Annotated in this window: 438 protein-coding genes, 13 tRNA genes, 1 rRNA gene, 1 other RNA gene and 1 pseudogene (2 of these 454 running past the window's edge); 239 read left to right on the top strand and 215 right to left on the bottom strand. The window is 58.3% G+C overall.

All coding sequences use genetic code 11. The features are described from left to right. Positions 1-477 carry the 5' end (the start) of a signal peptidase I gene (gene lepB, locus IPK79_09145; GenBank protein MBK8190597.1) on the bottom strand. The gene continues 627 nt to the left of window position 1, outside the view, so 477 of the gene's 1,104 nt are visible here — the first part of the coding sequence; the start codon lies at positions 475-477; its stop codon lies off the left edge, out of view. A gap of 252 nt (positions 478-729) precedes the next feature. On the opposite strand from lepB, the gene IPK79_09140 reads away from it, so the two are divergent. The 3 genes from IPK79_09140 to IPK79_09130 all read left to right on the top strand — a co-directional run bounded on the left by IPK79_09140 (position 730) and on the right by IPK79_09130 (position 5,695). Further along, positions 730-3,414 carry a GAF domain-containing protein gene (locus IPK79_09140; GenBank protein MBK8190596.1) on the top strand — a complete coding sequence of 895 codons (2,685 nt, stop codon included), beginning with the start codon at positions 730-732 and terminating at the stop codon, positions 3,412-3,414. A gap of 142 nt (positions 3,415-3,556) precedes the next feature. Beyond that, on the top strand, positions 3,557-5,065 hold the full coding sequence (locus IPK79_09135; GenBank protein MBK8190595.1) for an NADP-dependent isocitrate dehydrogenase: 1,509 nt from the start codon (positions 3,557-3,559) through the stop codon (positions 5,063-5,065). Between the two features lie 204 nt (positions 5,066-5,269). Beyond that, on the top strand, positions 5,270-5,695 hold the full coding sequence (locus IPK79_09130; GenBank protein MBK8190594.1) for a hypothetical protein: 426 nt from the start codon (positions 5,270-5,272) through the stop codon (positions 5,693-5,695). On the opposite strand, the gene dnaA is transcribed toward IPK79_09130, so the two are convergent. Further along, the gene (gene dnaA, locus IPK79_09125) at positions 5,692-7,182 is read right to left on the bottom strand and encodes a chromosomal replication initiator protein DnaA (GenBank protein MBK8190593.1); all 1,491 of its coding nucleotides are present in this window, start codon (positions 7,180-7,182) and stop codon (positions 5,692-5,694) included. The genes IPK79_09130 and dnaA overlap by 4 nt on opposite strands. A gap of 401 nt (positions 7,183-7,583) precedes the next feature. Here dnaA and rpmH point away from each other — a divergent pair, with 401 nt between their 5' ends. Continuing rightward, positions 7,584-7,718: a 50S ribosomal protein L34 gene (gene rpmH, locus IPK79_09120; GenBank protein MBK8190592.1), complete on the top strand. Its 135-nt coding sequence runs from the start codon at positions 7,584-7,586 to the stop codon at positions 7,716-7,718. Between the two features lie 35 nt (positions 7,719-7,753). Continuing rightward, positions 7,754-8,131 (top strand): ribonuclease P protein component, encoded by a 378-nt coding sequence (rnpA, locus tag IPK79_09115; protein MBK8190591.1) that lies wholly within the window; start codon positions 7,754-7,756, stop codon positions 8,129-8,131. Between the two features lie 32 nt (positions 8,132-8,163). Here rnpA and IPK79_09110 read toward each other — a convergent pair whose 3' ends face one another. The 4 genes from IPK79_09110 to IPK79_09095 all read right to left on the bottom strand — a co-directional run bounded on the left by IPK79_09110 (position 8,164) and on the right by IPK79_09095 (position 10,916). After that, on the bottom strand, positions 8,164-8,703 hold the full coding sequence (locus tag IPK79_09110; protein ID MBK8190590.1) for a hypothetical protein: 540 nt from the start codon (positions 8,701-8,703) through the stop codon (positions 8,164-8,166). A gap of 163 nt (positions 8,704-8,866) precedes the next feature. Next, positions 8,867-9,709: a metallophosphoesterase gene (locus IPK79_09105; GenBank protein ID MBK8190589.1), complete on the bottom strand. Its 843-nt coding sequence runs from the start codon at positions 9,707-9,709 to the stop codon at positions 8,867-8,869. Between the two features lie 32 nt (positions 9,710-9,741). Then, complete coding sequence (gene rplS, locus IPK79_09100) at positions 9,742-10,209, bottom strand: 50S ribosomal protein L19 (GenBank protein MBK8190588.1); 468 nt, start codon at positions 10,207-10,209, stop codon at positions 9,742-9,744. Between the two features lie 377 nt (positions 10,210-10,586). After that, positions 10,587-10,916 (bottom strand): DUF2752 domain-containing protein, encoded by a 330-nt coding sequence (locus IPK79_09095; protein ID MBK8190587.1) that lies wholly within the window; start codon positions 10,914-10,916, stop codon positions 10,587-10,589. A gap of 432 nt (positions 10,917-11,348) precedes the next feature. On the opposite strand from IPK79_09095, the gene IPK79_09090 reads away from it, so the two are divergent. Beyond that, the gene (locus tag IPK79_09090) at positions 11,349-12,572 is read left to right on the top strand and encodes an ammonium transporter (protein ID MBK8190586.1); all 1,224 of its coding nucleotides are present in this window, start codon (positions 11,349-11,351) and stop codon (positions 12,570-12,572) included. 94 nt (positions 12,573-12,666) lie between these two features. Here IPK79_09090 and fbaA read toward each other — a convergent pair whose 3' ends face one another. The 3 genes from fbaA to gcvPA all read right to left on the bottom strand — a co-directional run bounded on the left by fbaA (position 12,667) and on the right by gcvPA (position 16,718). Further along, a complete protein-coding gene (gene fbaA / locus IPK79_09085) occupies positions 12,667-13,752 on the bottom strand; it encodes a class II fructose-bisphosphate aldolase (protein MBK8190585.1) in 1,086 nt (361 codons plus the stop codon). A 120-nt stretch (positions 13,753-13,872) separates the two neighbouring features. Next, positions 13,873-15,363, bottom strand: a complete 1,491-nt coding sequence (gene gcvPB / locus IPK79_09080) for an aminomethyl-transferring glycine dehydrogenase subunit GcvPB (GenBank protein MBK8190584.1) — start codon at positions 15,361-15,363, stop codon at positions 13,873-13,875. Further along, complete coding sequence (gene gcvPA, locus IPK79_09075) at positions 15,360-16,718, bottom strand: aminomethyl-transferring glycine dehydrogenase subunit GcvPA (protein MBK8190583.1); 1,359 nt, start codon at positions 16,716-16,718, stop codon at positions 15,360-15,362. Before gcvPA ends, gcvPB begins: the two co-directional genes overlap by 4 nt. A 406-nt stretch (positions 16,719-17,124) precedes the next feature. On the opposite strand from gcvPA, the gene IPK79_09070 reads away from it, so the two are divergent. Then, the gene (locus IPK79_09070) at positions 17,125-17,871 is read left to right on the top strand and encodes a Crp/Fnr family transcriptional regulator (protein ID MBK8190582.1); all 747 of its coding nucleotides are present in this window, start codon (positions 17,125-17,127) and stop codon (positions 17,869-17,871) included. A gap of 32 nt (positions 17,872-17,903) precedes the next feature. Here the strand turns inward: IPK79_09070 and IPK79_09065 are convergent, their stop codons facing one another. After that, on the bottom strand, positions 17,904-18,779 hold the full coding sequence (locus IPK79_09065; protein ID MBK8190581.1) for a ferredoxin--NADP(+) reductase: 876 nt from the start codon (positions 18,777-18,779) through the stop codon (positions 17,904-17,906). A 168-nt stretch (positions 18,780-18,947) separates the two neighbouring features. On the opposite strand from IPK79_09065, the gene kdsA reads away from it, so the two are divergent. Next, complete coding sequence (gene kdsA / locus IPK79_09060) at positions 18,948-19,790, top strand: 3-deoxy-8-phosphooctulonate synthase (protein MBK8190580.1); 843 nt, start codon at positions 18,948-18,950, stop codon at positions 19,788-19,790. Here the strand turns inward: kdsA and IPK79_09055 are convergent. The 3 genes from IPK79_09055 to IPK79_09045 form a co-directional block, all read right to left on the bottom strand. After that, complete coding sequence (locus IPK79_09055) at positions 19,774-20,052, bottom strand: hypothetical protein (protein MBK8190579.1); 279 nt, start codon at positions 20,050-20,052, stop codon at positions 19,774-19,776. The genes kdsA and IPK79_09055 overlap by 17 nt on opposite strands. Positions 20,053-20,156: 104 nt before the next feature. Continuing rightward, positions 20,157-21,077, bottom strand: coding sequence for a 4-hydroxy-tetrahydrodipicolinate synthase (gene dapA / locus IPK79_09050; protein ID MBK8190578.1), 921 nt, complete (start codon positions 21,075-21,077; stop codon positions 20,157-20,159). 40 nt (positions 21,078-21,117) lie between these two features. After that, entirely contained in the window at positions 21,118-22,188 is a 1,071-nt protein-coding gene (locus IPK79_09045) for an aspartate-semialdehyde dehydrogenase (GenBank protein MBK8190577.1), read from the bottom strand. Positions 22,189-22,533: 345 nt separating this feature from the next. Between IPK79_09045 and IPK79_09040 the strand changes: the two genes are divergently transcribed. After that, complete coding sequence (locus tag IPK79_09040) at positions 22,534-23,415, top strand: hypothetical protein (protein MBK8190576.1); 882 nt, start codon at positions 22,534-22,536, stop codon at positions 23,413-23,415. Here the strand turns inward: IPK79_09040 and IPK79_09035 are convergent. The 3 genes from IPK79_09035 to ligA form a co-directional block, all read right to left on the bottom strand. After that, the gene (locus tag IPK79_09035; GenBank protein ID MBK8190575.1) at positions 23,412-23,882 is read right to left on the bottom strand and encodes a hypothetical protein; all 471 of its coding nucleotides are present in this window, start codon (positions 23,880-23,882) and stop codon (positions 23,412-23,414) included. The two genes, IPK79_09040 and IPK79_09035, sit on opposite strands and share 4 nt — an antisense overlap. 137 nt (positions 23,883-24,019) lie before the next feature. Further along, positions 24,020-24,307, bottom strand: a complete 288-nt coding sequence (locus tag IPK79_09030) for a hypothetical protein (protein MBK8190574.1) — start codon at positions 24,305-24,307, stop codon at positions 24,020-24,022. Between the two features lie 156 nt (positions 24,308-24,463). Further along, positions 24,464-26,551: an NAD-dependent DNA ligase LigA gene (gene ligA / locus IPK79_09025; protein ID MBK8190573.1), complete on the bottom strand. Its 2,088-nt coding sequence runs from the start codon at positions 26,549-26,551 to the stop codon at positions 24,464-24,466. Positions 26,552-26,677: 126 nt separating this feature from the next. On the opposite strand from ligA, the gene IPK79_09020 reads away from it, so the two are divergent. Next, positions 26,678-26,768, top strand: a tRNA-Ser gene (locus IPK79_09020). A 141-nt stretch (positions 26,769-26,909) separates the two neighbouring features. Here the strand turns inward: IPK79_09020 and IPK79_09015 are convergent. Beyond that, complete coding sequence (locus tag IPK79_09015; protein MBK8190572.1) at positions 26,910-27,557, bottom strand: hypothetical protein; 648 nt, start codon at positions 27,555-27,557, stop codon at positions 26,910-26,912. Between the two features lie 243 nt (positions 27,558-27,800). After that, on the bottom strand, positions 27,801-28,751 hold the full coding sequence (locus IPK79_09010; GenBank protein ID MBK8190571.1) for an endonuclease/exonuclease/phosphatase family protein: 951 nt from the start codon (positions 28,749-28,751) through the stop codon (positions 27,801-27,803). A gap of 192 nt (positions 28,752-28,943) precedes the next feature. Between IPK79_09010 and IPK79_09005 the strand changes: the two genes are divergently transcribed. Continuing rightward, a complete protein-coding gene (locus IPK79_09005) occupies positions 28,944-29,540 on the top strand; it encodes a hypothetical protein (GenBank protein ID MBK8190570.1) in 597 nt (198 codons plus the stop codon). A 13-nt stretch (positions 29,541-29,553) separates the two neighbouring features. Here IPK79_09005 and IPK79_09000 read toward each other — a convergent pair whose 3' ends face one another. Further along, positions 29,554-30,471: a GGDEF domain-containing protein gene (locus IPK79_09000; GenBank protein ID MBK8190569.1), complete on the bottom strand. Its 918-nt coding sequence runs from the start codon at positions 30,469-30,471 to the stop codon at positions 29,554-29,556. A 178-nt stretch (positions 30,472-30,649) separates the two neighbouring features. On the opposite strand from IPK79_09000, the gene IPK79_08995 reads away from it, so the two are divergent. After that, positions 30,650-31,498, top strand: coding sequence for a WecB/TagA/CpsF family glycosyltransferase (locus IPK79_08995; protein ID MBK8190568.1), 849 nt, complete (start codon positions 30,650-30,652; stop codon positions 31,496-31,498). Positions 31,499-31,622: 124 nt separating this feature from the next. Then, positions 31,623-32,492 carry a transketolase gene (locus IPK79_08990; GenBank protein ID MBK8190567.1) on the top strand — a complete coding sequence of 290 codons (870 nt, stop codon included), beginning with the start codon at positions 31,623-31,625 and terminating at the stop codon, positions 32,490-32,492. 53 nt (positions 32,493-32,545) lie between these two features. Here the strand turns inward: IPK79_08990 and IPK79_08985 are convergent, their stop codons facing one another. Then, positions 32,546-33,340, bottom strand: coding sequence for a hypothetical protein (locus IPK79_08985; protein MBK8190566.1), 795 nt, complete (start codon positions 33,338-33,340; stop codon positions 32,546-32,548). A gap of 100 nt (positions 33,341-33,440) precedes the next feature. Next, the gene (locus tag IPK79_08980; GenBank protein MBK8190565.1) at positions 33,441-34,676 is read right to left on the bottom strand and encodes an MFS transporter; all 1,236 of its coding nucleotides are present in this window, start codon (positions 34,674-34,676) and stop codon (positions 33,441-33,443) included. 156 nt (positions 34,677-34,832) lie between these two features. Between IPK79_08980 and IPK79_08975 the strand changes: the two genes are divergently transcribed. Beyond that, complete coding sequence (locus IPK79_08975; protein MBK8190564.1) at positions 34,833-35,063, top strand: hypothetical protein; 231 nt, start codon at positions 34,833-34,835, stop codon at positions 35,061-35,063. A 38-nt stretch (positions 35,064-35,101) separates the two neighbouring features. On the opposite strand, the gene IPK79_08970 is transcribed toward IPK79_08975, so the two are convergent. Further along, positions 35,102-35,284, bottom strand: coding sequence for a CPXCG motif-containing cysteine-rich protein (locus IPK79_08970; GenBank protein MBK8190563.1), 183 nt, complete (start codon positions 35,282-35,284; stop codon positions 35,102-35,104). 170 nt (positions 35,285-35,454) lie between these two features. Here IPK79_08970 and IPK79_08965 point away from each other — a divergent pair, with 170 nt between their 5' ends. From IPK79_08965 to IPK79_08950, 4 genes are all read left to right on the top strand, one after another. Beyond that, positions 35,455-35,742 (top strand): hypothetical protein, encoded by a 288-nt coding sequence (locus tag IPK79_08965; protein ID MBK8190562.1) that lies wholly within the window; start codon positions 35,455-35,457, stop codon positions 35,740-35,742. 15 nt (positions 35,743-35,757) lie between these two features. Continuing rightward, positions 35,758-36,882, top strand: coding sequence for a DUF3326 domain-containing protein (locus IPK79_08960; protein MBK8190561.1), 1,125 nt, complete (start codon positions 35,758-35,760; stop codon positions 36,880-36,882). Between the two features lie 58 nt (positions 36,883-36,940). Continuing rightward, positions 36,941-38,452: an IMP dehydrogenase gene (gene guaB, locus IPK79_08955; protein MBK8190560.1), complete on the top strand. Its 1,512-nt coding sequence runs from the start codon at positions 36,941-36,943 to the stop codon at positions 38,450-38,452. 290 nt (positions 38,453-38,742) lie between these two features. After that, positions 38,743-39,885: a pyridoxal-phosphate dependent enzyme gene (locus IPK79_08950; protein MBK8190559.1), complete on the top strand. Its 1,143-nt coding sequence runs from the start codon at positions 38,743-38,745 to the stop codon at positions 39,883-39,885. On the opposite strand, the gene IPK79_08945 is transcribed toward IPK79_08950, so the two are convergent. Together IPK79_08945 and IPK79_08940 are read right to left on the bottom strand one after the other, a co-directional pair. After that, positions 39,873-41,438: a hypothetical protein gene (locus IPK79_08945; GenBank protein ID MBK8190558.1), complete on the bottom strand. Its 1,566-nt coding sequence runs from the start codon at positions 41,436-41,438 to the stop codon at positions 39,873-39,875. The two genes, IPK79_08950 and IPK79_08945, sit on opposite strands and share 13 nt — an antisense overlap. Before the next feature lie 92 nt (positions 41,439-41,530). After that, positions 41,531-41,615, bottom strand: a tRNA-Leu gene (locus IPK79_08940). A 179-nt stretch (positions 41,616-41,794) separates the two neighbouring features. Between IPK79_08940 and IPK79_08935 the strand changes: the two genes are divergently transcribed. After that, positions 41,795-41,879: transfer RNA gene (locus IPK79_08935), tRNA-Ser, on the top strand. On the opposite strand, the gene IPK79_08930 is transcribed toward IPK79_08935, so the two are convergent. Then, positions 41,868-42,494: a DNA-3-methyladenine glycosylase gene (locus tag IPK79_08930; GenBank protein MBK8190557.1), complete on the bottom strand. Its 627-nt coding sequence runs from the start codon at positions 42,492-42,494 to the stop codon at positions 41,868-41,870. The genes IPK79_08935 and IPK79_08930 overlap by 12 nt on opposite strands. A 324-nt stretch (positions 42,495-42,818) precedes the next feature. Between IPK79_08930 and murA the strand changes: the two genes are divergently transcribed. From murA to IPK79_08915, 3 genes are read left to right on the top strand one after another with little or no spacing between them, the layout of a single operon-like run. Next, positions 42,819-44,129 (top strand): UDP-N-acetylglucosamine 1-carboxyvinyltransferase, encoded by a 1,311-nt coding sequence (murA, locus tag IPK79_08925; GenBank protein ID MBK8190556.1) that lies wholly within the window; start codon positions 42,819-42,821, stop codon positions 44,127-44,129. Beyond that, entirely contained in the window at positions 44,126-44,488 is a 363-nt protein-coding gene (locus tag IPK79_08920; GenBank protein ID MBK8190555.1) for a hypothetical protein, read from the top strand. Before murA ends, IPK79_08920 begins: the two co-directional genes overlap by 4 nt. A gap of 29 nt (positions 44,489-44,517) precedes the next feature. After that, positions 44,518-44,877 (top strand): DUF309 domain-containing protein, encoded by a 360-nt coding sequence (locus tag IPK79_08915; protein ID MBK8190554.1) that lies wholly within the window; start codon positions 44,518-44,520, stop codon positions 44,875-44,877. Positions 44,878-44,879: 2 nt separating this feature from the next. On the opposite strand, the gene IPK79_08910 is transcribed toward IPK79_08915, so the two are convergent. Further along, positions 44,880-45,350 carry a cyclic nucleotide-binding domain-containing protein gene (locus IPK79_08910; protein ID MBK8190553.1) on the bottom strand — a complete coding sequence of 157 codons (471 nt, stop codon included), beginning with the start codon at positions 45,348-45,350 and terminating at the stop codon, positions 44,880-44,882. Positions 45,351-45,650: 300 nt separating this feature from the next. Here IPK79_08910 and IPK79_08905 point away from each other — a divergent pair, with 300 nt between their 5' ends. From IPK79_08905 to IPK79_08885, 5 genes are all read left to right on the top strand, one after another. Continuing rightward, on the top strand, positions 45,651-48,059 hold the full coding sequence (locus IPK79_08905) for a tetratricopeptide repeat protein (GenBank protein ID MBK8190552.1): 2,409 nt from the start codon (positions 45,651-45,653) through the stop codon (positions 48,057-48,059). A gap of 30 nt (positions 48,060-48,089) precedes the next feature. Continuing rightward, a complete protein-coding gene (locus tag IPK79_08900; protein MBK8190551.1) occupies positions 48,090-48,758 on the top strand; it encodes an MBL fold metallo-hydrolase in 669 nt (222 codons plus the stop codon). Beyond that, entirely contained in the window at positions 48,758-49,306 is a 549-nt protein-coding gene (locus tag IPK79_08895; GenBank protein MBK8190550.1) for a hypothetical protein, read from the top strand. Before IPK79_08900 ends, IPK79_08895 begins: the two co-directional genes overlap by 1 nt. 157 nt (positions 49,307-49,463) lie before the next feature. Further along, on the top strand, positions 49,464-51,800 hold the full coding sequence (locus tag IPK79_08890; protein ID MBK8190549.1) for a bacteriohemerythrin: 2,337 nt from the start codon (positions 49,464-49,466) through the stop codon (positions 51,798-51,800). 93 nt (positions 51,801-51,893) lie between these two features. Continuing rightward, entirely contained in the window at positions 51,894-53,429 is a 1,536-nt protein-coding gene (locus IPK79_08885) for a leucyl aminopeptidase (GenBank protein MBK8190548.1), read from the top strand. A gap of 5 nt (positions 53,430-53,434) precedes the next feature. Here IPK79_08885 and mfd read toward each other — a convergent pair whose 3' ends face one another. After that, positions 53,435-57,109, bottom strand: coding sequence for a transcription-repair coupling factor (gene mfd, locus IPK79_08880; GenBank protein ID MBK8190547.1), 3,675 nt, complete (start codon positions 57,107-57,109; stop codon positions 53,435-53,437). Beyond that, entirely contained in the window at positions 57,106-57,738 is a 633-nt protein-coding gene (locus IPK79_08875; protein MBK8190546.1) for a DUF192 domain-containing protein, read from the bottom strand. The genes mfd and IPK79_08875 overlap by 4 nt, the downstream gene beginning before the upstream one ends. On the opposite strand from IPK79_08875, the gene IPK79_08870 reads away from it, so the two are divergent. Continuing rightward, positions 57,737-57,925 carry a hypothetical protein gene (locus IPK79_08870; GenBank protein ID MBK8190545.1) on the top strand — a complete coding sequence of 63 codons (189 nt, stop codon included), beginning with the start codon at positions 57,737-57,739 and terminating at the stop codon, positions 57,923-57,925. The genes IPK79_08875 and IPK79_08870 overlap by 2 nt on opposite strands. A 94-nt stretch (positions 57,926-58,019) precedes the next feature. Further along, the gene (locus IPK79_08865; protein ID MBK8190544.1) at positions 58,020-58,226 is read left to right on the top strand and encodes a hypothetical protein; all 207 of its coding nucleotides are present in this window, start codon (positions 58,020-58,022) and stop codon (positions 58,224-58,226) included. On the opposite strand, the gene IPK79_08860 is transcribed toward IPK79_08865, so the two are convergent. Beyond that, on the bottom strand, positions 58,213-58,848 hold the full coding sequence (locus IPK79_08860; protein MBK8190543.1) for a hypothetical protein: 636 nt from the start codon (positions 58,846-58,848) through the stop codon (positions 58,213-58,215). The genes IPK79_08865 and IPK79_08860 overlap by 14 nt on opposite strands. Before the next feature lie 200 nt (positions 58,849-59,048). Here IPK79_08860 and IPK79_08855 point away from each other — a divergent pair, with 200 nt between their 5' ends. Then, positions 59,049-59,894, top strand: coding sequence for a J domain-containing protein (locus tag IPK79_08855; protein ID MBK8190542.1), 846 nt, complete (start codon positions 59,049-59,051; stop codon positions 59,892-59,894). Positions 59,895-59,907: 13 nt separating this feature from the next. Here the strand turns inward: IPK79_08855 and IPK79_08850 are convergent, their stop codons facing one another. Then, positions 59,908-60,678 carry a twin-arginine translocation signal domain-containing protein gene (locus IPK79_08850; GenBank protein MBK8190541.1) on the bottom strand — a complete coding sequence of 257 codons (771 nt, stop codon included), beginning with the start codon at positions 60,676-60,678 and terminating at the stop codon, positions 59,908-59,910. Positions 60,679-60,719: 41 nt separating this feature from the next. Beyond that, complete coding sequence (locus IPK79_08845; protein MBK8190540.1) at positions 60,720-61,268, bottom strand: DJ-1/PfpI family protein; 549 nt, start codon at positions 61,266-61,268, stop codon at positions 60,720-60,722. 427 nt (positions 61,269-61,695) lie between these two features. Between IPK79_08845 and IPK79_08840 the strand changes: the two genes are divergently transcribed. Next, complete coding sequence (locus IPK79_08840) at positions 61,696-62,349, top strand: hypothetical protein (protein ID MBK8190539.1); 654 nt, start codon at positions 61,696-61,698, stop codon at positions 62,347-62,349. A 75-nt stretch (positions 62,350-62,424) separates the two neighbouring features. On the opposite strand, the gene IPK79_08835 is transcribed toward IPK79_08840, so the two are convergent. Further along, positions 62,425-63,132 carry a glycosyltransferase family 2 protein gene (locus IPK79_08835; protein MBK8190538.1) on the bottom strand — a complete coding sequence of 236 codons (708 nt, stop codon included), beginning with the start codon at positions 63,130-63,132 and terminating at the stop codon, positions 62,425-62,427. Positions 63,133-63,254: 122 nt separating this feature from the next. Here IPK79_08835 and IPK79_08830 point away from each other — a divergent pair, with 122 nt between their 5' ends. Further along, positions 63,255-64,268, top strand: a complete 1,014-nt coding sequence (locus IPK79_08830; protein MBK8190537.1) for a hypothetical protein — start codon at positions 63,255-63,257, stop codon at positions 64,266-64,268. Positions 64,269-64,289: 21 nt separating this feature from the next. Here the strand turns inward: IPK79_08830 and IPK79_08825 are convergent, their stop codons facing one another. Further along, complete coding sequence (locus IPK79_08825; protein MBK8190536.1) at positions 64,290-64,835, bottom strand: hypothetical protein; 546 nt, start codon at positions 64,833-64,835, stop codon at positions 64,290-64,292. Between the two features lie 202 nt (positions 64,836-65,037). Here IPK79_08825 and IPK79_08820 point away from each other — a divergent pair, with 202 nt between their 5' ends. After that, the gene (locus IPK79_08820; GenBank protein MBK8190535.1) at positions 65,038-69,549 is read left to right on the top strand and encodes an AsmA family protein; all 4,512 of its coding nucleotides are present in this window, start codon (positions 65,038-65,040) and stop codon (positions 69,547-69,549) included. Positions 69,550-69,567: 18 nt separating this feature from the next. Here IPK79_08820 and IPK79_08815 read toward each other — a convergent pair whose 3' ends face one another. Further along, positions 69,568-70,704, bottom strand: coding sequence for an acyltransferase (locus IPK79_08815; protein ID MBK8190534.1), 1,137 nt, complete (start codon positions 70,702-70,704; stop codon positions 69,568-69,570). A gap of 104 nt (positions 70,705-70,808) precedes the next feature. Then, positions 70,809-71,084 (bottom strand): hypothetical protein, encoded by a 276-nt coding sequence (locus IPK79_08810; protein ID MBK8190533.1) that lies wholly within the window; start codon positions 71,082-71,084, stop codon positions 70,809-70,811. Positions 71,085-71,330: 246 nt separating this feature from the next. Between IPK79_08810 and IPK79_08805 the strand changes: the two genes are divergently transcribed. Genes IPK79_08805 through ruvA form a run of 3 tightly spaced genes read left to right on the top strand, consistent with a single transcriptional unit; the run spans position 71,331 to position 74,002 of the window. Further along, positions 71,331-72,608, top strand: coding sequence for an aspartate kinase (locus IPK79_08805; protein MBK8190532.1), 1,278 nt, complete (start codon positions 71,331-71,333; stop codon positions 72,606-72,608). A 6-nt stretch (positions 72,609-72,614) separates the two neighbouring features. Beyond that, positions 72,615-73,361 carry a 2-C-methyl-D-erythritol 4-phosphate cytidylyltransferase gene (gene ispD / locus IPK79_08800; GenBank protein ID MBK8190531.1) on the top strand — a complete coding sequence of 249 codons (747 nt, stop codon included), beginning with the start codon at positions 72,615-72,617 and terminating at the stop codon, positions 73,359-73,361. Continuing rightward, entirely contained in the window at positions 73,358-74,002 is a 645-nt protein-coding gene (ruvA, locus tag IPK79_08795) for a Holliday junction branch migration protein RuvA (GenBank protein MBK8190530.1), read from the top strand. Before ispD ends, ruvA begins: the two co-directional genes overlap by 4 nt. A 25-nt stretch (positions 74,003-74,027) precedes the next feature. Here ruvA and IPK79_08790 read toward each other — a convergent pair whose 3' ends face one another. After that, positions 74,028-74,243 carry a helix-turn-helix transcriptional regulator gene (locus IPK79_08790; protein MBK8190529.1) on the bottom strand — a complete coding sequence of 72 codons (216 nt, stop codon included), beginning with the start codon at positions 74,241-74,243 and terminating at the stop codon, positions 74,028-74,030. Positions 74,244-74,354: 111 nt separating this feature from the next. On the opposite strand from IPK79_08790, the gene mnmE reads away from it, so the two are divergent. The 3 genes from mnmE to recQ are packed head-to-tail and all read left to right on the top strand — an operon-like array spanning position 74,355 to position 77,961. Then, positions 74,355-75,737 (top strand): tRNA uridine-5-carboxymethylaminomethyl(34) synthesis GTPase MnmE, encoded by a 1,383-nt coding sequence (mnmE, locus tag IPK79_08785; GenBank protein MBK8190528.1) that lies wholly within the window; start codon positions 74,355-74,357, stop codon positions 75,735-75,737. Positions 75,738-75,781: 44 nt separating this feature from the next. Then, a complete protein-coding gene (locus IPK79_08780; protein ID MBK8190527.1) occupies positions 75,782-76,108 on the top strand; it encodes a 4a-hydroxytetrahydrobiopterin dehydratase in 327 nt (108 codons plus the stop codon). Positions 76,109-76,122: 14 nt separating this feature from the next. After that, a complete protein-coding gene (recQ, locus tag IPK79_08775; protein ID MBK8190526.1) occupies positions 76,123-77,961 on the top strand; it encodes a DNA helicase RecQ in 1,839 nt (612 codons plus the stop codon). 7 nt (positions 77,962-77,968) lie between these two features. Here the strand turns inward: recQ and IPK79_08770 are convergent, their stop codons facing one another. Together IPK79_08770 and flhB (IPK79_08765) are read right to left on the bottom strand one after the other, a co-directional pair. Next, a complete protein-coding gene (locus IPK79_08770; GenBank protein MBK8190525.1) occupies positions 77,969-78,697 on the bottom strand; it encodes a sigma-70 family RNA polymerase sigma factor in 729 nt (242 codons plus the stop codon). A gap of 38 nt (positions 78,698-78,735) precedes the next feature. Next, the gene (gene flhB, locus IPK79_08765) at positions 78,736-79,827 is read right to left on the bottom strand and encodes a flagellar biosynthesis protein FlhB (protein MBK8190524.1); all 1,092 of its coding nucleotides are present in this window, start codon (positions 79,825-79,827) and stop codon (positions 78,736-78,738) included. Between the two features lie 83 nt (positions 79,828-79,910). Between flhB (IPK79_08765) and IPK79_08760 the strand changes: the two genes are divergently transcribed. The 5 genes from IPK79_08760 (at position 79,911) to IPK79_08740 (ending at position 84,896) form a co-directional block, all read left to right on the top strand. After that, on the top strand, positions 79,911-80,018 hold the full coding sequence (locus IPK79_08760; GenBank protein ID MBK8190523.1) for a hypothetical protein: 108 nt from the start codon (positions 79,911-79,913) through the stop codon (positions 80,016-80,018). Positions 80,019-80,301: 283 nt separating this feature from the next. Beyond that, positions 80,302-81,180 carry an acetylglutamate kinase gene (gene argB / locus IPK79_08755; GenBank protein ID MBK8190522.1) on the top strand — a complete coding sequence of 293 codons (879 nt, stop codon included), beginning with the start codon at positions 80,302-80,304 and terminating at the stop codon, positions 81,178-81,180. Between the two features lie 63 nt (positions 81,181-81,243). Continuing rightward, positions 81,244-82,494: an argininosuccinate synthase gene (locus IPK79_08750; protein MBK8190521.1), complete on the top strand. Its 1,251-nt coding sequence runs from the start codon at positions 81,244-81,246 to the stop codon at positions 82,492-82,494. A 4-nt stretch (positions 82,495-82,498) separates the two neighbouring features. After that, positions 82,499-83,800: an argininosuccinate lyase gene (gene argH / locus IPK79_08745; protein MBK8190520.1), complete on the top strand. Its 1,302-nt coding sequence runs from the start codon at positions 82,499-82,501 to the stop codon at positions 83,798-83,800. A gap of 4 nt (positions 83,801-83,804) precedes the next feature. Then, complete coding sequence (locus tag IPK79_08740) at positions 83,805-84,896, top strand: glycosyltransferase family 9 protein (GenBank protein MBK8190519.1); 1,092 nt, start codon at positions 83,805-83,807, stop codon at positions 84,894-84,896. Here IPK79_08740 and IPK79_08735 read toward each other — a convergent pair. The 3 genes from IPK79_08735 to IPK79_08725 all read right to left on the bottom strand — a co-directional run bounded on the left by IPK79_08735 (position 84,893) and on the right by IPK79_08725 (position 86,860). Further along, positions 84,893-85,405: a tRNA (cytidine(34)-2'-O)-methyltransferase gene (locus IPK79_08735; GenBank protein ID MBK8190518.1), complete on the bottom strand. Its 513-nt coding sequence runs from the start codon at positions 85,403-85,405 to the stop codon at positions 84,893-84,895. The two genes, IPK79_08740 and IPK79_08735, sit on opposite strands and share 4 nt — an antisense overlap. Beyond that, positions 85,344-86,411 (bottom strand): rod shape-determining protein, encoded by a 1,068-nt coding sequence (locus IPK79_08730; protein ID MBK8190517.1) that lies wholly within the window; start codon positions 86,409-86,411, stop codon positions 85,344-85,346. Before IPK79_08730 ends, IPK79_08735 begins: the two co-directional genes overlap by 62 nt. 98 nt (positions 86,412-86,509) lie before the next feature. Then, positions 86,510-86,860, bottom strand: a complete 351-nt coding sequence (locus IPK79_08725; protein MBK8190516.1) for a divalent-cation tolerance protein CutA — start codon at positions 86,858-86,860, stop codon at positions 86,510-86,512. A gap of 376 nt (positions 86,861-87,236) precedes the next feature. On the opposite strand from IPK79_08725, the gene IPK79_08720 reads away from it, so the two are divergent. Continuing rightward, the gene (locus IPK79_08720) at positions 87,237-87,512 is read left to right on the top strand and encodes a hypothetical protein (GenBank protein ID MBK8190515.1); all 276 of its coding nucleotides are present in this window, start codon (positions 87,237-87,239) and stop codon (positions 87,510-87,512) included. A 211-nt stretch (positions 87,513-87,723) separates the two neighbouring features. On the opposite strand, the gene IPK79_08715 is transcribed toward IPK79_08720, so the two are convergent. The 9 genes from IPK79_08715 to IPK79_08675 all read right to left on the bottom strand — a co-directional run bounded on the left by IPK79_08715 (position 87,724) and on the right by IPK79_08675 (position 95,779). Next, positions 87,724-88,452, bottom strand: a complete 729-nt coding sequence (locus IPK79_08715) for a response regulator transcription factor (GenBank protein MBK8190514.1) — start codon at positions 88,450-88,452, stop codon at positions 87,724-87,726. Positions 88,453-88,599: 147 nt separating this feature from the next. After that, entirely contained in the window at positions 88,600-89,634 is a 1,035-nt protein-coding gene (locus IPK79_08710; protein MBK8190513.1) for a hypothetical protein, read from the bottom strand. 103 nt (positions 89,635-89,737) lie between these two features. Continuing rightward, positions 89,738-90,907 (bottom strand): hypothetical protein, encoded by a 1,170-nt coding sequence (locus IPK79_08705; GenBank protein MBK8190512.1) that lies wholly within the window; start codon positions 90,905-90,907, stop codon positions 89,738-89,740. A gap of 170 nt (positions 90,908-91,077) precedes the next feature. Then, positions 91,078-91,797 carry a hypothetical protein gene (locus IPK79_08700; GenBank protein MBK8190511.1) on the bottom strand — a complete coding sequence of 240 codons (720 nt, stop codon included), beginning with the start codon at positions 91,795-91,797 and terminating at the stop codon, positions 91,078-91,080. A 346-nt stretch (positions 91,798-92,143) separates the two neighbouring features. Further along, complete coding sequence (locus IPK79_08695) at positions 92,144-92,827, bottom strand: sigma-70 family RNA polymerase sigma factor (protein ID MBK8190510.1); 684 nt, start codon at positions 92,825-92,827, stop codon at positions 92,144-92,146. Positions 92,828-92,968: 141 nt separating this feature from the next. Then, positions 92,969-93,235: a hypothetical protein gene (locus IPK79_08690; GenBank protein MBK8190509.1), complete on the bottom strand. Its 267-nt coding sequence runs from the start codon at positions 93,233-93,235 to the stop codon at positions 92,969-92,971. Beyond that, positions 93,222-94,217, bottom strand: a complete 996-nt coding sequence (locus tag IPK79_08685; GenBank protein MBK8190508.1) for a WG repeat-containing protein — start codon at positions 94,215-94,217, stop codon at positions 93,222-93,224. Before IPK79_08685 ends, IPK79_08690 begins: the two co-directional genes overlap by 14 nt. Positions 94,218-94,544: 327 nt before the next feature. After that, positions 94,545-94,811: a hypothetical protein gene (locus IPK79_08680; protein ID MBK8190507.1), complete on the bottom strand. Its 267-nt coding sequence runs from the start codon at positions 94,809-94,811 to the stop codon at positions 94,545-94,547. A gap of 53 nt (positions 94,812-94,864) precedes the next feature. Beyond that, positions 94,865-95,779: a flagellin FliC gene (locus tag IPK79_08675; GenBank protein MBK8190506.1), complete on the bottom strand. Its 915-nt coding sequence runs from the start codon at positions 95,777-95,779 to the stop codon at positions 94,865-94,867. Positions 95,780-96,106: 327 nt separating this feature from the next. Between IPK79_08675 and IPK79_08670 the strand changes: the two genes are divergently transcribed. The 25 genes from IPK79_08670 (at position 96,107) to IPK79_08550 (ending at position 111,468) form a co-directional block, all read left to right on the top strand. Then, positions 96,107-97,444, top strand: coding sequence for a UDP-glucose/GDP-mannose dehydrogenase family protein (locus IPK79_08670; protein ID MBK8190505.1), 1,338 nt, complete (start codon positions 96,107-96,109; stop codon positions 97,442-97,444). 65 nt (positions 97,445-97,509) lie between these two features. Continuing rightward, positions 97,510-98,508: an asparaginase gene (locus IPK79_08665; protein MBK8190504.1), complete on the top strand. Its 999-nt coding sequence runs from the start codon at positions 97,510-97,512 to the stop codon at positions 98,506-98,508. Positions 98,509-98,583: 75 nt separating this feature from the next. Beyond that, positions 98,584-98,655, top strand: a tRNA-Thr gene (locus IPK79_08660). A gap of 10 nt (positions 98,656-98,665) precedes the next feature. Further along, positions 98,666-98,746, top strand: a tRNA-Tyr gene (locus IPK79_08655). 212 nt (positions 98,747-98,958) lie between these two features. Beyond that, positions 98,959-99,030: transfer RNA gene (locus tag IPK79_08650), tRNA-Thr, on the top strand. 232 nt (positions 99,031-99,262) lie between these two features. Next, positions 99,263-100,477 (top strand): elongation factor Tu, encoded by a 1,215-nt coding sequence (gene tuf, locus IPK79_08645; protein ID MBK8190503.1) that lies wholly within the window; start codon positions 99,263-99,265, stop codon positions 100,475-100,477. Between the two features lie 98 nt (positions 100,478-100,575). Then, positions 100,576-100,938, top strand: coding sequence for a 30S ribosomal protein S10 (gene rpsJ / locus IPK79_08640; protein ID MBK8190502.1), 363 nt, complete (start codon positions 100,576-100,578; stop codon positions 100,936-100,938). A 141-nt stretch (positions 100,939-101,079) separates the two neighbouring features. Beyond that, entirely contained in the window at positions 101,080-101,733 is a 654-nt protein-coding gene (gene rplC / locus IPK79_08635) for a 50S ribosomal protein L3 (protein ID MBK8190501.1), read from the top strand. Positions 101,734-101,812: 79 nt separating this feature from the next. Further along, entirely contained in the window at positions 101,813-102,460 is a 648-nt protein-coding gene (gene rplD, locus IPK79_08630) for a 50S ribosomal protein L4 (protein ID MBK8190500.1), read from the top strand. Then, positions 102,453-102,749 (top strand): 50S ribosomal protein L23, encoded by a 297-nt coding sequence (locus IPK79_08625; protein MBK8190499.1) that lies wholly within the window; start codon positions 102,453-102,455, stop codon positions 102,747-102,749. Before rplD ends, IPK79_08625 begins: the two co-directional genes overlap by 8 nt. Positions 102,750-102,754: 5 nt before the next feature. Continuing rightward, positions 102,755-103,585, top strand: coding sequence for a 50S ribosomal protein L2 (gene rplB / locus IPK79_08620; protein ID MBK8190498.1), 831 nt, complete (start codon positions 102,755-102,757; stop codon positions 103,583-103,585). 87 nt (positions 103,586-103,672) lie between these two features. Further along, positions 103,673-103,951, top strand: coding sequence for a 30S ribosomal protein S19 (rpsS, locus tag IPK79_08615; GenBank protein MBK8190497.1), 279 nt, complete (start codon positions 103,673-103,675; stop codon positions 103,949-103,951). Between the two features lie 35 nt (positions 103,952-103,986). Next, positions 103,987-104,343, top strand: a complete 357-nt coding sequence (rplV, locus tag IPK79_08610; GenBank protein ID MBK8190496.1) for a 50S ribosomal protein L22 — start codon at positions 103,987-103,989, stop codon at positions 104,341-104,343. A gap of 21 nt (positions 104,344-104,364) precedes the next feature. After that, a complete protein-coding gene (gene rpsC, locus IPK79_08605; GenBank protein MBK8190495.1) occupies positions 104,365-105,327 on the top strand; it encodes a 30S ribosomal protein S3 in 963 nt (320 codons plus the stop codon). A 3-nt stretch (positions 105,328-105,330) separates the two neighbouring features. After that, positions 105,331-105,777, top strand: a complete 447-nt coding sequence (gene rplP / locus IPK79_08600; GenBank protein MBK8190494.1) for a 50S ribosomal protein L16 — start codon at positions 105,331-105,333, stop codon at positions 105,775-105,777. After that, positions 105,774-105,977: a 50S ribosomal protein L29 gene (gene rpmC / locus IPK79_08595; protein ID MBK8190493.1), complete on the top strand. Its 204-nt coding sequence runs from the start codon at positions 105,774-105,776 to the stop codon at positions 105,975-105,977. The genes rplP and rpmC overlap by 4 nt, the downstream gene beginning before the upstream one ends. 5 nt (positions 105,978-105,982) lie before the next feature. Further along, complete coding sequence (gene rpsQ, locus IPK79_08590) at positions 105,983-106,234, top strand: 30S ribosomal protein S17 (GenBank protein MBK8190492.1); 252 nt, start codon at positions 105,983-105,985, stop codon at positions 106,232-106,234. Between the two features lie 26 nt (positions 106,235-106,260). Then, the gene (gene rplN, locus IPK79_08585; protein ID MBK8190491.1) at positions 106,261-106,626 is read left to right on the top strand and encodes a 50S ribosomal protein L14; all 366 of its coding nucleotides are present in this window, start codon (positions 106,261-106,263) and stop codon (positions 106,624-106,626) included. 63 nt (positions 106,627-106,689) lie between these two features. Continuing rightward, complete coding sequence (gene rplX / locus IPK79_08580) at positions 106,690-107,064, top strand: 50S ribosomal protein L24 (protein MBK8190490.1); 375 nt, start codon at positions 106,690-106,692, stop codon at positions 107,062-107,064. Positions 107,065-107,115: 51 nt separating this feature from the next. Next, positions 107,116-107,700: a 50S ribosomal protein L5 gene (gene rplE / locus IPK79_08575; GenBank protein MBK8190489.1), complete on the top strand. Its 585-nt coding sequence runs from the start codon at positions 107,116-107,118 to the stop codon at positions 107,698-107,700. Between the two features lie 32 nt (positions 107,701-107,732). After that, positions 107,733-107,924 carry a type Z 30S ribosomal protein S14 gene (locus IPK79_08570; GenBank protein ID MBK8190488.1) on the top strand — a complete coding sequence of 64 codons (192 nt, stop codon included), beginning with the start codon at positions 107,733-107,735 and terminating at the stop codon, positions 107,922-107,924. A 50-nt stretch (positions 107,925-107,974) separates the two neighbouring features. Continuing rightward, a complete protein-coding gene (gene rpsH / locus IPK79_08565; GenBank protein ID MBK8190487.1) occupies positions 107,975-108,385 on the top strand; it encodes a 30S ribosomal protein S8 in 411 nt (136 codons plus the stop codon). A gap of 28 nt (positions 108,386-108,413) precedes the next feature. Continuing rightward, a complete protein-coding gene (gene rplF, locus IPK79_08560; GenBank protein ID MBK8190486.1) occupies positions 108,414-108,953 on the top strand; it encodes a 50S ribosomal protein L6 in 540 nt (179 codons plus the stop codon). A 53-nt stretch (positions 108,954-109,006) separates the two neighbouring features. Then, the gene (locus IPK79_08555) at positions 109,007-109,375 is read left to right on the top strand and encodes a 50S ribosomal protein L18 (GenBank protein ID MBK8190485.1); all 369 of its coding nucleotides are present in this window, start codon (positions 109,007-109,009) and stop codon (positions 109,373-109,375) included. Between the two features lie 272 nt (positions 109,376-109,647). Further along, entirely contained in the window at positions 109,648-111,468 is a 1,821-nt protein-coding gene (locus IPK79_08550) for a carbohydrate porin (protein MBK8190484.1), read from the top strand. Between the two features lie 18 nt (positions 111,469-111,486). Here IPK79_08550 and IPK79_08545 read toward each other — a convergent pair whose 3' ends face one another. Next, the gene (locus IPK79_08545; protein MBK8190483.1) at positions 111,487-112,227 is read right to left on the bottom strand and encodes an MgtC/SapB family protein; all 741 of its coding nucleotides are present in this window, start codon (positions 112,225-112,227) and stop codon (positions 111,487-111,489) included. 2 nt (positions 112,228-112,229) lie between these two features. Beyond that, positions 112,230-113,162 (bottom strand): hypothetical protein, encoded by a 933-nt coding sequence (locus IPK79_08540; protein ID MBK8190482.1) that lies wholly within the window; start codon positions 113,160-113,162, stop codon positions 112,230-112,232. A 435-nt stretch (positions 113,163-113,597) separates the two neighbouring features. Between IPK79_08540 and IPK79_08535 the strand changes: the two genes are divergently transcribed. The 3 genes from IPK79_08535 (at position 113,598) to IPK79_08525 (ending at position 117,261) form a co-directional block, all read left to right on the top strand. Further along, positions 113,598-114,524: an RsmD family RNA methyltransferase gene (locus tag IPK79_08535; GenBank protein MBK8190481.1), complete on the top strand. Its 927-nt coding sequence runs from the start codon at positions 113,598-113,600 to the stop codon at positions 114,522-114,524. Between the two features lie 179 nt (positions 114,525-114,703). Then, a complete protein-coding gene (locus IPK79_08530) occupies positions 114,704-116,161 on the top strand; it encodes a hypothetical protein (protein ID MBK8190480.1) in 1,458 nt (485 codons plus the stop codon). Next, positions 116,158-117,261: a hypothetical protein gene (locus tag IPK79_08525; GenBank protein ID MBK8190479.1), complete on the top strand. Its 1,104-nt coding sequence runs from the start codon at positions 116,158-116,160 to the stop codon at positions 117,259-117,261. The genes IPK79_08530 and IPK79_08525 overlap by 4 nt, the downstream gene beginning before the upstream one ends. A gap of 7 nt (positions 117,262-117,268) precedes the next feature. Here IPK79_08525 and lysS read toward each other — a convergent pair whose 3' ends face one another. Continuing rightward, positions 117,269-118,774: a lysine--tRNA ligase gene (gene lysS / locus IPK79_08520; protein MBK8190478.1), complete on the bottom strand. Its 1,506-nt coding sequence runs from the start codon at positions 118,772-118,774 to the stop codon at positions 117,269-117,271. 267 nt (positions 118,775-119,041) lie between these two features. On the opposite strand from lysS, the gene IPK79_08515 reads away from it, so the two are divergent. Continuing rightward, positions 119,042-120,103: a hypothetical protein gene (locus IPK79_08515; GenBank protein MBK8190477.1), complete on the top strand. Its 1,062-nt coding sequence runs from the start codon at positions 119,042-119,044 to the stop codon at positions 120,101-120,103. On the opposite strand, the gene IPK79_08510 is transcribed toward IPK79_08515, so the two are convergent. Genes IPK79_08510 through IPK79_08500 form a run of 3 tightly spaced genes read right to left on the bottom strand, consistent with a single transcriptional unit; the run spans position 120,100 to position 122,230 of the window. Then, on the bottom strand, positions 120,100-120,462 hold the full coding sequence (locus IPK79_08510; GenBank protein MBK8190476.1) for a phosphomannose isomerase type II C-terminal cupin domain: 363 nt from the start codon (positions 120,460-120,462) through the stop codon (positions 120,100-120,102). The genes IPK79_08515 and IPK79_08510 overlap by 4 nt on opposite strands. Positions 120,463-120,521: 59 nt before the next feature. Next, positions 120,522-121,442 carry a hypothetical protein gene (locus IPK79_08505; protein ID MBK8190475.1) on the bottom strand — a complete coding sequence of 307 codons (921 nt, stop codon included), beginning with the start codon at positions 121,440-121,442 and terminating at the stop codon, positions 120,522-120,524. Between the two features lie 5 nt (positions 121,443-121,447). Then, positions 121,448-122,230: a hypothetical protein gene (locus IPK79_08500; protein ID MBK8190474.1), complete on the bottom strand. Its 783-nt coding sequence runs from the start codon at positions 122,228-122,230 to the stop codon at positions 121,448-121,450. A gap of 363 nt (positions 122,231-122,593) precedes the next feature. On the opposite strand from IPK79_08500, the gene IPK79_08495 reads away from it, so the two are divergent. From IPK79_08495 to nadE, 6 genes are all read left to right on the top strand, one after another. After that, on the top strand, positions 122,594-123,544 hold the full coding sequence (locus tag IPK79_08495; GenBank protein MBK8190473.1) for a phosphodiester glycosidase family protein: 951 nt from the start codon (positions 122,594-122,596) through the stop codon (positions 123,542-123,544). A gap of 126 nt (positions 123,545-123,670) precedes the next feature. After that, positions 123,671-124,966 (top strand): protein translocase subunit SecD, encoded by a 1,296-nt coding sequence (secD, locus tag IPK79_08490; protein MBK8190472.1) that lies wholly within the window; start codon positions 123,671-123,673, stop codon positions 124,964-124,966. A gap of 20 nt (positions 124,967-124,986) precedes the next feature. Further along, positions 124,987-126,102 (top strand): protein translocase subunit SecF, encoded by a 1,116-nt coding sequence (secF, locus tag IPK79_08485; protein MBK8190471.1) that lies wholly within the window; start codon positions 124,987-124,989, stop codon positions 126,100-126,102. A 58-nt stretch (positions 126,103-126,160) separates the two neighbouring features. Beyond that, positions 126,161-126,541 (top strand): CoA-binding protein, encoded by a 381-nt coding sequence (locus tag IPK79_08480; protein MBK8190470.1) that lies wholly within the window; start codon positions 126,161-126,163, stop codon positions 126,539-126,541. 5 nt (positions 126,542-126,546) lie between these two features. Then, positions 126,547-128,478: a glutamine-hydrolyzing GMP synthase gene (guaA, locus tag IPK79_08475; protein MBK8190469.1), complete on the top strand. Its 1,932-nt coding sequence runs from the start codon at positions 126,547-126,549 to the stop codon at positions 128,476-128,478. 9 nt (positions 128,479-128,487) lie between these two features. Beyond that, on the top strand, positions 128,488-130,623 hold the full coding sequence (gene nadE, locus IPK79_08470) for an NAD(+) synthase (protein ID MBK8190468.1): 2,136 nt from the start codon (positions 128,488-128,490) through the stop codon (positions 130,621-130,623). Here nadE and IPK79_08465 read toward each other — a convergent pair. After that, complete coding sequence (locus IPK79_08465) at positions 130,594-131,616, bottom strand: glycosyltransferase (GenBank protein MBK8190467.1); 1,023 nt, start codon at positions 131,614-131,616, stop codon at positions 130,594-130,596. The genes nadE and IPK79_08465 overlap by 30 nt on opposite strands. Positions 131,617-131,744: 128 nt before the next feature. Here IPK79_08465 and IPK79_08460 point away from each other — a divergent pair, with 128 nt between their 5' ends. Further along, positions 131,745-132,662, top strand: coding sequence for a glycosyltransferase (locus IPK79_08460; protein MBK8190466.1), 918 nt, complete (start codon positions 131,745-131,747; stop codon positions 132,660-132,662). On the opposite strand, the gene IPK79_08455 is transcribed toward IPK79_08460, so the two are convergent. From IPK79_08455 to IPK79_08425, 7 genes are all read right to left on the bottom strand, one after another. Next, entirely contained in the window at positions 132,593-134,206 is a 1,614-nt protein-coding gene (locus IPK79_08455) for an oligosaccharide flippase family protein (protein ID MBK8190465.1), read from the bottom strand. The two genes, IPK79_08460 and IPK79_08455, sit on opposite strands and share 70 nt — an antisense overlap. Then, positions 134,184-135,752 (bottom strand): O-antigen ligase family protein, encoded by a 1,569-nt coding sequence (locus IPK79_08450; protein ID MBK8190464.1) that lies wholly within the window; start codon positions 135,750-135,752, stop codon positions 134,184-134,186. The genes IPK79_08455 and IPK79_08450 overlap by 23 nt, the downstream gene beginning before the upstream one ends. A 19-nt stretch (positions 135,753-135,771) precedes the next feature. Beyond that, positions 135,772-137,394, bottom strand: a complete 1,623-nt coding sequence (locus IPK79_08445) for a hypothetical protein (GenBank protein ID MBK8190463.1) — start codon at positions 137,392-137,394, stop codon at positions 135,772-135,774. A 53-nt stretch (positions 137,395-137,447) separates the two neighbouring features. After that, on the bottom strand, positions 137,448-138,575 hold the full coding sequence (locus tag IPK79_08440; protein ID MBK8190462.1) for a polysaccharide export protein: 1,128 nt from the start codon (positions 138,573-138,575) through the stop codon (positions 137,448-137,450). 215 nt (positions 138,576-138,790) lie between these two features. Beyond that, positions 138,791-139,138, bottom strand: coding sequence for a hypothetical protein (locus tag IPK79_08435; GenBank protein ID MBK8190461.1), 348 nt, complete (start codon positions 139,136-139,138; stop codon positions 138,791-138,793). Between the two features lie 111 nt (positions 139,139-139,249). Further along, a complete protein-coding gene (locus tag IPK79_08430; GenBank protein MBK8190460.1) occupies positions 139,250-140,443 on the bottom strand; it encodes a hypothetical protein in 1,194 nt (397 codons plus the stop codon). Between the two features lie 5 nt (positions 140,444-140,448). After that, positions 140,449-141,090, bottom strand: coding sequence for a sigma-70 family RNA polymerase sigma factor (locus IPK79_08425; protein ID MBK8190459.1), 642 nt, complete (start codon positions 141,088-141,090; stop codon positions 140,449-140,451). A gap of 243 nt (positions 141,091-141,333) precedes the next feature. Here IPK79_08425 and IPK79_08420 point away from each other — a divergent pair, with 243 nt between their 5' ends. Next, positions 141,334-141,879: a hypothetical protein gene (locus IPK79_08420; protein ID MBK8190458.1), complete on the top strand. Its 546-nt coding sequence runs from the start codon at positions 141,334-141,336 to the stop codon at positions 141,877-141,879. Positions 141,880-141,920: 41 nt separating this feature from the next. On the opposite strand, the gene IPK79_08415 is transcribed toward IPK79_08420, so the two are convergent. Together IPK79_08415 and IPK79_08410 are read right to left on the bottom strand one after the other, a co-directional pair. Further along, the gene (locus tag IPK79_08415; protein ID MBK8190457.1) at positions 141,921-142,535 is read right to left on the bottom strand and encodes a matrixin family metalloprotease; all 615 of its coding nucleotides are present in this window, start codon (positions 142,533-142,535) and stop codon (positions 141,921-141,923) included. A gap of 46 nt (positions 142,536-142,581) precedes the next feature. After that, a complete protein-coding gene (locus IPK79_08410; protein ID MBK8190456.1) occupies positions 142,582-142,743 on the bottom strand; it encodes a hypothetical protein in 162 nt (53 codons plus the stop codon). A 257-nt stretch (positions 142,744-143,000) separates the two neighbouring features. Between IPK79_08410 and IPK79_08405 the strand changes: the two genes are divergently transcribed. Then, on the top strand, positions 143,001-144,113 hold the full coding sequence (locus IPK79_08405) for a GGDEF domain-containing protein (protein ID MBK8190455.1): 1,113 nt from the start codon (positions 143,001-143,003) through the stop codon (positions 144,111-144,113). A gap of 30 nt (positions 144,114-144,143) precedes the next feature. Here IPK79_08405 and IPK79_08400 read toward each other — a convergent pair whose 3' ends face one another. Next, positions 144,144-146,009: a hypothetical protein gene (locus tag IPK79_08400; protein MBK8190454.1), complete on the bottom strand. Its 1,866-nt coding sequence runs from the start codon at positions 146,007-146,009 to the stop codon at positions 144,144-144,146. A gap of 222 nt (positions 146,010-146,231) precedes the next feature. Between IPK79_08400 and IPK79_08395 the strand changes: the two genes are divergently transcribed. From IPK79_08395 to IPK79_08370, 6 genes and pseudogenes are all read left to right on the top strand, one after another. Beyond that, positions 146,232-146,837: a hypothetical protein gene (locus IPK79_08395; protein ID MBK8190453.1), complete on the top strand. Its 606-nt coding sequence runs from the start codon at positions 146,232-146,234 to the stop codon at positions 146,835-146,837. A 230-nt stretch (positions 146,838-147,067) separates the two neighbouring features. After that, positions 147,068-148,585: ribosomal RNA gene (locus IPK79_08390) — 16S ribosomal RNA — on the top strand. 369 nt (positions 148,586-148,954) lie between these two features. Next, positions 148,955-149,245 (top strand): hypothetical protein, encoded by a 291-nt coding sequence (locus tag IPK79_08385; GenBank protein MBK8190452.1) that lies wholly within the window; start codon positions 148,955-148,957, stop codon positions 149,243-149,245. Positions 149,246-149,339: 94 nt separating this feature from the next. Further along, positions 149,340-149,738 (top strand): 4'-phosphopantetheinyl transferase superfamily protein, encoded by a 399-nt coding sequence (locus IPK79_08380; protein MBK8190451.1) that lies wholly within the window; start codon positions 149,340-149,342, stop codon positions 149,736-149,738. Between the two features lie 85 nt (positions 149,739-149,823). Continuing rightward, positions 149,824-151,224, top strand: coding sequence for a nucleotidyltransferase family protein (locus tag IPK79_08375; protein ID MBK8190450.1), 1,401 nt, complete (start codon positions 149,824-149,826; stop codon positions 151,222-151,224). Positions 151,225-152,039: 815 nt separating this feature from the next. Next, a pseudogene (locus tag IPK79_08370) lies at positions 152,040-152,785 on the top strand (IS5 family transposase). A gap of 319 nt (positions 152,786-153,104) precedes the next feature. On the opposite strand, the gene IPK79_08365 reads toward IPK79_08370, so the two are convergent. The 7 genes from IPK79_08365 to IPK79_08335 form a co-directional block, all read right to left on the bottom strand. Then, complete coding sequence (locus IPK79_08365) at positions 153,105-153,497, bottom strand: hypothetical protein (GenBank protein MBK8190449.1); 393 nt, start codon at positions 153,495-153,497, stop codon at positions 153,105-153,107. Further along, positions 153,494-153,874, bottom strand: coding sequence for a hypothetical protein (locus IPK79_08360; protein ID MBK8190448.1), 381 nt, complete (start codon positions 153,872-153,874; stop codon positions 153,494-153,496). The genes IPK79_08365 and IPK79_08360 overlap by 4 nt, the downstream gene beginning before the upstream one ends. Positions 153,875-153,900: 26 nt before the next feature. After that, a complete protein-coding gene (locus tag IPK79_08355) occupies positions 153,901-154,218 on the bottom strand; it encodes a hypothetical protein (GenBank protein MBK8190447.1) in 318 nt (105 codons plus the stop codon). Positions 154,219-155,016: 798 nt separating this feature from the next. Continuing rightward, on the bottom strand, positions 155,017-155,265 hold the full coding sequence (locus IPK79_08350) for a hypothetical protein (protein ID MBK8190446.1): 249 nt from the start codon (positions 155,263-155,265) through the stop codon (positions 155,017-155,019). After that, the gene (locus IPK79_08345) at positions 155,210-156,403 is read right to left on the bottom strand and encodes a hypothetical protein (GenBank protein ID MBK8190445.1); all 1,194 of its coding nucleotides are present in this window, start codon (positions 156,401-156,403) and stop codon (positions 155,210-155,212) included. The genes IPK79_08350 and IPK79_08345 overlap by 56 nt, the downstream gene beginning before the upstream one ends. A gap of 1,152 nt (positions 156,404-157,555) precedes the next feature. Then, complete coding sequence (locus tag IPK79_08340) at positions 157,556-157,831, bottom strand: hypothetical protein (protein ID MBK8190444.1); 276 nt, start codon at positions 157,829-157,831, stop codon at positions 157,556-157,558. A 1-nt stretch (position 157,832) separates the two neighbouring features. Further along, positions 157,833-159,242 carry a hypothetical protein gene (locus IPK79_08335; GenBank protein ID MBK8190443.1) on the bottom strand — a complete coding sequence of 470 codons (1,410 nt, stop codon included), beginning with the start codon at positions 159,240-159,242 and terminating at the stop codon, positions 157,833-157,835. A 264-nt stretch (positions 159,243-159,506) separates the two neighbouring features. Between IPK79_08335 and IPK79_08330 the strand changes: the two genes are divergently transcribed. After that, positions 159,507-159,791: a hypothetical protein gene (locus IPK79_08330; protein MBK8190442.1), complete on the top strand. Its 285-nt coding sequence runs from the start codon at positions 159,507-159,509 to the stop codon at positions 159,789-159,791. A gap of 527 nt (positions 159,792-160,318) precedes the next feature. Here the strand turns inward: IPK79_08330 and IPK79_08325 are convergent. Next, complete coding sequence (locus IPK79_08325; protein ID MBK8190441.1) at positions 160,319-160,582, bottom strand: hypothetical protein; 264 nt, start codon at positions 160,580-160,582, stop codon at positions 160,319-160,321. Then, positions 160,583-161,827 carry a hypothetical protein gene (locus IPK79_08320; protein ID MBK8190440.1) on the bottom strand — a complete coding sequence of 415 codons (1,245 nt, stop codon included), beginning with the start codon at positions 161,825-161,827 and terminating at the stop codon, positions 160,583-160,585. A gap of 246 nt (positions 161,828-162,073) precedes the next feature. On the opposite strand from IPK79_08320, the gene IPK79_08315 reads away from it, so the two are divergent. Both IPK79_08315 and IPK79_08310 read left to right on the top strand, forming a co-directional pair. Next, a complete protein-coding gene (locus IPK79_08315; GenBank protein ID MBK8190439.1) occupies positions 162,074-162,385 on the top strand; it encodes a hypothetical protein in 312 nt (103 codons plus the stop codon). Between the two features lie 221 nt (positions 162,386-162,606). After that, positions 162,607-163,020 (top strand): hypothetical protein, encoded by a 414-nt coding sequence (locus IPK79_08310; protein ID MBK8190438.1) that lies wholly within the window; start codon positions 162,607-162,609, stop codon positions 163,018-163,020. On the opposite strand, the gene IPK79_08305 is transcribed toward IPK79_08310, so the two are convergent. Continuing rightward, positions 162,999-164,582 (bottom strand): hypothetical protein, encoded by a 1,584-nt coding sequence (locus IPK79_08305; GenBank protein ID MBK8190437.1) that lies wholly within the window; start codon positions 164,580-164,582, stop codon positions 162,999-163,001. The genes IPK79_08310 and IPK79_08305 overlap by 22 nt on opposite strands. Before the next feature lie 398 nt (positions 164,583-164,980). On the opposite strand from IPK79_08305, the gene IPK79_08300 reads away from it, so the two are divergent. Beyond that, complete coding sequence (locus IPK79_08300; protein ID MBK8190436.1) at positions 164,981-166,441, top strand: nodulation protein NfeD; 1,461 nt, start codon at positions 164,981-164,983, stop codon at positions 166,439-166,441. A gap of 50 nt (positions 166,442-166,491) precedes the next feature. Here IPK79_08300 and IPK79_08295 read toward each other — a convergent pair whose 3' ends face one another. The 4 genes from IPK79_08295 to metH form a co-directional block, all read right to left on the bottom strand. Continuing rightward, positions 166,492-168,375 (bottom strand): cation diffusion facilitator family transporter, encoded by a 1,884-nt coding sequence (locus tag IPK79_08295; protein ID MBK8190435.1) that lies wholly within the window; start codon positions 168,373-168,375, stop codon positions 166,492-166,494. 256 nt (positions 168,376-168,631) lie between these two features. Beyond that, complete coding sequence (locus tag IPK79_08290; protein MBK8190434.1) at positions 168,632-170,167, bottom strand: hypothetical protein; 1,536 nt, start codon at positions 170,165-170,167, stop codon at positions 168,632-168,634. 270 nt (positions 170,168-170,437) lie between these two features. Next, positions 170,438-170,821, bottom strand: a complete 384-nt coding sequence (locus IPK79_08285; GenBank protein ID MBK8190433.1) for a glutaredoxin — start codon at positions 170,819-170,821, stop codon at positions 170,438-170,440. A gap of 170 nt (positions 170,822-170,991) precedes the next feature. Next, positions 170,992-174,543 (bottom strand): methionine synthase, encoded by a 3,552-nt coding sequence (metH, locus tag IPK79_08280; GenBank protein MBK8190432.1) that lies wholly within the window; start codon positions 174,541-174,543, stop codon positions 170,992-170,994. Between the two features lie 286 nt (positions 174,544-174,829). Here metH and IPK79_08275 point away from each other — a divergent pair, with 286 nt between their 5' ends. From IPK79_08275 to IPK79_08260, 4 genes are all read left to right on the top strand, one after another. Further along, a complete protein-coding gene (locus IPK79_08275) occupies positions 174,830-178,132 on the top strand; it encodes a filamentous hemagglutinin N-terminal domain-containing protein (GenBank protein MBK8190431.1) in 3,303 nt (1,100 codons plus the stop codon). 51 nt (positions 178,133-178,183) lie between these two features. Further along, positions 178,184-178,873 carry a molybdopterin-dependent oxidoreductase gene (locus tag IPK79_08270; GenBank protein ID MBK8190430.1) on the top strand — a complete coding sequence of 230 codons (690 nt, stop codon included), beginning with the start codon at positions 178,184-178,186 and terminating at the stop codon, positions 178,871-178,873. A gap of 150 nt (positions 178,874-179,023) precedes the next feature. Continuing rightward, a complete protein-coding gene (locus IPK79_08265) occupies positions 179,024-179,794 on the top strand; it encodes a hypothetical protein (protein ID MBK8190429.1) in 771 nt (256 codons plus the stop codon). A gap of 184 nt (positions 179,795-179,978) precedes the next feature. After that, complete coding sequence (locus tag IPK79_08260) at positions 179,979-181,238, top strand: hypothetical protein (protein MBK8190428.1); 1,260 nt, start codon at positions 179,979-179,981, stop codon at positions 181,236-181,238. Positions 181,239-181,246: 8 nt separating this feature from the next. Here the strand turns inward: IPK79_08260 and IPK79_08255 are convergent, their stop codons facing one another. From IPK79_08255 to IPK79_08245, 3 genes are all read right to left on the bottom strand, one after another. Continuing rightward, positions 181,247-182,410 carry an OmpA family protein gene (locus IPK79_08255; GenBank protein MBK8190427.1) on the bottom strand — a complete coding sequence of 388 codons (1,164 nt, stop codon included), beginning with the start codon at positions 182,408-182,410 and terminating at the stop codon, positions 181,247-181,249. A 34-nt stretch (positions 182,411-182,444) separates the two neighbouring features. Continuing rightward, positions 182,445-183,224 (bottom strand): flagellar motor protein, encoded by a 780-nt coding sequence (locus IPK79_08250; protein ID MBK8190426.1) that lies wholly within the window; start codon positions 183,222-183,224, stop codon positions 182,445-182,447. Positions 183,225-183,322: 98 nt separating this feature from the next. Further along, the gene (locus tag IPK79_08245; GenBank protein MBK8190425.1) at positions 183,323-184,816 is read right to left on the bottom strand and encodes a hypothetical protein; all 1,494 of its coding nucleotides are present in this window, start codon (positions 184,814-184,816) and stop codon (positions 183,323-183,325) included. On the opposite strand from IPK79_08245, the gene aroA reads away from it, so the two are divergent. The 6 genes from aroA (at position 184,766) to IPK79_08215 (ending at position 189,099) form a co-directional block, all read left to right on the top strand. Further along, positions 184,766-186,067 (top strand): 3-phosphoshikimate 1-carboxyvinyltransferase, encoded by a 1,302-nt coding sequence (aroA, locus tag IPK79_08240; GenBank protein MBK8190424.1) that lies wholly within the window; start codon positions 184,766-184,768, stop codon positions 186,065-186,067. The two genes, IPK79_08245 and aroA, sit on opposite strands and share 51 nt — an antisense overlap. Positions 186,068-186,138: 71 nt before the next feature. Then, positions 186,139-186,807, top strand: coding sequence for a 1-acyl-sn-glycerol-3-phosphate acyltransferase (locus IPK79_08235; protein ID MBK8190423.1), 669 nt, complete (start codon positions 186,139-186,141; stop codon positions 186,805-186,807). A gap of 116 nt (positions 186,808-186,923) precedes the next feature. Beyond that, complete coding sequence (locus tag IPK79_08230) at positions 186,924-187,253, top strand: hypothetical protein (protein MBK8190422.1); 330 nt, start codon at positions 186,924-186,926, stop codon at positions 187,251-187,253. 458 nt (positions 187,254-187,711) lie between these two features. Then, complete coding sequence (locus IPK79_08225; protein ID MBK8190421.1) at positions 187,712-188,029, top strand: hypothetical protein; 318 nt, start codon at positions 187,712-187,714, stop codon at positions 188,027-188,029. A 417-nt stretch (positions 188,030-188,446) separates the two neighbouring features. After that, a complete protein-coding gene (locus tag IPK79_08220; protein ID MBK8190420.1) occupies positions 188,447-188,785 on the top strand; it encodes a hypothetical protein in 339 nt (112 codons plus the stop codon). Continuing rightward, complete coding sequence (locus tag IPK79_08215; protein ID MBK8190419.1) at positions 188,782-189,099, top strand: hypothetical protein; 318 nt, start codon at positions 188,782-188,784, stop codon at positions 189,097-189,099. The genes IPK79_08220 and IPK79_08215 overlap by 4 nt, the downstream gene beginning before the upstream one ends. Before the next feature lie 10 nt (positions 189,100-189,109). On the opposite strand, the gene IPK79_08210 is transcribed toward IPK79_08215, so the two are convergent. Continuing rightward, entirely contained in the window at positions 189,110-190,045 is a 936-nt protein-coding gene (locus IPK79_08210) for a phosphatidate cytidylyltransferase (GenBank protein MBK8190418.1), read from the bottom strand. 3 nt (positions 190,046-190,048) lie between these two features. Next, on the bottom strand, positions 190,049-190,615 hold the full coding sequence (gene frr / locus IPK79_08205) for a ribosome recycling factor (GenBank protein ID MBK8190417.1): 567 nt from the start codon (positions 190,613-190,615) through the stop codon (positions 190,049-190,051). Between the two features lie 248 nt (positions 190,616-190,863). Here frr and IPK79_08200 point away from each other — a divergent pair, with 248 nt between their 5' ends. Continuing rightward, positions 190,864-191,535 (top strand): 3'-5' exonuclease, encoded by a 672-nt coding sequence (locus IPK79_08200; GenBank protein ID MBK8190416.1) that lies wholly within the window; start codon positions 190,864-190,866, stop codon positions 191,533-191,535. 19 nt (positions 191,536-191,554) lie between these two features. On the opposite strand, the gene IPK79_08195 is transcribed toward IPK79_08200, so the two are convergent. Beyond that, positions 191,555-192,037: a hypothetical protein gene (locus IPK79_08195; protein MBK8190415.1), complete on the bottom strand. Its 483-nt coding sequence runs from the start codon at positions 192,035-192,037 to the stop codon at positions 191,555-191,557. Positions 192,038-192,205: 168 nt separating this feature from the next. On the opposite strand from IPK79_08195, the gene IPK79_08190 reads away from it, so the two are divergent. The 5 genes from IPK79_08190 to IPK79_08170 all read left to right on the top strand — a co-directional run bounded on the left by IPK79_08190 (position 192,206) and on the right by IPK79_08170 (position 197,106). Further along, positions 192,206-193,405, top strand: a complete 1,200-nt coding sequence (locus tag IPK79_08190; protein ID MBK8190414.1) for a hypothetical protein — start codon at positions 192,206-192,208, stop codon at positions 193,403-193,405. A gap of 186 nt (positions 193,406-193,591) precedes the next feature. Next, a complete protein-coding gene (locus IPK79_08185) occupies positions 193,592-194,380 on the top strand; it encodes a hypothetical protein (protein MBK8190413.1) in 789 nt (262 codons plus the stop codon). A gap of 68 nt (positions 194,381-194,448) precedes the next feature. Next, positions 194,449-195,621, top strand: coding sequence for a glycine cleavage system aminomethyltransferase GcvT (gene gcvT, locus IPK79_08180; protein MBK8190412.1), 1,173 nt, complete (start codon positions 194,449-194,451; stop codon positions 195,619-195,621). Positions 195,622-195,644: 23 nt separating this feature from the next. Further along, positions 195,645-196,046 (top strand): glycine cleavage system protein GcvH, encoded by a 402-nt coding sequence (gene gcvH / locus IPK79_08175; GenBank protein MBK8190411.1) that lies wholly within the window; start codon positions 195,645-195,647, stop codon positions 196,044-196,046. 49 nt (positions 196,047-196,095) lie between these two features. Then, entirely contained in the window at positions 196,096-197,106 is a 1,011-nt protein-coding gene (locus tag IPK79_08170; GenBank protein MBK8190410.1) for an ROK family protein, read from the top strand. On the opposite strand, the gene IPK79_08165 is transcribed toward IPK79_08170, so the two are convergent. Together IPK79_08165 and IPK79_08160 are read right to left on the bottom strand one after the other, a co-directional pair. Further along, positions 197,103-197,774, bottom strand: a complete 672-nt coding sequence (locus tag IPK79_08165) for a TetR/AcrR family transcriptional regulator (protein MBK8190409.1) — start codon at positions 197,772-197,774, stop codon at positions 197,103-197,105. The genes IPK79_08170 and IPK79_08165 overlap by 4 nt on opposite strands. Positions 197,775-198,090: 316 nt before the next feature. Further along, positions 198,091-198,180 (bottom strand) — tRNA-Ser (locus IPK79_08160). Between the two features lie 269 nt (positions 198,181-198,449). On the opposite strand from IPK79_08160, the gene IPK79_08155 reads away from it, so the two are divergent. The 3 genes from IPK79_08155 to IPK79_08145 all read left to right on the top strand — a co-directional run bounded on the left by IPK79_08155 (position 198,450) and on the right by IPK79_08145 (position 202,671). After that, the gene (locus IPK79_08155) at positions 198,450-199,796 is read left to right on the top strand and encodes an adenylosuccinate synthase (GenBank protein ID MBK8190408.1); all 1,347 of its coding nucleotides are present in this window, start codon (positions 198,450-198,452) and stop codon (positions 199,794-199,796) included. Positions 199,797-200,109: 313 nt separating this feature from the next. Further along, positions 200,110-202,083, top strand: coding sequence for a BamA/TamA family outer membrane protein (locus IPK79_08150; GenBank protein ID MBK8190407.1), 1,974 nt, complete (start codon positions 200,110-200,112; stop codon positions 202,081-202,083). A gap of 120 nt (positions 202,084-202,203) precedes the next feature. Next, positions 202,204-202,671 (top strand): OmpH family outer membrane protein, encoded by a 468-nt coding sequence (locus IPK79_08145; protein MBK8190406.1) that lies wholly within the window; start codon positions 202,204-202,206, stop codon positions 202,669-202,671. A 107-nt stretch (positions 202,672-202,778) separates the two neighbouring features. Here the strand turns inward: IPK79_08145 and IPK79_08140 are convergent, their stop codons facing one another. From IPK79_08140 to coaD, 4 genes are all read right to left on the bottom strand, one after another. Further along, the gene (locus tag IPK79_08140; GenBank protein ID MBK8190405.1) at positions 202,779-203,543 is read right to left on the bottom strand and encodes a response regulator transcription factor; all 765 of its coding nucleotides are present in this window, start codon (positions 203,541-203,543) and stop codon (positions 202,779-202,781) included. Then, complete coding sequence (locus tag IPK79_08135; protein ID MBK8190404.1) at positions 203,540-205,597, bottom strand: PAS domain-containing protein; 2,058 nt, start codon at positions 205,595-205,597, stop codon at positions 203,540-203,542. The genes IPK79_08140 and IPK79_08135 overlap by 4 nt, the downstream gene beginning before the upstream one ends. A gap of 213 nt (positions 205,598-205,810) precedes the next feature. Beyond that, positions 205,811-206,629, bottom strand: a complete 819-nt coding sequence (locus tag IPK79_08130) for an ATP synthase F0 subunit B (GenBank protein ID MBK8190403.1) — start codon at positions 206,627-206,629, stop codon at positions 205,811-205,813. Between the two features lie 57 nt (positions 206,630-206,686). Next, positions 206,687-207,181 carry a pantetheine-phosphate adenylyltransferase gene (gene coaD / locus IPK79_08125; GenBank protein ID MBK8190402.1) on the bottom strand — a complete coding sequence of 165 codons (495 nt, stop codon included), beginning with the start codon at positions 207,179-207,181 and terminating at the stop codon, positions 206,687-206,689. 92 nt (positions 207,182-207,273) lie between these two features. On the opposite strand from coaD, the gene IPK79_08120 reads away from it, so the two are divergent. The 3 genes from IPK79_08120 (at position 207,274) to IPK79_08110 (ending at position 209,792) form a co-directional block, all read left to right on the top strand. Continuing rightward, complete coding sequence (locus IPK79_08120; GenBank protein MBK8190401.1) at positions 207,274-207,480, top strand: hypothetical protein; 207 nt, start codon at positions 207,274-207,276, stop codon at positions 207,478-207,480. Positions 207,481-207,618: 138 nt separating this feature from the next. After that, positions 207,619-209,049, top strand: a complete 1,431-nt coding sequence (locus tag IPK79_08115) for a hypothetical protein (protein ID MBK8190400.1) — start codon at positions 207,619-207,621, stop codon at positions 209,047-209,049. Further along, positions 209,046-209,792: a hypothetical protein gene (locus IPK79_08110; protein MBK8190399.1), complete on the top strand. Its 747-nt coding sequence runs from the start codon at positions 209,046-209,048 to the stop codon at positions 209,790-209,792. The genes IPK79_08115 and IPK79_08110 overlap by 4 nt, the downstream gene beginning before the upstream one ends. A gap of 43 nt (positions 209,793-209,835) precedes the next feature. Here IPK79_08110 and IPK79_08105 read toward each other — a convergent pair whose 3' ends face one another. After that, a complete protein-coding gene (locus IPK79_08105) occupies positions 209,836-210,435 on the bottom strand; it encodes an NAD(P)H-dependent oxidoreductase (protein MBK8190398.1) in 600 nt (199 codons plus the stop codon). Positions 210,436-210,553: 118 nt separating this feature from the next. On the opposite strand from IPK79_08105, the gene IPK79_08100 reads away from it, so the two are divergent. Together IPK79_08100 and IPK79_08095 are read left to right on the top strand one after the other, a co-directional pair. Next, entirely contained in the window at positions 210,554-212,161 is a 1,608-nt protein-coding gene (locus tag IPK79_08100; protein MBK8190397.1) for a hypothetical protein, read from the top strand. Between the two features lie 330 nt (positions 212,162-212,491). Next, positions 212,492-213,367, top strand: a complete 876-nt coding sequence (locus IPK79_08095; protein ID MBK8190396.1) for a pantoate--beta-alanine ligase — start codon at positions 212,492-212,494, stop codon at positions 213,365-213,367. 7 nt (positions 213,368-213,374) lie between these two features. Here IPK79_08095 and IPK79_08090 read toward each other — a convergent pair whose 3' ends face one another. The 4 genes from IPK79_08090 to ruvC form a co-directional block, all read right to left on the bottom strand. After that, positions 213,375-213,632 (bottom strand): hypothetical protein, encoded by a 258-nt coding sequence (locus IPK79_08090; GenBank protein ID MBK8190395.1) that lies wholly within the window; start codon positions 213,630-213,632, stop codon positions 213,375-213,377. A 73-nt stretch (positions 213,633-213,705) separates the two neighbouring features. Next, the gene (locus IPK79_08085; GenBank protein ID MBK8190394.1) at positions 213,706-214,488 is read right to left on the bottom strand and encodes a dienelactone hydrolase family protein; all 783 of its coding nucleotides are present in this window, start codon (positions 214,486-214,488) and stop codon (positions 213,706-213,708) included. A gap of 24 nt (positions 214,489-214,512) precedes the next feature. Continuing rightward, the gene (locus IPK79_08080; protein ID MBK8190393.1) at positions 214,513-218,478 is read right to left on the bottom strand and encodes a S8 family serine peptidase; all 3,966 of its coding nucleotides are present in this window, start codon (positions 218,476-218,478) and stop codon (positions 214,513-214,515) included. Positions 218,479-218,683: 205 nt separating this feature from the next. Next, the gene (gene ruvC, locus IPK79_08075; protein MBK8190392.1) at positions 218,684-219,157 is read right to left on the bottom strand and encodes a crossover junction endodeoxyribonuclease RuvC; all 474 of its coding nucleotides are present in this window, start codon (positions 219,155-219,157) and stop codon (positions 218,684-218,686) included. Between ruvC and lnt the strand changes: the two genes are divergently transcribed. The 3 genes from lnt (at position 219,156) to IPK79_08060 (ending at position 223,398) form a co-directional block, all read left to right on the top strand. Further along, positions 219,156-220,754 carry an apolipoprotein N-acyltransferase gene (gene lnt / locus IPK79_08070; GenBank protein ID MBK8190391.1) on the top strand — a complete coding sequence of 533 codons (1,599 nt, stop codon included), beginning with the start codon at positions 219,156-219,158 and terminating at the stop codon, positions 220,752-220,754. The two genes, ruvC and lnt, sit on opposite strands and share 2 nt — an antisense overlap. A gap of 36 nt (positions 220,755-220,790) precedes the next feature. Further along, positions 220,791-222,014: a tetratricopeptide repeat protein gene (locus IPK79_08065; GenBank protein ID MBK8190390.1), complete on the top strand. Its 1,224-nt coding sequence runs from the start codon at positions 220,791-220,793 to the stop codon at positions 222,012-222,014. An 88-nt stretch (positions 222,015-222,102) separates the two neighbouring features. After that, entirely contained in the window at positions 222,103-223,398 is a 1,296-nt protein-coding gene (locus tag IPK79_08060; protein MBK8190389.1) for a competence/damage-inducible protein A, read from the top strand. A 98-nt stretch (positions 223,399-223,496) separates the two neighbouring features. Here IPK79_08060 and IPK79_08055 read toward each other — a convergent pair whose 3' ends face one another. The 3 genes from IPK79_08055 to IPK79_08045 form a co-directional block, all read right to left on the bottom strand. After that, positions 223,497-224,090 carry a superoxide dismutase gene (locus IPK79_08055; protein ID MBK8190388.1) on the bottom strand — a complete coding sequence of 198 codons (594 nt, stop codon included), beginning with the start codon at positions 224,088-224,090 and terminating at the stop codon, positions 223,497-223,499. Between the two features lie 498 nt (positions 224,091-224,588). Beyond that, positions 224,589-225,296, bottom strand: coding sequence for a 7-cyano-7-deazaguanine synthase QueC (gene queC, locus IPK79_08050; protein MBK8190387.1), 708 nt, complete (start codon positions 225,294-225,296; stop codon positions 224,589-224,591). Between the two features lie 21 nt (positions 225,297-225,317). Next, positions 225,318-226,403, bottom strand: coding sequence for a HEAT repeat domain-containing protein (locus IPK79_08045; GenBank protein ID MBK8190386.1), 1,086 nt, complete (start codon positions 226,401-226,403; stop codon positions 225,318-225,320). Positions 226,404-226,815: 412 nt separating this feature from the next. Here IPK79_08045 and IPK79_08040 point away from each other — a divergent pair, with 412 nt between their 5' ends. Continuing rightward, positions 226,816-227,061 (top strand): hypothetical protein, encoded by a 246-nt coding sequence (locus tag IPK79_08040; GenBank protein ID MBK8190385.1) that lies wholly within the window; start codon positions 226,816-226,818, stop codon positions 227,059-227,061. Between the two features lie 95 nt (positions 227,062-227,156). Further along, on the top strand, positions 227,157-227,651 hold the full coding sequence (locus tag IPK79_08035) for a hypothetical protein (GenBank protein MBK8190384.1): 495 nt from the start codon (positions 227,157-227,159) through the stop codon (positions 227,649-227,651). Here IPK79_08035 and IPK79_08030 read toward each other — a convergent pair. Beyond that, positions 227,639-227,998 (bottom strand): 6-carboxytetrahydropterin synthase, encoded by a 360-nt coding sequence (locus tag IPK79_08030; protein MBK8190383.1) that lies wholly within the window; start codon positions 227,996-227,998, stop codon positions 227,639-227,641. The two genes, IPK79_08035 and IPK79_08030, sit on opposite strands and share 13 nt — an antisense overlap. A 107-nt stretch (positions 227,999-228,105) precedes the next feature. Between IPK79_08030 and IPK79_08025 the strand changes: the two genes are divergently transcribed. From IPK79_08025 to terL, 4 genes are all read left to right on the top strand, one after another. Then, positions 228,106-228,182: transfer RNA gene (locus IPK79_08025), tRNA-Pro, on the top strand. A 225-nt stretch (positions 228,183-228,407) separates the two neighbouring features. Further along, on the top strand, positions 228,408-229,898 hold the full coding sequence (locus tag IPK79_08020) for a hypothetical protein (GenBank protein MBK8190382.1): 1,491 nt from the start codon (positions 228,408-228,410) through the stop codon (positions 229,896-229,898). Between the two features lie 44 nt (positions 229,899-229,942). Continuing rightward, entirely contained in the window at positions 229,943-230,560 is a 618-nt protein-coding gene (locus tag IPK79_08015) for a hypothetical protein (protein MBK8190381.1), read from the top strand. An 869-nt stretch (positions 230,561-231,429) separates the two neighbouring features. Next, entirely contained in the window at positions 231,430-231,972 is a 543-nt protein-coding gene (gene terL / locus IPK79_08010) for a phage terminase large subunit (protein MBK8190380.1), read from the top strand. Here terL and IPK79_08005 read toward each other — a convergent pair. Then, complete coding sequence (locus IPK79_08005; GenBank protein MBK8190379.1) at positions 231,953-232,627, bottom strand: hypothetical protein; 675 nt, start codon at positions 232,625-232,627, stop codon at positions 231,953-231,955. The two genes, terL and IPK79_08005, sit on opposite strands and share 20 nt — an antisense overlap. Positions 232,628-232,878: 251 nt before the next feature. Here IPK79_08005 and IPK79_08000 point away from each other — a divergent pair, with 251 nt between their 5' ends. After that, positions 232,879-234,960 carry an RHS repeat protein gene (locus IPK79_08000; GenBank protein ID MBK8190378.1) on the top strand — a complete coding sequence of 694 codons (2,082 nt, stop codon included), beginning with the start codon at positions 232,879-232,881 and terminating at the stop codon, positions 234,958-234,960. Between the two features lie 120 nt (positions 234,961-235,080). Further along, positions 235,081-235,914, top strand: coding sequence for an IS3 family transposase (locus IPK79_07995; GenBank protein ID MBK8190377.1), 834 nt, complete (start codon positions 235,081-235,083; stop codon positions 235,912-235,914). 802 nt (positions 235,915-236,716) lie between these two features. Here the strand turns inward: IPK79_07995 and IPK79_07990 are convergent. The 5 genes from IPK79_07990 to IPK79_07970 form a co-directional block, all read right to left on the bottom strand. Further along, positions 236,717-236,956 (bottom strand): hypothetical protein, encoded by a 240-nt coding sequence (locus IPK79_07990; GenBank protein MBK8190376.1) that lies wholly within the window; start codon positions 236,954-236,956, stop codon positions 236,717-236,719. Positions 236,957-236,969: 13 nt separating this feature from the next. Continuing rightward, positions 236,970-237,188, bottom strand: a complete 219-nt coding sequence (locus tag IPK79_07985) for a DUF3768 domain-containing protein (GenBank protein MBK8190375.1) — start codon at positions 237,186-237,188, stop codon at positions 236,970-236,972. Between the two features lie 196 nt (positions 237,189-237,384). Further along, the gene (locus IPK79_07980) at positions 237,385-237,723 is read right to left on the bottom strand and encodes a DUF86 domain-containing protein (GenBank protein MBK8190374.1); all 339 of its coding nucleotides are present in this window, start codon (positions 237,721-237,723) and stop codon (positions 237,385-237,387) included. Beyond that, on the bottom strand, positions 237,720-237,968 hold the full coding sequence (locus IPK79_07975) for a nucleotidyltransferase family protein (GenBank protein ID MBK8190373.1): 249 nt from the start codon (positions 237,966-237,968) through the stop codon (positions 237,720-237,722). Before IPK79_07975 ends, IPK79_07980 begins: the two co-directional genes overlap by 4 nt. Positions 237,969-238,079: 111 nt before the next feature. Beyond that, positions 238,080-238,155 (bottom strand) — tRNA-Phe (locus tag IPK79_07970). Positions 238,156-238,340: 185 nt separating this feature from the next. Here IPK79_07970 and IPK79_07965 point away from each other — a divergent pair. The 6 genes from IPK79_07965 to flhB (IPK79_07940) all read left to right on the top strand — a co-directional run bounded on the left by IPK79_07965 (position 238,341) and on the right by flhB (IPK79_07940) (position 243,436). Beyond that, complete coding sequence (locus tag IPK79_07965; protein ID MBK8190372.1) at positions 238,341-239,351, top strand: glycosyltransferase; 1,011 nt, start codon at positions 238,341-238,343, stop codon at positions 239,349-239,351. 13 nt (positions 239,352-239,364) lie between these two features. Then, the gene (locus IPK79_07960; protein MBK8190371.1) at positions 239,365-240,321 is read left to right on the top strand and encodes a cation transporter; all 957 of its coding nucleotides are present in this window, start codon (positions 239,365-239,367) and stop codon (positions 240,319-240,321) included. Positions 240,322-240,465: 144 nt separating this feature from the next. Next, positions 240,466-241,200: a flagellar type III secretion system pore protein FliP gene (fliP, locus tag IPK79_07955; GenBank protein MBK8190370.1), complete on the top strand. Its 735-nt coding sequence runs from the start codon at positions 240,466-240,468 to the stop codon at positions 241,198-241,200. A 16-nt stretch (positions 241,201-241,216) separates the two neighbouring features. After that, a complete protein-coding gene (fliQ, locus tag IPK79_07950; GenBank protein MBK8190369.1) occupies positions 241,217-241,486 on the top strand; it encodes a flagellar biosynthesis protein FliQ in 270 nt (89 codons plus the stop codon). A gap of 69 nt (positions 241,487-241,555) precedes the next feature. Continuing rightward, entirely contained in the window at positions 241,556-242,341 is a 786-nt protein-coding gene (gene fliR, locus IPK79_07945; GenBank protein ID MBK8190368.1) for a flagellar biosynthetic protein FliR, read from the top strand. 15 nt (positions 242,342-242,356) lie between these two features. Further along, positions 242,357-243,436 carry a flagellar biosynthesis protein FlhB gene (gene flhB / locus IPK79_07940; GenBank protein ID MBK8190367.1) on the top strand — a complete coding sequence of 360 codons (1,080 nt, stop codon included), beginning with the start codon at positions 242,357-242,359 and terminating at the stop codon, positions 243,434-243,436. Between the two features lie 19 nt (positions 243,437-243,455). On the opposite strand, the gene IPK79_07935 is transcribed toward flhB (IPK79_07940), so the two are convergent. The 4 genes from IPK79_07935 to IPK79_07920 form a co-directional block, all read right to left on the bottom strand. Continuing rightward, positions 243,456-244,439 (bottom strand): DUF4013 domain-containing protein, encoded by a 984-nt coding sequence (locus IPK79_07935; GenBank protein ID MBK8190366.1) that lies wholly within the window; start codon positions 244,437-244,439, stop codon positions 243,456-243,458. Further along, complete coding sequence (locus IPK79_07930; GenBank protein ID MBK8190365.1) at positions 244,439-245,176, bottom strand: class I SAM-dependent methyltransferase; 738 nt, start codon at positions 245,174-245,176, stop codon at positions 244,439-244,441. Before IPK79_07930 ends, IPK79_07935 begins: the two co-directional genes overlap by 1 nt. A gap of 72 nt (positions 245,177-245,248) precedes the next feature. Then, positions 245,249-245,860, bottom strand: coding sequence for a cob(I)yrinic acid a,c-diamide adenosyltransferase (locus IPK79_07925; GenBank protein MBK8190364.1), 612 nt, complete (start codon positions 245,858-245,860; stop codon positions 245,249-245,251). 106 nt (positions 245,861-245,966) lie between these two features. Then, a complete protein-coding gene (locus IPK79_07920) occupies positions 245,967-247,037 on the bottom strand; it encodes a mechanosensitive ion channel family protein (protein MBK8190363.1) in 1,071 nt (356 codons plus the stop codon). Positions 247,038-247,087: 50 nt separating this feature from the next. On the opposite strand from IPK79_07920, the gene IPK79_07915 reads away from it, so the two are divergent. Beyond that, positions 247,088-247,171: transfer RNA gene (locus IPK79_07915), tRNA-Leu, on the top strand. A 10-nt stretch (positions 247,172-247,181) separates the two neighbouring features. Here IPK79_07915 and IPK79_07910 read toward each other — a convergent pair. After that, positions 247,182-247,673 (bottom strand): DUF5069 domain-containing protein, encoded by a 492-nt coding sequence (locus tag IPK79_07910; protein ID MBK8190362.1) that lies wholly within the window; start codon positions 247,671-247,673, stop codon positions 247,182-247,184. Positions 247,674-248,004: 331 nt separating this feature from the next. Between IPK79_07910 and IPK79_07905 the strand changes: the two genes are divergently transcribed. Continuing rightward, positions 248,005-248,157 carry a hypothetical protein gene (locus IPK79_07905; GenBank protein ID MBK8190361.1) on the top strand — a complete coding sequence of 51 codons (153 nt, stop codon included), beginning with the start codon at positions 248,005-248,007 and terminating at the stop codon, positions 248,155-248,157. A 76-nt stretch (positions 248,158-248,233) separates the two neighbouring features. On the opposite strand, the gene IPK79_07900 is transcribed toward IPK79_07905, so the two are convergent. Then, positions 248,234-248,539, bottom strand: coding sequence for a hypothetical protein (locus IPK79_07900; protein MBK8190360.1), 306 nt, complete (start codon positions 248,537-248,539; stop codon positions 248,234-248,236). 171 nt (positions 248,540-248,710) lie between these two features. On the opposite strand from IPK79_07900, the gene IPK79_07895 reads away from it, so the two are divergent. Continuing rightward, positions 248,711-249,919: a TIGR04552 family protein gene (locus IPK79_07895; protein MBK8190359.1), complete on the top strand. Its 1,209-nt coding sequence runs from the start codon at positions 248,711-248,713 to the stop codon at positions 249,917-249,919. Here IPK79_07895 and IPK79_07890 read toward each other — a convergent pair. The 6 genes from IPK79_07890 to IPK79_07865 form a co-directional block, all read right to left on the bottom strand. Continuing rightward, positions 249,913-251,589: a hypothetical protein gene (locus tag IPK79_07890; protein ID MBK8190358.1), complete on the bottom strand. Its 1,677-nt coding sequence runs from the start codon at positions 251,587-251,589 to the stop codon at positions 249,913-249,915. The genes IPK79_07895 and IPK79_07890 overlap by 7 nt on opposite strands. Before the next feature lie 284 nt (positions 251,590-251,873). After that, complete coding sequence (locus IPK79_07885) at positions 251,874-252,929, bottom strand: ABC transporter ATP-binding protein (protein MBK8190357.1); 1,056 nt, start codon at positions 252,927-252,929, stop codon at positions 251,874-251,876. Positions 252,930-252,934: 5 nt separating this feature from the next. Beyond that, positions 252,935-254,281: a 16S rRNA (cytosine(967)-C(5))-methyltransferase RsmB gene (gene rsmB, locus IPK79_07880; protein ID MBK8190356.1), complete on the bottom strand. Its 1,347-nt coding sequence runs from the start codon at positions 254,279-254,281 to the stop codon at positions 252,935-252,937. 136 nt (positions 254,282-254,417) lie between these two features. Next, a complete protein-coding gene (locus IPK79_07875) occupies positions 254,418-256,193 on the bottom strand; it encodes an iron hydrogenase small subunit (protein MBK8190355.1) in 1,776 nt (591 codons plus the stop codon). 72 nt (positions 256,194-256,265) lie between these two features. Beyond that, positions 256,266-257,909 carry an SLBB domain-containing protein gene (locus tag IPK79_07870; protein ID MBK8190354.1) on the bottom strand — a complete coding sequence of 548 codons (1,644 nt, stop codon included), beginning with the start codon at positions 257,907-257,909 and terminating at the stop codon, positions 256,266-256,268. Positions 257,910-258,007: 98 nt separating this feature from the next. Continuing rightward, a complete protein-coding gene (locus IPK79_07865) occupies positions 258,008-258,490 on the bottom strand; it encodes an NAD(P)H-dependent oxidoreductase subunit E (protein MBK8190353.1) in 483 nt (160 codons plus the stop codon). A 638-nt stretch (positions 258,491-259,128) separates the two neighbouring features. Here IPK79_07865 and IPK79_07860 point away from each other — a divergent pair. Continuing rightward, complete coding sequence (locus IPK79_07860; protein MBK8190352.1) at positions 259,129-261,288, top strand: methyl-accepting chemotaxis protein; 2,160 nt, start codon at positions 259,129-259,131, stop codon at positions 261,286-261,288. An 84-nt stretch (positions 261,289-261,372) separates the two neighbouring features. Here the strand turns inward: IPK79_07860 and IPK79_07855 are convergent, their stop codons facing one another. The 8 genes from IPK79_07855 to IPK79_07820 all read right to left on the bottom strand — a co-directional run bounded on the left by IPK79_07855 (position 261,373) and on the right by IPK79_07820 (position 269,162). Further along, a complete protein-coding gene (locus tag IPK79_07855) occupies positions 261,373-261,681 on the bottom strand; it encodes a hypothetical protein (protein ID MBK8190351.1) in 309 nt (102 codons plus the stop codon). A 56-nt stretch (positions 261,682-261,737) separates the two neighbouring features. Then, the gene (locus tag IPK79_07850) at positions 261,738-261,959 is read right to left on the bottom strand and encodes a hypothetical protein (GenBank protein ID MBK8190350.1); all 222 of its coding nucleotides are present in this window, start codon (positions 261,957-261,959) and stop codon (positions 261,738-261,740) included. Positions 261,960-262,057: 98 nt separating this feature from the next. Continuing rightward, on the bottom strand, positions 262,058-263,455 hold the full coding sequence (locus IPK79_07845; GenBank protein ID MBK8190349.1) for a hypothetical protein: 1,398 nt from the start codon (positions 263,453-263,455) through the stop codon (positions 262,058-262,060). A gap of 75 nt (positions 263,456-263,530) precedes the next feature. Beyond that, entirely contained in the window at positions 263,531-265,114 is a 1,584-nt protein-coding gene (locus tag IPK79_07840; GenBank protein MBK8190348.1) for a hypothetical protein, read from the bottom strand. Further along, entirely contained in the window at positions 265,111-265,866 is a 756-nt protein-coding gene (locus IPK79_07835; GenBank protein MBK8190347.1) for a DUF3185 family protein, read from the bottom strand. The genes IPK79_07840 and IPK79_07835 overlap by 4 nt, the downstream gene beginning before the upstream one ends. 62 nt (positions 265,867-265,928) lie before the next feature. Then, complete coding sequence (locus IPK79_07830) at positions 265,929-267,341, bottom strand: YvcK family protein (GenBank protein ID MBK8190346.1); 1,413 nt, start codon at positions 267,339-267,341, stop codon at positions 265,929-265,931. 1 nt (position 267,342) lies between these two features. Continuing rightward, positions 267,343-268,323: a hypothetical protein gene (locus IPK79_07825; protein MBK8190345.1), complete on the bottom strand. Its 981-nt coding sequence runs from the start codon at positions 268,321-268,323 to the stop codon at positions 267,343-267,345. Beyond that, positions 268,314-269,162, bottom strand: a complete 849-nt coding sequence (locus IPK79_07820) for a LamB/YcsF family protein (GenBank protein MBK8190344.1) — start codon at positions 269,160-269,162, stop codon at positions 268,314-268,316. Before IPK79_07820 ends, IPK79_07825 begins: the two co-directional genes overlap by 10 nt. A gap of 217 nt (positions 269,163-269,379) precedes the next feature. Between IPK79_07820 and atpD the strand changes: the two genes are divergently transcribed. After that, entirely contained in the window at positions 269,380-270,816 is a 1,437-nt protein-coding gene (atpD, locus tag IPK79_07815) for a F0F1 ATP synthase subunit beta (protein MBK8190343.1), read from the top strand. A 33-nt stretch (positions 270,817-270,849) separates the two neighbouring features. Next, the gene (gene atpC, locus IPK79_07810; GenBank protein ID MBK8190342.1) at positions 270,850-271,257 is read left to right on the top strand and encodes an ATP synthase F1 subunit epsilon; all 408 of its coding nucleotides are present in this window, start codon (positions 270,850-270,852) and stop codon (positions 271,255-271,257) included. A gap of 523 nt (positions 271,258-271,780) precedes the next feature. Here the strand turns inward: atpC and IPK79_07805 are convergent. From IPK79_07805 to IPK79_07785, 5 genes are all read right to left on the bottom strand, one after another. Then, positions 271,781-272,029, bottom strand: coding sequence for a 4Fe-4S dicluster domain-containing protein (locus IPK79_07805; protein MBK8190341.1), 249 nt, complete (start codon positions 272,027-272,029; stop codon positions 271,781-271,783). A 123-nt stretch (positions 272,030-272,152) separates the two neighbouring features. Next, the gene (locus IPK79_07800; protein ID MBK8190340.1) at positions 272,153-273,577 is read right to left on the bottom strand and encodes a glucose-6-phosphate isomerase; all 1,425 of its coding nucleotides are present in this window, start codon (positions 273,575-273,577) and stop codon (positions 272,153-272,155) included. Between the two features lie 128 nt (positions 273,578-273,705). Beyond that, positions 273,706-275,028 (bottom strand): matrixin family metalloprotease, encoded by a 1,323-nt coding sequence (locus IPK79_07795; GenBank protein MBK8190339.1) that lies wholly within the window; start codon positions 275,026-275,028, stop codon positions 273,706-273,708. Then, positions 275,015-275,953, bottom strand: a complete 939-nt coding sequence (locus tag IPK79_07790; protein ID MBK8190338.1) for an HDOD domain-containing protein — start codon at positions 275,951-275,953, stop codon at positions 275,015-275,017. Before IPK79_07790 ends, IPK79_07795 begins: the two co-directional genes overlap by 14 nt. A gap of 44 nt (positions 275,954-275,997) precedes the next feature. Further along, the gene (locus tag IPK79_07785) at positions 275,998-276,792 is read right to left on the bottom strand and encodes a hypothetical protein (GenBank protein MBK8190337.1); all 795 of its coding nucleotides are present in this window, start codon (positions 276,790-276,792) and stop codon (positions 275,998-276,000) included. Positions 276,793-277,061: 269 nt separating this feature from the next. Between IPK79_07785 and IPK79_07780 the strand changes: the two genes are divergently transcribed. The 4 genes from IPK79_07780 to IPK79_07765 all read left to right on the top strand — a co-directional run bounded on the left by IPK79_07780 (position 277,062) and on the right by IPK79_07765 (position 279,767). Further along, positions 277,062-278,015, top strand: a complete 954-nt coding sequence (locus IPK79_07780) for a KpsF/GutQ family sugar-phosphate isomerase (protein MBK8190336.1) — start codon at positions 277,062-277,064, stop codon at positions 278,013-278,015. 148 nt (positions 278,016-278,163) lie between these two features. Beyond that, a complete protein-coding gene (locus IPK79_07775) occupies positions 278,164-278,739 on the top strand; it encodes a periplasmic heavy metal sensor (GenBank protein ID MBK8190335.1) in 576 nt (191 codons plus the stop codon). 27 nt (positions 278,740-278,766) lie between these two features. Then, the gene (locus IPK79_07770; protein MBK8190334.1) at positions 278,767-279,354 is read left to right on the top strand and encodes a sigma-70 family RNA polymerase sigma factor; all 588 of its coding nucleotides are present in this window, start codon (positions 278,767-278,769) and stop codon (positions 279,352-279,354) included. Beyond that, entirely contained in the window at positions 279,351-279,767 is a 417-nt protein-coding gene (locus IPK79_07765; GenBank protein ID MBK8190333.1) for a hypothetical protein, read from the top strand. The genes IPK79_07770 and IPK79_07765 overlap by 4 nt, the downstream gene beginning before the upstream one ends. 8 nt (positions 279,768-279,775) lie before the next feature. Here the strand turns inward: IPK79_07765 and IPK79_07760 are convergent, their stop codons facing one another. The 5 genes from IPK79_07760 to IPK79_07740 all read right to left on the bottom strand — a co-directional run bounded on the left by IPK79_07760 (position 279,776) and on the right by IPK79_07740 (position 284,769). Next, entirely contained in the window at positions 279,776-281,146 is a 1,371-nt protein-coding gene (locus IPK79_07760; protein ID MBK8190332.1) for an MCE family protein, read from the bottom strand. 76 nt (positions 281,147-281,222) lie between these two features. Then, on the bottom strand, positions 281,223-282,032 hold the full coding sequence (locus IPK79_07755) for a biotin transporter BioY (protein ID MBK8190331.1): 810 nt from the start codon (positions 282,030-282,032) through the stop codon (positions 281,223-281,225). After that, the gene (gene rimI / locus IPK79_07750) at positions 282,029-282,616 is read right to left on the bottom strand and encodes a ribosomal protein S18-alanine N-acetyltransferase (GenBank protein ID MBK8190330.1); all 588 of its coding nucleotides are present in this window, start codon (positions 282,614-282,616) and stop codon (positions 282,029-282,031) included. The genes IPK79_07755 and rimI overlap by 4 nt, the downstream gene beginning before the upstream one ends. A 78-nt stretch (positions 282,617-282,694) precedes the next feature. Further along, on the bottom strand, positions 282,695-283,288 hold the full coding sequence (locus IPK79_07745; protein ID MBK8190329.1) for a GNAT family N-acetyltransferase: 594 nt from the start codon (positions 283,286-283,288) through the stop codon (positions 282,695-282,697). Positions 283,289-283,761: 473 nt separating this feature from the next. Then, positions 283,762-284,769 carry a sigma-70 family RNA polymerase sigma factor gene (locus IPK79_07740; protein ID MBK8190328.1) on the bottom strand — a complete coding sequence of 336 codons (1,008 nt, stop codon included), beginning with the start codon at positions 284,767-284,769 and terminating at the stop codon, positions 283,762-283,764. A 649-nt stretch (positions 284,770-285,418) separates the two neighbouring features. On the opposite strand from IPK79_07740, the gene IPK79_07735 reads away from it, so the two are divergent. The 13 genes from IPK79_07735 to IPK79_07675 all read left to right on the top strand — a co-directional run bounded on the left by IPK79_07735 (position 285,419) and on the right by IPK79_07675 (position 296,619). Next, entirely contained in the window at positions 285,419-287,533 is a 2,115-nt protein-coding gene (locus IPK79_07735) for a hypothetical protein (protein MBK8190327.1), read from the top strand. A 578-nt stretch (positions 287,534-288,111) separates the two neighbouring features. Continuing rightward, the gene (locus tag IPK79_07730) at positions 288,112-288,636 is read left to right on the top strand and encodes a hypothetical protein (protein ID MBK8190326.1); all 525 of its coding nucleotides are present in this window, start codon (positions 288,112-288,114) and stop codon (positions 288,634-288,636) included. A gap of 213 nt (positions 288,637-288,849) precedes the next feature. Further along, positions 288,850-290,364 carry a carboxypeptidase M32 gene (locus IPK79_07725; protein MBK8190325.1) on the top strand — a complete coding sequence of 505 codons (1,515 nt, stop codon included), beginning with the start codon at positions 288,850-288,852 and terminating at the stop codon, positions 290,362-290,364. Beyond that, a complete protein-coding gene (locus tag IPK79_07720; protein MBK8190324.1) occupies positions 290,361-291,311 on the top strand; it encodes an ABC transporter permease in 951 nt (316 codons plus the stop codon). Before IPK79_07725 ends, IPK79_07720 begins: the two co-directional genes overlap by 4 nt. Further along, positions 291,308-292,126, top strand: coding sequence for an ABC transporter permease (locus tag IPK79_07715; protein ID MBK8190323.1), 819 nt, complete (start codon positions 291,308-291,310; stop codon positions 292,124-292,126). The genes IPK79_07720 and IPK79_07715 overlap by 4 nt, the downstream gene beginning before the upstream one ends. 177 nt (positions 292,127-292,303) lie before the next feature. Further along, on the top strand, positions 292,304-292,816 hold the full coding sequence (locus tag IPK79_07710) for a bifunctional nuclease family protein (protein ID MBK8190322.1): 513 nt from the start codon (positions 292,304-292,306) through the stop codon (positions 292,814-292,816). A 25-nt stretch (positions 292,817-292,841) separates the two neighbouring features. Further along, positions 292,842-293,654: a glycosyltransferase family 2 protein gene (locus tag IPK79_07705; GenBank protein MBK8190321.1), complete on the top strand. Its 813-nt coding sequence runs from the start codon at positions 292,842-292,844 to the stop codon at positions 293,652-293,654. A 65-nt stretch (positions 293,655-293,719) separates the two neighbouring features. Beyond that, positions 293,720-293,793, top strand: a tRNA-Arg gene (locus IPK79_07700). 78 nt (positions 293,794-293,871) lie between these two features. After that, positions 293,872-293,948: transfer RNA gene (locus tag IPK79_07695), tRNA-Pro, on the top strand. Positions 293,949-294,097: 149 nt separating this feature from the next. Beyond that, positions 294,098-294,170, top strand: a tRNA-Glu gene (locus IPK79_07690). A gap of 253 nt (positions 294,171-294,423) precedes the next feature. Further along, positions 294,424-294,777, top strand: coding sequence for a hypothetical protein (locus tag IPK79_07685; protein ID MBK8190320.1), 354 nt, complete (start codon positions 294,424-294,426; stop codon positions 294,775-294,777). A gap of 172 nt (positions 294,778-294,949) precedes the next feature. Continuing rightward, positions 294,950-295,903, top strand: coding sequence for a methylenetetrahydrofolate reductase (locus IPK79_07680; GenBank protein ID MBK8190319.1), 954 nt, complete (start codon positions 294,950-294,952; stop codon positions 295,901-295,903). Between the two features lie 230 nt (positions 295,904-296,133). Then, positions 296,134-296,619, top strand: coding sequence for a hypothetical protein (locus tag IPK79_07675; protein MBK8190318.1), 486 nt, complete (start codon positions 296,134-296,136; stop codon positions 296,617-296,619). Between the two features lie 9 nt (positions 296,620-296,628). On the opposite strand, the gene IPK79_07670 is transcribed toward IPK79_07675, so the two are convergent. Both IPK79_07670 and IPK79_07665 read right to left on the bottom strand, forming a co-directional pair. Beyond that, positions 296,629-297,189 (bottom strand): hypothetical protein, encoded by a 561-nt coding sequence (locus tag IPK79_07670; GenBank protein ID MBK8190317.1) that lies wholly within the window; start codon positions 297,187-297,189, stop codon positions 296,629-296,631. A gap of 369 nt (positions 297,190-297,558) precedes the next feature. After that, positions 297,559-297,735 carry a hypothetical protein gene (locus IPK79_07665; GenBank protein MBK8190316.1) on the bottom strand — a complete coding sequence of 59 codons (177 nt, stop codon included), beginning with the start codon at positions 297,733-297,735 and terminating at the stop codon, positions 297,559-297,561. A 974-nt stretch (positions 297,736-298,709) separates the two neighbouring features. Here IPK79_07665 and IPK79_07660 point away from each other — a divergent pair. The 3 genes from IPK79_07660 to mutS all read left to right on the top strand — a co-directional run bounded on the left by IPK79_07660 (position 298,710) and on the right by mutS (position 303,799). Next, positions 298,710-299,690 (top strand): ribose-phosphate pyrophosphokinase, encoded by a 981-nt coding sequence (locus tag IPK79_07660; GenBank protein ID MBK8190315.1) that lies wholly within the window; start codon positions 298,710-298,712, stop codon positions 299,688-299,690. Between the two features lie 193 nt (positions 299,691-299,883). After that, positions 299,884-301,056, top strand: coding sequence for a hypothetical protein (locus tag IPK79_07655; GenBank protein MBK8190314.1), 1,173 nt, complete (start codon positions 299,884-299,886; stop codon positions 301,054-301,056). Between the two features lie 133 nt (positions 301,057-301,189). Continuing rightward, positions 301,190-303,799 carry a DNA mismatch repair protein MutS gene (gene mutS / locus IPK79_07650; GenBank protein MBK8190313.1) on the top strand — a complete coding sequence of 870 codons (2,610 nt, stop codon included), beginning with the start codon at positions 301,190-301,192 and terminating at the stop codon, positions 303,797-303,799. A gap of 32 nt (positions 303,800-303,831) precedes the next feature. Here the strand turns inward: mutS and IPK79_07645 are convergent, their stop codons facing one another. Beyond that, positions 303,832-305,223, bottom strand: a complete 1,392-nt coding sequence (locus IPK79_07645) for a bifunctional folylpolyglutamate synthase/dihydrofolate synthase (protein ID MBK8190312.1) — start codon at positions 305,221-305,223, stop codon at positions 303,832-303,834. Positions 305,224-305,398: 175 nt separating this feature from the next. Here IPK79_07645 and IPK79_07640 point away from each other — a divergent pair, with 175 nt between their 5' ends. Next, positions 305,399-306,895: a NupC/NupG family nucleoside CNT transporter gene (locus tag IPK79_07640; protein MBK8190311.1), complete on the top strand. Its 1,497-nt coding sequence runs from the start codon at positions 305,399-305,401 to the stop codon at positions 306,893-306,895. 969 nt (positions 306,896-307,864) lie between these two features. Next, a complete protein-coding gene (locus IPK79_07635; GenBank protein MBK8190310.1) occupies positions 307,865-308,893 on the top strand; it encodes a tetratricopeptide repeat protein in 1,029 nt (342 codons plus the stop codon). Positions 308,894-308,934: 41 nt separating this feature from the next. Here the strand turns inward: IPK79_07635 and IPK79_07630 are convergent, their stop codons facing one another. Continuing rightward, the gene (locus tag IPK79_07630) at positions 308,935-309,804 is read right to left on the bottom strand and encodes an LON peptidase substrate-binding domain-containing protein (GenBank protein MBK8190309.1); all 870 of its coding nucleotides are present in this window, start codon (positions 309,802-309,804) and stop codon (positions 308,935-308,937) included. A 366-nt stretch (positions 309,805-310,170) separates the two neighbouring features. Here IPK79_07630 and aroF point away from each other — a divergent pair, with 366 nt between their 5' ends. The 3 genes from aroF to IPK79_07615 all read left to right on the top strand — a co-directional run bounded on the left by aroF (position 310,171) and on the right by IPK79_07615 (position 313,362). Further along, positions 310,171-311,061, top strand: a complete 891-nt coding sequence (aroF, locus tag IPK79_07625; GenBank protein ID MBK8190308.1) for a 3-deoxy-7-phosphoheptulonate synthase — start codon at positions 310,171-310,173, stop codon at positions 311,059-311,061. Between the two features lie 83 nt (positions 311,062-311,144). Continuing rightward, positions 311,145-312,260 (top strand): hypothetical protein, encoded by a 1,116-nt coding sequence (locus tag IPK79_07620; GenBank protein MBK8190307.1) that lies wholly within the window; start codon positions 311,145-311,147, stop codon positions 312,258-312,260. A gap of 58 nt (positions 312,261-312,318) precedes the next feature. Next, on the top strand, positions 312,319-313,362 hold the full coding sequence (locus IPK79_07615) for a hypothetical protein (GenBank protein MBK8190306.1): 1,044 nt from the start codon (positions 312,319-312,321) through the stop codon (positions 313,360-313,362). Positions 313,363-313,368: 6 nt separating this feature from the next. Here IPK79_07615 and csaB read toward each other — a convergent pair whose 3' ends face one another. The 4 genes from csaB to aroH form a co-directional block, all read right to left on the bottom strand. After that, positions 313,369-314,496 (bottom strand): polysaccharide pyruvyl transferase CsaB, encoded by a 1,128-nt coding sequence (gene csaB / locus IPK79_07610; GenBank protein ID MBK8190305.1) that lies wholly within the window; start codon positions 314,494-314,496, stop codon positions 313,369-313,371. A 16-nt stretch (positions 314,497-314,512) separates the two neighbouring features. Further along, a complete protein-coding gene (locus IPK79_07605; GenBank protein MBK8190304.1) occupies positions 314,513-315,352 on the bottom strand; it encodes a TrmB family transcriptional regulator in 840 nt (279 codons plus the stop codon). Between the two features lie 298 nt (positions 315,353-315,650). After that, positions 315,651-316,415 (bottom strand): hypothetical protein, encoded by a 765-nt coding sequence (locus IPK79_07600; GenBank protein ID MBK8190303.1) that lies wholly within the window; start codon positions 316,413-316,415, stop codon positions 315,651-315,653. A gap of 129 nt (positions 316,416-316,544) precedes the next feature. Next, positions 316,545-316,997: a chorismate mutase gene (gene aroH / locus IPK79_07595; GenBank protein ID MBK8190302.1), complete on the bottom strand. Its 453-nt coding sequence runs from the start codon at positions 316,995-316,997 to the stop codon at positions 316,545-316,547. Between the two features lie 156 nt (positions 316,998-317,153). Here aroH and IPK79_07590 point away from each other — a divergent pair, with 156 nt between their 5' ends. The 4 genes from IPK79_07590 (at position 317,154) to IPK79_07575 (ending at position 321,017) form a co-directional block, all read left to right on the top strand. Beyond that, positions 317,154-317,903 (top strand): response regulator transcription factor, encoded by a 750-nt coding sequence (locus IPK79_07590; GenBank protein ID MBK8190301.1) that lies wholly within the window; start codon positions 317,154-317,156, stop codon positions 317,901-317,903. Between the two features lie 73 nt (positions 317,904-317,976). After that, the gene (locus tag IPK79_07585) at positions 317,977-319,989 is read left to right on the top strand and encodes a HAMP domain-containing histidine kinase (GenBank protein ID MBK8190300.1); all 2,013 of its coding nucleotides are present in this window, start codon (positions 317,977-317,979) and stop codon (positions 319,987-319,989) included. 46 nt (positions 319,990-320,035) lie between these two features. Next, on the top strand, positions 320,036-320,446 hold the full coding sequence (locus IPK79_07580; protein MBK8190299.1) for a hypothetical protein: 411 nt from the start codon (positions 320,036-320,038) through the stop codon (positions 320,444-320,446). Between the two features lie 4 nt (positions 320,447-320,450). Further along, complete coding sequence (locus IPK79_07575) at positions 320,451-321,017, top strand: hypothetical protein (GenBank protein ID MBK8190298.1); 567 nt, start codon at positions 320,451-320,453, stop codon at positions 321,015-321,017. Here IPK79_07575 and IPK79_07570 read toward each other — a convergent pair. Continuing rightward, entirely contained in the window at positions 321,014-321,403 is a 390-nt protein-coding gene (locus tag IPK79_07570; GenBank protein ID MBK8190297.1) for a hypothetical protein, read from the bottom strand. The genes IPK79_07575 and IPK79_07570 overlap by 4 nt on opposite strands. A gap of 51 nt (positions 321,404-321,454) precedes the next feature. Continuing rightward, positions 321,455-321,694, bottom strand: a complete 240-nt coding sequence (locus IPK79_07565; GenBank protein MBK8190296.1) for a hypothetical protein — start codon at positions 321,692-321,694, stop codon at positions 321,455-321,457. Positions 321,695-321,888: 194 nt separating this feature from the next. On the opposite strand from IPK79_07565, the gene IPK79_07560 reads away from it, so the two are divergent. The 5 genes from IPK79_07560 (at position 321,889) to IPK79_07540 (ending at position 325,254) form a co-directional block, all read left to right on the top strand. Continuing rightward, positions 321,889-322,371: a hypothetical protein gene (locus IPK79_07560; GenBank protein ID MBK8190295.1), complete on the top strand. Its 483-nt coding sequence runs from the start codon at positions 321,889-321,891 to the stop codon at positions 322,369-322,371. A gap of 62 nt (positions 322,372-322,433) precedes the next feature. Continuing rightward, positions 322,434-323,711 carry a bifunctional 3,4-dihydroxy-2-butanone-4-phosphate synthase/GTP cyclohydrolase II gene (locus IPK79_07555; protein MBK8190294.1) on the top strand — a complete coding sequence of 426 codons (1,278 nt, stop codon included), beginning with the start codon at positions 322,434-322,436 and terminating at the stop codon, positions 323,709-323,711. Further along, positions 323,711-324,211: a 6,7-dimethyl-8-ribityllumazine synthase gene (locus tag IPK79_07550; GenBank protein ID MBK8190293.1), complete on the top strand. Its 501-nt coding sequence runs from the start codon at positions 323,711-323,713 to the stop codon at positions 324,209-324,211. Before IPK79_07555 ends, IPK79_07550 begins: the two co-directional genes overlap by 1 nt. 91 nt (positions 324,212-324,302) lie before the next feature. Then, complete coding sequence (locus IPK79_07545; protein MBK8190292.1) at positions 324,303-324,680, top strand: aspartate 1-decarboxylase; 378 nt, start codon at positions 324,303-324,305, stop codon at positions 324,678-324,680. Between the two features lie 163 nt (positions 324,681-324,843). Further along, a complete protein-coding gene (locus IPK79_07540; GenBank protein ID MBK8190291.1) occupies positions 324,844-325,254 on the top strand; it encodes a hypothetical protein in 411 nt (136 codons plus the stop codon). A gap of 26 nt (positions 325,255-325,280) precedes the next feature. Here the strand turns inward: IPK79_07540 and IPK79_07535 are convergent, their stop codons facing one another. Together IPK79_07535 and holA are read right to left on the bottom strand one after the other, a co-directional pair. Beyond that, on the bottom strand, positions 325,281-326,306 hold the full coding sequence (locus IPK79_07535; protein ID MBK8190290.1) for a hypothetical protein: 1,026 nt from the start codon (positions 326,304-326,306) through the stop codon (positions 325,281-325,283). Between the two features lie 3 nt (positions 326,307-326,309). After that, the gene (gene holA / locus IPK79_07530; protein MBK8190289.1) at positions 326,310-327,278 is read right to left on the bottom strand and encodes a DNA polymerase III subunit delta; all 969 of its coding nucleotides are present in this window, start codon (positions 327,276-327,278) and stop codon (positions 326,310-326,312) included. Positions 327,279-327,418: 140 nt separating this feature from the next. Here holA and IPK79_07525 point away from each other — a divergent pair, with 140 nt between their 5' ends. Both IPK79_07525 and IPK79_07520 read left to right on the top strand, forming a co-directional pair. Beyond that, positions 327,419-328,288, top strand: a complete 870-nt coding sequence (locus tag IPK79_07525) for an SAM-dependent chlorinase/fluorinase (GenBank protein ID MBK8190288.1) — start codon at positions 327,419-327,421, stop codon at positions 328,286-328,288. Between the two features lie 393 nt (positions 328,289-328,681). Continuing rightward, positions 328,682-329,098 (top strand): hypothetical protein, encoded by a 417-nt coding sequence (locus IPK79_07520; GenBank protein ID MBK8190287.1) that lies wholly within the window; start codon positions 328,682-328,684, stop codon positions 329,096-329,098. 89 nt (positions 329,099-329,187) lie between these two features. Here the strand turns inward: IPK79_07520 and glgP are convergent, their stop codons facing one another. After that, positions 329,188-330,843: an alpha-glucan family phosphorylase gene (gene glgP, locus IPK79_07515; protein MBK8190286.1), complete on the bottom strand. Its 1,656-nt coding sequence runs from the start codon at positions 330,841-330,843 to the stop codon at positions 329,188-329,190. 373 nt (positions 330,844-331,216) lie between these two features. On the opposite strand from glgP, the gene IPK79_07510 reads away from it, so the two are divergent. After that, positions 331,217-332,578, top strand: a complete 1,362-nt coding sequence (locus IPK79_07510; GenBank protein MBK8190285.1) for a radical SAM protein — start codon at positions 331,217-331,219, stop codon at positions 332,576-332,578. Positions 332,579-332,590: 12 nt separating this feature from the next. After that, the gene (locus tag IPK79_07505) at positions 332,591-333,247 is read left to right on the top strand and encodes an MBL fold metallo-hydrolase (GenBank protein MBK8190284.1); all 657 of its coding nucleotides are present in this window, start codon (positions 332,591-332,593) and stop codon (positions 333,245-333,247) included. Here IPK79_07505 and IPK79_07500 read toward each other — a convergent pair. Next, positions 333,244-333,651: a hypothetical protein gene (locus IPK79_07500; protein ID MBK8190283.1), complete on the bottom strand. Its 408-nt coding sequence runs from the start codon at positions 333,649-333,651 to the stop codon at positions 333,244-333,246. The two genes, IPK79_07505 and IPK79_07500, sit on opposite strands and share 4 nt — an antisense overlap. Positions 333,652-333,830: 179 nt before the next feature. Between IPK79_07500 and IPK79_07495 the strand changes: the two genes are divergently transcribed. From IPK79_07495 to IPK79_07480, 4 genes are all read left to right on the top strand, one after another. Beyond that, positions 333,831-334,400: a hypothetical protein gene (locus tag IPK79_07495; protein MBK8190282.1), complete on the top strand. Its 570-nt coding sequence runs from the start codon at positions 333,831-333,833 to the stop codon at positions 334,398-334,400. Between the two features lie 221 nt (positions 334,401-334,621). Beyond that, a complete protein-coding gene (locus IPK79_07490) occupies positions 334,622-335,512 on the top strand; it encodes a Gfo/Idh/MocA family oxidoreductase (GenBank protein ID MBK8190281.1) in 891 nt (296 codons plus the stop codon). Continuing rightward, positions 335,493-336,263 carry an SDR family oxidoreductase gene (locus IPK79_07485; GenBank protein ID MBK8190280.1) on the top strand — a complete coding sequence of 257 codons (771 nt, stop codon included), beginning with the start codon at positions 335,493-335,495 and terminating at the stop codon, positions 336,261-336,263. The genes IPK79_07490 and IPK79_07485 overlap by 20 nt, the downstream gene beginning before the upstream one ends. Next, entirely contained in the window at positions 336,248-336,976 is a 729-nt protein-coding gene (locus IPK79_07480) for an acylneuraminate cytidylyltransferase family protein (protein MBK8190279.1), read from the top strand. Before IPK79_07485 ends, IPK79_07480 begins: the two co-directional genes overlap by 16 nt. On the opposite strand, the gene IPK79_07475 is transcribed toward IPK79_07480, so the two are convergent. The 9 genes from IPK79_07475 to IPK79_07435 all read right to left on the bottom strand — a co-directional run bounded on the left by IPK79_07475 (position 336,973) and on the right by IPK79_07435 (position 346,817). Next, a complete protein-coding gene (locus IPK79_07475) occupies positions 336,973-338,130 on the bottom strand; it encodes a class I SAM-dependent methyltransferase (GenBank protein ID MBK8190278.1) in 1,158 nt (385 codons plus the stop codon). The two genes, IPK79_07480 and IPK79_07475, sit on opposite strands and share 4 nt — an antisense overlap. A 218-nt stretch (positions 338,131-338,348) precedes the next feature. Next, a complete protein-coding gene (locus tag IPK79_07470) occupies positions 338,349-339,656 on the bottom strand; it encodes a hypothetical protein (GenBank protein ID MBK8190277.1) in 1,308 nt (435 codons plus the stop codon). Between the two features lie 115 nt (positions 339,657-339,771). Further along, complete coding sequence (locus tag IPK79_07465) at positions 339,772-340,407, bottom strand: DUF4126 domain-containing protein (protein MBK8190276.1); 636 nt, start codon at positions 340,405-340,407, stop codon at positions 339,772-339,774. 21 nt (positions 340,408-340,428) lie between these two features. Then, positions 340,429-341,874, bottom strand: a complete 1,446-nt coding sequence (locus tag IPK79_07460; GenBank protein MBK8190275.1) for a DUF853 family protein — start codon at positions 341,872-341,874, stop codon at positions 340,429-340,431. 128 nt (positions 341,875-342,002) lie between these two features. Beyond that, the gene (locus IPK79_07455; protein ID MBK8190274.1) at positions 342,003-343,031 is read right to left on the bottom strand and encodes a hypothetical protein; all 1,029 of its coding nucleotides are present in this window, start codon (positions 343,029-343,031) and stop codon (positions 342,003-342,005) included. 8 nt (positions 343,032-343,039) lie between these two features. Further along, on the bottom strand, positions 343,040-343,783 hold the full coding sequence (locus tag IPK79_07450; GenBank protein MBK8190273.1) for a hypothetical protein: 744 nt from the start codon (positions 343,781-343,783) through the stop codon (positions 343,040-343,042). Between the two features lie 19 nt (positions 343,784-343,802). Then, entirely contained in the window at positions 343,803-345,314 is a 1,512-nt protein-coding gene (locus IPK79_07445) for a hypothetical protein (GenBank protein MBK8190272.1), read from the bottom strand. A 165-nt stretch (positions 345,315-345,479) separates the two neighbouring features. Next, positions 345,480-346,394 (bottom strand): DUF4214 domain-containing protein, encoded by a 915-nt coding sequence (locus IPK79_07440; protein MBK8190271.1) that lies wholly within the window; start codon positions 346,392-346,394, stop codon positions 345,480-345,482. A gap of 93 nt (positions 346,395-346,487) precedes the next feature. Then, positions 346,488-346,817: a helix-turn-helix transcriptional regulator gene (locus IPK79_07435; protein ID MBK8190270.1), complete on the bottom strand. Its 330-nt coding sequence runs from the start codon at positions 346,815-346,817 to the stop codon at positions 346,488-346,490. Positions 346,818-347,534: 717 nt separating this feature from the next. Here IPK79_07435 and IPK79_07430 point away from each other — a divergent pair. Both IPK79_07430 and IPK79_07425 read left to right on the top strand, forming a co-directional pair. After that, positions 347,535-347,870 carry a hypothetical protein gene (locus IPK79_07430; GenBank protein ID MBK8190269.1) on the top strand — a complete coding sequence of 112 codons (336 nt, stop codon included), beginning with the start codon at positions 347,535-347,537 and terminating at the stop codon, positions 347,868-347,870. 228 nt (positions 347,871-348,098) lie between these two features. Then, positions 348,099-348,719 carry a hypothetical protein gene (locus IPK79_07425; GenBank protein ID MBK8190268.1) on the top strand — a complete coding sequence of 207 codons (621 nt, stop codon included), beginning with the start codon at positions 348,099-348,101 and terminating at the stop codon, positions 348,717-348,719. A gap of 64 nt (positions 348,720-348,783) precedes the next feature. Here the strand turns inward: IPK79_07425 and IPK79_07420 are convergent, their stop codons facing one another. Both IPK79_07420 and yidD read right to left on the bottom strand, forming a co-directional pair. Further along, positions 348,784-349,914 carry a YidC/Oxa1 family membrane protein insertase gene (locus tag IPK79_07420; protein ID MBK8190267.1) on the bottom strand — a complete coding sequence of 377 codons (1,131 nt, stop codon included), beginning with the start codon at positions 349,912-349,914 and terminating at the stop codon, positions 348,784-348,786. 3 nt (positions 349,915-349,917) lie between these two features. After that, positions 349,918-350,181 (bottom strand): membrane protein insertion efficiency factor YidD, encoded by a 264-nt coding sequence (gene yidD / locus IPK79_07415; protein MBK8190266.1) that lies wholly within the window; start codon positions 350,179-350,181, stop codon positions 349,918-349,920. Positions 350,182-350,392: 211 nt separating this feature from the next. Between yidD and rpsT the strand changes: the two genes are divergently transcribed. Continuing rightward, the gene (gene rpsT / locus IPK79_07410) at positions 350,393-350,656 is read left to right on the top strand and encodes a 30S ribosomal protein S20 (GenBank protein MBK8190265.1); all 264 of its coding nucleotides are present in this window, start codon (positions 350,393-350,395) and stop codon (positions 350,654-350,656) included. Positions 350,657-350,711: 55 nt separating this feature from the next. On the opposite strand, the gene IPK79_07405 is transcribed toward rpsT, so the two are convergent. After that, positions 350,712-351,809 (bottom strand): glycosyltransferase family 9 protein, encoded by a 1,098-nt coding sequence (locus IPK79_07405; protein MBK8190264.1) that lies wholly within the window; start codon positions 351,807-351,809, stop codon positions 350,712-350,714. Beyond that, entirely contained in the window at positions 351,810-352,997 is a 1,188-nt protein-coding gene (locus IPK79_07400; protein ID MBK8190263.1) for a glycosyltransferase family 9 protein, read from the bottom strand. It lies immediately after the preceding gene. Between the two features lie 203 nt (positions 352,998-353,200). On the opposite strand from IPK79_07400, the gene IPK79_07395 reads away from it, so the two are divergent. The 3 genes from IPK79_07395 (at position 353,201) to IPK79_07385 (ending at position 359,028) form a co-directional block, all read left to right on the top strand. Next, positions 353,201-354,580 (top strand): tetratricopeptide repeat protein, encoded by a 1,380-nt coding sequence (locus tag IPK79_07395; GenBank protein ID MBK8190262.1) that lies wholly within the window; start codon positions 353,201-353,203, stop codon positions 354,578-354,580. 19 nt (positions 354,581-354,599) lie between these two features. Then, positions 354,600-356,468 carry a M24 family metallopeptidase gene (locus IPK79_07390; GenBank protein MBK8190261.1) on the top strand — a complete coding sequence of 623 codons (1,869 nt, stop codon included), beginning with the start codon at positions 354,600-354,602 and terminating at the stop codon, positions 356,466-356,468. Positions 356,469-356,733: 265 nt separating this feature from the next. After that, positions 356,734-359,028, top strand: a complete 2,295-nt coding sequence (locus IPK79_07385) for a 4-alpha-glucanotransferase (GenBank protein MBK8190260.1) — start codon at positions 356,734-356,736, stop codon at positions 359,026-359,028. On the opposite strand, the gene IPK79_07380 is transcribed toward IPK79_07385, so the two are convergent. From IPK79_07380 to IPK79_07370, 3 genes are read right to left on the bottom strand one after another with little or no spacing between them, the layout of a single operon-like run. Next, on the bottom strand, positions 358,970-359,701 hold the full coding sequence (locus IPK79_07380) for an ABC transporter ATP-binding protein (GenBank protein MBK8190259.1): 732 nt from the start codon (positions 359,699-359,701) through the stop codon (positions 358,970-358,972). The two genes, IPK79_07385 and IPK79_07380, sit on opposite strands and share 59 nt — an antisense overlap. Next, positions 359,701-360,951 carry an ABC transporter permease gene (locus IPK79_07375; GenBank protein MBK8190258.1) on the bottom strand — a complete coding sequence of 417 codons (1,251 nt, stop codon included), beginning with the start codon at positions 360,949-360,951 and terminating at the stop codon, positions 359,701-359,703. Before IPK79_07375 ends, IPK79_07380 begins: the two co-directional genes overlap by 1 nt. A gap of 13 nt (positions 360,952-360,964) precedes the next feature. After that, positions 360,965-361,612 carry a DoxX family membrane protein gene (locus tag IPK79_07370; protein MBK8190257.1) on the bottom strand — a complete coding sequence of 216 codons (648 nt, stop codon included), beginning with the start codon at positions 361,610-361,612 and terminating at the stop codon, positions 360,965-360,967. A 155-nt stretch (positions 361,613-361,767) separates the two neighbouring features. Between IPK79_07370 and IPK79_07365 the strand changes: the two genes are divergently transcribed. Genes IPK79_07365 through tatC form a run of 3 tightly spaced genes read left to right on the top strand, consistent with a single transcriptional unit; the run spans position 361,768 to position 364,891 of the window. Further along, entirely contained in the window at positions 361,768-363,252 is a 1,485-nt protein-coding gene (locus IPK79_07365; protein MBK8190256.1) for a DUF4127 family protein, read from the top strand. Continuing rightward, positions 363,249-364,112 carry an RNA methyltransferase gene (locus tag IPK79_07360; GenBank protein ID MBK8190255.1) on the top strand — a complete coding sequence of 288 codons (864 nt, stop codon included), beginning with the start codon at positions 363,249-363,251 and terminating at the stop codon, positions 364,110-364,112. Before IPK79_07365 ends, IPK79_07360 begins: the two co-directional genes overlap by 4 nt. Then, entirely contained in the window at positions 364,109-364,891 is a 783-nt protein-coding gene (gene tatC / locus IPK79_07355) for a twin-arginine translocase subunit TatC (GenBank protein ID MBK8190254.1), read from the top strand. Before IPK79_07360 ends, tatC begins: the two co-directional genes overlap by 4 nt. Before the next feature lie 28 nt (positions 364,892-364,919). On the opposite strand, the gene hemB is transcribed toward tatC, so the two are convergent. Continuing rightward, positions 364,920-365,909, bottom strand: coding sequence for a porphobilinogen synthase (gene hemB, locus IPK79_07350; protein MBK8190253.1), 990 nt, complete (start codon positions 365,907-365,909; stop codon positions 364,920-364,922). Positions 365,910-366,306: 397 nt separating this feature from the next. Here hemB and IPK79_07345 point away from each other — a divergent pair, with 397 nt between their 5' ends. The 3 genes from IPK79_07345 to IPK79_07335 all read left to right on the top strand — a co-directional run bounded on the left by IPK79_07345 (position 366,307) and on the right by IPK79_07335 (position 368,679). After that, positions 366,307-367,956, top strand: a complete 1,650-nt coding sequence (locus IPK79_07345; protein MBK8190252.1) for a cellulase family glycosylhydrolase — start codon at positions 366,307-366,309, stop codon at positions 367,954-367,956. A gap of 80 nt (positions 367,957-368,036) precedes the next feature. Next, positions 368,037-368,375: a histidine triad nucleotide-binding protein gene (locus IPK79_07340; GenBank protein MBK8190251.1), complete on the top strand. Its 339-nt coding sequence runs from the start codon at positions 368,037-368,039 to the stop codon at positions 368,373-368,375. Positions 368,376-368,505: 130 nt separating this feature from the next. Beyond that, positions 368,506-368,679 carry a 30S ribosomal protein S21 gene (locus IPK79_07335; protein ID MBK8190250.1) on the top strand — a complete coding sequence of 58 codons (174 nt, stop codon included), beginning with the start codon at positions 368,506-368,508 and terminating at the stop codon, positions 368,677-368,679. Between the two features lie 108 nt (positions 368,680-368,787). On the opposite strand, the gene IPK79_07330 is transcribed toward IPK79_07335, so the two are convergent. After that, the gene (locus tag IPK79_07330) at positions 368,788-369,024 is read right to left on the bottom strand and encodes a hypothetical protein (protein MBK8190249.1); all 237 of its coding nucleotides are present in this window, start codon (positions 369,022-369,024) and stop codon (positions 368,788-368,790) included. Between the two features lie 403 nt (positions 369,025-369,427). Here IPK79_07330 and IPK79_07325 point away from each other — a divergent pair, with 403 nt between their 5' ends. Continuing rightward, complete coding sequence (locus tag IPK79_07325) at positions 369,428-369,904, top strand: hypothetical protein (protein MBK8190248.1); 477 nt, start codon at positions 369,428-369,430, stop codon at positions 369,902-369,904. Positions 369,905-370,031: 127 nt separating this feature from the next. Here IPK79_07325 and glnA read toward each other — a convergent pair whose 3' ends face one another. The 4 genes from glnA to IPK79_07305 form a co-directional block, all read right to left on the bottom strand. Further along, a complete protein-coding gene (glnA, locus tag IPK79_07320; protein ID MBK8190247.1) occupies positions 370,032-371,387 on the bottom strand; it encodes a type I glutamate--ammonia ligase in 1,356 nt (451 codons plus the stop codon). Positions 371,388-371,681: 294 nt separating this feature from the next. Further along, the gene (gene rlmB, locus IPK79_07315) at positions 371,682-372,509 is read right to left on the bottom strand and encodes a 23S rRNA (guanosine(2251)-2'-O)-methyltransferase RlmB (GenBank protein ID MBK8190246.1); all 828 of its coding nucleotides are present in this window, start codon (positions 372,507-372,509) and stop codon (positions 371,682-371,684) included. Next, positions 372,499-373,632, bottom strand: coding sequence for a hypothetical protein (locus IPK79_07310; protein ID MBK8190245.1), 1,134 nt, complete (start codon positions 373,630-373,632; stop codon positions 372,499-372,501). The genes rlmB and IPK79_07310 overlap by 11 nt, the downstream gene beginning before the upstream one ends. Positions 373,633-373,726: 94 nt before the next feature. Beyond that, on the bottom strand, positions 373,727-373,963 hold the full coding sequence (locus IPK79_07305; GenBank protein ID MBK8190244.1) for a hypothetical protein: 237 nt from the start codon (positions 373,961-373,963) through the stop codon (positions 373,727-373,729). A 213-nt stretch (positions 373,964-374,176) separates the two neighbouring features. Here IPK79_07305 and IPK79_07300 point away from each other — a divergent pair, with 213 nt between their 5' ends. The 5 genes from IPK79_07300 to IPK79_07280 all read left to right on the top strand — a co-directional run bounded on the left by IPK79_07300 (position 374,177) and on the right by IPK79_07280 (position 379,126). Continuing rightward, positions 374,177-375,001, top strand: coding sequence for a hypothetical protein (locus IPK79_07300; GenBank protein ID MBK8190243.1), 825 nt, complete (start codon positions 374,177-374,179; stop codon positions 374,999-375,001). 290 nt (positions 375,002-375,291) lie between these two features. After that, entirely contained in the window at positions 375,292-376,083 is a 792-nt protein-coding gene (locus tag IPK79_07295; GenBank protein MBK8190242.1) for an enoyl-CoA hydratase/isomerase family protein, read from the top strand. Between the two features lie 7 nt (positions 376,084-376,090). Next, entirely contained in the window at positions 376,091-377,617 is a 1,527-nt protein-coding gene (locus IPK79_07290; GenBank protein MBK8190241.1) for an ATP-grasp domain-containing protein, read from the top strand. Further along, complete coding sequence (locus IPK79_07285; protein ID MBK8190240.1) at positions 377,614-378,177, top strand: acetyl-CoA carboxylase biotin carboxyl carrier protein subunit; 564 nt, start codon at positions 377,614-377,616, stop codon at positions 378,175-378,177. The genes IPK79_07290 and IPK79_07285 overlap by 4 nt, the downstream gene beginning before the upstream one ends. After that, positions 378,170-379,126 carry a hydroxymethylglutaryl-CoA lyase gene (locus IPK79_07280; GenBank protein MBK8190239.1) on the top strand — a complete coding sequence of 319 codons (957 nt, stop codon included), beginning with the start codon at positions 378,170-378,172 and terminating at the stop codon, positions 379,124-379,126. Before IPK79_07285 ends, IPK79_07280 begins: the two co-directional genes overlap by 8 nt. Before the next feature lie 64 nt (positions 379,127-379,190). On the opposite strand, the gene IPK79_07275 is transcribed toward IPK79_07280, so the two are convergent. The 5 genes from IPK79_07275 to IPK79_07255 all read right to left on the bottom strand — a co-directional run bounded on the left by IPK79_07275 (position 379,191) and on the right by IPK79_07255 (position 383,677). Further along, positions 379,191-379,391, bottom strand: a complete 201-nt coding sequence (locus IPK79_07275) for a hypothetical protein (protein MBK8190238.1) — start codon at positions 379,389-379,391, stop codon at positions 379,191-379,193. A gap of 310 nt (positions 379,392-379,701) precedes the next feature. Then, positions 379,702-380,784 carry a DegT/DnrJ/EryC1/StrS family aminotransferase gene (locus tag IPK79_07270; GenBank protein MBK8190237.1) on the bottom strand — a complete coding sequence of 361 codons (1,083 nt, stop codon included), beginning with the start codon at positions 380,782-380,784 and terminating at the stop codon, positions 379,702-379,704. Between the two features lie 163 nt (positions 380,785-380,947). Next, on the bottom strand, positions 380,948-381,583 hold the full coding sequence (locus tag IPK79_07265) for a hypothetical protein (GenBank protein ID MBK8190236.1): 636 nt from the start codon (positions 381,581-381,583) through the stop codon (positions 380,948-380,950). Between the two features lie 43 nt (positions 381,584-381,626). Next, an RNA gene (gene rnpB / locus IPK79_07260) (RNase P RNA component class A) lies at positions 381,627-381,979 on the bottom strand. Between the two features lie 36 nt (positions 381,980-382,015). Continuing rightward, the gene (locus IPK79_07255) at positions 382,016-383,677 is read right to left on the bottom strand and encodes a hypothetical protein (protein MBK8190235.1); all 1,662 of its coding nucleotides are present in this window, start codon (positions 383,675-383,677) and stop codon (positions 382,016-382,018) included. A 15-nt stretch (positions 383,678-383,692) separates the two neighbouring features. Here IPK79_07255 and IPK79_07250 point away from each other — a divergent pair, with 15 nt between their 5' ends. Beyond that, the gene (locus IPK79_07250; GenBank protein MBK8190234.1) at positions 383,693-385,108 is read left to right on the top strand and encodes a DUF512 domain-containing protein; all 1,416 of its coding nucleotides are present in this window, start codon (positions 383,693-383,695) and stop codon (positions 385,106-385,108) included. 556 nt (positions 385,109-385,664) lie between these two features. Further along, complete coding sequence (locus tag IPK79_07245) at positions 385,665-386,405, top strand: peptidoglycan-binding protein (GenBank protein ID MBK8190233.1); 741 nt, start codon at positions 385,665-385,667, stop codon at positions 386,403-386,405. Between the two features lie 72 nt (positions 386,406-386,477). Here IPK79_07245 and IPK79_07240 read toward each other — a convergent pair whose 3' ends face one another. Then, complete coding sequence (locus IPK79_07240; GenBank protein ID MBK8190232.1) at positions 386,478-388,034, bottom strand: hypothetical protein; 1,557 nt, start codon at positions 388,032-388,034, stop codon at positions 386,478-386,480. Between the two features lie 495 nt (positions 388,035-388,529). On the opposite strand from IPK79_07240, the gene IPK79_07235 reads away from it, so the two are divergent. Beyond that, the gene (locus tag IPK79_07235; GenBank protein MBK8190231.1) at positions 388,530-389,027 is read left to right on the top strand and encodes a hypothetical protein; all 498 of its coding nucleotides are present in this window, start codon (positions 388,530-388,532) and stop codon (positions 389,025-389,027) included. Positions 389,028-389,032: 5 nt separating this feature from the next. After that, positions 389,033-389,722, top strand: coding sequence for a UbiX family flavin prenyltransferase (locus IPK79_07230; protein MBK8190230.1), 690 nt, complete (start codon positions 389,033-389,035; stop codon positions 389,720-389,722). Positions 389,723-389,757: 35 nt separating this feature from the next. On the opposite strand, the gene IPK79_07225 is transcribed toward IPK79_07230, so the two are convergent. Further along, complete coding sequence (locus IPK79_07225; GenBank protein ID MBK8190229.1) at positions 389,758-390,591, bottom strand: hypothetical protein; 834 nt, start codon at positions 390,589-390,591, stop codon at positions 389,758-389,760. Between the two features lie 393 nt (positions 390,592-390,984). Between IPK79_07225 and IPK79_07220 the strand changes: the two genes are divergently transcribed. Beyond that, positions 390,985-391,134, top strand: a complete 150-nt coding sequence (locus IPK79_07220; protein MBK8190228.1) for a lmo0937 family membrane protein — start codon at positions 390,985-390,987, stop codon at positions 391,132-391,134. A 78-nt stretch (positions 391,135-391,212) separates the two neighbouring features. Here the strand turns inward: IPK79_07220 and IPK79_07215 are convergent, their stop codons facing one another. Beyond that, on the bottom strand, positions 391,213-392,172 hold the full coding sequence (locus IPK79_07215; GenBank protein ID MBK8190227.1) for a hypothetical protein: 960 nt from the start codon (positions 392,170-392,172) through the stop codon (positions 391,213-391,215). A 107-nt stretch (positions 392,173-392,279) separates the two neighbouring features. Here IPK79_07215 and der point away from each other — a divergent pair, with 107 nt between their 5' ends. The 5 genes from der to IPK79_07190 all read left to right on the top strand — a co-directional run bounded on the left by der (position 392,280) and on the right by IPK79_07190 (position 396,794). Beyond that, complete coding sequence (gene der, locus IPK79_07210; GenBank protein ID MBK8190226.1) at positions 392,280-393,650, top strand: ribosome biogenesis GTPase Der; 1,371 nt, start codon at positions 392,280-392,282, stop codon at positions 393,648-393,650. A gap of 79 nt (positions 393,651-393,729) precedes the next feature. After that, positions 393,730-394,362, top strand: a complete 633-nt coding sequence (plsY, locus tag IPK79_07205; GenBank protein MBK8190225.1) for a glycerol-3-phosphate 1-O-acyltransferase PlsY — start codon at positions 393,730-393,732, stop codon at positions 394,360-394,362. Further along, positions 394,359-395,366 (top strand): NAD(P)-dependent glycerol-3-phosphate dehydrogenase, encoded by a 1,008-nt coding sequence (locus IPK79_07200; protein ID MBK8190224.1) that lies wholly within the window; start codon positions 394,359-394,361, stop codon positions 395,364-395,366. Before plsY ends, IPK79_07200 begins: the two co-directional genes overlap by 4 nt. 415 nt (positions 395,367-395,781) lie before the next feature. After that, positions 395,782-396,090 (top strand): hypothetical protein, encoded by a 309-nt coding sequence (locus IPK79_07195; GenBank protein MBK8190223.1) that lies wholly within the window; start codon positions 395,782-395,784, stop codon positions 396,088-396,090. After that, on the top strand, positions 396,087-396,794 hold the full coding sequence (locus IPK79_07190) for a nucleotidyl transferase AbiEii/AbiGii toxin family protein (protein ID MBK8190222.1): 708 nt from the start codon (positions 396,087-396,089) through the stop codon (positions 396,792-396,794). The genes IPK79_07195 and IPK79_07190 overlap by 4 nt, the downstream gene beginning before the upstream one ends. On the opposite strand, the gene IPK79_07185 is transcribed toward IPK79_07190, so the two are convergent. Next, positions 396,791-397,114 (bottom strand): hypothetical protein, encoded by a 324-nt coding sequence (locus IPK79_07185; protein MBK8190221.1) that lies wholly within the window; start codon positions 397,112-397,114, stop codon positions 396,791-396,793. The genes IPK79_07190 and IPK79_07185 overlap by 4 nt on opposite strands. 319 nt (positions 397,115-397,433) lie before the next feature. Here IPK79_07185 and IPK79_07180 point away from each other — a divergent pair, with 319 nt between their 5' ends. Together IPK79_07180 and IPK79_07175 are read left to right on the top strand one after the other, a co-directional pair. Further along, positions 397,434-398,486, top strand: a complete 1,053-nt coding sequence (locus IPK79_07180; protein ID MBK8190220.1) for a tetratricopeptide repeat protein — start codon at positions 397,434-397,436, stop codon at positions 398,484-398,486. Positions 398,487-398,839: 353 nt separating this feature from the next. Then, positions 398,840-398,977 (top strand): hypothetical protein, encoded by a 138-nt coding sequence (locus IPK79_07175; GenBank protein ID MBK8190219.1) that lies wholly within the window; start codon positions 398,840-398,842, stop codon positions 398,975-398,977. On the opposite strand, the gene IPK79_07170 is transcribed toward IPK79_07175, so the two are convergent. Both IPK79_07170 and mgtA read right to left on the bottom strand, forming a co-directional pair. Further along, positions 398,967-399,935 (bottom strand): hypothetical protein, encoded by a 969-nt coding sequence (locus IPK79_07170; GenBank protein MBK8190218.1) that lies wholly within the window; start codon positions 399,933-399,935, stop codon positions 398,967-398,969. The genes IPK79_07175 and IPK79_07170 overlap by 11 nt on opposite strands. A gap of 327 nt (positions 399,936-400,262) precedes the next feature. Further along, positions 400,263-402,941, bottom strand: coding sequence for a magnesium-translocating P-type ATPase (gene mgtA / locus IPK79_07165; GenBank protein ID MBK8190217.1), 2,679 nt, complete (start codon positions 402,939-402,941; stop codon positions 400,263-400,265). A 484-nt stretch (positions 402,942-403,425) separates the two neighbouring features. Here mgtA and IPK79_07160 point away from each other — a divergent pair, with 484 nt between their 5' ends. Continuing rightward, entirely contained in the window at positions 403,426-403,917 is a 492-nt protein-coding gene (locus tag IPK79_07160; protein MBK8190216.1) for a hypothetical protein, read from the top strand. After that, positions 403,910-404,146 carry a flagellar FlbD family protein gene (locus IPK79_07155; GenBank protein ID MBK8190215.1) on the top strand — a complete coding sequence of 79 codons (237 nt, stop codon included), beginning with the start codon at positions 403,910-403,912 and terminating at the stop codon, positions 404,144-404,146. Before IPK79_07160 ends, IPK79_07155 begins: the two co-directional genes overlap by 8 nt. Here IPK79_07155 and IPK79_07150 read toward each other — a convergent pair. The 5 genes from IPK79_07150 to IPK79_07130 form a co-directional block, all read right to left on the bottom strand. Then, positions 404,041-405,534 carry a glycosyltransferase family 39 protein gene (locus tag IPK79_07150; protein ID MBK8190214.1) on the bottom strand — a complete coding sequence of 498 codons (1,494 nt, stop codon included), beginning with the start codon at positions 405,532-405,534 and terminating at the stop codon, positions 404,041-404,043. The genes IPK79_07155 and IPK79_07150 overlap by 106 nt on opposite strands. 35 nt (positions 405,535-405,569) lie before the next feature. Then, a complete protein-coding gene (locus IPK79_07145; protein MBK8190213.1) occupies positions 405,570-406,574 on the bottom strand; it encodes a class I SAM-dependent methyltransferase in 1,005 nt (334 codons plus the stop codon). A 107-nt stretch (positions 406,575-406,681) separates the two neighbouring features. After that, a complete protein-coding gene (locus IPK79_07140; protein MBK8190212.1) occupies positions 406,682-407,518 on the bottom strand; it encodes a methyltransferase domain-containing protein in 837 nt (278 codons plus the stop codon). Further along, positions 407,490-408,539 (bottom strand): glycosyltransferase family 2 protein, encoded by a 1,050-nt coding sequence (locus IPK79_07135; protein MBK8190211.1) that lies wholly within the window; start codon positions 408,537-408,539, stop codon positions 407,490-407,492. The genes IPK79_07140 and IPK79_07135 overlap by 29 nt, the downstream gene beginning before the upstream one ends. Positions 408,540-408,667: 128 nt before the next feature. Further along, a complete protein-coding gene (locus tag IPK79_07130) occupies positions 408,668-409,276 on the bottom strand; it encodes a hypothetical protein (protein MBK8190210.1) in 609 nt (202 codons plus the stop codon). Positions 409,277-409,637: 361 nt separating this feature from the next. Between IPK79_07130 and IPK79_07125 the strand changes: the two genes are divergently transcribed. Continuing rightward, entirely contained in the window at positions 409,638-410,000 is a 363-nt protein-coding gene (locus tag IPK79_07125) for a rhodanese-like domain-containing protein (GenBank protein MBK8190209.1), read from the top strand. A 20-nt stretch (positions 410,001-410,020) separates the two neighbouring features. On the opposite strand, the gene IPK79_07120 is transcribed toward IPK79_07125, so the two are convergent. After that, positions 410,021-410,347, bottom strand: a complete 327-nt coding sequence (locus IPK79_07120) for an STAS domain-containing protein (GenBank protein MBK8190208.1) — start codon at positions 410,345-410,347, stop codon at positions 410,021-410,023. A gap of 238 nt (positions 410,348-410,585) precedes the next feature. Between IPK79_07120 and IPK79_07115 the strand changes: the two genes are divergently transcribed. Beyond that, positions 410,586-411,320 (top strand): sugar transferase, encoded by a 735-nt coding sequence (locus IPK79_07115; protein MBK8190207.1) that lies wholly within the window; start codon positions 410,586-410,588, stop codon positions 411,318-411,320. Between the two features lie 166 nt (positions 411,321-411,486). Here the strand turns inward: IPK79_07115 and IPK79_07110 are convergent, their stop codons facing one another. The 4 genes from IPK79_07110 to IPK79_07095 all read right to left on the bottom strand — a co-directional run bounded on the left by IPK79_07110 (position 411,487) and on the right by IPK79_07095 (position 414,310). Next, positions 411,487-412,587: an ATP-dependent 6-phosphofructokinase gene (locus IPK79_07110; protein ID MBK8190206.1), complete on the bottom strand. Its 1,101-nt coding sequence runs from the start codon at positions 412,585-412,587 to the stop codon at positions 411,487-411,489. A 245-nt stretch (positions 412,588-412,832) separates the two neighbouring features. Further along, positions 412,833-413,288, bottom strand: a complete 456-nt coding sequence (locus tag IPK79_07105) for a DoxX family protein (GenBank protein MBK8190205.1) — start codon at positions 413,286-413,288, stop codon at positions 412,833-412,835. Between the two features lie 37 nt (positions 413,289-413,325). After that, on the bottom strand, positions 413,326-413,520 hold the full coding sequence (locus tag IPK79_07100; protein MBK8190204.1) for a CDGSH iron-sulfur domain-containing protein: 195 nt from the start codon (positions 413,518-413,520) through the stop codon (positions 413,326-413,328). A gap of 64 nt (positions 413,521-413,584) precedes the next feature. Further along, a complete protein-coding gene (locus IPK79_07095) occupies positions 413,585-414,310 on the bottom strand; it encodes a hypothetical protein (protein ID MBK8190203.1) in 726 nt (241 codons plus the stop codon). A gap of 42 nt (positions 414,311-414,352) precedes the next feature. On the opposite strand from IPK79_07095, the gene IPK79_07090 reads away from it, so the two are divergent. From IPK79_07090 to IPK79_07065, 6 genes are all read left to right on the top strand, one after another. Then, positions 414,353-415,030, top strand: coding sequence for a ribulose-phosphate 3-epimerase (locus IPK79_07090; GenBank protein ID MBK8190202.1), 678 nt, complete (start codon positions 414,353-414,355; stop codon positions 415,028-415,030). A 193-nt stretch (positions 415,031-415,223) separates the two neighbouring features. After that, on the top strand, positions 415,224-415,922 hold the full coding sequence (locus tag IPK79_07085; GenBank protein MBK8190201.1) for a hypothetical protein: 699 nt from the start codon (positions 415,224-415,226) through the stop codon (positions 415,920-415,922). Positions 415,923-416,016: 94 nt separating this feature from the next. Continuing rightward, positions 416,017-416,316, top strand: a complete 300-nt coding sequence (locus tag IPK79_07080; protein MBK8190200.1) for a hypothetical protein — start codon at positions 416,017-416,019, stop codon at positions 416,314-416,316. A 121-nt stretch (positions 416,317-416,437) separates the two neighbouring features. Continuing rightward, entirely contained in the window at positions 416,438-418,309 is a 1,872-nt protein-coding gene (locus IPK79_07075) for a HAMP domain-containing histidine kinase (protein ID MBK8190199.1), read from the top strand. After that, positions 418,306-419,022 (top strand): response regulator transcription factor, encoded by a 717-nt coding sequence (locus tag IPK79_07070; protein MBK8190198.1) that lies wholly within the window; start codon positions 418,306-418,308, stop codon positions 419,020-419,022. The genes IPK79_07075 and IPK79_07070 overlap by 4 nt, the downstream gene beginning before the upstream one ends. Before the next feature lie 234 nt (positions 419,023-419,256). Further along, the gene (locus tag IPK79_07065) at positions 419,257-419,721 is read left to right on the top strand and encodes a VOC family protein (GenBank protein MBK8190197.1); all 465 of its coding nucleotides are present in this window, start codon (positions 419,257-419,259) and stop codon (positions 419,719-419,721) included. A 132-nt stretch (positions 419,722-419,853) separates the two neighbouring features. On the opposite strand, the gene IPK79_07060 is transcribed toward IPK79_07065, so the two are convergent. Then, complete coding sequence (locus IPK79_07060; GenBank protein MBK8190196.1) at positions 419,854-420,249, bottom strand: hypothetical protein; 396 nt, start codon at positions 420,247-420,249, stop codon at positions 419,854-419,856. A gap of 33 nt (positions 420,250-420,282) precedes the next feature. On the opposite strand from IPK79_07060, the gene IPK79_07055 reads away from it, so the two are divergent. The 8 genes from IPK79_07055 to IPK79_07020 all read left to right on the top strand — a co-directional run bounded on the left by IPK79_07055 (position 420,283) and on the right by IPK79_07020 (position 428,134). After that, positions 420,283-420,558 carry a hypothetical protein gene (locus IPK79_07055; protein ID MBK8190195.1) on the top strand — a complete coding sequence of 92 codons (276 nt, stop codon included), beginning with the start codon at positions 420,283-420,285 and terminating at the stop codon, positions 420,556-420,558. Positions 420,559-421,093: 535 nt separating this feature from the next. Continuing rightward, the gene (locus tag IPK79_07050) at positions 421,094-421,528 is read left to right on the top strand and encodes an S-adenosylmethionine decarboxylase proenzyme (GenBank protein ID MBK8190194.1); all 435 of its coding nucleotides are present in this window, start codon (positions 421,094-421,096) and stop codon (positions 421,526-421,528) included. Beyond that, on the top strand, positions 421,525-422,025 hold the full coding sequence (locus IPK79_07045; protein MBK8190193.1) for an S-adenosylmethionine decarboxylase: 501 nt from the start codon (positions 421,525-421,527) through the stop codon (positions 422,023-422,025). The genes IPK79_07050 and IPK79_07045 overlap by 4 nt, the downstream gene beginning before the upstream one ends. A 4-nt stretch (positions 422,026-422,029) precedes the next feature. Next, positions 422,030-422,959 (top strand): polyamine aminopropyltransferase, encoded by a 930-nt coding sequence (gene speE / locus IPK79_07040; GenBank protein ID MBK8190192.1) that lies wholly within the window; start codon positions 422,030-422,032, stop codon positions 422,957-422,959. A gap of 50 nt (positions 422,960-423,009) precedes the next feature. Beyond that, the gene (speB, locus tag IPK79_07035; GenBank protein ID MBK8190191.1) at positions 423,010-423,825 is read left to right on the top strand and encodes an agmatinase; all 816 of its coding nucleotides are present in this window, start codon (positions 423,010-423,012) and stop codon (positions 423,823-423,825) included. 211 nt (positions 423,826-424,036) lie between these two features. Continuing rightward, the gene (locus tag IPK79_07030; protein ID MBK8190190.1) at positions 424,037-424,561 is read left to right on the top strand and encodes a hypothetical protein; all 525 of its coding nucleotides are present in this window, start codon (positions 424,037-424,039) and stop codon (positions 424,559-424,561) included. Between the two features lie 220 nt (positions 424,562-424,781). Continuing rightward, positions 424,782-425,651 (top strand): hypothetical protein, encoded by an 870-nt coding sequence (locus IPK79_07025; protein ID MBK8190189.1) that lies wholly within the window; start codon positions 424,782-424,784, stop codon positions 425,649-425,651. A gap of 77 nt (positions 425,652-425,728) precedes the next feature. After that, entirely contained in the window at positions 425,729-428,134 is a 2,406-nt protein-coding gene (locus IPK79_07020) for a hypothetical protein (GenBank protein ID MBK8190188.1), read from the top strand. On the opposite strand, the gene IPK79_07015 is transcribed toward IPK79_07020, so the two are convergent. Further along, complete coding sequence (locus IPK79_07015) at positions 428,131-428,934, bottom strand: 7-carboxy-7-deazaguanine synthase QueE (GenBank protein ID MBK8190187.1); 804 nt, start codon at positions 428,932-428,934, stop codon at positions 428,131-428,133. The two genes, IPK79_07020 and IPK79_07015, sit on opposite strands and share 4 nt — an antisense overlap. Positions 428,935-429,087: 153 nt before the next feature. Further along, positions 429,088-429,234: a hypothetical protein gene (locus IPK79_07010; protein MBK8190186.1), complete on the bottom strand. Its 147-nt coding sequence runs from the start codon at positions 429,232-429,234 to the stop codon at positions 429,088-429,090. Between the two features lie 54 nt (positions 429,235-429,288). Here IPK79_07010 and IPK79_07005 point away from each other — a divergent pair, with 54 nt between their 5' ends. The 4 genes from IPK79_07005 (at position 429,289) to IPK79_06990 (ending at position 434,213) form a co-directional block, all read left to right on the top strand. Then, on the top strand, positions 429,289-430,608 hold the full coding sequence (locus IPK79_07005) for an amidohydrolase family protein (GenBank protein MBK8190185.1): 1,320 nt from the start codon (positions 429,289-429,291) through the stop codon (positions 430,606-430,608). 199 nt (positions 430,609-430,807) lie between these two features. Continuing rightward, entirely contained in the window at positions 430,808-431,683 is an 876-nt protein-coding gene (locus IPK79_07000; protein ID MBK8190184.1) for a hypothetical protein, read from the top strand. Between the two features lie 210 nt (positions 431,684-431,893). Continuing rightward, on the top strand, positions 431,894-432,910 hold the full coding sequence (locus IPK79_06995) for a GNAT family N-acetyltransferase (protein ID MBK8190183.1): 1,017 nt from the start codon (positions 431,894-431,896) through the stop codon (positions 432,908-432,910). Between the two features lie 70 nt (positions 432,911-432,980). Continuing rightward, on the top strand, positions 432,981-434,213 hold the full coding sequence (locus tag IPK79_06990; GenBank protein ID MBK8190182.1) for a phosphoglycerate kinase: 1,233 nt from the start codon (positions 432,981-432,983) through the stop codon (positions 434,211-434,213). An 87-nt stretch (positions 434,214-434,300) separates the two neighbouring features. Here IPK79_06990 and IPK79_06985 read toward each other — a convergent pair whose 3' ends face one another. After that, positions 434,301-434,768 (bottom strand): helix-turn-helix domain-containing protein, encoded by a 468-nt coding sequence (locus IPK79_06985; protein ID MBK8190181.1) that lies wholly within the window; start codon positions 434,766-434,768, stop codon positions 434,301-434,303. Continuing rightward, positions 434,768-437,500, bottom strand: a complete 2,733-nt coding sequence (locus tag IPK79_06980; GenBank protein MBK8190180.1) for a hypothetical protein — start codon at positions 437,498-437,500, stop codon at positions 434,768-434,770. Before IPK79_06980 ends, IPK79_06985 begins: the two co-directional genes overlap by 1 nt. Positions 437,501-437,934: 434 nt before the next feature. On the opposite strand from IPK79_06980, the gene IPK79_06975 reads away from it, so the two are divergent. After that, on the top strand, positions 437,935-439,092 hold the full coding sequence (locus IPK79_06975; GenBank protein ID MBK8190179.1) for a hypothetical protein: 1,158 nt from the start codon (positions 437,935-437,937) through the stop codon (positions 439,090-439,092). A gap of 15 nt (positions 439,093-439,107) precedes the next feature. Here the strand turns inward: IPK79_06975 and proC are convergent, their stop codons facing one another. Next, complete coding sequence (gene proC, locus IPK79_06970) at positions 439,108-439,941, bottom strand: pyrroline-5-carboxylate reductase (protein MBK8190178.1); 834 nt, start codon at positions 439,939-439,941, stop codon at positions 439,108-439,110. A 469-nt stretch (positions 439,942-440,410) separates the two neighbouring features. Here proC and IPK79_06965 point away from each other — a divergent pair, with 469 nt between their 5' ends. Next, complete coding sequence (locus tag IPK79_06965) at positions 440,411-441,703, top strand: GntR family transcriptional regulator (GenBank protein ID MBK8190177.1); 1,293 nt, start codon at positions 440,411-440,413, stop codon at positions 441,701-441,703. Positions 441,704-441,772: 69 nt separating this feature from the next. Here the strand turns inward: IPK79_06965 and IPK79_06960 are convergent, their stop codons facing one another. Together IPK79_06960 and IPK79_06955 are read right to left on the bottom strand one after the other, a co-directional pair. Further along, complete coding sequence (locus IPK79_06960; protein ID MBK8190176.1) at positions 441,773-442,480, bottom strand: hypothetical protein; 708 nt, start codon at positions 442,478-442,480, stop codon at positions 441,773-441,775. An 8-nt stretch (positions 442,481-442,488) separates the two neighbouring features. Beyond that, entirely contained in the window at positions 442,489-442,782 is a 294-nt protein-coding gene (locus IPK79_06955; GenBank protein ID MBK8190175.1) for an acylphosphatase, read from the bottom strand. Between the two features lie 155 nt (positions 442,783-442,937). On the opposite strand from IPK79_06955, the gene IPK79_06950 reads away from it, so the two are divergent. The 3 genes from IPK79_06950 (at position 442,938) to IPK79_06940 (ending at position 444,798) form a co-directional block, all read left to right on the top strand. Beyond that, positions 442,938-443,411 carry a PDZ domain-containing protein gene (locus IPK79_06950; protein ID MBK8190174.1) on the top strand — a complete coding sequence of 158 codons (474 nt, stop codon included), beginning with the start codon at positions 442,938-442,940 and terminating at the stop codon, positions 443,409-443,411. 331 nt (positions 443,412-443,742) lie between these two features. Beyond that, complete coding sequence (locus IPK79_06945) at positions 443,743-444,567, top strand: flagellin FliC (protein MBK8190173.1); 825 nt, start codon at positions 443,743-443,745, stop codon at positions 444,565-444,567. A gap of 30 nt (positions 444,568-444,597) precedes the next feature. Further along, positions 444,598-444,798, top strand: coding sequence for a hypothetical protein (locus IPK79_06940; GenBank protein ID MBK8190172.1), 201 nt, complete (start codon positions 444,598-444,600; stop codon positions 444,796-444,798). Positions 444,799-444,870: 72 nt separating this feature from the next. On the opposite strand, the gene IPK79_06935 is transcribed toward IPK79_06940, so the two are convergent. From IPK79_06935 to IPK79_06880, 12 genes are all read right to left on the bottom strand, one after another. Next, positions 444,871-447,690 (bottom strand): CHASE2 domain-containing protein, encoded by a 2,820-nt coding sequence (locus tag IPK79_06935; GenBank protein ID MBK8190171.1) that lies wholly within the window; start codon positions 447,688-447,690, stop codon positions 444,871-444,873. Positions 447,691-447,883: 193 nt separating this feature from the next. Further along, positions 447,884-449,797 (bottom strand): DUF814 domain-containing protein, encoded by a 1,914-nt coding sequence (locus tag IPK79_06930; protein MBK8190170.1) that lies wholly within the window; start codon positions 449,795-449,797, stop codon positions 447,884-447,886. Positions 449,798-449,805: 8 nt separating this feature from the next. Next, on the bottom strand, positions 449,806-450,264 hold the full coding sequence (gene rfaE2, locus IPK79_06925; protein ID MBK8190169.1) for a D-glycero-beta-D-manno-heptose 1-phosphate adenylyltransferase: 459 nt from the start codon (positions 450,262-450,264) through the stop codon (positions 449,806-449,808). Between the two features lie 21 nt (positions 450,265-450,285). After that, a complete protein-coding gene (locus IPK79_06920; protein MBK8190168.1) occupies positions 450,286-451,578 on the bottom strand; it encodes a SurA N-terminal domain-containing protein in 1,293 nt (430 codons plus the stop codon). Between the two features lie 96 nt (positions 451,579-451,674). Beyond that, positions 451,675-453,423 (bottom strand): GTP-binding protein, encoded by a 1,749-nt coding sequence (locus IPK79_06915; protein ID MBK8190167.1) that lies wholly within the window; start codon positions 453,421-453,423, stop codon positions 451,675-451,677. 66 nt (positions 453,424-453,489) lie between these two features. Beyond that, entirely contained in the window at positions 453,490-454,293 is an 804-nt protein-coding gene (locus IPK79_06910; protein ID MBK8190166.1) for a sulfate adenylyltransferase subunit 2, read from the bottom strand. Positions 454,294-454,583: 290 nt separating this feature from the next. Continuing rightward, a complete protein-coding gene (locus IPK79_06905) occupies positions 454,584-456,326 on the bottom strand; it encodes an NADPH-dependent assimilatory sulfite reductase hemoprotein subunit (protein ID MBK8190165.1) in 1,743 nt (580 codons plus the stop codon). Beyond that, the gene (locus IPK79_06900; protein ID MBK8190164.1) at positions 456,323-456,961 is read right to left on the bottom strand and encodes a bifunctional precorrin-2 dehydrogenase/sirohydrochlorin ferrochelatase; all 639 of its coding nucleotides are present in this window, start codon (positions 456,959-456,961) and stop codon (positions 456,323-456,325) included. Before IPK79_06900 ends, IPK79_06905 begins: the two co-directional genes overlap by 4 nt. After that, positions 456,958-457,812, bottom strand: a complete 855-nt coding sequence (cobA, locus tag IPK79_06895) for a uroporphyrinogen-III C-methyltransferase (protein ID MBK8190163.1) — start codon at positions 457,810-457,812, stop codon at positions 456,958-456,960. Before cobA ends, IPK79_06900 begins: the two co-directional genes overlap by 4 nt. 33 nt (positions 457,813-457,845) lie before the next feature. Next, positions 457,846-458,553, bottom strand: a complete 708-nt coding sequence (locus tag IPK79_06890; protein MBK8190162.1) for a phosphoadenylyl-sulfate reductase — start codon at positions 458,551-458,553, stop codon at positions 457,846-457,848. Beyond that, the gene (gene cysC / locus IPK79_06885) at positions 458,543-459,070 is read right to left on the bottom strand and encodes an adenylyl-sulfate kinase (protein MBK8190161.1); all 528 of its coding nucleotides are present in this window, start codon (positions 459,068-459,070) and stop codon (positions 458,543-458,545) included. The genes IPK79_06890 and cysC overlap by 11 nt, the downstream gene beginning before the upstream one ends. 70 nt (positions 459,071-459,140) lie before the next feature. Next, on the bottom strand, positions 459,141-459,761 hold the end of the coding sequence (locus IPK79_06880) for an anion permease (protein MBK8190160.1). Its footprint extends 852 nt past the window's final position; only the last 621 of its 1,473 coding nucleotides appear in the window; its start codon lies beyond the right edge, outside the window; its stop codon occupies positions 459,141-459,143.

Raw genomic sequence — 459,761 nt, 5'->3', positions numbered from 1 at the left:
CGCCGCGATACGGCGCCCATTGAGCGATTCGCTCGCGCCGCGCCACGAGGCGGACGTCAAGCCCAGCGAGGAGAGCGCCTCGCGCATCGGCGGATCATCCGCCTGCAAACAAGCTTGCGTCAGCGCATCCATATCCAGCGCTTCGCCGCTTGCGTCGCCTCGTTGCAGCAGACGCGCGAGCAGGGGACGCAGCGGCGCGGGATAACGCGCCATGTCCGCGCCGCCCGCCTCGGACGAAAGCGGGTCCGCGACAGAAGCCGCAGGCGCTGGGGCGTCAGGGAGAGACTTCAGCGCGTCGCGCAAGGCGCGCGGCTTGATTTTTAACTCGCGCAGAGCGGAATCGAAGCGCGAAAACGGGCGCAGCGTCTCGACCACGCTTAACAGGGCCAGCCGTTCGCTTACGTGAGGAGCTTTGGCCGAGCGGGCTAACTTTTGGGCGCGATGCAGCGCTTCTTTCACGTCTTCGGTAAATCGCATGGCAAGGGCCGTCCTGACTCTCGAAACAATCCGCTTACGAAAGCGTTTAGTGTAGCCCCTCCGCCCCAGAAAGGCAAAAGCCCGGCCTCGCGTCATCGTTATCCGGGAGCGTCCGCAATGCGCGCGCTGTTATCGGCGACGCCTGAAAATTCACGCAAGGAGCGGGCCCATGGAATTTAGTCCCGTTGGCTGACGCGCCCAACGGCCTTGACGCGGTATCGTCAAGGAGATGATGCAGCGAAATGGCCCGCGATGACCCCGCACACGTCCGACCCAAACCGAGCCCAGAGCAGCGCCGACGCCGATCCGTACAACGATTCGCTTCGTTACGACTCGTTTACAGGCGGTTCTGCGGCGCATCCCGCTTTGCCGGAAGAGGCCGTCAACCCGACAGCCCTCTACGAAGACGGCCTGCTGCTGAATTTCAAAAAAGAATACGGCGCTGCGCTGGAATCGCTTGAAAAAGCTTACGCCGCCTTCCTGCAAACGCGCGATTATATTGGCGCCATTCGCGCGCTGATCGAGCTGGCCTGGCTCAAATACAACAACAACCGCGCCGACGAGGCCTCCAGCAAGGCCAGCCAGACGTTTTCAGAAGCGCAGGCCATGTTGGAAACCCACATCAACGAGCCCGGCGTACAGGAGGTGCGCGCGCGCCTGCTGCACTACAAAGGGCTGGTAAAATACCGTTGCGGCCAGTATGGCGAAGGCGTCAAGCTGTTTCGTCAGGCCAAAACCTTCTGCTGGCAAGACGGACTGGAAGCCGCCAAGATCAACGATTCGCTGGCGATTCATTACGAACGCACCGGCGATTTTCACCGCGCCATTCGCGCGCTGAACGAGTCGCTCGTCATTAAAAAGCGGCTGGCCATCGCCTACGAGCAGGCCGTCACGCTGGAAATCCTGGGCCGCCTGCATCTGATCCGCGAAGCGTGGGACGATGCGGAACGCTGCCTGAACGAAGCCCTTGAGCTGTGCCAGACCCTGGGCGACGTCAAACGCCTGTCCGCCCTGCGCAATCAGCGGATTAAAATGGCCTTGCACCGCCACGACGTCGACAGCGCGCGACGCCTAATCGCCACGCAGGAAGAAGACGACGCAGCCTTTGCGATGAACGCCAAAGAACGCGGCATGACGCTGTTGTTCAAGGCCTATCTGGCCTATCAGGACGACGGCGCCAGCGCGGCCATGCAACTGCTTTGCCAGCAGGCGATCCCGCAGTTTCGCGCCATTTGCTATGACAAGGGCCTCGGCAAGGCGTTTCGCCTACAGGGGCGGCTCGAATGCGAACTGGGCCGACACGGCGCCGCGCTGGAAGCGATGGGCGACGCGCTGGCCATCTTTAAAACGCTGAATCTGGTCGATGAGCAGGCGAAAACCCATTTTGAATTCGCCCGGATTTTTATGGAAATCAACGACCGGCCGCTGGCGGTCGAAAGCCTGATGGAAGCCCTGCGCGTGGCAGAAGAGAACGGCCTGCGCTTTTTGACCAGCTACATCGAGGACGAACTCTATCGCATCGACGTGGATCAATGGCAGTTGGTCGTGGACAAACGCGCCACCCATCAACGGATTTTCGGGCGCGATACGTCGTTGCTGGCCTCACTGACGCAGGTCTCAGGCGACGCCGCTGATGTCGGCGGCGCCGGGGGCGTTGGTCTCAACTCAACCCAGGCCAAAGCGATGGTTTCGCTGCTGCGCGTGGGGCAAGCGATGTTCGGCGAGCGCGATCTCGACACGCTGCTGACCGTCATCATGAACGAGACGCGACTGGCGCTGGATTGCGATCGCTGTACGCTGTTTCTGTACGACAAGGACCGCAACGAGTTGTGGTCCAAGGTCGCCACCGGACTGGATCGCGCGCATGAAATCCGTTTTCCCGCTCATCTGGGTCTGGCGGGTTATGTCTGCAAGACCGGCGAGATTCTCAACATTCGCGACGCCTACGAAGACCCGCGCTTTAACAAGGATGTCGACAAGAAGACCGGCTACAAGACCGAAAACCTGTTGTGCATGCCCATGCGCAACCGCCTCAACGAGATTATCGGCGTGTTTCAGGTGCTGAATAAAGCCCAGGGCCACTTCGAGAAAAGCGACGAAGAGCTGCTGATGGCCATTGCCTCGCACGCCGGGGTCGCCATCGAAAACGCCCAACTGGTCAGCGACCAGAAAACCGCCTTCGTCAGCTTTATCAAGACCCTCTCCAGCACGATTGACGCCCGCGACCCGATTACCGCCGGCCATTCCGAGCGCGTGGCGCAATACGCCGATATCATCGGCCAGCAAATGCATCTGGAAAAAGACGAGATGGAATCGCTGGTGTATGCGGCCCTGCTGCACGACATCGGCAAAATCGGCATCCGCGAGGATATTCTGACCAAAGACGGGCGCCTGACCGAGAAAGAATACCGTCATATTCAGCAACACGCGCGCTATACTTACGAAATCCTCCAGAATATTCACTTTGAACCACACCTGCGGCGCGTCCCGGAGATCGCGGCCTCTCACCACGAAAAAGTCGACGGCACGGGCTATTTCCGCGGCCTCAAGGGCGGCGAAATCCCCTTACTGGGGCGCGTACTGGCGCTCAGCGACGTTTTCGACGCCATTACCTCGCGCCGCCATTACCGCAACCGCATGCCCTTCGATCGCGTGATTCGACTCCTTCAGAAAGACGCCAATTCGCATTTTGACCCCGATTGCGTCAACGCTTTCTTTAATGCGCCCCTGCAGCAACTGGGCCGCATCCTGTTGCTGGAGCGCCGGTTTACCGCGCCGGAAACCCTCATCCAGTGGGAAAAAGAAATCGACGACAGCCTTACCATTCGCGAATATCACGAGATTCTGTGCAAGGAGCGGATGACCAAGGGCGAGGCCGATATTCATCGCTACTTTACGGCGCTGTACGAGCGCGGCAGCCTCGACCAGCTTGACTAGCGCCACGGCGCGCGCACGGCAGGCTGTGCTATAGTACCCCCTAACGGTTTTTAACTGAGAGAGAGTTTCAACAGAAAATTTTAAGCGAGAAGACGTTCAAGAGATAAAAGATTTCAGAAAAAAAAGAAGGAGCCCCCTGCGCATGACCCCAGCAGACGCATCCCCCGCCACCCAGCAAACGCCCGCCTTTTCCGCCAGCGCCCCAGTCCCGATCACCGTTGCGCGCGGCGACGGCATCGGCCCGGAAATCATGGCCGCCACGCTGCACATTCTCAAAGAGGCTGGTGCCCGCCTGGCTATTGAAGAAATCGAAATCGGCGAAAAAGTATACCTGCAAGGCATCAGCGCAGGCGTCGGCCCCGGCGCATGGGAAAGCCTTCAACGCACGCGCGTCTTCCTCAAAGCCCCCATCACCACCCCGCAGGGCGGCGGCTTCAAGAGCCTGAACGTCACCACTCGCGCCATGTTCGGCCTGTACGCCAACGTGCGGCCTTGTGCGTCGTATGCGCCGTTCATCGCCACCAAGCACCCCAAAATGGATCTGGTGATTATTCGCGAGAACGAGGAAGACGTCTACACCGGCATCGAATACCAGCAAACCGACGAAGTCGTGCAGTGCCTCAAGCTCATCAGCCGTCCCGGCACCGAAAAAATCGTGCGCTACGCCTTCGAGTACGCGCGGGCGCATAACCGCAAGAAAGTCACCTGCTTTACCAAAGACAACATCATGAAGATGACCGACGGCCTCTTCCACAAGATTTTTGACGAGATCGCCGCCGAATATTCAGACATTGAGAACGAACACTGGATTGTCGATATCGGCTCAGCCAAACTCGCTGACACGCCCGAAGCCTTCGACGTCGTCGTGCTGCCCAACCTGTACGGCGATATCCTCTCCGACGTCGCGGCGCAGATTGCGGGCTCGGTCGGCCTGGCGGGCTCCGCCAATATCGGCGCCAACTGCGCGATGTTTGAAGCCATCCACGGCTCAGCCCCCCGTCGCGCTGGTCAGAACGTCGCCAACCCCTCGGGCCTGATGCTCGGCGCTGTGCTGATGCTGGTGCATATCGGACAAGCCGATGTCGCGACGCGCGTGCATAACGCGTGGCTCAAAACCATTGAGGACGGCATTCACACCTATGACATCTTCCGCGAAGGCGTCAGCAAGCAAACCGTCGGAACCCGGGAATTTGCGCAGGCCGTGGTCGATCGTCTCGGCCAATCGCCGCAGACGCTGGCGCCGGTAAGCTATCGCAACCCGGATCGCGCCGAAGCCCCTGTCGCCCAGCGCCCCGTCGCAGCAGCGCGACAAAAAGAGCTGGCGGGCGTCGATGTCTTTTTCCACTGGTCGCCCGCCTCGCGCGATCCCAATGCGCTGGCCGCGCTGGTGAAATCCGCCACAGAGCCCGCGCTGGCGTTGTCGATGATCAGCAATCGCGGGGCCAAAGTATGGCCGGATGGCAACCCCGACACGTTTTGCAGCGATCACTGGCGTTGCCGCTTCGAATCGCCCGCCGGGGCCGTCGCCGCGCATCGCGATATCGTGGCCCTGCTCGATCGCCTGGAAAAAGCCGGGCTTGATTTCATCAAAACCGAAAGCCTCTATCGCTTCGACGGCGCGGAAGCCTTCACCAAAAGTCTGGGCCAGTAAGCCATAAGCCGTAAGCAGCGCAATCGCTGACGGCGACGCCTTTACAGGCGTCTAGTCGCCGCAGGTGCGCACGGGGCTTTAGAATTTCTTTCTTTTTGAATGTTTAATTAAGTATTAAAGGGTATCACAAGGACGCACGCGTCGGGTTTAATGCAAGCACAAGGGTTGTAGGGTTTGGACACAGGCAAATGGGGGGTTTTGGGAATGACTTACTGTCAGAATGCAGGACGCTATACGCACTTTGGACCTCGTCCACGTCGTTTTCCTTATCAAGCGGGTAATTTTGGGACGGGGCAGTACGCGCCTAGCCATATCGCCAGCGAGTTCCCCGAACGCGCCAAGGGATTAGCCTTTCGCAAAGCCATGTTGGCGGACGCGCAAGGCGATCGAAATGGGCGGGTGTCCACCGCCGAATTCGACCGGGCCAACGGCCTGAATTTGAGCAATCGGGAATTCTACGCGCTCGGCGCGGGCCCTGACGGTCAAATGAGTATCCGGCAAGCAGGTCAAGCAACGCGCTTTCTCGATCGCAATCGCGATGGCCACATCTCGCAAAACGAAGTCCGGCAGGCGCGCTGGGCCATGAATCAGAATCCCAACTACGTCCGAAACCTCGTGGCAAATGCCTAGCGGCGGGTGGCGGCGCAGGTCTTGAGGCGGGCGCGCAATTCGCGGAGCTGCTGCTCCAGAACGGGATGACCGTCGATTAATTCGGCAATCTTCTCGTAGGAGTACAGCACCGTGGTATGAGAGCGCCCGCCCAGCAACTGACCGATTTTAGCGAAGCTGGTTTCGGCGGTCTCGCGCAATAAATACACAGCGACCTGGCGCGCGTGGGCAATGTCCCGCGCGCGCGACGCGCTTTTAAGGTCTTCGGCGCGCAGATGATAATAAAGCGCCACGGTTTCGATGACGGTTTCCAGCGACACGCGCGAGAGATCGGCCTCCATGCCCAGAATCTGGCGGGCGCAGGCCAGCGTCATCGGCGCGCGGGTGAGCATATGATAGGCGGCGACTTTGTTGAGGCCGCCTTCGAGTTCGCGCACGTTTTGCGGAATCACCTCGGCCAGATAGGCCAGAATTTCATCGGGGATCGTCAGCTGTTCGCGCTCGGCCTTGCATCGCAGAATCGCCAGACGGGTTTCGGCATCGGGCGGCTGAATATCCGCCATTAAGCCTGAAGCGAAACGGCTGCGCAGGCGGTCTTCCAGCTCAGGCAACTGCTGAGGCGAACGGTCGCTGGTCAGAATCATCTGCTTGCCGGCCTCGTGCAGCACGTTAAACGTATGGAAAAGCTCCTGCTGGGTGCGCTCTTTGCCCGCCAGAAACTGAATATCGTCGAGAATCAGCACGTCGAGCTTTCGGTAGCGATCGCGAAACGGCGTCCAGTCGCGCTTGGCCACTGCCTGAATCATATCGTTGGTGAATTGTTCAGAGGTCACATAACGGATTTTCGCCTCCGGGTTATGCCGCAGCACGAAATGCCCGATGGCTTGAGCCAGATGCGTTTTCCCCAGCCCGACGCCGCCATGGATAAAGAAAGGGTTGTAGCTCTGCGCCGGATTCTCTGCCACGGCCAGCGCCGCCGCGTGGCAAAACTGGCTGTTGTCGCCGACGACAAACTGCTCAAACGTGTACTTGGGATTCAGGCCGCTGCGGTTGGTGCGCGGCGTCCACGGGCGATAGGGCGCATCTTCGGCGATCGGGGCCATGGGGGCCATGGAGGCCATCGGCGCAAAGGAGTCCGGACGCGCCGAGCCGCTTGAAGCGTCAGCCACAGCCGCAGGCGCGTCTTCGAGCAGCGTCTCGGCGCTCACTTCGAGGCGAATTTGAGCGTCAGCGCAGCCCACGACCTGACAAAAGGCTTCCTGCAAGGCTTTTTTGTAGTGACGCAACACCCAGTCGCGTTTAAACACGCTATCCGTGCGCAGGGTCAGGGCGTCATCGGCAGCTTCAGCAAGCGCCAGCGGACCAATCCAGCTCTCAAAAGCGGGCGCGCTCAGGCTCAGACGAAGCCGATCCTGTACAGCCGTCCACACGGCTGTTTGCGAAGAAGGGGCGCCAGCCCCAGCAGAAGCCGAAACAGCAGAAGCAGAATAAGCAGAAGATGGGGACATTCAGGCTCTCAATATCCAAACAGGCAGCAGGACGCGCTGCGTGGGGGCGAGGGGGGAGGGGGGCTCTCTATTCAGCGACGCGCTCCATGCGCGACGCGCGACGAAAAACGACGCATGGCCATGACGCCTGTCGCTCTCATTCGACATGCGCTCCACTAAACCAAACCCGTTAAATAAACGCCCCGAAGCAGTGCATACTGGGCATCGTCTCTATCGCCAGATGAGTTTAGCACATCCGCTTGATGCGACGAGCATCGCGCGGGCCAAGCCGTTACATTACAGGTCACGTACGACGCGCGTCCGAGCCCCCTGCTTGGCAAGGCGACGGGGTTTGGATTACACTAAATCTCCCGCTTCTTTTATAAGGGCTTTTTCCATCTAATCTGGAGCCTCGCGCCTCAATGAAACGCACTTTGGAAGGCACCCAACGCAAGCGCCGTCGCGTCAGCGGCTTTCGCGCCCGTATGCAGACCCCCGGCGGACGCCGCACCCTGAATCGTCGTCGCGCCAAGGGCCGTTACCGCGTTGCCATTTAACCTGCCGGCGTTGCGCGCCGCGTCCGCTGGCGAGTATGCTGCCCCAACGCTGTCGACTTAAATCGACTTCGCTGTTTCGCCAGGCCCTGGCGGGTCGTCGTCTGTTTGTCTGCGACGCCTTTGTGGTTTACGGCGTGACGCAGCGCGAAGAGGGGAAGCAGAATCTACCGCGTTTTGGGCTGATTATCAGCCGTAAGACCGAAAAACGCGCCGTGCGACGCAATCTCATCAAGCGCCGCATGCGCGAAATCATCCGTCGGGAGTTGTTAGCGGTCCATGCGGCCCGGCTGGCGCGTTACCGGGCGATTGTGATTATTATGCGTCCCCCGGCGCTTACCAAGCCGTTTGAGACGCTTTGCGCCCTGACGCTGCGGGCCTTTACGCCGCGTCCCGGTCCTGTCGGCGACGCGTAAGCGCGTTGAATGTCATGGGCCGTTTTCGCCGATTAACGCCCGCCGCCGCCCATGCGCGAATGATTCGTCTCCACCACGACAAAGCGGGTAAACACGTCTGATGTCGCAAAGTCAGCCTTCTCGCGCTGCTGGCGCTCCTCGCCGCGATCGTTCTCTTTTTTGTAGCCAAAGAAGAAGCTGACGACCTTGCCAATCGTCGCATTGAGTTGCAGCCCCCATTGGGCCGACAGCGTCGCGAGAAACGCGGGAATCGGGAAGGGCAACGGCACAGGCGCTTGCGGCAGCGCAATCATGGCGTTGGCCAGCATTTCAAAGGGACGCAAGGCGTACAAAACCGTCTGCTGAAAGCCGCGAACGAGCGGATTGGCCGAAAATCGCTGAAAAATAAAGCTCTGTTGCTCGGAAAACTGATCATCGCCGCGAGCTTCGCGCGCCAGGCGCAGTAATTGGGCCACCCAATCGCTGCGATTGCCGTCAGCGCGCTCACGAGCGACCGCCTCGTTATAAGTCGGCATCAGGTAGCCGCGCCCGCTGGCGTTGCAGTATTGCGTATGCTTATAAACGTCTACCATTCAACGTCTACCATGGCGAGCGATGGCCTTTAAACCCGTACGCGCCAGCGCCGATCCATCACTCGGCGTCAGACAGATGCGCGTCCACAGAACTCTCAGGAAACGAACCCCTAATGATACCCCAAGTCTCTCCCCAAGCCAAGCCAGTGGCTGGCAAAAGACGTTAAGCCGCGCCCGAGACCTGCGCCGCCAACGAAAACACGGCGATTTCCGGGCGCGTATTATAGCGAAAGCGCGGGAACCCACGCCGCCAGAACGGCAGATTAATATAATACGCCGCGCCGCCCAGACCGCTGCTGACGTAAATGAGCCGACCGTCGCGCGCGTAAAAGCCGTGGCGGTACTTCATCTTCAGCACAAAGCGATAGATGGGCGTCAGCGGCGGTAAAAAGACGTGTCCGGCGTGGGTGTGGCCCGACAGCGTCAAGGCGGTGCGCGCAGCCTGCGGATACCGCCCCAGCGTATCAAACTGGCGCGGATTATGGCTCAACAACAGAATCGGCGCTTGCGCCTGCGCCTCGGTCGCCGCCAGCGCGCGAGCGAGATCGGGACGCCCGCGCTTATAGTCATCCACGCCCGCCACCCACAGCGGGCCGCCTGCGGTTCGAATCAGCCGCGCATCGTTGACCAGCAGGGTCGCTCGCGTGCTTTCCAGCATCGCGCGCATCCACTGGCTGCGGGCGGTATCGGCGTAATCGTGATTCCCCAGAACCGCAAACAGCGCGCACTGCTGCGGCAGCGATTCCACAAAGGCTTTGGCAGCCGGAATATGCGCAGGCCCAAAATGGATAAAATCCCCGGTGATGACGATAATATCCGGCTTGAGCGCATGGACGTGCGCCGACACGCGCGCATAGTAAGCAGGATCGGTATACTCGTAAAAATGCAGGTCCGACAACTGGATCAGCCGCACGCTAGCGGCGCGCCCCTCAGGCGGCGGCGACCACAGCGGCATCGCCAGCGCATGGTGGCGAATCACCAGCTGATTATGGGTCAGCGCGATCATGCGCCAAAAACCGGGGCGAGACGCGAAACCGCTTAGGCGTCCGTCTTATCGGCAGGCGCAGCAGAGGCGGCGGCGACGGGAGCGGGGGCGGCTTCTTTTTTCTTGCCTGCGGCGGCCTTATCGGCATTTTTAGCGGCGGCGTTCAGCGAGCCCATTTTTTCGCGGATACGCGCAGCCTTGCCCGAGCGTTCGCGCATGTAGTAGATACGCGCGCGACGGACGCGTCCGCGGCGGGTGACCTTAATGCTTTCAACCATCGGCGAGTGCAGCAGAAAGACGCGCTCGACGCCGACGCCTTGAAACACGCGGCGCACGGTGACGGTCGCGCTGAGACCTGCGCCGGAGCGACGCAGGACGACGCCTTCATAGCCTTGCAGGCGTTCCTTATTGCCTTCGCGAATGCGCACCATCACCTTGACCGTATCCCCGGGATGCAGTTCGGGCAGGTCGCTTTTCAAATACGCTTTTTCAATCTCGCGGATGAGGTGCTGGGTCATGATCGGGAATCCTATATCGCGTCACAGGTCAGGAGGTTATTGTATCCCGTCAACCCAATCAAGCAAGCGGGGCGTTGCCGCGACCTCAGGGCAAGCGTCAGGCCATTAAGGCGAGAAACTGTCCGATCTTTTGAACCCCGGCAACATCCTGCTTAGCCGCCGGAATTTTCTGGCCGGCGCCTGAAACTCCCGTCAAAGCAGGCGCAACGTCGTATAAGCTTTTGCGGGACGCAGCAGCGCCAAAACGAGGGCCAAAACCGGCAGCAGGCAATATGCCGTTCATTTCCTATCCCCAAGCGTTATCAGATCGTGACTCGGCTGCACGCCAAGCTTTTATCATAGGGGATGTTCCCGGAGGACGCAAGTTTGTAACGAAATTGTTACCAATAGCGCGCAGGCCCAAGCAGTTTCAGGCCCCACGCCAGCAGGACCAGCGCGGCAAGGCTCCACAAGCCCGCGCGCGATGCTACAAAACGAATCACGCGACAGCAGGGCGCGGGAAACGCCGGATAGGCCAGCAAAAACGAAGCGGCGCCCATTGCCAGCGGAATCGCAAGCGCATGATAGCGCGCGGCTTCCAGAAATTGGCCCTGAGCAAGCGCCCAAAACGCGCGCGTCATCCCGCAGGTGGGGCACGGCAGGTGAAAGAGGCCTTTAAACAGGCAAAAAGGTCCTGAAAAATACATTATCGCAAGCAGCCAGGGCGGCATCAGCGCACAAATCGCCGCCCACAAGGCCCCTATTAGCGTCACCGCCAGCGTGAATTGCCACAGCGCCCGTAACACCCTCTGCGAGGGAAAGACGCCGTCACAATCCAGCGGCGGGCGCAGCGCGAAAGCCTTGATGAAAGCCATGCGCTTATTGTAACGCGCGGCGTAACGCATCGGCTCGTTCGCTTTATGTGTTTGCGCGCCTGCCGCTTCCCTGATAGGCTAAATCTCCGTCAGGCGAAATTTTTGACGTTTTTCTCCGCGCAGCAGCCCTTCTCTTGTCGTACCGCCTATGTTCTCTGGCAGACGCTCGATCCAGTCTGAGCCAGACCCCTTGCGCGGCGCGCGCGTTGCATGGCCACGCCCCTGTAATGCGCGCAGAATCAAGCGATCCAGTCCTACTAATTGTGTATGGAGGCGAGAATCTCAATGATTAACAAAGGCGATATCGCATGGATGCTGATGTCCTCGTCGCTCGTGTTGCTGATGACCCCCGCAGTGGGCATGTTTTACGGCGGCATGGTGCGGCGCAAAAACATGATTTCCACCATGATGAAGAGCTTTGCGACCATTGCGATTATCTCGCTGCTCTGGGTCAACGTCGGCTATAGTCTGGCCTTCGGCAATGATCACTGGAGCCTGATCGGCGGCTTTCAATGGCTGGGACTGAAAGGGGTATCGATGAGCGAGCCCAATCCCGCCTATGCGCTGACCATTCCGCACCTGCTGTACATGCTCTTTCAGATGAAATTCGCCGTCATCGCCCCGGCCCTGATTATCGGGGCCTTTGTCGAGCGCATTCGCTTCAGCGCGTTTATGGCCTTCATCGTTCTGTGGTCGCTGTTGGTGTATTGCCCGGTCGCCCACTGGGTCTGGGGGATCGGGGGCTGGCTGAAACAGCTCGGCGCACTGGATTTCGCTGGCGGCGCAGTCATTCATATCACGGCAGGCGTCGCCGCGCTCGCCATCGCGCTGATTATCCGCAAGCGCAAAGACTTTGGGCAGATTGACACGGCGCACAGCAACCTGCCGCTCGTCCTGCTGGGAACAGTATTTCTGTGGGTAGGCTGGTTCGGCTTTAATGGCGGAAGCGCCCTGGAAGCCTCGCCGCTGGCGGTTCACGCGGTTATTACCACCACGGTTGCGACGTCTGCGGCGGCCCTCACGTGGATGGCCCTCAGCTGGCGCAAAGGCCTGCCCAACCTGATGGGCATGGCAGTTGGCTCGGTCGTCGGTCTGGTGGCCATTACGCCTGCCTGCGGGTACGTCGACATCTTCTCGGCGACGCTGATTGGCGTCATCGCGACGATCGTCTCATACAACTGCATCAAGATTCGCCTGAAACTGCACATCGACGAAAGTCTGGACGTCTGGGCCTGTCACGGGATGGCTGGGACCTGGGGAGCGCTTGCAACCGGGATTTTCGCCTCCAAAGCCATTAATCCGGCTGGCGCCGACGGGTTGATCTACGGAAATCCGCATCAGCTGGTCGTCCAGGCCATCAGCGTGGCCGCCGTCTGGGTGTTTACGTTTGCGGTGAGCTTTGTGATTGCCAAGGTTCTCGACCTCACCATGGGCCTGAGCGTCACCGAAGACGAGGAAGAAATGGGCCTCGACCTGACGCAGCACGGCGAAGTCGCCTATAACATCGAATAAGGCGCCTATCGAATAAAGCGCCCCTGCGAAAACGCCCCTTTCCCGGTTGCGAGAAAGGGGCGTTTGCCTGAAAAAAGCGCGAGAAGCTCGCTGATTATTGCGCGGCCAGCGACTTGCCCGCCGAGCGCAGCGTCTGGAAGGCCTCGTCGAGGCGCGCGATCATGCCTTTTTCGCCTTCGCGCAGCCATTTGCGTGGATCGTAGACTTTTTTGTAAGGCGTTTCGGTCTCAGGGTCTACTTGATACTGGAAGGCTTTGGGCGTTTTCAGCACGTAGCCCCCGACGCTTTCGGCGAATGCGAACTGCAAATCGGTGTCGATGTTCATTTTGAAGACGCCATAGGCCATGGTTTCTTCGATTTTCGCCAGCTCAGAGCCAGAGCCGCCATGAAACACCAGATTCAACGGATTCGGCCCGGTTTTGCAAGCCGACTGCACCCGTTCCTGCGACTGCCGAAGGATTTCGGGCCGCAGCTTGACGTTGCCCGGCGCGTAGACGCCATGAACGTTGCCAAACGAGGCCGCCACCGAGAAATGGCCCAGCGGCGAAAGCGCTTCATAGGCTTTCAGCACGTCGTCCGGCTGAGTATAAAGCCGCGCGTCGCTGAGGTCGCCGTCTTCAGAGCCGATGCCATCTTCTTCGCCGCCGGTAACGCCCAGTTCAATCTCGATACTCACGTCAATCGCCGCTGCGCGCTTGAGAATCCGGGCGCATTCGGCGATGTTCTCTTCCAGCGGCTCTTCGGAGAGATCCAGCATGTGCGACGTAAACAACGGGCGGCCCGTCTGGCGATAATGCTCCTCGCCGTAGCCGAGCATCGCTTCGACCCAGGGAAGCAGCTTCTTGTTGGCGTGATCGGTGTGCATCACCACGCACACGCCGTAATGCTGGGCCATCAGATGCACGTGACGCGCGGCCGACACGGCGCCCAGGGCTTTGGCCAGCGCGGAATCCGGGAAGCCTTGCCCAGCAAAAAACTCCGCCCCGCCGTTGGAAAGCTGGATAATGACGTCCGCGCGATTTTTACGCGCCGCTTCCAGAACGGCGTTCAGGCTGTTCGTACCGACCACGTTGACGGCGGGCAGGATATACTGACCCGCTTTGGCGGCCTGGACAAGCGCCTGATAGTCTTTGCCGGTCACAACGCCGGGCTGAAGGGTGACGGGGGGGGCGACGGTCATAAAAAAACTCTCCTGTCTGTGATGGACTCTCATCGACTCTCATGGAATCGGGCGCGACGACACGCGCGCGCGCACGCCTTGGTTATACCCCGAAAGCAGGCGTCGCCGCCAGCGGGCGCGTTAGCCGTTGCAGTCGGCGCCGCAGCCGAAATAGGCCAGCGTCGGCCGTCGGGCGGCTTCCACCTCGTCGACGCGCGCAATGGGGGCCGAATGCGGCGCCTCGCGCACGAGATCCGGCGTTTCGCGGCACTCGCGGTCGATTTGCGTCATGACCTCGACAAAGCGATCCAGCGTCTCGCGCGACTCGGTTTCGGTCGGCTCAATCATCATGGCGTCCGGCACAATCAGCGGAAAATACACCGTCATCGGGTGGACGCCGCTGTCCATCATCCGTTTGGCGATATCCATGGTGCGAATCGGGTGATCGCCCGACTGTTGACGGCGGCACGTCATCACAAACTCATGTTTGCAGCGCTGCGCGTGCGGAATATCGTACAAAGCGCCCAGACGCGCCTTGAGGTAATTGGCGTTCAATACGGCGTCGCGCGTCACCTGCGCCAGCCCATCCGCCCCGTAAGCCAGAATATAGGCCGCCGCGCGGATCATCATCTCGACATTGCCATAAAACGCCTTGACCTTGCCCACGCTCTGCGGGCGTCGCCAGTCCAGCGCGTAGCGTTCGCCGTCAAACGTCGCCACAGGCCTGGGCAGAAACGGCGCGAGCGCTTGCGTGCAGGCGACCGGCCCGCAACCGGGGCCGCCGCCGCCGTGGGGAGTGGCAAACGTCTTGTGGGTATTGATGTGCATGACGTCAAAGCCCATCGCCGCCGGCTTGGCCTGACCCATCACGGCATTGAGGTTGGCGCCGTCGTAATACATCAACCCGCCCGCTTCGCGCGTCAGGCGGGAAATCTCCAGAATATCGCGCTCAAACAGGCCGAGCGTATTGGGATTGGTCAGCATCAGCGCAGCGGTTCGCTCGCTGAGAACGGCTTTCAGGGCGGCAAGATCCACCAGCCCGTCGGCCCCGCTTTTGATTTCCACCACATCAAAGCCGCATAAAGCCGCAGTCGCCGGATTCGTGCCATGGGCGGAGTCAGGAATGACCACTTGGGTGCGCTGCGCTTGGCCGCGACTGGCGAGAAAAGCCTTAATCATCAGCAGGCCGGTCAGCTCGCCTTGCGCGCCCGCCGCCGGTTGCAGACTCACGGCGTCAAAACCGGTAATATCCGCCAACAGGGTCTGAAGCCGGTACATCACTTCCAGCGTGCCTTGACACAGCGCGGCGTCCGTCATGGGATGCAACTGGGTAAAGCCCGGCAGACTGGCGATCGCGTCACAGACCTTCGGATTATACTTCATCGTACAGGATCCCAGCGGATAGAAACCCGTATCAATGGCGTGATTCAGATGAGACAGGCGCACGTAATGGCGCATGGCGTCCAGTTGCGAGACTTCTGGCAGGGCGGCGGGCGCCTGACGCAGGCTGTCAAGGGGAAGCAAACGATCAATCGCCGCGTCGTCCGCCTCGGCGACGGGAGTCGTGACGCCGCGCCGTCCGGCGGATGATTTCTCAAAGAGCGTCAGTTCAAGGGCTTGCGGCGGGGTCATCGCGTCGCGTCCTCTTTTAAGGGCTGAGCCGCGCCGAGCGCGCAGAATTGGGCCAGCGCGCGCCCGTATTGGGCAATGGCCTCGCTCGTGGTGAGTTCCGTGGCCGACACGAGCAAGGCGTTGGGATCGTCGGCCAGCGCAATCCCGCCCAGCAGACCAAAGCGCTGTAAAAACGTCAGGGCTTCGCCCGCCGGACGTTGCAGACGCAAGACGAATTCGGAGAAGAAAGGCCGGTCAGGATAGCGCAGCGTCACGCCGGGAATCGCCGTGAGCGCGTCCGCCAGACGGTGTGCGCGCTGGACGGAGCGCTCAGCCACCTCGCGCAGGCCGACAGGACCCATCAGCGCCAGATAGGCCGCCGCTCGCAGAGCGTTCAGGGCCTGATTGGTGCAAATATTGCTGGCCGCCTTCTCCCGGCGAATGTGCTGCTCGCGGGTCTGAAGCGTCAGCGTATAACAGGGACGCCCCTTGACGTCGCGCGCCCGTCCGATTAGCCTGCCCGGAAGCTGCCGAATCAAGGCTTTCTTGCAGGCCATATACCCGCCCGTGGGGCCGCCGAAATTCATCGAATTACCCAACGGTTGCAGGTCGCCGACGACGATATCGGCCCCGTAAGCGCCCGGCGGCAACAAGAGGCCCAGAGAAACCGGATCGGCGACAATGATCAGCAGCGCGCCATGGGCTTGGCAAAACGCGCGGGCCGCCTGCGCGCGCGGGCTCAGCAGCAGACGACCGAAATAATCCGGGGCCTGAATAATCAGCGCCGCAGTCTGCGCGCCATTCAGGCCGGAGAGACTCGCGTCATCAGCCGGATCAAAGCGGTCGAAGACAGCAGAAGCCGACTCTTCCAGGTGTTTACGCCCCGCCTGAAGATACGTCGTCAGCACAGCGGCGTAATCCGGGTTGAGGCCGTCGGCGACGGCGATGCGCGTGCGGCGGGTAGCGCGCAGGGCCATCAGGGCCGCTTCGGCGACAGCGGTTGCGCCGTCATACACGGTAGCATTCGCCGCATCCATGCCGCTCAGCGCGGCAATCATCGTCTGAAACTCAAATCCTGCTTGAAGCGTTCCCTGACTGACTTCGGGCTGATAAGGCGTATAAGCGGTATAAAACTCCGAACGCCCCGCAATCGCATGGACCGCCGCCGGGATAAAACGCGGATACGACCCGCCGCCCAGAAAACACTGCATCCCGACACCCGTATTGCGCGCCGCCGCTTGCGAAAATAGCTGCTGAAGCGCGGCTTCGCTCATGCCTTGGGCGGGCAGGGTTTGACAGGAGACCTGATCGCGCAGCGCGCGCGGAATATCGTCAAAGAGCGCCTCCACAGAAGGCGCGCCCAGAGTCGCCAGCATCGCCTCGCGGTCGGCCTCGGTGTGGGGCAGAAAGTTATACACGGCGCGGCTCTATCCTTGAATCAATTTTAAATCCAGTTTCAATCCAGTTTAAATCGGCCCGCTTCAGGCCAATTTTTAGCGTGTCACCCTTGGCATCATAGGGCGCTTCCCCGCGTGAAATCAAGCGAATCAGGCCCCCGCGAAACGATTCTTGACAGGGCGCGCGCCTTCGCATCAAGGCTTTACGTCGGCGCGCGCGCGACCCATAATAGAGACTTACGGCAGAAAGCAGGATTTCCAGAATCACGCAAAGCGAAGCCGCGACAGCCGTTTACCTCTCCTCTTATTTGCTTTTTATCTCTCGTTTTCTGGGTACGTTAAGGGTTTAGAAGCGCTCCTACAGGATAGAAGGGCCGATCGCCTGATGAATATCGCCTTGTCCGCCGTCTCCGCCGACGAGCTGGAAGATTTCCACCAGATTCGCCTGTTTCGGGACTTGGGCCGCGCCGAAACGCTCGCCATTCTTGATGTTTTTCAGGAAGCCCATTACCCGCGCGATCAGGTGATTTTCTATCAGCGCGACCTCCCCTCGGCCTCTGGCGCGCGCATCTACTTTGTCATGTCGGGCTGCGTCAAGCTGGTCAAATACTCCTCTGACGGCGAAGGGGCCATCGTACGGATGGTCGCCCAAGGCGAGTTCTTCGGCGTGACGGGCGCGCTGACCAGCAAGCCGTATCCGTTTTCGGCGGAAGCGTTATTCGAGTCGCGCATTATTTCCATCTCCAGCGAGGATTTCATCGCCCTGACGCGCCAATACCCGCAACTGGCGCTCAACATGATTACCGAACTGGGTGAAATGCTCTGGTTTACGTACGAAACGCACAATCAGGTCGTCAAAAAATCTGACGCCCGCGTGGCAAAAATTATCCTGCATCACCTCAACCGCGAAGGGGCCGAACCGACGCCCCAGGGCATGCTGCTCAAAACCCAGCTCCCCCACGAGTATCTGGCCAGCATGACGGGCATCACTTACGAGGAATCCGTCCGCATCATCAGTCGGCTCAAGAAAACCAACGCCTGCATTGCCTATCACCGAGGCGGCAAAATCACCATCACCGATCTCGACGCCCTGATCGCCATCGCCCAGACGGAAGAATCGCGCATCAGCTGAGCCGCGCAGGGTTCAGACGCATCGGCGCAGGCCTAATAGACCTCGACGTGCCAGCGATTCTCTTGCGTCAGGCGCTTCATAAACGCCTCATAATCGATGCCCTGAGACGCCGCCGCCAGTCGCAGCCCTTCGGTGATGGCAGGCTCCATGCCGCGCAGACCGCACATATACAGCGAGGCATTGTCTTGCTGCAACAGCTCAAACACGCTTTTGGCATGCTCTTGCAAGCGATGCTGCACATACATGCGCCCGCCTTCTGCGTTCTGTTCTTCGCGACTAAAAGCCGTGGCGAGATGAAATCCCGGCTGGCGCTCGTATTGGGCGATCTCATCGCCATAAAGATAGTCGAAACGGGTTTTCACGCCGAAAAAGAGCCAGGTTTGCCCCGTTTCTGAAGCGCGCCGGCCGTAACGGGTCTTGAGAAACGCCCGAAACGGCGCAATGCCCGTACCCGTCGCGATGAGAATCATATGCGAATTGGGCGCGTCCGGCAGCAGAAAACTCTTGCCCACGGGCCCGGTCAGCTTCACGACATCGCCCACGGCGCGATCGCACAGGTAGTTTGAGCAGACCCCCGGCGGATGCGGCGGGTTCAGTGCGCGTTTGACGCAAATGCTGACAGTTTTTCCGGCGCCATCGTCGCCTTCACTGGGCGAGGCGATGGAGTACAGACGCAGCTTATGCGGGCGTCCGGCGGCATCTTCGCCCGGCGGCAGGACGCCGAGGCTCTGGCCGTCGAGATAGCGGAACTTGCTGTCGGCGATATCGAACGTAATATGGCGCACCTCGTTGCCCGAGGCCGGATCCGTCAGGCTGCGATGCTCGCTGATGCGCGCCTGAAGCGGGGCGCCGGGCTTATACAGGTTCGAAGGAAAATCCGCCGTGTGGGCGTGAGGCGAGGGCGTCATGGCAACAGGCCTTTTTACAGGTTGACGAGAACGTGAGCTTTAGAAAGACCCCACTATACCCCAGAATCTGGAATCGGGCGAGCGCCCCAAACAATTGCGCCCGCCGCCCGCTTGAGGGATGATGCCCACGATAGGACGCCGCGTGAGCGTCCGCAGGAGATTCAGGCAATGCCAACGCCTTGCGACATCAGCGCTCCCGACGCGCCCTTTGTGATTCTCGCCGGTCCCGACGTCATCGAGGGAGACGGCGGCGTCAATCGTGAGACAGCAGAAGAATTACAGGCAATTATCGCCCGGCTTTCGCAGCGCTGGTCCGTAAAATTCTGGTTTAAAAGCTCCTACGACAAGGCCAATCGAACGTCGGTCGATGCCTATCGCGGCCCCGGCGCTCAGGCGGGGCTGGCGATTCTGGCTAAAATCAAGGCGGATCTCGGCGTCGCCATCGTCACCGACGTGCATTCGCCGCAGGAAGCGCTCGACGCGGCTCGCGTGGCGGATATGATTCAGGTCCCGGCCTTCCTCAGCCGCCAGACCGACTTGCTATTAGCCGCCGGTCGCTCCGGCGCGGCAGTGAACATCAAGAAAGGCCAGTTTCTCAGCCCGCATGACGTACGCCACGCCGCCGACAAGGCCCGAAACGCCGGCGCGCGCGAGCTGTACGTCACCGAGCGCGGCTCCAGCTTTGGCTATAACAATCTGGTAGTGGACATGCGCAGCATCCCGATCGCGCACAGTTACGGCCTGCCGATTATTTTCGACGCCACGCACAGTATTCAGCTTCCCGGCGGGCTTGGGACGGCATCCGGCGGCGAGCGTCAGTTTGCGCCGGTATTAGCGCGCGCGGCGACTGCGGCGGGCTGCGACGGGTTGTTTTTTGAAACCCATCCCGATCCAGATCGGGCTCTGTGCGACGGCCCCAACATGATTGCGCTGGCCGAAGTCGAGTCCCTACTGGAAACCTGCCTGCGTATCCGCGCCGCCGCCCGCCCGGCGGCTATTGCGGCGGGATAACGTCCTGGGGATTCGCTTTGCAATATGCGTCCGCCAGAGCATACAGCGCACGATGCAAATCCATTTCATCAGGAGAAATAGGCGAAAGTCCGGCTTTTTGCCTCTCAAGTTCCTCCAGTAACGGTCCGCCCGTAATATGAACTTTTATTGGCGGTGACTGGCCAGTTGCCGGCAAGTGGGCCGTATAACGAATCGTATCGGGCGGAGGCGTCTCATAACTCATCTGATGGCGATGTATGCCAAAGCGAAGCGGCGAAATCATGACAGCGAGTCCTATCGGGTTGAAAAAGGGGTGACGAAGCCGCCCCAGAATTGAAGCGCGGGGCGGGTGTTTCATGAAAAAGCGGCGAGGCGCTTAAAATTGCGCTAACCGCAAGACGCGGCGGCGCAACAGGCTTGCATGCGATCGTACAGGCGATCAATCCGCGCCTGTTCAGCGTCATCCGGCGCGACTAAGGGCGGACGCATCGCCGCGTGCGGGATTTGCCCCTTACGCGCCAGCAGCGTCTTGACCACTGTGGGATTGGGCAGAAAGAACAGTTCGCGACCCGGATGCAGCAGTTTCAAGTGCAGCGCGCGCGCCTGCGCCACGTCGCCGCGTTTAAAGGCCGTCAGCATCGTGCGCATCGGGCGCGCGGCGAGATGCGCCAGCACGCTGACCACCCCATGGGCCCCACACGCCAGCATCGGCAGCGTCAGCGTGTCGTCGCCGCACCAGGTCAGCCACGAGTCCGACGGCATCAGCGCGACGATTTCGCTGAGGGCGTCCATGTCCGGGTAGCTTTGCTTGACGCCGATGATATTGGGGCATTCGCGATGGAGCGCGGCCATGGTGTCGGCTTCCATCCGAACCACGCAGCGGCTGGGGATGTTATAAATCACGATCTCTACATCCGGCGCGGCGTGGGCGATTTGCCGAAAATGCTCTATCATGCCGCGCTGGGTCGGCTTGTTGTAATAGGGCACGACGACCAGCAGGGCATCGACGCCGTGCGCGGCCATCTGCCGGGCTTCTTCGACGGATTTGTGCGTGTCATTGCCGCCACAGCCCGACATCACGGGGATGCCGCGCTCGGCGACCGCGTCTTTCACCGCATGAAACAGAACGATCTTCTCATCGAACGTCAGCGTTGGGCCTTCGCCGGTCGTGCCGTTCACAAGTAAGCCATCGCAGCCCTGATCCACCAGTTGACGGGCCAGCGCGCGCGCCGCATCGAGATCAAGCGACCCGTCGGCGCCAAACGGCGTGACCATCGCGGGAATCAGTTCGGCGCGAAAGCGCGGCATGAGCAACACTCCTTACAAGGGCAAGAGAATCATCAGAACGTTAGACGGAAGCGGCGGCGCCCAGCAGCTTGCGCGCAATCAACTGCTCGGCAATGCGCACCGCGTTAAGCGCCGCGCCAATACGCAGATTGTCAGCCACCACCCAGAGATTCAATCCGCGCTCAGGGTTGGAGCTATCCGGGCGAATACGGCTGACGTACACCGGATCCGTTCCGGCGGTTTCCTGCGGGGTGTGATAATCGGCCGGACCGTCGGCGACAATGACGTCCGGGGTCGATTTCAGGATATCCCGGGCGGCTTCTGGCGACAGCGGGCGCTCGAATTCCAGCGTCACCGACTCGCTATGTCCTACCATGACAGGCGCGCGCACCGCCGTACACGTCACCGGCAAGCTCGGCAGATGCAGAATCTTGCGCGTTTCCCACACGACTTTGGCTTCTTCCTTGGTATAACCGGACAAAGGGCCTTCTGTGAGGAAAACGTCAATATGCGGAATCAGGTTAAAGGCCATGCAGCGGGCAAAAACCTCGTGACGCGAGACGGCAGCCCCATCCGGCGCGGCGAGTTGCTCGGCGGTAACGGCGCGCAGCTCGTCGATGGCTTCTTTTCCTGCGCCGCTGACCGATTGATACGTGCTGACAATCACGCGCGTCAAACCGGCGGCGTCATGCAGGGCCTTGAGAACCGGCATCAGTTGCGAGGTTGAGCAATTCGGATTGGCGATAATGCCTTTATGCGCGCGCAAATCGTCGTCGTTGACGCCTGCAACTACCAGCGGAACGCCTTCTTCCATTCGGAACTGACTGGTATTGTCGACCACCACGGCGCCGCGCTTTACAGCTTCCGGGGCCAGGCGCGCGCTGATGGAGGCGCCTGCGGACGCCAGCACGATATCCACGCCTTCAAAGGCCTCCGGCTCGGCCAGCAACACTTCGACCGGCTCGCCGCGAAAGCGAATCGACTCTCCTGCCGAGCGCTGGCTCGCCAAAGGCTTCAGGCGCTTGATCGGGAATTGGCGCTCTTCGAGAATAGCCAGCAGACGGCTTCCAACCAGTCCGGTGGCGCCCAGAACGGCAACCGTGTAGCCTGAATCGGGAACATGCGAAGTCATCGGCGAACGTCTCCAGTCGAGAGGGCGGATGTATCGAAGCGCGCGGGCCAACACCGGCGCATTCGACGGCTATTTATTATAGAGGAAAGGGGGCGATTTATTGAAGCGGGAGTTCTACCGCGCTCAGCGCCGGAATTTTCAACGCGCGGGCCCTGGGGAGATTTCCCGAATCAGCATTTTCAAAGAAAAAAACCCGATTTTACGCGCACTGAAAGCGCTTTCGGCTATTTTGCGAAGGGAGCGCAAGGGCTCAAATCGTAAACCTAAATCGCTATGCAGATAGACATCTTTATGATATATTATAGACATAAACAATTCTGCACTTAGCGCCACGAGGCACATTCAATGCAATCGGTCTGCCTTCATTCACGACCTGCAACGTTTTTCCTCACGTTGATGAAAGACGCAACGCTCTTCGCCGAATTTTCGCTGGCGATCTGGCGTGCGCCGCAACAGGGCGTGCGCGTATGGCGCGAATGGTTTTTCCAGAACCGGATGCCCGCCCTTCGGGCCTGGTTTCTGCGCGAGGCGACGGCTCACAGCGCCGACGCGCAAGCGACGGCAGTCCCGCCAGAGACGGCGGCTCAAAAAATTACGCGCTTACTGGCGATCGTTGAGATCTCGCGTCCTGCAGGAGCAAGGCCCGCACGCCGCGATCGACGGCCTTCGGAACCGCCTTGCGCAACGGCGCCACGTCGGCGGCGACAGCCCGATTTCCCGCGTCGCTTCGCCCTGCGCTGGCTGCAAGCCAAGCACGCAGCCTTGCAGGCGACGATCTCCGCAGCGCCCCAGCCCCTCGCGAACACGCTGCCAGAAATTCCAGCGACGCCCACCGCCAGCGCGCGCCCTGCGCCGCGCCCCCAGTGGCTTCAGAAGATTTTTCAGGAAGAGGAATCCGGCCAAGCCTTTTCGCTGGCGGGTATTGCGCCGGTCGATCCGTACGGGCCTATCTGGTTCACCTGTTGGGACGTTCTGGAAACTTACTTAACAAGAGAAGGCCTGATAAGACAAACCCTGGCAGGCGACGCCCGCCGCGAGGCAGAGCGGCCCAGCGTCTCGCCCTATCGAGAGGACGACTCGCCCTATGGCGGTAAATCAGGCGCACTGGCGCGACTGATGGCATCGCGCGACGCCGCCCTGAAAGCGGGCGTGATTTTTCCCGCACGCCGCCGACGCGCGTTTATGGAGATTTTGCAAAGCCGCAGCCCGCCCGAAGAGGCGCTTTAGTCGGCGTCCGGTCGGCCCAGCGTTGGAAAAATCCGCGCAGGGGCTTGCGGAAGCAGATCGCTATCAGCCGCCGGGTCTGCGTCTTGCGGCGAAAGGCCCAGGGTCATCTTTTTAATAAACAGACGCCACACCTCGCGCTGGCCAATCAGCGGGCTGTGAATCTCGGCAATAAAGCTGCCCAGATTCTTGATCTCGCCTTCATAGCGCCGGTCGGTGCGCGTTTCAATGCGATCCATACGACTGGCCATCTCCAGACGCCTCACCAGGCCCACCGCGCCGGTCGCCGTGCGATATTCCACGAAGTCGCCGGTAATTTGCAGGACCTTGCCTTGCAGTCGCTGGCCGTTGGCCAGATAAATCGTATCCAGATCGCACCAGCCCGCCGGGCTCAGCCCCGCCAGCGCGCCGACGATCAACGCGAAGGCCAGCAGCAGCCGGACTCGAAACCGGGTAAGAATCCCCGTCATGACAGCGCGATCTCCTTCAGGTCAGCTTGCGCGGTCAGCCTGAGGTCAGCTCTAAGGCCATGCTCCCCGCGTCACTGTCACTATAGCGCCCGACGCGCGCCCAGCGCCATCGTCCGGCAGAAGGAAACGCGGCTTCATCAGGGGTCGAGCCGCTTTTTCACCTCAGAGGATTCCTGCGCCATCTTGCTGAACTCGAAAGACACATGGGGCTTCAGGGCCAGTTTGAGCAGAATCAGGGCGGCCAGCCACAACAAGACGCCTTGCGCCCAACCGATTTGAGGACCATGAAAGGCCTCAAACACCAGCGCATTCCAGACGACCATCATAAACAGGGCAGGAATCCCAATGGCCAGCGCCAGCAAACCGGCCACGGCGGCCAAAAAAGCAATCAGACCCGAAACACCCTTGATTTCAAAGATATGCATACGACCAAAACCCTTTTTAAATAGAGATGACTCTCCGTTCCGCCCAAAAGCGCGCGACAACGCGCTGGTTATCCAGAACTCCATCCAAACCCTAAATGTTGGCGGAAACTCTCCTTATAGATTCGAGAGCGATTATAGCGCTTTTGCCCGGATTTGTCAGCTCCCTCTCTCGTCAGGAGCGGCAGAAGCTAACAGCGAGAGGAATGCCGCCTCGTCCAGAACGGCAACGCCCAGCGCCAGCGCCTTATCGTACTTCGACCCCGGCGATTCGCCCGCCAGCACGAAATCCGTCTTTTTACTCACCGAGGAGGACAACTTTCCCCCATGACGTCGAATCAGGGTTTCCGCCTCTGCGCGCTTCAGCGTCGGCAGGGTTCCGGTCAGGACAAGCGTCTTGCCCGCCAGCGCATCCGAAAGAGCCGCGTCCGCCTGCGAAGGCGACTCTGCCAGCCGAACGCCGCGCGCCCGCAAGGCGTCAATCAGGATGCGGTTGTCAGCATCGGCGAAAAACAGGGCGACGCTCTCGGCCACCAGCGCGCCGACGCCGTCGACCGCCGCCAGATCCTCGATCGAGGCTTCCATCAGTGCGTCCACGCTGTGGAATCGCTGCGCCAGCGCCAGAGCCGTCTCCTTACCGACGTGGCGAATCCCCAGGCCAAACAGGACGCTCGCCAAGGGACGCTGACGACTGGCCTGAATAGCCTCATAAACGTTCTGCGCCGATTTTGCAGCCATGCGGTCCAGCGTCATAAGGGATTCCGGGGTGAGCTGATACAGATCAGCCGGACTCGAAGCCAGTTCTGCATTCAGAAGCTGCTCAATCAGGGCTGGGCCAAGGCCATCGATATTCATGGCGGCGCGAGATGCCCAGTGTTCCAGTCGATTAGCCAGTTGCGCCGGACATTCCGAGCGATTGGGACATCTCAAGGCAATCTCGCCCTCTCGACGTACCACCGGGGTTTGACATGCAGGGCACTGAGTCGGCGGCGAAACAGGCGCCGGCGGCGGATCGGGCCGTTCGCCCAAGACCACGTCCAGTATTTCGGGGATGATTTCCGCGGCCTTTTGCAGGCGCACGACATCGCCCACGCGCACATCGCGGGCGGCCAGCTCGTCAAAGTTGTGCAGACTCGCCCGCTGCACCAGCGATCCCGAGATGAAGACCGGGCTCATAATGGCCACCGGCGTAATGACCCCCGTGCGCCCCACGCTCAACTCGATGGCCTCGACGCGGGTCTGGCGAATCTCTGGCGGATATTTCCATGCCACCGCCCAGCGCGGACTTTTGGCCGTGTAACCGAGGGCGTCTTGCAGGGCAAGATCGTCTACTTTGACCACAGCGCCATCGGTTGCAAAGGAGAGTTCTGCTCGTCTCCCTTCCCAGTGGGCGATAAAGTCCTGAACAGCTTCAATCGAGTTGCAGGCGGCGCACGCCGGACTGGTCTTAAAACCCATCGCCCGCAGCCACGCCAGTCTTTCCCATTGGGTACTCGCGCCGGTTTCGCCGCTGAGAGGCGTCACGCCATAGAAGAAGGCGTCCAACTGACGCGAGGCGGCAATCTGAGGGTCCAGTTGCCGGAGAGACCCGGCGGCGGCATTGCGCGGATTCGCGAATTCCTTCTGCCCCTTGGCTCGCTGTTCTTCGTTCAGGCGAATAAAGCTTTGCGTGGGCATAAACGCTTCGCCTCGAATCTCAAAGCGTTCCGGGAGCTCAAAAGGCGCATCGAGCATCCCCGTCACAGGCGCACGCAGGGGAATACTGCGAATGGTTTTCAGCGAAGCCGTGATGTCTTCGCCTTCGAGCCCGTCGCCGCGCGTCGCCCCATAGCGCAGCGCGCCATTCTCGTAGACCAGCGAGATCGCCAGCCCGTCTATCTTGAGTTCAGCGACGTATCGCAAGCGTTGCGAGTCGATGTCGGCCTGTTTCGCCAGCCGCTCTTGCCAGGCGCGCAGCTCTGCGGGGTTAAAGACGTTATCGAGACTGTAAAGCCGCTGCGGATGACGAATCGTCTGAAACCCCGCCGCCGGCGCCGCGCCCACGCGCTGGCTGGGACTGTCAAAGGTCACCCAGTCAGGATGGCGGGCTTCAAGCGCCAACAACTCTCGATACAGGGCGTCATAGTCGGCATCCGGCAGCTCGGACTTGTCCAGAACATAGTAGAGATAGTTATGGCGATCGAGCGTCTGGCGCAAGGCGTCCAGGCGCTCACGGTCTGCGCGGGAATCGAACGTCGAGGCGGTCATGGGCGTCTCTCCGGCTCAGGCGGGCTGGCAGCGACTATACCCGAAACCCGCCGCGCCGAAAACCGGTCCGCAGAACGGCCGTTGACTTCGCGGGCCGCGCCGGTACAATGGGGAGGATTGCCCTGCGGAGCGGTGTCCGAGTGGTTTAAGGTGCAGTCCTGGAAAGACTGTGTTCGGCAAAACCGAACCGAGAGTTCGAATCTCTCCCGCTCCGCCAGAATCCCAGCAAGGGGAAGGGATTTCGGGCCGCAGGCATGCGTTTGTTACGCTGGACGCAAGGGGGAAAGCCTCCGGCCTTTATCAAGTAGATTTAAAATGAAGTGATAGAAGTGGATAGGTTCTGACTTGCAAAATATGGTTATACACGAGGACGCACAAAAGAATTTACAAATGGATGATAAATTTTTTCAATAATCCATTCAGCCATTTTATCAATTGGAGAGACGATAAGAGGGATAACGGCAATACCGGTCGCCATCGGTAACGCTTTGGCAATCCGGGGCCAATTTTTAGCAGTGGCATTTAAAAGACCAGTCGGTTTTAAAATATTTTCCGTCTGACGCTTTACAAAATCGACTATCAAAGCCGGAACAAAATAACTGGCGATTCCTTGAAAAATACCGGCCTCTCCACCCATGACCAATCCGTCAAAAGTCGCGTCTTTTTGCGACATACCAGATTTAATCGCTTTATTATAAGCTCTGAAACCTGTTAAAAATGCGTCGGTTAAAGCATAGAGTTCAACCACTTTAAACGTGAGGTTTTTGAGGGCCTCGCCAATCAAAGGCTCCAGGGCAACGCCAAACTCGTTCGTATATCCCAGGTAACGTGTCAAGCCCATACGCAAAGGATTATTATCTGTCAGAAATTTTTCTTCTTTCTGAAAAACATCTTGTGAAAAGGAAGGGGTTACAGAAGAATTATGTTGAAATGCCCTGAAAACCGGAGGTTGAGCAATAGGACGATACGAATATTCAGCAGGCTGATTGAAGGAAAGCAAGGGCATCGATACTCATCTCATCATGGAAGTTCAAACAATCGGCCAAAAAAGTGACTATAGAAAAGTGACTGTATGATAAACGCTCCTGAAAATAAAAGTTGTCCGTTGACTTGTGCAACGAGCGCCCACAAGGCGACTCCAGCCATGACAAATGGGGAACAGGGACAACGCGCCTGCCTTTAGGGGGAAGCGCTCAGCGGAATCAGCCGATGGGCGCATCAAGAGCGGGTAAGTCGGCCCGGGCAGACGCTATTCCAGCGCAAGGGTCATGCGGGCGGGGAGGTGATCGGAGCCGAGGGCGGGGCCGACGGTACGCTGCGTCACCCGCAAGCCGGGACTGACCAGACAGTGATCAATCGGGATCATCAGCGGACCCCACCCTACCGGCCACGAGGGCGGGAATCCCAAACCCTGTTGCGCGGTATCTGTCAGAGACAGCGAGCTTTTCAGGCGATTGAACTGATAAGACCAGGGTGTGGCGTTAAAATCACCGACAATCAGAAACGGATTCGGCGTCTGGCGGCCTTTGGCTATCAGCGCATCGAAAACGCCCCGCTGACGACGCGCCGACGAGCCGCTGGTGGGATGCTCCGGGTGAATGACAAACACCTGAACCACGCGGTTTTCAAGGCGCACCTGCGCGCTCAGATAGGAATCATAAGGCGGAATGAACTCGCGACGCGCATGCGCCAGTGGGAACCGACTCAAAAGCGTCGTATCGCCGCCATTGCCAATCAGGCGATAGGGATAGCGGGTCATCAGGTTTTCATTCGCACGGATAGCGCGCATCCAGTGAGGCGTCACCTCCTGAAGCGCCAGAATATCTGGATGATTCGACCCCACGAATTTGAAAAACCGCTGGTGGTCAATGTTTTCATCGTGAAGATTTGCCTGCATCATCGTAAACGAAGCGGCATGAGTCGACAATGGCGGCGCAGGGGCTGGCGCCAGCAGGCTTTTTAAGGCCACACCCGCCAGCGCGACGCCCGCCAAAGCGAACAACGCCAGCGCCGGACGCCACGAAAACGCCGCAGCAAGGCCAAGCGCAAAAAAGGCCGCCAAATATTGCGGCCAGAAGGCCGATAGCATCTCGAAAGGCCAATAACGCGGGCTCAGCCAGAGACACCCAATGGCGACAGCCAGCAATCCCAGGCAGAACATCCACAACAGCCAGCGCATCGCCGGATTGTCCTTTATCATCAACTCTCGCCGCAGCGTCAAGGGCGACGGCGCTCTATTCTACCCGCGCCCCACGACGACGGCAAGGGAGTGACAAGGCGGAGGCAGGCGGAGGCAGGCGGCGTCCGCGCGTTCGGTCCGTGGTATTATACGGGCCATTCTGTAGGAGAGTCCCTGTTTTGAGGGAAGAAATATCAGCACGAGGGCTTTGTAATGCTTCCTTCCGGATTCTGGCGCGTCGCGCCGCTCACGCTGGCATTGGCGCTCACGGCGGCCATGCCCACCATGTCCATACAAGAGGCCTATCGAACGATTCCCCAACGCCAGACCCCTTATAACGCGGGCATTTCTCGGATTCGAGGAGCGGAGCAAACGTATCTCACGACCGTGTTCGAGTTGACGGACGTCGCCACCGCCATTCGCACGGATGCCATGCGCTGGCTTCAGTCCGGCGCGCGGCGAGGAGCCGATCCCATTACCTCAGAGCAGGCCCTCAAAGGGGTTGAAGATCAGCTAAACGCCCTGACGCCGCCACGTAAGCTATCCGGCGTGCATCGCGCATTACAGGGCGCGCTGTTCGCCCATCGCCAGACGATTGCCTCCTGGCAGCGCGCGACTGATGCGGATTTGCGCGTGAATATGAATCAGCCCGAGATTCAGCAGGCGCATCGCCAGATAGAGCGCGCTTACCGCAAGCTGTTGACGCTCTACGCCAACGAGCCGGAATACAATCAGCAGGCGTTTCATGACACGCTGGCCGCGCTGGATTTCTTGCCCCTGAAGACCCAGACGGCTGCGCCGCGTCCCTGATTAGAGACGTCGCTTACAGGCAGGCGCGATTTCGACCGCTTTTCTTGGCGAAGTACAGGCGACTATCAGCCGCTTTGGTAAGCACTTCAGGCTTTTCAAACGTCTGAATATCGTCAGGATTTGAGAATTGGGCATGACAGGCGCCCACGCTAACCGTCATCGCGCCGTGATCGCGTTGATTGCGAATATAATCAAGCCCCGCCTCGTTCAGCTTGTAGTCCGACCGGCGCTCGCCCTCCCAATCGATGGCGCGAACCGCGTTACACACGCCTTGCGCCAGCGCCTGACTTTCGTCGCGCGTCAAGCCCGAGGCCAGAATGGCGAACTCCTCGCCGCCGTAACGAAACACCTGCGGGTCGCCCTTCTGGTTTTCCAGATAGCGCTGAACGGATTCGGCCACCTGCCGCAACACCCGATCGCCGCCCTCATGACCCAGCGTGTCATTGACCTTTTTAAAGTGGTCGATGTCGAGCATCAGCGTCGTAAAGTCGCCTTGGCGAGCCTTTGCCTCGTCTGAGCGCTGCTTCAAGGCGTCGTCGTAAGACTGGCGATTGGGAACGCCTGTCAAAGCATCGCGCCCGACGAGATTGCGAAGATTCTGAACCGTCCCCATGCCCAGATCCAGCAGGTTATGCGCTTGAGAGAGAATGGGGGCCGCGATGGGAATACGCTTCTCGCAGCGCTCCAGCAGGCTGATCAGCATTTTAAAGATGAGTTCCAGCTTGGCGAGCTGGTCCAGAGGGTTCGAGCGGCGGAAATTCCGGGATTCCGGCAGCGCCGCCAACGGATCGCGGTCCTGGCCGAATCGGGGCGCAAGCAGCGCGCGGGGGGCCGTAATGCCGCCAAAACTGTCGCCGGATCTGGCGCCTGAGTCGCGAGTAGCGGGAAACGCCTGCGGTTGAGCGCCAAAACGGAGGGAAGACAAAGCCACTGACATAAAACGATATCCTAAGCAGAAGAAGGGCGAAGCAACAGGGAACAGGGGGAAACCCATCGGGATAACGACACTAACGCCTCTCAACCCGATTTGTTGCCATTTTCGTTACGCCCTCTCTTTGCGGTATGCTGGCAAGGGTTAGGGCGATCGCGCCCCGTCGGAGGCCCTCGCTGTGCAGACCCACGCCAATTTCGCGCTTGAAGATTCGCCCCGAACGGCTGATGTGTTGGGGATCCCGGTCCGCTGCGTTGACGCCGACAGGGCTTTGCGCCTGATAGAAACAGCTCTTGAGCAGACGGCTGTCCAGAACGCGCCTGCCCAAGAGGCCTATCTTGGAGATCCGGGCCGCACGACGCCCCTGCACGTGGTCACGCTCAACCCCGAGATGATCATGCAAGCCCAGCAAGATCCTGAGCTGGATGATATCCTGAAAACTGCTGGTCTGAGCATCCCAGACGGCGCGGGCGTTGTGTGGGCGCTTCGCCGACAGGGGATCGCGGTTCAGCGCCTGCCGGGCATCGAACTGGCGGAAGCCCTGCTTGCGCGCGCTGCGCAACGGGGCTGGCCCGTCGCGTTCATCGGAGCGCAAGCGGCGACGCTGGATGCGGCCATCGCGGCGCTGTCGACGCGGTATCCGGGTCTGGCGGTCGCTTACGCCCATCACGGATTTTTCTCCACAGATGAGGAAGAAGCCGCCTGCGCCCAAGCGTGCGCCGATGCGCGGCCCAAAGCGGTATTCGTGGCGCTGGGGGCCCCGCGACAGGAGAAGTGGATCCGACGCCATGCGGGACGCTTTACCCCGAATACGGCGCTGTTAGGCGTCGGCGGCAGTCTGGACGTGTGGAGCGGACTGAAACGCCGCGCCCCGGCTGTCTTACGGCGCCTGAATCTGGAATGGGCCTATCGCATTGCCAGCGAACCGTGGCGTTTGCAGCGCACTTACAAAACGTTACCGCTTTTCGCCCTGAAAGTGCTATGCTACAGGGGGTCTTGCGACGCACCCGCGTCACGCCCGTCGTGACGCCTTGTCAGACGCCTTGCCAACTGCGCGATGAGCGCATTTTACAGGCAGCGCGCTTCTCCAGACCTGTCTCACGCTTTAACACGCTTGTCTTCTGGTTAGAATACGCCCCCTACGCCCGCCCATGTCCCTCCACCCACCCTCTTCCCGCCTGAGCGTCCCGCAACTGCGGGAGATTGCCGCCAAACTCCGTCCCGTCGCGCTGTCGATGATCTTCGAGGCGCAATCCGGGCATCCCGGCACGTCGTTTTCGTGTCTTGAGATTTTGCTGGCCCTGTGGCTCGATCACATGCGCCATGACCCTGCCCAACCTGACTGGCCGGACCGGGACCGTTTTGTCCTCTCGAAAGGACACGGCGCGCCTGCATTGTACGCCGTTCTAATGGAAGCGGGGTATATTCCGTGGGCGGAACAACCCACATTGCGCCGGATTCATTCCAATCTGCAAGGACATCCGGCGTCTCGTTATGTCGCAGGCGTTGATGTTTCGACCGGATCGCTGGGACAAGGACTCTCCTGCGCCGTCGGCATGGCGCTGGGGCATCGTCTGGATGGCCGATCGTCCCGCGTCTACGCCCTGTTAGGCGATGGCGAGTGTCAGGAAGGCAACGTATGGGAGGCCGTCATGAGCGCCGCCCATCACAAAGTCAATCGGCTGACGGCGATTGTCGATCGCAATGGCCTGCAAATCGATGGCGCTACCGAAAACGTGAAAGCGCTCGGCGAACTGGCCCCTAAATTCAGCGCGTTTGGCTGGCAGACGCTGGAGGCCGACGGGCACGATTTCGAGGATCTGCGCCGCGCGCTGGCCGAAGCCGACCGACTGGCGGACGCGTCTGACCGGCCGACAGTCATTATTGCGCGCTGCGTCAAGGGAAAAGGCGTGTCGTTTATGGAAAACGCCGCCGGCTGGCATGGCAAGGCCCCCAACCGCGATGAGTTTGATCGCGCCATGTCCGAATTAAACGCGACGCTCGCGGGATTTCAATCCTAAACGCGCCTTAAAACGTTGCCAAACGGGCGCCAAAACCTTGAAGCCGTCTAATTTTACGCGTTCGGGAAATAATAATTGCGGTACGTCTGACCGGATAATAGCTGGGGGTCAATCCATGGCGGGCTGACGCCGGCCTTCTGATCGGCGCTGAAGTTGTTATAGGCTTCCACGGGCGGGAGCATAAACGGGTTATAGCGAATCAGCTTGCTGTTGTTAGCGATACTGGCGGGCATGCCGCCCTTGTGCTGGAGGTGGTAGGCCATGGATTCCTGTTTGGCCTCTTGCTGGCTGCGCGCGTACGCCTGACGCAGCGCCGATTCCGCTGCGGCCATCAGTTGGGCCTGTTGCGCCGCCCAGACGGCCTGCATCTGCGCCATTTGCTGGGAAGACGCCGTCAACGGAAAGGCCATCGGCGGTAACTTGGCGACAAAGGTCATCTCGCCGGGCGCAACCGATCGCGACGCAGGGGCCGGGGCCGGACCCGCAGAAGCCGACGCAACCGGGCCAGAAACAGCCTGAGCCGGCGCTGGCGCAGCAGCGCGCGCGATGGGAGAACCCGCCATAGACTCAGCAGAACGCGGCGCAGGAGCCGCTTGCGGATGCTGCCACGGCAGATGTGACGATAAATTAGCCATATTCGGCATCGGGGGCAAATGCAAGGACGAGGTGATGCCTGCAAGCGAGGGCAATTGCGGCGTATGCAGCGCGCCAAGAAAGCCTGAAGACTGCGAGCCGTCGGAGTTAGTGGGCGCGCCCGGCGTAAACGCCCCTCCCGCAAAGCCAAATTTAGGCGCGGATTGCGCCGTCAGGGCGGGGCCGCCGAAACGCAGCGCGGTAAGTCCTGTCACAAGTAGTCCCATCCCAAAGATTTGTAGGGAAACAGCCTAGCATAATGGCCGTCGGAATAAAACCCGGCCCCCGCGTTTAATTGCGCCCACGGAGAAAAATTTACATTCTGGCCCGCAAAGCGCCCGCCCGTACTGCCGATGCAAGCAACGCAATCCAGGCAAGGCCTGCCAGAGCGCATAGCGCGAGGAGCGCCGAACGATATCCGATCGCCTCTCCCCAGTACGGCATCAGAAACGATCCGGCCGCGATGCCAAAGTCATTGAGCAGCGTAAACGTCGCCATGGCCGCGCCTTGGCGGCAGGCAGGAGCGCGATCCGAGGCCAGCGCCATCAGCGACGGCTGGACGCATCCGGCAGAAAGGCCGTAACAGGCCGTCGCCGCCAGAAACGACAGGGGATTCGAGGCCAGGGCCAGCGCCGCCACCGACAGAATCGTGAGCGTGACGCCCGGCAGGGCGACGATTTCGCGGCCAAAGCGATCTGCCCAGGGGCTGGTGACCGCGCGCGAGGCGATCAGGGCGATTGAAAAGACGGCGTAAAACCAGCCTTGAGAGGGCAGGCCTTTTTCGGACGTCAACAGAGGAGCATAGGCCATCATCGCGCCGAACAGCAGGGTATTGCCCGCCATCATCCAGCCGGGGAATAAAGCGCCAGCCTCGATCAGCCGCGCCAGACGCCAAGGCGAGCCCGACAGCTCGCCCGACTCTCTCACAGCAGTCGCCCGCTGGATTTCAGGCGTTTTCAGCGCCAAAGGCAGCGCTCCCAGCGCGGCAAGGGCCGACAGCCAGAAAGGGGCCAGCGCGCGCCAGCCCGCCATCCAGAGCCCCAGAGCGGGGGCCGCGGCCATGGCGATCTTGATGGCATTGCCAAACCAGGCCAACGCCTCGGCCTTACGCTGGGGCGGCGACTGGCTCAGCAGGGAAGCCGCCGCGCCGGTGTAAAACAGGGCGTAACTCGCGCCTTGAATCAAACGCGCGGCAAGCAAGGGCCAGAATCCGGGCGCGAAAGGATACGCGGCGGCGCAGGCGGCAAAGCCCAGCAGGCCCATAGTCATCAGCCACGCGGGAGCGACCCGGTCGGACAACACGCCCGCAAACGGCCTGACCAGCAGCGACGCCGCCAGAAACGCCGAGAGCAGCGCGCCCACCTGCAGGCCGTTCATCTGGCGCTGAGCGAAAAATACCGGCAGAATCGGCGTTAGCGCGTGATAAGCCCCGAACAATAAGACCGTACACGCGCACAGGCGAATGAAAGAGGAGGTCCATAACGGCGGCGACGCAGTGTCCACGCCCAAAACAGGCGCGCCGCCCGCAGACCGGCAACCGCCTGAAACCATCGGAACTCGCATCGCCCGGCAGCATAGCACAGGCGATCCGGCGCATGGGAGGCCCGCCAAAGCCAGAGGCGCCATTTGCCAGCGACCCGCCCTTTGTGCTTACAATAAACCCCTGCGCGTCCGCGCTTGTGATGCATAGGAGGAGCCTGCAGCCCGATGACCTCGACCATTACCCAAATCGCCTGCGACCTGAACGAAAAAGTCGACAACTGCTATCAACTGGTGCTGGAAATCTCCGAAGTGGCCAAACGCCTGCTGGAAGACGCCAAAGAGAAGATGCACGACGATCCGTTCTCGTCGGTCAGCTCCTCGCCAGAAAAAGTGATTTATCAGGCCCTTATTATGAAGGCCAGCGAAATTGATATCGGCAACGGCCTGATTGGCTAGGACGAAGTCAGACGGGGTGATTTAGACGCTCACGTCTGTCAGGATTCCGGCTCGCTGTCAATGGTATAGACCTGCGCCTCGTCATCCCACGCGATACTGAGCGCGTTAGGACGGCAACACACCTGGCAATCTTCGACATAGCGCTGAACAGAACCCCCGTCGGGATCAATAAACGCGCTATTGGTCTGGAAGCAATACGCGCAGGTAAAAAAGCTATCCATAAGCCCTGTTCTGGTTTTGCGACGGCTTGATTATACCTGAAGCCAGCGCGCCATGCAGGATGCGATTACGACGTCATTACAGCGCATGCTGAATGCTTGTCGGACGCGGCGGAAATCGCTAGAATAAGGGCCATCCCATAATCACATGGCGTTGACGCGATGAGTGGCTTATGAGTCGTCATTACCGGGCTTTCAAAAAACGCAGAGCAGATCGCGACGCGTGGGAACGACAGGTAGACTCGCTGGCGCGGCAATTGTGCGCCCCCGAGGAACTGAGCGACTATTTCCGCCGACGTAAGGCCCTGCGCGAAATGGGCAATTCGAGGCGAATCCGGCTGTTTCCCGTCTGGCGTCGCCATCGCGAGCGCGCCCAGCGTATTGCGCGCCTGCGCGAGAAGTTTCCGATTCTGAGAGCGCTGCCCTTGTGGGCGCTGGCCGCCTTAGCCCGGTGGCTGTAGGGCTCAGCCGTGATCATGACGTCTGTTCCTGACGGGCAAGCGACGCAGGCCCCGTTTATCGCCGCCATGTTGATTCCAACCGGCATTGGCGCGCGCATCGGCGGCTTTGGCGGCGACGCAACCCCATGGCTGAATCTGCTGGCGACGTGCTGCGATACGATCATCACGCATCCCAATGTCGCCAATGCGGCGGTTTTTCAGCAATTGCCTCCCAACGCGCTCTATGTAGAAGGCTACGCGCTGGATCGGTTCTGGATGGGCGAACTGGCGTTGCGCCCCACGCGCAGCAATCGGGTCGGCGTGATTCTGGACGCAGGCGTCGAGCCGCGCATGCGCACCCTGCACCTCAACGCGATTCACGCCGTGCAAACGGTTTACGGGGTTTGCATTTCTTCGGTGGAAGAAACGGCGCAGCCCCTAAGCCTGAGCCTCCATGACGACCCCTCCGGGGCGGCGTCCGGGAGCGTGACGACGCTGGAACCTCTCTTGGCGGCTTGTCGCCGGGCGATCGCAAACGGCGCGCAGGCGCTGGCAATCGCCGCCCGCATGCCGCCTTCGGATTCCAACGCGTATAAGGCAGGAAACGACGTGGACCCCATCGCGGGGCTGGAAGCGCTGCTCTCTCATGCCGTCAGCGAGGCGTTTGGCCTGCCTTGCGCCCATGCGCCCGTGTTCGACGAAGCCGACGCCGCCCCCGCGATGGATACGCTGGTCGATCCGCGCGCCGCCTCAGAATTTATTGCGCCCACCTTTCTGCCATGCGTTTTAACGGGTCTGGCGCGCGCGCCGCAACTGGCGCCGACCCGCCAGAACGCCCTTGCGCAAGGGGAGAGACCGCCAGCGACGATCCTGGCGCAGGACGTGTCAGCGCTGATTGTTCCGGCAGATGCGCTGGGCGGCGCTGCGGTGTGGCAGGCGCTTGAACGGGATATCGCCGTCATCGCCGTGCAAGACAACGCCACGCGCATGCGCGTCGACGCGGCGGCCTTAGGCGCGCCTCGCGGGATTATCGAGGCGGCGAGTTATTTTGAGGCTGCCGGCGTATTGCAGGCCTTGCGCCATGGCGTCGCCAGCGCTCAGGTAACGCGCCGACGGGCAGGGGCATTGCCCGAGGCGCCGGGCGTTTTTGAGCTTTTTTGAGCTCTTTTTTGAGCTATAGTAAAGCCTTATTGCGCATGCCATCGCAGGGAGCCCCGCCATGACCGATGTTCTCAATCCGCCCCTTGACGGCCTGAGCGCTTGCGAGCTTTTTGAGGGCTCCGGCGCCGGGCTCACTTACGATGATTTTATTCTGCTGCCCGGTCATATTGATTTTTCTGCGGATGACGTGGGGCTCGATACGCGCCTGACGCGCGAGATTCGGCTGAAAGCGCCGTTGGTCAGCTCGCCGATGGATACGGTCACCGAGGCCGAGATGGCCATTGCCATGGCGCTTCAGGGCGGCATCGGCATTATTCATTACAACAACACGATTGAGGAGCAGCGCTCGCTTGCCAAGCGGGTCAAGCGTTATAAAAACGGCTTCATCACCAATCCGCTCACCCTCAGCCCCGCCCATCGGATCGCGGATATTGACGAAATCAAGAAAACGCACGGGTTTTCGGGCTTTCCGATTACAGAGCAGGGGCGCATGGGCTCCAAACTGGTCGGCATTGTCACCAATCGCGACATTGATTTCATTCAGGACCGCTCGCTACCCCTCTCCGAGGTGATGACCACCGAGCTGGTGGTCGGGCGCGAACCGTGTACGCTGGAAGAAGCCAATCATATTCTGCGCCAGAGCAAGAAAGGTAAATTGCCAATCGTCAACCAGAATTTTGAGCTGGTGGCGCTGATTTCAAGAACCGACTTGCTCAAAAACCGCGATTATCCGCTGGCCTCGAAGGACGATAACAAGCAGTTGCTTTGCGGCGCCGCCGTGGGCACGCGCGAAGAAGACCGCGATCGCGTCGCTGCGCTGGTCGAGGTCGGGGTCGACGTGGTGATTATCGATTCGTCGCAAGGCGATTCGACCTTCCAGATTGAGATGATTCGCCACTTGAAGGCCGCTCATCCCCAGCTTCAGGTGATTGGCGGCAATATTGTGACGACGGCGCAAGCCGCTCATCTGATTGACGCAGGCGTTGACGGCCTGCGCATCGGCATGGGCGTGGGGTCTATCTGTACCACTCAGGAAGTGATGGCGGTTGGCCGTCCGCAAGCGACCGCCGTCTATCGCGTGGCGGCGTATGCGGCGCGTCGGGGCGTGCCGGTATTGGCCGACGGCGGCGTTTCGACGATTGGTCATATCACCAAAGCCTTGGCCCTGGGCGCTTCGACGGTCATGATGGGCTCGATGCTCGCCGGTACAGAAGAAGCGCCGGGCGATTATTTTTACAAAGACGGCGTGCGACTGAAAAAATACCGGGGCATGGGCTCGGTCGAGGCCATGAACAAGGGCAGCGCCTCGCGTTATTTCAGCGAGAAGGACCGCATTCGCGTGGCCCAGGGCGTCTCGGGCTCGGTGGTGGACAAGGGATCGATTCATCGCTTTGCGCCGTACCTGATTCACGGCATTCGCCATGGGTTTCAGGATTTGGGCGCGCGCAACGTCGCGGCGCTGCATGAAGCCTTGTACGCCAACCGTCTGGCCTTTGAGCGCCGATCGCCCGCCGCTCAGGCGGAAGGCGGCGTCCACAGCCTGTACAGCTACGAAAAAAGCATGATGTAAGCGCAGCGAGCGCTGAGCCTGAAGCCGCACCCCCTTGGATTTTACCAACGGTCTGGCTATAATGCGGGTAGAATTAATGTGTCTCGCGCGCCCATTCAACCGCCGCCGTTTCCAGAAAGGGATTGTCTGGATGCCTCTTCAGTCTCCCGAAATCGCCATTCGAATTACCGGCTATGCGTTATTATCCGGTGGGGTTTGAATGCGAGCATCTTTTAAACGCTTTCCTCAAAAACCGCCGGGCCTCTCGCTCCGGCGGTTTTTGCTCATAAGAGCCCAGGAGTCCGCGTCTTATGCTGGTCCATCATTCGTTCTCTCGTTTTCCCGCGTCGCCGCCTCTACGCCTTGCGCCGCAGAGTCTGGAGTCTGTCATGGCCGTTAATCAAAGCAAAGTGCCGGACCAATGGACGCTTGAGCATCTGTTTGACGCCATTCGCGACGCACGCTCGCGCCTGCGCCCGTACGTCAAGGCGCTGCGACTGCCCGAATCGTCGGAGCGCTCGGATTTCGCCATTACGCCGCTGGTTCAGGCGGCCAGCGGCGCGGCGCACTGGTTCAAATGCGAGACGCAGACCGTCACGCGCGCCTATAAAGTCCGCGGCGCCATGGTCGCGATGCTGCGCGCCTATGATAAAGGGCGCCGCGCCTTTGTAACAGTCTCCACCGGCAATCATGCGCTCGGCGTGCTGAAGGCCGCCGAACTGATTCAGGAAAAGTCGCCGACCCCCCTGACCGCGACAATTGTCGTTCCAGAAAACATCGCTTCGATGAAGCGCGAAAAGCTGCTGCACACGATTGAACAACTGCGCGATCGCAGCGCCTTGCGCGCAGAACTGGTCATGCAGGGACAATCGTTCGAGGACGCCCGCACCGTGGCGCGTCTTCGGGCCCAACGCGGGGATCATTACGTCGATCCCTTTGGCGACTACGACGTGATTTCCGGGCAAGGCACCATTGGACTCGAGTTGATTGATCAATTGCGCGCGCATCTGTCGCAGCAAACCGACTCCTGGGAAGAACGGCGGCCGGTATCGCTGGTCTCGCCAGTGGGCGGCGGCGGGCTGCTACTGGGGATTTCCACCGCCCTGCGCTTTGGCTTTGCCGAAGACGCGCGCCTGCGCAATCAAACGCTGCATCTGAACGGGCTGCGGCTGGCGGATATGAATTCGCCCTACGGCGACGCCATTCGCGTATTGCAGATGAGTCCGACCAATCAGCGCCTGCTGATGCGTCTGGGCGTGAATCTGCGCGAGATTCCCGACGATGCCATTCAAAGCGGTCTGGCCTGCGTCCGCGCCGAGCTGGGACGGCTGGTCGAAGGGGCTTCCGGCGCGGCGGCGTCTCCCGCCGTGGTCGCCCGCCTGCTGGCCGAGGGGCATCGGGTGGTGAGCATCCTCAGCGGCGCCAACGTCGATGAAGGCGCTTACGGGCTTTGATCTTTGGCGCGCGGCTGCAAGAGGACGACGCACATGCTTTTGTCGTGGTACGCCACGCGCAAGGGTTTTGCCGGGAATTCGCACTGAGCGCCGCTTAAGTCCTCTCGCGTAAACACCCACGCCACAACGCCATGACGCCGCGCATACGATTCCCACCCCGGCAGAAACCAGAACGCATTTTGAGAGGCTGCTGACCAGCGGTCGCCATACATATCCATGCGGGAATCCAGAATACCGCGGGTTTTTAAATTCGACCACAGCAGATAGCTGCCCACATGAGGCCGCGAAATCACGAGCCCGGGCGGGGGATGATCGCGCAAATAGGCGAAAGCGCCCGCGAAAGCAGCGCTAAATGGGAACGAAGCGGGAAAAGCGCGAACATTTGCGAGTATCAGCCCCATCGCCAGTATCAACGCGATGAACAACGCCGGCTTATCGTTTTCCAGAGAAAATCCTGAGAAAAGCGCAGGACCATTGGCGCCCGCAGGCGTTCGCCGCGCCCACGCCTGTCGTATCGCCCCTGCCACGCCGGAAACGGCGCTTGCGACAAACGGCAAGCCAGCGAGGGCGAACAGATAATAATGGCGCAACGATAACAGCGCCAGCGGAAACGTGAGCGCCAGCAGCACGCGGTCGGCAGCGCGAAGACGCGGGTCGCCCCCTCGAAAAACGGCGGCAATCACCGGCGTCACATACAGCGCCAGACGGGACGGCTCTAAGTGAAACGCCGGCGACTTCAGCTCCATAATACTTTGATTCATGTAGGGGCTGTCGGCCAGTTGCGCAAAATAACTGTACAGCGTCGCGCCATACGGATTCACCAGCGTGGCCAGCGCGCACAGCGCCCACAGCGCCATCGGCTGCCATTGGCGCACGGCGATCGCTTGTGCGGCGCAGTAGACAGCCAGAATGGCCAGGCCCGGCAAAAAGCCTAAATGAGTATTGGCCCACACCAGAAACAGTAGCGGCAGGAAAATCCAGCGCCGACGCCACGGAGCCCTGGATCCACCGTGATCACGAGAGAAAAGCGCCATCAGCAACGCAGTCAATATCAGGCTCCATGACATCGGGCGCGCGATGGCAAAAGGCGCAAGTCCGGCCAGGGCGAACGCGCCACTGAGGACGATATCAGGAACGCTCGCAAATCCTTTTCGGTACAGCCAGCGCACCAGGATCACAAACGTCAGGCCGAAAATCGCTGCGATCAACAGCACCACGCCATGCAGCCCGGCGGCGCGAAAAGCAAGCGCCAGCGCAACTTCAAACAGCCACTGATAGCAGACGATGGGAACAGCCGCCAGAGAAGCGATTCCGGCAGAAAACGGGTTGGTCGCGGGCAGCGCCCCATGGGAAAGAATCCACTCGCCTGTTTTGATCAGCCAGCAGGTGTCACTATCATTCAGAATATTAATATTCAGGCGCGTCAGCGCAGGCGCCCAGAGCGCAAACAAAAAAGCCAGCATGAAAAACACGCCAGACAGTCCGGGAAACCCAATCAGCGAACGACACAAACCGCCGAGGCGAGTCCCGAAGCGATCTGACACCTGATGCATAGATAACCAGCGTCCTTCTGTGGCTTATTCTGGCTATGGCCTGTTCTGGCGGCCTCTCTCTACCCGATACCGGGCCGCTCTGGAAGAGGAGATGGTGTCGAGGGGGGGACTTGAACCCCCACGGATTGCTCCACACGCCCCTCAAACGTGCGCGTCTACCAATTCCGCCACCCCGACGCAAGCCCGTTCGCCGCCTTTCAGCAAGCGCGCGGTACTGCGGCCCGGTCTGCCTGATTGTACGCGCGAGGGATTTGCAGTGTCAACCGTACCCGGACGGTCTTTGCCCGCAAGGTTTTCGAGGGGCTTCCAGCCCGGCGGGTTTTGGGTATAATGACCCTCACAATTGAATAGCCTCTGGAAGTGATCCGAATGGTTAGGAAGCCGCCTCGAAAGCGGTCGCCCCTCACGGGGTTGCAGGTTCGACTCCTGTCACTTCCGCCATTTTTTAGGGGTTTTTTCAGCCGGAACCGAGACCCAGGGATTTCCGGCCAGATAGAAGCGCCACGGGAGATCCACGCCCTGAGAAATACCGATGCGCCCGGTGGCGACGATCGGTTGCCCGGTCGGCAGGGGCGCATCAGCCGCCCACAGAGTCAGCTCGCTGTCGGGATGCGTTAGATCGATTTCGTTATGCCGCTCGCGGGTAATGCCGAGCGCCCGCGTGAGACGGCCCGGACCGTGAGTGCGCAGCGCGCCAGCGTCGTCATTCAGCGGCTGAAGCGCGCGAAACAGCACGGCGCCCGCCCGGCCCGCAGGCTCTGTGACGACATTCAGGCAATAATACATGCCGTAAATGAGGTAGACGTAAGCCAGCCCCGGCTCTTTAAACAGCGTCGCCGCGCGGCCCGTTTGCTTGCGAAAGGCATGGCAGGCGGGATCGTCCTGGGTGTAGGCTTCGGTCTCGACAATCCGGCAGTCGAGCGGAGCCGGATGGCCGGGCAAGCGGGCGCGTAAGCGGCATCCCAGCAATTCGCGGGCGACGCTCAGCGTGTCGCGCGCAAAGAAATCGACCGGCAGCGGCTGATCAGCGGATAAATTGAAAGGCGGTGACGTCATGGGCGCGAATCTCGCGTTGATACCGCTTGCCAGTCTAGCGCCAGGACGCCCAACAGGTCGAGCCCCCCAGCGACCATAATAAAGAAGCAGAATCTCCTCTATCTGAAGCGGGCGCCAGTGAACGCCGCAGGCTATGTTATGATAAGGAGCATGTGGGCCCGGCGCTCTCGTTCCGCCGCTTTGGTCTGCGCGTTATCCGCCCGGCGGGCGGGGTTACGCAGCCGCCTCTTTTGAAAGTCCGTCACCCAAGGCCCTCTCATACGAGATCAGTATGACCCTCACGAAGACGACCCGCATCTCTGTTTCACCCTTGGAGGATTCCGCGTGCCTGACAAGCTAATCGTTACAGGCGGACGCCGCCTTCACGGGGAGATCGCCGTCTCCGGGGCCAAGAATTCTGTCTTAAAGCTGATGGCCGCCTCGTTGCTCACCCCTCAGCCCGTGCATTTAACCAACGTGCCGCAATTGAGCGACGTCAATGTGATGGCCGACGTACTGCGCCACCTCGGCTGTCGCGTCACGCAAGCCGGGGCGGAAATGTGGATTCAGGCCGACTCGATTACCTGTAACGAAGCTCCCTACGAACTGGTCAGCCGCATGCGGGCCAGTTTTAACGTATTGGGGCCGTTGCTGGGACGCTTTGGCGAGGCGCGCGTCTCTCTGCCGGGCGGATGCTCCATCGGCAAGCGCGGCATCGACCTGCACGTGATGGGATTACAAGCGCTCGGGGCTGACGTGGAGATTGTTCACGGCTATGTCGAGGCGAAGGCGTCTCAACTGCGGGGCTCTGAGATTGTGCTGGATATCCCCAGCGTGGGCGCCACGGAGAATATTATGGTATCGGCCGTTCTGGCCGACGGGGCGACCGTGATCGCCAATGCGGCCCAGGAGCCGGAGATCATTGATCTGGCCAACTTCCTCAATACGCTGGGCGCTGACGTCAGCGGCGCGGGGACCAGCCGGATTGTGATTCAGGGCGTGTCGCGCGCGTCGTTGCGCGGCGGCAGCTATACGGTTGTCCCCGATCGCATTGAGGCGATGACTTATTTAATGGCCGCAGCCGGCGCACAGGGGGATGTCACGCTGCATCGCGTCAACCCGGCCCATATGCAGACCGAGATCTATAAACTCGTGGAAATGGGGGCAGAGATTGAAACCCCGACCCCGAACTCGGTGCGCATTCTCGCCACCCGGCGGCTGATGGCTCAAAATATCGTAACGCTGCCGTATCCCGGCTTCCCCACCGATTTGCAGGCCCCGATGATGGCCCTGCTGACGATCGCCGACGGCGTGGGCGTGATTCGCGAGACCATTTACGAGAACCGCTTCCGCCAGGTGGGCAACCTCAAGCGGATGGGCGCGCAGATTGAGCAGGACGGCAACGTCGCCATTGTCACCGGCGCGCCTTTCCTGAGCGGGGCGCAGGTACGCGCCAGCGATTTACGGGCGGGCGCCGCCCTGGTGATCGCCGCCCTGCATGCGCGCGGCGTCAGCGAAATCGAGGGTCTGGAACATCTGGATCGCGGTTACGAGACGCTGGACGCCAAACTTCAGGCGCTTGGCGCTGATATTGCCCGCGTGACGGTTGAAGACGACGCCGCCTCATCGCAACCCATGGAGAATCGCGCCGTATGAGCCAGGACGATGCTGCGCCCCAGTTAGGCAAGCGCTGGTACGATCACGACCCCCTGCTGATTGAAGTTCTGGACTTGCTGCGGACGTTTCCGGACGATGTGCGCGCGCATGCTCAGGCCTTCCTTGAAAAAATCGAGGCGCAAGTGGGCGCCGAGGCGCTTGAGGAGTTTTACGCCCTGTCAAAACCGCCGCGTCAAGGCAATCGCTGGTATGATCAGGATCCCATTGTCTCTAAAGCAGTCGAACTGCTTCGTGTTGCGCCACAAGACGCGCAACGGCGCGCAGCGCTGCGTTTTCTCGACGCCATGAAGCGCCAGGGACTTGAAGCCGTCGCCTCCGGGTCGCCTTCATCTTCATAAACGCTCCACGTCTGGAACTGGGGCGCGCCCTGACTTGCCCCGAACCGCCGGAAGCGTTTTACCCGGCGGTTGAAGCGTTTAACGCCGGGCGTTTTTTTGAGTGTCATGAAATTCTGGAAGACGCCCTCTGGCGTCCTGAACGCGACCCGGCGCGGCGCGCGTTCTATCAGGGCTTGATTCAGATTGCGGTGGGGTATCACCATGCGCATCGCGACAATCGTCTGGGCGCGCGGCGCTTACTGGCTCGCGGCGCGCAGCGATTGGCCGCCTGCGGGTTCGCAGACGGATACGCGTGGATCGACGCGCCCTCTTTCCTGGCGGGCGTCCGTACAACGCTGGCGGCGATAACGGGCGGCGAAAACGAGCTGAATCCGCCGCTCAGGTTTTAATCTTAAGAAGATGAGATGGTCGCATCTCGCCACTGGATAGACTCTTCCGCGTCATCGGGGGCCTGCGGCGAAGAGAATGCGGAGGCGGCCGTGCCGCTCCAGACGGCGGAGCGCCCGAGGTAAGACTCGTTCATGTCGTTCACGCGGCGGCCCATTTCCCGGAACATGATTTTCTGGAAGGGGCTCATTTTCTGGAAATCCTGCGCGACCGAGTCTTCGAAGACGACGTAGGCCGTGACTTCCGAGGCAGCAATGGCTGTGGCGTTGCGGGTGTGTTCATGACTGAGCAGGTACATTTCGCCAAACATGTGACCGGGGCCTAATTCGGCGATGCGCAGCAAGTCTCCCGATTCGGCAGACTCGCGGCAAATCATGACCGTTCCCAGCTTGATGATAAACAGGCGATCGCCTTGCGCCCCCTGATGAATGATGGTTTCCCCGGTGGCAAAGCGTTGTTCGTAGCCCTGCAGCATGGCATCGCGTCCTCGTGTATTCACCGGGTTTCTGCAACCCGCAAGCTCGCTGGAGCCTAAAGCCCCCGACGGGCGCATGAGAAGGCCTTGCGCCGATGGGAATTCAGGCCCTGTAAATTTGTCGGCCAAAGCGCGCTAAACTTGAGGGGGAACCAAAATTGTTACAAAACGTCGACCTTCCCAGACGACGCGATGCCGGGCGAAGGGTTTATAATCGCGGGATGAGAGCTGCGCAGCAGGACGTCGCCAGCGCCAGGAGCCGGATCCATTGTCTATAACTGTCTATCCAGGAGCCGAGAGATGAGACGTACGCAAGGTCATTCGCTGGCAGGCGCCAGATTGTATCCCAGAGGGTATTCTCTCTTGAGCGCCGGGGTAGGCGCGGCGTTCTTGCTGAACGTCTGCTTGACGACGCAGGCCGCCGCCATCACGGCGGAATCGCTCAACGCGTATCAGCAGGGCGTCGCCGCCGAGCGCGCCGGAGACCTGAAAGCCGCCGAAAGCGCGTTTCGCAAGGCTATGGAGACGGATCCAGACGACGTCCTGAACTATATTAAGCTGGCGTCGACCTTGGCGCAGATGGGGCGGCTGAATGAGTCCATCAGCCTGTATACGCGCGCCAGTGAGATGGATTCTCAGGATCCCATGCTGTACTTCACGCTGGGGAGCCTCTATGAGCAGGTCGATGACCCGATTAAGGCGGAAGCGGCGTATCGCGCGGGGCTGCGCAAGAATCCGGATTATCGGTTCGGCGAGCTGAATCTGGCCCGAACGCTGGCGCGTCAGGAAAAATATACGGACGCCATCGCGGCCTACCAGAGCTTTCTACAGGCCTATCCCGATCATTACGAAGGCAGGCGTAATCTGGCCCATCTGCTATTGGCGACCAATCAGGAATCGCAAGCGGTTCCACAGTTTGAAGCGCTCAAAGCCAAATACCCATCGCGCTTTTCGGACCATCTGGCGTTGGCAAAAGCCCTCAATCGCTCCAATGAACCGGCTCAGGCGCTGGAAGAACTCAAGCTCGCCTACGCCAAGGACGGCGACAAGGCGGAAATCGCCTCCGAAATGGGCGCGGCTAATCTGGCGCTGGGACAAACGCGCTTCGCCCTGCTGAATTATCGCAAGGCCGCCGATCTCGCCCCGGAAAATCCCGCCTTCGCGGCGCGGCTTGCCGAACTGTACGCCGCCAATAATCAGCCGGCGCAAGCGATTCCCTATTACGAGCGCTACGTCCAACTCACGCCCAACGACCCTCGGGCGCGCCAAGCCCTGGCCGACGCGTTTGTTAAAACCGAGCAGTATCCCAAAGCCATTTCGCTTCTCGATGAGCTGCTGTCAGGAGCGGACGGCCAAAGCGACGCGCGCACGCATTATGTTTTGAGCAAGCAGCGGGCCTACGCGCTTCAAATGGACGGAAAATCTGACGCGGCGATCGCCGCTTACGAAGCGCTCTACGCCGCGCCGGACGGCCAGCAGGATCGCCAGCTCCAGAAGAATCTCGCCATTGCGTATCATCGCGCCGGGCGTCTGGAGGAGGCGACAACGCTGTATAAGGCCGTTTACAACGCCGATCCCAAGCAAAACGCCTCTGTGGGCGACGACTTGGCCAATGCGCTCACGCATCTGGGCGATCGGCTGTATCAGGCGCATGATCTCAAAGGCGCGCAAGCCCGCTACGAGGAGGCCGCTCAATACGCAAAGGCGAGCAACGTCGCCCCGATGCTGGGCATGGCCACGTTATCATTCCTGGCGCGGCAATCCCAGCCGGGAGAGGCGGACAAGGCCATCGGGCTGTTTGAGCGCGTGCTGGCGGCCGATCCCGGTCACCAGCCCGCCAAGATTTATCTGGCTCAGTTGAATATCGAGCGCGCCCAGCCCGAAAAAGCCGTGGCGCTGTTAGAGCCGGTCATGCAGGAAGAAGGCGCGGCGCTGGCCACCGACCCGGAAGCGCTGGCGACGCTGGCCAACGCGTATATCGCCCTCAAGACGCCGGAAAAAGCCGTTGCAGCTTACGAGAAAGCATTACAGAAACAGCCTGACGACGATCGTCTGTTGATTTCGCTGGGCAACGCGTGGCGTTCCATGGATTCTGCGCCCAAGGCGATTGAAGCCATGCAAAAGGCGCGTCAAATTAATCCGTCCAACCCTATGGCCTCGTATAATCTGGGCATTTTATACGGCGAGGCCAGCCGGCTGACCGAATCCGAAGCCGCGTATCGCGAAGCCATCCGCGCCGAAGCGGGATTTCTGGACGCGTATTACGGTCTGGGCGTCAGTCTTGAGCGTCAATCGCTCTATAACGAGGCCATTGCCGCGTATCAAACCGCCGCCGCTTCGAAGGGCCGGTATCAGGGACAGGCGCAAGAGCGGATTCGCCTGCTGACGCCGCTGGCGGCCAAGCAAAAACCGAGACCGGGGGCATCGCCTGCCGCAGAAGCGGGATTGCCTTCACAGCCGCCGCCGCTGGCGCGTCCGACAGAGCCGCCCCAGCGTTCAGGTCTTGTAGAGCCGTCGCCCAAAACGCTGACCCCACAAACCACTGACAATCAGGCGCTTTCTCAAAGCCGTCCGCTGGCGCAAGAGGCCATGACGCCTCCTGCAACTGCAAACGACGCGTCGAATGCGCCCATTTTGCGAGCGCGTCCAGTGGTTCCCATTGCGCCGTTTGCGCCCGCGCCTTATGATCAGCGGACGTCTTCGCCTTAGTGAGACGATTCCTGCAGGACGGCCTTCTCTATGATTAAAGTCGAAATCTTTACCCATGAGCCTTTTCAAATCAACAGTTACCTGATTTGGGACGAGGAGCGGCGTTGCTCGGCCCTCGTGGATTGCGGACGCGACATCGCGCAGATTATGACCTTTATTAAGGCCCATGATCTGGTCTGCCAGGATGTTTTCCAGACCCACGGATTTCTGGAATTCCTGGAAGGGCAGCCCGCGTTGCGCGATCAACTGGATTTGTCCGCCTATATGAGTCCGCAGGATGAATTCTGGCTGGCGCACCTCGACACGCAGGCCATTATGCTCAGCGTTGATCATCCGCCGCAGGCCTTTATTGATCAGCAGGCGCTCGACGGAGATTCGTTCAGCATTGGTTCGATTCGGGTCAACGTCCTGCACACGCCGGGCAATACGCCGGGCGGCCTCAGTTATTACATGCCGGGCGTTAATGGCGTATTTGTAGGCGATCTGCTCTATGCGGGCGATCTCGGCCCCACAGATGTTCCTTACGGGGACACGGCGCAAATGACGGCTTCGGTTCGCGAGCGGATCCTGACGCTGCCCGACGACACGGTAATTTATCCGGGGCGCGGCCCCATTACCACGGTCGGCTGGGAGAAGAAGGGAAATTCGTTCAAGCCGCGTCCGTACGCGATCGCCCCGTCAAGTCCTGCCGGGATTTAATGACCTGCCGGTTTAGCGCCGGGCGCGCCGCGTTTACGTTCACAGCGCTGCTTTCGGCGGTTTTACTCATAGGCGGCGTCACAGGAATGCTTGCGCCAGCAGCTTCCACGACGCCGAGCGCGCCCAAGCGTCCGGTTCAACTGGAAGTGGAGCCGCAGAAGCAGATTTTTTCGCGCCGCGAAGGGTTGATGATGCGCGTCACGCTAAAGGCCTTACAACCCGTGCCGTTGTGTCTGGAGAAAGATCCCCTGACTCAGTTCCGCTTTCGCATTTTTCGATCGGGATTTGGCGAATTGCCGCTGGCGCCGCTGGTCAGCCGCGATACGCGCGTTATTTTCGGGCAGCGCCCTCAGGCGCGTCCGTTGGAGGCGGGGCGCTCATGGGTGTATCGCCTTAATCTCAAACGCCTGCAGTTTCTGGATGGCGAATCGTGGGCGTCGGGCGATTACGCCGTCAATGCCAGCTTTTTACTCTGCGATCCCGACGGCGGCGACGCGGAAATCACGGCCCCAGCGCGACGCCCGGCCCGCTTCATGATCATGAATTAGCCGCTATCGCGCTTCAAGCTGAGACCAGGCAGGCGTTTCGCCTGAAAGGCGTCGATTTCGTTTGGGCAGAGGAAGCGAAGCCAGGCGCGCCTTTTCTACAATGAATATCAAACTATGCCAAAAACTCTGAAAGATTTTTTGAGGAGCATTTGCGTCGATGATGGGCTTTTTCAAAAACCTGAACGTGTTTCACAAGCAATTATTGGCCACTGTCACCTCTTCGGTCGTGCTGCTGAGCGTAATCGCCATTGCCGTCCTCAATGCCATGGAAATGGAAAGCGCCTCACGACAGATGGCCCAGCGATTCTTGCCAAACGCCAATGACATCAGCGACATTAATGACGCCTACTGGATGCGTCGACTCCGCGCCAGCGCGCTGGTTTACGCCACTCAGCCCCAAGAGCGGACCGACTTGCGAAAGGGGATTAAAGAGTCTGACGAGGCGATGGATCAAACGCTGGCGTCTTACCGCAAGCGCGTGGCGGGAGAAAGCGAACAGACGCTTTTCCAGAATCTGGAAAGCTTTATTGAACGCGATCGAGCCGATATCGCCCAGCTGGTGGCGCTGTCCGGCGCAGGAGATCCCGCAAAAGCCGTCGCGTGGGAACATCACAAGTCGCGGCCGCTGTATTTGAGCTCCGATCAGTATTTTGATGCGCTCAAACAACACAACAGCCAGCAAGTGGCCGACCAGGAGGCCGCGATGCATCGGCACACCGAGACTTTTAAAGTCGCCTTTCCGTTAGTCTGCCTTGTTGCCATCGGGTTAATGGCGCTCATTGGCTGGTGGATTGCAACATCGATCAGCAGACCCATTCAGGCGATCACCAAAACGGCGCAGAAGATTTCTGCCGGGGATTTATCGGGAACCGTTGAACGCCTCGATTCACGCGATGAAATCGGGCAATTGAGTCATGCGCTGGCGGATATGTCGAAGAGCTTGCGCTCATTGATGACCCAAATTAAACGGCAGGTCTCCACCGTGACCGCTTCGTCCTGCGACATGCAGCAAACAGCCAGCCAGATTGACATAATGAGCGACAATCTGCGCAGCGCGTCGGACTCCACCAACGTACTGACCGAACGGCTCGGCGGCGATATTCATACCGTAGCGGACGCCGTGGTGATGGCGTCTGACAATGTGCGCGAAGTCGGGCGGTCCTGTGAGCAGGTCGAGCAGAGCGGCCGCGACGTGGGCCAATCCGCCGAGCAACTGGCGGTCAATATGCGCGAAATGTCGCAGGCGGCCGAGCAAATGTCAGGATCCGTTCACACCATTGCGAGCGCCATGGAGCAAATGAGCGCCTCGCTGAATGAAGTCGCGGGCAACGCCGCTCAGGCGGCCCAGGTCACCAACGACGCCGAACAGCGCGCAGCGGCCACCCGACAATCGGTGAACGCGCTGGGAGAATCCGCGCAAGAGATCGGCAATGTGTTGGGCCTGATTCGCACCATTGCGTCTCAAACCAATTTATTGGCCCTCAACGCCTCGATTGAAGCCGCCAGCGCCGGAGAGGCCGGTAAGGGCTTTGCCGTGGTCGCCAGCGAAGTCAAAGAACTGGCCAAGCAATCGGAACAGGCGACCGACGTCATTCGTCAGCGCATCGAGGATATGCAGAACAGCACCCACGCCGCCATTGCAGAAATCGCCTCGATTACCGAAACCATTACCCAAATTAACAATATCAGCGAATCCATTGCCACTGCCATTGACCAGCAGGCGGCCACCGTACAGGAGGTCGGACGCAGCGTCGTCGGGGTGGCGGCAGCCGCGCAACAGGTGGCGGGCAACGTCTCGGGCTCTGCGCAACTGGCGGGCAACGTCGCCGAAAAAGCCGACAAAACGCTGATGGCCGTCGACAGCATTAGCCAGAACCTGATTTCGTTGACCACGCGCACCCAAACCATCGAAGAAAAAATGCAGGGCGCCTCGGTCTGCTCGCAAGAAATGGAACGCGGCATGGCCCAGGTTCGCCAGGTTTCGCAGGAAAGCGCGCAGCGATCGAGCGATGTCAAAAAAGACGCCGATGCGCTTTCTTCTCTATCAGCGGAATTAACCGAGCTGATTAACGCCTTTAATGTATGCGAGCCCTATATCGTCTGGACAAACGACTACGCCGTGGGCATCCCGTCGATTGATAATCAGCACCAGTATCTGTTCCGGTTAATTAATCAGTTGAATGAGGCGGTGCAAACCGAATCGTCCGGCGCCGTGATGGGGAATCTGCTCGAAGGGCTGATTAATTACACGGTGTCGCATTTCGACAACGAAGAAGCCATGATGCAGCAGACGGATTATCCCGACGCCCGCGCCCATATTGAGCAGCACGAACGCTTCAAGGCGCAGGTAGTCGGGTTCTATGAGCAATTCAAGGCGGGAACGGCCGTTGTCGACGACGCCGTGCTGAATATGCTCACCCAATGGCTGAAAGGCCACGTCATGGGATCTGACTTCCAGTACAGAGACCACTTTAAAGAACGCGGCATGCGCTAGCATCGAGCAGAAGGCGCGATCTTGGTATAATCAGGGCTTCGCAGAGACGGCGCACGTTTTTGGACAGCGCCAGGAGAGGAGCCTTGATCGGGTATGACCGAGTTTTCTGTTGTTCGCGGCGATCTCGTCGGCATCGACGCCGACGCGTTGATAGTCAATCTGTTTGAAGGCGTCATTGAGCCCGCAGGCGGCGCCGGGGCGGTGGATCAGGCGCTGAATCGCGCCATTGGCAAAGAACTGGCCGCGGGACGGGTTTTTCATGGAAAATTAGGCGATACCTGTGTGTTTCCGACGTATGGCGCCCTTAAAACGCCGTACGTGGTGATGGTCGGCCTCGGCAAGCAGGCGCAGTTCAATGGAGCGGCCATCCGCCGCGCTGCAGCGGCTGCCATTCGCGCGTGCCAGAAGCTTCGGGCGCGGTCTGTCGCGACGATTCTGCACGGCGCGGGCGCAGGCGGCTTCGACGCTGGACGCGCGGCGCGTCTGCTGGCGGAAGGGACGCTGATGGGGGCGTATCAGTTTTTGCGCTATAAAACCCCGCAACGCGGCGATCTACCGCGAGTAGAGATTGAACGGGTCGCAATCGTCGAACGGGACGCCGCAAAAATCGCGGAAATCGAAGCCGGACTAGGCGTCGGCGCAATCACAGGGCGCGCCGTTCGGCGTGCGCGCGATTGGGTATCTGACAGCGCCAACGCCATCACGCCCGACGCGATGCGCCAACTGGCCGAAGGGTTGTCGGGCGTGTCCTGTCAGGTTCTGTCGCGGGCAGATCTGGAAAAATCCGGGATGGGCGCGTTTCTCTCGGTGGCCAAAGGCAGCGACGCGCCGCCGTATCTGGTGCATCTGAGCATCACGCCGCCGGCGTCGGTGAAGTCCACGAAAACCGTGGCGCTGGTCGGTAAAGGCATCACGTTTGACAGCGGCGGCCTGTCGCTGAAACCGCCCGCCGGACAGGAGTTAATGAAAATGGACATGGCCGGCGCCGCTGCCGTGCTGGCCAGCATGGGCGCGCTGGGCGAACTGGCTCAAGCCGGATTGCCCCTGAATTGCCGCGTCGATGGGTTTTTACCGCTGTGCGAAAACATGCCCGGCCCCGGCGCCAGCAAGCCGGGCGATATCGTACGCGCCATGTCGGGCAAAACCATTGAAATCAACAACACCGACGCCGAAGGCCGCCTGATTCTGGCCGATGCGATCACGTATGCCCAGAAGACCGTCTCCCCGGATGAGATCATTGATCTGGCGACGCTTACCGGCGCGTGTATTACGGCTCTTGGCGAGGCCGCCGCCGGGATCATGGGGAGCAATCAGCCGCTGATCGACGCCTTACGCGCCAGCGGCGAGGCTGCCGGTGAAAAGCTCTGGCAGTTGCCGCTCTACGAGGAGTACGAAGAGGCCCTGAAAAGCGATGTGGCGGATCTCATCAACGCCGGATCGAAAGGCAAGGCCGGAACCGCCTGCGCCGCGATGTTTCTGAAGCATTTTATTGAAGGCGATCGCGCCTGGGCGCATCTGGATATTGCCGGCCCCGCCTGGACCAGCGCCGATCGGCCCGAGACCCCTAAAGGCGCCAGCGGCTTCGGCGTACGAACCCTGTTGTACTACCTTTACGGCTGGCAGTCGTAAGGCCGTCAGGACGGCGAATCTGCGACGGCGGCGTCGATGGCGCGCAGCGCGGCGAACAGTTTGAGCAGGTAAGCGACCTGATCGTCGCCATTCATCCCGCTCAGGCGAATGAGCAAGGTCGGCATGCTGCCCTGGATAGAAGAGGCGCCCGGCGTCCAGCGCGCACGCCTGCCGATTTCCGGCGGCAGTTTGTTTTGCAGCGCCATCCATTCCTGAAGCGTATAGCGGACCGTGATGCGTAAAAATTCCTCGTCAGAGCGCACCAGCGGAATGCCCAGTTCGCCCGCCTGAATGCGCAAGCGCACCAGATTCACCAGTTGCAGCGTCTGAGGCGGAATATCGCCAAAACGATCGCGCCACTCGGCCTGAATATGCTCAAGCGCCAGTTCGCTGTCGATATCAGCCAGCCGCTTGTATTCGCTGAGCTTGACGTCCAGATCGCCCGCCCATTTTTCCGGGATGAAGGCCGTGACGTTCAGATCAATGACCGACGACTCGCGCGCCTTCTCCTGCTTGCCCTGAAGCGTCTGGATGGAATCGTCGAGCATCTGGCAATACAGGTCAAAGCCCACGGAAATCATGTGTCCGTGCTGTTCTGCGCCCAGAATGTTGCCCACGCCCCGGATCTCCAGATCGCGCATGGCGATCTGGTAGCCGCTGCCCAGCGTCGTGAATTCGCGGATGGCGCGCAGGCGATCGCGCGCGTCTTGCGACAGGATTTTTTCGGGGTCGTAATAACAATAGGCGTACGCTTGCGCATCGCTGCGACCGACGCGACCGCGAATCTGATACAACTGCGCCAGCCCGAAGCGATTGGCCTGATCAATGACAATGGTGTTGACGTTGGGAATATCCAGCCCGCTTTCGATGATAGTCGTACACAGCAGGACGTCGGTCTGGTGATTGGCGAAGTCGAGCATCACGGTTTCGAGATCGTCGCCGCTCATCTGGCCATGGCCGACGGCGTAACGCGCCTCAGGAATCAGCGCCTGCAATTCGCCGAGTTTTTCGTAGATGCTTTGGACCCGGTTGTGCAGAAAATACACCTGACCGCCGCGATCCATCTCTTGCAGAATCGCCATGCGGATTTGAGCCGGATTATAAGGGCCGACGAAGGTTTGAATGGGCAGACGATTGGTCGGAGCCGTGCGGATCAGGCTCATTTCGCGCACGCCGGACAGCGACATATAGAGCGTGCGGGGAATCGGCGTGGCCGACATCGTGAGAACATCAATATTGGCGCGCATCTGCTTGATTTTTTCTTTATGCGCGACGCCAAAACGCTGTTCTTCGTCGATGACCAACAGGCCCAGATCTTTAAAGACGATATCTTTTTGTAAAAGCCGATGCGTGCCAATCACCACGTCGATCTCGCCCAGAGCCAAGCGGCGAACGACATCGCGCTGCTCCTGAGGCGAACGGAATCGCGATAACAGGCCAATACGCACCGGATAAGGGCGAAAGCGCTCGCTGACGGTATTAAAATGCTGCTGCGCCAGAATGGTCGTCGGGGCCAGAACGGCGGCCTGTTTGCCGCTGAGAGCGCATTTAAACAGCCCGCGCAAGGCGACCTCGGTCTTACCAAAGCCCACATCGCCGCAGATCAGGCGATCCATGACCTTCTCGGATTCCATATCCCCTTTCATATCGAGAATGGCCTGCCATTGATCGGGGGTTTCGGAGTAGGGGAAGGCTTCTTCCATTTCCACCTGCCATGGAGAATCGGCGTCAAAGCGCACGCCGGGGGTTTTGGCGCGCCGCGCGTACAGGGCCACCAGATCGCGGGCGATGTTGGCGACCGACTTTTGCACCTTGCCCTTGACGCGACTCCAGTCGGTTCCCCCCATGCGATTGAGTTTGGGCGGCTTGTCGCCCGCGCCCCGATAGCGCGACAACTGATTGACCTGATCAACCGGCACATGCAGCTTATCCGTGCCGGAATATTGCAGCGTCAGGTATTCGCGCGTTTCGCCGTCGATTTTAATTTGCGCCAGCGACAGAAAGCGCCCGATGCCGTGTTTGATATGCACGACGTAATCGCCGGGGCGCAGGTCGTTGACGGAATTAATCACGTCGATATCGTCGCGGCTGCGCCCGGATTTTGCCTTGAGAATAATCCGCTTGTGTCCGCGCCCGAATAATTCGACATCGCTATAATGCGCCAGACGATGCTCCGGCAGTAAGAATCCTTCTTGTGGGCCCGTTTTGGAGATGATGACTTCTGAGGTGGGTTGCCACGAGGCGTCTTCGGCGCTGACGCCTTCCTCGCTCCAGTAAATCGCGCCGACGCCGCGCTCCTTGCAGGCGTCCAGCGCCCGTTGCGGGTGATCGGTCGTCACAAAGACGCGTTCGCCGTCTCGCAAATGCTGCTGCAAGCGCTCGACAGCGGCGCCCAAATCTGCGCGGAACTGGGTCGGGGCCATCACTTGTAAGGGATACAGGCTCTTAAGGCGGTCGAACACCGTCTGGCTATCTGTTGCCAGCGGCAGGGCGTCGAGAATGAGGCGGCGCGGGATGCGCTCGCGCAACTCACGCAGCGCGTCGGCGTCCTGCACATGATAGGAGAAGCCCATATCGAGCAGGCGTCCTTTGGCAAGGCCCTCCTGAAGTTGTCGATCCAGCCGATCGCTCAGCCCGCCCAGATGATTCACCAGCGAGGGCCAGTCATCCAGCGCGGCAATGGCGTCGGTCGGCAACGCATCGAGCAGGGTTCGGTAAGCGTCTTCGGGATTGTCTTCGACCAGGGGCGCGAAGTAATCGACGCCATCGGGTAAAAATTCCTGTTCGAGCGCCGTTAACTGGTTGGAAAGCGAGCCGCGCAGGCCTTCGATTTCTTCGGGGGAAAGGCGCTGTTGCTGACGCTCCAATTGCTCAGCGATACGCGCTTGCAGACGCTGGCGATTTTCGGGCGTTACCAGCAGCGCCGAGCGAGGAATCGCCAGGGCTTCCCCGACCAGTTCAACCGAGCGCTGAGAGTCCACGTCGATGCGGCGAATGGTTTCGATCATGTCACCGAAAAATTCGATGCGCACCGGATCGCCGTTAATCGGATAGAGATCGAAAATATCGCCCCGGCTGCTGAATTCGCCAGGCTCCATAATTAAACTGGTGCGCAGGTAGCCCATTTCCAGGCATCGACGGGTGAGGGTTTCGGGCGCAATCTCATCGCGGCGGGCGATTCGCACGGCGTGGGCGTTTAAATGATCGAACGTGGGATGCTTCAGCAACAGGTTTTTGGGAGACAGCAGCAGAATAAACGGATCGGGCTGATGTTCATGCTGGCGAAGACGGGCCAGTAAGCGAAACTGCTCGCGTAAATCGCCCGCCGGAATCGCGGATTGATCGTAAGGCGAATAGGCGTCCGGGGGCCATGCCTCGACGCAATGAGCAGGCAGCAGCTGGTTGAGTTCAAAGCGGAATTTCTGGACGTGCTGGGGCTCGGCGCAGACGACCACCAGCAGCTTGCGGCAGTGGCGAAACACGGCGGCCAGAATCAGCGCTTTGACTGCGGGATTGGCCAGATTCTCGAGATAGGCTTCGAGCGTGTCCGGGCTTTCATCGGCTTTTGGCGCGCGCAGAAAGCGATTGCCCAGATCCTGGGCCCACTCGGACGCCAGAAAGACATCCAGGAGATGGTTTCCTGCGCTCAACACCTTGTTGGAAATACGGGGCGGGGTCATTGAGCGGGATCCGTTAAGGGCGACGGGTGTTCAAAGCCAGAGCCAAAAGCGCCAGAAACATCTCCAGGCTCCGGCGGACGCGAGCGCGCCGGGACAAAGGGGCCGTGTTGAGGCGCTATCACCACCGCGTCACCCACGCGAAGGCCCAGACGCGCAGCCTCGCCGCCCGATATTTCCAGCGCGCCATCGACCCAATCCAGCGAACGATACACAGGACATGGATCCACGGCGCATGGCGGCGCGTTGGCGACAATGCGCGTCACCCGCAGATCCCGGTAGAAGACGATATCCAGCGGCATGCGACAGTCCTTCATCCAGAACGCCGTGCGCTGGCGAGTGTCGAAAGGAAAGAGCATCGCGCGGCCAGCGCCCAGTTCCGCACGTCCCATCAGCCCGTGCGCCTGTTGTTGAGAAGATCGGGCGACCTCGGCGTCAAAGGCCGCCGCGCCGACGTTGACTCTGGCAAGCGGCAGAGACGCCGGCAGCGCGGGAAAGACGTTTTCCAGCGCTTCGGCAGCCAGAGGACGCAGGCACAGGGTCAGCAGAGAGATCGCACAAAATATTCTAAAAACAATTTTTAAAAAGGGCGCGCGCGCGGTGGATAAAGCGCTACGGCGGCGGATCCTCATGGAAACGACTCCTCTCAGGGGTGAATCCGGTGCGGGGCGCCGAGCGACGACCAATAAAGCCACGGCGGATTCAAGCCTGTTTAATTGTAGCGAAACCGCACGCGCGATTCAAAGCGCCGCGCCGGAGACATTGCAAGACGGGCAGCTCGAATGGGAAATCCGCGCAAAAGAAAAAGCACAACTTTAAATGAATTAAAGTTGTGCGCGCTATGAGGAGTAACTGTTGCTGAAGTCATTGAGGTTGGTAAGTCTGGCTGGAAGGAGGTAAGGGGGAAGAGAAAGTGGAAGAAGAGGAGGAAGAAGAAGTCTTTGTATTATTGTTATCGCAGAAAACGGAAATTGCTTTAAAAACAGCCAAAAACACGCTGACGACGTGGTTTTCAGCAAGACGAAAAGGGGGCCAAAAACGGGTCAAAATCACGAATTTTTGTAAAGATTTTAGCGTCAGGATTTCTGACTTCTACGCGCGCGCGATTAATCGGCGCTGAGCGGCGTCAAGGTCAGCGGGCTTTCTAAAATGAGGGTCATCCGCTCGCCGGGCAGCCACTGGATATGGGCGCCCATTTGACGCGGACCATCCAGCACCACGCGGTTGTAAGCCCCAATGCCCCACACGTGATAGGGAATCGCCCGAAATTTAGTGCCCGGCGTCAGCTCTCCGCCCCAGACATGCCCGGGACGATCCGTTTGAACATGCGCAACGACAGGCAGTTGTGCGCCGTCGTCCTGAGTGAGGCGGTCAAAGCGAATGCCCAGCGTGGCGTTTTCTCCCTGAACCGGGACCTCGCACACCGTGACGCGGCCCAGCAGACGCGCCTGCTTGCCCAAAACCAGCGTCCGGCCGATATACAGCGGCTGCGACACGGCCGCCTCGACGGGATCGCCGACGTGGTTAATGGCCGTACTCACAGGCGTTTGAAGCACGACGTGCAAAGCCGAGCCGACAGGCAGCGTGAAGGACGTCGGCTCTGGCTGCGCCTCGACGACGCTGGCGTAATAAGCCGGGTCGGCGATAATTTGCGCACTCGCCGACGGCGCCACGCGCAGCCCGGCCCCCCATGCAAGCAGGGCGATGAGCAGGTAAGTGGACAGGCGGACGGCGCGCGTCATGAGAGCTGGGCGTCTCCTTGATGGGGAAGGCGAAGAGGCATCGAGGCTTAAGAAATCGGGGGTATTGTCATTATAACGAGGCCCGCCTATTTGGCAGCGTCTGGCGCGCATGTAACAGTTTGACGCGCGCGCCGCCTCAGGGCCGGACAGGCGTGATAGGCTAAAAGAGTCGTCAGTTGCGCGCATTCGGGATGTTCCTGATGGTTGCGGCCCGCCAGTCGTTTTTTGGGCGTCACGCCCTGCCCGTATTTGATTTTCTCTCCAGCCGCTCGCGGCAGGCGCTGGAGCAGTATCTGGCCAGCGGCGCAAGCGAGCGACGCGAGCGGCAATTGCTGGAGTTTTTTAAAAGCGTCGACTGGCTCCCGCTGGAAGAAATCACGCTGTTGAACGGGTCTCCGGCGCGAAAACTGCCGGTCGCTGAGCAGATGAGCCTGTTTCAGGATCTCAAGGCCTATTACCGGCAAAAAGACGAAGTGCGCCAGATGCGGCGTCTTCAGCGGCAAACGCGTCAGCGCCGCGTGATTGAGTATTACCGCCAGAAAATTTCGTCGCCGGATAAGCGCCTCCTGGAGCAATTGCGCGATTACGAACTGGCGCTCACCGGACGCGACGCCAATTGGCAGTATTATTTTGCCCTGCGCAGTTTCAGGCGCATCGACGCGTTTATCTCGCAGGCGCCCGCAGAGCGACTGTCTCAGATTGCTCAATTCAAGCGCGACGTGCTGGCTTATAAGCGCAATCTGGATTCGGGGCGCTGGCGCGATCCGATGGAAGACGAGCCATTTTTATCCTTCGACGAGTGGTGTCAGCACGCGCGGATCGAGGATTCTTCATCCGCGACGCAATCCGGGCGAGGGTCTGGCGGGCTTTCCGGCGATTACGCCTTGTTTCAGGCAACGCCGCAAACGCCGCTACCAGCGATTAAGCGCCAATTTCGCCAGCTCGCCCTGCGCGCGCACCCGGATATCACGGGCGATGACGGCGCCGCTATGCGCCGTCTGCTGGCCGCTTACGAACGCGTTCGCGCCGCGCACCGTTCGCTATAAACGCAGATCGCCTCTAACGCTGAGCCGCTGCCGCGCGCAGGCGAGATTCTATCACTGCCCAGTCGAGATTGCGCCAGAATGCGTCGAGATAGGACGCGCGCCGCGTACCGAAATCGATCATGTAGGCGTGCTCATACACGTCCAGCGCCAGAATGGGAAACACCCCCAGCGGAACGCCCACGTCGTGCGCATCCATACCGTAATGGCGCAGTTTGCCATCGGACAGACTGACGCCGGTGACCACCCAGCCCCGCATCGCGGCGCCAGCGGCTTTGAGGGATGCTTCAAAGCGGGCGAAATCTCCGAAATCGCGGGTAATGCGTTCGCTCGCCAACGGGCCGGGCGCACGCTGCGAGCCGCCCAACGCGCTGAAATACCAGTCGTGCAGCAAGGCGCCGTTAATGGCGTAGCTCTGCTTGAGAAAAACATCGCGCATGGCGTCCCATTGCGCGGCAGCCTGCAACTCATCGAGCCGCGCGGCGCTTTTGGCAACTTGGGCGACATAATTGCGGTAAAGCCCCAGATGCTGCTCCAGTTGCGCCGCCGAAAACCCTTCCAGGCCTGCCTTGAGGTGATCAAACGGCTTTTCTGCAAGCGAGAACATGGCGGCCGACGTGGCCAAAACGCCGGTGCTGGGACGCGCGGCAGGCGTCCCGCGTCCCAGGGCCCTGCCAATAAACGAAGACGAGGCCAGCGCGCCGGCGCCGGCGAGAGCCGACCATTTCAGGAATTTTCGCCGTGAAAGCGGGGCCTCCAGAGCGGTTTCATCGATCGGAAACGTCATGACGATCTCCTTTTTATCGCAGATGAGTAGCCTGCCAAGAGCTAGGCGGATGTGGGCAGAGCCAGCAGCGACAGAATCGCGCGGGCGAAGTCTGCGGCGGCGTCCGGGCCGTTGGCCGTCACGAGACGTCCGTCAATGGTGACCGGATCGCCGGTGTAAACCGCGCCGCCCTGTTGCAAAGCGGCGATGGATTCCGGCATTTCCCACACGGTGGCGCGCTTGCCTTGCAAGAGACCGGCCAGAGCCAGCGTGGCGGGAGACAGGCAGATAGCGCTGATCACCGCGCCTTGCGCGGCCATGGTCTGTAGAAGGCTGTGCAGATCGGCGTTGCGCCACAAGTGCGCCATGGCGCCGATGCCGCCGACAATGACAATCGCCTCGTAGCGCTGCGGCAGAATATCGGTAATCGTGCGGGTAATGGGCTCGCTGGCGCCCAGCATGCCACTGGCCTTGCCGGTTTTAACGCTGACCGTATCCACGCGAAAACCGTCCGCCTGAAACGCCGCGCGCGGCTCCAACAGCTCTTCGTCGCGAAACCCGTCGGGGGCGATCACCATCAGGATTTGTCGGGGATCGGCGGGGGGATTCATGCCAAAGCTCCTCTCTCATGCAGGATTAGGGCCGCGTGTTGCGGGAAGGCGTTTCTGCCGAACGAATGGGCAAAAACGCCTGAAAGCGCTTCATTGTAACATCCTTCGCAGGGCGTCTCGACGCAGAGCAATTTTACGCGGCATACAGGGCTTTTTCGGCAATCTCAGAACTCTTAACTATTTTTTCCTTGCAATGAAAAGGGCGCTGACTGTATGATTGTTTTTGTAAGGCAATGAACAACACAGAAGTCACACGGGGAAAAATTCGAGCCATCGAGTTCAATCATCTCAGTTGTTGCGAGTCGGATATCACAACATCTCGTGTCTGAAGTCGGGTGCGTCATCACAGTCGTCAGGGGAAGTCACAGTCATCAGAAGTCATTTAAACGGGTGCGTGTCAGGGTAAGTGAATAAGGGGGAATCCATCATGGGGTTTGGAGGTTTCGCCGGGGAATTCCAGTCGCAAGAAGTCGTCGCGACGCAAGACCAGCAAAACGTCAAATCGTTTCCGATGCTGCCGTTGCGTAAACGCCGTCATGGCGCAGAAGCCGCGCCGGTGGTCGTCGATCAACTGGAAAACATCCGCCTGAGCAAGTCCCTTGAGCAGGAAAACAAGCGGCTGGTCAGCAAGCGTCTGCAACGGGTTGCTGCCCTGCGGCGTCTGTACGAGCGCGACGCCCTTCGGTTAAAAGGCGTCGAAGAAATCGAGGCCGTCGAAGCCCAACTGCGTCTGGTGAACATGGACAGTCTGGACGGACAGAAATTGCAGTATCAAAAAAGCATGCTCGCCTTCTATTACGGCATGCCGGTGGAATATATTCAGGCGGATTCGGCCAGCGCCAATATCGAAGGCATTAACTACGCCATTAAAACGCTGGCGCGGGTCATCGCCCAATTACCCGCCGACGATGAGTCGCTGGGCGAGCAGGCCGCGCGCATCGGCGAACTCAAGGCGATTAAAACGGGCCTGTACAAAGATATGGAAGCCGCCGACCGGGTTTTTCTGGCGCGTCGCAGCGTCATCGAAATGATCTACGGCGTGGCGCGCCTGGTTTTAGGGGGCCGCTCGCACAGGAGCTAGCGGCAAAACGGGGGGTTACTCTGTGATACGCGCACATATCAACTGATACGCACGATCTCGGGCGAGGGCGCTGGTTTAGTTGACGAATCGATACTTTACCAGCGCCCACAACGCCCAAATGCCATCTCGCCAGGTGATCTTTTTTCCTTCATGGAAATCACGTCCATAGTAGGAAATTGGCGCCTCGAAGAGATGGTATTTTTGTTTGAGAACCTTGGCGGTGACTTCCGGCTCAAAGTCGAAGCGATTGGATCGGATCTGAATGGTCTTGATGACGTCGGAGCGAAACGCCTTATAGCAGGTTTCCATATCGGTCAGCGTGGTGTTGTACAGCAGATTGGTCACCAGCGTCAGAAAACGATTGCCCAGCAAGTGCAGGAAGTTAAAAGCCCGCACCGGTTTGCCGCTCGCCAGCCGCGTGCCGTAGACCACATCGGCGCGGTCGTCGAGAATGAGGCGGACCAGATCGGGATAATCCGCCGGGTCGTATTCGAGATCCGCATCCTGAATGACGATAATATCGCCGGTGGCATAATGCAGGGCCGTGCGCAGGGCCGCGCCCTTACCCATGTTACGGGCATGAAACAGCGCCCGCAGATCCGGGAATTGCTCTTGCAGGCGCTTGAGCAGATCGCGCGTGCCGTCTTGCGAGCCATCGTCCACCAGAATAATTTCGGGCGTGAGACCGCAGAAATCTACCGCGCGCACCCGCGCCAGCATCTGTTCGAGAAAGCCGGCCTCGTTGTATACCGGTATCAAAATGCTGATGCGTTCCGCTTTCATAATGCCTGTCTATCCTGCCTACCTGTCTGGCTTGGGTCGTCTGTCGGGGACTCGCGCGGGAGCCGACCGGTTCATTCTATAATAGACGCCCCGTTATCGCTTGCGAGGAAACGTTTTTCACGATGCGCGTCCTGTTTCGGCTTCTGGCCTTTCTGCTGCTGACGCGCTTTGTCGCGGGCCTTGTGGGAGAACGCGCGCCGCGCGCGCTGACAGGCGCGCTCGATCTACTCTTAAACTGGCTTACGCCGCCCGCAACCCTTGCGCTCAACGCGCTGGCGCAGGCGATTCCGCCCTCATGGGCGACCTGGCTTCCCGCGCCCTCGGCGAGTCGGCTGATAGACGCCATTATGCGCTTCTTAACCGGCGCGCCATGGCCATGGCTGCGCGAATGGTTTACGGGGCGCGTGGAATGGACGTATCTGCTCACGCTGGGCTTTGCGATGGCCCTTGCCTGGGGGCTTCAGCTTATGCGCGCCACTGGCGTGGGGTGGGGACGCGAAGCGGGTCACCGTCAGCGTCTGCGTCAGATGCAAGCGGGTCATGAGCGCCAGATCCGAGCCCTGGAAGCGACGCGCGACGCAGCGCCGGGCGTGCGGGAGCGAGACCCGCTCAGCGGATTATTCCAGCGGGCATGGTTTTTTCATGCGCTGGAGCGCGAGTTGCAGCAGGCGACGCAGTCTCGCCAGCCCATCAGCGCGGTTTTATTTCGCTTGGGGGGAGCGGGGGGACTCTATGGCGAGACGCAAAACCCGCCGCTATGGGCGGATGAGACTTTCCGGCAGGCCGCCCAGCCTGTTCTCAGCCTGATGACGCCGCGCGAAAACGTGATTGCATGTCGCTATGAACCCAGCGCCATCGCAGTGATTCTGGTCGGCGCCTCTCCGCAGGAAGTGGACACGTTTGTCGAGCGCCTGCAAGCTTACTGGAGCAATCCGCAGCAAGCGCAAGCGGACATTACCACGCCAATCGCCTCAGCCGCTGGCGCGCTCACCGTCGCGTTCGCCCCAGCGCCCGGACGGGAAGCCGAAAAGCCGCCGCATGCCGAGCGACTGGCGCAGCAACTCGAAGCGCTGGCCTACGAGGCGCACCTTCAGGGGCCGGGAGAGCGCCGCGCCCATGTCATTACCCTGCATTGAGGCCGTTAAGCGCCTCAGACGCTAAAGGGTCGGCTTGAAAAATTCGCTGTATCCAGCCTGAGCGCCAATGAAAGGCGTTTCCGGCAGCAGATTGCCGATGCCCATCAGCACGCCTAATCCGCCTAAGCCGCCGCCCACCGTGCCGGGGATGCCGGTAGCCGCTTCACGCTGGATGGCCAGATTGGATTCCTGAGTCAACTGGGCGGCCAGCGGAGAGGCATTCGCTCCCCAGGCGAAGAGGTCGCCGTATTTTTGGTCAAACTCAGCCAGTTTGGTATTAAAAGCCTGACGATCCGCCATCGTAGAGCTAACAACGCCCGTATACGCAGGGTTGCTCAAAATTGAGCTGGGCAGCGTCGCGCTATCCGTCAGGCCCGCGCCCACGCCGACCGGCAGACTGCTTTTAACGCCCGTATAAGCCGGATTATTAAGAACCGAGGACATCGTACCGAGATATAACGACGTCGCCGAACTCCCGAAGGCCCATTTGTACAATGTGGGATTGGTTGCGGCCAATTGCTGAACGTACGCCTCTGACTGCGTAAGCCCGCCTGAAACAGACGTCATGATACAAAACCCTCTCGATTCATATTGCGGAAGATCATCCCAGAAACGGGAAAATCAAAATATATAAAAATAAAAACATTATTAAGAGTTGAATTGTTCTTTGGATTAAATTTGTTAATTATTGTAAAGTTATACGACGCTCCCCAATTTTTTAAGCTTTCGGCGCGCGTCTTCGTTAGGATAGGGAGCGTTGATACACGGGATGGCAAGCATAGGCATGGCCTTCAAGCGGTCCTTTGGATTTTGGCGTATCGTCCTGGCGACGGCGCTGACGTGCGCGCTTTTGTGGTTAGCGGCGCGCGGCATTGAGCGTTTAATCCCGCGTTTTGTCGACCTCGACGCGTTACGCGCGCGTATTGAGCAGGAAACGCCGAATGCGCTGATGACGCAACCCGGTTGGCGCCTGCGCTTGAGCCGGCCCGTCGTGACGCTGACGTGGCAGGGCGCTCGGGTGTTTTTCTCCGAAGCGACGCTGCTGGATCCGGGCGCCAAGCCCGTGGCCCGCGCTCAACAGGCGGCCCTCATCGCCCGGTATTGGCCGATGCTGATCGGCGGCACGCCCGAGCTGGGGCGCGGAGAAATTGAGACGCTCCATGTGGATATGCCGACGCGCCCGCCGTTTAAACCGCTTCAGAAACCGCCGCCGGAAGAGAAGCAACCGGTCACGCTCCAGGATTTTTCGCTTGCGATTGAACGTATGGATGGCCGTCTGGGCCCCTGGGCCATCGCCGATCGCTATGTGATAGGACGCAGCAGCAATATGAAGCTGGCGCATTTAGCCAGCGATCGCGACATCGCCGTCTCCGGCGAAGCGGCGCTGTGGCAGACGTCGCTGACGGGAGGACTGCAACGCGCACTGGGCGAGGGCTGGGCGTCGATGGTGATTTCCCAAGGCGAGCCCGCTGCAAAAAGTCCAGTCAGCGCGCTGGATCTACGCGCGCGCAATATCGATCCCGCTGTGGCAGGCGAATGGCTGGAGGCTCTGGCGATTCATCCCGGCATTACGGCGCAAGGCAGGATCGAAACGCTTAGCGCTCAGTATCGCCGCGCGTCCGGTTTCTGGGGAGGACAGGCAAACGACCGGATTCAGGAAACCGTCAGCGTGTTTGCGCAAACGCGCCAGCCCTTGAACTGGCGTCGCGGCGAGGACGGCGGACAAGCGCCTCCCGGCGCGTTGCAAGCGTCTTTTCGCGCAGAGGGACGACGACGGCTCTCGGATATTTTGATTCGCTTGTCCCGACGAACGATCGACGGCAAGAATTCTAAACTGTCAGACGCTTTACATATTTCAGGCGAGATTGAGAACCCGAAGGCGCTGGACCAGCCCCAGTCCGACTTGCGCGCCGCCAAAGCCCGCCTGCGCGTCGCCATTACGGATTTCTCCCTGTCGACCTTACGGGCGTTGCCCGCGCCCGACGCGCAAACCGCGCAAGCCCTGCGCGCCATTCGCGGCAAGCTCAATGGCGCCATCGACCTGCAGGGGCGATTGCTGGATCCAGACTTAAAAGGCAGCCTGCGACTCAGCGACGTGTCCGCAACGATTCCGGCGCTATCGGCTCAGGCGCTGGCGCAGGATCTCAGCGGGCAAATCGCCTTCAACGGCAAACGCGTCACCGCCCGCGACCTGCGCGGTCGACTCTTAGACGGCGCGCTGGATCTGTCCGGGACCATTGACCGTAAGACCAACGCCCTGATCGACGGCGCGCTGACGCTGGAAGGGCAGGATGTTTCGTTAATGAGCGGACTGGCGCGGCAACTGGCGCGCGCGCAGGGCAATCCTATCCCGGACTGGCTTCAGCGCGGACGTTACGAAGGCCGACTGTCGGCGCGCTTACGAGCCACAGGCGCAGCCTCAAACCCCGACTGGGAAGGAGACGCCTGGATTCGTCAAGGCGTCGTCCGCGCGCCTGACGCCGCAACATCGAGCGGATTCCGCGCACTGGCCAGCGGATTAACCGGCCATGCGATTTTTAAAGGGAAAACCATTGCGCTGCAAAGCGTTGGCTTTCGCCTGCTGAACGCGCCGGTCAGCCTGTCCGGGGTGATTTCACGAGCGGCGCGCGGACGCGAAACCATCGCGGCGAAAATGACGATGACGGCCATGCCGGTCGAAACCCTGCGTCAATCGGCGCTGCTGGCGTCCCGACTGAGCGCGCGGCCGCCGCAAGGGCTTCAGACGCTGGCAACCCTCAACACTTCGGGCACGCTCAGCGGCGCATTAAGCATCACGGGTTTATTGCAGAATCCGGCGTTCAGTGGTCAGTGGACGCTGCGCCAAGTGGCGCTTTCGCCCGGGAACGCCTTGATGGGGCTCAGCGGCCTGGAAGGAACGCTGCGCCTGACGTCTTCTCAACTGACGCTTTCCGGCATTCGCGGCCTGTGGCAGGGGACCCGCTTTCGGCTGGATGGAGCCATCGATCGCGATGCGCGCAATCCGATGGCGTTTCGGCGCTATCAGGCGCATTTAACCGCATCGGGGGATATTGCGGCCTTGGTAAGCCGTCTGTCAACGCTGGCGCCGGGGCTTATGGCGCTGCGCGAGCGCGATGCGCGCGGATCCGCCGATGTAGACGTATTTCTCGGCGGCGAGCTGCCCCAGGGGGCGTCTCAACCCGTTTTAATTTCTCCCACGCTGAAAAGCGGAAGCATTCGCCTGCGAAACGCTTCTTTTCTGCTGACGCCCGGCGGCAGCGATCGGGTTTCTGTCCAGCAAGCCGATTGGGTCGTGGATCGCAACAGCGTCATAAGGCTGCGTCCGACCCAGGCGCAGTTGGGCGATGTCCTCGTCAGCCTGCAAGGCGTGTTGAATCCCAACACAGGTCATTACGATCTGACGCTGGACAGCGGTCCCAGCAGCTTGCGATCGCTGGCGCGGATCAATGGGCTTGATCACAGCCTGCCGCTCCTGCGCGCGGCATCCGAAAAACGGCCTTTAACCGGTGAGGCTGCTTTGACAGCAAATGTGACTGAAGCAGGCGGACGCGCGACCCTTCGATTTGAGAAAATCGGCGGTCCCTTTGGGGAATCTGCGCAGTGGGGGCCGGTAAACGGGCAACTGGCAATGACATGGCGCAACGGCGAGGGAGTGATTCAGACGGTTTCCGCCGGTTTAACCGCGCGCGCGCGCGAATTCAACGGCGAGGCGCGTTTTGAAGGGCGGCGCAATGCTCGCGACAACACAATCACAGGCCCCTTTACGTCTCACTGGCAGAGGGAAAACAGCGCGCTAATGACGGCAAACGCGGCGCTGTCGCTCGGCGCGCAGCGGCTGGCCATCGATGCGGGCGAGGTGGATTTCGCGGACGCGGGCCGTCTCACGTTTGAGGGGGCTCTTGAGCAGCCGTTTAACGAGACGCATCGCCACGGGCAACTCTCTCTGGCGACCTCAACGCCCCTGAATCTGACCCTGCTAGGACCACGGCTGGGACTGGCCGCAGGCGATATGGCCGGAAGCCTGTCGGGCAATCTCGTGGCGCAAGGTCATAATCAGGAAGACGCGGTCGTGCTGGGAGTCCTTGATCTGGATAAACTCTCGTCGCAGCCGCTGCGCATCGTGGAAGCAAGCGGGCGCGTGGTACTGGAAGGCATCGACGGTCATTTTGATTTCTCCAGACTGGCGTTACCCGGCGTCGATATCGCGGCAAAAGGCGCCATTGACGACGTCGCCGCCTTCCCGCTGCCGCTCAAAGACGTCGCGATCACGGGACGGCAATTCGTCGTGGCGGCGTGGCAAACGTACGTGCGCGAAGTGGTGAATCAGCGCCTGACGGCAGGCTTTCTGACGCCATTATTCGGACCGCGCAAGCCGACGGATCCCCAGGCGCCTGTGCTGTTTGAAGACGCCAGCGTCGCCCTCGACGAAGCCGTTTACGACAACGTCCTCGTCAATAGCGTCCGGGCCCGGATGAATCTTGCCAGCTCAGGCTTTTTTGAATTACTCGACGCCAAGGCGGACGTAGCAGGCGGCAAACTTAAGGGTCATCTGGCGATCACGCCGCTGGACAATCAGTTTACCCAGGTCACGCTTGAAGCCTCCGGGGTCAAGGCCAATGCGTTGGCGCGCGCCTTGTTAAACGCGCCCAACCAGATTTTCGGCGACCTGAAAGGCGTGATTCGCTTTACCACGCAAGGCGCAACCGATGAAGAAATGACCAATAACGTCAACGGCGACGCGTCTTTTGTCATCACAGACGGTCGTTTGCCTGCTATTGCCAAGCTCGAGACGTTGCTGACAGCCGTCAACGTCTTGCGCGGCGGCGTGATTGGCCTGAGTTTAAATAATCTGCTCCGTACGATGACCCCGTTTAACACCAATTATTTTACTGAGCTGTCGGGCACGTTGCGCATCGCCCAAGGGCAGGCTTACACCACTGATTTGCTTTCAGACGGCGAAAATCTGGATCTGCTGATTGCTGGCCGCATTGGCCTGAAAGACGCGCAGGCGAACCTGAAGGTAACCGGCGCCATGAGCCAGGATGTCAGCGGCGCGCTTGGCAAACTGGGCAAACTCAGTCTGCGCAGCCTCCTGCGTTACCTGCCAGGCGTCGGCTTCCTGCCGGGCGTGAAAAACGGCGGCATTCTATCCTTTGTGCCGGGCGTCGGCTATGTGCCCGGCTTTGGCGGGCGGCCCGGCGAGCGCTCGCGATTCCAAGTCAAAATCAAGGGCTCGCTGGAAGATACCAGCGCCATCCACGATTTTGAATGGCTGCCGTAAGCCGATTGCTTACCCGAGTCACGCGCGCAGTTTCTGGCGCCCGGGCTTTTCGACGTAACGATACAGAAGCGCAGACCCGATTAACGCGCTGACAAGCGCCAGGCTGGCCAGTCCCAGCTGCATCCAGAGGGGCGTATCCGCAAGCGACGCATGAAAAACAACGGCGCTGCCATGGCGCAAATACCGCAATAGCAGGTTATGCAGCAGGTAAAACGAGTAGCTGATATCCCCGCCAAAGACAATGGCTGCCGCAGTGAAGAGACGAAGAGAAACGCCTTGTCGCTCGCCACAAGCCAACACGCTGATAAGCAACGAAGAAGGCAGCATCAGGCATAGATAATAATACGGCGTCAGGTGAAACGCTTCCAGCCACAGGGGAGCTAGCGCGAGAATGCCAGCCAGCACGGTAATCCATACGCGCAACCCGATCACGCGATTCGCGCCGGGCAAGGATTTTCCACGCAGGAAGAAAGCCCCTGCCAGCATCCCGCAGAAAAACTCCGGCACGCGATTAATAAAAAAGCGATCACTCGCCCAGAAGCCGCCATGGCCAAGCATCTGAAGCGCGACGACGCCTCCCGTAACCAAGACCATAGACGCCCCGAGTTTCCAGCCCGGACGCAGCCATGCCAGTAACAGCGGGAACAGAACATAAAAAGCCGCCTCTACGCCCACGCTCCAGCCCACGTCATTGAGACGACCACAGGTCTGCGGCGAAAGACAATGCGTCAGCGTCGCGTTTGCGCCCAGCGTCCAGAGCATTTGCCCTCGATAGGGCGAGAAAAACTCGATAGGAATCGCTAAGAGTCCCGTGGCGATAAAAGCAGGATAAATCCGCGCCAGACGCGCGACGTAGAAACGTTTGAGGCCAGCGCCTTCGGCGAAACTATCGTGATAGCGGATCAGCAAAACAAAGCCGCTCAACACGTAGAACAGCGACACGCCTAAATGGCCTATTCCTGCAAAAAGAAGACGGGCAGGCCCTTCAACGCCAAAATACCCGAAGTGATACATGTGGGAGAAAAAGACCGAAAAAGCCGCATAAAACCGCAACCCGGTAAGGCTTTGGATGTTTTTCGCCGCGTGGCCCGCCGCCGACCCCGCCAGGGCCAGCGCGCCTGACGATTGCGATGCAATTTGCGGCCGGGCGTTCAAAAGCGCTCTCGCCCCCACTCGACTCGTTAAATTAAACGCTCACGAACCGCCATTGTAACGAAAAGCGCTTTCACCGAGGCCCCCTGGATAGGGGAGAATCGGATTTATGGCCGCCATTGCCCCCTCCAGATTCGCTGCGATCCCGACTCAGAGCGTACGGGAAAGCGCAAGTGAGGCGAAAGTTGCGGACCCTGCGGCGAAAGCGGCGAATCGGCAAGCAGCGCCTGAGTGCAGCGTTCGGCATCGCGATGGGTAATGAAACAGGCCTCGGGTTGCGCGTATTCCACTCCCCGCGTCGCCTCGGCGTTCACGTGACGAAACGTGATGTCGGCTGGCGTTTCGAGCCCTGAGAATGGAAGTGAACTGAAAAAGGCTCTCATCGGGGACGGCTCCTATGATGGGATACGACTAGTTTCAGAGTAGAGCTATCTACGACAACCGTCATTAATCTGGAGATGGAAGTCGCCATGGCCAAAGGGTGTATCTTCTGCGCTGAACGCTGCCAAATACGTTAAAGCGGCGTCAACAGGCGCGAGCCACGACGCAAAATGCGGCGCAGCGCCTTGTCAAGGGATTGCGGGCCTGCTATCGTGTTCAGACGAAGGCCAATAGAAAGCGTTTGCCCTATGTCCCTCATCGTCCAGAAATTTGGCGGCAGTTCAGTCGCCGACGTTGACAAGATCCGTCGCGTGGCGCGCATTGTCGCGGACGCTTACGATCAAGGCGATCAGGTAGTCGCCGTGGTCTCTGCGATGGGCAAGACCACCGACGGGCTGGTTGCGCTGGCGTCTCAGGTCATGGAGCATCCGTGCGGGCGCGATTACGATGCGCTGCTGGCGACCGGCGAGATGGTGACCACAGCCCTTCTGGCGGTGACCCTTAACGCGATGGGCTACAAGGCGGTCGGCCTCAATGGGGGACAAGCCGGTATCCGCACCGAAGACCTGTTTAACCGCGCGCGCATTGTCGAGATCGAAACCGGGGAAATGCGACGCCTGTTGGACGACGGCGTGATTGTAATTGTGACTGGCTTTCAAGGCATTGACAGCGCGGGTAACATCACCACCCTAGGGCGCGGCGGATCGGATACGTCCGCAGTCGCCCTTGCCGGGGCGCTCAACGCTGATCGTTGCGATATTTATACCGACGTTCGCGGGGTTTTCTCGACGGATCCGCGCATTGTGCCTCACGCCGTCAAGCAGGATCGCATGGCCTATGTCGAAATGCTCGAGCTGGCGCGCGTCGGAGCCAAAGTGCTGCATCCGCGTTCGGTGGAGACGGCGCGCAAGTTTAACGTCAAACTGTTCGTACGCAGCACGTTTGACTTGGATGATCCCGGAACAATGGTGCTAGGAGTGGACCCGATGGAACTGGAACGACCTGTGGCAGGCATTGCGTGTGATGAGAATCAGGCCCGCCTGGCGCTGACCGGCGTGCCGGACCGCCCGGGCGTGGCGGCCGACGTCTTTGGCAAGCTTGCCGCGCGCAACGTCAGCGTGGATATGATTATTCAATCGCTGCCCAGCCATGATGGCCCCGGCGGCGAACATACCAACGATATTGCCTTTACAGTTGGCGTCAGTGACCTGCCGGTCGCCAGTCAGACGCTGGAAGAGGTCAAGGCGCAGCTCGGCGCGCGCGCCGTCCTGACCGATCCCGACGTGGCGAAAGTCAGCATCGTTGGCGCGGGGATGGTGGATCGGCCCGGCATTGCGGCGGATATGTTCAAGTCGTTGGCCGCTGCCAGCATTAACATCAAGATGATCACCACCAGCGAGATCAAAATCAGTTGTCTGGTCGCCAAATCTGACGCCAAGCGCGCCGTGCAGGAGATTCACCATATATTTTTCCCGCAGTCGGAAGCCTCGGCCGAAGTGCTGGTCAATCAGAAGCTGGGATACTAAGTCCGTTTGATTCCATCGCAACAGCAGGCCAACGCATGGGCGCTGATCGCCGCCGGCGGAACCGGCAGCCGGTTTTCCGCCGAAAGCGATAAACTGTTTGCCTTGCTGGCGGGCGAAGCGGTTCTGAGCCGAACGCTGAAAGCCTTGCTCGCGGCTCGTCGCATTGAGGGCGTCGTCATCGCCGCGCGGCCACAGCGGCATACGGCTATTCAGGCGTTGCTGGATGCGATCGCAAGCGTCAAGCCGGTCATCATCACCCCAGGCGGCGACACCCGGCGAGAGTCCGTTTTGAATGCGTTACGCGCCTTGCCGCCCGCAGCGACAATTGTTGCGGTGCATGACGCCGCGCGCCCGCTGATTCGCCCGGCCCGAATTGATGCGGCCATTGAATCCCTGCAAACGCGTCAGGTACAGGGCGTTGTCGTCGCAATAGACGTCAGTGACACGCTCAAACGCGTCACATCGGGCAGCGGCGTCATCGACGCCACGGTCGAGCGGGCTTGCTTATGGCGCGCGCAAACGCCTCAGGTTTTTCGTCGCGCGGCATTAATGGCCGCTCATCAGGAAGTGCCGCGCGACTGCGCCGTGACGGACGACGCCCAGTTGCTTGAATTGGCCGGCATTGGCCCGGTGATCGTGGCGCAGGGAGAGGCCGATAACGTGAAAATCACCTCGCCAGACGACTTGCGTCTGGCCGAGGCGCTGCTGCTGTTGGATAATGCGGCGGTTGAACGTGGAGATTCATCGCGATGATTGTCTGCCTGAACGGCGTATTGCTGGAAGCTGTGGAAAGCCCGCAAGGGGCCTCAGTGGTGGTGGACGTCAACGGCGTCGGGTACGCTGCGCAGACGACGTCTCGCGTCGTGCGCCAATGCCCGGCGGCGGGCGAGCGCGTGTTTCTGTATACCGCCATGATCGTACGTGAAGACGCCATGTCGCTGGTCGGATTTTTACGGCGCGATGAGCGCGATCTGTTTAATATCCTGCAATCTGCTAGCGGCGTGGGCGTTCGCGTGGCGCTCTCATTGCTCGGAGATATCGGCGTCAGCGACATTGCTCAGGCGGTCATTGCCGAAGATCACCGTCCGCTGACCGCCGCCAAAGGCGTAGGACCCAAGCTCGCGCAAAAAATGACGTTAGAGCTAAAAGAAAAAATGCGTCTCTGGCGCGAGATTGCGCCGATAACGCATCCTGGGGAAGCTATGGGGGTGGGCCGTTTGCCCGACACCGAGGCGTGTCGCGACGCACAAGCCGTCTTGCTGTCGTTGGGATACGACGGCGAAGAAATTCGGCGCAGCCTGAACGCCATTTATGAAGCCTCTGAAGGGCACGCCGCGCCGAGCTCGTCTGAAGCCTTGCTACGAGACGCGCTGCGTTGGCTGGCGCGCGCCTGAAACAGCGCTATTGGCATAAGTGCGCTTAAAACAGCTTGCGCTGAACGGGATCCGCTTCGAACAAGTCTCCAACGCCGCAATCCAGCGCATCGCAGAGGCGATCCATGTTGTCGTAACTGGGTTGCGTACGGCCACTGGCCCACGAGTACACCGTCTGCTGGGGGAGAGAAAGCTCTTTCGCCAGTCGGTACAGGCTCCAGTCTTTTTTCGTTTTGGCGACTTCCTTGATCTTAATTTTCACCGCGAACGGCCTCTCTGCAAAAAATACCCAACATAAGATGTAACTCATATAGAGTATACACCATTTGTTTGTGGATTAGCTCTGACGTCTGGAACTTGCTATCATCGGCGCATGAGTCTTTCTGTTGAGCAGGACACCATTGCCGCGATCGCCACGCCGCGCGGTCAGGGCGCGATCGCCATTATTCGCCTTAGCGGACCGCAGGCCTGGGGCATCGCGCGACGCGTCGCCCTCATCAAGCCGCGCACGCCCAGAGCGGGACGCGCTTACGTAGGCTGGGCTATCGATCCGGCTCGGCCAGATGCGCCGCCGCTGGACGAGGTATTAATCCTGCTATTTTCGGCCCCCAAAAGCGCTACAGGAGAAGATATCGCGGAAATCCACTGCCATGGGGGCGACTATCTCGCCGCCAAACTGTTGGACTGCTGCCTGAGGGCAGGCGCGCGGGCCGCGCAACGCGGGGAATTCTCTAAACGGGCGTTTCTCAACGGACGGATGGATCTCAGTCAGGCCGAATCCATTCTGGATTTAATAACGGCGCGCGGCGATCGCATGCTGGGCGCGGCCTGCCATAATCTTAAAACCCGCGCGCTCGCCCAGGCGATTGAAGCGCTCAGCGCCCCGCTGATTCGCATCCAGGCCGAGCTGACCGCCTGCGCGGATTTTCCTGACGAAGCGCCAGAGCCTGATCGCCGAGAGCTAGCCAACGCCTTGGGCGCTCTACAGTCGCAAGCCAGAGCGCTGGCCGCCGGCGCCGATCGCGCGCGCCTGATTCGCGAGGGGTTTTCTGCGGCGATTCTCGGGAAGCCCAATGCGGGGAAGTCGTCGCTGTTTAACGCCTTGCTGGCCCGCGAACGCGCCATTGTCACGGCAACGCCCGGCGCCACGCGCGACGCCTTGCGCGAAGAGATGGCAATTGAGGGCGTCACCGTCACGTTGATTGACACCGCAGGCATCCGCGACAGCGACGACCCTGTGGAAACCATTGGCATTGCGCGAAGCTGGCAGGCTGCCGATGACGCACAGGCCGCCTTATATCTCTATGACGCCACACAAGGCCTCAGCCCGGAAGATGCGGCGATTTTGCAACGTCTGGAAGCGGCAGGCGCTCCGGTATTACGCATCGCCAGCCAATGCGACCGCCTTGACGCGCGCGCGTTGCAGGCATTGCCCGACGATTCGCTGCCTGTCTCTTCTCAGAGCGGGCGCGGACTCTCAGATATTGTCGAGTGGCTGGGACGCCAGGCAAACGCGCTTTGTGGCGAAGCCCAGCAAGACGCCCTGGCGCTCAATGATCGGCAACTCTCGCGTCTGGGGCATTATCTCGAAGCCGTCAGCGAGGCGCTGGAGACGGTTTCTCGTGAAGACCTGCCCCTCGATCTGGCCACTGTACCCATTACCAGCGCCTTACGGGAACTTGACGCCCTGTTGGGGCGCGATACAACAGAAGCCGTAATCACCGAAACGTTTTCGCGCTTTTGCGTCGGCAAGTGAAGGTTTAGAAAGCGCTTAGCAGCCTAAGAAATGGGGAAATCGTTATGCCAGCCGCTTTTTTACTCGATGATAAAACGTTCGCCCTTGAAACGGCGCGTTTACCCGCACCCTGGCAACTGGCCGCGAAAGATAGCGGCGCGAAAGGCAATGCCCTCATCGCGCGGTTCTCTCTGGATTCGTACGCTTGCGGGCTTTCGGCTGTCGCGCAGATTGGCGCGCAGGCCGAAGCGAGCGATCATCATCCCGAACTGACGCTTGTCTGGGGGGCGCTGACCGTGCGCTACGCCACGCACAGCGCCAACGGCATCACCGCCCTGGACATCGCAGCGGCGCTTCAAACCTCGCAGATCATGGCGGCAATTCACGCATGAAGACCGCGCCACCCGTGAATACAGCCCTCTGGGAAGGCGCCCAGCGCGATGAAGCGCTGACCTTGCTGCAAACGCACTGGGGATACGACGCCTTTTTGCCGTTTCAGGAAGAAGCCATCGCGGCCATTCTGGATGGCGCGGATTCGCTGGTGATTTTGCCCACAGGCGGCGGCAAGTCATTGTGTTATCAACTGCCCATTCTCATGATGCGCGGCATGGCGCTGGTAATTTCACCGCTGGTATCGCTGATGAAAGATCAGGTCGACGCGCTCTGCTCCCTGGGGATTCCCGCAGCATGTCTTCACAGCGGCCTGGGCGATGACGAGCGGCGGTCGGTTTTCTCAGAACTGTATGCCGGGCATTTGAAGCTGCTCTATGTCGCGCCCGAGCGGCTGGGGCTGGATTCTCTATTAGGCGCGCTGGCCCAGCGTGAAATCGCCTATATCGTCGTCGACGAGGCGCACTGCGTCAGTCAGTGGGGCCACGATTTCCGTCCTGCGTATCGCGCATTGGGAGCCCTGCGCGAGCGTTTTAGCCTTGCGCCGGTCCATGCCTTCACGGCCACAGCGACGCAGGCCGTCCGCGAGGATATCATGGAGTCGCTGGGCCTGCGCTCACCGCGTCTGCTGGTGGGCGATTTCGAGCGCGCCAATTTGTTTTACCGCGTGCGTCATCGCGATCAGCCGTCGCGTCAAGTAGCGGAGATTCTGGAGCGACATCGCGGGGAAGCGGGCATTTTATATTGCATCAGCCGCCGCGAAGTGGACGACTGGGCGCAGCGCCTCAAGCAACAGGGGTTTCGGGCGCTGGCGTATCATGCGGGCCTGACCGATGAGGCGCGCGCGCGTCATCAGGATAGTTTTCTGTCCGAAAAAACCGACATTATGGTGGCAACCGTCGCCTTCGGGATGGGGATCGATCGCCCGAACATCCGCTTTGTGATTCATACCGGCATGCCCAAGTCCATTGAACATTACCAGCAAGAGGCCGGACGCGCCGGACGCGACCGTCTCCCGGCGGAATGCGCGCTGCTGTTTGGCGCCTCTGACGCAGCGCGTTGGCGGCAGATGCTGGGCGAGCCTCAAAGCGAGTCTGATCATCATGCGCTGGCCAAGCTTTCGGAGATGGCGCGCTATTGCCAGGGCCTGAAGTGTCGACACAAGTCGCTGGTAGAATACTTCGGCCAGCCGTTTCTGAAAGAGAATTGCGGTCATTGCGACGTGTGCCTGGGCGAATACCAATCCATGGCCGACGCCGTTACCGTCAGTCGACAGATTTTATCGGCAGTCGCGCGCCTTCAGCAGCGATTTGGGGCGTATCATGTCGCGCAAACGCTCAAGGGGGCCAACACCGAAAAAATCCGCCTTCAAGGGCATGATCGTTTAAGCGTGTATGGCCTGCTTCAGGCGTATGCGGCCAATCAGATCGGGGTCTGGATTGATCAACTGACCGATCAGGGGTTTCTGTATAAAGAGCCGGTTTACGGCGTTGTTCAACTGACGGCCTCCGGCGCGCTCCTGCTCAAGGGCGAAAGCAAAGACGTCTGGCTGACGCAGCCGCCGCCCAAAGAACAGCGCGCATCTAAACGACGCGGCGAAAAATCCACGTCCAGACCGGCGCAGGGCGACGATGGGTTGTTTGAAGCGCTGCGCGTCTTGCGGCGCGAACTGGCGGCCAAACGAAACGTCCCGCCCTATGTGATTTTCAGCGATGTGACGCTGCGCGAGATGGCGGCGCGCCAGCCCAGGAGTCTGGCGGATTTTTGGGGCGTCAAAGGCGTGGGCAAAAGCAAGCTGCACGACCTGTGCCCATCGTTTCTGGCTTGTATTCAGGACTACGTCTCGCGCAAATAAGCCGGCGTCAGTCGATGTGCTCGTTATCCTTGAGATAATCGCGCACCAGATTGAGCGAGGCCTGCACAATGCGCGTGATACGCGAACTCGACAAGCCGACCATCGTGGCAATATCCTTAACCTGCATATTGCGATAAAAGCGGTATTCCATGATGGTGCGCTCTTTGGGCGGCAGCGCTTCGATGGCCTTTTTAATGGCGCGGCCCAACTCGGTGATTTCAAGACGTTCTTCCGGCGTGGCGGCGTCGTCCTTGATGAAGTCGTAACTGGATTCCCCATCAGCGCCTTCTGAGATGCCCTCAATGGAGAGAATCGTCTCGTAGATGGCCTCGCGCACCTGCTCAGGCCCTGCGCTGAATCCCTCTTCATCTTCGGAAGCCGCGCCGCTGGCTGAGGCAGAGCCGGGCTTGCCCGCGCCTTCTTCGTCGACGGTCTGGGTATGCTTGAGCGTGTACCACTTGTAACGCGTGCGCAACTCATTGCGAATGGCCCAGCGAATGGCGGTCGCCAAATAAGAGGTGTTGAGTTTGTCGGCGTCCTCGACGCTTTTACCGCGCATCAACGCCTGAATGGCAATGGCGCCGATATTGACCAGTTCCTCATAATCCACCATATGAGAGGGAATACGCCGGTACTCTACCTTGGCGACCCTCTCTACAAGCGGAATATACTGATTAATCGTGGCGCGAGCGCTTTTTTTGCGGGGCGGCGGATTCACAAAGGCGGGTTCCATCATGTGCGTCTAAAATCTGCTTCACACTATCCAGAAAGGGGTCAGGCTCGGCCATCCTCGGGGGAAGCGGCGGGAATTTCCTTGCCGGTGATGCGCCAGGCGTACAGGAGAATCTCAGCGACGGCCTGATAAATATCGGGAGGCACTTCCTGATCAACGTCCGCCACGCGGTACAGGGCGCGGGCCACAGTCGCGTTTTCGATGACAGGGACGCCGTTGGCCTTTGCAATCTCCTTGATCCGTTCGGCGAAGAGTTCCGTTCCTTTTGCCACAACCTGCGGCGCTTCCATTGTATCAGCATTATAGCGAATCGCCACCGCTACATGGATGGGATTGGTAACAACGGCGTCGGCGGTGGGAACGGCTTCCAGCATACTTTGCTGCATCATTTGCATCCGGCGCTGGCGAATGGCGTGTTTGATCATCGGATCGCCTTCGGTGTTCTTGAATTCGTCTTTCAGTTCTTTAAAAGACATCTTCTGGTCTTTCATGAACTTCCAGCGCTGGAAAAGAAAATCCGCGCCGCCAATCGCAAAAAACGCGATTCCGGCCAGAATGACGAATTTCATCAGCAAGCTGCCTAAAATTCCAAGCAGCGAAAAGATATTTTCGGTCGCGCCCGCTGTCAGCAACTCGTTGAGCTTTTCTTTGAAGACCATCCAGCCCACGACGCCCAGAATCGTAATTTTGAGGATGTTTTTGACGAGTTCCACCAGCGTCCGCATCGAGAAGATGTTCTTGAAGCCCTTAATGGGATTGAGTTTGTCGAACTTCGGCATAATCGCCTTGGTGGCCACCAGCGGGCCTACCTGCATAAAATCCATAAAAACGGCGACAATCACGCCCACCAGCAGAAAGGGCCCCACCAGCACCAGCAGGGCCTTGATCGAAATGACCGACAGATACTGCCAGCCGGTTTTCTCGATAGACGCGTTGGGAATCTGATCGAACACCAGTACGAACATGCCCGCGATTTCGCGCCAGATGATAGGGGCCATCACAAACAGCAGCAAAAACATCGCCACCAGAAACACCGCTGTGGACATGTCTTTGCTTTTAAAGACCTGACCTTCGTCGCGAGCTTTTTTCAGCTTTTGCGGGGTGGCCTCAAACTGCTTGTCCTCATCGGCCAGGACTCAGGCCCTCCAGTCAATCTGCGCAGGCATCGGGGCTGCCGGCGCGCGCCTCAACAGACGCGGGGCGCGTAGCCGACCTTTTGATTATACTGAGAGCACGCGCAAACCGCCGTATCCATCAAGCCAACGCCCGGCAGAAGTTCTGGGGCGAAGCCCTGAATCGCTCGCCTCTACAGGAAATCGCGTGACAAATGGAAGCGATTTGCGTAGAGTAAGCGGAGGGGTTTTTGCCAATACCCCGCTTTACTTGCAGGAGTTTCTTGCGTGTCGCGCCCGTTTCATGTCGCCTCTTTTCGACGTCGTCGCCGTATTTTCGGCGAGGGCAAGGCTTAACGCCGCCGCAAGCGAATTTTCCGACAGCCGCCCCCTCGCCTCTCTTCGACAAGACTCCGTAGGCCAGGGGGTTTTGCGTATCAGTCCTTACGAACCTTACGAATTTTCAGGCCCCAACCCATCGAGACGCCTCGACCCATGACATGCCCCCCATCCGCTGCTGCAAACCCCGAACGCGTTCAGGCGCTCATCGAAGCGTTGCCGTATATTCGCCGCTTTTCCGGCAAAACCGTCGTCGTCAAGTTCGGCGGTAGCCTGCTGGAAGACGCCGCCATCCAGCAAACGGTGATTCAGGACATCGCCATGCTCAAGCTGGTCGGCATTGAGCCGGTACTGGTCCATGGCGGGGGCCCTGCCATGACGTCGCTCCTGACCCAGCTCCAGAAAGAAAGTACGTTTGTCCAGGGATACCGGGTCACGGACGCCGAAACCCTCGCCGTGGCGGAAATGGTCTTGTCCGGCAAGATCAACAAATCGCTGGTCGCCGCTCTGCATCAGCAGGGCATGCGCGCCGTCGGCCTTTCGGGGCAGGACGGAGCGATGATCACCGTCAAAAAGCGCCATATCGAAGGCGTCGACATGGGCTTTGAAGGCGAAGTCACCGCCGTTGACGTGGCGCTGGCCAGAACGCTGATGGGGCATGACTTCATCCCGGTGATTTCGCCGATTGGCATTGATACGGATGGTCAGGCCTATAACCTCAATGGCGACGCTGTTGCCGTGGCGCTGGCCGTGGCCTTGCAGGCGGAAAAACTGATTTTTCTGACCGATGTGTGTGGCGTCCTGCGCGACTTGGCTGACGCGGGCTCGCGCATCTCGCGTCTGCGCGCCGAACAGGCCCCCGAATTTATTGACAGCGGGGTGATTCACGGCGGCATGATTCCCAAGGTCAACAGTTGCGTCGAAGCCGTCACCCAGGGCGTCGGCTCGGTGCATATTCTGGATGGCCGCATTACGCACGCCATTCTGTTAGAGATTTTCACGGATCAAGGACTGGGCACGATGGTGACGCCCTAGCGTGATATCGCTCCCGCCCGATTGGCAGCCCCCTTCGCCCTTTAAATAACAGGAGATCGCCCCATGACTTCGCCTTCGCCCGCAGACGCCCCGCAAAAAGTCGTACTGGCCTATTCTGGCGGACTGGACACGACGGTAATTATTCCGTGGCTGCGCGAGCATTATGATTGCCCTGTTATCGCCGTCTGCGTTGATGTGGGGATGGACGGCGAGCTGGACGGGCTGGAAGAACGCGCCCTGCAATCCGGCGCGGCGAAATTTTACTTACAGGAAGCGCGCGAAGAGTTCATTACTGATTACATTTATCCGTGCCTGCGCGCGGGCGCCGTTTACGAAGGCGAATACCTGCTCGGAACGGCCATGGCAAGGCCCCTCATCTCTAAAAAACTGGTGGAGATTGCCCAGCAGGAGCAAGCCGATACCATTTGCCACGGCGCCACCGGCAAAGGCAACGATCAGGTACGCTTCGAACTGTCCATCAAGGCGTTGGCCCCGGAGTTAAAAATCATCGCGCCATGGCGTCTGTGGGACATCCGCTCGCGCGAGGATGCGCTGGATTATCTCGAAGCGCGCGGCATCGCGGCGCCCATGAAAAAATCCGACAGTTACAGCCGCGACCGGAATTTGTTTCACCTGAGTCATGAAGGACTGGATCTGGAAAATCCGGACGCCATGCCTCATTACGACCAACTGCTTCAGATTGGGGTCAGCCCGATGCGCGCCCCTGAAGAATCCGTGACGCTGGCCCTGACCTTTGACAAAGGGGTCCCAACAGCCCTGAATGGAGAAGCGCTTTCACCCACCGCGCTGATGGCCGAACTCAACCGAATCGGCGGCGCACACGGCGTCGGGATTACGGATATGGTGGAAAATCGCGTGGTCGGCCTGAAGGCGCGCGGCGTTTACGAGAATCCAGGCGGCGCAATTCTCCATGCGGCTCACGATATGCTGGAACGCCTTTGCCTGGACCGCAAGACGCTGAGCCTCAAACGCACGCTGTCTATCCAGTACGCCGATCTGGTGTATAGCGGCGAGTGGTTTACGCCGCTGCGCGAATCGCTGGACGCCTTTGTAGACGCAACGCAACGCACCGTCAGCGGACGGGTTAAAGTCATGCTGTACAAAGGGAATATTATTCCGGCGGGCGTTTCGTCGCCTTACTCGCTGTACGATGCCGAGCTGGCCAGTTTTGCAACCGGCGAGTTGTACCGTCACAGCGACGCCGAGGGCTTTATCACCCTCAGCGGCCTGCCCCTTAAAGTCCGCGCCCAGATGCTCGCCAAAGCCGCCAGCCTCTCGCACGAGGCGCAGTGAGGCCGTGAAACTCTGGCAAGGACGGCAAAGCGGCGAAGGCACGCCGCAGTTGGAAGCCCTCAACAACTCAATCGGCTTCGATCAACGGCTCTGGCGCGAGGACATCCGCGGCAGCGTGGCGCATGCCCGCATGTTGGGGCGTCAGCGAATTCTGACAGAAGCAGAAGCGCTGGCCCTCACAGACGGGCTTCTGGCCATTGAGCGCGACATCGACGCCGGTCGACTGACGATTGATCCGCGCGCCGAGGATATTCACACGTTTATGGAGCAGGAATTGACGCGCCGTTTGGGCGACCTCGGCAAGAAGCTACACACGGGGCGCAGTCGTAATGATCAAGTTGCGCTGGATCTACGGCTGCATCTGCGAAACGCGATTGACGCGCTTTCTGTCCAAGCGCAGGCGCTACAATCGGCGTTGGAAGCTCAGGCCGAGGCGCATCGCCAGAGCGCAATGCCCGGTTACACGCACTTGCAACGCGCCCAACCGGTGACGCTGGCGCGGCATTTGATGGCCTATCACGCCATGTTGGCGCGCGACTGCGGCCGTCTGGCCGACTGCCGCAAGCGCCTGAACGTCTCGCCGTTAGGAGCGGGAGCGCTGGCGGGTTCATCGTTTCCGCTGGATCGGGCCTTCGTCGCTCAGGAACTGGGCTTTGACGGCGTGATCGACAACACGTTGGACGCCGTATCGGATCGCGATTTTGTGATCGAGCTGGCCGCCGCCCTCAGCATCCTTATGATGCATCTGAGTCGGCTGTGCGAAGAACTGGTGTTGTGGAGCAGTCAGGAGTTCGGCTTTATCGCGATGGCCGACGCCTACGCCACCGGCTCCAGCATGATGCCGCAGAAGAAGAACCCGGACGCCGCCGAATTGGTGCGCGGCAAAACGGGTCGCGTCTATGGCGCTTTAATGACGCTGCTGACCGTTATGAAGGCTCTGCCGCTGGCCTATAACAAGGATATGCAGGAAGACAAGGAAGCGATTTTCGACGCCCTCGATACCGCATTTCTGAGTCTGGCCGCCGTGCGCGGCATGATTGAGACAATGACCCCTCGCGTCGAGCGGATGCGCGAGGCTCTCGCCGACGGCTTTGTGATGGCCACAGCCCTGGCCGATTACCTGACGCGCAAGGGCCTGCCGTTTCGCGACGCCTACGCCATCACCGGGCGGATCGTGCGGCATTGCGCGGAGACCGGCGAGCGCTTTGAAACCCTGACGCTTGCCGCCTATCAGCAGTTTTGTCCACAGATAGACGCCGACGTGTATGAGTCGGTCCGTCTCGACGCATCCGCCCTGACGGGATAACGCCATGAAAGCGGCCTCTCCAAGAGCAATCCCGCCGCCTCGGCGCGTGTTGGTGATTCCGCTGAGATTTATTGGCGACACCGTCCTGAGCGTTCCGCTGATACGCGCCCTGCGGCAGGCGTTTCCTGATGCGCGCATTGAGACGATGGCGTCGCGTCTCACGGCGCCCCTGCTAGCGAATTGTCCCTATCTGGACGCCGTTTTTCCAGAGCCTAAAGGCGTCTTAGCATGTGTCTACGCACTAAAAGGGTTTGACACAGTCTTTCTGCTGAGGAAATCCGTCTCGATGGCGTTATTAGCGCGATTAGCAAGCGTCAAAACACTAGTGGGATACGACAAACAGCGATTTCCTCAGCCGATCGGGTATCGCCGATGGGGATGCCTGCTGGATCGCGCGGCGCCTTACCCGTCGTTGCGCACGCAGACCCCGCAAGCAGAGCATCATCTGGGCCTGCTGCGCGCCTGCGGCGTTCAGGCGCGCGATACGACGCTGGCGTTATGGGAATCCGAAGACGATCACGAGTCCATGGCCTCGATTTTGACCGAGCATGGCCTTGAGGAAGCGTTCCAACAAGGGGATAAACTCGCCGCATTTCACGCAAGTAGCGCCTCTCACGGCAAAGCGTTCCCCGCCGAAACGTTTCTGCCCGCGATCGAGGCGCTCTTAAAAGCCGGAATGACAGTCGTTTGCACCGGAACGACCAGCGATCGGGCCTTTTATGACGCCATCGCCGCGCGACTGGAGGAATGCCCGGCCCCTGCCCGCTGGCTCAACCTGGCGGGACAAACGACGCTGGGGCAAAGCATCGCCCTGCTGCGGCGCGCTCATATCCTGCTATCGGTTGATTCCGGTCCGCTTCATCTCGCGGCGGCCGCTCAGACGCCGCGAATTGTGGGCGTATTCGGCCCCACCAATGAACGCCAGTGGGGCGTTTATTCGCCGCACAGCCGGTTTTTTCCCGTGTATGAAGCGCTCCCCTGTCGCCCCTGCTATGCCAAAATCTGCAGTCATAACGCCTGCCGTCTGACGCTGGATCCCGCCCGGGTCAAGCAAGCCGTGCAAAGCGCCCTGGCGGACGAGGCAGGCGCGTCCTAAAAGCCGTACATCTGACGCAAGGCTTCATAGGCGACAATGCCAACAGACGTGGAGAGGTTCAAGCTACGCTCGCCCGGCGTCATAGGGATGCGGAACGTCTGCTCGCTGCGGTCGGCCAGCCAATGAGACGGCAAGCCCTTGTCCTCTGAGCCGAACACCAGCAGGGACTTCGGCTGAAACGCCGCCTGAGTGTAAGGGCGCTGAGCCTTTGAGCTCAAATAAAACGCCTGCCAGTCGGGTTTTTCCTGAAGCACATCGTTAAAATCGTTGACGTGTCGAATCTCCAGGCGCGCCATATAGTCCATTCCGGCGCGCGCCAAGTATTTATCCGAAAGTCGAAATCCCAGATCCCCGACAAGAATCAACTCAAGCCCCGCGCAGACGCATAAACGCGCGATATTTCCCGTGTTTTGCGGGATACGCGGTTCAACGAGAACGACAGCGACGTTAGCTGTAGGCGCGAGGGTCGTACTCGGTAACGTTGAGGACGGATCGGTAGAGAGGGTCATTCAACAGCCGTTCGGTTCCAACCACGACGCACGACAGCGGGTCGTTGGCGATATGCACCGGGACGTCCACTTCGCGCGAGACCAGCTCATCCATGCCATTCAACAGCGCGCCGCCGCCTGCCAGCACAATACCGCGGTCCACAATGTCGGCGGCCAGTTCCGGCGGGGTGATTTCAAGAGTTCCCTTGACGCCTTCAACCAGTTGCATCAGCGTAGGGCGCAGGCACTGGCGAATTTCCGTCGAATGAATGCGCACAGTGTGAGGCAAGCCGGTTTTGAGATTCAAGCCACGGACTTCCATTTCCTCGTCTTCGGCCATTTGCCAGGCAGAACCCAGACGCATCTTGATTTCTTCAGCCGAGCGATCGCCGATAGACAGATCATGCGCATCTTTTAAGTGATGCTGAATGTTTTCGTTAAGCTCATCGCCCGCAATGCGCAGGCTTTTGGAAACGACCAGCCCGTTGAGACTCAACACAGCGATTTCGGTCGTACCGCCGCCGATATCGATAATCATACAGCCCGTAGGCTTTTCAACCGGCATACCCGCGCCAATTGCGGCAGCCATCGGCTCGGCGACAAGATTGACGATACGCGCGCCCGCGTTATAGGCGGCATCACCCACAGCGCGACGTTCCACTTCGGTGACGCCGCTGGGCAACCCGACCACCACGCGACCGGGGCGGCCCCGCACCAAGCCCTTTTCGCCCATTACTTTTTCGATAAACTTGCGCAACAGCACTTCCGCCCACTCGAACTCGGCGATCACGCCATCGCGCAAGGGACGCGTGGCGACAATATGGCTGGGCGTGCGACCAATCATGTCGCGAGCCGCGATGCCGACTTCCAGAACGCGCGGCGGGGCGTAGCTGGTATCGATGGCGACCACAGAAGGCTCGCGGAGCACAACGCCTTTGCTGGCGGTGCAGATAAGCGTGTTGACGGTTCCCAGATCTATCCCTAGGTCGTTGGTGGTTTTTTTACCGCCGAGGTTGAATAACCCCATCTTGGCGTCCAGCATCTCAATCACTGACTGCACAATCCCGGCCCCTAATCTCTCTAGTAATACGGGCGGTTTCACGCAAGGCGCGAACCGTCCCTCAATTATACGGGATTATCCTCAATTCGGGGGGCGATTGCGCAGGAATCCACCAGCCACTGGAGATAGTCCTCGCTGCCTCCGCTGACGGGCAACACGAGGAATTCGGGCGTCTGATAGCTGTGCAGAGAGCGAATCAAGGCTTCCAGGGCGGGGATATGAGTGGCAATGGTTTTGATGACCAGCGCACATTCAGGCGTCTGGTGAATCTCTCCCTGCCAGCGGTAAACCGACAGCGCGCCGCGAGAGAGGTTAACGCAGGCGGCCAGGCCTTGTTCGACGACGGCGCGGGCAATCGAAAGGGCCTGAGGCTCGTCCGGGCAGGTCGAGAGAACGACGCAATAGTCAACGGTCATACTGGAACGCCTTTCTGTTTCACGATCCTATAAGTTTGCATGATAGGGCGCGCGGCGGACGTCATGACTTCAGTTTGAGGGCCCGCGGCGAATGGGGCAAGCAGGCGAAAGGTGCAAAAACTATATAAAGGAATTGCGAGCGGGTTATTAAGATTGCGGCGATGCTCACAGAAGCGGCTGTCAATGCTTGACCGCTTACGGCCCATGGGGTTTAATACAGCCAATGTAAATCGCCGTGTCTTGAGAGGCGGCGATCATCAGCAAGCGTAATGGCGTCTCTTGCAGAGTCATTCATCGGACAGTGAGTAGCCCTGCAAGCGAAACCGTACAGTTCCGTTCAGATTAGCCCGGATTATACGGGAAGGAGAGTTCCTCAATGAAATTCAAATCCCTTTCGATTCTCGCCCTCCTCTTGGCTGTCGCCGCCAGCGTGTCGCTGACCGGTTGCAGCAAGACAGTCAACAACAACCCTGAGCCGGATGCCGTTGACGGTCCTGCTTCCAACACCACCGAAATCAATGTCACCACCCCCTCCGTGACGCCTCCTGCCGCGCCCGAAGTGAACGTGACCGCCCCGGTCGTCACGCCTCCGGCTGCCGAGCCCGTTGCGGAACCGGCGAAAGAACATGGCGACGAGCATAAAGCTGACTAGTTTCAGGTTCTTGAATCAAAAGCCCTTCCCACCCGTGGGGAGGGCTTTTGGCATTCAGGCCCATTATTTCAACACACGCTCAGGCCCGTTTGAAGGCATTCTGCCTCAGCAGGAATCGCCCTCATAAAAGCCGCCATCTCGCGCAAGATTTAGCCCCGCACCAACGCAATACGCGCTGCTGAGAGATCAGGGAATCATCCTGAAGAAAGCCCTATTTTTTCTTCTTTTTAGAGGGCAGGCCGTTGGGGAAGAGTCGATAACCGCCCCCATAAATGGTCTCAATATAGTCTTTATCGGCGGAAGCCTTTTCCAGCTTCGAGCGCAAGTGACGAACGTGGACGCGGATGGTCTCTACGTCATCATCCGGGCTATACCCCCAGACGTCTTGCAGCAGCTTGCCGAGCGAGATGGTTTGCCCGTGATTCTGCACCAGGCAATTCAGGATCTCAAACTCCGTTGGGGTGAGTTTGACGAGCGTTGCGCCGATTTTAATCTCCAGATTTTCAGGCACGAGCGTGAGATCGCCAATCGACAGGATCTCAGGCAGCGCGCCGGCGGCTTGCGGCGTTTCGCCAGAGCGACGCAAGAGGGCGCGCACGCGCACCAGCAGCTCAGGAATCTCAAAGGGCTTGACGAGATAGTCGTCTGCGCCGACGTCAAAGCCTTTTACCTTGTCGTCCAACACGCCCAGGGCGGTCAGCATCAGGACGGGGGTGGCCTCGGTGGCGGGATTCTTGCGAATGCGCTGGCAGACGGTATAGCCGTCGACGCCGGGCATCATGACATCGAGAATCACGAGATGGGGCTGTTCCTGTTGAACCAGCGCAAAGCCTTCGATGCCTTCGGGCGCGGTCTTGACGTCGTGCCCCTGAAGTTCCAGGTTAATGCGCACGAGTTCCAGAATAGCCGGATCATCATCAACAGCGACAATTTTTGCCATGGACGCTTTGCTGCTCCTGTTCTGACGACGCGCGACGACCTGTTGCGCGAGCGGAGGCGGGACAGGTCATCCAGCTTCTATTGTATATCACTTTAGGGATTCCGCCGCCCGTCATCCGCTGGATTTCCCATAGAAGGAGAGGCGCCGTTAGTTATTGGGCAACGCCCCGTCCTGATAGACGCCATCGACTACCGTCGGCGGGGTGGTCCCTGTTTCGCGATCACTGGTCGCGATGCGATCGGCGGTCGCGTGCGTAAAACGAGGCGCCAGATCAATCGTGACGCCTGAGGTGTTAATAGCGGTGGGAATAGTAGCGCCTTTATACTTAATGGCCTTGGGGGAGAGGGTATTATCTTCCCCACTCGCGACATAGAAAATGCTCTGCTGCTGATAGTTTCGGGTTGCGACAGTGTCCACTGCGCCGACGTAGTTCTGTAATCGGGATTTCAGCGCCTTTACTTTTGGGTCGGCGCTCTTGTCAATGTCACTCGCCAGGGAATTATAAGAGGCATTCGTTGCATCTTGTAAATTGTAGAAAACAAGGGGCAGGGACCCACCTGGAGAAGGCTTTACGCCGGTAATCGGATCAGCAAGTAAGGGAATTTTAGACGCTTCGGAACCCGCAAAATTCAGGGTAAGCGCCTGCCTGTCGTCATTGACGCGCGCGGTATTGATAGCGCCTTGAGTCAGACCCAGATTGTGCGCATTGGTCGCGACTTGGCGCAATCGCGCCGAAATTGCGCTATCGCCGCCTTGGGCGTCAAGTTCATCGGCTAAATTCAGGATTTGATCCGCCATGAGGCGCGTTAACACAACATCTCCCCCTTGCGCGCCGGTAGAGTCCTGCGTGTCAGCGCTCGACAAGCCTTGCAGTTTCACCACAATCCGCCCGGAGGCGTCGGTGGCGAGAGAAACTGACCCGGCGCTGGGAGCGCTCACAGAAGACGCCGCGCTCTTTAAAACGGAGGATTGCGTCATCATCGGAACCCCGGCGGGCGCGGCACCTTGCGGGCGGGCGTCCAGCAGCGAGAAGAGCGCATTGGCTTTACTAACATCGCTGTAATGGAATAAGTCCCCCATCGAGCCGCTTAACACAGCGGTCGCCGGAATCGCCGCCAGACCGACCAGCGCCAGAATCAGGGCGTATTCGGGCAGAGACCGGCCATCCACGCGACGCAGCATACTGAACAATCCTTCTTGCCTTGACATGACGACTAGGGGCTTTATCGACCCAGCGGCTCAGAACTTCAGCAACGGCGTCGTAATTGTCACAATCTGTAACGCCCTAATTGGGCAGCGCGCCGTCCTGAAGGCTCGTCGTAGGCGCGGCAGGGGTAGACGTAGCGGGCACGGCGCTCGTCGTCGCCGTGGGGCTGACGCCTGCGGCGGCGGCCTGCTGCGCGGCAGCGATTTTATCCGACGTCACCTGCGTAAACTTGGGCGCAATATCAATGGTAATCCCGGAGGTGTCGACAGTGTAGGAGCCAACACTTCTCGCGGGGGTAATGTTCGGAAATACTGAATCTTTATAATAGCTAGAGAAAGCACTGCTAGGACTATAATTTGGATTTGTTGTCGCCAAGGGAACGTTAACGTTTTGGGCATTGTAAAAAATATTGGGGGCAGTCGTATAATTCAGATTTCCGACACTATCGATTGCCGATGTATACAAACCTAATCTTTGATGGATCGTGCTATCTGCAGGAATGCTACCCAAAAGTGAATTGGAAGCGTCTATCATGGCTTGATGCATTTGAAAATATACTAATGGTAATTGCTTTGAACTAAGGGTAATCTGCCCCGCATTTGGAGGAGCCCCAGTTAGAGGGTTAACAGGGAGAACGGGGAAGGGATAAATATCCGTATTTGTTACTTGTCCAATTGTTAAAACGGCTTTATCGTTGGACTCAATGGCTTTGTTGACGTTTCCCTCCATTTGCGCCAACCCTCGACCTAAAGAAGCCAGATAGGTTAACCTGGAGGCTAAGGAGGGATCAGTCGCGACGACTTCTTCAGCTAAGGCTTGTATTTGATCTGCCATAACATAGCTCATTAAAACACCCCCACCCTGAGCGCCCGTGCTGTCCTCAGAAGTTCCCAAGGGGATACCGTTAATATTGATTTGAAGCTTGCCGGAACTATCTAACTTCATGGAAGCGCTGCCGCCATTTTTTTGGAGATCAGAGAGTGCTTGAGAAAGTCCATTCTGAGCTTGCTGCGTTTGCAGATCATTCATGGAAGAACTAACAGCAGAAGGCGTCGATTTACTATCGAGCAAGGAAAACAATTGACTCGCCTGACTCGAAAGATCACGGGTTAATAAGCTTTGCAGAGATCCACTTAGCAACCCCAATGATGGAATAGCCGCTAATGCTACAAGCCCTGCGAGAAGTGCATATTCAGGAAGTGTCCGTCCTGATGATGGTTTTAAACCCAGCATCCCTATAATTACCATGCAACTCGATTCGCCTCGTCACAAGAATTTCTGCCTCAAGTCCCTATCGACCGCGAGACCATAAACTTTAACCACACTACAATGGCATTTATAATTATTAACACTCTTCACATTTTAAAGGACAGGCATGGTCTTCTTCACGCCTGTCCCCATATTTTAGAGATAAGTCCTTAATTCTGGAGGCAGTGAACAACTACCCCTGAGCCTGATTCTTGTGTAGGAGTCGAGGTTAAGCTCGTAATAGGGGAAGCTGGAACAGTACCTCCCACTAGCGCGTCCAAAAATTGGGGGGGAGGCGGTACAGTTGCCCCTCCGCTAGGCATTCTCTCAGGATTTGATTTGTCCACAGTAAAGACTATATCTTTATTGGTAAGAGTAATATTATCCCAATTCTTAATAAGACCATCTGAGGAAAGAGGGGTTAGATTAAGTACTGTACCTTCGAAGGCATTATTCAGAGTGTAATTAGGCGAACTTGTGTTGAGTTTCGAGACATTTGGGTCAGAAGCAAGCGCAACGAGTGTGCCTTGTGGATCAAATGGGTGGTGGGATTTTTTTAAGTCCGGGTTGGTCCGAGGTTTCATACCAGGAACCGTATAACCTGTTTCCGAAACTTTATACAACGCGGCCCCTACTTTGGGCGCATTCCCTATCGATTGCAGGCCATTGAGCAAAGTATCAAACTTGTTAGCATAACAAACTAGGTCGCCCGGTTTCGGAGCCTCTATTTCCGTCTCTGGTTTAGGCTTGGGCTTTTTGTTCTCATAACGCTGGGCAGTAAATGTATCTTGGGAGGGAGCAAGACCGGGGGCTGTTTGGGCAGCGGCTCCCATCGGCTGGGTGAGAGCAAGAAGCAAGGGAAGCGCAGTAGTATGATGCTTAACTTTCACGATAAAAATCTCCAGATTTTACGTCCATTGAGACGAAAACTCGTGATGAAGCGTCCCACCCGCACCCAAGCTGACGCCCGCGTCGCAAATCGCTAAACGCGGACCTGAATACGATTGTCACTCGGGCTAAAAAGTGGATTGATTGCCCTGCGGCTCTGAAAGACCTCAGGAACGCCAAAAAGACGCAATATTGATATAAAATCCGTATACGAAACACGGCCTTTATACCAGAGGCATGTGTAGCACCCATGCAGGGGCGCTGTCAAGAAAAACCGCGACGCTTGTCAGAGACAAAACGACGTCTGGGACAAGCGCTCCTAAAGCCCGAGGGGCTTACAAAATGGCGCTACTGGGAGTAGCCCTTGCGCTTCAGCTCCAGCTTGATTTTATCGAGGCCGGATTGCACGATGCGCGAGATACGCGAGGGCGAAATGTTAAACTTGTCGCCGATTTCGCGCATCTTCATATTGTGATAGAAACGCGCTTCGATAATTTGCCGCTCGCGGGGAGGGAGCTTGGCGATCGCCTCGCGGACGATGCGGGCCATCTCCTTGAGTTCCGTACGTTCTTCGGGGGTGTAAGACTCATCGCGAATTTCGTGGGGGTTTTCGGCGTCCAGCAGGCTATCGACCGAGAGAATGGTTTCGTAGATCGCCTCGCGGGCCTGAGTTCTTTCGGCTTCGGCGTTGTCAGCGTCTTCGGCGCTGACAACGCCGCCCTCTTCGTCCTTATCCATGGCAACGGTTTTGAGCGAATACCATTTATAGCGGTACCGCAGCTCGTTGCGCACCGCCCACTTAATGGCGGTCGAAAGATAGGTGACGTTAAACTCTGTCTCCGGGTGCGAGGTCAGCAGCACATGGATGGCAATCGCGCCAATATTGACCAACTCGCTCAGGTCGATCAGGTGGTTGGGAAGCCGACTGTACTCTACGCGCGCGACGGTCTCAATCAGACTCACGTAGTCGTGTACTGTCTTTTTGGGCTTTGGGCTGGAGGGCTCCGGCGGGGGAGACGATGCTTTTTTCATGCGGCGCGCGGATATCTTTCGTTCTTCAATGAGCGTACTTCGAGGAGAATAGTCGGACGGCTGGCACGTCGATTCCTCTATTTTACACCGAAGGACGCGGAGCAACGCAGACGCTTACAGAAGTCGCGCAGCGGATGGGCGCTAGGGCTTCGGATCAAACCAGACGCAGGCAAAAGCGTCCGGCGAAAACGTGCGGCCGTGGCGCTGGCAATCGCCCACGCGCTGACCCGGCGCCCAAGCAAATGAAAGGCAGGCGCGGCAACGATTACGACGCCGATCGTATTTCCCTTGACGATTGCGCGTACGGCGGTCAGCGTTGGCGGCGCGACGCTCGCAAGTCGGCGTCTCAAAAGCGGTCTCTTCTTGCGTTTCCAGAGATTCTGGCGCGGTTTCGTCAGCGCTCGACACGAGAAGCGGCTCCCTGCGCTGGGTGAGGGTTATTTACCACAGGCCAGACTGTCTTTCCGCGGGCATTGAGGTAGACAAAGCCCCCTTGCTGGGTTTGAGCGAGCGCCAGTCCGTTTTCGAAATTCCACGCCATGGCATACTGAGGCGAAATTACCCAACGACCGGAACGGTCGATGTATCCCCAGCGATTGTTCTGGCGCGCGGCGGCCAAACCGCCCGAGAAATCGCCGATGCGTTCAAACGCGGGTTCAATCGCCCATTTACCGTTGGGCGAAACCACGCCCCACAAATCTTTAAGCTGGACGCTCGCCAGGCCTTCGCGAAACGCCCGAGCCGACTCGAAGCGCGGCAGAATACGCAATTGTCCCGTCTTGTCGACGTATCCCCATTGATTATCTCGCTGAACAGCGGCCAACGACTCGGAGAACGATCCTGCCCACTGAAATTGAGGCGCAATCACAGTTTTGCCCTCGTGATCCTGGTAGCCCCAGAACGACTTGTCATCGCGAAACGCGATTAACCCCTCATGGAAAGCGTCCTCGGTCCCTTCGGGAGAAATCATTACGCGCGCGCCGAGCGGCGAGACGTAAAACCAGGCCCCGTCTTCGCAAACTTTGGCCACGCCGTCGCTGAACGGAAACGCCTGCTCATAGGCGGGCGGCAGCTTGAAGCGACCCTTCTCGTCGATGAATCCCCAGCGCCCGGCGGGCGGGTTCATGACGGCCGCAAAGCCTTCAGAGAAATCTGTAGCCTGATAAAACCAGGGCTTGACCGCCCAACGCCCTGAAGGCGTCAGGTATCCCCATTTCCCGAGCGATTGCGCGCGGGCAAGGCCGTTGACGAACTTTCCCGCCGCCTGATACTGCGGCGCAATGACCCAACGACCGCGCGCATCGACAAAGCCCCACTGCCCTTCCTGAGAAGCGGGAAACAAGGCAGTTTCAGCGCGGGCGGGCGAAAAGGAAAGGGCAGATCCCAGCATTATCAGCCCAATCACGCTCAAAAGCGGTAGGCCTCTAGTATTTAGCGACGTGCGTAGTGTCATTTTTTCAGCTCAGCGCCTTTCCTGCCAGACAGAGTCCGCTCATGGCGCATTATACTCAAGAGCCGACGGTCGTTGATATCCGCCGGCGGATCACAATTGTCAGCCACAGAGTTTGAACGAAAGGACGTTCTGCAAAAGAGGAGGTTCCCCGGAAACCGTTCGGCATGAATCCGCGAGTAACGAGGAGAAACGGGAGCAACAGAACTGCAGGATACCCCCAGAAGCCTGACAAATAACGTCCTTCTGGGAATACCCTTTCTGGCCTTAGCGCCGAGCGCCCAGCGCGCCTGAAGGCGCAATACGCCGTTTTGCAAGGGGAGAAGGCTCTTGCAGCGCCGAATGAATACTCGCTTTCAGCGCATGTGAGCGAATCAACTTCAGGATTTCGCCGGTCACGTTGAGGGTGCGAATGGGCGGCAACGAGGCTTGATAATTCTCTTGCGCGACAGACAGCGTAGAGGCGGAGATTCTTTCAAAGCCAAAGATAGCGGCTTCAGACAATTGGGGAAGTCGGCGTTTAACGGCGCTCATGAGGATATCTCCTGCTTGGGGGACTTACGACGCATAGAGGGAGAGGGAAAGACCTACTTCTGGAGCAATTGCAGCGTCAATTGCGGAATGCTGTTGGCCTGAGACAGGACGCTGACGGCAGATTGCTGAAGAATCTGGTTCTGAACCAGCGTAGAACTTTCCGACGCAATATCGAGATCGCGAATACGCGAATTGGAAGCCGAGAAGTTCTCAATACCGATCTGTAAGTTATCTATGGCGCTCTGTAATTGGTTTTGCAGCGATCCGATAATTGACATACGGCTTGTCACCGAGTCAATTGCGCTTTGGATACTACCAATGAAAGTCCGAGCATTGGCGCCAGACGACAGATCGGGCGAGGTTCCCGCCACCGGGTCAAAAATGTCATTGAGCGATGCGAAAAGCGCGGCAGCAGAGTTAATCACGCCAATACCCGGCGGTACGGAGTTGCTATCAATACCGGCGTTTTGCAGCGCGGAAGAAATATCAATGGTATTGGTCGCCAGCGTTGTGCCGGGCCCGATTTGCAGGCGGGCGTTAAGGGCGGAGCCATCTAGCAGGTGAATGCCGTTAAACTCGGTCGCTTGAGAGATGCGCTCGATATCTTCGGCAAGCGTACGCACTTCGCGGGCAATGGAATCGCGCTGGCTTTGCGAGTTGGTATCGTTGGCCGCCTGAACCGCGAGTTCTCGCATCCGTTGCAGGTTGTTATTAATAACCCCTAACGACCCTTCGGCAATTTGCAGAATACTGACGCCGTCCTGAGCGTTCTGCAGCGCTTTCTGATTGCCTCGAATCTGCCCGATCAGGGTTTCGGAAATGGTCAATCCCGCCGCATCATCAGACGAACGGTTAATCCGCATCCCGGAAGCAAGACGCTCTAAAGACTTCTGGACATTGCTCGCATTCATCGATAAACGGCGATGGGCGATCAACGATGTCACGTTGGTGTTAATCACAAGAGCCATGGGACGTTCTCCTTAACCCGTTCTCTCCCAAATCCTTTTGGGAAGGGCCATAGCCCCGCTGCTCCGTGCAAAGCGCCCGGGCAGCGGGAGAAGCGTTTTTCCAACCGTCTAAACTTCTATACAAAGGCTATCGGGCGGAGTCGGAAAAACTAAAGACGCCGCTTGATGGAAATCCTCCCAACGCAGGAGAGCGCTCTGCTCAGAAAAGCCCTCGCATTTTTGGGGGACTTCATCGCCCACAAGGCCCTCATGGGCCTATTCGCGTGATACGATAGGATTTTACAGTCGTGTTAAATGGGTTAAAGCAACAGAGGGAGCTGTCGCGCAATGCGCATCGCCATTGTCGGAACCGGATACGTAGGGGTGGTCACCGGCGTCTGCATGGCGGAACTGGGCCATGACGTCCACTGCGTGGATGTCAACGAGTCGCTGATGACGCGCCTGCAGGAAGGCCGAATCGATTTCTACGAAACCGGGCTGGAAGCGCTCCTGAAAACCAATCTTAACGAAAAACGCCTGCGCTTCTCCACCCAAACCCAGGACGCCGTCCAACAGGCGGAGGTTATTTTCTTATGCGTGGGCGCGCATTTCGGCGCCAGCGAGCAGCAAGACATGCGCCCGCTTCAAAATGCAATGAAGGCGATTGCCGCCGCCATGGCAAAATCAACCGGCTACAAACTGATTGTAGAAAAAAGCGCCCTGCCGATCAGCACAGGCGAAGCCCTGCGGCAGATGATTCAGAGTGAATTGCCCGCCGATTGCGCGTGCGACTTTGACATCGCCGCCGTCCCGCAATTTATGCGGGAAGGCGACGCCATTAATGGATTTTTCAAGCCGGATCGCGTCGTCATCGGGGCCGAGGCCCAACGCGCCAAGGAGGTGCTGGTAGGGATTTATTCGCAGCTTAATGCGCCGATTCTCATTACGGATATCAATAGCGCCGAACTGATCAAGCACGCAACCAACGCCTTTTTGGCGATGAAGATCTCTTTTATCAACAGCATGGCGGCGGTATGCGAAAAAACCGGCGCCGACGTCACGCTCGTGGCCAAAGGGCTTGGCATGGACAAGCGCATTATGGGCGATTACCTGAATGCTGGCATTGGCTATGGCGGCATCTTCTTCCCGAAAGATATTCAGTCGCTGCTGAATATTGCGGACAAATATCACCTCAATCTGGATTTGCTCAAGACCACGGAAGTCATCAATCGCTATCAGCGCATCCATTTTGTCGAGCGCATCGAGCGGGCGATTCATGGGCTTTCTAAAAAAACCATCGCGGTCTGGGGACTCGCATTTCGCCCGGACACTGACGATATGCGCGATGCGCCCAGCGTTCAGATTATTCGAGGGTTACAGAATCGCGGCGCGTCCATTCGCGCCTACGACCCCATCGCCATGCCGAAAACCCACGAGTTATTGCCCGACATCCAGTATTGCGATAATCCCTATGAAGCCGCCGACGGAGCCGACGTCATTGCCATCGCCACCGACTGGCCAGAGTTTGCCTATGTGGACTTTCAGCGGCTAAAGGCCCAGAGCGCTTGCCGTACCATTGTGGATGGGCGTAATTTATACGCGCCTGCCAAAATGCAGGCCTTAGGGTATCACTATGTCAGTATTGGCCGTCAGCCCGTCGGCAAAGCCTACGCGCAGGCCCACTAAAAGATGATTTACCCGCCAGCGGGTTCTCCAGTGCGGGTTTTGAGTTTTGAGTCAGGATAAGCGCAATGCCCCAACTCACGCTTGAAACAACCCGAGGCGACTGGGTAGAAAATCGCCACCAGGGCTGGTTTGCTGTTTGCGCCAGCAATGGTCGCGTCTTAGCCGAAAGCGACGGCGCGGGCGCGCAACGGGTGTTTATGCGCTCGGCCGCCAAACCGTTTCAATATCTGGCCATGGCGCAATTGGCTGAACGCGCCGGAAGGCCTCTGGACCTGTCGGCGGAAGAAATTGCCGTGGCGTGCGGTTCTCATTCTGGCAGCCCGGAGCATCTGGCAGTTGTTGAAACAATCCTTTCTCGGACCGATATTTCTCACGACGCATTGGCCTGCGGCCCTGACGCCCCATTAGATCCGCAGGCATTACGGGCGTTTATTTCTTCGAACGCCGAGAAGCGGCCTTGCTATCACAACTGTTCCGGCAAGCATGCGGCGATGGCGCTAACCTGCGTCCGCTGCGGCTGGCCTTTGTCAGGTTATCATCGTCCAGAGCATCCCTTACAACGCGGGATTCTCTCGATATTACAGACGTGGGCCGGCCCGGACGCGCCGATTGATACCGCTCCCGACGGCTGCGGCGCGCCAACGTTTCGCCTGCCTCTCGCCACGGGCGCAAAACTATTCGCATGGTTAGGGCAAGAGACGCAAGCACAAGCAGCGCGCGAGGCCATGACGGCATTTCCCTTACTGGTGAGCGGCGCAGGACGGATTGATGACGCTTTAATGCGCGTCAGCCAAGGCGCTCTGGTCAGCAAAGTCGGGGCGGATGGCGTGATGGGCGTCGCGCGCGTCAGCGCCGATCAAGGACTCTTGCTCAAAATAGCGGATGGTTCGGCGCAGGCCCGCGATTTTGCGACGATTCACCTGCTCGCCCGCCTGGGCTGGCTCACGCCGGAGCAGGTCGCGCATGAGGCGATTTCCCCCTTTGCGACGCGCGCGCGTCTGAACAGTCGGGGCGAGGCGATCGGCGAATTTCACTTACGCGACGAACCTGCCCAACGATATTGACGCCGCCTGTTTTCACCTTATGATAATCACTACGCTGGCGCGCCCTGGAGGCGTCGCTTGCGTCGCGCGCAACAAGCCGGCGTAGCTCAATGGCAGAGCAACGGTTTTGTAAACCGTAGGTTGCGGGTTCGACTCCCATCGCCGGCTGAGATTTTACGGGCAGGTGGCCGAGTGGTTAAAGGCGGCAGACTGTAAATCTGTTCCTTCGGGTACGCTGGTTCGAATCCAGCCCTGCCCACTCTCTTCATTCAGCGAGGCGCGCCTTGCCTTGCTGATGCGAAATATTGCAGCGGCCATTGCTGTAATCAGGGGGGGTACACATGTCACGCCTTGCTCACGCGTCCCTGTTGACGCGTGTAAAGTCGCGGCGCTGACGCAGCACCTCGCTCTTGATTGCAAAACGCCTTTCAGGCAAGATATCGCATCAAATGCGCAGTCAGGCGCGATCAGGCCCATGTGGCGCAGAGGTAGCGCATCCCCTTGGTAAGGGGAAGGTCACGAGTTCAAATCTCGTCATGGGCTTTTCCCTCTTTTTTGTTTGTGTTTCACTGGTGATTCCGCTGGTTTTGCGGCGCGAGTCGAGGATTCCGCTCTCCCGCAAGGCAGGTGAAGGCATCAGTCTTCTCCCGTACGGAGCCCCGCGACGAAAGCCGCTTGATTTTCTCCGTCCCTTTTGGATATATCAATAGGACGATTTCTGACAGACTCGCATTCAGAGCAGCAAAAGAGCAGCGTATAAAAGGAGATCCCCCTCATGGCCCGGCAAAAGTTTGAGCGGAACAAACCGCACGTCAACATCGGCACCATTGGTCACGTAGACCACGGCAAAACGACCTTGACCGCCGCGATTACCGGCGTACTGGCTTCTGTCGGCGGCGCTGAATTCAAGCCTTTCGACGCGATCGACTCCGCCCCTGAAGAAAAGGCGCGCGGGATTACTATCGCCACCGCCCACGTGGAATATCAAACTGCCGAGCGCCACTACGCCCACGTCGATTGCCCCGGCCACGCAGATTACGTGAAGAACATGATTACGGGCGCCGCCCAAATGGATGGCGCGATCCTGGTTATTGCCGCCACCGACGGCCCGATGCCCCAAACCCGCGAACACATCCTGCTGGCCCGCCAGGTCGGCGTGCCCCAGTTGGTTATCTTCCTCAACAAATGCGACGCCGTTGATGACGAAGAGCTGCTGGACCTCGTGGAAATGGAAACCCGCGAACTGCTCAGCAAGTACGAGTTTGACGGCGACAACATCAAGATTGTGCGCGGCTCGGCCCTGAAAGCGCTGGAAAAAGTCATCGCCAATCCCAAAATCGCCAAGGGCGAAGACAAATGGGTGGACAGCATCCATGAATTAATGGCCGCCGTGGATGATCAGATTCCGCTGCCGGAACGTCCGCTGAGCCAGCCCTTCCTGATGCCGATCGAAGATGTCTTCTCGATCACCGGTCGCGGAACGGTCGTCACGGGTCGTATTGAACGCGGCAAGGTCAAAGTCGGCGAAGAAGTCGAGATCGTTGGTTTGGGCGACACCCGCAAAACCATCGTGACCGGCGTCGAAATGTTCCGCAAGTTGCTTGACGAAGGCATGGCGGGCGATAACGTCGGCGCGTTGCTGCGCGGCATCGATAAAAACGATGTTCAGCGCGGTCAGGTGCTGGCGGCTCCCGGCACGATCAAGCCCCACACGAAATTCAAAGCCAACGTCTATGTTCTGACGAAAGAAGAAGGCGGTCGTCACACGCCGTTCTTCGGCAACTATCGCCCTCAGTTCTACGTCCGGACGACCGACGTTACCGGCACCATCCAACTGCCTGCGGGCACGGAAATGGTGATGCCTGGCGACAACATCATGATGGACGTCGAGTTGATCACCCCGGTTGCGATTGAAGCCGGGATGCGCTTCGCCATCCGCGAAGGCGGCCGTACCATCGGTGCGGGCGTGGTCGACACGATCGTCGCCTAAAAAACCCTTTAGGGAGCCTTTCGTTTGCCGGAAGGCTCCCCTTTCCCCTTTATCCCCTCTCCTTTAAACCGCCAATCTGACAGGAAGACCCCACGCTCATGGCAAAGCCCGCCCCGCAACAACAAGATCGCAAAGCCCCCTCTCGTCGGCGCTCTCCCAAAGATCGCGTCCGGATTCGCTTGCAGGCTTATGATCATCGTCTGGTAGACGTTTCCGCCGAGAAAATCATTGACGTGGCCAAAAACGCCAAAGCCCGGGTCGTCGGACCGATTCCGCTGCCGACCTGCCGTCATATCTTCTGCGTACAACGCTCTCCCCATGCGGATAAAAAATCGCGCGAGCATTTTGAATTACGAATTCACGTTCGCCTGATTGACATCCACAGCCCAGGCCCTGAATTTGCCAATCTGCTGAGCCGTCTGGACCTGCCGGCCGGGGTTGATATTCAGGTGCGCTTGTAATACATTGATTCCCCGCTAGGCGCTTCTGGTCGTCGCGCGCTGTCCTCCCGACTCTCGGGCCTAGTCCAGTGAAAAGCCCTCATAAAAGGCCCTGGGAATTTTAACTCCCTCCCTCCCAAGTGTTTCAGGAAGGTTTTGAACGTGTCGCTCCCCGGATTTATCGGTAAAAAACGCGGTATGACGCAAGTCTTCACCTCAGATGGCGCTGCGGTTGCGGTGACAGTGGTGGAAATGCTCCCCACGGTCGTCACCCAGGTTAAAACCGAGCAGACCGACGGTTACAATGCCGTTCAGGTGGGCTGCTGCGAATCGACCGCGAAACATTTGACTCGCCCCCAGCAAGGGCATCTTCAAAAAAACAGCCTGCCTCTCATGCGCCAATTGCGTGAATTCCGCGTGGACGCCCAAGCCGTCAGCGCCTTCACCGTAGGCGATGCGGTCGATCCGTTTGCCGAAGGATCGGTATTGGCTGAGGGGCAAAAGATTGACGTTATCGGTCAATCGATTGGCAAGGGCTTTCAAGGCGGCACCAAGAAATGGCATTTCGGTCGCGGGCCAATGGCCCATGGCTCTAAATCCCACCGCATTCCGGGATCTATTGGCGCAGGCACCACGCCTGGCCGCGTACTTCGCGGCAAGCGCATGGCGCGCCAAATGGGCAACGAGCGCGTCACGGTTAAGGCGCTCACGGTTATCCGATTGCTGCCGGAGCAGAACGTGGTTCTCGTCAAAGGCGCAATTCCCGGCGTGGAAGGCGGTTTAGTTACGCTACGCCAACAAACGCTGGTACGCTAGCGGCAAATCATTTTTTCTGGGCGCGACGATTTCGCGTCTTTTTTCCCTCTCCCCTTATGTTCTAGAAGGCTTCCCAGTTATGTCTGAGACCGCATTAAACGTCTACAGCCCCAGCGGCGAGGTCACCGGCAGCGTGCAGGCGTCCGACGACGTTTTTGGCATTGAGCCGCACAAACATGCCCTGTATCTGGCCCTGCGCCGCGAATTGGCGAACGCCCGCTCCGGGTCGGCGAAAACCAAAACGCGCGCAGAAGTGCGCGGCGGCGGACGCAAACCCTGGAAACAAAAAGGCACGGGTCGCGCTCGCGCCGGCAGTATTCGTTCGCCGTTATGGCGAGGCGGCGGCGTGATTTTCGGACCTCAGCCGCGCGATTTCTCCATTCAATTGCCTAAAAAAGTGCGTCGTCTGGCTTTGCGCTCTTCATTATCGGCAGCGCGCGCCAAATTCCGCGTTCTTAAAGATTTTTCGTTCCTGACGGCGCCCAAGACACGCCAGATGGCTGACCTTCTGAAAAACCTGTCATTAAGCGATCAGCGCGTGCTTATTTTAGCCGACTATCGTCTGGAGCAGAATGCGCATTTGAAGCTGGCAGCGCGCAATCTGCCGCGCGTCATTTTGCGCCTGCCCGCCGATCTCAGCGTGAAGGATCTCCTGCACGCCGACGCCGTACTGGCCGATGAATCGGCCATTCAGGCCATTAACCAGAGGTACGCCGCTCATGTCTAGCCCCGAGCAGTTATACCGGCTTTTAAAACGTCCGGTCATTACTGAAAAGACGACTGTTATGTCTCAACAGAATCAATACGTCTTTGAAGTGGATCGTCGCGCCAACAAAATTGAATTGGGCAAGGCGTTTGAACTGGCCTTTCCGGGGCGCAAGGTTGCGCGCATCCGGCTTATTACGATTCCCGGGACGATTCGTCGGGTGGGACGTCATGCGGGGCGCACGTCGCCGCGTCGCAAGGCGATATTCACCATTTCAGGCGATCCCATTGAACTCTTTGCGGGAGCTTAGTCGTCATGCAACTCAAGAAATTTAAACCTACTTCGCCCGGCGTTCGGGGCATGTCGCAGATCGACGCTTCGGATCTGACGACCAATCAGCCTCACAAGCCGTTGTTGCTGAAAAAGCAGCAGCATTCGGGACGCAATAATTACGGCCGGGTAACCGTACGTCATCGCGGTGGCGGTCATCGCCGCGCTTATCGGATCATCGACTTCAAACGCGATAAATTCGGGATTCCGGGCCGCGTTGCGACGATTGAATACGATCCGAACCGCAACACGCGCATCTCACTGATTCACTATATCGATGGTGAAAAGCGCTATATCCTGACCCCGGAAGGACTGCGCGTTGGCGAAACTATTAATAGCGGCCCCGGCGCCGATATCCGAGTGGGTAACAGCCTCCCCTTAAAAAACATTCCTTTGGGCACCCAGGTTCACAATATTGAGCTGACCCCCGGTCGCGGCGGCCAAATGGCTCGCGCCGCTGGCGCCAGCGCTCAGGTAGTGGCCAAGGAAGGCGCGCATGTAACGCTTCGCCTGCCGAGTTCTGAAATGCGCAAAGTGCTGGAAGGCTGCTATGCCACGATTGGGATCTTAAGCCTGTCTGAACTGAAAAACGTCAATCTGGGCAAAGCCGGACGCAAGCGCTGGATGGGCATTCGCCCGACAGTCCGCGGCTCGGTCATGAACCCGATCGATCACCCGCACGGCGGCGGCGAAGGACGCGCTCCCATCGGCCGCGACGCGCCTGTATCGCCTTGGGGCTGGAAGACGCTGGGTCGTAAAACGCGTAACCCGCGCAAGGCTTCTACCCGCCTGATTGTGCGCCGTCGCAAAAAATAGACGCGCTCGCGCAATTCCTCTTTTTCTGACTCGTTCTCTATTAACAAGTTCTGGTCGTAACGTCCTTCAACACGGAAGTTTTACCCAATGGCACGTTCACTGAAAAAAGGCCCTTTCGTCGATGAGCATCTACTCAAAAAAGTAGAGGCGGCGCAGGAAACCGGCGATAAAAAGCCGATCCGCACCTGGTCGCGACGCTCGATGATTCTGCCCAAAATGATTGGGCTGGCCATTGCCGTCCACAACGGCAAAAGCCATGTACCGGTGTTTATCACCGACAACATGATTGGCCATCGACTGGGTGAATTCGCGCCGACGCGGATGTTCCGCGGCCATGCGGGCACCGACAAAAAGGCCAAACGCTAGTTTCCCGACGATTAAAATAACGAGACGCCACACCAATGACGCAAGAAGTCGCTTCACAACAACGCAATATCATCATGACGGTGCGCAAGCTCCGTCGGATTATGGACGCCATTCGCGGCAAACGCGTGCCCGAAGCCTACGCAATGCTGCGCTTGATGCCGTATCGCGCCGCCGACGTGGTGCTGAAGAATCTGGTTGCCGCGTCTCATAACGCCGAAGTGAAGTACAACGTAACGCCGGATCGCTTACGCATCAGCGAAGCCCTTGCAGATGACGGCAAAATTATGGTCCGCTACAAACCGCGCGCCCAAGGCCGCATTTATCGCCGAGAAAAGCGCACCTCTCGCCTGACCCTACGCGTTCAGGTCGTTGAGCCGGTCGCCGCAAAGTAAGCAGGAGAACGCCACAGCGCCATGGGACAAAAAGTTCACCCTAAAAGCATTCGTCTGGGCATCGTCGCAGACTGGGAAAGCGGCTGGTTTGCCGCCCACCATGCGGAGTATGCCCGCTGCGTCAAAGAAGATGACGCTATCCGCAAGGCGCTCAAAGCCAAGCTGAAAAATGCCTCCGTAGCGCGCATCGAGATTGATCGCAAAGCGCAACGCCTGATCATTCGCGTGATTACCGGCCGCCCCGGGATGGTCGTGGGCCGTGGCGGCCAGGGCCTTGAAGAGCTGCGCAAGTTCCTCTCCGCCAAAATTGACCGCAAAATGAATGACATCCGCCTGGATGTGATGGAAGTCGCGCGGGTTGACGCAGAATCTCAATTGATTGCCGAATCCATTGCCCAACAGCTGGAAAAACGCGTGGCGTTCCGTCGCGCGATGAAGCAGTCGATGCAACGCGCCATGCGCTCTGGCGTTAAGGGCATTAAAGTGATGGTCGCCGGTCGTCTCGGCGGCGCTGAAATTGCCCGCACCGAATGGGCAAAGGAAGGTCGGATTCCGCTGCATACCTTCCGCGCAGATATCGATTACGGCTTTGCCGAGGCGATGACGGTTTTCGGCATCATCGGCGTTAAAGTCTGGGTATTTAAAGGCGAAGTCTTGCCGGGCGAGAAAGCCTCCGTGAACATCAAGCCGCGTGGCGGCGGCGGAGACGGCGAAGGCGGCGGTTCGCCCCAAGGTCTGCAAGGCGCTGGGCGTCGTGGCGGTCCGGGCGGCGGCGGCGGCGCTCCCGGTGGACGAGGACGCCGTGGTCCAGGCGGTCCTGGCGGTGGATCCCCTGACGCGGCCGGCGGTCGCGGTCGACGCGGCGGTCGTGGTCGCGGCCCAGGCGAAGTTCGGGTCGTTCGGCCTGCAGGCGCGTCTGATGCGCCTGAGACGCCTCCTTCTGCACCCAGTCCTGATTCAACTTCTTCTCCTCAGGAGTCTTAACTCATGTTAATGCCCAAACGCACCAAATATCGCAAGCAGATGCGCGGTCGGATGACCGGCCATGAAACGCGCGGCACCGAAATTAACTTCGGCGAATTCGCCTTAATTACCCAGGATCCCGCATGGCTGACCAGTCGTCAGATTGAAGCCGCCCGGCGCGCAATGACCCGCAGCATCAAGCGCGGCGGTAAAATCTGGATTCGTATTTTTCCTGACAAACCCGTCACTAAAAAGCCTGCTGAAACCCGTATGGGAAGCGGCAAGGGAAGTCAGGAATACTGGGTTGCCGTGGTCAAGCCGGGCCGTATTCTCTTTGAAATGGAAGGCGTCTCGCGCGCTGTCGCCGTTCGCGCCTTGGAACTGGCAGCCCAAAAACTGCCGGTGCGCACAAAAATTCTGTGCAAAGAAGATCTGACAAACGTCGCAGAATCGGGAGTCACCGAATCATGAGCATTGCGGAATTACGCGAAATGTCGGCTGAAGAGCTGAATCGCGCGTTGGCGGAAGCCGGTCGCGAGTTATTTGAAATGCGCTTCAAAAAGGCGCAGGCGCAACTGGAAAATCCTGCGAGACTGCGCGGGATGCGCCACCGCATCGCCCAGATTAAAACCGTACAGCGCGAACAGGCTGTCGCAGGAGGTAACCAGTAATCCCCATGCCCAAGAAGGAAAAAGTGGGTCACGTCGTCTCCAACAAGATGGAAAAAACCATCGTGGTTGCGGTGGAAGAACAACAACCCCACCCTAAGTACGGGAAATACCAACGCAAAACCACTAAATTCAAAGCGCATGACGAAGCCAACGCCTGTCATCCTGGCGACAAGGTGCGTATTGTCGAGTGTCGCCCGCTTAGCCGCGAAAAAACCTGGACGCTCAAGGAAATTCTTGAACGTTCGCAAGACCTGTAACGCTTCCCTGTAAGGATTTTCTCCCCATGATTCAGAACGAGACCATTCTACAAGTAGCCGACAACTCCGGCGCACAGGAGTTACTGGTCATTTGCGTCCTTAAAAAAGGCGCTCGTACGGCTGGCATCGGCGATAAAGTGACGGCAGTCGTCAAGAAAGCGCAGCCAGGCGGTCAGGTCAAAAAATCCGATATCGTCTCGGCGGTGATTGTTCGCACGACATTTAAACTGCGTCGTCTGGACGGCTCGGTGATCTCTTTTGACGAAAACGCCGCCGTCATCATCAAAAAAGATGGCAACCCCGTTGGCACTCGCGTTTTCGGACCGATTGCCCGCGAACTGCGTGACAAAGGCTATATGAAAATCGTATCGCTCGCTCCCGAGGTGCTATAACGCCCTCTTGTTTTCCTGATTTTTGAATTTCCCGACGACTGGAGACGTTCCCCCATGGCTCAAATGAGCGCCCGCCGTAGCCGCAAGCGGCTGAACCCGATTGAGAAATGCGTGATTAAACGCGGCGATACCGTGATGGTGATCACCGGCAAGGACAAAGGTAAAACCGGCGTGGTGAAACGCGTCTTTCTGGATCGCGCCAAAGTGTTGGTAGAAGGCCTGAATATCATTCGCAAGGCCGTGCGTCCCAACCCGATGGCCGGTTTGCGCGGCGGCATTGTTGAGATGGAAGCCCCGCTGCACTTGTCTAACGTAATGGTGTACGATCTCAAGTCTTCCCAGCCGACGCGCGTTCGACGCGAACCGCTTTCCACTCCCGCCGGAAAAGCCAAGCGCGTGCGCGTTTCCAAAAAATCCGGCGAGCAACTTGACGACTAGCGTCGTTTTTAGTTCAGTTGAATCCCTCCAACCCGAAGAGACCCCCTTTCCATGGCTTCCCCCAAATCGCTAAAAGACAGATACCTTAAGGATATCGTCCCCGCCCTCATGAAAGATCAGGGCTATACGAACGCGCTTCAGGTTCCGCGCGTCCAGAAGGTTGTGATTAATATCGGCGTGGGCGACGGCGCACAGAACGTCAAAATTCTGGATGCCGCCGTGCGCGACTTAACCGCTATCACGGGCCAAAAGCCGGTGGTCACGCGCGCCAAAAAATCCGTCGCCGGTTTTAAAGTGCGCGAAGGCATGCCCATCGGCCTTAAAGTGACGCTGCGCGGCGATCGGATGTACTATTTTCTCGCCAAGCTCAATGGCGTCGCCCTGCCGCGCGTACGTGACTTCCGCGGCCTGAGCGATAAAGGCTTCGACGGCCGGGGCAATTACAATATCGGCTTGCGCGATCAGTTAATTTTCCCCGAAATTAACTATGACAAAGTAGAAAAAGTGCGCGGGATGAACATCACCATTTGCACCAGCGCCCGCACGGATATGGAAGCCAGAGCATTACTGGCTGCCATCGGAACGCCTTTCAAACGCAGTAAAACGGAGGCGGCCCCGGTCGCCGCCGCGTCCTAAACAGGAGACGGTTTCTCGTGGCAAAACTCTCAATGATCAACAAGGAAGAAACCCGCCGCAAGCTGGCCGCTCAAGGCAAGTTTCCGCGCGTCAAACTTCATAACCGTTGCGGGTTGTGCGGTCGTCCCCGCGCGTATTATCGTCAATTTGGCCTGTGCCGCCTGTGCCTGCGCAAGCTGGCCTCTGAAGGCAAGTTGCCCGGCGTTTTCAAGGCGAGCTGGTAACGTCCTCTTCTCATTGAACGTCTTCCCCAACCCCATAGGATCTCTCCCATATGCATTCCGATCCCGTCGCCGATTATCTGACGCGCCTTCGTAACGCCGCTGGCGCAGGTCACGCGTCGGTCGAAATGAACGCGACCCGTTTGCTGGTCAGCCTCAGCCAATTATTGCTGGCTGAAGGGTATATCCGCAGCTTTGAAGTGCTGGAAGATCGCGAGAACCCCAAACGCGGTCATCGTCGTTTGCGGGTCAACCTCAAATACGACGTCGAAGGCTACCCGGTGATTCGCAAAATCAAGCGCGTCAGCCGTCCAGGCTTGCGCGTCTACTTTGGCTCACGCAATCTGCCGCGCGTTCTCAACGGCGCAGGCGTCGCGGTGGTCAGCACTAACAAAGGCCTGCTGACCGATCGCGAAGCGCGCAAGCGCAACGTCGGCGGCGAGTTGCTCTGTACCTTGTACTAACCCCAACCGAAGGTTGTAACAACGCATCATGTCGCGAATTGGAAAAGCCCCGATTGAAATCCCCGATAAAGTGGACGTCGTTGTAGACGGCCAGACCGTGCGCGTCAAGGGGCCGCTGGGCGAGTTAAGCTGGACGTTTCGTTCAGAGGTCGCTATCGAACGCGAGGGCAATACCCTGCAAGTGGTTCGCTCCGAAGAAACGCGTCAAGCGCGTTCGTTACACGGCCTGAGCCGGACGTTGCTCAGCAATATGGTCGTGGGCGTGAGCCAGGGTTTTGAGCGTCGTCTGGAAATCGTCGGCGTGGGCTACCGGGCTCAGGTTCAGGGCAATAAATTAACGCTGGCGCTGGGCTACAGCCACCCGGTGGAATTTGAGTTCCCCAAGCACATGCAAGTGGCCGTTGAGGCGAACACCAAGGTTTCCATCAAAGGCCCTGATAAACAAGAAGTGGGCGATTTCGCCGCTGCCGTTCGCGCCAAGCGTCCGCCGGAACCTTACAAAGGCAAAGGCGTCCGGTATGCAGGCGAGATGGTTCGCCGTAAAGCCGGTAAATCTGGTAAAAAATAACCCGCGCTGAGGCGCATGACTCGCTTTACCACCACATTGGGAACAATTGCACTATGGCATCCAAGTTGAATCACCGCGAAAATACCCGTAAACGCCACTATCGACTGCGGCGGCGTCTGGAAGGCTGTTCTGAGCGCCCGCGTTTAGCCGTCTATCGCAGCGGCAAACACATTTACGCTCAATTAATCGATGATGCAGCGGGCCAAACCCTTGCCGCAGCCAGTACGTTGGATAAGGATCTGCGCGCGCAACTAAAGTCCGGCGCAAATGTAGACGCCGCCAAAGCGGTCGGCGCGCTCATTGCCAGCCGTGGCAAAGCCAAAGGGGTCGAGGCAGTCGTCTTTGATCGCGGCGGTAACCTGTATCACGGGCGCGTTGCGGCGTTGGCCACAGCGGCCCGCGAAGGCGGACTGCTTTTCTAAGCCTGAATTTTTCGTAAAAATAATTTCTTAACAGGCCTTCTCTTCCCCGAGAGAGGGCCTTTTCGGCAAAATAAAAACATTCGGCGAATTTATTGCTTGGATTTCAACCGTGTCTTTCTTATGCTATCGAGCGGCGAACGGTTTATTTTCGATCCATCGTAACGCGCACGGGAAGCGCGACAGCAAAACGGTTCGCATAATCGCGCGGCGACGAGCTAAAGTGTCGCCGAGAGCGGCTGCTTGGCCGTTCAATCAGAAAGGAGACGTGGGAAATGAAATCATATTCGTTCAAGCGCTTGGCATTGAGTGTGTGCCTCTCCCTCGGGCTCGCGGCGGCTTGGGGGGTGATCATTGGGCCGTGTCAGGCTCAGACATTGACAAGCGTCGAGGATCTCAAAGACGCAGACTCATCGCACTGGGCATACGATGCGCTTAAAACGCTGGTTGAGCAGTACGGCGTCCTACAGGGCGATGCGCAACAGCTCTTTAACGGCGATCACGCCCCTACCCGCTGGGAGATGGCAACGGCCTTGCGCCGTCTAAGCCAGCAAATGGGTCGATCGCTGGCAAAAGTCGGCGCAGAAAAAGCCGCCAGCGCCGATCTACAAACCCTTGCGCGATTACAGGAAGAATTCAGGCAGGAGCTGAACGCCTGTTCGAGCCGCACAAACGCATTGTCAACGAGACTAGGAGAGATGGAAGCGCGCGATACGGAAGAAGACGCGCGTCTAAGATGGATTGAAAAAACGGCTATTCATGGCGATTTTACGTTTGGCGGCCTGTCGAATATGGGCGGCGGCGGCGTGAGCGGGCGTAAAATCGGAGGAATCAAGGATTCCCTTGAGGTCATCGGTCGCTTACGATTGACGGTCGACGTTCCGGTAGTTTCAGACGCGGGCGAGAGTTCCCATCTCGGCGCAGGCGTCTTATCGACGCGCGTGATTGCAGGTTATGGCCCGTATGCCAATAATCAGACGAATCAGGTCGCGCGGGGAGCCGACTACCCCTTTAACTTCTACTCGCGCGTGGCGGCCGACACAAGCCCGCGTTCAGACGGCCTCGGCGTGGGGGGAGCCAACCCCCTGTTGGGCGATGGCATCAACGTGCGAAGCAACGTGTATCTGGAAAGCGCCTTCTATAAGCAACATTTCAAACCGGGTCTCCCTCTTCTGAGTGACTGGACAATGGGAATCGCGCCCGCAAGCGATCCCAAGCGCCAGACGTCCGGCGATCTGTATCTGGGGCTGGTCCGCTGGTGGGATTTATTCGACCTCAGCCCGTACCGGGGCAACGAGTTGACGCAGTTTGAAAACATGGCCTTTATAAATATTCCAGGCATCGCGGTGAATATCGTCCAACCGATGGCCGCTTACCAGTGGCACCAAGGCCTGGGAAAACGGACGAGTCTGGATCTGACCGCTGCGCTGGGCAGCAATGTGGTTGACGATCTCATGGCAGGCCTTAACCTCACCTACGAAGCGCGGCTCAATTATACGACCGCTTTTTTAGGGGAGCGATTCACCAAACCGGGCTCCGCCTACGTCGGCGCTTATCATTTATGGAAAGCGGGCGGCACCGATCCGTTGAGGTCTGTTCTGGAGACGGTTCCCAATCGCAGCGGGGGCGCCTACCGCGGGTATCCCGGCGACACGGCCAGCCATTCGCTGTATATGGGTTGGAATCAGGAATGGTTGCGCGGCATTGGGACCAATGTCGGCTATCTGCTCAATAACAGCAGCCCTCAAACAGTTGCCAATACAACGCTTCAGCCTGGGCCGGGAGCTGTATTAGCCAGCGCCCGCCAATCGCTTTCCGCCGTGATTACCGCCCCGCTATCCGCGTTTGGGGCCAGCGATGCGCGCGGTCGCGATGCCGTGGGCGTCGGCTACGCCTTTAGCGATTTGCACGAAGGCGGCCTGCAGGGCTCGCGCTTCTCTGACGGGTGGGAACATGTGATGGAAGCGTTCTATCGCTATCAGATAAACGACGCAGTTTCGCTGATTCCTAACTGGCAACTAATCCTGAATCGGCTCGGCTTGCGCAGTAATAATCCTGTCACGGTCCTGGGCGTCCGGGTTGATTGTACGTTTTAGCGGCCGGTCGGCGTCGCGTTAGTCTTCATCTGCGCCGTGATAGTACATTCGCACGCCGGAAGAACTCACGCCGGTGAGGGCGTTCACCTGACGCGACAATTGATTCACATCGATTTCTGCGCCGGTCATATCGAGGACGTACGTATAGGTGGAAGGTCCTTCCGGCGCGCTGGCAGTTTTGATCTCCAGCACGCGTGAGCCGAAACGCTTATCAAGCCAGGTTTGAACATCCTGGCTATTCATGGGATTGGCAGTAATCAACAGCCGCAAACGATTAAACTGACGCTGACGCTTGCCGCTCAAACGCAGACCCACCTTCCCCAAGCCAAACAGAACAGCCAGCGCGACAACCGTAACAATGGCCGACAGCGCATAATGACCGCTTCCCGCCAACATTCCGACGCTGGCGATCATCCACAGACTCGCCGCTGTGGTCAGTCCCCGCACCGTTGCGCCATGGCGCAATACCGCGCCGCCGCCGATAAAGCCGATACCGGTCACGATTTGCGCAGAGATACGCGTCGGATCCTGGGTCAGACGCAAGTCAGCGCCATAAGTCGACGCTTGCGCAAGCAAAGCCGGCCCCAAAGAAACGCTTGAAATCGACAGAATCGTAAACACAGCCGAGCCCATACACACCAGAATATGGGTGCGCAGTCCGGCAGGATGCCGACTGAGTTCGCGCTCTAGGCCGACAATACCGCCCAGCAGCACGGAGAGCAGAATGCGGATCAAGGCGTCAGTGGCGGCCAAATCCATTGTTAGCGCGTCTCGGAATGGCTGAAATACCCCTCAGCAAGTCGCTGAATGCTTTGCGACAAAAACTTGTTATGCTCCAGAAGCAGTTGGGTCTGATCACGATCTCTCGCAACAGGAGAAGCAGACGCTTCGCGTCGACGCGCAGAACCAGAGCCAACTTGCGAGGCAGCGCGCGCGCGCTGAGCGACTTCGCGAAAAGGCTTGGACATAGGCATGGCGTCCCGCGCAGCGGTCTTAGAAGGAAAAGCCATTGCGGGCGGCTCCACCAGTTCGCGCGCTTCGACATGGAGCGGCGGGCGGGTCTTGATGCCAGCCATGGCCATTTTCATACGCGCCATGGCATTTTGACGCTCTAATACGATTAAATCCCGGGCGACATGGGCCAAAAAAGGATCTTCTTCAATCTCGTCCATATGCTCGGTTTCAAGGGCCTCTTCTGCGCGACGGCTACTTTCTACGAGATCCCGATCATTTTTGAGCGCCTGACTATCTCGCGCGCTGAAAAATCCGGTGACGGCTTCTGGGAACAGTTCGCCCAAAGGATCATCGCCCTCTTGTGCTGGCGGCGGCGGCAGAGGAGCCGAATCTTCTACCACACGGGGAGGGCAAAGGCGGCTTGCAAGACGAGAGATTGGAGCAGTCGGAGAATCAACATCGGTCAAGACAGCCGAGATCGGCTCAGCCGCAGGCGGATAAAGCCGCGTTTTAGAGCCGTAGGGCTTCAGCGCGCCATCGGGCAAACTGGGTGTCGCAGAGAGGTTCTCAGCGGCAAGCGAAATTTCGTTGCGACGGCGATCGCTCAGGACCCGAGAGAGCCGCACCGCCGCCTGCTCTGTCGTTGTCGACAGCAGACGTCCCAGATTCCCCCAGAATCCGTCGCCATGTGATTCACATTGCGGCAAATAAGCCTGATAACCCACGGGATTTCGTCTCATCCGTTGAAAGTTCCTACCGCTTGGCGCGTCAGGTCTCTCTTTATCCTGAGGAAACGGCGATTGCGCCCTGAAACCGACGGGTTCTTTTCGACGCATTGTGCGTAAAACGAATCCGTAGCTTTATGATAAGGCCGCGACTGCCATCGGTCACCCGCCAGACAGGGGATTTTAGCGCTGTTCCAGCGTAAGCGCCGCTCTCTGCCCTTCATTGTATTACGGATTTTGCGATTCTGTCTATGAAAGCGGCATTTACGACAGCGCATTGTCTCATTTACCGTAAACTCCTCCAGCCAAGGGAAGCGCCGCAGGCAGCAAACTGGCTACGATGCCAACAGGTTGACGCGAAGAGAGAAAGCCCGTTTTTTAACGCAGAAAATGCGACAAAGAACGGGACAGAGCAAGAGTTAGAGAGCAGAGGAGCGGCGCACTTCAGCTATGGCGCGACGAAAAAAGCCGACCTCTCCCAGCAGTGAGCAGGCGCAATCGCAGACGACGCCGTTCTGCGATATCGATCTAAACAGATGGCGCGATTACCCAGAGATCGAAACGGATTCGTTATGGCTGTTTTCGGGACGCGAGCGTTCCAATGGCCATCAACTCGACTATCACGGCAATTGCGTGCCGCAAATTCTCACCCAGTTGCTGACGCGCTTTACTCGACGCGAAGAGATTGTGCTGGATTTGTTTCTTGGGTCAGGCACCTCGGCAATTGAGGCGGCCAACCTGGGCCGTCGCGCCGTAGGCGTGGAATTAAAAGCAGATCTGGCCCAGTATGTGCGCGATAAACTCGCCGAACAGGGCAAGGCGCAGGCAACGCAAATTCTGCAAGGCGACAGCTCGCATCCGTGGACCGGCAAGTCCATTGACCATGCGCTCGCGGCGCTCGGCGAGCGCGAAGCGCAGTTTTTGTTTCTGCATCCGCCTTACGCCGATATTATCCGTTTCTCCGATCTGCCGCAGGATTTATCCAACGCCGATGGGGCCAGCGCCTTTATCGAGCAATTTGCGCGCGTGGCGCGGCTGGGCTTTGAGAAACTCGCCGCCGGACGCTTCGCCGGGCTGGTGATTGGCGACAAGTACGAAAACGGGCGGCTTATCCCGCTCGGATTCGACTGTATGCAGGCCATGATCGAAGCAGGTTTTATCTGCAAGTCGATCATTGTTAAAAATATCACCGGCAATGAACGGGGCAAGGGCCGCACCGGAAACCTGTGGCGTTACCGCGCACTTAAAGGCGGATTTTATATTTTTCGGCACGAGTACGTCATGCTTTTTCAGAAGCCGTCTTGCGCCAAGAGCGCGCGTCAACGCAAGAAAGCGTCCATGCCTCCAGAAGAAGACTCGCGCGCCGAGACGAGATAGCGCGGCGCAAACGGTTTACAATCGGCAATGATAGGTCATCTCAGCGCCTTGAGCGGCGTTTAGTGGAATGGGTTCTTGGCTTCTCACGGATTTAGCCAATTCTCTTCCAACGTCATCAGGGTTCTTTTTGAATGAACATCCGGGCCGAATGGCCTATCACCCCGAAGACGCCTATCTCTGTGAGCGTCTCCCAGCCTCGCGTGGCCTTTGGCGGCGAGACGCTGCTGGCGCGCGCGGGCCAGCGCGTGGCAAACCCGCTGTTGCGAGTCTTTAATCAGATTGACGCATCGTATCTGGTGGGATTCGTGGCGATGGATGTCGTCGGGCTCTGGATTGAGCGCATTTTTACGGGCCTCGTCGCCGGACGCTATCGCTATGACGCGAAAGCAGATCCCCAGAACCGGGATTTATCACCCTGGCGCATCCATTTGAAGTCAGCGCGTAAAAATCTGCAAGGCCTCAACTGGACCAATATGTGGGAAGAGCTCAAACGAGAAGCCCTCACCGCGCCAGGATGTTTAGGGCTCCCATCGCTGGCCTTCGCATGGGCTCGCTGGAAGCGCCGGACGCAGGCGAATGAATTGGGCTATACGTCTTTAAAGACGCTCACCCATTCTTTTTCGGAGAAATTGGGCGCGCTGAAGGGGCCGCTCACGCCGCAAGCGTTTCAGTCTCACTTAAAAACAGCCCTCAGCGAGCTTTTTCCGGACGCCGCCATGCGCGCCACAGCGCTGGATACTGGCTGCGAGCCGCTGGCGCGTGCCTATGGGCTCATTGCAGGCATCGATAATACGTCTGCCGCCCATACTTACGGCGACTTTATCGACCAGTGGGCGGAGCGCTTCTCGCAGAGGGCCAGCGAGGGCCTCTCCAGTCCAGAACCGTTGTCGCGACAGGATTTTAAACGCGTCTCCCAAGCCCTGGTTACTTTGAATGACGATCTCAAAACCGCCTTATTGGAGCATTATAATCGTCTACATGGCGATGACGTCCACGCGTTGAATCGCGGCGACGTTGTCACGCGTCTGTGGGAAAACCCTGCATCGGCGCAAGGGCCTGCTATCGAAACCCTTCAACGACGTCCGTTGGCCAAACTCTTAAATGACCTGACGCTGTATAAAGACGCGCTGCAAGAAGCGTTTCGCGTCCATCAGACGCAGCCCCAAGGCGTTTTCGCGCAGGCGTTGCGCGCGACAGAGCGCCGTATTCTGCGCAGCAAGTTCGCTTTTGCCATGATTGGGACCGGTCTGGGGTCCGCCTGGCTGCTGATGCTGCCACATTTCGTCCAAAAGAGCGCCCGTTACCCAGCCACACGATTATATTTACAACGCACCCCACAGAAAGCAGACGCGCCCACCCCTTCTCCCACGTCCTCCGTGGCGTCTATGAGCCAGAGCCCGTCGCCGCTCTCGCCTGCGGCGAGCGTATTGCCTCAGGCCGCAAACAAAACGGCGTCTCAGATATGGCCTCCGCGGTCGGCATTATGGCCGCAGACAGCCTCGTGGATACCGCCCGCATTGCCTCTACCCCCCGGCAGAGTCGCGCCATGGCAGCCGGTCGCGTCGATGCCGGGCTATGCGCCGCCTGCGTGGCCGCAAACCATAACGAATCCGGGATGGGGAGGGCGATCGGCATGACGTCCCTTCGCACTGAGGCCGCCACAATCCCCCCGACGGCGCGTCGCGTAGAGTCGGCCGCAGACTGGTTATTCAGCGCGCCTCAACGCGCCAACGCCTTTGTCGCGCGCGCCGCGTCCGGGCCGTCTGCCGGCGCCGTGGATCGCTTCGTGAGGCGCCCCGCCGTTCACGCCGCCGGTTGGCTTCGAAAGACGTTTCTCGCCTACGATTATCAGGACCATTTAACCGTTCGGTGGAACGGCAAGAGCATGAAAATCGCACAGCCTCCCATCGGCGCGTTTGCGGTGATGATTCTGTTTTTCACCACAGTGCCGCGCTTTGTTAAAGCGCTTCAACGCGCAGAAAACGGGGATCGTAGCGAATTTTGGGACGTGTTTCGTCGTGACAGTCTGACACTGGGAACAATTCTCTTTGCCCTCGACCCGCTCCGGCTTGCGCTCACCAAGTGGGCACAATCGAAGGCGGGCATTCGTCTGGTGGACACAAAAAATGCCATTATGAACAGCCCTCAAACGGCGCTGGCCTACGATATCACCTCTCCGCGCACGCTGGCAGCCTTCTTGCGGACGCCCGGCAACACCCCGCAAGCGCTTCAAAAGGCGCTCCAGCATGCGGTCGCGCGATGGGAACATTTCTCTGGCAATGGAGATGGACTCTCCCAGCCTCTTAAATCGCTGAGCCATACGATCGAGGCGCTCATTCAGGCCCACGCCGCCGGAGACGCGCAACGGGTAGACATCCTCTCCGAAAAAGCCTTCCATGCCATTCGCAACCTGGATAACGGCTGGCGTCAGCAAACGTGCGAGAAATTATCGGGGAAAGCGCGACAGGCGTTTGAAACCAAAGCCCCTGCCATGCGTAGCCTCCTGTCCCGCCATGCGGATTTACGTCGCCTGCCCGTCAGCGTCGGCAGCTTTGCGCTGGTATGCCTGGGGATCGGCTGGTTTCCGGTTGAATTTAACCGGCAATGGAACAAGCGACGGTTTGCCAGCGGGTCGCACCCGCCCCACGCCATTCGTATAGCGCCGTCTTGGGAGCCCAGCCAGAGCGGCGGGCTCAGACGCAGCGCATTTCTGAATCAGGCTTTCAGCGGGTCCTGAGGCCTGTTTATCGACGCGCTTTTAAAGTGGGGAACGCGATCACATCGCGAATATTGGGAGAATCGGTCAGAATCATCACTACGCGATCGATGCCAACGCCCAGCCCGCCGGTAGGCGGCAAACCGAATTCGAGGGCGGTCAGGTAATCCTCATCGAGATGTTGGGCCTCCGCGTCGCCGGCCTCGCGCTGAGCGACCTGCGCCTCAAAACGGCGGCGCTGATCGAGGGGGTCGTTTAACTCGGAAAACGCGTTGGCGACCTCCCAGCCATTAATCCGTGTTTCAAAGCGCTCGACCAGACGGGCGTCATCGCGATGCTCTTTGGCCAGCGGCGATATCTCGCGCGGGTAATCGGTAATATGAATGGGCTGAATAAGCGAGGCCTCGACCTTTTCTTCAAACACGCGCTCAAGAACTGCGCCCCAAGCGTCATTTTCCTCTACATGAACGCCCAGACGACGGGCCGCGTCGCGGGCCTGCGCATCGTCGCCAATGGCCATAAAATCGACGTCAGTAGCCTCGATCACGCAGGCGGCCATGGACTTGCGCGGCCATGGCGGCGTCAGATCAATCTCTTTGCCAGAGAACGTCACGCGCATGGTTCCCAGCGCCGATTGGGCGGCATGAGCAATCAGGTCCTCGGTCAGAGTCATCATGTCATGGTAATCGGCATAGGCCTCATACAATTCCAGCATGGTGAATTCAGGATTATGACGCGGCGAAATGCCCTCATTGCGGAAGTTTCGATTTAACTCAAAAATCTTCTCGCACAAGCCGCCAACCATCAGTCGTTTAAGATACAGTTCGGGAGCAATGCGCAGGTACAGGTCCATATCCAGCGCATGGTGATGCGTCGTAAAGGGCCGAGCCGACGCGCCGCCCGGAATGGCTTGCAACATCGGCGTTTCCACTTCCAGAAACCCGCGATCGTCTAAAAACCGCCGAATGCTGGCAATAATTCGACTGCGCGCCGTCAGTGTCCGCCGGGTGGCGGTGTTCATGGTGAGATCCAGATAGCGTTGACGGTAACGCGTTTCGACATCGGTGAGCCCATGGAATTTTTCCGGTAAGGGACGCAGCGATTTACTTAACAGCGTCAAATTCTGAACCTTCAGCGACAGTTCGCCGCGCGGGGTTCGGCGAATCACGCCGCGCGCGCCCACCCAGTCGCCGATATCCAGTCGCTTGAGCCACGCCGCCTGCTCGGCGGGCAGGTACTCTTTATGGCAAAACAGTTGGAATTTGCCGCTGTCATCCTGAACATCCAGGAACATGCCGCTATTGCGAATCGCCATAATGCGACCAGCGACCTGAGCCGTTTCAGCGGTTTCTTCGCCGGCGGGGAGCTGTGCATAGCGCGCATGCAACTCGGCATGGGCATGTGTTTTGTCGAAGTGGTAAGGATAAGGGTTAACGCCGTCGGCGCGCCATTGGGCCAGAGCGTCAATGCGCTGTTGGCGGATGTGAGCAAGCGTCGAGGAGTCGGCATCTGGAACAGAGGGCGTATGAGACATCGCGAAGAAGTCCTTCCATTTTTAAGAAAAATCAGGTTCAGAAAATCAGAAAGAGGGCTGCTGAATCCCAACGCAGGGGGAACGCGCTGACGAGAAAAAACGTCCTTATCTTATCATTTGAGATTTTGTTATTCGCGATTTTATTATTCACGGTTCTCTTCAGCGATTTTGACGCGCGCGGTCGTGTAAATAGAGGAGGCTCATCCAGAAACCTGTTTTCAGGACCGACACCCTAACGAGCGTCCCACAAGAGCCGGAGATTTGCACATGAGCTGGAAATGCGCGCATCCTGCAACATCAAGGATCATAGGGTCCATTGCCGCCTTTTTCTTCGCCTACGGCGCTTCCGGCGCGTTCTCTCCTGTCGCTGCCCAAGAGCCCGCCGTGACGCTGTCGTCTCTGGAAGCGCCCATTGTCGCGCGCGTACAGACGCCGCTGCATTTGGAGGGCATTAAGGTCGGCGATCCGTTTACCGCGCAAGTCCCGCAGGATTTATTCTATCAAACCGGCCTGATTCCCGCCGGATCGTATCTGGTCGGCGAAGTGGAACGCGCGCGCGCCTCGCGTCACTTCGGACGTCCAGGGTATTTTCAGATTCGATTCAATGCCGTCACGTATCCAGACGGCGAAACGTTCGTCCTCGCCCAAAACACGTCGACCGGCAAAGGCGCGCGCGAAAAGAAATCTGCGTTGATGCAGCGGCGCTTTTATCACCCGAAAGCCAAACGGGCCGGAGGTATTCTTAAAAACAACCTGGCCTCTTCCAGTGTCGGAATGGCGACCACCATCACCCTGACCGCGCTGGGGACCATGGCATTTCCGTATGCTCTGGGCGCTCGCGTAGCGGCAGGGGCCGTTTATGAAGGCTTCTGGGGCGACAAATCTCGCAGTCCGGGCAAACGGGTTCTGGTCGGCGGATTTCGCGGCACCGGCGTTCCAGGCGCGTATCAGTTTTTGCGCAAGCAGCCATCACCTGCTTTTGAACTCAATGATCCGATCGCGATTCGCTTGCCCAGCAATCAATCGCAAACCCTGTTTTCACATCGACGTAATCCAGATGTCGATTGGCGCAATGCGGGATTCTGCGCGCTCGACTGGTCACAGCCAGCCTCTTTGCAAACCTACGCCGCGCTGGCCAAGCAACTCAGCAAGCCGCCGGCAGAAGACGCCCGTGTTTTGACGGAAGCCCCAAGCCTTGACGCAACGACGCCCGAATTGACGACGATACAAACGACGGTAGACGCGCAGACAGGACCATCCTCGACTCAGCCAACGCCTTCCCTGTCTGTGGCGACGCCCGAAGAAAATCCGGTTAATCCGACGCCTTAGAGGCGCTGATAATCGTCTTCGTAGCGAACGATATCGTCTTCTGAAAACGCGTCGCCAAGCTGCACTTCGATGATTTCCACTTCCTCCGCACCCGGATTGGCCAGGCGGTGACGCTCGCCACGCGGAATATGGATGTATTCGCCGGGCATGGCTTGTCGAATGACAGTTCCCACTGTGACCAACGGCGCGCCGCGCACAACCGTCCAATGTTCTTCGCGATATTGATGGGTTTGCAAACTCAGTCGATGCCCCGGATCCACCACCAGCGACTTAACCTTATAGTTTGGTTCGTCCGCCAGCACGACAAATCGCCCCCACGGGCGATACTCGGCGTTTTGAGGCGAAGAAGAAGCATCCATGGCCGTTATTATAGGGCAAAGGACGACTCTGGCGAATGCCCCCGTTTCTGAGTCCCTGCTCAGGCCGACAAATGGCGCTGAGGCGATGCCTGCGCCAGATAGTCGGAGAATAGCGCCGATCGTCGAATCCCGGTTTGGGCAAGCCCTCCGAAACCTTGAGAAGGGGCCACAGCGCCCGCAACCTGCTGCGCGCGCCCCAGAGTCGACGTCGACGACGCGGGCTGGGCAGCGCCATTGATCAGCTTGTCAATAAAGCGCGCCGCTTCTTTTGAGTGATCAATACTGAAGCGCTCCAGCCAGAAACCTGCCAGACCAATCGACAGCGCAGCGCCGACCGTCGTGGGAAACCACTTGTAGAAGGTTTGCAATTTGGTTTTGAAGGGCGCTCCAGGCGTCTGCCGCGAGAAAAAGTTGACCAGCCGCAAGGCCGTGGCGCCAAACGGCTTGTTCTCAAGCGCCTCGGGCGAAGCAAAATGCTCGAAAGACTGAGTCGCAAAGTGAATCAACCCCGACTTCGCTTGTCGCTTTTGCAGGGAGCCCCTCCACCAATCTACTGCATCAGCGACCATTTGGTGGCGAACCAGGCGACTATGGCGAGGCGGCGCCTCAGGCAGCTGGAAGAATCGGCGCACGCCTTTCTTGATCATCAACTCGAACATGCGAAAGCCGCCAAACCCTAGAGACCAGCCCAAGGACTCACGAATGGTCGTGCGAATGAATTCCATACGCCGGTAGGCCTCATCCGGCGTACCTTTGGCTTTCTGAGCCGAGTTATAGGCGACGATAATCCGCGCAATCACCTGAATCAGAATGCCGATGACCGCGATATTGGATTTCAAACCGCCGTTATCCTGCGTCAGGCGTCGTCCATAGTCTCCAGCTGAAACAGCCAGATTTCGACCCAACAGGGGGAGACGCTTCAGGCGCGAGGCGGCTGGAGCGGCAGTCGAGATGGCGGGAGCGGCGGCGGCGATATCCATGGCGGCTAAAACCGGAACGTCCGGCGGCCTTCCGACAAGTTGGAAGACGAGTAAATCGCATCGCGCGTCTGCGCCGCAAACGGGCTGCTTTCGCGCACGACCTGCTGCGGCTGGTTGCTGATGCCCATTAACCGAAGAAGAAACGGCGAACAGTATTTGGCATAGATATGATCGTTAAACCATTGCACTCCAAACCCGCCATAGAAGGCGATCACAGAAACCGCCAAGGCAATATTGACGGCAGCCCCTTTGCGCAAGCGCACGCTGATGTTTTCAACCGCAGGCCGCAGCACCTGGGCCAGCGGGGTTTTAGCTTCCAGATCAATGCCCGCCTTGGCTAACGCTTCCTGAATCCGCTTGGGGCTGACGCGATCGTTTTCGTTCATGACCCGATAGAGCAATTGCTTTCGCGTTTCCCCCAACGCCTTCCAGATGGTCTGATTTACGGTTTTCAGGGTTTCCGCATTCACGCCGGGAGCGTCTTGCGGCGTCAGATGCAACTTGACGCGTCCTTGAAACCAGTTGCTGAACAGATCCATTACCGTATGCGAGCCGACAATAAAGCTCAACGTCGCGGGGAACTCCACAAAGACGCGCTCAACGCGCGCGGCTTCCTTGTCTACGGCAGTATAGTTTGGATTATGGTTGGCTTGCGGGCGGTTCTGATAAACCCGCGCTGCCGACATGCCCATGCGCGTGATGAAACCGGCTGTCATCAAATACGCCAAACGCGTCGCGCTGGTAGGAGCCAGCATAGAGGTAAACGGAAAGGCGCCAGCCAAGGTCAATCGATGCATCCCCTTTCTATTTGTAGGCAAGAGAGCAAAAGACAGAGAAAACGAAAGAGACCGGACAAAGACGAAGAATAAGAGGAAAGAGAATCGAGGAAGGGCAGAAAGAATAAGGCGGAAACAGGGTAAAAAAAGGCGGAGAAGTGGGACAAAATCGCTCGACGTGAGGGACTCGCGCGCCCTCTTCCCGCACGGCGAGAAGCGCAGGCCTTGCATTCACGCGTTGGCCCGTTGCGGGACGCTCACCCCATAAAACCCGCTCAAGCGCTTTTTTTGCCATAGAAGCGCACTTGGGTTACAAAATCGTTATGCCATCCGCTTACGAACGCGCGCAAGCGGCCACACGGAGGAAATCGCCCGGTGAGATTCTTTAAAAACCCAAAAATCCAGATGATTGCCGCTTTTCTCGGGATCGTCATCGCGGTTGGGATCGTCTCAGGGGTCGCCGCGCAGCGCCCGCCGCACAATCGGCTTACGCAGGAAGCCCCGTCCACAAGCTGCCTGAACACGGAGCGCCACTTTCCTCAAGGGACGTTCTATTATTGGCGAATCGCACGCAACGGCCCATGGGTTGTTCGACCCGTGTTCGCTTCGGGCGATCGGCTTCAGCGGCTGGAGGCGTTTGTGGCGCACTCACGCGCTCGCGCCGCCATTAACGGCGGTTATTTCGATCCAGCCAATGGGCAAACCACGTCTTTTGTTCTTGAAGAAGGGCAGCCATGGCAAGACCCGCGCAATAATAAACGGCTCACGGACAATCCCGCGCTGAAGCCTTACCTGCCCAGTATCTTTAATCGCTCGGAATTTCGGCTCTACGCCTGCGCAACAGGCCGACGCTACGATATTGCGTTTCATGACGCGCCTGCGCCCGAAGGTTGTACCCTACAAGCCGCTCTAGGCGCAGGCCCTCAACTCGCGCCCGATAACACGGCGCAAGCCGAAGCATTCATCGCATTTGACGCCGCCGGCAAGCGTACGCGCGATCCTTTGGGCGTTGATCGTCCCAACGCGCGCAGCCTGATCGGCATCACGCCGCAAGGCGACGTAATTCTGGGGCTGTTCACGCAAAGCCCCCAACCCGCCGCCTCGCGCGGATTTACCCTGACCCAGGCCAGCGCCCTGATGCAAGAAGCGGGCGCCGAGCGCGTCATGGCCCTGGATGGCGGCGGGTCCAGCGCGGCGTATTATGACGGTCGCTATTACTACGGCAAGCTGAATGCGAAAGGGCAAGTCGAAAAACGCGCATTGAAATCCATCCTGGCTGTCGTTTCGCCTGACAACGCGCTCGCATCGCCCGCGCAAGCGCGATAAGCCGCCTGTAAAACGGGCCGTTTACAGAGCCTTTCCTTTTAAATCCGCTTTCCATACAATACGCAGCAATGCGGGGTAACGTCGTTCCCGCCGTAAAGGCTCCCTCCAAAACGGATAGAAAACGCCATGCCGCTGTTTCGCAATCCCCGAGTGACGCTGCTCATTGTGATGGCGCTATTGATCGCCGCCGTCCTGGTCATTGTCAAAAAACCGCCAACGCTGGGGCTCGATTTGTCCGGCGGCACGCGTTTGACGCTGGAGGCGCAACCGGCCAAGCCGGGAGAACCCATCACCCCGCGTTCAATGGAAGCGCTGTATAAGATTATTCAGATGCGCGTCGACAAGATGGGCGTTGCGGAAACTATCGTGCAGCGAGCTGGCGAACGCCGCCTGATTGTGGAAATCCCCGGCGAAAAAGACCCCGAGAAAGCCAAGGCGCGCATCGGAAAAACCGGCCTGCTGGAGTTTCGCCGTCAAGGCAAAGGGGCAGACGGCTCAACGACCTGGGTAAGCACAGGCGTGTCGGGCCGGGATCTGGAAAGCGCCGATGTCGCCCCGGATGATCGACACGGCGGCTGGGCGGTAGCCTTCAAATTAAATGAGGGGGCCGCAACAAAGCTCCGTAAGCTCACGGAAGAACTGGTCGTTCATCACGAGCCGATGGCGATTTTCTTTGACAACGAATTGATTTCATCGCCAGAAGTGCAGGAGGTGATTCCCACTGGCTCCGGGCAAATTACCGGAACTTTCACCTACGAAAAAGCCAAAGAGATGGTCGACGTGCTCAATGCCGGGGCCTTGCCTCTGGATATTGAGTTCATTGAAGAAAGTTCTGTCGGCCCCTTGCTGGGCGAAGCGTCCATCCACCAAAGCATGATCGCCGGGTTGATTGGACTTGCGCTGGTGCTGGTTTTTATGATCGGTTACTACCGCATGCAAGGGCTGGTGGCCTCAATGGCCCTGATTGTCTATACCCTGCTAACCTATGCCGCTTATACGCTCTTGGGCGTGACATTCACGCTGGCGGGCATCGCGGGCTTTATTCTGAGTATCGGGATGGCGGTCGACGCCAATATCCTGATCTTTGAACGCGTGAAAGAAGAAATCAAGCTAGGCCGCACGTTGGGCAAGGCCATTGAAGCGGGCTTCGATCGCGCGTTTCCGTCTATTTTTGACAGTAACACCACCACGCTCATTACCTGCGCCTTGCTCTGGGCGCTCGGCACGGGCTCAGTCAAAGGCTTTGCCATTACGCTGGCCATTGGGGTGGCGATTAGTATGTTTTCTGCCATCACCGTCAGCCGGACGCTGTTGCACTTGATTCTGGGCGACAACTCCGCCATTAACCCGTTTCTGTTCGGCCTGAAGCCGAGCGAGGTGCCGGCCCCGCGCGGAGCCGCCTCCAAAACGTCCGCTTCTTAACCCTACAGGACTTCGCTGTTATGGCTAAACCCGCTTCTGCTTCCGCCAAAGCCGCCAAGGCGCAAGATGCGTCATACCTCAAGGCTGGGCCGATTGACGTAATTCGTCATCGATGGGTGTATTTGGGCATTGCGCTTGCTCTGGTCCTGCCCGGCATCGTCTTTATGGCGTTGATGATGATGAAAACGCCAAATCACGCGCCGCTTCGCCTCGGCATCGACTTTACCGGGGGATCAATTCTGCAATACGGCTTTGAGAAAAAGCTATCTCAGGCCGATCTCCCTTCTGTAGCCTCGGTGTTTGAATCGCGCGGCTACGCCGGGCCAGTCATTCAGATCCAGCACCCCAAAGGCTTGCTGGGAGACGCGCCTACGGCAGATAAAATCCCACAAGAAGCCGCCGTCGGCACGGACCTTTCAAAGTCAGACGCACAGACAGGCGCAGAATTAGGCGCCGACCGGATTCAAACCGTCGTGTCGATTCGCACCAAGCAACTGGCCAAAAACGACCAGAGCGTACTGGAAGAAGGCTTGCGCAAACGCTTTGGCGCCATCACGCTGTTGCAGAAAAACGCTATCGGCCCCACGTTGGCCTCTGAGTTATTTACCAACGGCCTGTTAGCCTTGGTGCTGGCGTATTTTCTGATCGTGGGTTACCTGACGTTTCGCTTCCAGTTTGATTACGCGGTCTGCGCCATTATCGCTCTGGTTCACGATACGTTGTTCGTAATCGGCGTGTTTGCGATTCTGGGCTATTTCTATCATGTTGAGGTGGATAGCCTGTTTGTGACAGCCATTCTGACCGTAGTCGGCTTTAGCGTCCACGATACGATCGTTGTCTTCGATCGCCTGCGCGAGAACACGCGCCTGTTATTCAGCAAGAAGCTGCCGTTTGGACACATCGCCAACCTCAGCCTCAATCAGACGCTGGCGCGCAGTATCAACACGTCGTTGACGGCGTTATTAACGCTGCTGTCGCTGTATTTTCTGGGCGGGGACACGACGCGTCATTTCGTGTTAGCGCTGATTCTGGGGATTGCGACGGGAACGTTCTCGAGCATTTTTATTGCCAGCACGCTGCTGGCATGGTGGCGCGAGCGCCAGGAACCCAATCGTTTAGCGACGCGAGAGGCCTAATCCTATGCAAGATCTGCCTTTTACCGATATGACGCCCCCGGCCACGCCGGAAAATCCAATGATGTCTTTTCCGACCTTGCGCTGCTGGGCCGTGATTGGGGTGTCTGCGGATCGCGAGAAATACGGCAACAAGGTGTATCGCGAATTACGCGAAGCCGGTTACCGCGTCTATGGCGTGAATCCCAAGCTCGATGACATCGAAGGCGACCGCTGCTTCCATAAACTGGCGGATTTGCCCGAGATTCCCGATGTGGTCAACGTCGTTGTTCCGCCATCGGTGGCCGAAGGCATCGTCGATGACTGCATCGAGCGCGGAATCGCCCGCATGTGGTTTCAGCCGGGATCCGAATCGCCCGCCGCGCTGGAAAAAGCCCGCGCCGCCGGGGTGATTGTCGTCTCTGACGCCTGCATCATGCTTCAGAAACAGCGCTGGGATTAGCGCCAATGGGAGCGACGCGCGAGAAAATCGCGATTCTGGACTGCGGCGCTCAATACACCAAGGTGATTGACCGGCGCGTCCGCGAGTTGCGCGTCGAGACAGAAATTTTCCCGCTGAATGTCGATCCGGCGCGCATCAGCTTGGACGACGGCTTCATTGGGGTGATCTTATCGGGCGGGCCGGCGAGCGTTTACCAGACAGGCGCGCCACAGCCGCATCCGGCTTTATTTAAGCTGGATGTGCCCATGCTGGGGATTTGCTACGGCATGCAACTGATGACGCGCGCGCATGGCGGCAGCGTCGTGGCAGGAGAAGCGAAAGAATACGGCGAAACCCTCATCACCGTGATGCCCGACTGCGCCCTGTTTCGCGGGCTAGCAGCCTCGCAACAGGCGCTTATGAGCCATGGCGATCGCGTGGAAGCCCTTGCGCCAGGCTTTACAGTTGTCGCCGAGTCGCCGGCCCCGCATTCAGGCGGCGCGCCGATTATCGCAGCTGTCGCCGACGCCGCGCGCGGACGCTATGGCGTGCAATTTCACCCGGAAGTCGAGCTGACCGTCAACGGCGTAACGATGTTGCAGCGTTTTCTGTACGACATCTGCGGCGCTTGCGGCGCGTTCAGCCTGGAAAACCGTCTGGAAACCACCATCGCCGACATCCGGCGCACAGTCGGCGATCAGGACGTCTTTGTGCTGGTCAGCGGCGGGGTGGATTCGTCGGTGACGGCAGCCTTACTGGTTCGCGCGCTGGGGCCGCAGAAGGTGTTCGCCGTGCATATCGACTCGGGCCTGATGCGTCATCAGGAAAGCGATCGGGTGTGCGAGGCGCTGTCAGCCATCGGACTGACCCATTTAAGGCGCATGAACGCCGCCGACGCCTTTTTCAACGCCCGCGCAGAGATGGACGGGCGCGCCATCGGCCCGCTGTCGCATGCGACCGACCCCGAAGAAAAGCGCCGCCTGATTGGCGATACGTTTTATCATCTGGCGCAACAGGCGATGCGCGAAGCCGATTGCGATATCGACCGGGCCTTTATCGCCCAAGGGACCTTACGTCCCGATCTCATCGAGAGCGGTAATCGCGATGTCAGCGTCACCGCGCAAAAAATCAAGACGCATCACAACGACGTACCGTTGATTCAGGCGCACCGCGAACGCGGTCTGATTCTTGAAACCAATCGCGACTGGCACAAGGACGAAGTGCGAGAAATTGGCCGGATGCTGGGACTGCCGGACGACCTGGTAGACCGCCAGCCGTTTCCTGGTCCCGGCTTGGGGATTCGCGTCCTGTGCGCGACGCAGCCTTTTACCACGCCCGACGACGACGCGATTGCGCTGGAACTGGATCGCTTAGCGAAAGCCGCCGGGTATGGCGCGCTCCTGCTGCCGGTGAAATCCGTCGGCGTGCAGGGGGACGGACGTTCATATAGTCATCTGGCCCTGATTGACGCTGGAGACGCTCATGCGCGGCGCGCCCGGTTCGCCGACTGGCAGACATTAAAAGCCCTGGCGCGACAGATTCCCAATCATGTTCATGCGGTCAACCGCGTGGCCATTGCCCTGAACGGCCCAGCGCTGCCAGCGGTCTGCAATCGAATCACCCCGACGACGCTGACGCCGCAAACCGTTGAGCGCCTTCGGCTATGGGATCATTACGTCAGCCAGGCCTTCCGCAAGGCGGGGCTGTTCGGGCGGATCAGCCAATTGCTGGCCGTTCTGGTTCCGGTGGATTTATCGGGCGGCGATGGCGTGTCGCTTGCCATTCGCGCTGTCGTCACTTCCGATTATATGACGGCGCGCCCTGCGGCTATTGGCGACGAGATCCCCATTGATTTCCTGCTGTCGCTCGCCGACGAACTGAGCGCGTTGCCGGATGCGCCGACGAGGGTTTTCTACGACGTCACCAGTAAACCGCCCGCCACGGTCGAGTGGGAATAAGCGATCGCGGTGATGCAGTCTTACGTCAGCCCAAACGTTTCTCAATCGGATCTGGCCGCGCAAGGCGAAGCTATCGATCGATTATTGAAGCGTCAATTGAATCGCTGCGAATCACATCCGTCAGAAAACGCCTCACAGGAGGCGCATATTCTGGCACAAACAGCGAAAGCGCTTGGCCCGCGAGGACAAGGCCATGGCGTTCTGGCCCAGATCAACCCGACGCCGGGCGATCTGGCTGGAAATGCCCGCATCATCATGGCATGGGCCCGGGCTGCCGAAGCCATTGGCGCAGACTGGATCGCCTTCCCGGAACTGGCGCTGATGGGCTATCCCATTGGGGATGTGATTACGCGCCATCCGTTTCTGGTAACGGAAAATTTGCGGTGGTTACGGGCATTGACGGCGCGCGCAGGCCAGACGCGCTTGCTGGTCGGCTTTGTCGAACCCCGCGCCTATCCCGGCGGCAAGCCTTTTTATAATGCGCTCGCCGTGCTGGGAGACGGCCGCATCGAGGCAATCGTCCGCAAGTCGTTACTACCCGCCTATGGCGAATTTTACGACACCCGCACGTTTGAACCGGCCCCGCGCGTGGGCGCGCTGTCGGCAGACACCCTCGGCTCCACCGGCTGGGAAACAGAAAACGCCGGCGATGCGGCGCTTTGGACGATTCACGGCAAGCGCTACGGCCTGTCCATTTGCGAAGATATCTGGAATGACGGCAATTTTTTCGCGCGTCCGCTATACCTCAGCGATCCAATTGCGGCATTAGCAGCACAAGAGCCCGATTTACTCCTGAACGTCTCAGCATCTCCAAGCCGCTCGCGTAAGGAAGCGCTCAAGCATCACATGCTCGCCAGCGCTGCGCGCAAGTATGGACGACCCTTAGCCTACGTCAACCAGACCGGCGCAGTGGACGAGCTTTCTTTTGACGGCGCCAGCCGGGTCTACGATGCGCAAGGGCATCTTGTCGCGCGGGCGCGCGCGTTTCAGGAACAATTCCTGATCGTCCGCCCTCTACAGCGCGACCCAGACGCTTCCCATGCGTTATACGCGCTCCCGGCAGGACTTGACGCCGCGATGGACGCGCCTAAAATGTTTGACGCCCACGACGAGAGCGATTTGGCCCGCACGGCGCAAACGCTGACACAAGGCATTCGCGACTACTTCGCCAAGACGGGATTTTCTCGCGCGGTTCTGGGACTTTCCGGCGGGCTGGACTCATCGGTCGTCGCCGCGTTACTGGTGGACGCGCTGGGGCCCGATAACGTGCTGGGCGTCAGTATGCCTTCTGCGCTGACCTCGATCGAAAGCCGCAACGATGCGCGGCAATTGGCCAGCAACCTAGGCGCGCGTTTCGTGGAAATTTCTATTGAGACCCCGGTAAGCGCGTTTGAAGCCGCTTTGATGCAGGCGCGCCCCACCCTCAATCGTCAGTGGGGCGCACGCGATGAGGCGTCGTTTTCCGCTGATAACCTGCAAGCGATGAGCCGGGCGTCGATTTTACGGGCTCTGGGCAATGATTTTCGCGCCCTGCCCATCGCAACGTCAGACAAATCCGAACTGTATCTTGGCTACGCCACGGTGAACGGCGATATGTCCGGCGCGCTGGCCCCGCTGGGAGACGTTCCCAAAACCAAAGTGCGCGCGCTGGCACGCTGGCTGAATGCCAATCGACCCGATCGGCCCAACGCTCTGCCGCTATCGGTGATTGAAAAGCCTTCCGGCGCCGAACTGGCTATTGATCCAGCGACAGGCCGCGCCCTAACCGCCGAAGACGCGCTGATGCCCTACGCGTTCGCCGACGAGATCATCTGGCGGCTGGAAGCTCTGGGACAAAGCCGAGCCGAGATGCGCGACGTTGAATTCCAGTGGGAGCGAGAGAACGCTCTGTCGCCTGAACAGAAACGCATGTGGCTCGATCGCTTCTTCAGCCGCATGTCGGCATCGGTTTTCAAGTGGTGGCTGGCTCCTCCCATTCTTCTGGTGGAAGGCAACGGATCCATCACCAAAACCGATTATCGCCACCCGATTACCGCCGGGCGTATTTGTTGGGCGGGCGTCAGCGACCCCGAGTGCGCCGCGCATCTGGACGCGCCGATCTTGTACTCGCCGCCGTCAGCAGTGCCCCTTCACGAGACGCCGTAACGATTTCAGCGCGGCAGACAGCGGCTGCGGCATATAAGAAAGCAGCCAAAAGGGCAGGCAATGCCGCGCCCAATCCCAGCGTGTGATAGAGGGATAACGCCAGCCGACAGCCACCAGACGACGCGCCTGAGACTTCAGCCCGGACTGAAGGCGCCCCCTGGCATAGAACCAGCCCAAATGCCGCGCGCACAAATCCGATTGTCTTGCCCGAAGCGATGAAGGCAACTTGGGATGAGAAAAAATCCCTTCGTACAGCCGCGGGATGCTCTGCAATACCTGCTGAAATCGTTTTTCGTCGTGGGTAATACTGTCAGGATACACGCGATAGTCAAAGATATAGGCGGGCGTGGTATGAACCGCGTCAAAATCATCCAGAAACAACCGAATATAGAAGGCCGTATCTTCCGCAACCGCCATGTCTTCATGGAAATAGCCAACCCGCGCCAATGCATCGCGTCGTAACATCAGACTTTGCAACTGCTTGGGCGTGCGCCATAAGAGACTGTCCCAAGATGGAAGCGATTCACGTTTGATTGTCAGAACGCCGCGCATGTCAGACTCAAGATGATCCCAGCTCATGGGCAGCGGCGCGCTATTGACGTCCATGAGCTTAAAATATCCATAAACGGCCGCACACTCGGAGTGTCGCATCAGATGCGAGGCCAGGGTTTGCAACGCATCAGGGAAATAGCGATCGTCGGCGTCGAGAAACGCGATAAACGCGCCTTCCGCCGCCCGTAACGCGGCGTTCCTCACGGCCATGTTGACGCCGCAATGCGGCAAGGCAATCCAGCGAATGCGCGGGTCCTGATATGCCGCCACAATGCGCGCCGTGCCATCGGTCGAGCCGTCATCGGCGATGATCAGCTCCCAGTGGTCATAGGTCTGCGCGCGCACCGAATCGATAGCCTCGCCGATATGGCGCGCCGCATTATAAGCGGGCATAATGACCGAAACCAAGGGCGTAGCGGCGACGGCAGACGCCTTCTCCATCACATGAGCCTCAAGCAGAAAAACCTCAACGACAACAGGCGCAAGCGGGCGTTACAGCGAACGCGCGGATGGCAGGGGTATTCTATGCTAAGATGAGCGGGTTGTCACAGAGAAGGGAATTGGCAGATATGACGCCTCGCGTGGCTTTTGCGTTGGTAGTCGGGCCGGGCGAGCGGACCATTGCGCTCGACACCCTCAACCGAATCCGTTTTTACTATCCGCAGGCTGATATCTGGGTTCGCGACGATTGCACCCATGACGGCGCCTACGATGCCGTGGCCGAATGGGCCCTGAGCGACGCGCGCGCCTTCGTCGCCAGAAACGCGCAGCCGGCAGGATTCTGGAACTTACCGCATACCCTGGCCGCCTTGTTTCTGGATATCGCAAACGCCCAGCCGCGCTACGATCTGGTGATTAAGCTGGATACGGATGCCGTCTTAATGGGCGACGGCTTAACGGCGCATTTCCAGACGTTATTTGAGCGTTTTGGCCCCGGCGCGATTGGCTCGTACGAAACCGACCCGGACGGAACGCCCCGAAATTTCTCATTCCTTGCGCGCAAAATGCAGCGGGATTTCTGGCCGCTCGGCGTCGGCAAAAAGCCCGCTTACCTGCGACTGGGACGCGCCTTTTACTGGCGCTGGCATCAAGCGGCGCTGCGCCACGGCTATCGCGGCGGCGAACATGTTCAAGGGGGCCTGTATGCCCTCAGCGGCGAAACGCTCCAAGCCCTGAAAAGCAATGGATTTCTGGACGCTATCCCGGCGCAATGCCGGTTTTTCCTGTGTCAGGAAGACGCGCTGATGTCGTTGGGAGTCAAATCCCTGGGGCACGCGCTCATTCATGCCAATCAACCGCCCAATCCTGGCATTCTGTGGACGATGCATCCCGGCCCGCTGACGGTTCCCGTGGCGCATTTACGCGAGCTGGGCGTTCAAGCGCTGCATCCCTGCAAAAATAACCCCATTGGCTGGGCTTATCGCGATGCGTTTGCGATCACGCCCTCGCCCGCAGCGCCCACGCCCTCGGCATTGCTTGCGCGATAAGCGCCCAAACGCCTCAGTAGAGGATCGAGCGCACACGTCTTAAGCAATTCGCGTTCTTGGGCCGATGCGCTCCAAGTCAACCATAACGCGACGCCCAGCATCGCTCCAGCCAGTCCGAAGGTCGCCATGCCCCAGAAAGGCGGCATCCACGCGCGCTCAACGGCCAGACGCCCCAGCAGGAATATCAACCCAGCGCCCAGCAGAGGCGTCAGATTCGAGCCATAGGTCTGGCGCGCGTATGCCAGCGCCGAAACCCCCAGCCGTCGCCGCGCCATGGGGATCGTCACAAGCTGATGCTGCAACACATGCGGCACGGCAATGCCCAGCGCCACGCCCAACAGACCCAGAGGCTTCACGAGAAGCAGGCAGGTGGTGGCGTTCAGCAGCGCCGTGGTGAGCGACGAGACGGTCTGAAAACGATGCATACCCGATGCGAAGAGATAATTCGAGGCCGGCAACTGCATCACGATACTCCACGACACCAGTCCCAGCAGGCAGGCCAACGCAATCGTCGGCGCCACCGGCAGCGTGCCGCCGCTCAGGAAGTGGAAAATCTGAGGGTAAAACGCCGCCACACCCAAGGTCGGCAACGAGGCCGTAAAATGCAGCAGGACGCTGACGCGCGAAAAGAAAAACCGACTCTTATCCGCTTCATTCGCCGACGCCATGCGCGCAAAGGCGGGAAACAGCCCGTCACTGAGCATCAGGCACAATTGGGTGATCTGACTGAAAATCCGCTCGACCACGCCAAATAAAGCCACGCTGGCCAGCGATAAAAACGCGCCAATGACAAAGCCCGCCGTGCGATGCGCCAAAAATGCGCTCAGCCGCTGAATCAACGCCGCTGCGCTAATAGAGAACAAGTCCCGAAACGCCTTGCCCGACAACGCCCCGCGCAGTTGAATGGCATGCGGCTCAGCGCGCAGAGCCCGCGCGGCCAGGCAGGCGTTTTTCACCACGCTGACCAGCAGGCGCGAGGCGAGGATTTCTACCAGCCCGAAGCCCATCAACAGCAACGCCAGACTTAGCAGATTGGCGGCGACGCCATGCAGACCGTCAGCCAGATTCGTCCAGCGGTGCAGACAATGCGCCTTTAGAATGGCGCAGAAATAGCACCCAAAGAGATTCAGCGCCCCGTCGGCGATCGTAATCGCCAGACAGGTTGCGCCGACCGCCTGAAGTGGTCCTGATAGATGAAACGCGCCCAGCAGCCACGGCGTCGCCGCCCAACCGACCAGCGCCAGCGTCACGGCCAGCCCCAGATAGAGCCACTGCCCCAAACGCAACTGTTCGCGCATGGCCTGAACGTCTGTTTGCGCAATCGCATGGCTGAGACGATGAATGAGCCCGGTCATCATGCCGGCGTCCAGCGCCAGCATCAGCTCGCAGAAATTCAGCAGGACGAGATAAAACCCATAATCCGCCGCGCCGAGATAGCGGATCAGCAGGGGGATCAACGCCAAATTCAGCGTCAGACGCAGCCCATGGGCCACCGCACCGCTCAGCATGCCGTGCAGCAGATTAGCCTTGAACGACGTCGCCACGCGCAGCCTCCCGCGACAGCGTCATCCCCCAGACCAGCGTCATGAAATACCAGAACGGGAAAGACAACGAGTAAAACATTTCGTCAAAATTACACACCCCCAGAAAATAAATCGCCAGACAAATCGCCAGCAAATAGAGCGGCTTTTGAGCGCTCTGAGAAGGCGCGCTCAAAAAGCGCCTGACCGCGACCACCATCATCGACAAGAGGCCCAGTAACCAGCCAAAGCCCAATAACCCGAAATCATACAGGACTTCGACATAAGCGTTATGAACAAACGGAGAGGCAATAACGCCCTTGGCAACATCGGCATAATTCATGGTGAGTTGAATAATACGGCCATTGGCCGCCGTCAGCCCATGACCAAACAGGAGAGAAGAGGCATCAATGTCCGAAAAAACCCGTTGCCAGGTCGCAAAGCGCCAGAGCAAACTTTCCTGATCTTCCATGCGCGCAGAGATGGTTCCGATAAAATCGACAATGCCCAAGGCTTGCAGGGCCATCGCCGCCAGCAAGCAAAACGCAATCGGGGCCGCCAGCAACAACGGATTGAGCTTATTGTCAGCGTCCGCCAGTTGATTGGCAATTAACATCACCACCACGCAAATTCCCGTAAGGGCCATCGCCGTTTTGGACATGGCGAGCATAAAAGCGGGAAGCGTCACAAAAATCCCGACGAGAATAAGCGCCACGGGAAGCGGCGGTTTTGACTGCTTTCGGTAGTAGAGCCACAAGCCGCATAAATACGTCAGCAGAAATCCAAGATAATGGGCATAGTGATTAGGGTGCGTAAAAATGAATTGAGATCGTTTAAAGCCGTCGACCATCACTGTAAATCCGCTGAGCGGGTAACTGATTGTGGTAATCAGCGAATAAATGACGAGCGCCCCAATCAGGACATAGTTAAACTTACGAAAAAAATCGCTTTTATCCGGCAGGCGCGTCATCACCTTTGCCGTCAAGAGCGTACCGGCGGTCAGCGCCACGGTGACGTATAATTTTTCAAACGCCAGCTGAGCCTCTCCGAAATGCCCGCCCACGCCGGGGGCTCTCGGGTCCGGCGTATCTGCATTAAAAAAGAAATAATAAGTCAGAAAAACGCCTGCAAAGGCAAGACAGCCCCAGACGTGCGGATAGCGCCGACACAGCGCAAACGCGCTGCGAAAAGAAAGAAGCGCCGATGGCAGACACACCAGCCCCAGCATTAAAATGCGCGCCCGGATATCCAGTCCCGCCTGCGACAACAGCATCGCCAGATAAATAAACAGGGGATAAAAAATAGCGACGAGCAGCACAATGGTCTGAGGACGTTTGCCTGCCCAATCCAGATAGCTCCAATAGCCGACGCCTGCGATTAGCAAAGCGCAAGCAGCCATGACCATCTTGAATGACAGGAGCGACATCAGCGCCGTGACACCCGCTAACGGGAGCAAAATATAGCCCGTCGCCGCCGCCAGCGTCGTCAGAATCGCCGCCCACGCCCACAGGGGGAGGGCAAAACGGGTTGGGATCGGGCGCGACGAGGCGCGAGAAGATGAAACGGCCATAGAAAACGCCTGAATAAAGTTAATCGTCGCTCCACGAAGCATGTTGCGACTCGCGAGCAGAACCGCGCGCCCCGACAGGCTCCGCGAGAGAAGTCTGCGTCTGATCGTCAGCGCGACGGCGCTCGCGTGACGGCGTATTCACCACGCCAGAAGGCGGCGCAAAGGCGATGGAAGACCCGTGACGCGAGTTAGATAAGACCGGGGCCAGTTTTTCTCTCAAGAGAGCAGCCGCAATGCCTGCCAGCAGGCCCATTAGCAAGCCCAGCGCGATCAAATGCGCGCGCGTCGGGGCAGTCGGCGACATGGGACGACTGGGCGCATCTACCATAAAGACATTGCTCAGGGTCTGGGCTTCGCGCAGACGCGCATCGAGCGTTTGCTGCTCCAGCGTACTGAGGGACTGGCTCAGCGCCATCTCGGTTTCGCGCAAATTGGCGAGCATTTCTTCGGTTTTAGGAAGGGTTTGCATGCGCGCGTCGATCTGGGTCAGGTAGGACTTCATTGTGTCTGCCTTGAGGCGCTGCGCGTGAGACTGGGCCTGAGCGTCGAGCATATCGCGCACCGCCTGCCCCCGCGTTTCATCGGCCAGCGCATGCGGGTCGCCCGCAGTGGCGCCAGCAGGTTTTGCGCCGCCTGAGGACCGGCGGATTTCCCGTTCAATGTCGCCGCGCACTTGCGTCAACTGGGCTTTCACCTGCTGGACAGGCTTGCTTTGGGGCGTATAACGCGTCGTCAGCGAGGCCAACTGCTCAGAAAGTTCGTACGATTTATCGTATAGCTTCGACAGCGTATTGTTACGACCAAGCGCCGCCGCGGCAATGGCTTTTTCCGGCGTCATGCCCAACGATTTCTGATAGGTTTTAAAGCGCGCGCTGGCGGCATCGGCCTCCGCATTAGCGGTCGCAGCGGCGAGCTCGAGATCAACGCGACCCCGCGCATAGTTCTGGATCGATTGCTGGATATCCGCCGTCTGCGTGGCGCGCTTGACGCCTGCAATACGCTGGCGCACGGCGGCCAGTTGCATCGCCAGACTTTCGCGCTGCGTATTCAGAAACGCATAGCGCTCGCGATGTTCGCTCTGATTAATGCGCCGACTTTCGTTCTGCAGGGCGGTAAAGACCGTGGCCAGGCCGCGTTGCGCCAAAGCCGGATCCGACCAGGTAAACGCCATGCTAATAACGTCCGTACCCGGCGGATTTTTAGCCTTGATGAAAGCCTTACCGTCGCCATAATGCGCGGCCCAATCGGCATAGCTGGGATAAACGTTCGGACCTTTTCCCGAAGACGCATAGGGCTTGATAAAGAGAAGCCACAGCGAATCGCGCACTGCGTCGCTCTTGAGCAATTCCATGGCATTCAGCACGGGATTGGCGTTTTGCGCCGACGTCGTGGTCACCGGATCGTTGGTAACGTAGCGCGCGGTAATGGCAGAATCGCGAATCAGTACGCTCGCCTGCGACGTGAATTTAGGGTGATAGCCCAGCGCCACGTAAAACGCCGTCAAAATCCACACCGTCAGGGCCACGGCGATCATCCAGCCGCGATGGCGCATCACTTGTCGAAAGACGCTTCCCACGGCGGAAGAAACCGTATCGCCGCCAGGCAGGGCGCTCAAGGAGGAAGGAATGTCTGAACGGTTCATCACCCGCTATCCTTTATATCGATTATATCGATGCACTTTGACTAAATCCCTGTTTATGGGTTCACCCGTCGGTCCCAGCCGCCCAAACCGAATATCTGCGCCATCGCAGAGCCCACCGCCGCAATCGACGTAAACGGCGATAACGCCTTGTTGGCCTCCTGAGCGAAGCGGCCAGTGCGGTAGGCCTTGTTTTCGGCCACGAAAATCACATCGTTGGGCCGCAGCAACAGATCGGTTTTTTCCACCTCGACAAACAGGGTGGAAAAATCGCTCTCGCTGGTAAAACGGCGAATGGCGATGACCTGCTTGCCCGCCGCATCCAGAAATCCGCCGGCCTTGGCTAATGCGGAATTCAGGTAAGGCGAAACGCCATCGAGATTATAAACGCCCGGCGTCTTCACCCAGCCGATAACGCGGATAGGCACGCTTTTAGGGCCCAGCGCAGAGCGCAAGAGCAATTGATAGTCCTCATCATTCAAAGCCATGGTCGCCAATGACGGCACATGAATGCGATCGCCCGGATTCACCCACAGGTCTTCGCCCGCGTCGCCTTCTTTCAGGACCTGCCACAAATTGGCCGTCTGGGATTCGCCGGTGGCCGCACGGGTCACAGTGACCTGAGAAAGGTCCGCGTTCATCGCAACCCCGCCCGCATTCGAAAGAATATTGGACAGACGCGAGTCCGTTCGCACGAGCGAGTCCTGAGCGCTGATAATCAGATTGTTTTCGCTGGCGCTGGTAGAAAACTGGAACATCCCCGGATGCATCACGGCTCCAGACAGATAGACGGTGCCGGGCCGAGTGGTTTTCAGCGTCAGACTGACCTGCGGCTGAATGAGCGTCTGGCCCAGAACCGTTTCAATCCGGGTTTTGACGGCGTCCAATGTCTGATTGGCGACCGGCAACTCGCCCACCCCAGGGAATCCCGCCATGCCGTCGGGCCCCACGAGAATCTGCTCCTGGCTGAAATCCGGCTCCTGCAAGGTTTTCATGGCCAGAACATCGCCGGGCCCAAGGAGATAGAGTCCCTGCTGGTAGGCAATGCGGCCCTTGAATTCGACGCCGGTAGAGGGAGGGGCCGCCGCAACAGCCGATGACGGCAGCGCGAAGCCGCTAAAAATCATCCCAAAACCGAGAAGGGGCAACAATAAAAAGCGCTGTAAAAGCATGGATGCCGACATATTGCGTGTTTCCCTGTGTTGTGGCGGCGACGCCCAGCGATAAAGAGGCGACAGAGCCAGGAGATTGCGTCAAATAGGCTCAATGGGCCGACCCTCGCGGATGAGGGACTTGAGACCCATCATTCTTCGTGTCTAGACTCTCTTTCTAATCATTCTAACCTGAACACGACGAATTTTTTCATGCCTGAGCTGAAAAAAGGGGATCAAAAAGAGGTCTAGTTCTCCATCATCTGGTAGAGGCGGCGTTTCTGCTCGGGGCTCAGGTAATTTTTCTTCAGCATAAAGATCCGCGTGGCCTCGCTCCGCAAGCGCTGCTCACTCTGTTGAAGATGACTCTGAAGGGCCAGCACTTGCTGGTCGTCTGCAGCCGGGTCGTTCATGAGGCGCCGCAGCTTGGCGCGATCGCTCTGGATCTGTGGATACAGGTCGGAATAGATGTTTTTCCACTCGCTATCAAGTGTTTGCAGGCTGTCGCACTGATTAGTCGTCAGCTCGAGAGCGTTCCAGTCTATTTTGGAGCCGGCTTCAGCGTAAGCGCAGGGCGAGACGGCGGCAAGCGCCAAAACAAACGCCAGAAATCCGCCTGAGGATTTTGAGAAAAATCCGTTGCGCCAAGTGGACCCACACCACGTTTTCTGCACTTTCATTATGCTCTGTTCCTACTTACAGCTCGTTTACAGACCGGAATTTCGGCCACAACTATAAAAAACCGCGTCCGCCGCCGCGTCAGCAGGCAGAGAAGATGCGTCACACGCGCTGAGCGCAACGTCTTCCGGCGTTGGAATATCGGCAGGCGGTTGCTGCGCCGTGCCGGCAAGCGCCACCGAAGCGCCTTCGCTACTGGCCAGCAAGTCAGCAGGCGCGGCGGCGGCGGGAACGTCGCCTGCTCCCTGCTGGGCCGCAATTTGCTGCAACAACTGTTGAGAAGCTTCCATCAACGACTGGGCGAGACGCCGCTGATAAAAGCCCTGGCGCGTCTCAGGGGCGAGCGCATAGGGATCCTGGGCGTCTGAGGAAGGGGAAGCCATTGCCAGCATACCCGACGTGGACAGAAACGGCTTGTTAACAGAAAGCGTATCCGAGAAGGCTTGTGCAGAGCGCCCTTTACGCGAGTAAGAAGCGACCACGGGCAGGGCAGCGCGCCCTGAAGAGGAGGCCAGCGGTGAAAAAGAAGACGCTAACGGCTGGCTCAGTAAAAGACGTTCTGCGTTTTGACCTTCCGCCGTCAACGGGCGAGAAACCAGCGCGCCTGGAGAAACAGAGGACAACTCCTGAGAAGCCTGAGACGATACCGTCTGAAGCGCCACAGAAGAGGGCCCCCCTTGCAACTCAGGCAAGACGCCGGAGGTGAGCGCAGCCAGAAACAGCGCAGCCGCCGCAGCAGCAGGCGCCCATAAACGCGGAGACGCCCAGCGCGCGCGCGCCTCTTCTTTTTGCAGGGCGGCAATGGTCTGCAGCGCAATATCCAGAGAACAAGCGGCTTCTGCACGAACGGCATAATCGCGAATCAAATCAGACACATGTTGCAGCGACGCCAGACGCCCAGCGGTCTGCGGCGTATAAGGTAACAGGGATTCAAAATCCAGAACAGCGGGATCTCTCAGCGACAATTCGCCATCGTGATACGCGCCTAAAAACGTATCGTCGCAAACAGGCTCGCACCCGGACAGCGCCTCACCCGCAAGAGAATCTTCTTCTAGCTGGCCCCGGATCGACGACCAGAAATCAACGTTGGCGAGCGGCCCCTGCCCACTGGCTGACTCCATGAAGCGCTCCCCATAGGTCGGTGACTCGCTCGCTTCTAAAAAGAAGGCGTCTGTGGCGGGTTCGGCTGTATCATTGTCAGGCGGAACGTCGTGAAACGACATGACTGCTATCCTCGAATGTAAGGCTCCAGGGCTTCTTGCAGCTTTTGGCGCGCGCGCGCCAAGCGGGACTTGACCGTTCCCAGATTGGAGCCGGTTAGAGACGCGATTTCTTCATAACTGAGCCCTTGTATTTCTCGTAGGACGACGATCGTTCTGAAATGTTCCGGCAAGGTGGTAATGGCGTGTCGAATCTGTTCGTCCAATTCTCCCCCCAGCGCCAGAAAATCCGGTTGCTGGGCGGTGTCGGCGATATCGCGGGTGGCCGAAGCGGCATCCTCTTCATCGCTGGCCCAGGGCGCGTCCATCGAGACAGTTTGCAGGCTGCGCGGCTTTTTACGCAGTTCATCGTAAAAGATATTGGTAATAATACGGTTCAGCCAGAACTTGAAGGTCTTGGGACTGCGCAAGGTATGAATCGAGCGGCACATCCGTAACAGGGCGTCCTGAGTGAGATCGGCCAGATCGGCGCGCTGCGGGGCAAGGTGATAAAGCGCCGCATACACGGTTTTCTGATATCGCCGCACCAGCTCTTCAAGCGCCGCCATCCGTCCGGCGCCGCGCTGCTGCGCCAACGTGACGAGGGCTTCCACGTCAAGCGTCGTCATCCGGTCCCGGGTATAAGCGGAGGAAGGCGGGGTGACAGACACGAGGATCAGGACTCCTGAGGCAAGCGCGAGACAGGCGCAATGGATCACGAGGGATCAGCCTTGATTCTATCACGGAGGGCGGCGCGCAGGCGCGCATTCTCACGCAGGCCGCACAAAAAGGGAGCCCAGCGGTTTTATGCCATCAACGCCATAAGACGAGAACAGGGGAAAAAGCGCAGCACTCGCGAATAGAACTCTCAAACGAAACGTCTGCGGGAGAAGTCCAAGGGAGCGATCTTAATCATGAGTACGACGCCTCAGGTCTTTATCATGCGCGAAGAGAGCGGATCGCCGTATGCGCCCCAGGGCGCAGGCCGTCAAGCCATGAAGCAACCATGGACAGGGCCGATGGCCCGAGTAATAGCGCTCCCCCCAGCAGATCGCGTCACGTTTCAACGATCGCCGCGCCCGCGTCAGACAACAGACGGCGACGGCAGATCCAAACTCAAGCAGTTTTTCAAAAACATCGGCATGGCCGCCATGTTCGCCGCTCCCGTCGTCGCGCCGCTGGCTTTTATGGGGTTTGGGGCCATCGCCGGATCGATTGCGCTGGCCGCAGTCGGCGGCGTCGGGCTCTGGAGCGCGACTGCTTTTATCACCGGGCGCCAATGGATGGGCGACGCGGCTTTGGGAGCGCTGGCAGGCGCATTTACCTGCTCGATTCTGGAGAGCGAGAAGAAACTACCCCTGCCCGCGAAAATCGGCATGATGGTCGCCGAAGCTATCGCCGTGGCCGGTATCAGCGCCATGGCGCGCGAGCAGATGAGGCCAAAACGACATTCCGGGTAAGATTCTCATTCTGCATCGCGATTTCTGACGTGCTTTGAGCCTCAGCAATAACGCTGGATGAGCTGCGCGCCGTCGCCGCGCGACAGACGGGTATTACGCCAGCCGCGATGATGCATGACGTCTTCCTGACATCCCGAATGGTCGAGCCCCAGAGCATGGCCACCCTCGTGCAGAATCGTCGCCTTAAGGCGCATCAGTCGCTGAGAGGGAAGCAGGGCCTGATCAATCAGGGGGGCTTTCATCAGGGTAATCGTCGCGCGCGTAATCCGGCCATTGGCGCGCACGCAGCGCTGGGTACGACCCACTTCGTAGTCTCGGCCCACCAGCGTCTCGTCGCTCCAGTTGACGACAATTGCCGCACTGTCCGGCGAATCGCCCGGATCCATCAGACGCAATCGAATTCGTCCTTCGCTGAGGCGTTCCCAATCTTGAAGAACGTCAAATATCACGTCGGGCGTCACTAACAGAGCGGCGTCGGGATCAATTGAAGCAATCAGAACGCCGAGAGGCATATCCGCCGCATCCCAGCGCGGGCCGGCCGTGCGGGTTAACATAGTATCCGGCGTCCAGGGGGCAGGAGCCTCTTTCTGGCGGATAGTCGGGCCTCTGGAGCCGGGCGGCGCCAGCCGCGTGGGGGAAAATCCTATGCCGTTCATAATCGGCGCACCCTCCTGCGTCGTCAGTTAACTGCCCGTGAAGACATTAGCCTTGCGGTCGGCCCTCTCGCGTCGGGTGGACCAGTCGCAACTCGCCGGAGACGGAATCCACAAAGTCATCCCACAGCGTGCGCATCGACTGCTGAAGCGCCAGATTGCCGGTAGTCAGGCTGCGCTGGGTAATAAGCTCGTTTGAGCCAGTCTCCATGATAAAAATCCTCACTCGCGATGAACCACAAACCATTCGTCTCGGTTTCTCGTCACCCGGCGGCGATTTCCGGCAGTCCGTCGGCGTCATTCGCCTTTAAATCGTAACCGGATTACCGGAATTATCGAGCGCAAGCGTCGATTCTTGAGGGATTTCCGCAAACATTTACAAATGGTTTAGAATCGTAAACGAAGCGGGGGCGCATAGGCGGTCTCACCGCGGTTACCAATTGTCAGGCACTGTCGCGCGCAAGACTTATGAAGAAATTTCTGCTGGGTATCTCGACGCTGCTGCTCACGCTGCGGCTTATTTTTCTGCTAGGCGATCCGCGCGTCTATGGCGTTCGGGAAGCCTCTTCAAAACCGGCTTTCGCGGCATTTGGCGGCGTAGTGGACGGGGTGTACATGCTCAGCAACATCCTCGTAGCGCCGCTCAACTGGCTTTACGACCTGCTTCACGCTGCGATCCCCTCGGTGCATTCGGCATTCTTCCCGTCGATGGAGGCAGCCGACGCCGTTCGCCAAATCGGCAAATGGCTGGCGTCGCACCCCGCTTTTCCATGCCCGGAGCCTTTACGGGCGCTACTCTGCTCGCCCGATCCCGCGATTCATTTCCCCGGCGTCATCGATTGGCTCGCGCTGCTCACCCTGGCCTTGCTCTGGGCCCTCAGCCCAGCGATTGAACCTGCCTGGCGGTGGATTCGCAATCTGTTCTGGAATCTGTTTATCGAAACCTCGTTTACGCGCAAGAAAAAAGCCCTGTATCAGCACGCCCTGCAAGAGCGCTCCAGCGATTTAATGAAGCTCAACGTCGAGTACCGCAACCTGTCCAAGGAAGCCAGCGTCCTGAAAGACACGGTCATCACCGATGATTTGACCCAGGTCTTTAACAAGCGCTACTTCTTACAGAAGTTTCATGAAACGTTCGACGCCGCCAAAACCGATCAGACGTTGCTCGGCTTAATCATGATGGACATCGACCACTTCAAGCGGCTGAACGATACGTATGGCCACCTCGTCGGAGACGCGGCGCTGAAAGCCATTGCGGCGGTCGCCAGCGGGGCGACGCCCAGCGGCTGTTACCTGTGCCGATTCGGCGGCGAAGAGTTCGCCATGGTCCTGCCCGGCAAGACGCTGGAAGAGACGCTGGGCGCAGCGCGAAAAATAAAAACCGGCGTTCCCGGCCTGCGTTTTGAGGCTGATGTCAATCTGCGCGTCACCATTAGCCAAGGCGTGGCGCATCTGGATTTCAGCAAGCCGCTTGCCCAGACGCTGGCCAAGGCCGATCAGTTTATCAAACTTGCGGACGACGAGCTGTACCGCGCCAAACTCGAAGGCCGCGACCGCATCTGCGTCACCCCGCTTGGGTAAAGATAGCGTCCAAAACCATAACACCTGGAACTAACGTCGACGCGAGCGCGCCTCCAGCGTTGCCAGCGGCGGTAGATCGCCCAGCGGCGCTACGTCTTCGGCAAGCTCATTGTCCTGGGTATCACGAGTCGCGCGCAGCGACGAGGCCAAACGGCTTAAAGGATTGCGAAAATACCGGCGCTGCAAGTTAAACACGCGCGCCGGGGGGCTAAATGTATCAAACGTCTCACCCAGCAAGCGTGATTCCAGCAGATTCAGGCGACCTTCCACCGGCAGATCCTGACGCACGCCGCCTGTGGCCTGACGTTCCAGACGATCCAGCTGACGCGACCATGACGGACGACCCGTCGCCTGTGGCCGGGGCGCAAATGGCGACTGAAAAGGCGCATCAAGCGCCGTTGTCCGCGACGAGTCGTTCTGAAACGTCAGCAACGGCTGAAGCGGCGCGCTTAATGCGGCGTATTCGCGCAAGACTTCCAGCGTGCGCGGATCCGGCGGCGGTGCGGGCGTTACGGCTTCAGGCGCGTATTTTTTGAAGGTTCTGGACGCTTTTAGGGGTTTTGTCGAAAGCGGTTTGAATGGCTTTGCCGCACGAGGGGCCTTCGCCGCCGTCACGGGCGTATCCGACGAAACGACAGGCGGCGAACCCGGGGACGAAACGCGGGAAGAAACGGACGTGCGGGACGGCGCAGACAGCGCAGCGATGTTAATAGGTCCGCGCAACGAGGGCAATTCGCCTTGCAGGCGCTCGGGCGATCCGGGGATAGGCGCAAAATAGCTCGGATCAGATCCCGACGGTCGCCGACGGAAGAGCCGGAAATTCGGCCCGGCCTCAGGCAGCGGCCGGGTGCGGGTTTCAGTGTAAATGACCGTTCCCGGCCCGCTCACCGACATCTGACGGCGGCGAACGCCGCGTTGCGTCACATAAGGCGTTTGCAGAAGGGTCTGAGACGTTTGTGTCACCGTCTGTCCGCCAGGAACCGTCCATTGCGAGGTCACGACCTCTTCTTGAGGCGTCGCGGTCCATGTGCCGGAAGGCGCATCAGAAGAGGCGTCAGGCGGCGTATTATAAGGGGGAGGGGCAAAACGGGCAGGCGTCAATGCCGCAGCGCCCAAACGCGCCTGAATCCGGCTAAAGCGCGTATCCGGCGACTCGCCTTCGTAGGGCCGGCCAAACAAGCGCCACTCGATGGCTTCCAAGCGCTCCGAAAGCAGCCCCTGCGGGTTGTCATGGCCCAGCACAATCTCTTCTGCCCGCGACACGGATTGCAGATAGTCCAACTCGACCTGAGAGGGCTGCGAGCGCCGGGGCGCGACTTGCGCTGACGGGGCGGCGGCCGCGCCGAAGAGGGCTTGCGGCGTCTTGCGCGTCAGTTGATCCACGCGATCGGCAAGCGGCAACTGCTGAAACGTCAGGTTAAAAGCGCGCCGCTCCAAACGCGCCAGCCGCAAGAAAATATCTTCAGCCTCAAAGGATTGCTGAAATAGCGCCTGCTCCAGTGACGTCACCGACGGATACTCGCCAGCGTCCGCAACGGCAGGCGCCGTCTTTTGAGGCTTCGAAACAGGCGCCGTCGACACTGGGGAAGAAGCAGTCGGCGCAAGCAAATGGCGCAAGGCCCAATGCAAGCGTTTTTGACGCGCTTCCAACGAGAGACCCGCAGGGGCGGCATCTCCGAAGGTTTGGCGTTCGAGTCGAGACAGTCGGGTATTCATGGCTTCGTCGCCATACGTGCGCCGAAACAGCGAAGATTCGCAGGTTTCAAGCCATGCAGGAGCTCTCTGGGATTGGGCAAGGCAGTCGGCTTGCGCCCACACCAGCGCACACAGCGTAATTCCCTGCGCCAGCGCGGCCAACAGGCGACGCAAGCGGATTGGAGGAACGGCTCTTCGCATCAGATGGCTCGATTCTTTGCGGGCTTAATCTGGACTGGGCTCGACTCTGGACTTCGAGCCATGGGCGAACTGGGGCGATTCTACCCCACATGCGCCGATGTGTCATCCGCAGGGCGAAGCGCAGGCAATCGTGCGCATGGAGCGGGTTTGATTCAGGTCGCGTTTATTTTTACAATGCCCTGGTCCTGTATGGCCCCCGTTCCCCATTCAAGAAGCGGTGTATTGACGATGCTGCCTGTCTCCTTCCGCCCCGCCCTTCGCTTCGGCGCAACTGAAACCACGCCCACGCGCGATCATACGCCTCAAAGAGGCCCGACTCCCACGCCCCAAACCTCAGCGAGGCCTGATTTTCCCAAGGCAGATAATCTAGTCAAAACCTTATTGTATCTTTTCAGGAAATTCCATGAATATCCTCGCAGCATCAAACTGATTCAGGGATGGAACCCTTTCCAGTCGTGCGACCGCCAGGGCGTTCTCGACTTACTCAATGCTTATAACCAGCACCAACCGCTACCCCACGCATTCACTGTAAGCGCTCACAATAGCAATACTTTTATTGCAAACCTACAAGACGGTCGTCAGATACGCCTGCGCATTATTCCGGACCCAGATACCCTCCATAACAAGGTCATAGGTCCACATCTCTTTCTTTGCCTTACAACCCCTGTGAGCCAAATTGAACCAAACGGGCGAACGTGCATGGAGCTAAAAATGCAGTTACCCATCAAAGGCGGCAGTTTCTTGGAACATCGCGAAAAAGAAGTACTGAAGCTGGCTCTGCGCAAGGCAAAGATCAACCGAGCAGCCGGAATCGCTCCCGAAGCGTGAAAAGGAGAGGCGCTCATCTGCCGGCGTCGATCTTTTACAAAACGAAACATGGCGGCCTGTTGACACGCCTGTTGGGGCCACGCTAGTATACCAATCCCAAAGCAACCCAGTACCTTGATAACTGAATACCCGCATTCGAGACGACCTCGTTCAATTCATGAAGCAAGGCCAAGCTCTTTTGAAGTTTTTTCGCCAAACGCCGCAAGGCGGGTTGGCAGAAGTAAATTTCTGTCATGGAGAGTTTGATCCTGGCTCAGGACGAACGCTGGCGGTGCGCCTCATACATGCAAGTCGAACGAAGAGGCCCTTTCGGGGGTACTTCAGTGGCGGACGGGTGAGTAACACGTAGGTAACGTGCCCTGAACTGGGGGACAACGCCGGGAAACTGGCGCTAATACCGCATAAGACGCAAGTTGAAATACTTGCGTTTAAAGAATTTCGGTTCAGGATCGGCCTGCGTCTGATTAGCTAGTTGGTAGGGTAATGGCCTACCAAGGCTACGATCAGTAGTTGGTCTGAGAGGATGGCCAGCCACAGTGGGACTGAGACACGGCCCACACTCCTACGGGAGGCAGCAGTAGGGAATTTTGCGCAATGGGCGAAAGCCTGACGCAGCGACACCGCGTGGAGGATGAAGGTTCTAGGATTGTAAACTCCTTTCGGCAGGGAAGAATTTTGACGGTACCTGCAGAAGAAGCGCCGGCTAACTACGTGCCAGCAGCCGCGGTAAGACGTAGGGCGCAAGCGTTGTCCGGAATTATTGGGCGTAAAGAGTTCGTAGGCGGCAAGTTAAGTCAGATGTTAAATACCAGAGCTCAACTCTGGCATGGCATCTGATACTGGCTCGCTAGAGTGCAGTAGAGGCAAGGGGAATTCCCGGTGTAGCGGTGAAATGCGTAGATATCGGGAGGAACACCAGTGGCGAAAGCGCCTTGCTGGACTGCAACTGACGCTGAGGAACGAAAGCCTGGGTAGCGAAAGGGATTAGATACCCCTGTAGTCCAGGCCGTAAACGATGGATACTAGGTGTTGGTGGAATCGACCCCTCCAGTGCCGTAGCTAACGCGATAAGTATCCCGCCTGGGGAGTACGGCCGCAAGGTTGAAACTCAAAGGAATTGACGGGGACCCGCACAAGCGGTGGAACATGTGGTTTAATTCGATGCAACGCGAAGAACCTTACCTGGGCTTGACATCTGGGGAATCCTTTAGAGATAGAGGAGTGCCTTCGGGAACCCCAAGACAGGTGGTGCACGGTTGTCGTCAGCTCGTGTCGTGAGATGTTGGGTTAAGTCCCGCAACGAGCGCAACCCTCGTGGTCTGTTGCTACAGATGGAAACATGCTGAGCACTCAGGTCAGACTGCCGGTGACAAACCGGAGGAAGGTGGGGATGACGTCAAATCATCACGCCCCTTATGTCCAGGGCTACACACGTGTTACAATGGGAAGCGGACAATGGGCTGCTTGGCAGCGATGCCTGGCGAATCCCTCAAACCGCCCCTCAGTTCGGATCGGAGTCTGCAACTCGACTCCGTGAAGTCGGAATCGCTAGTAAACGCGGATCAGCACGCCGCGTTGAATACGTTCCCGGGTCTTGTACACACCGCCCGTCACACCACGAAAGAAGATTACGCCCGAAGTCGGTGCTCCAACCCTCTGGGAGGAAGCCGCCTAAGGCAGGATTTTTGATTGGGGTGAAGTCGTAACAAGGTAGCCGTACCGGAAGGTGCGGCTGGATCACCTCCTTTCTAAGGAGATCATCCAGATTGGCTTTTTCACGAAAGCGCAAACTGGTATCTCTCAGGTCGTCATCGCGAGACGGCGCGCTCCGCGCGTCGCCTCTGTAGCAAGCAAACTCCAGGCCCTGCTAGTCTGCTTGCCAAAGATGGAATTGAATGGGTCGTCTGGAATGCGGTATTCAGTTATTGAGGTTTTAAAAGACCGAGACAATTATTGCAATTGTCCGGTTTTTTTCGTTGGGAAGCTTCCCAACCAATAGGACGTATTCACGTATGCATACCCTTCGCTTTGGCGCCGTTATTCCTGCTTTGCCTTACTGCCGTGGTGGATCAGCCCACATAATCCCTGATACGCGGAGCCCTGAGTTTAGGGGGTTTATGAATGAGGCCCGATTGCCTGCGGGTTACTATGGTGTTGAGGTTAAGGCCATTCCTGAAACAGGCGCATGGGTCAGCGCCCAGGGGCCAAACGGCGATATACAACAATATCTGTCCCTGCAGGCGACGATCTTCATGACGCCTCAAGTGGAGAGTCAGAATCCGGCGCCTCCAGTCAAGATTGCAGCTCGTGTGGTGTATGGTCCCGGAGAATGCCCAACACTTGTCACGGGAGCTGATTTAAAGGAGTTAGACTGTATAGCCTTTCGCGCAGCAGGTAAGGAGTCTTAACAATGCGGGCTGCGCCTGTCCACTTCGGGGCCCGGGGTTTCGCTCAGGGGGACCCGCGCGACACTAGAGAGGCATTTAAATTCGAGAGTCCCGCATGACCGCCGGAACGCTTTGGTCGTTCGAGCCGCTGGCGCTGGGCTGCGACGTGGAATCCGTTGCGCGATTCGCCGATAAAGCGTCACAGCCTGCCTTTCTGGCGCGCGTCTACGCCCCGGACGAGATCGCCTATTGCTGCGCGCGCGCAAATCCTGCGCCGCATCTGGCAGCGCGCTTCTGCGCCAAGGAAGCCAGCATTAAGGCCCTGCGCAGCCTCTGCCCCGACGCCCCTTCAGTACGCCTCAACGCCATCGAAGTGATTCGCCTTGCCGGGCAGGCGCCGCGCCTGGCGATTCATCATCCGGCGTTTTCGGGCGTAGACCTGCAAGTGAGCCTGTCTCACACCGACGACATCGCGATGGCGGTGGTCACCGCGCGCGGCGCTATCCAGCTTTGACAGCCCCTGCGGGCATTGAGGCGCAATCCTGCCGACGTGCGCGGTTTTGGGTATAATAAACCGCCTGTCTTGTATGAGCGATCCCATGACGACCCCCACCTCTCCATCGCCGCACTACGCTGCCGCCCACGACCCCGCCTCGCCGAATCTTTCGGTTCAGGCAGATGACATTCTGGTTCGCGCCGCAGAGGGCGGCCTTAGCGAGATTCGTCGTCGCTCAACGGGCCAGCGGTTGGGGGCGTTGACGATGCGCGCCGATGCCACGGCCCACCTGACCCTGTTTGAAGGGCGTGGCGGATTTTGCGCCATTGCATCCACCCCCGCCCACACGCGTTATATCGGTCTGCCGGGCTCAGAAATCCAGGTAGGCGGCGTATCCGTGAGCCTGTCCGGTCCCTTTATCCAGCCCGCGTTTGTCACAGCGCCCGCACGACCGCACCCCGTTGGCCGACAAAACGTATCGCCTTACGCTATGATTCTCGGCGCGGGTATGGCCACGCGCTTTGAGCCGGTTTCAGGCGAATTTACCCAATACGCCAAGCCCGCCGCCCCGCTGATTCACGGGAAGTCCGTTATCCGCCTTATCGCCGAACAACTGACGCGCCAAGGCTTTCACGAGATTTTCATCAATACCTACTTTAAGCCCGAATCGCTGAAAGCGGGTCTACAAGGGGTGGATGGCGCGACCATCCGCTATATTGACGAGCCGAGTCCCTCGGGGACCGCAGGCGCGTTGCGCAAAATTCTTCAGGCTCCTGAGCAATTCGCGGGTTATCTGGACTTGGCTCGGCCCTTGTTGATTGTCCAGGGCGACGCCTTCAGCAACGCCGATCTCGCCTCGCTGATGGCGGCGCACGTGCGCGAGGGCGCTGCCGTAACGATTGGCTGTATGATCAAACCCGATGAGGACGTCGACAAGTTCGGAATTGTCGCCACCAATCACGCCGGGGCGGATGGCGTGTCCGGTCAGGTTCAGATGTTTCTGGAAAAGCCCTCGCTGGAGGTCGCCGGCCCGCATCGACTGGCCAATACCGGCTTTTACCTCTTCGCCCCCGAGACGTTTCCGCTCATTGAGGCGATTTATGCGCGCAAACTTGCCGAAGCCCGCCAAGAAGCGATTGCCGACGGCAAAACGCCGCCCGACGACGTCTTGCTTGATTTCGCCCTGGACGTATTTCCCGACCTGCTGCGCCGCACCCAGGCCGGAACCCTGCGCAACGCCGCCGGCGAGCCGATGGCTTTCTGGGCTGAGCTGGTCGAAGGCTACTGGAGCGATATCGGAAATCCGACGCAATACATTCAGACGCTGCGAGACGCCTACGGCGGTTATCTCGACGTGACGCGCTCGCCTCGGGACGCCGACTATTACGACGACGAGACAGGCGCCTGTTACTGGCCCGGCGCACGCCAACGCGCAACCGTTGAAGGCGCGCGCGTTCATGGCAATGTCATCGTCGCCGTGCCGTTTGATTGCCCGCCGTCTTGACGTGCCCTTTCCCAACAAAAACGCCGAGACCCGAGCCAGGTCGCGGCGAAGAATGAGCATTGCTGAGTTGTTGAGGAAGACAGCCTGTTGGATTGAATCCGGCCTATAGATTCGTTGTGCTATAAAACCAATCAAGTCTCAACATCTTTAATATATACTTTTTGCGTGTGTCGTCCATCGACCATCTGGAGGAATTGACGACGAGGAATCGAGCGGACACGCCAGGCTATTTTCCATTACCATGCATCACTCTTCTATATGAGATTTATAGCGCCTCAACTTATATAAGGGACATACGGAGCCGAAGCCAAGCGTCGGTAAGCGCGACGCCCTGCGCCACAGAAAGAGCATCCCAACGATAAGGGCTCCACTATAACGGCTATTGGGTGGGAAGCTTCTACCACAATGGACGGATGGCACGTTGGTAATAAATTTTGCATTGAAGAAAAATGCTACCGATAAAACCATCGTGCTTTATATCCTCTTGAGTCAGTGTGAATAATATTGGACCGGCTACCGCCGTATTTCCCCAGTCCGCCATCCTGCCATCCTGGATCAACAAATTTATAAAATGGGATGGGAGGACAAGAGGGTCGCGTCGCCATCTGTCCCGTATTTTGACGAGCCAGTAGCCCTAACACTGAATTAGGTGCGTGTATTCGGGAATTTCTACAAGACGGCGTTGATGTTTGCTTTCGAGTCGCGTCAGCGCATCCCTGACAATGATCGATGGCCTAGGTGGTGTCGACATTCACACTTCCCCTAATTAGGAATCCGTGATCTACTATCCTTGTTGGTTATGCGAGGATAGAGAGATGGAATTAACGGATGAGCAGTGGGAGAAAATCAAGGACGCCCTGCCGGGGAAGGCCGGTGATCCGGGCAGAACGGCGTCGGACAATCGTTTGTTTGTGGAGGCCGTCTATTGGGTGGGCAGAAACGGAGGCCGCTGGCGGTCTTTACCACCGGAGTTCGGTAAATGGTATAGCGTGCACAAGCGTTTCTTACGCTGGGCTGAAAAGGGTGTATGGCAGATGATTTTCAATACACTGGCAGCAGATGCGGACACCGAATGGCTCATGATTGATTCCACCATTATCCGGGCGCACCAATGCGCGGCAGGGGCAAAAAAAGCGCTGGTCCCCAAGCGTTAGGGAGAAGCCGGGGAGGCTTTTCCACCAAGATTCATGCCACATGCGATAGTCACGGAAACCCGCTGCGCTTTATCCTGACTCGCGGCCAAGCATCTGACCACACACAAGCGCACGCTTTGCTCGCGAATCTTCCGGCAGAAGAGGCTATTCTGGCTGACAAAGGGTATGATTCGGATGCTTTGGCAGACTCAATCTCAGAAATTGGAGTGCAGCGTGTGATTCCGCCCACAAAAAACCGGAAAGAACAAAGAGAATACGATACCCATCTCTACAAAGAGCGCAACCAAATTGAGCGTCTGTTCAACAAGCTTAAAAACTTTCGACGTGTCGCTACCCGCTATGACAAGCTGGATATAGCCTTTTTGAGCTTTATTCACCTAGCCGCTATCTACCTCTGGCTAAAATGAATGTCGACACTGCCTAGCCTTAGAAGTTTCCACGGGTTGATAAGTCGTCAGCGGCGACGAGGGCCTTCGATAAGGACGGCTTTGCGAATGCTCTGGATCAGGCAACTGGCGCCCTTTGGCGCGAAATATCTGGATTGATTTGAGAAAGATGGAGTCGCAAAGCCGCTGAAAACTTCCGGCGCTTTGTATGGCAGCTCTTGAATTGCGGCTATAATTTTAAACATAGAATTTAGGGTGTCCAGAAAGCTGTGCTAAAACCGAAAAAGCGCAACTCTTAGAGGGCGCCTTTTAGAAAAGACCTGTCACTGTTTTCCTATTTTTAATGATGTTTTGAGGATTTAAATAATTTTTTGAAACAGAAGACCCCCAACGCTAAAATCGAATACAGGCCAATCAAAATAAGGCTGCCATTTAAAAAAATCGATAGCATATTACTTTGAAAGTCCATTTCATGAAAAGCGCCTGGGAAATAGGCCCCCGCAATAACCGAACTGGTTACGCCACCCAAAAAACCTGCCAACAAAGAAAACAGACCGATTTCTTTAACGGTTTTAAAGCGCCAAAGAAACGTAAACACAATGAGAAGATAGCATCCTAGAATAATTCCCTTTCCCGGAACAGGAGACCCGGAATTAGCAACCATAAGCCACAAATAGGAAAAGCCGCTATGTAAAACGGTGGATATTAAAACTGGCCAGATAACATTTCTCACCGACGTTTCCTTTTCGGGTAATGGGCTTCAATTTCAATTATAGCAGTGCCATGTATTATCGGCCCAAGCAAACTCCCATCACTATGGCCAAGATCAATACAGCCAGCACTGCCAGGCTTATCACCTCCATGAATATAAAAATCTTTTCGGCCAAAAGTATTAATCTTCGGATCGGGATATAAAGGAACACGGCATAGGCCCCATTCGCCCCAGAAATTTTTTGCAATAGAGCGCAAAGGGTTATAAAAAATATATTTTATATCCAGATAATACAGTCCTTCTGAAATAGGGCCTTGGTTTTTTTGTGGGATCGGAATTACCGACACCACCTGATGTAGCAGAATCAGCAACACTTTTAACAAGCTTATAATTTTCATATTGTCGATCTGTTAATGTATCCCCATCAAATTTCGTTTAAATCAGCATTCTTCTTATCTTTTGTCGCAATTATCTGCTTTAGCGTTAAATGTCGGCCTGTTTTCTGAAAATAACGAATATCTTCTAGGGAAAAATAGAGAGCATCTTCTGCGCGAATGGGAACGCCTTTAACATAAAGATTACCGTCCTTATCCTGTTCTGCATAACCGACCATATTTTTGGCCATTTTTTGTTCAGCATATAAACGGGCAGCATCTACTTTCCTGTGGGTAGTTGAAGTTAAAGCGTCATATTTCTGAAGATCAATGGCATGAAACAACTGCTTCATTTCGCTATCGCTCAAAACGTCTCCCCGGTGCAGCTTTGACCAGAGATCCTGCTTGCCGTCATAACGATTAAAGTTTCCGTATCAGGCGCTTGAGGACGAGATGGGCGCGGCGCCATCTGTCCCGTATTTTGACGCGTTAACTCTAACAGTGGACGAGGTTGCGTGTACTCAGGAATTTCCTGTAGTCTTTACTAAAGACAATCAAAAAGCTTTCGAGGTCTTCTTTTGCCACGATATACTCTCCAATACTATTCATCGCCACCTTTCATGGCATTATCATCACGCTGGTTGAAGTGGCCAAAAAGCATATCTCCCTGCTCAACGTCCTAGCCACCTCGCTTCCTTTGAGCAGAGATCCGAAAACTCACAAGGGATTTCAGCAATGTTGTTATTCTCCTCCCTCCAAAATATATTACAAAATTTCAAAATTCCGGAAAAAATTTTTAAAAAAATAAAAAATTTAAGCGTCAAGCAGATTTTGTTGACATTAGGCATCTTATACGCCTTGGGCCTGATCATTCCTGTACTATCCCTGTTGGCGTTGGGATCAGCTAATTATCAATTATACAAACACAGTCCTCTTGGCGTATATTCTGTTGTTACTGTCGAATATTTTTTAAATGCTATCTCAACTTTCCTCTATTTAATGTTGGCTCAGAAGCTTAAAGGCCCCATAAATATAATTATTTATCTTCTTGCGTTTTTCACAATTCTTATGTTCCCATTCTTGTTTTTATTCGTTTTTTTGCTTTATTTCGCCTATGATTGCTGGTTTTTTAATGACTGTTTTCTTAGCGCGTTACATTAAATTATTTATTTATTTCTAAAATACTGGTCATAGCCCTCGCTCATGGCATGGTTATCACGCTCATTAAGATCCCCCAAATATTGACCGCCCAGACTACCAGCTAGCCAAGCCGCTCCATACATTTCTTCTTTGCTTAGCATACCTGCTGCTGAGGCATAGCCATAAGCATAGTTTGAGAGATAACCCGCTGTGACAAGTTTATTTATTATAAATCGAGAACTCATCTGTGGTTTTAACATAGCCATTATTTTCATATTGAATCTCTCCTTGCAGATTAAACAACACCGCTTGTCCAGGGAGTTCATTATTAACCTGTAAGTCCCAAGGCTTATTATTTCCAAAGTTTCTTTTAAAGACCGGATAGACTCCATCGCCAGAAACAATCCCACTAAATTTACCATCTTTTAAAAAGGCCTGTTTTGTTTTATTTTTAATTTCAACCAGCACCTTATTATACTGTTCAGTAACATCGGGATAATTTTGACGGTAGTAATTTTGTTCTCGCATTAAGAGTCCGGACAAATCCAGTGGCGTATTCTTTGGACCGATATGTGGATATCTTGAGGGCGGAAATTGTTCGTTCTCAACAAGAGAATCTATGAACTCACGAGATTTTTGTGACGCTTCTGCCGTACCATAAGCCCGATTGCCGATGACAATGTACCCATCCTCTGTTCGTAAGGCATTCGGGCCGGTTAATATTGCAATGATAGCTTTTTCAAGTTCCAGTTTAATTGCGTTTGCCTCAGCCTCTTGGCCTTGCTTAACCATGGTTAGATAGTGCATGTGCAGCGTATGGGCAAATTGGTTCCATTCATTCAAAGAACTTAAAGGCTCCCCCCGTCGAAGCTTATCCGTTAAATTGATAGGGGTTCCATGCTTTTGCTTCAAATAAGAATCGGGTACGCGATGCAGAATATCTAACGGCTGCCTGGGAATCCCATGGTTGGAATAACCAGGAATTCTTGCTCCAACATTAATTTGACGTTGATACTGTCGACGGTAATTGTTTTGTAACATCTGTTCCTGCAATGCTTTTATCTTCGCTTGCTGCATGGCCAATTCTTGTTGCTGACGGCTCGTCTGAAGGTCAGCTTGCGTCTTTGGGCTTGACGCATGCGCCAGATTCGCCTCAATCTGCGCCCAGTCCTCTTGAATGGGAGCAGACGCCCCCCTCCCGAAATTCGGATCCAGCGCGCGCAGCAAGGCGTCACTGGATGACGGCGGCGTCTCAAAGATTTCCGTATCAGGCGTCTGAGGACGAGAAGGGCGCGGCGCCATCTGCCCCGTATTTTGACGAGTCAACTCTAACGCCTCGCCCCCCCCGATTCTGCCCTCCATGAAGGAGGCGGCCGGTTTTCCGGTGGCCTCCTGTTTTTTGATATCCTTCACATATTTATTGTGGTATTCTCTATTAAATTATTTATAAATCGAGGAACTTGTTATGCGCATCTTCTTCGCCGTTATATTAGGCTTTTCTCTGGCTATAGGCATTGCTTACGCCAAAGAAGGAATGAGTGGGTACGATTATTTATGGCAAGCTTTTCAACCAGTCTATAGAAACTGCAATTTTGATAAAAGAGGGCCCGAAGAAAGCCCTAAGTGCCGAAAAGCGATTAATAAATATTTAAACCAAAGCCTGCACATTCTTATGCCAGAAGGTTAATTTATAAGGGCTTTTGAAAAATACCCGCATAATTCTTGGAACAATTGGCGTTACCATTGTCTCGGTACAATAACGGATTCCCTTTAATTCGCCCAGAATTTGCCACATTGTCTAAGACACCCAACTTCTAGCCGCTTCCTTTCAAAAGATTGGGGAACAAAGTCCTCTTTTTTTGAACGGTCCTCAACAGGTCACTACAGCCAACCTGGCGGAATATATTTCATTTGTTCTCTCGGATTCCAGCCAGATGGGGGCATTTCATCTCTATCGTCCCATTTCATACCCTTGGCAATCCATTTCTGGCGGTAAGCCCGTGTGCTGTCCAGGGTAAAGTCTTCGTTTCCAGCTTCACAACCACAGCAAGGGCAAATATCATAAGTTGCCCCATCTTCGGGATCCCACACAGGGCCGGGATAACGCCATCCACAAACCCGACAACGACTCCGGGCTTCCAAGTCATCCATTACTTATCAAAAATTCCTTTCAAAAGATTGGGGAACAAAGTCCTCTGCTTTTGAACGGTCCTCAACAGGTCACTACAGCCAACCTGGCGGAATATATTTCATTTGTTCTCTCGGATTCCAGCCAGATGGGGGCATTTCATCTCTATCGTCCCATTTCATACCCTTGGCAATCCATTTCTGTCGGTAAGCCCGCGTACTCTCCAGGGTAAAGTCTTCGTGTCCAGCTTCACAACCACAGGAAAAGCAAATATCATAAGTCGCCCCCTCTTCGGGATCCCACACAGGGCGGGAATAACGCCATCCGCAAACACGACAACGACTCCGGGCTTCTAAGTCATCCATTACTTATCAAAAATTCCTTTCAAAAGATTGGGGAACAAAGTCCTCTGTTTTTGAACGGTCCTCGACAGGTCACTACAGCCAATTGGGCGGGATGTATTTCATTTGCTCTTTTGGATTCCAGTTGGGTGGTATCGGCCTACAGGCTGGATCAGGATATACCCATTTCATTCCACCATCAATCCATTTTTGGCGATATTCTCGGGTCTCTTCAAGAGTAAAATCATGGTTGCCAGCTTCACAACCACAAGAGGGACAAATACAATAAGTAGGGTCTTCTCCGTCAACCCAAAATTCCCCTTGTTCTAAATAGCCACAAACCCGGCATCGGCAATATTCTTCTTTTGTCATACTATTTAGTACCTTCCCAGGGGTTGTAAACCTCTATACCGGGCTGGCTCTTAAAATACTGCTCGGGAGTACCCGTTGTACGATGAAACACTGTACGAGGGGCACCTTTAGCCTCTTGTATGATAACAATATAAGGACTACCATTGTCCGAATCTATAACATAGCGTTTTGTACCCCATTTGTCTATCTTTAAACCGATATTGGCAGGCAGACTTTGAAATCGCTCAATATGGTCAAGAAATTCATGCACTTTCTGTACATATCGTGGATCACCCGGCTTTAGCTCAAAAACTTCTGGATGATGTTGAAATCCTAAGTGCTCATAAGCGTTTTGTACTGGGTTTCTGAATAGGCCTGATGACCAGAAGGGTCGATTAAAAGGATAGTTATCAGGCAAGGGGCCATCCGGGTTCATTAGTTTGGCGATGTCGTCATTTGTCCAATTATACTCTTTTTTGAGATAATTGACATATTGATCAATGGTCTTTGTTGAATAGTCGGGATTCCTTTCAAAGCGCCGGATCAGCGCCTGGAATGCGGGGGCGGAAGTCTGAACGAGTTTCAGCAGACCTGCCCCAGCGCCTGCGGCAATAGCGCCGTCAATCAGTCGGTCTGCCACATTCAACTGGTTTTCCCAGCTCAGGTCGCCTTCACGCCGAAACGCGGCGGCGCCTGCGCCGGAAATAATGGCTTCGTCGGTAAGCGCGCCCAGTCCCGCAGAAGTCAACAGGCCCTGTCCCCACAACCCTTCAGCAGCCAATGGCGCCAAACCTCCGGCCGCCTCAACCCAATGATTGTTCGTCACTTCCGGGCTTGCGCCCAAAATCTCTCCCGATTTTCGCGCATCGTTTGTAAAATCTGCATAACCCAACGTTCCATATTTGAGCGCGCCGGTAGATGCCAGCATCGTGGCTGTGGCCAGATCGGCAGCCAGCCGCCGGGCTTCCTCCAAAGAGCTGGTAGATTTCGATTGAAGCGCCTTGAGATGCTCTTGAAGCTGGGCCGTACTCAAACGGGTATCCGTCTTGTGGAAATGCTCCATATCCAATGTGATTGCATAACGGGCTTCCATCTCCGTGAGCGTCATCCCCCGGTATTTAACGTTGCCGTCCGAGGTTCTTTCGGCATCATGAAACGCATTCTTCTTAAGCTTCTGAAGCGCGTAATCCTCTGCTTGCGCTGCTGTTGCCCTCTTCGCCGCATCATTTATTCCATATCTTTCTAAATCAATGGCATGAAATAACTGCTTCATTTCGATATCGCTCAAGACGTCTCCCCGGTGCAGCTTTGACCAGAGATCCTGTTTGCCGTCATAACGATTATTGTGAACCGCTTGCGGGAAATTATCCTGGTTAAACTGAGACGCCGCCTGCCTTCGCAAGCTTCGAGCCTGTTCTTCAGCTAAGCGCAATTGCGCTTGCTGATTCTGCCGCTGAAGTTCCGCCAGTTGGCGGGCTTGGGCCTGCTGAACCTGCTGTTGATAAGTCAGGGGGGTTGACGCATGCGCCAGATTCGCCTCAATCTGCGCCCAGTCCTCTCACTCCCTCCCTGAGGGAGGCCGCCGGTTTTTCGGCAGCCCCCTATTTTTGAAACGCCCTCAATGTTATAATGCAGTGGCAAAGAATCAACAATTTACTAGGTTTATGCCATGCTCACACAAAATAATCCTAGAAAAATGAAAACAACCGCCCCCATGTTTTGCTTCTGGGGGGCAGTTGCTTGCTTTGTCTTTGGTTATTTGGCACCGGCTTTATTTACCCCTGATTTTTTTGAGTTCTTCCCTTCGCCAATATTAGGTTATTGCCAATTAACTCTTTTTGCAATTATAACAATTTTAAGCTTAATAAGCATAATCTTAAATAAAAGCTGGCTTGTTAAAATTATAAGTATTCTTTTATTTGCCTTTGGGTTGATTTCTACAGGTGGAATGCTTCTGTTTGCTTTTGTAATAATATGCTAGATTATTTAACTCCCCAATATAAGCCATCAGGTAATCGCAGCTCTTTAGGAACTCGATATAATAACGGATTCCCTTTAATTCGCCCAGAATTTGCCACATTGTCTAAGACACCCAACTTCTAGCCGCTTCCTTTCAAAAGATTGGGGAACAAAGTCCTCTGTTTTTGAACGGTCCTCGATAGGTCACTACAGCCAACCTGGCGGAATATATTTCATTTGTTCTTTCGGGCTCCAGCCAGATGAGGGCTTTCGATCTGTATAGTACCATTTCATACCCTTGGCAATCCATTTCTGTCGGTAAGCCCGCGTACTCTCCAGGGTAAAGTCTTCGTGTCCAGCTTCACAACCACAGGAAAAGCAAATATCATAAGTCGCCCCCTCTTCAGGATCCCACACAGGGCCGGAATAACGCCATCCACAAACCCGACAACGACTCCGGGCTTCTAAGTCATCCATTATTTATCAAAAATTCCTTTCAAAAGATTGGGGAACAAAGTCCTCTGTTTTTGAACGGCCCTCGATAGATCACTACAGCCAATTTGGTGGTATGTATTTCATTTGCTCATGAGGGTTCCATCCGGCAGGGCAATGCTCGTTTACGCCCCACCATTTCATACCGCTATCAGCCCATTTTTGACGGTAATAACGGACAATCTCAAGTGTCATATCATCTTCTCCTGCTTGGCATCCACAAGCAGGACAAATACCATAATCAGTATGCTCGCCCTCCCATATAGGGATTGAGGAGAGAAAGCCGCAGATTCTACAATTGAATTCTTTATTTTTATTCATTTATTTAAATTTCCCGTAGTAAGTGCCTGTTCTGGTATCAAACCATTGCCGTCCTAATTTTGGCCTGTATATACTTTGCATTACGCCGTTTGCGTCCTGGACCATAAAGATATTACTAGATTCATGATAGTATAAACGCTGGCCATTTGGCGTTATTTTTAATTCCGTTCCAGTCGGAAGATTACCTCTAAAGCTATGAGCAACATCACCATAATATGTATAATCTTTCGGATATATTTCTGAAAATTCTGGAAGATGTTTGTCACCATGATATTCTAAATTATCCATAAAATTAGGGAAGCCCCCTTTCGTCCAGACCCGCTGTTCACCTAGTCGATACGGGCTGTTGTGGGGCGGGACGTTGGTTTTTCCGATGAGGAAGTCCAGTTCGTGCTGGGTCATGCCTTGATCATTTTTGACTCGGTTTAAAAACTCATTCAAAGTAATATTCTTTCCGTCTACCGGCAACCTGAAACCGGTAACCTGTTTGAATCGCTGCACGACAGCCTCAAACACCGGCTTGGAAACATAGGCAAGTTTGACCAGCGCCGCACCGGCTCCAGCGCCAATCGCCGTATCAACCAGACGATCGCCTGCTGCCAATTGGGTCTCCCAAGCCAGCTCACCTTCTCGGCGTTGAACTCCTCCGATTGTCGCTCCAGCGATCGCGCCCGAGGCCAATTTACTCGTCCTTGCAGCGGCTTCAAAGACTTTTCCTGCCGGAAGCCCCATACCGATTACATCGCCAACGGTTTGCGGGTTAAAGTAGGGATTTTCGGCAATGGCCGAATTCGCGCCAATAATTTGAGACGTCCTCTTGGCATCATCGATAAAATCTGCATAACCCAGCGTGGCGCCCTTCAACAGGCCCGTACTCATCAACATAGCGGCGGACGCCAGATCGGCAGCCAGCCGCCGCGCCCCCTCCAAAGAGCTGGTAGATTTCGATTGAAGCGCCTTGAGATGCTCTTGAAGCTGGGCCGTACTCAAACGGGTATCCGTCTTGTGGAAATGCTCCATATCCAATGTGATTGCATAACGGGCTTCCATCTCCGTGAGCGTCATCCCCCGGTATTTAACGTTGCCGTCCGAGGTTCTTTCGGCATCATGAAACGCATTATTCTTAAGCTTCTGAAGCGCGTAATCCTCCGCTTGCGCTGCGGCTGCCCTCTTCGCCGCATCATTTATTCCATATCTTTCTAAATCAATGGCATGAAACAACTGCTTCATTTCGATATCACTCAAAACGTCTCCCCGGTGCAGCTTTGACCAGAGATCCTGCTTACCGTCATAACGATTAAAGTTTCCGTATCAGGCGCTTGAGAACGCAAGGGGCGCGGCGCCATCTGTCCCGTATTTTGATGAGCGCCCCTGACACTTCACTCCCTCCCTGAGGGAGGCTGCCGGTTTTTCGGCAGCCTCCTATTTTTTGAAACGCCCTAAATGTTATAATGCAGTGGCAAAGAATCAGCAGTTTACTAGGTTTATGCCATGTCCACAAAAAAAGATCCTAACAAAGAAAAGGCAACCAACCCCATGTTTTGGTTCTGGGGGGCAGTTGTTTGTTTTATTTTCGGTTATTTAGTGCCTAGCTTATTAGGACCCTACTGGTCGGAAATTATGCCTTATAAATTAGGAGTGTATTATGGCCTTTTTGCAATAGGGATTCTAACGATTACAAGCCTAATTAGCTTAATTGTCAATAAGAATTTGTTTGTCAAAATACTCAGCATTATCTTGTTTTTAGTCGGCCTTATTTTTGAAGGAGGAATGCTTATGTTCATTTTAATCCCAATAAATTAGATTATTTGACTCCCCAAAATAAATCATCCGGCAATCGTCGTTCTTTGGGAACTCGGTATAATAACGGACCTCCTGTAATTCGCTGTTTTTAACCGCCTTGATACACTCGACATTTTGGGCAATGCATGCCAAAATTTCCAACTCATTTATGCTAATTGACTAATACTTTTTTATGAGTAAAATAAAACCATAGAATTTGCATTCCTCTGCAGGCTGACCAGATGACTTTTCTTTCTTCGATTTACCTGAAGGCATTAGCGCCTTTCCGCTTTCTTTTTGTTGTCAATATCCTTCTGGTAATTTGGTATTTCTTATATTGCAAAACCATTCCAGAATCGCATGTTGCAGCAGCAAAGGGGGTGTCTCTCCTTGTTTTTTATTTATTTGCAGGCGTTCCATTCATCATGGTAGATTTATTTTTAATTTTTACCATATTTGTTATTCAAAAAAATCGAAAAATACCTTTAATTTGTTTTTTTGCGAAGCCATGGCCTTTCAATCGTTATGTTGACATTCCTTTGCTTGCTATTGGAGCAATGGCAGTGTGTCTCGTCTTTTTTGAAACGCTACGAATTATTGCCACTGTTATAGCTGCTTACTTCTATACAAAGATCTATTTCCCAAATTCAACTTGATATTTCTGATAACCTTCTATAATTGCTTGGAGATCTGCTGGGTTGTCTAAACGTTGATTATTTAGAAGGGAAACGCCATTAGCGATAATAAGCGCTGCTTCTAATGGTAAGCGGCCAGCTGCTGAGGCATACCCAAAAATATAATTTGAAAACCATCCTGCTCGTCGTGCCTTGCCGTTATACAAGGCATATTGATCGATGGAATCAAATCTACCTGGTTTTTTAGGGTGGGAAATAGGTCTGCCATTCCTATCTAACCTTAAAGCTTGGCCAGGGAAATCAGGCCGACCTTGCATATCCCATTGGCCATTATTAGGGAAATTATGTTTAAGTGCGAACAGGCCTTGTATGGGGCTAAGTCTTTCCATCTCAGAACCAACCATTTTTAAGTATCGATCATATTCATGGGTTATATCATGTTTTTTTCGATCGAGCGACTTCTCGCCAGTGGGAAAAGGGGGTTCTGGAAATTTTTCATGCCTTTGGAAATATAATAAATATTTTTTTGCTATGTCTAATGCAAATTGGGGCTGATAGCCGCTGCCATTAACTACAATATAGCCATCCCCAAGCAATTTTTGATTCGGCCCATAGGACATATTGTAAGCAAGGGCCTCCGAAAGGACATCTTGATCTTTTCGAATAAACATTCGCTCTATATTATTTCTTGCATCAAAGAAAGCTAAGTCAGATTCATGAAAAATTTGTCGAAGCTCATTTTGAACAGGAATATTTCCTGTTGTTATTAAAGATTCGATTCTTTTTTTAAGCTGAGAGCGATATTTAGAATCTGATTGAAAAATTTGAGAATTTTTTGGAGATTCTTGTTCAAGATGCTGCTTGATTAACTGTGACTGCTCTTCAGCTAAACGCAATTGCGCTTGCTGATTCTGCCGCTGAAGTTCCGCCAGTTGGCGGGCTTGGGCCTGCTGAACCTGCTGTTGATAAGTCAGGGGGCTTGACGCATGCGCCAGATTCGCCTCAATCTGCGCCCAGTCCTCTTGAACAGGGGCAGACGGCCCCCTCCCGAAATTCGGATCCAGCGCGCGCAGCAAGGCGTCACTGGATGACGGCGGCGTCTCAAAGATTTCCGTATCAGCCGCTTGAGGACGAGAAGGGCGCGGCGCCATCTGTCCCGTATTTTGACGCGTTAACTCTAACAGTGGACGAGGTTGCGTGTACTCAGGAATTTCCATAAGACGGCGTTGATGCTCGCTTTCGAGTCGCTTCAGCGTATCGCGAACAATGCTCGATGGCTTGGCCTCAGGAATTTCCACGGGTTGATAAGGCGCAGGCGCTGGCGCTGGCTTTCTATAAGGAAGACTTGGCGAAGGCTCCGGATTCAGGCGACTGACGCCCTTTGGCGTGAAATACCCGGATTGATTCAGGGACGTCGCGGCCAGTCCCGTCGCAACGCCTTGCAGAATTTCCGGGGCATGTTCAATGACAGCGCCGCCAGCATCTTTCAAAATATCTATTACCCCGTTCAGGATACGGGACCATAAACCGCCTTTTTCATCGTAAAAGATCCCACCTTGCAGTGGTCCTTGAGAGGTATTCATTGGTATCTAAGGCTCCTTCTCTAAATAGCTCTAAAATTACACAGGTTGCTTTTATCACCTTACAATCTTTTGCTTAAGAACCATAGCGAATTAGGTTTACGATTTTGTAAGACCCTTCTCTCGCAAGGGTTTTCAGGTTGAAATCTTGCCAACTTTAGCTTGATATATCGTTACAATATACGATTTACGCCCGCCTCGCGGACTTTGAAGCGACTGAACGGCTGATGAGCCTACCCTTCAACGCTTTTGAGGAAAGCGGACGCGGTGATCGCCTCAGAGTGTAAAACTCCTGTTACAATTGAGTGACGCAAGCGAGCGGCTGCGCTGGACGCAAGGCGACTCGGGCTTAACAGACAGATGCTTCCCTTGGGTATGTTTCCCCGGCAGGATGGACGGATATGAACAAATTGCCTGGTTTTCAACATGATCTCTCCCGGTGTTGCCGCCTGTTGTTCTGGCTGGCGCTGGCCTTATCGGGCCTGAATATGCTGGCAGGCCTGTGGGAAAGCGCTCTGGCCAACCCGTCCATCTCTATCCGCAGCAAAACAGAGACCATTCAGACGGCGCAACCCAATAAAGTCCTGCGCCTGCGGCTCGATGACGAGATGATCAGCGGCATCAGCGCCGATTACATTCGCAACGGGATTGAACAAGCCGCGCGCAACGGAGCTTCAGCCGTCGTGATTGAACTCGACACGCCCGGCGGGCTGCTGAGCGCCACGCATACGATCGTCAAATCGATTCTGGCCTCACCGGTGCCGGTCATTACCTATGTCGCGCCGGAAGGCGGGCGCGCCGGATCGGCGGGGGTGTTTATCACAATGGCCTCCCATATCGCGGCGATGCATCCCGGAACGCGCATCGGCGCCGCTCATCCGGTGGATATGAATGGTCGCTGGCCACCGAAAGGCCCGGCGCTCGCGCCTCTGGACGAGGCTTCCCAACGCGTGATGGCCGAAAAAATCATCAACGACCAGACGGCCGCCATCCGCGCGCTGGCCGCCAGCCATGGCCGTAACCAGCAATGGGCGACGCTGGCGATTACCGACAGCGCGTCTCTCACCGCCGATGAAGCCCTCAAACGTAACGTCGTCGATATGGTCGCCCCCTCGCTGCAAACGCTGCTGATGCAAATCGATGGGCGAACCGTGCGCATTAACGGCCAACTGACGCCGCTGCGACTGGGCCAGCCCATTATTGAGACGATGACCTTCTCGACGCACGACCGCATTCTGAGTTTTCTGGCTGATCCGATGGTATTTTTCGTCTTGCTGACGCTGGGCCTGTTCGGGATTTTCTTTGAAGCCACGCATCCCGGCGTCGGCGTGGCGGGCGTTCTGGGCGGGCTCTGCCTGCTGCTGGCGCTGGTGGGCATTCATGCGCTATCGATCAACGTGGTAGGCGTCGGGTTGATGGTCGTGGGGATTCTGCTGTTTATTATCGAGATTTTTACGCCCACGATGGGGATTCTCTTTGCGTTGGGCGTCTTATGCCTGATGGTCGGCGCAGTCTTGCTATATCAGACCGGAGAACCCTATTTGCTGGCCGTCTTGCCCTACGTGCTGACGCTGACGCTGGCCTTATGCGCACTGGCGGGCTTCATTCTGTTTCGCGTGGTGAAAACCCACCGGCGCGCGCCTAAAGGCGCGGTTGACAAGCTAATTCATCAAATCGGGCGGCTGATGGACGACGTTGAGCCCGGCCAAAGCGGCAAGATGAAAGTCTACGGCGAAATCTGGGATGTTCAGCTGGACCCGCAGACCGCCCAAGGGTTGCGGTTAAATGATCGCGCGCGGGTTATCGGCGTGGATCGCGAACGCGGGCTGTTAAGCGTCGCGCCCCTGGAAGAAGACTCTTAAGAAGAAGATTCTTGGAAGAAGACTCTTAAGGGCCGAGCTATCAGCGGAGTTTATTCGCCTGATTCGCCAGACGCGTCACTGTCGGCAGCCGTTTCAGGTTTTACAAACGGCGCGGGCGACTCCACAATGATGGTGAGAATGCGCGGGCCTTCTACTTCGTCGACGGTCAGGGCCAGATCTTCAAATCCGACGCGATCGCCGGCTTCGGGCTCCCGTCCCAGCATCCCGAACACCAGACCGCCCAGCGTGACGTATTCGTCTGTCGGGAAATTAAGATCCAGGGCGTCGTTCAGATCTTCGATATTGGCTTTACCGCTGATCTTGAGGCGATTGGACTCGAGAAAGGCGAACGGGGCTTCTTCTTCTTCGTATTCGTCCCAAATATCGCCGACGATTTCTTCCATCAGGTCCTCAATGGTGACAATGCCCGCAAAGCCGCCATGCTCATCGGCTACTGCGGCCATCCGCAAGCGACCGCGCCGGAACTCCTCAAGCAGATCGCTCACCAGCTTGGTTTCGGGGTAGATGTCAATTTCACGAATGAGATTGGCCAGCGGCGTTTGCGCGCGATGGGCCAGCACCTCGCGAAAGATATCGCGCGAATGAACAATCCCCAGAAGATCATCGATGGTTTCGTTGAACACAGGCCAGCGGGTATGGCCGGTTTCAATAATGCGCGCCGCCGCCTCTTCCAGCGGCGTATCAATATCAAAGTGCTCGACATCGGTCCGTGGAATCATCACGTCGCGCACCATCAACTCGCTAAAATCCGTCGCCCGGCGAATCAACTCTTCATCTCGCGGACGCAGCACCCCGCGTTGACGCCCCTCGTCGATAAGGGCTTCAAACTTGGCGCCCCACTCGGTTTCCGTCTCGTCGGCCAGTACCTCGATAAACACCTGTTCTTGACGAATAGCGCGAAACCGCCCGTAGAGCTTCTCTTTAATGCGCTCCGTGAGGTCGTCCACGTCTTTCACCGGCGTATTCGGCTCAACTTCGACGGTGAGATTCACAATCAAACCGGCGTGGCCCTGGTCGATGGTCTTGAGATCATGGACATGGGAGACCCCATGCAAACTCAGCACCAGCCGCCGAATATCGGCCTCTACTTTGGCAGGGGCCGCGCCGCCCAGCAAAATGCCCTTGTTATGGAAAAAGAGATTCCAGGCGAGCAAAAACAGCATGACGGAAATCACAATCGAGGCGACGGCATCAGGCACATGCACCCGGTCTGCGGGCAGCCATCCGGCTGCAGAGGCCGCCTGACCGCCAATCAGCGCAATAAACGCCGTAAGCGCGCCGAGAAAGGCGAGCGTATCCTCAAAAAACACATAGCGCGTAGTCGGGGCCTTGGCTTCACGCACATGACGATACCCCAGCGGGATGGTATTCCATAAAGTCGCCTTGACGCCCACTTCCGTCAGCACGGCGCGCGAGGCCGTCCAGATGGCATACACCTCAAAGGCCATGCTCAGCGCCAACACCACCAACGCCCAAAAGTAATCGGTGTGCCCGGTGGGCTGTTCAAAGCGATGAATCCCCTCGATCAACGCCCACGCCGCGCTCAAAAACAGAATAAAGCTGGCAAACAGCGCCCAGAAATTGGCTTCGAGCCCATACCCAAAGGGATGCGCCCGATCCGCCGTGCGATTGGCCCGCACCACGCCCACCAGCAGCAGAACGCTATTGAGCCCGTCGCCCAGCGAGTGCAGCCCTTCGCTAAACAGCGCGGCGCTGGGACTGAGCAGGAAATTCACGCCCAGCTTGAGCGCGGCAATCCCGAAATTCACGCCCATGCCGATCAGGCAGGCGAAGAGGGCCTGTCGAAACGATTGCCCCGCCGAACTGTCCAGCTCTGCGGCCGCACTGAGAGAAGACTGCTCAGAAACCGCCGGCGCGTCCTGTTTTATCCAAGAGTCGAACGAAGAAGCCATTAATGCCAGATATCCATCCTGTCTCCATGCGCTTGGCCTCTGACGCTCGGGCGCATTCTCAGGTGAGGGAGCGCGCATAACCGGACATCCGGCGGCCGATTGAGCGCCAGAAGTAATCCGAATCGCGACCCATCACCACACGAAAACACGTCCCCATTATAGCATCCCCTCACGCCCACGCGCCCGCCAATTGGAGGAGCAGCCGGGCACAACGCGCCGGAGCGCGCATTCGTTTCCCGTAAACAAGCGTCATCGCTTATTTTCCGGTGCGCGTACGCCAGTTATCTTCCTGATCCGGGTTGGTGGAAACGCGTCCGCTCGGCTTTGGCTTGGCGGTTTCCGGCGCAGCCGGACTCTGGGGGGGCGTCGTCGCCGCAGGCGTCGTGGCTGCAGGCGGCGGCGTCGCGCCCGTACTGGAAGTCGTCGAGGCGGGCTGATGGCGCTGATGATCGCGCAGCTCGCGACGCGTGATCGCGCTGCTATCGCCATCCCGGGCCGCCGCCGTGGTCACATCGGACTTGGACACGCCGTCTTTGCCATTATTTTCGCGAATCAGGCGCGCGGCGCGTTTTTCGTCGCCACTGAGCGCGCCGCCGCCGTCTGCCTTCAACTTCGCGTCGCGGATTTCCTTGCGGGTCAGCGCGCCGTTTTTATCGGCGTCCAGCTTGTCAATGACGCTCAGGGCGGCATCTGCTTTGGCGCTGCGGACCGCGCGTCTGCCCGATGCGCCGGTGTCCTCGTCAGAAGCGGCTTCTTCGGCGTCTTCGCTCTCGTCGGTCCTGGTCGACATCCCCCCGTTATTGCCCACGTCGTCCGAAGCGCTTTTACGATCCTCGTTAGGATTACCGCTGGTGACAGCTACCGCAGGCGCGGCGGTGTTGGACGTTCCGGCCTGAGCTGCCGTGTCAGCCGCATTCGCCGTGTTCGCCGACTCAGCGGCCCCGGTCGTCGACTCATCGGCGGACGACTTTTGAAGCATCTGACTGAGCATGTTAAAGATCAGCATCATCATTTGCATGAATTGCTGCCCACCGAAGGGCGCCGACGCGCCCGAAGCAGTAGGCGCGCCATAACCGGCAGGCGACCCGTTACCAACAGGTGCGCCATAACCAACAGGTGCGCCATAACCAGCAGGCGAGCCATAACCAGCAGGCGAGCCATAACCAGCGGGCGAGCCATAACCAGCGGGCGACCCGTAACCAGCGGGCGACCCGTAACCAGCAGGCGAGCCATAACCAGCGGGCGACCCGTAACCAGCAGGCGAGCCATAACCAGCGGGCGACCCGTAACCAGCGGGCGAGCCATAACCGGCGGGCGAGCCATAACCGGCGGGCGAGCCATAACCGGCGGGCGAGCCATAACCAGCGGGCGCGCCATAACCAGCAGGCGCGCCGTAACCGGCGGGCGAGCCGTTACCGGCAGGCGAACCCCCCATGGGGGGTGGCGCCAATGACCCGCCGGGAAGCGGGCTGCCATTGAGCTGGCCGTCATCGCGCATATCCGTTTGCACCAGCGAGAGGTAATTTTGAACCAGCGGATTGGAGGCTTGCGGCGCGTAGCCCGCGCCCCCAGACGCCGACGGTCCGCCGAAATTACCGTAACTGACCGGCGCGCCGTTCAGCCCGTACGTGCCATAGCCCGGCTGCACGCCGAATCCGTTGCCCGTCAGGCTGAATCCGCCTGCCACGGAGCCGTTCATGACACTGGTAGGATACATATTCGCGCCCATCTGCGCATATGGGTAGGGAGGCGCGCCATAGCCGCCAAAACCCGAAACGTTCGGATTACTCATTACTCGCTTCTCTCATATCCGTTCTAATCGCTCTAACCTGACTTTTCACGCGATCGCTACACGTAAAAAATCAATTCTTATAAAAATAAAAACAAATGCGATGCTCAAATTGCCTGCCGCTTTTATCCGATGGCTATGCGGCCGATACGCTTCTACTCCCAGCCGAGCGCGCGGCGGCGCCAAAAAATAAACGGGTCGGAAGTGTCCAACCCGTGACGCTGAATATCCAGTGGCGGCGGTCCCGCCACGTCATCTTCTCTTTGTGGTTTCTCAGGACGCTTGAGCAGAAGGCGTTGCGCTGACGTCAGCGCCCGAATGGGCTGCCTTCAGTAAAGTCTGCAGTTCGCCGGATTGCCGCATCGGCTCCAGCGTATCGGTATCGCCATAGAACACGCCGTTGATAAAGACTTTGGGAAGCGTCGGCCAGTCGGTCATCTCGCTCAGGGCTTGGCGCTTGGGGAAGTTCTCGAGAATATCGATAAAATGCGCGCGGCAATTGAGGCTTTCGAAAAACTCTTTGGTTTCCAGCGTAAAGCCGCATCGCGGAACGGCGTCGGTGCCTTTGCCGTAGACCAGAACGGGATAGCGGGCAATTTCGCCCTGAATTTCGGTGGTTAAAGCGTCCAGTTCGGTAGTGGCGTCCACAGGGGTCATTCTCCGGCAAGGTTAACGAGAAAATCCTGAAAAAGATGTTTTGTGAGGGGTTTAGTGTACACGTTGTGGGGCCAAAGATCAATAACTTTAACGTTAAGGTTATACTTGGACGTCCAGAGAGCCAGGACGCCTGCCTTCCCGCGCAGAAGCAGCCAGAATAGCAGGACGTGTTACGTCCCGGATGCGGGCGCGGTCTGCGAGCGCATGCGGACATCGAAATAGCGCGCCTGCGGATGATGCACAATCAGCGCGGAGGTCGACTGTTCGGGCTCCAGCATGAATTCTTCCGACAGGGCCACGCCAATACGCGCCGGATCCAGCAGCGCCACCAGCTTGGCCTGGTCTTCGAGATGCGGGCAGGCGGGATAGCCGAAACTATAACGCGAGCCCTGATACCCCTGCGCAAACAGGCGCTTGATATCGGCGGCGTCTTGCGCGCCCACGCCCCACTCGGCGCGGATGCGCTTATGCCAGTATTCGGCCAGCGCTTCGGCGCTTTCCACCCCGAAGCCATGGAAATAGAGATACTCCTGAAACCGGCCCGCCTCAAACAGGCGTTGCGCATGGGCGCTCGCCTCATGGCCGACCGTCACCAGTTGAAACGCAATCACATCCACGCGCCCGCTGTCGCAGCTGGCAAAAAAATCAGACAGACACAAACGCTTGACGCCCCCGCGCGGAAACGAAAATCGTTGCAGCGCCTGCAGCCGTTGCGGGTAGACCGCCGGGTCATACACAATGAGGTCGTTGCCCTCAGACTGGCAGGGGAAATAGCCATAAACCACGCGCGGAGTCAGCAGACCGCCCTCGATGGCCTCTCGCTGGAGCGTCTCCAGAACGGGAACGGCAGTTTCCATCAGTTCTCGCTGATACGCTTCGCTGGCCTTGGCGCCGCGCCGCATCTGCCACTGGCCCGCAAAAAGCGCCTGGCGGTTGATATAAGGATACACATCGCTCAGCGAGACGCTATCCACCACGCGCACGCCATAAAACGGAGGCGCGGGGATGGGATTGTCCTGGGCGATTTCGTCGCACCGGCGCGAGAAGCCCGGATCGTCGGGGGACAGGCCGACATGGCCGCCTACCGAGCCGACGGCCTGATAGGGCGCGCTGTCATCGCTCTGCGCAGAATCCGTCTCAGAAGACGCGGCGGCAGGGCTCTGCGGCGTGACGTCGCCCGCCAGAATCGCTTCCATCGCCCGCAGGCCGTCAAAGGCGTCCTTGGCGTAGAAAACCCGCCCGTCGTACACCCGCTGGCAATCGTCTTCGACAAAGCGCGGAGTGAGGGCCGCGCCGCCCAGCACCACGGGGATCGTCAGGCCCCGCGCACGCATCAGCTCCAGGTTTTCTTTCATGATGGCCGTGGATTTCACCAGCAGACCGCTCATCCCAATGGCATCTGCCTGATGAGCTTCAGCCGCTTCGAGAATCGCCTCAATAGGCTGCTTAATGCCCAGATTGACAACTTTATAGCCGTTATTGGTGAGAATAATATCCACCAGATTCTTGCCGATATCGTGGACGTCGCCCTTGACCGTGGCAAGCGCCATCAGTCCCTTGCTGACGTTCTCGCCGCCTGCCGTGGCCATGTGCGGCTCCAGATAGGCTACAGCCGCCTTCATGGTCTCCGCCGACTGCAGGACAAAGGGCAATTGCATATCGCCGGCGCCGAACAGTTCACCCACGGTCTTCATCCCGGCCAGCAGAATCTCATTGATAATGGTCAGCGGTTCCCATTGCGTCATTGCCGCGTCGAGATCGGCTTCAAGGCCGGTTTTTTCGCCGTTGATGATTCGGTATTTCAGACGCTCGTCGATGGCCTCAGGCATGGCCTGCTCCTGAGCGTCGGCGCTGGCTCCGGCGTTTTGCTCGTAATAGCGCATCAGTTCCATGAGCGGATCGCTGACCACGCTGCCATCGGCGGCAAAAATGCGATCGTCTTCAATCAGGCGCTGGCACAGCGTGCGCTCTTCGTCGGAGATTTTGTGCATGGGAATAAGATGGCGGCTGTTGATGATCGCCATATCCAGGCCGGCAGCCACCGCCGCGTGCAGAAAGACGCTATTCAGCACGTGACGCGCCGCAGGTTTCAGCCCAAAACTGATGTTGCTGACGCCGAGAATCGTCGAGACGCCGGGTAAATCCGCCTTAATGAGGCGAATAGCCTCCAGGGTCGCCTGTCCAGCTTTCCGGAACTCTTCATCGCCACTGCCCAGCGTAAAGGTGAGCGGATCAAACACCAGATCGCGCGCAGACATACCGCCTTGCGTCACGGCCAGATCGTAAATCCGACGGGCGACGGCGCGCTTCTTGTCGATGGTCTTGGCCATGCCGTCTTCGTCGATCGTCAGCGCCACCACAGCAGCGCCATACTCGCGACAATATCCGACGACGCGCTGAAGCCGCCCTTCACCGTCTTCCAGATTGATTGAGTTCACAATGGCCTTGCCCGCCAGCAACTGCAAGGCGGCTTCAATGACCGGGGCCTCCGTCGAGTCGATCATCAGGGGCAGGTCGAGTTGATGATTAAAGCGCGTGATAATTTCGCCCATATCTGCCGCTTCGTCACGCCCCACGTAGGCTGCGCAGACATCCAGCACGTGGGCGCCCACGCGGGTCTGCTCCTTGCCGATGGCGACCAGTCCATCGAAGTCGTTTTGCTGGAGGCGATCGCGAAACGCCTTGCTCCCATTGGCGTTAGTCCGCTCGCCGACCAGCAATGGCGGCGGGTCCGTCTGCATCGGCGTCAGCGCATACAAACTGGTGAGGGCTGACGGCGTTTGCGGGTCGCGCGCCGCCGGACGGACGCCCGCCACACGGTCGACGACCGCGCGCAAATGCGCCGGAGACGTGCCGCAGCAGCCGCCGACGATGCGAACGCCCCAATCGCCGACAAAGCGCGCCAGATGCTCGGCCAGCGCCTCAGGCGACAGATGATAATGCGCCTGCCCGCCGACATTCTCAGGAATCCCCGCATTGGGCAGACACGAGACCAGAAACGGGCTGTGCTCGCTGAGATATTTGACGTGACGCGCCATCTCTTGCGGACCCGTCGCGCAGTTCAGGCCCAACGCATCAATGCCAAACGGGGCCATAGCGGCGACCACGGCGGCAATGTCCATGCCGATGAGCATCGAGCCGGTCTGCTCCATCGTAACCTGCACGATAACAGGCAGATGCGCGCCTTTTGCCCGCTGGACCTGACGAATGGCGGCCAGCGCGGCCTTGCTTTGCAGTAAATCCTGACAGGTTTCCACCAGCAGCAGATCGGCGCCGCCGTCGATGAGGCCTTCAATTTGCGGCAGGTAGGCGGCCTTTAAATCTGAAAAGCGGATATGCCCCAGCGATGGCAGTTTTGTCGTCGGCCCGATGGATCCAACAGCCCAGCGCGGTTTAACGCTGCTGAACTGACGCGCAACGTCTTTCGCCAGAGCCGCGGCGGCGCGATTAATCTCATAAGTCTGGTCCTGGAGATCGTATTCGCCCAAGACCAGCGACGTGGCCCCGAAGGTATTGGTTTCCACGGCGTCACACCCGGCCTCGAAATATGCCGCGTGAATTTTCCCAATCACGTCCGGCCGCGTCTTGACGAGGATTTCGTTACACCCGTCCTGACCGTCGAAATCGTCGGCTGTCAGGTCGTATTGCTGGATACAGGTTCCCATCGCCCCGTCCAGAATGAGCGGGCGCTCGGCATAGGCGTCAAAAAACGGGTGCGGCATTGCGGCGCAGACTCCATCCGTCAAAGGGCGCGGCGCGTCGAATCCCCCAACGCCCGCAGGTCAATCTTGCGCATGGTACCCGTTTGCCATGGCTGTGGTCAATCGCAACCGCGACAACGCCCGCCAGCAGTCTGAAGCAGACAGTCTCAAGTTTCAGTCGCAATGGCCGATTAGTCTAAAAGCCCCCTTCAGACCCCGATGAACCGTGACGACGATTCTGACCTCTCACACGAGCCCCTTACTGTAAGAGCCCCTTGGGAAGTTATCTCAAGAGAAGTCGACGCCAATGACTGAATCCCGCCACGTTCAGCGTACGCGCGCGGCCGTTCGATACGCCGCCAGCCTGTTAACGGCCCTGACGCTGGCCGCCCCCGCCGCCGCCCTGCCCAGCGGCTGGCAGGTGGAAAGCGGCGACGTGTCGTTCGATGTCGTCAATGGCAATACGCTGAACGTCACCTCGCATCAGGCCCATGCGATTATCAACTGGCAGCAGTTTAATATCGCGCAAGGCGAAACCGTTAATTTTCTGCTCTCCAATAATCTTGCTTCGATTTTAAATCGAATTTCCGGCGGGGCCAGCGTGATTAATGGCGCGCTGAGCAGCAACGGGACCGTGATTCTCAGCAATCCTGCGGGTCTGACGTTCGGCAATACAGCCAACGTGAATGTCGGCAATTTAATTGCCACGACGTTGCACCTGTCCAGCGCCGATTATCTGGCGCAGAACTGGACCTTTTCGCGGCCCGACGGCGTGGGCGCAGGGCTCATTGACAACCGCGGCGATATCACCACGCAGCCCGGCGGCTTTGTCGTGCTGGCAGGCGGCGCGATTAAAAACAGCGGCAATATTTATGCGCCTGAAGGGCGTATTGCGCTTGCCGCTGGCGATGTCGTGCGTATGCAGGTCAGCCCGACGCAATCGGTTGAAGTCACGATCGATGAAAGCGTTAAAGCTCAGATTGACGGCCTGCAAAGCGCTATCGACAACAGCGGAACGCTTAGCGCGCAGGAGATTCGCTTAAAAGCCAAATTAATTGAAGCCCTGTACGCCAGAACCATTAATCATACCGGCGTGATGACCGCCAGCACTGCCAAAATTGGCGAAAGCGGGACGATTCAGCTACGCGCGGAAGGCGCGGACGCCTCGATTGTCGTGGGAGAATCCGGCGAACTCACAGCCAACGGCGCGGGTTCCGGCAATGGCGGCGCGATTACGCTGCTGGCCGACGCGCACACCCAGTTTGACGGTCTGGCCGAGGCCAAGGGCGGCGAGATTTCCGGCAACGGCGGCTTTATTGAGACATCCGGGACCCAGACGCTGCGCATTGGCCAGACAGCGCGCGTCAATGCGTCTGCGACAAACGGCGCCGCAGGCGAATGGCTGATGGATCCGACTGATATGACCATCCATGCCGGGGCCGGAGCCGATGACGCCTCGAACGTCTATGCCAATAATATTCAGGCGACGCTGAATACGGGCACCAGCGTGACCGTTCAGACTGCGGCTGCGGGCGGCGCGGCGGGCAACCTCACGGTGATGCAGGATACCAGCATCGCCAAAACTTCCGGCGGCGATGCGACGTTGACGCTCAAAGCGCATAACTCGATCCTGATGGACGGCGCGGCGGGCCATGGCATTAGCATTACGTCCAGCAGCGGCAAATTAAATCTGGTCCTCAACTCTGATACCGATCAAGGCGCAGACGCGGGCGCCGGCGGCGCTGTTCGGCTGAATTACGCCAATATCAACACCAATGGCGGTAATATTACCATCGGCGGCGGCGCGGACCCGACGACCCAAGCCGCCAGAGGAACGGCAAGCAATGACGACGGGGTCGGGCTTTTCCATTTCTCCATCCTGAATGCGGGCGCTGGCCATATCAGCATCCGGGGAGAGGGGAGGGCGTTAACCCCTTGGCACAGTACTATTCTCGGCGTTTATGTCGGCGGGGGCAGCGAGATACGCACGACGTCAGGGCATATCACCCTCACGGGCCAAGGCGGCGCGGGGCAATATTATAACCACGGGGTGATGATGGAAGACCCGGGCAGCTTAATTCAGAGCGATTCCGGCGCCATTACCGTCCAAGGCCAGGGCGGAAACGGCTCGTGGGACGAGAGTCACGGCGTGTACATCTCGAATGGGGCGCGAATCGAAAGCCTCAGTTCCGCGCCCATTGAGGTCACCGGCACAGGCGGCGCAGGACGGAACCTGAATATCGGGGTATTTTTATATCAAACAAACGCCCGTATCACCGGCGTCAACGGCGCCATTACCGTCCACGGCGTCGGCGGGGCGGGCTGGGGAAGCTTTAATGACGGCGTTGTGGTCTATACCGATAGCGGCATCGTGAGTACGGGGACCGGCGCCATCAGCGTTCTGGGCGAAGGCGGCTCGGGAGTCAGCAATAATTACGGCACGCTCATAGAGTTTAGCAATGCGCGCATTACCGGACATGCGGGCAATATTTCAGTCACGGGACGCGGCGGCTCCGGTTCCGGCAATGATCACCACGGGCTGCTGATATTCGATGACGGCGCCATCACCAGCGACGGCGCGGCCAATATCACGCTGACCGCCGTCAAAGGCGCCAACGCGTCTGTAGGCTTTGTCACGTCAAACGGCGTCAATATCGTTGGCGGCAACGCCATGACCGGCACTATCAGCATCGTTTCGGACAGTTTCAACGCGTCGAGTCTGGCCATCCGCAATCATGGCGGGGCCGTTCACATTGCCCCGTATACGCCCGGCGCCTCGATCGGAATCAACGGCGGCGCCGGAACCGTCCAATTAAGCAATGCCCTGCTCAACATGATTGACACCAGCGTCGCCAGCCCTGCAAGCGTTACGCTGGGAGACGCTTCTAGCGGAACCGGCCTGGTCACGATCGGCAATAACTGGGCGCTCGGCGGCTATAATTTTGACGTTCGGGCTGCGGGCGGGGCCATTACCGCAGGCGACATCGCTTCCGGCGCGCACGACATCACGCTGATGGCGCGAAGCGGCGACGTCACGCTCAACGGCAACCTCACCGGCGATGCCGTGACGGTCAGCGCGTCGGGCAGCATCCTGGACGGCAACGGCGCCGGCGCCAATATCACGGCCAGCAGCGCCAGCCTCAACGCAGGCGGCATTATTGGCGCCGCAGGAGATCCCCTCGATGTCGCCGTCTCCGGCGTTCTCACCGCACGCGCCAACGGCTCGCAAAACGGCTATGCCATCCGCCTGGATGGATCTGCGGGAAGTCTGGACGTATTATTGCCCTCTTCAGGCGGATCGTCCGCCGGGGGCTATTACTGGGAGGGCCTGGCGAGCGCAGGTCAGCCCGTCTCAACGCCGAGCGCGACGGGCAACGTACTGTTCAACGGCAATACGCTCGGCTCGATCCGCCTCGCCAGCGCCCCCGCGCCGGAACTGGGATTCCTGATGACGGATAAACTGACCCCGATTGCCAGCGTCGTGGCGCCCGGCGGGCTGTTCAGCGACCTGGGGCCCGCCCCGCCAGACTTCGGCCCGGTGATTGAAATCGGCGCCGATGGCCCGCTTGCGACGGCCCCCGAGCAAATCAGCTCTGAACGACGCCCCTAAGCGGTTTGTATTACAATAGCGCTTTCGCCCTGACGATGCGGAGGCGCGCGCATGTTTCACAGTTTGTACGCCCGATATCAGCAAGAGCTGAGCTCCCGCGAGCAGTCAACGAGCGCAGGGGGCGCTCAGCGGCTCTTCTGGCCCGCTTCGTACGCAGGCGACATTGTTCCTGCGTCTGCCGAGGGCTGGACGCTCACCGTGAACGGCCTTGTGGCGCGGCCGCAAGCCTTCACGCTGGAATCGCTCAAGACCTCGTTTGCGGTGGTACGACAATCGCGCCGTCTGGTCTCGGCTCAGGGCTGGACCGTTCGAGCCAACTGGCGTGGAATCCCGCTGCGAGACGTGGTTGCCAGCGTCGCTCCCGATCCGCAAGTCACCGCTATCCGCCAGACCGATGCCCAGGGACGGCGCGAATCGCTGCCTTTACGCGATGCGCTGACGGCCAACGCCTTGTTATGCATTGGCGTGGACGATCAGGATCTGCCGCCGCTGCATGGCGGGCCGTTATGGCTGGCGGTGTTTGATCGTTTTCATTACAAGGGGCTGGGCCAGCTCACGCAACTGGAGTTTCTGGGGCCCGTGTCAGAAGAGTCGCCCGAGGAAGGCCCGGCGCCCTATGAAGGATTCTGGCAGCAGCGCGGCTATTCGCTCAGCGGTGATATTACGCCGGGCGAGTATTATGCCTTCGATTTGGGCGAAACGCGCACGATTCGCCAGGTAGGCGAAATCACCTCGTACTGAATTAGATTGAATCCGGCGATTTAATCCCGGAATTTTTCCCGCCATAAAGGGCGGGCTTATCCTGCATTTGAAGGACTCTCGCCTACACTCTTCAATGAATGGCGCGCGCGCGCCGATACGCCGTTCATGAAGCAGACAGGAGACGCCTTGATGATCCGGGAACACGAGCTGAAGCGCGATCTCAAACGCGGATTTACAGGAATCGCGCTGACGCTCGCGCTGGCGCTGACGCTCGGGCTCGGACCAGAAGCAGAAGGCCGGGCGCCGCTTTCATCCTCCGCTGCCGCAGAGCCGTCTTCCGCCGTGAATCTCCCCCTGGCGCAGGTGTCTCGCGATGCGGCGATTCTCACCGCCTTGTCCCGCCTGCGCGGCACCGGCGCAGAACCGGCCCTCAGCGCGATTGTCAATCGCCATGGGCGGGTTATTTTTAAGGATTTACGCGAGATCAGCAAGCAGGTCAAGGATTTCGACGCCTTGAGCTGGATCAGCCCGTCCGGGCAATGGATGATTTTCATCAACGTCAAGCACCAGAGCGCGCCGCCGGAAGCGCTGGCGGCCTTAATCGCCCATGAGTCGCTGCACTGCGACCCGCACAATTCCATTGAAGAAGAAATCGCCGGGTGGACCCAAGAAGCCATGACCTGGAGCGAATTAAAACAGCGCCATGCGGCCTTGCGCCAGATCGCGCCCGGCGTCAGCCCGCTGGTTGACCGCCTCAACCGCTTGAGCGCCGAACGCGAGGGCGGCACGCTGGAAACGCTGGTGCGCAACAACAAAGGCTACCGCAATCTGGGCGCCTCTTCGCCCGGATTCACGCCGCAGGCGGCGTCTCAGGAGCGACGCTATCCCCTGACCCCGCCGCCTGCGCCCCGCCCCGCCTTTGAAATGAACGATCCGCCCGCAACATTCTGGGACAGCTAGGGGCTTCGATAAAAGCCGTCCGGACGCGCGAACGTTTGCGATCGCCATACGCGCGAACGGGTCGTCGACAGGCGCAGCCGTCCGCCCCAAAGCGAGGTTGTATGGTATAACTATAATTTGAGAGCGTCACAGGCGCTCGCGCGAAGCTCATCCCGGCCTTTGCCACGTCATGGGGTCGCTTTCTTTGGATTTCAGGATAGAGTCATCGCCGCCGCCGCGGCTGGATACGGGAGCGCCGCCCGCTGTAGCGTCGTCAAAGGCGACGCGCGCCTCGCTGACGCCGCTTCAAAAGCTGGCGGGCGTTCAACCCTCGGGGGCGACAGGCGTTGAAGCCATCAGCCCGGCGATTCAGCCGGCGACGCGCGCGCCTTCGGTAAACGCGGCGGCGTCCGACAAGTTGTTTTTCTCGTCGCAATCGACGCGCGCGCAAGTTGAACGCTTTGTTCAGGACAAAACCCTGCCGGGGGGCCTGGCGTTTGAATTCGTCCCGACGCAATCGCCCGCGCGGCGCTGGATTTTTCCGCAGCGGCTGACGGCTCTTGCGGCGTATCGACGCCAATCGCGCAAGCGGGTGGCGAGCGACGACGAGCGCAACGGACGCCAGAACAGCGGCAAGAAGCGCCGGGGCAAGGCCTCCAAGCGCGCAAAGCAGGACAGCGAGCCCTTGCCGTTAGCGCACGTGCGGCTGTATCGACTCGAATACGCGCCCGTGATGCGCCCGCCGCTCTTAATTGAGGCGCTCAAGCTGGATTTCGACAAGCTGCCCGCCCCGGAAGACGCTGCCAAGCCCAATGTGATGCTTACGCGCGACGGCGCGCTGATTCCGCACCGGCAGTTCCGCCGACAGGGCGTGACGCAGCGCCCGCGTCCGCGCGTGGAAAAGATCGTGCAGGCCCTGCGCGGAGCGTTGCCCGGCGGGGCGCTGAGCCGTTTCCTTCAGATTGACCCGAAAGGCACGGTGCGGCTGTTCGAGCAGTTTTCATTCAATCCGACCTTCCAGTGGGAGGACGCGCAAGGCAGTCCGCTGCGCGCGTATCACCTGGAGCGGCTGCCCAACGGCGTGATCGCAGAAATCTTCGTGAAGGAGCGACTCGGCGAGTTTGAGGGCGCCTTGCGCGACCCGGCCCTGCGTAAGCGCCTGCGCGAGAAGATTCTCGCCGAAGTTGAGCGCATGGAGGCTCAGGGCCTGACGCTGAAAACCACGCCTTCGCTGGCGCCGGTGGGCGTCCTGAGCGCTGGCCAGATTGCCCGCGTCTCGCAGGAAGGCGCGTCGAAGAATCCGTTTATGAAGCTGAGCGCTCATTTTCAGGCGCAGCGCTCCAGAACAGCGGCCGTTACAACGACTTCAGACGTAACGCCGGTCTTGGACGCGCCTGTTTCCACCCCGTCAGAATCCTCAGACAACCGCGAAGCGGCCCGCACGGAAGCGCTTCCTGCGCCCTAGTCGCGCGATTAATGCGACGGCGGGGGTTTTTCGACGGGCTCAATGGGCGCCGCGACGCGAACCGGCGTAATGCGCGCGCCTTTTTCCAGCGTCGGCTGAATATGCAGCGACGACGGCGGGGCCGTCTCCTTCGGCGCAGCGGCCTTGGGCGTGATAATGGTTTCTTTGGGACCGCCGCTGGCATGGGTATCGACGAAAATGACCTTCACCGGGCCGGTCTGTACGGCGTCTTCGCGCTTCTGCGCCAGCGGGGCCAGCGTCGGGGTCGCGGACGCGGCGGCGGGCGCCAGTCGTTTTTCCCAGCGGCCCTGCTGTTTGGGGTCCGTCTGGTTCGCAACCATCTTACTGTAGACGATGATATCGATGCGCCTGTTTTTGGCGCGTCCCGCCGGGGTTTTATTGTCGGCGACGGGCCGGGCGTCGGCAAACCCGGTGGCCGACAGGTACGCGGGGTCATAGCCCTGACGATAGGCGAAAAACCGCACGACGGCGCTCGCCCGAGCCGTCGACAACTCCCAGTTGGAAGGAAAGACGGCGGTCGCAATGGGCTGATTGTCCGTGTGGCCTTCCACCTGAATCAGGTTCGAGCCTGAAAAAGCTTTCAGGCGCTGGGCGATCATCGACAGCGCCTTGAGCGCGCGCGGGCGGAGAGTTGCGCTGCCGGGCTCAAAGAGCAGCGAGCTGTCAAAACTGACCTTGATGCCGCGCGATTGCACCGAGAGCTGGACGCCTCGGGTTTCCTGCTGCCCGTCCTGGCCGATATCGGGCGGTTTCAGACGATTCTCGCTGCGGATTTCCTCGTTGATGTCCTCGATGTCCGATTTCATATTCTGGACGCTCTTTTCCACGTCCTGAATCTCGCCTTTGGTGTAGGTCAGGCTCTGATACTTGTCCAGAACGCCATCGGCGGCGCCTTTGTTGTCGCTCAGCGGGTTGGGCTTCTCGCTGGGCGGCGATTGACCCTGCAACACGGACTTAATGCCGCTGATGATGCTTTCCTGATTAAATCCGTCGCTGATGGCCTTGGAGACGTCCTTCATCTTGGCCAGATCGGCGCTGGCAATGGCAAACAGCGCGGTAAACGTGGCGAACAGCAAGGTAATGAAGTCGGCGTAAGACACCAGCCACCGCTCCAGATTCTCGTGTTCAGGATGTTTATGCTTGCGCCCCATCGTCTCGCCTGTCGTCGTCGTAAGCCCGAGCGGGTTATTTGGGTTCCTGCGCGGTCATTTTCTTCGCCTCGCCGGCTGGCAAAAAGACCTTGAGCTTCTCACGGATAAAATTGGGACTTTCGCCCGCCTGAATCGACAGAATGCCCTCGATCATCATTTCGCGGCAGACGACGGCGGCCTTTCCCTTGAACTTGATTTTGTTGGCAATGGGCAAAAACAGCAGGTTGGCAGCGCCCACGCCGTACACGGTCGCGACAAATGCCACTGCGATACCCGATCCCAGCTTGGAGGGATCGGCCAGGTTCTGCATCACCTTGATTAAGCCCAACACCGCACCCAGAATACCGACTGTCGGCGCAAAGCCGCCGCCGGATTCCAGCACTTTGGCGCTGTGGCCGATTTCTTCTTCAAACATGCCCAGCTCGGTTTCGAGCAATTCGCGCAGCAGCGAGGGGTCCGTGCCGTCGGTCATCAACTCCAGCCCCTTGCGCAAAAAATCGTTGGGGATGTTCTTGATGTCGTTCTGAAGGGCCAGAATGCCTTCTTTGCGGGCTTTGAGCGCCAGCCCGACCAGCAGCTCGATAATTTCGCGCGGCTTTTCCTTGGGCGGCAGAAACACGCCCGGCAAGCTCTTGACGCAATCCATCAGCTCGTTCTGCGGGTGGCTGAGCAGAATGGCGCCCACCGTCCCGCCCATTACGATGATAAACGCGGTCTCTTGCAGAATCGCGTCCAGCCCGAGGCCTTCGAGCAATGCGCCGCCAAACACGGCCAACAGACCTAAAATCAAGCCAAGGACTGATGAAATATCCACGGTTGCGTCGTCGCCCCAACTCCCTGCAGCAGCCCCCGCGGCCGCTCGCCGTATTTATTATAGGGGGCGATCGCCGCGCGCGCGCCGTCTATGCACAATTAATAGAGCCAATGCCGGAGGGCGCCGCGCAAAAATCCTCCGCGCGCATGAGAGGCGCAGACGTCACACAGACCACATGGCCCCGCATCGTCCCCCCATTCTGGGAGTGCGCGGCGCAAGAGGCCCTGAACGCGACACGCGTCGCTCAACAGCCATTGCCGGGCAAGGCGAATCGATTGAATCCGGGCTGTTTTGAGCGCCTGCGCCCCAGGGGTCGGCGCTTGCGCCCATTGCGCACGACTCAGCGCCTCCTGATAATCGTCGCGGGTGTAGAAAATCACGCCTTCGACGGCGCGCGACTCGTTTTCGCGCACTTGAAACAACTGGGCGAGCGCCTCTTCCAGAGACACCGGAAATTGCCAGTACAGGATTTTTGAGGCGTCCTGCGGCGGCGGCAAGAGCATGCGATCGCACGGGCCGTGGGCGACCACAATGGCATTGCGCTGCGTGGCGTACGCATGCGCGACCCGCTCGCGCTCAGCCGACGGCAGCCGGTCATGATATGCAAACAGCGACTCGAAGCCCACGCGATGCAGGCGCGTCAGCAGGGCATTCGCGCTGCGGGCGTCTCGCGCGCGAATCAGCGCGGAGCCCACGCGAAACAGTCCGCCCATGTTGCCTTTGCCGACAACGCCCGCCAACGTACGGCACAGGGCGTTAAATTTCTGACGCTCGGTAAGGGCCAGTTGCGCGCTCAGACGGGTTTGCGACAGCGACGGGGTCTCCTGCACGGCATAGAACGTCTCGCGCGATGAAATAAGGCCGTTGGAAGCGCTCACCCGCCGCAAGAGCGCATTGCGCCGCGCGTCCGACAACGGCGCCGAGAATAGCGCCAGAGGGGGCTTTTGACGCAGGGCGCCCAGCGTCTGAAGCGCGCGATCCTCTCCGCGCGACTCGCCATAACCCGGCAACAGGCGATGCGCATCTTCGATGGCGAGAAAACTCACCCGCTCGCGCGCCAGCACCGGCAAAAAGCGAAACGAGCAGAACGACTCCGGCGTGACAAAGAGCAGGCGAGCGCGCTGACGGTTGATTTCTTCAAACACGCTTTGCTGATGCGCCGCCGTCGCCTCGCCGCCCAGCCCCAGTACGTCAGGCGCGTCGTAGCCCGCCGCGCGAATGGCGTCCAGATTACGGCGCAAGGCGAAGTCGTCGACGCACAGCACGATCGCCAACCCCGACAGCATCATGGCCGGAAACGCATACAGGGGCGTCAACGGCGTCGAGAGCGGAAAGCTTCCCACAACGCTCTGTTTGTGGAAAATAGAATCGAAGAGCCGCTTTTGCAGCGATTCCGGCGCGGGCGCCTGTTTGAAGAATTCCGCCATGTCATTACTGTAGCACAATCGCCCTGCCTGACGGCCTTTGCGCGCGGCGCGCGCAGGCAAAACGCACGGCGCCCCGCCTGCGTTTCTGTCGACCCCAACCGGAGACCCGCCTGAATGGGACTGCGCGGCGAGTTGCGCCTGCCCGGCGATAAATCCATCGGCCATCGCGCGTTGTTATTGTCGGCCCTGTCGCCCGGCGAAAGCCATATCGCGCATCTGCCGCCCAACGACGACGTGCGCGCCACGCGCCAATGCCTCACGGCGCTGGGGACCCGCTTTGAACCGCTGGGCGACGACGCCTGGCGCGTGATCGCCCCTGCGCGCTGGACCCAGCCCGACGGTGCCGCCGCCACGCTGGATTGCCTGAATTCCGGCACGTCGATGCGTCTGCTGTCGGGCCTGCTCAGCGCCCACGCCTTGCGCGTGACGCTCACTGGCGACGAAGGCCTGCGCCGCCGACCGATGGCCCGCGTCATCACGCCCTTACGCCAGATGGGCGCAGATATTGCCGGTGCGGCAGACAACACGCGCGCGCCTCTGACCATCGCGCCCGCCCCGAACGGCTTGCGCGGCATCGACTACGCCATGCCCACGGCCTCGGCCCAAGTGAAATCTGCGCTGCTGCTGGCCGGACTCTTCGCAGAGGGCGACACCCGCGTGCGCGAGCCCTACCCCACGCGCGACCACACCGAGCGGATGCTACGTTTCCTCGGCGCGCGCGTCTCTCACGCGCCGTCAGATGGCGCCGTCTGCGTCTCGGGCGACCCCGAACGCCGTTTTTCGCCCGTGAATTGGACGGTTCCCGGCGATGCGTCGTCGGCGGCGTTCTTCGTCGTTGCAGCGCTGCTGAGCGACGGCTCGCGCATCCGACTGCGCGATGTCGGGCTGAATCCCGGTCGAATCGGGCTATTTGAGGCGCTGGATCGCGTTGGCGCAGGGCTTGAATTTGACAATCGGCGCGACGTCTGCGGCGAACCGGTCGGCGATATTCTGATTGAAACACGCGCTCTCAAAGGCGATCTCACCCTCGAAGCCCAGGACGTGCCGTCTATGATTGACGAGTTGCCGATTCTCGCAGTCGCCGGGCTCTATCTTGACGGCACGCTGACCGTGCGCGGCGCCGAAGAGCTGCGGCATAAGGAATCTGACCGCATCGCCGCCATGGCCGACGAATTCGCCAAGCTGGGCGTGTCGATGGACGTCTTCGACGATGGCTTTCGTCTGGTCGGCGACCCGCAACGGCGTCTGCCTTCTCCGCGCGAGCCGCTGTCGGCGCACGGCGATCACCGCGTGGCGATGGCCCTGCGCGCGCTCAACCGCATCGCCTCGCCGGATGCGCGCTGGCCGATGACAGGCGCCGAATGGGCGAGCGTCTCGTTTCCGGGATTTCAGGAGGCGCTCGACGCGCTGGGCTAAGCCCGGCAGCGATGCCCCTCTTTTAAAGAATCCCCACCCCAGAAATCCCCTCATCTCAGAAGGCGCCTGCCATGACGGAACCCCAAAACCTCAACCGCTTCGCTCAGCGCAAGCTGTCAGATTACAACACCTTTCGCTGGTGGTTTTACCGCCTGTCCTGGAGCGGCCTGTGGATCCTGTTTCGGCTGCGCTATGATCTCGTCATCGTCGGTCGCGAGCATATTCCGCGCGACACCAGCCGATTTATTGTCGCCGCCAATCACGTGTCCAATTTTGATCCGGTTTGCGTGGGGCTGGCCATTGATCGCTATAACACCGCGTTTCTAGCCAAGCGCGAGCTGTTCGTGCATCCGGTCATGGGCTGGATTATGGATCATCTGGGCACGATCGCCGTCAACCGCGACAAGGTAGAAATCGCCACCGTCCGCGCGGCCAAGCTGGCGCTGGAGGCCAAGGGCTGGTGTATGGGGCTGTTTCCAGAAGGCACCCGGGTGAAGGACGGCAAGGTCAGCGATCCTAAAAAGGGCGCGGCCTTTATCGCGCGGGCCACGCAGGCCCCTATTCTGCCTGCGGCCGTAACGCACACCCAGCGCGGTCGCGGCAAGCGCTTGCTGGTGACGTTGGGCGCGCCGATTCCTTACGAGGGTCAAGACGTCGACACGCTGACCGAGATTCTCATGCATCGCATCGAGGCGCTCAAAGCCCAAGGCGAGCAATGCGCCGCCGATCGCGCCTCTTAATTCCCTTCCTCAGAACGCGTCGCCAGAATTTATTGCCAGACAGCCTTGCGCGTGAGAACCTACTTGCGTTGTCGTAGATCTTGTTGTCAACTCACGACTCTGCGAGGTTCCCTGCCATGATCACTTCCCCCCTCTCCGCCGCCCGCTTCGGCTCTACGTTTGTCCTAAAAAACCCGCCCATTGAGCAACTGGGTGAGGCCATCTTCAGGGCGATGCGTCAGGAGCCCAACGGCATTCGTTTGAATGCGGCTTCATTAGACATCCCTGCTGGAGACGGCGACCTCAGCACCGTTATTATCCCCAATACCAACGGATCCCTAGAGGGCGACCGCGCCTTTGCGGTCACTGCGTACAGGAATGGGCTCCAACTCGTCTCGGTATCGGGGCCTTTTGCGGCCTCCCCGGATGCTTCCGATCAGCGATTGATTTTAGACTTGAAAGGGTAATGCCCCCCCGCGTCGCGCGGGCAAATCACGCATCCTTGCCAGACGGCTTTGGGCATGAGACTCTACTCACATTGTCGTAGATCTGCTTGTCCGATCAAAACGCTGCGAGGTTCCCTGCCATGATCACCTCCCCCCTTTCCACCGCCCGCTTCGGCTCCACGTTTGTCCTGCCCACTAATCCATCAACCCTATCAAGACTGGGCCTTGTTATGGTAGACACACCCCAACCCCTTTCAGTCAAATCTGATCGATTGAATAAGGTCTTAACCGTCGACGTCCCGGATGGTTTCCCAACCATGGATGCCGACCGCACGTTCGCTAACGCCTTAATAAATCATGGTTGTAGAGGCGTAAAAGTCCTGGGGCCTTTTGCCCGTAGCAAAAATCCAAAGGACCAAAAGGCTTTGTTGCTTCTGAACGCTTAATGCATCCCCCCCTGCGTCGCGCGCGCCGCTCTGATGATCGCCCTCCGCTTTGGCTCTGAATTCAAAGCCCTGTCGCCCCGGCCCGCCGACACGGCGGTAAACGTTCTGGACATTGCGCGCGCGCATGGCGAGGGCGTGCAGTGGGAAATCGATAAGCACAATTGCATCACACAAGTGACGCTGACGAATCATCAGGGCATTGACGCCGATCGCTGTCTGTTGGCGGCCTTGGCCGGTCTTGGGGTGCGCTGCCGCATCAAGGGCCCGATCGCGAATCAGCCTGATCCGGCGCTCCAGAGCCTTCTTGGGCAAGTGGCGCGCCCACCCGTTGACCGCCGACGGCAAGCATGAGAACCTACTTTTGTTGTAGCAAATCTTGAGATTTTCGCGAATGCTTTCCCCCAATTTGCCTCGCTTCGGGTCGACGTTTACCTTTCCCATCCCGCGAAAGCTCGATAGCAACCTCAAATCCAAACTAAAGTGTATCGAAGATTATGCAGGCCAATACACGCAGCAAGTCTTACGCACTGATAATGCCTTGACCGTCATTATCCCCAACGGTTTTTTGGGCGATGATCTGGGCGCGGATCGCGGGTTTGCGTTTGCGGCGGCCAATTTAAAAATTAAGGGGGAAGTGGACGGGCCTTTAGCCCAGAGCTCTTTCTCGCTCGATCAGGAATTAGTTTCCGCCCTCCGGGCCCCTCATCCATATTAATAACCGTCTTTACGAGCTTCCCCTATGCTTTATTCAGCAGAAAGAATCACCCCATGAACCCCCTTCCCCCTGTTCGCTTTGGGTCGACGTTTAAAGTCCATCTCCCAACACATTATGCTCCTGTGAAGCTCGTTGAGACGCAGGCAACGCTCGTAGGATGGGCGAAGGATACATATAAGGCAGATCAGGCGGAAGTAAACCCCGACGATACCATTACCATCCGCTTCCCGAAGACTCATCAGGAAACCTTCGTTCAGGGCTTTTTATTAACCTTGAAGAACCTAGGCTTCAAGGCAGCAGTAACAGATCTCCCCAACAATCAGGATCCCTGGGTCCAACGTGTGATTCAAGCTATTAAGCCCCCCACCCCGGCAGGAGCCCCCTCGTCATGACCCCGTTCTCTCCCGTTCGCTTCGGCTCTGTTTTCACAAACATTGTCGGTATGGAAACTATTGATAGCGCAGAATTGGCGAAGCGTACGAGAGGGCCCGTTGAAATTCGTTATCATCGTGACCAAGGCCAGCATGGGGTTACCTATGCCAACATTTCCAATGACCTCAAGGGAGGATTGATGGGCGATCGCATGTTTTTAAGTGCGTTGGCGGCTCAAGGCGGCATGTGCGACATACGAGGCCCCATTACCAACAGCCATTACCCTGACGACCAGGCCCTGCTGAGACAGGTCCAACGCGGCAGCAAGTCTTAGGCCCAGCGGGCTAGCGCGGCAGCCAGTGCAGGAATTCGCTGGCCACCCCTTGGCGCAGAATCACCCAGTGGATGTAATAGTAGGCCGTCACGCCGCAAAACAGGAAGCTGTCGAGGCGATCGAGCAGGCCGCCATGGCCCAGAAACAGACCGCCGGAATCCTTGACGCCCGCATCGCGCTTCATGAGCGATTCGGCGAGATCGCCCAGTTGCGCGACGACAATCAGCAACAGGCTGAGAATCACGGCGTGAATCCAGTTGAAATGCGGCAGCCCGGCAAACCCCAGCCCGAAGGCAAGACCGATGATCAGCCCGCCGACCGCGCCCTCGCGCGTCTTCTTGGGGCTGATGGCCGGATACAGCAGGCGACGCCCAAATAGCCGCCCGGCGTAATACGCCCCCACATCAGACATCGCAATCACCAGCGAGGTGAAAAACACATAGAACGCGCCCGGTTGCAGCCACGGGGCCAAATCCGGCTGCGCGACCAGATTGCGCAACAGGATAAAATGCATCGGCAGGAAGCCGACATAAAAGATCGCCAGAAACGTCGCGCCGATATCGTTAATCGAGGCGCGCGGCTGACGAAACAGCAGACGAATAAACCCGCTGATAATACCCAACGTCACGATCGGCAGAATATACCCGGTTTTGCCAAAGTGCGCCAGTAGAATCAGCGCCACGCCGACAGCCAGCACAATGGCCTGAGACGGCGAAACGCCCTTGGCGCGGTAAATGACCGTCAGTTCGCGAAACCCCTGAAACAGCGCAAACAGCGCCGCGCCCGTCCACCACCAGCCCCCGGCGAAAATGACAGCCGTCAGCGCGCCGGCCAGCGCAAAGCCGATGCCCACGCGCTGCGTCTTGGCCTTTCGCGGCGGACTGGGCGCGTCGTCGGCTTGCGAAACCGGCTCTTCTGGCGTCGACAGGTCGGTGATAGAGCTCACGCGCTAGATTTCCAGCACTTCTTTTTCTTTTTCGGCGATCAGGGTATCGATTTGCGCGTTATAACGGTCCGTGAGCTTTTGCAGGCGGTCCTGACGGGTCTTAAACTCGTCTTCCGGCAGATTCAGTTCTTTATTGAGGCGATCCAGATCGTTGGACGCGTCGCGCCGCACGTTGCGAACGGCAATTTTGCCGTCTTCACCCATCTTGCGAACCGATTTCGCGAGATCCTTGCGCCGGTCTTCGGTCAGCGGCGGGATGTTAATGCGTATCACTGCGCCGTCGTTATTGGCGGGCAAGCCCAATTCGGATTTCGCGATGGCTTTTTCAATCTCCGCCAGCCCCGATTTATCGTACGGCTGAATCACCAGCGTCTGACCGCCCTGCACCGACACGTTGGCCATCTGGCGAATCGGCGTCGGCGTCCCGTAATAATCGACCAGCACGCGGTCCAGAATCAACGGATTGGCGCGACCGGTGCGCACCGTGCCCAATTCGTTCTGAACAGCCCCGATGGCCTTCTTCATCTTGGATTCGGCCTGACTAAAGAGTTCATCGACTGTAGCGACCATAGCAAGCGACTCCCCATATCCATCCACATTGCAGGATTTCAGCGATAATCGCCTGCTATCTTAAACAAGACGTTCAACCGGCGCAAGCCGCCACAGGCCGCGGCCCTCGCGAAGCGCTGCGCCAAGGTAAACAAGGCGTTACTTGATTCGGCGCATCGGCTCTGGCTACCATAATCTCCAAACGACAGTGAGCCCAAACCACAGTTAAGAGAGTTGACGCGTATCCGCGCACGGGAGAGCGTATCCACATGCAGCAGTCTCTTTTTGGCAGTCTGGTCGTCGCCGAGCGCGAAGCCGCGCCCGCCAAGGCCGTTGAAGCCGCCACGCCTCTGACCGAGGCCCTGTTCACCGTAATTGATCTCGAAACCACAGGCCTGAATCCGCGCAAGAACGCCATTACCGAGATCACCGCCATCCAGTTCGTCAACGGCGAAGAGGCGGCCAAATTCACGACGCTGGTCAAGCCCACCGAAGAGATTCCCGACGAGGTGCAGGCGCTCACCGGCATTAATCCTGCCATGACCCTCGACGCGCCGGCGCCTGTTCAGGCCCTGAGCGAGCTCTGCCGCTTTGTCGGCGAGGCTCCGGTCATCGTGGGGCATAACGTCGCCTTTGATATCGGCTTTTTACGCGAGAAGCTGGATCAAACCGGCCTGGGCGCGTTCATTTCGCGTTTTGAGGTCACCCGCGCCGTCTGCACCAAAGTGCTGGCGCAGAAAGCCATGCCCGGACTTCCCAGTTATGCGGGCGTCTCGGTCGCCACCCAATGCGGCGTTTACAATCCCAACCCGCACCGCGCCGAATACGACGTGCGCATGAGCGCTGGCATTCTCTTTGCGCTGATGTCGCAACTGCGCGAGCGCGACAATCTGCGCACCGTCGCGGATCTGCTGACGTATCAGGGCCCCATCGCGTCTTAAGCGCCCTGCGAGGCAAACGTCAGCGCATCGAGAGCGTCTGCGGGCTGAAATAACGCAAAGCCCCTGCCGCAAAGCTGGCATCCTGCTCGGCCGTTCGAGGCGTCACTAGCCCCTTCACGTACAGAAACGGGAACGCGAGCGTGTTCAGCAACCGAGCCATTTCCAAATCCAGATAATAATTGGCGCCGTAGACCTGCTGTTCTGTGGCCTCAGAAGGCAAATCCGCCTCCACCGTCAGCAGAATTTCGCTCGCCTGACGCCAATCAGGCGCTGAAGATGGCTGTGCCGATTCGACCTCAAGTCGAAAGGGCGTTCCTAACTCTCCCTTACGGATCTGCGCCACGATCCCCTCGGGGCTTCGCGGCGCGGGCGCATCCGGCGATGGAAACGCCAGAGTAATCTGCCCGTTATCGTCGAAGCTAACTTCAGGAGGCCGCTCCGCCTGAGCCGGGGGCTGGCATTTGACCGCAAACACCCCGCTGAATCGTGGCAAAACCCGCATCGCAAACGCTCGCGTTTTAATAGACAGGATATCTCCCCTCCACTGTAGAAGCGCCGGACGCTCTCCGCCCCATTTTGTTACAAAAATTGACGCAATTGTCCCTGTTTAATTGTTTTTATAATACTTAGGGGTAGTGGTTTCAGAAGACGTGTTCGAGGGGTCAGAGGAATGACAGGACTTTACGCGAGTTATGGCGCGTCCGGCGCGAATCCGTTCGCCGGCAATCCATTCGCCATGGACTACGGTTATTCGCCCATCTACGGCAATCCGTTGTTGATGCGCGGGTATGGCCCGGCGATGGGATTTGACCCTCTCCTCTCGACCAGCGGCGGCTTCGGCGGCTTTGGCGGACTCGGCGCGAGCGTCGATGGCGGTTGGGGCGGATTTGGCAGCTTCGGCGGTTTTGGAGGTCTTGGCGATCTGGGCTTCGGCGGCTGGAGCGGCGATGGTTTTAGCGGCTATGGCGACGTCGGGGGTTTCGGTCGCGGCGGCCTTGGCGGATTCGGCGGATTCGGCGGATTTGGCGGATTCGGCGAGATGGGCAGCATCGGGATGGGCGCGGTGAACGGGGCGTTGTCCGGCTTGGGGCTGGGAGCCTTTGGCTTTGGCAACGACGCGTCTACCGCGTGTTCTACCGCATCGACCCTCGGCGGACTGATGGGCGGCCCTTTGGCAGGCGCGCTCGTCGGCGCCGTCTGTAGCGCGGTGGATGCGGCCACCCAGGGCGGCTTCAGCAACAGCTCCCTCGGCGGCATGCTCGGCAGCATTGGAAGCGCCATCGGCGCCATGGGCTCTCAGGCGCTGGAAGGTCTGGGCTCTTTTGGCTCGGCCATTGGTTCGATGGCCTCGTCGGCTTTAGAAGGCTTAGGGTCGTTCGGCTCCGCCGTTGGTTCAATGGCGTCGTCGGCGATGAACGGCCTTGGTTCAATGGCCTCAGCCGCAGTCGAAGGCCTTGGGAACGTGGGTTCCGCCCTCGGTTCGATGGCGTCATCGGCCATGGAGGGCTTAGGATCAATGGCGTCAGCGGCTGTCGAAGGCCTCGGATCTATTGGCGAGGCAGTGGGAAATGCGGTAGGCGGCGCAGTCGGCGCAGTGGGCGACGCCATTGGGGCCGTTGGGGATGCGATCGGTGGCGCTTTCGGCTCCTTAGGCGATGCCATTGGCGGCGCATTTGGAGGAAACTCCAATGCGGATGGCAGTAGCTCCAACGGAAGCAGCGGCAGCTCCAGCGGAAGCGGCAGTTGCGGCGGCACTGGCGATTCAGGTTCTAGCGGGGGCAGTTGCGGCGGCAGCGGAGCGGGAGAAGGCTCCGGCTCTGGAGGCGGCGATAGTAATGGATGCGAAGGCGGAGGAACAGGCAATGCCTAAACTACCGCTCCATGGTATTGATGAATAATCTCACGATCCCAAAGGTTAAAGCCTCAATGTCGACCTTCAAAACCCGATTTTTTCAAGCCCAGAGCGGGCTCTGAAAAATCGTAAATATTGATCTCTATGCTTTTATAAAAACATGGGATAGCCTGCCAATAGTTGCCCCAATGCAGGCGTTTTTCCATGAAGACACGGATTTCACGGCCAAAGGCCCTGTTTTTTACCCTGATGGAAAACCTCTCGCTGTTTGAAGAGGTCATCGACGCTGCGCTGGAATCCGGTCAAACCCGCATCGGCCTGTGGGGCGCGTATTTCCTGGCGGACGCGCAGCGGTTTTTTAACCACTGGCTGCGCTGGCCATGGCGGCGCGCCGACGCAGAACGCGTTCCCACGCCGCTGCCGGATGTCCTGCGTCAGATGATCGCCGTCCTGCAATGCCCGCTGTCGGCCTTGTCCCCCGACACGGACGCGCACGGACAGAATCAGACGAACATCCGCCCGGCGCCGTCGCCTGTTGCGTCCAAAAACGCGGAGCGGGTCGGGAGCGCGTGGCGGATGCCGCCCCCGCCCCCGTTTCCGCGGAAATTTCTGCTGGCCTTCGCGCGGCGGCGTCTCCTCGAGCTGGCGGGAGAGGAGGCCCTCGCCGCGCTGCCGCCAGCGCAATCGATGCGGCCTTTCCAATGGCAGACGCCAGCCGATTCAGACAGGGGGCCATCGCGCGCGCCGCAGGCGGGCGTCAGACAGGCGCCAGCGTCGATGACAGTTCCCGCAGCAATCCCCGCCACAATCCCTGCGAAAAAATCAGCCGGAAAATCCGACAGAAAGCCTGACGCCGGGCCTGCGGGCGGGAGCGCGGGAGCAACGCCCCCTCCCGACCATTGGCGCGATCCGTATTTGGGATGGGGGCGCCCTCAGCGGTATCGCCCCCGCAATACAAGCCCGATCGGGCAACGGGGCCGCGAGCCGCCCTAGCGACGGGAATTTTTCGCGCGCGCGCAGGCGAGATTGACAATCGCGCCGCCCGCCGCCACAATCGCAAGATGACGCTCCCGATTGCATGTGATTTACTCAAAACCCCGCTCCACGACGCCCACCTGCGCGCCGGGGCCAAACTGGTTCCGTTTGCGGGCTGGGCCATGCCATTGCAGTTTTCCCGGGTCATGGAAGAGCATCGCGCCGTCCGCGAGCGCGCCGGTCTGTTTGACATCTCGCACATGGGCCTGGCCTGCGTGCGTGCCGATGACTGGGAGCGCGCGCGTCTAGCGCTGGAGCCGCTTGTCCCGCGAGATTTATCCCGCCTGACGCCGGGCAAAGCCGTTTACACGCAGTTTCTCAACGACGCCGGGGGCATTCTGGACGATATCATCGTCTATCGTCTGGCCGAGCGCGAGGCGCGCTTTGACGCCGCGGCGCTCATCATCTGCAACGCCGCCAACGCGCAAGCGGATCTGGCGTGGATGCGCCGTCATCTGCCTTCTGGCGTCGAGGCCGCGCTGACCACCGAATACGCGCTGCTGGCCCTGCAAGGTCCGCAATTTGCCAGTGTTCTGGCGGCGCTGGGCGTCTCCGCCGAGCGCCTGCCGCCGCGATTTCACAGCGCCTGGGTCGAAATTCCCGGACAAGAAGCAGGGCCGCTGCGATCGCCCCTGTCTGTCTGGCTCAGCCGCACCGGCTACACCGGAGAAGACGGCGTCGAGATAGCTGTCGCCCATGAGCGGGCGGCTAATCTCTGGCAAGCCCTGCTGCAAGCGGGCGAAGCCATTGAAATGCTACCCGTGGGACTGGCAGCGCGCGACACGCTGCGACTCGAAGCCGCCCTGCCGCTGCATGGACAGGACATTACGCCGGAAGACACGCCGCTGGAAGCGGGTCTAGGCTGGTCGTTGTCGCTGGATAAACCCATCGCATTTATCGGGCGTGAAGCCCTCAGACGGCAACAGGAAAAGGGGCTTGCCAGAAATCTTTACTGCCTTAAACTGTTGAAGAAGACGATTGCCCGTCCTCACGACGCGCTGCTGAAAGCGGGCGAGGCGGTAGGCGCGGTCACCAGCGGTTCGATTTCTCCAACGCTGAATGAACCGATCGCGATGGGCTATCTTCAAGCAGGCGCCGTCAGCGGCCCGGGCGACGCCGTAGAGGCGCAGATCCGGGGCCAACGCGCGCCCGCCGTGATCGTCCCGCGACCCTTTTACCGAGCAACGCAGCAGAGGTGAGACAGCAGAGCATGGGAACCTATATGAAAGGCCTGATTCCCGAAGAGGCGCGACTCATTGAAACGCACGAATACGTGCTGGTATTTGACGAAGAAGATCGCGCGCGCGTGGGCATCAGCCACTACGCCGCCGAAGCGCTGGGCGACGTGGTGTACGTCGAACTGCCCGAAATCGGCCAGACGCTGGCCAAAGGCGATTCGCTGGGCTCGATTGAGTCGGTCAAGGCTGCCTCAGACCTTTATATGCCGGTCAGCGGCGAAGTCGTGGCCGTCAACAGCCAACTGGAAGACGAGCCCAATCTGGTCAACGACGACTGCTACGGCGACGGCTGGATGCTGGAAATCAAGCTCGATCGCGCCGAGGAGATTCAGGCCCTGATGACGCCCGAGCAGTACATGAAGTTTCTCGAAGAGAGCCAGGCCTAAGGCGCGCTGATTCTCGCTCCCGCCCCTCTGTCTGTGGAGATTGCTCGCCGTGTCCTCCTCTTCCGCCGCCGCTAAATCCGCCAGCAAGCCAAAATCCGCCGTTCAGGCCGCGATCGGCGTTGATATCGGCGGAACTAAAATCTGTTCGGCCGTCGTCACGTCTCAGTTCGCCGATAATCCGCGCCTGAGCAATGTCCAGATGACGGCCACCCCGCAAAACGCCGAGCTGTTTCTCGAAGCCATCGAGACCATGGCCGAAGAGCTGCGCCGCCTGCACCCGCAGGCCGTCATCGGCGGTATCGGCATTTCTACCGCAGGCGCCGTCAACAGCCGCGCAGGCGAAATCGTCGGCTCGATTGGCAATCTGCCCTTCCTGTCAGAAATCCCCCAGCTCAAACGCATTCTGGAAGAGCGCATCGGGCTACCCGTGTGCGTCGAAAACGACGCCAACGCCGCGGCCTACGCCGAATACCGCGTGGGCGCCGGCCGCGGCTTTGACCCGGTGATGATGGCCACGCTGGGCACCGGCGTCGGCGGCGGCTTTGTCAGCCAGGGCAAGATCTACAGCGGCAGCCGCTTCTTTGCCATGGAAGTCGGCCACATCTGCATTGAGAAAGACCGTCTGCGCCAATGTACGTGCGGGCGCTGGGGCTGCTGGGAAGCCTTCGCGTCAGGCACCGGCCTGCGCAAGACGATTCACGAGACGCTCCTCAACGACGAACGCGCCAAAGGCTCTCGCCTGCTATCGATGGACAAGGAGATCGAGTCCATTGGCAATCACGACCTGATGGACGCCTTCGCCAAGGGCGACGTCGCCGCGCGGCTCATCGTCGATATCTGGCATCAGGATATCGCCACCGGCCTGGGCAGCGTCATCAACGTACTCGACCCCGACGTCGTGGTGATTGGCGGCGGCCTCTGCCGCTTCGTCGACTTCGACAAACTCGCCCAACTCACCTCCCAGCGCAGCATGCGCGAAGGCACGCCGATCAAGCGCGCCACCCTCGACAACCATGCGGGCGTGGTCGGCGCCGCCTATCTGGCCATGGAAAGCCTTTAGGCCTGCGGCGCCTCTGCGGCAACCGGGGCGCCGGGCGCCAGCAGGCCGCGCAGCAGCAAGTCGAGCGACACGGCCAGCGTCGCCTCGTACTCGGGCGAGTCGCAAAACCCATGGCGCAGGCGAATGCCGTCGAGCGCTCCCAGAATGAATTCCGCAACGAGCCTCGGTTCTTGAGCGCGGATTTCGCCGCGCGCGCGCGCTTCTTGCAGGCAGTTTTCCAGCGGATCGATGAGATAGCGCCGCAAGGCCCCGCGAACGCTCAACAGGTGAAAGTCATCCAGATGCTCCACCGCATCGCGCATCAGGCATGACAAGGTGATTCCGCCCGGCCGCGCCGCGCATCGCAGCAGAAGCGCCAGCTTGCCCGAGAAGGGCGCGTCGGCGGACAGCGTAGGGGCGGTTTGCTCGTACAGGCGGGCCATCAGGTTAATCATCACCAGGGCAAAGAGGTTCTCTTTGTCCACAAAGTAGTGATACAGCGTCGGCTTGGTGATATTCACCCCCTGGGTAATCTCGCTGATAGACACCCCGGCATAGCCGTGCTGCAGAAACAGGCGCGCAGCCTCTTCCAGAATCAGCTCGCGGGTGGAGGCCCCCGCCGGCTGATCGCACTGGCGCGGGCGGCCCACGCGACGACTATACTTGTCCGGTTGCGATGACGACTCCATCGCCCTGCCTCGTTCCTGTCTGTACCCCCGCCAGCGGCGTCCCCTTCGTTATTGTAGCCTGAGAGGCGCTGCGGGCGGATCCCCCATGGAATGAAGCCCCGGGCGACGCCCGGAGCGACCGCCAGAGCGGCCTGCCGAATGAGCCGCGACTTGCGGGGGGCTCATCCCATCGAGCGAGGCGAGAGCGACGCTGCGCGTGAAAACGCCCTGCTCTGGATCCCCTCAGGGCCCCGCCTGCTTTCCCGGAAAACCGACAACGCCCGCTCCAGAACTGGAAGGCGGGCGTTGTCGGCGCGCGATGGCGAGTCGCGAAGTTCGGAGAGGGAGGGATTCGAACCCTCGATGGAGTTTTAAGCCCCATAACTCCTTAGCAGGGAGCCGCTTTCGACCACTCAGCCACCTCTCCTTGGGAAGGCGACGCCCGGCAAGGGCGCCCGAGCGGATCCCCCCTTTCATATAATGCGGGCGCGGGGAAGTCAATCCGCCGCTGAAACTCGCGCAAGCGCCGCCCGGCAAACGCCTTGCGCCGATCCCGCAGCCAGCGGCGCGCGCCTTGACCCGCCTGTCTCCTTGGCCTATACTGCCCGCGCAACGGGTTCTCTCAGGCCCCGCCCGCGCGGTTTACGGCGCGCACGTTCCCCAAAAGTCCAGACCCAACAGAAAAGGCAAAGCGAGATGGCCAACGTCATTGTGGTAGGCGCTCAGTGGGGCGACGAGGGTAAAGCCAAGATTGTCGACCTGCTGGCCGAGCGCGCCGACGTCGTTGTCCGCTGCCAGGGCGGCTGCAACGCAGGCCACACGGTGCAATACAACGGCGAGACCTTCAAGTTTCATTTGATTCCTTCTGGCCTGCTGTATCCGGGCAAGCGCTGCGTCATTGGCTCCGGGACCGTCATCGACCCGCAGGCCCTGCTGGCCGAAATCGGCGAGATGTCCGCCAAAGGCTACGCCACCGACGGCCTCAAGATTAGCGACCGCGCGCATGTCACCCTGCCGTGTCATATTGCGCTGGATAAGGCGCTGGAAGCCTCGCGCGACGGCGGCAAAATCGGGACAACGGGGCGCGGCATCGGCCCCACCTACATGGACAAGGTGGGACGCCTCGGCGTCCGCATCGGCGACCTGTACGAAAGCGATGAGATTCTCAACGAGCGCCTGAGCCGTCTGCTGCAAATCATGCGCCCGCTGCTGGCAAGTCTTTCTCCGGGCGAGAATCTGGACGCGTACAGCGTCGAAGCCATGATGGCCTTCTGTCGCGCCTATGCCGAGCCGCTGGCGCCCTATGTCGTCGACGCCGTGGCGCTTCTTGCCGACACGCTGGCCGCCCCCGAGCGCGACATCCTGTTTGAAGGCGCGCAAGGGGCGCTGCTTGATATTGATTACGGGACATATCCATTCGTCACGAGTTCCAATGCCACAGCAGGCGGGGCCTGTACGGGTTCTGGCGTCGGTCCCACCCGCATCGATCGGGTGATTGGCGTCATGAAGGCCTACGTCACCCGCGTGGGAGAAGGCCCTTTCCCCACCGAGCTGAACGACGAGCGGGGCGGGCGCCTGCAACAGGTCGGCCAGGAATTTGGCGCGACCACCGGACGGGTTCGGCGCTGCGGCTGGTTTGACGCTGTCATCGCGCGCTTTAGCGCTCAGGTGAACGGGCTCGACGGGCTGGCCATCACCAAGCTGGACGTACTGGACGGGTTCGACGAAGTGAGCATCTGCGTCGGCTACCGAAACCGGCTCAGCGGCGAAATGACGTCGCAATTTCCCTCGCGTCTCAGCGCGCTGGCGGCAATGGAGCCGGTGTACGAAACGATGCCCGGCTGGCGCGCGCCGGTGCGGGGCGCAGTTTCGCTGGACGCCCTGCCTATCGAGGCCCGGCGCTATCTCGACCGCCTGAGCGAGCTGAGCGGCGTCCCGGTGGCTATCTTAAGCACAGGGCCCGGACGCGAAGAAACCATCGTTCTGGATGACCCGATGCGCGGACAATCCACCCGCCAGCGTCCGAAAATCACGTGCGCCTAGCGCCTTGACGCGGATGCCGGATTTGAGGGGCGGGTGGTCTTCCGGCAGGGTTTCGGGTAAAATGGACGCCCATGCGCGGCAACGCGCGCGCGTCGGCCGGGCCGTCCCCCTTTCGGCGCCTCTGGGCAATTGATCGCCCGCTGCGGGTTTTGCCTATAGCAAGCGTGAATTCGCCCCGTCCGTTCTCACTGGCAAGCGCCGGGTGATCGGCGCCCAGCCCCCCTCTTCTTCCGACTGGTCTTCCCGGTTTTCTTCCCGGTTTCCCCTTTTGGCCCCCTTTTTGGAGTCCCCTCGACAGGAGCGCCCGCTTTTCATGGACATGACGCCCCATCTTGACGCCCTGAAGGCGTTTCGCCTTAACAAACGCCTGATGCTCAGCCTCTCGCTGGCGTTGAGTCTGGGGGCGGCCGTCTCAACGGCGCCCGTCTTCTCGCAAGCCCTCGATACCGCTGACGACACGGACGCTTCGGCGCCTCAGGCGGGAGAGCCCACCCCCCTGTCGGATTTCGCTCCCGATGAAGTGCGCCCGGCCCGCGACAAGCGCTATGACCAGGGTCTGACGATCACCAAAGTCACAATTGACGGCAACCGGCTGGTGCAGAGCGAAGCCATCAAGGACGTGATGGCGATCCGGCCCGGCGCCCTGTATAACAAAGGCAACCTGCAAGGCGATCTCAAGCGCATTTACGACATGGGCTACTTCACCGACAAGATTCGCGCCGTGCCCATCGCCACCAATAACGGCATTCTGCTGAAAATCGAAGTCGAGGAGAATGCGCCGGTCACCGGGGTCAACATTCAGGGCAACACGCTGATTACCGACAGCGAGCTTCAGGGCGTTTTCGCCGGTCAGACGGGGATGCCGCAAAACGTCGGCCAGCTCAACGAGAGCGTCCAGAAGATTGAGCAGCTCTACGCCAGCAAGGGCTACGTGCTGGCGCGCGTCAAAGGCCTGGTCGACGACCCGGACGGCGTCATTAACCTGAATATCACCGAAGGCAAAATCAACGATATCCGCTTTGTGGGCAACCGCAAAACCAAGCAGTTCGTGCTGGATCGCATGCTTACCACCAAAAAGGGCGCGGTCTATAACGAGAAAGTCGTCAGCGAGGATCTCAAACGCCTCTTCTCCACGCAATCGTTCTCGGACGTGCGCCGCGTACTCACCGCCTCGCCAGACGACCCCGAACAGTACGACCTGACCATCGAACTGGATGAAAAGAAGACCGGCGCCATCTCCGTGGGCGGCGGTCTGGATACTGGCACTGGCGTTTTCGGCTCCGTGGGCTACAACGACCCGAACTTCCTGGGTCGCGGCCAGAATTTCAGCAGCATGGCCGCCGTCGGTACCGGGATTATCGGGCGCGGCGACAGTCTGGCCAGCGCGCGCACCTATCAGTTTGACGTGTCGTGGTCGTCTCCCAGCCTGTTTAACAGCAGTAACGCCCTGGAAGTCGCCGCTTACGGGCGTGACATGGCCAGCGTCAACATCCCGCTGGGGATTGAGCGGCGCATTGGCACAGGCGTCACGTGGTCGCGGCCTTTGAAGTCGCTCGATCACATGGCCATGAGTCTGGGTCTGGGCGGCGAGCGCGTCAGCCTGCGCGAAGGCGGCGACAATTCGAGCCTGGACGATCTGGGCATCCTGCGATCCGCGCGCTCCGGTCAACTGGAAGGCGGGACCTTCCTCAGCGTCACGCCGACGCTGGCTTACGACTCGCGCAACAACCGCTTCAACCCCACCCAGGGGATGCTGAACACCCTGTCGATGACGGGCGCCTACGGCTTGAGCGGCGCGTCTTACGGCACGGTGTCCACCAACCTGCGCAAGTACTTCAAGCTGCGTGAAGGCGTTACCTTGGCGCTGAACGCCCAAGGCGGCTCCAACCTGATTGGCGATATCCCCGAGTTCAATATGTTCCGCGTCGGCGGATCATACTCGGTTCGCGGCTTCCGCGAAGGCGGCCTTGGTATTGGCAATGGCTTCCTGCTCGGCAGCGCAGAAGTTCGCAGCAAAGTGCCGCTGTTTGGGCCTTTGAAGAAAGTACCGTTTCTGGAAACCCTCAGCACAGCGCTATTCGTAGACGGCGGCCGGGTACTGGATCAGGCGGACCTGATCAGCAGCGGAGATTTTGCGCAGAAGGGCTTTGGAGCCTCTGTGGGCGCGGGCTTGCGCATCAACCTGCCGGGTCTGGGCCCGATTCGGGTGGATTACGCGATTCCCATCGCTGGCGGAACCAGCAAGTACACTCAACGCTTCAACTTCGGCATCGGCCAGAAATTCTAGTCGCCGCGGCTTCGTCCCGCGTTTAGCCGAGAGCGGGAACAATAAACGTCATTCCAGGTCTGAGCGTCATGAAACGCTCGTACAGAGAGCATGTTGCAGTTAATCAGGAGTATCGCCCCCATGAATCGAATCCGTCTCACCGCCCTGTCGCTGGCCGCCACGCTGTTGCTGGCGCCTGCCGTCGCCATGGCGGACGCTGTTGGCTATGTGGATCTCGAAAAGGTCGCCGGCGGCTATGACAAAGCCCAGTCATTTTCGGCTGACGTCAAGGTGAAAGAAGCCGAACTGCGCAAAATGCAGGCCGACTTCGTCAAGCAAATCGAGGACGCCCGCAAGAGCGCCCCGAAAAACCCGGTAACGGGCAATCAGCTTGAAAAGGACCTCAACGACAAACTCAGCGCCAAGGTTCGCGAGTACCGCGATTGGGCCTCCACCCGCCAGAAAGAAATCGATCAGGCGCTGGAGACCTCGATCAAGGCCGCAGCCAAGGCCCGCAGCGTCGACGTCGTCCTGCCGCGCCAGGCCGTTCTTAACGGCGGCGTGGACCTGACGGCCGACGTGCTGAGCAAGCTCAACGCGATGCCGTAGTCATCGTCCCGCCCCGCCCGCGCGCGGGGGTTCTCTCTTTCACTGGCAAGCGTCCGCTCTGTATCTGGAGCGGGCGCTTGTTATTTGATAACCCTTGCCAGCCTGATTTACGCGTCTTCAGAAGCGTTGAACAGGCCTTCCTGAACCGCTTTGACCGCCGCCTGGGTGCGGTCATCGACGGCCAGCTTCTGGATGATGTTACAGACGTGCGACTTCACCGTATGGATGGTGATATCGAGCTCGCGGGCGATCTCTTTGTTGCTGCGGCCCATCACCAGCAGATTAAGGACTTCTTTTTCGCGGAAGGTCAGGTCGGTATTGTACTTCTTACGGTTAAGACGAGCTTCGCCATTAGGCGCGCCGTTTTCGCCGCGCGCATCGGGCAGGGCCTGTCGCACGATGCGCGCAATGGCCGGATCGAGCCAGAGGGCGCCGCTCATCACCATGCTCATGACGTCGTGGAGCAGCTCGACGCCGATGTCTTTCATACAGTAGGCGTCGGCTCCGGCAGCCAGCGAGGCCAGCACCTGTTCGCGATCGCTGTGCGAGGTGAGCATGATGATTTTCACCTCGGGGAAGTCATGGCGCATGCGCCGTGTGGCCGTGATGCCGTCCATCACCGGCATGCCGATGTCCATCAGCGCGATATCGATATGCTTTTGGCGGCAGACGTCCAGCGCCTGTTCGCCGTTTTCGGCCTCGGCGACCACTTCGACGCCCTTGCTTCGCAGTGAGAGCATCAGGCCGTGGCGCACCAGCTCGTGATCTTCGACAAGCATCACGCGCATCACGGCGCTGGGAGGGAGATCGCCCGCCTCATCGGCGCGCGGGCCGGCGAGGCGGCGCGGAAGCTCTTGCGGAATAATCGTCATGGGCGATTTCCTCCTTGCGTCGGCCCGTTTCGGGGCAGCGTCACTACAAATTCAGCGCCGCAAGCGGCTTTCTCATTGAGGGCGATCTCCCCGCCGTGCAACGAGACTATCATCTTGCAGATATACAGGCCCAAGCCGGAACCAATCTTCTTATGCGCCTGCTGACGGGTGAAGAACTTCTCAAAGAGCTGCGTTCTGGCCTGCTCAGCGACGCCCGGACCGTCATCGCAGAAATACAGGCGAACCGACTCCGGGGTTTGCTCGCCACGCACGAGAATATGCCCCCCTTGCGGCGTATGGCGCAGCGCATTGCCCAGCAGATTGACGCACACGCGCTTGAGCAGCGCCCAGTCGCCGCTAATCTCAAAGCCATCGGCGGGCAGGGCGTGGCTCAGGCGGATGGACTTGGCGGAAGCCATCGAGAACAGCTCGTCGAAGCATTGCTGAATCAGCAGCGGCAGCGAGGTGGGGGCCAGCGACAGCTCGACGACGCCCGCTTCAAACTGATACGCCTCCAGCAGGCGGTTGACCATGGCCAGCAGGTCGCGATTGCTCATCTGCATGGACGTAATGAGGCGAGAGATCTCGTCAGAACTTGCCAACGCATCGCCCGGCGCGTTTTGCAGAAACTCCAGCGCCCGCTGCTGGCCGATGAGCGGCGTTCGCAAGTCGTGCGTCAGCGCCGAGATGAAGGTTTCACGCAGGCGCTCCTCGTCGCGCAGCTCATCCAGCGCGCGTTGTAACTCGTCGTTGGCCTGGCGCAGAGCCGCCGTTTGCTGGGCCACGCGTTGCTCCAGCTGCTCGTTCAGCTCTTCCAGCGCGTCGGAGAGCTTGCGCGATTCGGTGATATCCTGCGCGGTGCCGATAAAGCGGGTCAGGGCGCCGCTGCGATCGACTTCGACTTTGGAAAGCGCCCGCACGGTCCGCTCCGAACCGCTCGGCAGAACGATTCGGGCCTCAATATCGCAGGGCCGCTTAAACAGGAAGACCTCTTCGAAGGCCTTGCGCACGCGATTGCGGTCGCCGGGATGGATGCGATCCAGCAGGCCGGGATACGTAGGCGTGTAGGCGTCGGGGTCTTGCTCGAAGAGGCGATACAGCTCTTTGGACCACCAGATACGGTTTTCGCGCAAATCCCACTCCCAGGCGCCGACGTGGGCGATTTTCTGGGATTCTTCGAGGCGTTCTTCGCTGCGACGCAAGGTCCGCTCGGATCGCTTGCGCTCGGTGACGTCCTGAATATGGCCAATCAGGCGCAGGGGGGCGCCGTGGGCGTCTTTATCGAGACGGGCGAGCGAGCGCACATGGCGAATCGAGCCGTCGTCGCGCCAGATGCGATATTCTTCTTCAAAGGGGGCGTCGCCGGAAAACGAGCGGCTGAGCGCGTGTTTCAGGGCCGGGCGATCGTCTGGAACCACGCGCGACAGCACGCCTTCTGGCGTGGGTAGGAAAGCATGGGGCGAGAGGCCAAAAATCCGGTAGGACTCGTCGGACCACCAGACCGATTGCGCGCGCAGATCCCATTCCCACGCCCCCACCCCGCCCAGGCGCTGGGATTCCAGCAAGCGTTCATGAGTCAGCAGCAAGGCCTGCTCGGCGGCCTTTTCGCCCGAGATGTCGCGCATCGCGCCCGAGATGCCCAGCAGGCGGCCCTGAGCGTCAAAAATCGGCGAATGCGTAATCGCAACCGGGAAGCGCTCGCCGTTTTTACGCATCCGTACGGTTTCGCGCCGTCTCAGGCCTTCGCCTGCGGCAATGCCGCACAGGGTCTCGAATACCTCGTATCGCCGCTCGGGCGGGCTGATGAAGACAATGGATCGCCCCACGCATTCGCGCGCCTCATAGCCAAACATGCGGCACGCGCCCTGATTCCACAGAAAGACGCGGCCTTGCAGGTCAATGCCGATGATGGCGTCTTCGCAGTTCTCCAGCACCGCAGCCAGCAGGTCTTCCGTCAGTTGCGGCGGCGAGCCGTCGAAAACCGCTGCGCGCGCGCGCTCCGCCGCCTTGGTATCAGCGGCTGGGGGAATCAGTCGTAAATCCCCGTTCTCCACGGACGACCCCCTTCTATTCGTTCCTCTTCCAGCGTATGCAATTCTGCGGCCAACGTCAACCCGGCGCCCCTTCCAGAATCCGCCCAAAGAAAAGGCATCCGAAGGCAAACGCCCGCCGGATGCGATTGATCGACGATGGAAGTGGTTTGGTTTATGAGGAAAAAAAACTGGAGATATCAGCCCGCGCGACTCGTTGGAGGCGTCTCTGCTGGCTTAGTAGTTTCTGTCGGGGCTATCGTAAGACCGCTCAGGCCGATCTGCCGACCGATCCAGCGGGCGCTCCAGCGGCAGATAGTCGCGCGAGCCGCTCGACGACGACGCGGCGCCGCTCACCAGCGGCGGCAGACTCATACGACGCGACGAGTCGCCAGCGGTCTGACGCGAGGCGCGCGCGGGGCGAGTCGGAATATTGGCCGGGCGAATGCCGCCCGCGCGCGGTGAAATTGACCCGCCAGAGAGGCCCGAAGCGTTGGCCGTGTTCGACAGGGGCGTCTCGGGGCGCAGGGCCTGCATGGCATCGGCGCGCGACTTGCGCACATACTGCTGACCGTTACGCACCACGCCCTGAAACTCTGCCAACTGACGCTCCAAACTCGACAAGACCGTGTCGGCATAACGCTCAGAACCTTCGCGCAACTGGCGCGCCTCCTCGGCAGCGGTATTCTTGAGGGCGTCCGCTTCTTCAAAGGCCTTACGGCGGTGCGCTTCGAGATCCACCACCACCTGCTGACGCACGCGGTCGGCTTCTTCACGAATCGCGCGCATCAGCTCGGAATCGCTGAGGATCACGTCGGCCTGACGGCGGGCGTCTTCAATCATCTGCTCGGCGCGACGCTGGGCGTCGGCAATCAGCTCTTCGCGGCGCGACAGCACGTGCTGGGCGTGGCGAATCTCCTCGGGCAGGCTTTCACGAATGCGGTCGAGCAGCGGGGCCATCTTGTCGCCGTTGACCACCGTCCACGGCGTAAAGGGTACGCCCATGCCGGACAGAATCAGGTCTTCCATCCGCTCTATCATTTTCGAGAACTTCATCAACGGCCTATCTCCTTGCATTCTGGAACCACGATCGTCTCTCGTTATACTCTCTCTCTATCCGTTGCGCCTGAGGTCGCGGTAGCGGGCCGACAACGCCTCAATGACCGGGGGCGGGGCCAGCGCGGCCACGTCTGCGCCCAGGGAAGCGACTTCCTTGAGCAGCGAGGACGAGGCATGCTGGTACGCGGGATCAGCCATCAGGAACATCGTCTCCAGTTGCGGGGCGAGAGCCCGGTTCATTTGCGCCATCGCGAACTCGCTGGGGACGTCGGCCAGGGAGCGAAGTCCCCGAATCAGCGCGGTGGCCTGATGCTCACGGGCAAAGGTCGCGCTCAGACCGTCAAAGGCCTCGACCGTGACATTGCCCAGATGCGATAAGCACCGCTGCGCCAGCGCCACCCGCTCAGCCGCGCTGAACAAAGGGGTTTTGGCGGGGTTATGGGCAACGGCGACCCACACCCGATCGAACAACCGGCTGGCGCGGGTCACGATATCCACGTGCCCCAGCGTCATTGGGTCGAAACTCCCTGGGTAAGCCGCAATGGCCATCGACCTGACTGCCTCGGATAAACTCAGTATCCGTTACCGACGGAATTACTTTACTATAGGATTCCGGTACTAAACAACAAGTTGAGTAGGAATTGTTTCATTTCTTCAGACTCGCCTGCGATCGGTCGCCGGATCGCGCCCAGTGGACGGCGCGCGCGGGGAGGGGCGAGGCCGACGCGAGGCAAGCCGATCGCAAAGGCCTTATCCTTAAAGGCGTCTTTGAGGATGGCGCGATCGGCGTCGCCGTGTCAATCGCAGGCGCGCCGATTGCAACAATCCGCAGCAAGGTGACGATCTGACAGGCGTCGCATGTAAATTTTTGAAAAAAACGGGTCATTCCCCGTCCCGTCGGAGGTTTTATTTGGGGCAAGACGGCCTGCCTCTCGGGCCGCGTTTCTGCGCACGGGCGCGTTGCGTTAACAAGGTTTTTCGGGTTGATGGCGCTCACAACGATCCAAGGTCGCCCCTCTCCAGCCGGGCCGACGCCGCCGCACTTCGGCTTTGCGGGCGCGGCTGTCAATGCGCTGGCGGCGACAGCTCAGGTGATTGATAGTAATCCGCTCATTAACCTGATGACGCTGGATTTGGGCGGCATGGTGCTGCCGCGCACGTTTCTGGAGTTCCGCGAGCGCGGGATAGACATGGGTCGCGAGACCTTTCTGCGCGAGTCGATGGGGACGGTCACCAATGTCTTTCTCGCTGGCTGGACGGGCGGCGCGGCGCTGGCGATATTCAAAGGCGCTCAGGCCGCGCGCGGCGCGCAGGCGGCCCCCTGGATCAACTGGCGCACAATGGAGCATTACAGCGCCCTGCTCGATCGCGCGCTCAGCGAAGGCGTGTCAGCCCAGGACGCTCGCGAGCGTTTTGTACGCGCTGCGCTGCAAAGCCTGCGGGCCAACGATAGCGCGCTGGCCCCGCAACTCCTTCGCGCGGCGGTGTCAGGCGTAGAGAACCCAACGTTGCGCGCGGCGCTCACTGCGCGCGTGGACGCGGTGGCCCGCAATCGCCTGTCGCCTCAAGGGGTTGACGCCCTCACCACAATGCTCGCCCCCAGCGAAACGCCCGATCGCGGCGTCTATCATATCGGCAAGATGACAGCCCAGTGGCGACACTTGCAAAGCCAGTACGCGCCGCATCAGCACGCAGCCAGAACAGCGCTGGCCCAGGGTCATGCGCTCAGCGCCGCCGCGTCGCATCATCCCGACGCCGCCCATGCCCTGAAGATGGAAGACATGCTGCGCGCGTCCAACGACCGGCAATGGGCGGTCGAAACCGCGCGTTCGGCCCGCCATGCGCCCGTCATCGCTAAAGAATTAGCCCGACACGCGCTTGAAGACGGCATGAGCCCAAGTATTCACGCAGTCGATGTTCACGGAAAGCCCTTTTTGAAAGACCGCTCGCTGGAAACCACGCTGGGCGAGCTGCGGACGTTTCTCGAACAGTACGTCGACCGCGCCCTGAGCCATCCGGTCAACGGCGATATTTCTGCCCAGGCGCTGGACGAGGCGACCCGCGGGCGGATTCGCGCAGCGCTCTTTAATAAGGCCCGCACGCGCAGCGAAAACGGGCTCATCACGCTGGCGCGCCTCAACCGCCGCTGGCTCACCACGCTGCCGCTGGCGCTAACCGTGATTGCCTCCACCTCGGTCGCCTTTCTCAATAACTGGCTGACCCGCAAAAAGCATCATGGGCAGGTGTTTTTCCCCGGCGAAGGCGGGCCCCGGACCATGACCAGCGTTGCCGCCAGCGCGCGGGGCATAAACGCCCGACCCGCGAGCCCGTTCAGGGCGGCCAATGACAGCGTTTTCGACGTCTTTCAGGCCAGACGGCCCAGCGGCCTGCGGGCGGCAACGGGGGGCGGCGCATGAGTATGACGCAAGCCCTGCCCCGCAGCGCTTTTCTGCGGACGTTTGATTACCTGCGCCCCGGACAATCGGCGGTGAAGCAGAACATGAGCATCTACGCCACGGTAATTGGCTCGCGCATTGTGGCTGCGGCCTGGCGCGGGCAGAAAATCGACAGCTACAACGAGGTCCGCGAGCATGCGGTACGTGATTCTATCGGCTTTGTCTTCTGGTTTTTGGCGGCGGAAAAGCTCAAGCGCCTGTTCTTGCGGATGGCGCCCGCCGAGTTGCGGCACGATCTGGTCAGCGTCAGCGGCGACCCGGCGGCCGGACGCCTGCGACGCGAGTTCGATTTTGTGTTTCGCAGTATGATTCCGGGCCATGACCAGCTTCAACAGCGGCAAGCGCAGCTCGTGGCGCATCTGAAGCAGGAAGCGCAGGCGCTGGGATTGAGCGCGGACGTTCGAGAACGCGAAATCGCAGCTGTCGCAAAGCGTTTTTCGCGACTGGCCAAAACCCTCAATATTTGCAGCTTTTTCAGCATTGTCGGCGCCATCGCGTTGCTGGGCGTGACGATCCCCATGCTGAATATCGTCATGACCCGTCATAATATGCAAAAGCGCCAGCAGGGGGCGGCTGGCGCGACGCTGCCCGACTCGACACAGCCGGGGTCTGCCGGGCCGTCCGGGCCTTTTTCCTCGCCTGGGACATTTTCCTCGCCGGGGACCGCTGGGCGCGTCTATCGCCCCAGCTATCTGGCGGGCTGATACAGCCTCGGGCGACAGACCGGCGGCGACAAGCGATAAAAAATCAGACGTTTTTCGCCAGACGATGGGCGTCCGCGCGGCCCAGCGCCTCAACCCTCGCCAGCCAGCGCCCGCGCGCCGCATCAGAAAGCGTGCGAATCGGGCCAATGCGCGTCGTGTCGAGCGTCTTCACGCCGCACACGCCCAAGGCGCACCGACGCAGCGCAGACAGGCCGCAATCGGCCAAGGCCCAGCGATACAACCAGGGAGGCGTGTTCATCGTGGCGATAAGACCGGCGGTTTTACCGCGCAAGAGCGGACGCAAGCGCCCGGAGGCCGCATCGCGCTCAAAGGCGAAGTCTTCGCCCAGCGCGCAATCGAAAAACGCCTTCATCAAGGCCGGATACGTCCCGCTCCAGACGGGAAACACGATGCGCCAGAAGTCAGCGCGCGCCATAGCCTCGCGGGCCGTCGCCAAATCGCCTTCCAGGCCCTCAGACGGCGGGCGATGGGGATGTCGCCTCGCGTCAAAGGCCAGCTCGCCGAGTCGCAGGATGGTCACGCGCGCTCCAGCGGCCTGAGCGCCCTGCGTATAGGCCTCAGCCAGCGCCGCGCCGTAACTGTCGGCGAGCGGGTGACCCAGAATCGTTAAAATCGACGGCATCGCGAAGAAACATTACTCAAATCGCGCGCAAAATACCAATGGGCGCACACGGACGATTTTGAGGGGGTTTTATAGAAGGTGGCCCGCGCAGGCCTCGTTGCGCTGGAATCCTGTTTCGATGCTCGGCCCCCTCTCTCAACAGACTGTCCGTCCCAGAGTTCCGCTCGGGGAGGGCGCGCGCTTTGGGGGCATTGCGTCAACGCCTGCCTTAGGCGGGGTCACCGGCGCGGTCGACCGGGTTTTCGGCTGGGCGCAAGCCGATCGCACGCGCGAAATGCTCCTGCTCGATTTTGTCGGCTTCGGCCTGCTGCGCACAGGCTTTGACCTGTTTCGCGGCGCGTTCTTCGGCCAGCCAGAAGCGATAAATATCCCGGCGGCCCGCGAGCGGCTGATTCGCGAAGCGGGCTCGATTTTCACTGACAATATCGTCAGCGGGCTGGCCGCCTTTGGGCTGGGGTGGTGGCTGGATCGACGTCATAACGCCATCAGCAACCGATTTATGTCCTTCGGCTCGCTGGAATTCATGCGCGACTTGATTCGGGATCACCCCGATGTCGAGAGCGCTTCGCGCGCGATGGCCCGCCTGATTGCGGGCGATCAGCCAGACAAGGCCGGGGCTATTGCCGACTGGCTGCATCCTGCGCCGAAACATCCCGCTGCCATGGGCGCGTCGGCAGAGCAGGCAGCCGAGGCGATCGCCCGTACGCTCGGCCAGCGAGAATTTGACGTGTCGCTCAACGGGCGCGCCTTTCGGCTGGAAGATCTGGTGGACGACTGGCGCGCGCTGAATCGTCATCCCAGCGTGGCCGCAGCGGGCGCAGCAAAAGAGTGGCGCGAGGCCGCCGAGGGACTCATCGCGCGCACGTTGCGCAATAAACGCTTTAAACTCGGGGCGCTGGGCAAGGGCTTCGCCCTGACGATCGCCTTGACGGGCTTTAATAACTGGCTGACCCGGCGCGTGGATCATATCAGCTACTATCCCGGCGAAATCGGGCTGGTGAAGACCTCGACGTCTCAAAACGGGACCAGCGGGCATTTACGGCAGGGGCCTTTCGCCGTGTTTGCGCATCAGCGGGCATTGCTCCAGCAGGCAGAGGCCCGACGGAGCCAGCAGTCGTGGATGCCCTATGTCTCCTCACAATGGCGACATGGTCAGGGGACGCCGCTGGCGCTGGCGCTCACCCCGCTGGCGTTAGCCGTTGGCCTGTTTGATACCGTCAAACGGCGGTGGATTAACCCTTTCAAGCCGGGATTCCTGCGAACGCTGCGCGATCTGTATGACTTTGGAAAGGGCTTCCCCTTTACCACGCAACAGCAGATGGCCTCAATGTTTGCGGCCCTGATTTCTGCGCGCCTGCTGGTGTCGCGCAGCGATAACGAATACCGCGAGCGGCTGGTGGATTCCGGGCTGGGGTGGGCGTTCTGGATTCTGGGCACGCCGGTGATCAAGCGCTTCGCGGCGCAATGGCTGGATCGGCGCTATGGCTCGCACTTGCTCAAGCGCGTGGGAGGCCCCGGAGAAAAACGCCTGGAACTGCGCACCCGCGCCGAAATCGACCTACTGGTGAAGCCCGTGGTTTCCAGCGCCGTCTATCGCCGAACGCTGCAACAGCACATCTGGCTGGGGGCGGCCAGTAATCTGGCGACGCTGGCCTTGCTCGGCATTCTGGAGCCGCTGCTGGCCATTGAGTGGACTAAAAGCCGCGGGGCCAGCGCCCAACCGTAGAATACGCGCGTTCAGGCCTTAAATTGGGCGACCATCCGGCGCAGTTGCCCCGAGAGCGTTGACAGCTCTTCGGCGGCCTGACGGATGCCGGAGGCGCACGGGTCGCTTTCTGTCCACAAGCGCCTGACGCGTCGCCCTGTACGCAAGGCTCATGAGAAGCTTCCCCGATGCGGGAGGGAGAGTCACCCGCGCATCAGGCAATACGCTCCAGATTCTCGAATCGGCGGATGTGATGGCGCCCAGAGACAGAGCGCGTCCCATTCCAGTATTCTGGAGAAAGACTCGTCGTCATCACCTCTATCCGATGGATTCCCCCGGCAGGAGCCGAACATGGAGTTACTCACGCATCCCGACGCCTGTCGTCTGTGGCGTCGCCAATTGGCCGCAGGCGAAACGCTGGCGCTGGTTCCGACCATGGGCGCGCTGCACCAGGGCCATGGCGCGTTGATTCGCATGGCCCGCGCGCAAGCCGACGTGGTGGCGGTCAGCATCTTTGTGAATCCGCTGCAATTTGGCCCCGGCGAAGATTTCCAGCGCTACCCGCGCCCGCAGCAAGCCGATCTGGCGTTTTGCCAGTCGCTAGGCGTCAACGCCGTCTTTGCTCCCAGCCCGCAGGCGATGTATCCGCGCGGGATGGCGGCCTGTACGCGCGTCGCGCCGCCGCCCGACCTCAGCGATCGCCTGTGCGGGGCCTCGCGTCCGGGGCATTTTACCGGCGTAGCCACCGTCGTCCTTAAGTTATTGGCCCTGTTTTCGCCGGATATGGCCGTCTTCGGCGAGAAAGACGCGCAGCAGTATGCGATTCTGGCGCGCATGGCCGCCGATCTGGATCTCGACGCGCGCCTGATTCGGCATCCGGTCGTGCGAGAAGCCGACGGGCTCGCGATGAGTTCGCGCAATCGCTACCTGAGCGCACCCCAGCAGCGAGAAGCCGCCCTGTCTTTATCGCGTATTCTGTTTTGGCTGCGCGACGCCTGGCGTCAGGCAGGCGAGCCGTCGCAGAGCCGCCTGTCGGCCCCCGACGCCTTTGCTGAGGCCTGTCAGCGCGAAACGCGCGACGGCTTTACGCTGGAATATCTCGAAGCCGTCGACGACGAAGATTTCACCCCGAGCGAGACGCTACGGGCGGGCGTGCGTCTGCTGATCGCCGGACGAGTCGGCGACGTTCGCCTGATTGACACGCTGCTGCTCTCTGCCTCTGCGTGAGACGCCGCTAATACGTCGCGTAACGATCGCCCTGATATTTGTGAATCTGGGATTCGGCCGCGTCGATGCCGGACGACGGCGCCTTCGGGTCGCGAAACGCCGCGCGTCCCGCGCCGGGCGCGCCCGCCTGCCCGCGCTCAAAACTGCGCGCGTATGAGTGGGTCTGCGACGGGGCCTTGCTGCGCGCACGACCCGCCAACCAGAAGCCAGCCCCTATGAGCAGGGCAAGCATCAGCAACCAAAGCAGCGCATCACGGGGTTTCATGGCGTCTTCACGCCTCCAGCGGACGAGAGGGCCAGGCGCCCTTCAAGCCCTTTATACCCGCCGACGGCGCATTTCAAACCCGAACGCGCGGGATTGGCCCCAGGGCCGACTGAAACAGTCGCAGCGTACGACGCCAGGCATCCCGCGCCGCGTCCGGTTTGAAATCAGGCTGCCCGTCGCGGTGAAACCCATGGCCTGCCTGCGCGTAGCAAATAATCTCATGGCGAACGCCTGCCTGACGCAGGGCCGCACCGATGGCTTCAACCTGCGACGGCGGAATCAGCGGATCCGCGTCGCCAAACAGGCATAGCAGCTCTCCCCCAATGCGCGGGACGTCAGTCAGCGTCGGTGGGCCGCCTCCAGGACGAAACGCAGGAATCCCGCCGCCGCAGAACGAGACGCAAGCAGCAACTTCTGGCAGCGTCGCCGCCAGAAACGCCGCATGACCGCCAAAAGAAAAGCCCAGCACGCCCACGCGATCGCGCGGGGCGGTCTCGGGTTGGGCCTGCAAAAAGGCAATCGCCGCCTGCACATCGGCCAGCAGGCCTGCCGCCGTGGTCTGGTCCTTGTGCGCACGGCCTTCGGCGAGGCTGGCCTCGCTGTAATCAAGCGGGCGATTGGGCGTCGTGCGGTGATAATAGTTGACCGCAAGCGCCGAGTAGCCTTCGCCCGCCAGACGCTCGCAGATGGCGCAGATATGGGCGTTAACGCCGAAGACTTCCATCAGGACGACAACGCCCGGCCCCGGCGCGCCGTCGCGCGGGCGGGCCCAGTAGGCTTCCATCGGCGCAGAATCGGGCGCGCTGCCGTCGCTCGCGTATAATTCGCGCCAGTCGGCGATAATGGGGACGCTCATGCGCTCAGTGTATCAAGCGCGCCGCTAGCTGACCACCAGCGCCTTCACGTCGCCAAAGCCCAGATTGCCGCTGGAGAGCAGGATGGTTTCCATCGCCCCGCTCCCGGCCAGTTGCGCGCCGCCGTTGTCGAAGAAATTGGCGACATTGATGCTGTTCCCGCCGCCCAGATCGATGGCGAGGCGATCCGCAAAGCCGTTGGCGTCGCTATCGACCGCGCCCCATGACTGAATCGAGCTGAGGGCGTACTCAATGAGATTCAGCACGTCGATGCCCGCCGTATCCAGAATCGTATCCGCGCCGAACGCGCCGGTAAAGAGCTTATAAGTATCGTTTCCTGCGCCACCGCTCAAGGTGTCGTCGCCAGCGCCGCCCATCAGCGTATCGTAGCCGTTTCCGCCAAACAGGATATCGTCTCCCGCGCCGCCATTGAGAATATCGTTTCCGTCCAGCCCCGTCAGCGTATTATTGCCGCTGTTGCCGGTGAGAATATTGGCCAGCTCGTTGCCGGTTCCATCGAGCGCCGTTGCGCCCAGCAGGGTGAGATTTTCGACGTTTGCGCCCAGCGTCCACGCGATCGAGCTGCTGATGAGATCGCTTCCTTCGCCCGCGTTTTCAATCACGCTATCAGAAACGCTGGCGACCACGTAGGCGTCATTGCCCGCGCCCCCGCGCAGAATATTAATGCCCGCGCCGCCATTGAGAACATCCGCGCCGTCGCCGCCATCGAGCGTATTGTCGCCGCTATTGCCCAGCAGGGTGTTATTCAGCGCGTTGCCGGTCGCGTTGATGTTGGCGGTTCCTTGAAGCGTCAGGGATTCAAAGTGATCGCCCAGCGTCCACGAAACCATGCTGTAGACGATATCAATTCCTTCGCCGACGTTCTCGATCAGGGTTTCGGCGCCGCCGCTGACGTAATAGACGTCATTCCCCGCGCCGCCTGAGAGCGTATCCGCCCCGCCGCGACCGTTAAGAACATCGCTTCCCGCGCCACCGATCAGGGTGTTGGCGAACGTATTGCCCACCAGAACATTATTCAGCTCGTTGCCGGTTCCGTTTTGGGCCATTCCCGCCAGGAGATTGAGGTTTTCGAGATTCGCGCCCAGCGTATACGACGCCAGCAGGGAATTCACGGTATCGACGCCTTCGCCTGCGTTCTCGATAATGGTATCCAGCGCGTCGTTCAAAACATACGTATCGTTGCCCGTCCCGCCAATGAGCGTATCCGCGCCCCCGAAGCCATTCAGAACGTCGGCGCCTGCGTCGCCGGTCAGAATGTTATTGCCGCTGTTGCCGTTGAGATAGTTATTGCCGCTGTTGCCGACGCCATTGAGATGCCCCGCTCCCAGCAGGATGAGCTGCTCGACGTTATCGGGCAGCGTGTAGGTCGCCGCCGAGGAATTAACGATATCGAAGCCTTCGCCTGCGGCCTCGATGACCACGTCATCGCTGCGGTCAACGGCGTAAAGATCGTTTCCCGCGCCGCCAATGAGCGTATCGGCCCCCGCATAGCCGTTGAGCCGGTCGTCTCCTGCGCCGCCGGTGAGGATATTGGCCCCACTGTTGCCGTTGAGGGTGTTATTCAGCGCGTTGCCCGTGGCATTCAGGTTAAAGCTCGTTTGCAGATCCAGATTTTCGACGTTATCGGCCAGCGTCCAGCTGATATACGCCTTGACGGTATCCACGCCCTCGCCGCTCAGCTCGACGGTCGTATCGCCGAGGTTGTCGACCACGTAAATATCGTTGCCGGTTCCGCCGATCATCGTATCGGCGCCGAGATCGCCGCTAAGGGCGTCGTCGCCGTCTCCGCCGATGAGCGTATCGTTTCCTCCGAGCCCGTAGAGCCGGTCGTTGCCGCTCATGCCGTTGATGGTATTGACGCCATGCGTGCCGTAGACCGTATCAGCCCCCGCACTGCCGGTGATGCTGGATCCGCCGGTGATGAACTGCAAGCGCTCGACGTTGGCGCTCAACACGTAGGTATTGAGGGTGGAATAGATGATGTCGTAGCCTTCGCCGGGATTTTCGACCACGACGTCTTGCAGGGTGTCGACGTAATAGATATCGTCGCCTTTTCCGCCGATGAGCGTATCCACGCCGGCCCCGCCGTCGAGAACGTCGTTGCCGCGCCCGCCATACAGCGTATTATTGGCGTAATTGCCCGTGATCACATCGTTGGCGTCGCCGCCGATGGCATTTTCAATCACGCTGCCCGCCTGAATGCTGAGCGTTACGCCGTCAACGGTCGAAGCTGCGCCCGCATTGAGGTTAATCACGCTGGCCGTGGTGACCGCAGCGGCGTTAATCGTATCGTTGCCGGTCGCGTCAATCAGAGTCCGGCGCGAGGCGTCTGCCCCGGCGTACACGCTGAGTTCATCGGTATAGTAATACGTGGTGTCGTTGGAAAGCGCGTCGCCAAAAAGCGTTAGCGTCCAGTTCGACAGCGTGCCGTCGTAGCCGCCGACCTGATCGGTAATGTTCAGCGTCCAGTCGCCCGCGCCGATTTCGCCCCAATGATGCGTCGACGACATCACCCACGAGCTGTTGTACGCCGTCGGCAGCGCGCCATAGGCGTTGCTGGCGGGCGGACGGTTAAATAGCAGGCTATTGGTTCCATCCGGAGAGGTCAGCGAAATGACGAGATCCTGCTGGCGATTATGGGTCAGGTTGAGTTGAATCTCGACATGATCGATATTCAGCCCGCTGTTGAAGTGAATCACGCTGTGATACGGCGTGTTGGTGGTAATCGCCGCATTGAGCGTCCCGGAGTTGGCGTTGACGCTGGTTTCATTGGCATAAACGCCTCGAATCGGCTGGGTGACGTTCCAGGTTTCCGCCAGACGTACGGCGGCCAGCGCGTCGACAAAGCCAAATCCGTAGTTTTCGCTGACGTGCGCCCCGCCGCCATTCCAGTTGCTCGCCCCGTTGATTTCCCACGTATTGCTTGCCGCGTGGCTGTTAACGGCGCTATAGGCGAGAATCTCCTGTACGTCGCGGTACCCCAGCGCCGAATTGGCTTGGAGCATGAGCGCGACCACCGCCGAGACAGCGGGCGCGGCAAAGGACGTCCCCTGTACCGAGGCGTAATTGCCCGCGGCATAGCCGCCATTGGTTAAATCGGTGGTATAGATGCCAGTTCCCGGCGCCGTCACCAGCACAGGGGTTCCCGGCGTGCTGAAATAGGCCAGCGTCCCGTTTTCGTTGCCCGCCGCGACGCAGGCGACAAAGCGCGAATTCTGCAATTCGTGATAATTGGCGTTATCGCCCCCATCGCCCGCATTTCCCGCCGCAAAAACGAAGACGGTTCCCAGCCCGCCGCGATTATTCTGAGCCGCCGTCCGCAAGGCGCCTTCGCTGACCGAGGTGAAGAAATCCGCCGCAAACGGCTGGGTGTAGCCCCAACTGTTGTTGGAGATATCCACGTTCTGCCCCAGCGCCCCGGACAGCATCGATCCGCTGATGCCCGCCCCGCCCAGCAGCCGAAAACTGGTAATCGTCGCGCCGTAAGCGATGCCGGTGGTTCCCACGCCGTCATTGGCGGCGTTAATCACGCCTGCGACCGACGTTCCGTGTCCCTGCGACGTGGATTTATTGCTCCCGTCGGCAACCCCGGCGACGTAGTCGTAATCGATCGCGGCGTTATAGTGCGCCGACAGCTCGGGGTGCGTATATTCGACGCCCTGATCGACAATGCCGACGGTGACGCCCGCGCCGGTGTAATCGGGCCAGACCTGCAGGACGTTCATATCGTAGCCGGCGCCGCTCAGTAAATGCCACTGGTTGTCTGCCGCGCCTGCGAGCGGGACAGGCGACGGGCTGACAGGGCCTGAAGATACGTTAGGAGAGGAGGGAGATGCCAGAGCAACAGGCGCCAGGCTCGCCATGGCATCGACAAACGCCGCCGTCGCCTGCCACGCGCTGAATGCGTCAGGCATCACGCCCGATACGTCGGACGCCCAGGCGTCGTGCGAAGACTCTGATGATTGCATCATCAATGCGTGGCCCAGCCCATTTTGCGCGCGAACAGAAGCCGCTCTCAGCGGCATAGACAGTCTGAGGCGTTCGTCTCTGAAGCCGTTATTTCTGAGATTAAGAAGCGTATAAGGAATCTATCGACCCGCGCCCGGAAAGCTGAAGGCGATATGAAGCTCCCTTTACAATGAGGCCTTTCCCGCCTGTAGCCGGATTTTCGCGGTCTCAGCGCGCATGATGATGATAGGAGATCGCCAGCGCCAGCGCATCCGCCGCGTCATCGGGCCGGGGGATGCGGTCGAGCTGGAGCAGCGTCTTGACCATCTCCTGTACGTCTTGCTTGGAGGCCTTGCCGTAGCCGCAAATCGTTTGTTTGACCTGCATCGGCGTGAATTCAACATACGGCACGCCCGCCTGCTGCAACGTCAGCAGAATCACGCCGCGCGCCTGACAGACAGGCACCAGCGTCTTGGCGTTCTTGAAGAAGAAGATGCTTTCGACAGACGCCGCATCGGGACGCAATTCGCGCAGCAGGCCGCCGAGATCCGCGTGGATTTCTTGCAGGCGCGCGGCGTCCGGCTTATCCTTGGACGTCTGGATCGTCCCCCATTGGCGCGGCTGCAAGTGATTGGGGCCTTCGGACGCCACCAGCCCGAAGCCGATGACGCCCAGACCCGGATCAATGCCCAATACCTTCATGCCCTCCATTAAAGAAGCTTTCAGGCGCGGGCGCAAGCGCGGGGGCGCGGCGCTGACGATGCCGTTTTACGGCGCGCTGGCCGGATTCACCTCGGCGGGATGGCCCTTGTGGCCGCTGGCGTGGATAGCGCTCATCCCGCTAATGCGGCGCTTACAGACGACGCCATCAGACGAGGGGCATCGCAAAACGCTCGCGCGCGCAGCAATTGCGGGCGCAGGCTTTGGCTTTGGCTATCATCTCAGCGCCCTGTTCTGGACAAACAGCCTGCATCCGCTTACCTGGCTTGGATTAAGCCTCGATCAAAGTCGCGCAGCGGCGCTGGGCATGTGGCTGACGTGGGCGACGCTGGGCGCGTTTCTCTGGGCCATCCTTGCCATGGCGCATCGCGCGATCGCCCCGCCTCAGGCGCGATGGACCCGCCGTCTGGCAGCCGCTCTGGCGTGGGGCGCGATACTACTTGCGTATAGCGCACTCAATGAGCTGTATCCGCCGTGGACGCTGCTCTGCTACGGACAGGCCGCCAGCCCGCTGGCGCTGAAACTGGCCGGCGCGCTTCAGGACGCCAGCCCTTGGGGGTTCGATGCGCTGATCGTCTGGGTCAACGCCGAACTGGCGCGAGGCTGGCGCCTTGCCCAAGACAGGCGATATTCGGGCCTGCGGCTCGCCGTTATCAGCGCGGCGCTGCCTGCGTTGGCCGCAGGGTCGGCGATCTGGCCGCAAACTCCCACAGACGGCGATTTACCGACCCCGCTGGCCGTGGCGCAGGGGAATCTATCCATTGAGACGATTCGCGCTTCCTCGACGCTGACAGAGGCGTCTGAGGCGGCCTATCTCACTCCCTTGAAACAGGCGCGCTGGCCGCGCGGAACCCTCATTGCCCTGCCGGAAGAAGGCCCCGCCCCGGAGTGGATCTCGTTGCGCGCGCCGCAGCGCCATGAGGTCGCCCGCAAATGGACGGAACTGGCAAAATCGCGCGGCTGGCGAATTATCAGCGGCGCCGCCACGATGGATGAGGGCTGGACGGCGCGTTATTACAATAGCGTCATTCAGATCGATTCGAGGGGCGGATTTCAGGCGTTTCACAAGCGGCGGCTTGTTCCTATCGGTGAATCGACGCCTCGGCTGGGCGGCCTGCTGCCCGAGAACTGGCTTTCTGAGGTGATGCGCGTTCTGGGCGCCCCCCCCTATGAGAATCTGTTTGCCGCCGGGGCGCGCGATCAGACGTTGCTTCAAGAAAATGGCGAATCGTCTTCCACAAACGCCACGCGCATCGGCCCGCTGGTCTGTCTGGAATTGGCCTATCCACAATTGTCAGCCGACGAGCGACGCGCCGGGGCGCGACTGCTGATTAACGTCAGCAATCTGGGCTGGTTCCACGGCGATCGGCTGATGGCGGCGCAATTTCTGGCGATGGGCCAATTCCGCGCCGCCGAAAATCATCTGCCGCTGGCGATCGCCGCCAATGACGGGCCGTCCGCCATTATCGACGCTCAGGGGCGCGTTCTGGCGCTGGCGCCTTCAGCGACGGCGACGACGCTTTTTGCGCCGGGCCGTCTAAAACAAATCCCAAAACAGGCGCCAAAACAGCTACAATAAAGGGCGATATCGATACCCAAGCGCCGAGTCCTCCCCATGACGGAATTCGCCTCCGATAAACTGTTGCTGCTGCCGCTGGTAAGCGCCTCGCAGGAGGCGCTCGTTCGCGAATTTGAAACCTTGCTGGTCTACAGCGTCATGGGCCGTCTGGCCCTCTACACTGACGCCCGCTGCCAGGATCTGGCGACCAAAGACGATCACGTTCAACTGGACCCCAGCGCCGGATACGACGACATGGCCGCCGAATTGCGCCAAATCGCGCGCGAGTGCGGCGCCCGCTTTCTGCTGGGCGGATCGCTGACGCTGCTCTTCGATGACGAGGCCCCCGAACGTCTCGAAGAGTGCCGCGTGACCTTGCGTCTGTTCGATGCCGTCGAAAACCGCTTTGCCAGCGAAGCCCCCTGGACCTGCCGCACATTTGAAACCACCGCCGACCCGCTGCAGGAAGCCGGTCCCTGGCTGCGCCCGCAGTTTGAAGAATTCTGCGAGCTGGTCAATGCCGGGTTCTCCTTAGCGTACGAGGCCCTGTTTGCGCAGTCGGCGCAGGCCGCTTCGTTTTGCGAGCCCCCTGTCGCCGCTTCTTACGAAGCCCTGCGCCTGCTGATCACTGCCGACCGCCTCAAAGGCGCGCCACAGGAGAAAATCGACGCGTATCAGAAAGCTGTTCAGGCCGATCCGTCGCTGGAGGCCGCGTATTTCAACCTCGGGGCGCTCTACAAGGCAAAAGGCGACTACCGCCAGAGCGTGGCCCATTACCGCAAGGCGCTGGAGCTGAGTCATGGCCGCCCGCGTCTGCGCGCGATGTACGCCACAGAGGCAGGCGTGTGCTGCGCGCTGCTCGGCGAGTATGATCCCGCGCTCCAGTGGTGGCGACGCGCCATTGAGATTGAGCCCGAGTATCTGGCTCCGTATCTGAATATCGCCCATCATCACGAAGAACGCGACGATCTTGAGCAGGCGGAAGCCTACTGCCTGCAAGCCCAAGCGATCCGCGCCGACGACGCGCGTCCCTGCTACAGTCTGGCGCGCGTCTATTGCAAGCGCGCGCAATGGGCTCAGGCCATCGATCAGTATGAGCGACAATTACGCTGCGACGGCGAAGAGGGCTGGCCGCATAACGATATTGCTACCTGCTACCTGCAATTGGGCGATCGGGCCAAAGCCCGCGCCCATTTTGAACGCGCCGCAGCGATTGATCCTCATGGCGAGCCCGGCTTGTATGCCGCCCTGCTGCTTTCAGAACTCACGCCTTCGGCATAAACATCCCGCGTCTAAAAAAGAGCGAGCCCGTCTTGAAAAATCCTCCTCCAGTCAGCAGGCCCCGCCCTTTGGGACGGCCCGACGCCTCATGAAAGCCGAGATTCTGGCCGTAGGGGCTGAGTTGCTGCTCGGCGAGACCGTCAACACCAACGCCGCCTGGATTTCCCGGCGACTGGCCGAAGCGGGGGTGGACGCCTATTTTCACACGACAGTGGGCGACAACCCGGCGCGCATTCAGCAGGCGCTCGCCCAGGCGTTGGCGCGCAGCGATGCCGTGATTGTCACCGGCGGTCTGGGGCCGACGCAGGACGATCTGACCGTCAGCGCGATTGCCGCGTATTTTGATGCGCCGCTGATAGTGGATCCCGTCAGCGAGGCGCGCATTGCCGAGTTTTTCATTGCGCGGGGGCTGCGCCATTCGCCTTCCAATCTCAAGCAAGCCTTGCGGCCAGCAGACGCCGGGGCGATTTCCAATCCGGTCGGGACGGCGCCGGGCCTGCGCTGGGAAGTGGACGCCCCGGACGGTCGGCGCGCGCTGTTGTTGTTGTTTCCCGGCGTACCGCGAGAACTGTACGCGATGTGGCCTGAAGGACGCGATACGCTTCTGGCGTTTGCGCGTCGACGCGGAGAAGCGCCCGCCATTCTCACCAGCCGCTCGCTGCATTTTTTCGGCATCGGAGAATCGCTTCTGGGCGAGAAAATCGCCGATTTAATGACAGGCGACGCCCCTTCTGTCGCGCCTTACGTGGGTCAGGCGGACGTGCGCGTACGGTTATCGGCGCGCGCCGAAAGCGAGGCGGCGGCGCTGGCGCTAATTATGCCTGTTCGCGAAGAAATTTGCCGCCGCCTGGCGCCCTACTATTACGGCGAAGAGGATGAAACGATTGAAGCAGTCGTCGGACGCGCGTTACTGGACAAGCGCTGGCGGCTGGCTGTTGCGGAATCGTGTACCGGCGGACTGATCAGCGCGCGCCTTACAGACGTGGCAGGCAGTTCCGCCTATACGACGCTGAATGTGGTGACCTACAGCAATGACGAAAAAACCCGCCTGCTGGGCGTGTCGCCGGAGATTCTCCTGGCCTGCGGAGCCGTCAGCGCCGAGACCGCCTGCGCCATGGCGCAAGGCGCGCGTCAGTTGGCGGGGGCTGACATTGGCATGGCCATCACCGGGATTGCCGGGCCGGGAGGGGGCTCGCCTGACAAACCCGTGGGGCTGGCCTGGATCGCCTGGTGCGGCCTGGGCGCCGCGCCCATCGCCCGCGAAATCCGCGTCAATCCGACTTACGCCCGCGCAGACGTTAAGCGCTGGTTTAGTCAGTACGCGCTGTTTTTCCTGTACCAGTATCTACGCGGGGAGCTGACGCCTGAGGCGTCGCGGGATTAATACCGCCATTACAGGGCCTTATTAAGGCGAATCCCCGCCCTGCAACGCAGAGACGGGGATTCTGACGGCTTTTAAGTCGTTTGAGAAAGCGCTCGTACTTAGACGAGGCGCGACTCGACGACTTTCCAGTTGACGTTTTTAAAGAAGGCGTCGATGTACTGAGGACGCTCTGAGGGTTTGTAATCGCCCACGAAGGCGTGTTCCCAGACATCCATCACCAGAATTGGCGCGCCGCCGACCGGATGACCAATTTCGTGCTCGCCTATCCAGTAGTTGCAGAGTTTTCCGCTGTGACGGCACTGATACAACACCGCCCAGCCGATACCGCGGATTTTACCCGTGCTTTTAAAGTCGGCTTCCCAGTTCGCGACACTGCCGAAATTCTCTTCCAGCGCTTTGGCCAGACGAGAATTGGCAGGCAGCGCGCCGCCTTTGGGGGCCATATTTTCAAAGTACAGGTCGTGCATCAAGACGCCGTTGACTTCAAAACCGAAGCGGCGCTTCAGTTCATTCCATTCCGGCGAGCCCTGTTCAAGCGTGTGGAGCTTATCAGACAACTTGTTGACGTTGTCCACATAGGCCTGATAGAGCTTATAGTGAGCTTCCATCTGCTCGGCCGAAATACCGTCGAGCTCTTTGATATGGGGGTAGCTTTGCGCCGTGGCGCATTTATTTTGGGTAGCAGTGGCCATGGGGAAGGGTCTCCTCTCTGTTCACATCTCATTAATAAAAAAATCGATATTTAAATTGCAGGCATGAAAAACGCATCAAACCACGCGCGTTTCAAAGGCACTGAACGCAATGTCAGCCTACAGTACCACAAATTCGCCTGCGCTCCAGTCCGCCGATCGGCTAAAATCAGCCGCCATGGCATTTTATTTCAGAGTATAAAGCGTTTAAACGCGCCCGAAAAGCGTTCGCTGAGCGGGCTCTGCAAAATCGCAACTCTGGTAATGCGGGGTCTCGCTTTTCGATCCCGCGCAGTGACGAAAGCGCCCGGCGATGCACGCTGGGCTCCTTCCTCGAAACCATTCCCCAGCGGCGGGCCGCCCTTGGCGCGACATCCCATCTGCGGCCCCTGCGGCTTCAGGAAATTTAAGAGAAAAATTCAGACAAGAAGAAATTCTCTCCGAAAACGCGATCACTCATCAGTCATCAGTGGGGTCTTGTCAGAGTATCCGACGCCGAACCTAAGGCGAGGCGGCGAAGCGGATTTCCGCGCGTTGGCCCGTGCGCTGATTCGCGCGCTCGACGGCCTCCCTGAGCAGGCCACACGAGGCGCACTGGCCGCAGTGCTGCGGTCCGCCGCCGTAACAGCTCCAGATATGACGAAACGGAACACCCAGCGACAGGCCGCGCTCGATAATCTCGGCTTTGGTCATGTCTCCCACCGGGGTTTCCACCTGAATATGACGCAGGGTCGAGAAAGCAAACGCGGCGCTCAGCGCATCGCGGTAAGCCTGCGTGTTATCCGGGAAGCCTTGGGCTTCGTCGGCATTGGCGCCAAACACCACCGCATCCGCTTCAAGCGCCTCAGCGTAAGCGGCTGCGATATTCAGCAGCACGCCGTTTCGATTGGGAGCCCACACCGCGCGCGTGCTGTCGGGGATCGCCGGGTCACGCGGCGTCACCGGCCCTGCGGCCGACTCGCCATAAACCTGACGGGCCATCTGCGGGGGCAGGAGTTGATGAAACCACGGCAACGCGACCCATTCCCAGCGAACATTAAAATGAGCGGCAATCGCCTGCGCGGCCAGCTTTTCGGCTTCGCGCGCACGCTGGCCGTAGTCGATCGTCAACGCCAGCGCGACGTCGCCCTCCGCGTGGGCGATAGCGAGCGCCACCACGGAATCAAGTCCGCCCGACAGCAGAACCACCCGCCTTTTAACAGCGCTCATCTCGCGGATTCCTCCCGTTGTTTAAGGGATGTAAGTTTCCATTTCGTCGCGGACATATTGGGGCAGGTTGTCAGACTCAATCCACTCGCGGATGGCCGCTTCGCCGCCGAGCCGAAACACTGCCGAAACAGCGGCCAACGCCACTTCTTCATCGGAATCGCGCAGGAGCTCTCCCACATTCGGCACAAATCGCGGATCATCAGTATCAGCCAGAGCTTCTACAGCCGCCAGCCTGATAGAAGCCGCACTGTCGCGCAGCGAGCGCACCAGACTATCGGTCACGCGCCGTTTATCGCCGCTTCGACGCGAAAGACGCCCCAGCGCCTCTATGGCCTGCTCTTTAAGAAAGATAAATTTATCCCGCACGCCTCGCTTGGCTTCCAGCAGGTCGAGGAGCGAATCGATCGCGCGAATATCGCCGAGCATCCCCAGCGCCTTGGCCGTCGACTCGCGCAGGTAGACCGACGATTCGCGATCGTCCTGCAAGATGTCCATCAGCGAGTTCAGCGCATGCGGATTGCCCGCGCGACCCAGACTTTCGGCCGCCGACATGCGCAGGCGGTAATTCAACGCGCGGTCGTTGAGAATGCTCATGAGGGGAATCACGGCCCGCTCATCCTGAATCTTGCCCAGCGCCTGAACGGCGGCGCAACGCAGGCGCAAGGCCTCGTCGGTCTGCAGAAACGCGGCTCCGGCGTCTCCCTCATATACGCGCAGATTCAGGCCCAGAGCGGCGTCGATCAGGATCATCACCGCGCTGAGGGCTTGCAAACGGCCCAAGGCGCCAATGGCATGCGTTACGATGCGGGGCTTCTCCTCGCGCTGAACCAGATCAATCAGGCACATCAAGCCCTTGGGGCTGGTCAGGCTTCCGCGCGTATTGCCCAGTAAGTTGCCCAGCTCGGTAATGCTGCGAATGCGCTGCGCATCCGACTCGCCCGCCTGCCCCATCGCCTGCGCAATCAATTGATCCTGTTGTTCCGGCGAGGAGGAGGCCATCCAGCGAGTCTCCGGCAAAGGGAAAGGCGGCTGCAACGGATGCGGCAATCCCGCAGAACAGAAGCGCCATGCGCGCAAGCCAACGCGCGTGACGCGAGCGGTCTTCACCCCAGAACGAGGCCGCCCGCAGCGCGTAAAAATGCGCGCCAAGGTGTTTTATACCACCGATGCGCCATGAGGAAAAGCCGTGAAAATGGGAAATTTGCTGATATGGCGCCGATATCAACAGTCGGATGCGCCTTCGCGAGGGATCGCCAATCGCCCTGGAGCACAAGGCGCGCGTCGCGGAGGATTCGCCGGGAGGATTTTCAAATCTAACGCATAATTTGAAAATTATTAATTATTATGAACATGCCCCAAATGCCCTATTGCTCTGATTTTGGGGCTTGACACAAAATCATTGTATCTTTTTATTACTGCTTTCAGGCGATCGCCTGTTATAATCGCCTCGACACCCGCCCCTTTCCCAAAATTGATAGTGATACGTTGGGCATGCAATTTGATAGAGGAGTTAGAGCCCGTGCTGACGGATGCTTTTGAAAACGATAGCTTTGCGCTGGAGCCCGATAATCTGGTTGTCGGGACGTTTAAGCGCTGGAGTTCGTCTGCGGTCGAGTGCTATCTGCGCAAAGCCAATTGCGACGGATGTTACTACAAGCGATTTTTCTCAGACCGGCCCTACGACTGCAAAATGTATCTGGCCGTCGACCAGTTGCTCGACAGCAACGGTCCGCCCAGTAATAACATGATTTCGCGGCACTCCTGACAACGCGCCGCGCTTGGCGCCGTTGCTGGTATGATGAGCAGGCGCGCGACGCGCTTTGACGTCGGGCGGTCTGTCAGCAAGGGAAGGTTTGAACAATGCTCGGCAGTTGGATTCGTGTTCTAACGCCGCCGATTCTGGCGTTGTTGCTGTATTGTGCGCCGATTCGGCTTCAGCAGCGGCAATTGCTGGGGCTGGCGTTTTGGCTATGGCTTGCGGGCGGGGTCTCGTTGATGATTAACGGCGTGATTCGCCTGTCTCAAGGAGCGCCGACAGTTCCGGCGTGGGTGGCGGCGCTGGCGATCGCGCTGGCGGTTGTCATCGGCGCAGCCAAAGGCCTGTTTGTTCTGAGTAAGACGTCGCAGCGCAATATTGCGCGCATTCAGGGCTTAGAAGGCCCGCAGCGCGCCAGCGCCGTCTACGCCCTGCCCAGCTGGATTTTAATCGAGGCGATGATGCTGTTCAGCGCAGCGCTCACCTGGCTCCACGTGCCCGATCTCTGGCGCGGCGCGGTGAATCTGGCCGTGGGCCTCGCGTTGGTTGCCAGTAGTTTACGTTACTGGCGTCGCGTGGGAGCCGCTCACGGTTCGTAATACGTAACGCACTGCGTATCGGTCTCATACACCCGCACGCGGTTGACTTCCGGGATGTCGCCCTTGAGGCGTCGATAAATATAGCGCGCGATAAATTCCGCGCTGGGACTTTCGCCGCCAAATTCGGGCAGGGTATTGAGATCGCGATGATCAAGCGAGTCGACCAGCGCGCCCAGCTTCTCTTTGAGCAGGGTAAAGTCGTAGGAGATATTGGCCTTGTCGAGGGTTTCGCGCACGACGTAGACCTGCACGACGTAATTATGGCCGTGGGGGCGCTCACACTTGCCCTTGTAATTGAGCAAGTGATGCGCGGCGGCAAAGTGTTTTTCAACCATGGTCTCGAACATAGAGCGTTTGTATCACTATGGCCTTCAAAATGCCAGCGTCTGTTGCCGCGGGCGCGCAGCGCTTGAAAACCCGCCGGGCTTTGTCGGATAATAGGGCTCCATCGGGTCGGGATGTGGCTCAGCTTGGTAGAGCACTACGTTCGGGACGTAGGGGTCGCTGGTTCGAATCCAGTCATCCCGACCAGAATTTCGCGGGGGTTGGGGAGAGGTGGCGAGTCGGGAGCGGGGTCGCGTGGCGATCATTGCACAGGCGTAAAAGGGGCGATTTCAGTGCGGCCAAGGCTTCCCAAGGCCCTGCCCAACAAAGACATTAATATATTTAAATCGCTATGCTTTTATAAAAACAGATGATATCATGCTCCTTGTAGTAGGAAACCAAACGGTCACTTAATGAGGAGTTTTACCATCTATGTCTGGCAAAGTTATTTCAGGCAATATCACGTATGACCAAGACGAGGGCTTCTGGCACAATATCTGGAACAAATTGAGCGATATTGCTTCCGGAATTGGCCATGTGGCAGCGACTGTAGCTCCGTATGCCGCAGCAGGACTCTCTGCCGCAGCGCGCCAATACGGCAACACCCCTTCTTCCCCAAGCGCTGATTTCCGACGTCCGGTCAAAACGCTCGTTTCGTATTTGCCCCCACAACAGCCCGTGACGCTGCTACCAGAGATCCTGCCAACGACGAGGCTCCCTCTGGACTTTATTCCGGAGCCCTTAAAACAAGCCGAGCGCCCCAAACAATCGTATTGGCCTTCAGCGAATCCAGAGGCATGGGAAACACCGGCCCGGCAGGCCATGCAGGCCCTTTCCGCCAGTTCCAATTTTTCGCAGGAAGCGCAGCGCCCTTTACAGAAAAATTCCGGCGGCGCCATTCCAAATCCGCTCCATACCGCGCCTATGACTGACACTATTGCGCCCGCCACCTTACCACCCGCCACCTACACCGATCACTATCACATGCAAACAGACCTCTGGCCCAAAGTACAAACAGGCGAGATGCTAAGCGATGCGGAAATGAAGCAGCTTTTTCACAGTATTGATTTACATCGCTACGGCGCGCAATCGCAAGCGCAACACATGCAAGCGGATGCCGCGCAAGCTTATGCTGAGCAGAAGCTTGCGGAAGCAATGATTCGTAATGCGCTCCGAACACCCACTGGCGAGGTGTTATTCAGCCGCGTCCCCATTGCCTCGCAAGACGCCCTAAAAGTCGCTTTACAGGACGTGCGGCATTTCCAAAAAACGGACTTGCATCTCACGCCGGGGCAAGTAAGAACCGCGAAAGACGGAAAAAATAAAAATGAAGAGATGAACAAATATTATTTTCAAAGAAAGCAGTTCGCTATTTTAAAGAATCATGGATATCCCAATAAAGAAATTTTGAACATCTTAAAAGCTGAGGGAGAATCATATGAATGGATTCTTTCGAAATACAAACCGACAAATAGTAACCGAATTGACTGGTATGAATTTTCAGATATCGTAGATTACATCGCAAACACTTCCAAGCATGACGAAATATTCAGGATGCAATTATGGCTTCTTTTTGGTACCAATGTCCATTCTCCTTTAAATCAATTCCTAGACAATACAAACAAATACCTGCCAAAGAAATACCACAACACAGGCAAGTACTATTATCACAACCCAGAAGAACAGATGCATCATTATCTTGGTGGTGTCACCGGAAATCTTGAAAACTCCCAAAATAACAATGAACCAGTTCAAACATGGTGGTTCGAGCTACAAGAAAAATTGAGACATGGAGACTTTAACCAAGGAGATTTTGATATGTTTCAGGACATCCGAAAGCATCGTGACGACTTTCGAAATGCTTACCCCTATGGCAGATTTACTGTCGGAAGAAACATTCGACGCATTCTTTTTCCTAAATAAAGCTTGAGAAACGGACATCCTTTTTACAACGAGGAATATTTACCTTGAAAATTTTATTTTTTGGCATAGCCTTTAGTGTTGTCACTGTAATAATAATCTTCTTGTCGCCCTCAATCTATTGGCACAGATCCTTTGAGACAAACATTCCCCTAGCGACACACGCACAGCTAGAAAAATTACCCGGATCGATTATTTATAGAGATTTAAAATATACTCCTGGCACTGGAAGGACTGAATTATTAACAACGCCCCAGATCCAAGAATATAACGCCTCCTCTCCTAAGAATCCTCTTATAAGTCCAAACCAGCAGTATCAGATCATTTTGGGGTACAGGATCGGGGAAAAGCTTCCTTCTCCTCCCAGCCTTAAACGCTTCGCCCTCCCAGGACAAGAGATTATTTATAACCTCAAAACGAATCGCTACCAACTCCTGGTGAAAGACCTTCAGCATGATATTGATGAAATCACCTATATTAAAGGGATTAGCTGGTCGCCAGATAGTCGTTATTTAGTATACCCTTTGAAATATGAAAGCCCGGAAGACGACTCAGAACGAGGCGAATATGTTGTCATTCAAGAAATTGAAACAGGCAAGGCGTACCGATTATTTAAGGAGCTTCAGCCTTATAACTTAAGCTACTTATGGATTCAGGATAGCTAGCGAATAAGACCCGCCACAAATGACCTATCTTAAAAAGACCATTTAATCCTAACAATCATTTCAAAAAAAAGAATTGCAGGCAAAATTGGAAACCAGACTAAAAAAACAAAAAAGATGTATTTTCTTCTCCTGCTGCAGAATTTTGTAGCAACCAGCAGCGCGACACTCAAAAAGAAAATGCCACTCACAATTATATAAGAGAACCAAGAAAACATTGAGTCTGTATTTGTGACTATCCTTAACAGGAAAATCAAAATATAATACAAAGGGTATAAAAGAAGAAGCCCTGTTAATACTCTAAATATTTTTATATCTAGGCTTTTGCCAGAAAGCATCTTTTTGGCAAAAAATTTTATAATCCCCGACATTTGAAATCCAACACTCATTTTTTACCGATTCCAGTTCGACTGATTCTGAAGGGGATCGCAAGACGCTTTACCACTTCATCCATCATTTTTATCACAATAAGGGATCGAAGAGGATCCCAGTGCTCATACTCACCTGTGGAAAACGCCACCCAGACTGCCAAGGGCTCATGACGCTTAGACCAGAAAACGAAGTATTGATAAGCAGATTCAAGACGATACTCCTTGGGCTCTAGTATGAACCGACTCGAAATCACAAGGCTTTAAACGACTTGAGGCATTCTCACAATAGTTCTTAACCGCAAAATATGCGGTTTCTTTTGCCTCTCGAGCCGTTAAAGGCTTGGACAGGATATTCCAGTACGGGTGATAATGAATCACCCACCAAGTACTCGTAGCAATGATAACAGCACTCACGCCAAGAAGAATGGGTATCCATTTTAGAAATTTTTTCAACATGCGCTATTCTTCACACAATTTAGAGCTTAACATCCATTATTATACATGCGACTGCGACGCCAACTTGCCGATATTCTGCGAATCGTTGCGTTTCACGACCCTGCCCTGGCCGACAGTACCGACGGCGATGACGCCGCTCTGGTTGTGGCGCTCAAGGATCGACAGGGATATGTGTACTGCCTGGACGCCATTGTGGAGCGGGTTCCTCCTTCGCAACAAATTGAGCAGGCGCTCCTGCTCCAGAAAAAATATGGGTTTGAAACGCTGTATCTGGAAACGAATTGTTTTCAGGGACTCCTCAAGACCCTCTATCAAGAAGCCATTATCGCCGCCGGCGTCAACCTGCGGGTAATAGGCATCTCTCAGCAAAGCAACAAAATCAAGCGCGTCTCGTCGCTCGAACCCCTGATCGCCAATGGCCATTTACTCTTTACAGAGTCGCTTTCACCGCGCTTCTGGCAGCAGATGACGCTGTTCCCCACGGGAAAGGACGACGGACCCGACGCCTTGCAAGGCGCGGTTGAACAGCTTAAACGTCCGCTGGGACAGATTTCGTTTCATGACAACTCTACGACCGGGCTATTTTAAGCGCCGTCCCAGAGGCACTGATTTTGGCAGCGGCAAGTCGCTTAAATAGGCGTGCGCCTGCGCCCAAACCAAGAACATCCGAAACACCCGAATCTTTTGTTAACCGTGAGGGGAGAACGAGACGCTCCTGAGGCCGTATACAACAAGGTACTGGATTTGAGGAATTTTCCCCACCCGACGCGTTTTTCCCCACTTCGCCAGCCGGACGATTAAATAGCCCTTTTCCACATGAATATCCTCCCGTCTGCGACAACAGTTCCACAATGATACGATCCAGCGGCTTGTCGCAAAACGTCAGAAGCCGCTCAATCCCGGATTCATCCACCGTCAGCTTGCGCGGGGGCAAATAGCGACGGGGTTTGTATTTGCCCATCTGCTTCAAAAATTCTGCATCCAATTCTCCCTGCTCGATCAGATATTTACCCAGACAACGCAAAGACTCGTAAATTTTAAGACGCTTGGCAAACTGCCCCACAGGCGCCGTGAGCATCACCGTTTTCACGTGCGCCAGATCCAGTTCTTCGTAGGCATTTAAATACCAGCGCGCATACAACACGTAGTTCTTAATCGAACCCTCGCTGAAAGGACGCCCCCCCATCAATCCACAACGCATCGCCGCCTCCCAATACCCCAGATGCTCCAACGGCTTCGACATACTCAAATCTCCTCGCGTAAACTCAACACGAGACTATTCATCACTCCCATTGCGCCCAAAAGCAACTCCATTTGAGCGCCAACGCCATACCGTTACACCGATATTCTGCCGAAACGCTGAAAAGCCGACATGACCTTGCGCACCAGCCCGAGGTCTGGACTAAAATCGGCGGAGCCAATGGCGCTCAGCCTGGGTGGACCTTTACGCCGCCACCCTCTGGCCAAATAACGGGGGATACGCGCCCTGTTCCCATGACGCCGCCCTGTACAGATAAATGCTGCGCCAGCGTCCCCGACTCTCCAGAACCCAAAGACCAGTCTTGCGCGCCATGGGATATGAATGACCCGGTGGATAGCCGCAGCGGGAATTACTACTATTATGAAACGGATCTAACGGTATCAAATTTGCTTGCGATGAAAGCGCTGCGCGGGTACGCCTCAGGCCTCGCTTCGCAAATTGGACCCTTTGGAGTGGGAACCCATTTAGGCGCTTATAACATGGCGCTGACAATTGCAAAAGACCCCAACGGAAAGCCGGTTACGGCTCCCAATACCACATTATTGGTCAATCTGGGCAATGGTGGGACGATTCCATTCAGCAACGGCGCAGCTGGCGGCGCGTATTTTACGAGCCCGAATAACATGGCGACGCTTACAGACAACATCACCCTCAGCCTCGATGGCAACGGATATCTGAGCTATGCCACGTACCGCAAACTCTCGAATTCCCAGTTTTTCTTTGACGCCAATGGTCGCTACATTAAATGGGAAGACTCCCATGGCAACTATCTTCTGTTAAATCGCGATGCCAGCGGGCGCTTGCAGAACGTGCAGGATCCCGCAAGTGGGCGCGGATTATTCTTCGCTTATAACGCAGATGGCTTAATCTCTCAGATTGCAGACCATGCGGGGCGAACCGTCAGCTATACGTATTCGGCGGCGAAAGAGTTGCTGAGCGTCACAAATCCTGCCGGGGCCGTGATGCAGTATACCTGGACAAGCGACCATCGCATCGCCACCCGAAAAGACTATAAAAGTCAGACGGTCATTACCAATGAGTATGACCCCGCCACCGGGTCGGTCGTCAAACAAACCAACGCCGACGGCGGCGCTTACCGCTTAAGCGCCCCGGAACGAACGGCACTCAGGTGGATTTACAATCCGGATAACACCTATCAGAAGTTCGATTTCAACGCGCAAGGCATGCCCACCAAAATAATAGACGAGAATGGCAACGCCACCAGTATCTTCTACTCTCCCAATTTATTCACCAATACCCCAACGGGTAAATACATTGAGAAAACAGATCCTCTCTCTCGCGTCACGCGAACCGATTTCAACGCCAATAACCTGCCGATAACCATTACGTTACCGGATAACAATCAATATGTCATTACTTACGACGGCCTCCATCCGCATCTGCCGGCGTCGGTGCGCGATCCGCTGTGGCATTATACGTATTTCACTTATGACGCGTCGGGAAATTTAACCCAAATAAAGGATCATGACAATAAAACAACAACTTTTACTTACAACGCCAAGGGACAAACGCTGACGCGCGTCAATGCGCTTGGCAAGACCACCAGCTATACATATAACGCTCATAACGAACTGGCGACGATCACGGACCCCCTGGGCCATGTGACGACGTTTGCTTATGACAATCGGGGCAACCTGACGAGCGTGACGGACCCTCGGCAGAATGTGACGACGTTCGCTTATGACGTTTTGAACCGGCTGACCAGCGTCACCAATCCGTTGAATCAAGCGACCACTTACACTTATGACAACAACAGTAACCTGTTAACGGTGACAGACGCCAGTAATCACACGACGACCTACGCTTACGACAGCCGGGATCGCATGACCAGCGTCAATAATCCGTTGAATCAAACCACGACGTACGCTTACGACAAGCAGGACCGTATGGTAAGCGCGACGGATCCCAAGTCGCAGACCACCACGTATGAATACGACGCGGCGGGTCGATTAAACTGGGTCAATTACAATGGCCAGAAAATTTATGCGATGTCTTACGATGCAAACGACGAGTTGCTGTCCATCGCAGACGGTGACCCGCCCCCTATAATTCGGTCCAGAAATTATCTCGTAGTTGAGGTAAAAAGAAGAGACCGACAAATAGGAGGGAGATATGAGCAAACTGCGTCACAGGCCGGAGCAGATTATTCGCAAGCTGCGCCAGGCGGAGGTATTATCGGGTCAGGGGAAGACGGTAGAAGAGATATGCCGGGAGCTGGGTGTTTCGGATGCGACCTATTACAAATGGCGCAAGGAGTATGGGGGCATGGGTATCTCTCAGGCAAAGCGGCTTAAAGAGCTGGAGGCTGAGAATGCGCGGTTAAAGCGTGTGGTAGCCGATTTAACTCTGGACAAGCAGATCCTCAGGGACGCGGCAGCGGGAAACTTTTAAGCGCTGAGCGGAAGCGTCGTTGTGTGGTAAAAAGCCAGCAACGCTATGGTATATCGGAGCGCCGGGCGTGTCATGCGCTCGGCGTTTGCCGTTCCGTTCAGCGCTATCTCAAACGAAAGCCCGATGATGAAGAGGCGCTTCGGGGTGATATTATCCGTTTGGCCCGTCGGTATGGTCGCTACGGTTACAAGCGCATCACCGCCTTGCTTCGTGCTGAGGGCTGGCGGGTTAACCACAAGCGAGTGGAACGTATTTGGCGCGAGGAAGGTCTGAAGGTTCCTAAACGCCAGAAGAAGCGGAGCCGTCTGTATTTGAATGATGGCTCCTGCATTCGGCTTCGTCCCTGCTGGCCGGGCCATGTGTGGAGCTATGACTTTGTGGCAGACCGGCTGGCCTGTGGCAAGAAGATACGGATGCTCACCGTGATTGACGAGTTTACCCGCAAATGCCTTGCCATCCGTGTGGATTATCGTCTGAACAGTGATGATGTGCTGGATGTTCTGAGTGACTTGTTTCTGAGAGAAGGATTGCCGGATTATATCCGTTCAGACAACGGCAGCGAATTTACCGCTGCCACACTCAAGGAGTGGCTGTATCAACTGCGGGTAAAGACGGCCTACATTGAGCCGGGCAGCCCTTGGGAAAACGGTTACAACGAGAGCTTTAATGGAAGGTTACGCGATGAATTGCTGAATGGGGAGTTGTTCTATACGCTCAAAGAAGCACAGACGGTTATTGAAGACTGGCGTGAGCATTACAATCACGTCAGGCCGCACAGCTCACTGGGATACAAGCCACCAGCTCCGGCTGCGCGACTTCAGTATTCAGTCCCATTCCGCTCCGCTCCATGCGCCTGAATACTGAACCCCATCAACACCAAACCACTGACTTACAACTGGATCATATTTTGGGGGTTGACCAGTGATTTGTTCAATCACCGAAAGCGGGTTGCTGACCCCGCCGGACCAAAACGCGTCCCATATCCGGTCAACCTGATTACGAATTTCACCCGTTAACATGAATACCTCTCTCTTATAAACGCTGAGTATCCCTGACCGAATGCTGGCCACATTCTGAGTTTTCATTTGGACAACAACCGCCGGAAGTGCCCACTGAAAAATATGGGCTTAGGGGCAGTATCCTGATTATAGGGCAGAGAAGGATGTAGAACACGCGTATCGGCTCTGGTAACACAACGGCCATACGGCGCTCCTCATCCAACCGCAACAGCTTGACCGAGGGGTTTTTTGAAAGGGGAGCGGTATCCCCCTTGCCAATGCCCGTATGTGTACGGGGAGACCCGCAATCCCCCCAACGTCAAAGCACGGTGAGCCACGGGCGGTATCGGAGGGGCGATGGAGCCCCGCTGACGAGTAGTGAAACGGCGATACGTTTCGCTTGGCGCACAAGGGCTCGATACCCTTGAGATAGCCCTCCGTCATGTTGAGGATCATCGGTGCGCCACAGGGCCGGGGGGATCCAACGGGGACACCAGCAGGGTCCATTGATAAGATCGCAGTTATTAAGCGTCAGATTGCGCAGATCGCCGCCAGCAGGCGCTGAATATCGTCAGGCGACAAATACGCCGTTCGCAGATTCTCTTCTCGGTATTTGACGATTTTACACGGCGTCTTCACGAGCCAGTCCCATTCCACCGCCTTATGGAACAGATGCGAAAGCACCGCCAGATAGCGGGTTCACCGTGGCAGGCGCGAGGTATTTCTCGCGTAGATGACGCTTGAATCGCTCCACGCCAAAACGGTTGATCGCCGCCAGCTCGTATTCAGCAAAAAATGGCGTGATTTCCTGACGCAACTGGCGCGTCTTAATCGGAATATTCCGTCCGTCTTCCAGCGCCAGATTGTCGAGATACTGCGCCACTGCGTTGCTAAATTTCATGATGAGGCCCTCATTAATACTCGTCAGCCTGCATGATCGTGATAACCCGGACGGCGTTTGGATCCAGCGGAGCCTCCGACCTATAAGTCAGCGAGTCATCGGCAAACATGTCGATTTTCCAGAATAGACGCTGACCCGCGAACTCAAACGCCCCGAAGTCATGCTCGCCGTATGGGTCATTGTCCGGCGTAAAGGCGCTCAATTCCCGCAACGCCTTGAGCAGGACGTTCAGGCTCTCCTACGCCAGTGTGGTGACGCCTTGCGTCATGTAGCAGCGGCCATGCGGGATGCTCTTGCGGCAGTGGTCGTTTAATGCGGCGATGCGGTCGGCGCTCATACAGGAAAACCCTCTCGTTAAGACGACACCCTGTTATCGTGCCGGATGAGAGGGTTCCTGTGAGCCCCGCGAGGGCGAATCGTTGCAAAAATCAGTGTGAGTTGTCCAACATCGTCTGAATCACAGTCTTCAACGACGATAAATCGCTCGCCACAACCTGCCAGACGCGCGGCAGGCTAATTCCGAGGTAGTCGCGCGCCAGCCGGTTGCGAAACCCGCCAATCGCATGCCAGGGAATCTCTCTTGGGTAGGACGATTTCCATGCTGCAGGCAAACGTTGGACAGACTCCAACAACACCTGCAAGTTTCGCAGAACCGCATCTTGTGTTTTCGGGTCCGCTAAAAAGCTTTCAGCGCCTTCTTGGGTGTAGTCTTCAATCCGCTGGATGCACTCCAAAATGTGATGAAGATACAGGCAATCATCTTTCATAGCGGGTAAGCTTCACCCAAAATCCGTTCCCGCACAAACCAGTGCAACGTAGACGGATCCGCCACATCCACAGAACGGCCCAACAATCTCTCCAGATCCTCAATCATCCCAATCTGGTCCAGAATGCTACGCCCTTCCTCAAATTCCGCCAGAAAATCCACATCACTGTCCGGCGTCTCCCGTCCTTGAGCCACCGAGCCGAACACGCGAAGATTATACGCGCCATACTGTCGGACAATTCTCATTATCTCATCACGTCTTGATTTCACAAAATCAAGAAACACAGCAATTCCCCCCTCTGCTGGGCGAGCGCTTCACCGGGACGCCCACCCCCATCCATCGCGAAAAGACAGGAGTGGTGGCTCCTCCCAGATTTGAACTGGGGACACAAGGATTTTCAGTCCTCTGCTCTACCAACTGAGCTAAGGAGCCACCCGTTTGCGACACTCTCGCGCATCCACAAGGCAAAGTCAAGATCACCGATAGGGCCACAAGCCCGGGCCACGTAAGGGAAACGCCTTGGGGAAACTAAGCGAGGAGGACGCGGCCAGTGGTTTGAAGTATACTTGCAAGTCTTGCCTGTAAGACCCTCAAGAAATTAGAAGGCCCTCCGCTTCGTGCGCGCCCCTGAAGAATTCGCGATCTTGCGAGATCGTCGTTATCACCAAGTCGTCGCCCGTGATGCGCAACGGCAAGTTTTGCGACGCGGCGTTCACCGACTTGCAGGCCTATACGAGCGTCTTGTCTGGCACAGGCGATGGCAGGATATAGCGCTAATTCCAGAGCAAGGACGACGTCAAAAACTTTCCACCTGCATTATCACCATGAATGCAGAATCCCGTATTCGCCCATTATTAGAGTATATTCGCCCTTTTAGCGATGAAATCGTCGTGGGAGTGGACTCCAAAACAACGGACAATACCTTTCAGGCTTGTGAGGGATTAGCTGACGAACTATTCACGATTGAGAATGACGCGCCTACTTGCAATGGCGGTCTTGAGGCGTTAGTAAAACGCTGTCATGGCGATTGGGTGCTCAGACTGGATGATGATGAGTTCCCAGAACCGGCCTTTGCTCGATTTAAGGACGGCCTGCTATCAAGCGAGCTGTTTACCCACTATAAGTTACCGCGACTGCATTTGTCGTCGGTTGAGCGCGATCCGCTCGAGATTTCCGGACCGGCTCCTTACCACTTGTCGTGGATTCGGGATGGGTATCTGTATCCTGATTTTCAGTTGCGCCTGTTTCGAAATGACCCGGCCCTGTTGAGCTTCCCGGGCCCGGTCGGGCATGGCAGCATTCAATGCGAAGGACGCCGCGGAAAACTCAATAGCGTCCACCTTGTCCATTTAAATCTGGCGATGAACCCACGTTTTGCGCGTGAACAAAAACTTGATCGCTATATTGCGCGTCATAACGGCGGGTGGGTGCATCCGGTTAACGAGCTGGCTTTATTATTTGAAAATTTCAAGTATAAAATTGAACCCTATCGATATCCCGATGAAGCGTTTATCACGCTGATATCTGAGATAACACTGCACCAACGCGAATTACTACAAGCCCAACAACCAGAAGAGGACCTCCAGAATATGGGCACGCTGGGCGACCCCACCTCTTTACTCTCCTGAGAAAGATTCTGCCATGGCTATTCAATTCACAACGCCTAAATTGCCGACTCAAGATACGCAGCACAATGCCCATCAAGTTAAACGCGTATTATGGGTAACACTAGGCCTTAATTTCCTGGTCGCGGGAGCCAAATTAATATTGGGGTTTATGACGGGGACTCTCAGCCTCATTGCGGACGGTTTCCATTCGCTGCTGGACGGCTCTTCCAATGTCGTCGCTTTAATCGCGATAAGACTGTCGGCCTCGCCGCCCGATCCAGAACATCCTTACGGTCACCGTAAGTTTGAAGCGTTTGGCGCCATGATTATTTCGTTTTTCCTGTTTCTGGCAAGCTTTAATGTGTTGCAGGAAACCGTTAATCGTTTTATCCATCCACAGATATCCGCTCCCAACGTGTCCTGGTTGAATTATGCTGTAGTCGTCGGGTCGCTTCTGGTGAGTTTATGGGTAACGCGCTACGAAAGTCGGCGCGGACGAGAACTGGGCAGCCCCCTGCTTTTGGCTGACGCCCAACACACGCTGGCAGACGTCTATAGCCTGGGCTCCGTACTGATTGCGCTGGCGGCCATTCAGTTGGGGTGGGTGTGGGTGGATGCCGTGGCGGCAACCTTTATTGTGGTGATGATTTTCCGCGCCGGATATGGCATTATTACAGCGCATCTTGGCGCATTGGTAGACGGGGCGGCGCTCGACGACAAGCAAATTGAGGCCGTGGCGCTTCAAGTGCCGGGAGTTCGCAGTTGTCATAAAATTCGCAGCCGTGGAATGGACCATCACGTGTTCGTGGATCTGCATATTCAGGTGGATTCGTCGTTAACCGTGGAGCAGGCGCATCGAATCGCCGATGCGGTGGAACAAGCGCTTTACGCCATGCCGGGTGCGGGCATTCAGGACGTGCTGGTGCATGTAGAAGAATTTGAGGGAGAAACGCTCTCTCCTTTAAGCGGGGGATGTGCTCAAAGCGTCTAAAGACCATAATAGAGGGGTAGAATGACGCTCAAGGCGTTCTAGCGTCAGAAGAATAGGCGTTTTCGGCGAGGGTTTTCGGCGATGACGGGGGTTCCGTTACGGATTTTCAATAATCGACGCGTTGGGACGTGGCTATGCATTCTAATGGGCATGGTGGCGCTGACGCTGTTCTACCCGACGCCCCTCGCGCTGGCACAAAATATCGGACTGCCGACGCTGGATATCAAGGTTGGCTCGGCCGCGAGCCCACAGGCCGTCAGTAACGGGCTTCAGATTCTGATCTTACTCACCGTACTGACGCTGGCGCCCGCAATTGTGATTCTGGCGACCGCGTTTACGCGGATCGTGATCGTGTTATCTCTGACGCGGCAAGCGATCGGCTCGCCACAACTTCCTCCCAATCAGGTAATCGTAGGGCTCGCTCTGATTTTAACGTTTTTTGTGATGGCGCCGACATTCAATCAGGTGAATGGTCAAGCCGTACAGCCATATTTACAAGGAAAAATGCCCCAGGAAGTTGCCATCTCCAAAGCCATGGATCCAGTAAGGCTATTCATGTTTAAGCAGGTACAGCAAAAAGACGTCGAGCTGTTTATGGGGCTCGCCAAACTTAAGCGCCCGCGAAACGCAGGCGATGTTCCTACGCACGTACTGTTACCGGCTTTTATTATTAGTGAGTTAAAAACGGCCTTCCAATTAGGATTTGTGATTTTTCTACCCTTCTTGATTATTGACGTGGTCGTCTCTAGCATTCTCGTTTCGATGGGGATGCTATTTTTGCCGCCGTCGAGTATTTCTTTGCCGTTTAAACTTATCTTATTCGTGCTGGTAGATGGCTGGTCGTTGATTTGTCGCGCATTGGTGACGGGCTTCCATTAGCAATGTGAGAAGGCGCATGACGCAAACGACGTTAATTGATTTGCTACAGCAAGCCATTTGGTTGATGGTCCTATTGTCTGCGCCGATTTTAATCGTCAGCCTTGTAGTAGGGGTAGCTATCTCTATTTTTCAAGCAGTCACTCAGATTCAGGAATCCACACTAACGTTTGTTCCCAAAATTCTGGCGTCGTTTCTGGTATTCGTGCTAACAGCCCCTTGGCTGGTAGAAACCATGACGACCTATACAGCGCGCTTACTCGCGTCATTAATGACTTATGCGCATTAATCGACGAAGAGGAATGGGGTTAGACGCTTGCCGTACGCACGGCGCAGTCGGGCGCAGGGAGAATTAGAGATGGATTTAAATCTCCTTACGGTTGGCACCGTCGTCACATTTCTGCTCATTTTGACGCGCTTGAGCGGAATGCTTGTTAGCTCGCCGCTTTTTTCTGGTCAGAGTATCCCGGCGCAGATTAAAATTGCCATCGCAATTGGCTTAACGCTCACGTTGTTTCCGCTTCATGCGGCAGCCAAAAGCTATCATGCGCCAGACAATTTGATTCAGCTAAGCGCGTTACTGGCTCAGGAGTTTGTCATTGGTCTGTGTATCGGATTCACGGCGGATTTAATTTTCGCCGGTATTCGAATGGCAGGAGAATTCATTGGATTCCAAATGGGGTTAAGCATTTCTAACCTCTTAGATCCACAAAGCGGGACTGTCATGCCCCTGATGGGGCAATTGCTGTATATTTTTGCGTTTATGGCATTTTTAAGTCTAAACATCCACCACGGACTCATTGTCGCTGTAGACCGCAGTTTTTCATGGCTACCGATCGGTAACGGGCTAACGCGACTGGATTTACTCTTCGAGCGATTTCTGCATTTTGGAGCAGAAATGTTTGGACTGGCGCTGGCGCTGGCTTTACCTGTCATCGGCATTCTGTTTATTGCAGAAATTGCCCTTGCCTTTGTCGCGAAGGTAATGCCGCAAATGAATATCTTTATGGTAGCGCTGCCGCTAAAAGTAGCGCTCGGATTATTATTAATTTCTCTTTCTGCCCCGTTTCTACACGGCTACCTCTCAGATCAATATGCCGGGCTTATTCAAAATCTGCTGGGCCTGTACCAGCGGGTCTCGTAAGCGAGAGGGGCGACAATGGCTTCTGAGAACAGAACCGAAAAGCCTACATCCAAAAGGCTAGAAGATGCGCGCAAAGAGGGACAGGTCGCCCGCAGCCAGGATTTAAACGGCGCAATTATGCTGGCGACCGCTACCGCAATTTTCGGACTGGTGGGACCTTATACTTACAACACGATTTTTGGGATGACTCGCTATAGCTATTCTCAATTACTGGTGATTGCATCTCGTCCCGAACAATTTACGCCATTATTAATCAGTGCGGCGCAAAGCATTATCGGATTGATTTTCCCCTTTATGCTTGCCATCGCAACCATGGCGATATTGGGCAATCTGGTGCAAGTAAAGCCCATGATCACGCCCAAGGCAGTGATGCCAAAACTCGATAAAATCAATCCACTTTCAGGGTTTAAGCGTATGTTTTCTATGCGATCGATGGTCGAAGTGGCCAAAGCGCTGCTAAAAATGGGAGTCATTACCGGTTGCGCGTGGGCGGTAATTGCCAGTTCGCAAGACCAATTGCTCGGGATCAGTGGACAAGAGCCCGGCGTGGCCGTCGGCGTTATTTTACAGGTTGTCGGGAATTTAGCGATCACGGCCTCAGCCGTTTTTTTTGTACTCGGTCTCGTAGATTATTTCTATCAAAAATACGAGTTTGAAAAACAGTTGCGGATGAGCCGCCAGGAAATCAAAGATGAGCATAAAAACATGGAAGGCGACCCGCAGATTAAACGTAAAATTCGCGAAGCCGGGATCCAGATGGCGCGGCGCCGGCAGTTAGCGGCCGTCAAAACGGCGGATGTCGTCGTGACCAACCCCACCCACTTTGCCGTCGCCATTCAATATGATCCCGATATCAGCCCCGCGCCGCGCGTAGTCGCCAAAGGACAGGATTATTTTGCGCTCAAGATGCGAGAAGTTGCAAAAGAGGCAGGCGTTCCCACCTTCGAAAATAAGCCGCTCGCGCAATCACTGTTTAAACTGGTTGAAGTCGACGCCATGATTCCCGCCGAATTATTCGTCGCCGTAGCCGAAGTGTTAGCGGTGGTTTTCGCCAAACGTGGCGGACGGCGCGCAACAAAAAAGCGGCGCGACTAACATCAAATATATTCGGGCGTCAAACAGAACCCAGCGATCCGTCTTCTATCGAAAGAGGCTGTAGCGGAGAATTATACGCCTGCGCAAGCAAATGTAAACAACTGACGGGCAATGCGCCATACAATAAGAAGGGAGAGGCGAGAAAACCAAGGCAACAGGTAACAACCCCAAAAATGGCCGTCACAAGGAAATACCCCATCGCCATCCCGAGGTTTAAAAGCATCGCCGTGAGAATTCGCCAGTAACGACCTTGAACCAACTGGATTGCCTTCGAAATATCCCATAAATCTCGAAATTTTCGAGTTTGCGAACTCTGCGCCAGAGGAGCCAGCCAGTAAGGCGAGAGCGCAAGGCTTACGATACAGCCCATCAACATTATAACGAAAAATATCATCATAAAATACGCGACCGTATCCGGCATGTTCGCACCTAATATCGCCGCTGCGCCAAACATAAACATGACAGGAATCAGAACAAGCAGGTTAATCGCCATATAAAAAACGAACGGTTTCCAACCGTCTTTTAAAAACTCTTTCATCAAACGAACGCCGGGCCCAGGCGCATCCAACCCCTCCCGCCTCCAGACGTCCAACAGATGCCATTGAAACCCATAAAAATAGACCGTGAAAACCATTCCCGTCATGCTGGACACAATTTGTCCCAAAATGCGAAAGAGCGAAAATAAGGCTTTTGAAGGCATAAAGGGTAAAGACAAGAGGTCTAATCCGTCCGACACACTTTTCAGCTGGATCAGCTCACGGACACCACTCCAAATAGTCGGGTTCCAGACATCTGGCTGAAGCGCTTGTTGGACGCCATCTGAGCCGAAATAGACAAACGTCACCAGCACGCCTACCAACGTAATGACACAATTGAACGCGAATCCCGCCATCATCACGGCCAGATAAACCAAGCCAGGCGTCAGCACACAGGCAACCCAATTGCGGAAAGGATATTCTAACGCGTGACGGAAGTTAAACTGAAATCGCGTCTTATTTGCCATTACTGGGCTGTAATCTCAGTCGCGGGCTCTCCAATCAAGAAGAATCCCTCAGCGCTACTGGGGCTCAATCGATACAACCCGTTAAACACGCTGGCGGCAAAGGCATTGGGCGTCGGGTAAGCAAACACGCCATATCCGGTGGGTTCCAGCCCATGTCGACGCATCAGCGTGGCGAGAGTAGAAAACGAAAAGTAGGCAACATGATCGGGATGGGCGAATTCTTTGCCTAAAAAGAAAGGTCGTAGCGCGCCTTTTAAGCTCAAGGCGTTTGGCGTGGTAATGACCACCCGCCCATGGGACGGGCAAAGACGCCTTAACCCGGCTAACAGTTGGCCTGGATTGCTAACGTGTTCAATAACGTCGCAGCAGTAAATGAGATCGAAGGGCTCGCATAAGCGAGGATTCAACGCCTCAGGCAGATCCGTCATATCCGCCAGCAGCACATCGTCGACGCCTGTCGTCTCGCGCAGTCGTTGCACCGAAGGCTCGTCAATATCAACGCCTGTCAGTGCGCTTGCGACTCGGCGCAATTTAAGATGCAACAATTCTCCCGTTTGCAAACGATCCTCTGTCAGTGGAGCATCGGTTGCGCCCACATGCAGTACGCGCTTGCCTTGCGCCATCGCCAGCAAGAAGGCGTCGCGATCGCACAGCGACGGTCGCGGCAAAACCTTGCGCCACGGCAACGCTTGCGGCAGAGACAGGCGAGAGGGAGCATTGAGAAGAGAGGTCGTCATATCAAGGGCATCATAGCAAAGCGCAGACCCAGAACGCCGACTTTCAGACGAAAGATCCTCCAGATGCCGGGCTTAATATTCAATTCCGGGACGGGCGCGCACCCCTTGTTGCCAATAATGCTTCAACGGCTGCACATCACTCACCAAATCTGCAACCGCAAGGATATCTGGATGCGCGCGACGACCCGTCAGGACGATTTCCAGTGCAGGCGGCTTGTCGCACAAAAAAGCCAGCATCTCTTCTCGATCAATAAACCCTAAATCCAGGGCAATATTGGCTTCATCCATTACCAATAAATCGTACTGCAAACCTTGGGCGGCACGTTTGGCCAACGCCCAGCCATAGCGCATTTTTTCGGCATCTTGCGCATTGGCGTTACTTGAAAACACGATGCGATCCAGCCCCGCTTGTACCACCGTCAGCCGGGCAGCAATAGCCGGGCGCAATTGACGTAGCGCAAACAACTCACCGTAATGATCGCCGCCTTTTGCAAACATAATGAGCAACACGCGAAAGCCTCGCCCCAAAGCCCGAAGCGTTAATCCCAAAGAGGCCGTGGTTTTACCCTTACCCAGACCCGTATAGACGTGAATATAGCCGCGCTGCTGGGCAGACGTCTCAAACGCGCCGGGCGGCAACATGTTAAACGGCTCATTTTGAGATGGATTAAAACGCGCGTCCACGGCCAATCCTTTCCCCGAAGGGGATCCTTGGCCTTCATTATAGGCGAGCCCATCTTCTACGCCCGTGTCGGGATGCAGAGTTCGTCATCTCAGAGGAGAAGGATTTTTAACCGGACCGAGGCAAAAGGCTTTCGTTTCTCGCCAGGATCACCTGCGCCTCTTCCAGCTTTCGGGCGAGTTCTAGCTGAATGGCCTGTAAGACGTCCATGTGCTGATTAAAGTCGGGGCTCTCGACGAAATAAACCACTTCCAGCGTTCGTCCCGTCAGCGTAAAAGCGCAAATATGGGCGCGATCGAAGCGAGCGGGAGGACCTTGACTCTCCACGACTTCTTTTGCCAGCAACGCAGCCGCAGAGAGTTTATCGATCGGCACGTCGTGGTCCAGCGTCATCTGGAAAGAAACCCGACGGGCCATCATGCGCCGAAAATTACGGATGCGACCCTTCAGAAGGTCGCCATTGGGAACAATCAGTTCTTCTCCCCCGACGGCGCGAATTCGCGTGTTTTTAATCCCGATATGCTGGACAGTTCCCGAGAAATCGTCCAGGCCAATAAAATCGCCGACGATAAAAGGTTTATCCATGACGATTGAAAACGCGCCGATCACATCTTTAAGCGTGTTTTGAACCGCTAACGCCACAGCAACGCCGCCAATCCCAAGGCCCGTAATAAGCGCCGTGACATTCATACCCATATTTTGTAAGCCGATAGCCAGCAACAGGAGCCAAAAGACAAGCATCGCAATTGCACGAACAGGCCCGAGCATAGTTTTTGCCGTCAAGCGTTCGGCTTCGCTAGCGCGACTGGCCAGATATCGACCAAACAGGAAGTCAGCAAAACGGCCCGCCCACAACGCCAACTGCAACAGGCAGGCAACCCAGGGCAGAACCTGAAAAATATGAGCCGCCGAAGGAGGTAGGCGCAGCAGCGACGATGCCAGCCACAACGTCACGCACAGCATGGGGACAGGATGGATTGAAGAAACCAGATCGGCGACGAAATTATCAATCTCCATCGGGGTTTTTCCGGCGAGTTTCTGGAGATAGCCTCCCCCGATGGTTCGCGCCGTCCACAAAAGCAGATAGCCGCCGCCGGCCGTGACAAATGCGACAATCCATACGCGCACGGCGTTTCCCCAAAAAACGCTATCCAGCGCGGTCAGCCAATCGCTTTGCATTCAACCCTTTCTTGGCAGTCGTTCCTGATAAAATGACGCATATCCTCATTGCCCCTGTGGCGGAATTGGTAGACGCGACAGACTTAGGATCTGTTGGCTTTACGGCTGTACCCGTTCGAGTCGGGTCAGGGGCAATCTGGACCCTTATCGATGACGCGGCGGAAAGCGTCCCTCGTCGGCGTCGAGCAGCTCAAACCATGTCTCGACATACGGGTTATCGGGGCATAGTTCCAAGCGCAAGCTTTCAAAACGAGCCATCCGCTCGGGCGACTCTGGACGGTTGGTGCGCGTTTGATACGTCCACGCCAGAATCTTAGACTCGTCTTGCGCGTCGCTATGCTTTCTCACCCAGGCCAGCATCTCTTCATCCGTCTTGCCGCCAGCCACTTCCGCCTTGAAAAACGTCGGGTCAATGCGGGTAAAATCGAAGAAACGACGATCCAGTGAACAATTGAATTGATAATCTCCCTGGGTTTCAGCAAGCGTGGCGCGGCATTTGTCTAGAATACGCGGCAGCAACACAAAAGGGCCCAGCATTGCGCCAGGGCTGCGAGGCGGGGTCTTCGCCAAATCGGGGGCCGCAGGAGCCTGCGTTCCAGAGGAAAAGGCAAGAGATGAAAACTTGAAAGCGGCCATGCGGGAATCACTCCTTCCAGTCAAACAGACCTCGGCCCGCTTATTCTATCCTGTCCGCTCACGCAAAAAAAGCCGTCTTTACAGCGAGAGGCGTCAAAAGCCACCTGAAAGTATATCCCCGCGAATGACGATTTGTTGCATCCGAGGCAAATTTGAGAGCGTCGAGGTTTTTATTCTAGTAAGGAATCACTTTGGCGCCCGTGCGCCCTGTCTCGTCACTTGTAAGGGGAAATACGTCACATCCGGCGAAGGTCGAACCTGCCTGTTCGCGTGACATCAACGCGGGTCTGGCGAGAGGCGGTCTTAACGGATTATAGGGAGGATATGATTGATGCGTGATTGTTTCCATTCGGATGATGTGTTGGATCGCTATCTCAATGATCGCATGCTGGATCTGGCGCAAGAAATCCTCAAGCAGAAGGATCAGGACGAGGAGCGCTTTTTAGGCGCGCAAGGCGTTCTGTTACTGCACGGCCTCATTTAGCGCCGGCCAGTCAGACAAAAATGCAAACGGTCGGCGATAAAGCCGACCGTTTGTCGTAAAACCGCAAGCCAGAAGGCTATTGACGCTCGCGAATAATCGTCGCGCAGAATTCGTCGAAATCGCCCGCCCAGTCGTTGATATAAATATTGCGCTTAACCTGTTGCCACGGCGTCCGAATCGGAGCAGGAGGCGTTTCCCATTGCTGGTGAGCCGTTTGAAGGGTAATGGCGCGCACGCTCATCGGAGAGTAGCCCTTGTTACGCAACAATTGCGGATCCGGCGTGTAGCCATAGGCTTGAACGCTCATCAAGAGCAGCGTCATCAAGCTGAAAACAATCGCAGGGCGAACGCTTGGAACGACGCTCGGACGAAGGGAAGTCATCAGCAAAATCCTCACGGTTAATCGCGCGCAATTAAAAAACGATCTGTCCTGAGACAATCTCTTCTGTAGTGTAAGAGATGGCGACGCAAAGCGATATCCCTATTATAGGGGAGATTTACAAAGCAGCTGCCCTTATAATGAAAGAGCCATCGACCGGAAGCCCGCGCCGTTATGACAGAAGCCGCTCCTCCTTCTCCCAGGGAAGGCCGTAAGTTCAGACCCGTCACCTACCCCACGGACGTGGCAGGGCTTGCCATGCCATGGGAAACGCTTGAAGCCGTCGTCTACGGGGTCTCTTCGATTGATTTAACTTCAATCCCTCTGCACTCTCGAGAAGACGCCGCCCGGTTTTTGTTGAGCTATGGGTACGACTTCGCGCAGCCCGCCGATCGCGCGGAAGTTGCGGCTCTTTTTAAGGAAGCCGCGCAGTTTATCAATGAACGATTCCTTAAAAACAGTCCGCAATGGGAAGAAAAAGGCGAGCCGGCTTCGCCCGCCGCCGCCGTGCCGCGGATGCTTGCCCAGTCTTCCGACCCGCTAGACCTGATGGTGATGGCGTCTCGCCAGGATCAAGAAGGCTATTGGGCCTGCGCGATTCTCAAAGTGATGCACACGTTATCGCATATTGAAAACGGGCCATACTACCGGCAATTTCTGGAAGCGCGCCAGCAGATTCTCAGCCTGTTTGAGCGAACCCTGTCAAAAGACGAGGCGGGCTACTATACCTTGCCGGGCCTCTATAACGCCCCAGGCTTGAGCCTCTACGGTTTTGAAGCCAAGAGCCAGAAAACCCGCGAAAGCACCTTGGTCAAATTGCTCTGCAAAAAGGGCAACGTGGCGGAAAACGTGACCGACTGGGTCGGCGTCCGCTTTATTACGCATACCAGCGCCGATGCGGTGCGCGTTTTGCGGACGTTGCTGGATCGCCAAGTCATTGTTTTTCCCAATATCATTCCGAGCCGTTCGCGTAATACGCTGTTGGATTTGGGTGGATTTCGCGCCCAATATGATGCGCTGCAAGCGGCGATTGAGCGAGGAGAGCAAGATTTAGAGGAAATGGACGCGTTGTTTCGGCAATTTGGCTCGAATGGTGACGATGACGGCGAACGGGGAAGCTTTAAAAGCCATAACCCCGCCAGCTCAGACGAATACCGTTCATTACAAATCACATGCCGTCATCTGATCCGCATCCGTTCTGGCTCGGATGCAGCCGAAACCCGGTTCTTCATTCCCTATGAAATCCAGATTCTGGATCGCGCCAGCTATTTTGAAAGCCGCCATGGGGCAAGCGCCCACCAGATCTATAAACAAAAGCAGATCGCCACCGCGCGACGCCGCGTGCTCGGTCCTTTGCTGCGCGAGAACATCCAGCCTCAGTAGGAGGCGTCTTCTTCTGCCAGTTCGTATTCGACGTCTTCTTCGTCAGGATCCATCATCGGCTTTTGGGCAGGCGGCCGCACCGCAGGAGTCGACGGAGCCTGACTCAGCGCCAAGGCAAGCGCCTTAATTGTCGGCGGACGGTAGCCAAAAAGGTCAATTCTCAAATCGGCTTGCGGCATCAGGGCCTCTGGGCAGGGGCCGCCCGCCTGCGCCAATATGATCGCGCTCTGCGGAAAACGCGCGCGTAAGGCCTCATAACAGGCAGCCTGAGTGGGATGCTGGAGCGGATTATACGTGACAAAGAGAATGACATCCGGCGTCTCATTGGAAGGCTCTGGCAACGCCACCGGCTCGGCGGGTGAATATCGAATCTGGGTAAGAGGGTACAAGCCGCCAGCTTCCAACCAGTCGGCCAGACCGGCGCAATCATGGGCTTCATATGCGTAATGGGCAATGCTTTGACGGTCCGGGACGATTAACCAGAAGAGATCTTCAGGCGTTAAGGGCAAAGAAATCCGCGTTTCGTGCAGGTCGGGAGACGAGGAAAGCCGTAGAGCCCGCATAGCGATGAAATCGCTGACAGCCTCAATAGCCTGAGGCGTCATCACTTGAGCCGCAAGCGCCGGCTGCGGCTTGATAGACGACACCCGCGACTTGGCGCGTTGAATACGCGCCAATGACGCCTGATGCGCCTCCATCGAGAGCCGTCCGTCCTGCAGCGCCTGGCAAATAGCCTCATGCACATGTCGCTCGCGCTCGCCGCAGTCGCGATAAACGAGCATATCCACGCCTGCTTCCAACGCCGCCAGCGCGCACGCAACGGGCTCACCGAATTCGCGCAAAGCGCCCATCGTCATATCATCACTGAAAATGACGCCATCAAAGCCCAATTCATCACGCAGTAAACCCTGCGCAACGCGTTTGGAAAGAGAAGCAGGCCGACGGCCTTCGCCTGCGGCGTCCTGAAGCGATGGATAATACCCGTGAGACAGCATCATGGCAGGTAATCCCGCCTCAATTGCCTGCCGAAAGGGAGCGAGTTCGGCTTCAGAATACGTCAAGGTCGGTAGAGCCTCATGGGAATCCACCGTTCCGCTGCCATGGCCCGGAAAATGCTTGCCTACCGCCAGCAAGTGACGCGTCGTCATGCGCTCTAAAACCACCGACGCAAAGCGCCAGACGATGTCAGGATCGTCGCCAAAGGCGCGAACGCCAATCACGGGATTCGGAGGATCGCCATTCACGTCCAGCGTGGGGAAAAAATTGACGTTAAACCCCAGCAGACTCAAATAAAACGCCTGTAAATCGTAAACCTCGGCGCAAAATTCATTGCTGGCGTCATCGCGCAAGGCGCGCGCGACAGCCATAGGACTGATAGACGGGGGGAAGACGGTATACGGCAAACGTTCAATGAGACCGCCCTCCTGATCCAAAGCCAAAAACGGAGCCGCAAAGCCCGATTCTTGATAAACAGCTCGGATATCGGCCAACAGTTGCGCGGTCGCCTCAGGCGTCTGCGGAACCAACGCCTCAAAATTCCGCCGAAAGAAGAGCACCCCACCCAAACCCATCGCCAGAAACGAGCGGAGCGACTCACTGGGCTGTGCGCCTTCATAACCGAGCATCATACGTTGGGCGACCTGATGCGCCAGCGGGGCGGCGTCTGACATAAACCGGGCGTCTCCTGAAACTCGAACTCCGTAAGCCCTGATTGTACGCGGTGACCAGCCAAAACGCAAAACGCCCTGAATTACCGCAAAAAAAAGCCGCTCAATAAATGAGCAGCCGCATCATCAGTAAGAAAGGAAGGATGGAAAAGAGAAGAATAGAGAAGAATCTGAGAAAAAGGCAGGTAAGCGCCATGTCTTACATGCGTAATATACCCAGCCGCCCCCACGGCGCAAGCGTTATATTTATTTATTGTTACAGTCAATAGCCCAATGGCTTGCCACGTTCAAGCAACGTCATTGGCAGGCTGCCGACCGGCAAGCAAGGCCTCGGCATGATGACAGTAAACCAGGTGATCCGGGATCAGGGACTGCGCAATGGGCTCTTCCTGTCGACAAATATCGGTCACATACGGACAGCGGGTATGAAAACGACATCCCGCCGGCGGGTGGGCGGGACTGGGCAGGTCTCCCTCCAGATAAAGCCGCCCCTCGCGTTTGGCAGTGGGATCTGGCGTCGGAATGGCCGACAGCAGCGCTTGGGTATATGGATGCAACGGGCGATGATACAGCTCGCCGGCCGGCGCGATCTCAACAATCTTACCCAAGTACATCACGGCGGCGCGATCGCTAATATATTCGATGACGCTGAGATTATGGGCGATAAACAACATCGTCAGCCCTTCGTCTCGCTTGAGATCGTCCAGCAGATTCAGGATTTGCGCTTGAATAGAGACATCTAGCGCACTCACCGGCTCATCGGCGACGATAAACTTGGGCTTAAGGGCAATGGCGCGCGCAATACCCACGCGCTGACGCTGACCGCCGGAAAACTCATGGGGGAAGCGATTGGCCGCATCTTTCGGCAGACCCACGCGGTCTAGTAAACGCGTAATCTCGTGGCTCAAAGCGCGTCCGCGACAAATTCTGTGAATCAGAAAAGGTTCTGCCAGCGCATCGCCGATGCGCATGCGTGGATTGAGGCTGGAATAGGGATTTTGAAAGACGATTTGCATCTGGCGGCGCACCGGGCGCAAGCGGCGCTCAGATAATTGAGCGAGGTCAAGGCCCTGAAAAATCGTTTGGCCCGCCGACGGGCGAGTCAACTGCAGAAGGCAGCGTCCCAGCGTGGATTTACCACAGCCGGATTCTCCTACCAACCCGAGGGTTTCACCTGCCCGAATCGCCAGATCGACGCCGCTGACAGCCTGTATAGCGCCAGCTTCACGGTTAAAAGAGCCTTTGAGAATCGCAAACCGCTTGGTTAAACCGCGCACGTCAAACAGAACGTCGGAAGAGGAGGGCGAACCATCGGAGGCGGAGGCGTAAGAGGCGTCAGACATAGGCTTTATTGTACCTGCTCGAGTCGAAATCGCGCCATATAAAAACCGTCTCCCATCGACGAAATCGGCCACTGACGTTCTTCCAACAGGCATACATTCGGGCAATCCTTCAAAACGGCGCGCGCCACATCGCCATTTTCGGTAACATCCAGGCTACAGGTCGCGTAGACGGCCTCTCCACCGGCTCGTAACAACGACAGACCGTGTACGAGTAGCGCTCGCTGTTTATCGGCGTACTGCGCCAGATCGCGCTCAGTAAGCTGTAGCAGGATATCAGGGTGACGACGAATCGTCCCCAGTCCAGAACAGGGCGCATCGATTAAAACGCGATCGGCTCGGCCCCCATCGGGGAGTGAGAACGTCAACGCATCCTCGCAAGCCGTTTGTAAAATAGTCACGCCCAAGCGGGTGGCGTTTTCCTGTAGGCGCGCCATTTTGGCGGCGACCGATTCCACCGCCCACAGAACGCCGCGATTGGCCATCAACGCCGCCAAATGCGTGGTTTTACCGCCCGGCGCCGCGCATAAATCGACAACGGTTTCGCCCGGCTCAGGCGCAAGAAAGCGGCTCACGCGCGCCGCGTTGCGATCCTGAACAAAAAAAGCCCCCTCCGCAAAGCCCGGCAATGCTACAGGCGACCCATAAAAGCCGGACAACGTAAGACATTCGGGCGGATCGTCCTCTAATACGGCGCACGTCACGCCCGCTGACATCAATAGAGTCTTCAAGTCCTTCGGTGATGTCTGAAGCGTGTTGACGCGTAACGACAGCGGCGGAGGGTCGGCCAACATTCGGGCCATGGCCAGCGTTTCGCTTTTGCCGTAATGAAGCAGCCAGCGAGCGCCAAGCCATTCAGGTACATTCCATACCTGCGCCAGATGCGCAGAAGGTTCCGCTTCAAACGATGGCGGAATCCAATCGCCAGCAGCCTGTTGGCGCTGGACGGCGCGTAACATCCCATTGACAAAGGCAATAGAAGCCTTCGACAAGCCGCGCCGCCTGGCCTGCTCAACGGTTTCATTCAGAGCAGCGTACGGAGGAATTTCGTCGCCATCCAGCAATTGAAACAGTCCTAACCGTAGCAGCGCGCGGACGGGGGGGGCCACGCGAGACCAGGGAAACTGACTTAATGCTTGCAAACGGGCTTCATAGGGAAGCCAGCGCCGCAATACGCCATACGTCAGCGCTGTACAAAAACGGCGATCTTCCGAGCGCCATGAGGCGCTTTTCGCCGAAGAGAAAACGCGCTCCAGACAGGCGTCCAGCTTTAACGTTTGATGACGCCGCCCGGGCGTACGGCGTTCAAAACGCTCCAGGATCTCCCAAGCCGCCTCTCGCGCAGAAAAGGTCATTTAAAACATTGCCTGTTATCCATTGTCTGGCCAGTCTAGCAGGAACGGCCCAAAGGCCAAATCCCCGCTTGCGGAAAAGACGAGGCGGGGATTTGACAAGAAGAACAGAACGTTTGAGCAGCGTCTGGACGCGTGTCTATTTAAGATACATGGGACGCGGCACATAGTGCGTATGCAGCAAATGATGCGACTTCTCACTGAGCGGCTTACCGAGAAAGTCATCATAAACCTGATTAATATAGTAGTTTTCGTGCGAACAGCGCACATGCAGGGACTTATCTTCGTCGTAAATACCCTTCATCCGCTTTTCGCGCGTGCCGTCGGTCACGCCGTAGGGCTGTCCGCCACCGCCAATACAGCCGCCAGGGCAAGCCATAACCTCAATAAAGTGCCACGGCAAGGGTTCGCCTTTTTCCTTGGCTTCGCGCACGCGGTTGATAACGGCTTCCACGTTGCCCAGACCGTGCGCCACTGCCACGCGCACTTCCGTGCCGTTGACGTCGACAGCGCCCTCTTTCACGCCTTCCAAGCCGCGGGTCGCCAGAATGTCAGGATTTGAGAGGTTCTGACCGGTCACATTAAAATACGCGGTGCGCAGAGCCGCTTCCATAACGCCGCCCGTATTGGCAAAAATGGTTCCAGCGCCGCTATAGTTACCCATGAGATGATCTGATTCTTCTGGATCCAGATTCAGCAGGTCGATACCGGCTTGCTTAATCATGCGGGCCAGTTCCCGCGTGGTAATCGAGACGTCTACATCCTGGAAACCAGAAGAGCGCATTTCTTCCGAGCGATTCACTTCGTACTTCTTCGCGGTACACGGCATGACTGACACCACGCGCATATTGGCGGGATCGAGTTGCCGCTTCTCGGCAAAATAGGTTTTAGCCAAAGCGCCCAGCATCATTTGGGGCGATTTGCATGAAGAGAAGTGGGCGATCATGTCGCTGTGATACTTCTCCATGAAGTCCACCCATGAAGGGCAACAGGTAGTAATCAGCGGCAGAACGCCCTTGCCGTTGGCGAAGCGCTCGACGAACTCGGCGGCCTCTTCCATGATCGTGAGATCGGCGCTGAAGTTGGTATCAAATACCGTATGGAAGCCCAAGCGCCGCAGGGCTGCGTAAATCTGTTTGGTGAGATTCACGCCCGGCTCCAGGCCGAAACATTCGCCTAGCGCCACGCGCACCGCCGGAGCGATTTGCGCTACGACGTGAAGATCTTTGTTCTGCAGCATATTCCAGACTTCGTCGGTCTGGTCGTATTCATGAATCGCGCCAGTCGGGCAATGCGCAGAGCACTGGCCGCAGCGGACGCACGGGCTATCGGCAAGCAAAATGTCTCCTGCCGGCGCCATCTGAATATTGATGCCACGATTCAGGAAAGAAAGCGCCCATACGTTTTGGACATTCTGGCAAATATCAACGCAGCGGCCGCAGCTAATACACTTGTTAGGCTCCAGCACGATCGACCGGGTGGAGTCGTCGTCGCGCGAATGATCAGGGGCTTTTACGCCAAACGGAGTTTCTCGTACGCCGAACGTCGCCGCCAACGATTGAAGTTCGCAATTGGTATTACGGCCGCAAGTGAAGCATTCGTTGGGGTGATTGGAGAGAATTAACTCAACGACTGACTTCCGAATCTCGACGATCTCAGGATCCTGCGTCACGATGCTCATACCGGCTTCAATCGGTGTGCAGCAAGCGCGCAGCATTTTGTTGGAGTTACCCACCTTGACCACGCAGATACCACAGGCGGCGGTGGCATGCACATCCGGGTGCTTACACAGCGTAGGGATGCGGACATGCGCGCGCTTGGCGGCGTCAAGGATGGTTTCTCCCGCCTGAATGGCGACGTCAAGGCCGTCAATCTGGGCAGTGAGGGTTTGGGGTGCAGTTGCGGTGGGCGCCATGGCTCTGTTCCTTACCAGTTACATACGGCTAAATGTCAGGACGCTCTCATTATGGGAGAGACAAAATCAGACTCAGGAAGCAGCGCCCGCAGGAGCGGCGGCGGCCTTTTGCTTCTTCAGCTCCATCTGGTATTTGACCAGCGCCACGCAACGACGCGCGCGACAGGTACGATCTTCGATGTGCTGACGATATTCTTCAGCGTACTGGCGAATCGTGGACAGCACCGGATTCGGCGCGGTCTGGCCCAAGCCACACAGCGAGGCCTTTTGCATCGCGTGCGCCAGCTTCTTGAGCTTATCAAGATCCGACATTTGAGCGCGCCCTTCGCTGATAGCTTCCAGAATCTCCTGCATACGCTTACCGCCCACGCGGCAGGGCGCGCACTTTCCGCAGGATTCCTCAGCGCAGAAACCAATATAGAATTTGGCAAGATCGACGACGCAGTCGCCCTCATCAATGACAATCATCCCACCGGAGCCCATGATGGAGCCCAGCTTCTGGAGATTTTCATACGTCAGCGGCGTATCAAGATGCTCTTTGGTAATCAGGCCGCCGGAGGGGCCGCCGGTTTGAACGGCCATAAACGGCTTGGCGGAAATGGGTCCGCCCCCGATATCAAAGACAATCTCTCGCAGGGTTGTGCCCATGGGGATTTCGATCAGGCCGGAGTTCTTCACTTTGCCGGTCAAAGCGAACACTTTTGTACCAGTAGATTCAGGCGTGCCGATGCTACCATACCAGGCGCCGCCACGCTGAAGAATCGCCGTTACGTTAGAAAGGGTTTCCACGTTGTTAATCACGGTGGGATGGCCCCACAAGCCGCAATCGGTAGGATAGGGCGGGCGTGGACGCGGCGTCCCGCGCTTGCCTTCGATAGAGGCGATCAAAGCCGTTTCTTCACCGCAGACGAAGGCGCCGGCCCCCAGGCGAATTTCCAGATCGTAAGAAAACTCGGTTCCTAAAATGCGCTCGCCCAGAAAGCCGTACGAGCGCGCAGCGTCGATAGCCTTCTGAACACGCTCAATCGCCAACGGATACTCTGCGCGGATGTAAAAATATCCCTGGCGGGCGCCGACCGCGAATCCGGCGAGGATCATGCCTTCGACGACGCCATGCGGATCGCTTTCCATGATGCTGCGATCCATGTAAGCGCCCGGATCGCCCTCGTCGCCGTTACAAATCATATATTTTACGTCGGCTTGCTTTTTGTTAGCAAAATTCCACTTCACCCACGTGGGGAATCCCGCTCCACCGCGTCCGCGCAAGCCGGAAAGGCGCATTTCTTCGATGACGCCTGCCGGACCCGCATCGGCCAGCAGATGCCGCAAGCCGCTGTAACCGTCATGGGCAATGTAGTCGTCGATGCATTCGGGGTCTACGATACCGCAATTGCGCAATGCGATGCGCACCTGGTGCGGGAACATCTCATCGGTAGGTGTTGAAGATTCCAGTGCCTGGCCGCCCTGAAAATGCTGAGCGACGATTTCACGCGCCTGTTCAGGAGTAACGCGCTCATAAATCGTGGGCTTGCCACCCTTTGGCTTGACTTCGACGACAGGATCGGCGTGACAGCAGCCAATACAGCCCATTTTACGCAAGGCCTTAACGGCCAGCGATCGCTGCGCCAACTCGTCTTCAACGGCGGCCATGACGTCTTCCGACCCGGCGGCGACGCCGCCGCTACTCATACAGACTTTGATCCATTCTTCTTGCATACCCTGGCGTTCGGCTTTGATGCGTTGCAGGTCGTCGAGCGTCTTTTTCATCGCGGCGGTTTCCTTACTTAATCGTGTTTCTTGAGCGTAAGAAGAAGCTAAGCGCTATAATTTGAAAGGATAGCGGTCACGTCATCCGGCTTTACTTTGCCGTAGACCTTCTCGCCCACTTTAATCACGGGCGAAAGCCCGCAACAGCCAATACAGCGGACATTTTCAATTTCAAACGCCCCGTCCGGCGTGATTTCGCCTTCCTGAACGCCCAATTGCGCTTTGAGCGTCTCGAGAATATCGCCAGAGCCCTTGATGTAGCAGGCCGTCCCCATACACACTTGAATCTTGTTTTTCGCGGGGGGCGTGAGGCGAAAATAGTTATAGAACGTAAGAACTTCGTAAATCTGGGCCAAGGGCACATTCAAACCGCGCGCCAGTTGCTGGGAAATATCGCGCGGCACATACCCGAGCGACTTCTCGATTTCGTGGAGCGCCATAATAAGGTTGCCGGGGCGATCTTTCCATAAATTGATCAGCGCTTCGACTTCGGGACGATGCGTTTCCTGACGAGGCGAGGGGGATGTCATACGAGGAGCCCTTTCCTGATCTGCTTGGCGTGATAGGCCGGGAGCGCGACCGCCTCTTTCTCGGCAAAAAGCCTGCCAAAAGCACGCAGACGCAAGCCTGAGAAGCAAATTTTCCGAGAGAGAGGCGGCGTTCGGGCATACGGGAGGAGAAAGAAGAGAATTCGCAAAGAAAATTCAGCCCGAAGAGAGTCAGCGTCACGGTTTGTTGACAGCTCCTATCATACCCAAGACCGTCTGATAAACAGATTAGCTATTAAGCCATTGCCCAAATGGCTAATCCAGTCCAATCTCAGTGGCAAAGGCGACAAACCGCATTCCCCCGATTCTCTAAATCATCCATTAGAAGGAATTGGAGAGACAATCGACTTCCTATAATGCCCTTAAAGATGCCGCCAAACAGCCTGTAAAAAGATGAGTCAGCCGCCTCTACTTAAGCTGTAGAGCAAGCAGGAGAAAAATTGATGATGTTCAGAGCGTTTCACTCGTTCTTTTCGCCTGCAATAAAAGGGGTCGGCCGACTGACATATCCTCAAAAATTTAGCATCGTCGGCATTTTGTTTCTGATAATAGTCGCTCAACCCTTATGGAATTTTTACGGTTTCGTCAACACAACCGAGACACTTTCTAAAAGTGAACTCATGGCAAGTGAGTACATGCGTCCCCTCAAGTCGCTGATGTTCAAACTGTTAGCGCACGAACTCACCGTTAAAAAAATTCAAACAGGTAAAATCAGCAATGAAGAAGGGGCCAACACCCTGCGTCAATTAGAGGCTGATATTTTAGCCTTGTCTAAAACCGTACAGGAAAAACAACAACAGTTTGGAAGCGATCTCCAGTTGAATGAACAAGCACAGCCTTTTATAAGGCTTATAAATTCAGAGGGATGGAAAGCAAAAGAAGCCCAAGCCGTTAGTCTTGCGTCGCAACTGCTCCAAGACGCCGCAGATAAAGGACAAATTACGCTTGACCCCGAAGAAAACACCTACTACTTAGGCACTATTTTATATGATCAGGTGGTAAAAAGCGTCAAAGTGCTACCGGCTTTAGAGCGGACGGTGGATGGATTAATGACAAGCCGGCAACTGGACGCGCGCTCAGCCCGTGAGTTGCCTGTGGCTGGAGATGCTTTTATTCACAATACGCATCAGGCGCTCGACAATCTGGACCGGATTATTGCCCGTACTCAGGACAGCGAAAGCGTTATTGCTCTTAAGAAAGCGCGATCAGATTATGCAGTCCGTACAAATCCTCTGATGAATTCTTTGGAAAAAGACATTCTCAAACGCTTTTTACGTCCTCAGAGTTTTCAAACTCCCAACCATATATTCCGCAACCAAGTTGATTTGGCGACAAGCGCTCAGGAACCGCTCTTCGATGACGTGATTCAGGTATTTGATAAGCTTGTTGAAAAGCGCATCCAGCAAACGCGGGCGCCATTAAATCAAACTTTATGGATTACTGCTTGCGTACTGTTAGCGGTCGCCTACTTTATGACAGGATTTTACCTGTCTGTGACAGGGACAGTGAGCCGCCTGCAACGCGTCACCGCCGCCGTGGCGCAAGGCGACCTGACCGCCGAAGCGCCCGTCGACACCCGCGACGAGTTAAGCCGCGTCAGCACCTCGTTTAACGAGATGGTCGTCTCCTTCCGCGAAATCGTCGCCAACCTCAAAGCCAGCGCCCAGGACGTCATGAACGCGTCTCAGTCGCTGTCTGCCACATCCACCCAAATTAAACAAGGCGCTGAAGAAGTCAGCCAGCTCTCTTCTTCGGCCTCACAATCCACCACCACCGTTGACAATAGCATTAAAACCGTGGCGGCGGCGGTGGAACAGTCTTCTTCCAACCTGCAACAGGCCCATTCCGCCAGCTCTCAGGTGGAGCAGAATATCCATGACGTGGAACAGGCCGCCGAAAAAGTATCCGATCAGATGCAAAACGCCTCGGCCGCAGCGGAAGAAATGTCCGCCTCCGTTAACACCGTCGCCAGCGCCATCGAAGAAATGAGCGCCTCTCTGGGAGAAGTCTCCCAGAACGCCAGTCATGCCCGGCAAATTGCCAACAACGCAGAACAGAGCGCGCAAAGCACCAAAGAAACCATGCACGCGCTGGACGCCTCCACTCGAGAAATCGGCGACGTGCTGGAAATTATCAGCGATATCGCCTCACAAACCAATCTGCTCGCACTCAACGCCACCATCGAAGCCGCCAACGCAGGAGACGCCGGCAAGGGTTTTGCCGTGGTCGCCAACGAGGTCAAAGCGCTGGCGCAACGTTCTGGCGAAGCCACCGAGGATATTCGTCGCCGCATTGAGGGCATTCAAAGCAATACCGATGCCGCCATCAATGCCATGAACGAGATCTCCGGCATTATTGCCAACGTCAACCAGTTTATTACCTCCATTGCCAGCGCGGTCGAAGAGCAAACGGCCACCGTGAACGAAATCAGCAACAACGTCAACAGCGTCGCAACGGCTGCCGACTCGGTTTCCGAAAACGTCCAGCAAACCGCCGGGCTCTCGGTGGAAGTCGCACAACGCGTCCAGCAAGCCAACGTCGGCGTGCAGATGATCTCGCAAAGCATGAGCGAGCTGGCCAAAGGCTCCGACGATATCGCCCGCAGCGCGGGAGAAGTCGCCGCCAGCACGGGTGATATGACGCTGACGGTCGAAAAAGTCTCGCGCTCCAGCGCCGAAAGCCGCAGCGGCGCCGTTCGTCTGGAAGGCGCCGCGCGAGAACTCTCCGGCGTGGCTCAAAAACTGGAAACCGTCGTCAACCGCTTCCGCATCGCCAGCTAAGGCGGCGATCGCCTCTGCCAAGCATAAAGCGCCCCCAGCCTGCGGCTGCCGGGGCGCTTACATTAAATTTTCGTCGGCGTTTTATTACCCATTGATAATACGAAGACCTGTTGGAGCGGAAACCTCTGGCGCTCTAAGCGCCTTGTTTAATTCTGCATCAAAGTCTCCAGGGCAATTGTCCTGCCTCCAGTTTCTACCGTTGGAAGAAACCGTTTCTGAATTTTCTAAGCGTTTGTTGTTGAGAGCATCATAAAACGCTTGAGCCCCCGCCTTTTCAGTAGGACTTAAGGGCTTATCTTTCGGAGCTTTTGTTTCAAAATGTGTAACCGATCGCTCGCTGGCGACAGCGGCATTAAGATACCTTTGACATGTAGCACTTATAGAACCAGCCATTCTTAATTTCCCCCAATTACCCAACCTAATTCGATTTCAAATCAAGTCATTTTTCTCTATTTAGAAAGTTTTTTATCCAAGGCCTGAATATCGTTTCTGAAATATTGTTGGCAGCCATTGCCCTCATCCTTGAGGATGCTTATCATAGACTTCAAATAGGCTGCCATGTCTGAAGAAGAATGCGCCTGTCGAGCCGCACCTTGGGCGGTCACCAAATGCGATCGACAAATCGACTTAACGCCTTCGGTGTGAGTCGGCTGCTGTTGAATTGAGCCCATACAAAATTCCCCTACAGGCCTCACCCACCCTAACGGCCTTGTATGGGCATAAACGCTCCATTGTTTTTTTTAATGCCGGTATGTAACAAATGTAAAGTTCAGTCGCGGCTGGCAGGCTCAGCTTCGGGGCTCAGGGCGCGCTTGCCTTCGATACGAATGACCTGAAGGCCTTTAATTTCCCATTTGGCCGCTTCATCCTGGCTGTAAGCGATGGCCACTTTCACGCGCAGCGCATCCCCTTCCAGCGCATGAAGGTTGATCCACTGGCGTGGACGAAGGGTGAGGGTGCGACGCGCATCTTTCGCCGTCTGGTCGCTAAGCGGAGCCAGAGGCGCATCGGGCGAGGCGACGGTTTCGCGAATCTCGCTAATGAGCGCTTCGCCCGAATAGAACATCACCTTGGTGCCAAGATAGTTTAACTGGCGCTGGGAACGGTTTTCAAAGGTCAGTCGCAGCGTAGGCAACAGCAGACCAGCGGCCCGATCCACCTTGGGCGTGATCACCATCTCGCTAAGCTCCACCGGGTAAAGCGTATCAGGGGATACGCCGGTGCGCTTGATGATTTGATCAGCCTCAGTAAAGTAAGCTTCAGCTTCTTTTTGCTGGCCTTTGTCAAACAAAGCCTTGCCTTTTTTAATCAGCATATTGGACAGCTTGATGCTGATGATTTCCGGGTTGGCGTCAAAGGCTTTGCGATACCATGCGATAGCCGGGTCCAGCTGTTCGCCGCGTTCATAGAGTTCAGCGACCTGAATCAGGGTACCGGAATCGTAGCGATAGCGCAGCGAACGTTCCAGATAAGCCACCGCCAGATCGGCGCGGCCCTGATTTTCCAGGTTCTGGGCATGACGGCCCAAGGCGGCGGCCAGCTTGGTTTTTAGCTTGTCTTCAGCGTCGTAATCTTTCACATAGTAAAGCGCCCAACGGTACTGCCGAATGGCGCGGGCGAAATCGTTATCACGAGAAATTAAATCGTCGCCCCAACTTTCATAAAACTCATACAACGCCACGTCTAAATCGCGATCCTTAGGGGCCGATTTTTTTGCGGCAAGCAAGGCTTTTTCGCCTTCCTCAAAACGTCGTTGAGCGATGAACAGCTTGCTATGGGCAATTTCTGCTGCATTATCGTTTAAATCACGATTTTTCAGCGATGAGGCCAGCCGGAATTGTTTTTCAGCCTTGACGCGATCGCCCATCGCTAAATAAGCCTTGCCAAGTTCAACGCGGCCTTCGTAACTATCATCGTATTTATTCACCAGCATCTGTAAGGTATGAGTCGCCCATGCGAGCTTACCTTCTGCCATCTGGCGGCGTCCCCGTTGCAGCAGATCATCATGATCGCTATTGCGAAAGAGGATTAACCCGGTAAAGGCCAGCACGGCCAAGGCCAAAGCAGCCACAATGGTGGTCGCAGTTTGAGCGCCTACGTTGAGGTAAAAATTCCCGAAAAAGAAATGTCGACCGGGGCGACGACGCCGACGTCCACGAAACCACATGAGGGGCAAAACCTCCAGACTACCGCGATAAAAGGGCCAGATGGCGCTTCGGACGTCTCTCTCAAGGCCCGAACCCTATTGTAACGCAAGCGAGTCGTTTGCGGGCGAGGCCTTTTGCTCGGCTCGCGCGGCACGGTAGCTCAAAATCAGAGGCGTCGCCGTCAATAACAGGAAATTCAGGATATGAATGTTGTTCAAAGACGTAAACGAAAGCAACTGAAACGCAGCCAGCATCAAACCAAAGCGTCGCGGCCAATCCCATAAGCCGTTCTGGACAGGCGTAATCAAATACAAAGGAAAGATCATACCCAGATACCAGGCGTGGAACTTAGCGCTCGCCAGCGCCAGAAACGCCGTTAACAGAAGCATTATCCAATACGCGAGGCGTTGCGAAGATAATACAGCGCTCGGCAGACAAGCCAACTCTCGCCAGAAACGGCGCAATGCCCATCCGTATAGCCCCACAAAAGCAAGAAGCGTGACAATGCGCAGCGCTTGACGCGTCGTATCGTCCCAGCCGCGCAATGCCGGAACCCAGCGCCCCGCATAGAAGACGACGCGACCTAAAGCGGAGTGGATCGAATGCTGAGCCATGACAGCATTCTGAGCCATTTTAGGCCATCCCACGATCGCCATATCCTGAAGATAAGGTCCCGCCAAAACGATTAGCGCTAATACGCAAGTCAACGCGCCTATCATCAGAGAGCGCCAGCGCTTGTGACGGATATCCATAAGCGCCGTCAAGGGCAAAGCCATCAGAGACGCATATTTCGTCAAAGCGGACACCATTATTGCGGGCAACGCCCCCGCAGCATACCGCTGCGTCGTCAACAGCCACAGCGCAGCAAGAAGCCCCGCAGAGACCCACAGGTCGTTATGACCATTGGCGATCATCTGGAGCAGCATCAACGGATGCCAGCCATACAAGAGCGAAGGCAACCACGGGCGCGCCAAGCCCCAGCGTTGCGCCAACTTCCAGAGCATCCAGCAGTTAAAGAGGTGCAGCGTCAGAGCCGAAAGCTTCATCAGCAAGAATGCCAGCCAGAAGCGACGGCCTGAGATAAGACAAATCCCCTGGACAAAACGCGTAAAAAGAGGCCCGTAAGGGGACGGATTTTCAACCCAATGCGCATGAAACATAGGGTCGGCAGCCCATCCAGGCGTGTGCGCCAACGGCGCGACGTAGGGATTCAGCCCATAAAATGCCTGCTGCGCGCCTCGATTAATGTATCCATACAAATCGCTGGAATCGAAAGGAACTGTCACCAGCAGCAACACGCCCAGACCCGCGTTCCAGGCAATCGCGTGTTTGAACAAACGGCTGGCGTCGCCAGAGCCCAGCGTTAGCGCCGATTCCTGACGCATCACCCGCCGAGCCAGCCAGAAATAAATCACAGCAGATGCGCCAATGATCGCAAACAAAGCGCCGTCCATCAACACTTCTTCGGCAATGCCGCCGGAGACGCCCGTCCAAAGACGCCAAGGACGCCACGCGTTTTCAATCAAACGCGAAGGATCTACGCCAGAATGCACGCAGATGGCAAGCAGCGCGACAGTGGGCAGCGAGAGTAGTCCATAGCAAAAAGCGCTCGCCAGCCCTGCCTGCGTGATTAAACGCTCGGTCGAAACTGGCGAGGGGGTACTCTGGACGCGCTTCACGCTTTAGGCTTATTAGCAGGAAGCACAGGGGCAGGTTTGACGGCAGCAGCAGAAGGCTTTGCAGGCGTCGACTTTACTGCGGGTGAAACCACACCCGGAGCAGTGGCGGCAACGGCAGAAGGGCCCATTTCGTTCAACAAAGCGGTCATTTGCCCGCCCATCCACTGAAAATCATCCTGAAAAGACGCATCAGGATTGGTGGATTGTCCCTCGGCGCTCACCATCGCTAAAACCTTGACCCGTTCTCCTCCATCAGGTAAAAAGGCGCAGAGCGCCGGCATTTTACCTTTTTTAGTGGAAGCGGACGCTTCTACGGCGTGAACTGGACCGCGAGCCGTTTTCAAATCAAGGACGCGATTCACAGATACTTCACCATTCGCATTCGGATTATTGGCGCTATTAACAACTTCCTGGAGAAACGCCTCTAATTGCTTGGGATCTCGTGAATTAATTTTGGCGAGATCCGCTTGAGACAACGCCATACGTATGGCAAACAACATTGTTTTTGTACGCTTGTTTATCAACATTGAAAATGGCACGGACTCACCCGAGCGCTTACTGTCAGGGAGTTTTATAGAAAAAATCGGCTGATAATCAGCCGGGGGCTTGCCGTTAAACAGCTCAGCGACCGTCTCTTTAGCGGCGCCCTGATAAGCATTGAAGCCCCACAGGCTCAAGCCCCCAATAATAAGCGCCAACACCAAGATAAGACCCAGACAGCCGCCACAGCCCATTATCCATTTTTTATTCATGTTGATGCTATCTCCTAACAATCTCTCGTATCGCGACTTAACACCATTTTTACAACAGAGACCTAGCGATTCAAAGTAGGTTCTTGCGACGCAGGAATTGAAACGATTGCGTCTTCAGCAGTCTGCGCCCGAGACACTGCCCGCAGACTGACGCGTCGACGAGAAGCGGGGCGGCGGCTCTGTTTAAACCAGGCAATGATCGCGCGCGCCAAACGCCTGGGATTGTGCCGCAGGGTCGAAAACTCGTTTTCATCTAACAGCAACTTCTGGGCCACGGTAACGCCCATGGCTGAAAGCCTTTCCGCGTCCACTATCACCGGCGCGCAACCGGCTTTTTCGTATTTCTCGATCAGCGAATCCGGAAGCCAGTTATTCAAGAAAATAGCGTTAATAATATTATCCTGTCGCGCATGATCAAAAATAGCCTGCACATGGTCAGCAGCGCTATAGCCATCCGTTTCGCCTGGCTGGGTCACGATATTGGCCACATACGCCTTAGGCGCAGGGCTTTGAGAAATGGCGCGCGAAATTTCCGGAATTAGCAAATTGGGGATGACGCTTGTATACAGACTGCCCGGTCCTAAAATAATTAATTCGGCATGCGCGATGGCTTTTATGACGTCCTCCATGGGTTTTGGATTTTCCGGTATCGAGAACAGACGGCGAATCCGGCCATGATCACGCATAGTCGGGATATCCGACTCTCCTTGCGCAATGGAGCCGTCTTCAAATTCTGCGCACAACGCCACATTATCAAGCGTAGAAGGCAGCACTCGACCCCGAATATTCAGAACATTCGACGATTCTTTAATGGCCGACACCATATCGCCCGTCACCCGGCACATAGCCGTTAGAAAGAGATTGCCAAAGCTATGACCTTCGAGCCCTTGCCCGTTCGAAAACCGGTATTGAAACAACTCGGTAATCAGCTTTTCTTCATCCGCCAGCGCCGCAATACAGTTACGAATATCGCCAGGCGGGATGATGCCTTGCTCCTTGCGCAGACGCCCGGAACTGCCGCCATCGTCCCCGACCGTCACGACAGCCGTAATATTACTCGTATAATGTTTCAACCCGCGCAACAGGGTCGATAATCCGGTGCCGCCGCCAATGGCAACCACATGAGGGCCATTGGCGAGTTTACGCTTTCGGTATAGAGCCTCCAGCAAGGACCCTGAACCTACGTTCATGGCGCTATACAGCGTGCCATAGGTTTTTTTCATGCCGTAATAAAACAATGCGACGCCCAGCAGCAGCACAACGGGGCCGCTAGCATTAGACGGCACCAACAAGGCCATTTTTTGAAGAATCGGCAGCGCCAGATTAATTAATTTGGTGACGGGCTGTAAATTAAGGGCCCATGCCAAGCCGAAAGCGATGCAGATGAGCCCGCTAAGGGCGATTATCACCCATCGCTTGACTGACAGGCCCGGCATTAGCCAGATCGCCTTTTTGCGATATTGCTCAAGTCCCATACTAGCGGTTGAGGCCTCCGGTCGGGGCGGACGCGTCGAGGGCAGGTTCCGCGGGTTTCGCCCAGAAGGCGCTATCGCGATGCGTCACCACGACATTATACTCAGGAAACGTCTTGCGCAGGAATCCGCCCAGCGCCTCGGTCATACAAACCGACCGATGCTGACCGCCCGTACAGCCGATGGCGATAGACGTTCTCAGCTTGCCTTCTTTTTGATAACGCGGCAACACATCAGCGATTAACGCGGTCCATAATCGCCAGAAATCGTCAACCCCGGGCTGAGACCAGATGAAGTCGCAGACCGGGACGTCAAGCCCGCTCATCGGGCGCAAGGCGGCATCATAATAGGGGTTGGGAATGAAGCGCATATCAAACGTCCATTCAGCGTCACTCGGCGCTCCGCGCTTAAAACCGAACGACTGTAGATAAATCGTCATAGGGGCATTTTCAGCAGGAACGCCTAGAATTTTGCCGATTTTCTGCTCCAGTTCGCCACGCGTATGCGTACTGGTATCAATGGCGTAATACCCGGGCGAAAGCGCTTGCTTGATGGATTTAAAGCATGCGAAGGCATCTCGCTCATGACGAATAGCGGCCAGCAAGCCCTGCATCCGGGCTTCAAGAGGATGACGCTTGCCGCTGCGCAGGTAACGCGCCGCCAGTACCTCCTCCGGGGCGTCCAGTCGCAACAGGCTGAAGTCATCTCCCTCTGCGCGACATTGCGCCTGAAGGGCGGGCAAACCTTGCGCAAGCGCCGCTAAAGCCTCAGCGTCCAACGTTTCGCCCGTCAAGGCGATCGCCAGTCGCGGATGGGTCCGCCGCAAGCCCTGAAACACCTGCGGCCATTGCGACGCCGAGACGCCCGCAACCGTCATGAATCCTTGGCGGGCAAAACTTTCCAGCGCGCTGCTCAAGCCAGAGCCAGCGGGTCCTGCGACCAGAAAATAAGTAGAGCCGTCTGAAGAAGCGCGCTCTACACCCATCCCGACTCACCAATCGCCGCAATAGGAAGACACACGGGCTGCCCAATCAAGCCGTAAACGGATTCCGCCAGTTCGCTGGCCCCGTCAAGTCGGGGACTAATGTGTAAAGAGCGGAACGACACCGGCGTCAGTCGACCGTCGGCTGAAGTCAGCGCACTCTCCTGAACAAGCTGTCGCGCCTGATCGAGCGCGCCCTGCGGATTCAAATCATCATTAAACAAGGCCCTGGACAGGCAACCCTCACCGTCATAACGTTTTCCCAGATAGATCTCAGGCGCAGCGCGCAAGCCAGTTTCTTCTACCAAACGCGTCAACACGGGTCCCGCCGGCGCAAGCAGGGTTAGCCAAGGGTTAAAGGCGATAATGGCTTTAGCGACTATCAACGCGTGGTCGAAGTCTTCCACAAATGCGCCATACAAGGCGCCATGAGGTCTTACATGCGCCACTTCAACAGACTGCGTCGCCGCCAAGGCATGAAACGCGCCTAACTGGACGTGAATCCAGGCCGTGAGGGCGTCAGTCGAGATATCAAGGCGCTCATACCCATAATGAACCGGGTCCGGATAGCCGATGTGAGCTCCAACCGCGCAATGATGGGCGCTGGCCACCGCCATGGCTTCGCATATCAGAGCAGGGTCGCCGTCATGCACGCAACACGGAATATTGACGGAGCTCACAGCCGATAGCAGACGGGAGGCGTCCTGTTCAAAAAAAGCGCGATCGCGCGTCTGGCCGAAGTCGGTATTCACGTCAATATAGCGTTTGAGCTTGCCGGTCAGCACGACTTTTCCGGCCGTATCAATCGCTTTGACGGCTTTGCCGCCGAGTTTATTCGTCATAAGAAAAAGGCGCTCCTACATCGGTTCTCTTTCATCGTATTTGAAGCGTGCGCCTGCGCGCAAGGCCTGACGTGTGATTGACGACGCTTTTTTTTGTGGCAAAATCGCCACGGGAGACAGTTTTCGGCCTCAAGAGCGTTCTGCGGAATCGACTTAAGCCCGGTTTCCTGTTTCAGAGTCAGAAGAACTTGCAAGTAGTAATGACAGGGAGACGCGCATGACCACAGCGGCGCCGGATAGAATCAGCGAAGGTCGGGTAACCCAGATCATTGGACCCGTCGTGGACGTCGAGTTTCCGCCCGGCCAGTTGCCGGAGATTTACACCGCCCTGCGCATCGAAGGCGTGACGCCAGACGGTAAGCCCTTGCGCCTGACAACCGAAACCCAGCAACATCTCGGCGATAATCGCGTGCGATCGGTCGCTCTCGACAACACTGACGGCCTGACGCGCGACATGAAGGTGATCAACACCGGCGCACCTATTCTGACGCCAGTCGGTCCGGCCACGCTGGGACGCATTTTGAATGTCCTGGGCGAGCCCGTCGATGAGCGCGGCCCCGTGCAGACGGAGGAACGCTGGCCGATTCACCGCCCCGCTCCCACCCTGGATCAACGCACAACATCCGTGGAGATTTTTGAGACCGGCATCAAAGTCGTCGATTTGCTGGCGCCTTACTCTAAAGGCGGTAAAGTCGGCCTGTTCGGCGGCGCGGGCGTCGGTAAAACCGTCATTATTATGGAATTGATCCACAACATCGCTCAAGAGCACGGCGGCGTCTCGGTTTTTGGCGGCGTCGGCGAGCGCACGCGCGAAGGGAATGATCTTTATCATGAGATGAAAGATTCCGGCGTTCTGGATAAAGTCGCGCTCGTTTACGGCCAGATGAACGAGCCGCCGGGCGCACGTTTGCGCGTGGGCCTTACTGCGCTGACCACGGCAGAATACTTCCGCGATCAGAGCAAGCAGGATGTGCTACTGTTCATTGATAATATTTTCCGCTTCGTGCAGGCAGGCTCGGAAGTATCTGCGCTGTTAGGCCGGATGCCCAGCGCTGTGGGCTATCAACCTACGCTGGCAACCGAGATGGGCGAGTTACAAGAGCGCATTACATCGACCAAAGATGGCTCCATTACCTCCATCCAGGCCGTCTACGTCCCTGCCGACGACTTGACCGACCCGGCGCCTGCCACCACGTTTGGGCACTTGGACGCGACCACGGTATTATCGCGACAAATTGCTGAGTTGGGCATCTATCCGGCTGTCGATCCGCTGGCCTCCACCAGTCGCGCCCTGGATCCGCGCGTGGTGGGCGACGACCACTACGAGATCGCCCGGGGCGTTCAGATGACGCTACAGCGTTATAAAGAACTGCAAGACATTATCGCCATTCTGGGGATGGATGAACTCTCCGATGACGATCGTCTCGCCGTGTCGCGCGCGCGTAAAATCCAACGCTTCTTGAGCCAGCCATTTTTTGTGGCTGAGACGTTTACGGGCATTCCCGGCAAGTACGTCAAACTCGAAGATTCGCTGCGCGGATTCCGGGAGATTCTGGACGGGAAATATGACGATCTGCCTGAACAAGCCTTCTATATGGTCGGCGGCATTGATGAAGTAGCGGCCAAGGCCGAACAGATGAAGGCCGACGCCTAAGGGCGTTCGATTGTTGGGAGATCCGTTCAACCCATGCGCCTGAAGATTCTCACCCCAGAACGCGTCACGTTAGACGCCGATATGATAGACAGCGTGTTTGCCCGCTCCACCCGAGGCGAATTCGGCGTGTTGAAGGGGCATATTCCGTTGGTGGCAGCCCTTGACGTTGGCCTTCTTGCCTATACGCAAGGCGGACGCCGCCACACTGCAGCCGTCATGGGTGGGGTGCTGGAGACAGATGGCAACACCGTCATTGTGCTGACCTCCGCCGCTGAATTAAGCAGTGAAGTAGATACGCTGCGCGCCCGTCATGCGCGCGAACGCGCCGAAGCCCGCCTACGAGAAAAGTCGGACAATGTAGACCTCAAACGCGCCGAGCTAGCGCTCTCTCGGGCCATTGCCCGGATCAAAGCCTCGTCATCAGCCGATGACCTTGGGTAGGCAAGAAAGTTTGTTTCTATCACTTTCCCCTTTCCCAGTTTTCGACTAAGTATTGAACGGCTGCAATTACCGGCCTGAGGGAAGAGGAGGTTGTGCCCTCGATCGCCTGTTCCAATTCCCTTAAAAGCCCAACTCTCTCTCCTGGAGTAGCAGTTTGTAATGCGCTTAGAAGCTTTTCATAACGATTTTTCTTGGCCACCGAAGAATCCCCACTCCAAAAAGTATCCCCCTCCATCGCCTCTGTCGCGATTATAAAGCCATTGACAGGAGGTATAAGGTCACTAGTTCGAGAAGGGCTGACCTTAAAGTCGGTGGGAACAAGGCCTATTAACACTTGAAATCTCCATAACGATTATCAAAACAATATTCAAATCTAAGTCAAAACAAGAATCCAGATTGACTCAAGTGCCCCATTAAAATTAGGGGCAATCATTCCTAAAAACTTTGTAAGTAGGACGCCTCATCAAAAAACCGCCGCCCGACGTTAGGCGGGGCGGCGGCTTTTTGAAACGAGAAGGGGAAACTAGCTATGAGCGCGCGTTTTTTCCGCGTTGAGTTCTACATAGCTTTGCTGATCCGCCGGCATTTCGCTGTCGAGAAAAATAGCATTCACCGGGCAAACGGGCTGACAGGCGCCGCATTCAATGCACTCATCCGGGTGGATGTAGAGCATTGGCTCGCCATCATATTCATAAATGCAGTCCACCGGACAAACGCCTACGCAGGCCTTATCCTTGACGCCTTTACACGGTTCGCTGATCACAAATGGCATGGAAAATTCCTCCAATACAGGGTGAGAACCAATACAGAACACCTGAGAACAGGGCGACTCTCCTGATCAGGACTATAGTATAGAGTCGCAGACGATTTCAAGTCGCAGTTTATCGCGGACGGCTCAGGCCCCAATCGCCATCGGAGCAGAGCCGCCGCAACGAGACTGCTCGCGTACGGAGTCGGCCAGATGCTCCAGTCCGGGCTCGCCCATCAGCGCCTTGGCGATTTTCTTGCTATCTTCAACGCCAGGCTGATCGAAGGGGTCGATGCCGAACAAGCCGCCCATGAGCGCAACCTGCACTTCGAAGAAGAAAAGCAATTGGCCCAAATGATAGGCATCGATTACCGGAAGCGTCAATGTGACGCTTGGCCGTTGCTGATTGGTCAGAGACGTCCGGGTGCCTTCAAATTCAGCTTTCATCAGCGCTTCAAAAGATTTGCCCGCCACATAGCCCAGCTTGTCGCGCAATTGCGGAAACACGTCGGGAATGGGAAGCGGACGACCCGGCGACTCGACGGCAATAAAAGTAATCACCTTGTCGTGCGGGCCTTCCATATAGAGTTGTAGCTGTGAATGCTGATCGGTAACGCCGACAGACTTGACCGGCGTTGGCCCGATATGGACTTCGTTTCCCTGGCGATCAAAGCGTTTGCCCAGTGATTCCGCATACAACTGCACATACCAATCGGCCACAAAAGACAGGGACGCAGAATAGGGCATCATCACCGACAAGCGTTTGCCTTGTTGGTAATACAGCCAATGAATCAACGCATTTTGCGCGGCGGGGTTCTGGCGCACGTCCGGGTTTTTGAGCAGCGTGTCCACTTCACGCGCCCCACGAAGCAAGGCCGCGATATCGACGCCACATAAAGCAGCCGGCAACAGGCCCACGGCAGAAAATACCGAAAACCTTCCACCTACGTCGTCTGGCACTTCAAAGGTTTGATAGCCTTCGCTATCGGCTAACGGCCGCAGCACGCCCGAGCGCCGATCGGTGACGGCAACCAGATGACGTTTCGCGTTTTCTGCGCCTACAACAGCATCCAGACGCGCCTTGAACAGCAGGAAAGCGGCCATCGACTCAGCCGTCGTCCCCGATTTGCTGATGACAATGACCAGCGTCCTGGAAAGATCCAGATCCTCCAACAGGCTCTGAATGACGTCCGCATCGACGTTATCCACAAAGTGATAACGTGGCAGACCTTGACGCTTGGCAGGATCCCGGTACGCATTCCACTGCGAAGGCAACAACGCTTTCAGCAGGGCGAGACCGCCGAGCGAGGAGCCGCCAATACCCAGGATCACGCAATCATCAAACTGACTACGAACAGACTGGGCATAAGCGTTGATCTCATCGACAAGGGCTTCATCGTAAGGCAAATTAAGCCACTTGGTCCAACACCCTTCCTCATGACGCGATCCATACAGATTTTCCACGCACTGGCGAACCGTTGCGCCATGAGTGTCAAAGGCGGCGGCCAAATCAAGGCCGTGGGTTGCGCCAATTCGCTGAGCGTCTATTCGTTGCGCATCCAGATGCAGCATACGCCGTTCCTTTCCGGTTTCAATAGCAGAAACTCCCCCGGATCGCCGTCTGTACGGAATCTTGGGAAGGTCCTTCCATTATAGGCCCAACACGTCCGGCGCCAAGAATGCCCGTTTTGCCTGGCGACTTAAGGAGATTCGACCAAGAGCAGATTCTGGCGAGCGGCGTTCAGATTTTCTCGCGTGCCAGGAGGCGCATAAGGTGATTGAGACAGTCGTTCGTAAATCGATTGCGCTTGACGGAAACGCGCCTGCGCCCGCGAACGATCGTTGGCGCGTCCCGCCGCAACGCCCTCCTTCAAGGCGAAGACGCCCTGATTAAACATCGCGGCCGCCTGCATCTTCTTGATTTCGACATTGCCAGGATCCAGGCGTTCAGCTTGTATCAATAATGTCATCGCCTGATCGGGCGCCTGCGTGATGAGCGGCGCGGCTTGGTTTAAAAGCGCGTATGCCTGACGCGTCTGCGCAATCGTCCCGGCAGCCTGATTGGTCACGTCCGCTTTTTGAGCGTAAAGCAGGCGTATGGTTTTTTCGTCTCGCGCGCTGAGCGAACTCCCTTGCACAGGGTTCTGCGAAAAGTACATGATATCGCCGGGATAGGGGCTATGGCCCTGAATCCCCAGCGCATGACCGAATTCATGGACGATCGTGCCATAGATTTCAGCAGGCGTAAGCAGCCGTCCTGCCGGGTGGGTCGTGGCGACATGCACGTCGGCGCGGGCGATAGCCGAGCCAATCTGCTGGAAATGATTCACGCCAATATAGTTATGGCTGAACATTTTTTGCCAGCTCACCCGAATATCCGCCTGCCTGGAGTCGGAGACAGTCCGGAATTTGATGACGCCGCCGCTGGCGTGCTCCCAGAGGCTCAAGGCGCGCAGCACATACGCGTTATAATCCGGGCGCCAACCGCTCACGCCTTGCCCGCTCTCCACTGCGACCTTAATGGGCATCCGCGCCGGATCCCAATGAATCACCTGACCGCGCGGTATCGCATTCACCAGATAGTTATCGGCTTTGCTGGCGTGCGCGCTAACCAGTGCAGTGGCTTGCTGTCCGGTTTTCCCAGCGGCGGTCAGCTGAGATTTTGTGATAACGGCGATATTGCGACGCGCTTTTTCCATCAGAGCGGTATCGGCGCGTTGACCATAAGCGGCTTTCAGTGATTCCCGCTCAGCAACTTTTTCAAAGGCGGCGCGCGCCTCTTTCAAACGGTTTATTTTGGCAAGACTCAGACCCAGATAAAACAGGCTCAAACTGTCACTACTGGGGCGCTCTTGGATCGATTGCGTAAAGTGCTTGACCGCGTAAGCATAGTTGCCCTCGCGATATGCGTCCTGTCCACGCTCAAAGGCGCTGACGCCCCACGCGTTCAGCGCGCCGCCCAAGACAGCCAAAAGCATCGCCGCAACACCGCGCGTCAGAAATACGGTCTTACGAATGGCCAAATCCACCGGCGGATTTTCGGGGCGGCGCCCCTGCGTCCGGCGGCTTGCTGGTAAGCGAGGACATTAATTCCTCAATGCCCTCAAGTTCCGCTTTCATTGCAATATGCAGCGCTTCGAGTTGCTCCACATCGAGATCAAAGTACGCGCACAGGTCCGCATTCACTGCCTCAGCGCGAAAGACGCCGCAGTTCATCTGGAAATTATCCACTAACGCGTTGGCGAGCGCCGACACATAAGCCAGCGTCTGACAACGAGTCGCCTGCTCGGGATGATGATGATGAGCGATGACCGCCGTAATCGTCACAGGCAAACGCCATTTATTGGCCAAAGCTTCTCCGACCTGACAATGGTCGGTACCCAGATAGCGCTGCTCAACTTCCAGAAAGGCGTCACCATGGCACGGGCGCTTGTTCGCCTTGGCCATCTGTAAGACCTGGCGATATTCATTTTGAAAGTAAACATCGAGCGCCATTTTACCGATATCGTGCAGCAGGCCTGCGCTAAAAGCGTCATCCATGCCGCTGAGACGAAACCGCTTGGCAATCAGGCGGGCCGCCATGGCAACCGCCATCGAATGTTCCCAGAAGCCGCGATGGTCGAGACCGCGCTCGTCATCAATGGTTTCAAACATTTTAAAGATACTGGCGCTCAACACAAGCCCGCGTACCGTGTTGAATCCCAAAATCATGATGCCATGCTGCACAGAGCTAATTTGTCGCTGAAAGCCATACGCGGCAGAATTAACAATACGCAACACTTTAGATGTCAGCCCCGGATCGTAAGAGATCAGGCGCGCAATTTCAGACGCTGGCGCCGTTGGGTTCGCCATGACCTCCAACGTGCGGTTCACGACATCCGGCAGCGAGGGGATGTCGCGAATGCGCTTGAGCGCCTTATCGAGCGATTTATCAGTGAACGGTGGCACAGAGAATCCTCAGCAAGCCGGTGAGGGGGAAGCGTCCTATGAGGTCAGGCATTTTCGTGCGCGCTGCGCAGCATGGACAAGCGCGCGCGATATTCTTCAAGGAGCGGAGTCAGAGAAAACGGCGTTATAGGCCGAAACAGCACGTGAACGCCCGAGCCGGAAGCCAGCGCAAGGAGTTTTCGGCGCTCGGCCTCTTGAAGGCGGGACAACGAGCTGATCAGCCCCACGCGCTCAACGCAGGATTCTTCGCGCAGACGCCGCAGATAGGCGATAATGCTGGTGACCGGATGAATTGCATCGCTGACAATCAGAACAGACGGCGAAAAAGCCTGGAGCGCCTGTTGCAAGTGAGCTCCCGATCGCGCTAAGTGAATATCCTTGCTTCGAACGCCACACAGCGTCAGCGCATCGCTCACGCGACGACAAGCGCGCTCATCGGATTCAATCACCAAGATCGAATGCCAGTTTCGCGCCTGCGTGGGCCTAGACCGCACGGGATTCATCATTGCGCTTGCCTGGCTGGACTCATCCTGCTTGCGAAGAGGGCGCAATGAGGGCGCAGAAGCCTTGGCAGCCGTCGGGGCGCTTTCTTCAAGAATGAACTGCGACGGCTCAGCCCCATAGCGAATAAGCTTGGGCAGCAGTTCTTCACTAACGCTCATCCCCGCCCGAGCCAGCAGAACGGAACGCCCGCCCTGGACGACAACGATATCTTCGCGGGCGACAAGCTGTACCCCGCTGGGAATCAAAGCGGCGCTTTCTGAGCGAGCGCCCAACTGGGGAAACCCTTGGCGGGTGGGTTGAGGCGTTAAGCGAAAGCGCGAGTAGCGAGCGCCCATCAGGCGAAACCTCCTGTTTCGGGGTTTAAGGCGATTCTTCTGGCGGTATCGGTCAAATCGCTATAAAGTCGAGGGGGCGACGTCAGAAACCCTCCACATAGAGGATCTCGCCGCGAAGCCCCCCTTATGGTAGGCTGAGAGCTTGTTTTATCGTATCTATCGCTAGTTTACAGGCGCTTTGCCACGAATCAAGAATGACAACAATCCCTTCCATGCCCTCGGACGCCCCTTTACGCTATTCTTCAGGCGAGCCATCGTCCTCGACGCTGATGGCTCGCGCCTGCGCGGTGCTGGATATCGAAATTCAGGCGCTGCAGGATCTAAAAACGCAGCTCGATGATAGTTTAAGCGCTGCGATCGGACTTCTGGCGAATTGTCAGGGCCGTATTATCGTGACCGGCATGGGCAAATCCGGTTTGATTGGCCGTAAAATCGCAGCGACTTTTTCCAGCACCGGCGCGCCAGCCCTGTTTCTTCATCCTGCCGAAGGGGTTCATGGCGATTTGGGGGCGCTGACGCTGCAAGACGTCGTTATTGCCATCTCCAGCAGCGGCGAAACCCCTGAGATTCTAAATGTCTTACCGCTCGTCAAGCGTTATGGCCTGCCGCTGATTGCGATGACCGGGAATCAGAAGTCCACACTCGCCCGCCGCGCGGACGTCACCCTGAATATCGCCGTTCGCCAGGAGGCCTGTCCTTTGGGTCTGGCGCCCACCTCCAGCACGACCGTAACGCTGGCGCTGGGCGACGTGCTGGCCATCTTACTGCTGGAACGCAAAGGCTTTACCCAGGACGACTTCGCCCTGTTTCACCCTGCTGGTGCGCTGGGCAAGCGTTTGTTGCTCAGAGTCGCCGATATTATGCGAGCAGGCGAGGCCTTGCCCATTATTACCCCGAAAACGCCCTTTCTGGAGGCGCTGGATGAGATTTCCGGCAAAAAGCTGGGCATGGCGCTGGCAGTCAATGAGAGCGGACAACTGGAAGGCGTTGTCACTGACGGCGATATTCGCCGCGCACTCACGCAACGTCGCGATATTCATACCCTGCTTGCAGGCGAAATGATGACACGCGCCCCACAAACGATTGATCCAGACGCACTCGCCGTCAGCGCTCTTCGGCTCATGGAGCAGCGAAAAATCACGACATTGGCTGTCGTCGACGCCCATCACGCGCCGATCGGGGTGGTGCATATGCATGACATTCTGAATCAGGGCGTCTCTTAAACCCTTCTCGTTGGAAGGGCGTTTAAACAAGACGGACCCGTCACTGAAACTTTATGAAGGGTCGCCGCGTAACAAAAAGCAGACGCCATTGAAACCGAGTCCCTTCAAGGGTTACTTAATGGGTTGTTCAAAAGGAGTTATGCAGGCCATGCTGAATTCCCCACGTTTCAGCTTTTCGAAACAGCGTTTTTCGACTCGGCGCGCCTTAACAATGGCCCTGCTGGCAAGCATTCTAGCCGTTTCGGCTGGGCCACGCGCGTTTGCCGATCGTCGCGACACTGCGGCTGGCGTCGGTTTTGCAGCGGGAACAAAGCGCCCTTGCCCGTTTAACGGCGGCGATCCGCGTCAACGCGCTGAAATGCAAGGCAAACTCGGCCTGAGCCAATCACAGATGGACCAGATGCAGACCATTCGCGAGCAAGCCCGCACGCAGGCAGAAACGCTCAAAGAGCGAATCCGCCAAAAGCGCGCCGAGCAATCCCGCCTGATGAGCGCTGAAGGCTATGACGAATCCCGCGCCATGGCCCTCAACGGCGAGATTACCCAGATGCGCGCCCAACTCGGCGAGCTGCGCATTCAGACAATGGGAAGAATCAAAGGGATGATGACGCCGCAGCAATTCGCCCAGTTTTCTGAGATGCGCGCCCAAAGCGCTCATGAACGCTCACGTTATGGACAACAAGGCCCTGAGGCGACAAAAGGTCCGCGCCGCAATAACCGGTAACCCGAAGGGTCTCCTTGCTTGGAAACCATGCCAACTTCCCTTCCGACATTGCCGCCATTAGCGCCGCCTTCTCAGGTCGACGTCGACTGCATTCGATTAGCGCAGTCGGGAGACGCGCGCGCCTTCTCACGCCTGGTCGGACTGTGGCTGCCGCCCGTTTACGCCTTTCTCTTCAGAATGACCGGCGACGCCCAGCAAGCCGAAGACTTGTCTCAGGAAACCTTTATCAAGGCATATCGCAACCTCTCGCGCTTTGATACCCGGCGTTCGTTTAAACCCTGGCTCTTTCGGATTGCGGTGAACACCGCGCGATCGGCGTTTCGGGCGAAACGCCCGGCGGGAATCCCCCTTGAGGAGGCCTTTATTGACGCAGATCCCGCCGGACCCGATGAAATGCAGGCGTTGGAGGCGCGATTTAATAGCCAGATCGCCCTAGAGGCTGTGATGAAGCTCGATATCCGGTACCGTCAAGCCCTTTGGCTTCGCTATCAGGAAGAACTCTCGTACGAAGAAGTCGCTGACGCGATGCAGACACCGCTGAACACGGTCCGTACATGGATTCGGCGCGGACTGCAAACGCTTCGGCGCGAACTGACAGGAGCGCTGGACTCATGACGCTATTGCAGAATAATGCGCGCGACGATGCGGCGTGGGCGCGACGTCTGTTTAACGCCTTGCCCGACGCGCCGCCTCCCGGCGGACTGATGGAGCGCATTGAACGCGGCGTTCAACAGGAGCGCGCCCGGCGACGAACCCTCCTCCGGGGCGGATGGGCGCTTGTCGCAGCCATCACGCTCTTAGCGGCAGCCATCCCATTAACGGCGCGCGTTTCTCCGCAACGCGAGGTCTCTCAAGCTCGTATTCAACAGACATTCCATCAATGGGATGCCGAGTATCAAGCGAGCCAAACAGAAAGCGACACGGCCTTTTTGGCAGCCTTGACCCCAGTAGACGCGCTCCTCACAGAAGACGGCAAAACGCCTGCGCCTACAGAACCCGATCCGCTAGCGCCCATTGTTGGATTTTAGCGGGTGTTTTAGAACATCAGGCGAAAGAGAACAAATCGCCCTTTCAGCCGATCCGAAAATTTACGCAGGTTGGCGGACGAGGCATGCACATCCTCAACAATCTTTTCCAACGAGGCCCCGCCATCTTTCTGGGAAAAGGCTTCTAATTGTGCGGTAATCCCGGAAACCTTATCGAGCGACTCATTCAGACTGGAAAGCGATCGTTCGAGACGCTGCTGCAAGGCCGGATCCTGGGCTGTTTTTTTAAGCGTCGCCGCCAGTTCAGCAGAATCTTTTACCGTGCCGTGGGCCAGCCTGAGAGTTTCAGACAACGCAGGATCACGAATCAGCTCGTTGAGCGCAGCGGAAGACTGCCGAATGGATGAAACCGTCGAAGACACGTCCTGCTTCAGTTGGGGATCGCCAATCACTTCGTTGACGTTGTTACTGACCACGAGTAAGTTACCGGCAAGTTGCTCAGTCGTCACGACCAGATGCTGTAAGTCTTTGTGCGCCAGTGAGAATAAGCCGTTGGCCGTGTCAATCGCAACTGTAGCCCGAGCCGTCAGCAGTTCCGTGTTTTTAACGGTACTGTTGAGCGAGGCGATGGTTTCATCGGACAGCAGCTTGGCGACTTTCTCATTGGTCAACTTGAGCGCAAGAGCGGAATCCATCTGGATCTCCAGAAATTCTTTCATGCGCATCGGATTGACGATGGTGAAAAATAGACCCGAATCCGGGAGATGGGCCAGTTCATCTTCCCCGCGAGGACGAACGAGCAGGGCAGGCTGCCCGTCAGGCGTCTGCGTCCATTCGTAAGCGGCTTCTTTTGGCAAAACAGAGCCCGGACGCGTCACGCGATAATACAGCTGATATCGAGGCGGGATTTTAGAGCTTTTGGCAGGGGGAGTCGCAATCGCCTCTTCTACGCGCCCCACCGTGACAACCCCTTCGGCGTAAGGCATTTGCAATGGGAATGGCGTTGCCAGCGGCGGCAAAGCCGCCTTGATTAAAGCCGGAGACGCATCCACAAAAGCGTCGCGACGTTGAGGCGGCGTAATCTCCAGAAATTTCTCACCAATCAGGCCTGATTGCTCAATGGACAGCGTCGAGCCTTTTGGGATTTCCACGGTCTTGTCGATTACGCTAAAGCGCACGCGCACGCGATACAGCCCTTCTCGGGCAATCGGCTGGATAGCGTCCACAAAGCCGATACGTATCCCCATCATTTGGACCGGGGCGGCTTCACGCATCCCATCCACGTCCTGAAAGAACACCTCAAACGGGCGGCCCTCATCAATGCCGCGTCCCCGCAGCCAAATCAGGACAAATACCAGCGCAGCCAGGCTGACAATGGCCAACAGGCCAACTTTGACGGTCGAGATGCGGTTCTTTTTCATGAAGGCTCTTACGATAACCAAGGGATTGCGCGGAGAGCCCGCTTATTATACGTCACATCGGCGCAGCGCGCTAAGCTCAATACATGACCAGCCAGAATATCATGCGCAACGGGCGTACCAGTCCCAGCCAAGCCGCCGTGAACAGCGCATCATAGACGACGGGCATCGCGCTCAACTGGACAGCCCATTGCCCCAAATCCGTAAAGCTCATCACGCCTATCAGGAATTGAACAGTCAGCCCAATGAGTCCGCAGCCATGCGCAACCGCCATGGCGATAATGCCTGAGACGATCGCGCGCGCCGCGTACAATACGTTACCTTCACGCGCCTGCGAGCGAGACGACAGTAAAACGCCCGCAACCCCAGCGGAAACCAGCGCGCCGATTAAATAGCCGAATCCCGGCCGCGAAACGTAATCCCACCCGCCGCCATCGGCAAAGAGCGGCATCCCGCAAAAGCCTGCGACGAGAAAAACCGCCACCACCCCGCCGCCAAGACGCCAGCCCAGTAAGCCGCCGATAAAGGCCGCCACAGGTAAAAAAGGCGTCATGAACGCCACGCTGTAGCCGGTCGGCGCATCGCTCCCGATGTTGGCATTAACCAACAAAGGTCCAATAATGTTCGGCAGCGCCATCACGCAATACGGCGTCAGGGCAAGCAACAGACCGGCCAACCCCGCGACCATTAGACTAATCAGATTAATCGACGGGGCTTTCGCCGTTTCCTGACGCAAATCCAAGCCGGCCTGATCGGGATCGACAAACTCCGATCGCGCCGGACGCCGACGACTCGCGGCGGACTGAGGTCGAGCGGAATTCGGCTTTAAGCCCTTGGAGCGCAGTCCTTTGACAGACAGCGGCGTGGCAGGCGGCGGCTTAGCGGTCATACGGAAACGCCCTGCGGCAAACCCGCGAAGGTTTTGACGTAAGCGGCCTTTCGCGTTCGAAATAGCGTCCGAAAGGCCTCTGTCGCAATATCCGGCGTCGTCATAATCAGGGCGTCTTCTTCGTTGTCCTGATAGTACCGGCGACGCCTGCCCGACACCTCAAAGCCATACTTATAATAGAGATTTTGCGCCGCCTCGTTGGAGACCCGCACTTCCAGCGTCACCCAATGGACGGTTTGCCCCAGACAGCAATCCAGTAGCTGCAAGAGCAAGGCTTCTCCCAATGAATGCCCACGATACTCTGGATGAACAGCCAGCGTGGTAATATGCGCCTCGTCCAAAATCAACCAGTAGCCGCCATAGCCAGCGACATGCCCGTAAGGCTGTTCTGAAGGCCCTCCGCGCTCGGGCGAGCGCAAGGCCAGAGTAAAGTAACGCCCCATAGGATTGTTGAGCTCGGCCAGAAAAGAGTCCTCCGACCAATGATGCGTCCCGAACGATACGGATTCAATCGCCATGACGCCGCCAACGTCGGCTGCGCGCATCCGGCGAATCTCAAGTTGAGAGGGCGTAATGGGCGACATGGAAAACCTCTTGCCGTCGCGCACGTACAATAGCGACAGCGTCTGAAAAAACCGCACCGAACGGCGGCCAGGCGAACGTCATACCGAGAATCCGCTGGGCCACGCCCCGCCGACCGCCGTTCGAAGTTCGGCCTTGCGCCGATTGTACAACGTTTGCCAGGCATGCGATCGCAAGTCCGGCGAAACCATTACCAGCGCATCTTCTTCGTTATCCTGATAGTACCGCCGACGCAAACCCACGGCATAGAAGCCATATTTGTAGCATAAGTTCTGAGAACCCACATTTGCGCCGCGAATTTCAGTTGTAATCCATCGCACGCCTTCTTTTACGCTGACGCCGAGCAAGTGACAATGCATCAACTCTCCCAGCGAGCGCCGTCTCAAATGCGGATGAATCGCAACCGTCGTAAAATGCGCCTCATCGCGCATTTTCCAAAGCCCATTGTAGCCAATCAGGCGATCTGGCGATTCCCGATCGTCGGTCAACGCGTAATAGCGCGAACCAGGGTTTCGCAGCTCCCGATGAAAAATATCCGCTGACCAGAAAAACCGGCCGAACGAGACCGACTCAATCGCCATCAGCAGCTCAATGTCGCGCGTCTCCAGCCGACGAATCCGAAGCGAGCGGACGTCGGGAGCAGGCAGCGGGGCAAACGAAGCGTCGTCAGTCATCAGGCGCGCTCAGGCGCAAACGCAGAACGAAACGCCTTTTATCATATCAGTTCAAAACGTTCCCAAAAGAAAAAAGTAGAGTTGGGGAACTCTACTCATCAAAAGTCACTTAGGGGTGGGAGGTTTGGGTTGAAATCTATGAAGATTCAGGGCCTCTCGCTGATGCGCGTGGCGCAGGATTCTCGATGGAGGGGCTTTGCTTTCTTCGAGTCTCTCAGCGGCGTCTTGTCTCTTCTGTATTAATAAAAACATTCATATTAATGAAATTGCCTGATGTTTTAATTTTTTTTTAAAAGCCTCTAACCGCAAGGGTTTTGACGCTTTACATCTCCCCGTTATCACTCTTGCCAGCGCTGCTGTCAGAGAGATGGCGATTTGATGGCGTCCACAGAGGCGGCAACTCTTAACAAAAACCCCTGACGCTTTTGAAAATCTAACGTCAGGGGGTTTCAGGAGGTTGAGTTTGGCAGGTGTTAGCGGAGATATTCTTTAAGATGGGCGATATCTTCATTGGCGCGAAGCTTGCGGATGGCCCGGCTTTCAATTTGCCGCACCCGCTCTTTGGAATAGCCGAGCTCTCGCCCTAGTTGATCCAGGGTTCGGCCCGTTCCGCGGCGATTGACGCCAAAACGTTCAGAAAGGATATAGGTTTCGCGCGGGGTCAGCTCTGCGATCGCATTGCGCAGATCGCGGCTCATGAAGGCGTCAGACGTCTTGTAATCCGGCGCGTCTTCGACGCTTTGATCGGCGACGTAATCTTTTAGGGTCATCTCATCGCCGATTTCCATATCCAGACTCAGCGATTCGGTCCGCATCGCCGCTTGCGCCGCCTGCACCTGATCTTCGCTGACGCCCATGGAAGCAGCCAACTCTGGATTAGAAGGCTCACGCTGCAACGCAATGGAAAGTTCCTGCTTTTTATGCCGCAGCAAGCGGATTTTATCGATCATGTGGGTGGGAATGCGAATCGTACGCGCCGTATTGTCGATACAACGCGAAATGGCCTGGCGAATCCACCACGTTGCATAGGTACTGAACTTGAGGCCTCGGCGGTAATCGTATTTCTCCGCCGCTTTAATCAGCCCCAGCGAGCCTTCCTGAATCAGATCCATAAAGGAAACGCCATTGCCGACGTATTTCTTGGCAATACTGATGACCAGACGCAGGTTGGCGCGAATCAGCGCATTACGGGCCGCAACGGATTCCTTGCCGCCCTGGCGGATTTTTCGGCCCAGATCAAGCTCTTGCGTGTGATCAATGCGAGACTCGCGACTGACATCTTTCAGAAAGATCTGGAAAATATCGTCCGTTTCCATTGTCGGGGCCGTTTCGGGACCTTTTATCTCGGACATTGACAGATCGACAGGGGCGAGTGCGCCATCGTCACGCAGATGGCTCTCAAGGGAGGCTTGCGCCTGCCCATCCGCCTGCAGAGCGTCGAGGTGAGGTTGAAGCGTTTCAAGAGGGAGGGGGCGTTTCATGGAATGACGGCTCTCTTTTCTATATTGGGCGCAGGAGGGAGCGCCGTTTGCGTAAAATCTGGCAACGCAAAACCGCTGCCTATGGCTGTTGCGTCATACGCAAAGCCGCAGCCGGAACCAGCACAGGCAAGGAGAGCCAAGGCTCTACTGTCCATGCGCGTTCCTGGCGGAGAATAGCGATTTAGGGTTGATACGGCATTAAACGGTTGATCCAGCCTTTGCTTTCGTTCTTGCTGGGGTCTTGAGACGTCGTCTAATGAAAGTATGTTCCCATGCAATCCTTAAGGAAGTCTTAAACCGGCGTTTACCGGCATTGGAACAGGCAAGAAACTGTTGGGCGCATCGAGAGTCATGTCGAACGAAAGGCGCTGAGACGATATAAGGGATAGGCATTAAGTTTTGTTGAGACGCCATGATTCCTGTCGCTTTCAATTTGAATCCCCTTCCTCTACACTGAAATCTCTGTAATGCGAGGATGACGTTTTTGCATGCTATGAGCCGTTTTGCCGCCTTCTTCAAGCCCCTTCGCCATGCCGTACGCGCGTTAACAAGTCCCCTTTCCAAGGGGCTTCGATCGTCTAACGACGCCCTCGCCCCAGTCGGCGAACAGATGGCCCGCAAACCATTTTTCCGTCAAAACGCCCGTTTAATGGCTGGCGTCACTCTGTTTGTCTGGTGTTGGATGCTGGTTTACGGCCTGTTGGTTTACAAGCCTACGTATCAGTCGGAAGGTATGGCGCTTATCAAGGATTCCGCCATCACCAACGGCTACATCGGCCCGGACACCGAGCAAAACGGCGCGCCGCGCACGACGTCTTCACAGTCTGCCAACCCCGTCCTTAACACAATGGAACTGCTGAAATCTGCGACCATTATGGACGCTCTGTGGGACTTCTTTACGCAGTTGCATCCTGAAGAACTCCGCGCGCTGGGCGTACAGAATAAAACCGACTGGACAAATTTCTTTAAAGACGGCTCGGATATCATCTCCGCCAAAAACAAAGCGGGAACTGACCTGATTTCCGTCCGGGTGAAATGGACCGACCCTTACTTAGCGCGCGATATTGCAAACGTAACGCTGTCAGCCTTCCAGAAGGCCAGTCTGGAAGTGAATCAGGCGGAGCAGAAAAGCCGCAGCGACTACATGGAAGAGCAGCTCGAAAAGCTGGATCGCCAATTAGCCGTCGTTCGCCGCGAAAAAAGCGCCTTCAAACAAAAGCACAATCTGGTCGACAGCATGCGCGAGGGCTACGAAGCTACCAAGATGCGCGCAGACTTCGTCGATCGCTTGAACCAGACCATTGCCCGCGCCAACGGCAAGCGCGCCGAACTGTCGCGTTATCAGCAAACGTTGGGAATGAGCCCAACCCAAGCCGTTCGCGCTTCCGCCGTGGGCATGAACGCCACGCTCAATCGTCTCAAAGGCGATCTGTACAATCTGTCGGAAACCAATGCGTTTCTCTCCAGCTCCTTGACGGATAACAACCCCAAGGTGCAGGAAGTACGCGCCAAGATGGCGCAAGTTCAGCAGGATATCCGTAAAGAAATGGTTCGCACGGTGGGGACCGACCGCAACGCCGACAGCATGATCGCGATGCAAGACCCTACGCGCGGCCTCATGGTCAACCAGATGGTCACCGCGCAGGCGGAAATGAACCGCCTCAGTCAGGAAGCGTCTGCCCTGCAAGGCCGCGTCAAAGTGCTGGACAATCGCATGAAGATGCTGCCCGCCGTTGAAGAAGGGCTCGCCAATATCGAACAGCGGGAACGCTCACTCAGCGAAGCGCTGGACGCCTTACGCCGTAAGCACACCGAAGCCCAGATGAAGGAAGCGCAGACGCTCAGTAACGTGTTCATCGTGGACCGTCCCCGCCTGCCTAAAAAGCCGAACTTCCCAGCGCCCTTGCACCAGTTTATTATCAGCCTGCTGCTGGGGCCGCTGCTCGCGTTGATGGCGGTCATCGTCCGCAATCAGGCGCGTCGCAATCCGGCGGTGCATGCGATGGCCCGCTCAGTGAAAAATCAGGCCCGCTCGCTGTTCAGCGGCGAAGCCATTCCGGTCGACGAGGCCGCCGAAGAGCGCACCACGCTCAAAGCGTTTGACGAAGCCATTCGCGCGCGTAAAACGAGGATGACAGAGCGTTACGGCCCCGATTACTCGTATCCTTACGGCGACGCTCCCGCCGAAGACGCTTCGGCTCAGGAACAGGTATTGCGTAAGCTGGAACGCGAGATTGAAGATATCCGTCATCATCTGGCCAATCGCCAGGAGAGCCTGGGCGCCGAACGCGCCGTGCCGCGTCAACGCCTGGATGAGCGCGAGCAGGAACTCTACGTCACGCTGTTTCAATACCATCTGGACGCCGCCGAGCTGGAGAAGAAACAGATTGAACATGGCGTGCATCCCGAGTTGCCGCTCGAAAAAGGCGTTGCGCACGCCGAGAAGAAGCAATCGCTGCTGATTCACCTGTATCAGAACCATCTCAACCACGCCGAGACTGAAAAGCGCCGCATGGAAAGCACCCTGCGGAAAACGCCCACAAAAGAACGAATGGCCCGCATCCACCGCTACGAAGACGATCTGGCCACCCGCCGCGACTCTCTGGAAAATCGCCGCGACGCCATGTTGCTCGCCGCTGTGGAAGCCCGCCCCGCCAACGGCGCCTCCAATGGGCATCACCGCAAAGAGAAAGAAACGGCTGTTAGCGCCGCCTCAAAGCGCGGCGGCAATGGCGGCAAGCAGACTCGCCGTCGTCAGCCTTAAGAGCCATCACGCCGCTCACAAAGGAAAAAGATGAGAAGAACGGATTCTTCCCATCTGCACAAAATGGAGCGAGCAATAACCAGGTAAGTCTTTAGGAGACTGGTTGGAGAGAGAAAATCTGTCCGCCATCGCGTTTGAACGTTCACCACGTCGGCGATTGGGCGCATGTCACACACGTTTACTCAGCACGGTGACGGCCTTCTGGCTTCCGTCCCGTGGGCCCAACGGCCCATATTTATAGGATATACTATATATTTATTATTTAAACCCTTTCGCGCGTATTTTTGACATTCCGTTACATTTTAAGACGCCGACGTGGGCTCCAGCCGGCTTGTTAATGTAGAAGACGGGCTGGAGGACAGGGGCAAAAGACCTTCTTCGCAGTAGCAAGATGAATAGCCTCTTGCCGGAGGATAGACGCCGTTAATACGCTTTGTGAAGAAGTCTGGAAGAAGATGCGCAATTTTTGGTGTTGAGAGGCTTTTGAAGAATGTGTCGTTCACGCGTCCGTAGCGCATGCGTCCACCAGGGTTTTCTCGTTTCCCCGTCACCGTTTGATAAAGGAGACCGTTTTCACGATGGGAATGATGCCGATGTCTGCCGGAGCCTACCCACCGCCTTCAATAGGCTTTTCTGCGCCTACGCCGCCGACAGGTTTTCCGCCTCAGGGCTTTTCACCTGCACAGCAAATGGGCTTTGGGCCTGCGCAGCAGATAGGATTCCCGCCTCAGGGCTTTTCACCTGCACAGCAAATGGGCTTTGGGCCTGCGCAGCAGATAGGATTCCCGCCTCAGGGCTTTTCACCTGCACAGCAAATGGGCTTTGGGCCTGCGCAGCAGATAGGATTCCCGCCTCAGGGCTTTTCACCTGCACAGCAAATGGGCTTTGGGCCTGCGCAGCAGATAGGATTCCCGCCTCAGGGCTTTTCACCTGCGCAGCAAATGGGCTTTGCGCCTGCGCAGCAGATAGGATTCCCGCCTCAGGGCTTTTCATCTACGGGGCCGGCCCCATTTATACCATCGGGGGGGCCATTCGCCTCCATGCCGATGCCGGGCGGGGCGCTCCCGCCGTATGCCGCTGTTAGCGATTTCGCGGGACGATAAAGCCGAGATACGGTCCCTTTCTTTCATCCTCTTTAAAAGATGTCTTTGGTTTACCCCCTGTTGTTCTCCCCATCTTATTCTCTCCTCTCTCCTTTCATTTGATTCTCCTTTCTCTTTCCCCCCTCACGCCCCCAACGTCCTGCGTTTTGGGGGTTTCTTCTTTTTTGCTAGCATGGGCGTCGGGACTCCAAAACCCCACAGGGAGGCAATACGATGCTGGCGCTCTCTTCAAGACGAGAAGCTTTCTACGAGCGGATCCAGGAATTACAGGCGCTGGGCGCCGCCCAAGCTCTGGGGCATTGGGACATGCAAACCCACATGCCGTCACAAGCAGCCAATACGCGCGCCCAGACCCTCAGCGCATTGGGTGCGCTGGCGCACGAACGCTTGACAGACCCCGCCTTCGGCGACGCCATTCAGGCCCTTCTGGACACGCCCTCCGATGATGCCACTGAAACGGCCCTGTTGGCGGAAATGGCCTATCGTCGTAATCGCGCCCTCAGCGTCAGCCCGCAATGGGTGCGCCAGTTTGAAACCGCTTCAGCGCGTGGTTACGGAATCTGGGCGGATGCCCGCCGCGACAACGATTTCGCCGCTTTTTTGCCCGCGCTGCAAGAACTGGTCACGCTCAGTCGTCAACGCGCCGAAATTTTGAGTGAAACCGCATCCGGCGGCAATTTATACGACGCCCTTCTGGAAGATTATGAGCGCGGGGCGACTGTCGCAGAGATCGATCCGCTGTTTGACGCCCTGCATCAAGAACTTGTCCCCTTGGCGGCGCAGATCGCGGATCAGCAGCAGCCTGAGCCGGATTGCTTTGAGGGTAAATCTTTCGATCTGACGGTCCAAACGGCCTTTTGCCGCGAGACGCTCACAGCCATGGGCTATGATTTTACGCGTGGACGTATGGACGCCTCCGCCCATCCATTCACAACTGAAATCGGCGGACGCAACGACGTGCGGCTGACCATTCGCTCCACCACGGCGCATCCGCTGGAGAGCGTGTTTACGGCTTTGCACGAAGGCGGTCACGCCCTCTACGAACAAGGCGTCGATCCCGCATTGGCGGATTCACCGCTGGGCACGGGGACCTCTCTGGGCATCCACGAATCACAATCCCGCCTATGGGAAAACGCCGTCGGGCGCAGCGCCGCATTCTGGCGGCATTTCTACCCGCGCCTGCAAGCCGTGTTTCCCCAAGCGCTCGGCGATGTAGACGAAGACGTCTTTTTGCGGCGCGTGAACCGCGTCACGCCATCGCTTATCCGCACAGAAGCCGATGAGGTGACGTATAACCTGCATATCCTGTTGCGCTACCGTCTGGAGAAGGCGCTCATCAGCGGCAGTCTTGCGCCCGCTGAGATTCCAGAAGCCTGGAATGCGGGGATGACAGAGTTTCTCGGCGTCGAAGCGCCGAATGACGCGCACGGCTGCTTGCAGGACGTTCACTGGTCAGGCGGATCATTCGGGTATTTTCCGACGTATACGCTCGGGAATTTATACGCAGCGCAGTTCTACCATACGGCCCGCCAACAGATGCCCGATCTCGATGCCCGTCTGTCCCAAGGCGACTTGCTGACGCTCAAAAACTGGCTGAATCAACACATTCACGTCTTCGGTAAAACACGAACCGCGCAGGCGTTAGCGCTTTCAGTAACGGGCGAAGCCTTATCACCGCAGTATTTTTTAGATGCGCTGCGTCAGAAGTATTTATCTGGAGCAGTATGACTCGCCTGCTCCTGCAACGGTTGGCTGGTGGCGCGGCGACGCTGCTGCTCGTCGCCTGTCTGACGTTCGGGTTATTACGCGCCATGCCGGGCGGCCCTTTCGATCGCGAACATCGTTTACCGGCAGCGATTCAGGCGAATATGGAGGCGCGTTATCATCTCAACAAGCCATGGCCGCAGCAATTGGGGTATTACCTGGCCGGCCTGGCGCACGGGGATTTAGGTCCCTCGTACCAGTACGCAACGCGGCGCGTGAATGATATCCTCGCCGACGCCTTCCCCGTCTCGCTCTTGTTAGGCGCGTTGGCTCTGACTCTGGGCGTCGGATTGGGCGGCGCGTTAGGCGCGCTCGCGGGGTGGACGCAACGCCGTCCGCTGGATGCGACTCTTTGTGGTATCGGCGCGCTGGCTTTATCGACGCCCGCGTTTGTCTTTGGGGGCGCGTTGGCGCTCATTTTCGCCTTATGGCTCAAGTGGTTGCCCGCCGCGCGGCTGCTCAGCCCGACGCATGGGATTCTGCCGGTCTTAACGCTGGCGCTGGGACCGTTTGCCTTTGCCTTCATGTTATTGAGAACGTCTGTTCGTCAGACGCGCGCATTGCCGTTTGTCACCATTAAACGCAGCCTGGGCGCCCCTGAGAGCCGAATCGCCCTTCGCCATGTGTTGCGCAACTCGCTGTTGCCGCTATTGTCGATTATGGGACCGTTGGCCGCGGCGCTGGTGACGGGTTCTTTCGTGGTGGAAACGTTGTTCGCCATCCCGGGAATGGGCAAGTATTTCGTGACAGCGGTCTCCAACCGTGATTATCCCCTGGTGATGGGCGCAACGCTGGTGTATAGCGCCCTGCTTATTGCGCTGAATCTGGTGACAGATTTACTTTACGGCTGGCTGGATCCGCGACTGCGCGATATCGGCAGCGCGCCCTCAGGCGGAGATGCGCGGACATGAAGAAACTCTGGCTGTGCATCGGCTTTCTGGCGCTGATGGCGCTGGGGGCGTTGCTCATTCCTTACTTAGGACGGGATCCAACGCTGATCCAGCCTGACTTCCCGCTATTAGCGCCGGGCGAGCGCGGCTTCTGGCTCGGGACAGACGACCTGGGGCGGGATTTATTATCGCGTCTGGCGGTGGGCGGGCAGATTTCGTTATTAATCGGCTTGTCGACGGCTGCCGTCGCAGTGGCGGCGGGCGCTGTGTATGGAATTGCCGCGGCGCTGCTGGAAGGCCGCTTCAACCGCGTCGATGAAGCGATGATGCGCCTGATTGACGTCTTATACAGCCTGCCGGGGCTGATGATTGTGATTCTGTTCGGCGTGTTCTGGGGACGCGGCCTCCCCACGCTGGTGGCGGCGCTCGCGCTATTCAGCTGGCCGGATACGGCGCGGCTCATTCGTGCGCAAACGCTGGCGCTGAAGCGCGAAGAATTCGTCGAAGCCTATCGCAGTCTTGGGGGAGGGATCTGGCGACTGGTTACGCGGCATTTCTTGCCGAACCTGGCAGGGCTCCTCATTCTATCGTTAACGATCGCCGTCCCGCGAGCAATTTTGACGGAATCCACGCTGAGTTTTCTGGGCCTGGGCGTCGAGCCGCCGCTAAGCAGTTGGGGAACGCTGGTGAGCGAAGGCTGGCAGCTCGCGCGAACCGCCCCCCATATCCTGATTTTTGCGGCGCTTGCGATTGTCAGCGCCATGGTCGCCCTGAATTTGCTGGGCGACGCGTTGCGAGAGCGCTTTGACCCCAAAGAGCGCCGCGCCCCCTCCTGATTTTTGCGCAAGCGCGTTTGCGTCTTGTGATCTAAAGCGCTGTCTTGGCTGCGGCGGCGATAGCCAAGCCCGTCGCGCTTCCCGTATAATAAACGAGCGTGCGCGCCGGCCCCCTTGGCAAGAGGACGTTGCGCCGCACGCCACCGTCAATTACAGGACGCTTTTGCATTGGCAACTCTGATTGAACTCTATGTGATGGGCATTGCGCTTGATTCACGCACCGGCACGCCGATTGTCGTTCTGAATGACAAGGACAATCGCCGCGCTCTACCCATCTGGATTGGCACAGCCGAGGCCAGCGCCATTATCCGCCAGCTGGAAAATATCAAGACCACGCGTCCGATGACGCACGACCTGATTCTCAACATCCTCGAATCGCTTCATCAAACCGTTCATCGCGTGGAAATTAACGAGTTGGCGTCGGACACTTACTTCGCCTCGGTGTTTTTACATGATACGAACGGGCAAGAAACCATGATCGACGCCCGTCCTTCGGACGCCATCGCCATGGCGCTGAAGTCCAGCGCGCCTATTTATGCGGCGTCAACCGTCATCGCGGAAGGCGCCATTTCCACCGATCAGGCGCGCGATGAGGAAGAAGCCGAAGAATTCCGAAAATTCCTGCAAGACCTCAAGCCGTCAGACTTCAAGAATTTCAAGATTGACGCGGATTTTGAATCCGACCAATAACTCACCCGCTAACAGGAGCCAGGGCGTGTCCACGTTGTCCCCCGTTCGTTTGGAAACGATTCTGCTGGATCTCGAAGCCCGGCACACGGCGATTCCTCACTTATATGTCGTCCTGCCCGCCTACAACGAGAGCGAAGCGCTGGTCGCCATCGCGTGGGAACTGGAGCAAGTACTCAAAGACTATGCCTTTCAGATTCTGGTAGTGGATGACGGCAGCACCGATCTGTCTATCCCCCTGCTGGAAATGGCGGATCTTCCTCATACGCGCATTCTTCGTCACGAGCGCAATCAAGGGTTGGGCGCAGCGCTGCGGACCGGGCTCAGCGCCGCCTGTCAGCGCGCCACGCAAGACGGCGATGTGGTGATCGTGATGGATTCCGATTGCACGCACACCCCGTATCTGATCGATCGCCTGGTGCGTCTGATTCGAGAAGGCAACGATATCGCCATCGCCTCGCGCTATCGCTACGGTTCGCAAGTCATCGGCCTGAGCCCGGTGCGCGAACTGCTCAGCCATGGCGCAAGCTGGCTGTTTCGGGCGATTCTACCCATCCGTAACGTACGCGATTACACCTGCGGCTACCGCGCTTACCGCGTCTCGCTGTTACGACGCGCCATGGCGCATTACGGCGATCAGCTGATCACCGAAAACGGATTCTCGTGCATGGCTGAGTTGCTGGTGAAACTGGCGCGTTTCGGCGCCCTGGCCTGCGAGGCCCCAATGGTCTTACGCTATGACCGGAAACGATCAACCTCTAAAATGCGCGTGGCGCAGACCATTGTTAAATCGCTGGGCGTGTTGGCGCGGCTCTGGCGCCTGCGGCAGCTCCAGCAGTAATGGGGCGCTCGCGGCTTATCATTGCGCGCATTCCCGGCTTTGGATACGATAGCCTTCGTGGTCATGCGCTCGTAGCTCAGCTGGATAGAGTGACGGTCTCCGAAGCCGTAGGTCGCGCGTTCGAATCGCGCCGGGCGCATTTTATCTCCGCCAGCGAGCCGACGCCGTCCCCATTTTGATCCGTTGAGGATTCCTCTATACTGAAAACCGAGCGATTCGGGATGTAGCGCAGCTTGGTAGCGCATCTGCTTTGGGAGCAGAGGGTCGCAGGTTCGAATCCTGTCATCCCGACCATTTCAGCCCTTGCCCCCCAAAAAACGATCCGAAACGGGATCACACTTACAGATGCTGAACGCAGTGAGAAGGCGCGGGCCCAAGACGATTTCGCTCCGTCGTGTTGACCGGGGCGCACGGTTTCGGGTATCGTCTGGACATTGGATGACGCCCCGTTCGTCTAGTGGCCTAGGACACATCCCTTTCACGGATGCGGCAGGGGTTCGACTCCCCTACGGGGTAGATTTTTTAAAAACCGGTTCTGGGGTTTCCCGGAGCCGGTTTTTTGTTGCGTGACGCCGAAGCGTTCTTGTTAATAATTGTTGCAGTTTGAAGCTTTTGCCAATCTGAAGGACAACAAACGCCGCAAGAAAGTTTTAATTCTTATACAAGTCTCTTTTTGGGGAAACTTTGGGGAAATCACTGTTCGGGGTCGTTCGTTTTCGTCACGTTATCTCTGTTATCAAGTCGCATGTCACGTTAGGGGGGAAATCCAATGGGATTTGCAGCCAGTCAAGGCCGCCTTCTCATGCTGGTCGCCAGAAAGAATGAACTAGAGTTTCAACTCCAGTTTATTCAGCAACAGCGGATGTTTTGGGGAAACCTGATGACGCTGTTGATGCAAAAACAGGCGTCAACGGCCGTCGGGGGATCGATGGATCCCAACAGCGCCGCCGCCCAGCAATTGACGGTCGCTCAGGCGCGCGTCGCTCAGATGGATAAAATGCTGGAAATGCAGGGCAATCGCTTGGAAAAGCAGCGCGAAGCCATCGTCACGGAAATGGAAGCCGTGAACAAGGTCATTTCCAAAAACATCCAGCAGAGCTTCTCGCTGATGGGCCGCGGATAAGGCGCTTCTACTTCTCTCACAGAACAACAGTAGGGCGAACGCTTGAGAGCGTGGCGCAGTCGTTGGGTTGCGCGCTGGGAGTACGAAAAAGCATCAAAGCGCTCGTTGCGCGGGTCGCAACTTTGCTACAATACACAAGTGTAATTTCACTTGTTTTTGAGGGCGGCGCGCGTTGCTGTTTTCTGAAAAACTGGCTGCCGACGGGCCGCTGATTACCGTTGAGCTGTCTCCGCCGCGAGGAACGGACGTTTCTTCGATGCTGGCAAACGCGCGGGCGCTGCAAGGCCGCGTGGATGCTATCAATGTACCCGATTGCCAACGATCGATTCTCAAAATGAGTTCGTTGGCCGCCGCTGCATTGATTGAATCCCAAACCGGCATCGAAACCGTGTGGCAACTGACCTGCCGCGATCGCAACCTGATCGCGCTTCAGGCCGATTTGATGGGCGCATGGGCGCTCGGCCTGCGAACCGTTTTGGCGCTCACCGGCGATCCGGTGCAGGTAGGCGACCAGAAAGATCTGGCCGCGCAAGTGTTTCATCTGGAGTCCACCCGCCTGATCGAGCTGATTCGCGGGCTGAATCAAGGCGTGGACGCCATCGGGGTTCCCCTTAAAAAAGGCGGCTCGCGCTTTACCGTCGGATCTGCGCTGAATCTGGCGCGCCTTTCCAAGCAGGCGCAGCGCAACCGGCTGCGCGTCAAACTCGAAAAGGGCGTTGACTTCTTTCAGACCCAACCGGTCTATGATCTTGCGCCAATTCTCGAAATGCGCGAGATTATGACCGAAACCTGCGCTCAGGTAGGCTGTGCGGTCCCCAAGGTATTGGTGGGCATTGTACCGCCCAGTTCCGCAAAAGCCGCGCGCTTTATGAATGAGGTCGTCACGGGAATTCAGATTCCGCAGGCGTTTATTGATCTCCTCGAACGATCGGAAGATCCCAAAGGCGAGAGTCTGGCCTTTTGCGCCGACGTGGTCGCGCGCCTGGCGCCGCATTGTGACGGGTTTCACTTTATGCCGGTGGCGATGGAGCGCCGCATGCCCGATCTGCTGGATCGCTGCTTTCCGGCGCCTGTCGCCGCGCCCTCGCCCGCCCCGGCCCGGCGCGCGGAACCACTCCAGACATAAACCCTCGCACGCTTGCGCGTATCTCCCGTCAATGAATAGGATAGCGAGCGGCGATACGCCATCGCTCGGCGAGTTCGCGGGCAACGCCGATGTGTAAAAAATTCCATACCGCAGGCATATTCGGCGGCAATTTGGCGCCTTGAGGCGCGTTACCTTCTTGTCAGAGTCAAGCAAGACGGTGATGGGTGTTTTATATGAGCGCTTCTCCTTTTTATAGTGGTTTCCCAGGCATGACGGCCGGCCCTGTGTCGACGCCCGGCTATTACGCCATGCCGTCACCCCCCATAGTCCCCATGATCCCCATGCAGGCCCCCATGACGCCGCCCCCCCTCATGGTCCCGCAACGCCAGCGTTCTATTGATGCCGCCGCCGCCATGAGACTCTTGCGCATGGATCAAGACGTCTTCGGCGGCCTACGGCCTGACGCAAAAGCCCGCGAGCTGATTCCCGCGCTGGAAGCCGCCGTAAAGGCTAACGCGCCAACCTTGCAGGCCGCCTCTCACAAAATTCTATCGGACGCTTTTGGCCTGTTGCTGGGCAATGGCGTGATTCATCCCGCAAAATGGCCGCAGGCGCAGCAGTTGGCCAACGCCACAGCGGAAGAAATCGGCAAGCGCGTCAACGCCGCCTCCTGGATGGACATGATGGACGGCGTGGGACTTACGCAAGAAAATCTGGGTCAGGCCGCCAATCAGGGCTTTTATTACTGGGCCTAAGCGCGCCAATCACCCCATTATCTGACCGCAGAAAGGGATCCACTGCGAAGCGCCGCCGCCTGCAAAGCCATATCCTGCGCCCATGCCATAACTGGCCGGAACGGCGCCATCCCAGTAAGGCATGGCGTTAAGACTCCAGGGCGACATGCCGTAAGAGGGGTATCCCCCAAACGCGTATCCCGGCGTGGTCAGCACGTCCTGAAAAAAGGCCGTATTGCCCAAAATACGCATTGCGCCGGGATTGACGCCAATATCGGGAACCATGCCGGGAATCGCCGCATCGTTATACAGTTTGATATCGGCAGGAATCGCGCCGATAGGCCCGCCAGCAAGCAAGGCGTCTACCTGGCCGTTGGTACCATTGAGTACAGTCTTCGCGCTGGGATTTTTGCCCAGATACGTGATGCCGCTGCCGAGTTGAACATTGCTGACCGTACGGCCAATGAAGTTCGGAGCCAAAAAGTCGCCGCCCTTACCGTAAAACGGATCGCTGGCGGGAATGCGCGCGCTGCCAATCGTGTTGGGAAAGGGATACGCGCTTAGTAAATTGAACTGAAACAGGGCGCTCATATCAAACGACTCCTAAAAAACGGGAAACAGGGGCAGAAACAAGCGATCGAGCGATCAAAACGTAAAAGTATCGAGAAACAGAGGGATATCGGAAATATATACTTTATATTTTTATAAACAAAATTTTCTCCCGCAAATTGCCCCTCTGCGCAAAGACTGTAACGATTATTAATATAATCAGGTTTCAGCGCGGCGCAACCTCGCCATTGGGCGATCAGAAGCCATGTTGTCAGACGTCTTTACAGGACCGCGATTCCCGAACAGGCCAAAACAGGTCCTGATACTCTTCATAACAAATCGCAACAGCCAGAGGGCCGCTGCGGGGGCGGATAGCGAGAGAATGGGGGTCTCAAGAGAAAAGAGACTCCGTTAATAGTCGCCCATGCGTTTGAAATACCGCAGCTCGGCAGGCTCCGGTCCCAGGAGACGCTCCAGCAGGTGCGGCGGCAACTGGAAATTCGGCATCGGCGGCGCGCCGCCATTCCCGGATTGCCCACCCTGGCCTCCGTTGCGCCCCATCATATTGCCAAACCCTCTGGGCGGCATACGTGACTTCCTCCCGACGCTTCATACGACGTTTCGTTACCCGGGCGCGTATTCACACACGCACACGGGCCCTGACGACAAATAGCTCTCAATTTTATTACCGCCCGTGGGCAAAGAAGACCGACGCTTTATCACAGCGCATGAACGGCCCAAACCCTTTACGGACGCAAATTAAACGACAATCAATTCCCACGCTTTAAACGAGATACCCCAAACGGTCTTGAAATAACAGATGCTCCCTCTGTTAGCATTAAACCCATGACGCTGGATTTTGTGCGCCTTCTTTAGGAAGGCCTCCCCCTAAAATTGTCCCAAAAGGAAAACAGCCTTACCTGAGTTGTAGAGGAGATGACGTAGCGTAGTCACTGGTAAAAGGGCGGTAAAGCTGTTGAATTGCGTTGTGTTTTGCCTTAAGCAAGCTGATTATAGCAAAGCTCTCGCCATTTGAGGGAAAGGTCTACACATAAAATTTTGTGAAAACAGAGAATTCCGCCCTCAAGCGCAAGCCGCGCGGGCGCCAAGCGCCTCTTGCCTTAAGCAAGTTATGTAACCGTTTTTAAGACAGCGTTGGGCTTAAGAGAGCACGTGACGCCTATAACGCCCGCACTGATATCAAAACGACTCAAAAATTAAAGCCTTGCCTTGGTTATTTTTCTGTAAAACCCTTTCAGAACAAGCGTTAACGCCTACTCATCACCTCACAGAGAATCAAACCCTCACGTCCATGTCGAATTAATTCCCTGGCCGATTGCCCTTATTGGTATACAGGCGTGAACAAAGATATCCGCGCGCCCAACCCGCCCGTAATGTTTTTTATATTTTCCTGCATCGCGCCCGCCTTTTTGATAGCGTGGCACAAGTGACGGACAACCGGATGACAACTTTGGAAGTACCCGCCGTTTTAGATCCAATACCCCGCAGCCCTGCGGCAGGCGCGCAATGCAGGAGGACGAAACCTGGTGGTGACCATTGAAATGAGACTTCCCGAACTTGAAAGCATCCCCAAACACTACGACACGAGCAAAGTGAAGATTTTCACCGGGCGCGCGCACCCCGTGCTGGCGCAAGAAATTGCCAACTACCTCGGCACGGCCCTCAGCGAAATCGAGGTCAAGAACTTCTGCGACGGCGAAACTTATGTCCGCGTTAAAGAAAGCGTTCGCGGCCATGACGTCTTCGTCATTCAGCCCACTTGCCAGCCCGTCAATGAGAACCTGATGGAACTTCTGTTAATCATCGACGCGCTCAAGCGCTCCAGCGCCAACAAAATCACCGCCGTTATTCCGTATTTCGGCTATGCGCGGCAAGACCGTAAGACCGTCGGGCGCGAAGCCATCTCGGCCAAGCTTGTCGCGGATCTCATTTCAACCGCCGGGGCGCACCGCGTGGTGGCCATGGACTTACACACCGGCCAGCTCCAGGGCTTTTTCAATATTCTGACGGATCACCTCTACGTCACGCCCGTCATGCTCAACTACATCCGTAAGAAAAACCTCAAAGACCTGGTAATCGTATCACCGGACGCCGGCGGCGTTGAGCGCGCGCGCGTCTACGCCAAGAAACTCGATTGCCCCATCGCCATTATCGACAAGCGCCGCAGCGGCCATAATCAGGCGCAGGTATACCATATTATTGGGGACGTGACCGATCGCACGGCCATTCTCATCGACGATATGATCGATACGGCCGGTACGATGTGCGCTGCCGCCGAACTGGTCCGAAAGTCCGGCGCGCGCTGCGTGTACGCCGCCGCCGCTCATGCGGTATTTTCGGGTCCGGCGCTGGAGCGGCTGGAAGCCTCGGCTTTTACGGAAGTCATCGTCAGCAACACGGCTCCGCTGCCGTTTCCGGCGCAAGACAGTCAGAAAATCGTTCAACTGTCGATCGCGCCGATTCTCGGCGAAGCAATTCGCCGCATCCACGATGACGAATCTGTCAGCAAGATGTTTGAATAACCTCGTTCTCGCTTAGATCCCCAACGCCTGAACGAGACCATCATACCAATGCGAGGCACGCCCAGCGCAAGTGCTCTTCCACAGGCGCGCGCGGGGTAACAGCCTTGTGAGCGCCATGCGGGGTTGACGGTCTTTTACGCCTGTTGCGGCTATAATATCCCCCCTAAAGTAGAGAGAGCCTGAGGACGGTTGTATGCGACTCTTTCAACGAGCGCCGAGTCCGCCGCGCGCCGCAGCCGAGTCCGCGCTGGGCGAAGCGATTCGCGAAGAACTGGAGCGCGCCTGGGCGTTCTGGCGCTCGCACGCCATTGAACTGCCCGGCATGGGCAAGCCGCAGCCCGGACGAACGTTGATCCCCAACCTGTATCATCCGCGAGGCCGACGCGCGGGAGCCGATAGCGAATACCAGTCGTTCTCGATGATGTTCGCCCTGTGGTTCAATGATCGGGCCGTATTTGACGCCGTCTGGAACTGGACGTGGCGTCATTTACAGACCCGACCCGATGACAAACTGTTCTGGTGGGCCCAATACGAAAACGGCGAGCTCGGGCGAGGGACAGCGGCCGACGGCGAGCTTGGATGCATCATGGCGTTGCTGCTGGCCGCCGAGCGCTGGGGCGCGGACGCTTATCGCAAACAGGCGCTGGTCATCGCCGATTCTTTTCGCGAGAAATGCGTCACAACGATCGCAGGGCGCCGCATTATTGCCGCCGGGGCCAACGACCGGGCCTCGCGGGATTTCTGGCGCCCGGATAAAGGGCTGGTGTGCTTCAGCAATTATCTGATGACCTACCCCCTGAGTCTGATGGCGCGCGCCCAGCCGGATGCCGACTGGGGACGCGTTCTCACAGACAGCATTAGCCTGTTAACGGATTCCGAAAAACTTTACGGCCATGGCTTTCCGCCGATGACCTTTCGCGTCAAGTTCGATTCCGGGCGACTGGTTCCGGGCAGCGGTGAAAATCCGCCCTGGAATAGCTTTGCCAACACCAGCAGTTGCCGCTATCTCAGCTTTATGTTGATGGACGCCATAGAAGGCGGGCAAGCGTCGCACGCCTATCTGGCGCGTTTTCACAAGCTGGAAGACGCCTACGCGCAGTCTGGCACGCTACCGTGGGGCTGGCGCGACGGCCAGAACTGGGGCCCGGATTGCTGGCCGTTATTGGCGCTACTGTCCGCCAAGCGGCTGTATCAGGGCGATGAAGCGCTGGCAAGCGCCGTCTTTGCCAAGGCATCCTCCCTCTGGCGCGCCGCCAATCCCGCCGATGCGCCGGGCGAGTATCTGTTTAACCACGCCTGCGCCATGTTGGCCCTGATTCCGGTCAGCGCGCTGATGACGTTCAAGCCCGCCGTCGGGGCCGTTTAACCCCGGGCGCAACTGTTACAGAACGCAATTGGCGAAGCTGCTAAAATTCGCGCACGGGCGACGTGGCGCGCTGACCCGGAGTTTCTTCCTCAGACCTGCCCCCGATCCCAAGACTAGAGCCGATGAGACGGATATGAGCCTTTCTGACGCCGACATCCCACAATCGCCGCACTCGTTCCAGGTAGATTTGGCTCAGGCCACGCCGATGATGCGCCAGTTCATTGAAGTGAAGCGCGAACATCCCGGCGCCTTGCTGTTCTACCGCATGGGCGATTTCTACGAGACGTTTTTTGAAGACGCGCTGATTGCCGCCCGCGTGCTGGAAATTACGCTCACCGGGCGAGAAGCCGGCGCATTGGGACGCGTACCGATGGCGGGCGTGCCTGTAAAAGCGGTGGACAGCTATTTGGCGCGCCTGCTCGCCCAGAATTTCCGCGTGGCGATCTGCGAGCAGATGGAAGATCCGGCCGCCGCCAAAGGACTGGTCGCCCGCAAGGTGGTCCGCGTGCTGTCGCCCGGCACCGTGACAGAATCGTCTCTGCTGCGCTCCGATGAGAACAATTTTCTGGCCGCCGTCGCGCCGGGCAAGCGCCCGAATGACCTGTGGGGGCTGGCATGGTGCGACGTCACCACCGGCGAATTTTATGCGGCGGAATTGCCGTTTTCGCAGATTCCCGGCGAATTGGACCGCATTCAGCCCTCTGAAACCCTTACGCCCGGACGTCTCAAGAAAGCCCGTCCGGGCGAAGGCGTCGATGAATGGGTAAGCGACGCGCCGCCGGCGCTTCAAGAGGCATTCCGTTGCACGGCGTCTGCGGCTCTGGCTTATGATGCTGCGCTGACCAAAGGGCTTCTCCAGCGGCTTTTGCAGGTGGCGACGCTCGACGGTTACGCGCTGGGCGACGATTGTCCCGCCGCACTTGCGGCCGCAGGCGCGATCGCCCACTATCTTCACGAAACCTTTATCGACGATCCGCCCGCCTTTGAGCGCATTCAGCGCGTTCATCCCGATCAGGCGGTCGCCATGTCGCAGGCTACGCGCCGTCACCTCGAACTAATGGCCACCGTCAAGCAAAATCGCGCCGAAGGCAGTCTGTACTGGGCCCTTAATCAAACCGCGACCGCCATGGGCGCGCGCCTGCTGCGACAATGGATTTCGCGTCCGCTGACGCACTTGCCCGAGATTCAGAGTCGGCTGGACGGCGTGGAAGAACTCACCGCGCAACCTTCCATCCGGGAATCTCTCCGGCGCCTGCTGCCAGACATTTACGATATGGAGCGTCTCAGCGCGCGCGTGGCCAACCTCAGCGCCCATCCGCGGGATCTCGTCGCCCTTAAGCAGTCGATTCAGCGCCTGCCCGCGATCGCCACGCTGCTCCAGCCGCTACAAAGCTTCTATATGCTGCGGATGCAAGATTTTCCACCGGAATTATTCAAAGTCGTCGCGCTGATCGATCAGGCCGTCGAGGACGCGCCCGCCCAGGGACTGAAAGACGGCGGCGTCATTAAGGCGGGGTATCATCAGGATCTGGATCAAATTCGCCAGACTCTGGAAGGTCATGACGTATGGCTGAACGAGTATGAGCAGCAACAGCGCGACGAAACGGGGATTAAAACCCTAAAAGTCGCCAATAATAACGCCTTTGGCTATTACATCGAGATGAGTCGCGCGCAAGCGCAACACGCGCCGCCCGCCTATCACCGCAAACAGACGCTCACCAATGCCGAGCGCTTTACGACCGATGCGCTTCAGGCCTATGAGAGCCGTTATCTGGATGCGCTGGGGCGTCGTCAGGATCTCGAATACCGCCTGTTTGTGGAACTCCGCGAAAAACTCCTGCCGTTTGCCGGAGCGCTGACCGACTGCGCCCAGCGGGTCGCGGCGCTGGACGCCCTGCAATCGCTGGCTCTTACAGCGATTGAACAGGGTTATACGCGCCCTATCGTCGACAAGTCGCTGGAACTGACGATTCAGGACGGGCGGCATCCGGTCGTGGAAAAAATGCTGCCGATGGGCCGATTTATGCCCAACGCCTGCGCGCTTTGCGCCGGGCAACAGCCCGCCCAGACGCCGCAAATCCTGATTATCACCGGCCCCAACATGGCCGGAAAATCCACGTATATGCGCCAGGTGGCGATGATCACGCTGATGGCGCAAATGGGCTCGTTCGTTCCGGCGAGCTATGCGCGCATCGGTTTGGTAGACGCCATTTATACCCGCATCGGGGCCGTGGACGACTTGACCAGCGGACAATCTACGTTCATGGTGGAAATGAACGAAACGGCGCAGATTCTCAATGGCGCCACCGCACGCAGCCTGGTCCTGCTGGATGAAGTCGGACGCGGCACCAGCACAGTCGACGGCGTGGCCATCGCCTGGAGCGTCGTGGAGTATCTGGCCGATGCGATCGGATGCCGTACGCTGTTTGCCACGCACCTCCATGAGCTGAATGCGCTGGAGACGACGCGCGCCCACATCCAGAACGCCCGCGTGCGGGTCATCGAACGCGAGACGTCCTCAGGGCCGGAGATTGAGTTTCTGCATCAGGTGGAGCCCGGCTCGGCGCAAAAGAGTTACGGCATTCAGGTCGCGCGCATGGCAGGCATTCCCGCGCGCGTGATCCGGCGCGCGACGCATCTGCTGTCCGAAATTCAGGCGCGAGAAAGCGCCAATGGCCGTCGAACGCCAAAAGGCGCACACCTGGAAGACATTGAGCCCACCCCCCAACTATCGCTGTTTTAAAACGCCTTATTGAAAGCGCGCGAAAGGCCCGGTTAAGGCGCGCTTTCTTCTGGCGCCAACGCTTGCCGAACGGCGCCAGCCGTATACAGCGATCCGGCGGCCAGCGTCCAGCTTTCAGGCGTCCGGCGCTGATAGTCGCGCGCCATCGTCATCGCCTCAGCCAAAGACGCCGCCGTCAGCACGGCGCCCGCCCCAGCCGAGGCCAACGCATCGGCCAGAACCGACGGCGGATGATACAAACGCGCAGGCTCTCCCTGAAGGCAAATCGCCGCACGGACGTCCCGATTCTGCATAAGCGCGCGCAACAGCGCCGGGTCGCGATTGGCCCGCAGACTCAGCAGCATCACCCACGGCGCGTCGGAAAGCCATCGGCGCAGGCTGTCATCCAGCGAGGCGAAGCCTTCTGCGTTATGGCTACCATCGACAATCCAGCGTTGCGCGCCAAACCACTCAAAGCGCGCAGGCCATCGCGTCTGCGCAAGGCCTTTCGCGATTGCTTCCGGCGAAATCGCCCAGCCCGCTTCATTTAAGACATCAACCACCCCCAGCGCCGTCACGGCGTTATCGCGCTGATAGGGAGCGCACAGGCCCAAGGCGTATGACGCCTGCGTTCGCGAGTCGCGCAGATACAGGCGCGGTTCGCCCGAGGTCTCTCGTGTCAGATCGTCTGGGCCGTCGAGAATCTGTAAGCGCTCGCGCTGGGTGTGCGTCACAGGAGCCCCCACGGCCTCCGCCTGCGCCAGAATCGTCGCGCGCGCGCGCGGGTCCAGACAAGGCCCCAGAATCAGCGGCGCGTTCGGCTTCAGGATACCCGCCTTTTCGCTCGCAATCGCTTCCAGTGAATCGCCCAGCAGGGCCTGATGATCCAGACTGATGCCGGTAATGGCTGTCGCCGCAGGGCGCTCAACGACATTGGTCGCGTCCAGACGACCGCCAAGCCCTGTTTCCAGCACAACCGCGTCGACGCCCAGATCGGGGCGCGAAAAGCAGCGGAACGCCATCAGCGTCAGGAATTCAAAATACGTCGGCCACGCATCGCGCGGCGTCTTCAGGGCCATCAGGTCTTCGCGCAGGGAGGCAATGGCCCCGGTAAAGTCGCGCTGGGAGAGGGGCGCGCCATTGAGAGCGATACGTTCGCGAACATCCCATAAATGCGGGCTGATGAACGTTCCCACGCGCCGCCCCGAAGCAACCAGAATTTGCGTAAGCATCGCCGTGGTGGAACCCTTGCCATTGGTTCCGGCAATATGAATGACGGGACGCGCGTTCTGCGGATTTCCCATCGCCGTCAGCGCTTGACGCATGCGAGACAGGCCCAGCTTCATCGCCGAGCATTCCAGGCTATCGAGCAGGGCCAGAGCAGCCTCATCGGTGAACGGAGAGGCGAGGGGCGAGGAGAACGAGAACGGCGCAGGCGGGCGCATTCGGCGAAACTCTTGTCAGAGACTCTTTAACGCAACCCGTTCAGGGCGGCGACGCCGTTATTGTACAATAGCGACGAGCGGCTGGCCCGCCGCCAGACAGCATACCCCGAAACGCACGCCGTTCTTTCATTCGCCCCCTCACCTTGCCCCGCCCTGACGCCATAAGGCGACGCTGATGACAACGCTTGCTCCTGATCCTTTCTGGCCGCAACTGTGGAACGGCCTGGTCGGCATGGCCGCCTGCCTGCTGGCGGCGTGCCTGATCTCCTCCAATCGCCGGGCCATCGATTGGCGACTGGTGGTCAGCGGCCTATGCCTGCAAACGGCGCTGGCCGCCTTCGCGCTGCGTCTGCCCATCGGGCGCGCCTTTTTCCACGTGATGGGCCAAGGCGTGGAAAAGCTGCTCAGCTTCTCGCAACAAGGCGCCGGTTTTGTCTTTGGTCCGCTGGTCAGCGACAAGACGGCCATGACGACGATATTCGGCCCGGCAGGGCGCTTTATTCTAGGTTTCGAACTGGTGGCGACGATTATCTTCATTGCGGCGCTCTCGTCAATCGCTTATCACATCGGCCTGATGCAACGACTGGTAAGCCTGATGGCCTGGCTGGTCTATCGCCTGATGGGCGCCAGCGGCGCAGAGGCGCTCTCCAACTCTGCCAGCGTATTTGTGGGCCAGATTGAATCGCAATTGCTCATCCAGCCCTATCTGGCAACGATGACGCGCTCTGAACTGCTGGCCGTGATGGCGGGATCGATGGCCTGTATTGCGGGCGGCGTCATGGCGATTTACATTCAGCTCGGCATTCCGGCTGAATACCTGATGGCGGCCAGCCTGATGGCAATTCCCGGCGCGCTGGTGATTGCGAAAATCGCGCTGCCCGAAACCGAAAGCTCGTTGACCCGCGGACAGGTCCGCATGACCATTCAGCGCGCCTCGGTGAATCTCATCGACGCCGCCGCGCAAGGGGCAGTCGACGGCCTGCGCATCGGGTTGAACGTGTGCGCCGTATTAATCGCGTTTCTGGCCCTGCTGGCCCTCGGCGATTTTGTGATTGGGCAGGCTGGCCGCGCCTTGGCAGGCTGGCTGATAAAGCCCGGCGCCGCATCGGCGGTCTTCTGGGGACTGGATTTAAACCATGTCTCACTGAGCGGGATTTTTGGAGTCGTGTTTAGCGGCGTAGCCCGCCTGCTCGGGGTTTGCGCCGAAGACGCGCGCAACGTCGGCGCACTGATGGGCGTCAAGCTCGCCGCGAACGAATTTGTGGCCTATGCGCAACTGGCGCCGCAGATCGCCGCGCGGACGCTGGAGCCCAAATCAATCGCCATTGCGTCCATTGCGCTGTGCGGATTTGCGAACTTCGGCTCAGTGGCGATGCAAATTGGCGGCATCGGCGAAATGGCCCCGTCACGGCGTCACGATCTGGCCCGGCTCGGCCTGCTGGCCTTGACCTGCGGCACGCTGGCTTCGTATATGGCCGCAGCTCTGGCCGGCGTGTTGTTTCAGCCGCCTGCGCTGTCGACGGGATCCGGCGCAGGTTCAGGGGAAGACCCGCTGATTCCGGTTGGCATTATCGTGGTGGCGCTGCTCGGCGTGGTAATTTCCAGAAGGCTGCCCGCCCCAAACCTGTCGGGTGAGTCGTCTCGCGCAATCGCCAAGACGGACGGCGCATAGAGCGACGTTCCAGACGATTTTTCTACTGGCGGCGCCTCTGCCTGAGTCTTAGGATGCGCAAATACATTGCGTAAGTTCAGGGTCGCCTGAAACACCACCGTGTGATACAGCGAATCGGCGCTGGCGCCCAGCCGTCGGGTATACGTCAGTTGATAGCCCCCTTCCAAGGCGGCGTAAGGGCCCAAATGGCGTCCCATCCCGATGAAGGCCCGGTTCTGATCGAATCCGGCGGGCGTGCGGTTGACGCGATTCAGATTGATAAACAGCTCGTTCATCAAAACGGCGTAATAAGGCGATTTCCCCAACGGGCGCACCAGACGATGCCGCAAGCGCAAACGCTCCATCGAATGCGGGGCGTCCTTGAAGAAGCGATGCTCATAGCGAAAGCGATGCGCAATCTGAATCTCCCGCACAGGCCGCTGGCGAACATCTATTTGCGCGGCGATAGTCTGGGTCACCCGCCGCGTGGGATAAAAGTCAGGACGCCAATCGTAGGTAACCCCAGCGGAGAGAGCGCTATTAACGCGATAAAAGACGCCGCCGCGCAGCAAGAGCTGGCGACAGCGCGTGATATTCTCGCCCAGGCGCGGCTCAACCTGAGCCAAGGCGAAAAGCCGCCGGTATTCCGGCGACCAGAGGACGAGCTGATTCCACATCTGAAGGTCTTCATCGACCGGATTGTGAGGCGTTCCCAACGCCAGCGTTCTGGGGGAAACCCCCGCCACCAGCAACAACGCCCCCCAGAGCGCCGCACGCCGCATTCCAAACCATACGCGCATGGCCATTCGACCCTTTTCGCCAGCTGACATTGGGTGACGCGTGCGGGGGTTCCCGTTTCGATTCGGGGACAAACCCTTCAAAAGCGCCATGGATTCACTACAATACAATAGAAAAAGCAGGCTTGTCGCGCGTCCGCCATGCCTGACGCGCCCTGCGCCTGATGACGCCGAAAGGACGACCCTCCGCCCGATGATGTTCCTGCTAAAACGACTACTGCTGATCGGTCTGATTCTGGCGCTGGCAGGCGGTCTGATTTTTTATTACAGCGATATTGCGCAGGCCATTCAAACGTTCTGGGCGACCCGCGAAGGCGAACGCGCCCTGGCGAGGCAGGACTGGGGCGGCGCGATGACGCTCTACGAAGAAGCCGCGCGCGATAACCCCGACGACGCGGCGATCGCCGTCGCGCTGGCGAAAATTTATCACCGCCAGGCGACATATTACGCCCCCGAAGGCTATCTCGATTACGCACCGCCAGCCAGTTCCGGCCTTAAAACCGCGAGAAAGACAGTCGAAACCCTGCGCCACGACGCGCAAACCCTCTTCTTGCGCGCGATTCACCTGAAACCTGACGTGATCGACTATCAACTGGCCTATGGCCGCTTTCTGCAAGATGACCCCATTCGCCGCCCCGAAGCCATCCCGCTGTATCGGGCGCTGCTGGCCAAAAACCCGCGCAATGCCGATATTCTGGCGGCGCTGGGCGATCTATACAAAGCCGCTGGCGATAATCGCGATGAAGACCGCCCCGAAGTCAAAAACTGGCTTTACGACTGGGCGACGTATTATTACCGCCTGTCGCTGAAATTCAAGCCCGCCCAGTTTCAGCCGCGCTTCAGTCTCGGGGTGATTTATCAGGTGCGCCAGACCTTTTCAACCGCCGAGCGCGATCAATGGCGGCGCAAGGCGGCGCGGGAATACTGCAATGCGCTGAAACTCACGCCGGACAGCTCTGAAACGCGCTACAATCTCGGCTTGATTCTGGTCGATATGCGGGCGATGGATGCAGGGTTTCGCCAGCTCGCGCGCGCCGTCAATATTCTGACAGATAAAAACCGGATTCCTGAGGCGCAGCAAGTGGCTCAGCAAGTGCAGTTCGTCAAGAACTCGGTGTTTTACCAGGATCCGACGCTGCAAACGCGCTTTGGCGATCTCGATCCGTGGCTTCAGGAGTGTCTTCAAGCCGGGGAAAAACCCCAGAAGCCCGCCACGCCTTAGCCCTGAAGACGCTTACGATTCTTCTGGCGGGGCAGCGTCTCTTACGATGCGCTTTCGTCGCCGGACGGCTTGCGAAACACGTCGTTAATCTGTCTCATGAGCGCCAGACGGCGCGTCAGCGCTTCCAAATGCGTTTTTTCCTCGTTCATGCGCTCCTCGCAAGCGCGCATTTCAAGCAATTTCTGCTGGATCGTCTCGTCATGATTGAGAAATTCGCCGACACGATAGGTCAGATCCGCATCGCTCAGCCCACTGAAATCGATCGACTCGAAATCGCCCAGGTCTTCCATCACATTTTCGAGCGCCTGCTCAAACGCTTCTGACAACGGCCCCGAAAACGACGCTGCCAAAGCGTCGGCATCGGGATCCGTTTCGGGATCGCGTTCTGGGCCTAACGCCGCGTCGGCGCTGTCAGGGTCCGACTGATCGCGCTCCCGATCCGGGTCCTGATCGGCGTCGCGGCGAGCGGCCTGGGTTTGCGCATACAGCGACAGCATATGGCGAAAGGCCGCCAGCAATTCTTCGCGCAGGGCCGCAGGCGTCTGCGGCGCCTCGTCTTCGTAAGGGGCGACCTCGGCCAGCAGGTAAGGCTTGCTTTCGCTATCGATACGCGTGATTTTAAAGCGCCGGACGCCTTCTACGAGAATGGCGAGTCGCCCCTCGGTGTGAGCGTCGACCGCGAGAACCCGCGCCATGGTCCCGACGGAAGTAGCCACGGCGACGTTTTCCATCTGGGTTTCCAGATACAGCGTTACGCCCATTTCCGCGTTACAGGCGGTGATCTCTTGGATCATCTCAATATAATGCGACTCAAACACCACCAGCGGCAGCTTCATCCCGGGGAAAAGCACCACCGGCAACGGGAAAATCGGGATCATCGCAGGCGGGGCGTCGTCTGGGGGAGACGTCATTTCATGGGTTATCCACTGGCAGGGGGGACGGCGGCGAATTGAAACGCGTTGCCTATCGAATCACGGTCGGGCGCGCGCGACAAGCGCGGCGGTTGACAGCGCATCAATTTTTTCATTACACTGGTTTTTAATTAAGTATACCCGTTTCAAAAAGAGACGTTTCATGTCCCTTGCGACCCTGCAACCGAACGCCTTTGCCCCCGAATTTTATTACGGGTACTTTTGGGCGCGGGCTCTGCGGTCGCACGCTGGATGATTTTTCTCCAACGATAGCCTTCCAAAAGACCGCAGAGCCCCCACCGCCTGCGGTCTTTTCAGCATTATCCCCCACATGTAAAAGGAACCCTCGCCATGACGCCCGACACAATGCCCAAGACACCCACCGCCGCCGCAACGCTGCCCATCAAGAAATTTGTGCGTCGCCAAGACGCGCATCAAACCGTGGTCGCCATTGGCGAAGCGCGCGTCGGCGGTCCAGAACCCGTGCTGATGGCGGGCCCCTGCGCCGTCGAATCGCTTGAGCAACTGCGCGAAACGGCGCGGACATTGCAGGCGCTTGGCATCCATTGCCTTCGGGCGGGGGCGTTCAAGCCGCGCACGTCTCCCTATGCCTTTCAAGGGATGGGGATGGCTGGCATCGAGCTGCTGTCTCAAATTCGCGATGAATTTGATCTTGCCATCATCAGCGAAGTGATGAGCGCTGAACAAATTGCGCCCATGGCCCCGCATATCGATTGTTTTCAGGTCGGCTCGCGCAATATGCAGAATTTCGACCTGCTCAAGGCGCTGGGCCGTCAGAATAAGCCCGTGCTTCTCAAACGCGGGCTGGCCGCGACGCTCGAAGAATTCCTCTGGGCGGCGGAATACATTCTCGAAGGCGGCAACCCCCATGTGATTTTATGCGAGCGCGGCATCCGCAGCTTTGACTCGGCGACGCGCAACGTTTTTGATCTGGCCGCTGTGGCGCTTCTACGCGAACGCACGCATTTACCAGTGATCGCCGACCCGAGCCACGCCACCGGCAAGCGTTCACTGGTGTTGCCCTGCGCACGCGCCGCCATTGCGGTTGGGGCGCAAGGCTTAATCGTCGAAGCGCATCCGCAGCCAGAAAAATCTGTGTCAGACGCTGATCAGGCGCTCTCTTTCCCGGAACTGGGAGAGCTTGCCCGCCAAACGCGCCTGATGGCAAGCGCTCTCAGCGCGTGCGCGACGCCTGCGCCCGAAAAGCTTCCTCAGGCGTCGCGGGCCACCGCATAACGTTACGTTTATTCACAATCCTCAAGATTTGCGCCCTCTGAGCCGATACTCCCTCTATAAAGGAATCGTGGAAAGAGGACGGTATGACGCTCTCAGCACGGCAACGCGGCAACGCATTGGCGGAATACGGCTTAGCCGGGGCCTTTATGGTCGGCGCTTTATTGTTTTTATGCACCCAAATGAATATCGGCGACAAAATAAAATGGACGCAAGCAGCCCTGCTGAACGCGGGCATTGGCAATGGCGGGACGCTCACCCTTGCGCCTTTTGGTAAATTAATTCGCGATAATAAAATGGCGGCGCTCAAATCAGAAAAAATCTGCTTCGCCAGCGGCAACTGTATTGAGTTGCCCGTGATCCCCGCCGGGGCGACTGTCGCGGAAACCGCCGGAGGACTGGGCGGCGATCTTACCAATAAATTCGCAGATGTTCTTACCAAACTCGCAGAAGAAGTCAAAACAAAAAGCGACGATCCCATTGTGACCCAGCTCATTACCGAACTTGCGAACGCGGGGCACGAAATAGGAAAGAATTTAAACAACACTGAAGATCTCATCAAAAAATACGATTGCGACATTAAGGCGTGCTCCAGTGAAAATATCCCTCTGGGGGACTTAAACGGGATTCAAGACAGGGGAAACTTCCTGAAGAACGCTTTATATAACCAACACATGACAAGCAAATACCAGCTTTTAAAAGATTACCTGGCACAGAACCCTCAAGCCTTAGCGACCTTTCCAGAAGCAGCCGCTATTATTGACTTGGAGTATCAGCAAATTGGGCAAATACTTTCTGACAATCACAGCCTTTGCGCTTCAGGTACATCGTGTCAAACGCAGTTTGACTATAAACCGACGCCCGTAATCCCTTCTACCAAGGTGTATACCAATCCTGAAACAGGGGCAAGCATTACAGAAACGCTTTATACCGTCAATGGCGTGCCATGGTATCGTTCGGTCACCATGGACGGAGAAACTACTTCTTACCAGTCTTCCTCAAATAATGGAAGCTGGCTGCCTTACACCGGAACAATTCCAGGTACTGTGCAAGGCGCGACATTGACCAGCATGATAGTCACGATTTCCCCTCAGGAGGTCCAAAATAATTCCGTGCTCATTCACCAGGACAGCAACGTGATTTGCGGCAGCGGGGGCGATGTGAATAATTGCGTCGTCGATCCCAATGCAGGGAGCGGCTAAATCTGAAAAAGGCGTACAATGCCTGATAGAGACCGCTCCCAACTAAAGGCTTCCTGCGATGGGATCTCCGGGCAATCCGCTCAACTTGGGCGGCATGCTGCAACAAATGGGCCAGGCGATGATTCAGCGCCTGACGCCCGCGCCGACGCCCACGGCAGGCGCGTTGCCGCCTCCGGCGGGAATGCCCGCCAGCGCGCCTGCTGGAAATTTTATCAGCACAGACGCGTTGTTTCGGCAACTTCAGACGCTTCAAACCGAATTATCGCCGATGCAGCAAGGGCAATTACTGCGCGGATTGCTGGGGCTTCCCCAAGACGTGCGATCGGCGCTCGCCATGCTCGCCGATCCCCAGTTCGCCGCGAAAACCGCGGGACTCACTACTCTTGCAGACATCCTCGCGCTGTTACCCCATGCGGCGGTCACCCCTGAAGCCGTCAGCGAATTTATCGGCAAAAACGCCCCGGACGGCGTCGGTAAGCTGATTAAACTGATCCAGTCGAATCCGGCGGCCGCGATGGGCGGCGATAGCGCCAAGCTTACCGAGCTGATGGGGCTGCTATCGACGCTTGGCGCGCGGATTCAGGGGCCTGCGGCGCAACCGCTCACGCTGCTCGCCCAGCTTTATTTGCCGTGGTGCCCGCTCACGCTGGCGACTCGCCCCGAAGACGCCTGGCCAGAATCAGACGACGGCTCTCAGAACGAGAGCGAGTCGGGAGCCGACGCCTCGCTCACCTTGTATCTACAGACCTGTCGGCTGGGAAAATTCAAAATCGGGATGGCCGTGCGCAAGCACATTCAATTGAGCGCGACGGTGGCGCATGACCCCGTTGCCACGCCGCATTTGGAAGGCATTTTAACCCTTTGGCGAGAGGCGATGCAAAAGGAAGGCGCGCCGCCGCCAACGATTACGCTATTGGAGCAGACGCTGCCCCAACAGCCCGCAGAAACCCTCCCCGAGGTGACAAAGCCGGCCGCCAGCGTCCTGGCCCCGTCGATGGGCGCGCCGATTGCGGCGTTTCTGGGGGCCTGCGCCCTCTCTCGGCTGATTCTGGAGGCGGACGAACGGCTGGATATGCTCAAACGGCGTCAAGACAGCCATTAGGGATGGCTAAATCACGATATCGTCCATGACCATCTCGCCTTCTTCCATTTCGTAGGCGAGAAGTTCATCGAGACGCTGGAAATTAATTGCCGCAGAGCGCTGTAAGGCGCTTAAGTCGGGCTCCTGATAACGCACAAAATATGCGCGAATGGCGTCTACATCCATATGAGCGATTTGTGCAATGGACACGCCCTGTAAGTGAAATCCCTCTAGCAGTTGCGAGACTTTTGGGTCGTAAACCAGCCCGTAAACCGGCACGTGAGAAAGCATCGCCAGTACCAGACTGTGGTAGCGCATTCCAAACATGAGATGAAACTGCGGGATGGTCTCCAGCAAGGCGTTCACGGACACCCAATGAATATTCCGCAAGCCTTCGGCCTGCAACGCGTCAGCGAAGGCGTGCAGCGGATCGAGATCGGCCTGGGGTTGAAACGGGGTTAAATGGAATTGCACCGGCTTTTCGGCCCCATCGGTCAGCCGTCGAAAGAAAGCGGCCAGTTCCCGAATACGCTCCGGCGTCAAGTCCGGCCATGGGCGAAGCGAAACGCCGATTTGCCAGACGTCCTGCGCGCGGGCCTTGGCGCGCGGGGGCAGTTGAAGCGTCCAGACCGGGTCCGCCGTCACTTCGGCCTCGCGACCCGTCAGATCGCCAATGAGCGCAGCGCTGAAAGCGTCTCTTACCAGAAAATGACGACATCGCCGCATTGCCAGCGCGCTCATTTGGCGGCCCAGCCAGGTTTTTAAGGGGCCGACGCCTTGCGCCCACAACAGGACCGGAATTTTGAAATACGCGGCCAGCAAAATCAGTCCGCCATAGTAAATGGGGCTGGCAGGGCCGGTAGCGTCCTGAAACAATCCGCCGCCGCCGCTGATCAGCAAATGACAGCGGGCGATGGCGGGAATGATCGCGGCGAGATCCAGACGGGAAATCGCTTCGACCTGATATCGGCGGGCGGTCTGCTCCGGCTTGGCGGACAGCACGGTGACGTGATAGCCGCGCGCGCGCAAATGGGCCAGGAGCGCTTGTAGAATCAGCTCGTCACCCAGATTATCGAAGCCGTAGTAGCCGCTGACCACCACGCGGCAAGCCTGAGCGCGGGAAGCATCGACAGAAGGCGCAGCAGCTATCGACATCGACGGCGGAGCCTCCTCACAGGCGCGGGGGCTCCGACGACAGCGGAGGGCGAAGCCGCGATCCGCCAGGCCCAAAGATTTTTTCTCGCAAACGCGACAAATGCGGGCCGTATTTTTCTTCGAAAATCGGACGCAAATCTTGCTCCAACTCCAGCAAGAAGATGTCGTGAATCACCAGCTCGCGGATAATAAAGACAATGCCTTCGTTTCGGGTATAGACCGCCTTTGGAATACGCTCGCCTTGAGGCAGATTCCCCACCAGACCGACGCGATCATCGACGGACAGGATTAACCAGCGACCGCCAAGGTCGTCAGACGGGCTGTGCGCGTAAACGCGGCAAAAATCGAGCGAGACATCGTTATAGCCGACGACTTTCAGGTCAACGCCGCGCGCAGCGGCCTCGCGCAACACGGGCTCAAAACGTTGGGCGTCCTGCTGCCAGATTTCCAGAAAAATGGTGTCGCGCGCCTGATTGACCATTTCCTCAAAATGACGGATACAGGCCTGTTTGCCGCGAATATTGAGAATCGGCTCCATGGTTTCAGACGTCATTTGCGGCAGCGACTGCCTGAGATAACTGACCGATTCTTTAAAAGAGCTCTCCCAGGAGTTCAGCAGCTCGTCTGGAGAGATAGGCAAATAGGTGACGGGCTTTCCGGCGGCGGAAGCGACGATACCGCGCGCTTCCAGGGCTTTGAGCGTATCGTAGGCGCGCGCTTGCGGCACGCCGGATTCTTTGCTGACTTCGTAGCCGGTTGCCGGGTAGCGCTTGAGCAGCGACAGATAGACCTTCGCCTCGTACGTGTTGAGCCCCAGCGCCTTGAGCTGGTCGACCAGTTCAATCAGATTATCCAAGAGGGCCCGGTTCCTTAAAAGAGTCCTTCAGCGAAAGAAGGCGTCCGAAACAAAAGCGACCCGAAAGAAACGCTCGCGGAAAAGCCGTCAGCAAGGCCTCTACCGCCATCTGTCAAAGCCAGTATAGGAGCGGGCGACAGACAGTGTCAAGAAGAGCGCCTCGCGGCGTTTTGACGTAAGCAATAACAGAAGCGCAAGAGAGATGCGCGCAACGGCGCCTCAACAACGGGCGCGCCAAAATCGACGCGGCGCGCGCCTTCTTCACCCCCTCCATCGACGTAAAAAAGCCGCTGCCGCGTTAAGGCGGATGACGACCATCTTCCACGCGCCGCAGCGGTGGATGAAGCGGCTCGCCGGGACGAGAGCGTTCGCTCAGGCCAGGCTCGCGCGAGCCAGAAGCGGACAGCGGCTGAGCGCCCGGGCGAGAGGGCGGCGACAATGACGGCGCCAGCGCAGGCGGCAGCGCGCGCAAGGGCTGCGGCTGAAACAAGGCCCGGGCAATATCGTCGAGACGCTCGGGCGCAATATCGGCATCCTCCCACCAGCCATCGTAGTTGACGTCTCCCCAGGCGTCGTTTGTCAGCAAAATGCGCTGGCGCTTCAGTAAGTCAATCCATCGCAGGCGGGGAAAGGGCGGCGCAGGATCGGTCGAACGCCGACGCGGATGGGGCCAGTCTTCCAGCGGGGGGCGCTCGTCGTCTGACACGTGCGCAGGCCGCAACGACGGCGCATCCGGCGGGGGAAATCCCAGCGAAACGTCGTACGGCTGATAGATGTTGCGCGAGGGCGCCTGCAACATCGCCAGCAGGCGATCAATCAGGGAGACCACATCTTCCGGCGCGGCAGAGCGACTGGACGCGCGCTGAAAGACGCGTATCTGCCGACGGGTCACTCGGGCAAGCAGTACATGAAACCAGTACTTATTGAAATGCAGCGCCCACGCGCGAATCTGACAGTGAGAGTCCTGATAAAGCGCATCCATCAAGTTGCAGAACAACTCGATGTTCGTCAGCAGCGCCATAAAAAACGGCGCATAGCGATAAGAAGGCGACCGCGCCAGCATCTCGTCAATTACACCTCGTCACTGAAACCAACCCTATTTACGATATAAATTATATCAAAAATATTTAAACATGTCTATACTTTTTTAAAATTTATTAAAAAATATTAACAAGCCGCTGCCTTCGAAGCGTCAGCGGGTCTCGGCGGGGGCGGACGCCTCGACAATGTCGGGTCGCAGGGCAGCGGCGCCATTGAGGTAAACAGGCCGGCATTCGCGCTGGGCGCGCGCGCTATAGAACTGAATGAGGACGCGCACGCAGCGCGGGGGCAGATTCTCGACCGCAGGCTCAACGCCGCAGAGCAGGGGGGCTTGACGCCAATCGAAGGCCTCGCGCACGATACGCGCCGGGTTGTCGCTGCAGAGGTCGGGCGTGACGGTAAAAAACACGGTGAGGATATCGTCTTCGCCGATGTCGTTGGCCTCCAGTAGCGCCTGCATCAGTCGCGTCATCTCGCGCGCGTAGAGTTCGGGGGCGTCTGCGTCCAGTTGCGTCGCCCCGCGCACGGCCCTGAGGCAAAGAGCAGCGGGAAGCGCAGGAGACATCTCGCCAGACGGGTCTACAGAACAGGAAGAATCAGTCATCGGGGTCTCTTGACAAGGCGTTAAGGGCGTTTAAAGGCAGCTCGCAGGCGAAAGCCGTAGCCGGGAGCTGTCCGGTCGTATTACAATAAGACAGCCTCACGAGCGGCATTCTAGCAGGATGCCCGCGCGCGCGACAATGAGCTCAAGCGAGGACGAATGCCGATGGTCGATATTCTGGTGGTGGACGACGATCCCGAGATTACCGATCTGCTGAAAGTGGATCTGGAACTCATGCGGTTTAACGTGGATTGCGCCAGCGACGGCCTAAATGCCATCAAGAAGGCCGAATCGAAGCGTTACGACCTGATTATTCTGGACGTCATGATGCCCAAAGTGGACGGCTTTGAGGTGTGCAAGAAGATTCGCGCCAGTCGCATGGGGGCCGAATCTCCCATTATTATGCTGACGGCCAAGGGCACGCTGGCCGACAAGGTGCGCGGCTTTAACGCCGGGGCGGATGATTATCTGGTCAAGCCGTTTGAGTTTCAGGAATTGATGGTGCGCATGCGCGCCCTGTTTCGCCGCACGGGCGCGCTCAACCGCAACCCCGACGATGCGCCCAGACGCGAAGAAGTCTTGAGCAGCGGCGAAATCAAGTTGATTCCGGCGTCGCTGGAAGCTGTTGTCAGCGGCAAGCTGATGAAGCTCACGCCAACCGAGTTTGAGATCCTGTATTGCCTGATGCAGCACGTCTCAGAACCCGTGACGCTCGCCACCCTGTTGCAGGAAGTCTGGGGCTACGACGCCGACGAGGACGTCCGCATGTTGCGCGTGCATATTGGCGGTCTGCGCCAGAAGATCGAAGTCGACGCCAAGCAGCCGCGCTTTCTGGAAACCATCACCAACGTCGGTTATCGCCTCAACGCCTCGCCGATTTCCGCATCGTCGCCGGCGGCGCTGGCCTGAGCCCACGGGCGGGCCGAACGTCTCGCCGGCATTTTTGCTACAATGACCGCAAAAGGCGCGCGACGACTTTCTGATGGCTACGCTTCGCAAATCGCTTAAACTCCCCTCTCTTCGCCTGTACCAGCAGGTGATTATTTACTTTATCGCCGTCGTTTTTATTCCGCTGACGGGCGCCAGCTTTATCATCTACAACATTAACCAGACAGCGCTGCGCAAAGAACTGTTGCGCTTTACCGAATACACGTCGGAATCCATTTACGCCGATCTCGTCAGCCAGATCGCCCAGCAACAAGAACAAATCGCCCTGCTGCGCGATGTGCTGACGCAGGATTATCAGCGGCGCGCCAGCCTGCCCGAAGCGGCCGATCGGCTGTTCGCGCTGAGCCCGCCCCTCGATGCCGTCGCGCTTTACGACGCGCAGGGCCGTCAACTGGCCGTCGCCTACCGCAATATCCCCTCGTTAAGCCCGACGAGGCGCTTACCTGAGCGCGTTCCTGTTCCCACGGACGGGGATAAGCCAACGTTGTCGGTGCTTCATAACGCGCGTCGCCTGCGGCAGGAGTCGCCGTACGCGTTGCGCGCGTTGATGCCGCTCACCCCTGCGCCTGCCGGGCGCGCGCGCTTCGCGTTGCTGCAAAAGCGCTTTGATTATCTGCACCGGCTGATTCAGTCCAACAACAAAGTCTTTTACGGCGGATTTTACCTGTTTGACGCGCAAGGCGCCGTGCTGGCCGGGCCGCAACTGGATGTCGCGTCGAATCAGCGCATTAATGGCAAGGATCTGCGGTTTTTCAAGACGCTGAAACCTGGCGTCACGCAGCAATTCTCCACGGAAACCCCCACCATCAAGCCGGTGAACAAGCGAAAACGGCGAGGCCGACGCGATAACGACGACGAGCCGCCGCCGCTGCAAAAAGTCTTTGTTAAAATTCCGGAGCTGGGCTGGGGCTTGGTGATTGAGTCGCCTTACAACGTGCGTCAGCGCTACGTGCGCCGCGCGCGGAATCAGACCCTGCTGCTGATTGCCGCCTGCCTGGCGCTGGTTACGGCGTTTGGCGTGTTTTACAGCCTGGGATTGCATCGCAATTTCCGCCAGCTCATTAAAGGGGTCAAGGCCATGGCCGAAGGCCGGTATTCGCGGCGAATCCGCCTGATTACCAACTGGTTTACGCCGTATGAGATTGTGTTTCTCACCGGCGAGTTTAATCGGATGGGGCGCAAAATTTCGGAATCGTGGGAAGAAAGTCAGCAACTGACCGGCGAACTGCGCGAAGCCAACGCCCAACTCGCCAAACTCGACGAAATGAAATCCAACCTGATTGATACCGTCAGCCACGAGCTGCGCACGCCGTTGACCAGCATCAAGGGGCACTCTTCGCGCCTGATTCGCCACGAAGGCAAGCTCGACGCCGATACGCGGCTCAAAAGCCTGCGCGTGATTAAAAGCCAGTCGGATCGCCTGAGCCGTCTGGTGGATGATTTATTGGCCATCCCCGAGCTGGAGAGTCATCATTTGCGGGTGTTTCTGGATCAGACGCCACTGCCCGAACTGATGGATCGCTGCGTGCATTTCATCCAGCAAAAGCAGGATCGCGTTATCGCCGTGCAATTTCGTCCCGCCGCCGCCGAGCCAGGCGCGCCGCCCGATGATTTCCGCGCGCTGGCCGACCCGGATCGCCTTGAGCAGATCGTGCTGAATCTGCTGGACAACGCGGTGAAGTATTCGCTGCCGGAAACCGCCATTGAAGTGCGCGTCAGCCCGCAGCCCGACGCCGCGACCGGCGCGCCGATGCTGGCCATCGAGGTGATCAATGCCTGCGCGCCCATCGCCCAGGAGGATCTCGACACGTTATTTGAAAAATTCAAGCGCCTGGACGACGGCGCCACCCGCACCACGCGCGGCACGGGTCTTGGCCTGTATATTACGCGCGGGCTGGTCGAGGCCATGGGCGGCGTCATTACCCTGCGCTACGAAACCGGCTGGTTTTGCGCGCGCGTCTGCATGCCGCGCTATCAAGAGCCTCTCGCCGCCGCGAATCAAGCGTCCGGCGCCCCTGAGGCAATTGCGGCTCTTGAGCCGCGTTAATTGAAGCATTCCGTTGATGAGAACCCCACTTTCAGGAGTCTGCGCCATGCAAGCCCTCTCACCGCGCTTTGGCGGAACGTTTATAGTCGAAAAGCGCACCAAGTTTACTATAGCGACCCTTACAGAACCCCGCCCCCCTTTCAACATCACCCTTCTCCCAGACCCCGAGCAGGTTGCAAAGAGACCGCGACGCCAACCGATTTTCACGCAACAAAAATTTTCCGCAGCGGCATTGGAGATGCTTGCCGATTTCACTTTTTTACGGGGCGCTATTGAAAAAGGCTGGAAGGGGAAATATGACGGTCCATTACTGGACCCTGCAAAGTCCGAGCTACAAGAATTGCAAATTCTGGTGAAACAAAGCGGCCGTACGCGCGAAAGACACACGCCAACTAAAAAACTTATCAGGCAATTGCTTACGGAGTTTTCTCTCACGCCCTTGAGATGGAAAAAATGAGGCCATGTACGTCTCTCCCCGCTTTGGCGGAACGTTTGAAGTCTTCCCGGAGCTGATCCCGCCGGATCAGGCCTATCAAGCGCAAATCGTGCTGACAGACGGAAGCGCGCCAACGATTGATATTCGGGGCATGTCGGCGGATGGGCTGGAAACGTCGCTGAAATGCCTGGCGGCGGAGAATGGCGTTTTCTTACTGGAAAGCGCTCAAAAGCATCCAGTCAAACGCCTGTATCGCCTCAGCCCCATGCCATGGAAATCGCCGCCTCCCCATACGGAAACTCCACTGGGCAAAGCGGGCGCCGCCGCGTTACGCGATCCAGAGATTGTCGAGGCCGTGGCCGATTTAAAGATGGCCGAATATCTGGATTCTCTGGAGTTGCCTTTTGTCTGTATAAAATCCCCTCTGGCAAAAACAGGCTGTCCCAGCTCTTATCAGACGTATTTTCAAAAGGGCTTATGGAGAACGTTTTTGGTCCCATTAATTTCGTCGAGCCCGTCCACGGCGTTGTTGCCGAACGCCGCGAAAAACATCAACCGTTTAAGCCCATTCTTTATAAAGCGCCTGAATTAAGCTTCTAAAGGCGCCACCCTTTGGCCGCCGAGGCGGGCGTTTTGCAGGAGGGGGTTGTCGGATTGAATCTCGACAACCCAGCCGTCATTGCGCCGAATCGCCTGCAACGCTTTCGAGGCCGTCAAGCGATCAGCGGGTAAAGACGTTTGCGCCCCACGCCCATACTGATCGGCTAAAGCGTCCTGCAAATCGGCAACCACTGCGCGGGCCCACGCGGCTTCTTGCTTGGGGTCGTGATGCTGCAACGTCACGCGCGTAAAAGAATCGCCGTCGGACGCGAAACGACGAGCGTTTAAGGGCACGCGCTTCTCAACGGCGCGCTCAGCCAGGTCCGCATTCTGCGAAGCGCAGGTAATCAGGGTCGTTCCAAAGCGGAGGGGATTCATTGCGGCATCCTCTTAGTTGGTTTGAAGACCTCAGAAGCAGGCCTGACAGGATTATTGCCCTTTGTCGACAGGGTAAGCGGCATGAGCCGCCTCAACGTCGCGGCGAGCCTGGGCTATCAGCGCCGCAAGCGCATGTTGCCAGTTACCGCTGGCTTCCCTCTGCGCGCGGTCTATCACGTCTGCCAACTCCGTGTTGGCTCTTTGCTGTTTTTCAGTTTTAGAGGGCGGCGGCGTTTCAGCCGCGCCGAAGCGGGAAACGGGCCGATGAGAGACGGGAAAAGACAACATCATAAAACCCACGCTCCAAAAGTGACGCTAAAAAGGGGAAATCGCTCTTATTGTAGCAGTGTTGCCACAGGCTGTATAGCGGGCGATGACCGGCGCGCAACTTTTTCGGCTCAGCCGGTTTTCTGCCCGGTGAACGGTCTTACCCGAAAGCGTCGATCCCCCAAGGCGCCCGGAGAAACCCAGAGGAGAAACGCCGTATGTCCCCTGTCATCGCCCCCTCTTCAGGCATCCCTTCCACTGCGCGATTCGGCCGTCTGGCCACGGCGGCGGAGATCAAGACCGCGCTTCAGCCGCTGGCGGAAAAGCATTTTCCGGGAAGAACGGTCTGCGAGCCCTTTGCGCATACGTACACGTATATAAATTCTAAAATTCCAGTCATTGGCCGACTGATTGATGCCGTAATAAACCGCTTGAGAACGTTACCGGACTCTTGGCGCGTTTACAGACAGTTGGAAGCGGCCTCCGCTCAAGACATTTTCGTCTTGGAAAGCGGCGTCGCCAACCCGTCAAAACGGGTTGAGCGGGTACAAACGTTCTGGAAAGAGATGTTTATGCCCAAAGTGCAGGTCGAGGCGGTTCAGACAGGCGGGGATCAGGTCATGCTGCGCTTTCAGCGCGTCCCGACGCCCGAGGCGTCACCACAGGCCAGCGCCCCTCTTGGCGCGGCGGCGGCGCGTTGATCGCCGGGCCTCCTTGCGCGACAATACAGCAAGCTTTCTCAAGCTTTCTAAGGTAAACGCCCATGCCTGATTCATCACTGGACTCCTGCGCCTCGTCGGACTTCGACTCGATCGAACGCGCGATTGCCGCGATTCAACGCGGCGAACTGGCGATTGTCGCCGATGACGAAGACCGCGAGAACGAAGGCGACTTCGTGTGCGCGGCGGAAAAAGTGACGCCGGATCTCATCAACTTTATGGCCACGCACGGCCGCGGGCTGATTTGCCTGACACTGACGCCGCCAATGTGCCAGAAGCTGCAATTGTTTCAAATGGTGTCGCATAACACGGACCCGATGGGCACTGCCTTCACCGTCAGCGTAGACGCGCATCCAAAATTCGGGGTGACGACGGGCATTTCTGCGCACGACAGGGCCAAGACGATTCAGGTGGCAGTTGCCCACGACGCCACGCCAGCAGATTTACGCCGTCCCGGGCATATTTTCCCCTTGCAGGCGCGCGAAGCGGGCGTTCTGGAGCGGGTCGGGCAAACCGAAGCCAGCGTTGATCTGGCGCGATTGGCGGGTCTTAAACCTGCGGGCGTCATTTGCGAGATTCTGCGCGAAGACGGCTCCATGGCCCGCCGCGCCGAACTGCACGCCTTGGCGCAGCGCTTTAACATCCCGTTTATTACGGTTGCGCAACTGATTCATCATCGTCTCCAGACCGAGCGCACCATTCAGCGCGTCACCAACGCTGAATTGCCGACCCGTTACGGAAAATTTGAAGTCATCGGCTACGAAAGCGCCATCGACGGCTCAGAGCATCTGGCGATGATCATGGGCGATTTATCGGGCAAAGACGGGCGCATCCCGTTGGTGCGGATGCACAGCGAGTGCCTGACGGGGGATCTCCTCGGCAGCCTGCGCTGCGATTGCGGTTTCCAGCTCCATGGGGCCATGGCGCAGATTGCCGCCCATGGCTGCGGCGCGCTGGTGTATCTGAGACGTCACGAAGGGCGCGGCATCGGCCTGATGAACAAGCTCCGCGCTTACGCGCTTCAAGACAGCGGACTCGATACGGTTGAAGCCAATCTGGAAATGGGATTCCCGGCCGATCTGCGCCATTACGGCGTCGGCGCGCAGATTCTGGTCGATTTGGGCGTGCAGGAATTCGACCTGCTGACGAATAATCCGCGCAAGATTCGCGGCCTGGAGGGCTATGGGCTAAAAATCCGCCGCCGCGCCCCCATTATCACCGAGACGACGCCTGAAAACGCCCGCTACCTCATGACCAAGCAGGACAAGCTCGGCCACGCGCTGGCTTTGGAGCGCGCCCCGCACTCGGAGGATCGCCTGTGATGAGCCCGTCGCAAGAGTTTCCAAGAGAATTTGAGGGCGCTATGCGCCTGCCGGGGCTTCGAGTAGCAATTGTCGTCAGCCGCTTTAACGATTTCATTACCGAGCGTCTGCTCTCCGGCGCGCTGGCCACGCTCAAGGCCCATGAGGTCGCCGAAGACGCCATCGTCATCGCCTGGACGCCGGGCGCATTTGAATTACCCCTGATCGCTCGCAAATTGGCGGCATCTGCGGACATTGACGCGGTTATCGCCCTGGGATGCGTTATTCGTGGGGCCACGCCGCACTTTGATTACGTCTGCTCGCAAGCCGCCGCCGGTCTGGCCGCCGCAAGCGCCGACAGCGGCAAGCCAGTGATATTCGGGGTTCTGACAACCGACACCATCGAACAAGCGATCGAACGCGCCGGAACCAAGGCGGGCAACAAAGGCGCCGACGCTGCCCGCGCCGCCATCGAGACCGCCTCTGTGCTGCGCCGTTTGAAAGACGCGTCGCTCATTTAATTGAAGCGGGCGCTTTGGCGTGGTACAACTCTAGGCGTCCCCCCCCAATGTTCGCTGCGGCGAGAGGCATCCTGTGTCCACTGACGATGCGCTGACGGTTCCCGTCCTGTATTCCAAAGTCCATCGCGCCACCGTGACGGATGCCGACTTGCATTACGAAGGCAGCCTCACGCTGGATGAAACGCTGATGCAGGCCGCCGGGCTGACGCAATTTCAGAAGATTGAAATCTATAACATCACTAACGGCCAGCGTTTTCAGACCTACGTCCTTAAAGGCCCCGCCAACAGCGGATTGGTTCAGGTCAATGGCGCAGCGGCGCATCTGGCGCGCAAAAACGATTTGGTGATTATCGCCGCCTACGCGGAAATGTCGATGAGCGCAGCCCGAGACTGGCAACCGCGGCTGGTGTTTGTCGATCGCCAGAATCGTCAAACCGACCTCAAACCCGAACGCATGCCCATCGATTAGACTTCACGCGAGAGTCTACCCGGGACAAGGCTTTCTTCATTTATAAACGACGCGACGCGCGTGGAATCGTGCGGGTGGATGTTGGCGCCTGGCCAAAAAGCATTACACTACAAAAGACAGATATTATTCCCGACGCGTAGTCGCTCTTCTCGCGAGGATTGCCATGAGCCTTTGGACGCAAGTTGAAGCCATGTTGTTTATGTCTGCGGGCCGTCCGCTGCCGCAGAAACTTCAGGACAAACTGAAATCGTCTCCCGGTATTTTCGGCAAAATGCTGAAAACCCAACAAACGCGCGCCGCCGCGATGACCATGCCGACGCCCCCCGTTCCGCCTTCAGATCCGGCGGACACGGCAGCGCAACAACGTTATCAGGCCGATCTTCAGACGTATAACACCCAGTTTCAGGCCTATAACAGCCAGATGATGACGCGCCTGATGCAGCAGTTTCAGATGATGCAGCAAACGATCTTCCGCGCGCAGCAAATGCAGTCGATGCAAGCGTCGCGAGCAGGCGCATCGTCATCCGCCGCCAGCAGTTCAGACGGCAGCTCGGATATCAGCGGCATTTTATAATCATAATCGGCCCCCGCGGGGGATCCCTACTGGCACAAGCGGCGGGTCAAGCCGACCAGCGTCTGCGCGGCGTTGGTTTTCGCCTCCAGAAGGCGCTGCGCGTCTTCGATCGCCTGTTGCGCGCGCCGGTAACGCATAAAATCGGCCTGCTGCGCGGCGGCGGACGCGGCGCCCGGGTTTAAATCCCATTGCTGACGCAATACGCGCTGACATAGCGAAAGCGCCTGCGTCGCGCTGAGACCGCCCTCGCCCACGAGATCGGTCTCAAAGGCATCGGCGCAATCCAACGGATCGCCGTGAGATTGGCACGCCGAGAGCCAGGCTTGCGCGCGACGCGCATCGTCCGGGGTCGTTTCCAGAGCCTCATCGTCGGCGGGCGTGAGAGCAAAGGGGAGGACCTGACAGCGTGAGGCGATGGTTTCCAGCACGCCCGCGGGCGAATCGCTCAGAAACAGAAACAGCGTGTTCTCCGGCGGCTCTTCCAGCGTCTTCAGCATGCGGTTAGCGGACGCGTCGTTCAGGACCGTGGTCGTCAAGGGACGCAAGGCCAAGCGTTTGGGAGCCACGCCCTGATGGGCCCGCCATTGCGAAGGCGACGGCGGCGCATGCGCAGGCGCGGCGCCGGGGAACGATTCCGCATGAACCACAATCACCACGCGACAGTAAGGAGACGTCCTGCTGAGTTCGGCCAGCAGGTTCGAGGTCTGATCTGCGGCGATTTGCGTCAGCGCCTTACCGGTTTTGGCGACTTTCTTGATCGATGCCTCGTCGAGATGCGTCAGCGGCGACAGGGTGATGAGCGCAGGATGCGCATTATCATCAATCCAGCGGCAATTCAGGCATTGCCCGCAGGCGGCGTCCGGGGCGGGGCGCTGCGAACAGTTGAGAATTTTAGCAAGGATGAGGGCCATCTCGTAGAGCGGCTCCATGCGAGACGCCAGCAGCAGATACGCGTGCGCCAACCCCCGATGCGTCAACGCCTGCTGAAAGAACCGTCTACCAAAGGAATCTGGGGCATCCGGCGCGGCGACCAGGGTATTGGCAAGCGTCATGACTCAGGCCCCCAACAAGAGTTCAAGGGAAAGATGCGGGTCGAGCTGGCCGGTTTTGGCGCGCCATTCGAGATCCAGCGCACGATCTTTCAGCGCGCTCAACCGCGGCAGCGACGCGCGGGCGTACTGCTCGAGATCTTTTTGAACCCGGAACGGGTGTTTTTTAAGACGCCCGGCGATGGCGTCTTTTCCCATACCTTTTTGCTGCAACGCGCGCAGGCAATACACATGGTGCAACTGCGTCTGGAGCTGCCCAAACAGGCGGGTGGGGTCCGTTCGCAGCAGGACTTGTTCCAGCGTCGCAAAAATCGGCCCGCGCGGGCGGTCTAGCAGCCAGTCGCTCAGCATGCGAAAGGTATTCTCGTTATGGTCGCACAAGGCGCGAACATCTTGCGGCGTGATCGCCCGTCCTCTGGCGTAAACAGCCAGTTTTTCGGCCTCGTTTATCAGCGGCTGAAGCGAAACGCCCAGTTGTTCCACCAGTAAACGCGCCGCCTCTGAGCTTAGCGCAATTTCGCGATCGCGCATTACGCGCAACAGAGTGGAAATCGCCTTGTCCACCTCCCAGAAGGCAAACGACTTGAATTCCTGCGCGTCACAATCTGCCTGAGATGTCAGCCATTTGGCGAATTTCACCTTCCGATCGATTTTAGGGCTGACGAACAGGATATGACGCGAGGGCGCCAGATTGCCCAGCAGGGTCATCAGCGCGTCGAGTTGCGCCTTATCGGCGTCAGCGTCGGGGTCCAGGGCTTTTTCCAGCGGCGCAAAGTGTCGAATTTCCAGTAACGAGTCGCCTCCCAGACACAATGACGGCGCGCCAACGGCTTCCAGAGTCTCTGTCAGAGACGGTTTTTCGAGCTTGCGATAGCTCAGCGCCGCCATGGCAGGACTGACAACGCGCGCGCGCAAAGCCCGCACGGCCTGCTCCAGTAAAAAGGGTTCATCGCCAAAATAAACGGACGCTGGCACGGGGCGCGCGCGCTCCTTCTATTAAAATCACCTTGCCCGAATCAACTCGCGCGAATCGCTTTGCTAGAATGGCGTTGCGATCCGTCCACCGGGTTCATCATTATGCACCCGATCGCCCCTTGTCAATGGAGCCCATCTCGATGTCCGCGCCGTTATTACGCCCCGTTTTGTTTCTATTGAGCGACTTCGGATGGCGCGACCCGTACGTCGGCGCGCTGAAGGCGTCGTTTGTGGCGGCGCTTACAGAGGCAAGGGTCACGCCCATCATCGACCTGTGTCATGACGTGGCGCCGCACAATATCCGCCATGGCGCATGGATACTGGCCTACGCCCTGAAAACCCTGCCCAGAGGGGCCGTCACGCTCGCCGTCGTCGATCCAGGGGTGGGCGATCCCGAGCAAGACGGCTTGATTGTCTATTGGCCGCAGCGCCAGCAGGCATTCATCGCGCCGGATAACGGACTCCTGACGCCTGTTCTCAACGCGGCGGGAAGCGATGCGCGCATCGCCGCTGTTTTCTCAAAAGACATCCCGGATAACGCCCCGGCCTGCAAAACATTTTATGGACGCGATCGCTATGCCCCTGCGGCGGCGCATCTGACGCAGGCACTCTTCGATAGCGAACTGGATGCCTTCTGGCGCGATCGGACCCGCCCCCTTCGCCGCCCGCCCCAATTATTGCCGCCCGGACAAACGCCGCAGCGCGCGCAAAATAGCGACCTTGGCCCGACTTTAAGCGGAACCATCGATCATAGCGATCGTTTCGGCAACCTGCTAAGCGATATCCCGGCCGGGTGGCTGACGCCGGGAAAGACTGCGGTTGTTTCGGGCAAAAACGTCTCGTATCCAGCCCTGTGCGTTTCGCATTACGCGCAACTGGCTGATGCCAACTCCGACACGATAGGCATTATCGCGTCAAGTCATCACACCCTGGAGTTCTGCTGTTTTGAGGCCAGCGCCGCAGAACGCCTCCAGCTGCGCATCGGCGATCCGGCGACTATTACCCTTTAAAGGCCTGAGGATCTAAGCCAGAGAGGCCACGCAGAATAAAGAACATATTCAGATCGTGTAAGCGTCATAAAAAAATGATGTCACGGAGAAGGGACGCGCTCCGGGTCATCGCTGGCGGGGCGTGTTTCAAGACGCGGGACGGCAAGGTCTGTTTTTGACGCGCCCACAGGGTTTTGGGAGAATGGAGGGCGGAGTGGACATGACCGGCGTCGAATGCGGGGTTAAGGAAATATAGGGAGGGGCGCCCTTCGCCGCATTCACCCACAATTTGCGCATTGCCCGCGCCTCGTCCGATCGGTTATAAAAAGAAGGTGGTCAATGGGAGTACGCAACACCTTTGCGCTTGCCGTCTCCACACCCATCGCTTCCGCCGCAAGCCAATCGGACCTGTAAATGAGCACTGCCGCCGTTACCGCCGAAACCATCAAGTTGCACCTGATTCGCAATCGCCACGCCGTCACCGGGCGCGCGGGCGATGAGGCTGCACTGACCCAGGAGGCTATTCGCAACGCCATTAAGGCGCTTGAATATGCCGATAAAGCCTTGGCCAGCGACATTGAGACTTTTTTAACGCATGCGGGCGCGCGCGCGCAGCAGGATATTCTGCGCGGCCTGTTATCGCCCCACCCGGTAGTTCGCGCCGTGTGCGCCATGGTCGTCATCCGCATCGGCGCGCCGATGGCCCCCGCCCTTCAGGAATTCGCGGCGAGCTATGCGCATCGCGATAACATGGGCTGGGTATTCGACTTCATCTATGCCGAACTGGGGCTGCCGCGCGCGTCTCATACCGTCGCCGTCCGCGCCTCTTAAAAAAAGGGTCAGGTTTAGGAGAAGCCGTTCTGGCCGTCCTGTTCAATAGGGAACAGGGCTCTCTTGATGGGGCTTTCGGGGATAGGCGCTCAACAATCGCCCGTGAAAATCGGATCGTACAGGCGGTTGTAATACTCCATCACCATGCGCTCTGAGTGGAAGTAGCAATCGCCCGCCAGAATCGCCCGGCGCATCATGCGCGCCCACCGGACGCGATCCTGATAATAGCAGGGCAGCACCTCGCTCTCGAGAAGCGACATTAGCGCTGCGTGATCCGCGGCATCTTGAGCGTCTCGGCGCTCCGGCGTCGGCGCAAACTCCTGAGGCCGGAATTCGCGGTAAGGCTCAGGATTAAAAATAAAGCCGTTGATACCATGAAACGTCCCTTCCGCCGCCCAGCCATCGAGCGACGAAAGGTGCAGCGCGCCGTTCATATTGGCCGACATGCCCGATGTCCCAGACGCCTCCAGCGGGCGCAGCGGGGTATTCAGCCAAACGTCTGCGCCGCGCTTGAGTTTTTGGCTCAGGGCCAGGTCATAATTGAGCATCACGGCCATATTGGGCAGCTCGCGGGAATAGGCGAGCGTCTGATTAAAGAGCGCGCGGCCCACTTCGTCAGCCGGGTGAAACTTGCCCGCAAAAATCAACTGGATTTTCTGGTCGCCGAGCAGCTTGCCCAGGCGCTTTAAGTCGCGAAAAAGCAATAAGGGACGCTTATAGTCAGCGAAACGTCGCGCCCACACCAGCGTCAACACGTCGAGGTGAAAGTGACGGCCGGTCTCGTAAAAGACCGACTCAAACAGTTCTTGCTTCATTTGCCGTTTGGCGGCCAGAAGCTCGCTGGGGGCCCGCGCGCCGGCGATGCGCGCATCTTGCCAGTATTCCAGATCAACGGAGTTGGTAATGGCGATGATGGGGCAGCGACCCGAAACCTCGCGCCACAAGGCATTGGCGACGCGCCCATGCGCTTGCGAGACGGCATTGGCCAGTCGACACATGCGCAGCGCTGCCGCCGTGAGCGAAAAGGATTCGCCCCCCAAGGCCAGGGCTTGCTCGTAAGGGGTTTCCACAAAATAGCCCGCCTCGCCCAGCAGCGACGCGGGATGCGTCTCATTCCCAGCCGCAATCGGCGTATGCGTGGTGAAAACCGCCTCGCGGCGCAAGGCATCGAGATCCTGACCCGTCTCGGCCAGGCGTTCAAACAGGGCGCACAGGCCATGGCCTTCATTTATATGAAGAATGTCGACCGCCTCGCGCTCGGCGCGCAGCATCCGCAGACCGCCAACGCCCAGGATCATTTCTTGCGCAATACGCGTGCGAGAATCGCTCTGGTACAGCTGATCGGTGAGACGTCGCAGATGAGGCGGGTTCTCCGGCAGATCGGTTGTGAGCAGGTACACCGGGACCGTGCCAAAGACATCCGGCTCAATTTTGCAGGCGCCGACAGCGACGTCTTCTGAAAAGATGCGCACGGTGACGACGCTTTCCACGCGCCGTAGAAAGGGCGTCTCGCGGCGGTTCATCACCACTTCGACGTCGCCGCGCTCGTTGAGGGTTTGATCGCCATAGCCGCTTCGCCACAGGATCGACACCCCGACCAGCGGCAAGCCTAATTGCCAAGCCGAACGCGCATGGCTGCCCGCCAGATATCCCAGGCCGCCCGCATACGTGCGCAAACGCGGATCGACGGCGATCTCCATCGTGAAGTAGGCGACATGCGGCGCGGGGGTATAGTTGCAGTACATAAGGACCCTTTTGTCGTTGCGCTCTGTCGCTTATCGTAGCGTTGATTGGCGCGCAGGTCATCCTGCCGTCATACGACCGTTTTATAGTCGGCTCGCTGGCAAACGACAGGGCCGCGTCATCCCGCTCCTGTCTTGCTCAGAGCAAGCGTAACTGAAACCCTGAAGACCGCCTCGATCGCGAGGCGATGAGAGTGACTCGCCAGACCCCGCCGGTCTGGTTTTTTTTGCCTGACTGTAAGCGTTCGGTGCGGGGAACGAATACCCCGACATGGTTTTCGCCAGGATTTGGTTTATCATAGGGACGACGATGGGGATAACTATGCCTTTTTAAGGCGATACCCCCATGCAGAACGTTTCTGGAGCGCCTCGCCCAATGACCGCACCCCAATCGCCGACCGAAGACGCGATCGCCTCACAGGCGCTGAGCCCGGCCTTGGCGTCCCCTGCTGAAGAACCCGATCGGCTCAAGTCTCTGGGCGTGGATCTGTCCAAGTATCCGTCCATCGAGAACCGCCAGACTTACCGTGAGATCGTTTCGCGCACCAATCGCAGTATGGCGCTGCCTCTGCTGAAGGCTTATGCGGCAGACATCATGCGTAAAACGCCCGATCCGGCGATGCTGACGCACATCGTCACCACCCGGTGCAATTATCTGTGCAGCTTCTGCTCGTTCGCCGATACGCTCAACGCGACGACCAATGAGCTGTCGCTCGACGAGATTGAGCGCGTGTATACGGCCATTGGCCACAGCCTGCACGTCATTGTTTATTCCGGCGGCGAGCCCACGCTGAACAAAGATCTGTCGGAAATCATTGAAACCGCCTATCGCCTGACGCCCGTGAAATCTATCTATATTATTTCCAATGCGTGGCGACCTGAGCTGATTTTCCAGATTACGCACCGCGCCATGCAGCGCTGCCCGGGCCTGCACCTCACATGGAGCCTGAGCATCGAAGGCCCGCGTGAGTTCAATAATCCAGAGCGCCGCACCAAGGCTGCCAATTGGGACGCCTGGCAAAACACGGTTGACGCGATGGAAGGCCTCAAGCGCATTCGTCAGCGCTACGGCTACCATGAGCTGAACGTCCAGCTTTGCACGGTCTGCACGCCGGCCAATCACCGCGTGATGCCGCAATGGTACGCCATGGTACGCGACTGCCTCCAGCCGGACAAGTGGAATCTGAACCTGATGCGTAAAAGCGTCCAGATGGCCGCGCATTCGATGCCGTCATTTGTCGAACGGCGCGCGCGCAACATGCTGGAACCGTTTGAAGAAACCTACCTGCAGGTGACCGAAGCCGTGCGCCAGGACGTCTTGGGCGGACGCATGAAGTTTTTGTATCATACGCGCAACCCCATTGACGGCGCCCTGCAATCGGCCGTGGATCTGGTGAGCCAGGAAGAAAACCGCCGCACGGTGCTGGAAGCCAAATCGCAATTCTGCTGCCGCGCGGGCTCGATGGGAGCCTACATCAGTAGCGAGGGCGAAGTCGGCGGCTGCGAAGAGTTTACCCACCATCCTGTCCAGAACAAGTCGTTTGGCAACGTTCGCGACGTGGATTACGATTTCCAGACCCTCTGGCGCTCCAAACGGGCCGAGGCCATTCGCGAGCGCGTCGGCCAGTCGCGCGAATGCCACGGCTGCACGCTGGAGAGCCAGCGGAATTACCCTGCCATTCTTTCGTCGCCGGTTAATTTGATGAAGGCGGGGATGCTCGCCACGCGCATTCGATAAGAGGCGACCGCCATGGAAAACGCCTCGCCCTGGCAGGTCGAAACCTTTGCGGTCGGTCCCTTGCAGTGCAATTGCGCGCTGGTTTCCCATTCGCAAAAGCGCGAAGCGATTCTTTTCGATCCGGGCGGCGACGAAGAGGCGCTCCTGGCCCATCTGCAAGCAAAAAAGCTGCGTTTAGTCGGGATTTTTCATACGCACGCGCATTTTGATCACATCTGCGGGTCTGGGGCCATGCATCACGCCACCGGCGCGCCGCTTGCCCTGCATGAAGGCGATCGCCCCCTGTGGGATCATGTAGACATGCAGTGCGCGCAGTTTCCCATGCTTCATTTAAAACCGCCGGCGCTCCCCGAGCCGCAACGCGCGCTTGCCAACGGAGACGCGCTTCCCTTTGACGGCCGTTGCCTGCACACGCCGGGCCACTCGCCCGGATCATGCTGCTTTTATTTTGAAGCAATGGGGCTCTTAATTTCGGGCGATACGCTTTTTCATCGTTCGGTCGGACGGACCGACCTGTGGGGCGGCGATTCACAGGCTTTAGAGCAATCGATTCAACAGACTTTGTACGCCCTGCCGGATGTAACGCGCGTCATCACCGGCCACGGCCCGCAGACCGTGCTGGGCGACGAAAAGCGCCTGAATCCTTTTATCGCCGGGGACGCCCTTTAGCGACCCGGCTCATACCGCCGCCAGCCGCCCGAAGAGCGAATCAGAATGAGACCGCCCGGCGCGCCCTCTCTGGCGTGAAAAGGCTGAGGACCAGCACCGCAACAAGGCCGAGACGGCGGCGAGGTCAACGGCGCATGCTGCGGCGAGACGATAGGGCGCGCGACTGGGTAAAATCGCTGGCTAAATACGGGAGTATGAGGCGCTTGGCCTGACACCGGAAACAGCGAAGGGGTTACAGGCGCAAAACGCTGGCTGAACATCACCGGCGCGGCTGGGCGTTCGAGAGAGCGATGGCATCTGCCCGTATGGAAAGCGCCCGGGCGCAAGGAATCTGCCGCCGCAGCCCCTGTCAGGCAGAAGCCGCCGAAAGCCGCAAGCGTCCATAAGACGACGCATCGATTCATGCCAATTCCTCCGGGTCGTGAGCAGGCCGTGCATGAATAAAACCCGACGCGCGCGCCCGATTGTGGGGGGCGGTTTTCTTGATATAGTAAGCGCGGGAGCGGAAGCTTGCGCGTCATCAGGACGTTTTTTTAATTCTAATCCCGCGATGATACAAGCAGAAGAGAGGAGTTTGATTCGTATGAGACAACGTTTATTAAGCGCTTCACTGGCATTGGCCTTGAGTGTCAGCGCCGGCATCGCCGCCGCGTGGGCGGGTGAGATCACCGGCAGCGTCAGCGCCTTATCCGTCGAAACCGTGAATTCTCCTGAAATGGGCGCCGGCATGGATCGCGTATCGGTGGTCATCCAGGACGCAGAGGCTCCTGAGCGCGAACTCACTCTGTATTACCCGCTGGGCCGTCTCAGCGCCGATACGTCGCTCGGCATGGTTTACAAACGCCTGTTAAAAGGCATGGACGGTTTTCCTCCCATGATGATGGGCGGCATGTGTCCGATGCGAGCCGCGATGGGCGGCGTCACGCGCCCCTGTTGCGCTAAAATGGCGCCCGCCGCCAGCGACGTCAAAGCCAAGTGCACGGGTAAAACCGGCAAAATGCGTCCCTGCGCAAAAAACGCGCCTGAGGGGATGCGGATGGCGCCGTGGGGCAAGCCCGTCTCGTTTGTTTACGACGATGCGTCTCAAGTGATTCGTAAAACAACGTTCTGGGCAAAAAAACCCTGCTGCGCAAAAGCGCCTCAGGACAAGTAACGCGCCTGCGCTTACCAGGCTTAATTCAGCACAGCCCCGGTTGCCGCACGCAACAGGGGCTGTTTCTTAATTTTTCGGCATTCAGCTATAAAAGCCCCCAAGCAAGACGCCGAGCGCAAAAACAGACTTGCTTTATTGGCATGTTAAGATAAGAATGAATCGTTTTTCTGAACGATTGAGCCAAATAACGTCCGGTTCTTAATTAGCTGGGCACGATTACAGTGACATTAAAATTAGGCATTCTCGGGTTAAGTGACGGTAACGGCCATCCTTATTCATGGTCGGCTATTTTCAATGGTTACGATCCGGTAGCGATGGCGCAGTGTCCATTTCCGGTTATTCCCGCATATTTAGCGCAACAGCGGTTTCCTGACGACGCGATTGAGGGCGCGCGCGTTCATGCGATCTGGACGCAGGATCGCGCCTTATCACGCCATATTTCGCAGGCAGCATATATCCCGCACGTCTGCGAACAGATGGAAGATATGCTCCCATACATTGATGCGGTTTTATTGGCGCGCGATGACGCAGAATGCCATGAGGCCATGGCGCGCCCCTTTTTAGAAAAGGGGTTGCCGATTTATATTGATAAACCCATCGCAACGTCTGTTCAGGCCCTCGATAAAATTTATGCGCGCGAGCGCTATTCGGGGCAAATCTTTACGTGCTCGGCCTTACGCTATGCGCGCGAGCTTCAATTAACGCTCTCCTTAAAAAATGAGATTGGCGCCATCCGCGTCATCCGCGCCCAAACGCCAAAAGATTGGACGCGCTACGGGATTCATATCATTGAACCTGTCGTTGCCATGCTGGGCGCCGACGACGCTATCGACGCGTGCGAGAGGACGTCTTCTGGCATTCGCGCGCACTGGCGCTCCGGCGTTGTGACAGAATTTATCGCAATGGGAGCAGACGGCGACAAAATTGAATTTCATCTGACAGGCGAAAAATCCGGGAAAACGCTCACGTTTACGCACACTTTCGATGCGTTTCGAGCAGCATTACAAGCGTTTATTGATGTCATCGAAAACCGCAGACCCGCGGATAACAAGGCGTTTATTTACAAAACGATTCAACTGGTGGAGGCTGGCTGTGACGCATTCATCTCCTGATTCCCGAAGCATTTTACTGACCGGGGCAACCGGGAAAGTCGGCTCCGTCTTGACGCGAGCCTTATCCGCGCAAGGACATCAGATCATTTTCACCTCTCGCCGCGAAGAGCATATCGTGTCATTACGCTGTCAACCGGACTGCGCGTCCGCCATTGGCCTGATCGCCGATCTGGAGGCTCCAAACGCAATCCCTGCTTTAGTGGCGATGCTATCGGAGCGAGGGATTTTTCCCGACACGCTAATTAATAACGCCCGCCGCCTGGATCATCTTTATACAGAAGACGGCGCAGGCCCGTCTCGCGCGCAATGGCTCAATGAATATCAACTCGATGTCGCTGTCCCGTATGAGTTAACCATGGCATTGGCGCAAGCGACTGATAGCCGACTCAGACGCGTGATTAATATCGCCTCCATGTATGGGGTCGTCCCGTTTAATCCCACTCTCTACGAAGACCCCGAAAAACAGGCGCCGATTCATTATAGCGTCGCCAAAGCGGCTCAAATTCACCTCACAAAAGAGCTGGCCATCCGGCTCGCGGCAAAGGGCATTTCAGTCAATGCCATTTCGTATGGCGGCATTGAAGGGCGCGTGAATTCAGATTTTTTAAAACGTTATTCCGCGCTGTGCCCCATGGGACGCATGTTGCGCGAAGAGGAGATTACCGGAGCCGTGTCGTTTTTAATTTCAGACGCCTCGCAAGGGCTGCTGGGGCATAATTTAGTCGTCGATGGAGGATGGACGATATGGTAAACCAGCATTTGGCGGTTATTATCGCAAGAGGCGGCTCAAAGCGAATCCCTCAAAAAAATATCATCGATTTTATGGGGAAGCCTTTGCTTGCCTGGACGGTTGAAGCGGCGTTGGCATCGAGCGTTTTTACGCGCGTTCTCCTGAGCACGGACGATGAGCAGATTGCGCAAACAGGCCGACAATTCGGCGCAGAGGCGCCATTTTTACGGACCGAAAATGCGGACGATCAGGCTCCTTCCAGCCACGCGACCCTCAGCGCGCTAAATCAGGCGCAAGCGCATTTTAACGAAAGCTACGACACAGTAACCCAATTAATGCCCAATTGCCCTTTACGTGACGCTCAGGATATCAGGCGGGCATTTGAGCAGTTTCAACAAAGCCATTCAAATTTTCAGCTCAGCTGCTTCCCCTTCGGGTGGATGAATCCCTGGTGGGCTTTCACAAAATCGGAAGCCCGACATGAACGTTATTTATTTCCTGAGGCGCTCAAAATGCGTTCTCAGGACTTATCGCCTTTATATTGCCCCACTGGCGCTATATGGATGGCCCGAACCGACGCTTTTATGCAAAGCCAGACGTTTTACGGCGACCCGCTAACCTGGTTTGAATTAGACTGGAAATCTGCCGTGGATATTGATGACTACGGCGACCTTGAGATGGCGCAAGCCGCCTATCTAATCAAGCGCAACACGCCGATAAAAAGCGCTCCTTAGTCCAGGCGGATCACATAATTGGGGAAGGTCCCATATAACGCCGGATCAACCGTATCCCCTTTGTCCTGAGCCAAAACCGTGTGCGCGCTCTCATAATACATGCCCAAAGCCGTTGGCAGATTCACGACATCGCTTCGTCCCAAAGGCATGGGCAATAATTGCGCGTTACTACGATTAATATTGGCAATATAACCAGACCGCTTTAACACGCGCGCAATCTCACGGATTACCAGCCGCAGGTTATAAGCGTATTCAAACGTATTTGCAGAATAAATCAAACGAAAATGTCCGTCTTCAAACGGCATTTGATGCATATCGCCAGCAATCACCAAGCCCTGATCATCACTGAACAGATCCATGCCAATCGTGTGGACAAGGCCTAAATAACGACGAAAAAACAGCACTTCATCCACATGGCGCGGGCCAATAATTAAAACGGGATCGTTTTTAGAGAGATTCCCGTCGTTGATAAGCTGAATAATTTTTCTGAGAATCAGATGATGGTTATTCTCGTAACCATAGATAATGGAAAGATCTCGATTCTCCTGAGATGACGCGGATATTTTTTGATTAAATCGGGAAAAATTAACTCTGCATATTTCCAGAAAGCGCTCAGGATTGGCCGCCGCGTTCATTGTCGTCAACTCATCCAGAAATTCTGGAATGAGGCTGTTACTCACGCTCTCAGAGGGCAAGGATTTCCGGGGCGGGACATATGGATGTTGCTCTCCCAGGAAGGCTTTAAGCGCGCCTGGCACAAGCTGATAATCCGTCAACGGCAAGACCTTCCCGCATAATAGCCAAAGGGCTTCCAGGAACCGGCGACTCGGCGCGTCTATAAAAACGCCGTTTGGGCCAATATAGCGACTCTGAATAATCGCCACGATGTCATCGAGATAATCCAAATCATAAAAATGAGGAACAAGCCCTTCTTCGATCAGCTGGCGCAATATCATTTCCATCAGAAGATCAGGCGTCATGAGCTCGTCACAAGCAGGAGTCTCCAGCGAAAAGCCTTTTGAGCGGAAGACCGTCATCACGTCTTCAAATGGACAATTGGCCGAACCACATGCGATTAAGCCGAAGGCCTGACGCAGTGCAGCGTGCTGCGAATCAGCATGATCGTCCAGAGATGCAAGGCGCGTCATATTCAAAGAAGCGGCTTTCGAGAGAATGGCGTCAATATCCCGCTCCAGTCGCAACTGCGCCTGATGCTGTCGATGGGCAGCGTACGTGGGCGCAAGATTCATGATTTTTCGGGTTTTTGCCCAGGGACTGGCGTATGCTTGAACCAGGCGTTTTAAAAAGGCGTCTTTTCGGTATTTCTTTTTTAAGTCCACTAAAAAAAAGCGCATCCGCATCCCAATCGCCTTCAGGCTCCCATACGGTGAATGACGCCCGCAAGCGAGTGGGCGGTTTGACGGGCATTTTCATGTTCATCAAACTGAATATTTTTCATAAATTGTCGTCCCACAGTCCCGCGCGCTGTTTTCGCCATAAGCGCGCGAATACCGGCCTGAAGCTCATCATCAGAATAGTCATACGACAAGATTTCTTCGAACGTTAAATCGGGCCGATACGGGATAACGCCCGGAAGCGACATATACCAGGCCTGCCCGAAGACCAGGGCCTTCTTCCCCATATTAATTGTCTCCCAGCCCGCGGTGCCCGTAATCGTCGCCGTGAACTGCGCTTTTTCAATCAGCTCTTTAGAAGAGAAATCGCCAGGGACCATCACCAGGTTTTTAATTTGGCGCAAGCGAGCAAAAAACCCATCACCACGCATGTACTCGCTTTGATACAGGTTTTCTTTGGCGAGAATGGACCATCCCGATGGCAGCAGTTGAGAGAGGGTTTGCAAGGCTAGCGCCTGATCGACAAATTTTCCGCCCAAGGGGAATGTCGTAAGCTCGGGTTGTAAATGAAACGGGAAGAAGACGAAAGGTTTAGACAAGTCAGGTTGATGCGTCACGATGGCTTTAAGGTTTTTCTGATAACGCTGGTAACGCTTCCACTTATAGAAGGCCATCGATTGCCCACGCTGTGAAAAATCCAGCGCCGCATCCATTAAAGAGTAGCGATAGGGTTTAAACTGCTTGAGATAACCGCGATAATCACCCAAATCTACGTCAACAGGTTTTTGCATCTCTACAATTTGGCTTTCTGCGGGGATTTCTCGAAAATATCCAAAATCCTCAATGCTGGCGATATAAAAGAATCGCTCTGGAAAATGGGATGGCAGCAACATAAGCGTTTTAACGCCCATGGCTTTGGCCAGCGCGTACAGGATCCAGTCTTCGCCATAATGAAACACTTTGTCTAGTAATACGAGTTCAATTTCATGCTGAATGAGAAGACTATAAAAGAAATTCAAGAGTTGTTGAAAGTGATCTAAGAAATCATGCATCGTATGGGCATAATAAGCGCCATACAAATATCGTCGGGTCTGCATCTCAAGGTAAGGATAGAAATCTTTGAGGAGCGCGTCATACAGCGCATCCGGGCAGCGCAAAGGCGCATTTAACGAAAAAGAAAGATCTTTCTCCATAAAATTTTTACGGGAGTAGGTACAGCGCTTCTCCGTGCCGATCCACACCTGTAAGTCAATGACGCCGAAATCTGCTAACGCATCGACAATCGGCGAAAATTCTTTTGGGAATCCCCAAACCAAGGCTTTCATAGCGTGCAACCGTATTTTGACACTGCGAATCTGTCCCTATTCTTAACAGAAATGCAACACCCGAACAAGACGACGATACGCATCCTCAGCCTTAAGTATGTAACAAATCGCTTAATTACTTGAGAGCCGCCTGTCGACGTTTTTGATTAATTTTCACAAAAAACAGAATAATCAGCGCGCTCACCGCCAAAACAACCAGAATCGTTATAATTGGGAACGCAATCACCAAAGCCGGAACGACAAACGCCAAGAAGTTTTCAACCGTAGAAACGATCGGATTGGCGACGCCCGCCGTGGTCACAAGCGAGGCGACTCTGCCGGCATTGCTCATCGATTGCGTGGCGGCTGCAGCGCCACCGCCGGCAATCAACGCCAAGCCCCATTGCATGCCAGGGTCCATATGGCCATTCAAAAACGTACCCGTAATCAGCGTTCCCGCCAGCAGAGACAACGGCCACGAGATGCTATCAAGGGCGTGATCGAGCCATGGCACGTAGTAGGCGCCCACCTCAACCAGCGAAGCGGTAAAAAGCGCTATTAGGGCGGGATATGTCGCCAGCCAGCGCATACCGTCTGGCAAGTGAATGCCAAAGAATAACGCCGCCGCGCTCAGAATTAAGGGCGGCGCGAAAACGCGAAAGCCACAACTCGCGCTCAGGCCAATGCCGATTAATAGGGCCGCCGTTAACTGAAGTTGCTCCGCGTTCATGGGGCTATTTAATACGTGCAGGATACTTTGCAGAAATTCCATTCGTGACGCCTCCTGTTTAACTTAATGACGACGCATTAACGAACCGAGAATGCCGCGAATTAACGAGCGCCCTACCTGACCGCCAATCGCGCGGGCGGCGCTTTCTACCAGTAATTGGCCAGGATCTTTAGACGCGCGACGAACAGGGGTATTTTGAGAGGGCTTTGACTGGGAGGGGGGGGCCGCAGCGACGACGCGTTGCTGCAAATGTTCGTAAGCAGATTGGCGATCGACCGCCTGGCGATATTTTTGACGAAGACCACTCTGATCCTGAGCATCTGGATTCTGTGCAGGTCCGTTCGCGCTCTGCGGCGGAACCATTCGGGTTTTCACCGGAATAGCCGGCATTCCTTTCTCATCGAGCGTGGAGACGATCGCTTCGCCAACGCCCAGCATCGGGATGAGCGCCTCCAGATCGAGATCTGGATTTTCTCGAAAGCCCCCGGCCAGAGCTTTTAAGGCTTTTTTATCATTGGGGGTAAAAATGCGCAATGCATGCTGAATCCGGTTGCCGAGTTGTCCCAGAACATCTTCGTCGATATCTTGCGGATTTTGGGTGACAAAATACAGACCGACGCCTTTAGAACGGATCAGCAGCGTCACCTGCTTGATTTTATCGCGTAAAACAGACGGCATATTATTAAACAGGACATGCGCTTCGTCAAAAAACACGACCAGCTTGGGTTTTTCCAAATCGCCCACTTCGGGGAGGGTCTCGAATAATTCAGACAAAAACCACAAGAGAAACAGCGCGTATAACCTGGGTTGCAACAGCAGCTGACGGGCCATTAACAGGTGAATCATTCCCTTGCCAGTAGAAGAGTCTGTTTGCAGCAAATCGGTCAAGACCAAAGACGGCTCGCCAAAAAAGTTATCCTGTAATGCGCTGGACAAACCGGTCAGTTGACGTTGAATCGCATTGACGGTAACGCTGGCAATATTGCCGTAGGTCGGCGAATAAGTTTTATTTTCTTGCGCCACATGGTTTAAAAGGGCTTGAAGGTCTTTTAGATCCAGTAATAACAACCCCTGATCGTCGGCGATTTTAAAAGCCGTGGTGAGAACGCCGCTTTGCGTCGGATTTAAATCCAGCAGTTCGGCCAATAACAAAGGCCCCATTTCAGAAACCGTCGTACGCAGGGGGATGCCTTCGACGCCGAACACATCCCATTGCGTCAGCGGAAATGGCTCGAACGTAAAGTCATTGAGCTGAAGTTCGCTGAGACGAGCGGCTATTTTAGGATTATGGGGATCCCCTTTTTCGGATAATCCGCTTAAATCGCCCTTGATATCGGTGATAAAAACCGGAACGCCCATGGCGCTAAATTGCTCCGCCAGACGCTTGAGAGACAGCGTCTTGCCAGTGCCGGTAGCCCCGGCAATCAAGCCGTGACGATTCGCCATCTCAGGATAAAGGCGGACTGACTCCTGCGCCTCGTTCTTTCCCACCAGAATAGGCTCCGCCATCCGCGCGTCCTCCAGATGCACCTTAACAGCCCTATGCTAACGCAAATTTCCAGATTCGGCAGACCTCTTCTTTGCTTACAGGCCCAACGACACGTTCGAGGTCAAATCCAGCATCGAGAAGAGAGCCTTTAAAGCGTCTCAAAACGCGCCCCGGCCGGCAGCAGCCAGCGCAGCAGAGCCAGCGTCGGCCAGGCGGACCAGAAACAACCCAACCCATAAACGCTCACGCCTTCCAGCCGAAAATCGATCTGCGGGTCCGAAGACGTGACAATAAAGGCATTTGATAAAACCGCGCGTAGAGAACCGGGCGCAAGCAAAGAGGACGAAGCGCCAGACTCGGCAGGAAAAGCAGTCAGGCGCGAAAAACGAATCATCAAGCGTCGAGAGAAGCGCGAGGGCAGGTATCCGTAGCTGTCCAGCCAGGGTTGAAACGCGCGCACCTGATTAATCAGATCCGAAGGGGGACGCTCCCAGCGAATTTGCGCATCTTCCACCGAAGAAAGCCCGTAATGACTCGGCGTTACGCCATTATCAAACTTTGATTGCGGCGTCCCAAGAGGCCTATCGGGATGATCGCGCGCGTCGTCTAGCAAGGCAAGCAGGTCGCCAACGCGCGCGCGCGCCTCTCGGGCGCAGCGATCGCGCAAATCGCCGCCCGTATCATAAGCAGCAATAGGGACTGGGTATTGCAGCAGGATGGGGCCGGTGTCGACGCCTTCATCGACCAGATGAAACGTCACGCCCGATTGCGCCTCACCCGCGCGGATCGTGGAAACATAGGGATTCGGGCCCCGATGAGAGGGCAGCAGGGACGGATGGCAATTAATGACCTTAAAATCCGGGCGATGCAGCAGGTGTGGCTTGAGGATTTCGCCCCACGAGCCGATCAGAAGGTAATCAGGCTTCTGTTGCGCCAGAAATTGCGAGAAGGCGTAACTGTTGACGCCCTCCCCAAGGATTTCGCGCAAGCCGCGCGACGCGATTAATTGACCAAAAGCGAGATCGGCCGCGTCGACCATATCCCGACTCGCTGGTCGACGCGACCAACGGAACACGCCCACCACCTCGCAGGCGGCGGATTCAAGCAATCCCTGCAACAGGCCAAGTCCCAAGGCCCCATGGCCGATCAGCGCAATACGCGCCGCCGAGACAGGCAAAGACGCGCTCATCGACGGCGGGGAGGCGAAACCGTCGGGTCGACGACGTAGAAAGACATCCCGACGACCATTTCAAGCGGAACCGGATAATCCGGGCGGGATAGAATATCGGGCAGCGCGCGTCGCCCGAGCGGCAATCTCTGGATATCGATGCGATCGACTCCAATTAGCTGCGGCGCCAGCGCCAGACGGTTCACAAAAGCGGATAAGGCCGGGTAAGGACCGCGCAAGGCCAGATCATATTGATAGCGCCTCAGCGCGACCGACGGCCAGCCGGGTTCTGGCGGAGAAGCGTGAATGAACGAATTACCACGCGACACCATCGACAGGGCCTCGCATTGCCGCAAGGGTTTGGGCAGGGAAGGATCCGAGGAAAGACTCTTGGCCTGTTTCATGACTTCTTGCGCCATTGCCAGGGCCGCCACAGCAGGAGATTCAGCAGAAGTCAGTTCGCGCAGGCGCGTGGGAGAAGCCTTCAGTTGCGCCGTCAGCTGCTTGAGCCAGCGCAATTTCTTCTGTTCGTCACGCCCCAGGGATTGCTTGTCGTGAAGGCGGGCGTTTAATGACACGGCCGTTTGCCAGCGCGGCATCAGCCAGTGGGTAATGCCGATACCAAGTATCAGCGCTAGTAACAGGGTCAGCGCGACAGGCTTAAAGGCCATCCATGCCTGAAGCAGGGATCGTCCGCCGCCGGGCTCGCCCAACGCCGCTAACGTAATCTGGAGATCATGACGCCATTGCGTCGGTCGCATACGCGGGACTCCTACTCAATCAAGGATCAGCGGAAAGCGGCGGCGGCAAATCCGCGCCCTTTGCGTTTGATTCGGATTCGACCATGGCATTTTTACTGCGCACGATCCAGTCGTAGTAAGGCTGCCCGTCCGCCGTGGTTGCCAGATCGGCGCGATCCACCAGCAGATCCCGCCTCTGGAGCGCAGGATTAAGCTCGCTGACGTATTTCGTCACGGAGGTTGGCATCAAAGCCCCACCCACGATTTCCACTGTCTGAGGATCTGCCGCGTCCTGAGCGACGAGAGAAAGACGATTCATCCACATATCATCGGGCAATAGCGCGCCGGCCTTGATCATCAGGTTATTTAGAGAAATGTTGGACAAAGCCGCATTCCTTAAAAATGCCTGGCGACTAACCATTTCAAGCGGGGCGCTTTCGGAAGCGGGCCCTGACGCGCGGGACACGCTATTCCAGGCATCCAGGCGCGTTTGCTGCTGCTGATTCCAGATACCAAGCAGGGTGATAGCCGCCAGCAATAACAGCGCCGCCGCCACATTGGCAACCCCCAACAACGACGTCAGACTGGTTCGCAGGGTCTGTCCTTCCCGTTGACGCCCCAAGTCTTCGGGAATCAGGTTGAGAGACGGCTGATCGGCATAGTGTTGATAGAAAGCGCCGCCGATAGCTTCCAGCGAGCAGGGATACTCTCCGGCCGCCGGGTTTCGCGAGCGTAACGTTCGCTGATTCTGGTCGATGACCATGATTTCCTGATAATAGGAGAAGCTATCCACCAGAGGGGCCGTGTCGAGGCGTTCAGCGTTATTAATCAGCACAGCGGCCTCGAAGTTCTCGCCCGCGAGAAAACGGCGTAAATCCTGATTGATTTCGACAATGGCCGTCGAGGCGTCCATGGTCGCCAGCGGCAAGGGGCTTTCCGACAAGCGCTTAAGCTTTAAGCCTTCAAACAAAGCCGCCGTAAAGAGGTGATCGCTCACGTTCATGAGCATCCAGCGAGATTGCGGTTTATCGAGATCCGCGAGCGTGCCGGTGGCGATCAAGCCGCGAATCAGCGAAAAATAGTTAATGTCGATGCCGCATAAAGGCGTGCGATTGGCGGCAAATGCCTCTACAAACTCTGTAATCGTGTTTTTGGGGTAGGCCGAATACAGCAAGCGGCCCTCTTCCAGGGTCACCCAGTCAAGCCGCGGTTCGTTATTGCGGAACAGAAAATACTGTTCAGCTTCAGACAGCAACGCCTGACGAATTTCCTGTTCGGAAAACGGGCCGGGAAAATAGAAATCGCGGGTATAGAAACTCGGCAGGACCAGCACCGTCGGAGAAGAGAGGGCGATGCCATGCACCGAATACAGGGAGCGCAAGGCCGCCCGCAGTTCGGCCGGATCAGGAATGGCGCGCGTATTGGGATCTAGAGACAGCGGCAGAGCGCCGGCTTTCTCGATCCGTCGCGTTTTTTCGTGAAAACGAATAATCTCAAGCCCGTCCAGCGACTCAAGAACATGAACGCAAACGTTTGATTTTCTCTCAGCCATAAGCGCCTAACACAAATCCCATCGCCGTGATGATGAGAGGGCGATGATGGTCATTGTACCCAAAAACCGCGTATTGGGGGCGAATAGAGCCCATGCGTCGATGCGCCAAAAACAAGCGTCCCGCGCTGAGAATCAGGCGGGACGCTTGAATCTGGATTCAACGCCTTAGGCGGCCGGGTGTTTCTGCATGTATTCCGCAGACCCCTTGATGCCGGCGATGATATCGGCTTCGGTCTTCCCTTGATTGAGCAGTTCGACCCATCCGGCCAGGCCGGCAGGCTCAGCTTCACGGCCTAAAAGCGTCCGGTACTGCTCTTTCACAAAGAACGTTTTGCGCTCCGGGGAGCCTTTGATACCGGCGGTGATATCGGCTTTTGACTTGCCGTCGTCTATCAATTTAGTCCAAAAGGTAAGACCGCCCGCCTCGGCTTCACGCCCAAGCCATTGTTGATACTGGCTATTGACGAACACCTGATTCGACAGATGGCCCAGATCTTTACTGGAGATGTCGGTTGAGGCGCCATCGAAAGACGCGGCCCCTTTCAACAAGTCCAACGACAAGGCGAACCCGGAGGCCTGACCTGCCGGCAGATCCTTCTTCGCAGTTTCGATAAACTGATTGACGGTTTCAGCAGTTTTGATACGGCCCAAAGTCCGGTCCATTTCGCTGGTAAAATAACCGTCGAACTGGTTGCCGAAAAACATGCGGCACACGTTACTCATCATATAAAGCTGACGACCGTGCTCACGCTGACCGTTCAGATAAGTCTTAAGCTCACTGGCGCTTAGCTTACCATCGGCCCCGCTGCCCCCAGATGCTGCGCTGCGCGTATCCGCCGCTTTATAGAGGCTCTCCAGATCGGTCAGTTTGACAGGATTAACGGACGAAGATCCTGATGTCGAGATGCTTGTCATAACGATGGCTTTCCTCTCTCCAGAAATGATCACTCGCATATGGCTCTCTAAATATAAAAACAAAATTAAGAATCGAATTGCCTTTTTGCCCATGAACGCAGCGGGTTTGTTGTCTTTTTTATACGTTCTCTTCCCAGCTTGTTCTCTTTCTCTGACTTCTTCCATTTCTCGCGCGCATCTCCACGACGACAAACAAAACGCCCCGCCTTACAGGGTCAGGCGGGGCGTTGTTGTCAAGACGTTGAGGACGACGTCAGGTTAGAAACCGACGTTGTTGGCCGATGCGTAATGAAGCGAATCGTCCAGCAGGCACCAGGTCACCAGCGTTTTGTAGGTCAGCCCCATGGAGGGAGACAGCGACAAGCGTTGCAGTACTGAGCGCGAGGGACGCAATTCGCCCTTCACCAGTTTGCGCATCATCGTGCGATCCAGACCGCTTTCCTGCGCCACTTGCTCAGTGGTCAGGCCTTTGTCTTCGATGGCTCGCATCATGTTGCGCAGAAACAGAGAGCGCGTCAGCGGCACGACATCCGCCATGGACTTTGGCAGGGCGCTGGCTGATTTCGGTTTGGAAGCGTAATTTCCCACGCTGTCACCATCCTATTCTGGGTTATGGGGTTACTGAACGCGACAGAGACGCCTCCGCCAGCGCCGCTTTGCGTAAAAACGGCGTCCAGGAAAAGCTATCTCTATTAACCGTTCCAAGGCGTCTGCCGACGCACGCGCTCTCAGGCATTAACCTGGCGAGGCCGACGCCTCGCCCCCTCCTAAGCGCATTGCTGAAGGCGACTGTTCGGTTTTCGTTTCCTCAAACGCGGAAACCCCAACCGGTTGAAACGTTATGGTCACTTTAACATAACTTAAAACCTGTGTAAAATCAGTTTTCTGGGGGATATTTGCGCGCATCTGTCCATCGGGCGCTGGATATCCCTCTGGCTAGTAGCCGAGCGGCGTCTATGGGGGCGCGGCATAGGGGGGCTCCTCGCACAAATCCCCTTCATTCGGTCTCCCGCAGCCACAGGGGCGCAGAAGCCAAAAGTCGACTGCTGGCAGGACACCTGACGAGCCCGCGAAAGCTCTGCCGCCACACTTGCCGGCTTTTATGAGACACACAGGCATTCTGAGCAGAACAAGGCCAAAACCCGCGTCCTGACAATTCGAAAGGTTTCCTTAAGTTCGGGCTTCGGCTAACACAAGCCATCAAACGCTTGTTTTTATGCCAATGCAAGGGGTTAATGGTTTCCCTCAACAACGGGACCAGGTGGGGTTCAGGGGTTAGGTATTAGGACGTAGGAGGTTATAACGATGGCTTTAGGCGTAGGCGCTTTCATAAAAGGGTTGGCAACTTCCTCTATTGGGAAAACTGCCATATCAGCCGGGGTAGACTACCTCGCCTCTAAGGCGAACAAATCCAAGGGTGAATCTGCAAGCGCGAGCGAACCGGTGGTTGCAAAGCAGCTAAGTAAAGTGAACGGTTCTGACAGTAGCGCGATTGCCGAGTCTTCCAGTCAAACAGCAGGGCAGCCCACTACTTTTGAAACGATGGTCCAGGCGTTCAAAGAAGCATTTCGCCAAGTGGCCGCCGAAAGCAGCAATGCGACGATTCCGGGCAACGGCCAAGGGATGAATTACATCGGCTAACATCCATTGAAGGCAGCTCTATTCGCCCGGCGACGTCACCTGACGCGCCGGGCGTTTGCATGGGAATCACTTAAAATATTTTAATATTTATAAAAACAATAACACTTTCTTTAGAATCCCCGGTTTAATGCCCTCGGTAGGAAGCGCAACATCTCTCACATCAGGGGAAGTACGGGAGGAAAGCCCGCCGGAAGCAGAAGATCCGGGCGGGATCAGGAGGTTATTGTTATGGGAAGCGAAACGCTTAGCGGCGCCGCCAATGGCGCCATGATGGGGGCCACTTTCGGACCGGTCGGGATGGCCGTCGGAGCCGTTATTGGTGGTATCTTTGGCAGCAAAGCGAAAAAGAAGCGTAAAAAGCAACAAAAACAGCTTGAAGAGCAACAACGCCGTCAGCAATACTGCCAGACCCCTTATAACGACGGCTATGGCAACGGTTATCGCTCGTATGGTCGAGAGCCGATGGACGCCCCAACGCCTTATTATACCGGCGGCGCAGGCGGACCGGGCGCGCCGACCGAGCCGTGGCCCAATTACAGATCGCCCTTCGACTCTACCGCGCCGGGCAGTTTCGGCATGAGCGGATTCGGCAGCCTGGGCGGATCGCCATACTGGCCGCCCGGGCCCACGATGATGCCCGCCGTGGCTCCGGTGATGGCGCTACCGCAGCAATACAGACCGCAGTACGCCTATCCTGTCGCAATGGTCCCGGGGCCTCAGATGACAATGGGACAGACGGTCGCCCCTGCAGGCGGCGGCTTGGCAAGCGGCACGTTTAATAATTACGGCACTGTAGTCAATATCAACGTTAACAATAACGCGCCGTTTCGTCAGATGATGGTGGGCTAACGCGCATAACGTTTAGGCGCAACAAACGTCAAGCGGTAAACGCTTGCGCAGGACAAAAACGCCTTTACGTCTCCGGTTTGACATCGATTACCCGCGAGGCAGGCGGCTTGCCGTTTTTCTTACGCGCATCTGACCAATGAACCCAGGCGTTCTGGACCCACATCAATAACATGGTGGCAACCAGATACAAGATGACGCCTGCCGGAATTGGGAAAAAGAACAGGAAGCCCACAAACATAAAGGGCATCAGCTTCATCATCTGCGCCTGCGCGCCCTCGGCTGGCGGTGAATTTTTGGTCATGCTGCGCTGATACAGCACCATGGCCAGCGTATAGAGCAGAATCAGAATGAGCACGCCCCAGTGCACCACCGAAACCCCTTTGACCGTCGGAGCCTGAGAAGCCAGCGTCCAGGCGGCGGCGGCCGGATCCGTCTCCGCGCGTTTGAGATCTCCCGCATTCGGCGGCGTCGGCGTAAAGGCGAGTCGCTCCAACTCTTTGGTGCTGTCGTTGACGACCACGAGATCCGCTGACTTGATTTTACGGATAAAGCTTTCTGGGAAACCTTCCCCACCTAAAAATTTGGGATTCAGCCGAAGCGAAACCGGTTCGCCTGGAATGAGCGGCTGCGGCTCAACGCGTAACACCTGATTGGGATCCGTCACGGGATATTCGGCTTTTGCCCCGCTGTTAAAAGTGACGTTCAGCTTTTTACCCGTGACGAATCGGTCTTTTTCAAGAACATTAAACTTGTTGTCCAACGCCTTGCCTGAGTGGCTCATGAGGGGATGCGCCAGGTTATCAATGAACAGGAAGCGGTCGTTTCCTGCCAGCGCCAGAAAGTCGGGACTGACCAACATCCCGTAAAGACCAATAAAGATAGGAATCTGCACCAGCATCGGCAGACAGCCAGAGAAGGGGTTGAATTTATGCTCGGCGTAAAACCGCATCATCTCCTGCTGCATTTTTTGAGGTTCTTCTTTATAGCGCTCCTGGAGCTGTTTTATTTTAGGCTGAAGCTCCTGCATTTTAGCCATGGAACGGGTTTGCGCCGAGTTCAGCGGCCAGGTTACCAGCCGGATAAACGTTGTCAGGGCGATAATCGCCCATCCATAGCCGCCACTCACGTTCATGAGATCGAACAAATGCTTGAAACCGTTCACCAGAAACAGCATGGCGTTAAAGATGATATCCACGGGCTAGGGCGTCTCCTGTTGGTCGGGCGCATCGGCGCAGGGGGTGGTAAAAGCGGTGGACGGAACCGGGTCATATCCGCCCGGATGCAGCGGGTGACACCGAAACAGGCGTTTCAAACCTTGCCAGCCGCCTCGCAGAAGGCCCAGCCGCTCGATAGACTCTACCATATACTGCGAACAACTCGGCGCAAACCGGCAGACATGGGGCAGCCATCCGGTCGTCGCCTGATACAGCCTTATTAAACCAAGAACAAGCGGTTTGACCATCGTCCGGCCTATGCGCGTCACGGGGCGGGCGTCGCATCATACTGCGAACACAGGCGGCGCGCATTGCCGCAGGCGATCGAGTAAGAGCTCAGCAGGCGCCCCCTGTTGCGCCGTATTACAGACGGCCTTGCGCCGCGCGCATGTTAGCGCTAATTTGAACAGACGTTTTGACGCGGGCTCTCGCCGCGAACCGACTAGAGGATTTTATTCCGTGCCGAACATTCAATCCGCCAAAAAGCGCGTGCAGGTCTCCGAACGCAATCGGGAGCGCAATATCGCGATTCGCTCCGCCGTTCGCACAGCCATTAAAAAAGCGTTACTCGCCGCCAAGGCCAACACAGACGCTTCAGACGTTTCCAAAACGGCGCAAAACGCTTACAGCGTAATCGATCGCGCGGTATTGAAAGGCATCCTGCACAAAAACACCGGGGCCCGCTATAAATCACGTTTGATGAAGGCAGCCCAAACAGTTTAGTCTTTGGGCCTTAAAATCTATCGAAGTAAGCTCAAGGCGTCTTGAACAAGACGCCTTATTGCTGTTTCAGCGCTTGCTGACAGGCGTCAAACGTCGCATCCACCAATAACGCCGCCATACACGCGGGCTGAGCATCAAAATGATGACAGGAAGCGTCAAGCGAAGGCTGCGGATCAAGGCAGACGGGACGTTCACACGGCCAGCAGGCCAGATCCGAAGGCGGCGTTAACGTTATAATCGGTCCTTCACCGCGAGGGCCGGTTCGTTGCGCAGATGTCGGCCCAAAAAGCGCAACCAATGGCGCTCCAACCGCTGCAGCCAGATGCGTCGGTCCAGTATCCGCCCCGATCACCAGATGACACCCTGCTAACAGGAACGCAGTCTGCATTAAATCGTCCTGCCCGCAGCGGTTCTCAACGCGGGCGCGCAACGTCGGCGCGAGCGCCTCACAAATGGCCTGGCTAGCCGCCCGGTCGTCCCGCCCGCCGACCAAAAACAGGCGCGCATCCAATAGATCTGGCGACGAGAGAAGGCGGTGCGACAACTGCGCCGCATACGTCGTCGGCCACGCGCGATTTGCCCGCTTGGCGCCGACGCCCGGAATCAGCGCTATACGACGACCGGCCAAAGCCGTCAAAGGGGATTCAACCGGCAATCGCAGGCGAGGCAAAAGCGCGCCCGCTTCGAAAGACGAAGGCCAGTCGGACATATTGAACAGACGGCAGAACGGTTGAAAGAAATCTTCTGTGGCGTGACGTCGGCGCGCGCTACGTTCATGAAGGCCTGTCACAGAAAGGCGTTGCTTGCGATACGTCGCCAGATGCGTCTCGTCCCAACGCGGCGCCAGTACGGCAGCGGCCAGCAGGCGCATTCGCGCGGAAGGCTGCAAATTGACGACCGCATCAATCCCGCAGGCGCGAAACGCGCGAATCAGTCGCGCCATTGCAAGCGGTCCGCGCTCGAATCGCCATACGCGATTGACGCCGTCCAGCCTTGCCGCCAACGCCTCGTAAACGGGCCAAGTCAGCCAGTGGATTTCCACCTGAGGAAATCGCGCCTTTAGCGCCCGCGCCGAAGCCGAGGCATGCAGAACGTCGCCCATCGCGCCCAGGCGAATCACTAGCAGTTTTCGAATGGGGGACGTCTGCGTCATTTAGCCGGACTCTCTTGATAGGAGGCTCAACGCACGCAGTTGCGCATCAATGGCATCGATCGCCATCGATGGCGACAACTGACGCATGCACGCATCGCGCGCCTGCGGCGCGGTGAGAGGACAGGCGCGCTCAAAGCAAGGCCGGCATGAAACCGCGCTGACGCAAACGCGATGTTCGCGCTGGATAGGGCCGGTCCGTCCTTCACTGGTGGGGCCATACAGACCGACAATCCTGGGACGGCGCTGTGGATTGCCGCTTGCCAAGGCCTGAGCCAGATGCAACGGCGCACTATCGGGACCAACCAGCAGATCACATCGACTCAAAACCGCCGCCAACACAGGCCAATCGGTTTTTCCGGCGAGATTCAAGCAAAATGCCGGACGCTCGCAAACGGTCGCATCAGTCGTCAGCGGAATCAGCGCCTGACACGCGTCTGCGTCCGCAGACGATCCCAATAGCGCAATAGTCGCCGATCGCTGCGCCAGCATCTCGATGAGCGCGCGCCAATGCGATTCCGGCCAGCGTTTGCTCGCCCACAACGTCGCAGGCGCTAGCGCAATCAGCGGACGTTGGGATGGAATCTCACGCAACAGAAGGTCCGCCGCTGCCTGCGCCTGACTTGAGAGCGGCGGCATCGGGAAATCAAGAGCATCGCGGGCCTTTTCAGAAGCGTCGGGAGGAGAAACGCCAAGCGCCGACACGAATTCCATAAACTGAAAAACCGTCGGCCGGTCGCACGCGCGCAAATCGTACGCCCCGAGACGATTTGTATACAAACGCCACGCCTGTTCGCGGACGCCCGCATACCCCCATCTTTGGGGAATGCCTGCAAACGCTGGCCAGATAGCGCTTTTAAGCAGGCCTTGCACATCAAAGCTGGCATCGTACCCCATGGCGCGTAATTCCGCCCGCATGGCCCCGACATCTTTGGCAACATGAAACGCTTCCCGAGGATGAGCAGGAAGATGGCGAAGACGGCGCAGCCAGGACTTTCGAGGAACGACATGAAGACGATCAATCAACGGATGACGCTCAAGCAACGGGGCTGCGCTTTCTTCTATCAGCCAGCCGATAAACAGATCCGGACGCGCGCGCTTAAGGGCCGACAGAAGCGGCAACGTTTGTATCACGTCGCCATGAGCGCTCAGGCGAACGATTAACACGCGGGACAGACGAGAAGCGGTCACAACAAGAGCCTTATGCTGCGCGAGCGCGTCGAGATAAACGTTTCGGCGGTTTTTGAAATCAGGCGTCATCTGGATGAAGGGGGATTCTTCCCTATCGCCACAGAGCCGAAAACGAACCTGTATAATAAAACAAAGCAGTTAGCCGTCGGGCCGGGAATCGTCCGCAGAGATCCCGACGCGGCGAAGAGGCGGCGGAGTTTGGGATGGCAGCCGGATTAGGCGAAGCGCCTGTATTCTGGATGGTGATGATCAGCGTGGTCGCGCTGCTGGTCTTTCTCATTGTGCTGTTTGGCAAAACATCTGGCGCGGCGACGGCATCCGACTCTCAAAACGATCCCAACGAACCGTCGGAGGCGAAACTGGATTTTTCGGGTCATATCAACGCCGCCAATCAGGCGTTGGCAGATTACCAATACGACAAAGCGCTGCGCCATTTTGAAGACGCCCTGCGCCTTAAAAAAAATGACGCTCCCACATGCTTTAGCATCGGGCGGATTCACGCTCTGCGCAATGATTACCGGCAGGCAATCGCCGCTTTCGCGCGAGCTGCGCAACTTGAACCCGGAAAAATTGAAGCCCATTACGAGATGGCCCGACTGCACGCCCAGCAGGAAAAATGGCAGGAAGCGCATCAGGCCGTTGAAGCGTTGCTGGCCATTGATGCCAATCACGAAGACGCGCTCAAGATCAAAATCAATCTGCTGACGCGCGACAAGCAGTTTGAGAAAGCCCTTCCCCACTTAAGGAAGCTCGCCGAGCTGCGCCCCCAGAACGTCGACTATCTGGAACACTACGCCCGTGTCCTGCATCAAGCCGCCCGCTACGACGCCGCAATGGAAATTTATCAGCGGCTAGTAGACGTCGCCCCGGCCAATGCGCTGCGCTATCGAGGGAAAATCGGGCTGCTGCTGTTTGATATGAACCGTTTCGAAGAAGCGCGCGAAGAACTGCTGTATGTGCTGTCGGTGGAATCCGAGGCCCAGACGCCCGTTGAAAAACACGTCGCCGAAACCTATGCGGCGTGTCTGTGCAATTTGGGCGTCGATCATCAAAAAGGCGGGCGACTCGACGAGGCCATCGCCCTGTATCAGGAAGCCCTGCAATATCATCAGGCCAACGAGGATATTTTTTACAATCTGGGCAAAGCTCTCAACGAGAAAGGCGACGCGGCTCAGGCCATTGAGCATTTCCAGCGCGCCTTGCGTATGAATCCGCGCGACGCCGATAGCTGCTATGAGTTGGCTCGTCTAATGGACGGCCAAGGCAATCTGAAAGAAGCGGCCCATTATTATCAGCTGTGCCGCGAATACGACCGAAAATCCGCTGCGGCGGCCTTTGGACTGGGAACGATTTATGGGCTGATGGGCGATTACGAGCAGGCCGTCGGCGCGCTCAAAGACGCCATCCGTCTGCAGCCGCGCTATGTGGACGCGATTTATAACCTGGCGATTTGCCAAGAGAAGCTCAAGAAGCCCCGAAAAGCCTTGCAGCTCTATCAGAAAGTGTTGGAAATCGCGCCGGACCATCGCGAGGCCAGCAGTAATCTGGCGCATTTACGGCTAGAATTGGGGAAGCGCGTCTAAGCCTTCGTGAGATTTCTGAATGTCTCAGCCATTTGCCTCGAATTTTACTGCCAACAAACTAACTGCTTTGCGAGCCGCCATGGCGGGGCGCCGTCCGACGCTCGACGCGTGGCTGACGCCGTCGTCCGACGAGCATTTGAATGAGTACCTGCCGGAGGGGGCTAAGCGCCGCGAATGGCTGACAGGCTTTGACGGCTCTGCGGGCGATGCGCTCGTGACGGTCGACGAGGCATGGCTGTTTGTCGACGGGCGCTATCATCAGCAAGCGGGCGAACAAGTTGATCCGGCTTGCTTTCGCGTCAGCAGGCTGGGCATTGACGGCCAGCCCACATTGAGCGAAACGCTACAACGGTTGGCGCGGCAACATCCGGGGTTTCGTATTGGATTCGATCCGTGGACGCTATCGCTTACCGGTCTTCAAACGCTGGAATCTGTTCTCAGGCCGCTGGGCGCACGATTAACGCCCGCACATCGTTCGCTGACCGATCGAATCTGGGGCCGAGCCCGCCCGCCACGACCCGCCGAGCAGATCTACGCCCTGCCCCCCACGGTAAGCGGCGAGACGGCGCAGGAGCGGATTAAGCGGCTGCGACAAAAAGTTTCTGAGACGTTACGTTCAGACGACTGGCTTCTACCGCTGGCGCGTCTGGACCATATCGCCTGGCTATTCAATCTGCGCGGGCGCGATATTCCCTACAACCCGGTTTTCATGAGCTATGCGCTGATAACCCCGCAAGAAATCCATCTGTTTGCAGCAGACCGGGCGCTCTCGCCTGAGGCGAATGACGCGTTACGGACCTGCGGCGTCACGGTGAGCGATTACCAACGATTCGCCGCAGCATTACGCGCGATGGCAGCCGACCGTAAAACGCTGCTGGACCCTGAACACGTCACTGTAGGCATTGCGCGCGCGCTCAAAAGCGGCGCGTCCGGCATCGCGCATGGCGTCAATCCCATTCCCGCCATGAAAACCATTAAAACCCCCGATGAGTTGCGAGGGATGCGTCAGGCCCATCTACGGGCAAGTCTGGCGCTGGTACGTTTTTGGCGACAACTGGAGCAGGCGGCCCATCAAGGGATAAGCGAGGCCCACGCCGCGCGAATGGCAGATGACGCCTATGCCGCCGATCCGACTTTCGCGGGCCTGAGCTTTAATACGATTGCCGCCTACGGGGCCAACGGCGCGCTGATTCATTACGGCGAACCCAGCGCGGAGACGCGTTTACAGCCCGGCGGACTGTTTTTGCTGGATTCCGGCGCGCATTATCTGGATTTAAGCGACGAACGCCCGTGGGCGGGAACAACCGACACGACGCGCGTCTTTGCCATCGGCAAGCCCGACGAAACGGCGCGCGCGCGTTTTACTGCGGTACTTGGCGCGCATGCAGACTGCCTTAGCCAGCGCTTTCCGCAAGGGACGACCGGCATTCAGCTGGACGCCATTACGCGCGCAAGCCTGTGGAACGCCGGATTGGATTTTCGCCATGGCACCGGCCACGGAGTCGGGGCATTTCTCAATGTCCACGAGGGTCCGGCTGGGATTCACGCGCGTGCGCGGACAGCCCTTGCCCCGGGAATGGTGGTTAGCGTGGAACCAGGCTATTACCAGCCGGGCTGGGGTGGCGTGCGCATTGAGAATCTGGCGGAAGTCGTCGCCTTGAAAACGCCTGATGGACAGGTTGAGCGCATCGCAGACGACGCGCCCGCCTACGGATTCGAGTCGTTAATTTATGTTCCTTACGATCGCCGCCTCATCGATCCGCAAGCGCTGAGCCTGCCGCGCCGCGCGTGGATCGACGCCTATCATCGTCAAACGCTGGCGCGCCTTGAGCCGTATCTCACGCCGGAAGAATACGACTGGCTCAAGCCGTGGACGCAACCGCTGTAAATATTTGAAACAATCGCAAGCCTGCATCTTCCCCCACGACGTAGGAACGACGGATCCTGTTTCATGAGAAGACGCCCCAAAAGCGTTCAGGATCACAGGACGGGATGTGAGACAATTTGCAATGCTATAAAATTCGCTTTGAGGGCGCATTTTTTCGCGTTGAGGCGCATTAGTGAAGATAGCCAATCCCGCTGACGGCAGCGCTTACCCCAACTCCCATTGTTTGTCTCGCCCGCCCATCGCCAGTCCAGGATAGCTCATGCGGATGCAAGAAGATTTTTCTCGCCCTGTTTCCCTGCCGGCGCTGCGCTTTGGCAGGGCTTACACGCCTGAAGAAAGAGCCCTTGCGAAAAAATCAAACCCTCAAGGCTTACAAGCCCTCGGGAAAGTAGATTTTTTCGTTAATATTCATGACTACAGCCTGCCCAACGCACGGGGAGAATATGAGCCGGTCGGTTCTCCCTATACCAAAGGCGGCCGGGATTTCTTTCGCTTCGCGGCGGCAGAAGGGTTTAACGGCGTTCAATTCGCCCCACAAGGCTTGACGCACGCAGGCGACGTATCGCCTTACGGAGCCAATTTTTTCTCACGCAATACGCTTTCGGTCGCGCTGAAAGAATTGGTCGACGACCCCAAGTGGCTTGGGCTAATCTCTAGTCAGCAGTATCAGGCGGCGCGTAAAGCCCACGCGATCCCGGCTCAGGCCAAGGACGATTATCGCATTCGCGCATATTACAAGGACGATCGCCTGAAAAATGCGGGCGCATTTGCCTTTTCACAGGACCTATTGCATCAGGCCTACACGAATTATCAGGCCAACCCGGAAAAATTCGCCCCGCTGAAGGCTCCCTTTGACGCCTTTAAATCAGAGAATAAGGCCTGGCTGGAAGCCGACGCCCTGTTCGAGACCCTCAACAAACACCATACGGAATGGACCATTGATAGCTGGGGCTGGCTGGACCGGACGCTCTATAAGCACGACAACGTTCACCCCGTTCTACGTCCCTTTAAAAAGCTGGTCAGCGCTGCCTGGAAAATGCATTTGAAGCGCAAGTACGCCAGCGAGCTGGAAGAGTATCGGTTTCAACAATTTATCGTCCACCGTCAGCATCAGGACTTTCTAAAATTCGCCAAAACGGAAATCGGGACCAAAGAGAAACCGTTCGAATCCATTGGCGATCTGCCAATCGGTCAATCTCAGGCTGACGAGTGGGCGTACGGAGATCTTTTTATGAAGACCCATCGTCTGGGCGCGCCACCCAGCCTCACCGGACCTGCTGGTCAATGCTGGTATTTCCCCCTTCTCGATCCCAAGAAATATGAGCGCGGCGGCAAAGATTTCCTGAGAAAACGCATTCAGCATTTGGCGAAACGCTACACCATGCTCCGGCTGGATCATCCTCATGGCTATATTGATCCGTGGGTTTATCGACATAACGACGCTATTAAAATTTTAAACGTCTACGATAAAAAGACCGTCGACGCTTGTTACACGCTCAATACGCCCAACGTTCAAAAAGGGACCCGGCTGTTCTCCGCTATTAATGACCCCAATCATCCTGAGTTGAATCAATATGCCAAAGTAGGCGCCGATCAGTTAAACCCTGAGGTCAGCCATAAATATGAGGATCGCCGTATTCGAGACCTCAAACCCGAACAAGTCGACAGCTTTGGCGAATTAATAGACGTGATTCTTAAAACCGCCAAGGAAAACGGCATTCCTCACAGCAAAATCATTTCAGAAGTGCTCAGTACGTGTCCCTATCCGATGTGGGCGGTTCTGGAAAAGCACGGCCTGGGACGACTGCGGGTGATCCAGAAAGCCGACCCGAGCCCACAGAATCGCGAGCACGTCTATCGCTCCGAAAACGCGCGCCCGCAAGACTGGGTGATGACCAGCACCCACGACGCGCCTTCTCTGTGGGCGGCTGCATATAACTGGTTTATACCGGCCAAAGAAGGCGATCCAGATCGTACTCCGCGGCTCCATGCGGAGTATACGGCCAGCTTGTTTCATCCAAAAGACACGCCTGAATACAAAACGATGGTAGAAAAACTAAAACATGATCGACTGGAGATGGTGCAGGCCCGCATTGCAGCTGCGCTGCTAAGCCCGTCCCAGCACATTTCCCTGCCATTTAACGATTTTCTGGGGATGGAAGCGCGTATCAACAACCCGGAAGAAGCACGGGTCGACAACTGGACGCTGCGCGTGCCAGAAAATTACGCCAAATGCTACGAAAACGCTCTGGAACAAAATGCCGCCGCCAATATCCCCAAGGCTCTGGCCATGGCCATAGGCGCGCGGATTCGTCGCGGCGACCTGGACGCCAGCGCCGCGCCCCTTCAACGACAACTGGAATATCTCGGCGCCGTGCGCGCGCTTAAAACCGGCGATGCCGTCGGCGAAGCTCATCTCAAGACACAGTATGCCGACGTGGTCGCGGAACTGGCGCGGCATAAGCCTCCCCACGATCCCGCCCACACGACAGAGACGCCGTCTAAGACGTCAGACGGGGCGTATTTGGCGAATCCGACTGGATTCGGCCATCCAGAATAGAAATAATGCGGTCGGTTTTTTCAGACAGCGCTTGCTCGTGGGTGACAATGACGAAGGCGACGCGATCTTCACGGTTAATCTCGCGCAGCAGCCGGTAAACATCCTGGCTGGTCTGGAAATCCAGCGCCCCGGTAGGTTCGTCGGCAAACACAATGCGTGGACGATTCATTAAAGCTCTCGCAATAGCCACTCGCTGATTCTGCCCGCCGGATAATTCCGACGGTCGATGATGCAGCCGATCGCCCAGACCAATTCGCCCCAATAATGATCGCGCCCACTCCATGGCGCGCGCATCGCAAGCGCCAGCGATTCTCAGCGGCATCACGGCATTTTCCAGCGCGGTGAACTCAGGCAGCAGCATATGCGCCTGAAACACAAATCCAATCTCACGGTTCCGAAACTGCGCGCGACGCTTCTCACTCCAGCGGGCCGCATCTTCGCCGTGATAAAGCAATTCGCCGGAACTTGGCGCATCCAGCAGGCCCAACGCATTCATCAGCGTGCTTTTGCCCGAACCGCTGGGACCGATAATGCTGAGAAACTCGCCCTGACGCATCGAAAAACTGACATTATCCAGCGCTGTCACGGGTTGCGCGCCGCCATAGATTTTTGTCAGACCACGCGTTTGCAGTAGCAACGGCGCCGTGTCGGCGACATCGTTGGAAAGAGCCATCACTGATTAATCGCCTTTACGGGATCGAGTCGGCTGGCGTTCCACGCTGGAATCAAACTCGCCAGCACGCTGCTCAACAAGGCGTAGAAAAGCGCATAACCGGTATATTCGGCGTTCATCGCCACCGGCTGGCGCGCGATGCCCAGAAATGTTTCGGCGCGCGAGTAAGGCGTGGCGTTATAGAGCGAAATCAGCCCCTGCCCGCCCAGCACCCCGGCCGCCGCGCCGAGCAGACTGAGACACACCGCCTGAAACACAAACAGACGCATAATCGCGGGCCCTTGCAAGCCCATGGCTTTCAGGATGCCGATTTCGCGCGATTTGGAAGAGACCACCATAATCAACACGCTGGTAATGCTGGAAGCCGCGGCGAACACGATCAGGAAGCTGATAAAGGCGATAATCACGCGAAACATACCGATCTGGCTCAGAATAATCTCGTTATCTTCCATCCAGTTGCGGCTTTTAACGTGGTACGTCTGCGCAATCAGATCAGAGAGCTTTTTTGCGTCGTAAATATCCTTGATCTTGAGACTCAGCCCCGTAACGGAATCGCCCATCCCCAACAACTGCTGAGCGCCTTTTAAACTCAACAGGACGCTTCCCATATCCGCGCTGTAAACGCCGGAATTAACCAGGCCCGCCAATTTAAAGCTCTTACGCGTTTTGGCCGTGACCAGTTGGACGCGCCCGCCCATCCGAACGCCCAGCTCGTCGGCAAGCCGCCAACCTAAAAAAACGTCGCCGGGACCCATCGTCTCCAGCGAACCCACCGCTATCTCGTCTTGCAGGCGGCGGATTCTCATTTCCTGCTCCGGGACGATTCCCTGAATAGAGGCCCCCTGCGATTGCCCACCGTGAACGATAATCACCTGCTCATTAACAAACGGAGCGACTTCCACCACGCCGGGCAGGGCCAGCAGCTCGCGCGAAAGCGCTCGATAGGCCTGAATGTCGCGTTTACGCGTCAACGTCCGGTCTGAGAACAGAACATCTTGTTCAGGCTTGGCCAGCCGCGCGCTTAACACGTCGCGATTGCGCGCCATGGTATCAATTTCCCGCGTAATCTTGATATGCGAGGAGTTTTCGACTGTCTTTTCCAGAAAATAATTGAAAAAGCTCAGGTTAACCGACGGAATAAAAATAATAATCGCCACGCCCAAGCCCACAGCAAAGGCAATGAGCAACGACTGACGAAGATTGGCCAGCGTGTAGCGCAGCGCGATATAGAGTTCAACAGGCAGGTGCATCGCGTCCCGTCAGTCAGGAGCGCTTGCCGGATTTTGCGCGCTTTTTTTCGGAGAAAGCGGGCAGTTCAACCGCCTCGTCATCATCTTCGTCATCGTTCTCCAGCAGCGGTGGCGGCGATTTACGAGAAGACCTGTCCTTGGTTTTAAAGGATTTTCCGGAAAACTTTGACTTGGCGCTCCGCGTTTTTTTGGAAGGGGCTTTAAAGATCCACAAATCCAGGCCGTATTGCCGCCCGGCCTCGCCAAAAAGCAGGGTCATGCCCAGCAGCAGAAAACACAAATTCAACGCGCGCTCGCCGGGATGCGTGTGTTGCAACGCCAACAGATAGTTCAGATTCAGAAACAACTGACCCACCGTCGAGACGCGAATCAGCGCACCGCTGACGTAACTGGCGCCGATGAGTAATTCACCCCATATAATGACCTGAGCAAAAACATCGACGTTGGGAATAATGAGGCCGTTGAGTAAGTCCTGATAAAAGAAAAACGGATTATTGGCCGCCGCGCCACTCAGCAGCCCCGTCATTTTAACGGCAAACATGGGATCGCGCAGCTTGCTATAACCCTGATAGAGAAAAAACGCGCCGACAATGACGCGCAACAAGGCAATGGCTTGGCTGGCGCGCGCTTCGCGAGTAGAGGCGACAAGGGACGGGGCCATACGGAAAACGGGACTCCTGAGAAAGACGGCGCGTTGACGCGCGATTCAGGGCGTGCGACAAAGACGGAAAGACGATTGCGCCTTGGGTGACGTCGCCCGCCTATCGCCTTTCATTATAGCGCCGAGTTTGTCAAAACGGAGGCTCACCGCGCTTCATGAACGCGCGCCCCCCTGAATGCCCGCCCGAACGATTGCGCTTACTTCCGCTGGATGCGCGACCCGTGTGCCTGGATTTTCCAGGCCGGCTGGCGCAAGCCGCTGGCGTTTATCTAAAAACCCCGCCCGCAGCCTTATTAGGAGCGCTCAAACGCCCTGCGGATTGTGATGCGCTCGCCGACTGGCTGCGTCAAGACGCCACTGCGCCTATTATTCTGGCTTTGGATACGCTGGCGTATGGCGGCCTCATTCCTTCCCGGGTTGGCGACGAATCGATTGAAACGCTTCAGGCGCGCGTCACCGTCGGGCTGGAGGCAGCTCAGGGAGCAGACATCTGGGCGTTTTCTTCTATTTTACGGATTCCGAACTACGACAACGCAGAAGAAGAGCCCCCCTATTGGGCGCAATTTGGACGCGCGCTGTATGCCTACTCGCAAGCAGCGCATCATCAGGATGTCATGGCAATGGAGCGGGCGGCAAGCCTGATTGCGCCAGATGCGCTGCGTGATTTCCTGGGACGCCGCGAGCGCAATTTCACGTTGAATCGCCGTTATCTCGACGCGCTGGCAAGCGGGGGCCTCCAGTCGTTGACGTTTTGTCAGGACGATACCGGCTCGCACGGCCTCAACGTGAAAGAAGCTCAAACGCTTCAAGACATGGCGCAGGCGCGCGGACTCAGCGATTGCGCGCGCGTTCAGACTGGCGCTGACGAGTTAGCCGCGACGCTACTGGCCCAATGGCTTCACAAACGACGAGCCGAGCCGTTGAGGGTCAGGGTTCTCTACAGCGCCGAAAGCGGCGGCGCGCTTATGGCCAAATTCGATGGCCTGCCTATCGCCGAAGTCGTTTCTCGCCAACTCACGGCATGCGGCGCAGTTCAGACGCACGATCCGACAACGGCCGATTTAACGTTGATGGTCCATACCCCAGCGCAACGCATGGGCGATTGGTGCGAAGATCTTGCGCCGGATGCGACGCTGTCGCAATACCAAACGGTTCTGGAGGCATGCCGTAGCGCATTTTCGGCGGGCGAACGACTGATTCTGGCTGATGTCGCATGTGCAAATGGAGCCGACGACGCCTTGACCGTGCGCCTATTGAACGCCTTTACGGATTTAACTCCGTTATATGGCTATGCAGGCTGGAATACGCCCGGCAATACCATTGGTTCGGCTTTGGCGATGGGCGTCATCCGAACGTTGGCAGAATCGACGGGCGATTATCGGGCGGAGGACTTTCATCGCCTGTTGTTGATCCGCCTGGCGGATGACTGGCTCTATCAGGCGCATGTCCGAGCATCATTTCGACGCGTGATGCGGATACGTCAGGACGCCCCCACGGTCTCGCCGGACGTCGCCGCGCTGAACGCCCTGATGTCTGACGGACTGGCCCTGATTAAAACCCGCCTGGGCATGGGAGGCGTTGCCGTTCGCGTTGGATTTCCGTGCCAAAGAACGTTTGAAGTGGAGATCGAACCCCTATGACGCTCCTTCCCGCTGAAATTTTGTCGCCAGCGCATCCTCGCGTCAAAGCAGTGGCAAGCTTAAACCAGAAAAAAGCTCGTGAAGAACAGAAAACCCTTTTGGTAGAAGGGCGCTTTCCTATTGAAGAAGCCATACGCGCCGGATGTCGCGTAACCGCGCTATACCGCCTGACAGAAAGCCCTCTTCCCGAGGCGCTAGCGGCGGGGACGTCCGTTTTCACAGTAAGTGAGGCGGCCATGCGCAAAATGGCGACGACAGAGTCGCCGCCGCCCTGCCTTGCAACCGTTGAGACCCCGCCGACAGCTTCGCTGGAGGCGCTGCCCGTCGGCGACGTCCTGCTGCTGGCGCTGGATGAAATTCGCGATCCGGGCAACGCAGGCACGCTAATCCGATCTGCGGCGGCCTTTGGCGTGCAGGCCTTGATTTTGACGCCGCGTACGGTGGATTGCTACAGCCCGAAGGTCATTCGCGCCTCGGCAGGCTTGGCGTTCCGATTGCCGATCCATCTGGCGCCTTCTCTGGAAGCGTTGGCGGCCACGCTGGCAGTGCGAAAGGCCTCGCTGTTGCTGACGCGCGGGCAAGACGCCCCCAACGCTATGAATGAGGCGACGCCCACAGCGCACTATCGCGACGCGTCTTACCGAGGCTGTGTAGCAATTGCCCTGGGCAATGAAGGCCGCGGCATCCTTCAGGGAGAAGCGTCGGATGGCGCGCTGCTGAGCGGCGCTCAATGGATTCGCATTCCGATGGCGGCGGACGTCGATTCATTAAACGTCGCCGTGTGCGGGTCGATCCTGATGGCGGAGGCCGCCTATCAGCGCGCCACCAAGACGCATTCTCCAGAGCGCGCCTCAGAATGAGCGAACAAGACCCGTTTCAAGGCTGGCGGCGATTCTGGGAAAGAACGCCTGCCGCCAACGCGCATTCTCATGAAACGACGCCCAGCGCTATGCCGCTGTTGGGACATTTAGGCGAGCTGCGCCGACGACTCCTGATGAGCGCCGCCGCATTGGCAGTGGGTCTGGCCACGGCTTTCTGGCAGGCGCCCAATCTCATTGCCGCGTTAAAACGACTGGCCCCCCCGTACGTCACGTTCATTCAGCTTACGCCGGGAGAAGCCTTAATGGCCAGCGTGAAAGTCGCCGTACTGGGGGGCGTTGCGCTGGCGTCGCCTGTCATTCTGTATCATACGCTTCGCTTCGTTTCGCCGGGCTTGCGGGCGCCCGAGCGCCGCATTGCCATCCTGACCGTTGTGATGGGCGCCGCGCTTTTTGCGGCTGGCGTGGCATTCGCTTACGTCTGCGTTGCACCTCCCGCACTGGCTTTTTTGCTCGATTACGGTCATGAGATGGCTGTCAGCCAGATTAGCCTGCTGCGTTACGTCGAGTTTTGTCTTTCGACACTGTGCCTGGCAGGACTTACGTTTGAATGCCCAGTGGCGCTGATATTGCTGTCGTTATGCGGAATCGTTCGCTCATCGCAACTGCTGGCGCGGTGGCGCGAAGCCGTAGTCGTAATCTTTCTACTGGCGGCGGTTCTGACGCCGTCTCAAGATCCGCTGACAATGCTGATTGTCGGCGGCGCCTTGCTGGCGCTCTATGCGCTGAGCCTCTTGCCGATGCGGTGGATGGGGCGTTAAAAGAAAAACATAACGAGAATAGTAATATTTACGGCATCGCGTCACGCATCAACCAGCGCGCAGCATCCACGGCGTGATACGTGATAATCAGATCAGCTCCGGCGCGCTTAACGCCGCCCAACAATTCCAGCGTGACAGCCTCTTCGTCAATCCAGCCGTTTTGAGCAGCAGCCTTGATCATGCTGTACTCGCCCGAAACGCAATACGCGGCAATCGGCGTCGAGACCATCTCACCCGCCTGATAAATCAAATCGAGATAGCCGAGCGCAGGCTTAATCATGACGATATCGGCGCCTTCCATAACATCCAGGGTGATTTCTTCAAGCGCCTCGCGCGCGTTACGCGCGTCCATCTGATATGTTTTGCGGTCGCCGAAAACCGGCGCGGATTCAGCAGCTTCGCGAAACGGCCCATACAGGCTACTGGCGAATTTCGCCGAATAGCCCATCACAAGGGCATCGTCCAGACCGGCCTCATCCAGCGCTTCGCGAATAAACAGGGCTTGTCCGTCCATCATCGCAGACGGCGCAACAACATCTGCCCCGGCAGCGACTTGCGAGACGGCCACCCGAGCGATCAATTCCGCAGAAGGATCGTTCAACACGCGTCCTTCCATCACGATGCCGCAGTGGCCATGGGTCATGTATTCGCATACGCAGGTATCGGCCATCAGAATCACGTCATCGCCGAACTGCTTCTTAATGCGCCGAATCGCCCGCTGAATAATGCCATGATCGTCCCACGCAGCCGTGGCTTCCTGATCCTTCTCCTCCGGCAGCCCAAACAGCAAAAAGGCTTTGACGCCATACTCCAAGGCTTGCCCGATTTCAATGAGCGCATTGTCAATCGAGAGCTGATAGACGCCCGGCATGGCTTCCACCGGCAGACGCGCATCGCCGCGATCGCTTATAAACAGGGGGTAAACAAAATCGGAGGCGCGCAAGTGCGTCTCAGCCAAGAGTTCTCGCAACACCGGGGTTTTACGACGGCGACGCAGTCGTGTCATCGGAAAAGTCATAACAGCGGATTCCCTGCAAGACGAACGCTCGGGAAGGTCTCATGCGACCACCCCCGCCGCATCAGACTAGCCGAAGCGTCTGGCTGTGGCAATCGGCGCAACGATTCCTCCGGCGTCAAATTACTACACGCGTAACCTGTAAACCCCTGTAACGACGCCATCATGAGAAATCTGGCGAATCTCTCAACAGTCTCTACTATCTCAATACGCCATCGCGATCCTGCAGAAGTTCCCGATATTCCTGTCAATACTGCGGATCCTTAGCACGGCGTCGACCTGACGCAAATGAGCGCTTTGAGTATCGTTAGGTGTTTTAGAGACAAACGCGCTTCTTGCTCAGGTCGGCGCAGATGGCGAGAAATTCGACGCCCCCGCGCACAGACTGGAGAGTGTATGAATGGGAATTTCTGACGCTCAGCTTATGTCTAACTTGCTCCAAACACTGCAACTGATGAATTACCAGCAACAGAACATCATCGCAGACCCGTTTCTGAGCGGTCCCAATTACAATGCGTTCCCTTTTGGGGGCAATCTGTCCACCTACGCGCAGCCCTCTATCGGCGGCCCGCTGGACTGGTGGATGCCAGCTCCGACGACGCAACCGACGCCTGCATATTACAATGCCGCGCCGGTCAACTTATCGGCGATCCCGCCCGATTTCTTCGCCAATCTCTTTCAGGCCTTTAATAGCCCGCCCGCCTCTCAAAACGTGACGCCCTCAACGACGAGCGCCACAAGCGCCCCTACCGCCAACAAAAGCGCCGCTGTGAAATCAGAAATGTTTTCAAGCGTATTTCAACCTACAGACGCAGCCCCCACCGCCCGCACGGCTCCTGTCGCCCAGGCGGCCGCCGTCAGCGCGCCCGTTACATTGTCCGCCACGCGCTCAGCCGCCACAAATACTGCGGTCGCGGCCTCCGATAGCTTGACCAATCCGGGCGATGCGCCCAGTCAAATGGGCGTCCATGTGCACGTCAAAGACCTTTACGGCGCCAACAACCTTATCAACAGCAAGGATCTCGATATGATGCAAGCAGCCGGAGTCAAATCGGCGCGCTTTGACGTGTTATGGTCCGACGTCGAGAAAAAGCCGGGCGTCTTTGATTTTAGCCGCTACGATGCCGTGGTGGACGAAATGACCAAACGCGGCATCAAGCCGATCATAATTCTGGGCTTTGGCAACCAGCACTATCCCCAAGAACAGAAAGCGTCGATGGACGGATTCGAGCGTTACAGCGTCGCCACCGCCGAACACTTTAAAGACAAGGGCGTCATCTGGGAACTGACCAACGAGCCCAACAGCGGACAGTTTTGGAAACCGGGCCCCAGCGCAGACGAATACATGTCGATGGTTAAATCGCTCGCCCCGAAACTGCGCGCCGCCGACCCGTCGGGCCAGATTATCGCAGGCTCGACGGCAGGGACGGACACGGATTTTCTGGTCAAGTTGTTTCAACAAGGCCTCCTCGATCAAGTTGACGCAATTTCAGTCCATCCTTATCAGGCCTTTCCCAACCGCGCACCGGAAAACGTCAAGGCGGAGCTGGACAAGCTGCGCAATGCCGTTGACCAGTACGCGCCGGGCCGAAATTTCCCCATCGTCCTGGGAGAATGGGGCTATTCGACCGCCCAAGGCGAGATCGACCCACAAACGCAGGCCGACTATCTGGTACGCCAATCGATGCTGGCACAACTCAACAAATCCCCGCTCAATATCTGGTACGACTGGAAAGGAGATATCGAAGGCCGTAACGGCCAGGCCGAAAAAGAGCAGCAGTTTGGTATTGTCTCCGCCGATGCTCAAAATACCAAGCCCGCCTATAGCGCCATGCAACAAATGACGCGGCAACTCGAAGGCCTGCACGTCGATCAGCGCCTCAAGACCGGCTCACCGAACGATTATCTCCTGCTCTTTACCGATGGCGGCAATCGCTCCACGGTCGTCGCCTGGACCAGCGACCCCGCGCATACAATTTCGGTTGGAGGCGCAACGGTGACTCTCTCCGGGACGCCGCAGTATATCCCCTTTGAAAGTCTGCGGACGTAACAATCGCGCGAGCGCCGCCAGTTGCGCTTTCGCTGCAGCCGCGCCAGAATAAGAGGCGTCGTCAAGCGGAGAGCGCGTCTATGTCATCGTCCGATTGCCTGTTCTGTAAAATCGCCGCCGCAGAGCTCCCGGCAGACGTCGTTTATCGCGACGACGCGGTGACAATTTTTCGGGATATTCATCCGCAGGCGCCAACCCACCTGTTGATTATTCCCAACCGCCATGTCGCCAGCGCCTCGCAAGTTGCAGATCCGCAGGTTTTTGCCAGCCTGTTCAGCGCCGCGACCGCTATCGCCCAAGACCATGCCCTGCGCGATTACCGCCTGGTCATTAATAACGGCGCCGGGGCAGGGCAATCCGTTTTTCATCTGCATGTTCACCTGCTCAGCGGTCGCGCCCTGCAATGGCCGCCGGGCTGAGAAATCCGTCCACCCGACGACTTCTCGCCGCAAGCAATTGCGGAGCCTAATGGGATATGCTACGGTACAGAGAAGAGCCCTGCAATGGGACGCCTTGATCGTCCCACGCCCCGGAAGGGGGTGAGTGTCCATGGCAGAAATTGAAGTCAATCCCGGCGAAAGTATTGAAAGCGCGTTGAAGCGTTTCAAGAAAAAAATCCAGAAAGCCGGTATCCTGTCGGAAATCAAACGCCGCGAACGGTATGAAAAGCCCAGCGTGCGTCGCAAACGCAAATCGGAAGCCGCCAAGAAGCGCAGTCGATAAGCGATTTTCAGCATCTGGCTCTAAAAAAATCCCCTCTCGGCTTGCCGGAGGGGATTTATCCCGTTTTCTAGAGAGTAACTTGTGTGGCCAACGTTTGGCAGGGCGCGCCTACGCGTTGGCGCCGCCGCCAAACAGAAGCGAATCAAAGAGCGCGTTCAGTTCCTTAGGATTCATAAACGCATCTTTGGGGCGAACAAACGCTTCTTTTGGCGTCACGAACGATTGTTTCGCAAGAGTCGTCGCCTCTTTCGGCGTGATAAACGCTTCCCTGGCGAAGGACTTCGCCTTTTTAGGCGTTAAAAAGGCCTCTTTCGGCGACGGAAACAATCCGCTCAACAATCCCATAGGGTTCTAAGTCCTCTTACTTCTCTCTCTCTTTTTTCCCAACAGCGCATGCTTTTAATGGGCAAAGCTACCGCGGGACGACGCTACTGACGATGACGGCAGCCAAACGCGCCTGAGACGACGTTTGTTCGCTCGTCGAATTCGCTATCCTGTATTCTCTCTTCCAACACGATTCACTATATAATTATATAAACATACTTTTGGAGTTTTACCGGATTGCTTAAGGATCCCTTAAGAAAGATCCGTTTAAAAACGTTACAATTGAAACTTGCCATCCATGTGGCGAGTATGAGGGAATAAGCGCACAGGATGCCCTGAAACGTTCGACGCACCCAAGGGGTTCGCGAACAACCATGGAAAGGCGACTGTCATTGAGTATGTTTGGATACGGGAGACTTATTTCATGAAATTATGGCTGACTTTGTTCGCCTTGACGGCGACCTGTATGACCTCCGCCTATGCCGAAAACGGCCATCGTCCCGAGACGCCCAGCGGTTTGGAGCATCGTCCGGCGATGGTGGACAACGATCATCGTCCCGCAACGCCCCCCGGAATGGCGCATCGCAAGCCCATGATCGAGCAGAAAGAACACGGCAAAGAGGGCCATTCAACCAAAACGCATGCGCCTGGCGTCGATCACCGCCAGGCCATGGAGCATCAACGTATTCGCCAAGGCCTCAAAAGCGGCGAACTCACCCCGAAAGAAGCCCGGCGTCTGAAGCGTCAGCAAGCCAAGATTCGCCAAGAAGAGCGACGCTTTAAGTCGGATGGCTCTCTGTCGCCAGCCGAACGCGCCAAATTGCATCGCGATCTGGCCCGTCAGAACAAAGCCATTCATCACCAAAAGCATGACGCGCAACAAAAGCCGCGCGCCCACTAAATGTACTGAGCCAAGGGCCTTCAAGTTTTTGAACGGTCCTATTCAAGCCAAAACCCCTTGCTTCCTGTCGGGAGCAAGGGGTTTCTTTTAGGCGCGTCAACGTTCGACGCAAGACAAAGGAGATGGACTAGAAACGCGGCATGTAGCGCTCGATTTCCCACGGCGAGACATAGGTGCGGTGCTCATCCCACTCGCGACGCTTGGCCTTGATGAACTCGGCATAAATATGTTCGCCGAGCGCCTCTTTGGCGACATCGCTTTTTTCCAGCTCTTCAAGGGCTTCATTCAAGCTGCCGGGCAGAGAATCGACGCCATGGGCCTCGCGCTCCAATTCTGTCAGCTTATAGATGTTGGCCGTGAGCGGGGCTGCAGGCTCCAGCTTGTTTTTCACGCCGTCCAGACCAGCCATCAACATCACGGCGAAGGCCAGATACGGATTGGCAGAGGGATCCGGCGAGCGCAGCTCTACGCGCGTCGCGTTACCGCGTTTGGCCGGAACGCGCAGCAGGGCGCTGCGGTTAGCGGTTGACCACGCAATATACACAGGCGCTTCGTAGCCTGGCACCAGCCGTTTGTAGCTGTTGACCGTCGGGTTGGTGATGGCGGTAAAGCCGCGCACGTGCTTCAACAGACCCGCGATAAACCACATGGACTCCTGACTCATTTGGTAGTCGCCGTTGGGATCGTTAAAGGCGTTGGCGCCGTCCAGACGGGCCAGCGACTGGTTGCAATGCATACCCGAGCCGTTGGTGCCGTATAGGGGCTTGGGCATAAACGTCGCGTGCAAGCCATTGTCGGCGGCAATTTTGCGGGTAATGATTTTAACCGTGGTCACGTTATCGGCCGTTGAAAGAGCTTCGCCATATTTAAAGTCGATTTCGTGCTGGCCATGGGCGACTTCGTGGTGATCGGCCTCGATTTCAAAGCCCATTTTTTCCAGCGTGTCGACGACTTCGCCGCGCACGATCTCGCCGCGATCATCTGGACCCAGATCGTAGTACCCGCCGGCGTCGTGGGTGCGGGTGGACATATTGCCGTTCTCGTCGCGCTCAAACAGGAAGAATTCCAGCTCGGGACCCACGTTATAGCGAAAACCGAGTTTTTCGGCTTCGGCCAGCACACGTTTAAGGTTGTTACGCGGACAGCCGTCAAACGGCGTGCCATCCGGGTTGTAGATATCGCAAATCAGCCGCGCGATGCCGCGATCGCCTTCGGTCCAGGGCAAGACCTTGAACGTAGAACGATCGGGATAGAAGTACATATCCGAGGTCTCAATCGTCCGAAATCCGGCAATGGAAGACCCGTCGAGCATCACTTCGTTATTCAGGGCGCGCTCCAACTGGTCGACATGCACGGACATGTTTTTTGGTAAGCCATGAATGTCCACAAATTGCAGACGGACGATTTTAACGCGGTTCTCACGCGCTTCGCGGACGATATCTTCTACTGAGGGAGTAGGCCGCGAGGCGCAGGCTTGACTCATGGTCATCTGGATCGATCCTTTCTAACCGGTCGCCTGAAAAGCGACCCGTTTGCTAACAAGAGGGCTCATCAACATCCACGAGATAACAGGTTTAGACGCGTCCGTTCACTCGTTCACAAGCGCGCTCAGGACGCGCGTCTTTTCAGAGCGGCGTTCTTTCCGGTATTTTCATTCTCCCGAGTTCTCTTGACAAGGCGCCGCCTGAAAATCCGGGCCTATTGTACCCAAGAAGCGCCCAGATGACCAGATTCTATTGCAAATACGTTAACGCCTCGGGCATAAACGCTTAAAGCTTCAGACATTCGGGGCCGGGAAACGCGCCTGAGCGTCGAACGCCAGCACAGCGGCGGCGCACGCGACATTCAGAGAATCAACGGCCCCCGCCATGGGAATAGTCACCCGAAAATCGCAATGCTCGCGCACCAGACGACTCAACCCCGCGCCTTCCGCGCCCAACGCCAGCACTGTCGGCATCGCATAATCCTGTTGACAGTAAAGGCGCGCGCCCGGTTCTTCGGCCACCGCGCCAACGCTCCAGAAGCCGCCGCGCTTGAGTTCTTCCATCGCCTGCGTCAGATTGCCGACCACGGCGACATCCATGGCCGCGTCTGCGCCGCTGGCCGCCTTGGAAACCGCCGGACCGAAGCCAGGACAATCGCGTTTACTCATTACGACGGCGGAAAATCCTGCAGCGTCGGCCACGCGCAGAATTGCGCCGACGTTCCGAGGATCCGTCACGCCATCCAGCAGCATCACGCGCGGCCAAGCGCCGGCGGCGAGTTGAGGCTGAAGTTTTTGCAGCAAGCCGTGCAGATCCAGCAGCGGCTTGGGCGCCACAATTGCAATCACGCCCTGATGCGGAATCGCCCCGCCGCCTTCCGTCTCGTCTGCGCTTTGACCCTGAGCGGCTAACGCCGCGAGTTTTTTCCAGGGCGCGCGCTGAATTGCGACCCCCGCCGATTCCGCTAACTCGCGAATCCTGTCCAGGCGTTTATCGGGTTTGGCGTCCTGCTCGAAAATAATTTTAAACACCCGCTCGGGGGATGCCTGCAAAAGGGCCATGACGGCATTCTTACCGACTACGCGCGATTGCGCGGCCATCTCCGACGCGTCAGCGGGCATCACGGTAACGCCATTGAGCGGTTTGCGGATCGTAAACAATCGGCACGCGCGCCAGAACGCCGTTGGCGCCCACCGGCGGAGGCGTATTGTCGCGTGACAGCAAGCGAACCCGACGTTGATCCAGATCCAGCTCCCAGACGCCCCAGAACACGCGGGCGGTTGGCGTGAACGCCGTAGCCTCGACGATCGCCAAATGCTCACTCCCTGGCCGAAACCCCAGCGGCAGCAAGTCCCACTGGGCGTCGTTCCAAACGGGTGCGGCAGAGACAGCCGCCGAATCGAGATCATGAGACGCCTGCTGATCCTGCCAATAGGCACGAATCGCGCGTTGCAAGTCACCATATACTGAGACAACCCGACGATTGCCATCGTAAAGCAGAATATCCGTGGTTTTAAGCCCGTAATAGAGAACCCCGCTGCGCCGCTTAAACAGCAGACGGCGACCTGAGGCCGACCAATCGACCACCGTCAGCGTCTCAAAACGATACGGGCGGGTGCGAGAGAACCCCGCCTTAAAGATCGCCTCGCGTTGCGACAGCGTCAACGCGGGTTCGTAGCGGCTGGCCAGCGCAATTTCCGCCGCCGATGGAGCGTGACTGTCCACGCGGCCCCCGGAAGCAGAACCAGAGGAAAAACCAGGGGAAGCGCTGGAAGAAGAAGCGGAGGGCCACCAGAAACGAGGCCGCATCCCACGGCGAGGAGCAGCGGGCGGCGCAGACAAATTGGCAGAAGAAGCGCTCGCCAACGCGCCTGCGGGCGCAGAGTCAGGCAACGACTCATGGCGGCTTTCAGACGTCGGCGACGCGAGCGTCACCACGTATAGCGCCGCAATCGTCTGACGCGCATCCGGGATAAAAGAAATCTCAGAGTACGCCATGCACGCGCGATCCGGCGAAACAACGGCGTCCGAGCGCAGCCATTTGCGAGATTCAATCCGCCAGAGATCCAGTTCGCGAGGCCGCGCGTTGTACGGCGTAAAAGCGATAACGCCCGACGCCGGCTGAGAGGCGCCTGTCGACGCGTCAGGGTCCGGTTGCGAGGAGAACGCAGAACCGCCAAGCGTGGCCGCAACCAAAACAGAGGAGGCTCTTACGAACAGTTGCGTAAAACACAGGCTGCGCATGCGCAGTTTGAATCGCCTTGCGTTTGAGAAAACGCCTTTATTGTCACGGGTCCAACGATCGACGTCAAGCGATGCGCTTTAAAAGGCGGGCGTTTCAGCGCGATCCGCCCGCCATGCGACGCAAGACGTCTGCCTGATGAATCACGCAGTCATGACCCAGACAGTGATCAATCATCGCCATCGAATCGTTCAGGCGTTTTTCGCGCAAACGGGCCAGCGTCGGCTTGGCCTGCTCTTCTTGCATGTGTGCCCACTCATTCAGGAGTTTTCCCATTGCGACTTTCTCCACAATCAGCGTACGCCCGCCCTCACACGCGTCGGCGAGCCTCATTCACAGCGCGTCATGCCTGTATTATGCCCGGTCCCCCATGCTTCAAACAATTCTTGACGGAATTGATACAATAAAAAGAAAGGGACGATAATAGGGATTATAGCGGGCAGACGCCCGTCCGCCCTTCGCGCCGATTCACTGTCAACAATTCCGCTTGAGCGTCTTTCATGCGGGGGAAAGCGTTTCCTCGCTACGCCGAAGGAAGATCAATCCATGGCCGTCGCGCCTGTTTCTGTCGCTTCTACGCCCACAGCGCCTCTTGTGAAGCCACACGAGCCGGACGCATCCAGTTCGGAAACATCCAAAAAGAACAAACCGCAGGGCGTTACAGAAAACACCTCGTCGCTTAAACACCCCGACGGGCCTTTTACGCGTTTCAGCGCGCCGATTAACTCAATTACGCTGCCTACGCGCCGACAATTTTTTCGCCAAAGCCTGATGCGCAACCTGCTCCCCAGTTACGAGCGTGGATTTATTCGCTATTTCAAGACGCTTAAAGACAATCCCGCTTTCGGCATAGGCGTCGGCGCGCTCACGCTGGGGTTGGGCGGATTGTTTACCGCCTTTCGGCGACATCATCGGGTGATTGAAAGCGCTTTTCTGGTAGCGGCTATTGGCTATCCAGTGATGGCGCTCGCGCGTCACGTCCCCCAAATGGGGCGGGCTTATGACACGCTGGAAACCGGCCACGATCGCGCAAAAGCCGACGAGGAATTTAAAACCGCTCTGGACGCGCTGGTTTTCAAAATTGGTCATGTGTACCTGAAACCGCTGGGCATCACTGCATTTCTCACCTACCCGTTGATGAATTTCCGCCGGGTGGCGATAGGAGGCGGGAAACGGCTGATTGCGCAATCGCTTGAGCGAATGGCCAAAGCGCCGCCGCATCCCAACACGCGTAACCGCGCCGATTTATTGTCTCGTCTCGATGCGCAACTCACCCAACTGGAGAACGCGCCTTGGATCGTCCGCCAAAACCAGTGGGCCAATGCACTGGCCGCATGGGGCGACCGGATCGCAGCGCGGCTGTCGTCCTAAGCGCGCAAGCCCTTCTCCTGTTCTTCAGGATCTCGTGGAAATCAGAATCGCGCCAAAAAAGAAGGCCCTCTTTCCCTGAGAGCCGTCTGGTTCGTTATCCACAAAGGCGTAAAGTAACCACCTGTCGACTTTGCGCGTAGTCTCGCACAAAGTTTGTCACCCCCCTATGCTACCGAAACGCCCCATGGCTGAGGACGCCCAAACAGAGGAATTTAGAGACAAAACAGACGATAAAATTCCTCCCTTCGGAGGACCCCGAGCAAGCCGCCCGCCGCTGCTATACTAGAGCTATGTCTGCCTCACTCGATCTGACCTTTCGCGGACGCGCGGCCATCATTGAATTGCGTCGCGCCGACGTCCACAACGCGCTGGACGGCGACACGGTCATCGCGCTGCATCACGCGCTGCAGCAGGCGATGCAGCACGCCCGCGCCCGCGTCATCATACTGCGAGCAGCAGGCCCTACGTTTTGCGCCGGGGCGGATTTAAGGGGGATGGCCGACGCCTCGCCTATAAATTCGGCGCGTAGCGTCGCCGAAGCCCAAGAATTGGCTGAAACGCTGGCGCTTCTCAGAGAAGGCCCCAAGCCCACAATCGCCCGCGTTCAAGGCAATGCGTTCGGCGGAGGGGTCGGGCTGATCGCCGCATGCGATATGTCGTTTAGCGTCCCGAACTGCGCGTTCGCTCTGACAGAAACCCGTCTCGGCCTAATCCCGGCGGTGATTTCGCCTTACGTGCTGGCGCGGCTGGGCCCCTCACACACGCGTCGCCTGTTTTTAAGCGGTGAGCGCATCAACGCTGCTCAAGCATGCGCGATGGGATTACTTCATGACATCAGCGCCGATGAAACAGCGTTGGACGCTCGCATTGAGGAGACGATCGATCATCTCGCGCGAGGCGGGCCGCAAGCGTTGGCGCAATGTAAACAGCTCTTAGCAACTCTGACGCCGATTCCGTCTGAGATCCGCGCCACGCTTTGCCAATGGATTGCCGATTGCCGACAATCAGCAGAAGGCCAGGAAGGCATGCGCGCGTTTCTGGAAAAGCGCGCGCCTTCATGGCTGACATCGGAGCGCGACTAAGATGCTTTTGCGCCCGATTAGAAAGGTTCTGGTCGCCAATCGCGGCGAAATCGCCGTACGGATTCTGCATGCCCTGCGCGAAATGCGCATTGCATCGCTCGCCCTGCGCTCAGACGCCGATCGCGACGCCCTGCACGCCCAACTGGCCGATGACGTCGCCGATTTACCGGGCGAGAGCGCAGATCAAACCTACCTCAATGTAGACCGCATTCTGGCTCTGTGTCGCGAGCGGGGCGTCGACGCCGTGCATCCCGGCTACGGCTTTCTGGCAGAAAACGCCGATTTCGCCGATGCCTGCGCGCAGGCTGGCGTTACATTTATTGGTCCCTCGCCGCAAGCCTTGAGAACGTTGGGCGATAAACTTCTGGCAAAATCCGCAATGGCGACGGCGGGCGTCTCCACAATTCCAGGCTGGAGCGGCCATCTGCAAACGAATGAAAGCGAGATCGCGCAGCAAGCGCAAAGCATTGGGTATCCGATTCTGGTTAAAGCCGCGGCCGGAGGCGGCGGAAAAGGCATGAGACGGGTAAACGGACCTGACGAGTTAACGCAGGCGTGGCGCGCCGCCGCCCGCGAGGCCCAAAACGCCTTTGGCGATGCGCGGGTTTTTCTGGAAAAATGCCTCGACGGGGCGCGTCATGTCGAAGTTCAGATTTTTGGCGACGCCGAGGGAGGCGCGCTTCACCTGTTTGAGCGCGATTGCTCGATTCAGCGGCGTCATCAGAAAATCATTGAGGAGTCGCCGTGTCCGGCACTCTCGCCCCAGACGCGCGAACGTATGACCGCCGCCGCCCTAAAAGCGGCCCAAGCAGTCGGTTATCATGGCGCAGGCACCGTCGAATTCTTACTGACGCCGCAAGACGACTTTTATTTTTTAGAGGTGAACGCGCGGCTTCAGGTCGAGCACCCTGTGACGGAAGCCGTCACAGGCGTCGATCTGGTTCATGCCCAGCTATTAACCGCGCAAGGCCTGCCGCCGGGATTTTCGCAGGAAACGTTGACAACGCGCGGCCACGCCATCGAATGCCGCATTTGCGCGGAAGACCCAGCCCGCGGGTTTTTACCCGTAACCGGTGAGATTAAAGTATTTCGCCCACCGGTGATTCCGGGCGTTCGCGTGGACAGCGGCGTTCAGACAGGCGATCGGGTCACGCCGCATTACGATTCGATGCTGGCCAAGGTCATTGTTCACGCCCCCTCACGCGCGCAGGCTCTCGCCCGCATGCGCGCCGCGCTGGATGATTTCGTTATTCTGGGCGTGACGACTAATCTACCGCTGTTACAGGCCATTCTCGTCGACGACGCCTTTACGAAAGGACGCTATGACACGTCGTTTCTCTCCCATAGACCGGATTTATTGTCCCCGGATGGACTGGCAGATCATCCCGAAGATCCACGCTTGGCGCTGGCGGCCGTGATCGCCGCGCATGCGCCCTCAGCGCAATCCAGCTCAAAGCGAACCGGAGGACCCGTAAGCCCATGGCGTGACAACGAAGGCTGGCGTCTCGGCGCAACTGGGAGCCAACTCCCATGACGGAGCATCGCTTTCGACTGGGCGCGCCCGGCCCCGACAGCCCGCAGGTGGAAGTTTCAACGCGGCGCGAAGGCGATTGGCTACACGCGACGATTACACAGCAAAGTCACACTTCTCACGTGACGATTCTCGGCGATTTGTTGGCGAAGAAAGCCGATCGAGGACTCTTGACGCTGCAAGACGGTCGGCGTTTTCGCTATGAAATCGTCGTCTGCGACCGCGAGGTCTGGGTTTGGGTTTCAGGCCGAAGCGTTCGCTTTTGCATAGAGGAGAAGAGCTCCTCGCGCCCCAAGCGCGCCAGCGCCAGCCCCGGCGACGCGGCCGAAACGTTGACAGCCCCCATGCCCGGCGTGATACGACAAACGCCCGCAAAACCCGGCGAGCGGGCCAATCGTGGCCAGACGCTCATGGTCATGGAATCAATGAAGATGGAACTGTCCATCGTTGCGCCGTTTATCGGGCAGATTGAGACCCTTCATGTCGCGGCCGGACAAATCGTTGAGCAAGGCGCGCCGCTGCTGACGCTGCGCCCTGCCACGGACCCTGACGCCGATGACTGAAACCGCCTGGCCTGACGCCGCGCGCATTGTCGAAGTCGGCCCGCGCGATGGTCTTCAAAACGAAGCCGTGCTTATTGCCACGACGGATAAAGCCGCTTTTATTCGCGGGCTCATCGCCTGCGGTCTGCGCGAGATTGAGGCGACCTCATTCGTCAATCCCAAGGCAATCCCTCAACTGGCCGACGCTGACTCGCTGATGGCTCTGCTCACGGACGCTCCCGAAGCAAAGGCCTCCGACGTCTGCCTGAGCGCGCTGGCAGCAAATGAGCGCGGCCTGGATCGCGCGCTGGCTAGCGGCGTTTCTCGCATCGCCCTGTTCACGGCCGCTTCTGACGCTTTCGCCGAGCGCAATATCGGCCAAAACGTCGCGCAGTCGCTGGAAACATTCTCACGTCTGGCGCAACGCGCCCAAAGAGAAGGCGTCTCGATCCGCGGATATGTATCCACCTGTTTTGTCTGTCCCTATCAGGGAGAAATCGAGCCGGAAGCCGTTTTACACGTGAGCGAAGCGCTGCTGACGATGGGAGCAGACGAAGTGTCACTGGGCGATACAGTTGGCCTTGCCGTCCCCACGGATATCGAGCGTCTGCTCACCCGTATGCTGAAAACCCTTCCAGCGCAGCGCCTGGCCCTGCACTGCCATGACACCAGCGGCACAGCGCTGGCCAACATCACGCGCGCCATGCAATTGGGCCTCACCACGTTTGACGCGTCCGCCGGGGGCTTGGGCGGATGCCCCTACGCTCCGGGCGCCTCAGGCAACGTTGCGACCGAAGACGTCGCTTACCTGATGCAGCGCATGGGCGTCGAGACGGGCGTGAATCTCACCGCTCTGGCCGCCGTCTCGCAGCGGATGGAAAGCCTTCTGGGTCGATCATTGCCCAGCCGCCAACTCCAGCGCCTTAAAACAAAGTCGACCCCTGAGGCGCGCGCATCAGGAGCCGACTAGAAAAGTTGTAAACGATTGGAAACAGCGATAGATGCTGAACCGCCAGCCGCTATCGATCAGATGATTAATTCATACTGTGCCATGGCAGTAGTTCTGACCAGAGTTCGCCGTTGGGACTGCCGATATCTTCCTTTTGAAGGCGGGAGATTTTAAAAATCTCGGATAAAAACGAGATTTCCAGTTGCATAAAGGCGTCCACATGAACGCGGTTCTTGGTCGGTTCTGGCAAAATACCTAACGTGAGCGCCATTTCCAGTTCATTCATGGTGGGTGTCTTCTCCCTGACCGTTATCTCTCACTTGTCTCAGCGGGTCTCAACAGCAATGGGGGGGACAGAATGTTAAGACTATATTATTTAAAAAACATTTTTAACGGCGCGATTGCGTCCATCCCCGGAAACGTTACACTCCGTTATGGAACGCGCTCAAGGCAGGCCGCATCTACGTTTACGCCTTCTGTTGAATCGGGATCGCCCCAAACGTCCCCTTAAACCACATGGCATCCCAACGAGACGCCCCAGACTCAGCGCGCTGGACGTATTAACAGCGATTCCCGTTTTGACTTAATCGGCGGCGCTAGCGGGCAGCGTACCCGAAAAATGCGCGGACGCCCTGGGCCACGGCATCGACTTCCGCCTCAGTCAATTCAGCAAACATCGGAAGCGACAGGCATGTCGTCGCCAGGCTTTCCGCATGCGGAAAATCGCCGGGAGCGTATCCCAAGGCCGCGCATGCGGGCTGTAAATGCAGCGGCAAGGGGTAGTGCAGCCCGGTGGAGATCCCTCGTTGCGCAAGAAAGCGCGCCAGATCATCGCGCCGGTCCGTTCTCAGAACGTATTGATGATACGCGTGCGTGCGATCCTCACGGGTTTGAGGCAATGCAATTTCTGCAACGTCTTCGAGCAGCAGACGATAACGCTCAGCCCACTGCTGGCGGCGCTGATTCCAGCCATCGAGCCGCGCAAGCTTAATCGAAAGGATTCCGGCCTGAAGCGCGTCCAGACGGGAATTGACGCCTGCCAGCGCATGCTCGTATTTGGTCAGACGACCATGATCGCAGAAGCGCGCCATGGCCTCTGCCAGAGCAGGATCCTGAGTCGTCACCGCGCCGCCGTCGCCGCAGGCGCCCAAATTTTTACCCGGATAAAAGCTGAACGCCGCTGCCATCCCCAGCGCGCCGACGCGACGGCCTTGATACAAAGCCCCATGCGCTTGGGCCGCGTCTTCAATCAACGCAAGTCCGTGTTGCTCGGACAAGGCTGCCAGCGGCGTCATATCCGCCGGCTGTCCATACAAATGCACCGGCAGAAGCGCGCGCGTGCGCGAAGTCAGGCGCGCAGCGGCCTGCGAGGGGTCGAGAGTCATGGTCACCGGGTCGATATCGGCCAGAACAGGACGAGCACCCAGCAACATCAGCGGTTCCAGCGTCGCGATAAACGACATGGCAGGCGCGATTACCTCATCGCCGGGCCTTACGCCTAACGCCCTGAAAATCGCCAACAAGGCGTCGGTCCCGTTGCCAACGCCCACGCAGCGCGCCACGCCGCAATACTCAGCGAAGGCCGCTTCAAAACTGGAAACCGCATCGCCGCCAATAAAGGCCGTGGCGTCCAGCGCGCGGGCGATGGTCGCATCCACCTCGGCGCGAATTTCGGCCATCTGGCGAGCCAGGCTCAGTTGCGGGATGGCGACAGGCGCGGCGGCGTACGTCACAGGGGGCGTCCTCTTACGATCGATGTTTTGGATAGCGTTTCTGACAGCGCCCTTTATTCTATCGAAAAGGACGGCACGCTAAAAATCTGGCTACCATGAACCCCAGCGGCTAGAAGCTCTCGTTCAGTTCGCGATCCAGCTCGGCCCGGGCCTGGGTAATAACGCGAAGGTCTTCGATAGCCTGCTGGGCGCGTTGCAGCTTGATCTGAACCGCGTCATCGTCCATGGCCGCCTCCAGCGTAGAACTCCGCAAGTCGGCCCGAAACAGATTCACCCGCCGCCACGTGCGCCAGGCGTCTTCCAGATGTGTCACGGCAGCGCTCATCAGCCGGTACGAGTGAAATTTATCTTCCCCCTGCCCCAGTCGTTCGCGCAGTTGGGCGCGCTCCATCCGCAGACTCTGACAAAACGCGCCGAGTTGTTGCAGCGTAATATCGCCCTGGCGTTGGCGCAGCCGTTCGCGAAAGGCCATCAGCTGGCGCGTCATTTCATCTGCCTTTTGAAGATAAGCCCGGTATTGCCGCCCTTGCGGGCTGTGGGACGCTTGCGCCCACAGGCGAATCGGTTCGCGCGTCTCACCTTCTGCCTGGGCGGCGGCCGGACGGGTCAGCAGCCGATCGATGTGGGCGATATCGCCCGCCCCGTCGGCCCACACGGGCGCCATCAAAGCTATCATGATGACCCACAAGGCCAGCGCCCTCAGCAGCGGCAGGGCGCGCGCGGCGTTTAACTCGACGATCACCATCGCATCTGTCTCATGAATCGGGGAGGGACATGCGAAAAAAGCGGGAAAGAGCTGGCCATAAGCCGGGTTCTGTCGAGGACGGTCATCTGTCTGGGCCGCTCGTCTCCGAACGGCTCAAGCGGACTGACGCTGAAAGCGGGCGGGCAGCCCATGCGCTTTCAGGGCCTTGCTCCAGTCGGGGCTTACCTGGCCAGGGTCTTTCGGCCCTGCCGGTGGGCTCTTACCCCACCGTTGCACCCTTGCCTGTGCCGCACTCGCGCGCGGCCATCGGCGGTCTACATTTCTGTGGCGCTATCCTCGCGGTCGCCCGCACCGGGCGTTACCCGGCGACTTGCCCTGTGGAGCCCGGACTTTCCTCAGGCGCGCGCACGCGCCCGCGACCGTCAGTCCAGCTCTTTCCACCTTGGTATTATGCCACAATCGCACGATTTATCAGGCTTCATTCCAGGCGTCAATCACCGCATTAACCAGCGCCGCCAGCGCCTGAGAGGCGCCCGACGCTTCGCGCAGGCGCAACAGGCGTTCTTCGACGCACCGACGACCAAACTGACGCGTGAATCCTATCGACAGGGCCTTCTCGGCGTCTTCTTCCGAAAACGACTGCAGCTTTAAGGCTTCCGTAGCGGCCAGCGCGGCAAACGCTCCCGTGTCCTGCGCATTCAACAGATAAGCGGCCTCTGCGAGGCGATCGCGCATAATCGCGCGCCATTCGGTACGCATCAGCGCTTGCGCCAGAGACATCGCGCAGCGATCCATGGCTTCAATAAAGCGCGCCGGGCCCCGATTTTCGGCAAGATTTTCCTGCGCGGCCAGATTCACCGACGCCAGCGCCTCGGTGATCAGCGGATGATCGCCTTCTTCGAGAAACCACGTCTGAAAGTCAGGATGCTGATACAAGGCGCCGGTTTTCGGGGCCCATTCGGGCCGCGCCAGCGCCGCGCAGAAGGCCAGCGGATCGAATGGATCGTCCGGGAAATCCTCTATCAGGGCTTTCCAGCACGTGTATTCATATGGAATCCGGCGCTTGAGGCGACGACTCGTCGCTTCGGCGGCAAGCAGTTTCTGGCGACAATAGGCGGGCGAAATCGGAATTTTTAGCGATTCTTCGTAGAATTTTTCAGTTATGCGCAAAAAATCCGGCTCGCTGAGCTGATAAAAGCCAAAGCAATCAATGATGCCGTGCTGATCGTTAATCGCCACGCTCATCAAACACACGTCACCGTTGGGATGACGTCGAGTCAGAATCACGCCCTGATTGCCAATCCCGTCGCTCAGCGTGATCGAACATGCGTCAATCGTCGTCGCCGTCAACAACGGGTGCGGCGCCTCAGCCTCCGTGTCGTTCTCGATCGAGAACGCGCCCGAAAGCTTTAACTCGTTCAGTGCCAGCTTCACCCATTTGGCGCGCGGTTGCCCCACCGGCAGGTGATGCGAAAAATCATCGAGGAAAATAGCCGCTCGCCGCGAGCGCGATCCGCCCATATAACGAAGCATCGCCTCTTCCAGCTCAGGCGTCGGTCCGGCCAGCAGCATGGGAATATAGAGATTGAGCAAATGCTCCGGCGCATAGTCGCTTTGCAACGATTGCGTCAAATTGAGCTGTTCGCCAGCAGGCAGCGAGAAGATGAAATCAATAAAATCAATCAAGGCCTCAGGCACGCGCGAGGCGACCTCGAGCATACGCTCGGTTTCGCGACTGATGAGGCCTTGCGGGTCATCGAGATAATCGAGATATAAATCCGGGTCGGCATTGTCGCCCAGATGCCGCAGAATAAGGTTCGCGGCGTCTTTGACCTCGTCTCGCGCGTCATCGTTCCGAATAATGTCCCACAGAGGCTCTTGCAGCATGTCCAGCGAACCCAGCTCCATCAACAGCTCCATGAGCGATTGCAGGACCGCGCTTTGCTGGGTGCGGCGCATCTCTTTAATGAGAATCTCCAGAACCGCCTGCCGATCCGGGATGATTGCCAGACGTCGAATCTGCTTTTGACGTTCCTGCTGAGACGGCGATTCCATCACGCTGAGAAACATCACCACGGCCAGCGCCTCGCTGCGAATCAGCAATTTGGACGTCATCGGCGACGGATCAGTCATGCGAGCGGGGTCATCGTGGCAGGCGGGAAGTTATCAAGGGCGCAAAGGCGGTATACTGGGCGCGAGATGGAAATCTGGATTCATTCAGCGGCGCCGGGCTCTCCGGCGCAGAAAGCGGGCCTGGGGCCCGGCGATCGCATTCTGTCGATCAACGGCAGAGCCGATCTTGAAGACCTGTTCGACTGGCAATTCGAACTCTGTGATACAGCATACCTTGAGTTACAAGTGCAGCGTACCGGCGGAACGGAGGAGACGCTGATCGTCGAAAAAGATCCCGACGCAGATCTCGGTCTGACGTTCACCTCGCCAGTATTTTCGCCGATTAAAACCTGTAATAATGCGTGCCCGTTCTGCTTTATCGATCAGCAGCCCCCCGGCCTGCGCGCCAGCCTGTACGTGAAAGACGACGACTGGCGCCTGTCGTATTTTAACAACACGTATATCACCCTGACCAACCTGACGCCGCGCGACCGCCAACGCATGAGCGCCATCCGACCGGGGCCGTTATATGTGTCGGTCCATGCGACAGATCCCGCGATTCGCGCGCGACTGCTGGGCGATCGCCCGCGCGGCGGCGATATCCTTGCAGAATTACGCTGGCTCGCGTCGCTGGAGATTCCCTTTCATGCGCAGATTGTCGTCTGCCCCGGCATTAACGACGGCGACGCGCTGAGTCAGTCGCTGGCAGATCTGGCCGCACTCCGCCCCCATGCGCTTTCTGTCGCCGTGATTCCCGTGGGGCTGACGGCCCATCGCGCCCATCTGCCGACCCTGACGCCTGTCGACGCCGAGAGCGCCCGCGCGGTGATCGCCCGCGTAGAAGCCTTTCGAAGCCGCCCCCCTCAGCGTCGCAGAAAAAACGATTCCCTGACAGATTTCGTGTTTCTTTCAGATGAGTTTTATTATAAGGTCGGGCTCCCCATCCCCGCCTATGGCGACTATGGGGATTTTCCGCAACTCGATGACGGCGTGGGAACCGTACGCCTCCTTATGGACGATTTTTTCGCGTTGTCGCCAGCCCTCCCGGCGCGTCTCGACCCGCCTTGCCGCGCGTTGATTCCCACCGGGCGGCTCGCCGTCATGGCGTTGGCCCCTATCGTTAATCGCCTGAACCAGATAGAGGGTTGCTACGTCGATACGCTGGCCGTTGACAGCGATTTCTGGGGCGATCGCGTCGACGTCGCCGGACTTATTACGGGTTCTGACCTGATTAAGACCCTGCGTGCGCACGATCTCAGCGGCTATGACTTCGCCGTGATTCCGTCAGTGATGCTGAAGCAGGACACACGCCTGTTTCTGGACGGCCTGACCGTAAACGACGTCTGCGAGCAAGCGGGATGCCGCCTGGAAGTAGTAGAGGATCCCTACAGCGCAGAAGAACTGCTCGCGCGTCTGGGCATTATTCTTGCCACCTCAGCTCCCGCGACCTAATAAAAAGGCGCCTGGTGAGAGGCGCCGCGTGTGGTTCATCAGGGAAAGAGAGAGAGAGGTGGGATTATAGAGGTGGATTATTACAGTGGCGTTGCGTGTGGGGATAGAGATCATGAAAAAGCGGGTCGCCGTCTGGCGTATGGGCTCTCTGGCGACAAGAAGGGTATCGGCCCGCCCGCTCGAATCTGCATACGCCGAATAGAGGAATTCCCCGACATCAGGCCCTCAATCCTACATGCCCTCTATCTCCTCCGCGCAGGGCTTGACGCGGATCTCCTCTTTGCGTTTTCGCAGAAATCGCTATACTGACAGAGATACAGGCAGGCAAACTCCCGAAAACTGTTCTTGAGAGAAAGCCAACAGAGAAAATTAGAGATAGAGAGAGGATTCTGACATGCCCCCTTACGCTCCCGCCAGCGCCTTAATGCGCATCGGCGACATCGGCCCCGCTGTGGCCACGGCCCAACAAGCGCTACAATCGTTCGGTTTTTATCACGACGCCCTGGACGGGCACTTTGGCCCAAATACCCAGGGCGCCGTCGCAGCGTTTCAACAAATGCGCGGTCTGCCGCCCACTGGTGAGATTGACGCGCGCACGCTGGCAGCCTTGGGCTTTGAAGTTGATCAAGCCGCCAGTGACGCCGCCGCCAACAATTCTGGATTTTCCTCCCCTGGAGCCTTGTCCAGAGAGTCACTCGGGGCCGTCACAGGTCCTTGGCGCGGCATTGCGCAGGCGATGTTCCCGGATGCGCCACGCGGCAATATCGATGCGCATCTACCCGCTGTGCTCCAGGCGCTGGCCGAGGCCGGACTGACCCAGACCACGATGACGCTGGCGGCGTTGGCCACCATTCGCGCCGAAAGCGCCGGATTTGCGCCTATTGGCGAATATCAGTCATCCTACAATACCGATCCGGGCGGACGACCTTACGGCCGCTACGATTTTCGGCGTGATCTGGGCAACGGCGCCGTGGGCGACGGCGCGCGCTATCGCGGACGCGGATTTATCCAGCTGACCGGGCGCAGCAACTATGAAACCTATTCACAGCGCCTCGGCCTGGGCGATGCGCTGACGCAAAACCCGGATCTGGCCAATGATCCGCTAATCGCCGCGCGCATTCTCGCCGCATTTTTAGCGGACAAGGCCGCGACGATTCAAAAGGCGCTCGCTCAGGGCGATTTCGCCACAGCGCGTAAAGCCGTTAATGGCGGCGTCCATGGGCTGGCGCAATTCACCCAGGCGTTTCAGCAGGGAGCGCAAGTCTGCCAGGCCAACGGCGCGCCGATATTCGTCTAAACGCAAGCATCCATACAAAAAGCCCCGTTTCTTCAGAGACGGGGCTTTCTCAATAGTGGGAAAACGCCTCGCTTATGGGCGCAGATTTTTCTGAATACGGCGAGCTTTTTCGCCTTCGCCGTTCTTTTCCATCAAGTCGGCAACGTTCTTGAGAAATTCCAGCACCTGCGTATTTTCAGGAATCGTCTCGCTGCCCATGTTGCGGGCGTTTGGCCTCGTCTGAAGCTGCGGCGGACGACCGGCCATGGCCTGCGGGCGGACGCCGGGTCGCGCATTCGAGCGCGCTTCAGGCGCTGGCGGGGCCTTCACGTTATCGCGACGCGCATTCGGGTTCAACGCCGCAGACGAGGCTGCAGGCTTCCTCAGCGGCGGCGCCACTGGATTTTGATTGCGCGAAGCGGCGGCGGGTTTTCCGGCGGCGGGGCCTCCTTGCTGCCGTTTGTACTGATGAATCGCTTGACGGCCGGGAGGCGGAGCCACGCGCGAGGTCGTAGCGCTTGCCTGCACTTGCGAATCCAAACCCGGGCGGGTATCAGGACGATTATCGAAGCGCGCCTCCGGGCGACTGAAGTCGGAGGCAGGGGGCATGGCGGCGGGTTGTGACGCAGAGGCGCGTGGCCGCATACCGCTCAGGCCAATAGGCATCTCCTGCGCCGCGCGCGATTCGGGTCGAGTGGCCCAGGCATTGGCTTTTTTAGGGTGGCGATTAGGAGAGAACAACGACGGACGCCCCGGATCGCGTTGCGGATCGTCTTGCCCGCTCGCATCGTCGTCGTCGGATGAGACGTCGCGACGCGCACGCCGATCGCGCGGGGCTTCCGCCACAGGCAAGGCGTTGTTAAGGATTTTTTGACGAATAAACAGCGCAAAGCCAGCCAGCAAGCCAAGGATAATGATGCCTTTAATGAGAATCGGCGTCCATTCGCCGCTGGCCACGCCGCGCGCCCAGGAGGCGGGATCGCCCCAGCCAGCAATCGGATCAGCCGCCTGAGGCATCGCCGCTGGCGCAGGCTCAGCCGTTTGAAAAGGCGCATTCACCGCAGCCGTTTCCATGGCGGCGGACGGTTGCGCTGGCGTCTGAGTCATCGGGGTATCGAGAGACAATAACGTTTGCGCTTCCTGAGAGGACGCATTGGCGGCGATCACGGCAGACGAAGCTGGAATCGTTGAGACAGACGCCGCTTGCGTCAGCGGCTGAACGGGCGCAGCCATTGACGCGCGTTCGGGTGGATCGCTGAGAAATCGGGTCTGGGCCTTACCCAGATTCGCGCCACGAATAATCACGCGCAAGCGTTGGGCGCTTTGCGGCTGAAAAATCACATTGCTGACGTTGCGCGCGCGCGAAAAATCGGTCTGCACCGGGTCATTGGCGTTCACGCCGTCGATTTCCACAATAATCTTATCGTCCGATTCCTGGATCGTCCTCGTCGGCAGCATCGCGCCGGAATGAATATCAATCCCCGTAACGCCGACGCCGCTGGTAAACGCGATGCGTCGCAGCCCGGTCGTCTCGCCATGCGCCGACAAAGCCCCCGTCACCACGAGAACTGCCGCCAGAAACGTCAGCGCGCGATGCGCCGTGCGGGTTTGAACGCTTCCCCATTGCCGCTGAATCATTATCACGCCCATCACCATCATCACGCCTCTTGCCTTACGAGTTAGCCCATCACCCCGGGGCGGCTACATCAAAAGACGCCCTTGTCCCCGTATTCCAAGAATAGAGCGCTTTGCGGAGGCATTCATCAATCATTCGCAGGAGACCCATGGGTCTATTCCACCCCAACGCCTTTCACCGCCTGAAAATCAGACCCAGACGCCTCCCCTGGACCCCGCCACGGAATCCCGCATTCGCAGGAGTTACGGCCCTTACGATCCGTCGCCTGAAGGACAAAACGCGTCGATGCTCATTACAAAATCGTTACATACCAGCCCCCAAAATCATTTCTCGCCGCCGGTCTCCACCCCCATGTCCATCTTTCGGAGGAGGGCGCGACGCGATTGCGTCCCTAAAAGATTGATTCAAAGATTAATTCGAAGATTGATCATGAGATGAGCGACGCGCCCGCGCAAAGGCGCTATACTCCCCAATAGATGGCGTTGTTGGCAAGCCGGGGAATTTTTATCATGATGAAATCAACGGAATTCACCACGATAAACGCTCATGGGTTTCGCAACCTGTGGCTGGCCGCCTGCCTGAGCGTGGGCGTGGGCCTGGCGCTCTGTGGAACCTCCTCCGCCAACAGCCCGGCGTTTCTGAGCCTTGCGTCTTCGTCTCAACAAGGCGCCGCTTCCGCACAGGCCGCCCTGATAAACATGACCAGCCCGCTAACGCCGCCCCCGCCTGAACCGGCCGGGGTATTTCCCGTTCAGGCGTCAAACGCCGCCCCCCCCAACGACGGCTCGGTGACGCAAGGGATTCTGAATGAGGCAGGCCTCTCGTATGCAGCGGCGCACGCGCAACTCGGTTCGAAGCAAGCCGCACAACGGCGCGCACAAGCATTTTTACGCGCAGCCGGCGTCAATGCCGCCACGGCGCGCCTGCTTCAAATGGATATCGCGCGTGGACGCTATCAGGCGCTTTCCGGCGTTGTGAGCGCTCTTGAATCGATTAAGCCCGAGTAGGCTTGATGGCTGACGCGCTTGCTTCTGAGGAACTCCCAGCCGCCTCGCCGCATCCGGTGGTGGTGGGCGTCACCGGGGCCTCCGGCAGCATCCTGGGGTTTCGTCTGGTACGCGAGCTTCTGGCGGCTGGCTGCGCAGTCGAATTGATTTTGAGCGAAAAATCCCGTCAGGTAATCGCGGACGAGCTGGCATTCCGCCTCAGCGGCAAAGAAGCCGAGAAGATTCAGCGCATTGCGGACTTCCTCAAACTGAGCGCGCCACAAGCCGCCCGCTTACGTTTGTATGAGAACCATCGCCTGGATGCGCCTGCTGCCAGCGGTACGCATCGCACGCGCGGCATGGCCATCGCGCCCTGTTCGATGGGGACGCTGGGGCGAATTGCGGCAGGCATCGGCGACAACCTCATTGCGCGCGCCGCCGACGTCACGCTCAAGGAGCGCCGCCCCCTGATTCTATTGCCGCGCGAAAGCCCCCTGAATCTAATTCACCTGCGCAATATGACGACCCTCTGCGAGGCGGGCGCCGTGGTGGTTCCGCCAATGCTATCGTTTTACCTGCCCGAATTCCACTCGCTGGAAGGCCAGATTCGCGCCGTGGTCGGCAAAGCGCTGGATCTTCTGGGCATAGGGCACGCCTTGCACACGCGATGGGGCGAAGCGAGCAGCAGCGGCGCGCCCGATCTCCCCTTCTCCTAGGTCAGGTTCCTGAGGCAGCTTCCAGACGCGCTTACTTACGTCTGGGGGGAAGGATCACCGTCCAGATAAAATGCGCATAACTCTTTGTAGGCGCGATCGTAGCCCTTGCGAGCGTCGGCGCTCACGCCGGGCAACGATATCTGTACCTCATACATGGGCTTTACCACCCGTTGGAGATAGCGTTCTATCAAATGCGGATTGTCTTCGTTCAGCAACTGCAAGGCGCGCCGACGCGCATACAGCCCAACATTGCCCGACGGCGCCTGTGGTGAGACAGTAATCGCCTCTGGCGCTTCGGCGACGGGATCATAGGCTTCTTTTTCGGCAATAGCGCGCAAGGCGTCGCTCACGCCCTGCATGACGCGCTCTCGAAAAGGCGGCCCTTGCGAACTCAGATCCCCCGACGCCGTTTCGAGCCGCGGCGCAAGCTCATCGGCGATAATAGCAGTCAAATCGTCTTTTTGCAGCAGTACAGGGGGGTGATAACTATTCAACAACGGCACGTGGAGCTTCTGCGCCGCCGCCAGCACACGCGATTCCCGCTCCATACGCGCCAGCGTCTCATCCACATGACGCATGCGGACGTTAAAGCGATCATTCCACGAGGACATGGAGTGCTCCACCCCGCCGCCAAACTGACTGGACAGCGCTGCAAAACCGTTTTTTACAAAACGCAGCAGGGTTTGCGCCAGGCGAATTACCGGCTGAACCACCGCCCGCTGGAACCACCCGGCTTCAACCGGCTCAGGCGGCGAGCACGCCTTACGGGCAGATGTTGTGCGCGCGGTAGTTGTCTCCGGCTCAGCATCGTTATGACCAAAGCGCGCCACACGGACAATACCGGAAGGCGGGACCATCAAAAGCGTCATCAACCCAATCTCCTTGAAAGAAGCGAGAGTCTAAAAGAAGCTATAGAGAGCAAAACGCAGGACGCCCCGCAATTGCCTCCCCTCGCGAGACAGAACCATCGAGGAGCAGGCGTTCTGGCCCCAAGATAAGGCCCTCAGGCTCATCGTCAGATGTGTCACAAAACCGTAATAAGCGTCCTCACAGCTCATACGCCCGTAATGCGTGATTTCTGAGCCCTTTGAGATAGACGAAAGCCATCAAAAAGACTTCTCTTTCTGTACAAGCCGCCAGCAGGATGGTACCATCTCTATTCTTATTAAAATCGACCACTGTCCAGTTAGCATCCGATTACTGACATCTTATTTAATTCCCACTTATAAATCGTCCAAATTTGAAACAGGAGGAGATGCGTTATGTTGTGGACCATTGCTGTTGTACTACTGATTTTATGGCTGTTGGGGATGGTGTCGTCGTACACCCTCGGCGGCCTGGTGCACCTCTTGCTGGTGGTCGCCGTCGTCGTGGTGCTGATCCGCGTTATTCAAGGCCGCCGACCCGTCTAAGCGTCCAGCCGCCCTTAACCTGAAACGCTCCCGTTCACGCTGACCGGGGGCGTTTTTAATAGAGAATAAAAGACGCCTTTACGGCAGCGCGGAGGCTTCTGAGCGATCGCTCGCCGCACAGACGCGCGTACGGGCGGCATGCAAGGCTTGGGCCAGCGATTCGGCGCGAAATGGATCCACAGCAGGCGCTTGCCGTTCTGCGCACGCAAGACCGCTTACGGGGATCGGTTCAGACGCGCCCTGTTTTTGCAGCCCTTCGCGCGCCAAAACCAGTCCGTCCACGCTGGCCAACAATCGGGCGGCGACGTCTGGCTCACGCTGACAATCGCCCATTTGCGGCTCGTTGAGCGTCAGCCATAAGGCGGGGGCGAATCCGGCTTCAGAAAGCGTCTGGCGCAAAGCGTCGATATCTTCTGGGGCGCACTCCAGATCTTGTAAGAGCAGCGCATCGGCCAGTCCAGCGCGGGCAGTGGCCAGCGCGGCCTGCTCCAGATAAGCGCGCGGAGCCCGCCAGGGAGCCATGCGTTGCGCCGTGGGGACGACATGATTCATGGTCACGTCGGCGACAATGGCGATGGATTCCGCCCCGAGCAGTCGCTGGCGATACTCGCGCAGGGCATGCAGAGCGCCGGCGCTCATGCCGCTTTCGGTAATGCGGGCGCCAATCAGCACCGGGGCGCAGATAAAGGCGGCGTCAACAGTTAGAGCGATAGCCAAGGCGCTGAGCGGATCGTTAGGCAGCGCGCGGATGCCCAGCGGGCAGCCGGTGAGTTGACGCAGCCGCTCGGCAATGCGCGTCATGGCCGAAACGGCAGCAGGATCCAGGCGTTCGGCGCGATCGCGCGTTACGCCATAGGCATCTTGGGCGTTTTCCAGCAGCAGGGCGTCGACGCCCGCGCTGGCCAAAGCAAGCGCCTCCTGTTCGGCGCGGGTGATCAGGCGACCCAGATTGCCATCCCAACCGCCAGCGCCCGGCAGGCGGTCGAGCGACACCACGCCAACCGCCGGCTTGGGTTTGGAAAGGATTTGGGCTACCATAGCGCTACATTCTACGCCAGTCGTTCTGCGCGACAAAGCGTCGACTCGTTTTGAGAGCCCGCTCCTTACGTCCAGATTGTCCAGACGCCCCAACTGCTGAGCCTTGCATGACCGCCTCTGACCGCATTAAACCCCTTGTCGCCATTGTCGGGCGGCCCAATGTCGGCAAATCCACCCTGATTAACCGCCTGGTCGGCGCGCGCAAAGCCATCGTCGACGACCAGCCAGGCGTCACGCGCGATCGCGCTTATTTTGACGTGGACTGGACCGGGCGCGACTTCACCGTCATCGACACCGGCGGATTCACCGACGCAAGGCCCGACGAGCCATTCGCCGAACGCATCAACGAACAGGCAGCTATTGCGCAAGCCGAAGCCGACGTCATCGTCTTGCTGCTGGACGGCCGCAGCGGGATGACGCCCATCGATCAAGCCATCGCCAACGACTTGCGTCGCCTCAAAAAACCGGTAATTGCCGCCGTCAACAAAATCGACGCCCCGCAACAAGCTGGCGACATCGCAGAGTTTTACGCGCTGGGCCTCGGCGATCCCATTGCCGTTTCGGCCTTGCACGGTTTTGGCGGCGTCGGCGACTTACTCGACGCTATTTGCGCCGCACTGCCCGACGCCTCGCCCGACACCGAGGGAGAGGCAAGCGACACGACGATTCGCATGGCCATCGTGGGCCGACCCAACGTCGGGAAATCTTCGTTGCTCAATGCCCTTAGTGGACAAGAGCGCGCGATTGTCAGCGAAGTCTCGGGCACCACGCGCGATGCAGTGGAAGCGTCGTTTACCCGTACGCGCGCCGACGGCGCCCAGACCCGCTTTGTGGCGGTGGACACCGCCGGGATCCGCAAAAAATCCAAGGTGCCTTATGGCATTGAGATGTTTTCTGTTGACCGGGCCATTCGCGCCATCCGCGAAGCCGATGTGACCGCGCTGATTCTGGATGCCGAAACCGGCGTGACGGATCAGGACAAGCGCCTGGTGGAAACCAGCAACAAGGCAGGTCGTCCGCTGGTGATTGTCGTCAATAAATGGGATTGCGTCAGCAATAAAAAGCCCAACAGCCACGAAACCTACCGCAAGGAACTGCTCTCCTACCTGCCCCACGGAGATTTCGCCCTGATGATTTTCGTCAGCGCCAAAACCGGCCAGCGCATCGAACGAATTCTGGACGCGGTGGAAACGGCTTACGCCAACGCGCGCCGCCGCATTCGCACCCACCTGGTGAATCAGGTAATCGCCGAAGCCGTCAGCCTGCATCCGCCGCCGGTGATTAAAAATCGCGGCCTTAATATCCTGTACGCCACGCAGGGAGAAGTAGACCCGCCGACGTTTATTCTGTTCGCCAATGATGCTAAACTCATGAAGGACGATTACCGGCGCTACTTGGAAAAAAAGCTACGAGAGAGTTTCGATTTTACGGGCTCGCCGGTCCGTCTGGCTGTTCGCACGCGGGAAAGCCGGCGCTAACGGGCCGAGTCTTCATCCGCGACTTACTTTCCAAGACGCCGCCTTTAATTTTCTGTTTGATGGAGCCCCATCGTTTCCGATGCCTGCCGTTGCGCCCGCCTCCTCGTCGCTTATTTCCGCCGCCTGGCTGCTCCCCGCGCTGGCGGTTGGCTTGGCCTACGTCATCGGCTCGTTTCCGACAGGTTATTTAATCGTCAAATGGCGCACTGGCGAAGATATCCGCCGTCATGGCAGCGGCGGCACCGGCGCGACCAACGTCCGTCGGCTGGCCGGATCGAGCTGGGCGCGCGTGGCGCTGGTGATCGACCTTCTGAAAGGTCTGTTGCCGACGCTGGCGGCGCAGGCCCTGTTTCCGACTCAATACTGGCTGCATGCGCTCGTCGCCTTCGCCGTGATCGTGGGGCATAGCCGCTCTCTTTTTCTCAATTTTACCGGCGGTAAGTCCGCCGCCAGCGGCCTGGGCACCTTGGCGGCGCTCGATTGGCGCGCCGCGCTGATTGCCGCCGCGCTGGCCTACGGCGTGACCCGCCTGACGCGAACCGTCTCGATCGGCTCGCTCGCCGCCGCCGTCGCCGCCCCGCTGATGATGATTGCCTTTGGCGCGCCGCAGCCCTATAGTTTATATGCGCTGGCTTCTAGCCTGTATGTCGGCTGGAAGCACCGGCAAAACATCCGCCGATTGCTGCAAGGAACGGAGAACAAGCTGGATTGAGCACCATTGCGTATCTGGGCGCAGGAAGCTGGGGACTGACGCTGGCATGGCTTGGCGTGCAATGCCCCGAACGGCGCGTACGGCTCTGGGATCGCGATCCGGTCAAAATCGCGCGCTTTTGTGAGAATCGCACGATTCAATTTCCTATTGAAGTCACCCTGCCCCCGGAAGTCTCGCTGACGTCATCGCTGGAAGAAGCCGCCGCAGGGGCTGACGTGATTGTGTTTGCCGTCACCAGCGCTGGCACGCGCGAGGTCGCTCAAGCCTTGGCGCGAACCGGCGTGGTCTCTGAGCAAACCATTCTGGTCAATGCTTCTAAAGGCATCGAATACCCCAGCTTGACCCGCTTAAGCGCCGTCATGCAGGAAATTTTTCCCAAGAACCCGTTGGCAGCGCTTTCCGGTCCGACGCTCGCCCCGGAAATACTCAAGGGCCTGCCGACCGCTGGCGTCATCGCATCGGATTCCTCCGCTGTCGCCGAGCGGCTGCAAGCCCTGTTGGCAACGGATCGCTTTCGCCTCTACACTAATACCGATGTCGTTGGCGTTGAGCTAGGCGGGGCACTGAAAAACATCTTCGCCATCGTCAGCGGCTATATGGACGCGCGGCATTTGGGCGACAATGCGCGCGCGACGCTTATCACGCGAGGGCTTGCGGAAATTACGCGATTCAGCCTGGCGCTGGGAGCAGACGTGCAGACGTTATACGGGCTCAGCGGGCTGGGCGATCTACTCGCCACCTGCTACAGCCCCTTAAGTCGAAACTATCAGGTCGGCTACCGACTGGCGCAGGGTCAGACGCTGGAGCATATTCTGGCACAGATGAAGGTCGTGGCCGAAGGCGTTCAGACCACGCAAGCCGTGAGCCTCCTGTCCGACAATCTGGGCATTGAGATGCCTGTGGTCAAGCAGGTCGAGCAGGCGCTCAGCGGCGCGTTATCCGAGCGCGAGATGATCCATACGCTGATGAGCCGCCGCCCCAAGGCGGAACACACCCGCTGTTAAGCGGACGGCACTGGCGTCGGATTGGCTTGGGGGGAATCTGTCGTTTTGCAATTACGTCCTTGCGTTCGATCCCATCCCAATTGGGTCGATGCGAGGTTTTTCCCATCGAACGAGACGGCGGCGGTCAATTCGCCCTCACGATTGAATCCAACGCCCCAGCCATCGGCCTAACGCTCGGGAAAGGATTCCCAATCGTTCTGTTGATACGGCTTCAAACCATCCGCGGAAGACATCAGACGTGTGGTTTGTAGAAGCGACAAGCGAAACTGAGGGTTATCTATTAGCCTTCATATAGGAACCGCTCCTCTCGACGCTTTCTCCGTCCTTCGGCGCAAATAACACACAAAATATAAACAAACAATTTTTCATGATTGTCCTTCAGAAATTAAAAATCTCAATCACCTATAATTAAACGATGCCCTCCCCACCCCCATCTCTTCCGCCCGTTCTCACGCCGTTGGTGCGGCGTTACGTCTGGTGGAAAACGCCTGAAGAGGCGCTGATGCATCCGGGCCATGCGCTGGCGCATATCATGAATCTGGCGACGCTGGAGGATATGCTGTTACTGGAAGCAAGCGTCGATCCGCAGCAATTAAGAAACGCGCTCACCCAGGCCGAAGCAGGCTGGTTTTCTGATAAATCGTGGCATTTCTGGCACTATCGCTTGCGCCTGATCCCTTCTTGCGAGCTACCCCCGCCCGCCCCCACCCGGAGATACTCATGAGCGCCCCCATATTTGATCCCTGTCTAGAGATTCTGCCGCAGGCGCAGCAGGAAGCGCTGGGCGTTTTAAAGTCGGTTGCCCGTCACGGATTCGTCCTCTACGACGGAACAGCGATTGCGCTTCAACTGGGCCATCGCGAATCCGTCGATTTTGACTTCTTTACCCACTCGCATTTCACCGCCGACGCCTTACAGGCAACGTTTCCGTTTTTGGCGGACGCGGCTGTTTTACAGCAAGCGCCCGATACGTTGAGCGCGCTGCTAACCATGCCCTCAGGCGAAGTACAAACGTCTTTTTTGGGCGGCCTTTCATTTGGCCGCGTGGGCGTCCCGCAATGGACGCGGGACGGCGCGTTGCTAGTAGCCTCGCCACACGATTTACTGGGATTAAAACTGGCTGTCATCCTCAAACGCGTCGAAGTCAAAGATTATCGCGACATCGCCGCGCTGCTGCGAGCCGGCTTCAAGTTAGATGAGGGCTTGGCGGCCGCGCGACTCTTCTACCCGCAATTTCCCCTCACCGAGGCGCTTCGCGCGTTGACGTATTTTGAAGGCGGTGATTTATCCGCGCTATCGGCCTGCGACCGCACAACGCTGATAGAAGCGACCCAATCGACCGGCCCCCTTCCCCTTATCTGTCTCCGTAGCAATACGCTGACAGACACGCCGCCCCCATGTGTGAGCGCTCCTGAACAACCGCGCTAGGGCGATTCCCCTTCCATCCAGATATCATTCGGGTTCAGCGCGTCGTAGAGGGGATGATCCTCCGTCATCTGGCGGCAGGCGAAAGCGTCGAACCAGTAGCGCTTGGGGCTTAGACCCTGAGGCTGTACGACGCCCGCCATGCGCAGGGTGCGCAGAAGCTTCTTGGTTTTCTCCAGCCGTAAGTTAAACTGCCGCGCCAGCGACGCCGCAGTGGGCAACTCACCCGTTAGCACGCCTGCGGCCCCCTCTTCACAAGAGGCGACGCGGATCGCCTCGACGATCAATCGTAACAGAACCGGATCAGGCAACATCTTGTGCATGGATATACCGCCGACGCGCCCAACCCGCAAGCCACCTCGCCCCACCAACGCGTCCACCCCCGCGAAGAGAGCCGCCGCAGGAGAATTTATTTATTTTTGTAAAACTTTTGACCAGCATCGATAAGGCACTATACAAAGTGAAGCAACTATTGTTATTATAATAATATAAGATATGAATGTCACCCCTTTGATTTTATTCTAGCCGATCGACGCTTCTCGCAGATCCCCGAGGCCCTTGGTAACGCTTCCACCCATACCGCCCATGCCCTGTTTACGCTTGCGCACGTGCGCATCTGGTTTATGGCTCGCCCTACTCGCGTTGGGACTCGTTTGTACGGCGACCCTGGCCCCGCCAGCCTTTAGCCTGCGAGCGCCTTCGACGATTCACGCGCCGCTTTACTCAGCGCAACAGCCGTTTTTAGACACAGCACAAGCCGATTTACTGCGCGCAAGCGCTCTGGCGCAAGACGATCGCTGCGATCAGGCCCTCCCTTTACTGCGCCAAGCGGTTGACAAAAGCCCCGACCAGGTGATGAGCGTCTATCCCATGGCTTTATGCCTCTTTGAGGCGGCGATGAACGAAGGTGACGCCCTCAAGCGCCGACACGTCCTCTTGCAGGCGGAAGACGCCTTTTTACGGGCGCAAACGCTTAATCCGCAAGCGACGCTGACGTATATGAAGCTAGGAAAGATTGCCCTGCTGCGCGGCGACGCCCGGCAAGCCATCCGCTACTACAAGCTGGGACTCGCGGTGATGCCTGCCAACGCCGTCCTGCTCTTTAATCTGGCCAGCGTCTACGATGACGTCGGAGACAGTGCGCAGGCCTTGGCGCTGTACGAAAAGACGCTGGCCGTCGATTCGCGGTTTTTATACGCCTACAACAATCTGGGCCTGCTGTATGACGCGCGGGGCGATTCGGCGCGCGCGCAAAGCCTCTATCGCAGCGCCTTACGTGTGAATCCCAGCTATAACTATGCCCGACTCAATCTGGCCAAATCGCTGGCCCGCGCCAATCGCCTGCCGCAGGCCGAGCGGCAACTCACGCGCGCTGTGGCCGTCGAGCCTGACAATCCGTGGGCGTATCTTTATCTGGGAGACGTGTATTTACGCAGAAACGCGCCAGAAAAAGCCGCGCGGGCCTACGAAGCCTCCATTCGTCTGAATCCGCGCTTTGCGCCGCCTTATTACCTGCTTGCCATCGCGTATGGCAAAGCCCGCCGTTACGACGAGGCGTTGCAAGCCGCCCTGGGCTATCTGCGGCTCGACCCGAGCGGCGATCATGCGCGCGAAGCCATTGCGCTGATGGCCGCGCTACGTCTGGTGCAAATCGAAACCGCCCGACGAGACGCCGAGCCCGCCTCGCTGCGCTAACCTGCGCTAGCCTGCGCTTGTCAGCCCAGCGATATAGTCACCTCCACATGTGGATAACCACATCCGTATCATTCCGGCCATTGGCGTGGGCTTTCGTGTTACCGCCTGCAATGTGATTGACAGGCTGAATCTGGCTGTGAAACGAGATGGCCAGCCAGCTTGTATTCAGGGTGGACAATGGCCCTGAATTTATTTCCAGGAAGCGTGGAGCTCTGGACCTTGCAACTGGATATCTCTCGACCCGGAAAACCTACGGACAATGCCATCATTAGAGAGCTTTAACAGATTGGTTCTTGTCTTCGAAGGATACTCCGGAGAAAATTGAAATATGGCGACAGGGCACTCTTATTCCTGTGGCCGAAACGTTTCTGGGCATTGCCCCCCAGTTGGTTGCCCTGAATACCGAATACGCAGGCGGCGCCCTTTTTTACGCCATTCTCAGCAGTATTCTGGCCAGCCAACTGGGTCCGATGAAGGCCATTAACGCGTGATCAAGCCCGTCGGGCTCGCTGCACCATTTGTTTGAGCCCCCCTAAGCGAGGCCGTTAGAGGCGACACGTGCACGGCCCGTTGCTGAAGCTGGGCGGCCCACTGAAGCAGTTGTTGAAGCTGCCCCCCGGCACTTTCCGCCGCCGAAGCCTTACCGGTGATTCGCGAGAGCGCCTGGGTAAGCGCACTGAGCGCCCCGGCCCGTTTGAGGAGCTTCAGGGCCGCAGCAATCTGCCCTGCGCCCTGAGCGGGCGAGGCGCTGGCACTGGCAAGATACCCGCTGGCCTGCTGAAGCAACTGGCCAAGCGCCTGTGCCATCTTCGAGGAAGCGCTGCCGACCAATTCAGACTTCTTCTGTTTGGACAAGCCCCCTGGCAAAGCATCCCCCGCCCCGGCGAGCGCCTCTGGCAAGGGGGATTGAGGTGTTCCCAAGGGCTTCAGCGGCTCGTTGTTTCGCAGCGCCGTCAACAACAGCGCACCTTGATTGACTTTGGATCGAAGGGGCTGGTCTTTTGTCAGCAGGGCGCGCAACTCATCAACACTTAACTGCACATCCGGCGACACGATGCTTTGAATCAGATTCAGGACCTTGGTCTGCATCCCACGAAACCGACCGATTTGCTCCTGTTGGTGGGAAGTTAGCTTGCGCCCAGCATTATCGTTCACCAGCGAGGCAATAATGTACTCAATATCATCAAACGCGCCCATCAGGATGCCGACCTGGGTTTCAGGCGAGGCGCTCGCATATTGAGCCGTGTTGATCTTCTCGCCAATATGGGCGTCCAAGGCCGTCGACACGATGTCATACTGTTGCTCGACGTTTTTTAACGGCAGCAACTGAAGCGCCGACAGCAGATTTGACGGTTCCGACGGCGGCCCCTCGCTGCGCGGACTCCGTGCCTCGCCCCACCCAGCGGACGACTGCGGGATGTAAGGGCAGGACAAGGGCGAGACAAGCACTGTCAATCTCCAGAATGTTGCTCGGGATGAATATTTGTTTTAAAATAAAAACATATTTTTTGCAGGAATTGCGGCTACTCCCCCGACAGGAAGCAGCCCGTGTCCCGGCTTTCGCGCCAAGATACCCGCCCATAACGACACCGGCCCCTTGCTGCAAACGCAGAGCCTCACCAAAAGCTAACCTGAGCCCAGAAACCAGGACCGTTAAGGGCTAAGGCTAAGCATTTCTGAAGCCGGGCGCTTGCGGGCTCTGGAAGCCGAGAACGCTCTGACTGAGCCCCCGCGCACTTACCGCCGCATTGAAAAAAATCCTGACATCAACACGCTCTAGTTATAGCCAAAGCGACGGGCGAACCAGCGCTTTACCGCCTGAGTCAGCAGGCAGTAGGCCAACAGAATGCCCAGCAGCCACAGAAAATACACCGGCGGCAGCGCCGTCATACCCAAATACGGCGCCAGCGGCGAAAACGGAATCCACAAGCCCACGCCCATAATCAGGGCCGTCATAAGCAGCAGCGGCGGCGCGGCCCAGCTTTTAACAAACGGCAGCGACTTGGTGCGGATCATATGAATAATTAGCGTCTGCGAAAGCAAGCCTTCCACAAACCACCCGGTTTGAAATAGCGACTGATGCGCAATCGTATTGGCCCCCAACGCAAACCACATCACCGCAAAGGTTGCGTAATCAAAAATCGAGCTCACTGGCCCGAAGAATGTCATAAAGCGCGCAATATTGCCCAGCTCCCACTTGCGCGGCCGCGCCAGATACTCCTCATCCACCGAATCAAACGGCAGCGCCGTCTGCGAAAAATCGTACAACAGATTCTGAATCAGAATGTGCAACGGCAACATCGGCAAAAAGGGCAGCATAAAACTCGCCCCCACCACGCTAACCATGTTGCCAAAATTAGAGCTGGTCGCCATGCGAATGTATTTCAGAATATTGCCAAAGACGCGGCGCCCTTCCAGCACGCCTTCTTCCAGCACCTGAAGACTCTTTTCAAGCAGCACGATATCCGCGGATTCCTTGGCGATATCCACGGCGTCATCGACAGAAATACCCACGTCGGCGGCGCGCATCGCAGGCGCATCGTTAATCCCGTCGCCAAGAAACCCCACCACATGACCGCGCGCGCGCAGGGCGCGAATCACCCGCTCTTTATGCGCAGGCGTCAGCTTGGCAAAGACGCTGGCCTGCTCTGCCACCCGCGCCAGCGCCTCTTCGTCCATCGCCTCGATTTCCGGGCCCAGCACCACGCGATCGACCGGTAAATCCACATCGCGGCAGACTTTACGCGTCACCCGCTCGTTATCGCCGGTGAGAATCTTCACCTGCACCCCGTACTGACGCAACGCAGCCAGCGCGGGCGGCGCCGTTTCCTTGGGCGGATCCAGAAACGACACGTATCCCAGCAGAATCAGCCCGGATTCGTCAGCGGAGGCATATTGTACGCGCTCCGGCGGAAATTCGCGATACGCGATCGCCAGCACCCGAAACCCGTCTTCGTTCAGGTCTTCGGCAACTTCGCGCAGCCGCGCCAGATGCGATTCATCAATGGGCAATAAATGCCCCTCGCCGTCTTCGACGCGATCGCATACTTTAAAGATCTCTTCGACCGCCCCTTTACAGATCAACAGGTGCGCATGCTGATCGCGCTCGACAATCACCGACATGCGCCGCCGCTCAAAATCAAAGGGAATCTCGTCAACCTTGGCGTAGCGCAGCATCACCTTGAACTCGCCCGACAGCTCGTCAGCATGGCGCAAAACGGCTTCATCAAGCAGGTTCTTCAGGCCCGTTTGATAAAAGCTGTTCAGGTAAGCGTAGCGCAACGTCTTGGCGTGCTCTTCGCCGTAGATATCCATGTGCTTTTCCAGAATGATTTTATTCTGGGTCAGTGTGCCGGTCTTATCCGTGCACAGGATATCCATCGCCCCGAAGTCCTGAATCGAGTGCAGGCGCTTGACGATCACCTTCTTGCGCGACATCGCCAGCGCTCCGCGCGCCAGATTCGTCGAGACGATCATCGGCAACATGCCCGGCGTCAGGCCAATGGCGACCGACAGGGCGAACATAAACGCCTGAAGCCAGTCGCCCTTGTCGATACCGTTAACGAGGAAAATCACGCCGACCATCACCAGCATAAAGCGCATCAGCATCACGCTCAGCGACGTGATGCCCTGGTCAAAGGCCGTTTTGGCCCGACGCTTGGAGAGTTCTTTGCCAATCGAGCCAAAATACGTGCGCGAGCCCGTGGTCAGCGCCACGGCGATGGCGGCCCCGCTCACCACGTTGGAGCCCATAAAGCACAGGTTTTTCATGTCAAACGGCGAGGTTGCCGTCGCGCTCACCAGATGCGCCTCTTTTTCGACCGGCAGGGATTCGCCCGTCAGCGAGGCCTCGGTCACCAGCAAATCCTTGGAAGACGCCAGTCGCACGTCCGCCGGAATCATATCGCCCGCCGACAGTTGCAGGATGTCGCCGGGCACAATCTCATCAATGGGAATCTCGCGCTTGCGCGAGGCGCCGTCAACGTCTTCGAGGCGATAGGCCGTCGCTGTGGTCGTGACCATCTCCTGCAGCGCCTCAATGGCCCGGTCCGAGCGCAGCTCCTGAAAGAAGCCGATACACACGCTAATGAGCACCATGGCCGCGACAATGACGCCAGCCGTGGCATCGCTGAAAAACGAGAGAGCGCTGACGCTGATCAGCAGCAGATTAATCGGCGTCGACGCATGGCGCAGCAGGCACGTCAGCCACGATTCGTCCTTCTCGGGCGTGACGACATTGGGGCCAACCTCGCGCAGGCGCTCTTCGGCGATTTCGTCGGTCAGGCCTTCGAGCGTTGCGCCCAGCGCGGCGAGAACCTCGGCAATAGGCATTTTGCCGAACTCTAGCAAACGCTTGCTCGTTTCGCGATCCTGCGCGGCGCGATGGTAGCTGAGTTGCGCCTTATATTTACCCGGGTGATCCAGGATTTTTCGGATGCGCGCAACCAGCGCCATGGCAGGCTCCCGTCCGGCGGACGTATGCGATGTAGGGGCATTCTAGCGCAGCCTTCCGCCCGGCGCTATGCACGCCACAGATGACAAATCCGTGATATTCCGTTACAGTGGGAAGGCGTGCGCGCAGTTTCGATCCCCGCCCCGCGTTATTTCGAGGAATCGCCCTCGTTTCCCGCCGCCTCGTATTGGATTGTCCGTTGCGCTCTCTGGCGCGCCATTGCGGACGATATCACGCGATTTTATTGGAAGTGAGCCCGTTTTGTCCGACGCTAAGATCATACCTTTTCCTGGAGCGTACATCCAACGCCCTCTACCAACCGGGTCGGCCCCAGCCCTGCCGACAACGCCTCCCATGACGCCTTCTAAGGCTAGCGCGCCTGAGACGGCGGGCCTTTTCGGAACTGATCCGACTTTCGTTCTCCTCCCCCCCGGAGATAATAGGGCAACACTGGCCCCGCATCTGTCGCCTCAGCGCGACGCCCGCGTGGCACTGACCACCTTCTTCGGCCCTCGTCCTTGCTGGCGAGGGAGTCATCCATCAAACCCGCCGACCATGGCTTCTTTTTTAGCGACCGCCGGACCTGCAAAATCGCTCAATGGCATCGCTCATATCTTATTGGGCTTGCTGGACTCCCCAGATGGAAGTCTTCCTCAGCAGGTAAATCCTGTCAAAACACGCTTGTGGCAAGCTCTATGCCTGACTGTCTCCCGATTCCTAAAGCTTGACGACCCCGATTATCCCGGTGCGCCACGCACCGTGGATCTCTCCCAGATTTACGACCATGTCCTGCTTTCTCCCATCGAACCTATTGCCAGAGGCCTACGCGCCATCAAAAGCAATGATACGCCGTTTCCTATTATTGCCCTGCATCAGCCGCATTTTGAGCCCCTCCCGATCGACCAGAGCGCTGAGCAGGCCGCGCGCCAGAGACATCAGGAGCTGCTCGGCGGCAAAGGAGTATTTATTGATGCTTGAAATGACGCGGCTCAATCGCACGACGTTCTACCTCAACCCGGATCTGATCATCAGCGTTGAGGCGATGCCCGATACGGTCGTAACGCTCACCACGGGCGAAAAATTCATTGTGCAGGAAACGCCTCAGGAAATTACCGCCCGCTTTATCGCCTTTAAGCGTGCCATCACCCAAGGAGCGTGGACAGCGACGCCCGAAACCGCCAGCATTAGCGCAAAAGGCATGATTTGAAAGCCGTAACGCTCGCTGGCCACCGCCGTCAGGTAGTGAAATGCCAGCCACGCGGCTAAAAACCCCAGCATTAGCGCGCCGCCTTCAGCAAACGAGCGTCGTTGCGACTCGCGAGCAGAGGCGTCTTCAGGGGCGTCAGAAAAATCCTGCGCCACAACTGAGGCGCGTCTGGGCAGGGCGGCCCCCAAAACCGCCGCCAGACCCAACGGCGACAGGCACAGCAAAATTTGCCAGTACACGTTAAACGCCACGGCCAGGGTCTTAATAAGGCGCGGCGACCAGCTTGCCATCCGCGCAGAGCCTTTCTGGCTCCAACGCAAGCCGGTTTGCGCCGTCCAGAGGATATTCTTCATCCGCGTCATACCAAAGGCCAGGTATTTAAACGGATCACGCCGGATGACCGCCAAGGATTCATCGCCGATGACGGCATACGCCTTGACCAGATCCGCCGTCGTCCCGCCCTCATAATACGGTTTGACGCGCGGATAGAACGCCATGTCTTTGGGATGAGTGTAGCGACCGCCGCGATCGTACTGAATAGCCGACGACAGCCACAGCTCAACGCCCCAGAATAGTTTCGCCTGCCCGCCAATAAGATATTGATGAAACACCCAGGACGATAACAACAGCCCGGCAACGCCAAGCGTAACCGCCGCTTGCTTCAGCGCCTGAGCGCGCACGGCGGGGCGAAAGGCCGCCATCGCCAGCGGCGTCAAAATCAGCAGGAGCAGACAACTCGATCGCAGCAGAATCATGCCATAGAACAATACGCCCAGCGCCAGCCAGAAGGGCTGGCTGCACGCCGCGCGGCGCGAGTAGGCCAGAGCCCACAGGGCCAGTAACATAGCGGCGACCGTAGGGGTTTCCGTCGCCATCAGCGCCGTATACGTGACGAACTGCGGAAAGATCGCCGAAAGCGTCAGCGCAACGCAGGCCGCGCGAGCCCCCAGCCACTCGCGCATCAGCGCATAGAGCGTGATAAGCATCGCGGCCGCAGCCAGCAGATTCAGAACCCAACCCGCCCAGAGTGACGGGCTCGCCAACAGCCCCCATACCTGAATAAAGCCGCTATACAGAACCGCGATCGCCGGATGACGGCTCAGCTCTTCGTAAACGAGATGGCCCTGAGCAAACGCGTTGGCATACTGCCAATACACGGCGAAATCGCTGAGCGGCGCAGGCTGGGTGGCAACCATCCAGTAAAGCCGCAGGCCCATCCCCAACACCAGGGGCAGCAGCAGTCCGGGGCCGATGGCTTTTTGCCGAACAAGATCGCGCAGTAGCAGGCTAAAAAACCACACAAATGCGCCAAAGGCCAGCCAGACAAAGACCTGCGTCAGAGCAATCGTACGAAACGGCTCTGTCCAAGCAAATGACGAAACCGGCATAGCCCTAATCCTCTTGCTCTGTTAAGAAAGCGCCTCTAACGCCTGGTCCCCAGATACAGCAGCACGGCGGCGGCGCGCGCGGCGTCCGGGTGATGCCGCAGGGCGAAATCCAGCAGTTTGAGCGGCGCAAACACCGGCAGAAACGCCATAGCCAGTAGCTGATACAGCCGTTGTGACCCAAACGACAGGGCCATGGCGAAAGTTTCAACCAGAATCCCGGTCAGCGCCGAAGCCGGGCCGCCCGAGACGATCAGATCGTCCATCGCAAAGCCCTGCATACGGTATTCCAGCCCGCGGTGCGTCCAGCGCGAAAAATCGTTGGGCGCCGCATGGAAGCCAAACAGAAAAGGAACCATGAGATAGACCTTGCCGCCGGGCTTCAACACGCGGCGCATCTCGTTAATCACCCGGGTTGGCTCGACGACGTGCTCCAAGAGGCTTTCGCAGGTTACGGCGTCAAAAGACGCATCACGAAACGGCAGGTGATGCGCATCGCCCACCACGTCCAGATGCCCATAGGGCTCATAATCCAGATGCGTCACATTGCCGCGCAGGCGTAGCACGCCCGCCCCCACGCTGAGCACCCGCGCGCCTTGCGGCAATGAATCGACAAATTGCTGAGAGGACGGTCCGCACAGCAACGAGGGGCCAATCGCCAGCACCAGAAAACGATACAGCCGAGGATAGCGGCGCAAGGCCTGCTTCACGCGATTCTGGAAACGTTCGGTCGTGTCCAGCGTCTCCACGGCGGCGGGCGCGTTGAGGCGAAAATCGGGTTTGCCGACGCGCAGGGGGTAATTTAAATGACAGTCGACACAGGTATAACTCGCATTCGATTCCTGAAACACAGGCCCTTGGCAGAAAGGGCACTGATACGTCTGCGACAGGACGGCGCCGGCAGGGGTTTTTCCGTTCTTGCCGATAAGCGGCTCGGGCCGCACGCGAGCCAGCAGGGCAGAAGCCGCAGACGCGCGCGCCCAAGCGGCAAGAGGCGGCTGTGCCTCCTGAGAAGAATCAGGCGCACTGGGATTTTCCGGCATGGTTTCGGCTTCCCGCGCGACCGCGTTTTCAGGTCTGATATTGTCTGGCCTCATATTTTCGGGCCGGATATGTTCGGGTCTAATCTCTTCTGGCACAGACTCTCGCCTTATCGCGCGGGCGGGCGCGTCACCTGAATCACCATATTCCAACACAAGAGGCCGAGCATGGGCAAGCGCGGCAGCAGCGCTTCATCCAGCGCTTGCAGCGGCCGAAACAGCCACGCGTAACGATCCGCCTGGTATAGAATCTTTTTCCAGTAACGCTCGGCTGTACTGGCGCGCTCGACCACAAAGAAATACACAAAGACCAGCAGCGTAAAAAACCAGACGTAGTCGATGCGCATTTTCGGAAAAACCCGGGCAATGGCGCGGCAATCAGCGCGACCGAGCGGCCGCTCGTCGGGCGTGCGCACCTCGCGGGCAATCCAGCGATACAGGTTAATCAGCGGATTATAGGGCAGCGGCTCGATAAAAAAGCCGCGCCCGCCTTCTGCCATCACCCGGCGAATCTCGGGCATCGCCGCCGGAATTTCAACGTGATGCAGCACGCCATTGGCGTAAATCACGTCAAAAGCCCCGTCTTCATAGGGCAGGCGCTCGGCGGGGCAGACGTCCAGACGAAGCGTCACGCCATGGCGTTCGGCCAGTTGACGGGCAATTTCAACAAAGCGCGGCGAAATATCGCAGGCGCTGACGTGCGCGCCATGTTGGGCAAAGTACACGGCCGCCTCACCCGCGCCGCAGCCCAAGTCCAGTATCCGCAAGCCCTGCATCGAGCCAATACGCTTAAGAATCAGGCGGTTTTCAAGCGCAGTTTCAGCTTCAAAGGCAATCGCCGGGTCGATTTGCGTAAAATCGACCTCCTCGGCCCAGGCATCGTGAAAACGCGCCTCGCTGGCCTGCCGACGGCTTAGATCAGAGGAGAAGACGGTCTCGACGGGCATCAGGCGGCGGCTCCGGGATAATCAACGACGGGGTTTTGGATTCGACCAGCGAAGACGCCAGCGCAGGCGGCGCCTGAAACGCATCCAGGCGCAAGGGCGCTTGCCGCACGGGCGCGCCTTCTACGCGACCAATAAGATACAGCGGACGATGGCGCACTTCATCGAAAATCCGGCCGACGTACTCGCCAATCATACCCAGACAAATCAACTGAATGCCGCCAATCAGCAGAACGCCCGCCATCAGCGAGCCCCAGCCCGGCACCCCATGCCCGGCGATCAGCGTCACGTACAGCACGTAAGCCACAGCCGCAAAACTTGCCAACGACATCGCAAAGCCCAGCGACATAATCCATTGCAAGGGCGCCTTGGAGAACGACAGCAGGCCATCGAGCGCAAAGCGCATCATTTTGAGCAGCGTATACTTGGTTTCACCGGTAAAGCGCGGATCGCGCTCGTAATACAGAGCGGTCTGCCGAAACCCAACCCAACTGACCATGCCGCGCACAAAGCGATTCTTCTCACGCATGGCGCAAAAGGCGTCGGTCACCGGCCGGCTCATCAGCCGAAAATCGCCAGTGTCGAGCGGAATATCAATATCCGACAAGCGTCTCATGAGGCGATAGAAGACTTTGGCCGTGGCGCGCTTAAATGGGGTTTCGCCTTCTCTGCGGCGACGCGTGGCATAGACCACGTCGTAGCCGTCTTCCCATTGAGCGAGCATCTGGGGCAGGAGTTCGGGGGGATCCTGCAGGTCGCCGTCCATGACGATCACAGCGTCGCCGCGCGCATGGTCGATCCCCGCGCTGATGGCGATTTGATGCCCAAAGTTACGCGACAGATGCAGCGCCGTCAACCACGGATAGCGCGTCGCCAGCCGTCCAAGCAGCAGGTCAGAGCCATCGGCGCTACCGTCGTTGACCAGCAGCACCTGCCATGCGTATTGCGGCGTTTTGGCGATAACGCGATCCAGACGTCGCGTCAGTTCAGGCAACGTATCGCGCTCATTATAAAGCGGAATCACAATGGAAACGCTTTTCGCGCGCGGCGCTCGGGGGGCAAGGGCGTCTGTCACCGGTGGCGTCGTGTCCTCATGGCAGCGTGTCTACGCACTTCGTCATACCACAAACGCGCGCGTGACGCAGCGGGGCTTCAGGACGCCGGGTTCCTTGGCCGATAAGAAGCACGGGACGTTTCTGGAAGCTTCTGCAAGGACGACCACGTAGAACCTCTGGGCCCGTTCAATCGACCGAGCAAATACCCGTAAAGCCCGCGCAACGCCGCATCCGCCAAGCGTTTGACGACGGTGTCAATGGGGTCGCCAGGTTCAAGCGGCTCGAGTTCTGCATCTACCACTCGCGAGTTATCCAAAATATGGCCATTGCGCTCTGCATGCATCTGGAATTGGTCTGCGGGAAGGCGAAAATCAATCTCTACAGGCCCCTTTGGATTGATTGGCCGCTTCACGGTAATGGTCCAAGGCCCCCCTTCCGAGGAAGTCGCCTCGTTAACCCCGGCGATACCCATTGCCACTAAAAGCAGCTGAAGCAAGCCTTTTGGGAATTCTTCCAAACGCTGTTGGTCCTCAACAGGCCCAAAACTCGGTACGTGAGTAACAGGAGGCAGCTTAGCGACAAGCCTATTCATGTCATCATCACCACGGACTAAGACTTTAGGCAACGGGACGGCGCCCTGAATGACCGCACTATTGCTTTGCTTTTGACTTGGAATCATGTGGCCGAATCGAAGCGTATGAATCATCGCAAGCCTTTCACCTATCAAGAGGCGCTGGGTGCAGCCGCTTAAGGCCTATACACCCGAAGAGTTTCCCTGCATCACGCGGCAAACTGCGCTCACCCGCGCAAAACGCCAAAGCAGAAGAACCCGGTACTCACAAAACCCTGAACAAAAACAGAAGCGGAATTGGATAAAGAACAAACGGAGGGAACACGAGATGGATCGAAAAACCCCGCCCGCCCAAATAGGGCCGAGGCGGCGGATGCCTTATAGAAGCACAATTAGAGCCAATTGTCAATTTTTCGAGACTGGACGGCCCTTGGCGCGATGGTCTATAATCAATTATATCGTGATGGAAGCGTTTTGGGAGGATTGCGAGATGATGATGCAGACGCGTCGTGGAAAATCATTCCAGCAACTGGTGATGGAGGCGAAATCCCGCATTCGCGAGGTGCCCCTGACTGAATTTATGCGCTGGCGCAGCGAAAACCGGCCCCTTGTGATACTCGACGTGCGCGAACCCGAGCAATTCGACGCCGAACATATTCCGCAGGCGATCAAGGCTCCGCGCGGCATTCTGGAATTGGAAATTGACGAGATGGTCCCGGATCAGGACGCGACCATCGTCTGTTATTGCGGCGGCGGGAGCCGTTCGGCGCTGGCGGCTGATACGTTGCAGGCCATGGGCTACGAAAACGTGTATTCGCTGGTGGGGGGCTTTCGCGGCTGGAGCCAGTCGAACGGCTGAGACTTCAAGCCGAACACGCTTTAGGCGCTCAGGGCCGCAAGGGCGTCCTGCTCGTCGGCGAACAGCTTCAGCACGCGACTGAGCTTGGTAAGATCCAGCAGTTGGCGCACTTGTGGCTGAATTCCGCAAAAGCCCAGCGCGCCGCCGTGCGATTCGCAATACTTGAATGCTGAGACTAAAGACCCTAACCCGCTGCTCTCAATAAAGGTCACCTGAGCCAGATTCAGAATGATGCGCCGCTGACCGGATTCCAGTTGCTCTTGCACCGCCAGTTGCAAGGCTTCGGACTCAAACATGGCGGGCACATCCAGCACAACGCCGTCAGGGAAGGGTCGCGTTTCTATCATAATCGGGGAAAAGCCTCTCTATAAGAAGAATAGCCGCAGCGCCAGGGACCGCAGCGCGCCTCTGGCCGTCGGCACGCCTCGTACCGCCCTTATTATACCCTGATTCCCCGACGCGCAAACCGATACGCTTTGTAACATGAGGGCCGAAGAAAGCAATTCTACAGCGGGCAAAGGTTTAGTTGTATATATTAAATATTGAAATCATGCGCCCGTTTTTCATGCAGAATGGACTCATCTGATGCTGGAACCGCTGACGTTTTCTCTCACTGCCTCTGCCACCCGTCCGTTTTCACCGCCGCTTTCGCCGCATGCGCCGGCCGATAGCGCGACGGAACTTGCCTTCTGGCGCATTCGCCGCCGTACGCTTGCGCAAGCCCAGCAGGCCCTCAAGAACGCAGGCGATCGCCTGCTGGCGGCCGCATTATTATTGGCCGCCGCGCCAGCAATGGCCTTTATTGCGCTGGCCATCGCAATTGCGACGCCCGGCCCCGTGTTTTACCGCAGCCCTCGCATTGGGCGGCATTATGCGCCCTTTCACATGCTTAAGTTTCGGACGATGCGCGTTGACGCCGACGCCGCGCGCGATGCGCTGCGCGCAGAAGCGAATCTGACGGGAGAACTCTTCAAGCTGGCCGACGACCCGCGCGTCACGCCGCTGGGGCGTTTTCTGCGCGCCACCAGCCTCGATGAACTCCCGCAACTGGTCAATGTCTTGTGCGGCGATATGAGCCTGGTCGGCCCGCGTCCCCTGCCGCCGGATGAGAGCGGTTTATTCCGCGCGCCGTACACGCTTCGGTTTCAGGTACTCCCCGGCATTACGGGAATCTGGCAGGTCAAAGGCCGCTCAGACGCCAGTTTTCAGCGCCTCTGCGAATTAGAGCTTGGTTACCTGCAGCGCTGGACGCTGTGGGAAGACATTAAAATCCTCGGCTGGACGCTGCCCGCCGTGCTGCTGCGAAAAGGCGCCCGCTAGGCGGGACGCATTTAAAGGGCCCGCGTTTTGATGACGCAACGGCAGCGAGCGTTCCTCGGCGCATCATCGCCGCTTTCTATACCAAACGCCCCTTGTTCTCACCGAGAAAAAGGGGCGTTTTTAGCTTTTTAAAAGAATAGAACCGCAAGCGGCCTCGATCAGAGGACTAGTCGCCCAGCGCGATATCCACGCCGCGCGCCGCACTGACCAGATCGTGATCCACCGCCACGTAGTTATATTTTTCGATGGCCTCTGAGAACGGGACTGCCGTGACGTGTGGCGTACGATAGGCCACCATCTTGCCATACTCGCCCGCAAGCGCCAGTTCGGCGGCCTTCACCCCGAATTGCGTCGCAAGAATGCGATCGTAGCCGGTAGGGGTGCCGCCGCGCTGCAAGTGACCCAAAATCGTGACCCGACCTTCGACGTTCAGGCCGCGCTCCTTGATTTGAGACAGCAGCTGTTGACCGACGCCGCCGAGCAACTCGTTATGGTAGCCGACCTGATCGCTTTTGTGCGAGAGGATTTCGCCATCGATGGGCTTGGCTCCCTCGGAAATCACGACAATCGCAAAGCCGCGCCCGTCACCCATCCGCGCGTTGATCTTGTCGATCACCTTGTTAATGTCGTACGGGATTTCAGGGATCAGGCAGACGTCCGCGCCGCCGGCGATGGCAGCGCTCAGCGCGATCCAGCCCGCATAGCGGCCCATGACTTCCAGGATCATCAGGCGGTTGTGGCTGGCGGCAGTCGTCACGAGCTTATCGACCGCATCGGTTGCGATCTCGACAGCCGTCTGAAAGCCAAATGTCACATCCGTCGCTGACAAATCGTTGTCGATAGTTTTGGGGATGCCGATGAGATTGACCCCGCGGTCAGTCAGTTGCTGGGCAATCGACATCGACCCTTCGCCGCCAATGCTGAGGACGCATTCCACGTGCAGCATGTCGCGCAAGCGGTCAATCAACTCCTGGGAGCGATCGACGGTGATCCACGAGCCGTCTTCCTGCTGAACCGGCCAGGCATAGGGGCCGCCCTTGTTGGTGGTCTTAAGAATGGTGCCCCCGCGAATATGAATTCCCGACACGTCGCGCGTCGTCAGGCGCACGACCTGGGGCGGATCGCGCAGCACGCCGTTAAAGGCCTCGATGCTGCCGAGCACTTCCCAGTCTTTTTCGCGATCCATCCGTTTCACGACGGCCCGAATTACGGCGTTGAGTCCGGGGCAATCGCCCCCGCCGGTCATGACCATCAGTCGCTTCTTCATCACGGTAGTGGTTTCCTGTTTAACTTGACGCGACGCGTGTCGGCTGCTTTCTGAGCCTGCGCATGCTGCTTGATGCGAAGGGGCAGAGTCGCCTAACCCATACATAAATTGGCGTCATCTTAAGTCAGAGGCGGCGTGAATTCAACCCGCACGCCCGCGTCGCCAGACGCCTGCAACCAGTGTACAGACCCCACAAACGGCATAACAGGAGTCCCAGCCCTCGCCAATCACCACAGCGGCGCGTCTTAAAAAGACGCAGAGCGCGGCCGAAATAAAAAGGCATCCAGCGCATACCGCCCGGGACCGACCAGCATTAACAGCAGGGCAAGAGCCCAGTAGATGAGCGGCAGCTCAAAAGCAGGCTCCCCCGGCGTGGCGCCGACAAATGCATGATGCGCAGGGAAATGGACCATCCCAAGCGCAACCGTCATCGTGCACAGGATGCCGAAGGCCGCCAGCGGCGTCAACAAGCCCAGCATCAACGCAATGCCGCCGCCGAACTCGGCAACGGCCGCCAAGGCCTGAAAAACTCCGGGCACTGCGGCATCCGGGCCCATCCAGCCCATGGGGTCAGCGATTTTACCGACGCCATGCAGCGCAAAGGCGGCGCCCATCGTCAATCGCACGGCCAGCAAGCCCCAGGACGCGGCATCGGGATGCGTCGCCGGAGCGTAATACCGCGTGAGAACAGAGGGAATCATGGTAAAAGCCTCCGATTGGATGAAATCCGGCTTAACGCTACCCTTTAAATCCGACGCGAGCATGAGCTCCATCGCAAAAAGGATTCCTGGCGGAGGCCCCGCAGCGACACAGCGCAACCGTCGGCTTGTCGAGCGCAACCGGCGCGCCATCGGCCCCCAGCAGCTCAAAACCGCCCGAGACCAGAATCGGGCCATTCGGCAGCAGTTTCAGAGTGGTTTTTTCGCTTTCCATCACAGGGTTTCCTCTTTTTAGACAAGTGCTTGAATCAGGATAAAAATGCGTTTTCAGAAAAACATCATCCCTCAAACTCAGCAGCTACAATCAGCGCAGACAGATTATCTCGTAAAATAATCTCACGACGCGTCTCCAGCGGGAGATCTTCAGGCAGTTCCAGCGTGATCACCGAAATCTGTCGCTCAATGCCCCAATACGCCCCGAACGAACCGGGCGTCGGGTAGCCAATATCGGCAACAACCGGATAGCCATTGGCTTCGCCCATGGCCTTTGCCAGCGCTTCGGCGGGTCCGTCATAATTAACGACCCGATAGGGCGTATGTACGGAAATAATCTTGCGCGGGCGGATGGCGTCTATCAGCGCGATCAGCAGACGGGTTTCAGGCTCGCTGGCGGGCTCCGGGCCGGTGTAATAAGGCGTATCGTCTTCGCCGGGGGCCCAATTGCGCGTAGGATAGTTACGGTTGAGATCCACGCCGCGCGCATTGACGCGGGTCTGCGCCGCCAGCCCGTCGGGATTCGCCACCGCGATAACGCCCAGTGGGCCGCGCGCCGTCAGACGGGCTAACGGCGCCGCATCTGAGCAAAGCCAGTCAATCCAGTCGCGCATCAGGTCAGCGCTTGGGCCCTCATCGCCATGAAACGCCCCAATAAACAGCGTATCCCACGGCGTGTAATCCACGACGCCAGGCGCGGAAAAGACAACTGCTGTCACCGGCCGACCCTGAACCGACGCGCCGAGCGTCCGCTCAACACACGTGACATCCTGAGTGGCAATTGGATTCAATTCGCGCTGACGCCTCATGCTTCCTATGATATCATCGCAGCCATGACGCGCTCGCCCGCCCTTGTACTATCGCCCGGCCAGCGGCGAATCGCCCCGTCGATTCTCTCGGCGGATTTCGCTCGCCTTGCCGACGCTCTGGCCGCCCTGGAGGCCGCCGGCGCCGACTGGATCCATCTGGACGTAATGGATGGGCGCTTTGTGCCGAACCTCACGCTGGGCCCGCCGATTATTGAGCGCCTGCGCAGCGTCAGCCGCCTGCCGTTTGACGTCCACCTGATGATCGAACGACCCGAGCTATCGCTCAAGGCCTATCGTGACGCGGGCGCGGATATTATCACCGTGCATGCCGAGGCCTGTCGACATCTGCACCGCACGCTGGAGAGTATTCGCGAACTGGGCGCGCTCGCTGGCGTATCACTGAATCCCGCAACGCCGCTCAGCGCGGTGGAAGAAGTGATCGACTCCATAGATTTGGCGCTGGTGATGTCGGTTAATCCGGGCTTCGGGGGCCAGCGCTTCATTCCGGGCAGCGTGAGCAAAATCGCCCGCCTCAAAACCATGATCGGCGCCCGTCCCGTTTTCCTCGAAGTGGATGGCGGCATTTCGCCCAAAAACGCGCATGATGTCCTGCAGGCAGGCGCCAACGTGTTGGTGGCTGGCTCGGCGGTTTTTGGCGCCAGCGATATGGCGCAAGCCATCGCCGCGCTGCGCGCCGGATAGCGCCTCGCCTTCGTGTTTTCTGCCCGGAGGACCCTGCCCTGTGAGATGCTCAGCCAGATCTGCCTCTTTATGGCTTCTACGGTCGGCGCTCGCGTATACATTCGTCTCGACCGCGCTTCCAGCCGCCGGATGGGCAGATCCACCGCGCAATGAGCTGGAAGCCACCACTCGACGCGGCATCTGGGATAATAATATGACGCAGGGGGTCACCGGCTTGGGATGGGAGATTCCCGACAAAGGATCATCAGAGGGCAAGTCCGGTATCCCGAAAGAAGAGCGGCTGTATTACATCCCGTCTCATCGCGATCTGAACCGCTTGGGCGATGAGGTCGATCGCCGCGATCTTCAAAGCGCGGGCAAAGCCCGGCGATACTCCCCCGACGCCCTGCTCCAGTGCCAGCTCGATTGGCGCGCGGGCTCGCACGCCCTGAGCAAGGGCTATTATCTCGCCTCGCTGGGCGACGACGCGTCGGGCTCGCGACGCGTACATGGACCGTTTTATAACGCCCCGGCGCACGCGCCGACGGTTTCGGCCTCGTCATCTCAGAGTTCTGGCAATGTCAAAACGGCAGCGCCTGCGCATTCGACGCTGGTCTTGACCCGGCAAGGGCGCGTAGCGGCGGTCCTGCCAATCGATCGCGTGGCCGTCTACAGCCCCCAGCCGGGAGAGCCCTCGGCGCGGCGGCCGTTTGCGCGCATCGAACAAAGCGACGAGGGGCCGCTGCTGCGCTTCTATTATAAGGACCGAATCTACAGCAGCCCGCTATCACCTCCCGACGCTGCGAGTCGCCTGCCCGGCGCATTACCCGCCCATGGCCCGGAGACGGCGACGCCGGATGCGCTGCCCCCGCTGCAGTCGCCTGCGTGGCAAGCGGCGCCCGCCGGATCCTGATTACCTGACGGCCCCACACCTTTGCTACAATAGATCGTCTTACAAATAACGCCGCCAGCCGATTCCCCCCAACGCCCCTCAAGCGCCAATACCCGTGATTATTGAAGCATTCAGCGAAGAACTCAAGCGCCGCCCGTCTTCCGGTGAAAAGCCAGAAGAGGCGCTACATCGCTGGCTGTCGGACATTCTGGATTTTCCGCCAGAAGATCCGGTGGGGCACGTGATTCACACCGAGATTGCGCGCACCCAGGTGAACGGGCAACGCTGGTTTTGCGGGCGATCCCACAGCGGAAACCGCTTACTGAAGGCGCTTTATGCCTATTGCCGCAGCTACGACAACTGGCGATTCTCGCGCTGGCTCCATGAGATTCGCGCCTCGGACTTCCGGCGCTAGGGAGCGGTAAAATCCGCCGCCTGAACGACACCATTTAGAGGGCGCGGCGACAGCAGTCCAGCTTCTACAATAAGGCCAGAACCCCGCAAAAACGCCTATTCCGCGGGGATGAGGGCCTTTGATGCGTTTACCGCCGCTGCCCCGTGAACGTCGCCTGCGCGACGACATAAACGCCCCGACGCCGCTGGACACGCTGACCACGCGCTTCCTGATGCTGTTTGTCATCGTGCTGGCGATTCCACTGCTCTCAATCATCATTTTCACAGTGAACCTGTTGAGCAGTCAGGTCGATCAAACGACCCTGCGCGAGGCCCTGCGCAACGACGGCGCACTCCAGAGAGCGTTTCAAACAGCCTTTCAAAAGTCCGAATCCTCTCAGCCTGAGGCGTCTGCCGAGGAGTCTTCCCGCGCCAATAGGCGTACCATCATCATTGATCTGGCCAAACGCCGCGCATCAGGCCTGACGCCCACGCCTATGCCGCTGGATGCCGCCATTCAGGAGCTGCCAGGGCTGACGCTGACGCAAGATCCCAGCCAACGGGGAGACGCCGTAACGTTTTCCGGCGTTTGGGACAATCACCTCACGCTATTTCGGTTTTCGCCGTGTCAAACGCCGTGTTTACAGCGCGTAGGACTCGCTGAACCGGTGACGGAAGCCTTTCTGGCAGACCTCTACCGCGCCGACCCTTTACTGGGCGGCGGCGTGTGGATTCTACAGGAGCCTTTCGACGCCGACGAGCCTCAATGGCTCTCCCGCAGCGATGCGCAAACGACCCTATTATCGCGATCCGAGCAGCACTCCCTGCTCAGAGCTTTGCCGGAAGAGCCCACGCCCCACGCCCCATTGATAATGGCCGGTGAGCAAAAAGTTCGCGTCGTCCAGCGTTTCGCCTTCGACGCCTCTAACCAGAAAATCGCTCGTATCATCGCGTTTCTGCCGACCCGAGCCTTTGAAAACGCCATGGGCAGCTACTATCTGGGCATGTATCTCATTGTCGTCTCCGGCCTCCTCTTTTCCATCACCGTCGCGATTCTCGCCGCCCGGCGCATCACGCTGCCCGTGCTATCGCTGGTGCGTCAGGTTACGACGCTCAATCGGGCCAGCGACCTCGACCGACGCATTGAGGTGCGGGGCGTTCACGAGATTAACACGCTGGCCAAAGCGTTCAATCGCCTGCTGGAGCGCCTGCGCGACGAGCATCGGATGAAGGACGAGTTCGTCGCCACCCTGACACACGACCTCAAAGTCCCGCTACTCGCCGAAAAGCAGACCTTGCACTATTTACAGCAAGGCGCCTATGGCGATCTAAGCGCCGAACAAGCCGAAGCGCTTACGACACTGGCCAGCGCCAGCGATGCGAATCTGCAACTGGTTAACAGCATCCTCAACGTGTATCGCTATGAATCGTCTCAAGCGCGCCTGCGCTTTGAGACCGTGGATCTCCCGGCGCTGGCGCAAGAGGCGGTGGCCGAGCTGGCGTCGCTGGCCCAGTCGCGGCAACTGGATCTTCGGATCGTGCGTGAGGCCGGAGATCTCAACGTCTGGGCCGATCGCCATGAGCTGCGCCGAGCCCTCACCAATCTGATTGGCAATGCGATTGCCAATACGCCGCGCCATGGCTGGATCGAATTCGAAATCATCGATGCAGAAAGCTTCGGCGAGCTGATTGGTCCAGATCCCCGCTATCGCGACGCGACGTTGACGAACGCGCTGACGACGCACGGTTGCGTGCTGGCCCGCGTACGCGACTGCGGCGTGGGATTCCCTGTCGAGGATCTGCCCCGACTGTTTACGCCCTTTATCGCCAATCGTGGGCGCACGCCCATTAGCATGGGACTGGGCTTATACAACTGTCATCAGGTAGTGACGGCGCATGGGGGCGCGTTATGGGTAGAAACAACCGAAGGCGAAGGATCATCGGTGAATTTGCTGTTGCCTCGCCGCACGCCTGAAAACGACGCGCCGCCGCCCACCGAGGAAACCGCTTCATGACCAGCGAAAACGCCTCGCAAGGCCGCATCCTGCGCGTGTTGATTGTCGACGACCAGAAGCTCGTGCGCTCAGCCCTGCGCACGACTATCACCCGGCTGGGCGGCCCCGATCTGCGCGTGGCAGGCGAGGCCGAGGAAGGCCGCGAAGCCATCGCCCTATCAGCGCGCCTGACACCGGATATCATTCTGATGGACGTCGGCATGCCCATTCTTGACGGGATTCGCGCCACAGAGACCATCCGACGCCAGCGCCCCGAGGTTAAAATCATTATGCTCACCAGCCATGAGGCGGATGAGGATATTCTGGACGCCTTCCGCGCCGGCGCTAACGCCTATTGCCTCAAGGACGCCTCGCCGGAAACCCTGATCACCGTCATCCGCCGCACCGCCGCAGGCGAAAGCTTCGTCGATCCCAAGATTGCAGGCATCCTGATCCGAAAAAGCGTTTCCCAGACAGAAACGCCCGATTTGAGCGCTTCGAGGGACAAGCCTTGTCAAGGCGATTCTGACGTCTGTACGTCAGATATGCTGACTGAGCGTGAGTTAGATGTCCTGCGGCTGATCGCGGCGGGCAAAAACAACGCCGATATCGCGGAAACGCTTGTCGTCAGCCCTAATACGGTCAAAACCCATCTCAAGAACCTTTACCAGAAGCTCGATGTGGACGATCGTACCAGCGCCGCGCTCAAAGCGCTGCGCGATCGCATTATTTGAGACGAGCAACACCCAGGCGCAAGACTTAACTTTTAAAGGCGTTGTCTGGTCACGCGAAGCCTCTGCCAAGGCGTTCCCGGCAGAGAAAAATCCGCGCTGGCGCATTTGACGGCAACTGAAAAATTCGTTACGCTAACACTCCAAGTTTGAGAAAGCTCATAGAAAAAATCTGACAGAGCAGAGAAATCTAACAGAGAAAAGAAGTCTTACACAGTAAAAGAAGGAGTCCCTGTTATGACGCATCCAGCGCCGCCGGCTCAAAATAGCCTCACCCCGCATCTGGTGGTCGACAACGCCCGCGAGGCCATCGATTTCTACAAACGCGCCCTCCGCGCCCAGGAAATGTACGTCCTGACCACGCCCGACGGGCGCGGCATCATGCACGCGCAACTCCAGATCGGCGAGTCGCACCTCTTTCTGTGCGATGCGATGGGCGAAAACTGCTCTTCCCCGCGAAAGCTGGGCGGCAGCCCCATCACCCTTCACCTGTCGGTGGATGACGCCGACGCGTGGTATCAAACCGCCGTCGCGGCAGGTTGTGAAGTCATGATGCCCATTCAAGACGCCTTCTGGGGCGATCGTTACGGACAGGTCAAAGACCCGTATGGGCATCAGTGGGCGTTTGCGACCCAGCAGCGCAACTTGAGCCCGGAAGAAATCCAGCGCGCGGCCCAAGCCTGCTGCGCGGGCGGCGTCTAAAGAGGAAAACTCCCGGCGCGCCTGTTTTCATCCCATCATCGACGCAAAAAAAGCCCGCCGCGCAGTCGCGGCAGGCGATGAGGCCTGGAAATGAGCGCGCCTCGGCGCATTATCCCTCTTCTGCTTTCCCCCTTATGCCTGTTGGCTCGCGTTAGAGCCGGATACCTTGGCGGCGGCGTACTGCACGCCTGCAACGCCCAGCGCGCCGCCGATGTACAGCTTGGCGAATTGACGGAACGTGAATTCGGGCAGCAGGCCCGTCACTTTGTTAAACAGCTTGCTGGCGATAAAGCCGCCAATCATCAGCTTGGCGTGACGCCAGAAGGCGCCAATCAAAGAGCGGCGCTCGGGCGCTTTAGGCGCAAGAATCGACGTGGAAGCCGTGCGAGCGCGGCTCGGCGCGTAAACGTCTGAAGCCATCGTGAGCGGACGAGAGGAAGAATCCCGAAACGCTTGAAACGGGCTGTTGGCATAACCATAAGACTGCGGATAGCGGTAAGCGCTAGTGGGGTAGGACATCGTGGACATGGCGGCGTCTCCTCAAGTCTGGGCAAGCGGTTTGTGCGGGCTGATGATGGTATTAAAGCGCTTACGGCCGGGCTGTTCATAAGAAGACTTTCTCAAATCTGGCAGGAAGAATTTCCTATTGACCGCCAGAAGCGCGCACCGCCTATCAAGCGCTTATCAAAACAGGCCGTCGCAACCGATGGCCAAATCCCAAAACACGGCGATCCGCTCAACAGAGGATACGATTCGACACAATATGAAGATTTATTACAGAAACCTGCTTGCGCAAATCGTTTTTATATCGGCCCGCGACGCCTAGGGGATCGCTGAAGGAGCAGGGGTCTGAGCGATTCAGAATTGCCTATCGCTGAAGGGGCCGAAAAATAAGCGTTTTCAACCTTGCCAAGTCCGTTAAGGGCCAGAGTCCCCTCAAAAAATTTCCGCTGAACGCATTGCCGCGTATTGACGGGCATTGTAGCGAACCCGAATTTTCTTGACTCTGCCTGAACGTGCGCAGAATTAAAGTCTCATCGTAAATTGTCGAGTCGCTTTGCGTGATTCAACCCTTTGAGTCAGCTGACCTTGAGAGATTCTTGCCGGGGTCGGCTATAATCAAAAGCAGACGAGTCGCGAATAATTCCGGGTTTGATCCCGCTTGATCTTTGTGAGTCAATAACGCTTCATTTTAGAGGGTTCCGTGTTTTATTCATTCATGATGAAATCGCTCACCGTTCAAACCTCCCGCTTCTATACCCTTGGTATAGAGGATCCTTAGCGTCCCTAACCCGAACTGACAGGAGAGCCGACCGAGTTGAAACAAGCCGTTTTCACCCCGACGCCTCATCCGGCGAGCCAGACCGCCTCCATCTTTAACCTGGGCCAACACCTGCTGGCGGAATTCTACGATTGCGACCCGAATGTCCTCAATAACGTGGCGCTGATTGAGCAGACGATGTGCGAAGCCGCCGTTAAGTGTGGCGCGACGATCGTCCAGCAGAATTTCCATCATTTTAGCCCGTACGGCGTAAGCGGCGTGGTGATTATCGCGGAATCGCACCTGGCGATTCATACGTGGCCTGAATACGGCTACGCGGCGGTCGATCTCTTTACCTGCGGGGATTCGTGCGATCCGATGGTCGCTTACGACTACCTGCGCGAGCATCTGCATGCGGGCTCAGCGTTTTACTCCGAGCTGGCGCGCGGCCTCATGAACAGCGATACCCATCAGGTGCTGAAAGCGCCATTTGAAGTGCGCGCCCAGTCGTTCACCTCCCCGCAAACGGTGGAGGGCCTGACATGACGACGATGTATTCGGGCTTTGGCCCTCACCTGATGCTCGATTGCCGTCAGTGCGACCCTGAGCGCATTGGCAGCCTGCAATTCGTCTTTGACTTTCTGTACCGCCTGCCCGAGCGCATCGGCATGACGCGGATCATCCAGCCCTACGTGTTTCCATACGAAGGCCTGATTCCTGAAGACAAGGGCATCACCGGTCTGGTTGTCATTGCCGAATCGCATATCACCTTCCACTCGTTTACCGAGAAAGACTACTTCTTCTTCGATATTTTCAGCTGCAAGCCGTTCGACGTGGACAAAACGCAGGCGCTGGTTCTCGAAGCCTTTGGCGTGCGCGACTTTGAAGCGCATCATGCCAGTCGCGGCCGGCTTTTTCCACGCACAGTGGAAGAGCGGGCGTGTTTGGTCGCCCCTCCGGCGGCGGCGACGGAGGCCTTAGCGCCGACACGCGAGCGCGAGGCGGCCCCGCTGCTGGAGCACGCCGGCGCACGCCGGGCCTGACGCCGTGGACACGCCGTTACAACTCTGGGTCAGCGAAACCTACGCCGAATCGGTCCGTCTGGGCCTGAAGGCCGGACGGCTGCTGTATCATGCCGTATCGCCGTTTCAGACCATCGACATTATCGAAACGGCCTACTTTGGCCGTATGTTGCTGCTGGACGGCCTGGTAATGACCAGCGAGCGCGACGAGTTCGTCTATCACGAGATGATCGCGCATCCGGCGATGCTCTGCTGCCCGGTGCCGCGCCGCGTGCTGATTATCGGCGGGGGCGACGGCGGTTCCGCGCGCGAAGTGTTGCGGCATCCGGGCGTTGAAGAAGTCGTGCTGTGCGAGATTGATGGCGCCGTCGTGGACGCCTGCCGCGAGTTTTTGCCCAGCATCGCCGGGCAACTGGGCGATCCGCGCGTACGCATCGAGATTCGCGATGGCATTGCTTATATGGCCGACTGCGCTCAGGCCGGGGGCAATCGCTTTGACGTGATTCTGATTGATTCTACCGACCCAATGGGGCCCGGCGAAGGCCTGTTTACGGAGTCTTTCTACCGCAACGCGCGCCAATGCCTGACGCCCGGCGGGGTGATGGCCAACCAGACCGAATCGCCCGTCGCTCACGCACGCGAACAGGGGCTGATTTACGATTTGCTGCGCCGGACCTTTGCGCAGGTTTCGCCCTACTGGGCGGTGATTCCCACGTATCCCGGCGCAATGTGGACATGGGCCATCTGTAGCGGGGATGAAAACGCCCCGACACCGCGCGAGCGTCTGACAGCCGCCATCTCATCAGATCCGGCGATTGCCGCGCGTCTGACGTCACTGGAGCCCGCTTTGCGCTATCTCAACGGCGAGTTGCTGCCCGCCGCCTTTGCTCTGCCGACGTTTGCGCGCCAGCGCATGGCAGGCGAGCCGACGCCGTGGGCGCCGGGCCTGACATGAACAGCAACGCGCACGGCTTTATAAGCGGTCCGTTTCTGGGACGCGCCTGGATGGGCTCCTGTGAGCGCTTTGAAGACGCCGACTGGGTGATGGTCGGCCTGCCGTACGACGGTACCTGCAGCTACCGCCCCGGCGCGCGCTTTGGCCCTGCGGCCATTCGCGAGGCGTCTTACGGGCTGGAAACCTATTCGCCGCGTCTGGATCGCGATCTGGGCGATGTGGCGTTCTTCGATGCGGGCGATCTGGAATTGCCCTTCGGTGGCAAGTCTGTGGCGCTGGATCGCATTCGACAGGCGGCCACTCAGACATTAGCGGCAGGTAAGCGCTGGATGGGCGTCGGCGGCGAGCATCTGGTGACATTGCCGGTCATTGAAGCTTATCTGGAGCGCTTTGAGGATCTGGCGGTACTCCATTTTGACGCGCACGCTGACCTTAGAGACGACTATCTCGGCGAGACGCTCTCGCATGCCAGCGTCATGCGTCGCATCGCCGATCGCATCGGCCCCCAACGGCTGATCCAGGTAGGCATCCGCTCCGGCCCTCGCGAGGAATTCAACTGGATGCGCGAGCATCAGACGCTGGTCACCGCTGCCGATGAGCTGCCCAGCGCCTTGCAGCGTCTTCAGAATCGCCCTGTCTTTCTCACCGTGGATCTTGACGTGCTGGATCCCGGCGCGTTTCCTGGCACGGGCACGCCAGAGCCCGGCGGTATGAGCTTTCAAACCCTCATCGACTGGCTAGAGCGTTTCCAGTCGCTTCGCGTGGTGGGCGCTGACGCCGTTGAACTGGCCCCGACGCTCGATCCAACAGGCGTCTCATCAGTCGTCGCCGCGAAAGTAATCCGCGAGACGCTGCTGATTTTCTAGCGACTATTTTCTAATCAACGCCCACGAGCGGACGCATTTAAGTCGCCCTGCATCTCCAGCGCTGCATAGGCCGCTTGTTTCAGCGCGCCCGACGCCGAAATCTGAACAAATTATTAAGAAGGACAATCCGGCGCAATAGAATGTTTTTATTAATTTATAGACCATGACCCCACTCCCATGAGAGAAGTGCAGAAGAGAGAGGCTCCAGAAAATGGCTTCTAACGGATATACGCCGATGCAGCAGTTGATGAGCAATCCTGCGTATTTCGGCCTCACGCAGAGCAATTGGCAGACGCGTCAGAATGCCAGCGCGCAACTCGCCGCATTCGACCAGAAGTATGGCGATCTGTTCCAGATGGGCTATTCAATGTCGCCCATGGCAGCAGCCATGAACCAGTCTGCGATGCGCGGCATCATGGCCGAACAGCAGACCGGCCAGATGGTAAACATGGGCGGCGGCGGCATGGCGATGCTCAACAGCGCCATCGGCTATATGAATGGCGACAGCAGCCAATTGGGCAATATTCTTAACACGCCCTGGAACTTCTCCGGCGGCGGCATGGGCGCATATCCCCCGCAACAGCAATTCGGCGGCGGTGGCTATGGGTATCAGGCCGGCGGTTATCCTCCCCCGCAAGGCGGCGGAATGCCTGCCAACGGCGGCGTGGACATTATGCAGATGTTTCAGATGCTGCTGGTAATGGTGCAACAGATGGCCGCCAAGAAAAGCAGCTAATCTCCGAGATTTATGTGAGCAATGACGCGCCTCTCTGACAGGACAGGGGGGCGCGTTTGACATGGCAGAAGCCCTCAGCCGCCTGCCCTACGGATTATTAAATTTTTATTGAGAAAGACGCAATTCACATTAATAATTTGTTTTTATTTTTAAAGATATCTACTGTTTTTCCTGATGATAGCATCCCCGTTTGGTTCTGTGAGAGAGGATTGTCTGCCTTATGAGTATTGGCTACGGCGGTTATCCGCAACAAGGCTCAAATCCAGCCCAGGCGTTGATGAACACTCCCGCTTACGCTAGCTATAACGCCAACATGTATCAGAGCCGTCAGTCCGCCAATGCCCAGATTGCCGCTCTGGATCAGAAATACGGCGATCTCTTTCAAAGCGGATATTCAATGTCGCCCATGGCTTCCGCCATGGCGCAATCTTCTCTGCAGGGCATTGCCCTTGAGCAGCAAACGGGCCAGATGGTCAACGTCGGCAGTGGCGGCATGGCGATGCTCAATAGCGCCATCGGCTACATGAACGGCGACGCCAGCCAGCTGGGTAATATCGCCAACACCCAATGGAAACTGGCAACGCCGCCTCCACCCCCGCCGCCGCCGCCTGTCTATCAACCCCCAGCCTATTACCCGCCTCAGCAGCCGGCCTATCCCCCGCAGGCGTACTATCCGCAGCAACAGCCGCCCGCGTATTATCCGCCTCAGCAGCCGGCCTATCCCCCGCAGGCGTATTATCCGCAACAACCGCCCGCATATTATCCGCCTCAGCAGCCGTCTTATCCCCCGCAGCAGGCGTATTACCCGCAACAACAACCACCCGCGTATTATCCGCCTCAGCAGCAAGCCTATCCACCTCAGCAGGCGTATTATCCGCAACAACCGCCTGCATATTACCCCCCTCAGCAGCCGTCTTATCCCCCGCAGCAACCGAAACCGCCTGCGTCTTCCCCCGCACCTTCCGCCAATGGCGGCGATCTGGCAGCCCTCTTCGGCGGGATGAGCGAAGCGCAGCTGAAATCGATGCTGAGCTCCATCATGGATCAGATGCTCGGCAGCTCCAAGCCGACCGCCACGGCCTCCAAATAATCGCCCCAATCCCCCGAATAGTCTTTGAATCGCAGCCCGTCCTCATTGTCTCCCGATAGCTGAAAGGCGCACGCATCATGAGCAGCTCTCTTGCCAATTCTTATGGCAGCCCTTATCCTGGCTACCCGCAACAGCAGGCCATGCCACAACAATACATGGCCCCACAAGGCTATCCGCAGCAGCAGGCCATGCCCCAGCAATACATGGCCCCACAAGGCTATCCGCAGCAGCAGGCCATGCCCCAGCAATACATGGCCCCACAAAGCTATCCGCAGCAGCAGGCCATGCCCCAGCAATACAGGCCCCCACAAGGCTATCCGCAGCAGCAGGCCATGCCCCAGCAATACATGGCCCCACAAGGTTACCCGCAGCAGCAGGCTATGCCCCAGCAATACATGGCCCCACAAGGCTATCCGCAGCAACAGGCCATGCCCCAGCAATACAGGCCCCCACAAGGTTACCCGCAACAACAGGCCATGCCTCAGCAATACATGGGCCCCCAAGGCTATCCGCAGCAGCAGGCCATGCCTCAGCAATATATGGGCCCCCAAGGCTATCCGCAGCAACAGGCCATGCCTCAGCAATACATGGGCCCTCAAGGCTACCCGCAACAGCAGGCCATGCCCCAACAATACATGGGCCCTCAAGGCTACCCGCAACAGCAGGCCATGCCCCAGCAATACATGGGCCCCCAAGGCTATCCGCAACAGCAGGTTGCGCCGAATTCCGGCGGGTATGGCGCTCCGGCGCCGTCATCTGGATTCGATCCCTTTGAAGCCGCGTTCTCCACGGCCCCAGCGCCGAAGCCTGCGGGGACGTCGACCACCGCGCAAAGCGCACCGTCTCAAAACGCAAATCCGTGGGATACGTTTCTGCGGGTGCTGGTCGCTGTTTTCATGAGTAAGTTCGGCTCGCAAGCCAAGACCACCAGCAGCAGTGCAGCGGCCACCACGCCTAAAACGGAACCCAAAACGGACCCCGTCGCCACCACGCCAAAGACGGAACCCAAAACGGACCCCGTCGCCACCACGCCCGAGACGGAACCCAAAACGGATCCCGTCGCCACCACGCCTAAGACGGAACCCAAAACGGACCCCGTCGCCACCACGCCAAAGACGGAACCCAAAACGGACCCCGTCGCCACCACGCCCGAGACGGAACCCAAAACGGATCCCGTCGCCACCACGCCTAAGACGGAACCCAAAACGGACCCCGTCGCCACCACGCCTAAGACGGAACCCAAAACGGACCCCGTCGCCACCACGCCCGAGACGGAACCCAAAACGGATCCCGTCGCCACCACGCCTAAGACGGAACCCAAAACGGACCCCGTCGCCACCACGCCCGAGACGGAACCCAAAACGGACCCCGTCGCCACGACGCCGACCGAGCCTGTCGTCACCCCGCCCGCGGAACCCGTCGCCACGACGCCGACCGAGCCTGTCGTCACCCCGCCCGTGGACCCCGTCGCCACGACGCCAACTGAACCTGTCGTCACCCCTCCGACGGAACCCGTCGCCACGGCCCCAACTGAGCCTGGCGTCTCCACCCCGGCGGAACCCGTCGCCACGACCCCGGATGAGCCTGTCGTTACCCCTCCGGCGGAACCCGTCGCCACGACCCCGACCGAGCCTGTCGTTACCCCTCCGGCGGAACCCGTCGCCACGACCCCAACTGAGCCTGTCGTCAGCCCTCCGGCGGAACCCGTCGCCACGACCCCGGATGAGCCTATCGTCACCCCTCCCACGGAACCCGTCGCCACGACGCCGACCGAGCCTGTCGTCACCCCACCCGTGGAACCCGTCGCCACGACGCCGACCGAGCCTGTCGTCACCCCGCCCGTGGAACCCGTCGCCACGACGCCAACTGAGCCTGTCGTCACCCCGCCCGCGGAACCCGTCGCCACGACGCCAACTGAGCCTGTCGTCAGCCCTCCCGCGGAACCCGTCGCCACGACCCCGGATGAGCCTATCGTCACCCCTCCCACGGAACCCGTCGCCACGACGCCGACCGAGCCTATCGTCACCCCGCCCGCGGAACCCGTCGCCACGACGCCGACCGAGCCTGTCGTTACCCCTCCGGCGGAACCCGTCGCCACGACCCCGGATGAGCCTGTCGTCTCCACCCCGGCGGAACCCGTCGCCACGGCCCCAACTGAGCCTGTCGCCAGCCCTCCGGCGGAACCCGTCGCCACGACGCCGACCGAGCCTGTCGTTACCCCTCCGGCGGAACCCGTCGCCACGACGCCAACTGAACCTGTCGTCACCCCTCCCGCGGAACCCGTCGCCACGACGCCAACTGAGCCTGTCGTCAGCCCTCCGGCGGAACCCGTCGCCACGACGCCGACCGAGCCTGTCGTCACGCCTGCAGTGGAGTCGATCGCGCCTCAGGTGGAACGGTCACTTCCCCCGACGGCCAGTGAAACGGCAGCGCAAAGAATCAACGCCGAGCGCGAGCAAGGGAATGCCCACAGCAATCGCTAAGCGATCCCCAACACCTTATGGGTTTGCGGAATCACTCGCACATCGTCCAGCGATTGAGAAAGTTCGCGTTGCAGCCGCATCAGCGTCGCGGCGCTGGCCCCTAGCGACCCGTCTGGACGCGTTACAGGCTGAAGAATCACCGGCACGCCGCGCGCAGGCAAGATCGCGCCCAAGGCCGCCAGTTCTTCCGCTGGCGGATACGGCCCCACGACCAGCTTGATGAACGTCCGCGTCTGCGGCCGACTGCGGGCAACATCGAGAAAACGCGCATGCGCGGCGAAAGGCGACGGCTCGCCGGTGGCGGAAGCCAGCTTGACATCCATCGCGATGATATCCACCCAGGGCAAGATATCGGCCAGCGCTTCAACATGCGTGCCGCTGGTTTCCAGATAAAGCGGCACTCGGGCGCTGAGCGCAGGAGCCAGCTCGCGCAGAAAATCCGCATAGAGCAGCGGCTCGCCGCCGGTAAGACTCACGCTATGATGCGGCGCCGCGTCCAGCAGCGGCCTCATAAGCGAGAGCAAAGCCTCGGGCGTCAGGGGATTTTCCACAAAGAACGACGGGGACTCGTCGGCCAGCGGCGTGACAGCCATCCCGCGAGCATCGGGCGTCAACGTGGTATCGCAGTAAGCGCAGGCCAGATGACACCCGGCAAAGCGGACGAACAGCTGACGACGCCCGACATAAGGCCCCTCTCCCTGAAGAGAGGAAAACGCCTCAATCAGCGAAGCGACGGCGCAACGCGAAACCGGCGACGCAACGGGCCGCGCAAGCGTCTGGGCGAAGGGGGAAAGCGGCATCGAAGAGGCTCCCTCGCAAGAATCGGGGCTCACATACGCGCTAACGACTAGCGACGAGTAAGGGATCGATAGAAGAACAGAATCTATATGTAAGAATAGAAGCGGTTCAGGCAAATAAACCCGCTGAAGCCCGGCGATTGCCCCCAGCGACCGTTAACGCCACACGCTCAGAATGAAATGAATGACCCACAACGCCACCAGCGCCGCCGCAAAGCAGGCCAGCGTAATCAGCGGAAACAGGGCGAGCATCCATTTGTCGGATCCGACGCGCGAGGGTTTCAGAAAGGGGGGCGGCGCCACGGAGAAATCTCCAGTCAAGCGGGAAGCATTGCCCTTATTTTAGAATAAAAGGCGATGATGCACTATCTTGCAGCCCACTGGATTCTCCCGGTCTGCCGCGAGCCTTTCGCCGACGGCTTCGTCGCCATAGAAGGCGATCGTCTCGCTGCGGTCGGTCGCCTGACAGAATTACCCGATACGCTGGCGGCCCCGCTGCGCCAGACGCTGGACGGGCCCACTGGCGCGCTGCGGCTAATCACGCCCGGCCTGATCAACCTCCATACGCATCTGGAACTGAGCGAAGGCCCTCGCGCGCCCCGAGCGCCGGGCGAGACGATGACCGACTGGCTGCTCGCCGTGATCCGGCGCAAGGGCCAGCCGTCCCCTGAAGCCATCGGGGGAGATCGCCTGGAGGCCGCAACGGCGCGCTGTCGACGCGGCGCCGAGATGTCGCTGGCGACGGGCGTCAGTTGCGTCAATGATATCAGTACGCACGGCGAAAGCCTCGCCGTTCTGGCCGACGCCGGCATGCGCGGCGTGGTCTGCATGGAGTTTTTTCATGCGCAGGCGGGCGCCGGGGCCGTCGATGCCATTGTCGAGCGCTACTTCAGGGAATTTGAAGCGTCTGACGGGCTTGCCAGCGCGCGCGGGCGCCTCAGGACGGGGATCTCCCCCCACAGCCCCTACGCCGTGTCTGCGCGCGCATGGCGGGCCGTGGCGCGCGCGTGTCGCCCAGCGATAATTCACTGTCATGGCGGCGAGTCGTTAGATGAGTGGCGCTGGATTCGCGGCGAACCATCGCCTTTAAAGTGCCTGCATCTCACGGTTCTGGGACGTGAATTTTCGCCCGAGCCGCCGCCGGGCGCGCGCCCGCGCTCGCCGATCGGGTATCTCGACGCGCATGGCTTGCTCGATGAGGCCACGGTCGTGGCCCACGGCGTTTTCGCGACCGCTGCCGATCGCCAAGCCATGGCGCGCCATGGGGCCACGCTGGCGCATTGTCCGCGCAGTAATCTGGCGCTGAGCGACCGCACGATTTCGTGGCCCGCTTGGCAAGACAGCGGCATCGCCACGGGGCTTGGCTCTGACAGCCTGCTGAGCGCGCCGGATCTGGATATTCGCGCCGAAGCCCGCGTCGCTCAAACCCTCCACGGATGGGACGCTGAAGAGACGCTGGCGCGCGTGACGTCTCACAGCGCGCGCGTTCTGGGCTGGGGTGACGTTTTAGGCGTGATTCAGCCCGGCGCATGGGCCGACCTCACCCTCTGGCGCGCCCAAGCGCAGGCAGGCGGGTCGGCGTCGGCCCTCTGGCTGCATCCGACCACTCAGGCAGATGCCGTCTGGGTCGCGGGGCGTCCCATCTGGAACGCCTTGCCTTCTCCGCGCCAGATGTAACGTTTTGGATACTTCAAGGCGATCGGAGACAATTTCTCTCTTAATTATGTTTTTATTTTCTTATACAAGTTAGATTTTCTTTAGAATCCCCTTTCCTATTGAGTATTTTCGGATTTCTTCACATTCCCCGGCACATTCCCCAGTATTCTCAACACCCTTGAATCTACCCACCAACGGAGACAAAGGAGAAGCAAGCGACATGTCTATGTATGGTAGTTCCAGCGCCACCTCCTATACGCCGTTTGGGCTTGGATCCGCGTCCATGTACGGTCCTGGCAACGTGTCCGTCGGCCCGATGGGCGTCGGCAGCTATGTACAGGGCCCAATGGCGACTACGGCGGCCAACACGGTCAATCGTCTGGGATTGGCTTCTCCGTTCGCCGCTCCCTACGGCCCTTACAATCCATTACAACCCAACTACGATCTACGCTCTGTCAATCCTCTGCAAGTTACGCCTTATGATAGCTTCAACGGAGCCGCCTTCGGCTCATTCGGCCCCAATCCCAACCCGTTTAGCCCGATGAGCGGCATGGCGGGCGCTAACTTCAGCAATACCAGCATGACCGGCCCGATGAGCGTTGGTCAGCAGTTAATCGGCTCCAATAGCAGCTATGGCGGCTTTGCGCCCCCCGGCCCGATGGCGCCGAGCGGCTCGTATGGCCCGCCTTCAGGCGGTTACGCGGCGCCTCCAAACGCGAACTATGGTTACGCGGCCGGCGCGCCTGATCTCATGAACTTCCTCGCTGGTGGCGGCGTGTCGGGCGGCTATGCGCCTCAATCGACCGGTTATGCGCCTCAACCCGGCGGCTATGCCCCGCAACCCGGCGGCTACGGCGCGCCGATGGGCGGCGGTTATGGCCAGGGCGGCGGCGGCAAGCTGGTCAGTCCGTTGGGCACCTACATTACCTCTATCGGGCCGTATGGCGGAACCGCCAACGCGGGCTATCTCGGCGCGCAAGCGTCGGGTCAGGGCTACGCGATGGTGATGAACCCCATCAACCCGGGCATGATCGTCGATTACGCCAACCCTTACTACTCCAGCGGCAACTTCAACACCGGATTCTTCGCCGCGTAATCGGCTTCTCACTTCCGTACTTCAGATCCACAGACGGCAGGCTCCTTGCAAAAGGGGCCTGTCGTCTTATTCAGGGCGATGGCCATTTTAAAAATTACAAATGTAACATATAATAAAGCAACACTTGGGCAGGGCGAGGTTTTAAAGGACAATGCGTGAAGCTTGTCTTCGATCCAGCATGTGCGTTTACCCCTTTAAGGATCTTTTGCGTTGGTCAATGTTTCGCTTGCCTCCCAACGAGCGCGGTCATTTCTGGCGCCATCGTGCGCACTGTACCCGTTTGACGTCGCGTCTTTCTCCGGCCCCTGGTGGGAATCGCTCGCGTCGCGGTTTCCGGTGCTGGCCAGACGAGGCGATTGGGCGCTGGTAGAGAACCGCCTCGCCAAAGGCCTGATTCGTTTGCGGGAATTGCGCCCTGCGGGCTGGAACAGCGCCAGCGATTGGTCGCAGACGCTTTCTGACGCCCACCTGGATGATTTTCTGGCGCTCAAGGCCGATATGCCCTGGGACGTCGCGCGGTTGAAATGGACGCCCGCGCACCGAAACGCTAAAGCGCTGGCCCGACTGCGCGCCGACGGTTTCGACTGGATCGAGACGCCCGGAAAAACCCTGTACAACGTCGATCTCTCCGGCGGCTTTGAGCATTATCTGCGGCAGTTGAATGCCAAAGCGCGTTACAACCTCAAGAGCAAGGTCAAGAAGGCCGAGACGCTTGCGCCTGAGCTGGTGATGTTTGACCCGCAGCGGGATTTTGACGCCTTTTTCGAGCAGTTTATCTGCCACCACCAGCGTTACTGGACAGCCAAAACCGGCAATTCTTACCTCAGCAACCCGCATGAACAGGCGTTCCTGCGACAATGGGCGCTTGCATTGCGCCAGCGTGGACAATTACGCCTGTGGGGCCTCAAAATGGCGGGCGAAACCGCGAATCTGAGCATGGCTATCGACTGCGGCCACCATCTGTACTGGCCGCTGGTGATCAATACCGGTCTGTTCCCGGAGTATTTTCCGGGTATCGTCGCGCTGTATTATTATTTGGCCGCCAGCGCGGATGAGGGATTCCAGACATTTCACATGGGCTCGGGCGATTACTTTTATAAGAATCAGCTTGCCACGCTCCGCGAAGCCCAGCGCCAGCTCTGGATCGCCAACCCACGATCGCCTCTGGGCAGCAGCATCCTGCTGGGACTGAAAGCCCGCGAAGCCCTCGGACGCCGCAAGCGCTGACAATCGCTGTTTTGCAGGGCGCGTTTTGGATAGAATAGCGCTGGCATAGCGTACCGTTTGAGAGGGCTTGATCATGAAAAAGACGATTCGCGATATTCAGGACTGGCGCGGCAAACGCGCGTTGGTTCGGGTAGATTTCAACGTCCCGCTGGATGGGGAAGGCCGCATTACGGATGACACGCGCATCCGCGAAGCCCTGCCGACGCTCCAGACGCTGTGCGAAAAAGGCGCGCGCATTATCCTGATGAGCCATCTGGGCCGCCCCAAGGGCGCGCCGGAAGACGCCTTTCGTCTGACGCCCGTCGCGGCCCGGCTTCAAGAGCTGATGCCCCAGACCCGCATCACGCTGGCGCGGGACGTCGTGTCGCCAGACGTTCAGAAGCAGGCCGAAGCGCTGGCCCCCGGTGAAATTCTGCTACTGGAAAACGTCCGCTTCGAGCCCGGCGAAACCAAGAATGACCCGGCGCTGGCCCAGGCCCTGGCCTCGATGGGCGATATCTTCGTCAATGACGCCTTTGGCGCGGCGCACCGGGCCCATGCCTCGACCGAAGGGGTCGGGCGTCTGCTGTCGATGCGCGTGGCAGGGCTGTTGATGGAAAAGGAAATCAACGCGCTGTCGTCCGTCGTTCAGAATCCGGCGCGGCCGTACGCGGCGATTATTGGCGGCAGCAAGGTTTCCAGCAAAATTACCGTGCTCAAGAACCTGATGAACGTCGTGGACCATCTGGTCGTCGGCGGCGCCATGATGTTTACCTTCCTGAAGGCGCAAGGCCTCTCCGTAGGGTCGTCGCTGGTGGAGGACGAGTATCTGGACACCGCGCGCGAGCTGGCCGCTTACGCCCAGGAGAAAGGCGTGCAGCTCGTATTGCCGCGCCAGGTGGTCATCGCCGACGCTTTTGCCGAAAATGCGCAGACGCAAGTCGTTTCCGTCGACGCCATTCCCGATGGCTGGATGGGGTTGGACATTGGACCTGATGCGATTGTCGAAATCGCCAACGTGGTGAAAACCGCTAAGACCGTTTTATGGAATGGCCCGCTGGGCGTGTTTGAAATGGCCCCGTTTGCCGCTGGCACCCGAGCCATCGCAGAAGCGGTCGCTCAGGCCACCGCCCAAAATGGCTGCCGCAGCGTCCTGGGCGGCGGCGACACCGTGGCCGCCATCGAGCAATTCGGCATGGACCCGCATCGCTTCACCCACGTCAGCACCGGCGGCGGGGCGAGTCTGGAGTTTCTTGAAGGCCAGTTGTTACCCGGCATCGCTGTTCTGGATGACGTCGGCGCGCCCGCCCCGGCGTCTGTCTAGATTGTCAGCGGATTCCCGAGAAAACCGGCGCGCCTGACGCCGGTTTTCTCATAAGATAAGCGCGGTAAGGCGTCCCCCTGCGCCTGCCTAATCGCGGCGCAGCGAGAACAGGCAGGCTGTACACGCGGCGCGCACGGCAATCAGCGGGCGATCCTCAAGATCGCGGCGCTCGAAGGTCTGGACTTGAAGCCGCGCGCCGCAATGCGGGCAAAAATACGTCCGGGTAGGCCGCTCCGCCATGGCCGACAGTAAATCGGCTTCGGCCTCAGCGTCAAGCGGGCGATTGACGTCTACGCGCGGCGGACGCTCGGCCTCAAGCAGAATCTGAGGGGAGATGCGCAAGACGCGCGCCAGCCGCTGACGAATCGGCGTGGCCAGAAACAACAGCAGCCCGGATTCCAGCTCTTCAATAGTCTGAATCGGCACGGCGGCGCGCTGAGCCAACTGATTTTGGGTCAGGTCCACGCGTGCGCGCAGCGTCTGAACCCGTTGCGCCAGCGAATCCGGCAGGTTCAGCGGGGCCGATCGCGTCGCTGGCGGCCGAGAAAAGCGCATCACCCAGACACGCCGCCATTTTGAAGACTGCCGTCTTGGAAACCGCCGTCTTGCGCCAGCGACAACTGCGTGTCGCCTTCCCGCGCGACAATTCCGCGCCACGCGCCCACCTGAACCGCATAGCGCTGCGGACCGTCTTCTGAGACGGTAAACGTCGGCCCCTGAGCAAAGGGATACTCGCGAAACACCTTCAGCACCTCGACCGACGGGGCGTCTTCGGGCCCGCATTCGCCCATCAGCGCAAAGATACGGTCCATTTCCACCACAAACAGGCGACAGGCCGGGTCAATGGCGCACGTTTCCAGCACGCGAAAGTCTTCGCTACCGCCAGCAGCAGGCGCCGGCTCATCGCTGAGCGAGGGGCCGGCGGCAAAGGCGGTGGCGTCATCCGCGATCGGCTCAGCCGGGCTAAAGTCCGCCATGCTTTCTTCCAGCCGCGCATTGGCGCGCGCCACTTCGTCCGCATCGTCCATGGGCAGAGCGGAGCCGGAGAAAGCGGACGGCGACGGATCCGCCGGAATCATCGTCTCGGGCAGTTCAGCCGTAAAGGGGTCCTGATAGGGCAGGATGGCGGCAAAATCATCCGCGCCCAGGGCATTTTCGCTGGGGTAGATGAGGGTGTCCATTTCAGAGAGGAGCGATTCGGTCGTCAAGCGCTCATCGCCGTAGTACGACTCCATTGGCGCGGCGCCATCGGGATAAAACGCAGCCACCGACTCCGGCGACAGGATATCGTAGGCTTGCGGATGCGAGAACGATTCCGGGAAATCCGACGGAATGGGCGCCAGTTCCTCCAGCGTCTGATCGGCGCGCAGATCGGCGATGGCATCCGCCGGGGCAAAGGCCAGATCAGAGGTCAGGGCGCCTGAGAGATCAATCACCGGCTCAGGATCCGACTCCGGCCAGACGGCATACGCGCCCGCCTCCGGGGTCATGCCAGTTTCCGCGCCCAGCGAATCGAAGGCGTTTTTCGAGGAGCCGAACATCTCATCGAGCGTCGCTGTCGCGTCATCCGTCTCAGCCGACGGCCCGGCGGACGGCGCAAAGTCGGCGTCGAACCCGCTCAAGTTCAAAGTGGGGGTGTCGTCCGCATCCTCGGTCTGCGCAGACGACGGGTTAATTTCAAAGTCTGCCAGCGCGCTCGCGCCAGCGTCCCCCAGCGGCGCCGCGTCAAACGACAACGGCTCGCCGATACCATACGGCGACTGGGGATTCGGTGTCTGAATTTCAAAACCAGAGCCGAAGTCTTCAAGCGACTCCGAAGACGGCGTTAACGCCGCGTCATCGCCGTAACCATACCCGGCATCCGGCGCGGGGGTTTCGATCTCGAAGCCAGCAGGCTCAAAGCCAGAAGCCGCAGTCACGCCAGAATCAGCCCCAAAGCCAGAGTCGAAGCCTTCAAGCGACTCCGAAGACGGCGTTAACGCCGCGTCATCGCCGTAACCATACCCGACATCCGGCGCGGGGGTTTCGATCTCGAAGCCAGCAGGTTCAAAGCCAGAAGCCGCAGTCACGCCAGAATCAGCCCCAAAGCCAGAGTCAAAACCTTCAAGCGACTCCGAAGACGGCGTTAACGCCGCGTCATCGCCGTAACCATACCCGGCATCCGGCGCGGGGGTTTCGATCTCGAAGCCAGCAGGCTCAAAGCCAGAAGCCGCAGTCACGCCAGAATCAGCCCCAAAGCCAGAGTCGAAGCCTTCAAGCGACTCCGAAGACGGCGTTAACGCCGCGTCATCGCCGTAACCATACCCGACATCCGGCGCGGGGGTTTCGATCTCGAAGCCAGCAGGTTCAAAGCCAGAAGCCGCAGTCACGCCAGAATCAGCCCCAAAGCCAGAGTCAAAACCTTCAAGCGACTCCGAAGACGGCGTTAACGCCGCGTCATCGCCGTAACCATACCCGGCATCCGGCGCAGGGGTTTCGATCTCGAAGCCAGCGGGCTCAAAGCCAGAAGCCGCAGTCACGCCAGAATCAGCCCCAAAGCCAGAACCGAAGTCTTCGGCAGACTCTGCGGCAGGCGCAGCAGTCTCTGCAGAGCCTTCCAGAGAAGGCGCAAACGGCGTCTCATCACCAAAGCGATACGCCGCCGTCTGTGACGCGTGGGGATCCTCTGCCTCGAAGGCGAGCGCAGGCGTCTGCGCAGAGAAGCCCTCCGAAAATCCTTCCACAGAAGACATCTCAGAAGAAGACGTCTCAGGAGAAAACGTCTCAGAAGCCGCCCCCAGCGACGTCTCGAAAGCACGATCAGAAGAAACGCCGGGAGAAGCCTCAAAAGAAGTCTCAGGAGAAAGCGCCGGGTCTACCGTCGGCTCTGGCGAATTCCCCATCGGCAGACCGAAATCGTCCGGGAAGAACGGGTCTTCCCACGACGAGGCCGACGCCGGGGAGGCATCGTCGCGCGCCGGATCGGATAATCCTGCAAAATCGTCAGGCGCGTCAAAATCAGGCAAAGGCCTCTCGACAGCGGAGCCGGAATCGGGAGCCGGGGATGAAAACAGGGGCAGCGACTCGGTATCGGCCAGCGGGGTCGTGGCATGGGCCATGGGCGCAGGGGCAGGCTGCTCGAAACGCCAGCCGTCGCCTTTCAAGCCGAAATCGACAGGCGCGCTCACCAGCGATTCGCCAGTAAAGCGGCTGACGCCTTCGCGCGGAACCAGGGCCGAAGCGCCTTTTTCGTCGGCCTGTGAGGCCGTCCCGCCTTGGGAAGAAGACTTCTTGAACAGACTAAACACGCTGCAGACTCCAGAAAACCAGACGTTTTATCCCGTTGACGGCATCGCGCAAGGGCGTCGTCACGGACGATTCCCCTATTATATAATGGGAATGCCTGAATTAGCCGTAATGATGGACGCATTCGCCGATTTTTCCCGCACGCCCCGCCCTGCATGAGGCCTCGCCGCCCGCCCGGCTCGACCCGTCGTTTCTACCGACAGACGCGCTTTATGGCGACGCCGAGGGTATCGGCTGGCGCTTATCGCCGCAGCCGTTCGCCCTCAGCCCGGCCCAGACGGGGGAACTCGAGACGCTGGGCGCCACGTTACAACGTTTTCAGCGCGCCTGCGATCAGCTCTATCGCGACAGCCTCGCCGAGCGTAACCGCATCCCGCGCTGGATCAGCGCCGTCCTGGATCAGGGAAAACCCCCTGAACTGCTGACCTATGGCCAGATGAAACGCTTTCGGCGCGCGGAACCTCTGGTTTTGCGTCCTGATCTGCTGCTGACCGACGATGGCTTTGCGCTCACCGAGATAGATTCAGTCCCCGGCGGGCTGGGCTTTACCGCCGCCCTGAACGCCGCTTATCGCCAGAGCGGCTTTGCGGTCATTGAAGCCCCTGAGGGCGGCTTGCCGCAGGCATTCGGACGACTGTTACAGAGCGTCGCCCCTGACACGTCAGGCCCGTCGATTGCCATTGTCCTTTCCGACGAAGCCGGCGATTACCGCCGCGAAATGACCTGGCTGGCGGCGCGGATGCAGGAAGACGGCTGGCGAATTGCGGTCGTGCATCCGCAGCAATTGCGCATTGTGGGCGACCATCTGGCTTACAGCGACGAGTCGGGTCGCGAAACGCCGATTCAGGTCATTTATCGCTTCTTCGAGCTGTTTGACCTGCCCCAGATTGCGAATATCGAGCTGCTGCGCTTCGCCGTCAAAAAAGGCTGGGCAGCCTGTACGCCGCCTTTCAAGCCGCATCTGGAAGAAAAGCTCTGGCTGGCGCTGGCGCATCATCCCTGCCTGCGAGCGCATTGGCGCGCGTTACTGGATGCCAGCGACTGGCATCGCCTGCAAGCGATGATTCCGCCGAGCTGGATTCTGGATCCCGCGCCCTTGCCCCCGCAAGCCGTCTTGCCGGGCCTGATGCGCGCCGGAGCGCCGATTCAGGCGTTCTCTGATCTGGCAGGCGCCTCGCAGCAAGAGCGCGCGCTGGTCGTCAAACCCTCCGGCTTTTCGCCGCTGGCCTGGGGCAGTCGAGGCGTCAGCATCGGGCACGATCTCCCCGCCCCGCTCTGGGGCGAGCGTCTGGAGACGGCCTTGCGCGCCTTTAGCCAGACCCCTTACGTATTGCAGGCCTTCCGCAAGCCGATGGCGCATCCGGCTCAGCGTCTGGCGCTCGATACAGGCGAGAGTATCTCGTATCAGGGTCGCACGCGGCTGTGTCCCTATTATTTCATCCAGACAGAGGCTCAAACGGACGCTGGGTCTGAAGCCCCGCCCACGCTGGCGGGCGTGCTGGCGACAACATGCCCGGCAGACAAAAAAATCATCCACGGGATGCGCGACGCCGTGCTGGCGCCTGCCATGAGAAACGGCCAGGCGCCGGAATAACGCAGCAACGCCGTTTTAATGCGGACGCGCGCCCAGTTCGGCGGCGGTGCGAGCGGCTTCTTGAACCGCGCGGGCCAGCACCGATCGAATTTTGCCGTCTTCCAGCGTCAGCAGACCGGCAATCGTACAGCCTGCGGGCGTGGTGACGTCATCGCGCAAGGCCGCCGGATGCCGCCCCGAGCGCTTGACCATCGTCGCGGCGCCGAGCACGGTTTGAGACACAATCGCCAGAGCAACATCGCGCGGCAGACCCACGCGAACGCCGCCATCGGCCAGCGCTTCCATAATTAAGTACAGATAGGCCGGTCCGCTGCCGCCCAGGCCGGTGGCAGCGTCAAAATGATGCTCTTCCAGTTGCAGGCATTCGCCGAAGGCTTCGAAAATCTGCCGGGCGGTTTCTAAATGCGCCTCTTCGGCAAATGAGCCGGGACAAAACACCGTCATGCCCTGCCCAACCATGCACGGGGTATTGGGCATTGCGCGAATCACGGGATTGGGCGTAACGAGCTGGGTTTCGATGGACGCAAGGGTTTTACCCGCCACGATGGAAATAATAAGCGTATGGGCGGGCAGGCCGTATTTTTTAAGCGTTTCCACGACATCCGCCAATTGATAGGGCTTGACGCACAGCAGCAGAGCGGCCGTATCGGCCAGAGCCTGACGGTAATTCACAAAAGCGTCGATTCCCAGCGACTGACGCGCGCGCTGGCACGATTTTTCGGATTTGGCCGCCGCCCACACCTGCGCAGCCGGAATCACGCCTTGCTCAATGAGGGCGGCGATCAGGGCGCGGCCCATCACGCCAGCGCCAATGACGCCCAGTTTGCCAGTAAACGCGCTTGCGGTCATCGTTGCGGGGGTTCCCGTTCGGTTGCGGCTCTACGTCCCAATCGCCTCAGGACGCGCTTATTATAGCGCGCGCGACGCGCAACGCGATGACCGCGGGGACACGCATGCCCCTCTTGTATTTGGCGGCAAATTCTGTTATTTTTGTGACAAATAACATTAACCCCTTTTCCGGCGGGACGCGCCTGAAACAAAGCGGGCTTTTCGCGCCTTGTCCCCTACCCCCCAGCGCAGACGAGCAGGCCCGGCGTCCTTCTGGAGACGACCCTTCCGGCGATTTTCCGGCGTTGCTTCGACAGGGCCGACAGGGCCCGCCCCGCTGCAAAACGTCCTCTTTAGAACGCAATCATTAAGAACAGGTTAAGCAAGACGCGCCGGGTTGGCATCAAAACGCACATTCCTGTTTTAATATAGACAAGAGTCGCTGTTTGGGTCTCAAACGCCATCCAGATTGGGGAGGACATAGGTCATCATGGGCTTTTTAGCAGATAAACTCACGCAACAAAAGCGCTCCGGCGCTCTGATTAAGGGCGGCGCGCTGACCCCGCCGATGACGGCTGCGTCTTCTCAAGGCGGCGCGGATTATTCCACGCTTCAGACGGTCAACAAGTCGTCGCTGGAGCGCATTACGATCGGGCAACTGCCCAAAGAGCTGCCGGATTTCAAGCAATCGGGCCGCACCAAGGATTCGCTGGTGACCGAGTACCTGATCGCCTTTATCGAGTCTGCGCTGGCTGATGGGCGTATCACGGAGAATCACCTGTTGCCGCGCAAGGAAGATCTGGCCAGGTTTCTGGGCGTGAGCGTCGGCACGGTGCAGAACGCGATTCGCATTGTCGAAGATATGGGCTATGTGGAATCGAAGCAACGCATCGGCACCGTGGTTCGCCGCGCGGACGCCAACGGGGCGCGGATGCGCAAGCAAACGTCCAAGCGCGATCAGGCCGTCATCGCGGTGAAGAAATTTATTCTGGATCGACGGCTGAAACTGGGCGACGCCCTGCCGTCAGCGCGCGATATTTCTGAAGAAATTGGCTCGGCGCCCAATACCACGCGTCTGGCGCTGGAATTCCTCACCAACGAAGGAATTCTGCACAGTCGCGGCACGCGCGGCAATAAAGCCAACTGGGAGCTTCAGCAACTACCCGCGCTGGGCGACGATGTGGTCGCATCGGCGATCGAATCGGAAACGCTCATCGATCAGCTCGAGCGCGACCTCAAAGCCATGATTGCCGAAGAGTTCGGCGTCAATGAGAAGCTGCCGTCGCACCTGTACCTGTCCGAGCGCTTCAAAGTCAGTATTAAAACCGTTCACGACGCGATGCGCCGCCTCTGCGACCAGGGGATTATTCACTCCAAGCGCGGGCGTTACGGAACGTTTGTGCTGCGCAAGCCCGAAACCGCGTTTATCGAGTCGCCTGAAAGCATCTTTGTACCGGTGGACGACCCGGCTTTCTACAACTACGAAAAAGTCGAGCGTCATTTGAAGCAGTTGATTCAAACCCAGTACAAAACCGGCGACAAGCTGCCCGCGATGGGCCAACTGGCGAAAGATCTTGACGTCAGCAGCAACACGATCCGCAAGGCGCTGCAAAACCTGTCGCGTCAGAGCATCGTCACCTTCAGCCGGGGCCGTTACGGCGGGACGTTTGTCACCGACGTGCCGAAGGAAACCGACGGAAAGCCCTTTACGTGGGTGGCCATCAACCCGCAGACGATCAAGTCCTACCGAAGCGCCGACATCCGGGAAAAAGTCGTCGACTAGACGGCCCGCTCCGGTTTCATCAATCGCCAAGGCCCGCTGATTTATCCAGATTCAGCGGGCCTTGGCCTTTTAACGCACGTACAGGCGGCTGTCCTGCGTAGCGGGTTTTCGCGCAGGGGCGGGCGGCGCGGGCTGAATATCCTCGATCTCAAACGTTGGGGCCACGGGGTTTTGCGGCCACTGCGCGCGCGCCGGGGCCAGACGCTCAGCCTCAATGCGAAAACGCGCATGATACATTCGCGGCGCGCCGCCGCCAAAGCGCTGGAAGATCGTGTACTCATGGACGGTTTCGCCGTACAGGCGATCGCCTGAGACCGTGACCGTCGGGCGCTCCAGCAAATAACGGCGCCCGCCGCTCAACGCCACGGTATGGTGAAACGTCGCCGTGTCGCCCTGAACCAGATCCACCGACACGCTGGCCGTCGCCCCGGTGGCAGGATTGGTGAGCGTCACGCTGTCGCCGTCGCGCTCCAGCAGCCAGATATCATGGGCGACCGGCGACAGACCGGCGTCGAAATCTGCCGAGATCAGCGTGGCGGTGACGCTCCATTGCCCGTACATCGCCGGCGGCAGAAAATTGCTTTGACGCGCTTCCAGTTTAAACGGCGCGGCGCTGGCGCGAGAAGGCGTCTTTACAGTCTTTACAGTAACCGCGCCCGCCGTCGTCAGTCCGGGATCCATCTCCAGCGCCTGCGACCATGACATTGCCGGCGACAGGCAGTAAGTAAACGCAAGCAGCCCCCAGCGCACTGCCAGCAGACGCGCTTTATCCGACACGCGCCGCTTCACGAAAACCGAATCTCAAAAGGCGCGCCGCTGAGGACGGTATCCGCCAGAGCCGCCTCGACCGCAATCTGGGTCACGCGCGCGCCGGGCGGACCGCGATGACACCAGCGTTGCAAGGCATCCAGAGCCTCGTCGTCGCCTTGGGCGAAGGCTTCCACGCGGCCATCTGGCAAATTTCGGCACCAGCCCGCCAGCGCCAGACGCTGCGCCTCGTCGCGCAGGCAATAGCGAAAGCCCACGCCCTGCACCCGCCCGCTGATGAAAAAATGACGCGCGTTTGGGGCCAACGCCATGGCATGACCTCTCAAGTTCTGGCCGCTGCGGTCGATACGCAGCTACTCGCTGACAATTTGAAAAAATGCAGTATCATCTTATTACGGATTCCAGTCCGGGATAGAGCCTGCATCCACTCACGCTGAGCCTTTCATAATCATAGGGGAAAATCGCCGTGAAAACGCCGCGACGCCGATTGTTAAACCTGTTGCTGGCTTGGACGTGCGCCGCCGTGGGAGCGCTCATCGTTTGTGACGGCGCTGGGGCCAAAGTGTTGCAAGGCTCCGTGGAAACCTCGATCGTGACTCCCGGCGAGCAAAAAACCGCCGCCCAGCCTTCTCATGGCATCGTCGGGCTGGATATGGTGATTCGACCCGCTTCGTTTCCGTTGGTGCATGACGTGTTTGCCAATACGCCCGCATGGCAGGCCGGTATCCGCCCCGGCGATCAGTTGCTGGCCGTTAACGGCGAGTCGGTCTACGGGCGCTCGTCGTGGGAAGTGGATCAGCGCATTTCGGACGTTCCCGGCGAATGGGTTTCGCTGACGGTTCAGCGGCAAAGCGCCGTGCGCAACGTGCGCTTGCGCGTGGCCTCGCTGCAAACCATGCCGGCGATCATCCGGGCCCAGTTTTTAACTTCGCTGTTTTAGCGCGTCTCAGGGACGGATTTGGTTTATATTTATTCACATCTCCTTCAGGTGGGGGAGAACCTGCCGAAGAGATCCATGACTTCAACAACCCCTCGATTTGGTTCATTACAGCGAAATGGTTAATTAGGGCAAGAGAGCGGCTCACCAGCGACCCATCGGGATAGAGCGGTCGTCGGGGGCGCATCTGGGCTAGGTCATATCAGCGCCCGTGGGGGCGTCTCGTCGCGGCATCTGAAAAGACGCCACGGGTGGGACGGCTTGGCGTGGGCGCGCAACGAGAGCGGGCGTCGTGGTCATTGTAAGGAAACAAGACGAATAGGAGACATGGACGATGGGATTATTTCTGCACACCAACGTGGCGTCGATTAACGCGCAACGCAATTTCGGCAATGTTCAAAGCAAACTGCAATCGTCACTGGAAAAACTGTCATCGGGCTATAAGCTGAATCGGGCGGCTGACGGGGCAGGATCGCTGCTGTTGGCCAACCAGATGAGTTCTCAGGTGCGCGGCTTCGCCGTGGCGGAAGAGAACATTCAGCAAGGGATCAACATGCTGAACATCGCCGACAGCGCGCTCACCAGCGTCAACGACGGCTTGCAGCGACTGCGCGAAGTCGCTCTGGCCGCCTCCAACGGTACCGTCACCGATTTTACGGCCTACTCCGCAGAAGCCGGCAAAATCATCAGCAACGTCACCAATCTGGCCAACGGCACGACGTATAACAGCACCAAGCTGTTAGACGGCAGCGCCGCCAACATCATCATTCAGGCCGGATCGGGGTCGCTGGCGACCGATCAGGTAGACATCAGCGCCGCCTTCTCGGACAACAAGGCCGCCACGCTGGGCCTGGCGCAAACCACCATTACCAACGTCACCACGGCGCAAACCGTTCTGACGCAGGTGGATGCGGCGCTGGCCACGGTCGCGACCAATCTCGCAACCATCGGCGGCGCGCAGAACCAGTTGAAAGACCGCCTGCAATACGCGCAAATCGCCAAGGAAAACTTCAGCGCGTCGGAAGCCGCCGTGCGCAACGTGGACGTCGCGACGGAAACCGCCAACCTGACCAAACTCCAGATTCTGCAACAGGCCAGCGCCCTGGCCCTGTCGCAGGCCAACCAGATGCCCAACATCGCCCTTCAGCTGCTGCGATAATCCTGCCCCGCGGGCTGAAGGAGGCGACCTATGACGCATCTGTCGTTTGTCTCTCCTCTCCCTCGGACGCCGCCGCTGGAAGAAGGCGATCCCTCGCCTCCGCCTCCGGCACGGCCTCCCGCCGCAGCGCTCGTCAGGCGCGTCACGGATGAAAACTACGACAGTCGGCACATCGCCCTTCGCACCGTTGACAGCGCCCTGGCCCTTCTCCGGCGATTCCAGAGGACCTGACAACCTACTGACTCTGTAAAACCCAATAAAGCCCTCCCGGCGCCCGCGATCTTCGTGCGGCGCCGGCGGCTGTTAGGGCTGTTCAGAACGTTCCGGGGCCTCGCGCGCGGCCAGCAAGCCAAACGCCTGCACCGGCTCGCTGAAGCCCTTGACGCGAATCTCGCCCAGCGGCTTGACGCTTACCAGCGGCTGGGCCTGCTCGTACGTCCGCTGGCTAATCACCACGTCGACGCCCGCCTGGCGGGTAAAGGTTTCCAGACGCGCCCCGAGATTAACGACGCTGCCCATCACCGTAAAGTTTTTGATGCGCTGCGAGCCGAAATTCCCGACAAACATTTCGCCCGTGCTCAGCCCCACGCCGATGCCCAGTTCGGTTTTACCCTCGGCGGTCCACTTGGCGTTGAGGGTTTTGAGGGCCTCGCACATTTCCATAGACGCCTGGCAGGCCTTCAGGGCGTGATCGTCAAACGGCACCGGCGCGCCGAAGAACGCCATAATCGCATCGCCCATATATTTATCGTAAGTCCCTTTACGCGCCAGAATAATATTGGTCATGACGTCAAAATACTCGTTGAGCTGATCCACCATTTTTTCGGGATCTTCGTCTTCAAACGTGCTGGTAAAGTTGCGCAGATCAGCGAACAGCACCGTGAGTTCGCGCTTGCCGCCCTTGAGGTTTTCCATGACGCGGGCCGGGTCGTTGAGGATGGCCGTCATTAACTGCGGCGACACGTAGCGCGAAAACGCATGGGTGAGCATGCGTTTTTCGCGGTTCTGAACCGCATGGCGATAGACCAGCGCGCCGATAAAGGCGCTCAACAGCGTCAGCGTCGGCCCGAACAGCGGCGCATAATAGGCGACGTCGCCGCCGTCGCGCATAAAAAACGCCACCACGCCGGTAAAATACCCCAGGATAATAAACAGCGAGGTGAAAACGATAGCAGGCAAGCCATCGAGTTTCAGGCAAATCCACACCAACGGCGCGCAGATGAGAAAGACAATCAGAAAGCTCAGCCACAACGGCGCAAACGCCACGAACTGACGATCATGCAGCGTCATATCCAGCACCGTCGCCACGACTTCCGGCCCAAAGACCACCCCCATCGGCGTGCGATGAATATCATCCATCGTATCGCCGTAGATCACGATTTTATTTTTAAACGAGAAATCGCCGCTCAGCGGCATGCCTTTGAGCCGGTAAATCGGCGCCGCGTCCCCGCCGGAGCGCGTGGCGGTAATCTGCCGCAGGACGTCTGAAACCGACAGCTTGCGGTATAAATGCGCATTGCCCAACGCCGGCTGATAATCGACCTTGTCAGGATGAAAGGCGTTGATGGCCGACATCGGCGCGTAATCGCCCTGAAAGGCTCGCCGCAGCGCATCCGGCGGACGAGAGGCGTAGAAGGCGCGCGCCTGATCCTGCAAGCGGCGCCAGTCCTTCAGCGCATTTTCAGGCGAGTCCCAAGCGGGCGCGCCGGGAGACAGGAATCCGGCGGATGCGATCGCATGCCATTCCAGCGGCCGGGTCGCAGGCAGCGCCGCATTCAGGCGCGCAGCCGGCAGCGCGTCGGCGCTCAGCAGACGCATGTCAAAATAAGCGCGGCTCAGAATTTCCCGGGGCAATTGCGCCGGATCGCGCCAGTTAATGAGCGCATTCTGATTTTTGAGCAGCGGCATCCGCTGATTATCCGCTTGAAACGTCTGGCCGTCGTAAGCGAGATGCCGCGCCCCGCGAAGCGTCAGCCCCGGGCGAATCCCCAGATACGTATGAAAGCTGCCGTTATAGAGCCTTTTGAGAACAGGAACCGTTCGCTCAAAGGCGTCACGCTCATACTGCACGTTGGTAATGCCCAGATGCGCATTCGGCAGGCGAAACGCAGGCTGAATCGTATCCGTAAAGCAATAGGCCAGCCGACGCCGGGCCTCGCGCGGGGTGTGGGGAGCCATTGACACGGCCAGACCATCGCGCGCCAGAAACGACAGGTACGAATCGCCCGGGTCGTAAAACCGGTGATAATTGCGTTGCAGGCAGATGTCGTTCTCGTACGCGTTGTAGAGCTGTTCTTCTACAGACATCGCCGCCGCGCCGGTATAGTCATAGCCGATGCTGTCGCGGGCGCTGACCCAGGCGTTCAGGGCGTCGCGGCGAAGCTGCGTCCAGGCCTGAGGCGAAATTTCCAGCGTGAAAGCAGCGAAATCCGCCCCGGATAAGTGTTTCTCGTTTTTCGAGCGGTTTTCCGTCAAACGCGTCAGCACCGCGTCCGCACGAGCGGCGCGCAGGGCAATTGCGGGCAGCAGCACCCGTTCGCGCAGGGTGATTTCGTCCTGCAGGAGCGCCTCGCGCGTGCGCGGCACATCGTGCTGGGAGGTGACCAGCGGAATCGACAGGCCCCCGGGCAGCGGAATCGCGCGGGTGACGAGCGGCAGGGTGGTTTTATAGGCCTGATACGCGTCATCGAAGGGCGTATCGGACCGCGCGGCCAGAAACAGCCGATCGCGCGGGATTTTAGCCAGCGCGCGCCGCAGGGCCTCGTCGTCTTCGGGGGTTTGCGGCAGCTTGAACTCCACGTCAAAGACCAGCGCGCGCGCGCCCTCCTCGCGCAGATAGTCGACGATTTGCGCCAGATAGCGCCGGGGCAGAATCCGGCTGTGAATGCCCAACTGCGGATTCTCGCGGGCGTAGGCGATCGACTCGTGATCCATGGCCAGCAGTACAATGTCTTGCGAGGGCGAAAATTTTTGCGCGCGCAGGCGCAGCAGCACATCCAGCGCGACGTTATCCACCGCGTCAAACAGCCCGATGGCGCTGGCGAAGAAGCCAAACAGGGTCAGAGCCAGACCAATAAGCCCGATAATCAGGCCGTCAAACCACTTGTCAACGTGAAACCGCACGCGCCCGCCGATCTGTCTGGAGAATTTCTGCTTCTCTTTGCTCTCTGTCTCCCGCTCGCCTTTATTTTAGCGCCGCGCGAGCCGCTTGCGACGCATTGGGAGCGCGCGCGCGGCAAAATTCGGCTATTTGAAGGACGGGCGGCCCTGTCACGCAAATTCAAAGGCGCGCATGTTCCAGATTCAGGACCGCGACTCAGTCGTCCGGGGCGCTCGTCTGGTTGTACGAAGGCGAGGTCAGACGCGCGATCAGGCGCGCCACAAGAGCGGAATCCGGGCGGATGGACAGCGTGCGCTCGTGACGATAGGTCACATGGCCAGGATAGGAATCGGGAATCTTGCGCACATGGCGCATCGGGGCGACAATGACGTCGATCCGCCCGTCGCCGCGCGCTGCGCTGAAATGGGCGGCCAGTTGCGCCGCCTGCGCCAGCGTGTCCTCACTCAAGGGCTGGCGCGCGGATTTTACCAGCACGTGCGAGCCCGGCGTCTGGCGCGCATGCAGCCAGTAGTCGTCCGGGTGCGCGCGTTTACCGACAATCGCGGCGTTGCCCGCGGCGCTTCGCCCCAGCAACAGGGTAACGCCCTCATCGCTGAGCAACTCTTGCACGCCTGCGGCCAGCGCCTGCTTGCGACGCCGCGCAGAAGCCGCCTCGCTGCTCTCGGCGCCCAGCGCGCCCACGCGACGTAAATCGTCGGCCAGCGCGCTCAGATCGGCCAAAGAATCGGCCTGAGACGCCAGATGCGTCAGCTCGGCCAGATACAGGGCCTGGGTTTGCAGCGTTTGGGCCTGCTCCAGGGCCAGTTGTCGGCGCGCGCGCGCTTTTTTAAGCCGACGATAGCGACGCTCCGCATTTTCGCGCCAGCTCAGCGCCGGATCGATTGGAATCTCCAGCATCTCGCCGGTGGCCAGATCGGGCAAAGCCACACTGTCCTGAGTCGGGCGCTCGGGCAGTTCTCCCATCGACAGCGCCGTCAGCAGGCGGTCGCCTTGCGCGCGCAAAAGCGCCAGATCGTCGGCGGGCTCGGCGTCAAGTTCTTGCAGGCGCGTTTGCAGACGGCGCTGTTGACGCGCCAGACGCTCCAGGGTCTGCCGCCGGGCCTGCGCCAGTCGTCGCCCCCGCCAGAACGTCAGGGCCACGGCAGCCGTCAACGCATGAACCGACTCACAGGGAATCCAGCGCGCGCCCGCCGAAAATTCGTCCGTCTGCGCGCTTTCGGGCGCTGCGGGCAATAGCCGGAAGACGGGCTCTGAAAGCGATTCAGGCAATAAACCAGAAGGCGCTTCAGAAGCAGCAGGCGAAACCGTGGCCAGACACGCAGGCGCAAAGCCTTCGCCCTCTGCCAGACGGCGCAAGCAGCGGGCGAAGGCGTCAACATCCGGCGATTGGGCGACGATTTCAGCCAGCATCGGCCCGCCCAGCCCCCAGAAACGTTCCTGAATCAGGCGCGCGCGCGCTTGCGCGGAATCTCCCTCGCTCAGCGCCCAGACCTCGGCGAGTTGCGCCGTCGAAGCCTTCAGCAGCCACGGGGCCGAAAACCCTTCAGAAGACGCGGCGCGCGGCGGCGGCGCGTAAGGCAGGCCGGGGGCGATCTCGCGCAACTGATCGCGATCGGCGCCGACGTAACGCGCCGCGCCGAGAATCCGCTGGGTGCGCGTCGCGTTCTGTAGCAGTTCAACCAGCAGCAGATTGCTGCGCTTGCCCATCAGCTCGATCGAGAGCCGGTAGGCGACCCGCTCGCCAAAATCGTCGCAGGCGTCAAAGGTCAGATCCAGACAGCGCTCGCCTGCGGGGGCTTCGACGCCCAGACAGCGGGCTGCGCCCAGGTGCTTGCGCAACAGCATACACAAGCCAGTAGGCTTTTCCAGCGGTTCTGGAACCAGCCAGCGACACTCCTGAGCGCTCGCCAGAAAAGCGCAGGGAAATTCCGCGCCCAGATTCAGATACAGGCGATGCCGCCCCGGAAACTGAAACAACCCGCCGCCCCAGAACGTAATCGTCAGTTCGTGACGCGCCAGATGCTGGATTTTGCTGACGCGGGCCCCTGTCAGCGCTGTTGACAGTTCGCGCGCCAATTGCCGCAGCGTCAGGGCGTCGAGTTGACGCACGGCGCGTCTTAAACGCCCGCGCTCAGCCGTTTGGCCAGCGCGGTGGTGGATTTTCCCGACACCAGGGGAACAAACGCCAGTTCGACGCCCAGCGCGCGCAAAGCCGCCGCTTCCGGCAGGGTGTCGGCGTCGTAGTCGCCGCCCTTCACGTGGACGTCGGGACGGATTTGGGTTAACACGTCCAGCGGCGTCGGCGCATCGAAAATCACGACATAATCGACGCAACGCAGGCCCGCCAGAAGCTCAGCGCGATCGTCCTGCGAGACAAGAGGGCGAGACGGGCCTTTGAGCGCACGTACGGAGGCATCGCTATTGATGGCGACAATCAGCAGGTCGCCCATCGCGCGCGCCGCCTGCAAATAGCGCAGATGGCCCACATGCAGCAGATCAAAGCAGCCGTTGGTCGTCGCCACGCGCTTGCCTGCGCGCGCAAGCGCCAGCGTCTCAGCGAGGTCGCCCGCAGACAGAACGCCGCCCGTCACCGTCGATTACCCGCCCGACTTAACCGGCGCCGGCGGCGGCGCAGCGCCCATCGCATCGGCGGCTTTACGGGCCTGCGCGGCATTTTGCGGGGTTTTCGCAGGGTTGGAAGACGCCCCGGCGCCCGGCGCAGCGTCCATACCCGCTGGTTTGAGATCCGGCGCAAAATCCAGCTCAATGCCCTGACGCTTGGAACCCATCCAGGCCATCAGCACGGCTTGGCGTTTCTGCATCGCCATTTGCTCGCGCAGCTCCTCGCGCACCTGCGCAAAGGGGACCTGCCCTGCGGGCCGGTAGCCGGTGACGCGCACCACGTGATACCCAAAAATCGACTGCACCACCTGCGGCAGAATCTTGCCCGCCTTGTCGCCGGGGCGCAACTGATGCGCCGGGCCGATAATAGCGCGCCAGAAGCTGGGGTCGGCGCTCTGCTGGGTGAGCATATTCAGATTACCGCCAAACAGGCCGGTGGCCGCGTCGTCGGATTTATCGCGCGCCAGTTTTTCAAAGTCCGCCGGGGTTTTCAGCACGTGGGCAAGGGTCTCCTGTGCGGCTTTTTTCTTCTCGCCCTGAATGCGGCTGACTTCGCGCGCGATGTCGGCTTCAGTCGCCTTGGGGTTTTTCTGCAGCGCGTCCTGCTTAATGATGTTGGGAAGCGCCTTAAACAGGATATGCGAGGCGCGTACGGACTCCGGCTGGTTAAACATCGCCTTGTGGGCATTGTAAAACTGCTGGGCGTCGGCGTCGCTCACCGTCAGCGGCAGATTCTCGCGCTGGGCTTTGGCTTCCACGTATTTCTTAATGAGAATCTCGTCACGCAGGTTCTGGTCGAATTCGGCTTGCGTCATGCCTTCGGATTTCAGTACTTTGTCGAGCGCTTCGGACCCGCCAATCTGCGCCAGATTCTTATCTTTGTAGGATTTGAGATCCGCGTCGCTGACCGACACGTTCAGGGCTTTGGCGTCCTGATTGAGCAGCGCCGTGAAAATCAGCTTGTTGAAGGTCATCTGCTTGATTTGTTCTTGCAACAGCGTGTTCTTCAGCGCGGCTTCCTTCTCTTTTTCGCCTTCCACGCCCAGATTCAGGCGCTTGAGAAAGGCGTCATGAACCGCATCGTACTCGCCACGGGTAATCTTGATGGTTTTATTGATGGTCAGGGCCGTTTCAGCGGATTTATCGGCGCAGCCCGCCAGCGGCAGGGTGATCGACAGGGTAACGCCCGCCATCAGCGTCGCGCTCAGAACCGTCGCAAAACTCAGGCTTGCGGCAAGCGACCGCAGTCGCGCAATGGTCAGGGTCATGGAATCAGCCTCGCTCTCACCAATACAACAGGAGGGCATTATAGCCGCAAGACGCCCATAAACCAAGCGCGGAGGCGCAAAGGCAGAACAGGCCGGTTAAAACAGCGATGCGCCCAGATCGCCGCGCCGCGCGTCGCTGGCGGCATCCGACAGTTGCAGAGCGTCTTTCAGGCGCTTGGAAGCCTGGGCCAATTGCGGCGCCAGCGGCAAGGCCGCCTCATGCGCGCGAAGATCAACGGAGAGGGCCGATGCCGTCAAATCCGGCGATAAGTCGTCCGGGAAGGCGCCTTTTGCGACCAGAACCGCCTGGCCGGCCTCCAGCAACGCGGCAATGACGCCCGCCGAGGCCTGCGTCTGACCGGGCGCCGCAGATGCGACGCTGACGCGCAGACCGGCGTCAAACAGCGCGCGTTCGAGTTGACGCATCAGGCTGTCGCGTTCGCGCGGATGCGAGGCGTCCGAGTCAAAGGCAATCAGGGCGGCGCGATGGCCGTTGGCCCCTTCGCGCTCAGAGCGCTGAACATTGCCGCGCGCGGCATTAAGCCCCTTAAGACCGGTGGCCAGCACGATGCCGCCGCCGCAAACGTCGTAACCATCGACAATCACCAGACGCGCCGTGTGCGTAAACGCGCCGTAGACGTCGGCGACCATGGGCTGCTCGGCGCGAAAAACCACTTCGCCCACGTCGTTGCGCGGGACGCCATCGGCGCCGGGCAACAGCTCCATGGTGGAGGAATTCATCACGCGCTTGATTTGATGCACCGTGGCAACGGCTTCCTGCGCGCCGATTTTCAGCTTGACGCGCTGACCGAGGGTCAGCGGGCGCGGGGCCATCCAGAAAACGTTGGCCGCCACATAGCGCGTCGGTTCCGGCCCTTGGCCCGGATGCGTCAGCACATGGCCGCGATCCAGAAATAGCTGGTAATCCAGCGTAATACCCGCGTTATAACCGGCCTCTACGCGCGTGATGGGCGTCTCAGGCGACGGCCACGTCTCGATGCTGAGCACTGTGGCCTGATGCCCCGACGGCAAGGCCTGAATCGTATCGCCCACCGCGAGCGCCCCGCTGTGGATTCGCCCTGCGACAATGCGCCGATCGTCAAACTTGTAAACGTCCTGAACCGTCATGCGCAGCGTATCGACAGCCTGTTTTTCGGGAGAGGCGAAGCGCTCCAGCGAGCCGAGGAAGGATTCGCCCTCATACCACGGCATTTTTGCTGATCGCGTCGTCACGTTATCGCCCGTAAACGCGCTCAGCGGTATGACTTGCAGCGGCTCTACGCCGATTTCGCTTAGAAAGGCGAGATACTCATCGCGCACGCGCTCAAAGGCCGCCTGATCGAAGTCGACCAGATCCATCTTGTTGATGACCACCACGATGTTGCGAACCCCCAGCAGGCTCAGGAGATAGCCATGGCGGCGCGATTGCTCGCGGACGCCTTCGCGCGCGTCAATAATCAGCACGGCGGCATCGGCTTTGGCGGCGCCGGAAATCATGTTCTTGAGAAACTCTTTGTGCCCCGGCGCGTCAATAATGACGAAATCCCGCGCGGGCGTGTGAAAACGGATTTGCGTGGTGTCAATCGTAATGCCCTGTAGCTGCTCTTCTTCCAGCGCATCGAGGAGAAAGGCCAGCTCAAAGGGCTTATGCTGCTCTTCGCAGATGCGCCGGATTTTTTCCACCCGCGACGGCTCGACCGATTGCGTATCGTAAAGAATACGCCCAATCAGCGACGATTTGCCGTGATCCACATGGCCAACAATCACCAGATGCAGGGGCATCGCCGGTTCGCTCGCAGCAAGCGCTTGCGAGGCGAGGCCAGAAGCAGGAGCAGGAGAGTTCATAAACGCAATTCCATTGGGTTAAGGGCGTAATAAAATCGCCAGAAAACAGCAAAGGCTGTTTCCAGCTTACATATAGCCTTTGACGCGGAGTTTTTCCATCGCGTGGCTGTCTTCCTGGTCTTGGGCGCGGCCCGATCGCTCGGTCACCGTGGTCGTTTCCAGTTCTGCGATGATATCTTCCACCGTACGCGCCGACGACGCCGTGGGGAAGGTGCAGGGCGCGCAACCCAGACTGCGGTAGCGCATGCCGCGCTCATCGGCAAAATACAGGTCGATAACCGGGATGCGTTCGCGGGCAATATAGCGCCAGATATCGAGTTCCGACCAGCGCAGCAGCGGATGCACCCGAATATGGTCGCCGGGAGCGAAGTCGGTTTTATAGGAATCCCAGAATTCCGGCGGCTGGTCCTTGGCGTTCCACTCGCTGGCCTGATTACGCGGGCTAAAGATGCGCTCTTTGCCCCGGCTGCCTTCCTCATCGCCGCGAATGCCCAGAATCAGGCCGCCGAAGCCGTGTTCTTCGACCGTCTGCTTGAGGCCTTCCGACTTGAGCGCCGTGCAGCAGACCAGCCGCCCGCGTTCATGGTTCATGCCCTCGGCCAGCGCCGCGTGGTTGCGCCCCTCAATGAGGGTCAGCCGCCAGTCGCGCACGAGCTGATCGCGATACGCGATCATCGCCGGAATTTTGAACGTGGTGTTGATATGCACCAGCGGCAGGGGCACGGCGCCAAAGAACGCCTTGCGCGTCAGCCACAGCAGCACGGTGGAATCCTTGCCAATCGACCAGAGCATGGCGAGGTGATCGATCTTTTTATAGCTTTCGCGCAGGATGTAGATGCTTTCCTGCTCCAGGGCCGTGAGTTTGTCCATTTATCGAGATCCTTTTCGAGAGAAAAGCCAGGTTGTGACAGCTTGTTCGACTTGAGAAACAAACGGGGGGCTTTGAGGCGCATGCTGGGCCGCGTTCCAATCCGCCCCCGTCAGATACAGACGAACGCCCGGATGAAACCTGTCGCCGTTGACCCGGCTTGCGTCGATAGACCCAAAAGTGGGGTCAAGCGCATTGATCTGCGTCGCCGTAAGCTTTTGAAGCGCCTGTCTCCGGCTTCCGGGGGAATCTTTCATAAAAGGCAGGATAGCGCCAAAACGAGCGAATTCAGTCATGACGAAGTCTCCAGAGAAGGCGGGGCAAGAGCCTCGCGGGCGGCGGGAATCGAATAGCGGGCGATGAAGTCGCCCAGACGCTCGGCGGGCTCGCCTTGCGCGCGCCACAGGGCAAAAAGGCGGTCCACATAAGCCGGAAAATCGGCATCGCGGACGCCTTCGCTCAACAGCTCGGCCAGACGGGTTCCTTCAACATTCCCGCCCGAAAATACGGCGTAAACGCCCGGCGAGCGCCCTACCAGCGCCAGTTCAGCGGAGTACGGACGCGCACAGCCATTGGGACAACCCGTCATCCGCACCACAGGCGCGCGCTGCGACAGACCATGACGCTCCAGCGCGCTTTGAATCACCGGCAGCAGCGTGGGCAAATAGCGCTCAGACTCGGTAATCGCCAGTCCGCAGGTAGGAAGGGCCACGCAAGCCAGCGCGCGATCATAGAGCGGGGCGGGACTGGAAAGATCCAGACCGGCTTCAGCCAGACGCGCCTCAATGGCGGGCTTATCAGCCTCTTCGACGCCCAGCAGGATGAGATCCTGATCGCAGGTCAGTTGAACATCGAGCGCATAGGCGTCAATGATGGCCCTCAGCGTAGATTTCAGCGGCGCGCTCTGGCGATCGACGATGCGGCCCGATAACGTGTGGCATCCCAGCGACCAACGCCCATCGGCGCGCTTACGCCAGCCCAGATAAGAGGGCGTTTGCCACGGCGCAAGGGGAATCTCGCCATTGAAGCGCACGCCCGAACGCGCCTCGACTTCGCCGCGAAACCACTCGACGCCGCGATCGTGCAGCAGATACTTGAGGCGGGCGTGCCGGCGGTTGCTGCGGTCGCCGTAATCGCGCTGGGTGGTGAGAACCGCCTCGGCGACCGGAATCAGGTCCCACTCGGGAATCCAGCCCAGACAGTCGGCCAGACGCGGAAAGGTCTCGGGTTTGTTGTGCGTCATTCCCTGACCGCCGCCGACAAAGACGAAGTAACCGTCGATACGCCCGTCACTGCGCAGCGTTGCGGCAAAGCCCAGGTCATTGCTGTAGAGATCGACCGTATTATTGCCCGCCAGCGTCACGGCCATCTTGAATTTACGCGGCAGGTAAGTCGCCCCGTACAGGGGTTCGGCCTGAGTCTCAGGCGTTTGGGCAGAAGCGTCTTCTGACGCGGCCGTCACGGCGGCAACTTTCTCGTCATCGAGCCAGATTTCGGCATAAGCGGGGGTTTTCGGCTTGAAATGATCGGAAAGAGTCGCAGCCACGCCGTCAAGCAGGCTGAGCTCAAACAGGCCAAGCGGGTTGGGGGCCTGGGTCACGTTGCGGGCCACGTCGCCGCACGCCGCAACCGTGGACAGCAAGGCGCGATGAATGGCCTGAATCACGGGTTTGACGTTGCTTTTCAGGACGCCATGGAGCTGAAAGCTCTGGCGCGTAGTGATGCGAAGCGAGCCGTTGGCGTACTGAGACGCAATATCATCCCATACGGCGTATTGGGACGCGCTCAGGCGGCCGCCGGGGATGCGCCCGCGCACCATCAGCGAGTAGACCTTCGTCTTGCCTTGCGCAGAGGACTGGCGCTGGTCGCGATCGTCCTGCTGGTACATCCCGTGGAATTTGAGCAGGGCGGAGGCGTCCGCGCTGAAATGATCCGTCGGCGCGGCCAACTCCCGGGCAATACTCCCGCGCAGGTAATCCGAGGCGGCCTTCAGCGTTTCGGCCTTGTCCAGGGCCGGGGTCTCGGGCGGATTCATGGGGCAGCCTCCTGCATTAACGGGCCAAAATAGCGGGCTTCCAACTCAGCGCAGATGGCTTTCAGGGCAGCGGCGCGGGCTTCTGAAGACGGGATGCGTCGACGGGCTTCAGCGCGCAGGGCAAACAGCCGCTCCATGTCGGGCAGATGCGCATCCGGCAGCCAGGCCTCCAGCGTCTTGCGCAACGCCGCGCTGAAGCCGGGAAAACGCCCTTGCGTGGAAATGGCCACCCGCACCGGACCGCGATCCACGGTCGACGCCGCAAAGAAATCGCAGAAGGGCGGATCATCAACCGAGTTGGCCCAAATCCCCAGACGCCGCGCCGCTTCGACCGCTTCGCGATTCACCTGCGGGTCATCAGTCGCCGTGATCAGCAGATGCGCGCCGGACAGATCCGCCAACGCAAAGGGCCGCAGGCGAATTTCCACCAGATGGGGCGCTGTGTCAAGCAAAGCCTGCGTCTGGGGCCGAATTAGGGGTGAAATCAGCCGAACGCGCGCGCCGCAAGCCAAGAGCTGAGAGAGTTTCTGCGCCGCGACCGCCCCGCCGCCCACCAGCGCCACGGTTTTAGTGGTCAAATTCAGGAACGCCGGAAACAGCGGCGGCGGCAAATTGCCGGCAAGCGTCTGCGTCATCGCGCCATCATCCCCGAATTGAGAACATTTTGCGGCGTCTGGGGCGCGTATTCGCCGACAGGGTCTCGCAACAGGGCGCGCAAGGCGACCGTCGGCCCCAGATACAGTACGCCGGGCCCATCGGTCAGCGGCGTCAGCTCACCGGCCGCCGCCTGCGACAGGGGGGCGACCCGCGCGCATTGCGCAGCCAGCGTAGCGTTTTCGACCAGCGCGACCGGGGTCGCCGGGTCGACGCCGCCCGCCATCAGCCGTTGGGCAATGACGGCCACGCGACGGCTGCCCATTAAAATCGCAAGGGTCGCGTCAAATCCGGTTAAAAACGCGGCAATCGCAGGCCAGTCGTAACGCTCCAGACTTTCGCGGTGACACTCCAGCGTCAACACGGCGTTGGCAAGCCCGCGATGCGTCAGGGGCACGCCAGCCAGAGCGCCCGCCGCCTGAAGCGAACTAACGCCGGGCACGACATCGACGGCCACGCCTGCGGCCGTCAGCGAGAGCCACTCTTCGCCACCACGCCCGTACACGAAGGGATCGCCGCCTTTAAGGCGCACCACGCGCTTGCCTTGGCGCGCATGGCGAATCATCAGCCGGTGAATGTCTTCTTGCGCCAGCGTATGATTGCCGCAGCGCTTGCCGACGAAAATCCGGAAGGCCTTTTTAGGAAAGAGAAAGCGAAACGACTTATCCAGCAATGCGTCATAGGCAATGACATCAGCTTGTTGCAAGACGCGCAAACCCTTGAGCGTCAGGTAATCCGGGTGACCCGGACCGGCGCCGACAATCGTCACGCGACCGGGCGGTAACGCCTGCGTGGAATCATTTTCGCCAGAAACAGATCGGGACAGAGCCATTAGAATCGCCTTTAACGGGAGAGAGCGGGTCGTTTAGAGATAATGCAGACCGCATTCGGTCTTATCGCTGCCGGCCCAGCGGCCAGAGCGTTCATCGGCGGCGTCGAGCGGGGCGCGGGTGCAGGGCGCGCAACCGATGCTGGTATAGCCTTGCTCCCACAGGGGATGCGTCGGCAGTTGATTCGACTGGAGGTAATCGTACAAGTCTTTGCTCGTCCAGTCCAGAACCGGGTGAAGCTTGTACTGACCTTCCTGCGTGCGCGTAATGTACGCCAGACCGTCCCGGAAGGCGTTCTGACCGGCGCGCACGCCGGAGATCCAAGCGTCAACGCCTTGTAACAATTGCCGCATGGGGGCGACCTTATTGACTTCGCAGCAGCGCTCCGGGTTGGCGCGATACGGCTCAGGCCCCAGTTCCGCTTGCAGCGCTGATTTTTCAAGCGCTGGGGTTAACACGCGCAACGTGAGCCCAAGCTGTGAGACCAACGCATCGCGAAACGCCAGCGTCTGCGGGAAATGAAAGCCCGTCTCCAGAAAATACACGCTCGCGCCCGGGCGCGCAACGCTGACCAGATGGCACAAGCCCGCGCTCATCGCGCCAAATGACGAGGTAAACGCCAGCCCGTCGCCGAAGACCTCAAAGCCCCAGCGCACGCGCGCCAGCGCCGTCATCGAGGCCAGCGCCGCATTGGTCTGGGATAAATCCGGATCGCGATCCAGCGCCGCGCGTTTATCCGCCATAAACAGGCTCCTGTAAGGCTTTCTGCGGCAGTAATGCGCGATCGCGCAAGGCGTTTAGAATGATATCGACAGATTCCTCCACGGTTTGCGAATCGGTCTGGACCGTTATATCAGGGTTCTGAGGCGGTTCATACGGATCGCACACGCCGGTAAACTGAGGAATCTCGCCGGCGTCGGCGCGCGCGTACAGGCCCTTGGGATCGCGGGCGCGCAAGGCGTCGATCGAGGCGCTCACGTAGATTTCCACAAAGCGCGGCGACAGGCGACGGGCTTCTGCGCGGGCGTCGGCATAGGGCGAGATGACTGCCGTAATCACAAACACGCCGTGGCGGGCCAAGAGCCCGGCGACATAGGCGATTCGGCGCACATTAACGTCGCGATCGGCGCGCGAATAGCCCAATTCCTGGCTCAGGTAGCCGCGCACGACATCCCCATCCAGAATTTCGGCAGGCAGATGCAGCGCAGCGAGTTTTTCGGCCAACGCGCTGGCGAGCGTGGATTTCCCCGCGCCAGACATTCCCGTGAGCCAGAGAGTCACGCCGCAAGCGCAGGACGAGGAAGCATTGGAGGCAGACACAGACAGACTCCTAGGGCTTAAGATACAACAACCACAGGGTAATCATCCCGCAGGACAAGCCCTTGAGCAGCACGCCCGGCGCAAGCAACTGGCGCACGCGTACATGCGGCGTCGAGAGAATCAGCGCGATGGCCGTGGTACTGGTGGGCAGAATAAAGGATAACCCGCTGGACAGCGCCACGGCCAGCGTGGCCAGCTTGGGCGAGAGGCCCGCGCCCACGCCCAGCGGCAGCGCAATGGGCAGAAAACTACTGACCGCAGCGGAATTATTCATCAACTCGGTGACAAACAGCGCAATGGCTGAGAAAACCCCCGTCAGGGCCTGCGGCGAAAAGCTCGCAACGGCCTCATGCAAATGCGCCTCCAGCCAGCGCAGCGCATCCGTCTGATTCAGCGAGAAGCTCAAGGCCAGCGCGCCGCCGTAGATAAGGATAATCCGCCAGTTGGTCTTGCGCAGCAGCGTCGACACGCTCACGCAGCGCAGCGCAATGAGGCCCACGACGCCCATCAGCGCGATGCCTTCCAGCGTGAGCTGTTTGCTCAGCGTCAGCCACAGGGTCAGCACCACCGTGAGAACGATCGCCGTACGCAGCCGCCGTCCACGCGCCGAAGGCGGCTCTTCGCGCTGGTG

It is taken from the genome of Vampirovibrionales bacterium (genome assembly GCA_016712355.1).
Classification (GTDB): domain Bacteria; phylum Cyanobacteriota; class Vampirovibrionia; order Vampirovibrionales; family Vampirovibrionaceae; genus JADJRF01.
The sequence above is the reverse complement of the archived record's forward strand: the minus strand, read 5'-3'. Positions and strand labels throughout refer to the sequence as shown.

Coding starts and splice junctions, on each gene's coding strand:
- IPK79_09140 (MBK8190596.1), top strand. CDS start 730: ATGACCCCGCACACGTCCGACCCAAACCGAGCCCAGAGCAGCGCCGAC.
- IPK79_09135 (MBK8190595.1), top strand. CDS start 3,557: ATGACCCCAGCAGACGCATCCCCCGCCACCCAGCAAACGCCCGCCTTT.
- IPK79_09130 (MBK8190594.1), top strand. CDS start 5,270: ATGACTTACTGTCAGAATGCAGGACGCTATACGCACTTTGGACCTCGT.
- dnaA (MBK8190593.1), bottom strand. CDS start 7,182: ATGTCCCCATCTTCTGCTTATTCTGCTTCTGCTGTTTCGGCTTCTGCT.
- rpmH (MBK8190592.1), top strand. CDS start 7,584: ATGAAACGCACTTTGGAAGGCACCCAACGCAAGCGCCGTCGCGTCAGC.
- rnpA (MBK8190591.1), top strand. CDS start 7,754: ATGCTGCCCCAACGCTGTCGACTTAAATCGACTTCGCTGTTTCGCCAG.
- IPK79_09110 (MBK8190590.1), bottom strand. CDS start 8,703: ATGGTAGACGTTTATAAGCATACGCAATACTGCAACGCCAGCGGGCGC.
- IPK79_09105 (MBK8190589.1), bottom strand. CDS start 9,709: ATGATCGCGCTGACCCATAATCAGCTGGTGATTCGCCACCATGCGCTG.
- IPK79_09095 (MBK8190587.1), bottom strand. CDS start 10,916: ATGCCGCCCTGGCTGCTTGCGATAATGTATTTTTCAGGACCTTTTTGC.
- fbaA (MBK8190585.1), bottom strand. CDS start 13,752: ATGACCGTCGCCCCCCCCGTCACCCTTCAGCCCGGCGTTGTGACCGGC.
- gcvPB (MBK8190584.1), bottom strand. CDS start 15,363: ATGACCCCGCCGCAAGCCCTTGAACTGACGCTCTTTGAGAAATCATCC.
- gcvPA (MBK8190583.1), bottom strand. CDS start 16,718: ATGCTGGCGACTCTGGGCGCGCCTTCTGTGGAGGCGCTCTTTGACGAT.
- IPK79_09070 (MBK8190582.1), top strand. CDS start 17,125: ATGAATATCGCCTTGTCCGCCGTCTCCGCCGACGAGCTGGAAGATTTC.
- IPK79_09065 (MBK8190581.1), bottom strand. CDS start 18,779: ATGACGCCCTCGCCTCACGCCCACACGGCGGATTTTCCTTCGAACCTG.
- kdsA (MBK8190580.1), top strand. CDS start 18,948: ATGCCAACGCCTTGCGACATCAGCGCTCCCGACGCGCCCTTTGTGATT.
- IPK79_09055 (MBK8190579.1), bottom strand. CDS start 20,052: ATGATTTCGCCGCTTCGCTTTGGCATACATCGCCATCAGATGAGTTAT.
- dapA (MBK8190578.1), bottom strand. CDS start 21,077: ATGCCGCGCTTTCGCGCCGAACTGATTCCCGCGATGGTCACGCCGTTT.
- IPK79_09045 (MBK8190577.1), bottom strand. CDS start 22,188: ATGACTTCGCATGTTCCCGATTCAGGCTACACGGTTGCCGTTCTGGGC.
- IPK79_09040 (MBK8190576.1), top strand. CDS start 22,534: ATGCAATCGGTCTGCCTTCATTCACGACCTGCAACGTTTTTCCTCACG.
- IPK79_09035 (MBK8190575.1), bottom strand. CDS start 23,882: ATGACGGGGATTCTTACCCGGTTTCGAGTCCGGCTGCTGCTGGCCTTC.
- IPK79_09030 (MBK8190574.1), bottom strand. CDS start 24,307: ATGCATATCTTTGAAATCAAGGGTGTTTCGGGTCTGATTGCTTTTTTG.
- ligA (MBK8190573.1), bottom strand. CDS start 26,551: ATGACCGCCTCGACGTTCGATTCCCGCGCAGACCGTGAGCGCCTGGAC.
- IPK79_09015 (MBK8190572.1), bottom strand. CDS start 27,557: ATGCCCTTGCTTTCCTTCAATCAGCCTGCTGAATATTCGTATCGTCCT.
- IPK79_09010 (MBK8190571.1), bottom strand. CDS start 28,751: ATGATAAAGGACAATCCGGCGATGCGCTGGCTGTTGTGGATGTTCTGC.
- IPK79_09005 (MBK8190570.1), top strand. CDS start 28,944: ATGCTTCCTTCCGGATTCTGGCGCGTCGCGCCGCTCACGCTGGCATTG.
- IPK79_08990 (MBK8190567.1), top strand. CDS start 31,623: ATGTCCCTCCACCCACCCTCTTCCCGCCTGAGCGTCCCGCAACTGCGG.
- IPK79_08980 (MBK8190565.1), bottom strand. CDS start 34,676: ATGGTTTCAGGCGGTTGCCGGTCTGCGGGCGGCGCGCCTGTTTTGGGC.
- IPK79_08975 (MBK8190564.1), top strand. CDS start 34,833: ATGACCTCGACCATTACCCAAATCGCCTGCGACCTGAACGAAAAAGTC.
- IPK79_08970 (MBK8190563.1), bottom strand. CDS start 35,284: ATGGATAGCTTTTTTACCTGCGCGTATTGCTTCCAGACCAATAGCGCG.
- IPK79_08965 (MBK8190562.1), top strand. CDS start 35,455: ATGAGTCGTCATTACCGGGCTTTCAAAAAACGCAGAGCAGATCGCGAC.
- IPK79_08960 (MBK8190561.1), top strand. CDS start 35,758: ATGACGTCTGTTCCTGACGGGCAAGCGACGCAGGCCCCGTTTATCGCC.
- guaB (MBK8190560.1), top strand. CDS start 36,941: ATGACCGATGTTCTCAATCCGCCCCTTGACGGCCTGAGCGCTTGCGAG.
- IPK79_08950 (MBK8190559.1), top strand. CDS start 38,743: ATGCTGGTCCATCATTCGTTCTCTCGTTTTCCCGCGTCGCCGCCTCTA.
- IPK79_08945 (MBK8190558.1), bottom strand. CDS start 41,438: ATGCATCAGGTGTCAGATCGCTTCGGGACTCGCCTCGGCGGTTTGTGT.
- IPK79_08930 (MBK8190557.1), bottom strand. CDS start 42,494: ATGACGTCACCGCCTTTCAATTTATCCGCTGATCAGCCGCTGCCGGTC.
- IPK79_08920 (MBK8190555.1), top strand. CDS start 44,126: ATGAGCCAGGACGATGCTGCGCCCCAGTTAGGCAAGCGCTGGTACGAT.
- IPK79_08910 (MBK8190553.1), bottom strand. CDS start 45,350: ATGCTGCAGGGCTACGAACAACGCTTTGCCACCGGGGAAACCATCATT.
- IPK79_08905 (MBK8190552.1), top strand. CDS start 45,651: ATGAGACGTACGCAAGGTCATTCGCTGGCAGGCGCCAGATTGTATCCC.
- IPK79_08900 (MBK8190551.1), top strand. CDS start 48,090: ATGATTAAAGTCGAAATCTTTACCCATGAGCCTTTTCAAATCAACAGT.
- IPK79_08895 (MBK8190550.1), top strand. CDS start 48,758: ATGACCTGCCGGTTTAGCGCCGGGCGCGCCGCGTTTACGTTCACAGCG.
- IPK79_08890 (MBK8190549.1), top strand. CDS start 49,464: ATGATGGGCTTTTTCAAAAACCTGAACGTGTTTCACAAGCAATTATTG.
- IPK79_08885 (MBK8190548.1), top strand. CDS start 51,894: ATGACCGAGTTTTCTGTTGTTCGCGGCGATCTCGTCGGCATCGACGCC.
- mfd (MBK8190547.1), bottom strand. CDS start 57,109: ATGACCCCGCCCCGTATTTCCAACAAGGTGTTGAGCGCAGGAAACCAT.
- IPK79_08870 (MBK8190545.1), top strand. CDS start 57,737: ATGGAAACGACTCCTCTCAGGGGTGAATCCGGTGCGGGGCGCCGAGCG.
- IPK79_08875 (MBK8190546.1), bottom strand. CDS start 57,738: ATGAGGATCCGCCGCCGTAGCGCTTTATCCACCGCGCGCGCGCCCTTT.
- IPK79_08860 (MBK8190543.1), bottom strand. CDS start 58,848: ATGACGCGCGCCGTCCGCCTGTCCACTTACCTGCTCATCGCCCTGCTT.
- IPK79_08855 (MBK8190542.1), top strand. CDS start 59,049: ATGGTTGCGGCCCGCCAGTCGTTTTTTGGGCGTCACGCCCTGCCCGTA.
- IPK79_08850 (MBK8190541.1), bottom strand. CDS start 60,678: ATGACGTTTCCGATCGATGAAACCGCTCTGGAGGCCCCGCTTTCACGG.
- IPK79_08845 (MBK8190540.1), bottom strand. CDS start 61,268: ATGAATCCCCCCGCCGATCCCCGACAAATCCTGATGGTGATCGCCCCC.
- IPK79_08840 (MBK8190539.1), top strand. CDS start 61,696: ATGGGGTTTGGAGGTTTCGCCGGGGAATTCCAGTCGCAAGAAGTCGTC.
- IPK79_08835 (MBK8190538.1), bottom strand. CDS start 63,132: ATGAAAGCGGAACGCATCAGCATTTTGATACCGGTATACAACGAGGCC.
- IPK79_08830 (MBK8190537.1), top strand. CDS start 63,255: ATGCGCGTCCTGTTTCGGCTTCTGGCCTTTCTGCTGCTGACGCGCTTT.
- IPK79_08825 (MBK8190536.1), bottom strand. CDS start 64,835: ATGACGTCTGTTTCAGGCGGGCTTACGCAGTCAGAGGCGTACGTTCAG.
- IPK79_08820 (MBK8190535.1), top strand. CDS start 65,038: ATGGCAAGCATAGGCATGGCCTTCAAGCGGTCCTTTGGATTTTGGCGT.
- IPK79_08810 (MBK8190533.1), bottom strand. CDS start 71,084: ATGAGAGCCTTTTTCAGTTCACTTCCATTCTCAGGGCTCGAAACGCCA.
- IPK79_08805 (MBK8190532.1), top strand. CDS start 71,331: ATGTCCCTCATCGTCCAGAAATTTGGCGGCAGTTCAGTCGCCGACGTT.
- ruvA (MBK8190530.1), top strand. CDS start 73,358: ATGATTGTCTGCCTGAACGGCGTATTGCTGGAAGCTGTGGAAAGCCCG.
- mnmE (MBK8190528.1), top strand. CDS start 74,355: ATGAGTCTTTCTGTTGAGCAGGACACCATTGCCGCGATCGCCACGCCG.
- IPK79_08780 (MBK8190527.1), top strand. CDS start 75,782: ATGCCAGCCGCTTTTTTACTCGATGATAAAACGTTCGCCCTTGAAACG.
- IPK79_08770 (MBK8190525.1), bottom strand. CDS start 78,697: ATGATGGAACCCGCCTTTGTGAATCCGCCGCCCCGCAAAAAAAGCGCT.
- argB (MBK8190522.1), top strand. CDS start 80,302: ATGACATGCCCCCCATCCGCTGCTGCAAACCCCGAACGCGTTCAGGCG.
- IPK79_08750 (MBK8190521.1), top strand. CDS start 81,244: ATGACTTCGCCTTCGCCCGCAGACGCCCCGCAAAAAGTCGTACTGGCC.
- IPK79_08740 (MBK8190519.1), top strand. CDS start 83,805: ATGAAAGCGGCCTCTCCAAGAGCAATCCCGCCGCCTCGGCGCGTGTTG.
- IPK79_08735 (MBK8190518.1), bottom strand. CDS start 85,405: ATGACCCTCTCTACCGATCCGTCCTCAACGTTACCGAGTACGACCCTC.
- IPK79_08730 (MBK8190517.1), bottom strand. CDS start 86,411: ATGGGGTTATTCAACCTCGGCGGTAAAAAAACCACCAACGACCTAGGG.
- IPK79_08725 (MBK8190516.1), bottom strand. CDS start 86,860: ATGACCGTTGACTATTGCGTCGTTCTCTCGACCTGCCCGGACGAGCCT.
- IPK79_08720 (MBK8190515.1), top strand. CDS start 87,237: ATGAAATTCAAATCCCTTTCGATTCTCGCCCTCCTCTTGGCTGTCGCC.
- IPK79_08715 (MBK8190514.1), bottom strand. CDS start 88,452: ATGGCAAAAATTGTCGCTGTTGATGATGATCCGGCTATTCTGGAACTC.
- IPK79_08710 (MBK8190513.1), bottom strand. CDS start 89,634: ATGCTGCGTCGCGTGGATGGCCGGTCTCTGCCCGAATACGCCCTGATT.
- IPK79_08705 (MBK8190512.1), bottom strand. CDS start 90,907: ATGGTAATTATAGGGATGCTGGGTTTAAAACCATCATCAGGACGGACA.
- IPK79_08695 (MBK8190510.1), bottom strand. CDS start 92,827: ATGAAAAAAGCATCGTCTCCCCCGCCGGAGCCCTCCAGCCCAAAGCCC.
- IPK79_08685 (MBK8190508.1), bottom strand. CDS start 94,217: ATGCTGGGATCTGCCCTTTCCTTTTCGCCCGCCCGCGCTGAAACTGCC.
- IPK79_08680 (MBK8190507.1), bottom strand. CDS start 94,811: ATGAGCGCCGTTAAACGCCGACTTCCCCAATTGTCTGAAGCCGCTATC.
- IPK79_08675 (MBK8190506.1), bottom strand. CDS start 95,779: ATGGCTCTTGTGATTAACACCAACGTGACATCGTTGATCGCCCATCGC.
- IPK79_08670 (MBK8190505.1), top strand. CDS start 96,107: ATGCGCATCGCCATTGTCGGAACCGGATACGTAGGGGTGGTCACCGGC.
- IPK79_08665 (MBK8190504.1), top strand. CDS start 97,510: ATGCCCCAACTCACGCTTGAAACAACCCGAGGCGACTGGGTAGAAAAT.
- tuf (MBK8190503.1), top strand. CDS start 99,263: ATGGCCCGGCAAAAGTTTGAGCGGAACAAACCGCACGTCAACATCGGC.
- rpsJ (MBK8190502.1), top strand. CDS start 100,576: ATGGCAAAGCCCGCCCCGCAACAACAAGATCGCAAAGCCCCCTCTCGT.
- rplD (MBK8190500.1), top strand. CDS start 101,813: ATGTCTGAGACCGCATTAAACGTCTACAGCCCCAGCGGCGAGGTCACC.
- IPK79_08625 (MBK8190499.1), top strand. CDS start 102,453: ATGTCTAGCCCCGAGCAGTTATACCGGCTTTTAAAACGTCCGGTCATT.
- rplB (MBK8190498.1), top strand. CDS start 102,755: ATGCAACTCAAGAAATTTAAACCTACTTCGCCCGGCGTTCGGGGCATG.
- rpsS (MBK8190497.1), top strand. CDS start 103,673: ATGGCACGTTCACTGAAAAAAGGCCCTTTCGTCGATGAGCATCTACTC.
- rplV (MBK8190496.1), top strand. CDS start 103,987: ATGACGCAAGAAGTCGCTTCACAACAACGCAATATCATCATGACGGTG.
- rpsC (MBK8190495.1), top strand. CDS start 104,365: ATGGGACAAAAAGTTCACCCTAAAAGCATTCGTCTGGGCATCGTCGCA.
- rplP (MBK8190494.1), top strand. CDS start 105,331: ATGTTAATGCCCAAACGCACCAAATATCGCAAGCAGATGCGCGGTCGG.
- rpmC (MBK8190493.1), top strand. CDS start 105,774: ATGAGCATTGCGGAATTACGCGAAATGTCGGCTGAAGAGCTGAATCGC.
- rpsQ (MBK8190492.1), top strand. CDS start 105,983: ATGCCCAAGAAGGAAAAAGTGGGTCACGTCGTCTCCAACAAGATGGAA.
- rplN (MBK8190491.1), top strand. CDS start 106,261: ATGATTCAGAACGAGACCATTCTACAAGTAGCCGACAACTCCGGCGCA.
- rplX (MBK8190490.1), top strand. CDS start 106,690: ATGAGCGCCCGCCGTAGCCGCAAGCGGCTGAACCCGATTGAGAAATGC.
- rplE (MBK8190489.1), top strand. CDS start 107,116: ATGGCTTCCCCCAAATCGCTAAAAGACAGATACCTTAAGGATATCGTC.
- IPK79_08570 (MBK8190488.1), top strand. CDS start 107,733: ATGATCAACAAGGAAGAAACCCGCCGCAAGCTGGCCGCTCAAGGCAAG.
- rpsH (MBK8190487.1), top strand. CDS start 107,975: ATGCATTCCGATCCCGTCGCCGATTATCTGACGCGCCTTCGTAACGCC.
- rplF (MBK8190486.1), top strand. CDS start 108,414: ATGTCGCGAATTGGAAAAGCCCCGATTGAAATCCCCGATAAAGTGGAC.
- IPK79_08555 (MBK8190485.1), top strand. CDS start 109,007: ATGGCATCCAAGTTGAATCACCGCGAAAATACCCGTAAACGCCACTAT.
- IPK79_08550 (MBK8190484.1), top strand. CDS start 109,648: ATGAAATCATATTCGTTCAAGCGCTTGGCATTGAGTGTGTGCCTCTCC.
- IPK79_08545 (MBK8190483.1), bottom strand. CDS start 112,227: ATGGATTTGGCCGCCACTGACGCCTTGATCCGCATTCTGCTCTCCGTG.
- IPK79_08540 (MBK8190482.1), bottom strand. CDS start 113,162: ATGAGACGAAATCCCGTGGGTTATCAGGCTTATTTGCCGCAATGTGAA.
- IPK79_08535 (MBK8190481.1), top strand. CDS start 113,598: ATGGCGCGACGAAAAAAGCCGACCTCTCCCAGCAGTGAGCAGGCGCAA.
- IPK79_08525 (MBK8190479.1), top strand. CDS start 116,158: ATGACGTCCCTTCGCACTGAGGCCGCCACAATCCCCCCGACGGCGCGT.
- lysS (MBK8190478.1), bottom strand. CDS start 118,774: ATGTCTCATACGCCCTCTGTTCCAGATGCCGACTCCTCGACGCTTGCT.
- IPK79_08515 (MBK8190477.1), top strand. CDS start 119,042: ATGAGCTGGAAATGCGCGCATCCTGCAACATCAAGGATCATAGGGTCC.
- IPK79_08510 (MBK8190476.1), bottom strand. CDS start 120,462: ATGGATGCTTCTTCTTCGCCTCAAAACGCCGAGTATCGCCCGTGGGGG.
- IPK79_08505 (MBK8190475.1), bottom strand. CDS start 121,442: ATGGATATCGCCGCCGCCGCTCCCGCCATCTCGACTGCCGCTCCAGCC.
- secD (MBK8190472.1), top strand. CDS start 123,671: ATGCCGCTGTTTCGCAATCCCCGAGTGACGCTGCTCATTGTGATGGCG.
- secF (MBK8190471.1), top strand. CDS start 124,987: ATGGCTAAACCCGCTTCTGCTTCCGCCAAAGCCGCCAAGGCGCAAGAT.
- IPK79_08480 (MBK8190470.1), top strand. CDS start 126,161: ATGATGTCTTTTCCGACCTTGCGCTGCTGGGCCGTGATTGGGGTGTCT.
- guaA (MBK8190469.1), top strand. CDS start 126,547: ATGGGAGCGACGCGCGAGAAAATCGCGATTCTGGACTGCGGCGCTCAA.
- IPK79_08465 (MBK8190467.1), bottom strand. CDS start 131,616: ATGGAGAAGGCGTCTGCCGTCGCCGCTACGCCCTTGGTTTCGGTCATT.
- IPK79_08460 (MBK8190466.1), top strand. CDS start 131,745: ATGACGCCTCGCGTGGCTTTTGCGTTGGTAGTCGGGCCGGGCGAGCGG.
- IPK79_08450 (MBK8190464.1), bottom strand. CDS start 135,752: ATGGCCGTTTCATCTTCTCGCGCCTCGTCGCGCCCGATCCCAACCCGT.
- IPK79_08445 (MBK8190463.1), bottom strand. CDS start 137,394: ATGAACCGTTCAGACATTCCTTCCTCCTTGAGCGCCCTGCCTGGCGGC.
- IPK79_08440 (MBK8190462.1), bottom strand. CDS start 138,575: ATGTCGGCATCCATGCTTTTACAGCGCTTTTTATTGTTGCCCCTTCTC.
- IPK79_08430 (MBK8190460.1), bottom strand. CDS start 140,443: ATGTCGTTTCACGACGTTCCGCCTGACAATGATACAGCCGAACCCGCC.
- IPK79_08420 (MBK8190458.1), top strand. CDS start 141,334: ATGAGTACGACGCCTCAGGTCTTTATCATGCGCGAAGAGAGCGGATCG.
- IPK79_08415 (MBK8190457.1), bottom strand. CDS start 142,535: ATGAACGGCATAGGATTTTCCCCCACGCGGCTGGCGCCGCCCGGCTCC.
- IPK79_08410 (MBK8190456.1), bottom strand. CDS start 142,743: ATGGAGACTGGCTCAAACGAGCTTATTACCCAGCGCAGCCTGACTACC.
- IPK79_08405 (MBK8190455.1), top strand. CDS start 143,001: ATGAAGAAATTTCTGCTGGGTATCTCGACGCTGCTGCTCACGCTGCGG.
- IPK79_08400 (MBK8190454.1), bottom strand. CDS start 146,009: ATGCGAAGAGCCGTTCCTCCAATCCGCTTGCGTCGCCTGTTGGCCGCG.
- IPK79_08385 (MBK8190452.1), top strand. CDS start 148,955: ATGAATGAGGCCCGATTGCCTGCGGGTTACTATGGTGTTGAGGTTAAG.
- IPK79_08380 (MBK8190451.1), top strand. CDS start 149,340: ATGACCGCCGGAACGCTTTGGTCGTTCGAGCCGCTGGCGCTGGGCTGC.
- IPK79_08375 (MBK8190450.1), top strand. CDS start 149,824: ATGACGACCCCCACCTCTCCATCGCCGCACTACGCTGCCGCCCACGAC.
- IPK79_08360 (MBK8190448.1), bottom strand. CDS start 153,874: ATGAAAATTATAAGCTTGTTAAAAGTGTTGCTGATTCTGCTACATCAG.
- IPK79_08350 (MBK8190446.1), bottom strand. CDS start 155,265: ATGAAAATAATGGCTATGTTAAAACCACAGATGAGTTCTCGATTTATA.
- IPK79_08340 (MBK8190444.1), bottom strand. CDS start 157,831: ATGACAAAAGAAGAATATTGCCGATGCCGGGTTTGTGGCTATTTAGAA.
- IPK79_08330 (MBK8190442.1), top strand. CDS start 159,507: ATGAAAACAACCGCCCCCATGTTTTGCTTCTGGGGGGCAGTTGCTTGC.
- IPK79_08325 (MBK8190441.1), bottom strand. CDS start 160,582: ATGAATAAAAATAAAGAATTCAATTGTAGAATCTGCGGCTTTCTCTCC.
- IPK79_08315 (MBK8190439.1), top strand. CDS start 162,074: ATGTCCACAAAAAAAGATCCTAACAAAGAAAAGGCAACCAACCCCATG.
- IPK79_08310 (MBK8190438.1), top strand. CDS start 162,607: ATGACTTTTCTTTCTTCGATTTACCTGAAGGCATTAGCGCCTTTCCGC.
- IPK79_08305 (MBK8190437.1), bottom strand. CDS start 164,582: ATGAATACCTCTCAAGGACCACTGCAAGGTGGGATCTTTTACGATGAA.
- IPK79_08300 (MBK8190436.1), top strand. CDS start 164,981: ATGAACAAATTGCCTGGTTTTCAACATGATCTCTCCCGGTGTTGCCGC.
- IPK79_08295 (MBK8190435.1), bottom strand. CDS start 168,375: ATGGCTTCTTCGTTCGACTCTTGGATAAAACAGGACGCGCCGGCGGTT.
- IPK79_08290 (MBK8190434.1), bottom strand. CDS start 170,167: ATGAGTAATCCGAACGTTTCGGGTTTTGGCGGCTATGGCGCGCCTCCC.
- IPK79_08285 (MBK8190433.1), bottom strand. CDS start 170,821: ATGACCCCTGTGGACGCCACTACCGAACTGGACGCTTTAACCACCGAA.
- metH (MBK8190432.1), bottom strand. CDS start 174,543: ATGCCGCACCCGTTTTTTGACGCCTATGCCGAGCGCCCGCTCATTCTG.
- IPK79_08275 (MBK8190431.1), top strand. CDS start 174,830: ATGACTGAATCCCGCCACGTTCAGCGTACGCGCGCGGCCGTTCGATAC.
- IPK79_08270 (MBK8190430.1), top strand. CDS start 178,184: ATGTTTCACAGTTTGTACGCCCGATATCAGCAAGAGCTGAGCTCCCGC.
- IPK79_08265 (MBK8190429.1), top strand. CDS start 179,024: ATGATCCGGGAACACGAGCTGAAGCGCGATCTCAAACGCGGATTTACA.
- IPK79_08255 (MBK8190427.1), bottom strand. CDS start 182,410: ATGGGGCGCAAGCATAAACATCCTGAACACGAGAATCTGGAGCGGTGG.
- aroA (MBK8190424.1), top strand. CDS start 184,766: ATGGGACTGCGCGGCGAGTTGCGCCTGCCCGGCGATAAATCCATCGGC.
- IPK79_08245 (MBK8190425.1), bottom strand. CDS start 184,816: ATGGCCGATGGATTTATCGCCGGGCAGGCGCAACTCGCCGCGCAGTCC.
- IPK79_08235 (MBK8190423.1), top strand. CDS start 186,139: ATGACGGAACCCCAAAACCTCAACCGCTTCGCTCAGCGCAAGCTGTCA.
- IPK79_08230 (MBK8190422.1), top strand. CDS start 186,924: ATGATCACTTCCCCCCTCTCCGCCGCCCGCTTCGGCTCTACGTTTGTC.
- IPK79_08225 (MBK8190421.1), top strand. CDS start 187,712: ATGATCGCCCTCCGCTTTGGCTCTGAATTCAAAGCCCTGTCGCCCCGG.
- IPK79_08220 (MBK8190420.1), top strand. CDS start 188,447: ATGAACCCCCTTCCCCCTGTTCGCTTTGGGTCGACGTTTAAAGTCCAT.
- IPK79_08215 (MBK8190419.1), top strand. CDS start 188,782: ATGACCCCGTTCTCTCCCGTTCGCTTCGGCTCTGTTTTCACAAACATT.
- frr (MBK8190417.1), bottom strand. CDS start 190,615: ATGGTCGCTACAGTCGATGAACTCTTTAGTCAGGCCGAATCCAAGATG.
- IPK79_08200 (MBK8190416.1), top strand. CDS start 190,864: ATGCAGCAGTCTCTTTTTGGCAGTCTGGTCGTCGCCGAGCGCGAAGCC.
- IPK79_08195 (MBK8190415.1), bottom strand. CDS start 192,037: ATGCGGGTTTTGCCACGATTCAGCGGGGTGTTTGCGGTCAAATGCCAG.
- IPK79_08190 (MBK8190414.1), top strand. CDS start 192,206: ATGACAGGACTTTACGCGAGTTATGGCGCGTCCGGCGCGAATCCGTTC.
- IPK79_08185 (MBK8190413.1), top strand. CDS start 193,592: ATGAAGACACGGATTTCACGGCCAAAGGCCCTGTTTTTTACCCTGATG.
- gcvT (MBK8190412.1), top strand. CDS start 194,449: ATGACGCTCCCGATTGCATGTGATTTACTCAAAACCCCGCTCCACGAC.
- gcvH (MBK8190411.1), top strand. CDS start 195,645: ATGAAAGGCCTGATTCCCGAAGAGGCGCGACTCATTGAAACGCACGAA.
- IPK79_08165 (MBK8190409.1), bottom strand. CDS start 197,774: ATGGAGTCGTCATCGCAACCGGACAAGTATAGTCGTCGCGTGGGCCGC.
- IPK79_08155 (MBK8190408.1), top strand. CDS start 198,450: ATGGCCAACGTCATTGTGGTAGGCGCTCAGTGGGGCGACGAGGGTAAA.
- IPK79_08150 (MBK8190407.1), top strand. CDS start 200,110: ATGGACATGACGCCCCATCTTGACGCCCTGAAGGCGTTTCGCCTTAAC.
- IPK79_08145 (MBK8190406.1), top strand. CDS start 202,204: ATGAATCGAATCCGTCTCACCGCCCTGTCGCTGGCCGCCACGCTGTTG.
- IPK79_08140 (MBK8190405.1), bottom strand. CDS start 203,543: ATGACGATTATTCCGCAAGAGCTTCCGCGCCGCCTCGCCGGCCCGCGC.
- IPK79_08130 (MBK8190403.1), bottom strand. CDS start 206,629: ATGAAGTTCTCGAAAATGATAGAGCGGATGGAAGACCTGATTCTGTCC.
- coaD (MBK8190402.1), bottom strand. CDS start 207,181: ATGGCCATTGCGGCTTACCCAGGGAGTTTCGACCCAATGACGCTGGGG.
- IPK79_08115 (MBK8190400.1), top strand. CDS start 207,619: ATGGCGCTCACAACGATCCAAGGTCGCCCCTCTCCAGCCGGGCCGACG.
- IPK79_08110 (MBK8190399.1), top strand. CDS start 209,046: ATGAGTATGACGCAAGCCCTGCCCCGCAGCGCTTTTCTGCGGACGTTT.
- IPK79_08105 (MBK8190398.1), bottom strand. CDS start 210,435: ATGCCGTCGATTTTAACGATTCTGGGTCACCCGCTCGCCGACAGTTAC.
- IPK79_08100 (MBK8190397.1), top strand. CDS start 210,554: ATGCTCGGCCCCCTCTCTCAACAGACTGTCCGTCCCAGAGTTCCGCTC.
- IPK79_08095 (MBK8190396.1), top strand. CDS start 212,492: ATGGAGTTACTCACGCATCCCGACGCCTGTCGTCTGTGGCGTCGCCAA.
- IPK79_08090 (MBK8190395.1), bottom strand. CDS start 213,632: ATGAAACCCCGTGATGCGCTGCTTTGGTTGCTGATGCTTGCCCTGCTC.
- IPK79_08085 (MBK8190394.1), bottom strand. CDS start 214,488: ATGAGCGTCCCCATTATCGCCGACTGGCGCGAATTATACGCGAGCGAC.
- IPK79_08080 (MBK8190393.1), bottom strand. CDS start 218,478: ATGATGCAATCATCAGAGTCTTCGCACGACGCCTGGGCGTCCGACGTA.
- lnt (MBK8190391.1), top strand. CDS start 219,156: ATGCCCTCCATTAAAGAAGCTTTCAGGCGCGGGCGCAAGCGCGGGGGC.
- ruvC (MBK8190392.1), bottom strand. CDS start 219,157: ATGAAGGTATTGGGCATTGATCCGGGTCTGGGCGTCATCGGCTTCGGG.
- IPK79_08065 (MBK8190390.1), top strand. CDS start 220,791: ATGACGGAATTCGCCTCCGATAAACTGTTGCTGCTGCCGCTGGTAAGC.
- IPK79_08060 (MBK8190389.1), top strand. CDS start 222,103: ATGAAAGCCGAGATTCTGGCCGTAGGGGCTGAGTTGCTGCTCGGCGAG.
- IPK79_08055 (MBK8190388.1), bottom strand. CDS start 224,090: ATGGCCACTGCTACCCAAAATAAATGCGCCACGGCGCAAAGCTACCCC.
- queC (MBK8190387.1), bottom strand. CDS start 225,296: ATGAGCGCTGTTAAAAGGCGGGTGGTTCTGCTGTCGGGCGGACTTGAT.
- IPK79_08035 (MBK8190384.1), top strand. CDS start 227,157: ATGCTCGGCAGTTGGATTCGTGTTCTAACGCCGCCGATTCTGGCGTTG.
- IPK79_08030 (MBK8190383.1), bottom strand. CDS start 227,998: ATGTTCGAGACCATGGTTGAAAAACACTTTGCCGCCGCGCATCACTTG.
- IPK79_08020 (MBK8190382.1), top strand. CDS start 228,408: ATGTCTGGCAAAGTTATTTCAGGCAATATCACGTATGACCAAGACGAG.
- terL (MBK8190380.1), top strand. CDS start 231,430: ATGCGACTGCGACGCCAACTTGCCGATATTCTGCGAATCGTTGCGTTT.
- IPK79_08005 (MBK8190379.1), bottom strand. CDS start 232,627: ATGTCGAAGCCGTTGGAGCATCTGGGGTATTGGGAGGCGGCGATGCGT.
- IPK79_08000 (MBK8190378.1), top strand. CDS start 232,879: ATGACGCCGCCCTGTACAGATAAATGCTGCGCCAGCGTCCCCGACTCT.
- IPK79_07990 (MBK8190376.1), bottom strand. CDS start 236,956: ATGAAATTTAGCAACGCAGTGGCGCAGTATCTCGACAATCTGGCGCTG.
- IPK79_07980 (MBK8190374.1), bottom strand. CDS start 237,723: ATGAAAGATGATTGCCTGTATCTTCATCACATTTTGGAGTGCATCCAG.
- IPK79_07975 (MBK8190373.1), bottom strand. CDS start 237,968: ATGAGAATTGTCCGACAGTATGGCGCGTATAATCTTCGCGTGTTCGGC.
- IPK79_07960 (MBK8190371.1), top strand. CDS start 239,365: ATGGCTATTCAATTCACAACGCCTAAATTGCCGACTCAAGATACGCAG.
- fliP (MBK8190370.1), top strand. CDS start 240,466: ATGGGCATGGTGGCGCTGACGCTGTTCTACCCGACGCCCCTCGCGCTG.
- fliQ (MBK8190369.1), top strand. CDS start 241,217: ATGACGCAAACGACGTTAATTGATTTGCTACAGCAAGCCATTTGGTTG.
- fliR (MBK8190368.1), top strand. CDS start 241,556: ATGGATTTAAATCTCCTTACGGTTGGCACCGTCGTCACATTTCTGCTC.
- flhB (MBK8190367.1), top strand. CDS start 242,357: ATGGCTTCTGAGAACAGAACCGAAAAGCCTACATCCAAAAGGCTAGAA.
- IPK79_07935 (MBK8190366.1), bottom strand. CDS start 244,439: ATGGCAAATAAGACGCGATTTCAGTTTAACTTCCGTCACGCGTTAGAA.
- IPK79_07930 (MBK8190365.1), bottom strand. CDS start 245,176: ATGACGACCTCTCTTCTCAATGCTCCCTCTCGCCTGTCTCTGCCGCAA.
- IPK79_07920 (MBK8190363.1), bottom strand. CDS start 247,037: ATGCAAAGCGATTGGCTGACCGCGCTGGATAGCGTTTTTTGGGGAAAC.
- IPK79_07910 (MBK8190362.1), bottom strand. CDS start 247,673: ATGGCCGCTTTCAAGTTTTCATCTCTTGCCTTTTCCTCTGGAACGCAG.
- IPK79_07905 (MBK8190361.1), top strand. CDS start 248,005: ATGCGTGATTGTTTCCATTCGGATGATGTGTTGGATCGCTATCTCAAT.
- IPK79_07900 (MBK8190360.1), bottom strand. CDS start 248,539: ATGACTTCCCTTCGTCCGAGCGTCGTTCCAAGCGTTCGCCCTGCGATT.
- IPK79_07895 (MBK8190359.1), top strand. CDS start 248,711: ATGACAGAAGCCGCTCCTCCTTCTCCCAGGGAAGGCCGTAAGTTCAGA.
- IPK79_07890 (MBK8190358.1), bottom strand. CDS start 251,589: ATGTCAGACGCCGCCCCGCTGGCGCATCAGGTCGCCCAACGTATGATG.
- IPK79_07885 (MBK8190357.1), bottom strand. CDS start 252,929: ATGTCTGACGCCTCTTACGCCTCCGCCTCCGATGGTTCGCCCTCCTCT.
- rsmB (MBK8190356.1), bottom strand. CDS start 254,281: ATGACCTTTTCTGCGCGAGAGGCGGCTTGGGAGATCCTGGAGCGTTTT.
- IPK79_07875 (MBK8190355.1), bottom strand. CDS start 256,193: ATGGCGCCCACCGCAACTGCACCCCAAACCCTCACTGCCCAGATTGAC.
- IPK79_07870 (MBK8190354.1), bottom strand. CDS start 257,909: ATGCAAGAAGAATGGATCAAAGTCTGTATGAGTAGCGGCGGCGTCGCC.
- IPK79_07865 (MBK8190353.1), bottom strand. CDS start 258,490: ATGACATCCCCCTCGCCTCGTCAGGAAACGCATCGTCCCGAAGTCGAA.
- IPK79_07860 (MBK8190352.1), top strand. CDS start 259,129: ATGGCAAGTGAGTACATGCGTCCCCTCAAGTCGCTGATGTTCAAACTG.
- IPK79_07855 (MBK8190351.1), bottom strand. CDS start 261,681: ATGGCTGGTTCTATAAGTGCTACATGTCAAAGGTATCTTAATGCCGCT.
- IPK79_07850 (MBK8190350.1), bottom strand. CDS start 261,959: ATGGGCTCAATTCAACAGCAGCCGACTCACACCGAAGGCGTTAAGTCG.
- IPK79_07845 (MBK8190349.1), bottom strand. CDS start 263,455: ATGTGGTTTCGTGGACGTCGGCGTCGTCGCCCCGGTCGACATTTCTTT.
- IPK79_07835 (MBK8190347.1), bottom strand. CDS start 265,866: ATGAATAAAAAATGGATAATGGGCTGTGGCGGCTGTCTGGGTCTTATC.
- IPK79_07830 (MBK8190346.1), bottom strand. CDS start 267,341: ATGGGACTTGAGCAATATCGCAAAAAGGCGATCTGGCTAATGCCGGGC.
- IPK79_07825 (MBK8190345.1), bottom strand. CDS start 268,323: ATGGGTGTAGAGCGCGCTTCTTCAGACGGCTCTACTTATTTTCTGGTC.
- IPK79_07820 (MBK8190344.1), bottom strand. CDS start 269,162: ATGACGAATAAACTCGGCGGCAAAGCCGTCAAAGCGATTGATACGGCC.
- atpD (MBK8190343.1), top strand. CDS start 269,380: ATGACCACAGCGGCGCCGGATAGAATCAGCGAAGGTCGGGTAACCCAG.
- atpC (MBK8190342.1), top strand. CDS start 270,850: ATGCGCCTGAAGATTCTCACCCCAGAACGCGTCACGTTAGACGCCGAT.
- IPK79_07805 (MBK8190341.1), bottom strand. CDS start 272,029: ATGCCATTTGTGATCAGCGAACCGTGTAAAGGCGTCAAGGATAAGGCC.
- IPK79_07800 (MBK8190340.1), bottom strand. CDS start 273,577: ATGCTGCATCTGGATGCGCAACGAATAGACGCTCAGCGAATTGGCGCA.
- IPK79_07785 (MBK8190337.1), bottom strand. CDS start 276,792: ATGGGCGCTCGCTACTCGCGCTTTCGCTTAACGCCTCAACCCACCCGC.
- IPK79_07780 (MBK8190336.1), top strand. CDS start 277,062: ATGGCTCGCGCCTGCGCGGTGCTGGATATCGAAATTCAGGCGCTGCAG.
- IPK79_07775 (MBK8190335.1), top strand. CDS start 278,164: ATGCTGAATTCCCCACGTTTCAGCTTTTCGAAACAGCGTTTTTCGACT.
- IPK79_07770 (MBK8190334.1), top strand. CDS start 278,767: ATGCCAACTTCCCTTCCGACATTGCCGCCATTAGCGCCGCCTTCTCAG.
- IPK79_07765 (MBK8190333.1), top strand. CDS start 279,351: ATGACGCTATTGCAGAATAATGCGCGCGACGATGCGGCGTGGGCGCGA.
- IPK79_07760 (MBK8190332.1), bottom strand. CDS start 281,146: ATGAAAAAGAACCGCATCTCGACCGTCAAAGTTGGCCTGTTGGCCATT.
- IPK79_07755 (MBK8190331.1), bottom strand. CDS start 282,032: ATGACCGCTAAGCCGCCGCCTGCCACGCCGCTGTCTGTCAAAGGACTG.
- rimI (MBK8190330.1), bottom strand. CDS start 282,616: ATGTCGCCCATTACGCCCTCTCAACTTGAGATTCGCCGGATGCGCGCA.
- IPK79_07745 (MBK8190329.1), bottom strand. CDS start 283,288: ATGACTGACGACGCTTCGTTTGCCCCGCTGCCTGCTCCCGACGTCCGC.
- IPK79_07740 (MBK8190328.1), bottom strand. CDS start 284,769: ATGAAACGCCCCCTCCCTCTTGAAACGCTTCAACCTCACCTCGACGCT.
- IPK79_07735 (MBK8190327.1), top strand. CDS start 285,419: ATGGCTGGCGTCACTCTGTTTGTCTGGTGTTGGATGCTGGTTTACGGC.
- IPK79_07730 (MBK8190326.1), top strand. CDS start 288,112: ATGGGAATGATGCCGATGTCTGCCGGAGCCTACCCACCGCCTTCAATA.
- IPK79_07725 (MBK8190325.1), top strand. CDS start 288,850: ATGCTGGCGCTCTCTTCAAGACGAGAAGCTTTCTACGAGCGGATCCAG.
- IPK79_07720 (MBK8190324.1), top strand. CDS start 290,361: ATGACTCGCCTGCTCCTGCAACGGTTGGCTGGTGGCGCGGCGACGCTG.
- IPK79_07715 (MBK8190323.1), top strand. CDS start 291,308: ATGAAGAAACTCTGGCTGTGCATCGGCTTTCTGGCGCTGATGGCGCTG.
- IPK79_07685 (MBK8190320.1), top strand. CDS start 294,424: ATGGGATTTGCAGCCAGTCAAGGCCGCCTTCTCATGCTGGTCGCCAGA.
- IPK79_07675 (MBK8190318.1), top strand. CDS start 296,134: ATGACGGCCGGCCCTGTGTCGACGCCCGGCTATTACGCCATGCCGTCA.
- IPK79_07670 (MBK8190317.1), bottom strand. CDS start 297,189: ATGAGCGCCCTGTTTCAGTTCAATTTACTAAGCGCGTATCCCTTTCCC.
- IPK79_07665 (MBK8190316.1), bottom strand. CDS start 297,735: ATGCCGCCCAGAGGGTTTGGCAATATGATGGGGCGCAACGGAGGCCAG.
- IPK79_07660 (MBK8190315.1), top strand. CDS start 298,710: ATGAGACTTCCCGAACTTGAAAGCATCCCCAAACACTACGACACGAGC.
- IPK79_07655 (MBK8190314.1), top strand. CDS start 299,884: ATGCGACTCTTTCAACGAGCGCCGAGTCCGCCGCGCGCCGCAGCCGAG.
- mutS (MBK8190313.1), top strand. CDS start 301,190: ATGAGCCTTTCTGACGCCGACATCCCACAATCGCCGCACTCGTTCCAG.
- IPK79_07645 (MBK8190312.1), bottom strand. CDS start 305,223: ATGCGCCCGCCTGCGCCGTTCTCGTTCTCCTCGCCCCTCGCCTCTCCG.
- IPK79_07640 (MBK8190311.1), top strand. CDS start 305,399: ATGACAACGCTTGCTCCTGATCCTTTCTGGCCGCAACTGTGGAACGGC.
- IPK79_07635 (MBK8190310.1), top strand. CDS start 307,865: ATGATGTTCCTGCTAAAACGACTACTGCTGATCGGTCTGATTCTGGCG.
- IPK79_07630 (MBK8190309.1), bottom strand. CDS start 309,804: ATGACGTCTCCCCCAGACGACGCCCCGCCTGCGATGATCCCGATTTTC.
- aroF (MBK8190308.1), top strand. CDS start 310,171: ATGCCCAAGACACCCACCGCCGCCGCAACGCTGCCCATCAAGAAATTT.
- IPK79_07620 (MBK8190307.1), top strand. CDS start 311,145: ATGACGCTCTCAGCACGGCAACGCGGCAACGCATTGGCGGAATACGGC.
- IPK79_07615 (MBK8190306.1), top strand. CDS start 312,319: ATGGGATCTCCGGGCAATCCGCTCAACTTGGGCGGCATGCTGCAACAA.
- csaB (MBK8190305.1), bottom strand. CDS start 314,496: ATGTCGATAGCTGCTGCGCCTTCTGTCGATGCTTCCCGCGCTCAGGCT.
- IPK79_07600 (MBK8190303.1), bottom strand. CDS start 316,415: ATGCTGGCGCGGTCGCCTTCTTATCGCTATGCGCCGTTTTTTATGGCG.
- aroH (MBK8190302.1), bottom strand. CDS start 316,997: ATGACTGATTCTTCCTGTTCTGTAGACCCGTCTGGCGAGATGTCTCCT.
- IPK79_07590 (MBK8190301.1), top strand. CDS start 317,154: ATGCCGATGGTCGATATTCTGGTGGTGGACGACGATCCCGAGATTACC.
- IPK79_07585 (MBK8190300.1), top strand. CDS start 317,977: ATGGCTACGCTTCGCAAATCGCTTAAACTCCCCTCTCTTCGCCTGTAC.
- IPK79_07580 (MBK8190299.1), top strand. CDS start 320,036: ATGCAAGCCCTCTCACCGCGCTTTGGCGGAACGTTTATAGTCGAAAAG.
- IPK79_07575 (MBK8190298.1), top strand. CDS start 320,451: ATGTACGTCTCTCCCCGCTTTGGCGGAACGTTTGAAGTCTTCCCGGAG.
- IPK79_07570 (MBK8190297.1), bottom strand. CDS start 321,403: ATGAATCCCCTCCGCTTTGGAACGACCCTGATTACCTGCGCTTCGCAG.
- IPK79_07565 (MBK8190296.1), bottom strand. CDS start 321,694: ATGATGTTGTCTTTTCCCGTCTCTCATCGGCCCGTTTCCCGCTTCGGC.
- IPK79_07560 (MBK8190295.1), top strand. CDS start 321,889: ATGTCCCCTGTCATCGCCCCCTCTTCAGGCATCCCTTCCACTGCGCGA.
- IPK79_07555 (MBK8190294.1), top strand. CDS start 322,434: ATGCCTGATTCATCACTGGACTCCTGCGCCTCGTCGGACTTCGACTCG.
- IPK79_07550 (MBK8190293.1), top strand. CDS start 323,711: ATGAGCCCGTCGCAAGAGTTTCCAAGAGAATTTGAGGGCGCTATGCGC.
- IPK79_07540 (MBK8190291.1), top strand. CDS start 324,844: ATGAGCCTTTGGACGCAAGTTGAAGCCATGTTGTTTATGTCTGCGGGC.
- IPK79_07535 (MBK8190290.1), bottom strand. CDS start 326,306: ATGACGCTTGCCAATACCCTGGTCGCCGCGCCGGATGCCCCAGATTCC.
- IPK79_07525 (MBK8190288.1), top strand. CDS start 327,419: ATGTCCGCGCCGTTATTACGCCCCGTTTTGTTTCTATTGAGCGACTTC.
- IPK79_07520 (MBK8190287.1), top strand. CDS start 328,682: ATGAGCACTGCCGCCGTTACCGCCGAAACCATCAAGTTGCACCTGATT.
- glgP (MBK8190286.1), bottom strand. CDS start 330,843: ATGTACTGCAACTATACCCCCGCGCCGCATGTCGCCTACTTCACGATG.
- IPK79_07510 (MBK8190285.1), top strand. CDS start 331,217: ATGACCGCACCCCAATCGCCGACCGAAGACGCGATCGCCTCACAGGCG.
- IPK79_07505 (MBK8190284.1), top strand. CDS start 332,591: ATGGAAAACGCCTCGCCCTGGCAGGTCGAAACCTTTGCGGTCGGTCCC.
- IPK79_07500 (MBK8190283.1), bottom strand. CDS start 333,651: ATGAATCGATGCGTCGTCTTATGGACGCTTGCGGCTTTCGGCGGCTTC.
- IPK79_07495 (MBK8190282.1), top strand. CDS start 333,831: ATGAGACAACGTTTATTAAGCGCTTCACTGGCATTGGCCTTGAGTGTC.
- IPK79_07480 (MBK8190279.1), top strand. CDS start 336,248: ATGGACGATATGGTAAACCAGCATTTGGCGGTTATTATCGCAAGAGGC.
- IPK79_07470 (MBK8190277.1), bottom strand. CDS start 339,656: ATGAAAGCCTTGGTTTGGGGATTCCCAAAAGAATTTTCGCCGATTGTC.
- IPK79_07465 (MBK8190276.1), bottom strand. CDS start 340,407: ATGGAATTTCTGCAAAGTATCCTGCACGTATTAAATAGCCCCATGAAC.
- IPK79_07460 (MBK8190275.1), bottom strand. CDS start 341,874: ATGGCGGAGCCTATTCTGGTGGGAAAGAACGAGGCGCAGGAGTCAGTC.
- IPK79_07450 (MBK8190273.1), bottom strand. CDS start 343,783: ATGCGACCGACGCAATGGCGTCATGATCTCCAGATTACGTTAGCGGCG.
- IPK79_07445 (MBK8190272.1), bottom strand. CDS start 345,314: ATGGCTGAGAGAAAATCAAACGTTTGCGTTCATGTTCTTGAGTCGCTG.
- IPK79_07440 (MBK8190271.1), bottom strand. CDS start 346,394: ATGGAAGAAGTCAGAGAAAGAGAACAAGCTGGGAAGAGAACGTATAAA.
- IPK79_07430 (MBK8190269.1), top strand. CDS start 347,535: ATGGCTTTAGGCGTAGGCGCTTTCATAAAAGGGTTGGCAACTTCCTCT.
- IPK79_07425 (MBK8190268.1), top strand. CDS start 348,099: ATGGGAAGCGAAACGCTTAGCGGCGCCGCCAATGGCGCCATGATGGGG.
- yidD (MBK8190266.1), bottom strand. CDS start 350,181: ATGGTCAAACCGCTTGTTCTTGGTTTAATAAGGCTGTATCAGGCGACG.
- IPK79_07405 (MBK8190264.1), bottom strand. CDS start 351,809: ATGACGCAGACGTCCCCCATTCGAAAACTGCTAGTGATTCGCCTGGGC.
- IPK79_07395 (MBK8190262.1), top strand. CDS start 353,201: ATGGCAGCCGGATTAGGCGAAGCGCCTGTATTCTGGATGGTGATGATC.
- IPK79_07390 (MBK8190261.1), top strand. CDS start 354,600: ATGTCTCAGCCATTTGCCTCGAATTTTACTGCCAACAAACTAACTGCT.
- IPK79_07385 (MBK8190260.1), top strand. CDS start 356,734: ATGCAAGAAGATTTTTCTCGCCCTGTTTCCCTGCCGGCGCTGCGCTTT.
- IPK79_07380 (MBK8190259.1), bottom strand. CDS start 359,701: ATGGCTCTTTCCAACGATGTCGCCGACACGGCGCCGTTGCTACTGCAA.
- IPK79_07375 (MBK8190258.1), bottom strand. CDS start 360,951: ATGCACCTGCCTGTTGAACTCTATATCGCGCTGCGCTACACGCTGGCC.
- IPK79_07370 (MBK8190257.1), bottom strand. CDS start 361,612: ATGGCCCCGTCCCTTGTCGCCTCTACTCGCGAAGCGCGCGCCAGCCAA.
- IPK79_07365 (MBK8190256.1), top strand. CDS start 361,768: ATGAACGCGCGCCCCCCTGAATGCCCGCCCGAACGATTGCGCTTACTT.
- IPK79_07360 (MBK8190255.1), top strand. CDS start 363,249: ATGACGCTCCTTCCCGCTGAAATTTTGTCGCCAGCGCATCCTCGCGTC.
- tatC (MBK8190254.1), top strand. CDS start 364,109: ATGAGCGAACAAGACCCGTTTCAAGGCTGGCGGCGATTCTGGGAAAGA.
- hemB (MBK8190253.1), bottom strand. CDS start 365,909: ATGACTTTTCCGATGACACGACTGCGTCGCCGTCGTAAAACCCCGGTG.
- IPK79_07345 (MBK8190252.1), top strand. CDS start 366,307: ATGGGAATTTCTGACGCTCAGCTTATGTCTAACTTGCTCCAAACACTG.
- IPK79_07340 (MBK8190251.1), top strand. CDS start 368,037: ATGTCATCGTCCGATTGCCTGTTCTGTAAAATCGCCGCCGCAGAGCTC.
- IPK79_07335 (MBK8190250.1), top strand. CDS start 368,506: ATGGCAGAAATTGAAGTCAATCCCGGCGAAAGTATTGAAAGCGCGTTG.
- IPK79_07330 (MBK8190249.1), bottom strand. CDS start 369,024: ATGGGATTGTTGAGCGGATTGTTTCCGTCGCCGAAAGAGGCCTTTTTA.
- IPK79_07325 (MBK8190248.1), top strand. CDS start 369,428: ATGAAATTATGGCTGACTTTGTTCGCCTTGACGGCGACCTGTATGACC.
- glnA (MBK8190247.1), bottom strand. CDS start 371,387: ATGAGTCAAGCCTGCGCCTCGCGGCCTACTCCCTCAGTAGAAGATATC.
- rlmB (MBK8190246.1), bottom strand. CDS start 372,509: ATGCCCGCTGACGCGTCGGAGATGGCCGCGCAATCGCGCGTAGTCGGT.
- IPK79_07310 (MBK8190245.1), bottom strand. CDS start 373,632: ATGCGCAGCCTGTGTTTTACGCAACTGTTCGTAAGAGCCTCCTCTGTT.
- IPK79_07305 (MBK8190244.1), bottom strand. CDS start 373,963: ATGAGGCTCGCCGACGCGTGTGAGGGCGGGCGTACGCTGATTGTGGAG.
- IPK79_07300 (MBK8190243.1), top strand. CDS start 374,177: ATGGCCGTCGCGCCTGTTTCTGTCGCTTCTACGCCCACAGCGCCTCTT.
- IPK79_07295 (MBK8190242.1), top strand. CDS start 375,292: ATGTCTGCCTCACTCGATCTGACCTTTCGCGGACGCGCGGCCATCATT.
- IPK79_07285 (MBK8190240.1), top strand. CDS start 377,614: ATGACGGAGCATCGCTTTCGACTGGGCGCGCCCGGCCCCGACAGCCCG.
- IPK79_07280 (MBK8190239.1), top strand. CDS start 378,170: ATGACTGAAACCGCCTGGCCTGACGCCGCGCGCATTGTCGAAGTCGGC.
- IPK79_07275 (MBK8190238.1), bottom strand. CDS start 379,391: ATGAATGAACTGGAAATGGCGCTCACGTTAGGTATTTTGCCAGAACCG.
- IPK79_07270 (MBK8190237.1), bottom strand. CDS start 380,784: ATGGCCGAAATTCGCGCCGAGGTGGATGCGACCATCGCCCGCGCGCTG.
- IPK79_07265 (MBK8190236.1), bottom strand. CDS start 381,583: ATGGTGATCGTCGAGTTAAACGCCGCGCGCGCCCTGCCGCTGCTGAGG.
- IPK79_07255 (MBK8190235.1), bottom strand. CDS start 383,677: ATGACTGATCCGTCGCCGATGACGTCCAAATTGCTGATTCGCAGCGAG.
- IPK79_07245 (MBK8190233.1), top strand. CDS start 385,665: ATGCGCGGTCTGCCGCCCACTGGTGAGATTGACGCGCGCACGCTGGCA.
- IPK79_07240 (MBK8190232.1), bottom strand. CDS start 388,034: ATGGGCGTGATAATGATTCAGCGGCAATGGGGAAGCGTTCAAACCCGC.
- IPK79_07235 (MBK8190231.1), top strand. CDS start 388,530: ATGATGAAATCAACGGAATTCACCACGATAAACGCTCATGGGTTTCGC.
- IPK79_07230 (MBK8190230.1), top strand. CDS start 389,033: ATGGCTGACGCGCTTGCTTCTGAGGAACTCCCAGCCGCCTCGCCGCAT.
- IPK79_07225 (MBK8190229.1), bottom strand. CDS start 390,591: ATGACGCTTTTGATGGTCCCGCCTTCCGGTATTGTCCGTGTGGCGCGC.
- IPK79_07220 (MBK8190228.1), top strand. CDS start 390,985: ATGTTGTGGACCATTGCTGTTGTACTACTGATTTTATGGCTGTTGGGG.
- IPK79_07215 (MBK8190227.1), bottom strand. CDS start 392,172: ATGGTAGCCCAAATCCTTTCCAAACCCAAGCCGGCGGTTGGCGTGGTG.
- der (MBK8190226.1), top strand. CDS start 392,280: ATGACCGCCTCTGACCGCATTAAACCCCTTGTCGCCATTGTCGGGCGG.
- plsY (MBK8190225.1), top strand. CDS start 393,730: ATGCCTGCCGTTGCGCCCGCCTCCTCGTCGCTTATTTCCGCCGCCTGG.
- IPK79_07195 (MBK8190223.1), top strand. CDS start 395,782: ATGCCCTCCCCACCCCCATCTCTTCCGCCCGTTCTCACGCCGTTGGTG.
- IPK79_07190 (MBK8190222.1), top strand. CDS start 396,087: ATGAGCGCCCCCATATTTGATCCCTGTCTAGAGATTCTGCCGCAGGCG.
- IPK79_07185 (MBK8190221.1), bottom strand. CDS start 397,114: ATGCACAAGATGTTGCCTGATCCGGTTCTGTTACGATTGATCGTCGAG.
- mgtA (MBK8190217.1), bottom strand. CDS start 402,941: ATGGCGCTGGTTGCGCGCATCCGAAAAATCCTGGATCACCCGGGTAAA.
- IPK79_07155 (MBK8190215.1), top strand. CDS start 403,910: ATGCTTGAAATGACGCGGCTCAATCGCACGACGTTCTACCTCAACCCG.
- IPK79_07150 (MBK8190214.1), bottom strand. CDS start 405,534: ATGCCGGTTTCGTCATTTGCTTGGACAGAGCCGTTTCGTACGATTGCT.
- IPK79_07145 (MBK8190213.1), bottom strand. CDS start 406,574: ATGCCGGAAAATCCCAGTGCGCCTGATTCTTCTCAGGAGGCACAGCCG.
- IPK79_07140 (MBK8190212.1), bottom strand. CDS start 407,518: ATGCCCGTCGAGACCGTCTTCTCCTCTGATCTAAGCCGTCGGCAGGCC.
- IPK79_07130 (MBK8190210.1), bottom strand. CDS start 409,276: ATGATTCATACGCTTCGATTCGGCCACATGATTCCAAGTCAAAAGCAA.
- IPK79_07125 (MBK8190209.1), top strand. CDS start 409,638: ATGCAGACGCGTCGTGGAAAATCATTCCAGCAACTGGTGATGGAGGCG.
- IPK79_07120 (MBK8190208.1), bottom strand. CDS start 410,347: ATGATAGAAACGCGACCCTTCCCTGACGGCGTTGTGCTGGATGTGCCC.
- IPK79_07115 (MBK8190207.1), top strand. CDS start 410,586: ATGCTGGAACCGCTGACGTTTTCTCTCACTGCCTCTGCCACCCGTCCG.
- IPK79_07110 (MBK8190206.1), bottom strand. CDS start 412,587: ATGAAGAAGCGACTGATGGTCATGACCGGCGGGGGCGATTGCCCCGGA.
- IPK79_07105 (MBK8190205.1), bottom strand. CDS start 413,288: ATGATTCCCTCTGTTCTCACGCGGTATTACGCTCCGGCGACGCATCCC.
- IPK79_07100 (MBK8190204.1), bottom strand. CDS start 413,520: ATGGAAAGCGAAAAAACCACTCTGAAACTGCTGCCGAATGGCCCGATT.
- IPK79_07090 (MBK8190202.1), top strand. CDS start 414,353: ATGACGCGCTCGCCCGCCCTTGTACTATCGCCCGGCCAGCGGCGAATC.
- IPK79_07085 (MBK8190201.1), top strand. CDS start 415,224: ATGACGCAGGGGGTCACCGGCTTGGGATGGGAGATTCCCGACAAAGGA.
- IPK79_07075 (MBK8190199.1), top strand. CDS start 416,438: ATGCGTTTACCGCCGCTGCCCCGTGAACGTCGCCTGCGCGACGACATA.
- IPK79_07070 (MBK8190198.1), top strand. CDS start 418,306: ATGACCAGCGAAAACGCCTCGCAAGGCCGCATCCTGCGCGTGTTGATT.
- IPK79_07065 (MBK8190197.1), top strand. CDS start 419,257: ATGACGCATCCAGCGCCGCCGGCTCAAAATAGCCTCACCCCGCATCTG.
- IPK79_07060 (MBK8190196.1), bottom strand. CDS start 420,249: ATGTCCACGATGTCCTACCCCACTAGCGCTTACCGCTATCCGCAGTCT.
- IPK79_07045 (MBK8190193.1), top strand. CDS start 421,525: ATGACGACGATGTATTCGGGCTTTGGCCCTCACCTGATGCTCGATTGC.
- speB (MBK8190191.1), top strand. CDS start 423,010: ATGGGCTCCTGTGAGCGCTTTGAAGACGCCGACTGGGTGATGGTCGGC.
- IPK79_07030 (MBK8190190.1), top strand. CDS start 424,037: ATGGCTTCTAACGGATATACGCCGATGCAGCAGTTGATGAGCAATCCT.
- IPK79_07025 (MBK8190189.1), top strand. CDS start 424,782: ATGAGTATTGGCTACGGCGGTTATCCGCAACAAGGCTCAAATCCAGCC.
- IPK79_07020 (MBK8190188.1), top strand. CDS start 425,729: ATGAGCAGCTCTCTTGCCAATTCTTATGGCAGCCCTTATCCTGGCTAC.
- IPK79_07015 (MBK8190187.1), bottom strand. CDS start 428,934: ATGCCGCTTTCCCCCTTCGCCCAGACGCTTGCGCGGCCCGTTGCGTCG.
- IPK79_07005 (MBK8190185.1), top strand. CDS start 429,289: ATGATGCACTATCTTGCAGCCCACTGGATTCTCCCGGTCTGCCGCGAG.
- IPK79_07000 (MBK8190184.1), top strand. CDS start 430,808: ATGTCTATGTATGGTAGTTCCAGCGCCACCTCCTATACGCCGTTTGGG.
- IPK79_06985 (MBK8190181.1), bottom strand. CDS start 434,768: ATGCGCTTTTCTCGGCCGCCAGCGACGCGATCGGCCCCGCTGAACCTG.
- IPK79_06975 (MBK8190179.1), top strand. CDS start 437,935: ATGAAACGCTTTCGGCGCGCGGAACCTCTGGTTTTGCGTCCTGATCTG.
- proC (MBK8190178.1), bottom strand. CDS start 439,941: ATGACCGCAAGCGCGTTTACTGGCAAACTGGGCGTCATTGGCGCTGGC.
- IPK79_06965 (MBK8190177.1), top strand. CDS start 440,411: ATGGGCTTTTTAGCAGATAAACTCACGCAACAAAAGCGCTCCGGCGCT.
- IPK79_06955 (MBK8190175.1), bottom strand. CDS start 442,782: ATGGCGTTGGCCCCAAACGCGCGTCATTTTTTCATCAGCGGGCGGGTG.
- IPK79_06945 (MBK8190173.1), top strand. CDS start 443,743: ATGGGATTATTTCTGCACACCAACGTGGCGTCGATTAACGCGCAACGC.
- IPK79_06940 (MBK8190172.1), top strand. CDS start 444,598: ATGACGCATCTGTCGTTTGTCTCTCCTCTCCCTCGGACGCCGCCGCTG.
- IPK79_06920 (MBK8190168.1), bottom strand. CDS start 451,578: ATGACCCTGACCATTGCGCGACTGCGGTCGCTTGCCGCAAGCCTGAGT.
- IPK79_06915 (MBK8190167.1), bottom strand. CDS start 453,423: ATGAACTCTCCTGCTCCTGCTTCTGGCCTCGCCTCGCAAGCGCTTGCT.
- IPK79_06910 (MBK8190166.1), bottom strand. CDS start 454,293: ATGGACAAACTCACGGCCCTGGAGCAGGAAAGCATCTACATCCTGCGC.
- IPK79_06905 (MBK8190165.1), bottom strand. CDS start 456,326: ATGAATCCGCCCGAGACCCCGGCCCTGGACAAGGCCGAAACGCTGAAG.
- IPK79_06900 (MBK8190164.1), bottom strand. CDS start 456,961: ATGACGCAGACGCTTGCCGGCAATTTGCCGCCGCCGCTGTTTCCGGCG.
- cobA (MBK8190163.1), bottom strand. CDS start 457,812: ATGGCTCTGTCCCGATCTGTTTCTGGCGAAAATGATTCCACGCAGGCG.
- IPK79_06890 (MBK8190162.1), bottom strand. CDS start 458,553: ATGGCGGATAAACGCGCGGCGCTGGATCGCGATCCGGATTTATCCCAG.
- cysC (MBK8190161.1), bottom strand. CDS start 459,070: ATGTCTGGCGCGGGGAAATCCACGCTCGCCAGCGCGTTGGCCGAAAAA.